Origin of the sequence: Vibrio ruber DSM 16370, from assembly GCF_900163965.1 — a bacterium.
Taxonomy (GTDB): Bacteria; Pseudomonadota; Gammaproteobacteria; order Enterobacterales; family Vibrionaceae; genus Vibrio; species Vibrio ruber.
In genome coordinates, this window is sequence record NZ_FULE01000031.1 from 1 (window position 1) to 342,075 (window position 342,075).

Sequence of the window (342,075 nt, forward strand, 5' to 3'; positions counted from 1 at the left end):
ATGCCAATCGCATTGCCCGGTAGCTAAGTTCGGAATCGATAACCGCTGAAAGCATCTAAGCGGGAAGCGAGCCTTGAGATGAGTTCTCCCTGGCGCTTAAAGCGTCCTGAAGGGTTGTTCGAGACTAGAACGTTGATAGGCAGGGTGTGTAAGCGCTGTGAGGCGTTGAGCTAACCTGTACTAATTGCCCGTGAGACTTAACCATACAACACCGAAGGGGTTTTGTGGCTCAGTTAGAGACTTGATTGTGTAGAGAACAAAAAAACAGCTTTCCGAATTTTAAGAATTTGCTTGGCGACCATAGCGTTTTGGACCCACCTGACTCCATGCCGAACTCAGTCGTGAAACGAAACAGCGCCGATGGTAGTGTGGGGTCTCCCCATGTGAGAGTAGGACATCGCCAGGCTTTAATTTGCAGTTTGTCTACTGAAGCTTGATGCTTTTGATAGCTGCGATGCTCATGTGCGTTTGCACACTGCGCGTCTCGCTTCAAAATCCTCATCGCACAGCGACAAACTTCTAAATAAAGCAGTTTTTGGTAAGACTTTATTTAGAGAGAAATTTAGCTAAAAATAGGATAATTAGATCTGTTTTTAGTCACAATTTGTGGAGAGATGGCTGAGTGGTTGAAAGCACCGGTCTTGAAAACCGGCGTACGTTAATAGCGTACCTAGGGTTCAAATCCCTATCTCTCCGCCACTTTTAAAAAGAGCTGTTGTTATCAACAGCTCTTTTTTTATGTCCAAAAATCACTAATTCATATCGGTTAAACTTACCCACTGATTCAACCCTATTCACATATCCGCTTACTCAAAGTTTTGTGCGGCTATTCATCTTAATAATAAACCGATTATGAGATCGATTTGGCGGTATTATGCTTCACGCTAAGCGTAACAGTGACATTGTGCGACCAATCGAGTATGTTGTTCAGCATATTTTCTTGTCGTACTTAGTTATGTTAAAAAGAATCATCATCAATACTGTTTTATATTCTATTGTTCTCTTTACTGTTGGTTGCTCGTCTGCACCAGACAGTGTGCCATTATCTGATCATGACTATTGTGCTGTACCGCTGAATCGTCCAACTCAAACCTTATCTCAGTTTACTGCACCTTTTGCATCAGAAATGCAGCATAAGACCGGAGTCTATGTTTTGGAACAAGGGACGGAAGCGATGATGTCCCGCGCATGGCTGTCTGAACGTGCGGAAAAATCTATTGATGTACAATATTTTATATTTTCAATCGATAATGTTGGCCTGATTGCTACCGATTATTTGGTGCGTGCTGCTGAGCGCGGTGTCAAAGTTCGAGTGTTGGTTGACGATATTATGCTGGAAGCTCGGGGAGATGAGCTTTTAATGCTGGCTGCCCACAAGAATATCGAGATTAAAATTTATAATCCGAATGCGAATGTCGGCAAGAATATTATCCAAAAGCTTACATCGCTTGTGACTGATTTCCATGGTCTTAATCAGAGAATGCATAACAAGGTATTTCTGGTTGATCAACAAATCGCAATTACCGGTGGACGCAATATTGCCGATGAATATTTTGGGTTTGATCATGACTATAATTTCAGGGACAGAGATGTTTTTCTCGCAGGTAAAGCCGTCCATTCAGTACAGGCATCTTTTGAACAGTATTGGCAAAGTAAGCTCAGTGTTTCCGTCGAAGATCTGATGGGGAGTCAACCATATCCGGAGAACCCAAATTTTTCTCGGTTACATTCTTATGCGTGTAATCCTGAGAATTTCAATCCAGAGATTAGAGAAGAGATCGAAGATGTACCGGAGACCTTTAATCACCTTGCAGATGAAGGTAAATTTTTATTTATCGACCATGTTGAATATATTGCTGACATTCCGGGAAAGAATGATCGCAAGCATTTTCTGGGTGGCGGGAGTATCACCAAAGATAAATTGATTGAACTTGCAGAACAAGCGACAGACAGTATTGTTATCCAGACACCATATTTGATTACAACTAAAAGAGACCGGGCATTTCTACGTCAATTGGTTAATCATGGTGTCAAAATAAAAATACTTACAAACAGTCTGGCATCCAATGATAATTTAGAAGCTTTTAGCGGCTATCAAAGAAATAGAAATGAATTACTCGACACTGGTGTCGAAGTTTACGAATTCAGGCCTGATGCCAGAATTAGGCAGAGGGTGATGTCGGAACATATGTATAAACGATTGCCATCGATACCTATATTTGGCCTGCATGCCAAAACAATGACAATTGATGACAATATTACTGTAATCGGTACTTATAATTTTGATCCCCGTAGTGCAAATCTGAATACGGAGAGCATGACAGTTATTTATTCTCCTGAGATTACACAAGATGTGAAATCTTCAATGTTAAAAGAGATGGATGCTGAGAATGCATGGCAGATTACCAAGGATTTTAATCCCGATGATAAAGTCCGGTTATTTAAACGGATTAGGGTTAAACTACGAAGAGTCGTGCCGAAAAATATACTCTAGTGTTTTGATAATCAACTCATAAGATAAGATTAAGTCCGACTTACTTTATGAAAAATCACCATATTGTATTAGGCCATGAGCAGCTATTCTTATCGGACAAATGCAATAAATTATTAACTCAAGTTCATATTTGTTCTTATTCTGTGAAATTACCTTCATTAAGGCAAAGGTGTTTTTACGGAATAAGAATGAGCTAGGAAAATACAGATTTATTATGAACAGGTTTATTATGAACAATGTCTCGTAAATGTAGCGATGTGAAAATATTGTATAGGTATATTTGTGGATGAAGGACTTCAATATTCATCGATTTTTCCGGTTATGCATATAAGATAATTTGTTCTATTTACGACGCTTTTGATTATTAAACGACGCTCTCTGGTGATTTTCCATTCTATTTATGTGATAACTTAATTAAAGTATGTGACGGACTCATTGGACAACTCCAGTGAATCTTGCAAAAACACGGCCACACACTATTTTAAAACTAGGCATGGTTTACATTGCCAAGACTTGGTGAGAGAGGGGTTGATGAAGATTAGAACAAAGCTGATTGCAACGTTTGTGGTTGCAGTCACTGTGCCCGTTGCTTTTTTAGCGATTTTCTCCATAAGAGAAGTCACTGATGCAGCGATCACACAATTTCAAAAAGCCACGATGAAAGAAATTTTGCAAGTTGATCGTGCGTTTAATATTTTCTTTGATAATGCGAAGAAGAGTATTGATTATCTTGCATCACTCCCCGAAGTTACTGAACATTTATCCGATGCACCAAGTTTTGTTGACCAACAGAAAGTCGATAACTTCAAAGGATGGTCTTCTCTTGAAGGGCAGTCAAAACATCTCTTCGACATTTTTGAACGATTTGGCAAAGCAAAACAAAACCTGGCTTATGTTTATACCGGGCGTGAAACAGGAAGTTATATCGAATGGCCGGGGAGCAACTTTTCTTCTCCTTTCGACCCCCGTGTTCGTCCATGGTATAAGGCGGCAATGGCAGCAAATGGTAAGGCCGTTATGACCCACGCTTATTACTGGAAGGGCGATGATGCGACTTATATCGCGATTGCAAAAGCGGTAAAAGATAAAAACAATAAAGTGCTTGGCGCCGTTAGTTTGGATATCTCCGTGAATGAGCTGACTGATATCGTTAAGAGTATTACTATCGGTGATAATGGCTATATCGTTTTGCTGGAAGACAATGACACGATTTTAGTTGATCCATTTAAACCGGAGAATAGCTTTAAATCTGTGAGCGATATTGATACGCCATTTTTTAAATTGATGAGTGAACACCCTAAAGCGTTGTTTGAGGTGACTCGTGGTGGCACAGACTACCTCGGACAAATAGTTATCTCTAAGTTGGGCTGGCGTTTTGTTGCTCTAGTTCCTAAATCTGAAGTCTATGCCGCTGCAGTGAAACAGACTTATGTGACATTTGCGATTGTGATTCCTTTAGTTATTATTTTCATTTTGATCGCATTTTATGTTTCAAAAGTCATTACCTCACAAATCAACAGTGTGACGCATGTTCTGCGACAAATTTCTCAGGGACACGGTGATTTGACAACGAAGCTTGACGAGACTGCCAAGGATGAAGTCGGAGAATTGTCGCGTGCCTTTAATGGGTTTGTCGATAAGTTGGGGAACCTGATTCGGGAAGTTGTCACCCTCAGTGCTGATCTGAAGAGTATGGCTGCCACGGCGACGGAAAAAGCACATCAATGGCAGGCTGATTCAGGAAATCAGTTAGAGAAAGTTACACTGGTGACAGATGCTATCTCTGAGATGTCGAAGGCGACTGCTGAAATTGCATCCAGCTCCGAGCAGGCCGCGGGGATTGCTGAAAGCAGTTCTGCTGACTGTAAGAATGGCAAATTAGTCGTTGAAAATACCAAAGAGTCGATAGAGACACTTGCCAGTGAAGTCCATACCACGAGCGATATCATCAGCAAACTGAATGATAATTCTCAACAGATTACCACGATTATTACCACGATTCAGGGCATCGCAGAGCAGACGAATTTATTGGCTTTAAACGCTGCCATTGAAGCCGCCAGAGCCGGAGAGCATGGCCGAGGGTTTGCTGTGGTTGCCGATGAAGTTCGTAATCTATCACAGAAAACAACAGCCTCGACGGAAGAAATTCAGCAAATGATTCAAGAGTTGCAGCAAACCACGCAACAAGCCGCAGACGTCATGAAAAATAGTAAGTCGATGACTGATAGTGCCGTAGAGCAAGCCAATACGGCCAGCGAAAGTTTGATTCAGTTAGCCCGTTCAATTGATCAGATCAAAGGTGCTTCAATTCAGATTGCGACCGCAACAGAAGAACAGTCGTGTGTCTGTGAGGATATTACGCAAAATACACAACAGATTAATGCTATCGCAAATCAACTGACAGAAGATGCTCAAGGACAGCTTGATAGTGCAGAAGCATTCCGTAAGGTTTCAGATAAGATGTACGATTTGGTGGGTAAATTTAAAGTATAACCAATGGATTGAAAATCTATCGTTGCCAATGCCTGAGTCGTCATACTCAGGCATTTTTCTATTGGAGCCCCAAGCTATTTTTCCGGCCTAACCACGGGTTCTGAATTAAGTCACAATACTTCTTTTGGCAGTGACAACCTGCCATAAGGCTTTTACCAACGGTTGCTCTAATTGGGACTGACGACAGCAAACCCCTAACTGGAATGGCGGTATCAACTGGCTCTCCGGTAAACGCTGCACTTTTTCTCGGGCTGGACTGTTATTGATAACAACATCGGGCGCAATGCCAATCCCATATCCAAGCGCAACCATACTCACAATGGCTTCGTGGCCGGCACTTTGAGCATAGATATTGGGTTTGATTTCCATTTCCTTAAACCAAGTATTGGCTCTTTCTCTTGCTGTACCTGATTCAGGCACGATAAATGGAATTGTTGACCAGTCAATCGGCTCGGCACGAAGTGCCTGCTCAAAACTGCTGACACCGACAGGTGCAATCACTGACAGCGGTATCTCACTGATCGACTCAAATACAATGCGGTTAGGCAGTTGTTCCGGTAAAGCTGAGATAGCCAGATCGGCTTCGTTGTTCAGAACCTTGTCGATTGCCTGAGCAGGATCACCCGTTAATAGCTTGAATTCAATAAATGGGTGTTGAGAGCGAAAGTCAGCCAGTAGTTCCGGAAGGTGGCTATAGCTGGCCGTTACCGAACAAAACAGGCGAATTTCACCTTTCAGCGTTTGGTTGCTCTCATGCAGCTCCGCCTGAAACTGCTGCCACTCACTGATGATTTTCAAGGCGACCGGCAGGAGACGAAGGCCTGTCGGTGTTACTTCTACCCGACGATTATCGCGGATAAAGAGATATTGCCCGATTTCATCTTCAAACTTTTGAATCTGACGGCTTAATGCTGACGGACTCATGTGCATTGCCGCAGCCGTTTTACTAAAGTTTTTACTGTCACAGAGATGGACAAAAAGTTCTAATATTTTAATATTCATATTGTTGTCTAATATGTTGCATTTTTTGCAATACTTGGTTGTGAATATATCACTTTCGGCAATAGAGTGTCTGATTTAATATGTGGATATTCGGTGTCTGCTACCGACATGATGGATCAATAACGAAGGAGCCCCTACATGGCTAACTATTTCAATACACTGAATTTACGTCAGCAACTGGATCAACTGGGTCGTTGCCGTTTTATGGATCGTGAAGAATTTGCCAATGAAGCAGATTACCTTAAAGGTAAGAAAGTTGTGATCGTTGGCTGTGGTGCTCAAGGTTTAAACCAAGGCCTGAACATGCGTGATTCTGGTCTGGATGTTGCCTATGCATTGCGTCAGGCTGCGATTGATGAGCAGCGTCAGTCCTATAAAAATGCGAAAGATAATGGTTTTGAAGTAGGTAGCTACGAGCAACTGATTCCTCAAGCGGATCTGGTGGTGAATCTGACACCGGATAAACAGCATACCAATGTTGTTGAAACTATTATGCCTCTCATGAAAGAAGGCGCAGCATTAGGCTACTCACACGGCTTTAATATCGTTGAAGAAGGGATGCAAATCCGTAAAGATTTGACGGTTGTCATGGTTGCACCGAAGTGTCCGGGAACTGAAGTTCGTGAAGAGTATAAGCGTGGTTTCGGTGTTCCGACACTGATTGCTGTGCACCCGGAAAACGATCCTAAAGGCGATGGTCTGGAGATCGCGAAAGCATGGGCTGCTGCAACCGGTGGACATCGTGCAGGTTGTCTGGAATCTTCTTTTGTTGCCGAAGTTAAATCAGACTTGATGGGTGAACAAACCATTCTGTGCGGTATGTTGCAAGCTGGCTCTATCGTATGCTACGAGAAAATGGTTGCTGAAGGTATCGATGCCGGTTATGCAGGAAAATTGCTGCAATATGGCTGGGAAACGATTACTGAAGCGCTCAAGTTCGGTGGTATCACACATATGATGGATCGCCTGTCGAACCCTGCGAAAGTTAAAGCATTTGAGTTATCGGAAGATCTGAAAGATTTACTGCGTCCGCTGTATAACAAACACATGGACGATATCATTGCCGGTGAATTTTCTAGTACGATGATGGCTGACTGGGCTAATGATGACGCTAATCTGTTGAACTGGCGTAAAGAAACCGGTGAAACGACATTTGAAAACTACCCTGAATCTGATGTAAAAATCACTGAGCAAGAATATTTTGATCACGGTATCCTGATGATCGCGATGGTTCGTGCCGGAGTTGAACTGGCATTTGAAGCGATGACAGATTCCGGAATCATTGATGAGTCGGCCTATTACGAATCTCTGCATGAGCTACCACTGATTGCCAATACCATCGCTCGTAAGCGCTTGTATGAAATGAACGTTGTTATCTCTGATACGGCAGAATACGGAAACTATCTGTTTGCTAATGTCGCGACACCATTATTACGCGAAAAATTCATGCCTTCAGTGAGCACCGATGTGATTGGTAAAGGTTTAGGTGAAACCTCTAATCATGTTGATAATGCTTATCTGATTGAAGTGAACAGCGTGATTCGCAATCATCCGGTCGAGTACATCGGTGAAGAATTACGTGGCTATATGAAAGATATGAAGCGAATTGCCGTGGGTGGTTAATCGAATTTGTCGTCACCCAAAAGGTGACGACAATGATCGCTGAACTCATGATAAAAAAGGCCTGAATTGTATAATTCAGGCCTTTTGCTTGCTGAATGAGATAATACTGTTACCCGCTATGAACATTCTTCTGCGTGACCAGTTGTTCTCAAGACGCTGTGGTTATTTATCTTGTTGAGACAGTTTATCTTCTAACTCAGTGAGTTTTGCTTCCAGTTGAGTCAACTTCTCACGGGTACGAAGTAATACCTGTGTCTGCACATCAAATTCTTCACGACTGACAACATCCAGCTTATTCAATTGTCCTTGAATGACCTGCCGAACTTTCTGTTCAACATCAGCACCGAGGTCTTTGACCGGTTGAGGCATGGCATCATGAATCTGTTTTGCAACTTGCTCTAGTTTCTTTGGATCAAACATATCGGGTAAAACTCCTCTTCTACTCCCTGTTATTCTATGTAATTCAAGCAGGAAAGTCGTTATGAAAGTAGACAAAAAAGGCCACATCGTGTGGCCTTTTTGCTTATCCGGGTATCAAACACACCTTACGGTATGTCTATCAAGCCGTATGGGTTGGTGCTTCATCTGATGATTGCTTTTCTTCATCGTCTTCCACAAAAACCGGTAGTGGTTTATGTTTTTCTGCCAGATAACTGTAAATGACGGGAAGAACAAACAACGTAAACAGAGTCCCGATTGCAAGACCGGCAACGATAACAATACCGATACTGAACCGCTGTTTGGCACCGGCACCGGTGGCATACATTAACGGAATCAGGCCGGCAATCATCGCGGCGGTTGTCATCAGGATTGGGCGCAAACGAATCTTCGCTGCTTCCATGACGGCTTCAATCCGGTTTTTATTGAATTTCAGTTGTACCTCTTTGGCAACTTCACAAATCAGGATGCCGTGCTTGGTTATCAAACCTATCAGCGTAATCAGCCCAACCTGTGAATAAATGTTGAGTGAGGTAAAACCAAAGAATCCGCCCCATGCCAATGCGACCAGAGCGCCACAGATTGCGAGTGGTACAGACACCATGATGACGATTGGATCTCTGACGGATTCAAACTGAATCGCCAGAACCAAGAAGATAATTGCCAAAGCGAGAGCAAAGGTCGTATAGAGTGCGCTCCCTTCGGTAATAAACTGACGAGATTCACCCATGTAGTCGCGGGTGTAACCGGTCGGCAGGGTTTTATCGACTTCACTGTTCAGCCACTCGAGCGCACTTCCCATGGTGACTCCGGGCGTTGGTACTGCACTGATGGTTGCTGAGTTCAACTGGTTAAAGTGGGGTAATGCCCGAGGTTCTGAAACCACATCAATCTTAATCAGACTACGTAAAGGAATCGCATCGCCATTGGCGGCCAGTACATAGTAATTGTTCATTGACTCAGGGTTTAGTCGGTATTTACGCTCGACTTGCGGAATAACTTCATAGGAACGTCCATAGAGATCAACGCGATTGACATAACCATCAGCCATCATCGTTGCCAGTGTCGTTCCGATATCCTGCATCGTTACCCCATAGGCTCCCGCTTTGTCTTTATCAATACTGATTTTCATGGTTGCTGAATCGAAGTTCAGATCCAGTGTTGAGTAGACAAACAAGGGGCTCTGCTGAACTTTACCTAAGATGTCCGAAGCCAGAGTAAACAGGTTTTCGAAGCTATTTGGTGTTTTCAGCACTAACTGAATCGGCAGACCTGAACCGGCACCCGGCAGTTCTGGCATCTCGAAAGCCGAAACAGACATGCTCGGAACTTCTTTAAGAAGTTCTTGTAGTCGTTTTTGTATTTCAGACTGACTCGCTTCCCGCTGACTCCAAGGTACCATGACCGAGAAACCCAGAGACTGGTTTGATTTCGGCACACCGGTAAACTCCAGATTTAAGTTAACTTCAGGTTGCTTCATCAAAATATCATTGACGTGCTCCATGGTTCTCTGCATGTAGTCAAGGTTAGCGTTTGACTGTCCATTGGCAATAAACATCACCACCCCGTTATCCTCTGAAGGGGCCAGTTCAGTCGGAATAAATTTAAACAGAACCGGGAGGCTGGCAAGGATAATCAAGGCAAAAGCAATCACAACGGGACGGTGCATCATGACCGCCGATAGCATTTTCTCATAGCGGTTAGTCATCCGATCCAATATTGAGTGAACCCGACTTTCAAATCTGTTAGGGGTGCCGTGAGCGATAAGCATCTTTGAACACATCATCGGTGAAAGCGTTAGTGCAATAATCCCTGAAACGATCACCGAACCTGCCAGAGATAATGCAAACTCTTTAAATAGTGAGCCTGTAATCCCTTGTGTCAGTGCGATTGGTGCGTATACCGCTGCCAGAGTCAGAGTCATGGCAATGACCGGTAACGCAATTTCTCTGGTTCCGATAATCGCTGCCCTGAATGGTGTCTCACCCAGCTTGATGTGACGGTCAACGTTTTCAAGAACAACGATCGCATCATCCACAACCAGACCGATTGCGAGCACCATGGCAAGCAGGGTCATTAAGTTCCAGGAAAACCCGAAAGTCTGCATCACCAGAGAAACCCCAATCAGAGACAGTGGTATAGTGATGATCGGAATCACGACAGCGCGGAAAGAACCGAGGAAAAGACTAATCACCACCAATACGATTAGAATGGCTTCTCCGATGGTTTTGATAACCTCGTTGATTGACTCGTTGATTGCTTCTGTTGAGTCGTAGAGCAGCGTCATCTTGATATTGCTTGGCATATTTTTTTCGATGCGCGGCATAATCGCTCTGACATCCCGGGCAATATCGATCGGGTTGGCGCTCGGTGCAGCATTAATTGCGGCAACAATTGCTTCTTTTCCGTTTGCCGTTGCCCGATAGGTATCATGGCTTTTTGCCAGTGAAACTTTGGCGATGTCTCCCAAACGGATAATTTGACCACCATCTGATTTGATGACCAGACGCTCTAACTCCGTGGTTGTGGAAACCTGCGTATCCGCATCCCCATTATAGAGAACCAACTCACCGGTTGACTGCCCCGTCGCTGATTGATAGTTATTGGCACTCAGAACGCTCATCACTTGTGACGCAGACAATTTCAGTGCGGCCATCTTATTCGGGTCTAACCAAATGCGCAGGCCGTATTTGATCCCACCATAGAGATCAACTTTCGAAACGCCACTAACCGAGAATAACTGTGGATTGACCACGCGTTCAAGATAGTCGTTGATTTGGCTGGAATTCAGTTCATCACTGGAGAAGCCAATATAGAGTACCGCCGTTGTCGAACCAGTTGACATCGTGACACTCGGATCTTCTGCTTCTTTTGGCAGTTGTGAGCGTACGGAGTTGGTTTTTGCCAGAATGTCAGCCAATGCCGCATTCGGGTCAGTATTGAGCTTCATTTTAACCGTAATGGTTGACCCGCCCATTGAGGACTCTGAGGTCATGTAGTCGATATTATCGGCCTGAGCAATTGCTTGCTCTAACGGTTGAGTGATAAACCCTTGAATCAGATCCGAACTGGCACCGTAGTAACCAGTCGTTACGGTAATCACGGTGTTCGTCATCTCCGGGTACTGTCTGACTTGCAGTTTGAATACGGCTTGTAAACCAAGCAGAGCAATCAGCAGACTCAGTGATATGGCGAGAACCGGACGCTTGATGAATGTATCAGTAAAACGCATGAAACCTCCGGTTACAGCATGGGAACTTCAGATGATGGTGTCAGTGTATCACTTTCCACCACATGAACTTTGGCCCCGTTACTTAAGCGAACCTGACCGGAAGTGACGATGACATCACCGTCTTTCACACCACTTAAGATATGAGCGACATCTTTTTTACGTTCACCAACTTTAATGACTTTTTGCTTAACACGTTTTTCACCATCTTTATCGGTCACAACGTAAACACTATCACCATAAAGGGTGTAGGCAATCGCCACCTGAGGAATAATGACCTGATCTTTTTGAACCGGTAAGAGAATATTTGCTTTGGCGAACATTCCGCTGCGCAACTTACCATCACTATTCGGGATATTGGCTTCTACCTGAACCAGTCCACTCTGTGCATTAACCGCCGGCTCGATGGCCTTAATCGTCCCCTTGAAGAAGTCATCCGGGTAAGCATCGACCGAGATATCAACCGTTTGACCCACTGAAATTTTAGACAGGTCGGTCTGTGGTATCGTGAAGTGCAGGCGCATCACCGAGGTATCTTCCAGACGGACAATATCGGAGCCGATATTGAGATATTGGCCGACGTAAATATTGCGGATACCCACTGAACCGGAGAAAGGTGCTTTGATTTCACGTCGGGCAATGGTTGCTTTCAAACTTTCGATATCGGCAGAGAGAGAGAAATAAGCGGCTTCGGCTTCATCGAAAGATTCTTGAGACAAAGACCCTTTTGTATAAAGCCCTCGGTAGCGTTCATATTTTGCTTTTGCCGCTGGTAAACGAGCCTGAGCACTTTTTAAGTTCGCTTTTTCAACCGCAGAATCGAGTGTCATCAGCATCTGTCCTTTTTCGACGAAAGCGCCTGACTCGAATGTGATATCTTTAATCACACCACTGGTTTCGCTGGTAAGTGTGACACCTTGTTTCGGCTCGATAAAACCGATCGCTTCAATAACCGGTGTCCAATCTTGTACTTTAATCTGAGAAACTGTAATCGGAAATGAGGGTTCGGGCATGTTAGCAAAATAGTCATTCATCGCTTTTTGCTTGAACAAATTTATTCCGATAACACTACCTAACAGCACAATAACAATCAGCAGCATCGAGAATGTCCATAGTAATGTCCGCTTTTTCATTCGATGTTAAACTCCAAGTTTAATGATGAACTAGCCTCAACGAGTTTGTTTCCCCAGTTTGTGCAACAAGATGCTTCTGATACAACTGAATCACTATCAGAAAATATTGATCTGCTTGATTGCTAACTTTTTGGTATTGAAGCGTGAATTAGGTTGCCATTATAGCTTACAGAGTAGCCATATATGCAACACACTTGTGCAGTAAATTATGTAAAAAATCGCATATTTACACGATTGGTAAATTCATTTACCGGGCATTATCATGAGAGCGTGTGAGTATCTGCATAAACCAGTCATCAAGTTCAGAGTAGATGAGATAACGGATGAAGTTAAATCCAAGACAAGATGAAGCTGTCAAATATATATCAGGTCCGTGTTTGGTGCTTGCCGGAGCCGGATCAGGTAAGACCAGAGTTATTACCAATAAAATTGCCTATTTAGTGCAACAGTGCGGCTATAAAGCACGCAATATTGCTGCGGTAACGTTTACCAATAAAGCAGCCAGAGAAATGAAAGAGCGGGTGGCACAGACATTAGGCAAAAAAGAATCTCGTGGCCTGATGGTTTCGACTTTTCATACGCTTGGCTTAAATATCATTCGCCGTGAATATAAAGCGCTCGGGCTGAAAGCCGGTTTTTCTTTGTTTGATGATCAGGATCAGTTGGCTCTCCTCAAGGCGTTGACGGAAAAACAGATCGATGGAGATAAGGATCTCTTGCGTCAATTGCTCAGCACCATCTCCAATTGGAAAAATGACATGATATCTCCGGCACAGGCTAAGGCGAGTGCCAGAGGTGAACAGGAGCAGCTATTTGCGTTTTGTTATGAGCTGTATCAGAACCAGATGAAAGCCTACAATGCACTGGATTTTGATGACTTGATTCTGATGCCGGTCGGATTACTCAAAAACAATGAGCAAGTCAGGCAGCACTGGCAGTCAAGAATCCGTTATCTGCTGGTGGATGAATATCAGGATACCAATACCAGTCAGTATGAGTTAGTGAAGCTGCTGGTGGGAGAGCGAGGCCGGTTTACGGTCGTAGGGGATGATGACCAATCGATTTATTCATGGCGAGGTGCCAAACCACAAAACCTAGTGTTGCTGGGAGAAGACTATCCGAATTTACGGCTGATTAAGCTGGAGCAGAATTATCGTTCGACCAACCGGATTTTGCATTCGGCCAATATTTTGATTGCCAATAATGCTCACGTATACGACAAGAAACTCTTTTCTGAGCTGCCTGACGGCGAAAAACTGAAAGTCATTATGGCCAATAATGATGAGCATGAAGCAGAACGTGTCACCGGTGAAATTATTGCCCACAAATTTATTAACCATACCGATTATCGCGACTATGCGATTTTGTATCGGGGCAATCATCAATCCCGTTTGATTGAAAAAAGTCTGATGCAGAACCGAATACCCTACAAAATTTCAGGAGGAACGTCGTTCTTTGCCCGGGCTGAAATCAAAGACATCATGGCGTATCTGCGAGTGTTGGTGAACCCAGATGATGACAATGCTTTTTTGCGCATTGTTAATACACCGCGTCGTGAGATCGGCCCGGTGACGTTAGAGAAACTGGGGAGTTATGCCAACATGCGTGGTAAAAGCCTGTTTGAAGCCAGTTTTGAAATTGGATTAGAGCAGCATCTGACCGGTAAAGGGCTGGAAAATTTAAGGCGTTTTACCCAATGGCTGGTGCGCTTATCGGATCAGGCAGAAAGAGGCGATACCGTTGACGTTGCACGCTCACTGGTACGCGATATTCATTATGAAGACTGGCTGTACGAAACCTCATCAAGCCCCAAAGCGGCTGAGATGAGAATGAAGAACGTTTCTGACCTCTATTCATGGATTGTCGCTGATTTAGAGGGTAACAACCCCGATCAGGAAGAAAAATCTCTGAAAGAGGTGGTTCAGCGCCTGACTTTGCGTGACATGATGGAACGCGGCGAAGAAAATGATGACAGTGATGCCGTTCAACTGATGACTTTACACGCATCCAAAGGATTGGAATTTCCGTATGTCTATTTGATCGGGACTGAAGAAGGTATTTTGCCTCATCAAACCAGCATTGATGAAGATAACATCGAAGAAGAGCGGCGCCTGATGTATGTCGGTATTACCCGGGCTCAGAAAGAGATGACCTTTATCGTGTGTAAAGAAAGGCGTCAATATGGGGAGCTCATCCGCCCAACGCACAGTCGTTTTTTGGATGAATTACCTTATGACGATGTGAGTTGGGAGCAGCAGAAAAAAGCGCTTTCACAGCAGGAGCGGATGGAAAAAGGGCAGGCTCATATTGCTAATTTGCGAGCCATGTTTAAAAAGGATTCTTGACGAATCAAGTTGGAAAAGCAACCATGGGACGTGGTATGGGTGATGTTTTTCTGACAACGTTCAACTGTCTGATTCTCGAAGAGATGCCTTTTTCCATGATGACTGACGAAAAAGGCGTCAAACGATAAAAAAAGTTGAAAAAAAGCTAGACGACAAACCATGATATCCGTATCATTCCCCTCCGCCGATAGGGCATGATGCGCCCGTAGCTCAGCTGGATAGAGCGTTGGCCTCCGGAGCCAAAGGTCGAAGGTTCGAATCCTTTCGGGCGCGCCATTTGCGGAGGAATGATCGGTAACAGACGTATGGTGGCTATAGCTCAGTTGGTAGAGCCCCGGATTGTGATTCCGGTTGTCGCGAGTTCGAGTCTCGTTAGCCACCCCATTTTCCTGAGAACACTTTCCCATTCGGACTGTTTTTCAGAAAGACAAACGGACTGTTTGCCTTTGAGCATATATCTTATGCTGTCGGCAGTGATAGAAAATATCAAACAATAAATGTATCGGTGAATAGCGCAGTTTGGTAGCGCATCTGGTTTGGGACCAGAGGGTCGGGGGTTCGAATCCCTCTTCACCGACCACTTTTTCAGTGGTGGCTATAGCTCAGTTGGTAGAGCCCCGGATTGTGATTCCGGTTGTCGCGAGTTCGAGTCTCGTTAGCCACCCCATTTATTCTCGGTGAATAGCGCAGTTTGGTAGCGCATCTGGTTTGGGACCAGAGGGTCGGGGGTTCGAATCCCTCTTCACCGACCACTTTCAGAGCCTCGGCATTGCCGGGGCTTTTTTGTGTCTGCGATATTTCTCGTGTGCCGACGGACTTTTTCTGCATCCTGTTCCTATCTGGTCATCGCGCAGTTTGGTAGCGCATCATTCTTTTAAGCATAAGCGGACCAGAGGATGGTTTTGGGGGTTCGAATCCCTCTTCACCGACCACTTTCAGAGCCTCGGCATTGCCGGGGCTTTTTTGTGTCTGTGATACTTCTCATGTGCCGACGGACTTTTTCTGCATCCTGTTCCTATCTGGTCATCGCGCAGTTTGGTAGCGCATCGATTCTTTTAAGCATAAGCGGACCAGAGGATGGTTTTGGGGTTCGAATCCCTCTTCACCGACCACTTTCAGAGCCTCGGCAGACGCCGGGGCTTTTTTGTGTCTGCGATATTTCTCATGTGCCGACGGACTTTTCCTCTCTCCTATTCCTATTCGGTTATCACCGGAGACCGGTTTTTACAGCATATACATAAAAATAGTGCAATTTTACTGCGTATCGATTTTTTGAATAGATTCTGTTTCATAGCGTTATTGCTACTGCCAATCGATAGTTCAGTATAATTGACTAGCTTGTCAGAGCTGAGAATGTAAATATTTAGTTAATATACTGCTAGTATTAATAACTAACATGAGTGGTTATTTTGGTCTAATATATTGCATGTATATTTATACTGAATACTCTCTGTGTTTATCCGGTATTTTCTCAGCATTTTTTGATGTTGTTTTCTTAAGGTATTGTCGGAAAGCCTTTTAGATACTAATTCTTATTTTTGATTATTAATTGTTATTTTAAACTGATTACGATTACATTCTGATGTGATGTTTCTTGTTGTCTGGTATAAGAAAAATGCACAAAAAAAGCATTTTTATTCGATTTTTATCGTGAGATTCCCCATTACACTGAATTTATATACTATGTTTATTGCTTTTTTTTGAAATTTTTGCACAATGATAGGATTTGTGAGGAATCAGCAGAATATGCTGATATGAAAGGATTCAACTCTTTAGGCTCGGCATTCGTTGCGAGTCAGAGGTCAAATTTGTCATGTCTCTTTTAGAAGTTAAAAATCTTCAAATCGAATATCCGTCACGGCATGGGGTTCATGCCGCAGTGAAATCCCTTTCTTTTCAGATCGAGCGCGGAGAAATCGTCGGTGTGGTTGGTGAATCCGGGGCGGGGAAATCAACAGTCGGTAATGCGGTGATTGATCTACTCAGCCCGCCGGGGGTTATTGCCGGTGGTGATGTTTATTTAAATGGTGAAAAGATTTCAGGCTTGTCACCGGAGCAGATGAGACGTGTGCGGGGATCGAAAATTGGATTTATTTTTCAGGATCCGATGACATCATTGAATCCGCTTTTTACGGTTGAGCAGCAACTGAAAGAAACGATTCATGCCAACATGAAAGTGACGGATGAAGAAGCCTATCAGCGTGCACTTTCACTCATGCAGCAAGTTGGTATCCCCCAACCTGAGAACCGCTTAAAACAATATCCGCATCAGTTTTCCGGTGGGATGCGTCAGCGAGTCGTGATTGCCATCGCGTTAGCCGGTGAACCTGATTTGATTATCGCGGATGAACCGACCACTGCGCTGGATGTTTCGATTCAGGACCAAATCTTGAATTTGATTCGCGAGTTATGTGTTCAGAAGCAAGTGGGTTGTATGCTGGTTACCCATGATATGGGCGTGGTCTCGAATGTGACCGATCAGGTTGCGGTGATGTACCGTGGTGATCTCGTTGAATTCGGGCCGACAGCACAAGTTTTGGGAGCTCCGCAGCATCCTTATACCAAGAGCCTGATTTCGGCAGTCCCCCGTTCGGATGTCAAGCTTGAGCGTTTTCCTTTGGTCAGTTATATCGAAGAGGCCAGCGAGATGAAACCGCTGGATATTAAGAACCACTGGCTCGGACAACGGCAGGATCAGCGTGACTATTCCGGTGCCTTATTACGGGTCGAAAATGTTAACTTGCGTTTTGTGACCAAAGATTCATTTTTTGAAAGTCGGCGTGAGTATGTTCAGGCTTCAAACCATGTGAGTTTTGAGGTGATGGAAGGGGAAACCTTTGGTTTGGTCGGGGAGTCTGGTTCCGGGAAATCCACTATTGCGCGTATTATTGCCGGTTTATATGTCCCGAATTCCGGGAAGATTATGTTTGAGGGAATCGACCTCACTGCACTCACTTCAGAAAAAGCGCGTCGCCCACTGCGTCGTCAGATGCAGATGGTGTTTCAAAACCCTTATACTTCAATGAATCCTCGAATGAAGGTCTTTGATATTATTGCCGAACCGATACGCTTTCACCATTTAACGAAGAACGAATCTGAAACGCGACAGATTGTCTATGATTTGTTGGATCACGTTGGTCTTGGGCGGATGGCCGGGGTGAAGTATCCACATGAGTTCTCCGGTGGACAGCGCCAGCGCATTTCGATCGCGCGTGCTTTGGCAACGCGACCCCGGTTATTGATTTGTGATGAACCGACATCCGCGCTGGATGTTTCAGTTCAGGCACAAATCCTGAATTTGTTGAAAGATTTACAAGCAGAATTGGATTTAACCATGCTCTTTATCAGCCATGATTTACCGGTGATCCGCCAAATGTGTGATCGGGTTGGTGTGATGAAGATGGGCACATTACTCGAAGTTGCACCGACAGAAACGCTGTTTTCTGCACCGCAACATGAATATAGCCGCCAGTTAATCTCTCTGATGCCCGAATTTACAGGGTTGAAAGAAGATGTTGCGGCGATGCGTTGATTTGATTTCAACCCCAAAAGACAAAAGCAAACACACGAAGGGATGAACTTCCCGCATAAGGAGTTATGCAATGAAAATGATAAAAACTAAACTGGCTGTCGCATTGATGGCTGTCGGACTGAGCTTCTCAGCCGCTGCTGCGGATATTACGATTGCTTATGCCGCTGACCCGGTATCAATGGATCCTCAGGAACAGCTGTCTGAAGCAACCCTGCAACTTTCTCATATGGTGTTCGATCCCCTTGTTCGCTATACCCAGTCTAAAGAGTTTGAACCTCGTCTGGCGACAAGTTGGGAACGTATCAATGACACTACGATGCGCTTCCATTTACGCCATGGAGTTAAATTCCACACTGGTAATCCTTTCTCTGCGGATGATGTGGTCTGGACGTTCAATCGTCTGAAATCTTCAGGTGACTACAAAGGGATTTTTGCTTCGATCGATAAAGCGGTCAAAGTCGATGACTATACCATTGATCTGGTGACTACAGGGCCTTATCCGCTCATTCTGCCAAATGCGACTTATATCTTTGCAATGGATAGCAAGTTTTATTCAGGTAAAACTGAAGATGGCAAAGATAAGTCAGAAATCATCAAGCATGGTAATTCTTTTGCATCAACGCATGAATCCGGTACCGGGCCATTTGTTGTCTCCTACCGTGAGCAGGGCGTGAAAGTCGAATTTGAGCGCTTCAAAGACTACTGGGATAAAGATTCAAAAGGTAACGTTGATCACCTCACATGGGTACCGATCAAAGAAGATGCAACACGTGTTGCAGCGCTGCTTTCCGGGGATGTTGACATGATTGCACCGGTTGCCCCGAATGATTTGGAACGGATTGATGAAGCCAAAGGCATTGATTTGGTGACCATTCCCGGCGAACGGATTATCACATTCCAGATGAATGAAAAAAGTCAGCCGGCCTTTAAAGATAAGCGTGTCCGTGAAGCGGTGACTTATGCGGTCAACAACTCCGGGATTGTGAAAAAAATCATGAAAGGTTTTGGGACAACCGCGGCGCAACAGAGCCCAATGGGCTATTTGGGGTATAACCCAGATCTGAAACCACGTTACGACCTGAAAAAAGCCAAAGCACTGATGAAAGAAGCCGGCTATGAAAAAGGCTTTAACATCACGATGATTGCACCGAATAACCGCTACGTGAATGATGCAAAAATTGCTCAGGCCGTGGCTTCAATGCTGTCTAAAATCGGTATCAAAGTCGATCTGAAAACCATGCCAAAAGCACAATACTGGCCTGAGTTTGATAAATGTGCTGCGGATATGCTGATGATCGGCTGGGCCTCAGATACACAAGATTCTGGTAACTTTACCGAATACCTGACCATGACGCGTAACTCAGAAACCGGTAAAGGTCAGTACAACTGCGGTTACTATTCTAACCCAGAAGTGGATCGTTTGGTCGAAGCCTCTAACGTTGAAACCGATTCAGCGAAACGCGCAACCATGCTGAAAGAGGTTGAGGCGAAGCTCTATCAAGATGCTGCTTTTGTACCGCTACACTGGGAAAACCTTGCCTGGGGTGCCAAATCAAATGTGGATATCAAACCGATTGTGAACCCAATGAATTTTCCTTACTTGGGTGATTTAGTCGTCAAAGAGTAACAATCTCTGCTGAGCCAGTGTGCCTGATAACAATGAGGCACACTGGCTTGTATTTATTTCCTGTTATTACGGTGCTTATTTCATTCAGTCGGATAAGCACCTTTTTCAGACTGAACTCTCGTTAAAGTCATTTGGCTTGTAACGAGGTCACAGATAGCCAAGGGGCAAGATATGTTCTCTTTCCTGATCAAACGTCTGATTCAGGCGTTTGTCGTTATGTTTGTCATCAGCTTAGTCGCTTTTGCCATTCAGGATAATTTAGGTGATCCATTGCGTGAGTTGGTGGGTCAGTCCGTGTCAGAGGCACAACGCCAGGAACTTCGTGATGAAATGGGGCTGAATGACCCGTTTATGGTCAAGTATGTCCGGTTTGTCAAAGCTGCATCGCACGGTGATCTCGGGACGTCGTATTTCTTTAAGCGTCCTGCTCTGGATGTCATTCTGGAAAAACTCGTCGCAACATTAGAGCTCGTGTTCGGCGCTGCAGCGATTATTATTTGCTTGTCTATTCCTCTTGGGGTTTATTCAGCGATCCATCCGAAAAGTTTTTTTTCCAAAGTCATTATGGCGGCCAGTAGCATCGGTATATCGATACCGGTCTTTCTGACTGCAATCATGCTGATGTATATTTTCTCGATTGAACTGGGGTGGTTGCCTTCTTACGGTCGGGGTGACACAGCCAATGTATTGGGATGGGAGTCAGGGTTCTTCACACTTGATGGTTTAGCACACCTTGTTTTACCGTGTATCTCGCTGGCATCGATTATGTTACCGCTGTTTATTCGTCTGGTTCGCTCGGAAATGCTGGAAGTTCTGAGTTCAGAGTACATTAAGTTTGCCCAGGCTAAAGGATTGGCATTGCGTAAAATCTACTATCGTCATGCTCTGAAAAACACCATGTTACCGGTATTGACGGTCGGCGGTGTACAGCTCGGCACCATGGTCGCTTATACCATCCTGACCGAGACCGTTTTCCAATGGCCGGGGACCGGTTTCCTGTTTCTCGAAGCGATCAACCGAGTCGATACACCATTGATTACCGCCTATGTTATTTTCGTCGGGCTCATTTTCGTGGTGACCAACACCATTGTTGACCTGCTATATGGATTAATTAACCCAACCGTAAACCTCACCGGAAAAGGAGCGTGATGATGAACCAGACCGTATCCGCCCCATCTATCTGGGAGCGTTTTAAAAAATCAGATTTTCTCTACTATTTCTTAAACGACAAAGTCGCGATGTTCAGCTTTGCTGTTTTTCTCACCTTTGTTGTGGTTTCGTTATTGGCACCGGTGATAGCCCCGACGAATCCTTATGATCTGACTTCACTGGATATTATGGATTCTGAAATTCCGCCGAGCTGGATGCCAGACGGTGATAGCCGCTTCTGGCTGGGAACTGATGATCAGGGGCGGGATATCTTCTCGACGATGTTATATGGTTCGAGACTTTCTTTAACCATCGGTTTTCTGGCTGTCGCACTACAGCTGTTTCTCGGCATTATCATCGGACTTTCATCGGGTTATTTCGGTGGCCGGATTGATAGTTTTCTGATGCGTTTTGCTGATGTGCAGTTGTCTTTTTCAACCATGATGGTGGCAATTATTGTTTCGGCGATTTTTAAGGCAAGTTTTGGCAGTGAGTTCTATAGTGAATATGCGGTTGTGATGCTGGTTGTGATTATCGGTATTGCTGAATGGCCACAATACGCCAGAACAATACGGGCTTCCGTACTTGCCGAGAAAAAGAAAGAGTATGTTGAAGCGGCTCGTGTGATGGGATTCAAATCACCGAGAATCATGTTTCGTCACATCCTGCCGAACTGCTTATCCCCTATTTTGGTGATTTCGACGGTTCAGGTTGCCAATGCCATCATGTCTGAAGCGGCACTTTCTTTCCTCGGTCTTGGATTGCCGGTTGATCAACCGTCGCTCGGCTCGCTGATTAGTATCGGTTTCAACTATATTTTCTCCGGCTCATGGTGGATTACCGCATTCCCCGGGGTTGTCTTAGTGCTGTTGGTATTAGTGATTAACCTGCTTGGTGACTGGCTCAGGGATGTTTTTAATCCTAAACTTTACAAAGGATGATGAAGTCGATTGATTTATCGATGAAAATTCTCCTAAACTGAGCCGTATAATCAATCGATACGGCTCTTTTTTTGCATGTATTCCCTGTATCGTATTGGAGCGGTGTTGTGATCAATTGATTATTCGACAATTTAAAGTGAAAGGATTTTGTTGTGAACGTGATGATAAAAGTCACCAAAAATATCCTAATGAGTTTCGCCTTATTTTCTTGCGTTTTTTGGGCTCATTGGGTGAACGCACAAGAAGAATTTCTTTGTGATGCGACACAGGCATCCACACAGGAGCTTCCCACATTAGACAAAAACTGCCCGATCGGTGAGGGGTTATGGGGGAAAAGCGGGCCGCGAAGCAAGAACTCAATGTTCTGGATTCAGTGTGGTATTTTTAGTCAACCAATGCCTTTAGCGGATGCGAAGATACTGTACCGACAAATTTCTACCGATGTCTGGATGAAGCCGGGTGCCAACCAGTATCGTTGTTTGATCGGTCCGTATAATGATATTCGTAAAGCAAAACAGGAGCTGAAGAAAATTCACCGGCTAAAAGCATATCATGAAGCATTTATCCGGGAGGTTCGTAAAGCACAAGAGGCTGCGGCAGCGAAAACAACACCGCCGCCTAAAGCATCAGTGGCGCAACGTCGAGTGAGTCAACCCCGGTCTACATCGCAGCCACCCGCACCATCCAAGTCATCTCAACCGCCAGCAGCACAGCCATCAAACCGGACAGTCGCGCCCCAGAAAGCTGCTACTCCGACAGCTGCGGCTGAAGGCATAGAAATACGAAAACAAACCGTTATTGCCGGGGTAAAATATGTTATTCCGTTTCTGGGGGTAAAAGCGTCTCAGTTTTACATGGAATACGAAATCCCCTGGAACCGCTTGAGTTATGAGCAGGCCTATGCAACCTGCCAAAAAATTGGCATGAAAATGGCGACCGAGAGTCAGTGGAAACAACTGCTGGCCTCTCAAATCATGAATCGCGAACAGTGGCCTCTTTACCTACCCTATTGGGGGATGGACAAGCGAGGTATGTTTACCAGCGGCAAAGTCAGTCAGTTGAAAGGCTCATCACTGCTGAATGTTGTCTGTGTTCAATAGTCTTCTTATTTCAGCAACCCATCATGACTTTTAAGCAGCAATGATGATAAACATCAAATAAGATGATATTTCCTATCAAATGATAATGAATATTATTTATTTTTTTTACTAATCGGGTAAAATCCAGCTTTTGCTATCCCCGTTTGTAAAGGAATTCACCATGCTTAAAAGGTTCATGACGCTTTTTTTGATTTTATTTGTGCCTCAGATTGTTGCTGCTAAGGTCACGACGGTTACTGATGTATTGGGTCGTCAGGTAACGCTTGATCTACCGGCTAAGCGCGTATTGCTCGGTTTTTATGGCGAAGACTATATGGCCATCGGTACGGAAAAGGCATTTGATCATGTTGTCGGGATGTCAAAGGGAATTTGGGAGCAGTGGCGTCCGGCGAACTGGGCAATGTATGTTGCGCATCGACCATCACTCGAAACTTTGCCTGATGTGGGTAAAGTGGATACTCAGACATTCTCTGTCGAAAAAGTGATTAGTTTGCACCCAGACTTGTTGGTATTGGCTGAATGGCAGTACAAAGGTTTGGGTAGTGATGTGGATCGTATGGAACAGGCCGGTATTCCGGTAATTGTGATTGATTACAACGCTCAGACAGTCAAACGACATGTGCAAAGCACCCTGATTATCGGACAAATTACCGGTCAGGAAGCACGCGCAAAGAAAATTGCGACCGAATACAAAAATATGATTCAGGTGGTGAAAGACCGTCTGGCAAAAGCTAATTTGCCGAAGCCGACGATCTATGCTGAGTTTGGTTTTCCGGGCACAAAAGAATATGGTTACACGTTCGGCAAAAATATGTGGGGTGCGATGGCCGAAGTTGCCGGAGGGGATAACATCTCCAAACCGTTTGTCGAATGGTGGGGACATTTGAATCCTGAACAAGTATTAGCGGCTCAGCCAGATGTTGTCCTGATCACTGGTTATGAGTTTGGCGGTGCGGATGATGCGATGCTGATTGGTCAGAATATTGACCGTGCAACCGCAATTGCTCGCTTAAAAGGTTACAAGCATCGTTTAGGGTGGGAGAGTTTGCCCGCGGTGAAGAATAACCGGATGATTGGTATCTACCACGGTGCTTCGCGCAGCATTATGGATGCACCGATGACCCAGTTTATCGCTAAAGCGCTGTATCCGGATTTGTTTGCAGATTTGGATCCTGAAGCTGAATATCTCAACTTCTACAAAAAATACCTGCCAGTAACCCCGACAGGCACTTTTGCCGTCTCTCTCTAATTGATTGGTAAAGAGATTTCATTGACAAAGCCGCTGTTTTACAGCGGCTTTGTCTTTGATGCAGTACGGAAACCACAACTTGCTAAGTGCCTTCCGCAGTTGCGGCCTTCATGGTGTTCACCACTTTATTCCGTTCTGAAATCACTATCAGCAAGCGCTGCAATCCGATGAAAGCAAACAACAGAATACCGATGATGATTTTGGTCCACCATGAACTGAGTGTGCCGTCAAAGGTAATATAGGTCTGAATCAGCCCTTGAATCAGTACACCAAACAGCGAGCCGAACACTGTTCCGACGCCACCGGACAGTAACGTTCCCCCGATGACGACCGCAGCAATGGCATCCAGCTCAACACCGACCGCGGCCAGCGGATAACCGGCTGAGGTGTAGATCGCGAATACAATTCCGGCTGTCGTTGCCAACAACGTGGAGAGCATGTAAATACCGATGGTCGTCTGTTTTACCGCCACGCCCATTAATCCGGCGGAAACGGTATTTCCTCCAATGGCATAGACATTGTTACCAAAGCGTGTCCGGTGGGCGACCAAGATACCGATAATGACAACGGCCAGCATGATCACGGCCAGCAAGCTCAGGCGCCCGCCACCGGCAATTTTCCACATACTGCGGGAAAGCTCCCTGAAAAACGGGTGAGTAATCGGCAGCGACTGTTCTGAAATCAGAAAGCTGGTTCCCCGTAAGAAAAACATCCCGGCAAGTGTAATAATAAATGGTGGGATTTTTAAGGTGTGTATTAACCATCCCATTCCGGCACCAAATGCCCCGCCCATAATCAGAACTATCACCATGGCCAATTGTGGGGCAACCTGCCAGTCGCCAATCATTTTAGCGAGAAACACTCCGGTAAACGCAATCACGGCACCAACGGATAAATCAATTCCACCGGAAAGGATGACAAAGGTCATACCGACTGCAACGATTCCCAAAAAGGCATTGTCCGTCAGAATATTACAGATCACCCGGGTTGATGCAAAAGCCGGAAACTCAACCAGACAGATCAGGTAGCCAATAATAAATACCAGAATCGTAATCACGAGTGGCAAATTACGCTTTATCATGCTGGCGTCCTCCCTTCAGCAGTTGTACTACAGCCGGAGATTGCATCACCAGAACCAGTAATACCACAATCGCTTTAACGATTTGATTCCATTGAGGTTGATAGCCGGAAAGCAAAATCCCGGTGTTCACACCTTGAATGATCAGCGCGCCTATCAGTGCAATAAAGAGATTAAAACGTCCTCCGGCAAGAGACGTTCCTCCGATGACCACAGCGAGAATCGCATCCATTTCCAGCCATAAGCCGGCATTGTTGGCATCGGCACCGCGGATATCCGCAGCGACAATCATACCGGCGACGGCTGCGGTTATCCCACTAATCACGTAAGTTGAGATCACCACCGTTGGCGCATTGATCCCGGCATTTTTCGCTGCCCGGATATTAATCCCGACGGATTCAATAAACAGACCTAATGCCGTTTTCTGCGTCAGCAGCCAGATCGCGACCGCGACTACAATGGTGATCACTACCGGTGTCGGCAGATAGAGAAAAGAACCACTGCCGATCCAAGCTAACGTTTCATTATTAAAGGTCACGATTTGCCCTTCGGTAATGAGCTGGGCAATCCCTCGTCCGGCAACCATCAGGATGAGCGTGGCAACGATCGGCTGTATTTTGAATACCGCAACCAGAAAACCGTTCCATAAACCGCATAAAGCGCCAGCCATTAATGAGGCCAGAATAATCACCGCTATCGGATAGTCTTGAGTCGCTAAGCTGGCAAATGTAGCACCGCTGATCGCCATGACGGCACCGACGGATAAATCAATCCCCCCGGTGGCAATCACTAATGTCATACCAATGGTTAAGAGTGCTACTGGTGAGCAGCGATTGAGGATATCAATCACACTGCCGAACAGCCGGCCGTCCTGTATGTTGATGGAAAAGAAATTGTCTGCCGCGAAGTTATTGATCAACAGCACACAGATCAGTGCAGCGATTTGCGGCGTGCCTTTGGGTAACTTCTTTTTCCAGTCCGAGCTGAAATGTGCCCGTAAACTTGATGTATCCATAACGCGCCTCACATAGCAATTGCTTGCATGATGTTGGGGACAGACAGATTTTCCGCCGGAATTTCTGCCACCTGTTTGCGATCTCGCAGCACAATCACGCGATCCGCGTAACCGACCAGTTCTTCCAGCTCGGAAGAGATGACCAGTAAGCCCAATCCGTTGGCACACAAGGACTCAATCAGACGAATAATTTCTGCGTGCGCACCGACATCGATCCCCCGGGTGGGCTCATCGAGAATCAGAAACTTCGGCTTGGTTAATAGCCAGCGGGCAAGCAGCACCTTTTGTTGGTTACCGCCGGATAAGAATTCGATCGGTTGTTCCATGCTCGGCGTTTTGATCGACAACTGATTGATAAAACGTTGCGAAGCGGCTTCTTGCTCTGCCCGGGACAGCGGACGAAACCAGCCGCGCTGAGCCTGTAGTGCCAGGATGATATTTTCACGCACGGATGCCGATGCAATAATACCGTCGGTTTTTCGGTCTTCGGGGCAGAAGCCGAGCCCTAAAGATGAAGCTTGTCGGGCCGAACGAATTTTGATTGGCTTGCTTTTGATATAGCTTTCACCGCTATCGTTGGGCTCTATGCCGAAAATGACTTGCGCGGTTTCAGTCCTGCCTGAGCCAAGCAGGCCGGCTAAACCGACAATTTCACCGGGATAGACTTCAAGATCAAACGGCTCAATGGTGCCTTTTTTACCGAACTGAACAAATTTCGCGATAGGGTTATCACTGAGGCGGGTTTTGCCGACTCTTGCCAGTGCGTTGTCTTCGAGCTCGCGGCCGAGCATCATTTTGATTAACTCAATACGCGGTAGTTTGGTCGTTTCTTCGGAACCAACCAATTCTCCATTTCGGAGTATTGTGATGCGATCACTCACCGCGTAGACCTGATCTAAAAAGTGGGTAATAAAGACCAGACTGATCCCTTGGTCGCGCAAATCACGCATGATGCCATACAGCATTTCCACTTCATTACTGTCCAGACTGGCGGTCGGCTCGTCGAGGATCAGAATTTTTGCAGAAAGTGACACCGCTCTCGCGATAGCAATCACCTGCTGAATCGCGACAGAAAAATGATTGAGCGGTTGAGTAACATCGATATTGAGATTGTATTGTCTGACTATTTCTCGCGCTTTGGTCTGCATGGTTTTGCGATCAACGAAACCAAATTTTTTGGGTTCGTGGCCAATAAACAGGTTATCCATAATGGACATATTCGGCAGCAGATTGACCTCTTGATAAACCGTACCGATCCCCAATGCTTGGGCATCAGCGGTACTTTGCGGATTGATGGATTTTCCATCTAAAATAATTTCACCGCCGTCACGCTGATAAACCCCAGTCAGTGATTTAATTAATGTGGACTTTCCTGCACCGTTTTCGCCAAGCAATGCCATGATTTCACCCTTTCTCAGCATAAAATCAACATTATTCAGGGCGCGTACTCCGGGAAAATATTTGCAAATTCCTTTGGCATGTAAAACGATGTCATTATTATTTTCCAATGACATAATCACTCCAATTGTGGCTGACTTTCATCCCGCCTCACCTTGTGGTTTGGCGGGATAATTCAGGCTTAATGACCATCCGGTCTCATTGCCTTCAGGTTAATAACCCATGTCTTTTTTCAGCTCCAGTTGTGCTGGTGCATCGGCAGGTTCAAAGAATTTAGATTCAGTTGTAATATGTTTAGGAGGCATTGTGCCGTCTTTCTTATAGGCGATGAGCGCATCAAATGCAGGGCCAGCCATATTCGGTGTCAGTTCAACAGAGGCATTCGCTTCACCGGCTATCATCGCTTTGAAAATATCAGGTACACCGTCAATCGATACAATCAAGATATCGCTGCCCGGTTTCAGTCCTGCTTCCTTAATCGCTTGAATCGCACCGATTGCCATATCATCGTTATGGGCATAGACCGCACAGATGTTTTTGCCGTTGTCTTCCGCTTTGATAAAACTTTCCATGACTTCTTTGCCTTTACTGCGGGTGAAGTCACCTGATTGTGTCCGGATAATTTTCACGTTAGACACTTTGCCGATCGCGTTCGCGAATCCGGCTTTACGGTCTAAAGCCACACTGGCGCCGACAGTCCCTTGTAATTCGACCACATTACATTTTTTACCGTTGACTTTATCAATCAGCCAGTTACCGGCCACTTCACCTTCATGAACACTGTCGGCAGCGACGGATGTCATATACAAAGAGTCATCATCAACAGTTATGCCCCGGTCTAACAAAAATACCGGGATATCATAGTCACGCGCTTCTTCCAGTACCGGTTCCCAGCCAGTCTGAACGACAGGTGCAATAAAAATTGCATCAACACCTTGCGCAATAAAAGAACGGACGGCTTTGATTTGGTTTTCTTGCTTTTGCTGAGCATCAGAAATCTTAAGGTTAATTCCTCGTTTTTCTGCTTCCGTTTTTGCCACACTGGTCTCGGCTGCACGCCAGCCGGATTCAGAACCAATTTGTGAAAAGCCAACAGTGAGTGTTTTTGCCAATAAACTTCCAGATAGCAAAATGCTACCGATCGCTGTCGCGACTGCTATTTGTTTTAACATAGGATTCCCTTTTTCGTTTCACGTTACTTTTGTTGTTGTAATCAAAATAGTTATGGGACCAGTCAAGGTGCCACAATTATAGTAATGAGCAATAATTGAGCGATGCGAGAGCTTAATCACAAATAGATTTTGGTAGCATAATTGTCCATGTATACAGCATCTAATGGGCTATATTGGACGAATTGGACACGTCAAATGAGGTGTTCACCGACAAATCGAGCGAAATTGTGTATTAGCTTGGTTTTATATTATGTGCACTGTGTCGGGATATAATGACAGTGGATACCAAAGCTGAAGCGGTTGAATTCCGGGCGTGTGAGCGATGTGTAAACCCAATTGTTGTCAGCTTGGCATCGTACGCACAGCATTCCATATATTTTATTCTTCTATCGGGTTTCAACGGTTCAAACTATCTCATATTTATGTGAAGTCATCAGGGGATAAAACAGGACTCAGGCCAATTCAATTGCATATCAGTAGTAAGTAACCTATACGTTATTTATTGGTGGTATAGATACTTGGTTATTTAGATACTTGCGCCCGGTTTAATAGGTAAGGACAGCAGATGCAGACGACAAAACGGTTTGTGACTTGGATAGATAATGTCTCGTTAAAGCGAATCCTACAAATGCTAGCGTTATTCTTCGTGCTGGTGATTACAGGCCTAGTCTCTTATACCGTGATTGCTCTCAAACAACAAAAAAATGACACTTTAGTCATCAATATTGCCGGTCGGGAGCGAATGCTTTCACAAAAAATAACCAAGGAGTTTTTTTTAGCGTTGCAACACGCGACCCTGACCAACAAAAGCCCCGATTTATCCACAATCAATGCAACCCAAAAACTGTTTGAAGTGTCGTTAGAAGCACTGAATAAAGGCGGTCAAACCTACCTGGATTTGACCATGAAACAACCGGTGACACTCCCGCCGGCGTCAGAAAAAATATCTCAGCAACTCAATAAAGTGATGGATCTGTGGCGTGAGCAGCAACAGATGATGCGTAGCATCTCCGATACCAATACTGAACCTGAAATATTGAACAAAATTAATGCGCAGAGTTTAGCCATCCTGAAAAATATGAATGTTGCGGTCTCTCTGTTTGCTGAGGAATCAGAGCAGAAAATCTTTGTCATGGAGCGTAACCAAGTTATTGCTGCAATCGTGGCTATTCTGTTGTCAATCTTCGTGGTTACACTGGTTGCACGGAGTATTCTGAGAACGGTCAATCAAGCGCTGGAAACCACCGGTCGGATATCGTCGGGGAATCTAGTGGGTGATGGTAATCAAGTTTTTGGTAAAAATGAGCTCGGTTTACTGTTGAAGAATATCGAACAGATGAGGGCATCTTTGCATCATGTGATTAATTTGGTGAAACGTAACAGTCGTCAGATGGCTCATTCTGCTCAGCAAGTGGCGGATGTTTCTACGGAGATATCCAGTGGCAGCAAAGCGCAGCGCGAAAACTCATCTGAAGTAAACACAGCAATCAACTCGTTGCTGGAAACCTCTCAGGTTGTCAGTGATACCATTGAGCGCACCTCCCAAATCTCACAAGACACCTTGACGATCGCACAAGAAGGCATTGTTTATGTCAATGAAAGCATTGAGGAATTGAAAAAAGCGGTAGGGTCGGTCAATAACGCATCTGAGCAGATGGAAGCACTGAAAAACTTTACCGCTCAAATTAATGAAATCACAGAATCGATTCATAACATTGCAGAACAAACCAATTTGTTAGCTTTAAATGCGGCCATCGAAGCCGCCCGCGCCGGAGAGCAGGGACGAGGATTTGCCGTTGTTGCCGATGAAGTGAGAAACCTTGCGGGAAGGACATCCAGTTCCAGCAAGGATATTTCAGACTTGATCAGCCAGTTAACTGAAAAAGTTGAAAGCTCAGTGGTTTCTATGCAATCGGTGGTTTCCGCTGTGTACCAATCACAACAAACATCAGAAAAGACGGTAGAGGCATTCACCTCGATGTCTGATGGTATCGGTGATACCACGACAAGTACCGAAACCATCCAGCAGTATAATCAGCAGCAAACCAAAAACTTGAACTATCTGGATGATAAACTCAAAGACCTGTTTGTAGTATTAACGGAAAGCTCAGATAAAGCAGGGACGACCTCGATGGTGGCGGGTGACTTGTACGATATCTCTGAACAGTTAGATCAACAAATCAACGGCTTCAAAACCCATGTCAGTGAAGCTGTCGCTAAAGAACAAGGTGAGCAGCGCAACTCTCCGCGGGCGGGCAATAAACTGCGGGTGAAATTACTACAAAATCAACGGACTATCGAAGGGATTACCAGTGATATCAGTATGGATGGGATTAAGATTCGCACAACATCGGCATTAGATGGCAAAGAGATCGTGACACTTCAGTTCCATTTACCTGAGCAAATAAAACATTCCGGCTCGAACCCACTGATTGTCAAAGCCAACATTGTTCATACCAAGCAGCAACAGGAGAACTATGACTATGGCTTGAAATTCACGGGACTCTCAGAGGCGCAGCACTCGGCGCTCAAATTGATCTTTAAGCACTTCAATGAGTCTTATCGTTATCAGTAAGCGATGATGAATTGCAGGCCTTGCTTAAAAGGATGGCTTAAAAGGATGGTTACACGCGAGAAGATATGAGCCACCGATAAAAACCACTGACGGTTGATGCAGTACGGTCAGTGGTTGATTGTTTTTCAGAGGGGCACCGGATATTGCATGGCGCCCTCTCTTATGGTGACTGCATCAATTACATAGTAACGAACTCTTCCGAGCCGGTCGGGTGAATGGCCACAACTGCATCGAAGTCAGCTTTGGTCGCGCCCATCTTCATCGCCACAGCGAAGCCTTGAATCATTTCATCGACTGTAAAGCCAATCCCGTGCAGGCCGACCACTTTTTCATCCGGACCGACGCAGACCAGTTTCATCCGGCATGGCTGACGGTGTTGGGTGACAGCGGTATACATCGCAGTAAAACTCGATTGATAGACTTTGACGTTGTCTTCGCCAAACTTAGCAATTGCTTCGGGCTCAGTCAGGCCGATGATGCCGATTGGCGGGTGACTGAAGACCACGGTCGGAACCAGATTGTAGTCCATTTTTGCATCGGGCTTGTGGTTGAACAGCCGCTCAGACAATTGACGTCCGGCCTTCACTGCAACAGGCGTGAGCTCGATGCCGCCTGCCATGATATCACCGACACAATAGATACCCTCAACATTGGTTTGCTGGTACTCATCGACTTTGATGTAGCCTTTCTCATCTGTTGCGACGCCGGTGGCCGCCAAATTGATCGCATCGGTTGCCGGGTGACGACCAATCGCCCAGATGACTTGGTCAACATTTTGCTGTTTCCCGTTTTCCAGATGTAGCGTCAGGCTGCCGTCTGCTTCTTTGACAATGGATTGCGGCACGGAGTGCGTATGCAGTGTCGGACCTTCTGCGGCCATCACTTCCATCAGGGTTTCAATCACCATCGGGTCAAAGCTGCGCAGCGGTGATTCCTTACGGCAGAACAGATGAGTCTCTGTGCCTAAGGCATTCAGTACACCGGCAATCTCAACTGCAATGTAACCGGCTCCGATGACGGCCACACGCTTTGGCTGTGCCTGTAAATCAAAAAATCCATCAGAATCGATACCGTATTCTGCTCCCGGAATGGCAGGGATCGACGGACGACCACCGACGGCAATCAGGATATGATCTGCGGTGTAATGCTCACCATTGACTTCGACGGTCTTCGCATCGACAAATTTGGCGAACCCGCGAATGACTTCGACTTTGTTGTTGCCCAGAACACGGTCATAAGACTGGTGGATCCGACCGATATAAGCCTGACGGCTTTCCACCAGTTTTGACCAGTCAAAACCGTTGAGTTGAGCATCGAAACCGTAATCTTTAGCGTACAGATGAATGGCTTCCGCTATCTGAGCGCCATGCCACATGACTTTTTTCGGCACGCAGCCGACGTTGACACAAGTGCCGCCTAAATCTTTGGCTTCAATCAGCGCGACTTTCGCGCCATATCTTGCTGCACGGTTAGCTGATGCGATACCGCCACTGCCGCCGCCGATACAGATATAATCAAAATGTGTTGCCATTACTTTCTCCGTTATTCTAAGTCTGTCTATGTCTGGGGTCGTCACGAACTTATTCAGGGACAACCCACTGGAGTGTTGTGTGTCCGGTTTCCGGTGCGATAACCGATTGCAGATACGGTAAAATCTCTTGCATCTGAGTTTCCAGTGTCCAAGGGGGATTAATCACAATCATGCCGGATGCGGTCATGCCCCTTTCGTTGTTGTCTGGTGCAACCCCCAGCTCGATTTGTAGTATTTTACGAATTCCCAACGATTCTAATCCTGCCAGCATATCATCTATATTGGCTCGGTAAACCACCGGATACCAAATCGCATAGATGCCGGTGGCCCAACGTTTATAGCTCTGGGCAATGGCTTTGACGACATCCTGATATTCGTGCGCCAGTTCGTAGGGCGGATCAATCAGCACCAGTCCGCGACGTTCTTTGGGCGGCAGGCTGGCCTTGAGACAACGGAAACCATCATCTTTATAAATACTGACCTGTGAGTCACGCGCGAACTCTTGTTGGAGCAGCGGATAATCACTGGGATGAAGTTCGGTAAGCACCATGCGATCCTGTGCTCTTAAATGCGCCTTGGCGACCCGGGGTGATCCGGGATAGTAGCGTAGTGTCTCTGACGCGTTGAGCGTTTGAATCGCTGCCAGATAGTTTTCCAGAGCCTGAGGCAGGTGTGACTGCTGCCAGATTCGGCCAATACCTTGTTTGTATTCACCGGTTTTTTCTGACCATTCGTGCGTTAAATCATACCGCCCGGCGCCCGAATGGGTGTCGTGGTAGACGAAAGGTTTCTCTTTCTTTTGCAGCGCAGTCAGAATCAGACTCTGTACCGTATGTTTAAGGACATCGGCATGATTGCCTGCATGAAAACTGTGGCGGTAACTTAACAAAGTGTGCTCCCCGAACCGAATATGGATGAATACAGAATTACCGGGATTATACGTGAAGATAAGATCGTTGTGATGATCTGTTGCTATTGAAAATCGTAGAATCTACCTATATTTACTATTTGTAATGTCTATTGGCTTTCAGATGCCGTTTCAGCGAGAATCATTGGTATATGTATCTGATGCTTTCAAAATAAAAGGAATCGTTTATGTCGAACCCACTGCTCACCTTTACGGACTTGCCGCCGTTTTCTCAGATTCAGCCTGAACATATCAAACCGGCGATCGAACAGGCGATTGCCAACTGTCGGACTAAAATCGAGGCGGTGCTTGAAGGCAATACTCAGCCGAGCTGGGAAAACCTGATTGCCCCGATTGAAGAGGTTGATGATCACTTAAGCCGGATCTGGTCACCGATCAGCCATATGAATTCGGTGGTGAACAGTGAAGCATTGCGGGAAGCGTACGAAAGTTGTCTGCCACTATTGTCTGAATACGGCACATGGGTCGGACAGCATAAGGGGCTGTTTGAGGCGTATCAGAAAATTCGTGCCAGCGAAGCGTATCAGTCTTTATCTCAGGCTCAGCAAAAAACGATTCGTGATGCATTAAGAGATTTTGAACTGTCTGGTATCGGTCTGCCGCTGGCTGAGCAAAAACGCTATGGCGAAATCAGCAAACGGATGTCTGAATTAGGCTCCAAGTTCTCCAACAATGTGCTTGATGCCACTATGGGCTGGACCAAACATATCACCGATGAAAGCGAATTGTCCGGTCTGCCTGAGAGTGCTTTGGCAGCGGCAAAAGCGGCTGCTGAAGAAAAAGGGAAAGACGGATATCTGCTGACGCTGGAAATGCCATCTTACCTGCCGGTGATGACCTATTGTGACAATCAGGCTCTGCGTCAGGAAATGTATGAAGCCTACGTCACCCGCGCCTCGGATCGCGGCCCGAATGCTGGCAAGTGGGATAACAGCGATATCATTGCCGAGCAGCTTAAACTTCGCCATGAAATTGCCAAAATGCTTGGATTTAATTCTTTCAGTGAAAAGTCACTGGCAACCAAAATGGCTGAGTCTCCGGAACAGGTACTAACATTCTTGAATGATTTGGCCAAACGAGCTAAGCCGCAGGGTGAAAAAGAAGTACAGGAACTGCGTGACTTCGCGAAAGAAAACTTCGGTGTCGAGCAACTCGAACTGTGGGATATTGCTTATTTCAGCGAAAAGCAGAAACAGCATTTGTTCCAGATTTCGGATGAAGAGCTGCGCCCTTATTTTCCTGAGTCCAAAGTTGTCAGCGGATTGTTTGAAGTGCTCAACCGCGTGTTTGGTATGACTGTACAGGAGCGTGAAGGGGTCGATACATGGCATGAATCGGTTCGTTTCTTTGACATCTTCGATCAGAATCAGCAGTTGCGCGGCAGTTTCTATCTTGATCTGTATGCCCGTGAACACAAACGGGGTGGCGCATGGATGGATGATTGCCGTGGGCGTCGGGTAACATCATCCGGTGAGTTACAGTCTCCGGTGGCCTACCTGACTTGTAACTTCAACAGGCCGGTCGGTGACAAACCAGCGCTGTTTACCCATGACGAAGTGGTGACGCTGTTCCACGAATTTGGTCACGGTATCCATCATATGCTGACACAGGTTGATGTCGGTGCCGTTTCCGGGATCAACGGTGTGCCATGGGATGCGGTCGAACTGCCGAGCCAGTTTCTGGAAAACTGGTGCTGGGAAGAAGAAGCCCTTGCGTTCATTTCCGGTCATTATCAAACCGGTGAACCACTGCCGAAAGCAATGCTGGAGAAAATGCTGGCAGCGAAGAACTTCCAGTCAGCGATGTTTATCCTGCGTCAGCTTGAGTTCGGGCTGTTTGATTTCACCCTACATACCAACTACGACCCGGAAGTCGGGCCGCGCGTCTTGGAGACGTTAGCTGAAGTGAAAGCCAAAGTCGCGGTGTTGCCAAGCCTGGAGTGGAACCGTTTCTCGCACAGCTTCGGTCATATTTTTGCCGGGGGATACAGCGCCGGTTATTACAGCTATCTCTGGGCGGAATTGCTCTCGTCCGATGCGTTCTCCCGTTTTGAAGAAGAAGGGATTTTCAATCAGGAAACCGGGCAACGCTTCTTGAAGAACATTCTGGAAATGGGCGGTAGTGAAGAGCCGATGGAACTGTTCAAACGCTTCCGCGGCCGTGAACCACAGATTGATGCATTGCTGCGTCATTGTGGGATTGCCGCTTAAATTTTAATGTTTATACCTTGATGTAAAAAAGCCCTGTGATTTTCACAGGGCTTTTATGATCCGCGCTAAACCCATATGGGGGTTTGTCTCAACCAACAAGTGGTGACTCTCTCACTGCTTGTCGCAATTAAGCGCGTGGTGAAACGGTAACTGTTGCACCGGTGCTTGAATAATTAATGCTCACATCATAAGCCTTCCCATTATTATCAGTCGCGGTCACCGTTTCAAAGGTACCTTCCAGATGATTGGATGACAGGATGGTATAGGTTGTGGCTGTTGTGAGTGTCGGAATATCCAAGACCAGCTGGTTCGACGTTCCGGTCAGGTAAATACCATTGGATGCATTCAAGCGCGCGTTATTGTTCAAATTAAGCTCTAGCTTGCCGGTGGTTTGAACGAAGTCAGAGACAGTCAGCACTCCTTGAGTCTGATCTGAAGCCCCCGCTTTGATTGAAACTCCGACGGTACCGCCCTGTTGGTATAAGGTATTCGAACCAAATGCCGTGGCAGATGTACCGACCAGAAAACCAGCATTAACAATGGTGCCGCCGCGATAGGTATTGTTACCTTGCAGATAGAGAGAACCCGTTCCTGATTTAGTCAGCCGGCCTGCACCTGAAATATCGTTCCACCAGTGATCTTCAGCGTTAAATCCGCCTTTTGCCGCATCCATAAAAATGGTCGTATTGACATCGAAAGCGCCATAACCGTCAGCCGCATCAACCAGATTCAGACGTCCCCACCCACGTGATTTATTAATCACCGGATAGTTTGAATCGATTTCAGTGGTTGCCAGCACAGCACGGCGTTGATTGTCATCCAGATAAGGGAAGCGAGTTGCCAGTAATGCTTCTGCACCTTTTGGCACTTCAGGGTCGATTTTCGGCTCGTTGAGAGGGCTGAAACCGTAGGTCATATAAGCTTTGTAGCGCGCTTTCATTGCGGTGTGATCGGCATACCGATCCGTTTTACTACATGGATTTTCTGCGTCAGTTGTACAGTGGGCGTAGTCATAAATATTATCATAACCCGCTGCTGTTGCTTTGGCCGTAAAATAGCTATTGGCCTGATTGTAAGCGTTGCTGGCTACCGTGGCATTATTCGGGTCAGTCAGTGTCGCCGCTGTAATTGCCGTGGCCATAATGCGTCCACCGATCACATCTAACGGGGAATGCATTCCGGCAACAATCCGGTTTTGTCCAAGATCACCGGCACGGGCTACCATTTCAGCAAAACGCTCCGGAATGGCGTAAGCGTAGCCTAAGCCACGGTCAAAGGCTTCAGCCGTATGACCACTCGGGAAAGCCCCGTCTTTTGCCCGGCTGGAAAATGTCTCGCTTGCCAGCGGAGAAGCATTGAAATCATAACCTTCGCTGTAGCCGCCGCCACTTTTGGCACGGTAGGTGGTCCGGGCCGCACAAATCAGGCCGCTCATCGGCGTCACAATTGGATTGGCCGGACGTTCGTAGTATTTATCTGTATCCGTTGTTCCGTCAGGATTGAGGCAGGTAACGCGATCTAATTTAGTTAAATCATTAATTTGACTGTAAATCGATGCAGACGGATCGTTAAATGACGCCACATCATAGTCATCTTTGCTGATGCGCCACGGACGAGGAGAGGCAAAATGATATTTTGGCGCTTGGCTGGATGCTCCGTGGGAAGCGATTGCATTGAGTAAGTCCACCACATTACTGAGTTCTGTCGCATTACCGCCGTCAGTGGTGGTGCCGTATCCGGTTTGTATATGACTGGCAATTTTTTCATTCAGGCTTTTGTTATAAGTGGCTGAAGTCACATCGACAGTGGTCACATTGTTGCTGTTATCGGTGAGGGTTACATCGTTGTTGCTGTCTGTGCCATAAGAGGAGTGAGAATTCGCACCGGAGCGATAATCTTCCGTCAGTGGGCCTAAACCATCGTTGAGGCTGAAACCTTTGTCCCGCTGGTCATCCAGATAGGCGAAGACCATCGCCGCTTTGTTATTGCGGTCAACGTCTGGTTTTGACTGGCCGGGACGCGTCAGAGTGGTGACATAATCAAAGTTTTCTTTCCAGATGTTCATATCGCGGATGACATCATTTGAGAAATTGAATGGAATCGCCAGTGTCGTACTGGTTGAACCCCCTCCCGACACACCACTGTTGCCGTTGACGGCGTTCAGCGTATCAGAACCGTTACTGGCCCAGGTATCATCACCGGCATACCAGATATCATTAAATCCATTCAGGATTTGAATGATCGGGTTTGAATTCGGGTCAAGAGCGACCGTATTTTTTGTGTCGTTGGTGGTGGGGATATCACCATCAACCACCGCAATATTCGTTCCGGTCAATACCGGTTCTTTGATGAGCAGAGTGCCCGGTTTTCCGGTGGGGATGCCCGGATTGGTAAACGCTGTATTATCGTCGTGATTACAGGCGGCTAAAGCCATGGTGATGACGGATAAGGCCAGACATCGGGTATGTACTTTATGACTCGTCATAGGAAGTTTCCTTACTTTCAATTGAACAATTTATTCAGGCAGCACGAACCCCCACAACCGTAAAATATTGTGTCAGCAAAAAGGGGGGCCGCTTTTTCTCCAAATCAATAACACAGTAAATGTTTTCATTTTGGATTCAGCAAATTAGCACCGGTATATGAATCAATTGTGACGGTTATATGATGTATTGATTTAAGTATCAGTAATATGAAAAACCAGCGTGATCGTACAAAGATCACAAAGACAGGCGAGCATTTGATAGCCATTTATGGTTATAATCGTCACCCATGTATAAATAGCCAGTGATGTCACCATGATGGATCCCTCTCTCTTAATCGACGGTTTAAACGATAAACAGCGGGAAGCTGTTGCAGCCCCTTTGCAAAATCTGTTAGTGCTGGCCGGTGCCGGGAGTGGTAAAACCCGGGTCTTGGTCCATCGAATTGCCTGGCTGATGACCGTTGAAGAAGCTTCACCGTTTTCGATTATGTCGGTGACATTTACTAATAAGGCGGCTGCGGAGATGCGTGGCCGGATTGAAGCGCTGATGATGGGCAGTGCTTCGGGGATGTGGAACGGGACTTTCCACGGCATCTGCCACCGTATCTTGCGCGCTCATTACCTTGACGCCAAATTGCCGGAAGATTTTCAGATTATCGATTCTGAAGATCAGCTGCGTTTAATGCGCCGGCTAATCAAAGCGCAGAATCTGGATGAAAAACAGTGGCCGGCTCGTCAGGTTTGCTGGTGGATTAACGGCAAGAAAGATGAGGGGATTCGGCCGCAACATATCGATACCTATCATGATCCGGTGACCACGACGTATCTGCGGTTATATCAGGCCTATCAGGAAGCCTGTGACCGTGCCGGTCTGGTCGACTTTGCCGAAATTCTGCTCAGAACGCAGGAGTTACTGCGAGAGAATCAGTTCATCCGTGAACATTATCAGGCTCGGTTTAAACATATTCTGGTGGATGAGTTTCAGGATACCAACAATATTCAGTACGCCTGGCTACGGCTGATGGCTGGGCCCGATTGTCATGTGATGATTGTCGGTGACGATGATCAGTCTATTTATGGCTGGCGGGGTGCCAAGGTTGAAAATATTGAGAAGTTTGCGCAGGAGTTTCCTGCGGTAAACACGATCCGGCTCGAGCAGAACTACCGTTCCACCCAGACCATTCTGGAAGCGGCGAATACGCTGATCGCCAATAACACCGAACGAATGGGGAAAAACCTGTGGACGGAAGGACAGAAGGGCGAATCCATTTCGGTGTACTCTGCTTATAACGAGCTGGATGAAGCGCGTTTTGTGGTGAATAAAATTAAGATTTGGCAGGACGAAGGCGGTGCATTGCAGGATACGGCTTTGCTCTACCGGAACAATGCTCAGTCACGGGTGCTGGAAGAGGCCTTGATTCAGGCCGGTCTGCCCTATCGAATTTATGGCGGGATGCGATTCTTCGAACGACAAGAAATTAAAGATGCGTTGTGCTATTTACGGCTGATTTCAAACCGCAATGATGACGCTGCATTTGAGCGGGTGGTGAATACTCCGACGCGCGGACTGGGCGATAAAACACTGGAAACAGTGCGTTTCGCTGCCCGTGAACGCGGTTGTACCATGTGGCAGGCATGTGTTCAGCTACTGGAAGAAAAAGTGTTAGTGGGGCGTGCCGGTGGGGCTATGAGCCGCTTTGTCGAACTCATCAATGCGCTGGAAGACGACACATTTGAAATGCCATTGCATCGTCAGACTGACCATGTGATTAAAGCCTCTGGTTTGTATGCAATGTATGAGCAAGAGAAAGGGGAAAAATCAAAAGCCCGCCTGGAAAACTTGGAAGAGTTGGTGACTGCGACGCGTCAGTTTGAAAAGCCGGAAGAAGCCGAAGAAATGACTATGCTGACGGCATTTTTGACCCATGCGGCACTGGAATCCGGAGAAGGTCAGGCTGATGAATTTGATGACGCCGTGCAGTTGATGACGTTGCACAGTGCCAAAGGTCTGGAGTTTCCGCTGGTGTTTATGGTCGGTGTTGAAGAGGGGATGTTCCCGAGTCTGATGTCGGCAGAAGAAGCCGGCAGGCTCGAAGAAGAGCGTCGTCTGTGCTACGTCGGGATGACCCGGGCGATGAAAAAACTCTACATTACCTATGCGGAAATGCGGCGTCTGTACGGGCAGGATAAATATCACAAACCGTCTCGTTTCATTCGCGAGTTGCCGGAAGGATGCCTTGATGAAGTGCGAATGAAAGCGCAAGTCAGCCGTCCGACCAGTACCGGACGGTTCAGCCAGAAAGTGGTCAAAGAAAGCTTCAACGAAACTGGCTTTAGTTTGGGCAGTCGGGTCAAACACCCGAAATTCGGCGAAGGCACCATTATTAATTTTGAAGGTGCGGGGCCGCAGGGGCGTGTTCAGGTGGCGTTTAATGGTGAAGGGATCAAATGGCTGGTGACGGCCTACGCGAAGCTGGAAGCTTTATAGCTTTTTGCATGAGGGATAACAGTGATGCAACGTCTGCGTGATCTGCCAGGTTTAGGGCCTAAATCCGAACAGATGCTAATGGATGCAGGGATTGAATCCGTCGCTCGTTTGCGCGAGTTGGGAGCGGTCATCGCATATATTCACATTCGTCGGCATGGGCAGGTCAAACCAAGTCTTAATCTGCTTTATGCGTTGGTCGGTGCGCTGGAAGGCGAACACTGGCTGACGATTGCGAAACAACAAAAGGCAGATTTGATCATGCAGTTGGAAGGTTTTGACCAGCTGGAAAAATTATTTGCCGCTGAAGGTGAGCCGCTTAATTTATAAGGCGTTATTTATAAGACGTTATTTATAAGACATTGCCTTCTGAAATTTGCATGAGATGACGGCTTAGTATTTTTTAATAATGATTGTATATGAATCCAATTCCAACCCAAATAACGTTTTTTGAGTTTCTGACCCCTTTTGTGGCAGAAGGGCTGAAAACGATCACCATTAGAGATCGAGCCGAAAGTCATTATGTGGTCGGCTCCCAAGTCGAGGTGTTCACTCTGGAGACTCATCAAAAGGTGTGTGATATTGAAATTATTGCTGTTGAGCCGCTTCGGTTTGATGAGATCAACCAATTCCACGCCCGGCAGGAACATCTGCCATTACCGCAACTGAAAACCTTGATTCGAGACGTCTACCCCGAGACAGATGAACTGTTTGTGATTACATTTAAGCGGTTGTAATTTTAGGGAATATTTAATTTTATTCTCGGTATTTGCCGCACAGCGTGCCTAAGTCGATTATTTTTTACCCTTATTCTCTCTTGGAAGTGATTTGTTTTGACCCCATATTTACAAACGGAGGGTGTCGAAGCGGTTTGCCACGCCCGGAGAACCGATACCGGCGCAAAGCAGAAATAAGCTTTGATACCAGAAAATGATTCAGTGCTCTTCGTGAGCTTATTGTTGGTCATCGTGAGGTAAATGCTATGCATCGTTGCTCATCAATCAAGTTTTCAATCGCTGAGTCCGGATATCTACAAGGAATGCACACGACGCATCACTGGCCGGCAGCAATGACTTTCCCTCATTTCCCGGGAGGAAAAGTATTCTCTATTGACAATCAGTTACCCAAGCCACCACCGCGGGTAATATTCACTATCGATCTGTCGCAACTTTTGAGAGAGCGGGTTTTACATTAGCGTGATTAGATTGACTGTCAGAGACGCATAAGAAAAACCCCGGGAGCAATTGCCCACCGGGGTTCTGTTCTTTACTTGCAGCCATCCTGCTACGATCAGTGCTTCCTGCATCTAATCCTTGATCAGTCTGCTGAATCCTTCAGCCGATCCTTCCATCGCCTTCCTAGCGGTGTCCTCGACGTCCTCGTCTGCTAACCATCCTGTTAGCACGGTCATCCTTGAACGGTTCCCACATCATCCTGATGTATCTTACTCTTCCTGAGTGTGTCCATCGTTCCCTGTTCGTGACCATCCTGTCAACGAATCAATTCCTTTCGATGTTCCCTTCGTCAACTCCCTGCTGACAAGTTATATATTACGTTTCTGTCCGTATTCGGCAATCTTATGGGGTCACAGAATTCGAATGAGCAGTTGATTGATAACTGTACATTTTATTATTATTCAATGAATTATAATTGTTTATGTGAAAATGTCGTCAGTCTGAATCTCTATTGGCTCACTCATTTGTAAGAGATCTCTTACAATCGAGCGAGCCAATTAGCTATGCTACTGGTTACATTTTATTCTCCGATCGCGATGCCTTCTCGCCGTGGATCGGCAGCGCCTTCCAGACCGTCTTTCGTGAGGCGAATTGCATGAAGTCCGGAGTTCAGATCGCGAACATTCACATCATAGCCCATCTTTTCCAGTGCTGGTTTGAGTTGTTCTGCTCGGGTGCCCTGTTCAAGATCGACGGGGCCGAAACGATCAACAATATGGGGCATATTTAAAGCTTGCTGGATATCCTGTCCCCAAGTCAGATGTGCGATCAGTGCCTGAGCGACGTAGCCGATAATGCGGCTACCACCGGGAGAACCAATCGCCAGATAAGGCTGACCATCTTTTAGCACAATCGTTGGTGCCATTGATGAACGAGGGCGCTTACCCGGTTCGACGCGGTTCGCGACGGGGGCATCCCCGTCATGGGATTTGAACGAGAAATCGGTGAGCTCATTGTTGAGCAGAAATCCCCGCACCATCAGGCGAGAGCCGAACCCATTTTCAATGGTGGTTGTTATCGATACAACATTCCCTTCCCGGTCAACGATATTGAAATGGCTGGTACAAGGGAGTTCGATGGCCTGATCCGTACCGAGTCGCATGGCGTGTTGCCACGGTGGGCTGCCGGCTGAAACATCATTCAGTGGTTTACCGGGCTGAATGAGTTTTGCTCGCCGGGCAAGATAGTCCTGATCGACTAATCCCTGAGTCGGTATTGGCACAAAGTCTTCATCTGCCATGAACTTTCCTCGATCAGCAAAGGCTAAGCGTGAAGCATCAGCAAGCACCTGCCATGATTTTTCGCTATCGGGGCCCCACTTTTTCAGATCAAAATGTTGCGTCATGGAAAGAATTTGCCCGACAGTTAGAGCCCCTGAACTGGGTGGCCCCATGCCGCAGATATCATACCCCTGATAGTCGGCACAAACGGGTTGGCGCTCTTTAATGGTATAATTATTAAAGTCTGTTTGTGACAAAACGCCGGGATTACCGGGTGCATGGCGAACGGTTTTCACGATATCTGTGGCGATGTCTCCGCGATAGAACGCATCAGCACCGCCGTTGGCGATCAGCGTTAATGTTTGGGCGTATTGCGGATTTTTGAGCAGCGTACCGGCGGGTTTTGGATTGCCTTGAGGGTCAAAAAAGTAATCGCGCGTTCCTGAATACCGGCTCAGACGCTGAGTATCATCGGCAATTTGTTTGGCGAGACGCGGACTAATACGAAACCCCTGTTTCGCCTGTTCAATGGCTGGGGCAAAGAGTTGTTTCCAAGGCAGTTTGCCATATTTCTGATGGGTCTCCCAGAGCAGCTTGACCGTGCCGGGGGTGCCGACAGAACGGCCACCGACAACGGCATCATAAAATTGGAGTGGCTGGCCTTGCTCATCCAGAAAAAGTTCAGGAGTTGCCTGAACGGGGGCAGTTTCTCTGGCATCAAACGTGGTCAGATGCTGCTTTTTCTGATCCCAGTACACCATGAATGCGCCCCCGCCGAGACCTGACGATTGAGGTTCGACTAAACCGAGCATCAGTTGTACCGCGACCATCGCATCAATCGCATTACCGCCCTGACGCAAAATATCTGCACCTGCTTTGGCTGCGAGTGGATTCGCTGCCGTGACCATCCACTGTTTCGCATGGGTCAGTGTCTTGTCATCATGACCCGTGTTGATTTCTGGTGCGACAGAATCAGCAACCTGCGCTGCGTGAATGTTTAGGGTGGTGAACAACCCTGAGAGTATGAGTAATGTTTTTATTTTCACCGGTAAACCTCCATGTTGCATTAACATTTATGCAACACTTAGAATGACATCTCATACCTTATAAATCCAGAAGTTGAATGTGATTTGTATCAGGTGACTCGCTTTTGAATCACCCGACTCAAAATATCATGACAGGGGCGTCAGAGATGAGAGGGCGTGATAGCCGATTATCAGGCCGAGGACGGAGAAAATAACACCGCATAATCCATCAATATAGACAGCGACAGACTGTAATTTATTTTGTAACCGTTGACTGGACAGCAGCCACGCGAGGATCGCGAACCAGAAAAAAGATAGCCCCCACAGGATCATTAGAGCGATTAGCTTTCCTGAAGCGGAAAAACCGGCCGGGATCAGACTCGACATCAGGCTGATAAAAAAGACCAGCGCTTTCGGATTGAGAAGGTTGGTCAGAAAGCCTTTGGAGAAAGCTTGCTTACGATTGGCCAGAAACAAAGATGCGGATGATAGCGTCTGCGGCTGATGACGATGTTTCCAGCGTTGATAGAGACTTTTGAGTGTGGATAAACCCAGCCAAGCCAGATAGCTGCCGCCTGCGACTTGAATGATGGCAAACCACACTGGATGGGTATGGACGATCAGACTGATCCCCGTCAGACTGAGAATCGAATGCGTCAGAATACCGAACGACAGGCCGAGGGCAATATAAATACCGGTTGTTCTGCCATAACGGGTGGCGTTTTGAATCACCAGAGCGAAGTCAGGCCCCGGGCTCATTAAGGCAATCCAGTGAATAGTCGCAAGCGTCAGGAGAATTTGGTATTCATTGATCATGTTGGGTGACGTTCCTCTCTATTGCTGAATAACCGGAATTACTGAATAACAAGATTACAATCAGCTCCGAATCATTATTTTTCTATTACAACCACGGGGCGTTTACGGTGATTACGAATCCCATCATAGCTGAAGAGGATTAAGGCTCCCCAAATGAATAAAAATGTTGTCGCTTTATCGGGACTAAACGGTTCACCATAAAAGACTGTTGCCAGAATAAACATCATGCTTGGGCCGATATACTGAAAGAAACCCAGAGTCGAAAGTTTCATTCGGGTTGCGGCACCGGCAAAACAGAGCAGTGGTAGTGTTGTGACGACGCCTGCCATTGCGAGCAACACATTGAGATAGAGTGAGTTATCAGCCAGATTACTGGTCGCAGAGTCGGCAAAACCAAACAAATATATCAGGGCGACCGGAACTAAAATCAATGTTTCAATGAACAAACCATTTAACGCACTGACCATCACTTTTTTGCGTAGTAGCCCGTAAATGCCGAAGGTACCGGCAAGCGCAATAGCAATGACAGGGATCGAACCGAATAGCATGAGCTGAATCACCACACCAATCGTTGCCAGCGTAACCGCTACCCATTGTAGAGCGCGCAGGCGTTCACTGAGAAACACCATGCCCAAAATCACATTGAGTAATGGATTGATGTAATAGCCGAGACTGGCATCGAGCAGGTGATGATTATTAATCGCCCAGATAAAAATCAGCCAGTTACCGCCAATCAACACGGATGTGGCAATCAGATAATAAATTTTACGCCGGTCTGACAGCAGAGTGCGGATCATTGGCCATTGCTTGCCAACATGCAGTAAAACCGCCAACAGCAAAAAAGACCAGAGGATCCGGTGACAGATAATTTCTACCGGATTGATATTGCCGAGCATTTTGAAATAGACAGGCGCAATGCCCCACATCAGGTAAGCGGCAAGGGCAAAGAACACCCCTTGTCGTGCTTGTTGTTCTTCGTTCATGGCTATTCCGTTGAAACGACATCATGCCTCACAAAGCATGATAAAATGGTGATAGGAAAGTCAGTATACACCAACCGAATGTATATCATGAATTGATTTGTTCCGCTCATTTTCGCGAGAAGGGTCGTATAATTTATGGTTTTATTCCACATCTAACCCCACTACAATAGCCGCTGTGTATGACCATTCATCTCTAACCCCATCATATTGAGTATTTCATGACCGCTGCATTGATTGCCGAACAAGACGACCACGCTTCAACCAGCCCCGAATCGGTGCTGCATACCGTTTTCGGTTACCAGACGTTTCGTGTGGGTCAAAAGGATGTAATTGATGCGGTGCTTGCCGGTCAGGATAGTTTGGTGATTATGCCCACCGGTGGGGGGAAGTCATTGTGTTATCAAATTCCGGCAATTATGCAAGATGGCGTGACGCTGGTGATTTCCCCGTTGATCTCGCTGATGAAGGATCAGGTTGACCAGCTGGTTGCCAACGGGGTCGCTGCGGCTTGTATTAATTCAAGTATGAGTAGAGAGGCGCTGACCGAAACTTATCAGCGGATGAATGCCGGAACTCTGAAATTAGTATATGTCTCACCGGAACGGGTACTGATGGCCGACTTTATTGAGCGGTTGCATCAGATGCAGATTGCGATGATTGCCGTGGATGAAGCGCACTGTATCTCTCAATGGGGGCACGATTTTCGTCCGGAATATGCCGCATTGGGGCAATTGAAACAGGCTTTTGCACATGTGCCGGTTATTGCTTTGACCGCAACTGCGGATGAATCGACGCGGCAGGATATTCAAAACCGCCTGCATTTAAATGAGCCTCATATCTATCTCGGTAGTTTTGACCGGCCGAATATACGCTACGCGCTGCTGGAAAAACATAAGCCGGTCTCTCAGGTCATTCGCTTTTTAGGCACCCAGCAAGGGCAATGCGGTATTATTTATTGTGGCAGCCGGAAAAAGGTTGAAATGCTGACTGAAAAGTTATGCCAGAATCATTTTCGCGCCGCAGGATATCATGCCGGCATGGATGTCGATGAACGAAATTATGTTCAGGAAGCGTTTCAGCGTGATGATGTCCAGATCGTTGTCGCAACGGTGGCGTTCGGTATGGGGATTAATAAATCAAATGTCCGTTTTGTGATGCATTTTGATATCCCGCGCAATATTGAATCCTATTATCAGGAAACGGGGCGAGCAGGTCGGGATGGCTTACCGGCAGAAGCGGTCATGCTCTATGATCCGGCCGATATGGGCTGGTTGCGCCGTATTCTGGATGAAAAAGTCGATGGCCCGCAAAAACAAGTTGAAAGTCATAAACTCAATGCGATGAGTGCGTTTGCTGAAGCGCAAACTTGTCGCCGTCAGGTTTTGCTCAATTATTTTGGTGAATATCGTCAGCAGCCTTGTGGCAACTGTGATATATGTTTGGACCCACCCCAAATGTTCGATGCGACTAAAGAAGCGCAAAAGGCTTTGTCTTGCGTATACCGGGTCAATCAAAACTTCGGGATCGGCTATGTGGTTGAAGTGCTGCGTGGTATGCAGAATATCCGGATTCGTGAAAATGGTCATGATCAGCTCACTACCTACGGTATCGGCCGGGAACACAGTCATGACTATTGGGTCAGTATTTTCCGTCAGTTGATTCATAAGGGGTTGCTACAACAGAATATTACCCGGAATTCGACATTGCAGCTGACTGAAGAGGCGCGGCCATTACTGCGGGGAGAGATCTCGCTGGAATTGGCGGTTCCGCGTTTGGATACCGCCGTAAAAGCATCTAAAGCGGAGAAGCTGACCAGTAAGACCTATGATCGGCAGTTGTTCGCTAAACTGCGCAAACTCAGAAAATCCATCGCTGATGAAGAAGAGATCCCACCTTATGTTGTGTTCAGTGATGCCACATTAATCGATATGGCTGATATTTTGCCAACCTCGTATGGTGAGATGCTGGCGGTCAGTGGGGTCGGACAAAGAAAACTGGAAAAATATGCCGATCCGTTTTTGGATTTGATTCAGGAGCATTTGACCTATCATGGCTGAGTTTTTACTGCGTGAGTATTTGGCGGATTCCGGTGTGATGATACTGGAGACGCAAGATTTTGATTTTGACTCATTTCCGCGTTTAGGTGCGCGGCTGGTTGAATTGCTTCCGGCTGCGGTTATCGAGAAACAGTGCGACGCAGATATTCACACTTGGCTGATTGATTTTGAAGGGACACGACTCTTTCTTAAAGCAGAACACTATGCCAGTGTTTTATGGCTCGAAGCACTGAATCCGGCAGAGGATCGGGAAACCACTGATTTTCTTGCCCGGATACTGACCCAAGGGCTGTGAGCGTTATCAACCCCGCGATCCTCTATCCATTCATATTCGGATTCTGGTTATTTTGATTGAAGCGATTTCATTTCTGTTTCAATCATTCCCTTTATTCACAGCGCCCCATCGGTTTCGTAAATGTTATCCTGAGGATCTTTGGTATCACCGCCAAAAACTTGTTGCAAATGATCGGTGGTCGCCATCCAGCGTCTGACTTGAGCGTTGCTCGCTGAGGCGGAAAGACCTGGTAGATGGTTATCTATCACGATAGGTATCGGATAAATAATCGACCAGAGATACAGCCAGATAGCAGCATTATGCTTTTCAGACTGTTGGGTTTGACTGAAGAACTGAGTCTGCTGTTCGACAAAAGCAACCGCGTTATGTAGCGCGCGATTCTCATCACCGATAAATGGTGTCGATGCTACCACTGAAGTCCGATAGGAGTCGATCGCGATCCCCTTGGATTTCAGACGACTGACCACATCACGAGCCGCTTCACCGACCCAGCGCCCATTCAAATAATCTTTACTGTGATTGGAGTAGAACGCATCCAGCAGTGAGACGCGTTGCGGCACCAGATTGTTGGCGATTTGACCCCGGTCAGCCAGTGTTGCCAGTTGGTCAGCAAGCCGGAGCGCAACCTGATTGCCTAAACTGTGTCCGGCAAGGCGAATATCATTGCCCCGATATCCCTGCATAGCATTAAGATATTGTTGTAGCAATAATTCGGTGACATTCTGTGCCGGGCCCATATGGTAGTCGCCGCGATGATCACGCCAGCGCATTTTTTTCGGTCCGTTCGCTGACCAGATTTTCGCTTCAGCATCTTTTAACTCAGACTCATCCGCAAATTGATCCCAATACAACATGGCGACATTGTAGCCTTCAGCACGCCAGAGGTTGGCAAAATCGATATCAGGCGTCCCCCCACTATTTTCCCAGTAGACAGTCCTGTTTTGTTCGATGGTGTGATTTGATTGCCAACCGTGAATCAGAATCAGGGTCGGTTTTGATGGGTCATAATAGGTGCCGCCATCTTGTGTATTCTGACCGCCTTGGTGATATTGATCGTTGGCGCCAAACCAGTACAACCCATAACTCAGTTGTTCAAAATCCTGTTGCGGAAAAACGCCTGTTTTTGCGATCACATTGAAAGATAGACATACCGTAGCCAAACAGATGAAGTATTTTTTAAGCATAATTTATCCATAGTTTTTAAAAGTAATCGATTTGAGTCGTGCTCAAAATGGATAAAAGCGTTAATTCTGTTTAGATGTCCATACCGATCTGTTCAGTTTATATATCAGCACACAGTTATCATCATTTATATATATATTTATAACGATAGTCGTCCCCGCTTGCCGGCTTGATATAGCTGTTGATCCTCCTGATCCCACGATGTCATTCTTTCCTCATCCGTTTCTCGGCGAAAAAAGTGATATCCATAACAATATTGGAAACCGGTTTCCAATATTTCCCTTGAATCTGAAAAATCGTGCTGAGCACCACAATCTATTGTTGTTTATGGAATTAGACTGGCTTTGAACAATAACTGAGCTCTCGAAAAAATGCTGTGATTCTCTACATAAGGCCGTTGATGATGGTTGTTTCCGGATTTTGAAACGTTGCCGAATTCATTGCCGGTTGTGAGTTCTGAGCGTGATGAACCTTTGGTTTCAAGGGGACGTTATTTTAATTTCGGGAGGATGGTCTGAAACGATAGATAAAATAAAGACGAGAAAACTATGGACAGGAAAAAACAGATGGGACTGAAAATACTCCCAGTGATGCTGGCAGCCTGCTGGTCAGCCAGTTCAGTTGCTGCCGCAGTGGATAAAGCAGCGCTGGACACTCAAATCCAACAACTCGAACAATTGCATCAGCAATATCAGAGTGAGTTAGAAAAGCTGAAACAAGAAAGAATGGATTATGAAGAGTCTGTGGACAGTGATTCAATTGCCTCTCTGAAAGCAATGATGGATCGGGTGCATATTTTCGGTTTCTTCAGAGCCAAATACGATCACGATGATCGTGAACCGATTGGCTCCGGGGCTAATAACAAGCATTTCTATATGGATTTAGAAGGCAAGATGAAAGTCTCGGAAGATTGGAGTGCTAACTTCCAGATCGAAACACGGAAAGGCTATACCGTCACACAATCATGGCGTAACGGGGATAACGGCAGTAGTGACCAGGACGGGACATTGCAGCGGATTTGGGTCGAAGGACGCCCGGGTGGTGTTGGTGTGACATTAGGGACGAAATGGTGGGGCTACGGATTTCAGGCAGTGCCGTTTGGTCATGCGGCCGACGGGGTTCAGCTTGATTATGATGTCTTGCCGGGATGGAATGCTAAAGCATTTTGGCTGAGACCGAGACAGGGTGATTTGGTGACGATGCCGAATAGTTCTGATATTTCGATTGCCGGGGCAAACCTGACGGGGAGCCTGACCGATGATTTGCAGACCAGCCTGACTTTTGCGACCAATGACAACAAAAATGATGCTCAGAAAATGGATCGGATGGGGGCATTTGAACTGCAATACCGCCTGACGGATGACATTCTACTCCGTGGTGCATTTGCCATGACGAATGCTGAACACCATAACACCAGCCAAGAGTATCGGATTGATTATAAAGATACTGACTTAGCGCAAATCGGGTCATACGGGATTTATTTCCGTTATATCGACTTTAGAAGATATGGGGATTACTCCCATGATGATGAATGGGGTTCATTACCCAGCGATGCCAAAGGTGGCATTCTTGGGGTGAAATATGTGTTGTTTAAAAATGTTGTCTGGGAAACATTCTACTCAGTTCAAGAGCGGTTCCGTTCTGGCGGTAGTGATGCCGGTGCCTATCGACACCTGTTCCGGACTCAAATTGATTTCCATTTCTAAGGAGGGCACAAAATCGGTTGTTTTGTTTTTGTTCAATACATAAAGCTGTTGCACCACAACAGCGCCATAAATAGACGTTAATAAGAAAAAAGCATGTCATCAGAAAGCCGGCGGTTCAGGGGGAGAACCGTCGGTCTTTCTTCAGGTCGCTGCCGACGGTTCTCCCAACCCGTGATGATAACAAGTTAGTTACTGGATGAACTAATGCTGTTTGGCTGCCATTTGTTCTTGCTGCGCGAGGATGATTTTTTCGTGGGCACGAAAGAAAGGGAGGTACAGACAATAGGCATTAAAAATTGCGAACAGTACCATTAATACGTTGACGATACTGCCATTGGCAGCCCAAGTGGCGCCGAGTGGGGCGGGTACCGTCCAGGGAAGCATCATCACGATTCGATCCATAACACCGATCGAAGTCAGATACCAAGCGATGGTGGCATTAAAGATCGGCACAAAAATAAAAGGAAGAATAAATACCGGATTCATAATAATCGGAAAGCCGAACAGAATTGGTTCGTTGATATTAAAAATAGCAGGTAGTAAGGCTACTTTTCCGACCGATTTCATATGGTTGGAGCGGCTCTTCAATGCGAGATACACCAGTGGTAGGGTTGAACCGACCCCACCGATCAGGAGAAAAAAATCCCAGAATGACGCGGTATAGATATGTGGCGGGATTTGGGCTCCGGTTTCGATAGCAGCCTGATTGGCGAGTAAATTGGTCATCCAGAAAGGGTTCATAATACTGGTGATAATTATTGAGCCGTGAATGCCGACAAACCATAAAAGCTGACAAACCAGAATTGAAATAATCACCGCAGCCAGACTGTCGGAGGCGAGGATGAGCGGCTTGAACAGTGTTTCAATCAGATGAGGGAAATAAACACCAGCGTAATGTTTCAGAATGATATTAAATAGCGATAACGTCAGAAAGACCACAAAGATCGGGATCAGTAGCTTAAATCCTTGTGCGGTAATCAGCGGGACATCATCAGGCATATGAATATACCAACCTTTCTTAATAAACAGGTTGATAATTTCAACGGCATAGATACCGGCAACGAGTGCGGTAAAAATTCCCCCGCCCCCCAAATAGTAGAGTTCTTGGCTGCTGAGTGTGGAGAACCCTGACAGCATCAGAAAAGAAAGGCACCCCGTTAACCCGGATAAACGTTCCGGCAGACGGTACTGCTTAGCCAGACTGGCGGAAACGCCAAATGAGACGATCAAAGCAACCAGTCCCAGTGTGATTTGGTACATCGGGAGAATAAAAGGTTGTAGGCTGCGACTGAACGATTCCCACCCCTGTGCAAATGATGAGGCCTCACTCATGGATAGGGAGGAAGTGAGCGGAAAGATCAGCGGGACTAAAATGCAGCCGATAAAAACAAAAGGCATTGAGATCTGAAAACCGTCACGTAACGCAATCAGGTGAGGGCTTTGGCTTAACTTCCTTGCGTAGGGCGAAAAATAATGATCGAGTGTATCCGCGAACAGTCGGGTAACGGAGTGATTCATGGCGATCCTTGTCCTTGATGAATGGTTTTGGAAACCGATTATCCAACCTGCTATTTTTCCATAAACTGCTATTGATAAATAAAGATTAGATCACACCTTCATATGGTGATGTTACTTGTTATTTCTTCGGCAAAATGAGTGCCTTTCTCTTCATCAATATTCCTGCGAATCCATTAATTTGTCTGATGGATCATAGAATCATACTTGCCTGTGACCGTTTTAATGATCCGATTCACATTCCCGTGGATTACGTATGGAAACCGGTTTCCAACTGTAATCCGCGGGCGCATACTCTTAATGTCGAAACAGGTAATAGTCAAAACGAATCAAGGTTTAAGCGAAAGCATCGTTTAAACAAATATATTGAAACGAAGTAAGGAGTATCGGTTATGAAGAAAATTATGCTGTGTTGCTCAGCCGGAATGTCAACCTCGTTGCTGGTGAAAAAAATGGAAGCCGCAGCAAAAGAGCGAGGCATTGATGTAGAGATAAAGGCATATGGTACCTCAGAGTTCAGTGATCAGGTTGGTAACTATCAAGTAGTTCTGCTGGGCCCTCAGGTGAAGTACATGCAACAAGATCTACAAAAGAAAGCAGACAAATACGGTATCAGAGTTGAGCCTATCAATATGATGGATTATGGGATGCAAAATGGAGATAAAGTGCTTGATTTTGCAATAGAGCTGATAGGCGAGTGCGTTTGAGAAAAACCAAGAACAGGACATCAAAATGAGTACTCTATACGACCATGTGGTCAATACAATCGAACAAAAACTAACGCCACTAGCAGTCAAAGTTGGTCAACAGAAATATCTCACTTCAATCAGGGATGGTTTTATTGCGGCACTGCCGTTCATGATTGTCGGATCATTTATGCTAGTGTTTATCTTTCCACCTTTCCCCGCGGATACGACATGGGGATTTGCCCGGGCATGGCTGGATTTTTCCACTGAATATCGTGAACAACTCATGCTCCCCTTCAACTTGAGTATGGGGATCATGACCGTGTTTATATCGGTTGGGATTGGTTCGAGTCTGGCCAAGCATCATGAGCTTGATCCAATGACGACCGGCCTGCTGGCACTCATGGCATTTATGCTGGTCGCTGCACCGCTCAAAGATGGCTCAATATCGATGCAGTATCTGTCAGGACAAGGGATCTTCACCGCTATCCTGACCGCGATTTATGCGACCGAAGCTTACGCCTTCCTGAAACGTCACCATGTGACGATTAAACTTCCGCCCGAAGTTCCAACCGGGGTTTCGCGCTCGTTTGAAATCCTCATTCCAGTTTTATTCATTATTTTGACATTGTATCCACTCAATTTATTGATTGAGGCCCAAACCGGGATGATTCTACCGCAAGCGATTATGACATTACTCCAGCCATTAGTGTCTGCTTCTGACTCATTAGCAGCGGTATTGCTTGCGGTGTTTATTTGTCAGCTCCTTTGGTTTGCCGGGATTCATGGGGCGTTAATCGTCACAGGGATCATGAACCCGTTCTGGATGACCAACTTGTCTGAAAACCAGGTAGCGATGGCCGCAGGTGAAGCACTGCCTCATATTTTCCTACAAGGTTTCTGGGATCACTACTTGCTGATCGGTGGCGTTGGATCAACCTTACCGCTGGCATTTTTGCTATTGAGATCAAAAGCCGTTCACCTGAGAACAATCGGGAAAATGGGCATTGTTCCCGGCTTCTTTAATATCAATGAACCGATTCTGTTCGGGGCACCAATCATCATGAATCCGGTATTTTTCCTGCCATTCATCCTGGTTCCGATGATTAATGCTGTGTTGGCGTGGTTTGCTGTTGACTTCGGTCTCGTTGCAAAAGTGGTCTCGCTGACGCCATGGACAACACCGGGCCCTATCGGGGCGTCATGGGCCGCCAACTGGGCAGTTAGTCCGGTGATTCTTTCTCTGTTGTGTATGTGTTCTGCTGCATTGATGTATCTGCCATTCCTGAAAGCTTATGAGAAACAGCTGTTAGACAAAGAAGCGGCAGATGCGAAGCAAAAAGAAGCTGAGCATCCACAAGGTGTCACCGTTTAATACTCAGTGAAATATCAATCAACAAGATTAGAGAGATAAAGCGCGGGCAGGGAGACTGCCCGCTGATGGAGAACGAATATGAAGTATCAATTTCCGCAGCATTTCTATTGGGGAAGTGCCGCCTCAGCAACACAGACTGAAGGGGCAGCCTTTTCTGGCGGAAAAGGGGAGAATATCTGGGATCACTGGTTCAAATCTGAACCGAATCGCTTTCATCAGGGCGTTTCTGCGACAGATGCGTCAACGTTTTATGAGCATTTCCGCTCAGATATTCAATTGATGAAAGATATCAACCATAACAGTTTCCGCACCTCAATTTCATGGGCGCGTCTGATCCCTGATGGGACTGGCGACGTCAATCCTGAAGCGGTTGATTTTTACAATCAAGTGATCGACACACTGATCGAGCAAGGGATCGAGCCGTTTATTTGTCTGTTTCATTTCGATATGCCGATGAAGATGCAGGCTTTGGGGGGCTTTGAGAATCGTTACGTGTTACAGGCATATGCCGATTATGCCGAAACCTGTTTTCGTCTGTTCGGTGATCGGGTCAAGCACTGGTTTACGTTTAATGAGCCGATTGTACCGGTTGAAGGCGGCTACTTGTACGATTTCCATTACCCGAATGTGTTGGATTTTCGTCGTGCAGCGACCGTGGCATACCATACTGTATTGGCTCATGCGATGGCTGTGAGCAAGTATCGTGAACTGAAACTGAACGGGAAGATCGGGATTGTGCTCAATCTGACACCGTCCTATCCGCGTTCACAGCATCAGGCGGATCTGGAAGCATCCAATATTTGTGATTTGATGTTTAACCGGAGCTTCCTCGACCCGGCGATCCGGGGAGAATATCCGCAGCAACTCGTTGCCTTACTCAAACAGTATGGACAATTGCCTGATATCCATGATGGTGATCGGGAACTGATTGCTCAAGGCAAAATCGACTTGTTAGGGATCAATTACTATCAGCCAAGAAGAGTCAAAGCGCGTTTGAGTGCTGTGAACCCTAATGCGCCTTTTGTGCCTGAATGGTTCTTTGAACCTTATGAAATGCCCGGCAGAAAAATGAACCCGCATCGGGGTTGGGAGATTTATGAAAAAGGCATTTATGACATTTTGACAAATCTACGGGAGCACTACGGCAATATTCCTTGCTATATCTCAGAAAACGGCATGGGCGTCGAAGGGGAGGAAAAATTCCTCAAAGATGGACAGATTCAGGACGACTATCGCATTGACTTCATTCGTGAACATTTGAAATGGATACATCGGGCCATCGAAGAAGGCTCAGCATGTTTCGGATATCACCTCTGGACTTTTATTGATAATTGGTCTTGGTGCAACGCTTATAAGAATCGGTATGGCTTCTACCGGCTGGATCTGGCTACTCAGCAACGCAGCCTGAAAAAAAGCGGTGAATGGTTTGCCCAGATTTCGGAAGCAAATGGATTCGATGATTGAAGTGCCGTATGCAGGTGCACGGTAAATAGGAGTTGAAAATGGATCTAGAAGAACAAGTCATGGGCATTATTGTCAATGCCGGACAGTCGCGGAGCCTCTGTTATGAAGCACTGCGTAGTGCAAAAAGCGGAGATTTTGATCAGGCAGATACGCTATTACATCAGGCGAGTGAGTTTGCCAGTCTTGCTCATCGTGTTCAGACGCAATTGATTGAAGCTGATGAAGGTGAAGGGAAAACACCGATGACGCTGATTATGGTTCATGCGCAGGATCATTTGATGACATCGATGCTCGCCAAGGAGCTGGTGGTTGAATTGATCGATGTCTATCGGCGGATTGCACAGTGAATAATGAGTCTTGATTCGGGTCGTCTGTTCAATCCGGTGGTTTTACCACCGGATTGGTGACGTTAATCTTGTGCAGTCCTCTTGTTAAATATGTCTTCAAAGGTAAAATGAAAACAGATGGGAACCGTTTTCCACGTTGTATGTTCCCTTTGATTGACCTTGGTTAAATAGGATTGTCATGGTTACTATCACTGATGTTTCTCGGTTAGCGAATGTCTCAAAAGCGACGGTTTCTCGCGTGATGAGCGGCAGCCGTGGAGTGAAACAGGAAAGCCGGGAAGCCGTACTCAGAGCTGCGGAAGAGCTTAATTATCGTCCCAATATTATGGCGCAGAGTCTGGCGACCCAGAAATCTGACTATATTGGTGTGGTTTTGACCAGCTCGGATACAGGGCAGGTGTCAACATTTCTGCCATTGCTATGCAGTGCCCTCAAGCAAAGAGATAAACGGATGCTGGTCAGTTTTGCTGACACACCAGGGGAATACCAACGAGTGATGGAATCGTGGGGACACGGTCAGTGTGATGCCATTATCACATTCGGTGGCAATATTCCCGCATCTGCACTCGACAAAACGATCGCGGTTGATAGTGATATGCATGACAACTGCCGCTCCATCAGCTACGACTACCGTTTTGCCTGTGAGAGTGCCTGTCGCTATCTTTCCAGTCAAGGGCACGCATCGATCGCGATTTTGCTTGATGGCCAGAATTACGCCTCTCAACAAGTGCTTGAAGGCTACAAAATTGCGATGCAGAACATGTCGATTCCAATCAACCGACAACTGATTGTCAGCGCTGATGAAAGTGCGGAGTTGGCAATGATGAATCTCTTGAACAGCTATTCATCATTTACGTCTCTGATCGTGATGAAAGACAGCCATGCCGCAGTTGCGATGAAACTGCTTCAGGATTTTAATCTGTCTACCCCACAAGATGTATCGATTCTGTCACTGGAAGATTCGTCACTGGCCAAGCAGTTAACCCCAGCGCTGACGTGTATTAGTTATCCGTCTGAGCGATTGGTTGCTGCACTGATGAAAGAACTCGATAACTTTCTTGAGCGCCACCCATCAGAGAATAAATCAAGTATTCAGGGGAATCTGGTTGTGCGAGATTCGGTGGTGAATCGTAATTGATATCCAGTGATGCATAATTTCCCCTGTCGCTGAAGCTGATGACAGGCTGTGGTTCAGGGGGGAAATAACAAAATATCGAAAAAATAAATATTTATATTAAAACAATTCATATTATCAATCACATAATTCCAGCGTTTAATTTTTTAAACGGTAGGTTCTATCTATTACTGTATTTATTGATTTTTGTATTATTAATAATCGTTGTTTTTTTGATTTATATATATAAAGGTAAAGTATCTTATTGACTTTACAAGATAAAGTTAATATCTATAAACATCACTCTTCATCGTGTGATGTCTTTTCACTCTGATTCCCTTTGACATTACTCATGAATTAATCTCATCGCTGGAGTTAGAGTGATGAATCTGATGGGCAGACTGAATATAAAAGCTGATGAATGTAACGTTGATAGAGAGTAGGGTGAAATCTTACCAAGCAGTAACTCCCACAACCGTTCGTATCGAGCTGGAGAGCTCACAGACGGTGATTCTGAGACTGTCAGAATCATGGGTGTTGAATCAAGGCGACTCGGTCGCGATTGCTGGATTTCAGGATCCGAAAAGCAATATGTTGATTGGTTATGGTTATATCAATCTGTCGCAACATGTAAAGTCTATCACCCGCAGTAACGGACTGCCTTTTCTTCTCTTTGGCTCACTATTGAGCGTTATCACCCTAGGTATCATTGCTTTTATATTTTCGGGGAGTGGTGTTATTCCTTTTTATGATCTCCTACTGACTCTTCCTCTCTTGATTGTATTCCTGTTTTCAGGCTTCTTTGTTTGGATTGGCGTCAAAGCCAAGAAAAAAGAGCGGGCTGTGAAAAAAGTGCTGGATCAAGTGAAAATGGACGTTTTGGTCGATGCGGCTACGCTTGGTTAGTATAGAGATTTGAAAACTTTGGAGGATGCACCTTCCCCACTAAATACGTAAACCCAACATAGATAGCCTATTCAGTAGGTGCTACTTTTATGGGTAGGGATGAGTCCAATTAGCCAATTAATCAACAGCCAGATATTGTTATTGTCCCATAAGAAATATCATCAGATAGATGAATAATGTTCAATCCAATTTCTATTTTGAGGTCATATTTTATCTTCATTATGATTCGTATTTTATCCATCACTTTTCCCTCAAAATCAGAACCATTGTCCGTTTTCAGAATTTTAGGCATACCACAGTTTTATCGTCTTAGATAGAAAATGTCCTTGCGAGATTATCAGCAGTTGATAAGATAAGCGACTTATGTATAAGCGTACAGTCTTTTGACTGACCAAACGCGAATGAGTGTAGAAAGTGAATGAGTGTGAATACGAGCAAACGATGAAAAACGCTAAACAACCACGCTGCGTGATAGGTATTAAAGGGCAAACGCCCGATCCCGATTACCCAGTCGATATTTGGTTCGATTCGCTAAAATCAGTCGCCAATGTACTGTCAAAAGAAAACCAGCAGTTGTTAAAAGTGATTGTTGAAAAAGAGCCTCAGTCAGTCACTGAGTTGGCCTCTCTTACAGGGCGAGCGGTCAGTAATGTGTCGAGAACACTGAAAACGTTGGGCAAATACAACTTAGTTGAAATGGAAAAATCACCAAATGGATTAGCGGTAAAGCTGCAATATCAATCCATGTTACTGTTAATTCAGCCATTGGAGTAAAAGGGACAGTATGCAACAAGTTGGAATTTATGAGCAGCTTATAACGCAGCTTATCGAGAGTCGAATTGACCGAGAGCGATTCTATGTCGGCGAGCGTGAGCTCAATAGTAGTGAAGCATCAACGTGGTTATCTCGTTTCCTATCACACATACTTGAATATGCGATTGAGTCTGTCCCCTCAAGTGATGATCGTCTGCAACAGCAAATTGCTTTATCCAATCAATTGTTACTGTGGCTAAAAACACAAATTCAAGATAACGATTTTATCGAAGACAATTTGCTTGCCAGTCAAGGTAAAATTCTGACTGCGCTCTATGAGCTCGAAAATCCTGTCTCTGCCGATTTAAAAAATTATATTAACGACATTTTTCCGTTAACAGGCTTAAGCCAAAGCGAGCTGTTTTGTGGCAGTAATGCGGGATTGTCGCTTGAATCTGAATTGAAGCGAGAGATTCTGTCTGCGGATAAAATTTACTGGTTAGTGTCATTTATTAAGTGGGCAGGGATACGAATTTTTCGCAAAGAGTTAGAAGAGTTTACTGCTAGCGGCCGCGAGCTAAAAATTATTACTACATCATATATGGGGGCGACTGACGCGAAAGCGGTTGAGTATTTGGCGAGTTTACCCAATACCGAAGTGAAGCTGAGTTACAACACTGAGCGGGAACGTTTACATGCAAAGAGCTATCTATTTTTACGCAACACTGGCTATCACACTGGTTATATCGGCTCTTCCAATCTTTCCCATTCAGCGTTAACCAATGGCTTAGAGTGGAATTTAAAAATTACTTCGCAAGAAATCCCACACATTATCAATAAATCATTGAGCACCTTTGAAACCTATTGGGCTTCTAATGATTTTGAACATTTCAATGGTGATGCGAAAAGTAGTGAAAAACTCAAAAAAGCCTTGAGCCAACAGCGCAGAGATTTTGAGGCTAGTCCAACCCATTTTTTTGATATTTCGCCTTTTCCGTACCAAAGTGAAATCTTAGAACAACTTGCCGTTGAGCGAAGTATTCACAAGCGCTATCGTAATTTAGTCGTTGCGGCAACCGGCACCGGAAAAACCTTGATTTCAGCCTTTGATTTTGCGCGCTTTGTTAAAGAGAAACCGCAAGCCAATTTCTTATTTGTAGCTCACCGAGAAGAAATCTTAAAGCAAGCCAGATCTGCGTATCGTGGGGTATTGCGTAATGTTGCTTTTGGTGAACTTTGGGTTGGCGGACATACACCAGATCACTATCGACAATTGTTTGTTTCTATCCAAACCCTGAACAATCAACTGGATCAGCTTAACCTAACCGCTGACTATTATGACTACATTGTGATTGATGAGGTTCATCATATTGCAGCGACTAGTTATCGCGCACTGCTGGAGCACTTTTCCCCAACTATATTACTTGGCCTGACTGCAACACCAGAGCGGCATGATGGTGGTGATATTTTAGCGGATTTTGGTGGTGTGATTGCGGCAGAGATCCGTTTGCCGGAAGCGATTAACCGTCGTCACCTTTGCCCATTTCAGTATTTTGGTATTGATGATGATACCGACCTTCGCAACATTGCATGGAGTCGTGGACGTTACGATATAGCTCAGCTGACCAATCTTTATACCCACAACCAAGTCCGCTTTGACAAGATTTTGCTGAGTATGCAGGAGATCATCACTGATATAGGCAAAATGAAAGCATTGGCCTTTTGTGTGAGCAAAGAACATGCGAGTTACATGACACAGCAACTCTTATTAAAAGGCATTAAAGCGGATGTGTTGACCAGTGATAACAGCCACGAGCGGCAACAAAAGCAGCAAGCAATTCGTTCTGGCAGCATTAACGTGCTTTGTGTGGTCGATATCTTCAACGAAGGTGTCGATATTCCCGAAGTTGATACGTTATTGTTTTTACGGCCGACAGAAAGCTTAACTATTTTCTTGCAACAACTTGGCCGCGGTTTGCGTTTAGCTGACGGTAAGGAGTGCTGTACCGTGTTGGATTTTGTTGGCAACTCACGCCCTGAATATGATTTTGCCAATAAATTTAGAGCCTTAGTGGGTAAAAGTCAGCGAGCGATTAGCGAAGAAATAAAGCAAGGGTTCCCCCACGCGCCACTCGGTTGTCGCATTGAGTTGAGTAAGCGCACGCAAGAAATGGTGCTCAGCAATATTCGTCAAGCCTCATTAACGTTGAAGCGTCTAGTCGCGATGATCCGCCAATATCCTCAGCATTCCACACTGCCGTTAACGTTGTCGAATTTCTTAACCTTAAATTCTCACATCGACTTGAATGAGCTTTATAAGCGAGGGAGTTGGTCGCAGCTAGTTCAGCAAGCTAAAGATGAAATCAACGAAAATTCAGCTGATGAAGCTCTGCTGAAAATGCTTAGAAAGTCCATTCATAACCGAATTTTAACCTGCGATGATCATGCATATTTGAGCTTCTTAAAACAGCTTTGCCAAAATAACTTTATTGTTGAAAATTCTAGTCAACGTCATGCCTTGATGTGTCATTACGATTTCTGGCAAAAAACGGGACCTGAATGTGGATTCGATTCCATTGAGCAGAGCTTAGCAAAACTAAATTCTGGCGAGTTAAAAGCAGAATTATTCGATGTTTTAAACTGGCAACTCGCTCAAACCAAGCATGAACAACCCAAAATGCAGGCTTTGCCTGAGGTTTCACTGAGGCTGCATGCACGTTATGCGCGTGAGCAAATATTGGTGGCATTTGGTGCGACCACGTTTGAGCGCCAACCGCCAGCACGCGAAGGTGTGTTTGTGCTGAAAGATCAAAATATTGAACTGATGTTTGTCACCTTGGACAAAAACGAAAAGCAATTTTCGCCAACCACCATGTATCACGATTACGCGATAAACGAACACCTCTTTCATTGGCAGTCGCAAAATAGTGCACGACCCGACAAGGGGCGTGGTTTGGAATACATCCAGCATCAAAAAATGGGCAAGCGACTGTTTTTATTTGTGCGTGAACAAAGCAAAGATGAATATGGCCGCACTATGAGTTTTGTGAATTATGGTGAAGTTGACTATGTGTCGCATGCAGGGTCACAACCAATGAGCATTACTTGGCAGTTAAAAGAGCCTATGCCCCACTTCATGTGGCAACAAGCCGCGAAGTTGGCAGTGGGTTAACTATCATGATGACTTCAGCATCGACAAGGTTTACCCGCTTTGGCGCTTTAGCTTAGTAGAAAAAACCGAGCAAGATGCTGCGACCAGTCAACAACGTGGTCATTTCCCTCTCATGTGGTTAGCAAATTTTGCCGCATTAAGAAAACGCTTCGAGCAAGGTTTACAAGTCATTTGTGCTGCACCACATAGTCGCTTGCAATCGACAGTTGCCAATATCAAAGCTGCCAAATTAAAAGGTCGATTACCACATAAATTAGCCGAACGGGTCAAACAAGACTTTGCCAACGGTCAATACGATAAACGCTACTCTGTCGAAAAAAAACAACTGAGTGTGGATACACCTGAAAATCGTTTTATAAAAATGGCAGTGAGTAAAATCAAACGGCAATTAGCGGAGTTTGAACAAAAGCTCAAGCAAAATAACCAAGTGCCAGAGAACCAACGGTTATCTGATTCATTTTTAAATGAGCTACATAGCTGGCAACAGCCGCTGCAAGAAGTATTGAACCACAGTATTTTAAAAGACGTTGGGACTCACACGGGTTTAAGCCGCGAATCGTTAGTGCTACAGCAAAAAACCGGCTACAGTGCGGTGTATCGTGTTTGGCAGGAGCTGAAATTTTATTTAGATGTATTTGGCAACCAGTCGAGCATTTCGATGAAGTCAGTAGCCGAAATTTATGAAGTGTGGTGTTTTTTGTGTTTGAAACAGATTTTAGAGCACGATCTCGGCTTTGAGTTGGTGGAAAACGGTGCGACGAAGCTCGCTCAAAATGACTTTTTTGAGTACCAACTAAAAGATGAGTTTGCCGGTGCCTTTCGTTTTAAACGCAGCGATGGTGTGACAGCTAGGCTGGCACACGAGCCGAAATTTACCAGAAAAGGAAAATCAATCCGCTCGTACTTGGTTAGCCAAGTGCCGGATATTGTGTTGGAAGTGACACTGCCTAAAAGCCCAAGTTCAGACTCATCAGAAGATAAGCAATTTATTTGGCTGTTTGATGCCAAGTATCGCATTAAAACTGATAAAAACCGCTTTGATGACAGCAATGAAGATATTGAAAGTACGGATTATGTGCCAGACGATGCCATTAACCAAATGCACCGTTATCGGGATGCTCTCATCCGTTTATCAGAGCCGCGCTTGTCTGAGTCTTCATCCAGTTCAATCGCAGGGCAACCCGCCAAAAAAAGCCGCCCTGTTTTTGGTGCGTTTGCTTTATACCCTGGCTTTTTTGACCAATCCACAAAACCAAATCCCTACGCAACCCCGATAGAGGAAGTGGGGATTGGTGCGTTTGCCCTCTTGCCTAGCCAAAACGAACCCAGTGAAACTGATCCTAGTCAGACTGTGATTGGTTATTCCGGTCACCAGTGGTTGCTAGAGTTCTTGCAAGCCCAAATTGGCACAGCACCGAATACACAAACAGGGCAAAACAATGAAGCTATGTATCCTGTGGCTGGCATGGCGGAGCGGCTCTACGTACAAGAGGCGGCACGTATACCGTATTACGGTATGCGCCAAGTGTTGTATCCTGATTTGACGATGACAGTGGCATTAGGTGGGCAACGTGGCCGTGATAATGGCTACTTTGAAAAATTTGAGCAAGGCACTGCGCAGTGGTATCACCTACCGCAAAGCACGTTTTTGAAGAAATTTAATCAGCATATTGCCGAGGAAATTCGCTATTTAGCGTTGGCGTCTACCTCAGACACTCAAAGTTCAACCAAGCAAATTGACAAACTTTGGCCGGTTAAACGAGTCACAGTGTTACCACGCTACGCTATTACTGAAGAGCAAACGGGTAAGAAATCAGGTTCTGCTGATTTGTATTATTTATTTGAGCTCGGCAAACCACTGTCACTGCAAACGCCAGTGACCAACGTGCCGCATCGCCCAATGAAAAACTCGATGAAACTCACAACCTTAACTCGTCTAGAGAGCGTCACTAAGTTTACCGAGGTTGAAAAAGTGTACGAAGCGGCAATGGTGTGAGCGAGTGTTATTAATTATGCAGAAGGTGAAATGAATGAACAGGGTACTTACCCAGAGTCATTTGTTTTCGTTTGCCATTTCCACTATATCGAAGGGCCCAATAGGGTGCTCCTGAATCTGGAACGACAAAGTAGAGTCCTTTTCCGTCGGACTTTCTAATTGGTTCACCTGATTTTGCAAGTGCGACCACCTGCTTTGCTGTCATAGATGCCACATGACCTCCAAATATTCACCATTTGATGCAAGTATAGCGAGGCATTACTCACCAGTTAACTCACCGCTTGGATGAAACAGATTGAAACGTACAAGAACAGGTTGGAAATAAAAAGCCCTGATAAATCAGGGCTTTGATGAATATTGGAAAGCTTTGGAAAACAAGAGAAAATTATTCAATGTTCTGGATCTGCTCTCTCATCTGTTCAATCAAGACTTTCAGTTCGACGCCGGAGGCGGTGACTTCGGTATTGATAGATTTTGAGGCCAACGTGTTTGATTCACGGTTGAACTCTTGCATCATGAAATCCAGACGCCGGCCACAGGATCCGCCTTTTTTGAGGATGTTTTTGGTCTCTTTGACGTGAGAATCGAGGCGGTCGAGTTCTTCGGCAACATCGGATTTCTGAGCCATGATGACCAGTTCCTGCTCGATGCGGCCGGGGTCGAGTTCGACGTTGGCTTCTTCAAACTTATTCAGCAGGCGCTCGCGTTGCCATTCGATGATTTCAGGCATGTGCGCCCGGACTTTGTTGACTTCTTGGGTGATGGCATCCAGACGCTGCTCGATCAGCGCTTTCATATTTTCACCTTCCCGTCCGCGCGATTCGATGAACTCGGTTAAAGCATCATCAAACTCATCCAGCAAAGATGTGTTGATGGTGTCCATATCGTGTTCAGGTGTCTCCATAACGCCCGGCCACTGCATCACCTGAAATGGATTGATACGGCTGAGTTCTCCGGTCATATGCATCACTTGATTGGCGGCATCGATGACCTGTTTGGCGAGTGTTTCGTTAATAGTCAGTTCACCGGCAGCGGAAGGATTGGCTTCAAAGCGCAGATGGCATTCTACTTTGCCCCGAGCCAGTCGCTTGCGAAAGCGTTCACGCAGAATGGGTTCCAGACTGCGGAATTGCTCAGGAAGCCGGAAATAGGTTTCGAGATAGCGTTGATTGACGGAGCGGATTTCCCATACGGCGGTACCCCAGTCGGCTTTGACCTCTTTGCGTGCGTATGCGGTCATACTATAAATCATCAAATTTTCCTTAAGTCTTGAAGATTTGGACTTGATATTGGTTTTATCTTAACACAATTCTATCGTGTGAGATGTGCGTTGATAGTGAATCCGACGGATTGTTTTATGGTCATTGTAGGTGATGAAGCTTGTGTATTGCGGTGTGGTCTTGATGGTGGTTTGCTGAGGGGATTTCCGCTATAATCTGCGGCCAATTTCATCACTCATCCAAGACAACAACAGGTAGATACCTTATGCGTCCAAACAACCGTGCCGCGGATCAAGTTCGTCCGATTCAAATTACTCGCCATTATACTGCTTATGCCGAAGGCTCGGTGTTGGTTGAGTTCGGCAATACCAAAGTGCTGTGCAATGCCAGTGTGGAAGAGAATGTACCGCGTTGGTTGAAAGGTCAGGGTAAAGGATGGGTGACGGCTGAATACGGCATGTTACCACGTGCAACGCATTCACGGACGCGCCGGGAAGCTGCCAGTGGCAAGCAAGGTGGCCGTACCATGGAAATTCAGCGACTGATTGCCCGTAGTTTGCGTGCTGTGGTTGATCTGGAAGCGATGGGTGAAATCATGATCACCGTTGATTGCGATGTGATTCAGGCGGATGGCGGTACCCGGACGGCGTCGATTACCGGTGCCAGTGTCGCGATGGCGGATGCATTTGAGTCTTTGGTTGCATCGGGCAAACTGAAGAAGAACCCGATGAAAGGCCACGTTGCTGCTGTTTCGGTCGGGATTCTTGGTGATGATGTGTTGTGTGATCTGGAATATGTCGAAGATTCGGCAGCCGACACCGATATGAATGTAGTGATGACTGAAGCCGGTAAAATGATTGAGATTCAGGGGACGGCTGAAGGCGAACCGTTCAGCCATGAACAATTACTGGATCTGCTGGCGGTGGCCAAAAAAGGTATTACAGATATTGTTGCGGTGCAAAAAGCAGCCTTAGCAGATTAATCGCAGAGAATAGCGCCGTGTCGGCGCTATTTTTTTGTGGTCAGTTTTTAGTGGTCGTGGTGGATCGACACACACCGACATTGATAAGAAAAGAGAAATAGAAAGAGAGACAGTCATGAAAGCGTATCAGCGTGAATTTATTGAATTTGCCCTTGAAAAAGAAGTTCTGAAATTTGGTGAGTTTACTTTGAAGTCCGGCCGGAAAAGCCCTTATTTTTTTAATGCCGGTCTGTTTAACACCGGGCGGGATCTGGCGCGTCTGGGGCGTTTTTATGCAGCGGCATTGGTTGATTCAGGCATTGATTACGATGTGTTGTTTGGCCCGGCCTATAAAGGGATCCCGATTGCAACGACAACCGCGGTGGCGTTGGCGGATCATCATGATGTCGATACGCCTTACTGTTTTAACCGTAAAGAAGCCAAAGATCATGGTGAGGGCGGTCATCTGGTCGGCAGTGCGCTGCAAGGGAAAATTATGCTGGTGGATGATGTGATTACCGCGGGCACTGCGATTCGTGAGTCGATGGCAATTATTCAAGCCAACGGTGCTGCACTGGCTGGTGTTTTGGTCGCCATTGATCGTCAGGAAAAAGGTACCGGAGCATTGTCCGCGATTCAGGAAGTGGAAAGAGACTTCGGTTGCGCGGTGATTTCGATTGTCGGCCTGACCGACTTAATTACTTATCTTGAAGAGCAGGGCAATAGTGCTGAACATTTGGCTGCGGTCAAAGCTTACCGTGACCAGTACGGTGTGGTTTAAACCCGCGACTGATTGAGTCAAGTGACTGACAGATGAAAAAAGACTCAGCCATTGGCTGAGTCTTTTTGATTATCCCTAAACAATCACTGTGGGTGATAGTGATTGTTTGTTACTGGTATATTTTTTTACCATCGCGCTGCGTTTGGAGCAGAAATAAGTTCCACATGTATTGTTCCGGATGTGGGGTAACTAAATCTTCAATCGCTTGGTTCATTGCCCGGGCATCTTGCAGTTCATCACCGGTCGGGAAATTATCGATTGCCGGCAAAATGTACACTTCATATTTTGACGTCTTATCGTTATAAGCCGGTAGCACTGGTACGACTTTGGCTTTGGATAAACGGGCCATTTTACCGAAGCCTTTCAGCGTGGCTTTTTCGGTGGCAAAGAAAGGGACAAACACAGAATTCTGAGGGCCGTGATCTTCATCGGGGAGCCAGTAACCGATATAACCATCTTTGATGGAACGGACAAAGGGTTTCACACCGGCATCCCGTGCAAAAATACGGCCGCCATACTGCATACGCTGAACATGCATCAGCCAGTCACCTATCGGATTACGTTGTGGTTTCATGATCGTTGTGACTTTATAACCGCGTGCTGCCAGCATGACCGCAGGATAGTCCACAGCCCATGCATGGGGGGCGAGAATGATGACTTTCTCTCCGGCGTCGAGTAATGGCAGCAGGTTTTCCTCGCCAATCAGTTCTCCGCGTTGTTGATTATGCCGGGTCGAGCGCACTAAAAACTCAGAGTACCCCAGCATGTATTGTGCGGCTTTGACAAATGTCTCGTGCAGTATTTGCTCGCGCTCTGCTTCGCTCTTTTCCGGGAAACAGTAGGCGAGGTTGATGCGGGCTCGGCGAACGACGCGGCCATTTTTACGGACGATTGGTTTGGCGATTTTACGTGCAAGGCCATCCCGCCATTTGGGCGGGATAAAGGCAAATAGCGCGGCAACTAAGATACCCAGCCAAGTTCCCCAGTGGCGAGGATGCAAAAAAGACCACTGAAACGTCGGGTTATAGAGGGAATCGTCAATACTGTTTTGACGCGGGCTATTTTGACGAGAATTGTCTGGCGTTGAACTCATGAACGGATGATCCTGATGTTTATTGATATCGGGTGTGGCTGGTTCCGTCAGGCAGCGACTTGAATCGTTTGTGGAGCCACATCCATTGTGCCGGTGCGCGCATAATCACCATTTCAAGATAGTTATTGAGATAGGCAGCCGCGGCCGTCATATCCTTTTGCGGATATTGTTCTTCAATTGAAATATCAGCCATGATTTCATAGGTTCCCTGAGCGGTTCGGAATCCCGAAACGGGAACAATGGCGCACTTACTTGGGTAGGCTATCAGGCTGGTTCCGGTTGTGGTACACGCCTCATCAACGCCGAAAAAGGGAACAAAGACGGATTTATTATGACCATAGTCCTGATCCGGCAGATAAAACAGCCGTTCGCCTTTGCGTAACACGCGAATCATCTGCTTCAGATCACGCCGGTATACCAGTTTGTTGCCGTTTCGGGTCCGGCCGCGATATTGAATAAATTCATAAGCAGGGTTGCTATGCGGGCGATATACCCCATAGCCGGGTAAACCGAGCACCGCAAAGCCACGGGCACAGATTTCCAGATTCAGGGCATGAACTGCACATAACAACACCCCTTGATTGTTTTCCGCATGTTTGCGCAGCGCGCTGATATCTTTTTCAATCAGAATTCGGCGGAAACGCCAAGTCGGCCAAAACCAGGTGATTCCGGATTCGACTAAAGCTGCACCGGTGTTTTTGAAGTTTTCGACCACCATTGCTTCGACATCATCGGGCGACATATCGGGGAAAGCGAGCCGTAGGTTTGTTCTGGCAATATGCACGCGTTTTTTGCCGAACTTCATACCTATTTTTCCCAGAGAGCGCCCGAGTGAAAGCGATACGGAATAAGGCAATAAATTGACGAGTGCAGCGAGAAGGCCGAATCCAAACCAGACTCCCCAGTATTTGGGGTGTAATAATGCGACGGAAAAGGCAGGTTTGCCGATTTTGTAATCATTCATAAAGTGTTATTTCAATTGTGCGCTGAGCAGTGACCAGTATTGTTCAAAATTTGCTGTTGGCTGATATTTGAAGTCTGAACGGACAAAACGATTCAGACTCCCTTCAACCTGTCCTAACAGTTGAGCCGCCAGAATGTTTTCTCCGACCGGGAATGATTTTCCTTCGCGAAGCTGGCGCTCTCGTAAAATTTGGCGTAAAGAGGTTTCAATGCGTTCAAAAAGCTGGTTAATTCTTTCACGCAGCCGCTCATTTTCAAACATCAGGGCATGGCCGGATAATATCCGAGTCAGGCCGGGGTTGCGTTCAGAAAATGTTAAAATCAGCTGCATCACCATATTGAGACGGTTGAGTGTATCTTTTTCTTCATTAAGGATCATATTGATTCGTGACATCAGTGTTTCTTCGATAAACTCGATCAGCCCTTCAAACATACGGGCTTTACTAGGAAAATGACGATAGAGCGCTGCTTCTGAAACACCGACCTGTTTGGCGAGCTTGGCGGTAGTAATGCGAGAGGCGCCATCATGAGACTCTAACATCTCAGCCAGCGCCTGAAGAATTTCGTCACGACGGTTACTTTTTTTTGTTCCGGTCATTTCCATACCCTTTCCGTTACCACATGCTATCAGTAACCGGGTGAATGAATTCAGTCGGTTACGATTGTTATTTTATCCTATTTTTTCACTGATAAGTGTCATTAGTGCCAGCGCCAGTTGCGATTTAGCTGCTAATGGTAATTTCTGCTCTCCTGTCTGCCAGAACAGATGAAGTGCATTGTGATCGCTATTGAATCCCTGCCCGTTGACGGATACATCGTTGGCGCAAATCATGTCCAGATTCTTACGTACCATCTTTGCACGGGCATACTGTTCAACGTTCTGGGTTTCTGCGGCAAATCCTACCGTAAAGGGACGGTGAGTGGTCATGGCCGCGACAGAGGCGACAATATCCGGATTTTTGACCAGCGTGATGGTCATTGTATCGGCATCATCGGTTTTCTTGATTTTCTGATCGGCAATATCCGCTGGCCGGTAGTCGGCGACCGCAGCACAACTGATAAATACATCATGGTGTGGGGCTTGTTTCATCACTGCGTCATACATATCGGCAGCGCTGCTGACATCGATTCGCTGTACGCCAATCGGTGTCGGTAAATGCGTCGGACCGGCGACCAGTGTGACATCCGCTCCGAGCTGAAGCGCTGCCTTGGCTATCTCAAATCCCATTTTGCCGGAACTGTGATTGGTTATATAACGAACGGGGTCGAGTGACTCTTGGGTTGGCCCGGCAGTAATGAGAACCGTCTTTCCTGCAAGTAACTTTGGTTGGGAATACTGTGGTTGGGAATACTGCGTTTGGAAAAACTGTGCGCACAGCTCAACCAGTTGCATCGGTTCCAGCATTCGTCCCGGTCCGATATCGCCACAAGCTTGTTCACCGGCATCTGGCCCCCAAATCTGCATACCAAACGATGCGAGGGTATCCAGGTTTCTCTGGGTGGCAATATGGCGATACATTTGTTGATTCATGGCCGGCGCAACGGCAACCGATGCCTGCGTTGCTAATATGAGTGTGGAGAGCAAATCGTTCCCCATGCCAGCAGCGAGACGGGCGATCAAGTCTGCACTTGCCGGTGCCAGCAGAACGAGATCGGCCCACTTGGCCAGCTCGATATGACCCATTGAGCGTTCCGCTGCAGGATCCAGTAAGCTGTCTGAGACGGGGTGGCCGGAAACAGCCTGCATGGTGAGCGGTGTAATGAAAGCTTTTGCTGCATCGGTCATGACGACTCTGATTTCTGCGCCGTGATCAATCAGGCGGCGTGTCAGTTCCGCACACTTATATGCGGCGATACCACCACTGATCCCCAGCAGTATTTTCTTTCCTGCCAATGTTTGCATGTTTTGATTCCTTAATCACTCTGCGCGCTATGCTAGCACAACTCCTGAAAAGATGTCAGAACTGTGTCAGAGGAACTCATCCGCTCAGATCACCATATTCACAGACTTGAGTATGACTCACAGATATTTATGCCGATATATGCAATAAGAGGGCTATTGATTAGTTGTCAATTGAGATAAGTAGATAAGGAATTTTATGTTGAGTTCTCTTCGGAGCCGGACCAAGCTCCTTTTTATAACGGTAATTCCTCTGGTGGTCATTACAGCCGTGATTACAATGGTGTATTACTGGAGTGGGATGACTTCGTTACAGCAGGAGTCTGTCCAATACCGACAAGAGTTGGTAACCAGCCATAAAAATAAGCTGAAGTCTTATATAATGATGGGCACGACCGCTATCAAGTCTCTTTATGATAGTGATCAAAATGGTGAAAATCAGGCTCGGGCAAAAGAGATATTAAAAGCCATGCGTTTTGATGATGATGGCTATTTCTTTGCTTATAACTCCCAGGGGGTAAATACACTCCATGCGATTAAGCCGCAACTGGAAGGGAAGAACCTCTATAACCTGAAAGATAATAATGGTGTCCCGGTCATTGCAGGTTTGATTGAGGCGTCAAAATCCGGAGACGGATTCCTCCATTTCTCATGGCATAAGCCCTCTTTAAATGCTCAAGCACCCAAGTTAGGTTATGCCGAATACCTGCCAAAATGGGATTGGGTTTTAGGCACCGGCGTGTACATTGATGATATTGATCGTCAGGTGGCAGCTTTCCAAAATAATCGGGAAAAATTGTTACATCAACAGATGTGGTCCGCAGTCGGATTATCGGTAGCAGGGCTGATATTAACGATTATTATTGTTAGCTGGCTTGTTTCTAAAGGTGTCGAGCCACTCCAGCATATTCTTAAATCGTTGCAGGATGTCGCTGCCGGTGGGGGGGATTTGACGGCGCGTTTGCATGTTGAAAGCCGGGATGAAGTGGGTATGGTGGCTGAAGCATTCAACTCTTTCATGGATAAGTTACACCCGTTGATTTCTGATATTAGCCGCACGGAGCATGATGTAATTTTGGCGGTGAACGATCTGGATCAGCAAACCTCCCATTCTAATCAGAAGATGAATAATCACTGTCAGGAAACGGATAAAGTCGTTGCTGCGGTGACAGAAATGAGTGCGACAGCCCGTGAAGTGGCATTGAACACCAATGCAACCGCGCAGGCGATAGAATCAGCAAATCAGCAGATTATCGAGGCTCAGGGGGAAGTGAATCTCGCGATTGATGGTATCACCAGTTTGGTCAAAGAAGTGAATCTGACTTCTGATGCGATCTCTGAGTTGAGCCAACAAGCCGGAGAGATCACGCTGGTTCTGGATGTGATTGGTGAAATTGCAGAGCAGACTAATTTACTGGCATTGAATGCAGCCATAGAGGCCGCTCGAGCCGGAGAACAAGGTCGGGGTTTTGCTGTGGTGGCTGATGAAGTTCGCTCGCTTGCAAGCCGAACACAAAATAGTACCCAAGAAATTAGCAATATGCTGAATTCGCTGAATCAAGGTGTCAGTAAAGCGGTCAGCCGAATGCGAACCAGTCGTGAACGGGGAGAAAGCACCGAACAAGAATCAGTTCGCATCAGAGAAAGTCTATCCGGTATTTCCCAAGCGATTCGAACCATTCAGGATATGGGGATTCAGACCGCTTCGGCAGCTGAAGAGCAAAGTGTAGTTTCTGAAGAGATTAACCAAAATTTGGTTGCAATTCAGCAAATTGTGAATGAATTGAGCCATAACCTGCAACAATCGGAATCAATCAGTAGCCGTTTAGCACAATCCGGAAAGAAAATGGGAGATTTGGTCGGAAACTTTAAGATTTAGCTAACATAATAATTACAACTGATGTTGATACCTCTCGGATTTCTGATCAACGAAGTTGAATTCGATGCTATCTTCAGTATTTGTATGGCAAACCGAGAGGAGCCATACGATGAGCCTGAAATTCCTTCCTAAAGAGTCAATGCCACGGGAAAAGCTACTTTCCCGTGGTCCCCAAGCCCTGTCTGATGCCGAGTTGTTGGCTATTTTTTTACGTACCGGTGTTGCCGGTATGAATGTCCTCGAGTTGGCTGATTTTCTGTTACAGGAATTTGGTTCTCTCCGCGCGTTATTTTCTGCCCGAAAGGAGGTATTTTGCCGACACAAAGGTTTGGGGGAGGCGAAGTTTGTGCAAATGCAGGCCGTGTTGGAAATGGCACAGCGTTATTTCTCTGAAACGATACAAAGAGGGGATGCACTGACGAACCCGCAATATACCCGTCATTATCTGTCAGGGATATTGCGGGACAGGCGTCGGGAAGCATTCTATGTCCTGTTTTTGGATAATCAGAATCGGGTCATTTGTGGTGAAATTATGTTTGAAGGCACGATTAATGCCGCAAGTGTCTATCCGCGAGAGATTGTGACGCGAGCCCTTCAGTATCATGCTGCATCAGTGATTCTGGCACATAATCATCCATCAGGGGTTGCCGAACCCAGCCAGGCGGATCGACATATTACCCGGCGAATTATTGAGGCCTTGGCGCTGGTGGAGCTTCGGGTACTGGATCACTTTGTTATTGGTGATGGTGAGATCGTATCTTTTGCTGAACGAGGCTGGATTTAGAGTCGATGTATCCCGGATGTGTTGGTGACTATTGGCCTGTTTCCGATGATTTTGCGAGGAAGTGATGGCTTTCGGCTGATTTGAGTGTATTCGCGAAAGTTTTTAGTTGTGAGAACAGGAGATTCTGTTATCATTCGCCCACTAAATTTTCAACCTATTATCAGCTCGGCGATGAAAAAGATCACAGGATCTGCAAAAAAGGATCTGTTCGGGTCTTGAGCAATGCACATCAAGTTAGTATAATGCGCGACCTTTGATAGCCTTGTATGGATTTTCCATAATGGTTTTAAACCTCACCCTTCAACATGGAGAGAGGTTCGGCCACCAAGGTTGATATCGAGCTGAAACGATTTGGAGAAGACATTCATGTCCCGAGTATGCCAAGTAACTGGTAAGCGTCCTGTAACGGGGAACAACCGTTCGCACGCACGTAATGCTACTAAGCGTCGTTTTCTGCCGAACCTACAAACTCATCGTTTCTGGGTAGAGAGCGAAAAACGTTTTGTTAAACTGCGCCTGACTGCGAAAGGCATGCGTATCATTGACAAGAAAGGCATCGATGCTGTTCTTGCTGATATTCGTGCTCGCGGCGAAAACGTTTAAGAGGAATTGAGCAATGGCTAAAGGCATTCGTGAGAAAATCCGTCTGGTATCATCTGCTGGTACTGGTCACTTCTACACTACTGACAAGAACAAGCGCAACATGCCAGGCAAATTTGAGATCAAAAAATTTGATCCAGTAGTTCGCCAGCACGTTGTTTACAAAGAAGCAAAAATCAAGTAATTGAACTGCTTTTTGTAAGTGTTATAAAACCCAGCTTCTGCTGGGTTTTTTATTGCCTGTTATCTACCTTTTTTCAGCGAAAGAGCATAGGATGAACGGATATAATGATGAGCGACAATATCTGTTGAGAGTGACCTGATGAAGGATCGAAAGCGGCGTTGGAATAATTATCTGATTCTGGCGGTGATTTTATTTATTGCCATTCTGAATCTACCATCCATGATTAAAGATTATCTGCTACCTCATGAAACGCAGAGCAATCCATCACTTTTCAATCCCCAACTGACCATAACTGCGATAAATACACAACCTTGGTCGCTGGTACGAGCCTCCAATGGCGACTGGACATCAACGGTGCCGTTTGATATTTCGGCATTAGAATTAGTGCAGCGGTGGCGGAGTCTGGTTGGCACACCGATTGATGATAAAACCTACCACTCATTATCCGGCAAGCTCAATGATCCGGGAACCGTTGAAGTCTGGTATCAAGAACAAGAAGAACCTCAGCGGATTACCTATTATCGTTTTCCGCAATTCTGGTTATTCAAAAACTGGCAGGAACAGTGGGTTGCTATCTCGGTGGAAGCGCATTACCTTTTTCCACCGGTTGTGGCTGAATCATCGAAGAAGGAGAATTGATATGCCGGAGTTACCGGAAGTTGAGGTAAGCCGACTGGGGATTAGCCCTTTTTTGGTGGGTGAACAGGTGAAATCGGTGAGTGTGCGGACACCGAAGCTCCGCTGGGAGATTCCCTTTGAGCTTCAGCAGATTACAGGACAAGTCATTCGGCGGATTCATCGCAGAGCAAAGTATCTTTTACTGGAAACCGATGTCGGAACTGCGATTATTCATTTGGGAATGTCCGGCTCTTTGCGGGTGTTGGATGTAGCGCTTCCGCCCGGTAAACACGATCATGTGGATCTGTTTATGATGAACGGCAAAGTGCTGCGCTATAACGATCCGAGACGGTTTGGTGCGTGGTTATGGGCAGAGAAAGGCAGTATTCATTCGGTGTTCGACAATCTCGGACCGGAACCACTTTCGGATCAACTGACTGCCGAGTATATGGCTGCGAGAGCGAAAGGAAAGCGTGTCACCGTCAAGCAGTTCATTATGGATAATAAAGTGGTGGTTGGTGTCGGGAATATTTATGCCAATGAGTCTTTGTTTACCGCAGGGATCCGACCAACCCGAGAGGCTGGTTCACTAACATTGAGCGAATGGGAGCAACTGGTAACAGAGATTAAATTAGTCTTGGCTCACTCGATTCAACAAGGCGGGACAACCTTGAAAGATTTTGCCCAGACCGATGGTAAACCCGGTTATTTTGCGCAGGAACTACGCGTTTACGGGAAAGAGGGAGAGCCATGCCCTGAATGTGGTGCTGCGGTTTTGGCGCAGAAGATTGGACAACGGAATACCTTCTATTGCCCACTCTGCCAAAAATAGATGTACTGCGGTCAGATATTACGTTTTTTACGCAGGGATTCTGCAACGACTTGTGGCACAAATGTATCGACGTCTCCCCCGTGGATGGCAACTTCCCGGACAATGGTCGATGAGAGAAATGCGAATTCGTCTGCCGGAGTGAGGAATACACTTTCAAGTTCTGGCATGAGTCTGCGGTACATGTTAGTCAAACCAAACTCATACTCGAAATCCATCGTGGTTCGTAGCCCGCGGATCAAAACGTTGGCACTGACTTGTTTGGCAAAATCGACTAATAGCCCGGAAAATCCCTGCACACTGACATTGGTCAGGTGCTGGGTTGCCTGTTCGGCAAAAAAGACTCTTTCCGCCAGCGTAAACATGGTATTTTTACTGGGGCTGGCGGCAACCGCAATAATGACTTCGTCAAACATACCGGCAGCGCGGTTGACAATATCAAGGTGTCCGTTGGTGAGCGGATCGAATGTTCCCGGGTAGATGACGCGCGATAATTTTTGTTTACTCACAGTCCGTTATCTCAACAGTTAAACAGAGTCCTCAGGGATATACCCGCAGAGGTCTCAAGATACAAAGTTCGTCAGAACTATCTGACACTGGCACTATAGTAACAAAAAGACTCAAAATAGCCTATTGATGTCCGTATGATCGATGGGGTGTGACGGAATAAGAGTTGGAAATGAAAAAAATACTTGTCATTCGTAATGATAAAATTGGTGATTTCATGTTGGCATGGCCGAGTTTTGCCATGCTCAAAGCATCAATGCCTGACTGCCACATTACCGCGTTGGTGCCTCGTTACACCATGGCGCTTGCCGAATTATGCCCGTGGATTGATGACGTGCTTGAAGACCCGACTAAAAAGGGGTCAACATCATCTCAACAAGCCCTGATTGAAGAAATCCGCCAGCGTCACTTTGATGCGTCGATTAACCTGTTTTCGACAACTTACAATGCGTTGTTGGTCTGGAAGGCGAAGATTCCGTACCGGATGGCTCCGGCGACGAAACTGGCACAGGTGTTTTACAATCATCGGGTGAAGCAGAAACGCTCTCAGTCAGCAAAACCTGAGTTTGAGTATAACTTGGATTTGATTCGAACCTTTTTGCAGGATCATCAGATACCAGTTGTCGAACCACAGCCGCCATATCTGAATTTTTCGGTCTCAGAACTTGCCAAACAAAAAGACAAACTCGCTGCACAACTGGGTATTTGTTCCGACAAGCCGTGGCTGTTTGTTCATGCAGGCAGTGGCGGTTCAGCCAATAACTTGTCTCTTGAACAGTACAGTCAGTTGATTGACGGGATAAATGGTGATTTTGAGGTGGTACTGACCGCCGGACCGGGAGAAGAAGAAAAAGCTTATCAGCTGCAGTTACGTATCAATCAACAGGGTGAAAAAGCAGTCGTCTATCATAAGAATGACGGTTTGGTGGACTTCGCCCGAACAATTGCCTGTGCGAACCTTTTCATTGCCGGTTCAACAGGCCCCTTGCATATTGCTGCGGCCATTGATGTTCCGACGATTGGTTTCTTCCCGGCTAAACGTTCAGCAACGCCATTACGTTGGTATCCGCTCAATTCTCAAGGGCGCCACTTATCCTTTGCACCGCCTGCCCACGGTGGTAAATCACAACAGGAAGATATGAGTCAAATTCAGGTTGAGTCGCTCTTGAGCCGGATTAATGCTTGGGCGGCACCGTATTTGTTTTTATCCAAAGGTCCGCGTATTTTACAAATGTAGAATGTGCCGAAAGCACGGAAAGCAACAAGCCCTGCTTTCCGTCTAAAAAGCCCGCTTTAATGATATACATTTTCACAAAGCATCCGAGTGCATGAACGATGCCTTGGCCGATACTGCTTTTTTTTCCGCGTTGTTGGCGTTGCTCTGCCCACGCTTTTGCATATCCGGCTGATTTGACTAAATAGTGATGCATATCATCATAGGTGTAGTGAATTGCGTCGCCAGTCAGCGTTTTGACCTGCATGGATGGGGTTACTTCTACTTTTTCATGGACTAAAGCGTCGTTGTATTGGGTCAGTTTGGTCGGATAGAGACGTAAGACTTTATCCGGATACCAGCCACAGTGACGAATAAACCGACCGAAAACCCAGCTTAACCGTGATATTTGATAGATAGTATTGGGTTGGTTTGCTTTGACCGCACCTTGAATGCTTTGACGCAGCTCCGGGGTGACACGTTCGTCAGCATCTAACCATAAGACATAATCGGATTCGACATATGATTGTGCGAGGCGACGTTGCGGACCGAATCCCGGCCAGTCAATATTGGTGAAAAACTTATCGGTAAATTGTCGGGCGACCTGCTCAGTTTCGTCGCTACTGCCTGAATCAAGAATGACGATCTCATCGACCCAACCCTGAACCGTTTTGAGACAGGCTTCGAGATGCTTGGCTTCATTTTTCACAATCAGGGCCACGGCTAAGGTTGGTTGTGTCACGATTATATTTCTCCGCTGAATGACGTTGTGATTCGGTTTTATCGCTGTCTGATGATAACAGGATACAGGTATTTGTCTTTATCTGGTTTGAAAGTCTATCGAGTGGCGTTCTCTCACAGCCCAAAATCCTTCACGGCTTTCTCAAACATGTGAATCACTTGTGGTGCCTGAATCCGGCGCATGGCCGATTTGTCTTTGACACGGGCACGCCAGTTTAATGCTGAGATTGCTTTCCCGGTTTCCGCTTGAATCGCTTCTGCATAGACAGATACAACATAATCCTGATAGCAATAAGGGCCGGTGCGTTGTGGATTATGATGGGCATATAATCCGATCACCGGTGTCCCCATTGCATTGGCCATGTGGGTTGGGCCGGTATCAGGTGCTATCACGAGATCGCTGTGGTCGAGTAAAGCCAGCATCTGTTTCAATGTGCTGGTACCGACGAGGTTTGTCACCGGGAAATCAACTAAACCGAGGATTTGGTCGGCTAAATCAAGCTCAACTTGCGCGGGTGAACCGGCAAGGATGATATGCCAGCCTTGTGCATGAATATGTTGCATCACTTCAGCATACCCTGCTGCCGTCCAGTTTTTATAGGCTTTACTGGCTCCGGGAACAATCACCAGATTCCGCTTATCTTGACAGAGTTGTTGCGTTGCCCATTGCTGATCATGATGAGAGTAAGTAAGTGTCCACTTTGGTGTGATGTCTTTAATCCCAATATATTGTGCAAAGGCAAGTAGGCCATCCAGCACATGTGGTTTATCCGGAGAAGGCACGTGCTGATTGGTAAACCAAGTCTGACAATCCTGACTGCGTGTTGCATCGAAGCCTAACTTATAAGTGGCTTTTATGCCGAGTGTGGCAAGGCTGGCTCTGAATGCATACTGCATATGCAAAAGCGCATCAAACTGCTCTCCTTTCAGCGTGGTCCAGAGCTGTCGATAGGCTTTGAACCCCTGTTTTTTATCAAACACAATGAGGCGGATATTGTCGAGCCCATCCAGTAACTGGGCTTCTAATCGACCGGTAATCCAGGTGATTCGGGTTTCAGGCCATTGACGTTGAATGGCTTGCACCGCAGCAATAGCATTGCAAACATCACCAATCGCAGACAGACGTAGAATACAAATTGATCGCGGAGCGGAATCAAATAACGCCATAATGATCACTATAAAGCAATGAGAGTTGTTCGGAATTATGCAGAGACCGGAAGAAAATGTAAAATGCTGATTGAGTGAAGTTTTAATCATTGGGTAAGCCGTGAAAACGTTCGAAAAAGGTAAGTTACGAGTGTGGTATGACGAGGCGCTGTTATCCGCGTCTCCGGAGCAATGTTTTGATGTCGGGTTCTGGCAGCAGCAGGAGCGGATCGTTGGTCAGGCTTCTGGCCGGGGGACGACATGGTTTATCCAACTTGATAACGTACAGGGAGCATTACGGCATTACCGGCGAGGCGGGTTATTTGGTAAGTTGGTTCGGGACCATTACCTTTTTTGTCAATGGGATAAGACCCGAAGTTATCAAGAGTTCCAGATTCTAAATCATCTGAGACAAGCCGGTGTGAATGTGCCGCGTCCGATTGCCGCCAGAGCGGTAAAAAAGCATGTGTGCTATCTGGCTGATTTAATCACGGAAAAAGTACCGAATGCTCGTGATTTGGTGACCATTCTTCAGGAAAATACACTGCGCGATGAAATGTATGTGAAAATCGGGCGAGAGATTCGTAAAATGCATGATGCCCAAGTCAATCATACAGACTTGAATATTCATAACATCTTGATTGATGAGCGGGAACGGGTTTGGATTATTGATTTTGATAAGTGTTCTATTCAACAAGGGAATGATTGGAAAGAGAAAAACCTTAAGAGATTAAAACGATCTTTTAAAAAAGAAGCTAAATCGAACCAATTGTTTTGGGATATAACTGGATGGGAACATTTAATCAATGAAGCAAAAAATTGGTAAAAGAATACTAATACTAGCAGATAACAGAACTGGTCTAATTACGCCTATTTTAGATCAACTAGAAAAAATGGGGTATGATGTTCAGTATATTGATGCTCAAACATTAGATGAACAAAAAAAATATCCAACATTTTTTCATAAGCTAGTGGCTAAATTATTAAATTTAGGTATTAAAGGTAAAAGACACTGGGGAAGAGAAAACCATATATGTAAAAATTGTAATGGTTTGTATGATCATATAATTGTGCTTATTCCCGCAATGTTAAATAGTTTAATTGGGCAATATCTGAAAGGGTTGACTGATGATTTTATTTGTATCCTTTGGGATTCTCTTGAAAAATCACCGTCTGGTGATGTGTTATTACATATTGCCAACCGTGTTTTTAGTTTTGATAAAAACGACTGTGTAGGAAATATTAGGTACTTGCCTTCTTTCCATTTGGAAGGAAATTCTAATGTCTATCAAGTCAGATATGATATATTTGGCATCTTTTCAATAGATAAAAAAGAGGATGATAGACTAAGTAGGATTAAAAGTTTCATACATTCTAATCCTAGTATGACGGGAACTATTTTTTTAGTCAATGAATCCTTTCATGAGTATAGTGAAAAATTAAATAATATTACTTTATGCTATAAAAATGAAAAAATTATTGGAGATGAATTAGATAAATTAATTGGTAGTGCAAAAGCTATTTTAGATGTTGTTGATTCTAGACAGACTGGCCTATCATTTAGGCTGTCTGACGCATATAAATATAAAAAAATACTCATTACTGATAATTCCGAGGTAAATAATGAATCTTGGTTTGTTGAAAACTCAATAGACATATCAAAATCAAATAGCATTCAACATATTTTAAATACTAAAAAATATAATGATGTCATTTCTCCTAACTCGTTGACAATGTGGCTGAAAAAAGTGTTAGATGATAAGTTGTGAAATTTAAATAATTAATTTAGTGGGGGAGTATGGACTTATTTTTCCACATTCGATTGAGTTAGATAATAAAGATATAAATCGTTCTATATCAATATCAGCTTTCAACGATGGAAATTCTTGGTAGTTATATTCCCACCATTTTAAATTGGTTAATTGTTCTATAATATTTTTATCAAAACGATAGCGAATAACCTTGGCAGGTAACCCTGCTACTATTGCATATGGAGGTACATCTTTTGTAACCAGAGCATTAGATGCGATTACTGCACCATTTCCAATCGTAATTCCTGGCTTTAAAACCACATCACGACCAATCCATACATCGTTACCAATAATTATTGGCTGATTGCTTTCTTTTTCTGTTACTGTAAAAGACGAAGTATTAGGAAGCTTCCATCTGTTTTCGTAAGTTATTACTGATGTCGTAAAACGAGTTAAAGGATGTTGATCTCCCATGGGTCTAACATTTTCAGCAATAGAACAATATCGCCCAATAGTTGTGCCGACAGGAAATGAAGAGTGAGTGTATGAGAATGATCCAATATTAAATAACGTATTATTTTTTTTATGGAATGAAACATATGGCTCAATCAACACTGGTGAATCACTTAAATAAAAACTGTGATTCCATCCTCGTCCAATAAAAATATTCTCTTTTTTTAAACTATAGCGTGTTGAGAATCCTATTTTCATTTTTCTCATGATGACACCTCATGTGAATCTAGTCCAATATCAGCAATATAGTTATTATTTTTCTTTCTTTGCTCCATCAATATTAACATTTCCTGATAATTGGGGATTATTTTAGTTCTCTTCTCATGATATAAATGAAACACATTTGCTATATTTTTTACAGATTTAATTTTGACTCCATAAGCTTTAAAGCGCCACTCTATATCGGTATCATCACCAATAGCCGTTTCACCATATCCTTCATCAAAGCCATTGATAGCTAAAATATCATGTTTGTAACAAGAAAAATTACATCCTAAAATACTAGTGCTTCGTTTAAGTTTTGAAATTATTTTTTTATAAATAAAACCATTTGGATTGAAGTAAAATCCACTTTCGATATGTCCTTCATTTCCGTCAATTAATAACGGGAAAAAGAATAATAGGAAATATTTGGCAATATAATTTGATTTTAGTTTTTTCTGTCGAATAAATTGACTGAATGATGGGCCTAAATTCACTCTTCGCCCAGATAAAAGACATCCCGGTTTCGCGCAGTCAGCATGGGATGATATGAAGTTTGGATAGGGGATACAGTCACCATCAATGAATATAAGATATTCTCCGCTTGAAGCTATGATGGCATTATTTTGTGAGCGCATTTTTTGGATGCCATTATCTTCCTGATTACAGTGGACAATATTAAGGTCACTGTATTTTTTTACTAACAATGGAACCTCTTTGCTTCGAGCATCCTCAGCAATGATTACTTCAAAATTAGAATGATCTTGAAGCATTAATTGTTCTAGAATTAAATCTAATGCTTGGTGATCCTTATATACAGCGATGATAATACTAACTTTCATGAATAATATCTCGACCTTTATTCCATTCAGAAATAGCTAAAGCAAGTGCAAAAATAATTGTATATATGCTATAGTCCTGTAAAAGGCTATAAAAAGGCATTATGCTTATAAGACCAATAGAATACAAGCAAATTGAATCTTTCATATGATTTCTATTTTTAACGCTCCAGCAGGTTTTTAAAATATAAATTATAATAGATATGATGACTATAGAATAGATCGCACCAGACTTGATGAAAATATCTATAAGAGAGTTGTGAAAATCTGTACTGCCATATAAATTCCCGTTCATCAGATATGATTGTTTTACATTTTCAGGTAAACTATTAATGTAATTAATATAATTTTTGCTTGAGCTTAACATTCCCGAGCCAAATAAAAAATCTAACGGTTTGCTATCTGCTGTGTGAATCAAAAACTCAATTCCATTCCGCCAAATAGTTAGCCGAATAGAATTTGATGTTTCATCTATATCACTAATGGAATATATTCTGTCGATAATATAATTAGAAAAAGATAGATTAGCATTGAAACTTATTAATTCTAGTACAACGCTAATTATTAATGCGTGAATAATATACTTCTTATAATGAAATAAGAAAAATATAATACTTGTAGTGAAAAATGCAATCCAGCCCCCTCTTGTTCCTGATATTATAACACTTGCAATGGTAATTAGAGTTACTATAGATGCAGGTATAATATACATCTTATATTTAATGGATGTAATCATTAGACAAAACAGCAAAATAAGTACATTCACATGTCTAGAATATTCAATAAGACCAAGAGCTCTAGCACTTAATGCATAGTCATATACAAAAACAAAATTATAAATACTATATAATGCAGATATTGTAACACCAGAGATAAAAAATATTATAGCATGTTTTCTGATTCTTATATCATGAAATAAAATGGCTAATATTGGTAGTATGAGTAGAAATGCATTTTTTTCCAAGAATCTAAAAAAATCATTGAATGTGTGTAAATAGAGTGATATTGCGGCCTCTGTTATATAGGCTCCATAGCATATATAGATGAGAGTTTTTTCTTTATTACTTATCGATGATAGCGTGCTTACTATTTTTGTTAGGAAAGTTATAAATAATAATACTATGCTAATATTGATTCCGGCTTTCGAGGTTCCTATTGAAAATGAAAATAAGAACAATGAAAACAGCATAATATAGTTATATTTGTTGTCGTCTAAAACTCTCATGATAATATGGACTTCCATTTTTCAATAAATACACTTTCTGAAAAGTATTTATTATAATTTAAATAATGGGGGTTAGAGTTGTCTTTTATTTTATCTGAATCTATAATTGCAAGTTCAATAGCCTTTGCAAGACTATCGATATTTTTGTTTTCAGCAGTATAGAAATAACGGAATTCCAAATTATTAGTGAATTCATTAAAGACAGTATTATTATATGTTATACAAATTAACCCATACTTAAGTGCTTCTAAAATCACATTTCCTAATCCTTCGCCATAACTTGGGAAAAGGAAAAAAATGTGTTTCATATAAAATGGCTTAACATCTTTTACAAAACCTTCAAAAAAAATATCGACAGAATAATTATGACTTAATGTGATTAGTTCTTTTTGTATGCTATCTGTATATGTACCCACGAATGTTATTTTTTTATATTGACGGGGTATGTTTGCTTTCCCTAAGGATTTTACTGCATCAAAAACACCTTTCCCTTCTTCTACTCTACCAACATGTAAAAAAGCCATTTCTTTAGGTGACTTTCTTTCTACATGATCATCCTGAGAAATGTTGTAAATGGTTTTAACTTGATTTTTTGTGCATGGAATGATCTCTAAAACATTTCTATGTAAGTGCTCACTAATAGCAACGTGATACTTGACACATGAATAAAATAATCTATGCAACAAGTCCTTTTTAGGACTAGATTTAGTTGTTCCATGACGGATAATTACATTACAATCTAAATTTCTCACTGAGAAATAAATAGACTTTATTTCAGATGCCCCAAAGAAAATTAATGATGTTACTTGTTCTGATTTCAGAATACTCCGTAATTGGACTATTAACTTTATACTGAGTTTTCTCGAAAAGTCAATAGAATGAAAAGGTATATTCAATTCTATTGCTTTTTTTTCAATAAAAGAATTTTTTTTACATATCAGTATTGAATTAATATTGTTTCGTAAAAAAATCTGAGTATTTCTAATGGAGTCGAGCTCCATTCCCCCTTGATAGTGAGAAAGGCATACAATAGCAACTTTTAAGTTATTTGAAGATATATTGTTCATTTTTAGATCAAGCCTTCTCATTAAGTATATATTCAAGTGTTAGCTCAATAGCACCTGAATGTTTCTTCATAAATTCTTTTGCTTTTTTTCTAGTGCAACTCAATGTTATTGATTGAGATAATAAGTTGATAACTGTATCACTTAGTTGTTGTTCATGAATAACTTTTTGGGCTATGCCTTCTCGAAAAAGTTGTTCATATATTTCGTTAAAATTATAATAGCTAGGGCCTGTTAAGACTGGTAGTCCAAGAGCTGTTGGCTCTAGTGGATTGTGGCCACCTACTTTAGAGCCTATCAGACTTCCTCCCATGAAACAGACATTTGATGCTTGCATCAACATTAGCATTTCACCCATTGTATCAGCAAGATACACCTGTGTACTTTCAGTTATTGGCTGATTGGTTGTTCGACGTTCTGTCTTTAATTCAATATCTTCACACATCTTAGCAACATCATTAAATCGTTCGGGGTGACGAGGTACTAAAATAAGCAAAGCTGAAGGGCACTTTTCTAAAATTTTTTTATGAGCGTTTAAAACGAATTTTTCTTCGCCATCATGAGTACTTGCTGCGATCCAAATAGAACGATGAGTCCCTATTTTTTGATGTAATAGATCACCATTTTTTATATCTGTTCTTGAAACGTGGATATCATACTTTAATGAGCCCGATACAAGAGTTTTGTCTTTATAAACACCTAGCTGTATAAAGCGTTCAGCTTCGAGTTTGGTCTGACATATGATTTTATGAACATTTTTTGATAAATCTCTGAATAAGAAAGATATTTTTTTATATCGTTGGAAGGATTTATCTGAAAGTCTTGCATTGATTATGGTTATCGGAATATTGTTTTTTGATACCTTATTCAGTAAGTTTGGCCAAAGTTCCATTTCCATGATAATCAACTGACATGGATTTATTGAATTAAGAAAATGTTGAATGGTAAATGGTAGGTCAAACGGCATAAAGCGATGTTCTGCTGAACTTAGATGCTTTTCAACCTGTAAGGCACCAGTTGTTGTCGTTGTTGTGATAACGATCGGTGTATCTGGTTTTTCTATTTGTAGTCGTTTAACTAATGGCGTGATACCAATGACTTCACCAACGGAGACTGCATGAATCCATATAGGTTTGACTGGAGATTCTAATTTAGGTGTAATACCAACATACTCTTTCCAACGTTTACCTATATGTGGTTTACCCTGTTTTTTCTTCATTAGTTTAATAAGAAAAAATGGGGTTATTACCATCAAAAGAAAAGTGTAAATTGTTCTTATGATCACAGGGTCTCTCTATTTTTTTAGTAAATCTTCAGGATTTTTGTAGGTCCACTTAGTACGTGGTTTGTCCATATACTGAAAATGCTCATTGGTAAATGCCCCCTGAATACAAACAAACTTTCTTTCTTCAGATATTATTTCTTGATCATCAGTGAGTCCGATAAAGACACCTGGTCCCGTGAGAAAATACACTCCGTGCTCGATTTTTTTCTCTTCAATATTGGACACTATTTTTTTGATTGAGCGTTGGTAAACAATATTATTAGGTTCCGATGCCAGAAAAAAATTTGTGAGTTCATCGTTGTTTTTCTTCAATTTTACATAGAATGAATGATATGTTGGTTTTAAGAGACAATGTAGTGGTTTGACTAAGGTTGCATCAATATCCATATAAAGACCACCAAGTTTGTTTATGACAATCAGTCTCCATAAATCCGCTTGAGCTGCTCCATCATTTAATTGTAAATATGCATTGTAGGTTCTATTATCTGTATTTTCTTTGATAAATTCTTTCCTTGATTCTGTGCTGACATACCTGTAATCATAGTCCAATGACATTAAACGATTGAATAAATAGTTTAAATACATAGGTAAAGTGACTTTATTTGAGTAATTGGTTTGCCATATCGTTCTTGAGATATGCTGGTTATTTTTTCGCTTGATTTTAGCTTTTGAAAACTCAGGAATTGTGAAGCGATATTTAGGAAAAATATAGTGAAATACAAATGAAAGTAATTTGATTAAATTACCAAAGATTCTGATACAGCGATTTGAAACTATAGTAAGTAGTATATTCATACTTTATATGGTCTTTCTAGTCGTTCGTTGTAAATTTTGATATGCACTCATAACCATCTCGGGGGAAAGTTTATGGAGACAGTCCATATGCCCTAATGGACATTCTCTCTTGAAGCAAGGTCTACAGTTAATGTCTGTACTTACAATGGCGATACTACTAGATAGTGGTGGTGTATATTTAGGTGATGTTGATCCATAGATGGCCACTATTTGACTTCCTACTGCTGCAGCGATATGCATTAGACCTGAATCATTACTGACGACAGTATGGCAACAGGCGAGTAAATCGACCACCTCTACCAGTGTCGTTTTCCCAGCCAAATCAAAACAGTGTGACTGGCATTCCAGAGGGAGCAAGTTGCGGATATGTTGGGTGACTTCCTGATCTTTTTGTGATCCAAATAACCAGATCTGTTTCCCTGCTTTTATGAGGGATGATGCCAACTCTGCATAGTAATCAGCAGGCCATCTTTTGGACGGGCCAAACTCTGCGCCGGGGCATAAACCGACGACTTCTCGATCAGAAGTTAACGAAAAACGTTGTCGTAATTGTGCTTGTTGGTTTGAATCAATGTTTAACCTCGGTTTGAGGCTCTTCTCCAGTGACACTTCTTCTAGCATCGTGTCTTTGGGCACAGCTAAGGCAACATAGCGTTCCACCATATATTGAAAGACTTTTCTGTCCGCTCTCAGATCGTTCAACAGGCCATAGCGCATTTCACCTTTCCAACCTGTGCGAACAGGAATGCCGGCGAATAGTGGAATCAAAGCTGATTTGGCAGAATTAGGAAGAATAAAAGCATGTGTATAGCGATGACTGGCCAACTGACGAGCTATTTTCCATCGTTTTACTAAACTGAAATCACCATGACCGATCGGCATTTCAATGGCGTGATCAACTTCTGGCATGCGTTCCAGAATCGGACCGCACCATGCTGGTGCTAATACATCAATTGTTGCGCTTGGGTGACGACTTTTGAGTTCACAATACAGACTCTGTGACATCACCATATCTCCAACCCATGAGGGGCCGATGATCAGGATTTTCATTTGCATGATTTTAGAACGGCTCATCTAAGTTAGAGGGCATAATATCATCAGCATAAGGTGATAGTAAGCTGCTCTCGATTATTCCTGATAATAATGTAGCAGATTTTGAGTATGCGTCTGTATTGAAAACTCTTTACAGGCTCTCATTCTGGCTGAGATTGCGTTATTTTTTGCTGTTTCATAGTGTTCATGGCTGTCCAAAATAGCTTGGGCGATGGATGTATCACTGGTCGGTGTACAATACTGGGCGTAGTTTTCCAGCAATTCCGGAAGCGCGCCTGTATTCGCAGCCACAATGGGACGCTGTGCCGCCATGGTCTCGATTGCAGTTAAACCGAATGCTTCATTGGCATACGGCAGACAAACGATATCCATGATGGATAGCAGTTGTTGAGTATCGCTGTGAAATCCGGTAAAGATAACATGGTCGCTTAAATCTAAAGCCTGAATGCTTTGTCTGACCTGAGCAAGATAAGCTAAATCGCATCCTTGTGAAGCTTCCAACCCGCCAACAATCACTAATTTACTATGAGGAAGACTTTTCTGAACGCGCGCAAAAGCTTTCACCAGTTCAATCTGTCCTTTTCCCGGGCTAATACGGCCAATCGTGCCGATCACAAAATCTTTTTCCGGGAGTGAGAGGGATTGCTTGATAGCTACGATTTCTTCAGGAGGTAATTCTGTTTTGTCAGGAATATCTGTTCCTAACCACAGGCGTGCTATTTTCTCAGGTGCGACGGGAAGCGCATTGAGATTTCTTCGGTATGTTTCATCACTGATAGATAATACCTGATCAACCTGTTGGTAGACCCAACTGTGGAAGATATCTTTTTTACTTCTTGTTACGCCCATATGTTCGGTAAATATGATTTTCACGGGGACAAACTGTTTAATCAGGGCTGCAATCAATAGATCACCGGATTTATGGCAGTGAATAACATTAATCTGATGTTGTTTTACCCATTGAATGAGAGCATATAATTTGACGGTAGTGAGCTGAGATTTACTTCTTGCCGTATACAGAGAGAATTGTGTTTCTTGCATCCCTGATTCTACTTGGGTACCAGTCAGACACAAACCGAATACTTGATAGCCCGCAGAGAGGAATTGTTTGCCCATTCTGATTGGGTACATTTCCAGACCTCCCCATCCTTTTGACAGGCATATATGTAATATTACGGGATGTCTCACTATCCTCTCCTATTGATAAAAGTGATACATACATTCTACAACATTCGGAGAAAACAGGTTAATTGATTGAGAAAAAAAGAGTTCTGAATGTTTTATCAGAACTCTTTTTGTAAGGTTTGATTAGTCGGAACCGAAGAGATCCCGGGTATAAACTTTGTCTGCGACTTCTGATAGCTCATCTGACATACGATTTGAAATAATGATATCAGCTATTTGCTTAAACTCATCCAGATCGCGCATCACTCGGGAGTTAAAAAACTGATCTTCTTTCATCGCGGGTTCATAAATGACGATTTCTAGCCCTTTTGCTTTCAGACGTTTCATTATTCCCTGAACGGATGATGCCCGAAAGTTGTCTGAACCGGACTTCATAATCAGCCGATAGATGCCGATAGTTTGGGGATTCTTCTTCAGAATACTTTCTGCAATGAAATCTTTCCGGGTTCGGTTGGCATCAACAATCGCGGCAATAATATTATTAGGAACCGTGTCGTAGTTTGCCAGAAGCTGTTTGGTATCTTTTGGCAGACAGTAACCACCATAACCGAAAGACGGATTGTTATAGTGATTGCCAATACGGGGATCGAGACAAACCCCTTCAATAATCTGACGAGTGTTCAGACCATGCGCCTCAGCATAAGAGTCCAATTCATTAAAGTAAGCAACCCGCATGGCCAGATAAGTATTGGAGAAGAGCTTGACGGCTTCAGCCTCTGTCGCATTGGTAAAGAGCACTTGAATGTCCTCTTTTTGCGCACCTTCCACAAGCAAGTTCGCGAAAGTCGTTGCTCGATCGCTTTGTTCTCCGACAATGATCCGGGATGGGTATAGGTTATCGTGAAGTGCTTTTCCTTCACGGAGAAATTCGGGGGAAAAAATAATGTTTTGGCAATTGAACATCTGCTTCACCCGTTCGGTGTAACCAACCGGGACGGTAGATTTAATGATCATGGTTGCTTCAGGATTGATTGCAATCACATCCTGAATGACCGCTTCAACGGTCGTGGTATTAAAATAGTTGGTCTGTGGATCGTAATCTGTAGGCGTAGCGATGATGACAAAATTAGCATCACGATAGGCTTCTTCTTTATTCAATGTCGCTTTAAAATTCAATTCCCGTGACGATAAGAATGTTTCGATTTCTTTGTCAATAATGGGTGACTTTCGATCATTGAGAAGCGCGACTTTCTCCTCAATCACATCTAATGCCACAACGGTATGATTCTGGGCAAGTAGGATTGCATTCGACAACCCGACATACCCAGTTCCAGCAACAGCAATTTTCATAACGACTCCCAACCTAACGTATTAAAAATGAGACACTTGATTATCATACAAGTCTCTCTCCGATTGGGAATGGCTAAACGTTACTGATTAATGATATGTAAATATTCTGAGACACCTTCAGCAACGGTTTTGAACACAATGTCACATCCTGCTGCTCTTAGCTTGGTCAGATCGGCTTGCGTAAACTCCTGATAAGCACCTTTCAGATGATCAGGAAACGGAATTGTCTCAACCGAACCACGACCATGATGCTTAATCACGGCTTTTGCCACTTCTTCAAATGACTCGGCTTTTCCTGTTCCACAGTTGAAAATTCCGGAAATGCCCTGTTCCCAGAACCATAAGTTCACCTGACATACATCACCGACATACACAAAATCGCGGATAAAGTGATGGCTCCCCTCAAACAGCTTCGGATTTTCGCCCGCTTTCATTTGATTGTTGAGGTGGAAAGCGACAGATGCCATTGAACCTTTATGATCCTCGCGAGGGCCGTAAACATTGAAGTAGCGAAATCCGGTAATTTGTGACAGCTTTTCACCGTTTGCTTCAGCATCTTGCCAGAGGCGTCGAACGTAGTTATCGAATTGCTGCTTGGAGTAACCATAGACATTCAACGCGCCTTCATATTCAGGTGATTCGATGAACGTCTTTGTTTCTCCATAAGTGGCAGCAGATGAAGCATAGAGAAAGGGGATTTCTCTATCTAAACAGTAATGGAGCAGCTCTTTTGAATACTCATAGTTATTGAGCATCATGTACTTACCATCCCACTCGGTTGTCGCGGAACAAGCGCCTTCGTGGAAGACCGCTTCAATCGGACCGAAATCATCGCCAGCCATGATCTGCGCTAAAAAGTCATCACGATCCATGTAGTCTGCTATGCTCAGGTCAACGAGGTTTTTGAATTTTTTGCCGTTCTCGAGATGGTCAACGACAAGGATATCGTCAAATCCTTTGTCATTCAGGGCTTTTACGATATTGCTGCCAATCATGCCAGCACCGCCGGTTACGATGATCATAGGTTTTCCTGTGAAAATATGTATATGTATAATTGTCACTCATTATAGCGAGTTGACATGCTGATGTAATCACAAAATCAGGGTTAAGCATGGGTTAACCTCGCCTCAAGTTAAAGATTCATGTATCATCTCCCGAGTTTTATTCCTCGGTCGATAAGCATTTGGGAGCTTTACCCAAGGGCGGTAGCGTACCTAAAATACTGTGAAATAAATGCTAATTGTAGAAAGTGAATTAGGAAATTGTTAAATGAAAATTTTGGTCACTGGTGGTGCAGGATTCATTGGCTCCGCGGTTGTTCGTCATATTATTCGAAATACAACAGATGAAGTCGTTAATGTTGATAAATTAACTTATGCAGGAAACTTAGAATCGTTACCTGATGAAGTATCAACTAACTCACGTTACGCATTCGAGCAGGTTGATATTTGTGATCGCTTGGCGCTTGATCGCGTCTTTGATAGCCATCGGCCAGATGCGGTGATGCACTTAGCAGCAGAGAGCCACGTAGATCGTTCAATCGATGGGCCGGCTGCATTCATTGAGACGAATATCGTTGGTACATATACACTGCTTGAAGCTGCCCGTAATTATTGGAATCAGCTTAGCGAAGAAAGAAAAGAGTCATTCCGTTTTCATCATATATCAACGGATGAAGTCTATGGTGATTTAGAAGGAACTGATGATTTATTCACGGAGGCAACCCCTTATGCACCGTCCAGTCCTTATTCAGCATCTAAAGCATCAAGTGATCATTTAGTTCGATCATGGTTGAGAACTTATGGCCTTCCTACCATTGTAACCAACTGCTCTAACAATTATGGTCCTTATCACTTCCCGGAAAAACTTATTCCACTCATGATCTTAAATGCTATGGAAGGCAAATCGCTTCCAGTTTACGGTGATGGTATGCAAATCCGTGACTGGTTGTTTGTAGAAGATCACGCAAGAGCTCTTTATAAAGTTGTGACGGAAGGTACAGTAGGTGAAACCTATAATATTGGCGGACATAATGAAAAAGCCAATATTGAGGTTGTGAAAACAATATGTGGTCTGTTGGAAGAGCTTGTTCCAAATAAGCCTGAAGGTGTCACTAAATACGAAGATTTAATTGCTTACGTAAAAGATCGCCCTGGGCATGATGTTCGATACGCGATTGATGCGGCTAAAATAGAACGTGAATTGGGCTGGAAACCGGAAGAGACATTCGAATCAGGCATCCGCAAAACTGTTGAATGGTATTTATCGAACCAGAAGTGGTGGAATCGGGTGCTTGACGGCTCTTATTCATTGGAACGTTTAGGGACTCAGGGGTAAAAATGAAAGGAATTGTATTAGCTGGTGGTTCAGGTACGCGTCTATATCCTTTGACCCGAGGGATTTCTAAGCAGTTGGTGCCTATTTATGACAAGCCGATGGTGTTCTATCCAATATCAACACTTATGTTGGCAGGAATCCGAGACATCTTGATCATTACAACGCCTGAAGATAATGAAGGCTTTTGTCGTCTCTTAGGTGATGGTTCTGCATTTGGAATTCGCATTGAGTATGCTATTCAGAAAAGTCCAGATGGACTGGCTCAGGCGTTTCTTATTGGGGAAGAATTCATTGGAGATGATTCTGTATGCTTAGTTCTAGGGGATAATATCTTTTATGGCCAGCATTTTACTGGGATGCTAAAACGTGCAGCCGAAAGAAGCTCTGGAGCTACAGTCTTTGGTTATCAGGTTAAAGATCCTGAACGTTTTGGTGTTGTAGAATTTGACCATAATATGAGGGCGTTATCGATTGAAGAGAAACCTCTGCATCCTAAGTCAGATTATGCGGTTACAGGGCTTTATTTTTATGATAATCGCGTCGTAGATTTTGCGAAGCAGGTCGTGCCATCTGAAAGAGGTGAACTAGAAATTACAAGTATTAACCAAATGTATCTTGAGGATGGTTCTCTTAATGTTGAGTTATTAGGGCGAGGATTTGCTTGGTTGGATACTGGTACACATGAAAGCCTCCATGAAGCATCATCTTTTGTCCAAACGATTGAACATGTTCAAGGGTTAAAAGTTGCCTGTTTAGAAGAAATTGCGTGGCGTAGCGGTTGGCTAACCAATGATGAGGTTCTATCTCTTGCCCAGCCCATGTTGAAAAATGAATATGGACGTTATCTGGTTAAATTAATCAATGAATCTAATAAGTAAGTAGGCTCATAAGATGAAAATATTGGTTACTGGTTGTAATGGGCAGGTTGGGCATTGTATCGTTCAGCAGCTATCAGATTCGACAGTTGAATTCTTAGCCGTTGATCGAGATCACCTTGATATTACTGATCAAGGTACTGTTTTCAATATAGTAAGAAAATTTCAACCTCATATCATTATTAATGCAGCTGCTTATACTGCAGTTGACAAAGCAGAAGAAGAAGTCGAGTTATCTTATCGAATTAATCGTGATGGACCGAAATATTTAGCGCAAGCCGCGAATGAGATTGGGGCTGCTATCCTGCATATTTCTACTGACTATGTTTTCTCTGGAGAGTTTGATGGTGAATATAAAGAAACCGATGTCACCTCTCCACAAGGGATTTATGGTGAGAGTAAGTTAGCTGGAGAAATTGCTGTTTCTGAAGCATGTGAACGAAATATTATTTTAAGAACAGCATGGGTCTTTGGTGAGCACGGCAATAATTTTGTGAAGACAATGCTAAGACTGGGAAAAGAAAGAGACAAACTTGGAATTGTTTCCGACCAGTATGGTGGTCCAACATATGCGGGAGATATTGCCGCAGCATTGATAAAAATTGCAGAATCAATTTATGACAGACAATCGATTCAGTATGGTATTTACCATTTCTCTGGTTTACCTCATATAACTTGGTTTGATTTTGCTAAAACAATTTTTGATGTAGCTTTAGATAAGCAACTATTATCGAAAAAGCCTCAGTTAAGTCCCCTTTCTACCGAGCAATATCCGACTCCAGCAAAACGTCCGGCTAACTCAAGATTGTCAACAGAGAAGATTAAACAAGAATTTGGTATTTCTGCTAGTGATTGGCAGAAAGCATTAATTAATTTAGAAAATTACAAGTTGTAAAGAGCGATGAAAGTAATAGAAACTGAAATTCCTGAAGTAAAAATTATTGAGCCCGCAGTTTTTGGTGACGAACGTGGCTTCTTTATGGAAACGTGGCAACAGAAAAAATTTGAAGAGTTAGTGACAGGTAAACCGACAACTTTTGTCCAGGATAACCACTCAAAATCAAAGAAGGGTGTCCTTAGAGGATTGCATTATCAAGCCCATCGTATGCAGGGAAAGCTTGTTCGAGTTATTTCTGGTGCAATGTTAGATGTTGCTGTGGATATTAGACTTGACTCTTTAACTTTCGGGAAATGGGTAGGTGTTGAGTTATCATGTGAAAACAAGAGACAACTATGGATACCAGAAGGTTTTGCTCATGGTTTTTTGACATTAACCGATGATGTCGAATGTTTATATAAAACTACTGATTATTATTTCCCTGAATATGAAAAAACCATTTTATGGAATGATAAAGCATTATCCATAAATTGGGGAATCTCTGATCCAGTTTTATCAGAGAAAGATAGTAAAGGGATATTGTTTAATAAGTTGTTCAGTTTGAGAGAAATAAAATGAAACGAAGCAATAAAGGCTATGAGGTTTTAAATTTTTTGCCAATGGGGGATGATCGGGGGTACCTTATAGCTATTGAAGGAATGAATCATATACCGTTCAATATAGAAAGGGTGTTTTATGTTTATGGTACTATGAGTGATAAATCTCGAGGTTGTCATGCCAATAAGAACACACGATTTGTTCTGGTTTCGATCTCTGGGAGCTGCTCAGTAACTGTTCATAATGGGGCGAGTAGCGAAGATATTATTTTGGATAGTAAGACAAAAGGTTTGTATCTTGATAGAATGATATGGAAGGAAATGCATAGTTTCTCTTCAGACTCTATTCTTATGGTCATGTGTAGTGAAAAATATGATAAGGATGAGTATATTAATAATTTTGATGAATACATGAGGGTGGTTAATAGAGATGATAGATAAGCTTCAATTACTCGATTTTATTTTTGAAGGGAATGCATCACGTCAGGAATTAAAGGAATACAATCCTGTTTTTGTCAAAAAAAATTATAAAGTGTCAGTTTATCGTAATCATTCCTTTGAATTAGTCAGTAATGTTATATCTCCATTTTTAGATTTATCTGAAATAGGAATTACTTTTGAGTATAGTGATTATGATGATTCTCTAACATTTTTCAATCTAGACTTAGAATCAGATCTTATGATTCTATGGTTAGATTTAAGCAGATATACTAATAATGAGTATGAAAGCTTTATAAAAGAGAGACTCGAAGCTCTAAAAAAAATGTATGCAAAGAATATATTATTCGTTAATTTTGGTAGAACAATTAATTTGGATGATAATAGAATTTGTTTATATAATATTGATAGGTGGGAAATTTTTTTAAATAGTTCCTATATAGATGAACGTCTAGAGCGTTTTTCTGGAACAAAAATGAGTATGAAAACTTGTGAATTAGTTGCTCGTGATTTGGGGCTCAACTATATCCCAGCATTACTTCAGCCTAACTTAAAGTGTATTGTAGTCGATCTAGATAATACTCTCTATAATGGTGTTTTAGGTGAGGATGGTATATATGGCATATCTATTAGTGAAAGTCATGTATGCCTACAGAGTAAATTAAAACAATTAGCAAAAGATGGGGTTTTTCTTTGCATCGCATCTAAGAATGATGAGAGAGATGTAATCGAATTATTTGAAAAAAGAAAGGATTTTCCATTGGAAAAATCTGACTTCACATATATTGAGGCCAATTGGAATAGTAAGTCTATTTCGATCAGAAAAATTGAAGAATATCTTAATATAAATTCAAGTAGTTTCTTATTTATAGATGACAATATTGGGGAGCTTTTATCTGTTTTTAATGAACATCCTCAAATTAAATTTATTCATGCAAAGGATGATGCATCAATCACTTTACGTGCTTTAGAAAACTATCCTGGATTGCTAAAACTAAACATAAATAAAGAAGATACTATTCGGAAAGCAGATGTTGAGGCTAACTCAAAAAGACAAGAATTATTGAATACAGTATCAAAGGATGAGTATATAAAAAGTCTAGGGATGGAGTTAGATTATGCAATTGATGATCATGATAGAGTGGATCGTATTTCAGAATTAGCGAATAAAACAAATCAATTTATCTTTTCTTATCAACGATATAGTAAAGCAGAAGTTAATAATTTAATGTCTTCTCATGATTCAACAGTTGTATCGGTATCTCTTAGAGATAAATTATCGGATTCAGGTATTATTGGTGTCATTATTTTAAAATTAATTGATACTGACTCTGCTTTGTTAGAAGAATGCTTTGTAAGCTGTCGTGCTCTTGGACGAGGTATTGATAGAGATATTGTTCTAGGAGCTATTGATAGTGGATTAAAAAAATTAAATGTAGAGAAGTTGAAAGTTCAATATAAAAATGGTGAGCGCAATAGTCCAGCTGTTAAATTTATAAATGATTATTTATATAAACATATAGATATTGAAAATAAATTAGAATTTTCTTTTGATAATGTTTTTTTGAAATTGAATGTAAAATTATAAGGAGAAAATAATGGAAAACAAAATTATAGAAATAATTTCACGTGTGTCCAAGAAAAAATCAGAAGATATTTTAAATAATATGTCAGAGAAAGAACTTTGGGATTCGTTTGCACATTTAGAGCTGATTCTTTCTCTTGAAGAAGAATTTGACCTAATGTTAGATCCTGAAGAAATTGCAGAAATGAGAACGCCATTAAAGGTAATTGAAGTAATTAAAGACAAGATTTAATAATATGAAAAAAAATATTTCAATTGATGGTGTTTCATATAGACTTCGTCCAGTAAGATTAGATGATGCGAACTATATAGTAAAACTACGTTTAGAAGATTTAGAACGTTCTAAATATATTAATCCCATTTCTAATGATATTAAAAAGCAAGAGGAATGGATTTCACAGTATTTGAATAAAGAAGATGATTATTATTTTGTTATTGAAAATATATTTACTAATAAATCAGAGGGTTTAATAAGTATTTATAATATCAATAATGAAAAAGCTGAATGGGGACGATGGGTTATATCAAAATCCTCTATATCAGCTATCGAAAGTGTAGATTTAATTTACCAAGTTGCATTTAACTATCTTGGTTTGAAAAGATTATACTGTCGTACAATTGTTGATAATATTGCTGTTGTCGCTTTTCATGATAATATTCCTCAAAAACGTGGTTCCATTATAGAAAATCATGTATCTATCAATGGTATTCAATATGATGTTATTGAACACTATGTTGATGATGATTATTATCAACATAATCTTAAGTTCCAACTAGAGGAAAAGTGTGACCTTGCCTTAATAAGAAATATGAGGCTCACGTTAGGGAAATTTGATTTTCATCATATTGGTGTCGCAACTAGAAATATTGAACAAGAGTTTGCTACATATAGAATTCTTGGCTACAAAAGAGAGGGGGGAGTATTTCATGATGAAAATCAGGGTGTTAAGGGACAGTTTATTACAGCTAAAAATCAACCAAGGCTAGAATTATTAGAGAATCTAGAAGGAAGTAATACACTGAATAAGTGGTTGGACAATGGTATAAAAAATTATCATTTTGCATATTTAGTTGACAACATTGAATCTGCTATCACAAGCTTGGGATTCAAAAGATTCAGAATTATATCGCCTCTAAAAAAATCCACTTATTTTGGAAAACGAATTTGTTTTTTAGTTATGTCTAATCGATTCATGATTGAGCTTATTGAGAGGTAATATGGATAATGTTAGAAAGGTAGTTATATACTTTCCATGGAAGGAAGTTTCTGGTGGTCCGATCTACCTAGCTAGATTAGCTGATGCATTAGCTATAAATCCTAATTACAAGGTTTATTATGTTGATTATGAAGATGGATTTTCTAGACAACTAATATCTGAGCCTACAGTGGAAAAAATTACTGTTAGTCAAAGTGACTTTTCTATTCCGATTACTGAACCTATAACAGTCATAACCCCAATATATTTTGCCTGTTGGCTACCACCATTACACCCCGAAAGTAAAGTGCTCTTTATAAATTGGCATGTTTGTTGTATTCCAACTTTACAGCATAATTGGAATGCATCAGATTTTATAATAAATAAATTCCTTAAAATGGTTTCTATAACTAATTCTGTATTTTTTTGTGATGAGTCACATAGAATTGGACAAAATACCGAAAATGTTAAATTTGAAAAAAATATTGTTCCTATAACATTACCTGTTATAGAGCGTCAAGGTCAAGTGAATTTAATAAATCAAGATGAAGTAAATGTTGTTATCCTTGGGCGACTATGTAGAGACAAAATATTTGGTGTTATAAATGTTTTAGATAATTTAGATTTAGTTAATGTTGATAAAAAGAAAGTTGTTCATATTGTGGGTAATGGTCCTGATAAAGATTTAATCAATGTGGATAAATATAAAAGCTTAGAGATAAAATTTGTTGGCGAGATAACTCATGCAGAGCTAACTAATTATTTAATATCATACTGTGATTGTTTATTTGCAATGGGAACTTCCGTACTTGAAGGTGCTGCTCTATCTATTCCTTCTGTTATTATTCCTCATAATATGAAACCTATAACATGTGATAAGTATGTATATATTCAGGATACAAAAGGTTTTTGTTTAGGATGGTATGATGATCAATTTGAAGAGCTAGAACTTGAACCTATTAAAATGTCTCAAGTGATACAGAGCATTGTGAAGGGGGATGGGAAAAAGAATATTGGTTCATCTGCATATAATTACTATAGTGACAATCATACAATTAATAAAGTTATTGAGTTATTTGTAAATGCAATAGAGGGGACAAATTTAACATATGAATGCTTAAAAAATATTTTAGGTGAAAGTAATGTGTTGAAATCTTTATCTATAGGTAATGTTAATATATTTACATTAAATAAAAATCTGAATGGTGTTGATGCGAAATTATTAGGTAAATGGAATATTTTTAGTTTGAGAAATAGTTCTAACCCTATATGGAAAATTATTTCCATTAAAAATTTGGATTTTTTTGAAATAAGAAAATGTGAAAAATTTTATAAGTTCAAATTTAGAGGAGTAAGAGATAAAAAAAATAGTTTAAATCCAGAATCTTCTCTCTTCAATATCAATGATAAGTATGAAAGAGAAGATATTATAGAAAATTATCAAAAAAAATTATTTGAAAAACTTGATAGAAATAAATATAAAATAGAAGATATTATAGAAAATCATCAAAAAAAATTATTTGAAAAACTTGATAGAATTGACTATTCCAATGTTATCATGATGGATACTTGTGATAAAATTTTGTCACAAGAATCATTACAATTTTTTTGTGGAGATATAAAAGATAGTTATATTGATCTTATTAAAAATTTGGATGCTCAAAGCATTGATATTGTTACTAGGATTATAAGCCGAATCCAGAAGTATATGTTAGAAAGTACATGTTATTTTTGGATGACGGAGGACGAAGAATCTGAATTTAGAAAAATGATGGACTCACACACATCTAAAATTTGTCAGTTGAGTAATAATTCTTATTCTTACGGAAGTTACATTCTTCCTTGTAATATAATTACATCGACAGTCTTTTATTATAAATGCTTTATGCCGGAATTACTTCACCTAAATAAATATAAGAACAAACATATTATAGATGCTGGAGGAAGTTTTGGTGACTCTGCTTTAATTTTATCAGAATATACTAAAGAGCGAGTTCATGTTTTTGAACCAACGGAATTGATGTTTGAAATGGCGCAAAGAACTATTTCGGATAATGCATTAAAAAATAAGGTTGTTCTAAATAAGTTAGCGTTAGGAGAACAAGAACAAAAGTTAAAGATTAGAGTTCAAGATGATTATTCAACATTATGTTTTAATGATAAATATGAGAGTGGAAATACACTTGAAATGATAGATGTTATAAAGCTAGATGATTATGTTAAAAGCAAAAAATTAAGTGTTGGTGTTATAAAGGTCGATGTTGAGGGCTTTGAAGAAAAGTTATTACAGGGTGCTCTAGAGACAATTAAATCTCAAAAACCGGCTTTACTCTTTAGTATATACCATAACTCTGAGCAGTTTTTTGGTATAAAGCCTTTTATAGAACAATTAAATTTAGGATATAGCTTTAAAATAAGAAAACCGTTAGATAGAAGCGTAATTGTTGATACAATTTTAATCGCTGAAGTATGTTGATATTGATTGGGTAATGTTATGATTAAATTTTTAGATTTGCATAAAATTAATAATTTTTATCGTTCGGAGATAGAAAATCAAATTTTTTCAGTGTTGGATAGTGGTTGGTATATATTAGGCAATAAAAACAAAGAGTTCTGTAAAAATTTTGCTGAATACTGTGGTACAGATTATGCCTTGGGTGTAGCAAATGGTCTTGATGCATTAAATTTAATTATTGCTGGTTATGGTTTTGGGGATGGTGATGAAATTATAGTACCGGCTAATACTTATATCGCTAGTATTCTTGCGGTGTCTCAAAATGGGTGTACTCCTATTCTTGTAGAACCAAATATCGAAACATATAACATTGATGTTGACAAAATAGAAGAAAAGATTACAGATAGAACAAAAGCAATAATGGTTGTACATTTATATGGACAGCCTGTGGAGATGGAAAAAATATGGTTGTTATCTAAAAAATATAATATCAAAATAATTGAAGATTGTGCTCAAGCTCATGGCGCTTCTTATGCTGGAAGTCGAGTTGGTAGTTTAGGTGATGCTGCAGCATTTTCTTTTTATCCCGGAAAAAATTTAGGTGCTTTAGGCGACGGTGGAGCTATCACTACTAATGACGAAGAACTATACAAGAAGATAAAATGTTACGCAAATTATGGTTCAAATATTAAGTATCATAATGAATATAAAGGAGTTAATTCACGCTTAGATGAGATTCATGCAGCGGTTCTAGATGTGAAGTTGAAACACCTTGATAATGATAATAATAAACGTTCAATTATTGCTAATTTCTATATCAATAATATAAAGAATGAAAATATAATTCTTCCCCAAGTGGCTGATAAGTGTGTTTCTGTATGGCATGTTTTTCCTATTCGTGTTCAAAATAGGCAGCGGTTTATTGATTTTCTAAACGATAAAGAAGTAGAAACTTTAATCCATTATCCAATTCCCCCACATAAACAGAAAGCATATAAAGAATGGAATGACATCACACTTCTGGTGACTGAATGTATACATGAGCAGATTGTTTCAATACCTATAAGTCCTGTTATGACACTGGATGAGGCAAGAATAGTTGTGGATGCAATAAATGAATTCTCTTGATGAAATAAATAAAGTATTAGAGCATAATAGAAATTACTTTTTATTCTTAGAGAAGTGTATAGTTAGAACAAGCAGTTTATTCATTAAGTATATTTTAGCTAAGAGAGCAATAAAATTAGCTGTCTGGTCAAGCACTGGACAATATTGTTCTCCAGTTATTGAAAATGTCTATCTAGAGATAGCTAAAAAAATACGTTCTCCAATAGGGGATAAGTTTGAGAAGAATTCAACTCTTCATATAATGACTGAATGTTATGGTGTTGGAGGTCATAGTAAAGTAGTTGAGCGCTGGATATCTTTATGCGAGAATACCGAGAAGCATTCTATAATATTTACTAATCAGAAAGTAAAATCTATTCCTCGAGTTTTTTTAGAGTTAGTCAAACAAAAAAAAGATGGAGAGGTTATTTCTCTTTCAAACTATAATTTTATACTGTCCAAGGCAAAGATTTTAAGGAAGTTGGCTTCTGGCTATGAACGCATTGTTTTACATACCCACATGTATGATGTTGTGCCTTTAGTCGCTTTTGGAACAGAGGATTTTACGAGACCCATCATTTTGTATAATCATGCGGATCATCTTTTTTGGCTAGGGGCTACAATTGCTGATACTGTTGCTGAAACAAGAGAATGGGGGAAACTTTTTTCACAATCTTATAGAAATATAGAATATTCTAGTGTGCTAAGTATTCCACCTGAGAACTTACAGCTAGTAGGTGTGAATAATATATCAGTACCTATTGACGGTATTCGCTCTGATTACTTTACTATTCTTTCTGTTGGTTCTGGGCATAAATTCATCGAATTAAATAATGATAATTATACAAATTATATGAAATGGGTACTGAAAAAATATAGTAATGTTATATTTATACTTGTTGGTCCAATAAAAGGGCTCTTCTCAGAATGGGATAAATTGTCAGAATTATACCCTAATAGAATTCATATCATAGGCCCCAAACCTAATGATGAACTCCATCGATTGATTCGTTCTAGCCATTTAGTTGTTGATTCATTTCCTATGAGTGGAGGAACTGTATTAGGAGATGCAGTATCCTTGGGAGTCCCTGTACTTGCATTGAGAAGTATAACTGGGCATTTGGATTATACATATAAATCTGAAAGTTATTGCAATTCTTTTGAAGAACTTTTATATAAAACGGAGAGATTTTTTTCTGAACCAATTTATAGAACTATTCTTTCTAAAGATATTATCCAATACTTTAATGAATCTGAAAATATTCAAGAATGGAAATTGCGTTTAGATACAATTCAGAAAAATTTACCTCAAAAACATAAGCTGAAAAAAATAGATCAGCCGAAAACTCATGAATTTAGTGATCTGGATAGGTTTATATTAAAAGTTCATGAGTCTAAAAGAACTATATTTAATTTTTTCGGGATTATAAGTATTTCTGTATATAGACGATTTGGTATTTTAAGAATGTCGATTGAGAGAACAAAGTTATAGGTTATAATAATTTATTATGATTAATTTAAATAAAAAAATTCAATACTTTTTTGATTTAGTATTGATTTTAACTAGAAAAGAAATAAAAGTAAGATATAAAAATAGTTTTTTAGGATATCTTTGGTCTCTAGCTAACCCTCTTTGTTTCGCAATGATTTATTATATTGCATTTAAAGTTTTTATGAGAGTTAATATTGAAAACTATACATTATTTCTTATTTGCGGCTTATTTTCATGGCAATGGATGGCTAATTCTATAACCCACAATCTTTTTTCCTATGTAAATAATGCCCAGATAATAAAGAAAATAAATTTTCCTCGTTCAGTTTTGCCACTTAGCTCAATATTAATGGAAGGATTCAATTTTATAATATCCATTCCTGTTATATTATCATTTTTATATTTCTATAATATAGAATTTCATTCTTTTAGTTATATTGTGTGGATTCCTATTTTATCATTAATACAAATATTTATAACCTATGGATTATCTTTGGCATTAGCTACATTGAATCTATTTTTTAGAGATGTAGAAAGATTTGTCCAGCTCGGTCTAATGATGTTATTTTATGCAACCCCAATTTTATATAATGAAGCGATGATTCCTGTTAAATATCAATGGATTATAGATATTAATCCATTAGCAAAAATTGCAGTATCATGGAGGAATTTATTTCTACATGGAACTATTGATTTTAGCTATATAATTTCATCCCTAATAACTGGTTTTGTTTGTATGTGTATTGGCTGTTTAATATTTAATAAATTGAAATATAGATTTGCAGAAGTATTATGACTGATTATGCTATTATTGTTGAAAATGTAACTAAAAAATACCCTTTATATCATCATATTGGATCAGGATTGAAAAATATATTTATAAATCCAAGAGAATTTTTTTCTTTTCTCAAAAGTTCTAATTATACTGCAATAGATGATATTAGCTTTACTGTAAGAAAAGGAGAATCGATAGCTCTGATTGGTAGAAATGGTGCAGGCAAAAGTACAACTTTAGCATTACTGGCTGGTGTATTGAAGCCAAATCAAGGGGTTGTAAAAATCAATGGAAGAGTTGCTTCAATGTTGGAATTAGGTGGTGGATTTCATCCTGATTTAACAGGAAGAGAAAATATTTTACTCAATGCTGTTCTCTTAGGTCTAACACTTAAAGAAGTAAGATCTTCTTTGAATTCAATTATAGAGTTTTCTGAGTTAGGGGAGTTTATTGATCAACCCATCAGGACTTACTCTAGCGGGATGTTGGCTAAGTTAGGTTTCTCTGTTATCACTTCTATTCAACCCGATATTTTATTAATCGATGAAGTACTGGCTGTAGGTGACTTTGCTTTTCAACGTAAATGTCTTGAAGTCATTAATTCTTTTAAAAGTAAAGGAGTGACGATTTTTCTAGTTTCTCATAATATGGATGATGTTAGGAAATTTTGTGATAAAGCGATATGGATAGAAAATCATAAACTCAAGAGTTTTTTACCTGTTAATGAAGTTATAGATGAATATATATCTAGCTATTAATTTATATAATTTTTATGAGAAAATTTATATTTATGAAACTATTTAAAAAATACCATTTGTGACTAAATATTTGTTTTCGAGAAAATGCTCTTATTATTTTTTGAAATTCTTATAGATGAAAATTTATTATTTAGTTAAAGGTTGATATTTGTATATGTATACTTATGATGTTATTGTTTGCTCTCATGAAGGTGTTGATTTTATTGAAGAGCAGTTAAGAAGTATATTATCTCAGACAATTAAACCTCATAAAATCATTGTTTCAGATGATAGTGTCTCACCAGAGACAATTATAAAGGCAAAAGACGTTTTAAATAATGACTTAGATATTGATTACTTAATTATTAAAGGGCCTCAGGAAGGTGTTACTTCTAATTTTTTATCGGCCTTTAAATATAGCTGTAGCGATTTTTTATTTTTTAGTGATCAGGATGACATATGGGAATGTAATAAAGTTGAATTTTTCTTTCAACTTGTCAAGGGCGAACAAATAAATGAGAAATTGTTAATTTTTTCTGATGCTTCTCTTATTGATGAATGTGGAAATAAAATCGCTGGTAGCTTTATTAAAAAACAAGGTTTAAGGGTTGAAATTCTTAGTGATGACTCTATACAGTTAGAAAATTGTATTCAAGGGGCTGCTTGTTGTATTAATAGTCATTTGCGTGAACTGATAAATCAAGCGATTGAGAGCCTTGATTCTCAAACGATTATTATGCATGATTGGTTGATTGCAATGATCGCTCGTTATTCATCTTACATTATATATACGGATGAAAAGCTTTTAAATTATAGAATTCATAGAAATAATCAAATAGGGTATATCGGTATATATAGAAAGATAATAAATTTTATATGTTCCCCCCAGCGATTTTGTTTAAAAATCAATGATTATTTAATTCAGAGAAATGCAATCCTTAATTTTCTTCTTACGAATGAATATATAACTAAAGATACACTCACTAATCCTAATCTTAGCAAATTGCAAAGATATAAAAGAGTAATATTTAGACTACTTATGTATATAAATAAAACCTGATGATTATTGTTGTAAATAAATACACATATTTTTATTTAAAAATTTTATGGTATTTTAACATACTCAACAGATACCATTTGAAATGTTTAGAAAATAATTTTCTATTATCGTGAGCAGCTAAGTGTATAGCTTCTATTTGAGGGAAATATATAATTCTGAATCCCTTATCATTTGCTCTCTTACAGATATCTGCATCTTCAAAATACATAAAATATTCTTCATCAAATCCTTTCAACTCGTAATAGCAATCAAATTTAAATAGTAAAAAAGAGCCTGCTGCCCACTCTATTGGTATCGGTTTTTTGATATGTTTTTTATCATAGAAGTCATTTCTTTTAAATCCTAGCAGTGATTTTAATGTGCTAAATAATGAGTGATAATGTCGTATAGAGTAGTCATATTCCTTTTTAGTTATATCTTTATATAAATTAATAGCTGAAATATCAGCATTAAAATGGTCTGCTAAGATCAATAGTTTACTAATAGCGACCTCATCAATGATAAGATCGGGGTTTAGGACTAAAAAGTAATCATCACTGTTCATTTTTAGTTGGGAGGAGGCATATATAAATATATCGTTATTATTGGTACCAAACCCTTTATATTGATGGTTAGTAATTAAATGTATGTTATTTTCTTGGCAGTGTTTAATTAGTTTTTTACTTGGTATAGTATTTGATTTTAGTATGACATTATATTTTTTGGCTAGGTTTTTTAGTGTACCATGTTCACAAATTAATGTGTCGTGATTATGATTAACTACTGAAATGAATAGAGCCATCAATTGCATCTCTCTTTTGAAAGATAACCAGTAGGCGCATCAAGTAAAATTCTTCTGATACAACCGACATCAAAATTATGGCAGCATACATCGAGTTGAGATAACAGATCTTCCATTTCTGTCCATGAAAGTTTGTCTTCAGACGCGGTCATAATTTTTTGATGACTGGTGCCTTCGACATTTTCCCCAATCAATAGCTCTTCATATAATTTCTCACCGGGACGTAATCCCGTGAAACGGATTTCAATGTCCCCTTCATCTACTTTTCCGTCGTAATATTCTTTCATTCCCATTAAGTGAATCATCCGTTTTGCGAGATCTAATATTTTTACCGGATCTCCCATATCTAATACGAAGACTTGCCCATTATATCCCATGGCACTTGCCTGAATAACCAGTTGTGCAGCTTCAGGAATGAGCATGAAATAGCGAATGATGTCTGGGTGTGTCACCGTCACAGGTCCGCCTTGACGAATTTGTTTTTTAAACAGAGGGACGACAGAGCCTGAAGAGCCCAATACATTACCAAACCGGACCATGGTAAATGTTGTGTCTGTCTCTTTATCGGCAAGTGCTTGTAACACAAGCTCTGCCATCCGTTTACTTGCTCCCATAATATTGGTCGGTCGAACAGCTTTGTCGGTCGATATCAGCGTGAAGTTTTTTGCACCAGCCTCAATTGCTGCATTGGCACAGGATAACGTGCCAAAGACATTGTTACGAATACCCTCGACAATATTATCTTCAACAATAGGAACATGCTTATAAGCTGCTGCATGGTAAACGGTTTCTACATCGTGAGCCTGCATAAGCTTCAGTACACGATTTTCTCTCTGTACTGAACCAAGCGCAGCAATAATCGTCGTCTGTAAGTTCTTTCTTGTTTTGACAGATTGGAGTTCTTGATCGATCTTGTACAGATTGTATTCATTGAGTTCAAATAAGATCAATGTTGTTGGGTTTTGTGACAAAATCTGACGGCATAGTTCAGATCCAATCGAACCCCCTGCACCGGTCACCATTACACTTTTACCTGTGATATTTTTTGACAATAAAGTGGGGTCAGGGTCAACGGGGGCGCGACCAAGCAGATCGAATAGATCCAGATCTCTGACGTCAGTTGCCCTTGCTTTACCGGTTGCAATATCTTCTACGCTGGGGACCGATTGTACTTCTATTGGCCAATGAGAGAGTTTTTCAAGCAACCGCAGTCGCTCTCCTTTGCTGATGTTATTGATAGCAAGTAACAGTTTTACCGGTTGGTAGAGCGATTTCAACCGTTCGAATTCATCACTATGATGGACTCGGATACCAAACATAATTTGTCCGGCTTTGAGCGGGTCATCATCCAGCAAGATAACCGGATGGTATTCATCCCCCTGTATAAGAGCATAAGCTAAATCTCTCCCTGTTGCGCCTGCTCCGTATATAAAGACATTTGGTTTATGCCGTTTATAAGCGTAATAATAGATTGTCCGAATCAGAATCCGTGGGCCTCCCAACGTCAATATGGCCAAACCAGCATAGATAAATGGGACGCTTCTGGGGATAAATGCCTGAAAGAAGAAACCACTGAGTGCCAGCGCCAGAGATGAGAGGAAAACAGCTAAGAATATATGTCCGATCGCCGGGAGCATCATATAACGAAGCACTGCACGATACATGCCAAACCGAACAAACGTCATAAGGGTGACGACAAGGGTTACTAACACACAGAAGCCTTCCCTGACCCCCAAAATGAAGTGAAAACCATCAAGGCGAAGAACCATTGCAAACAATAGTGAAGAGAGGACAGCAAAGATATCATAACAGATGCTAATCAGGCGCTTATTGCGACGTCTGGTTCGGAGAAGTGATTGAATCGGAGTAAACATTGCTTTATGCCCAATTGATCTCACAGAGATATGAAAGGTTGATGTCTTATTTATCGGTTATATATTTTTGTTCTTGAGCACCGACGGCTTAGTTTAAGGCTTACACTTCATCAGGATCAATTGTAAACTTCGGATTATTGAAAGTAATTGATGCTTCGGTTGTTTTTTGAGCATTCGAATTTTGTGGGAAAAGAGTGAAAATTTTAGTTACGGGGAGTTCCGGCTTTGTCGGAGGACGAGTCACACAGATGGCCCGCGATCAAGGTTGGGATGTTTTGACGCATGGCAGAAGTGCAGCAGATCATGCCCGGCAACCATCGATTGTTTGTGCATTAGAACCGGATACCGATTGGACTCCGGTTCTTGATGGTGTTGATTGTGTCGTGCACTGTGCTGCCAGAGTGCATCAAATGAATGAATCTTTGGCTGAAGCGCAACATGCTTATCAAGATGTGAATGTGCTTGGTACGCTAAATTTAGCGCGCCAAGCTGCAAAAGCAGGTGTGAAGCGATTTATTTTTGTCAGTTCAATTAAGGTCAACGGTGAATGGTCAAAAGCAGGGCAACCTTTTTTGCCGGCATTGGATACACAACCAGAAGACCCTTACGGAGTGAGTAAATATCAGGCAGAAGTCGGGCTATGGCAGCTTGCTGGTGAAACCGGACTGGAAGTGGTGGTAATCCGCCCGCCATTGGTTTACGGGCCGGGAGTTAAAGCGAATTTTTTGTCGATGATGAACTGGGTTTATCGGGCTCTCCCGCTACCATTCGGGGCGATTCCGGCAAAAAGAAGTCTGGTTTATCTCGATAATCTGGCTGATCTCATCATCACGTGTTGTACCCATCCGGTTGCATCGGGGAGCACGTTTCTTGTTTCCGATGATCATGATATCTCAATTTCCCAGCTCTTACGCCTTTTAGCGACGGTCATGAATGTACCGTCTCGTCTGATACCAATCCCTCCCCGGCTACTATTATGGGGACTATCATTGCTGGGGAAGCGAGCGGTTGGTCAACGGTTATGTTATCCTCTGCAGCTTGATATTCGTGCAACAAAAGAGAAGTTGGGGTGGACTCCGCCAGTCTCTCTGGAGGCGGGGCTCAGACAAACGGTTCGGGCATATCAACAGCAGAAAGAGCAACAATGATTAGATTACTGGATTTTGTTTTTGCATTACTGGGGCTTATGATTTTGTGGCCGGTGATGTTATGCGTTTGTATTTTGGGATATTTTGATACAAAGAGCCCTATTTTTACCCAGACTCGGGTTGGCCGTTATCAAAAGCCATTTACCTTGATTAAGTTCAGGACGATGCCACCCAATACTCAGTCTGTTGCGACACATCTGGTTGGTGCGACTTCTGTGACAAAATTGGGCGCATTTTTAAGAAAAACCAAAATTGACGAGTTACCGCAACTTATCAATGTACTGAAAGGGGAGATGAGTTTAGTCGGTCCGAGACCGTGTTTGTTTAATCAGACACAGTTGATAGAAGCAAGAGAACAACGCGATGTTTTTAGCGTCCTCCCCGGCATTACCGGATTAGCTCAGGTAAATGAAGTTGACATGTCTACGCCTGAGCTGCTTGCTGAATTGGACCAGAAAATGATTCAGACCATGAATATTCGGAACTATTTCCTATACATCATCCAGACGGCTTTGGGTAAAGGAAGCGGGGATAGGGTCTGAGGATCTATCCGTTGGAGTGGGGGAGCCGCTTCCCGTGATAACACGCTTCAACGACAATGTCCTGCCATTACAATGACTGATAATACTGGGTCAGTACATCGATAAAGTGAGCTTTCTGCTCACAAGGCAGGGCATTGATGCCGGCAGCTGCTTTTCGCCCGCCACCTGTCGAAAATCGACTACACACCTCATCGGCCCCGGTACGATTGTTTAAAGGTGCCCGGACACTGACAGTATAATCCTGCTGATTTTCATTGAGTGTTAACACCGCGTGAGCCTGCCGGGGGGATTGGTTGGCGAGTTCATTACCGAACACGCCACTGATTCGTCTCGCCCAAGCTGTACTGGGGAGTTCAAATATTCGACATGATGGATTTTCAGTCAACGGCTTGATTCGCATTACTTGCGCGTAGTCATTCGCGTAGCCTTGCTGCAAGAGATAATAGGGGGATTCTGAATCTTCCCGCAGCATAAATGGATCGGGATAACGGAGCAGCTGATGAAACAGTTCTGCTGGTGGAATATGAAGATCATCAAGGGTTGCACCATAGCCATTGTAGTTGATCAAGGTGCCGAGTTCACAAAGAAATTCGCTATCTTCCTGCGATAATCCTGCATGGTTTGCGAGCGATTGAGCCCGTTGATGAAGATTGTCGCCAAAAGCCCCTGTAATTGCCCAGTGAATAAATTCGCCTTTGAGTTTTTGATTAATCAGCAGGCTGGTACAAGTTTCTGCATCTAAATTGATTAGCGTTTCCAGATGTTCCGAATTTGGAATCTCTCCGCTCTGGTGATGGTCACAGTAGAAAACAGGAATGCGTTGCGTGAGGAGGCGTTGTAATGGCTCAATGTTTTTCATCATTGAGATATCAAGCACGGTGACCGATGTTGCATCACCCAGTTTGACGACTTGATCCAATAGTTTGATGTCTCTCTTCACCCCAGTGATCAGCCGGTTCGCTTTTGGTGTACTCAGACGCAATTGCAGTAACGCAATAATACCATCAGCATCACCATTGAATACGTCATAGTGCATCCCGTTTTCCCCCTCTGCTACAGTATATTAACTACATGATACTTATCCCGTTTATAACGAGATAAGTATCATAATGCATTGTGTTTATTCTGTAATTGATTTTGTGAACCAAGGTGAGCGAGCATCGGTCATGTTGTAAAGCTCGTACTGCCGATTGAGTTTTTGTCCCCCGTCCCGCATCAGTGGTAACCAAGAAATATTAGCACGATTGATACTTGGCTTAATTGTCATCAGGTCGAGCGGAATCGAAATATAAACGCCTTTGGTAAAGCTCCCTTCTCCATATTCTGACGCTGATAGGTTGGTTTTCGCGGCAAATACGCCAGCAATGACACCACTATCAAACTGTTTTGAGAAATCAACCGTGACCCCTTTATCTTCGGTGAGGTACTGACCCGCGCTGATCTTGAGTAAGGTATTATTGAAGAGCGACCAAAATTTCGGTTGCCAGTAAAGTGTCGCGTGGCCGGTAAACGTCCCCGTTTGAACACGATAGTAACGAGCGGTTTGTGGATCAAAGTGTCTTTCGTCTTTATAAAGACCCAGCACACTATCCGGATCGCGCTGTTTGACATAATTTCCGTCGATACCGAAAGCCCAGTTCTGATTAAGCGGGCGATAGATGATTTCACCACCGGCGCCGGCAAACATCGATTCCAGATAACCGCCATAGGCTTGTCCGTAGATGTTGTCTCCGTAATGATCAAGGTACGTGAGTTGAAGACTGTCCATACGGAAAGTGTGATCATAATATTGGCGTGCCAGCGTTCTGACCCTTTTTAAATCAGTTCCATCAGGCGGTACGGTGTACTTATATTGATCATAGTTATCCGTGATATTGCCGTATAAACTGCTGGAGAGAATGAAATGCTGTCCCATCCGATAGCTACTATTGGCTTTTACCCCAATGGCATAGAGGTAGAAATTCTCAGACCCGCCGAAAGATTGTTGCAAAGACGGGGTAAGACCAAACTGCCAGTTTTTGGTACTTTGTGCCTTCAATTCCCCGGAGATAACAGAGGGTTCACCCGTTGTTTTGGCATCATCAAAATCAGCCCCGGGATAATCATTCTTGGCGACGCGCTCAAATGCATAAGTGTTGATTTGTGTTTCTGTGAGAGGCTGCCCATTCGCCGTCTCAACTATTTTATAGGTATCGGCATCGAGACCAGTGTTGGCGAGCAGTAATGCAGCACGTTCTTCAGCCTCTTTTTTATGGCGATATTTTTGCTGAGTTCCGGTGAGTGTCACGGTCTTGCTCTTTTGATCTTGCCGGAATGATACTTGTTGGTAGCCTGCAATTTTTTGCACATCAGCGACGAGTTGTTGCCATTGTTCTTCTGACAGCGTGCTTTTCTTCGGTTGCGGATGGTAATCCGGACGGGGTTCATCAATCCAGACTGGTCTCAGGGTGGCAAGGTTGGTATTGAGTGAGATACCGGCGGTGAACGTGTTACCCCGTTCATAGCTCAGCCTTAAATGCGCCCAATCCGTGAGTGAATACACCAGACCGACGTTCCACGGTGTCGACACATGCATGGGTTTCTTGCCCTGAGTGACGGGGAAATCACTCTGATAGTCATTCCCGTCATATTCCAGTTTTAAGACCAGTGGTTTGAACGGGGTCTGATACTCGACCCCACCATAGACTGAAGTACATCCGGTAAACATATTTCCAAGAGAAATACTGCCAGTGGAGCCCTGATAGCCGGTGCTTCTGCCGCAGTCGGAAGAGGTCTGGTGATCACCGGAGAGGTTTCCCCGGTTACCGATATAACCCCAACCAATACCAAGGGTAAAATCGAGTGGGCCAAACTGTTTGTTGGCTGCGATAAACTCGCCGTCAAATAGTCCTGTACCGCCAACATCTCGAAATCCAACAGCAATCTGAGGAAGCCAAAAATCTTCCTCGACAAGGCTCAGTTTTACATCGGCTGATTTGTCGGTATATTTTGTATCACCACTAAAGGATGCATCGTTGCTATAAAGCAAATCATGGATCTGGGTGTAGCGGATAGTCGTTTCCAGCCAAGGGAATAACTGTAGAGACAAAGAGTAGTATATATAGTCATCATTGTTGGTGGCATTCAGTTCAAGCGCTCCTTCGGGCATCATTCTGCCACTCGGCATCTGAATTAATCCCACACCGCCGAAATCGGATTGGGAGTGGGTTAGTGATGGTGGGCTAAACTCGTCTGAATAGGCGTTTAGCGAATTCAGGCCAAAGACAATCGTCGCTATCGTCATGGATGCATAGGTTGGCCAGTTTAAAGAACCGGATAAATGTTTCATCATGGCAATCTGTTTCTTAGTAGCTCGACAACAAGGTCGTTAGGATTTTGAAGGCGATCATTTGGATAAATGACAGGGAGTTCTTCTACCGGAAGAGGGACATAAATAATCGCCCCCGGGGAGATTTCTGAAAAAGAGTAGTTCCAGTATCCCGTCTGGTGTTGTTCGACCTTACCATCGGGTTGGATCACCGTGACTTTCGAAATGGTGTTATCAAATAGCCCGGCTGTTTGCGCATAGCTTCCCGCATCCAGACGAGGCTGCCACATTTGTTTTCCCGGTTTTGTAACGCCACCTAAAACCAGCACATCTTTAGGCGTGTATTTTAGCGTCATGAGCCAGTTACCGGTCAGTTTAGGATTCAGTGGCAGACTGAGGCGGGTTGCATCTGGATCAATCGTTTGAAAAATGCGCTTCGCATAGTGTAGTGATTCGAGTGAGTTTCTGAGCTGTGACCAATAGAACCAAGAACCATGATATCGTTTACTGGCAATAGCTTGCTGCTTTGCGATAACGCCGAAGACTTGTTGTTTTAACTTTAATTCGACATTGATATCATATATGCCGGATGTGAACCAGTCGATCTTACGCCAGTCTGCGTCCGTTTTATTCAGCGCCTGTAATACAACCTCATCGAGCCGAGGGCGATGATTGTAGGTGAGATGGCGTTGTGGTGATGATTCAAAATGAATCTCTACATCAGTCGATGATGCAGCAAATGAAACGGATCCCACGCCAGTGCTGATGCATAAGGTTAAATAAACGATGACTTTCCATGACTTCATCCGCGATTGTCTCCCACATAACGCTTGCCGAGAGAAAGGGTTAGTCTTTCTGACCCCGGAAAAATGTACTGCTCACTTGCAATCACTTCACCCGATTGGGGACGGAGCCAATAGTGATTTTGATATTGTTGTTTTATCTGTGGAATCTCGACCTGTTCAATAACATGAAGCAGGGCTTGAGTTCCATTGGGCAAGTGCTTGTTTTCTATCTCTTGTAGCGTAAATGTAGATAGCGCCTGATAACGGGTGTGATATCCAGGAGACCAAGTTATTTTGTATTTCCAAGAATGAGGTGTTGTGTCTTTCTGGAGCCCCAGTACCAGTGGATCAATATTTGCTGACTCAAGGTGAATGAGGTTGCCCTCTTTTAAATTGACGGTTTTAATCACCCGACCTGCTTGTGTCACCAACATTTCTCGGTTCGCTGACAGCCACTTTAAATTGGCCGGATGCTCTGGTGAATTGGTTGGTTCGGCCCATGTGAGTATCATCAGGGCTAATGGGTTTTCTCCCATCCTGACATATAAGCTTGCGTAAGGCAGTTCCTCAACTTTGTCTGGTGAAATGGCATGATTATCCGATCCCCAGAAAGCTGACTGAATCGTCTCAGACAAGTCCCGAGCATTTTGGGAGCATCCGCCAATTAAGATCAATGGTATGAAAAATAAGTAACAGTAATGGGAAAAACGAAAAAATTTTGTCATAGAGGCATAATTAAACGAAATAAACAACAACCGCCCAAGACGGCTGTTGTTTTTATTACATTAACAAACAATCAATAACTACTGTTACTGAGCTGAAGTCACTGTTGTTGTTGTGTCATTAGACGCACTAACCGCAACAGCTGTCGCTGCAACGATCGCTGCAGTTGCTGCTGCAACAGTTGCGCTTATTCCACCAACGGCTGCACCAGTCGCTGCTGCAACACTACCAGCGGCACCTGCACCAGCGCCAGCACCAGCGGCACCTGCGCCTGCAGCACCGGCTCCGCCAGTTCCCCCTGCGCTACCGGAAACAACTCCGGCAGCCGGGCCAGCATATGCAATACCACTGAAAGCAAACATTGCCAGTAAAGTAATTGCAGTTTTTTTCATATTTATCTCCTAGGAAATAACGTTAACATCGATGTTGCTCACAAAATAAACAAGAGCTTATTAAACATAATACATTTTTGAAGGTTATGTAAACATGCTGTGTGAAATTATCGACTTATATGAAGTTGTTATAAAAAATTCATAATTTGTTCTTGAGAGATTTAACAATGCATCTGGTTGTATTATACCGTATTTAAATAAACTTGATTGCAAGTCTCGTTATCCACTTATCTGATTGTTTTATAATATTTTCCAGTAAGTGCATATATTTATGCGCATTGATGGCGTTGGGATTTCAAATTGAATTTTATTTTCGAATCAAAATAAATTCAGGCGAATTTTTAGGTGTTTTTATTTTTTATTTATATTATTGTAATTATAACTACATAAAAAACATACATTTTATGTGGTTTATGTGGTGTGAAAGGAAGGTGGATTTTATATACAAATCGTATCATTCATCATTTGCCAAATTGAACTTTCTCTACTAATACTATGAAATACAGGTAAAAAATATCTGGTCTTTTCCAGATGGTTCATGGTTTTTTATTTATATGATTACCTATTTTTATTGTGCCTAATCGATGGAGATCTCAGATATGTATGGTGGCATATCGAGATTTTTAAACTATTATTTTCCTGAAAATTTTTTAATGTTTATTTCGTTAAAATAAATTACAGAACTAGCGTACAGCATATTTTTACGGACTTGATACAGACAACGTGTTTTGATCACAAGGATGAGCTCTTAGCATGCTTTCTGGGAAGCTGACCCAAGGGCGGTAGCGTGCTTGAATGAACTCTTTTTCTTCTAATTAGCGTCAGTTTATTGTGGTGTGAGTACAATCTTGGCTAATAGTATAATTCTAAGATGCTTTTCATTTTATCTTATTGGTTTTCCGTTGCTTTTTTCTTTGAAAATTGAAGCAGCGCCTTGGTTATCCATGGATGATGCCTATCTTAAATCTGATCTACAGATGCTGGCGGATGCTGGTCTTATTTCTGTACCTATCAATTCCTATCCTATACGTTGGTCTCGCCTTGATACCGATCTGCAACTGATGCAGATGGTTCAACTCCCCCCGTCGCTTGAGCAAGCCTATCAACATCTCAGTTACGCCTTAAGCCAAGATTCTATAGGAAATGGCCACAAGCATGTCTCTTTGGGGTATGCTCACGCACCTCGGGATGACAGGAGTTTTGCTGCACCGCTAACGACACACTGGCAGGTTAAATCGAGTTATGAGCTCGTGGAGAGTAAATATGCTTTTCGTGTCGCGGCTAACTATCAACGTTCACCAGATAAATTCGGTCGAGAAGATACCGACTATGGGTTGGATGATAGTTATATTGCTACTAACTGGGGAAATCTGAGTGCAACTTTTGGCAGCCTGCAACATTGGTGGGGACCCACTTCGATTTACAATCTGGCTTGGGGATATACACGTCGTTCTGTGCCCGGTTTTAATTTCTCTTATGATGCCTATGGCTGGCCGATACTTGGTAGCTGGCATGCTGAAACTTTCTGGGGATTTAATGAAACGCCAAACCGGAATGAGAAACAGTGGTCGAATCGATTTGAATTCAGCCCTTTCAACCGACTAAACATTGGTTTGGTTTATCAGAAGTGGTTTGATAAACCCGACTGGGATGGATATTTGACGGGCTCAGTTCAGCCTCAGGACGGTGAACAGGAGCAATATAGTATCGATATCCGTCTGAGTTTACCTGTCTTGAATGTGGGAACCGTCTTGACTCAGAGTCTTTATGCGCAAGGAGCCAGTTTAGTCAATGACCGCTCACTGGGGTCTCTGATCATTGGCTGGCAAAGCCAGTTTGATCTTGGCGGGCAGTCGCTGCGTTGGGTTGCAGAGGTGAAACAGTTAACCGGTGAGGCAAAGCAACAGTGGCGAAGCATGCTGTCTGATCGTATGACAATGGTTGGGCAACATAACTATCAGTCAATCAATGGTATGGATAGTGGTGAAGCAAAATCATTAAAACTACTTTGGATCACGCCTGATAGCTGGGAATGGACATTGCAAGGGCAGAGTTATCAACGGACTGATGATGAAACCCTGAAAAAATTAACGGCCTATGTACGTCTGCCATTGGCAAATAGCCGTCTGACATTGGGCTCTGATTTCATGCCTGATACAAAAAATAATCAAACCGATAAATGGAATTACTGGGTTAACTGGGATTTTCGTTTTTAATCGATTCACTATCAATTGTTTGGACATTGGATGAACTTGATGAGATATATTCTATTCAGATTAGTCATAGTTTTTTTGGTTTTCTTTAGTAGTTTTTCTTCTTGGTCTGCCAATTTTACCACATCACAACTCGCCCAGTTTAAGCAGTTATCACCAGCGCAACAGCAGGCATTGGCTCGGCAATATGGTGTTGACCTGTCAACTTTAATGAGCTCGGGTAAGGCTGAAGACACATCTCAGCCAGTTCAGACGATCCAGCCGAGAAGTGTTGATAAAAAACAAAAAACAGAGGATGACACTCAAAGAGTTACGACAGAGCGGGGCAATGAATCTGAACAATTAGTTGATTTTGGTTATGATTTATTCTCAGGCCAGCCTTCAAGTTATACCCCTGTTGATGACTTACCTGTCCCGAATAATTATCTGATTGCCGCTGGTGACGAAATTAATGTGCAACTGTTCGGTAGCCAGAATAGTAGTTATAGCCTGAGTGTTTCACGGGATGGTTCTATTCAATTTCCCGAATTGGGACCGATTCATGTGGCTGGTCAGACTTTTAGTGAGTTGAAAGCCAATCTGACTGAACGGATCAAAAAACAAATACTGGGCGTTGATGTTGCTATTTCACTCGGCTCATTACGAACCATGCAAGTTTATGTTTCGGGAGATGTTTATCAGCCTGGCGCCTATAACATTCCGAGTTTGGCGACTGTGACTCAGGCGCTGATTGCTGCGGGAGGATTCAGTAAAAGTGGTTCGTTACGAAATATCACCGTTCGTCGAGAGAATAAAGTAATAGCCCGGTTGGACCTATATAATTTGCTTTTGGAAGGCAATAATCTGAATGATATTCGTCTACAGTCGGGGGATACGGTATTTGTTGCCGCCAAAGGGCCTTCCGTCAGTATTCAGGGAGAAATTCGTCGCCCTGCTGTTTATGAAATTAAATCGGGAACCACGATCGAGCAGCTTGTGAAGCTTGCCGGAGGGAGTAGAGCCAGCGCTTATTTACCCCAAATTCAGGTTAAGCGCTACCAGAATAATGGAATTCATATTCATACACTTGATCTAACTAAAGATAAGTTATTCACCCTGCAAGATGGTGACGATATTACGGTTAATCCAGTTAGTGATGCATTAAAAAATGCAGTGATTGTCAGAGGTGCAGCGATTCGGCAGGGGGCGTATGCCTATTCTCAGGGAATGAGAGTTTCGGATTTATTCTCCTCAGCGGATGATTTGGCACCGAATGCGGATCTTGATTATGCGATCATTGTGCGTGAAACGGGATATAAACATAACATCAAAGTCTTACAATTTAGTTTGAATCATGCCATCAATATTATGAATTCAGCGGATGATCTTGTATTGCAACCTAATGATCAACTATTTGTTTTTGCTAGCGATATTTCCATGAATGAATGGAAGAGGGAGTCCGTACAACGACAGTCGGCAACATCCGGTGATTTATTTACTCATGCTGAAAAACAGGAGACGCTGAAGCACCCTAAAAAGCGGGATGAAGTAACCGGAATTGAGCTGGTTGATAGTGAAAAGCCTAAGTTAGCTATCCAGGATAACGACAAGAGCCAGCAGGAAATGCAACACAGTGATCCTGCGTCGCGTGCGAGATTATTAGAGCCCCTGATTACCCGGCTACAATTACAAGCAGTCAATGGCGAGAGAGCGAAAGTCTATGAAATCAGTGGCGCTGTTCGTTATCCGGGCGTATATCCGTTGGTTCAAGGTGGAAGCCTAAAAGATGCAATTGCTGCAGCTGGTGGACTGCTGGAGTCGGCAGCGAAAGATGAGGCTGAGTTGTCCCGGGTTGTCCCGATGCCCGGCACGATTACGATTCATCACCAGCAGTTTGATTTACTGAAATCGCTGACCAATCCCAATGATAACTTTTTGCTTGAATCAAAAGATAGGATTGTGATTCAACGTAAAACGAACTGGAAGACAAACAATATTGTGGAGATTCAGGGAGAAGTGATGCATCCCGGAAGTTACACGATTAGCCAGGGCGAAACAATTCAAGATTTAGTGAAGCGTGCAGGGGGACTTTCTCAGTTTGCCTATCCACAGGGTGCTGTCTTTAGCCGCGAGGTTCTCCGTTTACAAGAAGAGCAGCGGATGAAAATGGTCACCAATAATCTCCGCCAGGAGATCGCTTCACTGACACTCCGACGTCAAAGTAGTGCTGCAACATATACCTCATCTCCGACAGAAGCGATGAAAGTTGTCGATGATCTGTTAGATATTCCAGCTGTTGGCCGTTTAGTAATTGACTTGCCTAATATTCTTTTAGGTAACGCCCAAGATGATGTCATGCTTGAAGATGGCGACAAGCTTTATATTCCGCCACGAAGAAATACTATTTCGGTTCTTGGTCAGGTACAAATCGCCAGTAATTTCACGTTTAAACCCGGTCTGTCAGTTGAGAAATACATTAACTTAGCCGGTGGGGAGAAAAAACAGGCGGATACCGACCGTGTTTATGTGATTCGGGCTAATGGTGCAGTAATGTTACCGAATCAATCACACTGGTTTGTTCGTTCTGAAAAATCTTTAGAGCCTGGAGATACGATTGTTGTTCCGATTGATACTGATTATCTGGACGGCCTGAGTACGTTTAGCACTGCAACACAAATGATGTATCAGATTGGTGTTGCATGGAATGCCATTAAGTAATTGATTTTTCTGGTAATAAATATGAATTTTGAGTCAAAGGAAAAAGACATTTGATAATCATAAGGGCAATGAAGATTTATGACCGAACATAATAAAAGTCAACAAACTATAGATGTGCCAGAGCAAACTATAGATGTGCCAGAGGAAGTTAGGTCTGCGAGAGCACATTATAAAAAAATAGATGACGAAGAGATCGATTTGAGCGTTTTGTTTGCTGTGTTGTGGCATGCCAAATGGTTCATTATTGCCTGTACCTTATTTTTCGCAATCGTTGGAGGCATTTACGCTTTCCTGAAGCCGGATATTTATCGAGCTGATGTTCTGCTCACGCCAACGACAGCTGATACACAGTCTCAGCTCGAGTCTGTTGCGAGTCGATTGGGAGGTTTGGCATCGCTAGCCGGTATTAATGTTAGTAATGGTTATTCAGGAGTACAAAAAGCGTTGTATGCTATACAGGTGCTTCAATCTCGAAAATTTATCGGAAACTTTATTCTGAAACATGATTTATTAGTTCCTTTAATGGCTGCAGAAGGATGGGATAAAGAAAATGAAGAGCTAATATATAACTCCGATATATACGATGTAGATAGTAGTCAATGGGTGAGTAAAGAAGGAAGACTCATCAAGCCGAAATTACTTGTCGCCATCCATTATTTTAAGCGAGAAATATTACAGATTGATATTGATACTGAGGCGAAAATGATCACAATTAGTGTTGATTTTTATTCTCCGTATATATCTCAGAAGTGGGTAAATTGGTTAGTAGAAGATTTGAATCATGAGATTCGCCTTCAGGATATGACCGATGCTCAGAATAGTATCAATTACTTAAATCAGCAGGTTCTTCAGACAAGTTTGGCTGATACTCGTTCAATGTTATATCAGCTGATTGAGCAACAAACAAAGAAATTAATGTTAACCAAAGTCCACCAAGAATATGTTCTTAAAACTGTAGATCCGGCAGTAGTTGCTACTGGTCCAGTTAAACCAAGACGATTACTAATTATAGCAATTGCATGTGTACTGGGTGGATTTATTGCCGTATTAATTGTTTTCGTTAGACAGTTAATTATTAACAATAAAATAAATGAGAATTCACAGCAGTAATATGGGTTATACCACGGTTAGTTAATATGATTATGTAAGATATTTGTTTTTCAGAATGATATATTATTGGAGTGATTTATGAAGGCTGTGATTTTAGCCGGTGGATTAGGTACTCGGCTAAGTGAAGAAACAGTAATCAAACCGAAACCAATGGTTGAAATTGGTGGTAAACCTATTCTTTGGCATATCATGAAAATATATTCTTTTTATGGTGTAAATGAATTTATTATTTGCTGCGGTTATAAAGGATATGTGATTAAAGAATATTTTGCGAATTACTTTATGCATATGTCGGATATCACATTCGATATGGCAAAAAATCATATGCATGTCCATCATAAACGGGCTGATCCTTGGAAAGTTACATTAGTGGACACCGGTGAGGAGTCGATGACTGGAGGAAGATTAAAACGTGTCCAAGAGTATATTAAGGACGAGTCTGAATTTTTCTTTACCTATGGTGATGGTGTTGCCGATGTCAATATTGCCAAGACATTAGATTTTCATCGTTCTCACGGTAAGCTTGCGACACTGACAGCCACTTATCCTCCTGGTCGTTTTGGTGTTCTCACAATAGAGCAAAATGCAGTACGTTCTTTTCAGGAAAAACCGAAAGGGGACGGGGCCATGATTAATGGCGGTTTTTTTGTCCTCTCCCCTAAAGTCATTGACTTGATTGATGACGATCAGACCACTTGGGAACAAAACCCATTGAATCAGCTGGCTGCGGATGGGGAATTAATGGCCTATCGCCATGACGGTTTCTGGCAACCTATGGATACGCTGCGTGACAAAATGAAACTTGAGGAATTATGGGAGACTCGCCAAGCTCCATGGAAGCTGTGGGAGTAGTGATATGGCAAATCCATTATTCTGGAAAGGAAAGAAAGTATTTATAACGGGTCATACCGGTTTCAAAGGGAGCTGGTTGACATCATGGCTGGCTTTGATGGGAGCGCAAATCAAAGGCTTTTCTCTTGAAGCACCGACGACACCCAGTCTATTCCATGTTGCAAAGCTTGACGCGTTGTGTTCAGAACACCAGATTGGTGATATCCGTAATTACCAGCAACTCTGTCAGGCCATCAAAACCTTTCGTCCTGATATTGTGATTCATATGGCTGCTCAGCCGTTGGTACGATATTCCTATGAAAATCCCATTGAAACATATCAAAGTAATGTGATGGGGACGGTTCATCTACTGGATGCGATTCGACAAATTGATTCTGTCCGTGCGGTTGTATGTGTAACTAGTGATAAATGTTATGAGAACCGTGAATGGGTGTGGGGGTATCGTGAAGTTGACCCCATGGGCGGATATGACCCATATTCTAATAGTAAGGGATGCTCCGAGTTAGTTATCAACGCATACCGTAATTCTTATTTTAATCCTGATAATTATGCCAGACATGGTGTTGCAATTGCCTCAGCCAGAGCTGGTAATGTCATCGGTGGCGGAGACTGGGCATCAGATCGGTTAATCCCTGATGTGTTAAAGGCATTTGAACAACAACAAGAAGTTGAGATTCGTAACCCAAATGCGATCCGGCCTTGGCAGCATGTCCTTGAACCTTTATCCGGATATTTGGTATTAGCGAAAAAATTATATGAGCAAGGAGCTGACTATAGCGGCGGCTGGAATTTTGGCCCTTATAGTGCCGATGTCCGTACCGTTCAATATATTGTTGATAAACTCGCTCAGTTCTGGGGGAATGGCGCATCATGGAGAGTTACAAAAGGCGAGCATCCTCATGAAGCTCATTACTTAAAATTAGATTGTTCTAAAGCAGCTCAACTGCTTGATTGGCATCCCCGTTGGAATTTATCAAAAAGTTTAAAAGGTATTGTGAATTGGCACCATGCATGGCTAGGTGGTGAAAATATGCAAGATTATGGTTTGAATGAAATTAAAAATTATATCGAGAGCAGAGATTAAGCATGACTGAGCAAGAACTACGAACTCAAATCGCAGAATTAGTGAGCCAATATGCTGAACAAAAATATCAACATAAGGCTTTTAATCCGGGTGCAGATGTTATCCCACCTTCTGGTAAAGTTCTTGGTAAAGAAGAGCTTCAATATATGGTTGAAGCATCCTTAGATGGCTGGTTGACAACGGGGCGGTTTAATCGAGCTTTTGAGAAAAAATTAGGCGAATCCTTTGGTGGGGGGCATGTATTGACAACGACGTCAGGCTCTTCTGCGAATTTATTGGCAATGACAGCCCTGACATCACCAAAGCTAAAGGATCGTGCTCTCAAACCAGGGGATGAAGTGATTACTGTGGCTGCAGGATTCCCAACAACTGTAAATCCCATTATTCAGAATGGATTAATTCCTGTCTTTGTTGACGTAGATATACCAACTTATAATGTGGATGCGCGGTTAATTGAAGCTGCTGTGACAGAAAAAACTAAAGCAATTATGATTGCTCACACCTTAGGGAATCCATTTAATCTAGCCGAAATTAAGCAAATTACTGACAAGTATAATTTGTGGCTTGTCGAAGATTGTTGTGATGCATTGGGAACCCTTTATGATGGTAAGCATGTCGGCACTTTTGGTGATATAGCAACGGTCAGTTTTTACCCAGCTCATCATATTACTATGGGAGAAGGTGGAGCAATTTTCACTCAGTCAGGTAAGTTGAGACGAATAATCGAATCATTTAGAGATTGGGGCAGAGATTGTTACTGTGATCCTGGATGCGATAATACATGTGGACAACGCTTTTGCCAGCAATTGGGGGCACTACCCTACGGTTATGATCATAAGTACACATATTCGCACTTAGGTTACAATCTTAAAATTACAGATATGCAAGCTGCTTGTGGATTAGCCCAACTTGATAAACTGCCGGAATTTGTTCGAAAACGAAAAGAAAATTTTATTTATTTAAAGGAAAAATTACAGAGTTGTGCTGATTTTATTGAATTGCCAGAGTCCACCAATAATTCAGAGCCATCTTGGTTTGGATTCCCAATTACATTGAAAGAAAGCTCGAAGGTAAGTCGTGTTGAATTGATCCAATTCTTAGATGAAGCGAAGATTGGTACGCGACTATTATTTGCTGGAAACTTAACTCGGCAGCCTTATTTTTCTAATGTCAAATACCGAGTTGTTGGAGAACTAACCAACACTGACCGAATTATGAATCAAACATTCTGGATTGGTTTGTATCCTGGACTAGATATAATTCATTTTGACTATATTGTGCATAAATTTGAAGAGTTTTTCGGGCTGAGCTATTCATAATCATATGAGAATTATAATCCTAGGGGTAAATGGCTACTTGGGGAGAAATCTATCCAAGTATTTATCACGAAAAAACAATTCTATAGTTGGGTTGGTTAGACATCCGTTTTCTAGTGAATATTGCCAAGTTGTCGATATAAACCATCCTGAGTGGAAACAATCTATTTTAAATTTTAATCCAGAGTTAATTATTAATACAGTGACATGCTATGGAAGAAATGGAGAGTCAATCAATGAAATTTTAGAGGCAAATGTTACGTTCCCTATAAAAATTATTGATAGCATACTTGAAGAAAATAAAAATTTTAGAATTATTAATTGTGGGAGTAGTTTGCCCAAAAATATTAACTTATATTCTCTAACAAAACATCATCTTGACGAAATTTTTATTCATTATTCACACCTGCATAATATTGATTATATTAATCTGAATCTGGAAGGGTTTTATGGGGTTCAGTGTCATAATTCGTTTGTTAATAATATTTTTCAACTCTGTGTTCGTGGTGATGAAATTAAATTAACACCCGGAGAGCAATATAGAGATTACATTCATATAGAAGATGTGTTAACAGCTATTGAAACGGTGATAAAAAACATTTATCCACTTAGTGGGTATAATAAAGTAGATATAGGTACAGGAAGTTCTATACAAATAAAAGAACTAGTAGATAAAATATGTAATTTAACAGGTTATAATAAAAAACCATTATATGGTGTTTTGAAATATAGAGATAACGAGTTAATGAAGAGTTGTGCTGATATTAGTGTATTGTCTAGTCTAGGGTGGAAAGCATCACACAATATAGATAGTGGGTTATCTGATCTATACTTGAATGAGTTTAGTGATTGTTTTGAAGGATAAGATATTTTTATCTATATTTAATTCTGGTTGGCTTATTCTGGATAAAATAATCAGATTAATGATTGGTATTCTTGTTAATATATATTTAGCAAGAACAATGGGTGCTGAATATTATGGTGAAGTTAGCTATGCTATTGCTTTTGTTGCTTTCTTTGATGCAGTCAACCTTCTTGGACTAAATCAAATTGTCGTCAGAGAACTCAGTCAGTCCCAAAACAATAAAAAATTTATATTAGATGTAACAATATCCCTGAGACTCATTTCTGCATTTTTAAGTTTTTTTCTGAGTGTTTTTTTTGCATTTGCTCTTGGAAAAAATCTCTTAGCAATTGTTATAGTATCTTGTGGTTTAATATTTTCATTAGGTAATGTTTGTGATTTATTTTTTCAAAGTGAGATTAAAAGCAAATATACAGTAATTGCTAAAATAATTGCTTATGTTTTTTCTGCTTTTTTCAAGGTTTTTATTATATGGTATGGTGGTTCAGTATCTTTTTACTTAATTGCTGTCCCTCTAGAAATGATGACGATAAGCTTTATTTTAATCTATCTTCTCTATCGTAAATATAAATTAGTATTTACAATAAATTTTCCCAAATTTAAAAATGATAGTTATTATCTAGAAATATTAAGAGAATCTCTTCCTTTAATGATGTCCAATCTTGCTGTTGTAACATTTATGCGTTCAGGGGTCATGGCTGTTGAATATTTTTTGGGTAGTCGAGCTGTTGGATTATACTCTGTAGGTGCCAATCTTGCTGAGATGATATTTTTTGTACCAGGTATTATCGTTACAAGTTTCTCACCTATTTTGGCTAATTTATCTAAGAATAATAAAGAACGGTATTTTTTATTGTATCAACGACTGATGTTTGTTTTCTGGTGGGGGAGTTTTATTAGTATATTATTCTATGGTAGTTTATTGTATTATTTGATTCCTTTTTTATATGGTGCTGATTTTTCTTTAAGTAAGTATATATTTATTGTCCATCTATTATCCTTTTTACCCGTGTGTATGGGATGCTGCCAGACTATTTGGGTTATCAATGAGAAGAAACCTAATATTATATTAATTCAAACTATAGTCGGTGCATTGTTGGCTTTGATTTTAAATATCTACTTTGTTCAATCTATGGGAGTTATAGGAGCTCCGATTGCAATATTAATTGCCCAGATTGTTCAATCCTTTATTGTTAACTATTTTTTCTGTAAAGATTTATTTGTATTTACTTTCCGTTCTCTTCTGTGGAGATGATATGTTAAGCATTTGTATTCCTACTTTGAACAGACCCTATTATTTATTTAAAGCACTTTATTCTATCTATCACCAAGAAAAAAATATAATACCTTTTGAAATATGTATATCTAACAACTCTTCAGATTCTGATTACACCGAAGTAGAACTATATATACAACAAATTAATGAAATACATAAGAATATAAATTACATTAAACAAGAAGAGCGACTATCTTTAGATGAACATATGCACTTTGTACTCAATATGTCAGAAGGGGAGTATGTCTATCTATTAGGCGATGATGATTACTTCAAAAAAAATGCTTTTACTATTTTAGATAAACTTATTCATGATGATATTGATTTGGCAGTTGTTAATGCAAACTGGATTGATGGTGAAGGTAAATTGATTTCACCAGTACATTCAGAACCTGTAAATATTGAAGGGTTATCTAAATACGAAAAATACTTGCATCTTTATAATAAATGCACGTATGGCGCTCTTCTGGTAAAAAGAACATTATTTTCTGATGAAAATTTTAAAGAATTATATAGTACTTCACATGCGTATAGCTGTTTTTGGATTGAGTTGCTGAATAATGACATACCAAGAAAAATTACATGTCAAAGTGGTAATGTCTGCGTTAATTTGAGAGCAGCCGAAAAAAGTTACAATTTAGTAAATGTTATTTTTAATGATGTCAACCTGTTTTTTATTAAATTAATAAATTGTATTCGATCTGAAGAAGGGAAAAATTCTGTATTAGAAGCATATAGAAAGTATAAGAAAAGGAATGCTAGTATCCAATTTTTATGTTGGTTACAAAAAAGTGGTGTAGATATATCACAGATAAAATATATCAATAATAGTGATAACTCACTTGTTTTTAAAATGAAGAAGTTATTTTCTTATGCTATATTTAAATTACTTGTTCTTACTAAAGTTGTTAATATATAAACGATTATGAAAATTGACTTTATTGTTGTTGGTGCTGCTAAGTCCGGAACGACTTCTTTATTTTATTATTTGAACAATCATCCAGATATTTTTATTCCAGATGTAAAAGAGTGCCGTTTTTTTTCTAAGCTAGATAAAAATTTCAAAGGTCTCGGTGCAGAATATTATAGTAATGAAGGTATTACTGATGATAACGACTACAGGAATCTTTTTGCTGGAAATGAGGATAAAGTCTGTGGTGATATCTCAAATGATTACTTATATTACTCTACTCGTAGTATCGAAAATATAAAGAAATATGTGGGGACACAAGTTAAAATAATTATTATTTTAAGAAACCCTGTCGAAAGAGCATTTTCTAGTTATATGCATCACATTCGTGAAGGGTGGGAAACGCTATCTTTTCGTGAGGCTCTTGATCATGAAGAGCAACGTTTGGCTGATAACTGGGGGTGGACGTATCATTTCAAAAGAGCGGGATTATATAGTCAATCTGTAAAAGAGTATATTGATAACTTTGATAATGTGAAAATATACACTTATGAGGATCTTCGTAATTTAGATTGGTTACTGAATGATATCTGTTCATTTTTGAATGTCGATGAAAATGTTATTAATGTCAGTAGTGTGGAGAAGTTTAACGAATCAGGTAGGCCTCGATCTAAGTTTATTCATGATTTTTCAAATGGTAGAGGAATCTTTGCTAATATAATTAAGCCTATTGTTAAATACTTAATACCTAAATCATTGATAAATAAAGCTAAGAGAAAAATAAGTAATGTTAATTTAATTCGAGAGTCTATAAAATCTGAAGATAAAAATTATCTAATTTATTATTATAAGAATGATATTCATAAGCTCGAGACAATCATTAGAAAGGATTTATCTAACTGGTTAGATAAGTGATTTTTAAGGGAATATATGTGTAAATGTCCAATCGATTCCGACAAAATGAGTTTTATTTTCCAAGAGAAAGTTTTGGAGAAGTACGATGTGAATTATTATAAATGTAGTCATTGCGGAATTATAAAAACAGAGACACCTTATTGGCTTGATGAAGCATACAGTGATGCAATTGCTAACTCTGATATCGGTCTGTTAGACAGAAATAATTATAATTCCAAAATGGTTTTGACAATTTTAAGTATTTTGAATCGTGTTCATGATAGAGTCGTTGATAGTGCTGGGGGATATGGTATTTTAACAAGATTGTTGAGAGATCGAGGTATTCATTGTTACTCTTCAGATAAGTATTGTGAAAATCTGTTCTCAAGTGAATTTTGTGGTGATAATGTCAAGAATATAAAAGTATTATTAGCTTTTGAAGTTATGGAACATTTGTCAAACCCCATAGAATTTTTGAGTGAGAATATAGATAAATACAATCCGGATCTGTTGATATTTTCGACTCAGACTTTTATTGATAACCCTCCTTTAAATTGGTGGTATTACTCATTTCATACAGGACAGCATATCACCTTCTATCAACAGAAATCACTTGCTATACTCGCAAATAAATTTAACTTAAAATACTATATGATTAATGATTCTTACCATATCTTTTCTAGAAATAAAATAAATTCAGTGAAACTATTTTTTATGAAAAATAAAATCTCTAGAAAAATTATTCATGTTTTTTGTGAAAGAATATCTAAGTCAAGAAGCCTCTTACAGAGTGATTATAATAAAATAATATCAAAATAGTGGATGCATGATTAGATTTAAAAGGTGTAGTTTAAAAATATATTACTCTTTAGCTTTTTATATATCAAAGCTGTATATTATAATCAGTACTTTTTTTTTAAAAAAGAGCATGCCCAAGGAAAATATCCTGGTTGTTCTTAAGCCGGATGCTATGGGGGATTATGTATTATTAAGGAATTTTTTATATCATCTTGAAAAAAACAATTATAAAATATTTTTAATTGGTAATGATTCCTGGATAGAAATTGTACAATATTGTGATTCTGTTTGTATTGATCAATTTCTTCCATTAAATCGTAAGAAGTTTATAAGAAATTTTTTATATAGAACCAAAATATTATCTCAGTTAGGCATGCTGAATAATGTAGAGATGGTTTTGTACCCTTGCTATAGTAGAGAAGGATATTCCTTTGAAGATATCGTTAAAGCTATTCCAGCTCCCAGTAAGATAGCATGGTTTGGTGATCTCTCAAATCAGAATAAGAAACATCGTGAAAAAACTCAGTCCTTGTATACTGAACTGTATGATGATGATGATGGTGATATTGTTTTTGAATTTGACAGAAACCGTCAGTTTTTTACTCGGTTTTTAGAAAAGGAACTCACTCATGTACGACCTTATTTAGATATTCCAGTTGATTCTTCTTTGACTTTACCTAAACTGTATGCATTTATTTTTGTTGGTGCTAGTGCGATATTTCGTCAATGGTCGGTTGAAAAGTATGCGGAAGTGGCAACATATATTTATCATGAATACGGATTTGAGATTGTTTTGGGGGGAGCTCCTAACGATATTATTTTAGGGAAGCATTTAGAAAAACTATTATATAAAACGTGCCCGTGTATCAACTATGTAGGAAAAACAACGCAGGTGGAATTGATTGAACTCATTGCTCGTTCAACACTGCTTTTATCAAATGAAACGGCCATTCCGCATATTGCTGTATCTTTACAACATCCTAATATTTTCGTCGTTTCCAACGGAAATCATTATGGTCGCTTCACACCATACCCAAATTACTTATGTGATCGATATTTTGCAATTTATCCCCCAGAGCTGGAGGAGATTAGCAATGAAAAGGAGAAGATTGCAAGATTTAGCCGTGGAAGCTCACTTGATATACAAAGAATTACGTCGCAGAGTGTCATTAAGAAAATCTCCGAATATATTAAACTATAAGATATTTTATGATGAAAAAAGCATTAATTACCGGTATTACAGGTCAGGATGGTTCCTATCTTGCAGAATTATTACTGAAAAAAGGATATGAGGTTCATGGTATTAAGAGACGTGCTTCATCATTTAATACCCAACGAATCGATCATTTATATCAGGATCCGCATGATGAGAATCCAAAGTTAAAGCTCCACTATGGTGATTTGACTGATAGCTCGAATTTAACCCGAATTCTTGAGCAGGTTCGTCCGGATGAAGTTTATAATTTAGGGGCTCAGTCTCATGTTGCAGTATCTTTTGAGTCTCCAGAATATACTGCAGATGTTGATGCTATGGGGACGCTACGCTTATTAGAAGCCATTCGCTTTCTTGGGCTGGAAAAAACAACACGTTTCTATCAGGCCTCTACTTCAGAGCTCTATGGATTAGTTCAAGAAATCCCACAACGTGAGAAGACTCCTTTTTATCCTCGTTCTCCCTATGCTGTGGCTAAACTTTATGCTTATTGGATCACCGTCAACTATCGGGAAAGTTACGGCATGTATGCCTGTAATGGCATTTTATTTAATCACGAGTCTCCTCGGCGGGGGGAAACATTTGTGACCCGAAAAATCACTCGAGGACTTGCAAATATTGCACAAGGATTAGAAGCGTGTCTGTATATGGGCAATATGGATGCTTTGCGCGACTGGGGCCATGCAAAAGATTATGTTGAAATGCAATGGTTGATGCTTCAACAAGAGCAGGCAGAAGATTTCGTTATTGCTACAGGCGTTCAATATTCTGTACGCCAGTTTATTTCCTGGAGTGCAGCTGAGCTTGGTATTGAACTTGAATTTCATGGTAATGGCGTGGAAGAAGTTGGAATCATTAAATCAATTCAAGGAGATAAAGCACCATCTGTGAAAATTGGTGATGTTATTGTTCGTGTTGATCCTCGTTACTTCCGTCCGGCAGAGGTTGAAACGTTGCTGGGTGATCCGAGTTATGCAAAACAGAAATTAGGCTGGGAGCCAACAACAACGGTTCAGGAAATGTGCTCAGAGATGGTCGCTGAAGACCTAAAAATAGCTCAGCAACATGCATTTATGAAAGCAAACGGCTTTGATGTCCCTGTTTCTCTGGAGAACTGAAATGACAAACTTAAATGCCCGGATCTTTGTAGCCGGCCATAATGGTATGGTTGGGAGTGCTATTGTTCGCCAATTACAGCGTCGAGGATATCAACACATTGTGACTCGTTCTTCTAAAGAATTGGATCTAAGAAATCAGGCCCAAGTTGCTGCTTTTTTTGCTGAGCAGCAGATCGATGAAGTCTACCTTGCCGCGGCTAAAGTCGGGGGGATACATGCGAATAACACATATCCTGCTGATTTTATTTACGATAATTTGATGATTGAAACGAATGTGATTCATCAGGCGTATACAAATGGGGTCAAGAAGTTGCTGTTTCTTGGCTCATCTTGTATTTATCCTAAATTAGCAGCACAGCCGATGCTGGAGTCGGAGCTTATGAATGGCTATCTTGAACCGACGAATGAACCCTATGCGATTGCTAAAATTACCGGGATCAAGTTGTGTGAGTCATATAATCGTCAATATGGTGTGGATTACCGTAGTGTGATGCCAACTAATCTTTATGGTCCGGGAGATAATTTTCACCCAGAGAACAGTCATGTTGTGCCTGCACTGATGCGTCGTATTCATGAAGCAAAACTATCTGGATTAGAAGAAGTCATGATTTGGGGAACCGGATCGCCGAAGAGAGAGTTTCTGCATGTCGATGATATGGCTGAGGCCTGTGTCTTTGTCATGAATTTGGATGATACTATTTATCAAGAAAACACCCAGCCTATGCTGAGTCATATTAATGTGGGAACCGGGCAAGATTGTACGATTCTGGAACTTGCTCAAACGATTGCAAAAGTCGTTGGGTTTCAGGGCAGAATTACAACTGATCCGATTAAACCGGATGGAACGCCTCGTAAACTTATGAGTGTTGAACGCTTGAAAGCGCTGGGGTGGCAGGCTCAAATCGATCTTGAAAGTGGTTTAAGCAATGCTTATCAATGGTTTGTTGAGCATCAGCAAGAGTTAAGAGGTATCTAGGTGTTACAGACTCGTATTGAAGGTGGGCGGGAGTTGACTGATGGCGTCAAGCAAGGGACTCCTGAGCAACCGCTGATTACCATTATTACCTCGACTTTCAATGCAGCAAAGGACTTGCATTGGACTATCGAATCTATTCGGGCTCAGACCTATCCACATATTCAGTGGATTATTGCCGATGGTGCCTCAACGGATGGGACTGTTGAAATTCTTAAGCAAAATGAAGATATTATTGATTATTGGTTTAGTGAGCCGGATAAAGGTATATATCATGCGTGGAATAAAGCTCTTCCGTACATAAAAGGTGAGTGGGTTCAGTTTCTTGGGGCTGGGGATGAGTTGACAGATAGCTCTGTCTATCAAAATATTTCTGTTGAACTAAGGAACTATATTAATCAATATGATCTTATCTATGGTTCTATTGAGATCATTAGCTATGAAAGTAGGAGACATATCGAAAGGATTGGAGAGTCTTGGAGTTCGTTGAAGTTTCAATGGCAGGGTTTTAGACCTGCACTCCCCGTGCACCCTGAAGTATTTCATAAAGCATCCATCTTTATAAATGGTCATAAATTTGACGAAAAATATAAAATAGCAGCTGACTCAAAGCTATTATTGGAAGTTATTAATAACGATAATATTTTATTTATTGATAGAGATGTTGTTCGAATGCCTTTTGGCGGGGTATCTACAGATATTTCCCATTCTTTATTGGTGAGAAAAGAACTGCTTTCTATCTGTCAAGATTTAAATATTAGTCAGGATAAGTTTTCTTATATATGGTGTTCTATTAAAGAATCATCTAAATATATAATATTCAAGGTGTTAGGACAACGATTTTTTTGTAATGTGATGGATATTGCAAGATTTCTTTGTGGAAGGCGTCGCAAGTGGACAGTAAAATAGATGATAATTAATACATTAAATTCAATATCGATGACTCTTATTTTACAAATTTTTTCTTGTCTCGTTTTGTGCGGTTTTTTTCTTTTTATTGTAAAAAAAAGTGCAGTTAACATATATGATCCATTATTTTATTTTTTCGTTGTTTTTCTGATTCCAGCAATTTTTGGGTTATTTGTTAGTGGTATTTTTGGGGGGACATTTACATACTTTTTAATATGTGCACTTATATTTGTATATGTATTTCTTATTTTATTATTTAGACCAGTGCGGAATATTAACCTAGAAGATAATTTACCAAAAGATTTTCAGTTTATTCTTCTGTTTTTTTTTCTTATGATAACTATTTCTAATTTTTATATTAATGTTTATCTTTCAGGAAATATACCTCTGTTTTCTACACAAGGAGTTGAGAATAGATTTTTAGCTACTCAAAATAGTCGAATGTTGTATTGGATGAATTTAGCTATTAACTCTATCCCACTAGTTTTATTTGCAATTAGCAGTTATCGGAGAGTTCGTCTTTTTGCTTTTTTCTCTTTTATTGTGGCGTTTATTATATCTTTGATGATGGCCTCGAAAGGTGCTATTCTCTCGTTTGTGATTATGGAAATACTGGTTCTTTTTGTAGCTAAAGCTAGAAATGATGTGAAAAGATTTAGATATCATAAGAAAATATTTTATCTGATCATAATTTTAACGATGTTAGTTATTCCTATATATCTTGTTAAAATTGGTGTTGGTCATGGTAGTGATGGGGTAATAAGAACTATTATAGTTAAATTGTTAATAAGATTTTTTTATGCATTTGATCAATTGATACCAGCCTCGCAACTTGATTTATTGAATAATCAATATATGCCTGATTCTCAGATTGGACTGAATTTAATACAATATCAATTCCTGTCTTATTATAAGTCTATTTCTGGTGTGTCAGTCGAATATAATTCTATTGGTGAATTCATTATATATAAATTATATGGACAAACATATTCTAGCCCTCATGCTTATCCAAATTCTAATCTAATCTTAGAATGTCTGCTTACTAGTGGGATTATTCTTGGTAGTATTTTCTTTATTATTGAAGTGTCTACTTTCCTTTTTATGAGAAAGCTTGTTTTGAGTAAAAGTATTAACACATTTTCAATAATATTTGTAGTCGCTATTGTTTTTACTCCATACGGTATTTTCTTGTCTGGATATGAGTGGATAAATAAATTTATATTTTTAACTGTTTATATATTTATCTCATGGGCGATTTATTATCTTCTAGCAAATGTTTCTCAAAAAATAAAATCATGAATATTTATGTTAACAGTCGAGTATTGAGTGGGCCATTTAGTGGTGTGTCACGATATTTGAAAAATATTTTAAGTGAACTAGATGAAAATCATCCATATATAACTTGTGACTCCGATTGTAGAGGAGTTAAAGGCCATTTATGGGAGCAACTACTCCTACCTAAGTCATTAGATACCGGTTCATTATTATGGAGTCCGAGTAATACAGGACCGTTATATATAAAAAGTAGACATGTGGTTACAATACATGATCTTGCTCCATTAGATAATCCTGAATGGACATCATTTAAATTTAGAACTTATTACTTATATTTATTACCCCGATTGTTAAAAAAAGTTAACCATATTATTACCATATCTGAATTTACTAAATCTAGAATTATAGAATATGTGGATATTGATGAAAGTAAAATTAGTGTAATACCTAATGGTGTGGATAAAAATAATCATTTTTCATATGACTCTAATTGTTGTGAAAGTATAAAGTTAAACATGGGGATAAGTGATAAAAGGTATGTGCTGTCCGTTTCATCAATAGAACCAAGAAAAAATATTAAAGGTATTTTACATGCATGGTCAAAAATAGTTGATCTAATTGATGATGATATCTGGCTAGTGCTTGTCGGAAAGACTAATCCCCATATTTTTTCTGATGTCGGCGTAAAGAATATACCTAAAAGAGTCAAGTTTGTTGGTTTCGTAGAAGATCAATGGTTACCTTTCATGTATAAATTTTCCGAAGCTTTTATTTATGTCCCCTTTTATGAAGGTTTTGGCCTGCCTCCTTTAGAAGCTATGTCTCATGGTTCGCCAGTTATAACAAGTAATTGCACGTCATTACCAGAGGTTGTAGGTAACTCAGCACTGTTAGTCAATCCGTATTGTGTTGATGAGATAGCTCAAGGGTTAAAATCTATATTAAGTGATAGCCGTTTAAGAAATGAATATGTTAGAAAAGGATATGAGCAATCTGAGAAATTTTCATGGAAGAGCACAGCAGAAAAAACTTATTCAGTATTAATGAATCACACATGAGGTAGTTTTTGAAAGTAGCAATCATCCACTACTGGTTGGTTAATCTTCGGGGTGGTGAGAAGGTATTGGAAGCTTTGTGCGAATTGTATCCGCAGGCTGATATCTACACTCATATTTATCACGCTGAGGGATTTCAAGACAGTATTATTTCCAGGCATCACGTCTATCAAAGCTTTATCGGTAAATTACCCAGAGCCAGACAGTGGTATCAGAGTTATCTGCCATTCATGCCACTAGCATTGGAGCAATTCGATCTTTCTGGTTATGATTTGATTATCTCTAGCGAGTCTGGACCAGCAAAAGGGATTATACCGGCACCGGGTAAACCGCATATCTGCTATTGTCATTCCCCGATGCGTTATGCTTGGGATATGTACCACGAATATAGAAATCGATGTGGTTGGTTAAAACGACAATTGATGGTGCCATTGCTGCATTATATTCGTCGTTGGGATCAGTTGAGTTCGATGTCGGTCAGTCATTTTGTTGCCAACAGTCATTTTGTTGCCGGGCGCATCCACAGTTTTTATCATCGGCATGCCGATGTGATCCACCCTCCGGTCAGTTTTGATGAATTTTCTCCAACGGGTAATCCTCCGGAAGATTATTATTTAATACTCGGACAACTGGTTCCCTATAAAAAAACTGATTTAGCAGTGAAAGCTTTTAATCAGACTGGCCGAAAATTGAAGATTGTAGGAGAAGGAGAGCAACTTGAGTTGTTGCGCCGGATTGCTCAGCCAAATATTGATATCATGGGGCGTCAGCCGTTTAGTAAAATTAAGACTTTGTTGGCGAATTGCAAGGCATTGATATTTCCCGGCGTTGAAGATTTTGGCATTGTTCCCTTAGAAGCAATGGCTTCGGGACGCCCTGTGATTGCTTATAAAGCTGGCGGAGCGTTGGAGACGGTTCAGGAAAATTTGTCCGGAATGTTTTTTGAACAACAGACGGAGCAATCACTGAATAAGACTTTGGACCGATTTGAAGAAAATCAATCCTCGTTTGATAGTGAGATGATCAGAAATTACTCAGAGCGCTTTAGTAAGGAAAATTTCAAAAAGCAATTTTCTGATTATGTAAATAAAATTATATTATGAATCATTGATTAAGGTTACAAATAGATGATCCTTCCTGTCATTATGTGCGGTGGGTCGGGGAGTAGACTCTGGCCGCTCTCTCGGACGGCTTACCCAAAACAATTCCTGTCACTCGTATCTGAACAGACCATGTTGCAAGATACCGTGCATCGTCTGGATACTCTCGCTAAGCAAGACCCATTATTTATCTGCAATGAAGAGCACCGTTTTATCGTTGCCGAGCAATTGCGCCGTTGTGACATGCCACATAGTGGGATCATATTGGAACCCGTGGGGCGAAACACAGCGCCTGCGATTGCACTTGCTGCACTGAAAGCATTGCAAGATGGCGATGACCCGTTACTTTTGGTTCTTGCTGCGGATCATGTAATTCAGGATGCGCAGCGTTTTGTCGATGCCGTTGAGCTGGCAGTACCGCTGGCAGAACAGGGAAAACTGGTGACTTTCGGTATTGTGCCGACAGAACCTCATACTGGGTATGGTTATATCCTACAAGGGGAACCTTTGCCAAACGCTGGCTTTGAAGTGGCAAAGTTTATCGAAAAACCCGATTTATCAACCGCTGAACACTATCTGCAAGTCGGTGGCTATTTGTGGAACAGTGGTATGTTCTTGTTTCAGTCATCCCGCTACCTTGAAGAATTACGCCGCTTCCGGCCTGATATTTTAACGGCTTGTGAAACGGCTTTAACGCAAAGTCGTCTTGATTTGGATTTCATCAGAGTCGATGCCGGTGCATTTACCCATTGTCCAGAGGAATCGATTGATTACGCGGTGATGGAAAAGACACAAAGTGCCGCCGTGATCCCTATGGATGCCGGTTGGAGTGATGTGGGGAGCTGGTCATCGCTCTGGGAAGTGAATCACAAGGATCAGGATGGCAATGCGTTGCGTGGTGATGTCCTGACTGAACAGACAAGCAATAGCTATATCTACTCTGAAGATCGATTAGTCGCTGCTGTCGGGATAGAAAATGCTGTCATTGTTGAAACGAAAGATGCAGTGCTCGTCGCGAGTAAAGATAAGGTCCAGCAAGTTAAACAGATTGTTGAACAGTTGAAAACAACCAATCGTTGTGAACACTTGCATCATCGTGAAGTGTTTCGTCCATGGGGTTCTCATGATGAAATTGCAGAAGGTGAACGTTATCTGGTCAAAAAAGTGATGGTAAAGCCGGGTCAACGCACAGCAACTCAGATGCATTATCACCGGGCGGAGCATTGGATTGTCGTTTCCGGAACAGCAAAAGTATACAACGGTGATGAAAGCTATCTCGTTAGTGAAAATGAATCGACCTATATTCCGATTGGCGCGCCACATGCGTTTGAAAATCCGGGTAAAGTTCCTTTAGAAATCATCGAGGTTCGCAGTGGTAGTTATTTAGCAGAAGACGATATTATTCGTTTAGATTCACATGGAGTTGGATATTAATGCAGTCACTCACTTGTTTTAAAGCTTATGATATTCGGGGACGGTTAGGGGATGAGCTCAATGAAGAGATTGCTTATCGGATAGGCCGAGCTTATGCCAAACATCTTCGTCCTCAATGTATTGTTGTTGGTGGCGATGTCCGCTTAAGTTCTGAGTCACTGAAGATGGCCTTGGCAAATGGCCTCCAAGATGAAGGTGTGGATGTGATCGATATCGGTATGACCGGAACCGAGGAAATCTACTTCGCGGCTCAGTCACTGCCGGTTGACGGTGGTATTGAAGTGACGGCCAGTCATAATCCGATGGATTACAACGGGATGAAACTTGTTCGTGAAGGTGCCAGACCGATTAGCGGTGATAGCGGATTAAGAGAAATCCAGCAGTTGGCGGAACGAAATGAGTTTTCTCCGGTAGAAAACCGAGGCACTTATCGCAAACAAGATCACTTGTCTGTTTATGTTGATCATCTGATGAGTTATGTCACACCTGAAAACTTTCGGCCGCTCAAGCTGGTCGTCAATTCTGGTAACGGTGCTGCCGGGCATGTGATTGACGAAATTGAGCAGCGATTTCAGGCATTAAATATTCCGGTGACTTTTGTCAAAGTACATCATGAAGCCGATGGTAACTTTCCGAATGGGATCCCGAACCCTCTCTTGCCTGAATGCCGGGAGGATACATCAAGAGCGGTGATTGAGCATCAGGCTGATTTTGGGATTGCATGGGATGGGGATTTTGACCGCTGTTTCCTGTTTGATGAAACGGGGGCATTCATCGAAGGATATTATATTGTCGGTTTGCTGGCTGAAGCATTTTTGCAGAAGCAGCCCGGTAGTAAAATTATTCATGACCCTCGTTTGTCCTGGAACACCATTGATGTCGTGCAGCGTGCTGGGGGAATTCCGGTACTGTCTAAAACTGGTCATGCTTTCATTAAAGAGCGGATGCGGTGTGAAGATGCTATCTATGGCGGGGAAATGAGTGCTCACCATTATTTTAAAACCTTTGCTTATTGTGATAGCGGCATGATTCCTTGGTTACTTGTGGCTGAGTTACTTTGTGTAAAAGGCGTCAGACTTTCTCAAACAGTACGGGAAAGAATTCAGGCTTATCCTTCTTCCGGTGAAATTAATGCCAAGCTGAGTGATCCCGTATTGTCAATAGCCCATGTCAGAGCCGCATTTGAAAACGACGCTCTTTCAATCGATGAGACGGACGGTATTAGTCTGGAGTTCTCTGACTGGCGATTTAATTTGAGATCCTCGAATACGGAGCCTGTGGTTCGGTTGAATGTTGAAGCACGATTGAATTCTGAACTTATGAAAATGAAAACAGAAGAAATATTGATGTTGTTAAATTGTTCATAATACTATTGCTACAGGGTTATACTGGAATTTTTGATTTTATCATTTGGTAAAAGTGAGATTGAATTTTATGGATGAAATGATAAGCAAAAATAGCCTAAATTAGTATTATTTTTACTATATTATAATAAATGTAAATTTATAGATTAGCCTATCTCATAGCTAGATAGGCTTCTTGAACATATATCATAAATCATGAGGTTAACCCTGAGAACTATATGGGGTTTAATTAATCATGGAAGTAATATCAATACATTGGGGATGATTGAAGAATAATCCTATATAAATAAAAAATTAAAAGTAATAAATTATCTAAGCATCATTTTGAAGTCTTTAGTCGATTTACTATTCTTTTGGAGATAATTATTCGAATAAAGACTTGATATCAAGAAATATCTTCATTTGCCAATAGATTTTTATGTATATGAGAAACGCTAGTTAATCTTAGTGATGATTCAATTTTATTGTTGTCCTATCTAACATGTTAGATATGTTAAGGGATAGGATGAACTTATCAGTCTGATGTCGCGTTGTCTCTACTTAGTCAAATCGCAGTTATATTCTAGAGCTTCAAGTATCGTCGATAGAAATTTTGTGGAAAGTAGAGCACCAATAGTCTAGAAATAATATATATTCGTTATGAATAGAGAAACGAGTGGGAGCGTCCTTACTCGTGATTTCAAATAATAAAGGCCATTCTTGGTGGATTCATCTCCTTGATTATATTTGATTGTTATTACATACAAAATGGATGTTTTTGAATAGTCGATAACAAATTGAAAATCAAACAGAATCGGCAATTTTTTATTTTTTGTACATCTCGTTGTGCACACATTTAAAGGTTTACCAAATACAAATTATGGAACAATTCACACTTTCCCATGAAAAACTGTTAGAAATGAGAGCTCACTTCTCGCAGAGAATCAATAAAGTGACTTTAATTTTATTTGACTTTCTTGCCTTTGGGGTTTCTATCTTGCTGACTCATGCCTTTATTTTAGAGGGGAAAAATCTAAATTTGGCATATTCATTACTGAGCTTGCAAGCGATCACATTTTTGTTTTCCGGGGGGATCTCTGTTTTGTGGTTTTGGGGCAATAAACGTCACTATAGCTACCGGAAACCATTTTGGGATGAACTCAGAGATATGCTGTCTACGTTATCGTTCATGGCGTTAGTTTCCATTGCGGTCAATGCAATTTTTAGCCGTGAATATTCCGTGACGATTTGGGGAACGGAATGGGCTTTGGTACTTGTATTTATCCCGTTATTTCGTAACTTTGCTAAGATTCTGCTCAATAAAGTTGATGTGTGGAAAATGCCCTGTGTCATTATCGGTGATGCTGAAAATGCGAAGGATGTGTTTTTAGCTATAGAAAGTGAACCTTCAACTGGGTTTGAAGTTCTCGCTGTTGTTCAGCCATCAGGGGAAGCTCGTGTAGATAAAGTTTTTGGCATTTCTTATATTAGTAAAACAGAATTTCTCCATAATTCGGGGGCATTTCACAAAGTATTTATTGCACTTGAAAAGGATCAAAGCGGACTAAGAGAGATTTGGATCCGTGAGCTCTATAAGCGAGGTATTCGTGATATATCCATTGTGCCAGCCCTGAGAGGAATCCCTCTTTATGGTACTGATATATCTCATTTTTTTAGTCATGAAGTGATGATGTTGCGATTGAAAAATAATCTGCCCCGTAAGTCCTCACGATTTATTAAACGCTTATTCGATATTGTTGGTTCTGCAACATTACTGGTATTACTTGCACCATTTTTCTTATTTATCGCTTGGCGAATCTCGCGTGACGGTGGTTCCGTGACTTATGGGCATGAGCGTATCGGGCTCGACGGTAAAAAATTCAACTGCCTGAAGTTCCGCTCGATGGTGATGAACTCTCAAGAGTTGTTGGATGAGCTTCTGGCAACGGATCCGGAGGCTAAAGCTGAATGGGAGCAATGGTTTAAATTGAAAAACGATCCGCGGATTACTTCGATTGGCCGCTTCTTGCGTGAAACTAGTCTGGATGAATTACCACAGCTGTGGAATGTGCTAAAAGGTGAAATGAGTCTGGTCGGCCCAAGACCGGTTATCGATGAAGAATTGGAACGTTATGGAGATGATGTCGACTATTACTTATGCGCGAAGCCGGGTATTTCAGGGCTTTGGCAAGTCAGCGGCCGTAGCGACATCGATTATAACACCCGCGTTTATCTGGATTGTTGGTATGTTAAAAACTGGTCGCTTTGGAATGATATCGTGATCTTATTTAAAACCGTGAATGTAGTCCTCCGGCGCGATGGTGCCTACTAACGAGACGATACAACCTCTCAGCTAGTCAAATATGGGGGGGGGGCTACAGACCTACCCCGATATTTGATATCCGTTCTTCTCTCAGCTCATCTCTGAGGGATTTTATCAGTTCTATATCCCGCTCTTCGGCTTCTTTCAGTGCTCTGAAAATGGCCCACTGCACATCCCACTCAGTACAAACCGCTTCGTTTTCCTTTTGATTGTCATTCGTGATGACCGAATCTGTTTGCGCTTCTTCGAGTTGCACCACCGTATTGACCGAAATGGTACTGACCTCTTGCTGTGCTTCTGTGAGCTGGTCTTTATCTAACAGGCTATGTAAGAGCGTTGACAGTGCTTCGCAGGCATCGATTGCCGGATAAACGGCATAAACGTCAAATGCTTCCTGAGATGGGATCAGTTCTTCCAGTTTTTCGAGTTGACGCTCGAAGTCTATCTTGGCACTTTTGACTGTGAGCGATTCCCATACTGTATCCAATATCTGACGATACGTCGCATGAGAAGTAAACGCAGTATGCTCGCAGAACATGGCATAGTTAGGATACATGCGTTCACACAGGCAAGCCATAAAGGTAATTTGTTGCCAGGGAATAAGTTTCTGAAGACGTAGCTGAACAGGGTTTTGTAGCATGTTGACCGGGCTCCGAAATAAGACTTCGGCAGTGTACTTGATAATCTATGTTCAAGCTAGCCTGACATCCGGCCACGTTCCTTGCCGATGCCTGTCTCAATGGGGATATCTGCATATTACGACGGTTGTGATACATCTTTTTTGAGAATATTTCTGAGAGTCGGGGCTGGATCAATCATGTATGATGAATCACTCTGAAATCATCACAAGGCAGAGGTGGAGCGTATGACGCATTATCTTTATCTGCTCACCGGGCAGGATGATACATACCGGACTTTGATTGAAAAGCGACAGCTACCTGATTTACGACTAACACAACAGAAACAAGACGCAACCATTGTACTGGCTGCGCCACCGCTGGCCGCCAAAGTGATCAATGACTTTCCCGCGTTGCGCTGGTTACAGTCAACATTCGCAGGTGTTGATGCGCTCGTTCAGTCTGGCGGACGGCAAGACTACCTGCTGACGAATGTAAAGGGGATTTTTGGTCAGGCCATCGCTGAATATGTACTGGGCTATATGATTGCGCATTACCGACATTTTAACTGCTACCGACAGCAGCAACAGCAGCAATCTTGGCAGCCACATCCGTATGAATCGTTGACCGGAAAGACGATGGTGATTCTCGGTACCGGTAATATTGCCTCCTTTCTTGCGCAGGCTGCCCGTCAGATGGGGTTGCGTGTCATCGGGGTCAATCGAACGGGCAAGCAACCAGAACCGAATCTGTTTGATGATGTCTATGCAGTACATGATATTGAAAAAGCATTGACTGTGGCTGATGTCGTGGTCAGCACTTTACCGAATACCCCTGCGACTGAGTCATTGTTGGATCTTAAGCGGCTGAAAAACTGTCATCAGGCATTATTGTTCAATGTCGGGCGTGGTAATACGCTGAAAGAAAATGATTTGATTACCGCAATCGAGGCCGGTGCAATACAACATGCATTTCTGGATGTTTTTGTCACAGAGCCACTTTGCTCCTCCCATCCTTTTTGGTTTCATCCACAGATTACTCTGACACCGCATATTGCGGCAATCAGTTTCCCTGAGCAGATCACCGATATTTTTGTCGAAAATTTGCGGTTATGGGAGCAAGGGAAAGATTTAAATTATCTCATTGATTTTAATAAAGGTTACTGATGAGTGAAGGTGACGGATTAGATATCATATTACAGCAAATCAGGCAGTGTCGGCTTTGTGAACCGGATTTACCGCTGGGAGCCAACCCTGTGATTCGTGCGCATCGGGAGGCGCGAATTCTGATTGTCGGACAAGCACCGGGTATCCGGGTTCATCAAACATCGATCCCGTGGAATGATCCAAGTGGTGATCGGCTCAGAAGCTGGCTGAATATTGATCGGGATACTTTTTATAATGAACGACAAATCGCCATTATGCCGATGGGATTGTGCTATCCGGGAAAAGGGCGTTCCGGTGATTTACCACCACGGAAGGAATGTGCCCCACAGTGGCATCAGCGGGTTTTAGATGAGTTGCCCAATATTGCGCTGACATTATTGATTGGTCAGTACGCTCAGAACTACTATTTGCCGAATAAACCCAAAACGCTGACTGATACGGTTCGCAACTGGTCTCAATGGAGTCCTGATGCGATCCCGTTACCACATCCTTCACCCAGGAACACCTTATGGTTGAAAAAGCACCCGTGGTTTGAAAGTGAGGTGGTTCCTTTTATAAGAAACCGGGTTCATCAATTGTTAGCAATATGAGCAAATTTTACGACTGAAATATGAGAACAAACAGTTGTCAGACCTGATTTTTCGGGCTTGTTTAGCTGATTTCAGCAGGGAAATATCATCACCAAACGCTGAAAATTGTGAGTTGTTGCTCAGTTTATAGCTAAATTTTCATCAAATAAGCAAAAGAACATCGACAAACCTTTGCCAGACGGGGGCTTTATGCTTTAGAGTTGATGAGGTTTGATAACATATTAGAAGGGAAACCGAATGAACAAGACCCAATTAATCGACTTTATTGCAGAAAAAGCAGATCTCTCTAAGGCGCAAGCAAAGTCTGCTCTAGAAGCGACTCTAGGTGCAGTTGAAGAGGCACTCAAATCAGGTGACCAAGTTCAACTAATTGGTTTTGGTACATTTAAAGTCAATCATCGTGCTGCACGCACTGGACGTAATCCAAAAACTGGTGCTGAAATCCAAATCGCTGCAGCTAACGTTCCTGCATTCGTTGCCGGAAAAGCACTGAAAGAATCAGTAAATTAATTTATACTCTACGCCAAGGCAGTTTTGTGTTCTTGGCGTAGTTTTTTTATGAAAAAGTTTTTTATTTCCTGTCTCCTTTCCGGGCTGATGCTCGGCTGTTCCTCTTCCCAACAATCGACGTCTGTCTCGCTAGAAAACTATTCCGGTGGTGAGCGCATGGGAGATGCGACGAGCTTGTACTGGTATACCGAAGAATCTAATCACCCTTATGCTGCCGATGACTACATTCAGTCTCGTCATGATGGTTGGTATCAAACCAGCTACCGTTGGGAAAATAGTGTTTTAAAAGAACTGATTCGTGAAGGTGAACAAATCTCTGGTACCGCAGGGAAACAAGAATTGGTGCCGTTTCGGGTGCATGTCCGTTTTGATAAAAATGGTGACGCGGTTTATCAGCAGTATCGGGTCAATCATAAAGTCTTCCCGTTAACCGCTGAAGCATTGGAGCATTATAAATCTCAAGCTGAGGCGATTGTCGATACGGTCAAAAAACAGGACAAACAAGATCAGACGCTGATTCAGGGCGTTTGGGACGGTGAGACGTTTGAAACCTGTCGTGGACAGGAATATGAGAAAGTCGAGTTTAATAAGACGCTGCCTGGTTTCGTGATTCAGCGGCTTTCCAGTCTGGATAACTATATGGCCTTTCTGGGGAATATCAGAAATGGTCGGGTTTACATTCAAGAGTTACTCATGCTTGCTGATGATGGACATGAGTGTATCACTCGTCCGAACCTGCTTGAAAAATCTTAGATTTTTGCTGATTTCTTGCACATGGTTATGGCACAGGTTAAGGCAAATATCTCCTTTTTTGAGCCCCTCATACACTCAAACAGGCGGATGACTCCGCCTGTTGAAGTTGAGCCCTATCACTTAGTTGAGATTACCACTTAGTTGATATTACCCTGTGGGCCAAAGTTGAAGCTACGAACGGTTGCTGTACTGACTGGTTTTGTTGCCCGGAGACCTGAGCGCCAGCTACCATTCGAGTTAACGGCATTCATGACATTGCCGCTGAGGGCAAAGTTGCGTTGTCCGTTTTCATCGTAGTTTTCAACACAAGCACGACCGAGCACATTGAAGCAGCTTGAATTCGCCTGTCCGAGCGTTGAACTGAGCGGGGCGAAGAGTGTGCCTGATTTGACTGAACTAATCGGAGCAAAATTATTGCCGCGAGTGTAGTAGTTTCCTTCCATCACCATATAGGCATCAACGCCTTGTAGTCCGCCACCATAGTTGCCATCAAAATAATTATTCACCATATGTACAATCCCGCTGTCTATTTTTGGGGCTCTTCCTGATGAATTACGGATGCGGTTGTTTGCCAGAGTAATACTCTGGTTTTCACCGATAAGTAGCATCGTCCAGTAATGTTTGGCATTACAGTAGTGTCCGTAATCGGTTGTACCGTCGAAGTAATTATTTGAAACCGTCATCTGTTTGGCGGTACCCCATCCGGTCACCAACATCTGACGCCCGATACGGGCAATATAGTTATGGTCGATCCAGATACGACTGGCGTTATCGACCGTGATTGCATCACCCCCCCAGACGAGCCCATCATTAATATCCGTGATCGACAGGTTACGGATGATAATGTTCGAGACACCATCCCGGAGATAAAACCCTTTCCCCTTAATCCCGGAGCGGGCACCGATCCCGATAATGGTTTTATTCGATCCGACACGCATGGGTTCTGGCCCTGCGGCATCGTAGGTAATGTTATAGGTCTGGCGACCGTCACAGTAACCTAAACGGTCAAGAATTTTTTCTTGCTTACCGTTATAACGACAGTTGTTATCAGAATAGGTACAGCCGGCTGATGTCGTTCTGTTTCCCCGAAAATCAATGATGCCATTGACTCGGATAATTCTGGGCGTGTTGCCTCGAATCGCGTTTTCAAGCTGGTCTGGTGTCGAGACCGTCACGACCTGACCACCGGCACCGCCCGTTGTACCAGCAGCGAACCCAAACGGCGTATTAGTGGTATTCGTATTGGTGGAACCGGAAGATGATGAAGGGAATGTCCAGCGCTGGTTATCCGCCCCGGTCCACGTGTATTGAACGACTCGTGAGCCATTCTCTTTCCGTGCGCCATAGACGTCGACGGCCAGCCCGCTATATTTCGAAATAATTGCATATTGACCGTTGCCTTGGGCGCTGATATTCCAAGTTTGATTTTCACCGCCACTGCAACCCCACTGTTGCAAGTTAGTTCCGGGCTCGGCTGACTGATTGGTGACATCAATACATTGACCACTGCCCATGTTTTTGATGGTGGCCCAGTTTGAGGCATCAAGGCTGACTTGCCATTTTTGGTAGTCAGATCCGCTACAATTCTGAATCTGTAACTGAGCGCCGGAGCTGCTCGATGAACCTTTAACACCTAAACATAAGCCCGAGTTCACATCAATGATTGGTGAAATGGTGCCGTTCGGGAGCGTTGCTGCGGTTGCTGACGAAGGTAATCCGAGGGGGAATAAGGCCGTAAAAAGCAGCCCTGCAAGGTGAGAACTGATGGTTTTGCTATGTCGCATCATTCTGAAGTCCTTCTCTGTGTTTATATCGGTTAAACCACTCCATCAAACAACATATTGAGATGAATACTTCTGGTTGAGAGCCCGCAGGAGACTCACCATTGGCGCAATGATAAGTGTCTGGGGCATGAATGAATCGTGCCTAAAAAGTAATCGATACGGTGATTAAAAAGTAGCCGAAAATGCAGAGAAATCAGTCGAATGATTCAAGGTGTGAATTAACGTAGGAAATAGCGACTTTATGTTTTATAGAATTATTTTTATAACATGATGTTTTATTTTTTTTAAAACAAATTGAGATGCTGGAGGACAGCCAGATCGATGATCAGTCATCAACTATTGCAACGCTTCACAGCTCTCAAACCTGAAAAGGGAGTGTGCTGGTCGTATATGTATCCATCAAGGCTTTTAACTGGGTTAGCCCCTCGCGAAAACGGGCTTCGGAGTTGATTGACATCAGCGACAGGCGGATATGGTCAGTGGGTTGCCGGACTGCAAAATAGCTGCCGCTACTGACTAAAAGGTGCTGCTTAGCGGCTTCCTGAACAAACCGTTCGGGCTGCCAGTGCTGCGGCAGTTTCAGCCAGATATGGTAGCCATATTGATGGGGGGGGGCTGGGTGGAGGATCTCCTGAACGATCTGTTGTCGCTGCTGTGCGAGACGCTGTTGGCGTTGAGCCAGCTCAAAAGCGGTACCCGATGAGACTAACTCGGCAGCAACTTGATAATTCAATGGTGAAGAAAGCCAAATATTCGCTCGGATATGGGCATTGATTGTATCGACTTGTGCATCCGGTGCTTTGATAAACCCGCACCGCAGTGCAGGACTGATGGCTTTTGATAAACTCGTGACATGAAAACCCTGTTCCGGAAGCCAGTTACAAATGGCTGGAATCGGTTCTGGGTTGAGAAATCCATAAATATCATCTTCAATGAGCCAGACGTTCGAATCGCGAATCAGTTGGGCAATGATTTCTCGCCGCGCCGCAGGCATCGTAACCCCGGTGGGATTCTGGTGTGAGGGCACGACAATTACCACTTTGGGCCTGGCGGTCTGCAGCACCTGTTGCAGACTATCGGGGGTCATACCGTTTTCATCCATTTCGACCCCGATCACTTCACGTCTCATCAGACTGGCGATAGCAAGAATTCCCGGATAAGTCAGTGACTCAACTGCAATAGTATCTCCCGGTTTAGTCAGAGCTTCGAGCAACAGAGCGAGGGCATTCTGGGCACCGTCGGTTAACAGTGTATTCTCGACAGTTCCGCCGGCGAGACCGTAGCGTGCCGCCCATTCGACCCCCACTTGTCGATGCTGCTGGTGGCCTGAATGTTCGGCATAGCCGATTAATTGTGGGGTAATTCGGGGAGCCGTTTTTTGAAAGGCATCTTGCAGTGCAGCAATGTTATGGCTTAAGCAGGGTTGGAGAATCGAAAAATTGAATTCCGTGGCATCATCTTCCGAAGCATGAATGACTTGAGAGAGCTTTGATTCACCGCAGACAAAGGTGCCCCGGCCGACAAAAGATTCGACCCGGTTTTGTTCCGCCAGTCGCTGATAGGCTTTTGCCACGGTCACCGGTGTGGTATTGAGCTCGTCAGCCAAGACCCGGTGAGGGGGGAGTTTCGAATTCGGTGGATAATAACCTGACGTGATGCGGGAGATAATCGTCTCGGCTATCTGTTTAAACTTGGCCTCACTCACAATGTACCTATTTCTTATGCTTGGTTTCTGCCGCTTAGTGTACTGAACTCTGTAAGGGATGGAAATAATCATGAGTGTGGGTTGTGTGGGTTGTGTGGGTTGTGTGGGTTGTGTGGCTTGGTGGGGTGATAAGACATAATCATTAACAATTCTTTTCGCTCTTCGTTAAGAAATGGTGATACATTAAATTCAGAGAATTCGTATCAGATGATTGAGGTGATGCGTGCAGGAAAATGAAAAGATTTTAGTGGTCGATGATGATGCCCGGCTCCGGTCATTGCTGGAACGTTATCTTTCAGATCAGGGTTATCATGTTCGGAGTGTTGCCAATAGTGAGCAAATGAATCGTTTGTTGGCTCGTGAGAATTTTCATCTGATGGTGTTGGATCTGATGCTGCCCGGAGAAGATGGGCTATCCATTTGTCACCGTTTACGTCAGTCGAATAATCAGTTACCGATTCTGATGTTGACAGCTAAAGGCGATGAAGAGGATCGGATTACCGGGCTTGAACAGGGTGCTGACGATTATCTGCCTAAGCCTTTTAATCCTCGGGAATTGCTGGCTCGGATCAAAGCTGTTTTACGTCGTCAGGTGAATGAATTACCCGGTGCACCGAGTGCTGAAGAAACGCTAATTGAATTCGGTGAGTTCCGGCTCAACCTCGGGACTCGGGAGATGTTTCGCGGAGATGAGGTGATGCCACTGACTTCGGGCGAATTTGCGGTTCTGAAAGTTTTGGTATCCAACCCGCGTGAGCCAATGTCACGAGACAAACTGATGAATATGGCAAGAGGACGAGAGTATTCCGCCATGGAACGCTCAATCGATGTGCAAATTTCTCGCTTGCGTCGCATGTTGGAAGTGGATCCGGCCAAACCCCGTTATATTCAGACCGTTTGGGGGTTAGGGTATGTGTTTGTGCCTGATGGTCAACTCAATTAACCCGCCAATCACTATCTTTTACATTGGGTAGTTACTGATACTCGGACTACCCAATGATGCAGGAGTCCCATGATGCGTGCCCGCAGCGCTTTTAGCCAAACCATTTTACTTTTCCTCGTCTTACTGGTTGCCAATCAGCTCTACTCTTATTACGCCGTCTTTCACTATGCGTTGCTGCCGAGCCTGCAACAGTTTAATAAGATTTTAAGTCATGAAATTCATTTGATGCTGGATGACACGATGGATGAGTATCATGACATTCCGTTGAATGCTCTGATGCGTCGGCAAGTACTGGAGAAGCTTGGGGTGACGATTCATCCGTTACAAAGTCAGGCCGGCACCGTTTATCAGCAAGCGACGTCGATTGATCTGATGAGCGAACAGATGAGTAAGGAGCTTGATTCACCGACCGATGTGCGGATGAGTCTCGGGGAAAAGAGTTATGTATTGTGGATGAAAATCGATGCATTACCCGATGTCTTGCTGCGGATTCCGCTATCGGAATTACAGGAAGACGACTTCTTACCACTGTTTTGGAACAGCCTCATGATGGCTTGTCTGATTCTATTTGGTGGCTGGTTATTCATTCGTTGGCAAAACCGCCCCTTGATCACATTGGAAAAAGCAGCGAAAGCCGTCGGGGAAGGCGATATTCCGCCACCGCTTGAAATCAAAGGTTCCTCCGAAATTCGTTCGGTGACACATGCATTTAATCAGATGGCGAAAGGGATTCAGGCGCTGGGGGAAGACCGGGCACTGTTGATGGCCGGGATCAGTCATGATTTACGTACCCCACTGACGCGTATTCGTTTGGCGACAGAGATGATGTCTGCCGAAGATCGCTATCTGGCTGAAGGGATTATCAGTGATACCGAAGAGTGTAACGAAATTATTAGTCAGTTCATGGACTACCTCAAGCCAGTTAATGCCCAGACTTTCCAGCCCGTCAATATTAACGATTTAATTCTGGAAGTTGCCCGCTCCGGAGAGCGAACGGTTGCCGTTGAAACGGAATTAGCCAAGACATTGAAACCCGCATTCGGTCATGCGATTGCGATTAAGCGAGCACTGACTAACTTGATTGTCAACGCCAGCCGATACGGTCATGGCTGGATCAAAGTCAGCTCAGGAATGACGGCAGATAATCGGCTGGTCTGGATCTGTGTTGAAGATAACGGGCCCGGAATCATGAATGAGCAAATGGGAAAAGTTTTTGAACCCTTTACTCGCGGTGATTCAGCCCGGGGGAGTGAAGGCTCCGGACTGGGACTTGCAATCGTGAAACGAATTGTCAGTCAACATCAGGGGTCTGTTTCCATGAATAACCGCTCGGATGGCGGTCTCAAAGTTCAGATCAGCTTCCCGGTGAGCGGGAAGCTGAAGCAGGCCTGATGATTGGGCTACTGAGATGAGCAGTTATGGCGTCTTTACTGCTTTACGGGTCAAGAATATCAGTGGCACTAATACCGCAAACAGAATCGTCAGGATGGAAAAGAGATCGATAGTAGACATCATAAATGACTGAGACGTGATGATACCGTTCCACTGCGCAAGCAAGCTCAACGTATCCCCATGATGCAAAGCCGGTGCAACTTGTGGGTTATAAGGCGAGATTTGTTCGGCTAAGATTGAATGATGCACACCGGCATTTCTCGACCAAATCCAACTGGTGAGCGATGAGGCAAAACTGGCACCAATCGTCCGGATAAATGTGGAGAGTGACGTTGCGTCCGCAATTTCCGGACCATGGAGATCGGAGAGCAAAATCGTGGTCATTGGCATAAAAAACAGTGCAATACCGATGCCCATGAATAGCTGGACCGATGCAATGGTGGCAAAGTCCACATCACTATTAAATCGGGCACGTGCATAGCAACTCAGGCCAATAACGACAAATGATAACGACGCAAGTTTGCGCATATCGAGGTGACTGCCGAAGCGACCTAAAATGGGTGTCATAAAGAGTGGAATAATCCCCATCGGTGCCGCAGCCAGCCCGGCCCAGAGCGCAGTGTAGTCCATTTGACTTTGTAACCATTGCGGCAAGATCAGGTTGATACTGAAAAAGCCGGCGAAGCCCAAGGTCAGGATGATGGTACCGATACAGAAATTGCGATTGGCAAATAGACGCAAGTTAATGATCGGATTTTCATCGGTCAGCTCCCAAATCACCATAAAGCTCAGCATGATGACTGAAAAAATAACCCCGCCGACAATCCAGTTATTGGCAAACCAGTCCAACTCATTCCCTTTATCAAGCACAATTTGTAAGGCACCAACGCCTAAAGCCATGGTGACTAAACCGACGATGTCCAGTTTGGTTTTCATCGGTTGATGAGGGCGGTCTTTCAATTGACTGAGGATGACAATGACCGAGAATATTCCAACGGGAATATTAATGAAGAAAATCCAAGGCCAGCTATAGTCGTAGGTGAGCCAGCCACCAAGAATCGGCCCGACAATCGGACCAACCACAGCAACCATGCCGATGAGTGCCAGAGCCATACTGCGCTTTTCTTTCGGGAACACCGACATCAGTAAGACCTGACTCATCGGAAACAGTGGAGCAGCGGCAAGTCCTTGCAGGGTGCGGAATACAACCAGCTCTCCCATCGTCTGGGAGATACCACAAAGAAATGATGTCGTACTGAAAGCGATGAGAGCACCGACATAAAGATGAACTTCACCGATACGACGGCTCAACCAGGCAGTAATCGGCAAACCGATCGCATTACTGACCGTGAATGATGTGATGACCCAGGTTCCCTGATTGAGACTGACACCCATATTCCCGGCAATCGTCGGCAGTGATACGTTGGCAATCGTGGTATCGAGCACTTGCATGAAGACACCCAGCGCGATTGCGAATACACACAGTGCCATATTGGCGGGCTGAAATTCCTGCGATTGACTCATCTCGTCACCTGCTTACTGATTCGCTGTGTATTGTTTGGTCGCAATATCATTTTCGGTAATGATTTGGTCGATTAGTCGATCGACACCGTCAAGTGCTTGGTTATAGACGTTGGTCTGATAACGTGGTGTTTCAGGCGTATTCTGTGATAGTAACTGCCCACTTGTATCTGAGATATCCACATCAACTTTCATCGATAAACCAATTCTGAGCGGGTGTTTTTGCACATCTTCTTTATCTAACTGGATGCGGACGGGAAGGCGTTGTACGACTTTGATCCAGTTTCCGGTTGCATTCTGAGCCGGCAGAATCGAGAAGGCACTGCCTGTCCCGATCCCCAGACTTTCGACGGTACCGTGAAATACCACATCTTCACCGTACAAATCGGATGTGAGGATAACCGGTTGTCCGATACGCATATCGGTCAACTGAGTTTCTTTGAAATTGGCATCAACCCAGACACTCTTTAAAGGAACGACAGCCATCAGTATGGAGCTTTGATTGATCCGTTGTCCGACCTGTACATTGCGCCGGGCAATATAGCCCGAAACGGGAGCAACCAACTGAGTCCGTTGTTTCTCCAGATAGGTTTGTTTGACTTTCGCAATTGCGGTCTTGACCAAAGGATGTGTCTCTACAGTGGTATTATGAATCATCGCTTGTTGAGATTTGAGTTGTTGCTCTGCGACGGCCAAGGCTTTTTCCGCGGAGTTCATCATATCTTGCGCATGACTGAGTTCTTCCTGAGACAGTCCGCCGGCAGCGACCATATTTTTACGTCGTTCAAAGTCTGTTTTAGCCTTATTCAAGGCGATTTTTCTTTCTTCTACAACAGCGTTAGCTTGTTGGACATTATTGAATAAGCCCCGAACTTTGCGCACGGTCTGAGCGAGATTTGCCGTTGCATTCTCAAATGCTAACTGAGCATCGGCATCATCAAGGCTAACTAAAACCTGCCCCTGTTTGACATAGTCACCATCTTCAGCGGCTATCTGAGTGACTGTACCGCTAATCTCCGGTGTGATTTGTACCAGATTACCTTTCACATAAGCATCTTCGGTTTCCTGATGACCAACCACGTAATGCGTGTAATAAAATCCCGTCCCAACGGCTGCAATCAAAATGATAACCAGCAAAATCGTTAAGCTTTTTTTGCGCTGCCCTTTGCGAGGTGAATCAACCGTTTCATTTGTATGATCTTGCATATTCATAAACCTTCATCATGATTAATTTGCTGTGGTCGTGAGATGATCGCTTGGAGACGTATTGTGAAAGCCGCCTCCCAATGAACGAATTAAGTAAACTTGCTGTTCTTGTTGCTGATTCTTTAGCTGAGTAAATGATGATTCAGCCTGAATCAGTTGTTGCTCCGCCAGAAGCACCTCAAGATGGCTCCCCATGCCTGCTTCATAGCGTTTTTCTGTAATATGGTAGCTTTTGTCAGCCAATCGCATACTTTGCTGAGCATCTTTAAGCTGTAACTCGAGTGATTTGATGATCAGTATGTTATCGCTCACTTCGCCCAGCGCCTTGATCAATGTGTCATTGTATTGGGCGACCGCGCGATCGTAGCCAGCCGTTTTCTCAATCAGATTCGCTTTTAAATCTCTGGTAAATAGGGGCAGGGAAATTGCCGGCCCCACCCGCCATGAACGGCTGACATCCTCAAATACGGCGTCCCCGAGCATGGCTTTGAATCCAGCCCAGAAGCTTAAATTTACATTCGGATAGAAACGTGTTTTGGCCGCATCGATTTCTTTGCTCATCGCTTCAACGCGCCACTTGGCAGCGACAATATCGGGACGATGAGACAGCAGGCTGGCCGGGAGGTTCTGTGGCAGTGATAGTGCAGTTTTCATTTGTATCGAAGGGCGTTGAATCGTTGTCGCCAGATCCGGCCCTTGTCCCACCAATGTTGCCAGTGCATTTTTCAGTTGGCGAATCACCAAAGCCCGTTGCTTCACAATTTGTCTTGCTGCTGCCGCACTGCTTTGAGCGGTGTATAAGCGATCTTCTGAGGTTAAACCATTTTTCAGCAGGCGCTGGGTAATCTCGACAATACGCTGGGTTCGCTCAAGATCTTGTCGCGCTAAATCTTGTAGTGCATAAGCATTGGACAGTTGTATATAGGTTTGGGCAATTGCGCTGGAAAGTGTAATTTTCGCTGCCTGATGATCGATTTCGGCTGCGCGTTGGTTATTGACGGAGGCTTCCCAGATATCACGGTTGCCGCCCCACAAATCGAATGTATAGTTTCCCGTTAGCCCGAGGGTGTACAGTGTGCCGTAACGATTGCCTTGCAGCGTGGAATCTTCAGAACGGGAAAGTCTGGAGCGTGTTGCCCCTGCGGTCGCAGACAAGGTCGGATCAAAATGCGCGTTGGCAGCCATGACCATGGCTGATGCATTGACCAGATTCGCATCTGCTAACTGCATCGTCGGACTGTGATTTAAAGCCGTTTGGATCAGGTGATCCAATTGTGTATCACCCAATCGTTGCCACCATGTTTGAGTCGGCCATTTGGCTGGCGATAGTTGAGGATGATTTAACTGATGACTGTGGGCTAAAACCGCTTGATTTGTAAGATGATTTTTCGGCTGAATGCTATTCGGCGCAGCACAGCCACACAAGCTCAAGGTGATGGCAATAGAAAAGCGCTTCACTAAATGTTTCATTCTGCTCCCTCGATAAACTTATCTTTACAATTGGCTGGTGTATTTGACAGGACAATTTTCTTCAGACAGTGACGCAGTTGGTCGAATTCTGCTTTGTTCAGGGCTTGGGTCAGTTCATCCAGAGAGTTCATGGCTAGTGGTGTGGCACGTTTTACGACTTCAACACCTTTGGGGGTTAAAGCCAGTCGTATTGAACGGCGATCATTGGGATCGGGTAAACGTTGAATGAGTTGTTTTTTCTCCAACCTATCAAGTGTCCGGGTAATCGCACTGTTATCTACATTTAAAGATTTACCGATGAGTGACGGACGGTCACAGTCAAAGTGGTAGATTTTAAACAGCACTTTGCATTGGGTTGAGGTGATGTCTTCGGGCATCAAGTGAGCATCAAGGATACGATCTTTGATTTGCACCGCTTTCGTTAACAGAAAGCCGAGGTTTTCAAAGATATGATCTGGTGTTTTTTCTGTCATGATGCTGATGTCCTCCGTATCCATGTTATGTCTATCAATGTCGCTACTTTGATAGGGTGCAATCATTTCAATGACAGATATTATTTACTTGCCTTATCATTTATTGTCATATCATTAATTGACTATGCAACTATTATTGAATGCGTTTTGAGCGAAGTCAACCGAAAATATAATGGCATTCACTCAATCTTTGACAGCATCAATCACAACAAGAAATAACCGATGAAAATAAAGAGGATGGCACAAATGACTGACTGGTGAGTCGGGGGAGATGTGGTGTTATTTGAGTATTATCGTTAACTGACCGATATCGATATTAAGAGAGTTAGGGGGTGTTGACCTTTTGTGGTTAAATTTTGTTCAATCTGAACGGGTATTGATCGCAGCGCGGGGCATGCCGCTTAGCTATCCTAAGCAAATCCCCTAGGCTTTTACATAAACATCCCGTTCGCCAAGCCAGCGATCAATAATGGCTGTCGCGTTGTCCGGGTAACGTTCATGAATGTGTCGTGCAATGCGTTGTACTTCCGGAATGAGTTGTTGATCCCGCACCAGATCCGCAATCTTAAAGTCAGCCAGTCCGGTCTGTTTGGTGCCGAGTAGTTCACCGGGGCCGCGGATTTCCAGATCTCGCTGAGCGATAATAAAACCATCGTTGCTCTCGCGCATAACGCCCAAGCGTTTCTGTGCGGTTTTCGACAGTGGGGGATGATAAAGCAACACGCAGTGACTTGCGACAGAGCCTCGGCCGACACGCCCTCTCAGCTGGTGGAGCTGAGCCAACCCGAGTCGTTCCGGATTTTCGATGATCATCAGACTTGCGTTGGGGACGTCCACCCCAACTTCAATGACGGTGGTCGCGACAAGCAGATGGATCTGATTCTCTTTAAAATCTTGCATGACTTGTTGTTTTTCTGCCGATTTCATCCGTCCGTGTACCAAACCGATCCGAACGCCGGGTAGCTGTTGCTGAAGCAACTGGCTGACTTCTTCTGCCGCCTGCGCTTCAAGAATTTCAGACTCGTCAATGAGGGTACAAACCCAATAAGCTTGTTTGCCTTCGGTCAGGCAAGCATGACGTACCCGTTCAATGACATCATCTCGCTTGGTATCCGGGATGGCTACCGTTTGAATCGGTGTGCGACCCGGCGGCAGTTCATCAATGATGGATGTTTCCAGATCGGCATAAGCTGTCATTGCCAGTGTGCGTGGAATCGGGGTCGCAGTCATAATCAGCTGGTGAGGGAAACACCCATTTTTTACGCCTTTTTCCCGCAGTTCCAGACGTTGATGAACACCAAAGCGGTGCTGTTCATCAATAATGATCAACGCAAGATGATGAAATGCGACCTGTTCCTGAAACAATGCATGAGTGCCGACGACCATGTGAATCGCACCGGATGCAATGTCAGCCAACGCTTGTTCTTTGGCTTTGCCTTTTAGTTTTCCGGCCAGCCAGCCGACGCGTAATCCCATACTGGCAAACCAGTTGTTGAAGTTGAGTGTATGTTGTTCCGCCAACAGCTCCGTGGGTGCCATCAGGGCAACCTGATAGCCATGCTCAATGGCTCGTAGTGCGGCCATTGCTGCGACCAGCGTTTTCCCTGAGCCGACATCGCCCTGTACTAAACGCATCATCGGATGATGCTTCTCCAAATCGGATTCAATTTCACGAACCACACGTTCTTGTGCTCCCGTCGGCCGGAAAGGAAGTTGAGACAAAAGCTGCTGTTTGTATTGGTCGGCAGGCGGCAGCGCTAATGCCAAGTCTTGTTGACCACGATGCCGGACTGCCAGCATCGATAAGTTTTGTGCGAGCAGCTCTTCTATAATCAGGCGTAGCTGTGCTGGGTGGCGCCCCTGATCAAATAACTCAAGCTCAATATCTGCCGCAGGTCGGTGAATGGTATGCAGTGCTTGTGATAAAGAGATTTGATGATGATACAGCCCTTCGGGTAACAGTTCTTGCACCGCGGCTTTATCAAGGAGCGCCAGCGCCTGCTCGGTTAATTGACGGAGTGTCAGTTGCCTCAGTCCGTCTGTTGTCGGGTAAACCGGAGTCAGGCTGGCTTCTGCATCAACCGGTTGCTGTGGGGTATAAAACTTATATTCCGGGTGAATGATCTCAAGGCCGCTATTGCCACGTTTAATTTCCCCGTATGCATGAACAAATTTCCCCTCGGAGAAATTATTTTTCATTGCTGCTGTGAAATTAAAGAATCGGAGTGTCAGCGAACCGTGTCCGTCGCTAATTTTGACCGTCAGCATTTTTTTGCGTCCGAAAACCGTACTTGTGTGCATGACTTCGCCCTGAGTGGCACACCATAATCCCGGATGGAGTTGAGCAATGGGATAAACACGTGTTCTGTCTTCGTAACGGAGGGGAAGGTGAAACAGCAGATCTTGTACGGAATTCAAACCGATCCGGCTGAGTTTTTCAGCGACTTTGGCTCCGACGCCTGACAGTGATGTTAACGGAATAGCTGAAAGCAATTGCGACATGAGCGGTTGTTTATAATGCATTGAGTTAGCAAATATTCAACCATCGAACTGTTTTTTTGTACAGGTTTTTTATGCTTTTATTTTAAGTTGAGTCGCATTGTGACCGGTTAATCAATCGGATTGATGATTGGTGACCCGGGCAAAAACAACAAAGACCCGATATCGGGTCTTATGCTGAAGAATAGCGTGATATCGCTTAGCTACGTTTGCGCCGGACTTTCAGAGCGTGAGGCATAACACGGATTTTACGCATGATTCCCGCAAGGTGAACCCGATCTTTGGTGGTCAGTAGTACCGTCACGGTATACAGACGTCCGTCTCTTTCTTCGGTTGAGATACCGTGAATATTCGAACCGGTTTGGGAAATCACATTTGTCAGTTCTGCCAGCGCACCCTGATGATTCTGCATATCGATTTTCAGTTCGGTGATAAATTCCTGATCATAGTCATTCGACCATTCGACAGCCATATATCTTTCAGGCTCACGTTGATAACCCCGGACATTGGCACAGGTTTCACGGTGAACGACCAGTCCTCTTCCCGGAGAAATATGCGCCACAATATGGTCATCGGGAATCGGGTGACAGCAGTTGGCAAAGTTCAGCAAAATACCATCAGCCCCCCGGATCGGCAGTTTCCGTTTCGGTCTGTTGCTATCATTAACGGCCATACCATCGGTATTCCCCAGCAGGCGGCGGGCAATCACGATACTCATGAGTTCACCGAGACCAATTGCTGCCAGCATATCGTCCAGTTGTTCCATTTTCAGTTCAGAGAGAACTTTCTGGATACTTTCCGGATCAATACTGGTGATGGTTTGTTCACCCAAAGCGTGATTGAGCAGGCGTCGTCCCAGCGTCACCGACTCTTCTCTGCGCATGGTTTTGAGCACCTGACGAATCTTTGTCCGTGCCCGGGAGGTCACCACATAATTGAGCCATGCCGCATTCGGACGAGCCCCCGGTGCACTGATGATTTCTACGGTTTGTCCGTTCTTTAACGATTTACTCAGCGGATACGGATTCCGGTCTACCCGGGCTCCGACACAGGTATTGCCGACATCGGTGTGCACAGCATAGGCAAAATCGACGGCGGTTGCGTCTGCCGGAAGTTCGACGATTCGCCCTTTCGGGGTAAATACGTAAATCTCATCGGGGAATAAATCAGATTTGACGTTTTCAATGAATTCAAATGAATTACCGGCGCTTTGCTGAAGTTCCAGCAAACTTTGCATCCAGCGTTGCGCTTTGACTTGCGCGGTGGTTCCGGTCCGTTCCCCGTTGCCTTTGTAAGACCAGTGCGCTGCCACACCTTTGTCGGCCATCTGATCCATGTCATCAGTTCGGATCTGAACTTCTACCGGAACACCGTGCGGGCCGACCATTGAAGTATGGATTGACTGATAGCCGTTGGCTTTCGGTACAGCGATATAATCTTTGATACGCCCCGGACGAGGTTTGTACAGGCTATGCACCTGACCAAGAACCCGATAACACGTGTCCGCAGTATCGACGATAATCCGGAAGGCATAGATATCCATAATACTATGGAAGCGCTGCTCTTTCGTTTTCATCTTGTTATAGATAGAAAACAGATTTTTTTCACGCCCCACGACTTTGGCCGTCAGCCCGACTTCTTTCAGTCGGCCTTCAATCTCGGTATGGATACGCTGAATCATCTCTTTACGATTGCCCCGTGCTGATTTGACAACATTTTTCAGCACGCGGAAGCGATTGGGATAAAGGGCTTCAAAGCCAAGCTCTTCCAACTCAACTTTAATATTGTGTATCCCGAGGCGGTGAGCCAGTGGTGCATAGATTTCCAGCGTTTCTCTGGCGATCCGGCGTTTCTTGTCCGGACGAAGTGCACCGAGCGTTCGCATATTATGAGTCCGGTCAGACAGTTTGATCAGAATGACACGGATATCCTGAACCATGGCCAGCACCATTTTGCGGAAGTTTTCCGCTTGTGCTTCTTTGCGATCTCGAAATTTGAGTTTGTCGAGTTTGGAAACACCGTCAACAAGTTCAGCGACAGCGGTACCGAACTGGGTTTCCAATGCTTCTTTGGTGACTTCTGTATCTTCGATGACATCGTGGAGGAGTGCAGCTTGCAACGTTTCCAAATCCAAACGCATTTCTGCCAGAATTCGGGCAACTGCGACCGGATGGATAATATAAGGTTCTCCGCTGGAACGTGTCTGACCCTCGTGAGCATCTCTCGCGACGACATAAGAGTGACGTAGAGCCTCAATTTGAGGCTCTGTCAGATATTCCTGGGCAACGGCTTTGAGGCTATCGAATAGATACAAATTTTAGGCCCGTCTGTTGTGTTACCTGCAAAAATTAACGGTTATGAGCGATACTGCTCACTGCTGCCAGTTCTGCGGCTTCTTGTTCTTGTTGCTCTTGACGCTCACGAGCATCAAGCACGTCTTTTGTAATCAGACCATCTTCAATCTCGCGCAGAGCGATAACGGTCGCTTTATCGTTTTCTTCAGGCACCAATGGATCTTTTCCACCTGTTTGCATTTGACGAGCGCGGCGGGCCGCAATAAGAACCAAATCGAAACGGTTACCAACTTTTTCAACTGCGTCTTGAACAGTTACGCGTGCCATGAGAACTCCAAATTGTTAATAAAAATCTATAAATGACCAGAAATTATACAACCGAACGGAACGAATTGTAAACTTCATGGGGTATCTCGTCGGGGGTTTTTATTGTCCGTTAGACAATAACTCCGACAGCATATTGCTATATTTAGCAGCTTGCTTGTCTTGCTTCAATCTTTCTGCGCGAATGATCGCTTTAAAATCCATCAGTGCAGCATCAAAATCGTCATTGATGATGAGATAGTCATATTCGGCATAGTGAGAGGTTTCTGACTGAGCTTCACTCATTCTTTTCTCAATCACTGCCTGATTATCTTGGCCACGGGCGTTCAGACGCCGTTCTAGTTCTTCCTTTGAGGGGGGAAGAATAAAAATACTGCGGGCTGCCGGCATTTTTTGCCGAATTTGCCGCGCACCCTGCCAGTCTATATCAAGGAAAATATCGATCCCTTTCCCTAATGTCTCTTCGATCCAGACTTGAGAAGTACCGTAATAGTTACCGAAGACTTCGGCATATTCGAGAAATTCACCTTTGGCAATCAGGGCTTCAAAATTGGCTTTATCGACAAAATGATAATGAATGCCATCCTGCTCACCCGGTCTGGGCTGGCGGGTTGTATGTGATATGGAAACTTTCATGGCATAGGTCGGGTTCTTTTCCAATAAGGCCGCGATCAGGCTTGATTTTCCTGCACCACTCGGGGCTGAAACGATGTAAAGCGTACCTTGACCCATCATGTCTATTTCACTCTCACTATCAGTTAACCGATGATCACCAAGCGGGATGCTCAGGATCTTTTGAACCCATGTGACTCATTTTAAACCGATCATGAGGAGAATACCGAGATTTATTTTGAGTAGAAACATGGGTAGAAAAATGGAGGCGAAGGGTATCACAATCCATTCTTATCGCTCAAGTCTGGCTGGTCGCGTTTGGTCGATTATTCTGAGTGCCGTGCCGGAGAGAGGGAGAATAATGTGAAAAACCCCTCTTTTCATCACAGTCTATCGTGGTTCGCTATTGATTAATGTGATAACGTCGCGCGAGTTTGTGTAGCACAAACTATACAATAAACAAGGTCTATCATTTCCATTTGAATAGACATATAAAAGCGCAGGCATAGACGATAACACGGGCGATGTCATCTATATAAAACAATGAGGAACATCATGAAAAAAATGAAGTTGACCACCAAAATCTTCATTGGTCTTGCTGCCGGGGTCGCAGTCGGATTGCTTCTGCAAGGAGCACCGGATATTGCGAATACTTATATAAAACCCATCGGAACATTATTCATCAACTTGATCAAAATGCTAATCGTCCCTTTAGTATTTTCATCGTTAATTGTTGGTGCCGCCAGTATTGGTGATATTAAAACACTCGGAAGAATCGGAGGAAAAACACTTAGTTACTACCTATTAACGACCGCTTTTGCAGTGACAATCGGTTTGTTTTTGGCAACAATCTTTATGCCGGGGGCTGGATTGACCATTCCGGTCAGCGGTACGAGTAAAGCCGTAGCAAGTGTCAGTCTGGTGGATACATTTTTAAATATTATCCCACAGAACCCGTTAAAGGGACTTGTTGAAGGCAATATGCTCCAGATTATTGCTTTTGCTCTATTCCTTGGGATGGGAGCGACCTCTCTTCCAGAAAACAAAGCTCAGCCATTTATTTCATTTTTCGAAAGTGTGGCTGAAATTATGTATAAAATTACCGGCTTTATTATGTCATTAGCACCTTATGGGGTGTTTGGCCTGATTGTCCCTGTTGTTGCCTCAAATGGTGCCGCTGTCCTGATTCCTTTAATTAAGGTCATTGGTGCGGTATATGTGGGCTGTATCATACAGATGGCATTGGTCTATGCAGTCACCGTCAAAGGATTTGCGGGCATTTCGCCATTACGGTTTATGAAAGGTATTTTACCTGCAGCTGCCACGGCATTTAGTACGTCGAGCAGCTCCGGCACTTTGCCTGTCAGTATCCGGACAATTAAGGAAAACTTCGGCGTATCGGACAAAATAGCAAGTTTTGTTCTGCCACTCGGGGCAACTATCAATATGGGCGGCACATCCCTCTATCAAGGGGTTTGCGCACTCTTTATTGCTCAGGTTTATGGCATCGATTTAACCTTCGCACAAATGGGAACCATTATTCTGACGGCAACGTTAGGTGCAATTGGGACGGCCGGTGTTCCCGGTGGTGGCTTAATTATGCTATCCATTGTTTTAACGTCAGTGGGACTGCCGTTAGAAGGTCTAACACTGATTGCGGGAATCGATCGCATATTGGATATGGCAAGAACATCGATTAACGTGATTGGCGATCTGGCTGCATCAATTGTGGTTGGCGCTTCAGAAAAAGAAATTCAGTATCCTCAAGGACAAGAGCAAACATCTGAACAAGGAAGAGAACAAGAACGGGAAGTGGAATCAGCAACTTCACTTTCATAATCATCTTATCTCTGTCCCCTGTATAGACCTACCTGCACAGGGGCTGATTGCTACAGTCAAGACATCGCCCGTCTTTACCTGCTTCTAGCGAAAATATTCCGGTTTGTCCGTCAGGATGAGCCGGAATATCTCTTATCCATATCCTCAATCTCTGACTTTTTTTACGCCATTGAACCCGCTTGCGCTCATCGGTCGTTGCTGTATAATCCGCCCTCTTTTTTGCGCAAGATTGGCTCAAAAGAGTATTGAACCGAGGCAAATTGTCTCAGATGCATAGATTTGGGTTCCCTCACCCCAAACCAAAAGAAAAAGGTACATCATGAGTATTTTTACCATAGCACAGCAACGCAAGGCGCTGAGTTTTCTTGTTTTATTCCACTTACTGATTATTGCTTCCAGTAACTACTTAGTGCAGATCCCCTTTACTGTCATGGGCTATCACACGACTTGGGGAGCATTTACATTCCCGTTCATTTTTCTCGCGACGGATCTGACGGTCAGAATCTTTGGTGCTTCACTGGCCCGGCGAATTATCTTTTTAGTGATGATCCCGGCTTTAGCCGTTTCATATCTTTTATCGGTACTGTTCTTTCAAGGCCATTTTCAGGGCGTTGAACCATTGAGTCAGATCAACTGGTTTGTGGCCCGAATCGCGATTGCCAGTTTTATGGCCTATCTGTTCGGGCAAGTGTTGGATGTTCAAGTCTTTAACCGCTTACGCCAGCTGAAGCAGTGGTGGGTGGCACCAACGTGTTCAACACTGTTTGGTAATGCGCTGGATACTGTGGCCTTTTTTGGGATTGCTTTCTATCAAAGTCCAGACCCGTTTATGGCACAGCATTGGCAGGAAATCGCTATGGTCGATTATGGTTTTAAACTGGTGATTAGTTTAGGGCTGTTTGTGCCAATGTATGGGGTATTACTGAACTATTTGGTGAGCCGTATTACTGCAATCAATCCGAACTTTTCACTGACGAGTGCCAAGGCTTAAAGGTCATTGTGTGCGTTGTATTGAGCGACACTGTTGTTGTGTTCAGGATGGCAAGCTGACAGGGAACTGATGAATCTGTATTGATCCGGTGCCTGATTGAGAGATGTGACCCGCTATGTTTCGGGTCACATCTGGTTTTGATGGTTATTAATGGTTATGCGCTGTACCTGCACCCTTCGGATAGCGAATGGATTCCACCATTTCCTGCACATCATCGGGCACTTCTGCCGTAAATTTATTGACCACAATGGCGACCACAAAATTCAGACACATCCCTAATGTTCCTATTCCTTCCGGACTGATACCGAACCACCAGTTGGCGGGGGTATTGTCTGCCGGATTGATGAACTTAAAGTAGATGATGTATGCCGCAGTGAAAACAATTCCCGAAAGCATACCTGTTATCGCCCCTTCTTTATTCATTTTCTTATAGAAAATCCCCATGATAATGGCCGGGAAGAAGGATGCGGCAGCAAGGCCGAAGGCAAAGGCGACCACCTGCGCCACGAATCCCGGAGGATTGATTCCCAGATAGCCAGCACCGATCACGGCCAGTGCGGCGCCGATTCTCGCTGCAAGTAGTTCTTGCCTGTCGGTCATGTCTGGTTTGAAGCCTTTTTTGAGTAAGTCATGTGAGATTGAGGTGGAGATTACCAGTAGCAGACCCGCTGCGGTTGAGAGTGCAGCAGCAAGACCACCGGCAGCCAGTAAGGCAACGACCCAGTTTGGCAATTTGGCTAACTCCGGAGAAGCCAGTACGATGATATCGCGGTTGATCTGCACTTCATTACGCGAATCGCCTGCATAGAACATGCGGCCATCACCATTTTTATCTTCCCATGACACCAGCCCGGTACTCTCCCAGTTTTTAAACCAACTGGGTGCATCGGCAGACTGAACCCCTTGCATATCGGGACCATTGATCGTATCAATCATATTTACCCGGGCAAATGCCGCAACCGCCGGAGCTGTGGTATAGAGCAAGGCGATAAACACCAACGCCCATCCGGCAGAAATCCGTGCATCAGAGACTTTCGGTACGGTAAAGAAGCGGATAATGACGTGGGGGAGTCCTGCCGTACCAACCATCAAGGCGGCACAGATAAAGAAGACATCGACCATACTTTTTGAACCGTCAGTATAGGCGGTAAAGCCCAATTCCTGAGTTAAGCCATCTAATCGATCCAAGAGATAAGTATCAGTATCGGAGATGGTTGAACCGAATCCCAGTTGTGGAATCGGTGTCCCCGTCATCATCAGTGAGGTGAAAATGGCAGGTACCAGAAACGCGAAAATCAGTACGCAATATTGGGCGACCTGTGTATAAGTAATACCTTTCATCCCACCCATGACCGCATAAAAGAATACGATCGCCATGCCGATAATAATTCCCATGTTGATATCGACTTCGAGAAAGCGGGCGAAAACAACGCCAACGCCGCGCATCTGGCCGGCAACATAGGTGAAAGAGACAAAAATAGCGCAGAATACCGCTACCATTCGTGCTGTTCTGGAATAATAGCGATCACCGATAAAATCGGGAACGGTAAATTTGCCGAATTTTCTGAGGTAAGGGGCGAGGCAAAGTGCAAGTAAGACATAGCCGCCGGTCCAACCCATCAGGTAGACACCACCGTCATAGCCAATAAAAGAGATGATCCCCGCCATAGAAATAAATGATGCCGCAGACATCCAGTCCGCCGCGGTTGCCATCCCGTTTGCCACCGGATGAACGCCACCACCGGCGACATAAAACTCACTGGTTGAAGCGGCTCTTGCCCAGATTGCAATGCCGATGTACAAGGCAAAGGTCACACCCACGAGGATAAATGTCCAAGTTTGAATATCCATACGTCACTCCTTGATTAGTCTTCGTGGACGTTATATTTCTTGTCGAGTGCGTTCATTCGCCAGACATAGATGAAAATAAGGGCAACGAAAACATAGATCGATCCCTGTTGGGAAAACCAAAACCCGAGTTTAAAACCAGCGAATTGAATGGTGTTCAGTGCGTCTACAAATAAAACCCCTGCACCGTAAGAAACCAGAAACCAAATAGCGAGCAGGGTTCCCATGATTCCTAAATTCTCTTTCCAGTAAGCTTGTGCGTGCTCCGATGATTCGAACGCCATAGCCGTCTCCTTCCTGTTATCGGTATTATTGTTAATACAATGTTACGATTATAAAATAGCAGGTCGTTGTGGTTTGATCTTTGCAACTTTAGTCGGGTAGTGATTTTTAATGGTATCAATGGATTGTCTGATTTTTATAGATGAGGGGAATGTGAATAATGTGTTAAATAATATAATTGTTAGCCAAAAGTATATACACCCAGCCTCATCGGAGGAGTACTGAGTATCCCACTTTATGAAATGGTCACATTAAATGGGGCACGGGCACAGCCAGACGGTATCGCGTTGAACGTATTCGGTGTTGATCAGTGAAAGATGAGCGATTCAGTCATTCATTTCATTTAATAGAATAACCGCCTGAGTGCGGTTTTTGACCCCGAGTTTGCGAAAAATAGCTGTCATGTGGGCTTTGATGGTGGCTTCGGAAACGTTCAGTTCATAGGCAATTTGTTTATTGAGTAAGCCATCTGACAACATTCCTAATACTTTGTATTGCTGTGGGGTTAATGCTGCAATTTTTTCAGCCAGATCACTGCCGGGCTGGTTGGTCATCACCAGATCTTCGGGGAAGTATGGGTCACCATTGAGCACTTTATTCAGGGCATCAACGAGGGTACGCATATCGCTGGATTTGGGAATAAAGCCAAAAGCACCATGCTTTTTCACTTGCGCAACAACAGAAGGTTCTTCACTGGCTGATACCACCACAATCGGTAAATCCGGATAGGTGTTTTTGAGGTGAATTAACCCTGAGATCCCATTACTGCCCGGCATTTTCAGGTCGAGTAAAACCAGATCCGGTTCTGGCTCTTTTGCCAGCAGGGTCAGCAGTGCATCCAGCGTGTCTGCTTCCTGTAGATTGGCACCGCTCACCGCCATATGCACCGATTGGAACAGTGCATTACGGAAGAGCGGATGATCATCTGCGATGATAATGGTGTAGGTCGCGTCCATTACAATTCATATTTTTACAAGCTATTAACCAAATTATTGTTCCGTTTATAGTTTTGAACAATGTCGGAGCACGAAAACTCTGAACTCTATCCCCTTTTTTGCAGACATCTGCGTGGCCTGTGTCGCGATTGTATGTTGATACATTAATCGTGTGATCCAGATTGCTTTTATGCCGTAAAAGGAGAACCAAGACTCAACCATTGCAACTTGGGTTGCTTTGAGCATTCTGACCGGACGTTATAAAGCATACTGATGAAGATGTTGCAAGAACTCATCGGCAGACATAAAACCGGTAATCCGGGCTTGCGGGACTCGTTCTCCAGCGCTATTCCAAAAGCTGAGGGTTGGTAATCCAAGTACCCCTAAGTGGTTCAGCAGGGCTTTATTTTGCGCATTATTTGCCGTGACATCGGCCTGAATGAGACGATAATTGGCGAGTTTTTGCTGTACGCCATGATCTGAAAACGTATATTTTTCGAACTCTTTGCAGGCGACGCACCAGTCAGCATAAAAGTCGATCATGACGGGTTGTTGATTCGCTTTGGCTAAAGCAAGCTGTTGTGCCAGTTCATCGATATTCTCAACCTGAACAAAAGACAGCGATTCAGCGTTTGTTGGAGATGTGATGATGCCGGAATACAATGCGACTGGTGTCAGCGAAAATCCGACCCCGACCAGAGAAAAGACAAGCAGCAATGTTTTTCTGAGATGGCTGGTCGCAGAGCGGAGACTGGTCAGTAATATCCAGAGGAAAAGACTCACACCAAGCAGTGCCCATAAGCTGACTGACCATAATTCGGGGATGATTCGCTCCAGAAGGAAAATCGGGGCAGCAAGGAGGATAAAGCCGAACAGCGTTTTCATTTTTTCCATCCACGGACCTGATTTGGGCAGAAAACGCTGACCGAAAACAGCAATGACGATCAATGGTATCCCCATGCCGAGCCCTAACAGATAAAGCGCGATACCACCGAGCATCAAGTCACCCGTCTGTGCCACGTATAGTAAAGCACCAGAGAGTGGGGCGGTGGTACAGGGAGAACAGATCAGCCCGGAAATCGCGCCCATGATAAAGACACCGAACTGACGACCACCGGACTGGCGTTGGCTGAGGTTATTCAGCGCGGTTTGTAAAGCCGCTGGCATTTGAATGGTGTAGAGCCCAAACATGGAGAGTGACAACAGGATGAAAAGCAGGCTGAACGTGATGAGAATTGCCGGGCTTTGTAGCGCTGCCTGAAACTGTAATCCAGCCGAGGCAACGACCAGTCCGAGTAATGTATAGGTGAGAGCCATCCCCTGAACATAAATCACGGCCAGTCCGAAGGCCTGCTTCTTATTGAGGTTATTCTGACCCAGCACGATACTGGTCACAATCGGATACATGGGAAAAACACAAGGTGTGAAGGCTAACCCGATACCGAGAAACAGGAAGAGCACGACCGTCCATAGATCTTCTCCCAGCGCATTGGCCAAGCGATCTTGTTCGGCTTGCGGCAACACTTGTGACGATTGGTCATTGTGTTTTTCTGACCGCTGGCTTGACTGAGATTGAACACCGCTTGATTCTGAATTTGTTGCTGCCGTCGGAATCGGTGCGATCGGCACGGTGCGCACTTCCGGCGGATAACAAAACCCCTGTTCGGCACAGCCTTGATATCCGACCTGAATTTCGGCATTTTCCCCCGCATCGGCCAGTTCCAGCGTAATTTGCAGCGGGGTGTTATAGATATTCACATCCCCGAAAAACTCATCTTGGTGTGATTCACCCTGACGCATATGCGTTGAGAGGATGCGTACTTGTTGTGGGTCGAAATTCAGTTTGTGTTGATACAGATAATAGCCGGGTTTGATATCCCAGCTCAGGGTTAATTGATTTCCTTGTTGATAGGCGAGAAAGGGAAACGCCTGATCGACCGTCACGAATCGCGATTGATTCGGGCTAAAAGCGGAGGACAACGGCGCATCAAATTGCTGAGCATGAAGCGGTAATAAGGCCGATACCAGCAGTGTCCAAATGAGAAAAATAGTCCGCATAATTGTCCGTATTAAAAGGATATGTTTGACTTGAGTTGGCTCATCATAACGCAAGTTTTCCGCGAAATGCGAGAGATAGCAGCCAGTCTTAGGCAGATAGATTCAAGTATTCGACCAAAAGCCAAAAAAAGGCGATGGCTCTCTGACGATATTCTCAGAATAGAAGGAAGAATTTGTGTGATAGGGTGGATATTTGAATTTACAGGAGCTGTGAATTCATACTGCGATATCCGTAGATACCGCAGTATGTGGTACATAAAACGATGCTTATTCGTAGCGTTTCGCTTTATATTGAGGGTGTCTCAGGTTTTCGATAGATAGAATTTCATCCACCTCTGCTTCGGTCAGCAAGCCGCGTTCCAGAACGACTTCGCGGACACTTTTACCTGTCTGAGCACAGATTTTGCCAACAATATCACCTTCATGATGACCGATATATGGGTTCAGATAGGTCACAATGCCGATAGAGTTGAAAACATAGTTCTCACAAACTTCTTTGTTGACGGTAATCCCATCAATACACTTATCGCGCAGATTGATACATGCATTAGACAGAATCGAGATTGACTCAAACATTGCCTGACCGATAACCGGTTCCATCACGTTCAGTTGGAGTTGTCCTCCTTCCGCAGCAAAAGAGATGGTATTGTCGTTACCCAGCACTTTAAAGCACACCTGATTGACGACTTCAGGAACAACTGGATTCACTTTCGCCGGCATAATGGATGAACCGGCTTGAAGTTCTGGCAGGTTCAGTTCATTTAGCCCGGCTCTTGGTCCGGAAGACAGCAGACGTAAGTCATTACAGATTTTAGAAAGCTTCACAGCGAGGCGTTTGAGTGCACCATGTGTCATCACATATGCGCCACAGTCAGAAGTCGCTTCAATCAGGTCTTCTGCCGGAACAACATCCAGTCCGGTAACGGCTGCCAGATGTTTGACTGCCAGCGCCTGATAACCTTCAGCAGCATTGAGACCGGTACCGATAGCGGTTGCGCCCAAGTTGACTTCAAGCAGAAGCTTTGAAGTATATTCCAGCGCACGAATTTCTTCATTTAAGGTCACAGCCCAAGCGTGGAATTCCTGACCAACGGTCATTGGTACCGCGTCCTGAAGCTGAGTTCGACCCATCTTGAGGATATTGCTGAACTCATGGCTCTTAAGTTCAAATGCTTCTTTGAGGTAACTCACTGCACTGACGAGCTTTTGTACGCTGTTAAACACAGCAATACGGAACCCGGTTGGGTAAGCACAGTTGGTTGATTGACTCTTGTTGACATGATCATTGGGATTGATCACATCGTATTGTCCTTTTTCTTTACCCATCAGTTCCAGAGCAAGGTTGGCAATGACTTCGTTGGTGTTCATGTTGACCGAAGTCCCTGCGCCGCCCTGAAATACATCTGACGGGAATTGATCCATACACTTCCCTGTTTCGAGCATTACATCACATGCTTGGATAATGTAAGATGCAATCTCTTTTGGAATCACGCCTAGTTCTTTGTTAGCAAGGGCTGCCGCTTTTTTAGTCATAACCATGCCACGGACAAATTCAGGTACATCTGAAATGGTGACATTGGAGATATTGAAGTTTTCTACAGCACGTAAAGTGTGGATGCCGTAATATGCATCAGCAGGGACATGACGTTCGCCGAGTAAATCTTCTTCCAGACGGGTAGCGGTTTCAGCAACTGCTTCAGAGAGGGTTGTCATAGTATAGGATCCTTAGGTAACTCAACTTCGTAGTTATCAATTTATAGGGATTAATTCTTCAAAGAATCCATTCTGGTAGTGTTAACGTTTGGAAATCCGACCAAAACGCATAGAACATCATACTGAGTCTGCTGGATAAAAAAAGTGACTTGATCACCTTTTTCACTACCGACGATAACTTTATTGTCTTTAGTGGTTTTGCACAACAGTCAATTGTTCGATTCCATGAGCGGAAACACAATTTTTCCCTTTTTTCTTAGAACGATAGAGTGCTTTGTCCGCATTGACGAAGGATTGGTGATGGCTGGATGTGATTTCAGCAATTCCGATGCTGATCGTGGTGTCATATTCTTGCCACGACTCAATGGCAAGGCTGATTCTTTCCATTAATTTTTGTGATGTTTTGACATCGGCATGTTGAATGATGACGGCAAATTCATCGCCACCGATGCGCGAGACAAAATCCGTATCGCGCAGGATCGACAACATTTGATTTGCCAAACGCAGCAGGACCTGATCACCAACGGCGTGGCCGTAGGTATCATTGATCCGTTTGAAATCATCGACATCAATGATGGCCAGACTACTTTGGGGCTGGTTGCTATATCGTTCCTGCAATCTGGAATAATGCAGTAACGTCTGGTTGAATTTTTTCTTATTCCACAGTCCGGTCATTATATCCCGTTCATTCTTCTCTTTGAGCGCTAAAATCGCGTTGTAGTGCTCTGAGATATCACTGAATGAATAAACGTAATGACTGATCTGTCTGATGGAACCTTCCAGAGCCCGCACTTCAACTTTACAGACGTGCGGGGGTTCTTCATTGCCGATCCGCACTTGACCCTGCCATTCTCCACTGGTCTGGAGTTGTTTGAGAATATTTTTGTACCTGGTTTTGGCCGGTTGTAAATCGAGAATATTTTTCCCTTGAATTTCAGATGGTTCAGTATCAAAAAGTTCACAGAAACGTATATTTGCCCGCAGAATGATGTGGTGGGCGTTGGTTAGGGCGACAGCAACACTGTTGTCGAGTACGACCTGATTGAATGTTTGCTCCAGCCGGTTGATTAAATAACTCTCCCATAGCAGTGCAAAAAAGCCGGCAATAATGCCGAAGAAGAGCAGCAGCATGATAACAGTCATCCGAATTTCTTCATCTCTTTGCGTAAAGCCTTGATTGATGAGGTTCTGCGGATACATCGCCAGTAGTGTCATATCATGACTATTACCGAATAGTGATGCCTGAAATGGTTGAAATACATATAAACCGTCGGGGGTTTGAAGGCTACCGGACTGGTAGGGGGCTTGATGAATCGACTCCCAGAGTTTGGGATGTTGATAAGCAAGATTGACATTTTCCCGCTCTTTGAGTAACCGGCCGAAGAGTTTATTCTTATTATTACTGAGAATGTAATAACCACTTTTATCAATAAAATCAACTGAATATCCAAGTTCATTGGATGTGATGTTTTTGATAATGCCGAATACTTCAAGATTAGCGATGAAGTACCCCAAGCGTTGCTGAGCATGATCGATTGGATAGATCATGCGAAATCCCGGTTTGTATGGGGTCACAATTTGGCCGAATTCTCGTTCCAGATCGATTCCGAAATAGCCCTGTTCTCCCGGTGCAAGCCGTTGTGCATAATAAAAATAATCTCGTTTCCCTTTATATTGTAATGCATTGTCCGGGACGATATAGGGGTGACTCATCTGCGGTGTATAATCAACACGAATGATTTCTTGCCCCTGAGAATCGAGATAGCGCAACTGGTAGAAAAATTCCACATTTGCAGCGGTCAGATACCATTGATTTTTAAGATAATTCCGGTAGGTCGGATTGCCTGTTTTGGCAAAGTCGAGGAGCAAAGGAGATTGGCTCAGTTGTGCAAAATTCTGTTGGATGAGTTTAGTCAGTTGAGTTGCTTTGGTTTCGACATGTTCAAGATATTGTCGACTCTGCGTTTCCAGCTGTTGAACAAAAAAGCGATGCGCTTCATTGGTGAGATGGAAATAGTATCCAAACGGGATCACCGAGAGACACAGCCATATAAGCATCATCTTTTTAATGGTTCTTTTTGCTCGTTTCATTATGCAGCTAACTGACTATTTATTTCTTAAAACTTAGATCAGGATCTGTCGGGATACCAGAAAGTACGGCTATTTTTATGGATTTTCTGGCCACTTTGTCTAATTTCAGTGATAAAACAGGGCAATGAAAAACATCATCACAGAGCACATATATACTCTTTTTCTTGATAAGCCTGCTTTGGGGGAAGTTTATGAGGCTGGTAACGCTCAAAATAGTAAGGAAGTGAAACTCAGGGGTCGGCTTTATCGATAGATTTCGTTACACTCAACAGGTTTGCAGACCTATAAAAGGAGGCGCTGTGTTTCCCCTTATTTTATTTTTATTCATTGCAGTACCAATCATTGAAATTGGTTTATTTATTCAGGTCGGCGGATATCTCGGACTGTGGCCGACTATCGGTTTAGTGTTGATCACGGCGTTTGTCGGCGCCTCTCTGGTACGAAGTCAGGGATTACAGACTTTGCTGACCGTGCAACAGCGACTTCAGGCGGGCGAACTACCGGCACAACAAATTCTCGAAGGGGTACTTCTGGCGGTTGCCGGGGTACTGTTATTGACGCCCGGCTTTATGACGGATTTTATGGGGATGTTTGTGTTGCTTCCGGGACCGCGTGCGATGCTGGCTCGTAAGCTGATGGCTAAAGTCGTGATTCAAGGAAATGTTCAACAGCCATTCGGCACCGGTGAGCCTCATGATCGGCAATCCCATCGCGGTAACACTTATGAAGGTGAATATGATCGCAAAGACGATGATGACGATCATGATAAATTGAATTAATGTATCGCGGCATTGAGAATGTATCACTAACAATAAAAATAGGCGTCAATTCCATGTTTCACATTGCATTATATTGTCCGAACATTGCCCAAAATACGGGCAATATTATTCGGTTATCAACCAACAATGGTTGTCATCTTCACCTGATTGAGCCATTAGGTTTTGATCTTGAAGAAAAAAATCTGCGGCGAGCTGCTCTCGATTACAGAGACATGGCGAAGGTGAGTGTCCACCCGAACTACGAAGCATTTTTAGCTGCGATTGGTGATCAACGAATCTTCGCGCTGACGACCAAAGGTTCCAGACCGCATGATGAGCCGGCCTATCAAGCTGGCGATGTATTGCTATTTGGATCTGAAACCGCGGGTTTACCGGATGATATTCGTAATGGTTTCCCTGAAGAGCGCAGAATTCGGATCCCGATGTTGCCCGATGCGCGAAGCATGAACCTCTCCAATTCTGTGGCTGTCGTCAGCTACGAAGCATGGCGTCAACTTGGTTTCCCCGGTGGAAAGTAAGCCATTATCAAACATTTCATCACCATGTAAAAAAACATGTAAAAAGCCAGTCGAGTGACTGGCTTTTGTCTTTTTATCCTTTCGATCACTATGGTGAATGGTGAATGGTGAATGGTGAATGGTGAATGGTGAGTTGCGAGGAGCGGGATTATGAGGCTGGTATATCCAGCGGCAGCATGATGGTAACCCTCAGCCCGCCCATGGCGCTGCGGCTGGCTTGAATTGTGCCACGATGCTGACGGATGGCATTTTCGCTAATCGCTAGCCCCAGTCCTGTGCCACCGCTGTGCCGCTCTCGGGTGGTTGATACGCGATAGAAGGGGCGAAATATATTGGCGAGTTCATTCTCCGGCACGCCTTCACCGTTATCTTCGACACAAAGGGTTAACTGCTGTGATGTATCACTGAAGGTGACCCGGATTTGATCTTTGCCGTAGTAGATCGCGTTACGGACGATATTTTCAACGGCACTCATCAGTTGTTGTGGGTTGCCTGATATCCGGCGCTCCGGAATGGCTGAATAGGTGAGGGTTTTTGCCATCTGTTCAGCTTCGAATACGGCATCGTCAAGCAAAGCTTCCCATAAACTGGACAAGGGTTGTGTTTCTTGTTCGGAGTGGCTGTTGAGCTGCATTCTGGACAGTTCTAACAGCTCGCCAATCATCTGTTCCAAGCGTTGGGCTTCGAGATCAACTCGTTCCAGTTCGGGGCTGCTTCCCTGTTTGCGAGTGGCAAGTGCTGTCGCCATTCTTAAACGGGTGAGGGGGGAGCGAAGCTCATGAGAGATATCGGATAATAGTCGTTGTTGCCCTGAAATCATCTCATTGACGGCTTCGACCATATGGTTGAAGCTCTGTCCTGCCTGACGAAATTCGGTGGTTCCCTGCTCCAGAGTGCGATCAACCTGAAACTCACCCTGAGCAACACGTTGTGATGCCTGAGCCAGTTTTTGAGCGGGTTGACTTAATGCCCATGCCAGCCAGAGCAGCAATGGTGTACTGATCAACATGACGACCAGTAGCAGCGAAACCGGGTGATCCAGCAAACGAATAAACAATGGTGGGAGCTGATTGTCTGGGAAGGCAACGTAGAGTAACAAAGATTGTTGAGCCAGCTGAACCGGCATCGGCCCCGCCATCAGAAAATGGCCGTAGAGGCGCTGCTGCGGTTGATCGACCGATTCAATGCCAGTGATGAAATTTTGGAGAATCCGGCGACTGACCATTTGATTACCGTTGACCAGCAGAATGTTGTTGTCCGTATCGGTCAAAAACAGATGAGGTTTGTCCTGATTTTCCCTGAGCGGGCGATAATGCATATTATGTCGGGGTTGCCGGATGAGCCGGTCGGATAGCGTTCTGAGAATCGTGGTGAGGTCTTGCTCTCCGGCAAATCTGGTTTCAAGGTTTTGTTTGATGGCAGCCAGACGTTGACGTTCCGAATTGGGTAAATCTTTGGCTTTTCTCGGGTCAAGATTCGGCAGTAAAAGCACCACGATTAAAATCAGTAACATCGTGAACCAGAAAATGGCAAAGATTCGGCCGTAGAGACTGTTTAACTTGGGCAGATGCATCAGTCCTCCGCAATCATCAGATAACCGCGCCCGCGCAGTGTTTTGATTCTTTCCCGTCCATCATGGCGGGGTGGGAGTTTTTTTCTCAGGTTGGAGACATGCATATCAATGGCACGGTCAAAGGCCGCCAGCCGCTTGCCGAGCACATCCAGACTCAGGGTTTCTTTCGTGAGCGTTTCTCCCGGCTGCTGAACAAAGTGAGTCAGCAATGCAAACTCTGTGGTCGTTAGATCAAGCAATTGATCGTGGCAGTATGCTTCTTGTTTTTTGGGGTATAGGCGTAAATCATCGCACTCGAGCACCTCACTCGATTTATGCATCGGAGCTGGTTGTGTGCGACGGAGAATCGCGCGGATTCGGGCCAGAAGTTCCCGATCACTGAATGGTTTTGGCAGATAGTCATCAGCACCCAGTTCAAGACCGATGACCCGATCAATTTCTTCACCTTTGGCTGTCAGCATCAGCACCGGTAATTGCGCATATTGAGATGAGGTACGGATTCTTTTCAGCGTTTCCATGCCATTCAGTTTCGGCATCATTACATCCAATAAGACAATGTCTGTCCGTTCATCAAGCATCCCGAGACCGGCTTCACCATCGTGAGCCTCAGTAACACTGAATCCTTCAAGGGTGAGCACTTCTTTGAGCAGTGTCGTTAACTCGGTATCGTCATCAATGATTAGGATATGGGACATCAGTGGTTCTCCGCGCGTCCTGTGAACGTTTTATTTTTGTCAGCCAAGGGCTTCCTAGGGGCTGTTGACCTTTCGTGATGGTTTTTGCAGCAATTTGTCGTGCATTTAGTCAAGGCAGGTCATGTGAAGTGTAGCGATCTACATGAATCATGACCTAACGCTGGATAAATGAGCGACAAATGCTGCCCAGAGGGTTCATCTGAACGTGTCTTGCTCTTTGTTGCGGGTCATTTGCTTAGGATAGCTAAGCGGCATGCCCCGCGCCGCGATCAATACCCGTTCAGATTGAACAAAATTCAACCACGAAAGGTCAACAACCCCTAATAGTTTACCTTTAAAATCCACGGATAAAGATCGTTTGGTGCCTCATTTACACTCTTTTACCGACGCTATACACCAGTTGACCTTAGAGAATGTAAGCTTAATTTACCGACATACGAAAGGCTGATGATAATTCAGTCTGTCCACCAAGCAAGAGGTAACAGAGATGAACACTTTAACAAAAGTAATATTGGCAGCCGCTGTTCTCCCGTTCACGCTCGGCAGTATGAATGTTTTTGCCGGCTATAACCATCATGGCGGTGGTCATTGGGGGAATCAACGTTCCGAATGCCAGGGTTATGATCAGCGTGGGATGTTGCGAGGATTTAACCTTACAGCAGAACAGCAAAATCAACTGACAGCACTCCGACAACAACACCGGGAGCAAAGACAGGCTCAGATGCAAGCTTTTCATCAAGAGATGGTGCCGATTGTTACGGCAAAAAATTTTGATGAGCAAGCCGCTCAGAAACTGGCCGGCAAAATGGAAAATGCACGCGTTGACAGACGGGTAGAGATGATGCGTCAACGGCATGACATGCTCAGTATCTTGACGCCAGAGCAACAACAACAGTGGCAAAAGATGTTTCAGGAAAGAAGACCGTACAACAATATGACCGGCCCCGGTCAAGGTGGTAATGGCCCTAGCTTCATGATGAACCAATGGTAGGATAACATCTGCGATTGTTGAGTTGTGAGAATTGTGAAAACAGCATGTTGTTGGATAGTGCTTTGATGAAACCAATGACGTCAGTGAAGAAAGAGGTGACAAGGATGCGCCTCTTTCTTGTGACTACTACTAATAATTATTATCACTTTCATGTTAAAAATCAGCTAATTATATTATCTGTTGATAAATAAATCGCCTGCAATGAAGCTGATTTCGTTATATAGTTAATCATCATTGATGGCATTCATTCAGAGTTTTTTGATGCACACAAATTATATTCGTTTAGTGAAATCAGCAGCATGGAGTGCGACCGTGGTCGCGATAACGTTACTGCTCATTAAAATGTTTGCCTGGTGGCAGACAGGTTCAGTCAGTTTACTTGCATCGGTGATTGACTCTTTGCTGGATATCGCCGCATCGGTGGTCAATCTTTGGGTGGTTCGTTATGCGCTGCAACCGGCTGATCGGGAACATACGTTTGGCCACGGGAAGGCAGAATCTTTGGCGGCACTGGCACAAGCGATGTTTATTTCGGGTTCTGCCTGCTTTTTGCTGCTCAATGGGGTTGATCGTTTCTTCCGCCCTCAGCCGCTACAAACACCGGAGCTTGGGATTTATGTCAGTGCGCTGGCGATAGTTGTGACATTCTTGTTGGTTAGGTATCAAAAATATGTGGTTCGTAAAACAGGGAGTCAGGCGATTGCTGCCGATTCTTTGCATTATCAGTCTGATTTATGGATGAATATTGCGATTATGATCGCGTTAGCGCTGAGTTGGCAAGGGGTGACCCAAGCCGATGCGATTTTTGCCGTCGGAATCGGCGTTTATATTTTATATAGTGCCTATCAGATTATTCATGAGGCGATTCAGACGTTGTTGGATCGTAAGTTGCCGGATGAGGAAATCAGTCACATTCGTCAGTTGAGTTTATCGGTGGACGGGGTGTTAGGAATTCATGGTTTACGAACGCGAATGTCCGGGCCGGTGCGTTTTATTCAACTGCATCTGGAATTAGATGATCACTTACCGCTGATTCAGGCTCATGAGATTTCTGATCAGGTTGAAGCATTATTACTGGAACAGTTCCCCGGTTCCGATGTTCTGGTTCACCAAGACCCTTATTCTGTGATTCTGCAGTCAGAGTATGAGCAGAAAGTGGCAGAATGGTCGTGAAACAGTGTCGGTGTATATCAGAGATGAAGGGATGTTATTGAATCGACATCGGCAAGATAGCCTGAAACTGTGTTTCAGGCTATCTGTATGACTGACTTATTTAGTACTTCTAGTACTTCGCTTCTAGCGTGACGCCAGCATAGTCAGAATAACCGCGTAGCATGATTGAGTAAGTCCCTGCAGCCGCACGATCAAACGAGCATGACTCGTTATTGCCCACTTTGTAAGGACGACAATCATAAGAACGGGTTCCTGCTTTCGTACCATACTTCACATAAAGATCGGCATCACCTTGGCCGCCCGACATTGAAATCGTAAAAGGACGGGATTCAGGCAGTTCAAACGTATACCAACTTTGACCCGATGCCTGACCACTTAATCCGGTTAGCGGTTTTCCGACCTTCAATACAGGGTTCTGTGGCTCCTCTACCGCTGAATTTGCCATTTCTACGACATAGGCAAGGCCGAGTCGGGCAAATTTTTGCGCGTGTTTTCCTTCGCTGTCAGAATTGGCAAGCGTATCTCGCGGGGTATGAATATGTGGGTTGTATTCAGCAAACTTAGCTTCGAAAGGCATTGATGCAGGGTATCCGGCACCATGCCATGATGCGTGATCCGAGCAACCGTAACCACATCGGTCGAAGCCATATTTCAGATTCGGCAGATATTCATCCAGTAGCGTTGCCAGAAAGGAATTCAGATTGCTATCGGTGTAATCGGTCATGAAGACGATATCTTCAGCCGAGCCGGGATAGTTGGTCATGTCCAGCTGCAGAGCGGAAAGCACGTTTTTGCCGTTATTCTTATACTGGCTGGCGATATCCTGAGAGCCGCGTAGGCCGACTTCTTCCGCTGCATATGCCATGAACGCAACTGTTCGCTTCGGTTTAAAGTTGTTTTCTGCCAGTACCCGGATGATTTCAGTCACACTGGCGATGCCTGATGCGTCGTCATCAGCACCGGGAGCAACACTCTGGGCGTTGGTTCTTGAACCGATGGTTGAATCTAAGTGACCGCCAATGACCACGATTTCATCGGGTTTTTCCGTTCCCCGGATCGTCAGGATCACGGATTTTTGCCGATAACCGGAATGACTAAACTGCTGCACAGAAGCATTGCGCCATGCAGAAGCGAGTCCTCGCCATTCATTTGCAATCCAGTCAGAAGCTTGTGCCCCGGTGTGGGTGGTATAAAAGCGATTGGTAAAGCCCGATAAGCTGGTGATTGTATCGGTAATTTGGTCTGCGCTGACGAGTGGGATCAACGGTTTGACAATATCTTGTTGATGAATACCGACTGCAGCAAATGAACTGCTGGTTAATGGAACCCGGCTTGCTTCAATCGCACTTTGTTTAGAGTCATGGACAATATAACCACCGCAGCGATGATGTTCTTCGTGCATGTTGTGTGATAGCTCAGCAAGATCTTGTTGATCAACTTGTCCAACCCAAACGAGCGGGTTATCAACAACCGACTGAGCCTGAATCGGTTGGGTGACGGATTCCAGCAAGGTGCCTTTTGCATCAGCGCCAATCGATATCCAGACTTTGTTGTCGTCAGTCTGTGAATTTCCTGCCGCAATGAGCGATGTACTGAACAGTGTCAGTATGACGGCCAGACTGGTTTTGGTGTATTTCATTATCCTGATCTCCCTATCGTAGGCGCTTGATCTGAGTGGTAAAAGGCCTTAAAGGCCAGCGTTACTAAACTAACAAAACAGAGCAAGATTAGGGATAATTCAGTGCAAATTAATTCATAATCAGAATGTAAACAACAGTGAGCATAATAATGTTAATAAATATTTATATTGTTTATATTTATGTAAACTTATGTACAAATATGAGGGAAAGATGCTCTGTTGAGAATCCTTGCTGTGGGAACATCACGACGGTTTCTTAGACTATTTTGTATTCAATATTGGCCATTTCTATCGTTTATTCGCATAAGAAAAAAACCATACCCTGATGTGAATCAACAAAGAATAATGACAAAATTGCAATACTCATCCACAATGTGAACACTTAATCTTCAGTGCAAAAAAAGATCGGGTAACTTTGCAAAAAAAGTGACATGATGTACTGAGAAAATCGGTTTGTTTTGACACCAACAACCGAATACAACTATCTATTAGAATGACATTCCCAATATTTTAGAGGGTGAGCATGATTAAAAAGATCGGGATATTAACAAGTGGCGGTGATGCACCAGGGATGAACGCTGCGATTCGTGGCGTTGTACGTACTGCATTAGGCGCTGGTTTGGAAGTCTTCGGCATCTACGATGGCTATCTGGGACTTTATGAAGACCGGATTGTTAAGCTGGAGCGTTCAAGTGTTTCTGACGTGATTAACCGAGGTGGGACATTCCTTGGTTCTGCCCGTTTTCCTGAATTTAAAGAGGTTCACGTTCGCGAAAAAGCGATTGAGAACCTGAAGAAGCATGGTATCGAAGCACTGGTTGTCATCGGTGGTGACGGTTCTTACATGGGCGCGAAGAAGCTGACAGAGATGGGATATCCATGTATCGGTCTGCCGGGCACCATTGATAACGATATTGCCGGTACCGATTATACCATCGGTTATCTGACCGCTTTGAATACCGTCATTGATGCGATTGACCGCCTGCGCGATACATCTTCATCTCACCAACGGATTTCTATTGTTGAAATCATGGGACGTCATTGTGGTGATTTAACACTCATGTCAGCCATCGCCGGCGGATGTGAATATATCATCACCCCGGAGACGGGATTGAATATGGATGAGCTGATTTCCAACCTGAAAGACGGCATTGCCAAAGGTAAGAAACATGCCATTATTGCTTTGACTGAGCTGATGATGGATGCCAACGTTCTGGCGAAGAAAATTGAAGAAGCGACAAAACGCGAGACTCGAGCGACTGTTCTGGGCCACATTCAGCGTGGTGGTCGTCCGACAGCATTTGACCGGGTTTTAGCGTCTCGTATGGGGAACTATGCGGTTCATCTTCTGCTGCAAGGCTATGGTGGCCGTTGTGTCGGCATTCAGAAAGAAGATCTGGTTCACCACGATATCGTTGACGCGATTGAGAATATGAAACGTCCGGTTCGTAAGGATTTGTATAAAGTCGCTGAAGAACTGTTTTAAGTTTTTTCGTCGCACATATTAATAAAGACCGCACTGAGCGGTCTTTTTTTGTATCGGTTATTAAGTCTGTTTGCTTTGGTGCAGCTTTTTGGTACGGGTCACCTTTTTGATACCCCGATTACGGAAAGCTGTCAGACGATCCACATCCGTTCTTCCGGGTCTTTTCTGTTCAGATAATGGGTGGATTGAATCCGACGAATCGTCCGGCACTTGCCGCGGATAAGTAAGGTCTCTGTGACGGCAATATTGCCTTGGCGAGTGACGCCATCCAGTAAGTCACCTTTGGTGATGCCTGTTGCAGAAAAAATTACATTATCACTGCGCACCATATCTTCCATCTTCAGCACTTTTCCGGCTTCAACGCCCATTTTCTGACAGCGCTCGATTTCCTGCTGGCCGATCTGGCGGTTTTCATCGGTATCACCTTTCACTTCGTGGCGCGGCAGAAGACGGCCATGCATATCACCATCCAGAGCACGAATTACGGCTGCGGAGACGACACCTTCAGGGGCACCACCGATACAATACATCACATCAACTTCACTGTCGGGCATACAAGTTAAAATGGAGGCTGCCACATCACCATCGGGCACGGCAAATACGCGGACGCCCCACTGTTGCATCTGGGCAATGGTTTGCTCGTGGCGCGGTTTAGCCAGAGTAATGACGACCAGCCCATCCAGTGATTTACCTAATGCCTGGGCGATATGTTCGAGATTTTGTTTGAGCGGCAAATTGAGATCGATACATCCTTTGGCTCCCGGCCCGACGACCAGTTTTTCCATGTACATATCGGGCGCTTTCAAAAAGCTGCCTTTTTCCGCGGCTGCCAGTACAGAGAGTGCATTCGACTGCCCCATGGCTGTCATTCGGGTTCCTTCGATCGGATCAACGGCGATATCCACTTCATCGCCACCCAAACCGACTTTTTCACCAATATAGAGCATCGGAGCATCATCAATTTCTCCTTCTCCGATGACAATTTCCCCCGTGATCTCGGTCTTATTCAACAGGCTCCGCATGACCTCAACGGCTGCACCATCCGCTGCATTTTTATCACCGCGCCCAAGCCATTTATACCCGGCTAAAGCGGCACCTTCGGTCACCCGGGAAAAGGCCATTGCTAAATCACGTTTCATGTGAACTCCATCTTGACGGAAAACTGAGAAATTTGCGTCGAATTTTAGCATATCCCGACGAAAACGTTTGCTGAAATGCTTGTAGATTATTGCACTTGATCAAAGCTGCTTCAGATCTTCAGCGCTATTTCAGGGCTCAGACGAGGGGAATCCTGCCACGGAGAACAACAAAAGTAAGAATAGTGTCAATTCACGCCGATTTTTTAATCGAATGGTGAAAATATTCAATATAGAGCGTGTTTCTCCAGCGATGGCTGAGTAGAATGAACAGTCAGGTACAATCATTATTGCAAGCGCAGAATCGTAAAGGATATAAGCATGTCTTTTGAAGTGTTAGAGAAATTAGAAGCCAAAATTCAAACTGCCGTTGATACAATCACTCTCCTGCAAATGGAAGTTGAAGAATTAAAAGAAGAAAAGCAGAAATTGATTGAAGAAGCGACCGAGCTGAAAACCAGTCGTGATGAACTGGAACAACGTTTACAGGATATTCAGCAAGAGCAATCAGCATGGCAGGAGCGCATTCGCAACTTGCTTGGAAAAATGGAAGAGATGGAGTAAGGCTCGAAACCTTCTATATCAGCGATCTGGTTCAAGCTTTCTATATCATCAATGCGATAGTAAAAAATGCCGATATTTCTATCGGCATTTTTTCATGGGAGAGTCTGTTATACGATTTATGCTTGTGGCCGGATACCCAGTGTATGACACAGCGCATAGGTCATTTCCGCGCGATTTAGTGTATAGAAATGAAAGTCTTTCACGCCTTCACGACAGAGTATCCGGACCATATCAATGGCCTGACTGGCACCGACAAGCTGACGTGTTACCGGATCATCGTCTAATCCGTCGAATTGCTTATTCATCCATCCCGGGACTTTGACATGGTTTTGCGCGGCAAAACGAGCAGCCTGTTTAAAGTTGGACACCGGCAGAATGCCCGGTACGATTTCAACATCGATACCGGCACTGACACAACGGTCGCGGAACCGCAGGTAACACTCGACATCGAAGAAAAACTGAGTGATGGCACGGTTGGCGCCTGCATCTACTTTACGTTTGAGGTTGAGTAAGTCAGCCTGAGCACTTTTCGCTTCAGGGTGGACTTCAGGAAAAGCTGCGACAGAAATATCAAAGTCATGACGGGATTTAAGTAAAGCCACCAAATCAGAAGCATACATCTCCGGTTTACCACCGCCCGCAGGAATATCACCACGCAGCGCGACAATGTTCTCGATACCGTTGTTCCAGTAATCATCGGCAATCTGGGACAGCTCTTCACGAGTGGCATCAATACAAGTCAGATGAGGGGCTGCGATCAAACCGGTCTGAGACTTGATCTCCTTAATGATGGAATGCGTTCGATCTCGCTCCCCTGAATTTGCGCCGTAGGTGACAGAGACAAACTTGGGTTGTAAGGTTTTTAAGCGATGCACTGAGTTCCAGAGAGTTTCTTCCATTTGCGGTGAACTTGGCGGGAAAAACTCAAAAGACACATTGAGGTCTCCTGATAATTCACTTATGTTTTGATTCAGTGCGTCAATATGTCCAGCATATGAGTAGCCCATCTTCTCTCTCCCGTGGATGATGGTTAATCGGATGTAAATCGACGTTTAGACGTCTATATGTCTAGATATTCTATTGAATTGTTTTTTATGTCAACAATATAAGCATGAATTTTATTCATGCTTATATGAAGGCTTTTCACCTCTGTTGATTGAAATAGATCGATTTATAAATCTTAGTTGAGAAACAAATCAGGAGCCAAATGGCCCCTGATATATTGAATCCGTGAACGAATGGGTTCGTTATAACAAGCTGGAAAGGAGATTAATGTCTGATTGAATGGCACCGGCGGTGACATTCCGCCCGGCGCCGGGGCCGCGAATCACTAACGGATTGTCTTTATACCATTTGCTTTCAATGGCAAAGATATTATCGCACGGTAGCAAGTTGGCTAATGGATGCTCCCGGTGTAAAGCTTCCACACCGACAGAGGCCTTTCCGGATTTTTCCAAACGGGCGACATAACGTAATACTTTATCTTCCCGTTGGGCTTTTGCCAGACGTTCGGCAAGCTGGATATCGAGCAGGGCACTCTGATCAAGAAAATCATCCAGAGAGAGGCATTGCAATTCATCCGGAACCAGTGATTCAACAGTGACCTGATCCGGTTCAAGCTCCAGTCCGGATTCACGCGCCAAAATGACCAATTTTCTCATCACGTCGGAACCATCCAGATCATTTCTCGGATCGGGCTCGGTTAAACCTTGTTGCCAAGCCAGATCAACCAATTCACTGAAAGGGACGGTGCCATCATATTGTTGGAATAACCAGGACAGTGTTCCGGAGAAAATCCCGGAGAGGGCAACAATTTCATCTCCGCTTTCCCGTAGATCCCTCACCGTATGGTTAATCGGCAGACCGGCACCCACCGTCGCATTGTAAAACCAGTGACGACTGATTTTGGCAAAAGAGTCTTTGACCTGATAGTAATATTCACTGCTGGAAGAGCCTGCGACCTTGTTTGCAGAAATCAGGTGCATTCCTTGCTCTGCAATCTGAATATACTGTGAAGCAAGTTCTGCACTGGCTGTGACATCCAGCACTATCACATCATCATAGCCGCGGATCTGCCCCAGTTTGAGTAGCCATTCCTGACCGTCATTGGGACGCGATTCTTCAAGGAAATGGCGTTCAACCTTTGTCGGATCAATCCCTTGTTCATCAAACCAGTAGGTTTGACTATCGATGACTGCAACCAGCTCAAAATTCATGCCCCGGCGTTTCTCCAGCTCTGCTTTCTGTTCCGCAAATAGTTTGAGCCAGCTCGAACCGATATTGCCTTTGCCACAGAGTGCGAGAGCCACGCGTTTTTGTGCCTGAAAAAGTTGGGTATGCAGTTGATTAACAAAACCGTCTACAGATATCTGACGAAGGATTGCAACCAGACTTAATTCTGAGTCAGACTCACAGAGGAACTCAATCGGAGCCTGTTTGAGCTGTTGATAAAAGCCGAAACAGTGGTTGGCATTTTTGGTGACACCAGCACCGACGGCTGCAACGAGCGAGTAACCTTCTTTCAGGCGAATTTCCGCTTCAATTGCGGCATCTTGCAAATAAGATAATGCGCCAGAAGCGATTTCAGCCGTGTAAGCAAGTTGTATACGATACTGGTCATCCTGTTTTTCATACGCAAGCGGTGTGAGCTGGGCTCGCTTGAGCTGTTCGATAACCTGTGTGCACAGCCGCTGAAAATCGTGTCCGCGCGAGAAACTAAGTTCAATCAGTAATACCTCATCCAGAGAGGTAATGATTTTGGCACCTCGTCCTGATGCAAGCACCCGTTCGATATGGGTTGAACCGGCTTCAGGGTCATAGCTACAGCGGAGATGCAGATCAATTGCACTTTGTGCGACGGGCTGTAATGTCCGACTGTGTAATACCGGTGCGGCAAGGCGCGCCAGTTCGTTGGCTTCATCGAGACGGAGTAACGGCAGCAGACAGGCATCCGGAACGACTCTCGGATCGGCACTGTAGACACCAGCAACATCACTCCAGATTGTCACCCGTTCGACTTCTGCCAGCGCACCAATGATCGTGGCTGAATAATCGGAACCATTTCGGCCCAGCAGTACGGTTTCCCCGGCTTCATCCTGAGCGATAAATCCGGTAATCACAATCCGTTGGTGACCGTGCTGTGCCAGAATTTCTTTCAGCAGCGGGTAAGATTGAGCACGGTCGATTTCCGGTTGCGTTTCTCTGTGAGCCCGTAAGAAGGCGCGGGCATCCTGAGCTATCGCCATCAATCCTTGTTGATTGAGTAATGCAGCCATTAAACGGGATGACCAAATCTCACCATGAGCTTGGACGAATGCCTGTTGAGCAACAGTCAGCGGGGCGGTAAGCCCTGCAAGCGCTGTACATTCATCATTAAGTCGGTGAGTCAGTGCCTGCGCAGCTTCCCCTTCAAGTAAGTCTTCAATCAACTGGTGTTGAAAGTGTTGAATCTGACCTAAGATTTCTTGGGCCTGCTGTGGTTCAACCGAGAGATGTTCAATAAAAGCAATCAGTTGGTTGGTTGTTTTGCCTGCGGCAGAGACCACAACCAGATCGTGACTTTGCGAATACTCTTTGAGAATTTGAGCAACGCGGCGATAACATGCCGGATCAGCCAGACTACTTCCTCCGAATTTATGGAGGTGGCGCACGGTGGTCATCAACGATTCTCCTTTACCCAATTCAGGGATTGATCCAGATCGGCAATCAAGTCATCGGCATCTTCCAAGCCGACAGACAGCCGTAATAATTGTAGTGAGATTCCAGCTTTTTCGAGTGCTTCCTCACCCATTGCACGATGGGTCATGGTCGCTGGATGGCAAATTAAACTTTCGACCCCACCCAGAGACTCGGCTAATGAAAACAGTTTGAGCCGGCTGACAAACTGTTGCAGCTCTTCATAGCTGCCGGCAAACTCAAAACTGAGCATTGAACCAAAGCCACTTTGCTGCTTTTTCGCAATTTCATGACCGGGGTGAGTCGGCAGGCTCGGATGATAAATTGCCCCGATCAACTTTTGAGACTGTAGATAAGAGAGAATTTTCAGTGAGCTTTCTTCATGGCTGCGCATTCTCGGTCCCAATGTTCGCAAGCCTCTGAGAGTCATATAGCTATCGAATGGCGTGCCGGAGGCACCGATACAGTTCGCCCACCAAGCAAGCGTCTCAGCATGTTCTTGCGTCTTACTGATGATCACTCCGCCAATCACATCGGAGTGGCCATTGATGTATTTGGTCGTAGAATGGATCACAAAATCAGCACCGAGCGATAAAGGTTGTTGGTAGACCGGCGTCAGGAACGTATTATCAACTGCGACCAGCGCACCGACTTGCTTGGCCTGCTGGCAAACTTTTTCAATATCGACGACCCGAACGAGCGGATTGGATGGGGTTTCCAACAAGATGAGTTTAGGTTTTTGTGCCAAGGCTTCAGTGAGTGCGGCATCATCGCACTGATCAACGAATTGTACCCGAAAGTCACCTTTATTGGCGCGGGTATTGAATAAGCGATACGTGCCACCATAACAATCATTGGGAGCGATAATGAGATCATCGGGGCCGATAAAAGCAGAGACCCATAGATTGAGCGCAGATGTACCGCAGTTGGTAATTACTGCCCCCTGACCACCTTCCAGTTCGTAGAGGGCTTGTTCCAACAGTCCGCGATTCGGATTACCGGAGCGAGTATAATCATATTTAGGGACTTCACCGAATGCCGGAAATCCATAATTCGTTGAGAGATAAATCGGCGGAACGACAGCATGGTACTGCGTGTCTGACTCAATACCCGTTCGAACAGCGATAGTTGCAGGTTTACGAGTGCTCATTATGTGATTCCTTCCTATTGGGTGACAGAATGTCGTTCATGACAGAAAATCTCAATCGACATGGATTGGATATTGTTGTTCACTCTACTGATTTTTCAATAAGACGTCAATACTTCTAGACGTCTATATGTCTTTGCTTATAGCAGTAAATAAAGCTAAAATTAACACCTACTTTTTTGATAATAATGGCAGATTCCGGGCAATGAGGGGAAGCAATGGCTGATTGGAATGGTGAATACATAAGTCCTTATGCTGAGCATGGTAAGAAAAACGAGCAGGTCAAGAAAATTACAGTTTCTATTCCATTGAAAGTTCTCAAAGTATTGACTGATGAGCGGACAAGACGCCAGATCAATAATCTACGTCATGCGACAAATAGTGAACTTTTGTGTGAGGCATTTTTACACGCATATACCGGTCAGCCTTTACCGACGGATGAAGACCTGCGTAAAGATCGTCCGGATGATATTCCAACCGAAGCAAAAGCAATCATGACTGCGATGGGCATTGAATTTGAATCTTATGATGAGTAATCCGACACTGCCCTTTGTCAGACCGATAGACGCATTGTTTTCCGTCATGCTGGTTATTGTGACCGGATTGTTTTAAGCTCAAATCAATATGAAATCAATTTCTTTTATAGCAAGGAGTGCTCGACAGCCGTTGGTGCTTTCTTTGCAGATAAGGAACATCGGATATGATTTACGTTCACTACCTTGAACAGTCCCGGGCATTACGAGTGGTCTGGTTGTTGGAAGCCCTGACACTCGAATATGAAATTATTCATTATGACAGGGATCCTCAGACTTGGGGGGCGCCCGATTCTCTGAAGGCGATCCATCCGTTAGGTAAATCACCGACGATTATTGATGGTGAACACACCATTGCTGAGTCCGGCGCCATTATTGAATATCTGATCGATACCTATGATCATCAACGCCGTTTCCGGCCTGAGTCGGGTCAGGCGTTACTGGATTACCGCTACTGGCTACATGCCGCTGAAGGTTCTTTCATGATGTGGCTGGTGATGCGGCTAATTTTTATCAAGTCGAGAGAAAAACTCCCGTTCTTGCTGCGTCCGCTGATTGGGGCGTTTCTCAGCAAGATGGATCGGATTGTGATTGAACCTCGCGTGTCTACTTTTTTGCGTTATATCGATGATACGCTGGGAAGCCGTACATGGTTTACCGGAGAGCAGCTCAGTGGTGCTGATTTTCAGATGAATTTGGTGTTACAGCTTGCCGATATGCGGGCTGATCTGTCGGGTTATCCAAATATTCAACGATATATGAATCAGGTATCTCAACTCGCGAGCTATCAGCAAGCTTTGCAAAAAATACCGGGCTGAGTGAGTTGGTGTTGGCATAAAGAAGCCCTCTTTATGGCAACCGATTTGCGGACGGAGCACCAGTCATAAAAAAGAGGAGATCAGGTCTCCTCTTTTTTTATCAGCGATACGCTAAAAAATGAGTTGCATGATTAGCTTTGCATATAGCCTTCAGGCATTGCAATTCGGGCAACACCTGAATCTACAGCCGCTTGCGCTACGGCTTTGGCAACCCGGGGCAACAGGCGGGGATCCATCGGCTTTGGAATAATATATTCGGGGCCAAATGAGAGGCTATCGACACTGGCTGCTTTCAGAACTTCTGCCGGGACTTCTTCTTTTGCGAGCTGGCGAATCGCTTCAACGGCTGCAATTTTCATTTCATCATTAATTTCGCTGGCTCGAATATCCAACGCGCCACGGAAGATGAACGGGAAACACAGCACATTGTTGACCTGATTTGGATAGTCAGAACGACCTGTTCCCATGATGAGATCGTTGCGAACCTGATAAGCCAATTCCGGTTTAATTTCCGGATCTGGGTTTGAGCAGGCAAATACGATCGGTTTTTCTGCCATGAGAGCTAATGCTTCCGGCGGCAGGAGGTTAGGACCGGAGACACCAAGGAACAGATCCGCATCTTTTATGACGTCTTCCAGCGTTCTTTTGTCTGTATTATTGGCAAATAACTGTTTGTATTCGTTCAAATCATCGCGACGGGTATGAATCACACCTTTACGGTCAAGCATATAGATTTTTTCACGCATTGCGCCACATTTGATCAGCAGTTCCATACATGCAACGGCTGCTGCGCCGGCACCAAGACAAACGATCGTACACTCTTTCAGGTTCTTTCCCTGTAGCTCAATTGCATTGAGCATCCCTGCTGCAGTGACGATTGCTGTGCCGTGTTGATCGTCATGGAAGACTGGAATATCACAACGCTCGATGAGGCGTCGTTCGATTTCAAAACAATCCGGTGCCTTGATATCTTCCAGATTAATCCCGCCGAAAGTGTCAGCAATATTGGCGACAGTCTCGACAAACTCATCGATCGTCCGGTGTTTGACTTGAATGTCGAATGAGTCCAGACCGGCGAATCGTTTGAAAAGCAATGCTTTTCCTTCCATCACGGGTTTGGATGCCATAGGCCCCAGATTACCTAATCCAAGGATAGCTGTACCGTTAGAGATTACCGCGACGGTGTTTCCTTTGGCGGTATACTTGTAAATATTATCGACGTCCTGGGCAATCTCACGCACCGGTTCTGCCACACCGGGGCTATAGGCTAAAGCCAGATCTGTCGCTGTGTCGGCAGGTTTTGTGAGGGTGACTGCGATTTTTCCGGCAGTCGGGATAGCGTGATAATCCAAAGCTTTCTGGCGAAATGCTTCTTCGGGCATTAAATCTTGGCGGTTGTCTTCAGACATAAGGGTAGCGTCTCGTTGTAATGTTTATAGGGAAAGAAACTGCATTCTAATGGATGTCTGAGTATCTGCCTAGGCAGTGATGGTATTATGTGTTTAAAAATTGCATAAATATGTAGAGGTTGGAGGAGTTTATGCTGGTATATCTGCTTTTATGCAAAGATCAACTTGATATCGTGACGATGACGACAGATTGACAGGCGGCTATAAACAGGGGCGTTAGTATCAGAGATTGGGCAGAAATGTTTTGGCAAATAAAAAGGACACCATTAGGTGTCCTTTTCGAAATTCTCATCGCAGAGAGATTATTTTTTGCCGCTGCTAAGCGCGCCGAAACGCTTGTTAAAGCGATCTACACGACCACCGGTATCAACGATACGTTGCTTACCAGTATAGAATGGGTGACATTTATCACACACATCCAAGTGCAGAGAATCTTTGTTCAGTGTCGTTCTGAATTCGAAAGCGTTACCGCAAGAGCATGTTGCGCTTACAACTTTGTATTCTGGGTGGATACCAGTTTTCATGGGAGAACCTCAAAAATCGGGCCATGTCGCTATCCGGATCGTTGCCGGACACCACATGTCAGTTAATTATATCGTCTTACATCGGTTGTGATACGGGCATCCGTATCATCAAGGCGCGCTATATTAAAGAATCCATGAGCAGGGATCAACTAGTTTTGCTGTTATTTTCACCATTCTCATTGCTGTCTCGAATTTCACGATAGCTTCGATTAGACTGTTGTCCATGATTTTGACATCTGATGTTCAGTGATATGCATCCATCCATTGCCCGAGTGGCATTACCGGTTCCTTTAGATAAACAGTTCGACTATTTGATCCCTGCACATTGTCAGCCTGTTATCGGTGGACGGGTTTCCGTGCCGTTTGGGCGGCAGACATTGATTGGTATTGTGACCGAACTTGGTCATAACTCTGAAATGAGCCCCGATGTGCTGAAACCGATTCGCTCTGTGCTGGATGAGCGGCCTGTCTGGTCGGCTAGTCTGTTTCGGTTATTCACATGGTGCAGCCAATATTATCAGTATCCACTCGGGGATACCTTGTCAAATGCGTTACCCGCAGCCCTGAGAAAAGGTAAAGCAGCTGATTTCGCGACCTTACGGGAGTGGTGTCTGACTTCCGCCGGACGAGATAAGTTGATGCAGGGACTTGGCCGAGCAGTCCAGCAAGCGAAGGTTTTGCGTTTATTGGAAAACGGCACACAAAGTCACCAAACATTGTTAGATGAAGATATCAGTCGTCAGGTTTTGAACACGCTTGAGGAAAAAGGGTGGATTGAAGCGATTGACCGGAAGCCTGACTGCCAGCCGTGGCCTGAATTACTCGAAGATGAGGATGAAAAGCCACAATTGAATATGGAGCAGTCTGTTGCGATTGCGACCATCAACAGCCAGCACGAATTTGGTTGCTACTTATTGGAAGGCGTCACTGGCTCGGGGAAAACGGAAGTCTACTTGAACTTAATTGCACCGATGCTGAAACAGGGGAAACAAGCACTGGTTCTGGTGCCTGAAATCGGTTTGACACCACAAACGATTCAGCGGTTCCGCTCTCGGTTTATGGTGCCGGTTGTGGTGATGCATTCCGGACTCAATGAAACGGAAAGACTCAATGCATGGCTCTCTGCCCGGGATGGTCATGCCGGTGTGATCATTGGTACGCGTTCTGCGTTGTTTACACCTTTTGCCGATCTGGGAATCATTATTGTCGATGAAGAACATGACGCCTCATATAAACAGCAGGATAGTTTGCGTTATCATGCGCGGGATGTGGCGGTCATGCGTGCCAGCTATGAACAGATTCCGATTGTTTTGGGCTCAGCGACACCGGCACTTGAGACCTTACAAAATGCACTCAGTGGTAAATACCATCATTTAACGCTGACACAGCGGGCCGGCGATGCGGTGCCGACCACCAACCGGGTTCTGGATATTAAAGGACTCTATCTTGAAGGCGGGCTGTCAGCCCCGTTGATTGCTGAAATGAGAAAGCATTTGCAGGCTGGCAATCAGGTCTTGTTATTCCTTAACCGACGCGGATACGCACCGGTTCTGATGTGCCATGAGTGCGGCTGGGTTGCCCACTGTCAGCGTTGTGATGCGCGTTACACCTATCATCAGATAACACAGGAACTGCGCTGTCACCACTGTGGCTCTCAGCGCCCGGTATTCCCTCAATGTCATGATTGTGGTTCAACGCAGATGGCGACGGTTGGCGTGGGTACCGAGCAGTTGGAGACACAACTGGCGCAAATTTTTCCTCAATATCGGACGATCCGGATTGACCGCGACAGCACCCGGAAAAAAGGCACGCTCGAGTCTGCCCTCAATGCTGTCCACCGCGGGGAATATCATATTTTAATCGGGACGCAGATGTTGGCAAAAGGCCACCATTTTCCGCGCGTGACATTGGTTGGCTTGCTGGATGTCGACAGTGCTTTGTACAGTCATGACTTCCGGGCGTCGGAACGATTGGCACAGCTGTTTATTCAGGTCGCCGGTCGCGCCGGTCGCGCCAGTCAGCCCGGTGAGGTGGTTCTTCAGACGCATCACCCGGAGCACAGTTTGCTCCAAGCGCTGCTCAAAAAAGATTACCGTCACTTTGCGATGAGCGCGTTACATGAGCGGAAACTGGCATTATTGCCGCCTTTCAGTTATTTGACTTTATTTAAAGCGGAATCAAACCAGGCCGAACTTGGCGAAGATTTTCTCAGGCAAGTGAAGCAGACTCTGGAAATTCATCCGCTGTTTGATCATGCTACCTGCTCTGTCTTAGGCCCATCCCCGGCACCGATGGCGAAACGAGCCGGTAAATATCGTTGGCAGCTATTGATGCAAACCATGAGCCGCCCGATAATGCAAAAATTGCTGATGAGTGCCAAACCTGTCATTCAGCGCTTACCTCTCGCGGGAAAAGTCCGTTGGTCGCTCGATGTTGAACCTCATGATTTGTCATAATTATCTGATTTTTATTCGGTGAATCAGAAGGGCACTGACTTGATTGGTATCTTTGTCACGATATAAAACCTATGTATCGTGATCTGTTTCTCGTTTATGATGTAAGAAGTGTTAAATAGACCGTAACTTTATCCGTAGATATGCTTAAACTATGGAAGCACATATATCAAGCTCTTGATAGATATATCAAAAGTATGTGCAATGAATCTGTTTTATAGCAAATACTATTTTGAAAGAGGGTTTTTATGTATGGCGACAATGAAGGATGTTGCTCAACTAGCGGGAGTGTCAACCGCGACCGTATCTAGGGCATTGATGAATCCCGAAAAAGTGTCGCCGACGACAAGAAAGCGGGTTGAAGATGCAGTGCTTGAAGCCGGATATTCTCCGAATTCACTGGCACGTAATTTAAGACGTAACGAGTCAAAGACGATTGTTGCGATTGTTCCCGATATTTGTGACCCGTATTTTACTGAAATTATTCGGGGCATTGAGGATGCAGCCGTCGAGCATGGTTACTTGGTGCTACTGGGTGACAGCGGACAACAGAAAAAACGCGAAAGCTCCTTTGTCAATCTGGTCTTTACCAAGCAAGCTGACGGAATGCTGCTACTGGGAACCGATTTACCGTTTGATGCCAGTAAGTCTGAACAGAAAAACCTACCACCGATGGTGATGGCCTGTGAGTACGCGCCGGAACTGGAGCTGCCGACAGTCCATATTGATAATCTGACTTCTGCATTTGAAGTTGTGAATTATCTCACTCAGATGGGACACCAAAAAATTGGTGAAATTGCCGGCCCCGATTCAGCAGCGTTGTGTCATTTCCGTCATCAGGGATATATGCAGGCGCTCCGACGTGCCGGAATAACCATGAATCCTGCTTATCATTATAAAGGTGATTTCAGTTTTGAAGCCGGCGTGAAAGCGATTCGGCTCCTTTTGGGGTTGTCTGATCCACCGGGAGCGGTTTTCTGCCACAATGACATGATGGCTATCGGTGCGATTCAAGAAGCAAAGCGTCTGGGCGTCAGAGTCCCTCAGGATCTGTCGGTGGTTGGTTTTGACGATATTAACTTTGCGCAATATTGTGATCCACCGTTAACCACCGTGTCCCAGCCCCGGTATGAAATTGGTCGTCAGGCGATGCTGATGATGTTGGAAGTGCTTCGGGGACACGATGTTCGGGCCGGCTCGCGTTTGCTGGAAACAAAACTGGTGATTCGTGAAAGTGTTGCTGCTCCTCGTGGGTGACATGGCGTAAACCTCAATAATGTTAACGCGTATGGTGCTCAGAGTTGTGCTTCTGAATGGTCTTCTTTAACATACAGTCATTGTTTGTAAGGTAAGCATAATTTAGTGGCTAATAAAGACTATGTGAAACGGGGTAGCGCAGCAAAGAAAACTGCGCGTAAAACACCGAAGAAGCGCCCTTGGCTGAGTGGTATGCTCGCTGTGATTTTGGTCGCTGTGTTTGGTTATGGCTTGTATACACTGAGCATACAGCCATCTCCACCAGAGAATCGTGCACCGGTGACTCAAAAAACCGAGGTCAAGCAGCCAAAGCATGACAATCAAAAGACGCTACCACCACCTCCGACTGAAAAGTGGGACTATGTTGATATCTTGCCTCAGCGTGAGATTGAAGTGACCCCCAAAGCACTGAAAGTATCGGAAATTCCGTACATCATGCAGTGCGGTGCATACAAAACAATGGCTCAGGCGGAAAAACGAAAACTGGACATCGCTTTTCAGGGGATTAAAAGTAAAATCCGTAAGAAAGAAGATAGTAGCTGGTATCGCGTGGTGATCGGTCCTTACAAATTTAAACGCGATGCCGAACGTGATCGACACAAGCTTCAGCGCGCCAAGATTGAACCCTGTGCAATTTGGAAAGAAAGGCAATAGTACCTTTCTCCCCGACCTCCGGAGCTGGTCACAGATTTCCGGAGGAAATAACCACGATATCCCGCCTTTTGACTTGAATTCAGACAACCTTGTCCTTATATAGTTTTCTAACACACTTTATAAAATGAAAGAGGTCCTCTCGTGACTACAATCGTATCCGTCCGTCGTGATAATAAAGTTGTTATTGCCGGAGATGGTCAGGTTTCTCTGGGTAATACCGTGATGAAAGGCAATGCACGCAAGGTGCGCCGCCTGTATAACGATAAGATACTGGCTGGGTTTGCCGGCGGTACCGCTGATGCATTTACACTGTTTGAACGCTTTGAAAGCAAACTGCAAATGCACCAGGGGCATCTGGTGAAGGCTGCTGTTGAACTTGCCAAAGACTGGCGAAGTGATCGGGCATTACGCCGTCTGGAAGCGATTTTAGCCGTTGCTGATGAGACCGCTTCATTAATTATTACCGGTAATGGTGATGTTGTGCAGCCAGAACATGATCTGATCGCAATTGGTTCCGGGGGCAATTACGCGCAGGCTGCTGCAACAGCTTTACTCGAAAATACCGATCTGGACGCGCAGGTCATTGCTGAAAAAGCACTGCAAATTGCAGGTGACATCTGTGTGTTTACTAACCATTTCCAGACTATCGAAGTGCTTGAAATTCCCCAGAGTGAAGCATAAAAACGATTCGGTAGCGTCTGCAATACAGAACAAAGGAAATAAGCATGTCTGAAATGACTCCTCGTGAAATTGTTCATGAACTTAATCGTCATATTATCGGTCAGGACAAAGCGAAAAGAGCGGTCGCGATTGCTCTACGTAACCGCTGGCGTCGCATGCAGTTGGAAGAGAGCCTGCGTGTCGAAGTGACGCCCAAAAATATTTTGATGATTGGCCCAACCGGGGTCGGTAAAACTGAAATCGCTCGTCGTTTGGCAAAGCTGGCGAATGCTCCGTTTATGAAGATCGAAGCGACAAAATTTACGGAAGTCGGCTATGTCGGTAAAGAAGTTGAATCGATTATCCGTGATCTGACCGACGTTGCCGTGAAGATGACCCACCAGCAAGCGATGGAAAAAGTGAAATTCCGTGCAGAAGAGCTTGCTGAAGAACGTATTCTTGATGTATTGCTTCCGCCGGCACGTGATTCTTGGGGTGAGGAAGAGCGAACAGAAGATTTTTCTCATACCAGACAAGTCTTCCGTAAGAAATTGCGTGAAGGTCAGCTCGATGATAAAGAGATTGAAATCGATGTTGCCGCGCCGCAGATGGGCGTTGAAATTATGGCGCCTCCCGGTATGGAAGAAATGACCAATCAGCTGCAGGGGATGTTCCAGAATCTGGCCGGGAACACGCAAAAGAAACGCAAGCTGAAGATTAAAGATGCGTTTAAAGCGTTAACGGAAGAAGAAGCGGCCAAACTGGTCAATCAGGATGAACTGAAAGAACAAGCTATCTTCAATGTTGAAAATCACGGTATCGTATTTGTCGATGAGATCGACAAAATCTGTAAACGGGGTGAAGTGTCCGGGCCGGATGTATCCCGTGAAGGGGTACAGCGCGATCTGTTGCCGCTGATTGAGGGCAGCACCGTATCGACTAAACACGGAATGGTCAGAACTGACCATATACTGTTTATCGCTTCCGGGGCTTTTCAGGTTGCCAAACCATCGGATTTGATTCCTGAATTACAGGGGCGTTTACCGATTCGGGTTGAGTTGGAAGCCTTGAGCAGTGAGGATTTCAAACGTATCCTGACCGAACCGAAAGCATCGCTGACAGAGCAATATCAGGCGTTGATGGCAACAGAAAATGTTGCTATTGAGTTCTCAGAAGATGGCATCGCACAGATTGCGGATGCTGCCTGGCAGGTAAATGAAACGACTGAAAATATCGGGGCTCGCCGCCTGCATACTGTGATGGAACGATTGATGGATGAAATTTCTTTCGATGCGACCGATAAGGCTGGTTCGTCGTTCACCATCGACGCCGCCTATGTCAAAGAGCGCCTCGGTGAATTGATTGGGGATGAAGACCTGAGCCGCTTTATTCTGTAAACGCTCAACATGTCATGCGGGCAATGATAGCCGTGCTTTCTATTGTCCGTTATCTCGATATAAAAGCTCGCATTTTTATGCGGGCTTTTTATTATCAATGAATTCGTCGTATACTAGGGCTCTTGACGTCCACTAGGCTGTAATCATGATGAACTCTATTTCGATTTGGATGGATGCGGCTAGACCGAAAACCTTGCCTTTAGCATTGATTTCGATCCTCACAGGAAGTGCCTTAGCTTTTTCTGAAAAGCATTTTTCGTGGCCAATCGCAATTTTGGCCTTGACCACTGCAATTTTACTGCAAATTCTGTCTAACCTTGCCAATGATTATGGTGATGCGGTGAAAGGCACTGATAATGATGCTCGGTTAGGTCCGATGCGGGCAATTCAGTCAGGTGCGGTGACATTGAAAGATATGAAATCAGCCATGTTGATCAATGTGCTGCTGACGATTGTTTCCGGCATGATGCTGATTCTGTATGCCTTGGACTCACTTGAAAATATTTTAGTTTTTATCGGCCTTGGCGTCATGGCGATGATTGCAGCCGTTGCTTATACCGTTGGCAATAAACCTTATGGTTATGTCGGGCTGGGGGATGTTTCCGTCTTTATTTTCTTTGGCCTGTTGGGCGTCTCCGGCACTTATTTTCTCTATACCGGTCAGTTGAATTCGACGTTACTCCTGCCGTCGATAGCTTGTGGTTTACTGGCTGTCGCAGTATTGAATGTCAATAATATGCGCGATATCGAAAATGATGAAATATGCGGCAAACGGACAATAGCCGTTCGTTTAGGCCCGATACTGGCTAAAAAATATCATTTTATTCTATTAGCCGGCGCCGTCTTCACGTTTAGTTTATATCTGTGGTTACAGACCGATCCGCTTTGGCTGGCACTTCCTTTTCTGCTCAGTCTGGTGGCGGTGGTCAAACATGCGGTTGCTATCTGGGAAGCGGAACAGCCTGTACAGATTGCGCCGATGTTACCGGCCGTCGTCAGATGCTCTGTTGTGACAAATTTACTGTTTGTCGGGATTGTCATTGCTCAAACACTGATCAGTTAATTGCGCTTTGTCATTGCAATGACTTACATAGTCGATATACTCGTTTAAGATACTTTCGCTGTGAGAATGGTTGCCATGGAATACAATACATCTGCACTTTGTGATATTTATTTCGATCAGGTTGATGTTGTAGAACCGATGTTCAGTAATTTTGGCGGGCGAGCCTCTTTTGCCGGTCAGATAACAACGATCAAATGTTTTGAAGATAATGGTTTGATCCGTGAAGTGCTTGAGCAAGACGGCTTGGGACGGGTGCTATTGATTGATGGCGGTGGTTCTTTACGTCGTGCCCTGATTGACGCCGAATTAGCTGCGCTCGCTGAAGAAAATGAGTGGGAAGGGTTGGTTGTCTACGGGTGCGTTCGTGAAGTGGACGAACTGGAAGAGATGAATATTGGTATTCAGGCCATGGCATCAATTCCTGTTGGCGCTGCGGCACAAAGTATAGGGGAAATTGATATCCCCGTTAATTTTGGTGGCGTCACTTTCTTACCGGAAGATTATCTTTATGCTGACAGTACCGGTATCATTCTTTCTCAGGAGCCTTTGAATACTGACCTCGAAGAGGCTGAATTGGATGAGGAAGAACTCGATGACGATGACCTCATCTCTGAAGAAGATGATGAAGTACGGATTTAATCCGGATCTGACCTGATATAAGATAAGAGCCGTTTTGTTTACGGCTCATTAACTTCTTTTTCTTGGTCGTCTTTCTGATTTCCAGTGTTTTTGCTATTACTGAAATACAGCGTTTGTCGTCGTAAAGACAATGCCTGAAAATATCCACATATCCCGCTAAGTATATTGCCGATAGCAATACCCACAAATAATCCATTCACCTGCCAGAGTTGTGAACCGATCCAAGCGGAAGGCAGTATAAAAATAAACAGGCGCATGAAATTCCAACTGAAGGCTTTCAGTGGTTGGTGCAGTGCATTCAGCGCCGAAACGATCATCATCACTATCCCTTGAAATCCATAACTCAATGGTACAATTAACAGGTAATGCCAGAGTATTTCCCGAACCTGTGTTTCCTGTGAGAAGAGAGCAGAAATAGGGATACTTAGCGGAACCATCATCAAAAATATGATGCCCTGGAACACAACAGAAAACCGTATACTTAAGAACAGCCCGGCGAAACCTCGCTGCGGATTATCGGCTCCAAAATTTTGTGCTAGGAAAGGGGTGAGTGTCGAAGTTAATGACATTAGCACCAAAATCAGGAGTGATTCAACGCGTTGCGCAGCACCGTATGCCGCAACCGCGACAGTACCATGCTGGGAGAGCAGTATCATTAGCAATGCACCGGAGAGTGGAGTCATCGCATTCGATAGGGCTGCCGGGGTTCCAATCTGCAAAATCTGTTTCCAGTCTGGCCATAATGCGCGCCAATAAGGTCGTGTAACTAATCGTTCCCGGTAGAATAGGATATAGAATGTTCCGACCAAGACTGTACTCCAGCTAATTGCGCTGGCAATCGCTGCACCCTGAATACCAAGTTTAGGAAAGGGGCCATAACCGAAGATGAGTAACGGATCTAAAATACCGTTGATGGCGCCGGAGATAATCATGAGCAGCGCAGGCGTTCTGGTATCGCCGGTTGCTCGGATGGCACTGTTTCCGGCCATCGGGATGACCAGCAAGGGGACGGCAATATACCAGACGGACATGTATTGCTGTATCAAAGGTAATAAGGTTTGCTGAGCACCGAGTAAGGTAAAAAGCGGAGTGATGGTTAACAAGCCAATGCCTGAAGCGATAGTGACTAAAACCACGGCCAGTAGTAAACCATGAATTGTCAGACGTGCTGCGTTATGCATCGATTTTTGACCGAGCAAATGCCCAATACTGGTCGATAAACCGATGCCGATTCCCATGGTGATGCAGTTGACTGCAAAAGTCACAGGGAATGTATAGCTGACGGCAGCCAGCGCCTGTGTGCCGAGCAGAGAAATAAAGTAGGTATCGATTAAGTTGAACATCAGCACCGATATCATGCCGAAGGTCATCGGGATTGTCATCCGGCGGAGTACGACGGGAATTGGTGCCGAAAGCAGCCCGTGTTTATCATGCATAGCAAAGAAGGATGTCTATCGGGGAAACCGGGATCACAGCATACTCGATTCTGGTCAAAACGGCCAGTTTACTCTCGGGATGATAAAAAGGCCGGCAAAGTGCCGACCTTGAAAATAAGTGCGATATTGGCTCGTTATGCTTTGGCTGCTGCGGCTGCTTTTGCAATCGCTGCAAATCCTTTCGCATCGAGTGCCGCTCCGCCAACGAGGGCGCCATCAATGTCTGGCTGAGCAAAGAGCTCTGCGGCATTCTCTGCTTTTACAGAACCACCGTACTGGATAATGACATTCTTAGCCACTGCTTCACTTTCTTTGGCAATATGAGCACGGATAGAAGCATGAATTGATTGTGCTTGTTCAGCAGTTGCCGCTTTACCCGTACCGATAGCCCAGATTGGTTCGTACGCGATGATTGCATCATTGAGTGCTTCAACACCTTGTGTTTTGATCACTGCATCAAGTTGGCGTGCACAAACGGCAAGAGTCTCACCAGCTTCGTTTTGTGCTTCTGATTCACCGATACATAAGACAGGTGTCAGGCCATTTTCTTTCAGGAACGCAAATTTTTGAGCAACGAACTCATCAGATTCATGATGGTATTCGCGACGCTCAGAGTGACCGATAATAATGTGTGTTGCACCAAAGTCTTTCAGCATTTGAGGAGACACATCACCGGTAAAAGCACCACTGTTGTTTACGTCAGTATTTTGTGCACCCAGAATAATCTTATTTCCGCCTTCTTTGATTAACCGTTCAGCAAGATCAAGGTATAAAGCGGGTGGTGCAACTGCGACGTCAACACCGGCAACGCCTTCGAGTTCAGCATTCAGGCCAGTGAGTAGTTCAGTGACCATCGTTTTACTTCCGTTTAGTTTCCAGTTACCCATAACAACAGGACGACGCATAGGAATATCTCCAAATTCAGTGAGTATAAAAATGTGACTTCGACAGAATATAACAGATAAAACCAAGTAGATCATGATACGAATCATGACTTTCTTGGTTAGAGCATTTGAGATTGCTTCGATTTGGTTCTATTTTACCAGAGCCATTGGCTTCAGGGTGGGAAGGCCTGAAATTCTAGACAGTATGTCATGATAGGGATACATCATATGATCAATCTTCGGATGGAATATTCAGCACCGGTTGATGAACGTGTAAATACTTCCAGATTGCTGGAAGATCTTCACCAAGTGCTACTGCATGATGAAACCATTCTTCAATTGGGTTTATCGGTCAAAAGTAATGCCATCCGGAGCCATCAATGGTTTGTCGGTGAACAGTTGGATACTGCTGATTTTATACAGTTAATTGTCGAAGTGGGTCAGGAATATGTTGCGGATATCCGTCACTCTGTGATCGGAAAACTGACCGAACGCTTTGCGCAGGACGCGGACAAAATTGAAAATCTTTCAGTTTTTCTGAGAGTGATTGAGCAGCATTATATCCGATGTCGCAGTTAATAATGCCCTCAAAAGAGGGCATATCAATACAGGCTGAAAGTTACAAACCACATCACAAACAACGAACCAAATATGTTGATTGACGTAGGCACCTTCGCAAAGCAATCTCTTTTTTCAGAGCAGGCATCATGAGTATGATTGCGCCATCTCTGATTCAAACGTGTGGCCTGTATCGGTGAAACGGAATCACATCAGCAGCAGGGCTTGGAGTATCATCAGCTGAGCTGCTGTTTAACGCATTTTGGAATTTTACCATCTGTGCACTCAACTCTCTCATTAGTTTTACATTGGCATGATCCGCATTTTTGCAAGAGCGCACGACTCTGTCGATGTGGCTTTGCTGAGCCCATAGTCGTTCTTGCATTTTTCGAGACGACGAGAGGATCATCTCTTCACAGATGTCACGTTTGAGCATCGCGAATGCTTCCGGATTGTGTTTAGCCAGTGCTACCAGCTCGTCGAATGGGGGGAGCTCGGTATAAAAACTTGGTGCGGCCATATATCACCTCAGTTTCTTTGTATGCTAGCCTATGACTCAAATTAAACTCATTTAATTAGAATACTACTCAATGATAAACCAAAATTGATCAAATTGTGAATTTAATGTGAGAACTTCTAACAAATGGGTACTAACTGAGTTTCTTAATAATATAACTGCAACGCCGATGTCCGGAGACGATGTGCTCTTGACGTTCGATCGAACACAGTCCTTCAAGCAGAGACTGAAAAATGTGTAGTTCCGATTGGCAAAAGCTTTGGCATCGCGTTGCTGCTTTACAGATCGGACAATGATTCTCAATGAGTCGATAGCCGTCCGGTAAAGTTTCCAGCTTCACCATATAACCTTCTCGCTCGCGCAAGGTCACTAGCATCTCGAGTTTTTCTTCCAATGTGGTACAGGTCTGAATTTCAGCGCGGTATTGTGACAATGTTTGCGCTTCTCGGGTGGCAACGATTTTGGCGATACCTTCTGAGCCGTATACCTGTTCGATTGCATCAATCACCTGAAGCGTTAGTTCACCGTGGCGGTCGGCAAAGTAAGCATGCCCATCTTCTGTGAGTGTCCAGTGACGCGTTGGGCGACCCACCTTGACTTTGACATCATAAAAGTGAACCAACCCATCTTCTTCAAGTGACTGAAGATGTTGGCGGGCTCCCATTGTGGTGATGTCGAAGCGATCAGCAAGTTGTTTCGCAGTGACTGCGCCTTCTCGCTTGAGCGTATGCAATATCTTGTCGGCTGTTTTCATTGGTGTCCTCTTCGCTCCGGCTATTATTCAGACTTCAGTTAATAAAGTAAACAATTGACTATTGGCCGAAGATGAGAAGCTGTCGGAGAGAAAAAGTCGGGAATGATTATTATTTTGTTATGCACATCACATTTTTTTGCCTGTTCACCCTTGGGATATTTACTTTTCTCCCCCACATAGAAAGCACAAGCTGGTAAACAGCGTTTTCATAAACAACACAAATAATTAAATCAGGAGAGACGACCGATGAATATTCGTCCATTACATGACCGAGTTATCGTTGAACGCCAAGAAGTTGAATCCAAGTCTGCTGGTGGGATCGTTTTAACTGGTTCTGCGGCGGAAAAATCAACACGTGGTAAAGTGCTTGCTGTCGGCAACGGCCGAGTGCTTGAAAATGGGACTGTTCAGCCGCTGGATGTCAAAGTTGGTGATACTGTTATTTTTGCTGAAGGTTATGGCACCAAGTCAGAAAAAATCGATGGCAAAGAAGTATTGATCCTTGCTGAAAATGACATTCTGGCGATTGTCGAATAAAAGTAGGCGTTGAGTAATTTTTGCTCTTATTCAAAACAATTGACGAAAACCGAATTAAGAAATAGGGAATAAAAGATGGCTGCTAAAGACGTTAAGTTTGGAAATGATGCACGAGTAAAAATGCTGGAAGGTGTAAACGTTCTGGCTGATGCAGTAAAAGTAACATTGGGCCCGAAAGGCCGTAACGTTGTTCTGGATAAATCATTTGGTGCGCCAACCATTACTAAAGATGGTGTTTCTGTTGCACGTGAGATCGAACTGGAAGATAAATTCCAGAATATGGGCGCACAAATGGTGAAAGAAGTTGCATCTCAAGCGAATGATGCAGCTGGTGACGGAACAACAACTGCAACTGTACTGGCTCAGTCGATCGTCAATGAAGGTCTGAAAGCTGTTGCTGCGGGCATGAACCCGATGGATTTAAAACGTGGTATCGATAAAGCGGTTATTGCCGCTGTAGAAGCGCTGAAAGGGTTATCTGTACCATGTGAAGATAATAAAGCAATCGCACAGGTTGGTACCATCTCTGCGAACTCTGATGCCAGTGTCGGTAATATCATTGCTGAAGCAATGGAAAAAGTTGGTCGCGATGGTGTTATCACCGTTGAAGAAGGTCAGGCACTACAAGACGAACTGGATGTCGTTGAAGGGATGCAGTTTGACCGTGGTTACCTGTCTCCTTACTTTATCAACAATCAGGAATCAGGTTCTGTCGAACTGGAAAATCCGTTTATCCTGTTGGTTGATAAGAAAATCTCAAACATTCGCGAATTACTACCAGTGCTTGAAGCGGTTGCAAAAGCCTCTCGTCCGCTGCTGATTGTGGCAGAAGATGTTGAAGGTGAAGCATTGGCAACACTGGTTGTTAACAACATGCGTGGTATCGTGAAAGTTGCTGCTGTAAAAGCACCTGGTTTCGGTGATCGTCGTAAAGCAATGCTGCAAGATATTGCGATTTTGACTGGCGGTACCGTTATTTCTGAAGAAATTGGTCTGGAGCTGGATAAAACAGCACTCGAAGATCTGGGTCAGGCAAAACGTGTCACGATTACCAAAGAAAATACCACTGTCATCGATGGTGCTGGTGAAGAAGGCGCTATTGAGGGCCGTGTTGTTCAGATTCGTCAACAAATCGAAGAAGCAACGTCTGACTACGACAAAGAGAAACTGCAAGAGCGTGTTGCGAAACTTGCTGGTGGTGTTGCCGTGATTAAAGTTGGTGCAGCAACTGAAGTTGAAATGAAAGAGAAGAAAGACCGTGTCGAAGACGCCCTCCATGCAACGCGTGCCGCTGTTGAAGAAGGTGTGGTTGCCGGCGGTGGTGTTGCCCTGATTCGTGCGGCTTCTCAGCTGACTGACCTGCAAGGTGACAACGAAGAACAGAACGTTGGTATCCGTGTTGCACTACGTGCAATGGAAGCACCAGTTCGTCAAATCGCATCAAATGCGGGTGATGAAGATTCTGTGGTTGCCAATAACATCAAAGCCGGTGAAGGTAACTACGGCTATAACGCTGCAACAGGTGAATACGGTGATATGATTGCAATGGGCATCCTTGATCCAACGAAAGTAACCCGTAGCGCGCTACAGTTCGCGGCATCGATTGCTGGTCTGATGATTACCACTGAAGCGATGGTGACTGAAGTACCGAAGAGCGATGGTTCGTCAATGCCAGATATGGGTGGCATGGGTGGTATGCCAGGCATGATGTAATTGATTCATCACATCTGATGCATGATCTGAAAAGGGTGAGGTTTCCTCACCCTTTTTTCATTTTTACAGTGGCTGGTATAGGATGTTGATCTTCTTTCTGACAATGGTGTGGATATGTTAATTCAAGGATTAAGTTATGCGAATGCGACGGAACAGCTGAATATTTCTCACTGGGCGCTACAGCCCTCACAGCATTGGGGGGTATTTATTGCTCATGCGCAGAGTAGTGAACTTCTAGTACGCCTGTTTTCCGGTACGCTGGCAGAAAGTGAGCAGGCTATCGAGGGCAAACCGCAACGGGTTGGTTTGGTTTCTTTGTCAGAGCAACAGCGGTTACTGGATGATGAAATTGCCAAAGATGAAACCGACTTTCAGGACCATATTGATTATGGCTCTACGGTTGAAGCGCTGTTAAAGGAAGCCGGATGCACCACAGATGAATTAGCCTCTTTGCTTGAACTGACCGATTTGACCTATTTGAAAGCTCGGGGATTTCGTCAGCTATCCACCGGCGAGACCCGGCGTTTAATGCTCGCCCGAGCCTTAGCCGGAAAACCAGAACTCCTGATTTTGCATGAACCTTATTCCGGATTAGATACAGCGCATCGTCATCAGCTAACCGATTGTCTCAATCAACTGGCCAGTGACATGCAATTGATTGTGATTACTTCAAGGGAAGATGAGCTCCCTCAGTGTCTCACCCATATCGCTTTGTTTGATGATAAGCAGTTGACCCAAACCATGACGATTGAACAGTGGCAACAGCATCCGATTTTAGAACAACTCGCAGCACTGACTGAGACGAAACAAGAAGCGTGGCTGGCGTTGAGTCAGCAATATGTCCCAGACACTATGATGCCGAATCCGCGAGTGGTGATGAATCAAGTCAAGGTTGAATATACCGACGCTCTGATTTTTCAGGATCTTTCGTGGCAGATTCAAGCCGGGCAGCATTGGCAGATTCGCGGTCCGAACGGATGTGGTAAAAGTACCTTACTCGGCCTGATTTTGGGCGATCATCCTCAGTGTTACTGTAACGATATTACGGTGTTGGGGATGCGTCGCGGCAGTGGTGAGAGTATCTGGGATATTAAACGCCATATTGGTGTCGTGTCTTCTGCTTTGCATCTGCAATACCGAGTGAACTGTTCTGTTTTGGATGTGTTGCTATCGGGGTTCTTTGACTCAATTGGTCTTTATGAAAAACCCTCGGCTAAGCAAGTGCAGATGGCCCGACATTGGTTAGATGTGCTGGAAATGAGTGATTATGAAAAACATACATTCAGGCAACTGGATTATGGTCAGCAGCGATTACTGTTAATCGTTCGAGCGTTAATCAAACAGCCGGCATTACTGATTCTGGACGAACCCTATCAGGGGTTGGACTACCTAAACCGTCGTTTGGTGATGACCGTGCTTAACCGTCTGGCTGAATTGAATATAACGCAGTTATTATATGTTTCGCATTACGAGGAAGATCGGCTTGCTGCGATCCGTAATTATGTTGATTTTGTCGCAGATCCGGATGGTGGCTACCGAGTCGGTATTTCGGAGGAAGCGTAACTTCCTCCGGATCGTATCTTTCTCTAAGTTTCCGGTTATTCCAGATGTAAATCCAGTGGTGTCTTACTGCTGCGTCCGCCGATTTCCCGGGTCAGTCTGGGGACGAGATAACCGGATACTCGTTCAATCACACCAGCCATAATGGTTTTTGCTGCTTCATCTGAGACAAAGAAGTGTGCTGCCCCCTGAACCTTATCCAGAACATGCAGATAGTAGGGAAGAATGCTCGCCTGAAACAGCGCTTCACTCAGTTTGACCTGAGCGTCTACCGAGTCATTGATTCCCTTGAGTAGTACCGCCTGATTGAGCAAAGTGACTCCCGCCTGACGCAGAGACATCATCGCCTGACGAAGTGATGCATTGATTTCATTGGCATGATTGATATGAGAGACAAAAACGACCTGTAAACGGGTTTGAGCGAGTAAATCCGTGAGTGCCGGGGTGATTCGCTCTGGAATTACGACGGGTAAGCGGGAGTGAAACCGCAGTGTCTGAACATGTGGGATTAAAGCAATCTGCTCGATGAGCCAACGGAGTTCATGATCTTTTGCCATGAGTGGATCGCCACCGGACAGAATCACTTCGTTCAATTCAGGATGTTGTGCGATGTAAGTTAAGTTTTCCTGCCAGATGGCTTTATTGCCCTTATTGTCCTGATAGGGAAAATGGCGGCGAAAACAGTAGCGACAGTTGATGGCACATGCGCCTTTTAAAATCAGCAGTACCCGATTGTGATATTTGTGCAACAGCCCCGGATGTTGATTGTTTTGTTCTGCCAACGGATCAGTTGAAAATCCGGGCAGGACTTCAAACTCCTGACTGAGTGGTAGCACTTGACGTAACAATGGATCAAATGGATTGCCTTTTTCCATACGCTCGACAAAGCTCAGCGGTACCCGTTGTGCGAAAAGTTTTCTGGCTTTAAATCCTTGCAGCCAAGGTGTGGGATCAATTTCCAGATATCTGAGTAGTTGCTCTGGATCTGAGATCGCATTCGCAAGTTGTTTGAGCCAGTTTTGCTCAACAGATTCAATTTTTCGGGTTATTATGTGCGACATTGAATTTAACTCGAAGTATAAGTAAGAGGAAATAATGGCTACTGTTAGCACGAATGAATTTAAAGGCGGTCTGAAGATTATGATCGATAATGAGCCTTGTGTCATTCTCGAAAACGAGTATGTAAAACCAGGCAAAGGTCAGGCATTTAATCGCGTTAAAATCCGTAAATTGCTTTCCGGCAAAGTGTTGGAAAAAACCTTTAAGTCCGGAGACTCCGCAGAAGTCGCAGATGTCATGGATCTCGATCTGGATTATCTTTATTCCGACGGCGAATTCTATCATTTTATGAATAGAGAAACATTCGAACAAGTTGCTGCTGATGCAAAAGCTGTCGGTGACAATGCGAAATGGTTGGTTGAAAATAACGCATGTATGCTGACACTATGGAATGGCAATCCAATCGCTGTCGCGCCACCTAACTTTGTTGAACTGGAAGTGACTGAAACTGATCCGGGTCTGAAAGGTGATACTCAGGGAACCGGCGGCAAACCTGCGACATTATCGACCGGTGCAGTAGTTCGTGTACCGCTGTTTATTCAGATTGGTGAAGTCATCAAAGTTGACACGCGCACTGCTGAATATGTCAGCCGCGTGAAGTAATTCTTCCCTCCCTATCTTTCTTGATATGAGAGCGCCTTCAGCGGAGGCGCTCTTATTTTTACCTTGCCAGATGCCCTTTCTGTTATTCATCTCATTGCTTATTTATATTTGTTATTTCTATCATTAGAGAAATGATATTCATTTATTTTATTATCATTTTTCACTATATTACGTGCTGCTTGAAAATCGGGATTGATAATTTTCAGCGATGGATTCGATGACATCGTCGCAATCTATTTTCATTTTATGGGTTTGATTCAATATTGGATAAGAAAATGCAGTTTGATGCTAACAATAAACGTCAGTTATTACGTAAGGGCTTGAAGGCCGCAGTGTATGGTTTACCTGTTTTGGTTGTGGGATTAACCATTAATAGCGCCTTCTTAATGACGGATGCCGGGTACACCTATGTTCACCAGAATAATATCACGGGTCAGTTAGATGTATTTACTGAGCCGGGCTTTCATTTTCGAATGCCCTTTTTGTCAAAAATAACGCAGTATGATCAGGTGATTACGGTTTCTTTTGGCAATAATACCGGGGAAGATTTCTATCAAAAGCTTGATTCAATTCAAGTGCGATTTGCGGATACTTATATTGGTAAAGTGCCCGTTACATTTCGTTTCAAGCTCAGTTCTGACCCGGAAGCGGTCAAAAAAATGCATCGAGAGTTTCGGAATAATAAAAATGTCATTGATGCACTATTGGTGAAAAATGCGCGAAATGTGACCGTTATTACCGCGACTCAATATACGGGCGAAGAGTTCTTCCAAGGTGGACTCAATCAATTTAAATCAAAGCTTGAAGATCAGTTACGTGAAGGTATTTATTTGACGGAACGAAAACAAGTTGAAGTTGAAGAAATGGATTTAGCGCCGATTGGTATCAATCAATCCAACTCACATAAATTACAGAAAACACAACAACTTGTTTGGAAAACAGTACCCGTGACGGATGACGCTGGTATGCCGGTTCGACAATATAACCCATTACAACAATACGGGATTCAGGTGACGCAGGTGACTATCGGCGACCCATTGCCAGAAAAACAGCTTGATCAACTGTTGGCGGATAAAAAGCGCTTGGTGGCAGATAGAATCCGTGCCATCCAAGAGCAGGAAACTTCAAAAGCACAGGCAGAAACGGAACAATTACGTAAAGAAATTCAACGCACACGTGAAGTTCAGGATGCGCAACGCAGTAAAGAGCTTGCAATCATTGCTCAACAACAAGCGGTGGCTGTGGCCCAGCAAATTGCCGAGCGTGAAATCGTTGAAGTTGAGAAGACCAAACGTTTAGCTGAAGTGGATAAAGAAAAAGAACTTGCGATTGCGCAGGCGAACCTGTCGATTCAAAAAGCCAATGCGTTATCGGCTGAATTTGAAGCAAAAGCGATTATCGCAAAAGGGCAGGCAGAAGCTGAAGTGTTGAAAGCTAAATATGCCGCTTTAGGTGCAAACCGTGAGGTTTATCTGGCTGAATTACATCGAGATGTTGCAAACGTACTTTATAACAATTTGAAAAACTTCAAAGTTCAAATGCCTGAAAACTATATTGGTGGCGGACGAGAGGATGGTTTGAAAACCAATTTAGATGTGTTAACCGCGTTTGGTGCTTTAGGTGTGATGGATCAAGCTAAAAACGCCCAAACGAATAAAAAATAGAATTTTCTGTTCCTCATAGTGCGTTTCTTGAGTAAAGAAACCGTCACTTTACGCAAAACGTAAAAAAGCTGAACCGTACGGTTCAGCTTTTTGTTTTCATCACAAGATAATGTCAGCGATTAAATCATAAAGATAAAAATCACAGACAGCGCCGTAATGATGCTAGCAATGCCATAACAAGCGATTTTGCCCGCGACACCGGTATGGATTTTCAGGTCATGCATCCCGTGGTGAACACGGTGCATGGCGTGCCACATTGGAAGGGCAATCGTGGCAATCACAAACAGTGCGCCAATAATGTTGGTCGCAAAGCCAGCAACACGGTCATAGCTCAGCGCGTCTGCATCAAGCATACCCAGCGGCCCCATAATCCCCAGTACCAAAATGGTGATTGGGGTAATCATGGCAAACCATGTCCCACCGGCACCGAACAGGCCCCACCAGATTGGTTCGTCTGAACGTTTTGGATTTTGATTAATCACGCGTGCCTCCTTAAACGATGATGAGCACAAAAACAGAAATCACGGCAACAGCAACCCATTGGCTCAGCACGATAATTTTCTTATCAATCAGCTTGCCTTTCAGGCGCATGGGTACCACTTGTGGCATCATGCCGAAGAACGTATGGGCATGGAACAGGCTGGCGATGAGCGCTACGATGTTGATCGCAATGACCAACGGATTCGCCATAAAGTTCAGCCAGGATTGCCATGCCTCCGGTCCTTTCACCAGACATCCCAACCCGACGGTGAGGAATAAGGTAAACAGGATTAAAGGAAGCACGGTTGCCTCACGGATCATATAAAAGCGATAGAACGGATGACTTTTCCACCATGTCCGCTTCATTTCTCTTACATAGGGCTTACGATTACTCATCTCTTATGCCTCCTGAGGTTTCAACATCGCAATGACAAAGTCCATCGACGACGCCACTTTTCCTTGGTTGACCGCCGCTGCCGGATCAACACTCTTCGGACAAACCTCAGAGCAGTAGCCGACAAAAGTACAACCCCAGGCACCATTTTCGCCATTGATCAGTTTCATCCGCTCAGCCTGACCATGGTCACGGCTGTCGAGATTATAGCGATGCGCCAGTGTCAGCGCGGCCGGACCAATAAACTCCGGATTCAGACCAAACTGCGGACAGGCGGCATAACACAAACCACAGTTGATACAGCCGGCAAACTGTTTGTACTTTGCCATTTGCTCCGGGGTTTGCAGGTTGGTGCCGTCTTCCGGTTTGCGGTCGTTACCGATGATGTAAGGTTTGATTGCTTCCAGACGCTCAATAAACGGGGTCATATCGACAATCAAATCTTTCTCAATCGGGAAGTTCGCCAGCGGCTCGATTTTGACACCATCCGGGTAGTCGCGCAGGAAGCTTTTACAAGCGAGTTTCGGCACACCGTTGACCATCACGCCACAAGAGCCACAAATCGCCATCCGGCAGGACCAGCGATAGGAGAGATTCTTATCCAGATGATCTTTCACATATGAAATCGTGTCGAGGATCGACATGGTTTCATTGAAAGGGACCTCGAAAGACTGTAAGTAAGGTTCCGCATCTTTTTCCGGGTCATAACGCAGAATATCCACTTTTTGCATACGTTGGGTGACCATGATTAATTCTCCTCTGCGCGCTGTTTGGCTTCTTCTGCAGCGGCTTGCTCAGCAGCGGCACCGTAAAGACGAGCTTTCGGTTGTGACTTGGTGATGGTGACATCACTGTAGTCAATCCGGGGGGCCGCATCTTTTTGATAGAAGGCCAGTGAGTGTTTGAGGAAGTTCACATCGTCACGCTCGGTACAGCCTTCATCAAGACGTTGGTGAGCACCACGGGACTCTTTACGGAGAATCGCTGAGTGAACCATCGCTTCAGCAACTTCCAGACTATGACCGATTTCAATCGCGTACAGCAGGTCGGTATTGAAGACTTTGCCTTTGTCTTTAATGCTGATTTTTTTATAGCGTTCTTTCAGTTCAGCCAGTTTATCAACGGCCTCTTGCATCAGATCTTCCTGACGGTAGATCCCGCAGCCCGCTTCCATCGCATTGCCCATTTCAGTACGGATATCGGCCCAGTTTTCATCGCCTTCTTGATCCATCAGGGATTGAATGTGTTGCTCGACCGCTTTGACCTGCGCTTCAATGGCTTTATCGTTCCAGCCTTTGAATGCTTCAACACGTTTAACCGCATGTTCACCGGCAACTCGACCAAACACAACTAATTCCGCCAGCGAGTTCGAGCCGAGACGGTTGGCACCGTGCAGACCGACCGAAGAGCATTCACCGACCGCGAATAAGCCTTGGATCCGGGTTTCGCACTGACCGTTGGTTTCAATCCCGCCCATGGTGTAGTGCACTGTCGGACGGATTGGGATTGGCTCTTTGACCGGATCGACATTGACGTAAGCTTTGGCCAGCTCACAGATAAATGGCAGACGCTCATGCAGATATTCCGCCCCCAGATGACGCAAGTCTAAATGAACGACATCACCGAGAGGGTGCTTGATGGTATTGCCTTTTTGCTGCTCGTGCCAGAACGCCTGAGACACTTTGTCACGCGGGCCGAGCTCCATATATTTGTTTTTCGGCTGACCGACCGGCGTTTCCGGTCCCATGCCGTAATCTTGCAGATAACGGTAGCCATTTTTATTGACGATAATCCCGCCTTCGCCCCGACACCCTTCGGTCATCAGGATCCCGGTACCGGGCAGACCGGTCGGGTGATATTGGACAAACTCCATATCGCGTAGCGGTACGCCATGACGATAAGCCATTCCCATACCGTCGCCGGTGACAATGCCGCCATTGGTATTACATTGATAAACACGGCCTGCGCCACCGGTTGCCAGAACGACAGATTTTGCTTTAATCGTAACCAGTTCGCCTTCCGCCATATGAATGGCAATCAAACCCTGCACTTGACCGTCATCGACCAACAGGTCAACAACGAAGTATTCGTCAAAGCGTTTGATTTGTGGATACTTCATGGATGTTTGAAACAGGGTATGCAGCATATGAAAACCGGTTTTGTCTGCGGCAAACCAGGTTCTCTCGACTTTCATCCCTCCGAAACGGCGGACATTAACCTCACCATTTTCTTTCCGGCTCCAGGGGCAGCCCCATTGCTCCATCTGGATCATTTCCCGGGTTGAGTTTTCAACGAAATACTCCACGACATCCTGTTCACAAAGCCAGTCCCCACCACCGACAGTGTCGTTGAAATGGTTATCTAAGCTATCCTCATCCTTGATAACTGCTGCGGAGCCTCCTTCTGCGGCAACCGTATGTGAGCGCATAGGATATACTTTTGAAATCAGAGCCACCTGTAAATCAGGATTGGCTTCTGCTGCAGCAATCGCAGTACGAAGACCGGCACCACCAGCGCCGATGACTGCGATATCTGTGGTAAGTGTTTGCACAGTTATCCTCCAGTGAGTAATTTGCGGGAACCCCCGCTTATTATCTAAAAACATAATGCTTTTAGGGTCTTTTTAGTCTAATTGAAGTCATGTGCTGAAAAAATTGATTTCGTTAGGTTTTTAATCGAATATCATGCTTTATTATCGATATAATTATCCCATGTGTGATTGCTTTCACGTTTTACATTTGATGGCATATCTCAATGGGATTTTATGATGTAAGGGACCCACTTTTTATGGCGAATCACCTATCTTGGAAACCTACGATTTCAATGTTTCACCTGCGTGAACGAGCCCGATTTATCAATGCGATCCGCCATTTTTTGACGGAAAGAGGCGTTTTGGAAGTGGAAACCCCGTCGATGAGTCTGGCGACGGTGACGGACGTTCATTTGCAAACCTTTAAAAGTCAGTTCTTCGGACCTGATTTTGCCTCTGGTCGTGATGTTTATCTCATGACTAGCCCTGAGTTTCATATGAAGCGTCTGCTTGCTGCAGGTTCCGGTTCGATTTTCCAGTTGTGTAAAGCATTCAGGAATGAAGAGAGTGGTCGTCATCACAACCCTGAATTTACTTTGTTGGAATGGTATCGGGTCGGGTTCGATCACCACCAGTTGATGGATGAGATGGATGATTTGCTGCAAGGTATCCTGGTGTGTCCGCCCGCCCAACGGATCACTTATCAGCAGGTGTTTGCCGAGCATGTCGGCGTCTGCCCTCTATCCGGTGAGATGGAGGAACTGCGCATGAAGGCACAGCACTTTGGTTTTGCTGACATTGCTGAGCATGAACAGGATCGGGACACGCTACTACAACTCTTGTTTAGTATGGTCGTGGAGCCGGCGATTGGGCAGACGGCGCCGGTATTTGTCTATGATTTTCCCGCCTCTCAGGCGGCTCTTGCCCGTGTGAGTGCTGATGATCTCCGGGTCGCTGAGCGGTTTGAAGTCTATTTTAAAGGGATTGAGCTGGCGAACGGTTTTCATGAACTTGATGATCCGCACGAACAGTTACGCCGTTTTGAAGCCGATAATGAGCAAAGATTACAGATGGGGCTGGCACCACAACCCATTGATTATCATCTGATTCAGGCACTTGAGGCCGGTTTGCCACATTGTGCCGGTGTTGCGCTGGGTGTTGATCGGTTAGTGATGCTGGCACTTCGTCAGTCTCATATACAGGACGTCATTGCGTTTCCTTTTCCGAATGCTTAAGAAGGGCCGAAAGTCTCGAAGGCCGGACAGTGCTTTGATACTGACTCGGCCTTTAAAACAAATCTGCATGAGTGATTCCTGACAGGTAAAGTTTATCGCTCTTGCGGTTTATGATGTGAATCACTCGCGTCTTCGGAATAACATCGTTATACTCCCAATCTGTTTTTGAACTGCAATATAAGAGACAGGACATGCAGGAGTATATTGAGTTTTTCCAGCAGAATATGATTCTTTCGCTGGCTTGGGTAGGTATCTTAGTTGCACTTATCCTGAATATTTTTAAATCATCCACTGCTAAATACCAGACTATCTCGGTGAACGAGTTAACACATCTGATCAATAAAGAAGATGGTATTGTGGTTGATATCCGTTCTAATGAAGAATTCAGACAAGGGCATATCACTGATGCAGTGAATTTGTTACCTTCAGAAATTAAGTCCGGATCTTATGGTTCTCTTGAAAACCGTAAATCCACCCCCATCATTGTCGTATGTAAAACAGGACAAACTGCACAGGAGAGTGCCACGTTGTTGGCCAAAGCTGGTTTTGAAAAGGTGAGCCTATTGAAAAATGGTCTTGTTGCCTGGAATGAAGCCAATCTTCCTCTTGTTCGTGGTAAAAAATAGTACAATCCTCAAGGAATGACATTCTTTGGTGATTTTGAATCAATAAGGAAAATATCATGTCTGAAGCAGCGCAACAGCAAGAACCGCAGCAGAACTTTGCCATCCAGCGCATCTATTTGAAAGATGTCTCTTTTGAAGCACCTAACTCTCCGGTTATATTCCAGAAAGACTGGAATCCGAACGTCAATTTGGATCTTGATACGCAAAACAGAGAACTGGGTGAAGGCATCTATGAAGTCATTTTGCGTCTGACTGTGACCGTGAAGAATGAAGATGACACTGCATTTTTATGTGAAGTTCAGCAAGCCGGAATTTTCTCTGCTGAGCAGATGGAGCCCGGTCAACTGGCGCATTGTTTAGGTGCATTCTGCCCGAATATTCTTTTCCCTTATGCACGTGAAACCATCTCTAGCCTTGTTGTGAAGGGAACATTCCCACAACTGAATCTGGCTCCGGTTAATTTTGATGCACTGTTTATGAACTATTTACAACAGCAAGCATCTCAGGAAGCTCAGCCAGAGAATGCTTCTTAAGCGTGTCATTTGACCGTTAGCGGTATTTTTTGGCAATTATTATTACCAAATAAAAATTACCAAATAAAATGCACACGACATCAGCAAGGTGTTATGTGCATTTTTTGTATATCTTTTGTATAACATAAGCATCGATAGTGCATGTTGAACTGAATGGACAAAATATTGTGACTTCACATACCGATTTGATTACCCGAAACTCAATCGCGATGACGGTCATTGGCGCGGGTTCTTATGGAACATCTCTTGCCATCTCTCTGGCTCGGAATGGCGCGAATATTTTACTTTGGGGACACGACCCGCAGCATATGCAGCAATTAGATGCGGATCGGGAAAACCGGGCTTTTTTACCGGACATCCCTTTTCCTGAAACACTGATTGTGACTTCAGACTTAAAAGCTGCTGTTCAGGCGTCGCGCGATTTGTTGATCGTTGTTCCCAGTCATGTTTTTGGTGAAGTTTTACAACGAATACAGCCATATCTCAGAGCAGATAGCCGTATCTGTTGGGCAACCAAAGGGCTGGAGCCTGAAACCGGCCGTCTGCTACAAGACGTCGCTCATGATATTGTCGGTGAGCAGCACGCTTTGGCTGTGATCTCGGGGCCGACATTTGCTAAAGAGCTGGCGATGGGAATGCCGACGGCGATATCAGTTGCTTCGGCCGACAGTCAGTTTGTCGCTGATTTACAAGATCAGATTCACTGTAGTAAGACGTTCCGGGTGTATGCAAATTCTGATTTTATCGGATTACAGCTCGGTGGGGCGGTGAAAAATGTGATTGCTATTGGTGCCGGTATTTCTGACGGGATGGGATTTGGTGCCAATGCCAGAACCGCATTAATTACCCGGGGGTTGGCCGAAATGAGTCGCTTGGGCGTCACACTGGGAGCTGCACCAGAAACGTTTATGGGCATGGCCGGGTTAGGTGATTTAGTGTTAACCTGTACGGACAATCAGTCGAGAAACAGACGGTTTGGTCTGGCGCTCGGACAGGGCAAGTCGGTGGATACGGCACAACGTGATATTGGGCAGGTCGTCGAAGGTTACCGCAATACGAAAGAAGTCTGGCTGCTGGCTCACCGTATGGGAGTTGAAATGCCGATTGTCGATCAGATTTATCAGGTCCTCTATCAAGGCAAAGATGCCCGCATTGCAGCGAAAGACTTACTCTCAAGAGATAAAAAGGCTGAGCATTAATTAACAGATGGTTGTGACACCTCAATCAATATAGAGAACAGAGAACTCAGATAATGAAGCAATGTGCAAAACATAAGGCTGTGTGGCAAACCATTGTTCAAGAAGCCCGGGAAATGACGGAACAAGAACCGATGCTGGCGAGTTTCTATCATGCGACGATTATTAAACATGAGAGCTTGTCTGCCGCGCTGAGTTATATTCTGGCCAATAAACTGCATACGATTTCGATGCCGGCCATGGCCGTTAGAGAAGTGGTTGAAGAAGCGTTGCAGTCAGATCCGTGTATTGCTGAGTCAGCGGCTTGTGATATTTGTGCAACTGTCACTCGCGATCCGGCGGTGGGGAGATATTCGATCCCGTTATTGTATCTGAAAGGGTTTCATGCACTGCAAGGATACCGGGTGGCTAACTGGCTGTGGAAGCGGGGGAGAACAACGCTTGCCAGCTATTTACAGCATCAAATTTCGGTCGCCTGTCAGGTTGATATTCACCCCGCGGCCCAGATTGGGCGGGCGATCATGCTGGATCATGCGACCGGCATTGTGATTGGTGAAACTGCCGTGATCGAAAATGACGTCTCAATTTTGCAGGATGTCACCCTTGGCGGAACCGGGAAAGAGTGTGGTGACCGACATCCGAAAATTCGTGAAGGGGTGATGATTGGTGCCGGAGCCAAAATCTTAGGAAATATTGAGATTGGTAAAGGGGCCAAGATCGGCTCGGGTTCCGTGGTCTTACAAGCTGTGCCACCGCATACAACTGTTGCGGGTGTGCCTGCGAAAATCGTCGGTCGGCCACAGACAGATATGCCATCACTGGACATGGATCAGCAGTTCAATGGGCATTCGCAAATGTTTGTTGACGGGGACGGTATTTAAAAAGGACATGCTGAAAAATAAAGCTGACGATCTCAGAGCAGAGCTTGCTCATCTGACGTTGTCGGATGCTTATTGAATCAACCCGTTTCTGTCAGCCGTAAATAAAACCAACAAGGGATGCCATCGGCATCCCTTGTCACTACTGCATTAAGCGAGATCGTTTAATGTTTCCAGTGTTTCTTCTGCCCATTCAAGCCATGCCTGACGAGCCAGAAGGTTACGGCGAAGTGTTAATCGCTCCAGCTTTTGCTGTTTATCCAGAGAGGCTGGATTCGCATAGTAAGCGGCTTCAACTTCCTGATAGTGAGCAACAAACTTCTTCGATTCTTCGATCAACTCAATCAGCTGTTCGCGATAGGGTTTCTCGTCTTGTACAGAGCAAGCCATCAGCTTAGCACTGAACTCATCGCGAACCGTCGGATGGGCTGTCGGTTGATCAAACCATTGACTCAGGGCCTGACGTCCGGCATCGGTAATCGAATAAACTTTACGATCCGGTTTCCCTTCCTGAGGTTCCAATACGCAAGTGACAAGTCCCTGCTGACCCATTTTATTTAGTTCGCGATAAACTTGTTGGTGACTTGCTTTCCAAAAGTAACCGATACTCGAAGAAAACTCTTTGGTAATATCGTATCCCGTCGCATCGCGTGTACTTAAAACAGTAAGAATAACGTGTGGTAATGACATGTCTTCAATCCAAATGGTTAATTAACACAATGGGTTTGGATATTGCTGAACTTTCTATGGCTCAATCTTAAACTCATCCAAACAATCACCGGCCTAAAAATTAGTTGCCGGATATGTCACCTTAAAAGCCGTTCATCACCTAATTGTTAGTATAGTAAATTAATATAACTTACTGACTGCAACGCCGTTATTTTATGAGAATGTTGCAGCGGTTGGATAGTATATCTAATAATAAGCAAGGAGTAGAATAAACGTGTGGAAAAATGCAAAAAAACTGATAAAATACTCAATTGATGGTTTTGTTAGCATAAAAGGCCGCACAATTGCGACCTTTTGGTTGTTAAACAGAATAATATCCTGGTGGTTTAGCCGGTGTTACGCATACCTGCTGCAATACCCGCAATTGTAACCATCAATGCTTCTTCAAGTTCTGCCGGTGGTGCATCATATTGGCGCGTTCTGTAGAGCAATTCAGCCTGAAGCATGTTGAGTGGTTCGACATAGATATTTCTCAGGCGGATGGATTCTTGTCCCCACGGATCACTCTGCATCAGGTTCTCATTGTTTTCGACATTCAGTACCGTTTGGATATCTTGCTGGAGTTGTGCCCGCAGCCGTTGCCCCAATTTTCTCAGGTGTTCATCGACAAGGCGTTCGTCGTAATACTGGGCGATTTCCAGATTACATTTCGAATACACCATTTCCAGCATACCTAATCGGGTTGAGAAAAATGGCCATTCACGACACATCTCTTCTAATAGCGCCTGATGTCCTTTATCAATCGAATACTGGATGGCTTCTCCCGCACCGAGCCAAGCCGGTAATACCAAACGATTCTGGCTCCACGAGAAAATCCATGGAATCGCCCGCAGACTTTCAACGCCACCATTAGGGTTACGTTTGGCAGGGCGAGAGCCCAACGGCAGTTTGCCCAATTCCAGCTCTGGTGTTGCTTGGCGGAAATAAGGGACGAAATCAGGTTCACCCCGAACCACCTTCCGGTAAGCTTCACACGAGATCTCAGATAGCACTTCCATCAAATCCCGCCACTCTTGTTTTGGCTCCGGAGGCGGTAATAAGTTGGCTTCCAGAATTGCGCTGGCATAAAGATTGAAGCTGTTGATTGCAACATCCGGCAGGCCTAATTTGAAACGAATCATTTCGCCCTGTTCTGTGACGCGCAAACCACCTTTCAAACTTTTCGGTGGTTGTGACAGGAGTGCCGCATGAGCCGGTGCACCACCGCGTCCCAGCGTACCGCCGCGACCGTGGAACAAGGTCAGTTCGATACCTTCTTCTTCACTGACTTTCACTAAGGATTCCATCGCACTGTATTGTGCCCATCCTGCGGCCATTACACCGGCATCTTTGGCGGAATCTGAATAGCCGATCATCACCATCTGATGGTTCTGAATGAAACCGCGATAGATATCGATCCCCATCAACTGGCGGATGACCGACTCAGAACGATTGAGGTCGTCTAAAGTTTCGAACAGCGGACAAACATCCATACGATAAGGGCAACCGGCTTCCTGCAGCAGCAAGTGAACCGCGAGGACATCAGAGGCGGTTCTCGCCATTGAAATCACGTAAGCACCGAATGCTTCTTTCGGGTTTGCAGCAATGATCCGGCACGTATCGAGCACTTCCTGAACGGGCTCAGACGGTTCCCAGTCACGAGGAATGAGCGGGCGTTTCGAGCTTAGCTCATTGGTAAGGAAAGCTACTTTATCCGATTCGCTCCATTGATCATAATCACCTAAGCCTAAATAGCGAGTCAGTTCAGATAACACATCCGAATGGCGGGTGCTCTCCTGACGAATATCGAGACGGACAAGGTGGACACCAAATGCTTTGATCCGGCGCAGCGTATCTAACAGAGAACCATCGGCGATTGAACCCATGCCACATTCATGCAACGACTGATAACAGGCATACAGCGGTTCCCACAATTGACTGACGTTTTTCAGTGGCGCTTTCACCAACAATTGCTGGCCTTGAATTTTTTCACCGAGGATATCAATTGTTTCGGTCAGCAACTGACGGATATCTTTCAGAATGGCACGGTAAGGTTCGTGCTCTTCTTCTCCGGCGAGACTGCGAACCTGATCGTTACATTTGGTCATCGACAGTTCGCTGATCAATTCATTGACATCCCGCAGATATAAATCCGCTGCTTTCCAGCGGGAAAGGAGCAGCACTTCGCGGGTGATTTTGTGTGTGACGAATGGGTTACCGTCCCGGTCTCCGCCCATCCAGGAAGAGAAGTGGACGGGACGGGCGTCAATCGGTAGCCCTTCTCCGAGATAATCTTCCAGTCGTTCATCCAGTTCACGCAGAAATTCCGGCACGGCTTCCCAGAGCGAATTCTCAACGACCGCAAAGCCCCATTTAGCTTCATCCATCGGGGTCGGACGTTGTTTACGAATCACATCGGAGTGCCAGAATTGAGCGATTAGCTGTTCGAGACGGCGTTCTGCTTTATGACGCTCTTTGGGAGCTAGCTCGCTGAGTTCCAGACTCGACAGACACTGGTTAATTTTGACCAGCTTATTGATCATGGTGCGGCGGGTAATTTCCGTCGGGTGAGCGGTGAGTACCAGCTCGATATTCAAATCGCGAATCGCTTGCGCGGTATCTAGTTTACTGATCTTGTTCTGGGTCAGTTTGTTAAAGAGTTCGTTGATCGCGTCAGGAGTACAAATATGAGCATCGCAGTGGCGAGAGATCGTATGATATTGTTCGGCAATATTCGTTAAGTTCAAAAACTGGTTAAACGCCCGGGCGACCGGTGTAATCTGATCATCGGATAGATTCTTGATCTCTTCGACCAAAGTGTCCCGATCGGCTGGGTTACCGTCTTTGAGTGATTTCGAGAGTTTCCGTATCGTCTCTACCTTTTCTAAAATAACGCTGCCATCGGCATCGAGGATTGTCTTACCGAGCAATCTGCCGAGCATACTTACGTTACTTTTTAGCGCTGTATATTTTTCGTTCATTGTCATCCTGCCTTGAAAAAAAACTACATCCAATGTTCTTGTTTGATCTTGCTATATCATGGATTTTCTCCGGTCAAACTTCATATAGAGTAACAATATTCTGTTTGTTGTCTATATGAATAGATTAAATAATAAATGGATTTTGAGCGTTTTTTGTTGAAAGTTTCTTTCAAAATGACCCGAATGGTTAATCCTGTTTCAGGCCATTTATGTGCTTCAACATACGGCTCATGCTAAACAATGCTGCTGGCACTGTCGTCGCGGCATATGGTGAGCCATCCGCATGACGATTTGTGATCAAAAACAATATTTGTAAATCGATTTGGTCAGGAGATCAATGGTCGGATCGATATACTCAAAAGCAAGGAATTCATCCGGCTGGTGGGCTTGATCGATTGAACCCGGCCCCATGACGAGTGTCGGACAGAGCTGTTGCAGATAAGGCGCTTCAGTGCAGTAGTTGACTGTTTCCGCTTCTCGTCCGCTTAACTGATGAATTTGTTCGACGAACGGATGATCTTTCTGACACTCATACCCGGGAATTGAATCATGCAATGGTTTCATTTCGATACGGCCGGGCCACTTGGCTTCCAGTTCCTGAAGCGACTCTCGTAGCAGATGATCAAGCCCTTCAAGGCTCATTCCCGGCAGCGGTCTGACATCATAGTGTAGTTCACAACAGCCACAAATCCGGTTGGCACTGTCTCCGCCGTGAATATGCCCCAGATTGAGTGTCGGTGTCGGGACTTCAAAGCCCGGATGATGATAGGTTTTAATCAGCCGCTCTCGTACCTGCATCAGGGTAAACAAGATCTCATGCATGATTTCTATCGCATTGACACCCAATGCCGGATTTGATGAATGCCCGGATTTACCGGTAACCCGGATCGCATTGGCAACATGGCCTTTATGCGCATAGACCGGCACAAGGCTGGTTGGTTCACCGATGATGCAGTAGTCCGGCTTAAATGGTGCGCTTTCGGTAAAGTGGCGCGCGCCCATCATCGTCGTCTCTTCATCACAGGTTGCCAGAATATAAAGTGGCTTGGTTTGCTTCTGCCAGTCGATTTTTTGGACGGCTTCTATAATAAAGGCGAAGAAGCCTTTCATGTCAGCAGTGCCCAGACCGTAAAAACGTTGATTCGATTCGGTCAGAGCATGAGGGTTGAAATTCCACTGACCTTCATCAAAAGGAACGGTATCGCTATGGCCGGACAGCAACAATCCTCCTTCACCATCACCTTTTTTCGCGATGAGGTTGTGCTTATGAGGCGCGACAGTGTCGATTTGTACTGAGAAACCTAAAGTGCTCAGCCAGTCTGAAAGTTTTGCAATGACGGCTTCATTGCCTTCATCCCAGCTTGGATCTGTCGAGCTAATGGAAGAGGTTGAAATGAGGTCTTGATAAACCGTCTTGAAATTAGGGAATTGCATAGAATCTTTGCTCCTGCTATTGACAGAGTTAGGCTGAGAAGGTAAAAAGCATATTAAATCATTTTTTTTGAATAAAAAACCATAATTCAACGAAAAACAGCATATGAATAATCATTTTTCGTTTAATGTTTAACCAGATTGTCTGTGTTTGAACTGATGTTCAAGTGCTGAATCAAACACTCAACCGTTTTATTAAAAGATAACGCGTTTCACTCAAAGATACAGTCAAAAAATCGGATGCAGGGATATGTTAAAAACAACCATTATCGGAGCCAGTGGCTACACAGGTGCAGAGCTTGCCCTGATGGTCCATCAACATCCTGAGCTAACGCTATCAGGTTTGTATGTTTCCGCCAACAGTGTGGATGCCGGAAAGCCGATTGCTCAATTGCATGGACAACTGGCCGGACGGATTGATATGCCGGTTCAGGCTTTGGTCGATCCGGAACAAGTTGCTCAGGAATCCGATGTGGTTTTTTTAGCAACCGCCCATGAAGTCAGCCATGAACTCGCTCCTATTTTTCTCGCGCATCAGTGCCAAGTGTTTGACCTGTCGGGTGCGTATCGTGTCAATCATCCCGATTTTTATACTGATTTTTATGGCTTTGAGCATCAGCATCAGACGCATTTGGAGCTGGCTGCTTATGGTCTGGCGGAATGGAATCAAACTGCGATTCAGTCCAGTCAGCTTGTGGCTGTCGCCGGGTGTTATACAACTGCCGCACAACTTGGCATTAAGCCGTTACTGGTCTCTGAACTGATTGATACGCAGCAGTGGCCGGTGATTAATGCGACCAGTGGTGTCTCTGGCGCAGGTCGTAAAGCGACCATGACCAATAGTTTTTGTGAAGTGAGTTTACAGGCCTACGGTGTTTTTACGCATCGTCATCAGCCTGAAATCGTTGCTCATTTAGGATGTGATGTGATTTTTACGCCACATCTGGGTAACTTTAAACGCGGTATTCTGGCAACGATCACCATGAAACTGAAACCGGGTGTCACGGCAGCGGACGTGACCGCAGCCTTCACACAAGCTTATGCGCAAAAGCCAGCTGTACGTTTATGTGGTGAGACCCTGCCCCGGTTACAACATGTCGTGAACACCCCATTCTGCGATATCGGCTGGAAAGTACAGGGGGAGCACGTGATCGTGATTTCGGCCATTGATAACTTGTTGAAAGGTGCTTCGAGTCAGGCAATGCAGTGCCTGAATATTCACTATGGTTACCCTGAACTGACAGCATTAATTTGAGGAACGCATGGAACAATTATCTCATCCGGTGGTAATTAAGCTTGGCGGTGCAGTGCTGGGAAGTAGTGAAACACTGGCGAAGCTTTTTGAGACGGTGGCACAGTACCGGCAGAGTCGTCCGATCGTGATTGTTCATGGCGGGGGATATCTTGTCGATGAACTGATGTCCAAGCTTCAGTTTGCTACGGTTAAAAAGCATGGTCTGCGGGTCACGCCATACGATCAGATTCCGTTTATCACCGGTGCTTTAGCCGGTACAGCCAATAAAATGCTACAAGGCGAGGCGATTAAGAGTGGCCTGAAAGCCGTTGGTTTATGTCTGGGTGATGCCGGTTTGTGTCAGGTTGAAGAGCTCGATCCGGAGTTGGGGGCTGTCGGTCGTCCGTCTGCCGGTGACCCAACCGTTGTCAATGCGATCATGCAAGCAGGCGGCGTGCCGGTTATCAGTTCGATCGGTCTGACTGCCAGCGGGCAAATGATGAACGTGAACGCTGATGATGCAGCGGTTGCGGTTGCCAAAACACTGGATGCTGAACTGGTGCTGCTCTCGGATGTCAGTGGTGTGCTGGATGGGGACAAACAGTTGATTGCCCGACTGGATGCTCGTCAGGCTAATCAACTGATTGCCGAGGGTGTGATCACCGATGGTATGATTGTCAAAGTGAAAGCAGCGCTTGAAGCGGCTGATGATTTAGGCCGCGCGATCACGGTTGCCGGCTGGCGGTCGCCAGAATTGCTGGCCCATGTATTTTCCGGTGATCAGCACAGCGTCGGAACCCGTTTTTATCCCACAACAAAATAGTTTCATTCATTAGACTGTTTTGTTTCAATAGATTTTTACAGAGTAGAGAAACGCTTGGCGCTGACCGCCATGTGCAGAGCCGAGACATTGGAGAAGAGATTATGAGTAAGGTTCAAGTAAACAAAGTTGTTGTTGCATACTCTGGCGGTCTGGACACGTCAGTGATTATTCCGTGGTTAAAAGAGAACTACGGTTGTGAAGTGGTCGCATTTGTTGCCGATGTCGGTCAGGGTGCTGAAGAGTTGGTCGGCATCGAAGAGAAAGCGATTGCTTCCGGTGCATCTGAATGTCATGTGGTTGACCTGAAAGATGAATTTGTTGCCGAATATATCTATCCGAGCCTGAAAACCGGTGCTTACTATGAAGGGAAGTATCTGCTCGGTACCTCAATGGCGCGTCCGGTCATTGCTAAAGCGCAGGTTGAAGTGGCGCGTAAAGTCGGTGCGGATGCTCTGGCTCACGGCTGTACCGGGAAAGGGAATGATCAGGTGCGTTTTGAAGGTGCCTTCTCTGCATTAGCACCGGATCTTCATGTGATTGCGCCGTGGCGTGAGTGGGATTTGGAAAGCCGTGAAGAGTGTCTGGATTATCTGGCTGAACGGAATATTCCTTGTGCTGCGTCACTGACTAAAATCTATTCGCGTGATGCTAATGCATGGCATATCTCGACTGAGGGTGGTGTTCTGGAAAGCACTTGGAATGCACCGAATGATGATTGTTGGGCATGGACCGTTGATCCGAAGAAAGCACCGGATGCGGCGGAAACTGTCACTCTCAAAATTGAAAATGGTGAAGTCGTTGCCGTTGATGGTCAGGCGATGTCACCTTATGAAGTGCTGATTTGTCTGAACGAGAAGGGTGCGAAGCATGGTGTCGGTCGGATCGATATCGTCGAAAACCGTCTGGTCGGGATGAAATCTCGTGGTTGTTATGAAACTCCGGGAGGCACGATTATGATGGAGGCGCTGCGTGCCGTTGAGCAGTTGGTTCTGGATAAAACAGCATTTGAATTCCGTGAAGAGATCGGGATTAAAGCATCTCATCTGATTTATGATGGTCGTTGGTTTACCCCATTACGTGAGTCGGTGTTTGCCGCAGCCGAGTCACTGGCAAAAGATGTCAACGGTGAAGTCGTGATCGAACTGTATAAAGGTCATGCCACTGCGATTCAAAAACGTTCTCCAAATAGCCTTTACTCAGAAGAGTTTGCGACATTTGGTGCCGATGATGTGTATGACCAGAGTCACGCAGGTGGATTTATCCGTCTATACTCTCTTTCAAGTCGTATCCGATCGCTGAATGCAGCAAAACAAAAATAACTAGCAACGTTGGTGTGCAATAAAAAGGCGGATCCGGACTTCGGTCCGGATCCCTTTTCTCTTTAATAAAGATGTAAATGGCAGGAGAGATATAATGGCATTATGGGGTGGTCGGTTTACTCAGGCAGCAGATACAAGATTTAAAGACTTTAATGATTCTCTTCGTTTTGACTACCGTCTGGCTGAGCAGGATATTATCGGCTCAGTGGCTTGGTCGAAAGCATTGCTATCCGTCAATGTGCTGACTCAGGATGAACAGCAGCAGTTAGAAGCAGCGCTCAATGAGTTAAAAGCTTCCGTGGTTGCTGATCCGGAACAAATTCTGCGTTCAGATGCTGAAGATATCCATTCGTGGGTTGAGCAGCAGTTGATTGATCGGGTCGGCGATCTGGGCAAAAAACTCCATACCGGCCGTTCACGTAACGATCAGGTCGCGACCGATTTGAAATTGTGGTGCCGTGCTCAGGGTGAAGTATTGCTGGATGCGTTACAGCGCTTACAAACGAAGATGGTTGAGGTAGCCCAAGCCAATCAAACAACCGTACTCCCGGGATATACCCACTTACAACGTGCTCAGCCCGTCACCTTTGCCCATTGGTGTCTGGCCTATCTGGAAATGTTCGAGCGGGACAGTTCGCGTTTGCAAGACGCGCTGCAACGTCTGAATACTTGTCCGCTGGGCTCCGGTGCTTTAGCGGGGACCGCTTATGCGATTGATCGTGAGCGGTTGGCTCAGTCACTGGATTTTCAACGTGCAACCCGTAATTCTTTAGATGCCGTGTCCGATCGGGATCATGTCATGGAACTGATGTCAGTTGCATCGATTTCGATGTTGCATCTGTCTCGTCTGGCAGAAGATCTGATTTTCTATAACTCGGGTGAAGCCGGATTTATTGAACTTGCTGATACCGTTACCTCTGGCTCTTCGCTGATGCCACAGAAGAAAAATCCGGATGCACTGGAATTGATTCGTGGTAAAACGGGGCGTGTCTATGGGGCATTGGCTGGCATGATGATGACAGTCAAAGCGTTGCCACTGGCGTACAACAAAGACATGCAGGAAGACAAAGAAGGCCTGTTTGATGCCTTGGATACATGGTATGACTGTCTCGAGATGACAGCCCTTTGTTTTGAAGGCATTCAAATCAATGGTGAACGGACGCTGGAAGCTGCCAAACAAGGGTATGCTAATGCAACCGAACTCGCGGATTACCTGGTTGCGAAAGGAATTCCGTTCCGTGAAGCACACCATATTGTCGGTGTTGCTGTAGTGGGGGCGATTGCGAAAGGCTGCGCGCTGGAAGAACTGTCTCTGGATGAACTTCGTGAATTCTCCTCAGTGATTGATGAGGATGTATACGGTACTTTGACAATTGATTCTTGCCTGAAACAGCGCTGTGCTTTGGGTGGCGTATCGCCAGAGCAAGTGGCTTATGCCGTTAAACAGGCACAGCAACGTCTCGATGAGCAAGATTAAAATCGCAGTCTTTGATGGTCAGTCATTGAGGCAGATAGCGGATACGAACAGCTCACCTAGTTAGTTTGATGAGCCTTCACGAATGAATGATCAAAAAAGATCGATTTTTTGGGAACCAATTAAGAAAGGCAGGGTCTACCTTTATACCACTGCTTTTTCTTAGATGAATCTAAGAGGCCCCGAGACTGAATTTGGTCTTGGGGCTTTTTCTTTGCGGCTGATTTTTGCTGCGGTGGCAGTGGCTGATTGAGGCTTGAATATATTTAATGGTGTTTGCTTTTTCGCAATGGCAGGATGATAAATTTCATCCATAAATGCAGACAGAGCAGCAGATGAACGGCAAGCCCGAACCCGATCAGCGCAATCCCTTCGACCGATTTGATATGGTGCTCTCCCCAAAGCAGCCAGCTTCCCCAGAATAAGAGACACAGGACGCTTAACTGATTCATACAGCGCTGACAGCGGCCTATTTTTTTCCAAAACCAGCCTGATTCACAGTTGTTACAAGTCATTCCAAGCGTTTATCGAGCGAATAAAAGGCAAGCGTAGGTGAGGATATGAGGGGAATCAAGCAAAAAAATTACCCCGGCTCTCTCTTGGGGGAAGAAAGAACCGGGGTCGAAATGTATTACAGTCTATTTTTAGTCCGTGATACACCGAAACAGAGCCAATGTTATGGACATTAACACTGACTCAACTCCCGAGATTAAAGCGAATTAATCTAAGTAAAGTGCAGGCAGTTTGAATGCTAAGTCATCAGTAAGTGCCAGAGCTTATTTTTATTGTGACTGGCTTATAAACCTCCGGGTGACCCGGAGGGCGTATCTTTAATTTATGGCTGATTAGTTTGTGGTTGATTCACGGAAGTAAATATCCAGTTCTTCACTACCACCGATATGTTTGCCACCAATATAGACCTGAGGAACGGTTGAGCGCCCGGTAATAGCACGCAGGCTGACGGTTGTTGCGTCTTTGCCCAGAACAACCTCTTCGTATTGCAGACCACGGTCAATTAAGGTCTGTTTTGCTTTCGCACAGAATGGGCAGCCCGGTTTGGTAAAGATCGTGATGGATTCCTGAAGCTGATGTCCCGGAGAAATATAGTTCAGCATGGTATCGGCATCGGAAACTTTGAATGGGTCACCGGGTTCATTGGGTTCAATAAACATCTCTTCAACAATACCGTCTTTGACCAGCATGCTGTAACGCCATGAACGCTGACCAAATCCAAGATCGTGTTTATTGACTAACATGCCCATGCCGGCAGTAAACTCACCATTACCGTCCGGGATGAAAGTAATGTTGTCGGCTTCCTGATCGTTTTTCCATGCGTTCATCACGAATGTATCGTTCACAGAGACACATAAGATTTCATCAACACCATGCTCCTGAAATACAGGGAATAACTCATTGTAGCGTGGCAAGTGACTTGAAGAGCATGTTGGTGTAAATGCACCGGGAAGGCTAAAAACGATGACCGTTTTTCCTTTGAATAATTCATCAGTTGTTACATTGACCCACTGATCCCCCTGACGCGTTGGAAAGGTAACTTGTGGTACGGGTTGGCCTTTTTTAGATGTCAACATATTCGGTGTCCTTTAAAGTTCAAATGTTTTTCGAAGTTATATCAAGTGTCGGGCACTTGTTTTTGTTTTGATGTGTCCATTATTCAAAAAAAACTTTGATAGCTCTAATCGTTTGATGCTATGGTTTTGATAGATGTAATCTATTAGGTAGAGGTATAATGAATATCCGAGATTTTGAATACTTGGTCTCTTTAGCTGAACACCGCCATTTTCGTAAAGCAGCTGAAGCGTGTTTTGTCAGTCAGCCGACTCTCAGTGGTCAGATCCGTAAACTGGAAGATGAACTGGGAACCGTATTGTTAGAGCGGAGTAGTCGCCGGGTACTTTTTACTGATGCGGGCTTACAGTTAGTTGAACAGGCAAAAAGTATCCTCAAAGAGATTAAAACATTCAAAGATATGGCGAGTGGGCAAGGGGATGAGATGAGCGGCCCGATGCATATTGGTTTTATCCCGACGGTTGGCCCTTATTTGTTGCCCCGAATTGTCCCGTCACTGAAAACGCATTTTCCGGATTTAGAGCTATATCTGCATGAAGCTCAGACGAGCCAGTTAGTCCATCAGTTGGAAGATGGAAAACTGGACTGTCTTGTTCTGGCATCGGTTGAAGAAACCAAGCCATTTAAAGAAATTGAGCTCTATAATGAGCCGATGAGTCTTGCTGTGCCTGCCGACCATCCGTGGGCAAAAAGTGAGCAGCTGGATATGTCTAACCTCAAAGGACAAACCGTACTGATGTTAGGTGACGGGCATTGCTTACGTGATCAGGCATTAGGGTTCTGTTTTGCGGCTGGTGCAAAAGATGATGAGCGTTTTAAGGCAACCAGTTTAGAAACATTACGGAACATGGTCGCTGCCGGTGGTGGCATTACATTACTGCCAGAACTCTCTTTACCGGGGTGTCGGGAAAAAGATGGCGTCTGCTATCTGAAAGCTTTCAATCCCATTCCCAGTCGGACACTAGCGCTGGTCTATCGGCCCGGTTCTCCACTCAGACAACGGTTTGAAACATTGGCTGGTGTGATTCGTCAACGGCTCAATGAACTGAGCTGAAGTCGAACAAAGATAAAAAAAGCGGAGTGACCTCCGCTTTTTGTGTTTTTGTTCGCTGCGAGAAACACTTTTTATTCAAAAGCCGTCTCTGTCAGACTAAAACAGTTCTTCACCGTCATTTGGCGAGGTGTACAGACTATTCGTCACTGAATCCTGCACATATTCTTTTGGTTCGGTGCCCTGAATAAAGTACTCGAACATCGCACTGCCATCGGTTTTCGTCGTCAACAACCCGGTATCGCGATCAATTCTGACCTGAACAATATGTTTCGGAATCACCTTTTCGTGCGGCGGCACATCATTGAGTGCATGTGCCATGAAATCGATCCAAGCCGGTTCTGCTGTTTTGGCACCAGATTCCCCGCCGCTAATCGGTACATCGTCGAGGTTCGGATTTTTGGTGGTGCGGCCTAGATCCCGGTTGTGACTGTCAAAGCCGACCCAGGCACTGGCAACGATCCCCGGTGCGAACCCGTTATACCAAGCATCTTTCGAATCGTTGGTTGTCCCGGTTTTACCACCAATATCCCGACGTTTCAGTTTTTGCGCCCGCCATCCGGTGCCGTTCCAGCCTGTTCCTTCTTGCCAGTTTCCGCCACCCCAAATGTTGCTATACATCATTTCCCTGACCAAAAAAGCATTTTGTTCCGAGATGACGCGTGAGGCATATTGGACATCTGCCGAGTGTTCATTAAAGCGAGACGGAGCACTGATCCCTTGAGGAATATCTTCTTGTTGGGCATTCTCTCCTTGATCTTGTGAATCAGCGTCACTGTCCTGATCAGGACATTGATCATGGCAGACAATTTTCGGTGTCGAGCGATAGACCTGTGTACCGAAGGGGTCTTCGATATGATCAATATAATAGGCATCAACACTATAGCCGCCATTGGCAAATACCGAATATCCCTGCACCAGCTTCAACGGGCTCAGGCTTCCCGCTCCCAGTGCGATGGTTTCTGAATGAGGCAGGTTGTCCAGATCGAAGCCAAACCGGGTCAGATAATGTCTGACACGTTCCAGACCCACTTCTCTGAGCACACGGATTGCCATAACGTTTTTCGATTGTGCTAATCCAATCCGTAGCCGTGTCGGCCCTCTGTATGTCGGTGGTGAATTTTTAGGGCGCCATGCTGTTCCCTGACTCTGATCCCATTTATTGATTGGTGCATCATTGACCAGCGTTGCCAGCGTCAAACCATCATCAATGGCGGACGAGTAGATGAACGGCTTAATTCCGGAACCAACCTGACGAATCGATTGTGTCACGCGGTTGAATTTACTGTGGATGAAATTGAAACCGCCGACCAGCGCAAGAACGGCGCCATCTTCAGGATTCATTGCCACAAAAGCTGTGTTGGCATTCGGCACCTGACTGAGATGCCAGATAGGCTGGCTGTCATCTTGTGTATCATCGAGCTTTCTCACCCAGATTTGCTCTCCCGCCGCCAGAATTTCATGGGCATTGGTCGGGGCATCCCCTTGTCGATCATCGGTAATAAATCGGCGGGCCCATTTCATCCCATCCCAGGGAATGGTTTGCGTGCCGTGATTCTTGACCCAGACCGTCGCTGACTGTTGCGCTACATTCGTCACAATCGCCGGATACATATCGTCATAGATCGGCTGCTCTGTCAGAGATTCTTCCATCTGTTCCTGAGTCAATGCAGGCTGACCGTCTTTCCACAATACTTTCTCCGCACCGCGGTAGCCATGGCGTTGATCATAGGCGATCAAATTATTGATCGCTGCTTTATGCGCAGCGTCTTGCAAATCGGATTGGATGGTTGTGGTCACTCTCATCCCTGATGTGTAGGCGTCTTCACCGTAGTGTGCCACCATCCATGCCCGTGCAAGTTCAGCAACATAAGGGGCATTGACCTCAATTTCAGCGACATGATACCGCGCGACCAATGGCTCTGCTTTTGCCGAGTCATACTGCTCCTGCGTAATATAGTGTTCGTCGAGCATACGCATCAGAACCACATTACGGCGATGAGTGGCCCGGCTCAGTGAGTAGATAGGGTTCATGGTTGACGGGGCTTTCGGCAATCCGGCAATCATCGCCATTTCACCCAGTGTGAGGTCGTTGACATTTTTACCGAAATAGACTTGTGCCGCAGCACCAACCCCATAAGAGCGATAACCCAGATAGATTTTATTCAAATACAGTTCAAGAATTTCGTCTTTTGTCAGTAACTGTTCAATGTGAACCGCAATAAAAATCTCTTTTATCTTGCGCATGATTTTCTTCTCATTGGTGAGGAAGAAATTACGGGCAAGTTGCTGAGTAATGGTACTCGCACCTTGAGATGCGCTACCGGATAAGATGACGGCAAATGCCGCACGGGTAATCCCGATCGGGTCAAACCCGTAGTGCTCATAAAAGCGATTATCTTCGGTGGCCAGAAAGGCATGGATCAAATCTGGTGGAATATCACTCAGTTTGAGTGGAATCCGGCGTTTTTCTCCAAATTGGGCAATCAGTTTTCCATCTTTACTGAAAACCTGCATTGGCGTTTGAAGCTGAACATCTTTTAAGGTGGCGACATCGGGTAATTCTGGTTTTACATAGTAGTAAAACCCAAAAATTGTACTCACCCCTAAAACCATGCAAATCAATGAAAATAAAAATAATCGCTTTATGAACTTCACCGGATAATCCCTGTTTGGTCGGATTGAACGCATGTCATCCGATCTAATTTTCGCTATGTTCTCTAAGAAACTGATTGCTTAACGTTTCATTTCAAGATAGACCCATTGAAAAGAGTCTACACGACTAAAAATATCGGTTGTTAAAATATAATGCGGCAAACGTGTCGTTTTAGCTTTTTTTACCATCCGTCATTTTTTGCTGCTGTCTCGAAATGAGCGCTTATTGTACTACCAATCAGCGATTTTAACAGTGCTGAACGACTGGAGTCTGTATGAGAAAACGTATCGTAACGGGAATCGATATCCGCCGTCACCGTATTACTGCCGTTACTTTAAAGCGCCAACATAACACACTGTCATTACTTGGCAGTGAAACGTTGTCTGTTGCTGAGGATATTTTCTCTGACAATGAGGTCATCGATTATCAGAGCATTGTCAATAAATTTGCTGAAATCAGAAATAGATTACCTTTTTTGCAACATCGCGTTGCGATTGCGATGCCTGATCTTGCTGTGATGACCAGAACGCTCCGGCTTTCGACGAGTGAGCACGATAAAACGCTGGAGCCGTGGTTGGTCTCTCAGGCTTTTACTGAAGAAACCGCGTTGTCCGGTGCATCTGTTTATCTGGATTATGTGTCGCTTCAATCAGGTTATCAGGTTTATGCGGCTAAAAAAGAGGTGGTAGAAAGTCGTCTGCAAGCACTTCGTCAGGCAGGGTTAAGACCTGTCCTGATCGATACAGAGAAGCAGGCTTTTCTCCAGTTTCTGCTGGAATCAATGCGGTGTGCTCAGCGTCAGGGATGGTTACTGATTGATATCGGTGAAGATACCATTGCGATGGGATTTATTACTCCTGAACTCAGTTTCTACCGTCAGTTTCCTTTTACTGTTCAGGCATTCGATGCCGCTCTCTCCTTGGTTGTGCAAGAGGTGCAGCGATTTATTTCACTGCATTCTGCCGCTGTGCTGAATGGGATATGGATTCATGCCTCGCCGGATATGTACCCAATGTTATCTCAGCGGTTAAGTCAGTCATTTTACGGACCGATAGAACATCTGATGGTTGCCTCGGTTTTTGACACATCAGCTTCGATATCAGCCCATCTTTGGCCTTTTATCCCTCTGGCAGCCGGTTGTGCATTGCGTGGATTGATGGCGTTGGAGTTCGGTTATGCTGCATGAGCTGAATTTGATGGATTGGCGGCAAAGTCAATCCTATCGGCGTAAGCGGCTTTTATATGGGTTGTGGCTTCTCGGCGGGTGTCTGTGGATTGCGGCACAAGTGATTTTCTTTTGCAGGTGGCATCAACAGCAAACCTTTTGGCAGCAGTCTGAACAGCGGCTTAACGCACAACTGAGCGAACAACAAAAACGCCTGTATGCATGGCAAGCAAGACAGCAACATGCGCAACAGAACCAAAGAAAGCTGGCCGATGCAGAGCAGTGGATTGCACACAGCCAGTTACCACCGAGACTTATGTCGGTACTGGCCTCCGCTATTTCCGGTGGTATTTATCTGGAAGCGATCCATTTGGCGGATCGACAGGCGGTTATACAAGGATTAAGTCGTCATCCGACAGCGATGAGCCGTTTTATTCAGCGGCTCCGGCAAACGCCATCGATTCAACAGTTAGATATTCTGTCAGTAACGGATCAGACGCCTGACTGGGGCAGCGAGTTCAATACGTTTCAACTGCGTCTGGAGATCGCCGCAATTACAGCTACCGATTGGAGCCCTGAAACTATTGAAGCTGATGTCGCGATAGAGTCTGTTGCGACAAAGCCTGTTGCGACAAGAGGCTCTGTTGAGAAGCAGGATAACCATGATGCTCACTGACGCGCTTCGACGCTGGATGTTGAATGCATCGATACGACAATTGGTGGGGGTGATGGTGACACTGGTTGTTGTGAGTGTCGGTATCAGTTATCTGCTTTTCTGGCAAAGTCGCTATGACTCGTTACGGCAGTATCCGACTCATCTGAATGCATTGTCTCAACAGCGGGAGATGAACCGCCAACAACTCGATCACTTTCGCCAGCGGCAAGTCGGTTGGGATGCACAGCAGGACAAACTGGAACAAACCATGGCTCGTCTGACGAAAGTGCGTGATTCTGCTGTGTGGATCAAGCAAATCGATCAGGTGGCTGAGCAACAGCATATTCGTATTCGACACATTGTCTGGCAAAAACCACAGCAATTATATGGTCTTGATGCAGATGTTTTCGAGATTAGGTTGAGCGGTTTGTTTCCGGATATTTTGAGATTCATGCAGGCCATTGGCCAGTCTGCCGAGGTTGTATTTCAACCGATTCACTGGAAGAGAATCTCACCACATCAGCGCCATATTGAAGTTGTTGCAACAGGATTTCTTTATCAACTGAAAATAGAGCGCAACATCAGTCGTCACACAAAAGGACATGATCAATATGAGTCAAAATAACTATCGGAGTGTGCTGTCTGACATCAGGGTGATAGGAGGAATTTTATGGGGCGTGTGGACTCAGGGATTTGCTCAGCCGGCTATTGATCCATTTGATGTGCCGTCAACCGCACAATCCGGTCTTTTCTCCGAAAAGACGTCTGATTCTCCACAACCGGTGTTGGAAACAGCGTTAATCCCGATTCAGTATGCGAAAACGGCGGAATTCATACCGCTTCTGGAAGGGGGAGAACAACCGGGGTTGCTTTCTAAATCTGGATGGGTACGCGTTGAACCACGGACAAACTCGCTGATTATTCACGATACGCCTCAGCATTTGGCAGCGATCCGGAGCATGATTGAAGCGATCGATATTCCGGTGAAACAGGTCAGAATTGAAGCGAGGATTGTGATTGTCAGCGAAGGGGCGCTTGATGAGCTCGGTGTGCGCTGGGGCGCAGGGCTGAAGCAAGGACATTTTGCCGTTGGCGGACATATTGAACAGCTCCATGCGGCAGGTGATGATGCAAAACCATCACAAGTAACCGATTTTATGAATATTAATCTGCCGAGCACATCTGGCAACGCCTCATCGATTGCTTTTCAACTGGCAAAGTTGGGATCCGGTACACTACTGGATTTAGAGTTATCGGCATTACAGAGTGAATCTCGTGCTGAGATTATTTCCAGCCCCAGTCTGTTAACCACAAATCATCAGGCTGCATTTATCGAACAAGGGACTGAAATTCCGTATCAGGAGTCGAGTTCGGATGATGAAACCACCATTGCATTCAAAAAAGCAGTGTTGAGTCTGGAGGTAACCCCGAATATCACAGCGGATCACCATATGTTGCTGGATTTACGCGTAACACAAGATCGTCCCGGAGAGGTGGTTAAAACCGGTTCCGGAGAAGCGGTTGCCATTACCACGCAACGAATTGGTACTCAAGTGCTCGTCAATGACGGAGAAACGGTTGTACTCGGGGGAATTTATCAGAAAACCCAAATGCACCGGGTTGATAAAGTACCGCTATTGGGAGAGTTGCCGCTATTAGGCAAACTGTTTCAGCGTAATTATCAAAAGACAGATAAGAATGAGTTGCTTATTTTTGTCACGCCCCGGGTTGTGATTCAATAAGTTAGTCCCCCTTTTTTCAGATCGCCTAAAAATAAGGTTGCATTCGGGCACTCAGATCTAGATAATTTCGGGTCTTATCACGAAATGTCTGTGAGGAATTGGTGCCACGAAGCTGATTCATCCCTTGCTATACCTTGAATTCACTTGTGGCGATGTCATTGAATTAATGTTGTTAATTACTGCTAAACATGGCTGAAAAACGTAATATTATCCTTGTTGGTCCTATGGGGGCCGGCAAAAGTACTATCGGTAGATATCTGGCACAGCAACTCCATATGGAATTTGTCGATTCTGACTCCGTTATTGAAGAACGGACGGGGGCAGATATTGCCTGGGTATTTGATGTTGAAGGAGAAGACGGTTTCCGGAAACGTGAAGAAACTGTCATCCATGATCTGACTGAACAACAAGGCATCGTTCTGGCAACAGGCGGTGGATCAGTCAAAAGCAAAGAAAATCGTAATCGTCTTTCTGCCCGGGGCGTTGTCGTTTATTTGGAAACGACAATTGAGAAACAGTTAGCTCGTACCAGTCGTGATAAAAAGCGTCCGCTTCTGCAAACGGAACAGCCACGCGAAGTTTTAGAAGCTTTGGCTGAGGAACGCAATCCGCTTTATGAAGAAATTGCGGATATTACTGTGAAAACTGATGATCAAAGTGCAAAAGTGGTAGCCAATCAGATCGTAAAAATGTTAGAAGAACAATAGGTTTTTTTATTTTTGCGGAGTGCAACCATGGCGCAGATTACGGTCAGTCTCGGTGAGCGTAGTTACCCCATTTCAATCGGAGCCGGATTATTTAAAAATCCGGCGCTTCTTTCTTTTCTCCCTTCTCAGCAAAAGGTGGTCATCATTAGCAACGTGACGGTTGCGCCACTTTACGCTGATAAAATCACCCAGTTATTGAATGATGTCGGTTGTCAGACTTATTTGTTGACGCTACCCGATGGTGAGCAGTACAAGACTCTGGATACGTTTGATACAGTCATGACATTTTTGCTTGAGCATAATCTCGGGCGAGATATTGTGATTGTTGCACTCGGCGGTGGTGTGATTGGGGATCTGGTTGGTTTTGCGGCGTCATGCTATCAACGCGGTGTTGATTTTATTCAAATCCCGACAACGTTATTGTCTCAGGTTGATTCTTCGGTGGGCGGGAAAACGGCGGTCAATCACCCGCTGGGTAAGAATATGATCGGCGCATTCTATCAACCGCGTTCGGTGATTATCGATACCGATTGCCTGTCAACGCTGCCTGAACGTGAATTTGCTGCCGGAATGGCGGAAGTCATCAAATACGGCATTATTTATGATGCTGAGTTTTTTGATTGGCTTGAAAGCAACCTTGATGCGCTTTATGCGTTGGATCAATCAGCGCTCACTTATGCCATCGCCCGTTGTTGTGAGATCAAAGCTGAAGTTGTGGCGCAGGACGAAAAAGAAGCCGGGATTCGGGCATTACTGAATTTAGGTCATACGTTTGGTCATGCCATAGAAGCACATTTGGGCTATGGACAATGGCTGCATGGTGAAGCGGTTTCATCCGGAACGGTAATGGCTGCGAAGACTGCACAATTACATGGCTTAATTTCTGAAGCGCAGTTCTCACGAATTGTTGCGCTCCTCAAGTCAGCGAAGCTGCCGGTTCACACGCCGGAAGGGATGTCTTTTACTGATTTTATGACGCATATGATGCGTGATAAAAAAGTTCTGGCTGGTACATTGAGATTGGTTCTCCCAACCAGTATCGGTACTGCACAAGTGTTGAAGGATATTCCAGAATCAACAATTGAGCAGGCGATCAATTTCTGTCGTACAGTATAATTCAACATATTTCATGCTTCTGAGTAGGATGATTTCATGAGTGCAGCACACGGGCGAGTGTTGGAATTACAGTCTCAGGTCGATCTGTTAGAGCGCCTGAGATTGCTGACGCATTTCGGTTCAAATCTGGTAACGGTTTCAGGTGAACCCGGAGCCGGTAAAACTTGGCTCGCACAACGTTATCTGGAAGCATGGGCGGAAGATAAGAATCAGTCGCTGTTGCTGTGTTATCCCAATCAGGATGATCGCCAGCATCGCATGACGATTCTGACGCAGATCGATTCTCACGCACGTTTTAGCCCCGATGATTCTTTAGTCGATAATCTGACCGCTGTGTTTGATGATGAACCCTGCAATATCGTGATTGTGGTCGATAATGCGCAACGTCTATCGGAAAATTTAGTTTCAGAACTATGGATGCTTGTGCTTGAGGCGCAGGATAAGCCGCAATGGTCGATCAATGTGATCCTTTTTGCGCTGCCCCGAGTGCTTGACACTTTGATCACTCGAATCGGGTATGGTCAGGAACATAAACCGGTTGATCTTGAAATTGATCGGCTCTCTCAAGATGACGCTGATCGTCTGTTCGAATATCTGGTGATCCGTTTTATCGACGACAAAATGGAGAAAAGGGTTCGCCATGCGTATAGTAAGGTGAATAAAACACCGGGTGATATCATAGCATTAGGAGAGAAGAAGATGGAAAAGCGGATCGTGATTCGCTCAATAGTCGGGTCTCCGGTCAAGATCGCGGCACTGATACTGTTACTGGCTTTGATTCTCGGTGGTGGTTACTGGTGGATGTTGTCTGAAGAGCGGGCACCTGAGCGTGCGCTGGACGATATGGTTGCCAATGATACCGCGACAAAAGAGCAGACGGTGATTCCAGCCTTAACCGGCAATACAAAAGGGAGTCAAACATCTGATACATCTGATTCGTCCGGAGTGAATGCTACTGAGCCACTCCCCAATGGTGTGACGGATGATTCCAATGCACTTCCTCCGTCGGTGACTTCGGACTCTGATCGGGTTGGTGTCGATGATGATCAGGGACAACAACGGGTTGTGATTTCGTCTGAAGTGGTTGATGCATTGATGGATGGTAAAGCCGAATCGGTAGATACTAAACCGCTTGCTGATGTGGCGCGTCAGGTTGCACCGGCGTCTGACGAGGATGACTCAGCAGCAGCGGATGAGCGTCAACAAACGGCAGCGACTGAGCCGCGTGCCTCTTCGACCACGGCTCAATCCGAATCAAACCGTTCGCAATCCTTGCCCGGTTACTCGTTCTCATATACGACAGCTGAATTAAAGGCCATGTCTGATCGGAGTTACACGTTACAGCTGGCCGCATTTAACTCGCTTCAGGAAGTTGAAGATTTTATTCAACGCCATCGTTTACAGAATCAGGTTTATATCTATCCGACGATTCGGGATCAGGTCAATTGGTATATTGTGACGTATCAAAATTATCCAACTATCCAGATGGCTCGTGATGCTGTTGCGACGCTTCCCCGTCCGATTCAGGTGCTCGGACCATGGGCAAAATCTCTCAGACAGGTTCATCGAGAGATTGAACGGGTGAAATAGTACGGGTTCACTTGGGGATAAAGTGAAAATATGTTAGATTTCGCAGCCTTGTTGATTGTGGTGGATAGATAGAGCAGTAGATGAAGAAGAATCGCGCCTTTCTGAAGTGGGCTGGCGGAAAATATGGATTGGTTGATGATATCCGACGCCATTTACCGGCCGCTCAAACTTTAGTTGAGCCCTTTGTCGGTGCCGGTTCTATTTTTCTCAATACCGATTACGAGCATTATGTTCTGGCGGATATCAATCCGGATCTGATCAATTTATATAATTTGCTGAAAGAACGGCCCGAACACTACATTACCGAAGCCAAGCGCTGGTTTATTGCTGAAAACAACCGCAAAGAAGTCTATTTGTCGGTACGGCAGACATTTAATCAGACCGATGAAGTGATGTATCGCTCGTTGGCATTCTTGTACATGAACCGTTTTGGTTTTAACGGCTTATGCCGTTATAACAAGAAAGGCGGTTTCAATGTTCCTTTTGGTTCTTACAAAAAACCCTACTTTCCTGAAGCCGAACTCGAGTTTTTCGCCGAGAAAGCGCAAAAAGCAACGTTTATCTGTACAAATTATCAAGATAGCTTTCAGCAAGCGGATCATGTCAGTGTAATTTATTGTGATCCGCCTTATGCACCGTTGTCTCATACCGCGAATTTTACCTCTTATTCCGGTGGTGGCTTTTCACTTGATGATCAGGCTGCGCTGGCTGATATTGCCGAGAAAACAGCGAATGATCGGGGCATATCGGTGTTAATCTCAAATCATGATACGATTCTGACCCGGCGGTTGTACCACGGTGCAAAACTTAATGTTGTGAAGGTGAAGCGAACCATCAGCCGTAATGGAGCTGGGCGGAATAAAGTGGATGAATTGCTCGCGTTATTTGAGGGCAATGCGGCATCACGGACAACGCAATAGTCAGCCTTTGGCGCATCGCGGTTGGGCGACCATTCTCGTCATACCGCAAAAATGGTATCAAAGCGCAACACGCGCTAGGATCCGAGCAATGGCTTCTGTAGAATGGTTTATCTTGGCAACTATTCCTAGGGGCTGTTGACCTTTCGTGATGTTTTTTGCAGCAATTTGTCGTGCATTTAGTCAAGGCAGGTCATGTGAAGTGTAGCGATCTACATGAACCATGACCTAACGCTGGATAAATGAGCGACAAATGCTGCCCAGAGGGTTCATCTGAACGAGTCTTGCTCTTTGTTGCGGGTCATTTGCTTAGGATAGCTAAGCGGCATGCCCCGCGCCGCGATCAATACCCGTTCAGATTGAACAAAATTCAACCACGAAAGGTCAACAACCCCTAATCTTCATGCTCACAGAGGCCTGTTTTATGAAAGACTTTTTGATTGCCCCTTCCATCCTTTCTGCTGATTTAGCCCGTTTAGGAGAGGATGTTGTTGATGTCCTGAACGCCGGTGCGGATGTGATTCATTTTGATGTGATGGATAACCATTATGTGCCGAATTTGACTTTTGGTGCACCGGTTTGTAAAGCACTGCGTGATTATGGCGTCACCGCGCCGATTGATGTGCATTTGATGGTGAAACCGGTTGATCGTCTTATTCCGGACTTCGCTCAGGCAGGCGCATCAATGATTACTTTTCATGTCGAAGCATCTGAGCATGTTGATCGTACGTTGCAACTGATTAAAGATCATGGCTGTCAGGCCGGCGTTGTGCTGAATCCTGCGACGCCATTAACTCATCTCGATTATCTGATGGATAAAGTGGATCTAATCCTGCTGATGTCGGTAAACCCCGGCTTTGGTGGTCAGTCTTTCATTCCGCATACCTTGGATAAACTAAGTGCCGTTCGTGAACGCATCAATGCTTCCGGCCGCCAGATCCGTCTGGAAATTGATGGTGGCGTCAAAGTCGATAATATCCGCGAAATTGCCGAAGCCGGTGCCGATATGTTTGTTGCAGGCTCGGCAATTTTTGGTCAGCCTGATTACCAGCAAGTGATTGACGCAATGCGTGCGGAGTTGGCACAGATTAAGCGATAATCTGTCGTTGTGTTGAATCCGCAGGGATCCATTTGGGGGGGGGAGGATGCTGAGCCACCCATATAAAACAAATAGAGAGTAGATGTAATGTCTTTTGAACCGATTCAATTGATCGTATTTGATCTGGATGGCACGTTGTTAGACAGCGTTCCCGATCTCGCTGTTGCTGCGGATCAGACTGTTCGCGCATTGGGTTATCCGGGTGTATCTGAAGCACAGGTTCGTGATTATGTCGGCAATGGCGCTGATGTATTAATTGGTCGTGCTTTGAGTCAAAGCTTAACCGTTGACCCGTCGTTGAATCCCGAGCTGATGCAAGATGCCAGAAAACGTTTTGACGGATATTATGAAGCGACGGGACATCGTCTTAGTCACCTGTATCCGGGGGTTAAAGAGACACTGGAACAATTATACCAGGCAGGGTTTACGCTGGCCATTGCAACCAATAAACCGTCGCGGTTTGTGCCCGATATTCTGCAACAGCATGGTATCTCCCACTATTTTAAAGAAGTGATTGGCGGTGATCGGTTTGAGAGAAAGAAACCCGATCCGATGGCGCTTGAATGGTTGCTGCAAACCTATGACTGCCAGCCGCAACAGATGCTGATGGTCGGCGACTCCAAGAATGATATTTTGGCGGCAAAACGCGCCGGGTGCCGTTCATTCGGGCTGACGTATGGTTACAATCATGGTGAGCCCATTGCCGACTCAGAACCTGATTATGTTGCCGATCAAATTAGTCAATTACTCAATATCGTCCTTGTCTCGGCATGAATGCGATAAATATCTAGAAAAATACTTCTTGATGAGTACACTGGATAGACCGTGTGACTGTTTGCAGAATAACCACACGGTTTTTCTCTAATTTTGATGAAGTCAAAGGAATTTTTTCATGAGCAACTCCCTCGTCTCGGACAAACCGATCGTCTTTAGTGGTGTTCAACCCTCCGGTGAACTCAGCATTGGTAACTACTTGGGTGCGCTTCGTCAATGGCATCAGATGCAAGATGAATACAACTGTCAGTATTGTATTGTGGATCTCCATGCGATCACCGTGCGTCAGGATCCGAAAGCATTACATGAAGCAACATTAGATGCACTGGCGATTTGTCTTGCAGTCGGTATTGATCCGCGCAAGAGCACCTTATTTGTTCAGTCTCATGTCCCTGCTCATGCACAACTCAGTTGGCTTCTCAATTGTTATACCCAGATGGGTGAGTTGAGCCGGATGACCCAGTTCAAGGATAAGTCCGCACGTTATGCGAATGATGTCAATGTCGGACTGTTTGATTACCCGGTCTTGATGGCTGCCGATATTCTTCTGTACGGCACCCATCAGGTACCCGTTGGGAATGACCAGAAGCAGCATCTTGAACTGGCTCGCGATATTGCGATCCGTTTTAATAATATCTACAGCCCTGAGCAACCGATCTTTACTGTGCCTGAGCCGTACATTCCTAAAGTGAATGCCCGGGTGATGAGTCTGCAGGATGCAACCAAGAAGATGTCTAAGTCGGATGATAACCGCAAGAATGTCATCACACTGCTGGAAGATCCCAAATCGATTCTGAAGAAGATTAATAAAGCACAAACGGATACGGAAACACCACCACGGATTCGTCATGATGTTGAAAATAAAGCCGGGATCTCCAACCTGATGGGGCTGTACTCGGCAGCAACCGGGATGAGTTTTGCTGAAATTGAAGCAAAATATGCAGGAGTGGAAATGTACGGTCCGTTCAAGAAAGACGTCGGTGAAGCGATTGTTGCGATGCTGGAGCCGGTGCAGAGTGAATACCACCGGATTCGTGCTGACTTGGATTATCTCAATGAAGTGATGAAATCTGGCGCTGAAGCCGCATCGGCAAAAGCAGCGCCAATCCTGAAAAAAGCATACCAAGCTGTTGGTTTTGTGACGCCATTTTAAGTACCACTAACCAAAGTTATATCAATTCTGAGGCTGCCGGTATGGCAGCCTTATTTTATTGAATCCGCTTGATCCCCGCCGTTTTCATAATGTATTTTTCATAAATTGGTTCACTGGTACCTTTCTTCACTTTATAGAGAAAATATTTCTCGAAAGCGATTTTAGCAATGTGAACCCATTGCCCCATTGAGGTCCAGTTGGTATTCCGCGGCGGGTTTTGTGGCAGGGCAATAAATGCTGCCCCTTTATCCCCCATGTCGGCCAGACAGACTGCATTCATCGACGGCTTGGTTTTCACCGCCTCACCACGTTCAAGACTGAGAATATTTTCTACAATCGCACTGGTCATCGATTCAATCATAAAACCGGTTTTCGGTGCTCCGACAGGAACCGGTGTTTCTTCAAGTGGCGGAATTGCAACGCAAACACCGGCAGCAAATATTTCCGGGTAAGTCGGGCTACGCTGATATTCATCAGTCAGAACAAAGCCTTTGGGGTTGCATAAATCAGGGACATTAGCAACCGCAGGTGACCCTTTAAATGGCGGCAAAAACATCGCCATATTGAACGGTAAGTGATGTTCGAAATCGACTTCACCTTTGCGGTTGAGCTCTTCGATATGAGCCATATTAGGTTCAAAATGAGTGGTGCGCGCATTACAAATCCATTTTATGCCTCGCTCCCGGAACTCGTGCTCCATCAATGCTTTTGAATCCCCGACGCCACCGAGTCCCATGTGGCCGATGTAAGGTTCGCTGGTGACAAACGTCATCGGTACCTGAGCGCGGATTTTCAGTTTACGCAACTGGCTTTCAAGCGACAGGATATATTCATAGGCCGGACCGAAACAACTGGCTCCCTGAAGTGCCCCGACAATCACCGGCCCCGGGTTTTTGATGAGCTGTTGATAGGCCTCGTGAGAATGTTCCGCATGGTCAACCGTACAGACTGACTGGGTATAACCATTCTCCGGCCCGGCTCCGGGGACGGCTTCAAATGCCAGTTTCGGCCCCGTGCAGATGACCAGATAGTCATACTCGTACTCGGCTCCGTCTTCAGTTCGCAGGCTTTTATTTTGAGCGTGGATCTGAGCTACGCCGGAAGTATTGAAGGGAATCCGGAATTTCTTCGTGTAGGGTGTTAAATCCAATACCACCTGATCTCTGGTTCGCTCTCCAAGGGCGACCCAAGGGTTTGAAGGAATAAAATGAAATTCAGCGCCTTCATTGATCAGTAGTATTTCATGATCTTTCGGTAATTTTTGCCTTAACTCATAGGCGACGGAGATGCCACCCAACCCTGCACCAATTACGATCGTTCTTTTCATCTTTACTTTCTCTCTTTTTATATTAGTAATTTCTAAATTAATAATAGCTTATATTCAAGATTGTGCGCCCGATCTGCGTCACAGAAAGAAGAACAGATGAACGGACGTTGATATAGAACGTATTTAACAAACTGGAAACGATCTCGCGTAACGGTAATACGGTGACCTTTAAGGTAATCGGGAAGATGTGATTCATACCTTCAGAGATTAAGAAAGATAAAACTGAGGCAAGAGTTATTAGGGGTTGTTGACCTTTCGTGGTTGAATTTTGTTCAATCTGAACGGGTATTGATCGCGGCGCGGGGCATGCCGCTTAGCTATCCTAAGCAAATGACCCGCAACAAAGAGCAAGACACGTTCAGATGAACCCTCTGGGCAGCATTTGTCGCTCATTTATCCAGCGTTAGGTCATGATTCATGTAGATCGCTACACTTCACATGACCTGCCTTGACTAAATGCACGACAAATTGCTGCAAAAACCATCACGAAAGGTCAACAGCCCCTAGTGATGACGGGTTTGCTGATTTTGTTGGCGGTAAGTTTGTCCGAGACTCGCTACAGCCAGAAGGGCTGAGATATGTATGGTAAGTATCAAACGATAACTCAAGATGATACAGCCGTACAGGATTTGAAAATTGATTTAGAGAAAGACATAGTAAATTGAGTCCTGAGTTGTATTGCCCCACAATCCCTGTAATTCTATCGCTATCTTTCCCCACTGCCGACACTGCACAGACTAATTTCATCAAATGTAATCGGATGATTTAGGAATAGCGGCATTTCGTGTCGTTATATCCCCAATAATTGAACAACAAACGCCAGTCTCAGACTGGCGTTTGTTTTGGACAACGACTAAATGCGCCGGTTATTCTTGATGTTCTGGTAAAGCAACGGCATCAAGTTGGTTGATAGCGTTGAACAGATCGTCTTGGTTTGTTTCTTTTGACTTGAGCACTTGCATACCGGGAGTGACCGGTAATTGTGGGTCAACGAAGTTTTGGTTATCTTCGTCGGTTCTGCTCAAATAGGTCATTGATCCACTGGTGTTGGCTGACTGCTCATTTTCTGGTGCAATACTTTGTCCGCCGACAGCACTGTCAATTATGGTCAGTTTACCCATCGCGACGTTGTTATTTTCATTGGTTTCAGCAACAACATCATTTCTGTCAACGACTAACACCAAGTAATAAGTGCCCGCTGTCAAGCCTGAAGGAATCGGAACAGTGATAGTGTGTCTTGAGCCATATGGCAAGAGAACCGATGTTTCTCCGTAGAAATAGATAAGTTGCTTATTTGCATTGGCCAAATATACTGCGAGCGTTGGTGCTGTACCGCTTTTTTGTGCGCAATTGGCTGATGATACCTCGGCATTAATCACAACCTGACCACCCGCAGTCACTTGGTTCGGAGAAAAACTACCGGAAGAGACCAGCCAGTCCGGTGCGCCTTCTCCTCCGATCTTGACGGTATTGAAACTCAGTGCACTCGAAATACTGTAACTCGCCTTCACCTGAAATTCATAGGGGGTACATGAATTGGCTAATACGGTTTTGTTTTGTGTACTTAACACCATATCCAAATTGACTCGGTATGTTTGTTTTGAGTTACTTGGGACGCAGCGCATTGTACCGCCTAAGCCGCTACTGCCACATGAAATATCAGCAAAATCACGGCCGATATCAATGCCTGTTTTTCCTCCATCCTGTGTCAGTGCAAAATTAACGGTTCTACCAGTATTAAAAATCTCAGACCCAAACATACGGTAATCCACTTCAAGTACTTTTTGATTGGGGTATGGGAGCTCCGTGTTAACGATATCGACGTTGCCCGGATAAATCGAGGCGAGAGCAACTTGACTACAAAGCGCTGTGGTTGTGACTAGGCCAACGACTATTTTTTCTAGTTTCATACTTAGTTCCTATATGTTCATGATTATTCCGTCAGTGAGGTATGACGCGACTCTTGTAAAAAATGAAACAAGGTGCATATTTATTTTTTGCCATTATGAAACTAATTTTTTATGAGTCAATGCCATGTATTCTTTTTTCTCAACACTGTGATCAATGGAAAACAATCACCGAAAGAATCGGTGTGGCGATGTATTTCAGGCGAAGCCTCTTAACCAGAAAAAGAAATCACCAAGCGGAAAATAAGCCACACGATTTCACTGCCAGACACTGAATGGCTGAATGTCCACTCAATGTCACTACTGGTCAACTTGAATTTATATGAAATTACAACCATATTTTTACGGTTTAAATCTACAGTTGGTATCACCATCACGGTGCTTTCATCGTCGGTAAGGATAGGAATATGAAATTGATAAAAATATTGGTCGTCATGTTGAGTTGTATGTACGCTTTATCTGCCCAAGCCGGGTTTTATATCGCCAATGGTGTGCTATATGAAGGCAATGGGCATCCTTTTAAAATGCGCGGCATCAACCATGCCCACACTTGGTATGTTGATCGGCTGAATCATGCTTTAGACGGGATTGCCGCGACGGGGGCAAACACGGTTCGGGTGGTTTTGAGTAATGGTCAACGCTGGAATAAAAATAGTCCTGCCGATGTGGCGAATGTGATTCGGCAAGCCAAAGCAAGACACTTGATCACGGTGCTTGAAGTCCATGATACGACCGGGTTTGGTGAAGAGTGGCAGGCGGCAAGTTTAGATTCAGCTGCGGATTATTGGCTCGAACTCAAAGATCAACTTATTGGGCAGGAGGATTATGTCATCATTAATCTGGGCAACGAGCCGATGGGAAATGGCGTAAATGCCAATGTATGGATCAATGACCATATCCATGCTATTCAGCGCTTAAGAAACGCGGGATTGACTCATACTCTGATGGTTGATGCGCCAAACTGGGGACAAGACTGGCAACAGATTATGCTGAATCGTGCGCAGTCAGTATTTGAGGCTGACCCGCTGCGCAATACCATTTTTAGTGTCCACATGTATCAGGTCTATGGGGACTATCCGGCTGTGAATAATTACATCACTGCATTTCTCAACAAAGGTCTGGCATTGGTTGTCGGTGAGTTCGGTGCGAGTCATCAGGGTGCAGATGTTGCTGAAGATGCGATTATGGAGCGGGCCGAAACGTTGAATATCGGCTATATCGGCTGGTCATGGTCAGGCAATAATCAAGATGTTGCGGATCTGGATATTGTCAATCATTGGGATAACAACTCATATAGTGAATGGGGTAAGATCCTGATTGATGACATCAATGGTATCCGAGCAACCTCGACGCCGGCCACAATATTCACTTGTGGGGTCTCTTGTCAGTAACTTTTTATGCGTGTTTATCCTTTCAATCATCAATCGGACGGAGATAATGTTATCTCTGTCCAGACTTGCACCTGACCAATGTAACTCGTTATTTATCACTTAGATGAAGATAAATTGGAAGTAACCATACAGATTGAGAATAATTACAGGATTCAATATATCCCAGCCCGATTATAAGCAATTTGTTGTACTACTATGCTAATTGTTCCACTTTGTCTCAGCGGTCTGAATTTCTACGCGTGACATGGCAAACCACTGTTTTCATCGTGAAAGAAGAAAACGGTGCGTATGTGTTTTTGCGTCCGCATAACAATTTCCAGACGAGAAGAGAGACAGATTAGGGAGAGTATGAATGTTGGCGGATAAAACTCTTTCGTGATTAATCCTGAATCTTCATCAATGCCATGCCCGAATATGAAGATGTTTGACGAGCTGGTTTGGTACGTTTTTGCCACTGTCGGTATACCTGATGTTTGATGAACTTTTTGTTTGTAGAGCTTTGCTCTGATCGAGTTTTGTTGCGACAGCATCACTTATAGCAAAAGTAGCAAAGGAGAATATCTTGTGATGAATGTATCAAGTCATCGACACGGACTGGCCAGACCTAAAGTTCTATCTGTACTGATTTTTGCCGCATTAGCCAGCAGCGCAGTATCTGCTCAGGTGAGTATTGATTATTCAATTTCACCTGACGAACAAAATCATAAAATCAGTGATTTAATTTATGGGACCAATCATAGAATGAACATGACTGGTCATGAGAATTTTGGTTTCTATCGTCTCGGTGGTAACCGGACAACCGGATATAACTGGGAGAATAACTACTCCAATGCGGGATCAGATTGGCAGCATTCCAGTGATACCTACATGGTACCGGATGGTGTAGATGAAACCATTCCGGGGATTACGCTGACCGATTTTGTTGATAATGATGCGATTCCCGGCGCGAAAACAATGCTGACTGTGCCGTTAGCCGGCTACGTTGCCGCAGATAAAAACGGTACGGTACAGGAAGGGGAAACAGCGCCATCATCTCGTTGGATTCCGGCGATAGCGAAAAAGAATGCACCGTTCTCATTAACTCCTGATCTCACCGATAATGCTGTGTATACCGATGAAATGGTCAACTTTTTAGTTGAGCGCTACGGCAAAGCGGCCGACGGTGGCGTCTTTGCTTACTCATTGGATAATGAGCCCAGCTTGTGGTATCACACTCATTCACGAATCCATCCGGACAAACCGGGCGCTAAAGAGCTGGTGGACCGTTCTATTGAAGCAGCTCAGGCTGTCAAAGGCGTAGACCCGACAGCGGCTATCTTTGGTCCTGCGTTGTATGGTTTTACCGCATTTGTATCATTGACTGATGCCCCGGATTGGTCGAACTATTCAGGTCAGTATCACTGGTTTATTGATTATTATCTGGCACAGATGAAAGCGGCCAGTCAATCATCCGGGATACGATTATTGGATGTACTTGACTTGCACTGGTATTCCGAAGCGAAAGGCGACCAACGTGTTACCGGTGGTAATGCTGATTCCGTGAAAGATAAAAATGCGCGGATGCAGGCTCCCCGGACGTTATGGGATCCTGAATATCAGGAAGACAGCTGGATTGCGCAATGGAATATGGCTGAGCTACCGTTGATTCCGCACATTCAAGATTCAATTGATGCTAATTATCCGGGAACTAAAATTGCTTTCACCGAGTATGGTTACGGCGGTGGCGATGATATTACCGGTGCGATTACTGAGGCTGATGTGCTGGGGATCTTCGGTAAATATGATGTTTATGCCGCAAACAGCTGGATTTTAAATGATGAAGAGAAATATTTAGCCAGTGCCTATCGTCTCTATCGCAACTATGACGGCCAAAATGGAACATTTGGGGATACCAGCGTCACAGCGACGATGAGTGATAAAGAGAACAGCTCTATTTATGCATCGGTTGATTCAGAGACCGGGTTACTCCATGTCATTGTTCTGAATAAGAATATGAATGAGTCAATCAATGGTGTGTTCAATATTGATTCAACCACGATTTATAAGTCAGGCAAGACTTATGTGCTTAATTCTGATTCGGTTGAAATTCAGGATAAAGGAGAGGTTGAGGTCACGAATAACCAGCTCAATTATGATATTCCGGCCTTGTCTGCTTATCATTTTGTCTTTAGTACCTCTGATGCCACTGATCCGACTGACCCAACCGATCCAACTGATCCAACCGACCCGACTGATCCAACCGATCCGACAGACCCTACTGACCCAACGGATCCCGGAACTGGCGGGGTGACGGTGTCCGTCAATATTCCACAGGATGGTAGCCCATCATACTGCTCTGACATTGTGGTCACTAACAATGGTTCTGAAGCAGTTGAATGGCATACGGCTTTTGACGTCGAAGGCAGTGTGTATGCATTATGGAATGCAAACTGGGAACAGGCCGGAAGCAAAGTAACCATTAGTGGTGTTGAATGGAATAAAGTGTTGCAGCCTGGTGCAAGTACCAGCTCGATTGGGTTCTGTGCCAATCGTTAATTGATTGCTTTGAAACGATAGAGTTCGAATTAAAGCTTAAATCCCCTGTGAAATTCATAGGGGATTTTTTATGACTTATAGAAATAGTGATAGTATTATTTATAAATATCTAATTAGCTTGATTTTGAATCAATGCAAAATTAGGGTATGACTCTAAAATAGAGGTTTATTTGTGAATTGGTTAGATGTGGCAGCGCATATCAACCGGTGAGCTGGTTATATCCGAAAAATAATATAAGTATGAATAGGAACAACAATGAAAAAATTGACTTTAAGCAGCATCCTGTTGGGCTCTTTGTTATCTTTTACTGCTTTTGCCGGGACCGGAACAGGAACGATTACCCAAGTGATTGTACACCGGGATAATTCAGGTCATGGTGTGGTTATGTTTACCACACAAGGAAATACAGACAAGGCGCCTTGTAGTACTGTGGCAAATGAGTGGGCCTTTTCTCTGAGTAATGAGCTTGGAAAAGCGATGTATTCCCTAGGGGCTGTTGACCTTTCGTGGTTGAATTTTGTTCAATCTGAACGGGTATTGATCGCGGCGCGGGGCATGCCGCTTAGCTATCCTAAGCAAATGACCCGCAACAAAGAGCAAGACACGTTCAGATGAACCCTCTGGGCAGCATTTGTCGCTCATTTATCCAGCGTTAGGTCATGGTTCATGTAGCTCGCTACACTTCACATGACCTGCCTTGACTAAATGTACGACAAATTGCTGCAAAAACCATCACGAAAGATCAACAGCCCCTAGTGCTTTCAGCACAAGCACAAGCTAAACCAGTAGAAGTGAAAGGAATGCATCAATGCAACGATTGGGGGGACAGAGAAACACCACTTTACGTTGCCGTACATAATTAAACATGGCTGTTATTGAAAAGGGAGAAGCGGTGACTTCTCCCGATGTGTTCATTTTTTCAATGAACAGCGGATATTATTCCCTTGAGGTATGATTACCTTAAGGTAGATCCGTAAATATATGGCTTATTAACTGGGAATTAATATGAGAAAGAAATTATCTGCATTGTTGTTTTTATGTGCTACCAGTGCATTTTCTGTGAATGCAACCGAGACATTAATTACAGGGAAAGTGACAATTGTTGAGGCAACTTACATGCCGGGAAGTGTCACGTTCCAAATGAATGTTGGGACGTCACTCTGCCCAGCAGGAAAATGGCTACAATGGAGTAAAAATGAAGAAAATAATAAAGTGGTTTATTCGACATTGATGACAGCTCTTGTGAGTGGCAAAAAAATAAATTTCTATCTGGTCGATGGTGATAGTGGCTGCCATGGAAAATTTATCCATCTCTTATCCAGCTAGTTCAGTCGTTAAATAAACATGAATTTTTCTCATGCTCAGTTTGAGTAAATCTCTCTTTTCTCATGCGAAGAACCGAGTACGCTATGAATATGATTCAATAGCAACTTGAGAAAATATCATGTCTTTATCTGTCCCCCCATTTCGTGCCGATGTTGTCGGCAGTTACCTTCGACCAAACTATCTTCATGACGCTCGCCGGCAGTTTGCTGCCGGCCAACTGACTCGGCAGCAGCTGACTGATGTTGAAGATCAAGCCATTACTGAACTTGTTGCTCACCAGAAAGCCGCTGGTCTGCAAGTGATCACGGACGGTGAGTTCCGGCGGAGCTGGTGGCATCTTGATTTCATGTGGGGAATCAACGGGGTCGAAAAATCTGAGATTGAGCAAGGGTATCTTTTCGCTCAGGTTGAAACCCGTCCGGAAAGTATCCGTTTGACCGGGAAAATCAGTGGTGAACATCATCCTTTTCTGGCGCATTTTCGTTTTCTGATGCAATTTGCAGAAGAGGGGATTGTGCCGCGTCTGACGATTCCGGCTCCGGCCCAGTTTCTGAAAGAGCTGCAGCGTCCGTGTAACCTGGAACAGACACAAGCCATCTACCCGAATGAAGCTGATTTACTCGATGATATTGTGCAGACTTATCAAACCTTCATTGAAGAATTATATGCATTGGGCTGTCGTAACTTACAGCTCGACGATTGTACGTGGGGGATGTTAACGGATCCTAAAATTGCTGCCAAAGCCTCGACACCGAAGGAAGCCACTTGTGGCTGTGGGGATTCTCATGACTTTGACCATGCTCAAAGTATCGCGTCGCTGACGGAGAAGTTATTGCTGGTGAATAACCGTGCACTGGCTAGTGCGCCAGCCGATCTGATTTTGACAACACATGTCTGTCGCGGCAATTACCGGTCAACTTGGGCGGCATCCGGTGGTTATGCGCCGATTGCGGATGTACTGTTTGCTAAAGAAAATGTTTCCGCATTTTATCTGGAATTTGATACAGACCGCTCCGGTGATTTTTCACCGCTCGCCAAAGTACCGCAAGATAAGCAAGTTGTTCTTGGACTGGTGTCTTCTAAAACGGGTGAATTGGAAAGTAAAGATGAAGTGATTGCTCGTATTCATGAGGCTGCACAATATGTGCCTCTGGAAAATCTTTGTCTGAGCACGCAGTGCGGTTTTGCTTCAACTGAAGAAGGGAATGAACTGACCGATACACAGCAATGGCAGAAAATTGCTTTGGTGAGAGAGGTCGCCGAACAGGTATGGGGATAGCTCAACATGGCATGATATAGTTGCGCTTAAAATAAGTTAAATAAAGAAGTTACCACTCAGTGGTGACTTCTTTATTCATCAGACATTCTTGATTTCTTGCATCTATCCTGCACAATAGCGACCTGATTTCGGCAGTCGTTTGGCGTAGGATCTTCATGTTACTCATCATTGATAATTATGATTCGTTTACTTACAACCTGTATCAGTATTTCTGTGAACTGGGGGCGGAAGTCAACGTTGTCCGTAATGACCAGATTGATATTGCCGGAATTACTTCACTCAAACCTTCCCATCTGGTGATTTCTCCGGGTCCATGTACGCCAAATGAAGCGGGGATCTCTCTCGACGTTGTCAAACATTTCGCCGGTCAGCTTCCTCTGCTCGGGGTTTGTCTCGGTCATCAGGCCATTGCACAGGCTTTTGGAGCAAAGATTGTCCGTGCCAAACAAGTGATGCATGGTAAAGTCTCATCGATTTGTCACACTGGTCAGGGATTATTTCATGGTTTAAATCATCCGTTAACGGTCACTCGTTATCACTCTTTAGTTGTAGAACGACAGAGCCTGCCTGATTGTTTTGAGATCACGGCCTGGACTGAAACGGCCGATGGTGATGTTGATGAGATCATGGGATATCAGCACCGAACTCTGGCCATTGATGCAGTTCAGTTTCATCCGGAATCGATCAAAACCGAGCAAGGACATGCGTTGCTGGCGAATTTCTTACGTCGCTGAGGGCGTATAGCGAGCCATTATTATTGTAACGCTTAAATAAAAAATCATTTTATTTGCATAAATATACATTTAAGATAACTTGTGACAGAATCATCTGACAAGTGTCAGTGTGAATGATATTGTCTAGTAGCAATCGTATTGTCTACTGACATTAAGTGAATCGTATCTTCAACCACCGAAAAACAGTCAAAATGAACCGATCATCTATACTGGTGAGTATTCGGGTGGGTGGTTGAGGTTCACGAGCAAAGAGGGAGTGTGAATGGCTACACAAAATAATGTCGATCGGGCACTGTTTGACGAGGTGATGGTGCCTTGCTACAGCCCGATGGAAGTGATTCCGGTGAAGGGAAAAGGGTCTCGGGTATGGGATCAGGCAGAGAAAGAATACGTTGATTTTGCCGGTGGTATTGCGGTTAGCTGTCTGGGACATTGTCATCCGGCAATGGTAGCGGCATTGACCGATCAAGCGCAGAAGATTTGGCATTTGAGTAATGTCATGACGAATGAGCCGGCACTGCGTTTGGCGAAAAAACTCACGGAGCTGAGTTTTGCTGAGAAAGTTTTTTTCGCCAACTCCGGGGCTGAAGCAAATGAAGCTGCACTGAAATTGGCCCGGCGGTGGGCTGTTGATAATTATGGTCCGGAAAAATCGGAAATTATTGCTTTTCAGCAGGGATTCCATGGGCGGACATTTTTTACCGTGACGGTCGGCGGTCAATCCTCTTACTCTGATGGCTTCGGTCCGAAACCCTCTGATGTCGTTCACCTGCCTTATAATGACTTAGCCGCATTCAAAGCTCAGATTTCCGATCGGACGTGTGCAGTGATGATGGAGCCATTGCAGGGCGAAGGTGGCATTATTAGCCCGACACCGGAATTTATTCAGGCGGTCAGGACGCTGTGTGACGAGCACAATGCATTATTAATTTTTGATGAAGTACAGACGGGGAATGGTCGAACCGGTGATTTTTATGCCTATCAGGGGACAGGCGTTACACCGGACATTCTCAGTACTGCGAAATCGCTGGGGGGCGGGTTCCCGATCGGTGCCATGTTAACCACGACGGCAATCGCCTCTCACTTTAAGGTCGGTGTTCATGGCTCAACGTATGGCGGTAATCCGCTTGCCTGTGCAGTTGCTGAGTCCGTGGTGAATGTCATCTCTCAACCTCAGATACTTGCAGGTGTTAAAGAGAAAGAACAGCTGTTTCGTGATGGGTTAGAACGAATTAATGCCAAATATCCGATATTCAGTGAGATTCGTGGCAAAGGTTTATTGCTCGGCGCGGTGTTGACCGAAGAGTGGCATGGCAGAGCGCGTGATATATTACAGGCCGCCGGTAAAGCTGGCGTGCTTGTTTTGGTTGCCGGGCCGAATGTGGTGCGCTTCACACCGTCACTGGTCATTGAGGACGTCGATATTCAGGAAGGTCTGCTACGACTGGAAAAAGCCATTGCATCATTAACTTAGTTGAAAATTTTAGCTCAGGTTCGCCATGATCCTGAGCTATGCTTATAGTCAGACTGGTTTCATTTCGAACTCAGGGGTTCAGGGAGAGACATCCATGCTTGTGGTTCGTCCCATTGCAATGACTGACTATAATGCGCTCTATCATTGTGCGATAGAATCTGGTTATGGCTTTACATCACTGCCTGTCAATGAGGCGCTGTTATCTCATCGTATTGAACATTCAGAAGCGAGTTTTGCCAAGGCAGATGTTCAGTCACCAACTGATGAGAGTTACCTGATGGTCGGGGTTGATAGCGAAAGCGGCCGGATTGCCGGTACGACTGCAATTGAGGCCTACGTCGGGTGGGATACGCCGTCTTACTCTTATCATATCAGTACCATGCTTCACTCTTCCCGTCGTTTGGGGGTGAACAAAATCGTTAAATTACTGACACTGGGTAATAACTATACCGGGTGTTCAGAGTTATGTACGTTGTTCCTCTTGCCCGAGTTTCGTTCCGGCCTCAACGGACGTCTGATGTCAAAGTGCCGTTTTCTGATGTTGGCGGAACACCGGGAGCGTTTTGCTCAGACCATTATTGCTGAAATGAGGGGGGTCTCAGATGAACAGGGAAACTCTCCGTTCTGGCAGTGGTTGCAGGAACATTTTTTCTCCATCGATTTTTCTCTGGCGGATTATTTGACGGGCTCAGGCCATAAAGGATTTATTGCGGAACTGATGCCCAAATTACCGATTTATATCAATTTGCTCAGTCCTGAAGCCCAAGCTGTGATCGGGAAGGTACATGACAAGACCAAACCTGCTTTAAAATTATTGGAAGAAGAAGGGTTCACCTGTCGTAACTATGTCGATATTTTTGATGCAGGTCCGACGGTTGAATGTGATTTACGCCATATAGAATCGGTCAGGCATTCTGTCTCTGCCACCGTTAAAGTCGCGCAACATCACAGCCAACAAAAAGTCATACTCAGCAATACCTCATTTGAATTTTTCCGGGCGACGGTTGCCGAAGTCGATTTCCGTCCGGAATCTGAGACTGTGATCGTGACGCCTGAAGTGGCTCAGGCTTTGTTGATTCAGTCTGGTGATCGGGTTCGTTTTCTGGTGATTCGTTAATCTCCGAAAGCCGGAAACAGGAATGCGATGACTGCCCAAGATGATTGATAAAGAAGGAGGCGCTATGACGCCGGACTCATTGTTTGCCGCATTATGGCAAGATTATACAACCAGACTCTGTCCATCAGCACATCAGATTCATCAGCTACTACAAGAAGATGAGCCGTTAAGTAATGACCATATTGCGTTGCGGACGTTTAATTTGTCGCCGGTGAACCTTGAAGTGATGGCGAAGCCATTTGTTCGGCTGGGATATGTGTCTAAAGGGCACTATCAGTTTGAACAAAAAAAGTTAGCTGCGCAGCACTTTGAACACCCTGATCCTAAGTTACCCAAAGTCTTTATCAGTGAGTTGGAAGTTGAACGTTGTTCCGGATCTGTGCAAAAGATTGTGAAAAGTTTAGTTTCCCACGTCAAACCTGAAATGGTTGCAGATGCCGATTTTCTTTATGGTGGCCGCTTATGGCCGGTTTCACTCGAGCAGTATTATCTGTTAGCTGAAGAAAGTGAGTATGCCGCCTGGGTCGCTGCTCATGGCTATGGCGCAAACCACTTTACAGTGAGTGTCAACCAGTTGGCCCGATTTAATCAGGTTGCAGAGATCAACGCTTATCTGGACGAACATGGCTTTGTGATCAATTCATCTGGTGGTGAAGTGAAGGGATCACCTGAGTTATTTTTGGAGCAATCATCGACCATGGCTGATCGGGTCGTGGTTGAATTTGATGAAGCAGAGTTGTTGGTACCCGGTGGTTTTTATGAATTTGCCAAACGTTATCCGATGGCCAATGGCAAGTTGTATCCCGGATTTGTCGAAGCTTCTGCGGACAAAATTTTTGAAAGTACCAATGATCAGTAAAATGCCAATGATCAGTGATGTTTCATGCTCAAGCGTAGTCAATAAAAGAGCCATCGCGAAGATGGCTCTTTTGTCGATTCAGGCAGGAAGAAATTATCTTGTACCGTAAACGACGATTGTTTTTCCGTGGGCAGAAATAAGGTTCTGCTCTTCGAGCATTTTCAAAATGCGGCCAACGGTTTCGCGCGAACAGCCGACAATCTGGCCGATCTCCTGACGGGTAATCTTGATTTGCATTCCGTCCGGATGCGTCATTGCATCGGGTTGTTTTGCCAGATTCAACAGCGTCTGTGCAATTCGACCAGTAACATCCAGAAAAGCCAGATCACCGACTTTCTGGCTGGTGACTTGAAGGCGACTTGCCATCTGTCCTGCCAGACGCATCAAAATGTCTGGATTGACCTGAATTAACTGACGGAACTTTTTGAAGGAAATTTCTGCAACTTCGCAGGGAGATTTCGCTCTGACCCAAGCTGTTCGTTCCTGACCTTCTTCGAATAAACCAAGTTCACCGATGAAGTCACCCTGATTGAGGTAAGAAAGGATCATTTCTTTCCCTTCTTCATCCTTGATCAGAACAGCAACAGATCCCTTCACGATGTAATAAAGCGTTTCCGCTTTTTCGCCTGCATGAATCAGCGTACTCTTTGAAGGGTATTTATGTATGTGACAATGTGAAAGAAACCACTCTAATGTTGGATCGGTTTGAGGTTTACCTAGAACCATAATATCTCTCTTCCTCTGCAGGGTAGCTTGCTGCTTTCCATGTTTTCGCGAAGCTTTTGAACTGAACATGTTCAAACTGAACATGTCTCGGAACTAAACACTTAGCATAAAAGCACTTGAGAAAGCCTGCAAGTTGTCTTCTGTTTCGGTATCAAATAGTATCCTTTTTCTTACACAATTTCTTGACTTTAATCGTGTCATGACCGTGATTTTGTACGCAAAAACGTGCGCATGGTCACGGTATCGGAACTAAAAGAGCTCGATTCGTGTCACTGATGGGGGATTAACCAATTTTTCCTGTTTCTATCAACTGCTGAAGAATCGGACGGACAATCAACTCCATGGCAAAACTCATTTTCCCACCGGGGACGACAATGGTGTTATGACATGACATAAACGAGCCGTCAATCATTGCCAATAGGTAAGGGAAATCGACTTTTTTGATACCGAGTAAACGGATGACGACAAAGCTTTCATCCAAACTTGGAATCCCTTTTGCACTCAGTGGATTGGATGTATCTACTGTCGGAACTCGCTGAAAGTTAATATGTGTCCGAGAAAATTGCGGCGTAATGTAATTTAAGTAATCATCCATGGAGCGAACGATCGAATCCATTACGGCTTCTCTGGAATGTCCTCTGTCCCGGGTGTCCCGGACATATTTCTGGATCCACTCCAGATTAACAATCGGCACCATCCCAATAAGAAAATCAACATGCTGGGACACATTGGTTTCACCATCAACGACACCACCGTGGAGCCCTTCATAAAAAAGCACGTTGGTATCATTAGGGAGATCCTGCCACGGCGTGAAGGTTCCCGGCATTTGGTTATAGGGAACCGCTTCATCAAATGTATGCAGATAACGGCGAATTTTCCCTGTGCCGGTACGGCCATATTCCCGGAAAAATTCTTCCAAAGCGGAAAAATCATTCGCTTGTGGGCCAAAATAACTGATATGACGGCCCTGTTCTCTGGCCTTACGGATTTCGACATCCATCTCCGGTCTGGTGAAACGGTGGAAACTGTCCCCTTCAACCCAAGCCGGCTTAATCCGCATCATATTAAACATTTTGCGAAACGCTTCGGAAGTCGTTGTTGTTCCGGCGCCTGAAGAGCCGGTTACTGCGATAATCGGATGTTTTGCTGACATGACATACCTTGTCTTATCATTCCTTGTCGTGCACTCAATCAACCGATTCCCCGGAGAAAACCGAGAAATCGATTTCACTATATCATGGAAATTAGTGCTGTCATCGGACAATTCATGAATTAACGATATCTGTTTTGTTGAATATCTACAGATTCGTGAAGCTCGGAATACACGATAACTGCTTCTCCGGATTGAATCTGTTGTTTGACCTGAGCGACCTTCTCTTCAAGAGAAATTTCATGCTCACCGTAGTCGGTTCCTTCCCGGAAAATAAATTCTCGGATCAGGTTGTCGAGTGTGTCCGGTTCGAGTGTTTGCCAAGGAATAATCATAATGATGACCTTCTATACGATCACTCTGGGATGAATGAATTGCGTGTATATTAGCGGATTTTGCACGATGTTGCTCAATAATCATGATTTGTCACGCAAACATAGAGCATGTTTGAGGTGTGGTTATGGTCATGGTTATGCTTATGGAGACGAGATGAACACTCATCCGCTCGATGAGTGTTCTCAATCGTTGTTGGGTCAGGTTTAATTGTTGTTGGGTGACGAGTTGGGTGACTGTGCCCGATAATAGCGGGGCAGAGCCTCTTCTAGCCAGAAACGTGGTTTGGAGATGGTGCCACTCAAAAAGCCGACATGCCCGCCGTGTTGCAGTAATTGATAATCTATCGTTTTTGGTAATGGCCGGGTCGGAATGACGGCATCGGTCATGAATGGATCGTCTTGTGCGTGTAAAATCAGCGTTGGCAGACGGATTTGCCCGAGTTTAGAGATCGCTGAACAGCGTTGATAGTAGTCCTGTGCGTTGTTAAATCCGTGCAGGGGAGCCGTAATCAGATCATCGAATTGCTGCAATGTTTTCAACTGCCTGATCGAAGGTTGTGAAAGAGGAATCGCTTGTTGCAGCGTTTCGAATTTACGATAGGCATTTTGCTTGAGTGACCGGAGCAGGTAAGCCTGATAGATGCGTGAGAAACCACGATTAATCCGGCCTGAGCTGTCACTTAAGTCAAAAGGCGCAGAGATTATCGTGGCATTATCAACCAGCGGATCGTCAGCAAATTCAACCAAATAATTTGCCAGCATGTTACCGCCAAGCGAGACACCGGTGACCATTTTATAATTTGACGGGAAACGTTGCTGAATGTGCGTCAGAAAATGGCGTGGATCGCTGGTTTCACCAGAATGATAAGCACGCGCCTGCCGGTTTGGCTGACCGTCACATCCACGAAAATGCATCATGACGCTCAGCCAGCCTTGCTGCGCGAAAGCGTGCATCAAACCGTTGGCATAGGGGCTATGAAAGCTTCCCTCAAGACCATGAAAGAGAATAAACAGAGGTTTTGTCTGCACATCGGGTTGATTGGGATCTTCACTCCAGGCCAGACTCAAAACGTCATCATCCGGTGTGGTCAGGGTTTCCCAATGTGGTGAAAATAAAGGATGGCGCCGAGCCCATCTGGGTAACAGTGTCTGAATATGTGGTGCTGCAGCGCCTGACGCAGGCTGAAATGGTAGTAGTGTGGTCTTATTCATGGTTTGTGGGGTATTTCTCACCGCGCTGTTTCCCTTATTTTTTGACTGGTGTGGTTGAAAATGACGCGGGTTTCGCAAAGATCTTGGCAAGATGATCGGCTGTCAGCGCTTTGCAGTAACGCTGGGTCATTAATTGTGAGCCGCTGGGCTGCAACTTGAGCTGATTAATACAATCCACCAAATCGGATTGTTGCTGTTTTTCCAGTTGTAGCTCAAATTGAAGTGATTCACGATAGAGCGTATCCGGCAGATGTGTTTTGAGTTTTCTGCGTAACTCTCGATAGCTATTGAGCAGCCCTTCAGTGGCACTGATACAGGTCATCACACGATGCCAGTCTTGTGGCCCGATGCTGAGCTGCTGTTCATCGAGCCATTTCAAAAGCAAAAGTAAATTGACGTTACCGTGGTAGTTGTTTTGGAGGCTGAGACAGGCTTCTTTGACTTCCCGGACACTGTAATATTGCAAACTAAATTGCCAGAGTCGTTCCAGTGTCAGGGAAATCGGTGTCTGAATCATAAAGTGTTGAACTCCTGTTCCATTTGTTCTAGCTGCTCTTGGTATTCCATCCATTGAGACTCAAGTTCCTCAAGTTCAGATTTACTTTGAGCCTGAAGCGCCAGCACCTGAGTAAGTTTAGCTTTATTCTCTGCATCATACAGGGAAGAATCGCTTAATTGTTGCTCGGTATCGTTGAGGGTTAGCTGTAATTTATCGATCTGCTGCTCTAATTGTGTCAGTTTTTTGCGAATTGGTGCCGTTTGCTGACGGAGTTCTGCTGCTTTACGTTTCTGTTCTTTTTTCGCTGCGGCACTGAATTGACTGTCTTTCGTTGTGGTTTGCTCTTTCTTGTCCTGCTTTTGTTGTTTTTGCTGTTCGGTGAGCCAACGGTAATAATCATTCAGATCGCCATCGAATGTGGCCACTTTGGCGTCGTGAACCAGATAAAAATCATCGGTGGTGGCCCGAAGCAGATAGCGGTCATGGCTGACAATCACCATCGCCCCTTCGTAAGTCTGCAAGGCGAGTGTCAGTGCCTGACGCATATCGAGATCAAGGTGGTTGGTCGGTTCATCCAGTAGCAGTAGGTTCGGTTTTTGCCAGACGATCAATGCCAAGACGAGTCGCGCTTTTTCGCCACCGGAGAAGGGGGCGACCTTTTCCAGAGCTTTATCACCTTGGAAGCCGAAACTACCGAGATAGTCCCGTAATTGTTGTTCGGTATGATGCGGTGCGATTTGCATTAAATGCTGCAAAGGGGTTTCTTCTGGATGAAGCGTTTCCAACTGATGCTGGGCAAAATAACCGATTTTGACGCCTTGGGAATAAGTGAGCTGACCACTTTGCGGTTGTAGATCACCTGAAAGTAATTTGATGAGCGTTGATTTCCCGGCACCATTACGACCCAGCAAACCGATCCGGCTGCCGGGCACCAGATTCAATTTAATCTGGTTGAGAATGGCAACCTGATCGTATCCGGCCGCGACTTCATCCATCATCAGTATCGGATTCGGCAGCGCTGCCGGCTCTCTGAATTCAAAACTAAATGGATTGTCCAATTGCGCGGGCAGCACTTTTTCCATCCGTTCCAGCGCTTTAATCCGACTTTGCGCCTGACGCGCTTTGGAGGCTTTATAACGAAAACGGTCGATATAGCTTTGCATATGAGAAATTTGCTTTTGCTGTTTCTGATACATCGCCTGCTGAAGAACCAGTTTTTCTGCTCTTTGATTTTCGAATGACGAATAATTACCGGTGTACTCGTTGAGTTGTTGATTTTCGATATGAATCACTCTGCCGACAATCGGGTCGAGAAAATCTCGGTCATGAGAAATCAAGATCAGAGTGCCGGGATAACTCTGGAGCCATCGTTCCAGCCACATGACGGCATCCAGATCCAAGTGGTTGGTTGGCTCATCGAGCAGTAATAGGTCAGAACGGCATAGCAGTGCCTGAGCCAGATTCAGACGCATCCGCCAGCCACCTGAAAATTGCGTCAAATGCCATTGCATCTGTTCTTGACTGAACCCGAGACCATCGAGCAATTCAGCCGCCCGGGCCCGGATACTGTAGCCACCGATCGTTTCAATATGACCATGCAGTTCTGCGACCCGTGTTCCTTCTTCACGTTGCTCAGCTTGCTGCAACTGTTTTTCCAGTAAACGATATTCCCGATCACCATCAATGACATATTCAATGGCACTACGCTCGAGCGCCGGTGTCTCTTGCGCGACCCAGGCTAACTCCCACTGGGCTGGCATATTGAATGAACCGGCATCAACGCTGAGTTCATCCTTGAGCAGTGCAAATAGGGTTGACTTACCACAGCCGTTTTTACCGACCAGACCTACTTTGTCTCCCGGATGAATTGTCGCAGATGTTTGTTCTAACAGCGGTTTTCCGCCGCGCAATAACTGAATATCAGAAAAGGTAATCATAAAAACTTATCAGGTTGAAACGAACTGCCCGAAATAGTAGGTGGATTGGTGACAAATGTCGATGATTAGGCGTGTGTGATTGTCAGCGCTTTGGTCAGGGAGCCAACTGATGAGAGAGCCGTGTCTGCATATTTGACATCTGAATTGTCTGTTATTTGAGTTGGTATGGTTCAGCAACGTAAATAATTATTACAGAAATCTGGGGAAGATCCGTACGGAGTGGTTACAATACGTTATGATTCAGGTAAATAGACAGAGGAGTGAAGTTAGTCATGGCAGATACGGTTCCGCTTCCCAAGTGCCCCAAAGTGTTGGTGATCTTTGCTCATCCGGAGCCACAGAGCTCGATTGTGAATCAGATATTGATTAAAGCGATTGAGTCGCTGGAGAATGTCACCATCCATGATCTTTATGCAACCTACCCGGATTTTTTTATTGATGTTGATGCTGAGCAAAGTCTGTTGATGGCACATGATGTGATTGTTTTCCAGCATCCGCTCTATATGTATTCTTGTCCCGCATTGTTAAAAGAATGGTTGGATCGGGTCTTATGCAAAGATTTTGCATTCGGGTCTCAGTGCGCATTGGCCGGTAAAATCTGGCGCAGTGTGATCACCACCGGCGGCAAAAAGACTGCTTTTGGTCATAAGGGATATAACAAGTATCCGTTGGATGAAATTCTACAGCCGTTTGAGTTGGTTGCCTCTCTTTGCCGTATGTCATGGTGTGAGCCATTGATCTTATACTGGTCGCGTAATGTCACTGAAACTGCAAGATACCAACATGCTGATTCTTATCGTCAGTGGCTGAGTGCCCCCGAGATAGTCGGTACTCACAATTCAGAGGAGCAATAAATGGCAGCATTGACGAATGATTTTTTACAAAGTGGTGCTGTATTTCTGACAGCAGCAGCCATCGCTGTGCCGTTAGCCCAGCGTGCGGGCCTCGGGTCGGTATTAGGATATCTGTTGGCCGGGGTTGCAATCGGCCCCTGGGGGCTGGGATTAATCAGCGATGTTGAGGCGATTCTGCATTTTGCAGAGTTCGGTGTGGTTTTATTGCTGTTTGTGATTGGGCTTGAACTGAATCCACGCAAGCTTTGGCAGATGAAATCGCCGATTCTGGGGCTTGGCGGTGCTCAGGTTGTGGTAACCAGTGCCGTATTAGCCAGCCTGATCCATTTTTTTGTCGGTAGCTGGCAGGTCAGTCTGGTGATGGGGATGGGGCTCGCTCTTTCTTCGACAGCAATTGCTTTGCGAGTCATCGAAGAGCAAGAACTGGAGCGCAGTGAAACCGGGCAATCTGGTTTTGCGGTATTGTTATTTCAGGATATTGCCGTGATCCCTATGCTGGCGCTGTTACCGGTATTAGCCGGGAATTCAGCCGGAGAGTGGATTGATGCTCTCTGGATGCTTTGTGGTATTGTCGGATTGCTGGTCGGCGGCCATTTTCTGTTGAGCCCGTTATTTCGCTATATCGTGATGAGTGGCGTCCGGGAGTTATTCACTGTAGCAGCATTACTGTTAGTGATTGGGATTGCGTTACTGATGCAATCTTTAGGTCTTTCAATGGCATTAGGGACTTTTCTTGCCGGTGTGTTATTGGCGGAGAGTGAGTTTCGCCATGAACTGGAAGTCTCTATCGAGCCATTTAAAGGGCTATTACTCGGGCTATTCTTTATTGCGATTGGTATGGCCGTTGACTTAGGACTGCTACTCAAAAGTCCGTTACAGATTCTGGCTGCCGTCACATTACTGGTATTGATTAAAGGCGGGATTCTCTATTTACTGGCGCGACTGTTCGGAACGCGTGCAAAAGCCCGGAGCAGTATGGCGGCCATTTTGAGTCAGGGGGGAGAGTTTGCCTTTGTTATCTTCACCGCTGCGCAGTCTGAGGGGTTACTGCAAGCGGATCAGACGTCCTTTTTACTGGTAGTCGTCAGTTTATCGATGGTGACAACACCACTGTTGCTCAGCATTCAGAAACGTTGGTTTGCCCGGGAGTTTAACTCTGCGGATGACTTAACGGTTGATGTCGAAAATAATGATCCGAGAGTCATTATTGCCGGGTTCGGGCGGTTTGGACAGATAGTGGGACGTTTGCTGTTTGCCAATAAAATCAAAGTGACTATTCTTGAAAGTGATGCGAGTCAAATCAAACTGTTGCGCAAATATGGCTATCAGGTTTTTTACGGTGATGCGACCAACTTGGAATTACTCCGGGCTGCCGGGGCTGAAGATGCTGAAGCAGTTGTGGTATGTACCGATGATCCGGATGAGGTGATGGCAATTGTGACGTTATGTCAGAATCACTTCCCGAAATTGAAAATTTTAGCGCGGGCGCGCAGCCGGGTTGAAGCTTATCAGTTACTCAACCATGGTGTACCGCACTTCTCGCGGGAAACATTTTTGGGCGCGCTGGATCTGGGGCGGCAAACATTGGTTGAATTAGGGATGCATCCCTATCAGGCAAAACGAGCTGAATCACATTTTTGTCGTTTAGATAATGCAATGCTGGAAGAGCTGTTGCCAATGCATAATGAAGGTAAGCAACTGTCGTTGCGTGCCAAAGAGACCCGGCAAGAGTTGGAAGAAATATTTGGGCGCGAGATGGAGAAAGATCATCAAGCTCGTGATTTTTGGGAAAGAGATCAGGATTGATTTGTGCGAATAAAGAAACGTTTTATTGCCGGAGCCAGTTGTCCGCAGTGTCATACTGCCGATGCTCTTCGCTGGTGGGAAGAGAATCATGTTGAGCATGTCGAATGTGTGGAATGTGATTATACAGAACAGCGAACGCCACGTTCTGTTGAACAAACTTCTCATGCAGAAGAAACGATGATTGGCATTTTTAAACCGGACTAATTGAGGTTTACGAGAGACTTCTTCATAATATTGTTCAGTTCTCCAAGGATTTCGAATCACTTGGACAGATGCAACACGGTCACAATAGGTGACAAAATACACTCGATGCCTTGGAGCGTTTATGAAAATTGAAAAGAATGTTGTGGTGAGTTTAGCGTACCAACTCAAACTGGAAGACGGAGTTGTCGCTGATCAGTCAACCGCTGATGCCCCGCTTGATTACTTGCATGGTCACCACAACCTGATTGTCGGCCTAGAGCGTGAACTTGAAGGTAAAGTTGCTGGTGATAAATTTACCGCAACAGTTGCACCTGAAGACGCATACGGCCAATACAATGATGACTTGGTACAGCGTGTTCCGGCTGATGTTTTTCATGGTGTCGATCAACTCGAAGCGGGAATGCGTTTTCTGGCTGAAACGGATCAAGGCCAAATCCCGGTTGAGATTACCGAAGTTGACGGTGATGAAGTCGTGGTTGATGGTAACCACATGCTGGCCGGTCAAACACTGACGTTTGATGTTGAGGTTGTCGCGGTTCGAGCTGCAACAGAAGAAGAGGTTGCTCATGGACATATTCATCAAGGCGGTGGCTGTGGACATGATCACGGTGAAGAAGGGAGCTGTGACGGCAATGGCGGGTGTGGCTGCCATTAATTGTCCTGATTCGTTTCACTGAATCTAGATGGAAACACCTGCCGTTTTGTGCAGGTGTTTTTTTATGGCCTGACGGGGATATATATGAATAAACCTTTTGCGATTGCAATCCATGGCGGCGCTGGCACGATTTTGCATGCCCAAATGACGGATGAAATACAGCGAGCGATAGAACAGGCGTTGGATCAAGCGGTTTCTCAGAGCCATCAGTTACTGGCGCAAGGTGGGAGTGCTGTCGATGCAGTTGTTTGTGCGGTCAGAATTCTTGAAGACTCTCCTCATTTTAATGCCGGGAAAGGTTCTGTTCTGACAGCGAAAGAAATGGTCGAGATGGATGCAGCCGTGATGAGTGGTGAACATCGACAAGTCGGGTCGGTTGCCGGGGTGCGTCATATCAAAAACCCAGTGCAACTGGCTAAAGATGTGATGCAGCAGAGTGAGCATGTCATGTTAATTGGTGAAGGGGCGGAAGAATTTGCTGCAAAGCTTGGTTATGACTATACCGAGCAGGATTACTTTTTTACCGACAGACGTTACGAGCAACTGTTAGCCATGAAAGCAGAAGGGACGACGGCACTTTCGGAGTCTCGCTATCCCGATGATCATAAATTTGGCACTGTCGGTGCCGTTGCATTGGATCAGGATGGCAACCTTGCTGCTGCAACCAGTACCGGTGGCATCACCAATAAACAGTTTGGGCGAGTCGGGGATTCTCCGATTATCGGTGCCGGGACTTATGCAGAAAATCATAATGTTGCGATATCCGCAACCGGTATGGGAGAAGCCTTTATTCGTTGTTGTGTTGCCAGTGATATTGCTGCACGAATGCGTTACTTACGGGAAGATGTACATACAGCTTGCACTGCGGTCATTCAAGGTGAGGTGAAAAACTTGGGCGGAGAAGGTGGCGTGATTGCAATTGACCGGTCTGGCGAGATTCATTTTGGCATGAACTGTGAGGGTATGTATCGGAGTTGTATCGACATTCATGGCAAAAAACAGATCAAAATTTACGCGGATGAGGTGTAAGTCGACATTTTACGCAAACGATTTCTTTTTGATTCTAAAATCGAACAAAAAGCGTTTTTTTATGAATTTTTTATGCTTAAAAAATGACTGCATCATCCCACATTCGGTGGTAGAATCCATTTTTAACCAGCAATCAGATTTGGAAAGATGGGAAATAACGTTGTCGTACTAGGCACCCAATGGGGTGATGAAGGTAAAGGGAAAATTGTTGATCTGCTTACTGAAGATGCAAAATATGTGGTTCGTTATCAAGGCGGTCACAATGCAGGTCATACTCTGGTCATTGACGGTGAAAAAACCGTTCTTCACTTGATTCCATCCGGTATTCTCCGCGAACACGTCAAATGCATTATCGGAAATGGTGTTGTGCTTTCACCGGATGCACTTTTAAAAGAAATGGAAGCGCTTGAAGCTCGAGGCATTCCTGTTCGCCAACGTCTTTCTATCTCTGAAGCTTGTCCGCTCATTTTGCCTTATCATATTGCTCTGGATCAGGCTCGCGAAGCAGCTCGTGGTACGAAAGCCATCGGTACAACCGGTCGGGGAATCGGGCCTGCTTATGAAGACAAAGTCGCACGTCGTGGTCTGCGTGTCGGAGATTTGTTTGATCGTAGCACTTTTGCCGCTAAGTTACAGGAAGTCATGGAATATCATAACTTCCAGCTCGTCAATTTCTATAAAGCAGAACCAGTGAGTTACGATGAAGTTCTCGAACAGGTCATGGGCTATGCTGACGTATTAACGTCAATGGTTATTGATGTGACAGATGAACTGGATGCCGCTCGCAAACGTGGTGACAAAATCATGTTCGAAGGTGCACAGGGAACGTTGTTGGATATCGACCACGGGACTTATCCGTATGTCACTTCATCAAATACGACCGCTGGTGGTGTTGCTGCCGGTTCTGGTTTTGGCCCGCGTCATCTCGGATATATTCTCGGTATTGCCAAAGCCTATTGTACCCGTGTGGGTGCCGGTCCTTTCCCGACTGAGCTGGATGATGAAATTGGTGAGCATTTGGGGACGAAAGGTCAGGAGTTTGGTGCGACAACCGGACGTAAACGTCGCTGTGGCTGGTTTGATGCGGTTGCGATGCGTCGTGCGATTCAAATCAACTCGATTACCGGCTTCTGTATGACCAAGCTAGATGTTTTAGATGGTTTGAAAGAAATCAAAATCTGTACCGGGTATCAAATGAAGGACGGTTCAATCGCAGAAGTGTCACCAATGGCGGCAGATGCTTATGATCACGTCACACCGATTTATGAAACACTGCCGGGTTGGTCTGAAAGTACCTTTGGTGTTAAGAAGCTTGAAGATTTACCTCAGGCGGCATTGAACTACGTTCAGCGCATAGAAGAATTAACAGGCGTTCCTGTTGATATCATTTCAACCGGCCCGGATCGGAATGAAACGATTATTAAAGTTCATCCGTTCAGTGTTGCGTAAGCCTATACGACTTGATTGTCAGAGCCGGTCTTTAATGACCGGCTTTTTGCTTTTTTGGGGATTGTTATGTACAGTTGTGTTGTGCAAAAAATCAACAACAACTTTCTCCTAAAGTCATTTGTTCGTCTGCCGATACGGTATTTAAGCCCTAGCCAAAGTGGGTGATATTGTTAAGCGATCGTTCAAAAAAGAGTATGTATATGAGGCTACTAAGCGTAGCAGCTTCGTTGTTAATGATGATGTTGAGCGTTTCAGTCAATGCCACTGTCGCTGATGTCGGGCCGCCAGTCCAAATTTATTCCGAAGCTGAGTTAATTCAACTGATCGAACAGAATAAGCATCTGGAGCGAGTGAAAGCTGATAAATGTCAGCTCGTTGAAGATATCGTTGCCCGGGCTACGCGGATCAATTTACCATCGTATGAATTCTTGTATGGCGATATGTTGGCATGGGGCGTGTGTGTCGAACAGGACGCTGAACTGGGTTTATATTATATGGAAGCTGCAGCCAGTCAGGGATTGCCGACAGCGCTTGAGCAGCTAGGTCGCTATTACGCTGAAGGTGTGCTGGTTCAGCAAGATCGTGAACGTGCCATTGTGTATCTGAGAGAAGCTTCCGCAATGGGCAATTTGAAAGCCCGCGTGAAACTGGCTGAGTTGTTACTCCGGGATTATGGCAGTCCACTTGATTATGAAGATGCTTATCGATGGCTCTATCATTCTGTCACGGCTGATACACGTATGCACAAACGTATTGCGATGTTGCGTCAGGGGCTTGAACAGCGGATGCCTGAGAATATTATCGCTCGTGCGAAAATGAGAGAAACGCTGTGGTAGCACACGGTATCGTGATGCGTTCGTTTCTGTTACAATTGATTGAAACTTCCTTAGTTTAACCGCCTGATTTTTGAAGAAATCACAACTTCCCGCTAATATATCTTCAATAAGCTACATTCATGCTTTCTGGATCATCATTTAAACATGGTTGATTCAGAAAGTATTTTAAGAGATTACCTTCTTCCTTAGGACGACTTATGTCTGACACTACTCAAAATGATCCGTTTGCTGATCGTGAAGCAAATAACTATGACAATCCGATTCCCAGCCGCGAGTTTATTTTAGAATTTCTGGCTCAGGCGAATGTTCCGATGAATCGCAATGACCTGTTCGAAGTGCTACACCTTTCAGGTGAAGAGCAATACGAAGGATTACGAAGACGTCTGAGAGCCATGGAAAGAGACGGGCAACTGGTCTTCACGCGCCGCCAATGCTATGCACTGCCGGAAAAACTGGAAATGATTAAAGGATATGTCATTGGTCATAAAGATGGATACGGTTGGCTCAGACCTGAGGGAACTCGGGGTAAAGACGAAGATATCGTACTGCCACATCACCAGATGAGAACACTAATTCATGGAGATTATGTTCTGATTCAACCGAATGGCACCGATAAGCGAGGTCGGAAAGAAGGTCGTCTGGTCAGGATTTTAGAGGAAAGAAACAGCCAGATTGTGGGACGGTTTTTCTTTGAGCATGGCTATTCTTATGTCGTCCCCGATGACTCCCGGATTAGTCATGATATTTTGATTCCCAATGAGGCGCGTGCTGGTGCGCGAATGGGAAATGTTGTCGTAATAGAGATTACGGATCGGGGGAGTCGCTCCCGTGGCATGATGGGACAGGTGGTTGAGGTGCTTGGTGAAAATATGGCACCGGGGATGGAGACCCAGATTGCAATTCGGACACATCAGATTCCTCATGAGTGGCCTGAAGCTGTTGAACAACAAGTGAAGTTGTTTAGTGAACAAGTGCCGGAAGAGGCGAAACAGGGGCGCGTCGATCTGAGAGCATTGCCGCTAGTCACCATTGATGGTGAAGATGCCCGAGATTTTGATGATGCCGTTTATTGTGAAGCGAAAAGCGGTGGTGGCTGGCGTCTCTGGGTGGCGATTGCCGATGTGAGTTATTATGTCAGAACCGACTCTGCACTGGATAAAGAAGCGATTAATCGGGGGAACTCCGTTTACTTTCCGTCTCAGGTTGTGCCAATGCTACCCGAGGTGTTATCAAATGGCCTCTGTTCTCTCAACCCCCAAGTTGATCGGCTTTGTATGGTCTGTGAGATGACAATCTCATCGACGGGAAAACTTTCAGGTTATAAGCATTATGAAGCGGTGATGAATTCACACGCGCGGCTGACCTATAACAAAGTGGCCGCAATTTTAGCCGGTGATGAGGAGCTTCGTCAGCGTTATGAACCGTTAGTCCCCCATCTGGAAGAATTATACCGGATGTATCAGGTTCTGAAAGGTGAGAGAGAAAACCGGGGGGCGATTGAATTTGAAACGGTCGAAACGAAGTTTATTTTTAATGCTCAGCGGAAAATTGAACGGATCGAACCATTAGTCCGTAACGATGCACACAAAATCATCGAAGAATGTATGATTTTGGCGAATATCGCTTCTGCGTCGCTGGTTGAAAAAATGAAAGAGCCCGCCCTATACCGTATTCATGAAACCCCGGGAGAAGAACGGTTGATGGGATTCCGGGATTTTCTCGGAGAACTGGGACTAAACCTGACCGGCGGACTGGCACCGACGCCGACCGATTATGCGCACTTGATGAAACAAGTTGCGAACCGGCCTGATCATGAGTTGATCCAGACGATGTTGCTCCGTTCGATGAAGCAAGCGGTATATAATCCCGATAATTGCGGTCACTTTGGGTTAGCCTTAAAGCGTTATGCCCACTTTACCTCCCCGATTCGGCGTTATCCCGATCTCCTGTTACACCGGGCAATCAAGTACCTGATTGCTAAACAGCAGGGGACGAATCAAGATCGTTGGACGCCAACAGGAGGCTATCACTATTCATTCGATGAGATGGACTATTACGGTGAGCAGTGTTCAATGACGGAGCGGCGAGCCGATGATGCAACACGGGATGTTTCCGATTGGCTGAAATGTGAGTACATGCAGGATCATGTCGGTGAAGTGTTAGATGGCGTGATTGCCAATGTCACTGGTTTTGGATTTTTTGTCCGTCTCACCGAACTACATATTGATGGCTTGGTACATATCTCTAGCTTAGCCAATGATTACTATCAGTATGATCCGATGGGACAACGTCTGATTGGTGAAAGCTTCGGTCTGATTTACCGTTTAGGCGATTCGGTTAAAGTGAAAGTTCAGGCTGTTAATCTGGATGAACGTCATATTGACTTTGAATTAGTCGAGACAAGTCGTAAGCTACGCGGTGAAGGGAAGACAGCCAAGAAACGTGAGGCTGAAGCAAAACAAGGGAAGAAAGGAACATCGCGTCGTCGGGGGAAAGCAACACCGGCTATTGAACCGGTGAAAAATCCTCATGATGGGAATGACCAGAATAATAAGACGGCTAAAAAGAAAAGTAAGTCGGAGAAGGTCCGTAAGAAAAAATCGCGTCAGCGTAAAGCGAAATCAGCCAAAACTGATAAATAATAGGTAACAAATGAGTAATGAATTTGTATATGGCATTCATGCGGTGAGTGCTGTGTTAGAGAAAGCCCCGGATCGTCTGATCGAAGTCTTTGTTTTGAAAGATCGACAAGATAAGCGGCTTCTTCCCATGCTAAATGAGTTGCAGCGGCTTGGCATTTCGATCCAGCAGATGAGTCGTCAGGCACTGGATAAAAAATCTCAAGGTGAGAATCATCAAGGGATGATGGCAAGAGTGAAACCGGCCAAAACCTTGAATGAACATGATCTGGATACGCTTTTAAATACGGTGGAACACCCTCTATTCCTGGTGTTGGATGGCGTGACCGATCCACATAATCTTGGGGCGTGTCTTAGAAACGCAGATGCTGCCGGTGTTACAGCCGTGATTGTTCCCAAAGATAAATCTGCGCCACTGAATGCAACTGTGAGTAAAGTTGCCTGTGGTGCTGCTGAAACAGTACCTTTAGTCCGAGTAACCAATCTGGCCAGAACGATGAAGGCTTTACAGGAGCAGGGGATCTGGTTTGTCGGTACGGCTGGTGAGGCGACTCAGGATATCTTCCAGTCCAAACTGACCGGCCCATTGGCAATCGTTATGGGGGCAGAAGGTGATGGAATGCGTCGCCTGACCAGAGAAACCTGTGATGCATTGGTTAAGATACCAATGTCGGGAAGCGTTTCTAGTTTGAATGTCTCTGTCGCAACTGGGATTTGTCTTTTTGAAGCTGTGAGACAACGTTTATCACGTTAAACTTTCCATCGAATGACAAACTGGCTCTGCATGAGATGGCGGAGCCAGAATTTACCTTCTGTTATTATTTCGATTATTTTTCCATCGCACCTTGCATGTGACGGTTCTATCTGTATAATACCCGTCCACTGGTTAAGCCAGTTGTGAACCAATGAGCAGCAAGGAGCTGATATATCTTATTGATTTATCAGGTAATGTATACTTAGCTTATGTTCGCAGTTAATATAAATTAGCTTAAATAAAGTTGATCTAAATTAGCTGACAATGTTCCCAATTGCGGAACTACGGTTTCACATGAATCAATCGACATTCTCTCACATTTAGTGGGCATGAGTGGCGATATTGTTTGTGTAATTTTTTGAATTTGGAGCTCTGTCTCATGCAGAACCAACGTATCCGAATCCGCCTAAAAGCTTTCGATTACAAATTAATCGACGCTTCTACTGCGGAAATCGTTGAAACAGCAAAGCGTACCGGCGCACAGGTTCGTGGTCCTATTCCACTGCCTACTCGTAAAGAGCGTTTCACTGTTCTTATCTCTCCACACGTCAACAAAGATGCTCGTGACCAGTACGAAATTCGTACTCACAAACGTCTAATCGACATCGTTGAGCCAACAGACAAAACTGTTGACGCTCTGATGCGTCTCGATCTAGCTGCTGGCGTTGATGTACAAATCAGCCTAGGTTAAGGGAGATTAGAAGAATGATTGGTCTAGTCGGACGTAAAGTGGGTATGACCCGCGTGTTTACTGAAGAAGGCGTTTCTATCCCAGTTACAGTTGTTGAGGTTGAAGCGAACCGTGTTGCTCAAGTTAAAACACTTGAGTCTGATGGTTACACTGCAATCCAAGTAACTTCTGGTGCGAAAAAAGCCAACCGTGTATCTAAGCCAGAAGCTGGTCACTTCGCGAAAGCGGGTGTTGACGCTGGCCGCGGTCTTTGGGAATTCCGTTTAGAAAACGGAGAAGAGTTTTCAGTCGGTTCTGAATTGACTGTTGAACTTTTCAATGAAGTAAAAAAAGTAGACGTTACTGGTACATCTAAGGGTAAAGGTTTCCAAGGTGCTGTGAAGCGCTGGAACTTCCGCACTCAAGATATGACTCACGGTAACTCATTGTCGCATCGTGCTCCTGGTTCTATCGGTCAATGTCAGACTCCAGGTCGTGTATTCAAGGGCAAGAAAATGGCAGGTCACATGGGTGCTGAGCGTGTAACGACTCAAAACCTAGAGATCGTACGTGTCGACGCTGAGCGCAACCTGCTTCTGATTAAAGGTGCAGTCCCTGGTGCTATCGGTGGTGACGTGATCGTTAAACCAGCTGTTAAAGCATAACGTCTAGGAGTAAGTAATGGAATTGATGGTTAAAGGTGCTGACGCACTAACTGTTTCCGAAACTACTTTCGGACGTGAGTTCAACGAAGCTCTTGTACATCAGGTGGTTGTTGCTTATGCAGCAGGTGCTCGTCAAGGTACTCGTGCTCAAAAAACACGTTCAGAAGTTTCTGGCGGCGGCGCTAAACCATGGCGTCAAAAAGGTACTGGCCGTGCTCGTGCCGGTACAATCCGTAGCCCAATCTGGCGTACAGGTGGTGTTACTTTTGCTGCGAAACCACAAGATCACAGCCAAAAAGTAAACAAGAAAATGTACCGTGGCGCTATGAAGAGCATTCTTTCTGAGCTGGTACGTCAAGAGCGTTTGATCGTTGTTGATGATTTCTCAGTTGAAGCTCCAAAAACTAAAGAACTGGTAGCTAAGCTTAAAGAACTTGAGCTTAACGATGTACTTATCGTTACTGGTGAAGTAGACGAGAATCTGTTCTTAGCTGCTCGTAACCTTTATAAAGTTGACGTACGTGACGCTTCAGGAATTGACCCTGTTAGCTTGATCGCGTTTGACAAGGTTCTTATGACTGCTTCTGCAGTTAAGCAAGTTGAGGAGATGCTGGCATGATTAGCGAAGAGCGTCTACTAAAAGTTCTGCGTGCTCCGCACATCTCTGAAAAAGCAACTATGGTTGCTGAGAAAGCAAACACTGTTGTTTTCAAAGTAGCGAAAGATGCAACAAAAAAAGAGATTAAAGCAGCCGTAGAAAAGCTATTTGAAGTTGAAGTTGAATCTGTAAATACCCTGATTACTAAGGGTAAGACTAAACGTCAAGGTATGCGCCAAGGCCGTCGTAGTGATGTGAAAAAAGCGTATGTAACTTTGAAAGAAGGTCAGGATCTTGACTTCGTTGGCGGCGCGGAATAACAGGAGTAGTTGAAAAATGGCTATTGTTAAATGTAAGCCGACTTCGGCTGGTCGCCGTCACGTCGTTAAAATTGTGAACAATGACCTGCATAAAGGTAAGCCTTATGCGCCGCTTTTAGAAAAAAATTCTAAAAACGGTGGTCGTAACAACAACGGTCGTATCACAGTACGTCACATCGGTGGTGGGCATAAGCAACACTATCGTTTGATCGATTTTAAACGTACTAAAGATGGCATTCCGGCAAAAGTTGAGCGTCTGGAATATGATCCAAACCGTAGTGCAAACATCGCTTTGGTTCTTTATGCAGACGGTGAACGTCGTTACATCATTGCACCGAAAGGTCTGCAAGCTGGTGATGTAATCCAGTCTGGCGTTGACGCACCGATTAAAGCAGGTAATACACTGCCGATGCGCAATATCCCAGTGGGTTCAACAGTTCACTGTGTTGAATTGAAACCTGGCAAAGGTGCACAACTTGCACGTTCTGCTGGTGCTTATGCACAAATCGTTGCTCGTGACGGTGCATACGCAACAATTCGTCTGCGTTCTGGTGAGATGCGTCGAGTTCCTTCTGAAGGTCGTGCAACGATTGGTGAAGTTGGTAACTCTGAGCACATGCTTCGTGAACTTGGTAAAGCAGGTGCTACACGTTGGCGTGGTGTTCGTCCTACTGTTCGCGGTGTTGTGATGAACCCAGTTGACCACCCACACGGTGGTGGTGAAGGTCGCACATCCGGTGGTCGTCACCCTGTATCTCCTTGGGGTATGCCTACTAAGGGCTTCAAAACCCGTAAAAACAAACGCACCGACAAGTACATTGTACGTCGTCGTAATAAGTAATCTATTTAAGAGGATAAGCCATGCCACGTTCTCTCAAGAAAGGTCCATTTATTGACCTACACTTGCTGAAGAAGGTAGAGAAAGCGGTGGAAAGCGGAGACAAAAAGCCTATTAAGACTTGGTCCCGTCGTTCAATGATCATTCCATCAATGATTGGTTTGACCATCGCTGTCCATAATGGTCGTCAGCACGTTCCGGTTTTCGTAACTGATGAAATGATCGGTCACAAACTGGGTGAATTTGCACCAACACGTACTTATCGCGGTCATGCTGCAGATAAGAAAGCGAAGAAGAAGTAAGGAGTAGATGATGGAAGCTGTTGCTAAACATAACTTTGCTCGTATTTCTCCACAGAAAGCTCGCTTAGTTGCAGATTTGATCCGTGGTAAGTCTGTCGATCAGGCTCTAGAAATTCTGACTTTCAGCAACAAAAAAGCTGCTGACTTAGTTAAGAAAGTTCTTGAGTCAGCTATCGCAAACGCGGAGCATAACGAAGGTGCAGATATCGACGATCTAAGCGTCGCAAAAATCTTCGTAGATGAGGGCCCTGTCATGAAGCGTATTATGCCTCGTGCCAAAGGCCGTGCGGACCGTATCTTGAAGCGTTCAAGCCACATTACTGTGGTTGTCGCAGATCGCTAAGAGACTAGGAGAGTAAGCAATGGGTCAGAAAGTACATCCAAATGGTATTCGTCTGGGCATCGTTAAGCCTTGGAATGCTACATGGTTTGCTAACACCAAAGAGTTCGCTGACAACCTAGACGGCGACTTCAAGGTACGTCAATTCCTGACGAAGGAATTGTCAAAAGCGTCTCTATCACGCATTGTTATCGAGCGTCCTGCGAAAAGCATCCGTGTGACAATCCACACGGCTCGCCCAGGTGTCGTTATCGGTAAGAAAGGTGAAGACGTCGAAAAACTACGTGCTGCGGTAGCGAAAATTGCAGGTGTACCAGCGCAAATTAATATCGCTGAAGTACGTAAGCCTGAGCTAGACGGTCAGTTAGTGGCTGATAGCATCGCGTCTCAGCTAGAGCGTCGTGTTATGTTCCGTCGCGCGATGAAGCGTGCAGTACAAAACGCAATGCGTCTAGGTGCTAAGGGTATCAAAGTAGAAGTAAGCGGTCGTTTAGGCGGCGCTGAAATCGCACGTTCTGAATGGTATCGTGAAGGTCGTGTACCTCTACATACTCTTCGTGCAGACATTGAGTACGCAACTTCTTCGGCTCACACTCAGTATGGTGTGATTGGCGTTAAAGTATGGATCTTCAAAGGAGAAATCCTGGGTGGGATGCCAGCTGCAAATGCAAATACCGCTGAGCCTAAAGGTGATAAGCCTAAGAAACAGCGTAAAGGCCGTAAGTAAGGAGTCGACAGATGCTACAACCTAAACGTACAAAGTTCCGTAAGGTTCATACTGGTCGCAACCGTGGTCTAGCTAAAGGTACTGATGTTTCATTCGGTACATTTGGTTTGAAAGCTGTCGGCCGTGGTCGTTTGACTGCTCGTCAGATCGAAGCGGCTCGTCGTGCGATGACACGTCACGTTAAGCGTCAAGGTAAAATCTGGATTCGTGTATTCCCAGACAAACCTATCACAGAAAAACCACTTGAAGTTCGTCAAGGTAAGGGTAAAGGTAACGTTGAGTACTGGGTAGCCCAAATCCAACCTGGTAAGGTTATGTACGAAATGGACGGTGTACCTGAAGAATTGGCACGAGAAGCTTTTGCACTTGCTGCTGCAAAACTTCCGTTCAAGACTACTTTCGTAACTAAGCAGGTGATGTGATGAAAGCACAAGATCTACGCGAAAAAAGCGTTGAAGAGCTGAATGCTGAGCTATTGAATTTGCTACGTGAACAGTTCAACTTGCGTATGCAAGCTGCAACTGGTCAACTACAGCAGACTCATACTCTGAAAGCTGTACGCCGTGATATCGCACGTGTGAAAACTGTTTTGACTGAGAAGGCAGGCGCATAATGAGCGACAAAATTCGTACTCAACTCGGTCGTGTTGTTAGCGACAAGATGGATAAGTCTATCGTTGTTGCTATCGAGCGTTTCGTAAAACATCCAATTTACGGTAAGTTCGTTAAACGCACGACTAAAATTCACGCACATGACGAAAACAACGAGTGTGGCCAAGGCGATACCGTTGAAATTTGTGAGTGTCGTCCATTGTCTAAGACGAAGTCTTGGACTTTGGTGAAAGTGGTAGAAAAAGCAAAAATTTAATTTCTGCTTTTCAATCAAGAAACGGCTCCAATTATTTTTGGAGCCGTTTGTTTTTTGACTACCCAATCTGAAAAAAGGGTGTTACAATTCGCCTCCCTTTTTAAAGGCAGCCCGACCCGAGAGGGTCTAGTTTTAATATTTAGCGGAGCACTAACATGATCCAAATGCAAAGTATGCTGGACGCAGCTGATAACTCAGGCGCTCGCAGCGTAATGTGTATTAAGGTTCTGGGTGGCTCTCACCGTCGTTACGCACATATCGGCGACATCATCAAAGTTACCGTCAAAGAAGCAATTCCACGCGGTAAAGTAAAAAAAGGTGATGTCCTGAAGGCGGTGGTAGTTCGCACCCGTAAAGGCGTACGTCGTCCAGACGGTTCTGTCATTCGCTTCGACCGTAACGCTTGCGTATTGTTAAACAACAATACTGAGCAACCAGTCGGTACACGTATCTTTGGTCCAGTGACTCGTGAGCTTCGTAACGCGAAGTTTATGAAGATTGTTTCACTGGCTCCAGAAGTATTGTAAGGGAGCACAGATATGGCAGCTAAAATCCGTCGTAACGACGAAATCGTTGTTCTTGCCGGTAAAGATAAAGGCAAGAAAGGTAAAGTAACTAAGGTTCTTGGAACTGGTAAAGTTATTGTTGAAGGTATCAACCTTGTGAAAAAACACCAGAAGCCTGTACCGGCTATGGGTGTACAGGGTGGCATCGTTGAACAAGAAGCAGCAATTGATGCTTCTAACGTTGCAATCTTCAATGCAGCTACTGGTAAAGCGGACCGTATCGGTTTCCGTTTTGAAGACGGCAAAAAAGTCCGTTTCTTCAAATCTAACGGTGAAACCATTTCTAACTAATAGACGTAATTTGGAGTTCTACTATGGCGAAACTGCATGATTACTACAAGTCGTCTGTAGTCGCTGAACTGACCAAACAGTTCGGTTACACAAGCGTCATGCAAGTCCCTAGGATTGAGAAAATCACCCTAAACATGGGCGTTGGTGAAGCTATCAACGATAAGAAACTGCTTGAGAATGCAGCAGCTGACATGGCGGCCATTTCTGGTCAAAAGCCATTAGTCACAAAAGCTCGCAAATCTGTTGCAGGTTTCAAAATCCGTGAAGGCTACCCAATTGGTTGTAAAGTAACCTTGCGTGGCGAACGTATGTGGGATTTTTTGGAGCGTTTGATTTCTATCGCTCTACCACGTGTACGTGACTTCCGTGGTGTTAGCGCGAAATCTTTTGATGGTCGCGGTAACTACAGCATGGGCGTTCGCGAGCAAATCATCTTCCCGGAAATCGACTACGATAAAGTCGATCGTGTGCGTGGTCTTGATGTAACAATCACGACTAGTGCGTCCACTGATGAGGAAGGCCGTGCTCTGCTGGCTGCCTTTAACTTCCCATTCCGCAAGTAAGGTGAAGGGTTACTGTTATGGCTAAACAATCAATGAAAGCACGTGAAGTAAAACGTGCAAAGCTTGTCGCACAGTATGCTGAAAAGCGTGCAGCGCTAAAAGCTACCATCAGCGACGTAAACGTATCTGAAGAAGAACGTTGGGATGCTGTTCTGAAACTTCAAACACTTCCTCGTGATTCAAGTGCATCACGTCAGCGTAACCGTTGTAACCAAACTGGTCGTCCACACGGTTACCTACGTAAGTTCGGTTTAAGCCGTATCAAAGTTCGTGAAGCTTGCATGAAAGGCGAGATTCCTGGACTTCGTAAGGCTAGCTGGTAATTGCCACTTAATCATTTGGAGTAAAGTTTATGAGCATGCAAGATCCGATTTCGGATATGCTGACCCGTATTCGTAACGGTCAGGCAGCACACAAAGTTGCTGTAAAAATGCCTTCTTCAAAGCTGAAAGTTGCAATTGCTGCACTTCTAAAAGCTGAAGGTTATATCGAAGATTTCGCCGTTGAAGGCGATGTAAAACCTGAACTGGAAGTTACGCTGAAGTATTTTCAAGCGAAACCAGTTATCGAGCAAATCAAACGTGTTTCACGTCCTGGCTTACGCGTCTATAAAAGAAAAGACGAGTTGCCATCTGTGATGGGCGGTTTGGGTGTTGCTGTCGTATCCACTTCCAAGGGTCTGATGTCAGACCGTGCTGCCCGTAAAGCAGGTCTTGGTGGTGAAATCATTTGCTACGTAGCTTAATTATAGGAGTAGGATATGTCTCGTGTTGCTAAAGCACCTGTCGCTATTCCAGCTGGCGTAGAGGTGAAATTAAACGGCCAAGAGATCACTGTAAAAGGTGCAAAGGGTGAACTGACTAGCGTACTAAATGACGCAGTTGTGATTGCTCAAGAAGAAAATAACCTGACTTTCGGACCTCGTGACGGTGTTGCGAATGCTTGGGCACAGGCAGGTACTGCACGTGCACTAGTGAACAACATGGTTGTCGGTGTGACGGATGGCTTTACGAAGAAGCTTACATTAAAAGGTGTTGGTTACCGTGCCTCAATGAAAGGCAATGCTGTAGCATTGACACTAGGCTTCTCTCACCCTGTTGAACATGAATTACCAACAGGTATTAAAGCGGAATGTCCAAGCCAAACTGAAATTGTCATCACCGGTTGTGATAAACAACTTGTGGGTCAAGTGGCTGCTGATATTCGTGCTTATCGTGAGCCTGAACCATACAAAGGTAAAGGTGTTCGTTACGCAGATGAGAATGTGCGTACTAAAGAAGCTAAGAAGAAGTAAGGTAACACTATGGATAAGAAAGCATCTCGCATCCGTCGTGCCACACGTGCACGTCGTAAGATTGCAGAACTGGGTGCCACTCGCCTAGTTGTACACCGTACTCCTCGTCACGTGTACGCTCAGGTTATCGCATCTAATGGCTCTGAGGTTATCGCTGCAGCTTCTACTGTAGAAAAAGCGATCCGTGAGCAACTGAAATTCACTGGAAACATCGAAGCAGCACAAGCGGTAGGTAAAGCTATTGCTGAACGCGCTCTGGAAAAAGGCGTGTCAGAAGTTGCTTTTGATCGTTCCGGTTTCCAATACCACGGTCGAGTAGCGGCGCTAGCAGAATCTGCTCGTGAAGCTGGTCTGAAATTCTAAGGTAGGGTTGGAAGATGGCTAAAGAATTACAACAAGCGACTGATTTGCAAGAAAAATTAATCGCTGTTAACCGTGTTTCTAAAACGGTTAAAGGTGGTCGAATCATGAGCTTTACTGCACTAACAGTTGTTGGTGACGGTAATGGTCGCGTAGGTTTCGGTTACGGCAAAGCTCGTGAAGTACCTGCTGCGATTCAAAAAGCAATGGAAAAAGCGCGTCGTAACATGATTACAATCGCGTTGAACGAAGGCACCCTTTTCCACCCGGTAAAAGGTCGCCACTCGGGCTCTAAAGTTTACATGCAGCAAGCTGCTGAAGGTACGGGTGTTATCGCCGGTGGTGCGATGCGTGCTGTACTTGAAGTTGCAGGTGTACATAACGTTTTGTCAAAAGCGTATGGCTCAACAAACCCAATCAACATCGTTCGTGCAACGATTGATGCTCTGGGTAGCATGAAGTCACCAGAAATGGTTGCTGCTAAACGTGGTCTAACTGTTGAATCAATTTCGGAGTAAGAACCATGGCAACTATTAAAGTAACTCAAACTAAAAGCTCAATTGGTCGCCTACCTAAGCATAAAGCTACTTTGCGTGGTCTAGGCCTTCGTCGTATCAACCACACTGTTGAACTTGAAGATACACCATGTGTACGTGGTATGATCAATAAAGTTCAATACATGGTTAAAGTTGAGGAGTAATCAGAATGCGTTTGAATACTCTATCTCCGGCTGCGGGTTCTAAGCCTTCTAAGAAGCGTTTAGGTCGCGGTATCGGTTCTGGCCTGGGTAAAACTGGTGGTCGTGGCCACAAAGGTCAAAAATCACGCTCTGGCGGTAAAGTTCGTGCAGGTTTTGAAGGTGGACAAATGCCTTTGAAACAACGCTTGCCAAAATTCGGTTTCACTTCTCGTAAGAGTTTAGTGTCTGCTGAAGTTCGTCTAAGTGAATTAGCGAAAGTAACAAGCGAAGTTGTTGACCTGAACAGCCTGAAAGCAGCAAATGTTGTGACTAAAAACATTGAGAATGTGAAAATCGTTCTTTCTGGTGAGATCAACAAAGCTGTTACAGTGAAGGGTTTACGCGTAACTAAAGGCGCTAAAGCTGCAATCGAAGCTGCAGGCGGAAAAATCGAGGAATAATCTCGAAACGAGGTACAGATGGCTAAGAAACCAGGACAAGATTTTCGTAGTGCTCAGAGCGGCTTAAGTGAATTGAAGTCGCGCTTGTTATTCGTATTAGGTGCGCTTCTCGTATTCCGAGCTGGCTCTTTTGTGCCGATTCCTGGTATTGACGCAGCTGTACTAGCCGATTTGTTCGAACAGCAAAAAGGGACCATCGTAGAAATGTTTAACATGTTCTCCGGTGGTGCTCTTTCGCGTGCATCTATATTAGCACTGGGTATCATGCCGTATATTTCGGCATCGATTGTTGTCCAGCTGCTAACTGTAGTTCATCCCGCGTTAGCTGAACTCAAGAAAGAGGGTGAAGCAGGGCGTCGTAAGATTAGCCAATATACGCGTTACGGCACGCTTGTACTTGCAACATTCCAAGCTCTTGGGATTGCGACAGGACTACCAAACATGGTCTCTAATCTGGTTGTTATCGACCAAACCATGTTTACGTTCATCGCAACAGTGAGTCTAGTAACTGGTACCATGTTCTTAATGTGGTTAGGTGAACAGATTACTGAGCGGGGTATTGGTAATGGGATTTCATTACTGATATTTGCAGGTATTGTTGCTGGTCTGCCAAAGGCAATCGGACAAACGATTGAGCAAGCGCGTCAAGGTGAATTGCATGTGCTTCTTCTCTTGTTGATTGCTGTGATTTCTTTTGCTGTGATTTATTTTGTTGTCTTTATGGAGCGTGGTCAGCGGCGTATCGTCGTTAACTATGCAAAACGCCAGCAAGGCCGCAAAGTTTTCGCAGCACAGAGTACCCATTTGCCATTGAAAATTAATATGGCAGGAGTAATTCCAGCAATCTTTGCATCGAGTATTATTTTGTTCCCCGGAACATTAGCGCAATGGTTTGGTAATAGTGGCGGTGAAGGTTCAGCGTTTAGCTGGCTGACAAAAGTGTCTTTGGCACTGAGCCCTGGTCAACCTTTGTATGTAATACTTTATGCAGTTGCAATTATCTTTTTCTGTTTCTTTTATACTGCGTTGGTATTTAACCCTCGTGAAACAGCAGATAATTTGAAGAAGTCTGGTGCGTTCGTACCCGGTATCCGCCCAGGTGAGCAGACTGCCAGATATATCGATAAAGTAATGACACGTTTAACCTTAGCTGGTGCGTTATACATTACCTTTATCTGTCTGATCCCTCAGTTCATGATGGTCGCTTGGAATGTACGTTTCTATTTTGGCGGCACCTCACTACTGATTGTAGTTGTGGTTATTATGGACTTTATGGCACAGGTACAGACTCATATGATGTCAAGTCAATATGATTCTGTGTTGAAAAAAGCAAATCTGAAAGGCTACGGCCGTTAATTCAGATTTCTCTCACGGAGTTTAGCAATGAAAGTTCGTGCTTCCGTTAAAAAAATCTGTCGTAACTGTAAAGTTATCAAGCGTAACGGTGTCGTTCGCGTGATTTGCAGTGAGCCAAAGCACAAGCAACGCCAAGGCTAATTAGCAGAATTTTTTACTTGAAAAAACAAGGTCGGTCGAGTATATTCCTCGGCCTACCTTTTGCGTGCAAAAGAAGTAGTATCCCGCAACGTATCCTCTACGGGCTTTGTTGCGGATAATTCTTTGATGAAAGTACTAGGAGTGAATAGTGGCCCGTATAGCAGGCATTAACATTCCTGATCAAAAACATGCTGTAATTGCATTAACTGCAATCTACGGTATCGGTAAGACTCGTTCACAAGCTATCTTGGCTGAACTAGGTATTGCTGAAAGTGTTAAGATCAGTGAACTAACTGAAGAGCAGATCGATCAACTGCGTGATGGTGTAGCTAAATACACTGTAGAAGGTGATCTACGTCGTGAAGTATCAATGAACATCAAGCGTCTAATGGACCTTGGTTGTTATCGTGGTCTTCGTCATCGTCGCAGTCTACCTCTACGTGGACAGCGTACTAAAACCAACGCTCGCACCCGTAAGGGTCCGCGTAAGCCGATCAAGAAATAATCGGGAAGGTAGAGTACAATGGCTAAACAACCAACTCGCGCACGTAAACGCGTACGCAAGCAAGTCGCAGATGGCGTGGCGCACATCCATGCATCTTTTAACAACACAATCGTAACCATTACTGATCGTCAAGGTAATGCTCTAGCTTGGGCTACTGCTGGCGGTTCTGGTTTCCGTGGTTCTCGTAAGTCTACTCCGTTCGCTGCACAGGTTGCTGCTGAACGTTGTGCTGAAATGGCTAAAGAATATGGCCTTAAGAATCTGGAAGTTATGGTGAAGGGTCCAGGTCCAGGTCGTGAATCAACGGTTCGCGCACTGAACGCTGCTGGTTTCCGTATCACAAATATTGTTGATGCGACACCAATCCCTCATAACGGTTGTCGTCCACCTAAGAAACGTCGCGTTTAACGTTTCGAGGAAGATTGGAGAAAGATCATGGCAAGATATTTGGGTCCTAAGCTGAAGCTTAGCCGCCGCGAAGGTACCGACTTATTCCTTAAGTCAGGCATTCGTGCGATAGATACCAAGTGTAAAATAGATAACGCACCAGGTGTACACGGCGCTCGTCGCGGTCGTCTATCTGATTATGGCGTTCAGCTTCGTGAGAAGCAAAAAGTTCGTCGTATGTACGGCGTTCTTGAAAAACAATTCCGTAACTACTATAAAGAAGCTGCCCGTCTAAAAGGTAATACAGGTGAAAACCTACTTCAGCTTCTTGAAGGTCGTTTGGATAATGTTGTTTACCGTATGGGCTTTGGAGCAACTCGCTCAGAAGCACGTCAGCTAGTTAGCCATAAAGCTATTCTGGTGAACGGTAAAGTAGTAAACATTCCTTCTTTCAATGTTACGGCAAACGACGTTGTTGCAGTGCGTGAGAAAGCTAAAAAGCAATCTCGTATCACAGCAGCTCTAGAAGTTGCAGAACAACGCGAAAAACCAACTTGGATTGAAGTGGATGGCAGCAAAATGGAAGGTACGTTCAAGCGTTTGCCAGAACGTTCAGATCTATCAGCTGACATCAACGAACAATTGATCGTCGAGCTTTACTCTAAGTAAGGTTTAAATTAAAGAGAGGACACAATGCAGGGTTCTGTAACAGAATTTCTTAAGCCACGTCTTGTTGATATCGAACAAATCAGCACGACACACGCAAAAGTAACTCTTGAGCCGTTAGAGCGTGGTTTCGGCCATACTCTGGGTAATGCACTTCGCCGAATTCTTCTTTCGTCTATGCCAGGTTGCGCAGTGACTGAAGTTGAAATTGAAGGCGTACTACACGAGTACAGCACCAAAGAAGGTGTTCAAGAGGATATCTTAGAGATCCTTCTGAACCTGAAGGGTTTAGCTGTTCGCGTTGCCGAAGGCAAAGATGAAGTGTTCATTACACTAAACAAATCAGGCTCGGGCCCTGTTGTTGCAGGTGACATCACTCATGATGGTGATGTTGAGATCGTAAACCCTGAGCACGTTATTTGTCATCTTACTGATGGCAATGCTGAGGTCGCAATGCGCATCAAGGTTCAACGTGGTCGTGGTTATGTTCCGGCTTCTGCTCGTATCCATACAGATGAAGATGATCGTCCAATTGGTCGCCTACTTGTTGATGCTACTTACAGCCCGGTGGATAAAATCGCCTATACTGTAGAAGCAGCACGTGTAGAACAGCGTACTGATTTAGACAAGCTCGTCATCGATATGGAAACAAATGGCACAATCGAACCTGAGGAAGCTATCCGTCGTGCAGCAACAATCCTTGCTGAACAATTGGATGCATTCGTAGATCTGCGTGATGTACGAGTTCCTGAGGAGAAAGAAGAGAAGCCTGAATTCGATCCGATCCTATTGCGTCCTGTAGACGATCTTGAACTAACAGTTCGCTCTGCTAACTGTTTGAAAGCAGAAGCGATTCACTACATCGGTGATCTAGTACAGCGTACTGAGGTAGAATTACTTAAAACACCTAACCTTGGTAAGAAATCTCTAACAGAGATTAAAGACGTGCTTGCATCACGTGGTCTTTCTCTGGGTATGCGCCTAGAAAACTGGCCACCAGCATCTATCGCTGAAGATTAATCGATACAAGTTAGAAGGATTTGGTCATGCGCCATCGTAAGAGTGGTCGTCAACTCAACCGCAACAGCAGTCATCGCAAAGCGATGTTCAGCAACATGGCTAGCTCTTTGGTACGTCATGAAGTTATCAAGACTACTTTGCCAAAAGCTAAAGAGCTACGTCGCGTAGTTGAGCCTTTGATTACACTAGCTAAGACTGACAGTGTTGCTAATCGTCGTCTGGCATTTGCTCGTACTCGTGATAACGAAGTCGTTGCAAAATTATTTAACGAACTAGGTCCACGTTTCGCTGCTCGTCAAGGTGGCTACACTCGTATTTTGAAGTGTGGTTTCCGTGCAGGTGACAAAGCTCCAATGGCATACATTGAGCTGGTTGATCGCCCAGAAGCTGTTGAAGCTGCTGAGTAATCAGTTCGTCATTTCGAAAAGCCGAGCATATGCTCGGCTTTTTTTATTGTCATTTTTAAGTCACCATTTATATCTTAGGTGATGATAGATAGTTGTTGTTGAGTCATACGATTCTCTTGGCTTATTGCTGCCATAAGTGACTGAGTGAGCCCATTAAGCCTTCACTTGCTCCCTGAGTGTTGAGATATTTTAAGATCAGCGGGACAAACCGTGACACCATATCAGGACTTAGCCCTAATTGTTTGAAAGCACTGACGACCGCATTCATATCATTTATCTCCGATAATCCATTCTTCATACCAGCCTGATTCAGCGTTGAGAGATGTTCCATTCCCGGAATGAGTTGATTCAATTCGTTATTATTCTTGTCAGACAATCGGTTTTGAGCCAATGACAATAAGGCTCCAACCCCACCGGTAGCCTGTTCACCTGAGATTGGGAGCTGCTTGGCTACCTGTGAAATCAGTGGTGAATTGCTTGCTGTGAGTCCCAGTGTTTTACCGATAGTGCTGGTCAGATCTTCCGTTTGATTGCCGAGTTTGAAAAAAGCGTAACTTGGAGATGTCAGTGTGGTACTTAACATCAGTGTCCATATCAGAGTGCGTGTTGTTGTCATGAATGGTTATTCCATCATTGTGAGCTGATGGAGAAAGTTTAGATAAAAAAAGCGGTGCTGAGCACCGCTTGATGTTAATTCTTTGCTAATTTATTGATAGCTGACTGGCTTACAGAATATCGAGTAATTCGACTTCAAATACCAATGCAGCATATGGTGGAATCGCAGCACCTGCACCACGCTCACCATAAGCAAGATCTTGAGGAATATAGAGCTTCCACTTTGAGCCAACAGGCATGATTTGCAGCGCTTCAACCCAACCTTTAATCACGCCCGTTACTGGGAACTCAACTGGCTGACCACGAGTCACTGAGCTATCGAATACTGTACCATCGGTCAGTTGACCATGATAGTGAACACGGACAGTCTTATCAGAAGTCGGCACTTCACCAGTACCTTCGGTCACCACTTCATACTGAAGACCTGATTCTAAAACAGTTACTTCTGGACGGAGTGCGTTATCTTTCAGGAATGCTTCACCATCAGCCGCGGCTGCTTTCGCAGCAGATTCACGTGCTTCCTGAGCTTTTGCATGAACAGCTTGCAGTGCTTGATTGATATCATCGATTTCGATTGCTGGCATGTCACCTGTCAATGCTGTTGCAATACCGGCAGCAATCGCATCAACGCTGAGTCCTTCTAAACCGCTACCAGCAAGTTGTTGGCCCATTTGCAAACCAATACCGTAGCTTGCCTTCTGTTCGTTTGTTTCAAGTTGTACGTCAGACATAACTGTCACTCTTTTGCGTTAAAACGCTAGAGGATAACAGTTATTGATAGATGATGAAATGAAGAACAGGGAGAATATTTCATTGCATAGTTTGATGTGACACGACTCTAATCTTAAATGAAATTTTTTCAGGATTGTGTCAACATTTTAGTTCTAGCGACGATTCCCCTATACTCACTAAGCGCGAGTTTTTATACTAGCCGGAATAAGCATGGGAGATGTGAATTCGTGAATCGCCGACGGGAAAAAAAGGTGCAAGGTGGCTATCTTGCTGTAATTCAGAGCAAATGGTCAGCTATGAATTTTCAGCAGTTATTGCAGCCAATGATCAGTCAATGTCGTAGTCTATGGGGAGAGTTGCCGAAATTACATCAACGTTTATTGATGGTTTTGGTGCCTGTGGTCATGCTTCTTGTTTTGCTCCCTTGGCCGAAAGAAGGGCAAATGGCGTCTGAACAGACCGCTAGCGACGAGACTGTTGGAGAGCAGCGTGTCGCGCTGGCACTGGATCCCGATAGCTTGCAGGAACCCAATGAGCCTGTTACATCCCCGAAAACCGTCAAATCGGCTGTTGAGCCTCGCACAACAGCGTGGGTCAACTATACGATACAAAATGGTGATACGCTTTCTAAGGTGTTCCGTACCAACGATCTCTCTCTGGCTGATCTGAATGCACTGGTTCAGGTCGAGGGCTCAGATAAGCCTCTCAGTAACATCAAACCGGGGCAACTAATCCGTTATAAACTGACGACGAAAGGTGATCTGGACATTTTGCAAGTTGAGCAAAAGGATCAATCAATCATGTTTTTCCGCTTATCCAATGGCGGATTTGGCCGGAGTAAATAACGTCGCCAGAGAATGGCTTGAGCAGCATTACATCGGGGAATAGCAATGAGTGCTATCCTCAGGGTGTCAATCAAGTGAGCACCGTCCGAATGCTTCTTTGATGGGGCATTGATCTAAACTCTCTTCATATCGATATGCGGAATACCATCTTCAAGATAGGGTTCGGACGTCTCAACGAATCCATATTGGTGGTAAAACGTCTTTAAGTGTGTCTGTGCACCAATTTCAATTGGTGTGTCCGGCCACAAATGACAACACTGTTCAATGGCATAACTGAGCAGCTGATGTCCCGCACCTTCTCCCCGGATACATTTGTGGGTCGCTATTCGGCCGATACTACTCCCCGGATAGCTAATACCGGGTGGAATTAACCGGGCACAGGCAATGATGTTTCCATCCTGATATCCGAGTAGGTGGCGGACACCTGACATATGATCTTTATCGTCTAATTCAGGATAGGGGCAAGCCTGTTCAACGACAAAAATGTCAATCCGCAATTTGAGCAATTGATAGAGCTGCACCGTCGTCAGCTCGGAAAAGGGAAGTAAATGCCAAGTTATCATCAAAAAATACCGCTGAGTGAATGAGAGTCATGGTCGACAATCTACTTTTACAGGATGTGATTATCATTAACAAATGTTAACAGCGAGTATCTAAAGCATTGCTCATTAACAATGACCAAAGTTTGAGTTTTCTGACAGCGTGTCCACGCGCTTTTTAATTCGGCTCAGACTGATCGGTGTGATTCCCAGATAAGCGGCAACATGATAGTCAGCCAATCGCTCAAGCAGTTGCGGATAATGCTGGCGGAATAGTTGATAACGCTCCTCCGGGGTATAAAGCAGCATCAATCTCTCTTTATTTTCTTTGTGGATCAGTTTCGTTTCGAGCAATTTTATATAAGCCGGATGTCGCGACGCGTGCCACTGAAACAGCACACTAATCGGCAAACACATTAATTTTACTGGTGAAAGTGTTTCCAGAAGATAAGGTAATGGCTCCCGTTTGATCAGACTTTCAAAACCGATGATCCAGTCAGATTCCCAGTAAAACTCTTTGCTGAACGATTTTCCTTTATCAGTGAGATAACTGGCATGACAGATTCCTTCAAGGATAAAGTAGATGTGTGAGGCAACTTCACCCTGATGAGAAAGAATATGGCGAGTCGGAAGATCAAGTGGGGTGGCAATCGCGAGCAATGCCTCAATGTCTTCATCATGAAAGCCGCTATGCACTAAATAATTCCGGAATGTGTTTTCCATGAATCCCTCAAAAGTAGACAGTACCAGTCGTAACTTCCGCTACGACTGGTACTGTAATCAATTCAGGCTTATTTTTGTAGCTCAATCTCATAGACCGCGAAGCCTGCTTCATCAGTCATCAGTTGTTTCATCGGATAGCGGCCATATTGTTGAATGAATTGGGCGGCTTTTTCTCCCGGCGCTGTTTCAAAACGAATATCGAGTTTTTTTGAAGTCTCAATCGGGGCTAAACGCCAGTTGTTATCCGCTGTGGGATGAATCTCTCCCTGATTTTTACTGACCTGAGCAATGTAATTGGCCAGAATCGTCCGGTTTTCATCGGGGGCGTCAAAAGCCACATGTGAAGCACCGGTTCCGGAGAACTTGTTGCCATACGCGCGATAGTTATTGGTGGCAATAAGAAAGACTTGATTATCCGGGATTGCTTTCCCTTGATAAGATAAACCGACAATACGTCTGCTGTTTGGGTGAACCAATTGGCAGTCACCATCATATCGGGCAGGCTGAGTTACATCGATCTGATACTCAATGCCATCAATCACATCAAAGTTATAGGTTCTGAATCCATCCCAATCGATAAGAGATTGAGGCGTCGTCTGAGTCGGGTCAATACGATTGAATTGCCCGGCCGAGCATTCCAGCCACTCTTTCAGCTCTCGTCCAGTGACTTTGAGCGCCACTAAGGTATTTGGGTAAAGATACAGGTCTGCGGCATTACGGAAAGTCAGTTGTCCTGATTCAACTTCGGTATAGTTTGAGGGATCATTTTTTCGGCCACCGGCTTTAAATGGCGCAGCAGCAGACAGAACTGGCAGGCCACTTAGATCCGGATCGCCCTGAATCATTTTTTCAACGTAGGCTTGCTGAGCCAGATTGACGATCTGAACGGTCGGATCGTCCTGAACGAGTGCCAGATAGCTATACATTTTATCACTGGCACGGCCGATAGGCTGATTGACAAATTGCCGTGTAGCCTGGTGATCGGATTGGACGGCGTGACGAAGTTGTGCATCTGCCGGTACCAAGGCATGATGCGTCATATTGTCATAAATCGGACGCGCTTGTGATTGACTGCCAGTGACCTGCCAGTGATGGTTTTTCTTTTCTATAGTGAGGTCAATAATGCCGACATGGCTTCCCCAGCGTCCGGGCATCACCGCAGCAACACCGTGAATTGTTCCCTTGTGGTTATCGACATCCGGCAGATTATCGAAACCTTTTCCGGGGAATACCGCATGAGCGTGACCAAAAGCAATCGCGTCAATGTCAGGGATTTCTGCAAGGTAGTAAACCGAGTTTTCAGCGCCGACATGATAAGGTGTGGTTGCAATACCCGAATGGGGAATCGCAACGATGATATCAGCGCCTTCCTGTTTCATCTTGGGGATCAGGGCTTTTGCCGTGGCTTTGATATCTTTGGTATAGACGTTACCGGTTAAATTTTTCTTATCCCAGGTCATAATCTGGGGTGGAGCAAAGCCGATATAGCCAACCTTCAATTGCTGCGGTTTTCCGTCGGTATCGGTCAATGTATACGATTTGATGAGATAAGGACGGAAATAATGCTGATCTGTTTTGGCATCAAATATATTGGCGTTGATATAAGGGAAATTCGCATCATTAAGGGTTTCTTTCAGGTATCCAAGCCCATAATTGAACTCATGATTACCAATATTCCCAACCTCGTAGCCGAGAAGATTCATCGCCTTATAAACCGGATGAACTTCTCCGGTCTTGATACCTTTGGCTGCCATATAGTCACCCATCGGACTACCCTGAATCAGATCACCGTTATCAATTAAAAGCGAGTTCGGATTTTCTTCACGGGCAGTCTTGATCAGGCTGGCTGCCCGGATTAAGCCAATCTTTTCTGAAGATTTGTCTTTGTAATAGTCATAGTCCATGATGTTAGCATGGATATCTGTTGTTTCTATGATACGAAGCTGGATAGTTTCTGCATTGACTGAGTTGGAGAGTATTGAGGAAGAAAGTATCAGTAATTCACTAAGTAATGATAGAATGAGAAATCTTCTGGGCTGTTTCATACGCTGCCGGATCCATAAGCGGTAAATGATTTGGCTAATGTAGCAAAGATGAATGAAAGCTATATTTCAATGAGTTAGAAAATGTGACGTACGTCGTTTAATACAGCAATGGGCTTTTTTATTGAAGAAAATGTTTCCTTATCAGATTTTCGAATAAAAAATGAAATTTTAGAATTTCATGTCATATGTAGAGGTCGCCATAATGCACATATTCATTTTAGGTGGGGTGTGTTATGGCAAGGGATCAAGTTGTGACTCGTTTACCCGTTAAACCAGTCCGTCCGTCTGTGAAGGTCGATGCGTCAGAACAAATCAGCTACCACTTTACAACATCCCAGCTACAGGCCGGTGAAGTCGCATTGGTCGGTGCTGGGCCGGGAGACCCGGAATTACTGACTGTCAAAGCGGTTAACTTTCTCCGACAGGCCGATGTCGTTCTATATGACTATCTGGTCTCGGAAGAGATTATGTCACTGATTCCGGACAGTACGATTCTGGTGTGTGTCGGCAAACGAGCCGGACACCATAGTGTGCCGCAAGATAAAACCAACCAGCTTTTGGTCGATTTTGCCAGACAGGGACATCGAGTCGTGCGAATCAAAGGGGGTGACCCGTTTATTTTTGGCCGGGGTGGTGAAGAACTGGAAAGTTTGTTCGATGCTGGGATCCGCTTTCAAGTCGTCCCCGGTATCACCGCAGCTGCCGGTGCGACAGCCTATGCCGGAATTCCCCTGACACACCGGGATTATGCCCAGTCCGCGATTTTTGTTACAGGTCATGTTCGTGCCGAGCAAGATGAAATGGATTGGTCAACACTGGCTCGGGGAAGACAGACGCTCGTGATCTATATGGGCTTGATGAAATCCGGATATATCCGGGAACAGCTAATTCAGCATGGCCGTGACGCGAAGACACCTGTTGCTGTCATTGAACGGGGAACGCAAGCTGCGCAGAAACTGTTTCGTGGCACATTGGACGATTTGCCGCAGTTAGCGGCTCAGGCCGATTCGCCTGCTTTGATTGTGATTGGTGAAGTGGTTTCACTGTCCGAAAAGCTTAATTGGTTCAGCAGTCCTCAGGAAGCAGAACCCGTGCTTTGTATGCATAAATAAAAAGATACGTATCAATTGGTCGAGGTATCCGGTTATCCGGACTAAATCAGGATGACTCACTCATCCATTAAGAAATCGAATTGCATAACACACTCATCTTGTGAGTCAAAAGGAAGCAAGAGATGGATCAACAACGTTTAACTCATTTAAAACAACTGGAAGCTGAAAGTATTCATATCATTCGTGAAGTTGCAGCTGAATTCGGCAACCCGGTGATGATGTATTCCATCGGAAAAGATTCATCGGTGATGCTGCATTTGGCTCGCAAAGCCTTCTATCCGGGCAAAATTCCGTTTCCGTTACTACATGTCGACACCAACTGGAAGTTTCGTGAAATGATCGAGTTTCGCGATAAAACCGCAGAAAAATATGGTTTCGAGTTACTGGTGCATAAAAATCCCGAAGGTCTTGAAATGGGAATCAACCCATTTGTGCACGGCAGTTCCAAACATACCGACATTATGAAAACTCAGAGTCTGAAGCAAGCACTCAACAAATATGGTTTTGATGCTGCATTTGGTGGGGCGCGTCGGGATGAAGAGAAGTCTCGTGCCAAAGAGCGGGTCTATTCGTTTCGGGATAAGAACCATACTTGGGATCCTAAAAACCAGCGCCCGGAAATCTGGCATACCTATAACGGCCAGATTAACAAAGGGGAGAGCATTCGGGTTTTCCCTTTATCCAACTGGACTGAGCTGGACATCTGGCAATACATCTATCTGGAAGGGATTGATATTGTGCCGCTTTACTTCGCTGAGAAGCGGCCTGTCGTCGAACGCGACGGGATGCTAATCATGGTTGACGATGACCGGATGGAAATTTTACCGGGTGAGGTGGTCGAGCAGAAATCGGTTCGGTTCCGGACTCTCGGATGTTATCCGCTGACCGGAGCCATTGAATCGACGGCAAGCACATTGCCGGAAATTATTGAAGAGATGCTGGTGGCAACTTCCAGTGAGCGTCAGGGGCGAGCGATCGATCACGATCAGTCCGGATCCATGGAATTGAAAAAACGTCAGGGTTATTTCTAAGGGGCGAGAGAAAGTTTATGAATAGTGCAGTTCAGGCTCAGCTAGCTGAGTTAGGTATTGAAGGTTACCTGAATCAACATCAACACAAATCGTTACTTAGATTTCTGACATGTGGCTCGGTCGATGACGGTAAGAGTACGTTGATCGGTCGTTTGCTTCACGACTCAAAACAGATCTACGAGGATCAATTGGCTGCCGTTCATTCGGATAGTCAGCGTGTCGGTACAACCGGTGAGCGTCCGGATTTGGCGCTGCTGGTGGATGGACTACAGGCTGAACGCGAACAGGGCATTACAATTGATGTGGCATATCGCTATTTTTCAACGCAGAAGCGTAAATTTATCATCGCAGATACTCCGGGACATGAGCAGTACACACGGAATATGGCAACCGGTGCTTCAACATGTGATTTAGCGATTATTCTGATTGATGCGCGTAAAGGTGTATTGGATCAGACTCGTCGGCACTCTTTCATTTCCAATCTTTTGGGGCTGAGACACTTTGTGGTTGCGGTCAATAAGATGGACTTAGTGGATTATTCTCAGGAACGTTTTGAAGCGATCCGTCAGGAATACCTTGAATTCTCTCGTCATCTACAGGGTGAAACGGATATTCAGATCATCCCGATTTCAGCTTTAGAAGGGGACAATGTTGTTGAGAAAAGTCAGCATATGCATTGGTATCAAGGCCCTTCGCTACTTGACCTGTTGGAAACTGTCGATGTCGATCAGGTGAAAGGAACGGGAGCATTTCGTTTCCCCGTTCAATATGTGAATCGTCCGAATCTCGATTTCCGCGGGTTTGCCGGTACCGTTGCATCAGGCGTTATCCGGCCCGGGGATAAAGTTAAGGTATTACCGTCGGGTAAATCCTCCACGGTTGCCCGGATCGTCACTTTTGATGGTGATTTGGAACAGGCATATACCGGTCAGGCAGTGACACTGACGCTGAATGATGAAATTGATATCAGTCGTGGTGATTTGATTGTTCTGGAAGATGCTCAGCTCGATACGAGCAACCATTTATTGGCGGATGTGGTGTGGATGACTGAGCAACCATTGCAGCCGGGTCGGGATTACGACATTAAAATCGCCGGCCATAAAACGATTGGTCAGGTGAAATCGATTCGTCATCAATATGATATCAATAATCTTTCGACTTATCCGGCCGAATCTCTGCCTCTCAATGGGATTGGTTTATGTGAATGGACTTTCAATCAGGCCATCGCACTCGATAAATATCTCGACTGCGCGGACACCGGTGGATTTATTATTATTGACCGCCTGACCAATGTCACGGTTGGTGCCGGACTGGTTCGTGACAGCCTGCAAACGGTGGCTCAGACACTGGGAAATTTCTCTGAATTTGAGCTGGAACTGAACGCACTGATTCGTAAGCACTTTCCACATTGGGGTGCTCAAGATATCCGTCAATTACTGAAGTAGGCTGCTTGAAAGGGTGATATCACCCTTTCTGAGGGATGAGTGATGTGGGAACAAGGCGTGATAATTGCGATTCTGTGCGGTGTAGTTGCCTGCTTGCTGTTCACGCGGGTTAAACCGAGTTTAATCTTCGCCGGATCTGCATTTATCACCTTTATTGCGGGGATGATTGATGTCAATGATTTAGCCGCAAATTTCACTAACTCATCCCTACTCACGCTGATTTTGTTAATTCTGGCTTCTGCCGGCCTGGAAAAGACGCGGCTCATCAGTTGGATCAGTAGCAATATATCCGAGGGGCGGCTCGGTACGGTGATCGCGAAGCTGGGTTTATCGACAGCTTTTCTCTCTTCGTTCACCAATAATACCGCTGTGGTTGTTTCTCTGATTGGTGCGATTAAGCGCAACCAGCAACACGCTCCGTCAAAGCTGTTAATTCCCCTTTCTTACACAGCTATCTTCGGGGGCACGCTAACCTTGATTGGTACATCAACCAATCTGATCATTAACAGTTTTGTTGAAGATGCCGGCTTGCCAAGTCTTGATTTTTTCGCACCGACGCTGATTGGTTTGGCTGTGCTTTTAGGCGGCGTGCTGGTTCTGATCCCATTAAGTTATCTGCTGCCGAACAATGATGAGTCGGGTTCAGATGAACTGCCTTATTTTCTGGAAGCAATGGTGAGTGATAGCTCGCCGCTGGTCGGGCGTAGCATTGCAGAAAATAATCTGCGTGCTCTGCGCAAACTATTCTTAGCGGAAGTGATTCGTAATGGAGAAAGCGTCCCCTCTGTCGGGCCGGATTTTATCTTACAGGCACAGGATCGGCTGCTATTTTGTGGTGATGTCGAAAGTGTCTCGACACTTCAGGAAATTAAAGGGTTAACCTTGTTTGGGCAGCACCATCTGAACGGACAAAACTTTGTTGAAGTGGTCGTGAGTTCTTCGGCTAGTTTCTGTAATAAGACCCTGAAATCCAGCCATTTTCGTGAACGTTTTGATGCGGTTGTCGTTGCCATTCGCCGCGGGCATGAACGTCTGGAAGGGGGGCTGGGAAATATTACGTTAACGGCCGGTGATACGCTGGTTCTTGTGCCGGGAAAACAGTTCGAAGCTCAGCGTCATGCGCTGGATCGCGAATTTGTCTTCATCAATGACTTAAATTCGAGTGCCCGGTTAGACAGTCATAAATCGAGTCTGGTATTACTCGGTTTCATGGCGGTGATTGGTGCGGCATTGCTACACTTACTGCCGATTATCAAAGGACTGGCGATCTATCTGATTCTGTTGGTTGTCTTTGGTATCGTGCAAATTGGCGAATTACGTCGTCGCTTTCCTGTCGATATTGTTGTGATTGTCGGTTCGGCATTATCGATTGCCCAGTTGATGATCTCATCGGGATTGTCGCAGCGGATGGGTGAATTTTTTATTCACACGATGAACGGCTGGGGTGTGTTTGGCGGCTTGGTTGCCACATATCTGATCACGTTGATTTTGACGGAACTGATCACCAATAACGCAGCCGCCGCGTTAGCATTTCCGCTGGGTTATAGTCTGGCGGTTGGGTATGGCGTGGATCCGATGCCATTTATTATGGCGGTGTTATTTGGTGCCAGTGCAAGCTTTATTTCCCCTTATGGTTATCAGACTAACCTGCTGGTCTATAGTATCGGTAACTACAAAATGAGTGATTATGTCAGAATCGGGATTCCTATCTCTTTGGTCTATTCTTCACTTGTTCTGACCTTAATTCCGGTATTTTTTCCGTTTTAATCCCGATTGTGTTTAAACAATGTATTGATAAATTTACGTATAAAGGAAGAGTGTTATGAGTATCGCGCCAAATGAAAAAGAGGAACATATCGTCTGGCACCAGCACCTGATCGATAAAACATTTCGTGCGACGTTGAAAAAACAGAAACCGGTCGTGCTTTGGTTCACCGGATTATCTGGTGCCGGTAAATCAACCGTCGCCGGTGCACTGGAAAATCGTCTCGCGCAATTGGGTTATCATACTTATCTGCTTGATGGCGATAATGTCCGGCATGGGTTATGCCGTGATCTTGGTTTTTCGGCTCAGGATCGACGGGAAAATATCCGTCGGATCGGTGAACTGGCAAAGTTGATGGCAGATGCCGGACTAATCGTGCTCAGCGCATTTATTTCACCGCATCGTACTGAACGTCAGATGGTACGAGAGTTATTGCCGGAAGGAGAGTTTTTGGAAGTCTTCGTCAATACCTCACTGGAAGTGTGTGAGCAGCGTGATCCGAAAGGTTTGTATAAAAAAGCACGTGCAGGAGAGATTACCAACTTTACCGGTATCGATGCTGAATACGAAATGCCATTACAGCCTGAAATCGACTTACCGGCCGGTGAAAAGGGGATTGATGCATTGGTTGAACAATGTCTGACTGAACTGAATCAACGCGGTATCATCGATACGTCAGCACATTAATCAGTGGTTCTCGGCAGAAATTGAATCAGACGGTATGGTGAATACTGCCGGTTGCATCGGTATGAATCATAAATTTCTGCCCTAACAGCGCTATCATTTGATCATAATATTGTTGGTTGAGCTTATTGCCCAATAGCTTACATAACTCATTACCGGTGGGGCTAAAACGATAATAGAGCAAGTGAATGCCTTTGCTCATCGCCTGAAGAGACAGATTCTTGCCCTGATAATGAAATGGCAGGGCTGATTCTTGTCCGATTTCACCAGAGGCCAGCTCGGTGGCATGTAGTAAACCAAGCTCGATCAATACTAACAAGCTTGAGTAAGGCAGCTGAAAACTCCCCAGACTCAGCGTAATCGTAGTATCACGTTTACCAAAGGTAAAAATCCCATTGTGTGCCCGCATCCCGACGAATAGTTTACGGCTGCTGTCTTGTCCGAAGCTACAAGCGATAGCTGCTGATTTCTGCAAAATCTGAGCTTCTTTTGGCGTCATATCTTTCAGCACCTGCAATGCTTTCATCGAGGTCGAGCCCGGATTGGTCACTTCCCGTTTGAGCACTTGTGCCCACAGGCGCTGCATTGACGAGTTATGAATATCCTGAGCCATATCGAAAAAGCGGTAAAGCCAGTCTTGATCGGGATCGCCTGCAGTCTCATTTTTACAGGACTTATGGGCGAGCCTTATAATGCTCTCCAGATTCTTTTGCCGCTGTTCTCTCCGCTTACGCTCTCGTTGTAAGGCTCTTTCGAGAGGCGGTGTCTCGGTTTTTGTTTCGCTGATCAGCGCATCAAGCCCGTGTTCTTTCGCAATGTTCTGGATTCGATGACCGCTATCTTTAATATAGCGCCCTCTGGAATGGGATTTCGTCGTCTCATCATCCTGATGTTCAATGAGTGTAGGAGTGTGTTGTTCCATGAATAAGTTGATACCGACTGACAATTGAGAGCAATAGTAACAATTTAACGCGGAATGCGAGAGACATCTAGCCGGATTGATCAAATTCCGCTACTCAAAATGATAATATTTTGTTAAAATTGTTACTACTTATAATTTAAACATTGATGATTCCAGTGAAAAAGGCTCTGTCTGTCACCGTAATATTTATTCTTTATTTTGCACTACTCGGCTATCTCTCAAGCTATCTCGTCGTATAACTGTTTTCCTTACTGATCATCGTAAGGTTCAATACGACTTCCTTCAATTTTATATCCGGCATCAGCAACGTCGCTGCTGACAGGCTCTGCTTTTAGTTTGCCTACGACATAAATCACATCCCACAACTCCTGAACAGGTGCGCCTTGAGGGAACTTGACGTAAATAATCTGATTGGGTGGCGGCGGCGGTACATGGATACAAGCCCCGAAATAAGGGACGAGCAGAAATTCAGTAATGGTTTGATCGTCCCCTTCAAGCGGGATGACGAAGCCGGGAATCTTGACGAATTTTCCATCGAGTTCTGGCCTGACTGCACCGATGTGGCTCTGATGAGCGGGTGTGTTACCGTTATGATTGACTGCCGGCATCCCTTGTTGATCGAACTGATGACGTTCTTTCTTGGGGATTAAATCTATCCAATCGAGTGTCTGGGGCTTTTGAGCCCCCCAGACTGAAACTGAGCATAAGGCCATGCACAGAAGCATGACCGATGAAAAACTATTTCTCATTCAATTTCCTATATTCTTATTGTCATACCATCGCTGAGAGATTGTCGGTAGGCGCTCAATGCGGGCACAAACCCAATCAGGATCCCAGCCAGTTGTACGTAACCAAGCAATTGCCATTCATGATAACTCAAACGATCCAGCGTGATCATAATACCGTATTGGGCGTGAATCAGTGGTGCGACAATCGACATTAACCCATACAAACCCGCCACACCGACAAGGATACCGGCAAAGGTTAAGGTACTGGCCTCACTGATTAACAAAGCAAAAACATGTTTGGGTTGTGCGCCCATGGCTCTGAGAATCGCCATTTCACGTCGTCTTTCTTGCAAGCTGGTTAACAGGCTGCTGAGCATCCCCATCAGACCGGCAATTACCACGAAGATCGACACTGCCATCAGTGCTTGCTCTGCAACAGACATCATGCCCCATAATTCTTGCAATGCAACACCCGGAAGAATGGCACTCAGCGGTTCTTTACGATATTCATTGATTTCTCGCTGTAATGCAAATGTTTGAATACGAGATTTCAAGCCCAGATACATGGCTGTAATTTGAGTGGGTTGGAAATGTCGTTTTTCCAGAACGGCTGCATCCGGTGTTTTACCGATGTGCGCTCCGGATTCCCACCCGACGTGAATAGCTTCGATAGCGCCCAGAGAGACATGAACGGTACGATCAACCGGTGTACCTGTTGGTGCCAGGATCCCTGTGACCGTAAAGGGAAGATGGTCGTGACGGCTGAAGCCGACATCACTGATTCCATGCGCAATGATAATTTTACTGCCGATATGATAGCCAAGTTTTTTGGCAACATCAGCACCGATGACGGTATCAAAAAGCCCATGGAACGGCTGACCGGCCTGAAAAGTCAGATGCTGCTTACGTCCGTATTGATAGAATTTAAAATAATCAAGGTTAGTGCCCATCACCCGGAAACCTTTATGAGAGTCGCCCAGTGAAATAGGAATTGCCCACTTTACTGCCCGGTGATGGCTAAATTCCTGAAAACTTTTCCAGTCAATATTATTGGTCGCATTGCCGATGCGGAAAACAGAGTAAAGGAGCAGGTTCACGGAACCGGAGCGGCCACCAACAATCAGATCGGTGCCGGAAATTGTATTGGCAAAGCTACTTTTTGCCTGCGTTCGGATTCGTTCTACACCCATTAACAGAATGACTGAAATTGCCACGGTTAAAATGGTTAACAGTGCCGTTGTTTTGCGGTTGAGAACACTCTTCCATGCCAGATTCATGATGATTTTCATGTTTAGTTTCCTACCCGATTCAGTTGCGGCAGACTGATACTGCGATTAAACATGGACTCCAGTGTGGGGTCATGGCTGACAAAGACCAGTGTTGCATTGACCTGATCGGCCTCCTCCATCAGGAGTTGAATAAATGCGCTACGGTTATCGTAATCCAGAGCTGAAGTCGGTTCGTCAGCAATAATCAGTTGCGGTGAACCAATCAATGCCCGGGCAGCGGCAACTCGTTGTTGTTGGCCGATACTGAGTTCAACTACGGGCTGGTTGAGTAAATGTTCCGGCAGCTGCAACCCGGTCAGCAATTGGCGGGCTTTGTCTTGTAAGGAGCCGGCAATATGGTCACGACGTTGGGCTGAAAAATGGCAGGGCAGCACAACATTATCGATGACCGAGAGATACGGCAGCAGATTAAACTGTTGAAAGATATAGCCAATATGATCGGCTCTGAAGCGATCTCGCTGTCTGGACTGTAAAGCCGATAACTCCTGACCTAAGACAGAAAGTGAACCTGACTGACAAGTATTGATCCCTGTCAGTAGCGCGAGCAGGGTTGATTTTCCGCAGCCACTTGGCCCTTTAATGAATAGATGTTCACCAGCACTGACTGTCAGATGCTCAATATCAATTGTAGGTGGTGCATCCGTAGACCATCGAAATTGCACATTGCGGAGCTCGATGACGTATTCTGATTCAGATGGTTGTGAATCTTTCATTACTCGAAATCCTCTGAGAAGGCAGGACATTCAATGTCCTGCCGATACGTGATGAAGTTGATGCTACAAAGAGACATTTGTCTGGTCTGGATTCAGCTTAATTGCTGTCTGCTGACGATCCGTAAAGACATTGGCATGAATTTCATGAGTCCGTGGGAAATGACTAAACCACTGGGTGGAGAGATGGTCTAATTTTCCGCTATCCCGGCAGGTATATGTATATTGGATTGAGAAGGCAGTATGCGTGCCATGCTCATGCTCATCGCCATCATGATGATGTTCTTCATTATGGTCTGCATCTTCATCGTGGTCATGATGGTGTTCACTTTCATGGGCTGCGTGATCATGGTCATGGTGCTCGTGTTCATCTTCATGTTCATGGTGGTGAGCGGTCTGACGAACATCACTATGCTCAAGTGTACAGCCAGCCTCAGTGTTAATGGTGATGAGGTTATCGGCTTGTTCCAGAAGCGCTGTCGCTTGGTCGAGTGCCTGATGCTCCTGAGCTGTTTGTGGCGGATGCTCAAATCCGACGACATCCATGCCCGGAGAGGTAATTTCAACTAACAATGCATCAGCATCCTGAGCGATGTTCATTTCGACAACTCCGTGAACATGCGCTTCATGCTGACGAAACCCTTCTTCGGCCTGTGCAGATACCGCTGTAATGAGCCCTGCAAGGAGTGCAAGGTTATGTACTTTTAACATGAAAAAAACTCCGTCGTTAAGATAATTTAAATTGAACTCATAATGAAAACCTCGGTTTAGACCCATGTCCGATAGAACTGCGGTGATGATTTTTATGTGTCGGCTGCCATACAATCTGTTGTGAAGGCGTAGCCTGTGTTAAAAATCATAAGCCGCGGGCAAATCGTTACACAGTAAAACCTGCCTGATATATCACAGGGTGAGATGTCCCGAACTGAGATTTACTAAACGACTAGCGGAGGTGAGCGCGCAGAATAAGCCAGAAACGGCAGGCTTATTCTGATAGTTTCAGACGTCGGCTCGCTATATCCGTGAGACGCGATGACTGGCAGCACTGGCACATAAGATTGGATTGCGTGATGAATCCCGGTGAAGAGTTGACAGTCATGGTGCTGATGATGAACGGCCAATGTGTCAGCTTGATGAATAATGTAAGCTGCGCTGAGCCAGAGCACCAAAAAGATGGCAGCAGTCGCAACCATCTTTTGGTAGGGACGAGTCATCGGTAAACGAATCGTTTTACTGGCAGCCAACATCGGACATCCGCAGTGAATGGAAAAGTGTTATAATATAACAATCAACTGTGGGTGCAAGTGTTATTCATCGGATGATCAGTAATCACTTAAAGTGGCATGAAGCAAACGCCGGTTCCCGCGAGTCCGCAATAACCATCCGGATTTTTTGCCAGATATTGCTGGTGGTAACTCTCCGCAAAGTAATAAGGCCCGGCAGACAGGATCTCGGTGGTGATTTGTCCCTTGCCCTCACTATTGAGTGATTTCTGATAGGTTTGTCGGGAATGTTCTGCGATTAAGCGTTGTTTGTCATGATAAACGTAGATCACGGAACGGTACTGCGTACCGAGATCGTTGCCCTGACGCATTCCCTGTGTTGGATCGTGGTTTTCCCAGAAATAACCCAGTAATGTTTCCAACGAGATCTGTTGTGGCTGATAAATGACACGGACGACTTCGGCATGACCGGTTTGGCCGGTACATACTTCTTCATAGGTCGGATTGGGTGTATAGCCGCCAGAGTATCCGACAGATGTAGAAATGACTCCGGGAAGTTGCCAGAACAGTCTTTCCGCACCCCAGAAACAGCCCATCCCAATCAATATTTTTTGTTGACCTTTTTCTGGTTCAGCCGTGAGGCGGGAGTGATTGACAAAATGACTGTCTTCAATTTCAAGTGGTGTAAAACGACCTTTCAGAGCGGTTTCTTCTGTAACCATCTGTTGTTTGTCTGACATGAGTTTACCTTTCTTTCTTCAGGTGAAATATGAATGCTGAACCTTGAGGGCACCGAGAGTATAAATGTAGTGCATTTTGGATAAGGCGCGAACCCGGTTATTGTTTTCCTGCGGTTAAAACGAGCAGAACATGATGATGTTGTACTCAATTGTGTGAAAACTGTTAACCAGCTTCCAAACGATGAGTGATAGGGGCTCGATTTCAGCGGGATGATTCTAGCGGATGTGAGTATGTTTTTGGGTGACAGGTTCCGCATATCTACCGGATCGCAGTCGATAAACGACATGCTCGGAGCACTGAATTGAAACAAATCATGTCTGAAATGACAAGTGGATGAAATAACAACGTGTATGAAACGGCAAAATTTACGCTGAGCATACAGACGAATGACTTATCTACGGTTAAGATATTGTTTTGACGCTTTATCCTGTGACTTGATACAACGGTTGTATGAGACAATATTTTACGCTTTTGGGGTTATTATTTGGGCTATGTTTCTCTGCTGTCTCTGCGGAGCGTCAGATATCCCTTTCTATCGATGGGCTGGACGGTGATTTGTATGACAACGTCGAGGCCTATCTGTCGTCTGTTTCTCCCAAAGATTATTCCCCCAGTCTACGTTTTCAGGCGCGTCTTGAAGACAACATATCACAGGCACTACAGGCGCTTGGCTACTATCACCCGACCATTCGTTTTGCATTCAATCAGGAAGACGCTGAAATCACGGTTCACGTGGATCCCGGGCCGCCGACACGAATTGAGTCTGTCGATATTCAGTTGTTGGGGGATGCCCATCAAGATGAGTATTTTCAGCGCGTTGTGCAAGCAAGCCAGCTGAAAAAGGGGGAGATTCTCAACCACGGTGATTATGAACAACTGAAATCCAAACTACAAAGTCTGGCGCTGGAACGTGGTTATTTTAACACGAAGTTTGCTGAGAATCGTCTGGAAATCTTAAAAGATGACAATTTGGCCCGGGTCGTATTGCATTTTGATAGCGGGCTTCGTTATCGTTTTGGTAAGACGACGATGGTCGGGAGCCAGATTGACCCGGAGCGCGTCGCGTCGTTACAGACCTATCGGCCGGGAGACCCGTATCAGGTATCTAAAGTCGGTGAGTTTAACCAACGTCTCGCGAATACCGACTGGTTTTCTTCAGTTTTGGTCGAACCGGACTTGACTCATCTCGATACACAGCAAAATTTACCGATGAATGTGACCCTGAGCCCGGCCAGTCAAAACCAGATTGAAACGGGAGCCGGTTATTCGACTGACGTCGGGCCGACCGTGTTACTGAAGTGGAATAAGCCCTGGATCAACAATAAAGGGCACAGTTTCAGTAGCAGTTTCTCTTTGTCAAACCCGGAACAGCTCGTCACGACAAGTTATAAAATACCGTTGGAAGATGTGTTGAATCAGTATTACGAATTGCAATACGGTCTGAAACGGGTCGATAAGCTGGATACAAAAAGTATTGAATCTAACCTCTCGGTTGAAAGGCATTGGCGGTTGTCGAATGGGTGGCACCGGACACTGTTCACGCGTTATCTGATTGAGAACTATGAATTGGGAACGCTGGATGACGTCGGGCAGTTTGTTTTGCCGGGGATTACATTTTCCCGAACCCGGGTTCGTGGTAAGCGCTTGCTTACATGGGGCGACAAAGAAACGCTGACATTAGAATACGGCAATGAGCATTTGCACTCAGAAACCGATATTTTGAGAATTCAGGCGGGGACATCGTGGATTCGCACTTATGAGCAACGTCATCGCGGACTATTCCGTCTGGGAGGCGGAGCCAATTTGGTGGATGATTTCAGTCAGGTTTCCCCATCATTGAGATTTTTTGCCGGGGGTGATAACAGTATTCGCGGCTATTCATATGAATCGATCTCACCGCGAGATGCGAAGGGAGCTCTGAGCGGTGCAAAATATCTTGCGACAGCATCACTGGAGTATCAATACAATCTCTATGGTAACTGGTGGGCGGCACTGTTTTATGATTATGGGGATGCGTTCAACTCGACACCGAACTGGAAAAGAGGGACGGGCGTCGGTGTACGATGGGTTTCGCCGATAGGCCCGGTACGTCTTGATTTTGCCTGGGGACTGGATGCAACCCCCGGGGATGAGTTCCATATACACTTCACTCTGGGGCCGGAGTTATGATTCGGTTTGCGTTACGTACCAGCCAATGGCTGATGATTGCAATCGCGTTGCTGCTTGCAGTTCTGATAACGTTGACGGGATTTCTGCTCTATACACCGGCAGGACTGCATTTGGCAGTCTCGGGGGCTGAGCGGTTTGTCCCCGGCTTGCAGATCAGCCGGGCTGAAGGGATTTTAGCCGGGAAACTCGACTTGTATGATGTGGCATACCAAGATGCGCAGACTCAATTGAAGCTGCAACATGTCGGATTGTCGGTTCGCAGTCGTTGTCTGTTTCAACCGGCATTGTGCCTTGATTCCCTGACGGTCAGTCATGTGCAGGTCTCTGTGGCGGCAAGTAACCAATCTTCTGATGCGGATAAAAATACCCCGGCGGCCGAGCCTGTCTTCAGTTTACCGATACCGTTGTCAGTCTCGCATTTTTCACTGGAAGATGTGACGCTGGCCTTACCGCAAACGCAGCTACAGTGGCAAACATTAAGTGGCGGGCTGTCATGGTATCGCAGCCGTCTGACCCTCGATAAAGTAGCACTCAATCAGACTCGTCTTGAGCTCGCCTCGTCACCCGCAACACAGCAGAGTGCTGCGACGTCGTTGGGCAACTTTTCCTATCCTGCGGTGACATTGCCTGAGATATGGATTCCGATCGATATTCGTTTGAATCAGTTACGCTTGACGGATATGCATATTCGCAGTGAAAGCGACCATCAGATTCAAACACTCCAGTTATCCGCGCAGGCATACCGACACCGGATTCACATTGAACATGTCGATGTAACCACACCAGAAATCGCAGCCGATGGTCGTGGAAATATCACGTTATCCGGAGGTTATCCACTGGATATAAACATCAATTCAGTGTTGCACGTACCGGAACTATCAGGGCAACGTGTCACGGCAAAAGCCCATGGTAGTGTGGCAAAGATGCAGCTATCTGCTACGTTGGGTGAACGGGTTCAGGGAAGTATTTCGGCACAACTTGAACCGCTGACTGCCGGTTTTCCTTTTGATATCACTGTGGATAATCTTGCCGGACAGTGGCCTCTTTCCGGTGATGCACAGTATCAGTTGGATCTTGGGCATGTCAGTGTGAAAGGAAAACTCGATCAATATCAGCTTGCCTTACAAGGGTTGGTTCACGGCCAAGAGATACCATCGACTCAGATTGATATTTCCGGTCAGGGAACGCTTACTCAGCTTGACCTGTCAGCATTGCAAATCAAGACGCTCAACGGGGTAATTCGCGGGCAAAGTCAGCTTGCGTGGCAAAAAGGCTTCACGTTCGGTTCACAGTTATCACTTCAGCAGATTGAGCCTCAGGCACAGTGGCCTGAGCTATCCGGAAAATTAGGCGGACAGATCGATCTGAAAGCTGCCGTATCCGGTCAGAAGTGGCAACTTGATGTGACCCGGCTGGAGCTGAACGGGCAGTTCCAGCAATACCCGTTACATGTCTCTGGACCCTTGACTCTTTCCGGTGGGGCGCAAGAGAATCAGCTCCAAGCCATGACCCCGGGGTTAATTCTTTCTCACGGTAAAAATCAGCTGCGGATCAAGGGGCGTTTGGATCAGCACTGGGATATGAACGTGCATCTCTCCGTCCCTGATTTAGCGAAAAGCCTCCCGGGAGGGAAAGGCGATATCCGAGGCGGTATCCGCTTACGAGGCAACTTCAGTCATCCTGAAGCGGAGATAGCACTGACCGGAACGCAGCTTCAGTGGCAAGACCAAATCCAAGCCAATCAGGTTTCTCTGCATGGCAAGATCAGTGATTTGATTCAGGGACGGGGTGATGTTGTACTGAACCTAAAGCAGGGACGTTATCAGCAATATATACTGAACACCGTGATGTTCAGCGGGCGCGGAGATTTATCGCAACATCTGTTCAATCTTGATGCCGATACGTCAGAAGGCCGTGTTCAGCTTCAGGTGTCGGGGTCAACTGATCGGACATTTCGTCGTTGGCAAGGGACGTTGGCGCGTGCCACATTATCAGTGGAAAAACATCAACTGACGCTCCGGTCACCTGTCAGTATCGATTTGCGTCCTCCGACGCGACAATTGAGTGTTCAGGCGCACTGTTGGCAGGATAACTCCGCCTCATTATGTCTCGATCAAGATATTACGATCAGCCCGTCATCCGGACAACTGCATGTGTCCCTCAGTCAGCTTGATCTGGCTCGTCTGGTTTATCTGTTGCCGGAAGAAACCACACTGAAAGGCCGTGTTAATGCTGAAGCTTTTCTGAGCTGGAAGCAGGGCGAAGACCAGCAGCTTCCCCCGAAAGCACACTTAACGGTGCTCGTTGAGCAAGGCCGGTTAAAGCAGCAGATTGCGATGAAATCATTCGTTGTCGCATGGCATAAGATGAAACTTCAAATGGATCTCGAAGACAATCATCTTGCGGCCACTGGCCAGATTGACCTTGCCGACCATGGTGCACTTGATTTAGCGGTGATGATCCCGGATATCAGACAGCAGCAAAAGCAGATGACGGCAAATATCGATATCAATCGGTTGGATCTGAGTCTGATGCAATCTCTCCTGGGCGATTACAGTGAGTTTCATTCTATTGCTGACGGTCATCTGAAAGTTCATGGTGATTTATTACATCCACAGGTCACGGGAGCACTGGCTGTCAGCCAAATCCGATTACAGGGGAAAGTCACACCGGTCGATATTCGTCAGGGGAATATTGATATTCAGTTTAAGGGCTATCAGGCACAGCTTGCGGCATTGGTGCAGACACCGGAAGGAGATTTGCATCTTCAGGGCGATGCTGACTGGACGAGACTGGATGACTGGGCAGTTCATTCCCGGTTGTATGCTAACGGAGTCGATATTGATTTCCCCCCTTATGTGAAGCTCAAGGCTATCCCGGATATGACGCTGACGCTGACCCCGAAAGTCGCGAGAGTTGAAGGCTCGGTTGAGTTGCCGGAAGGGAAGATTACCGTTGATCAACTGCCGGATAGTGCAGTTCAGGTGTCATCGGATCAAGTGATTATTCAAGATGCTCAGCCGATTAAGCAATCACAATCGCTGCCGTTTACTCTGGAAAGTAAAGTGACCGTGAAGATTGGTTCAGGCGTGCGCCTGTCAGCCTTCGGGCTGGATGGTAAGCTGCAAGGTGAACTGACGATTTCACAGCGGGACAACACGCCATTCATGACCGGAGAAGTTAATATTCTGAACGGGACGTATCGTTCGCTGGGGCAAGATTTGGTCATTCAACAAGGAAAAGTCATTTTGAATGGCCCGATCAGTCAACCTTATGTGTCGATTACCGCAATTCGTAATCCTGAGAATATTGCCGATAATGTCACGGCAGGGATCAAAGTGAACGGGCCGGCTGATAATCCGTCCGTGTCGGTTTTTTCCGAGCCGGCCATGGCGCAGGCCAATGCGCTCTCTTACTTAATTCGCGGACAAAATCTCGATGCGGAGTCGAATAATGGCGCATTAACGACGAGCCTGATTGGTTTGAGCCTCGCTCAGAGCGGCAAACTGGTCGGAGAGCTCGGTCAGGTATTCGGAGTGCAGGATCTCCAGTTAGATACCTCTGGTTCGGGAGAACAGTCTCAGGTGACGGTCAGTGGATATATCCTGCCGGGATTGCAAGTGAAATATGGGGTTGGTATTTTTAACTCCGTCGGTGAATTTACGGTGCGTTATCGGCTGATGAGTGATCTGTATATTGAGGCGATCTCCGGGCTGACAAGTACCATGAATGTCTTGTATCAGTTTGAATTTAATTAAGAGCCGCGGGGAGCTGGTCTGGTGCCATCCACCCACATTGATGAAAGATAGCTGGTTTCATGATTTCTACGTGAAGAGCGTCTATTGTTAGAGGTGTCGCGCTGAAATTATGAGGTCTGACTCTGATAAACGTGATGAGAGAATAAACAAGGAGTGTTTATGCAGCAGCAACATTTAGTGTTTGTCTACGGTACGTTACGTCATGGAGAAGTTAATCACTGGCATCTGGGAGACAGCCCGATGCTGGGATATTACGAAACACCACCGGAATTCACCTTATTTGATCTCGGACCTTACCCGGGATTGATTGACGGACATCAGTCAGTCATGGGGGAAATCTATGTCGTTGATGAGCAGATTTTATCCCGCCTCGATGAGCTGGAAGATGTGCCTGTTGAATACCGCAGAGAGCAAATCGAAACACCTTTCGGCATGGCTTGGATCTATTTTTATCAGGATGTATCTAAGCTGACTCAGACGATCGCATCCGGAGACTGGTGTCAGCGGATCTGAGCTTAAAAGGCATTGATCGTGTAACCACCAAATAAAAAAGGAGAGATTAAAATCTCTCCTTTTTTCAGCCAAAAGACCGATTATTTGTTTTGCGCACGCTCATAAGAGGATTGGATCTCTGCGCGAGCGGATGCTGCATCTTCCCAGCCATCAACTTTGACCCATTTTCCTGACTCAAGCTCTTTGTAGCGCTCGAAGAAATGTTTGATTTGTGCTTTCAGCAGCTCAGGCAGATCGTTGACATCCTGAATATGGTCATATTCTTTGGTCAGTTTTGAGTGAGGTACGGCAACAACTTTTGCATCTTCACCTGATTCATCGGTCATTTTCAGCACACCGACAGGGCGGCAGCGAATCACAGCACCGGGAACCAGTGGATAAGGTGTCGGGACCAGTACGTCAACCGGGTCACCATCTAAAGAGAGCGTATTGTTTACATAACCGTAGTTACATGGGTAGAACATTGGCGTAGACATGAAGCGGTCTACAAATACAGCACCAGACTCTTTGTCTACTTCATATTTGATTGGATCAGCATTCGCCGGGATTTCAATGACGACATAGATATCATCAGGCAGAGACTTACCTGCTGGTACGTTATTCAAACTCATGAATGTATTCCTTACTGTTTAGCGGACGTTTTGAAGCGCCTATTATTATTCACTTCATCGTTGAACGCAAAAAGTGTTGATCACTGAACGTGACGGGATAAGAAAAAGCGCCCGGAGGCGCTTTATACAGAGAGGCTTAATTGTCTTTATGGGCTTCCAGAAATTCCTGAAGCTTGGTCACCATGTTTTTTGAACCGACAAAAAATGGCACCCGTTGGTGTAGCTCTTGCGGATCAAGGTCAAGAATCCGGTTTATGCCATCAGTGGCGATACCACCGGCTTGTTCCATCAAAAATGCCATGGGATTACACTCGTAGAGCAGACGGAGTTTACCCTGTGGGTGACTGAGTGTACTTGGGTACAGATAGATCCCGCCTTTAAGCAAGTTACGGTGAAAATCAGCCACCAGTGAGCCGATATAACGTGAGGTATAAGGACGATTATCTTCCGGCACGTTTTCCTGACAGTACTTAATGTATTTTTTCACCCCGGTCGGGAAACGAATGTAGTTGCCTTCGTTAATCGAATAGATTCTGCCGTCTTCTGGGATCATCATATTCTCGTGGGAGAGGCAGAATGTGCCCAACGACGGATCGTAAGTAAAGCCGTTGACGCCATTGCCGGTGGTGTACACCAACATGGTAGAAGAGCCGTAAATCACGTAGCCGGCTGCGACCTGTTTATGACCCGGTTGCAGAAAGTCTTCCGCCGTTGGTGTGGTGCCAATCGGGGAGACGCGATGGTAAATCGAGAAAATCGTTCCGACTGAGACATTCACATCAATATTGGTTGAGCCGTCAAGCGGGTCCATCAACACGACGTACTTGGCATTCTTATTTAATTCTTTATTAAATATGATGGCTTCGTCTTCTTCTTCACTCGCGACACCGCAGACTTGATCCCGGGCTTCAAGTGCAGCTTTAAACTTCTCATTGGCGTAGACGTCGAGTTTTTGCTGATCTTCGCCCTGAATGTTTTCCGTACCGACAGCGCCGGTAATATCTACAAGCCCCGCTTTATTGATTTCACGGTTTACGATTTTTGCTGCCAAACGTATCGAAGCAAGCAGGGAAGAGAGCTCTCCGCTTGCGTGAGGAAAATCGGTTTGTTTTTCAACAATGAATTCTCCTAAGGTTCTCATTTCTGACATGTTATTTCCTTGAAAAGCAATCATGAACATTTACCATTCGTCTGAAAGACAGCAAATTGGCATTATGCAAATGGGCGATGGATGCCCTTTAAATAAGATTCTATGATCCAGATCTTATTTAAGGTAATAAAGTAACTGACTCAGATCTCATTTTTCACACAAGATACCGATAAGCGTGAATCCTGACAGGCTGAGGGTAAAATCTCTGTCGGATTGTCGATTTCAGACTCGCTTTTATGATGTGAATCATGATAATGAAGGTCAGTAAGATGAGCGAAAATCAGAACAGAGGACTGAGAGATTCATGCACATACATATACTCGGAATTTGTGGCACATTTATGGGTGGCGTTGCAACGCTGGCACGCCAGATGGGGCACCGGGTCACCGGCTCCGATGCCAATGTTTATCCACCGATGAGCACATTATTAGAATCTCAAGGCATTGAAATTATAGAAGGTTTTGATGTTGGTCAGCTCAATCCTCGTCCGGATTTAGTTGTTATCGGCAATGCATTAAGCCGGGGAAACCCCTGTGTTGAGTACGTCTTGAATCATCACCTGCCCTATACATCCGGACCGCAGTGGCTGAGTGAGTTTCTGTTACGGGAACGGTGGGTTTTGGCGGTATCCGGCACCCATGGAAAAACTACCACAGCCAGTATGCTGAGCTGGATATTAGAATACTGCGGCTATCAACCCGGTTTTCTGGTCGGCGGTGTACTCGGCAACTTCGGAATTTCCGCCAGATTAGGTGAAAGTGACTTTTTTGTCGTTGAAGCTGATGAATATGACAGTGCTTTTTTCGATAAGCGATCTAAGTTTGTCCACTACCATCCGAACACCCTGATCCTGAACAATCTAGAGTTCGATCATGCCGATATCTTCGACGATCTTGAAGCGATTAAGAAACAATTTCATCATTTGGTCCGGACGGTTCCCGGTATCGGCCGCATTCTGTCACCCCAAGATGATCCTGCTTTAAATGATGTTTTAGAGCGCGGGTGCTGGAGCGAACAAGAGTTTTGCGGTGAAAATGCAAACTGGAATGTAACAAAATTAGAAAAAGATGGATCTTCATTCCAAATTTCATTTAATGGTGAGATGGTTGGTACGGTGTCATGGGATTTGATTGGTGATCATAATGTGCATAACGCCATGATGGCGGTTGCGGCAGCCCGACATGTCGGGGTTGTCCCCAATATGGCCTGTGAAGCGTTGGGCCACTTTATTAATACCAAACGTCGTCTGGAACAGCGTGGTGAAGTGCATGGTGTGACGGTTTATGATGACTTTGCCCATCATCCGACGGCCATTCAACAAACATTGGCCGGGCTGCGTGCGAAAGTGGGCTCGCAACGAATTCTCGCAGTACTGGAACCTCGCTCGGCAACGATGAAAATGGGCGTGCATAAGCAGCTTCTCGCGGATGCTTTAGTGCCGGCCGATATGGTGTTTATTTACCAGCCGCAGGAACTGGAATGGCCTGTTGCTGATGTGATTGCACAGTGTCACCAGCCGGGATATGTGGCCGATGATATTGATGCTTTGGTGCAACAAGTGATTCAGGTTGCGAGCCCCGGGGATTCGATTCTGGTGATGAGCAACGGTGGTTTCGGCGGGATTCATGACAAACTACTGCAACAGTTAGAGAAGGGCTATAATGAGTGATATTCAGCGGGAAAAAGCCATCACATTAGCTTGGACCGGAGCCTCCGGTGCGCCTTACGGATTACGTTTACTTCAGCATTTGCTGGCCGCGGATTATCAGGTGTATCTGTTGATTTCGTCAGCGGCGAGAGTGGTGCTGGCGACCGAGCACGGTTTGAAGCTTTCCGCAGCTCCGGACAAAGCCCATCAGACGCTGGTGGAGCATCTGCAATGCCGGAGTGAACAGTTGGTTGTCTGTGGCAAAGAAGATTGGTTTTCTCCGGTCGCTTCGGGTTCATCTGCACCGAAGCAAATGATCGTTTGCCCATGCTCTGCCGGGAGTGTCGCGTCGATTGCTTACGGCATGTCAGACAATTTGATTGAACGGGCGGCTGATGTGGTGATCAAAGAAAAAGGACAACTGCTGCTGGTGGTACGGGAAACTCCTCTTTCAACCATTCATTTAGAAAATATGCTCAAGCTGTCTCAGGCTGGCGTGACGATTATGCCGGCTGCGCCCGGATTTTATCATCAGCCTGAGTCAATTGATGATTTAGTCGATTTTATGGTGGCGCGGATTCTTGATCATCTGGGAATCGAGCAGACGGTGGTGCCGCGTTGGGGATATCAGCACTGAATCATCGGTAGCACATTGAGTCAATCCACAGTAAAATTGTCCGCACTCATCGGGGAGCTTCGATGACAAACAACCGATTCGGTATGTTGTCATGGTGCTGAGATTGGGCAACAGCCCGGAACCCGCAACGACCTGAACCAGATAATGCTGGCGTAGGAATTGAGTTTGGTCTGCCTTTTTGAGGCCTGCCTCAACCCTGTGCCGCTCGTATCAAGGAGAGCGAGCTGTGACATCGAACTATTCTAAAGCCTCAATTTATGCAGGCATCTTCATCTCAAGTTTGACCGCCGGATTGGTGCAGGCGAAGTCCCCTGAACTGACCGTGTATACTTATGACTCTTTTACCTCAGAATGGGGCCCCGGACCTGCAATTAAGCAAGCATTCGAGGCGCGCTGTCATTGCGAGCTGAATTATGTGGCACTCGATGACGGGGTCTCAATTCTCAACCGACTGCGCCTTGAAGGGAATCATAGTCAGGCGGATATTGTTCTGGGGCTGGATGACAGCCTGATGGCAGAAGCCAAACAGACAGGACTGCTAGCCAAACATCATGTCGATACCACAGCATTAACGCTCCCCAACGGCTGGCATGATGATGTATTTGTGCCTTACGATTATGGCTATTTTGCTTTTGTTTACCGTAAGGATTTACTCCCCAATCCACCACACAGTCTTAAATCACTGGTTGAGCAATCTCCTGATTTGAGAATCATTTATCAGGATCCGCGTACATCGACACCGGGGCAGGGGCTGCTGTTATGGATGAAATCCGTCTACGGTGATCAGGCAGCTCAAGCCTGGCAACAATTGGCGAAGAAAACGGTCACCGTTACCAAAGGTTGGTCGGAAGCCTATTCGATGTTTCTCAAAGGCGAATCGGATATGGTTCTGTCGTACACCACTTCACCGGCCTATCATCAGGTCGCTGAGCAGGATGATCGCTATGCAGCTGCTGAGTTTTCGGAAGGGCATTATATGCAGGTCGAAGTGGCCGCTAAATTGGCGGGGAGTCCACATCAGGCGCTTGCCGATCAATTTATGCAGTTTATGTTGAGCGACGATTTTCAGTCAGTCATTCCGACAACGAACTGGATGTATCCGGTGACCTCGGTTGCGCTGCCGGATGCTTTCCGTCAGCTTGCTATCCCGGAAAAATCATTGATGTTTTCCGCAGCAGAGGTTGCACACAACCGCAAACATTGGATTCGTGAGTGGCAAACTGCACTCACACAGGCTCGGTAGTTGCAGTGGTGAGACTGCAACGGACGCCCCGAATCGGGCTCTGGGTCGCCACGGGCGTGGTGGCCTTTATTCTGAGTGCTTTCGGAGCATTATTGGTTCATGCATCCGGTCTCGAACTGAGCACTGTGCTGAATGAACCTTATTATCTCCATGTCACGCGGTTTAGTTTTTATCAGGCACTGTTATCCACGTTACTGAGTGTGATTCCTGCGATTCCGGTGGCTTTGGCTTTACACCACCGTTCTTTTCCCGGCCGTGATTTGCTGATCAAACTATTTTCGATCACCTTGGTGATACCCGTGTTGGTCGGTGTGTTTGGGTTGCTCGCGATTTATGGGCGCAGCGGTTTTTTAGCCAGTGTACTGCAGGCACTACATTTGGATTTCAGCTTTTCGGTTTATGGCTTGAACGGCATTTTACTGGCGCATGTGTTTTTTAACCTGCCTTATGCCAGTCGGCTGTTTTTACATACACTGGATATGATCCCGAGAGAGCAGAGTTTATTAGCTTGCCATTTGGGGATGACGCCGTGGCAAGTGTTTCGTTACGTCAACTGGCCGCGGATTCGCCAACAGCTTCCCCATGTCGCCGGATTGGTTTTCATGCTGTGTTTTACCAGCTTTGCGACTGTGATGGCTCTGGGTGGCGGGCCGCAGTCTACGACTATCGAACTGGCAATTTATCAGGCGATTAAGTTTGATTTTGATCTGCGCGCCGGTGCGATGTTGGCTCTGTGGCAAATGTTACTGTGTGGGGCGTTGGCTTTTATGCTGCAAAGCATCACCAAAACTATCAACGCGAGTAGTCAGGGAGATTCTCCTCGCCAACCGTTATTTCGTGATAGTCGTTGGGCACGTTACTGGGATTGCGGATGGATTATTGGCTGTGGACTGTTAGTGCTGCCGCCGCTCGTCATGGTGATTATTTCCGGCCTCAATTCACACCTGTGGATAGTGCTGAGTGGTGCCGGTTTTTGGCAGGCATTCGGGAGCTCTTTACGTGTTGCGGTTGTGGCTGGTTCACTCGCTCTGGTTGCCGGGATCGGCGTATTGCTGACGAGCCGGAGTTGGCGACTGAATCATCAACGGCGGCGTGCCGATGGGCTGGAAACGATTGGTATGATGGTTTTGGTCACTCCGGGGTTGGTGATTAGTACCGGACTCTTTCTCCTGTTACGGACGTTTACCAATGCCTTTGATTTTGCCTATTGGGTCGTTGTGGCGGTCAATGCCATGATGGCTTTACCTTATGTGATTAAAACCTTACAGCAACCGCTATGGATGTTGGCGCAGCAGTATCAGTATCTGTGTGCCAGCCTGGGAATGCAGGGGTGGCGTCGTCTCTGGCTGGTGGAGTGGCGTGCTGTGAGAAAGCCGATTATTCACGCTTGGGTGATCAGCTTTTTGGTGGCAATGGGGGATTTAAGTGCCATTGCGTTATTTGGCAGTCAGGATTTCAGAACCTTGCCACTTTATCTTTATCAGTTACTGGGAAGCTATCAGATGGAATCGGCAGCGGTGGTAGCCAGCTGTTTATTGCTGATCAGTCTCGGATGCTTTTTTATTGCCGAGCGGCTGTTTCGGCGTGGGGGATATGTTAATGCTGACGCTTGATCAGGTACGTTATGAATATCAGCAAGAATGGTTTGATTTCTCGCTTTCGGTTTCTCAGGGCAGTATCTGGGCTTTGATGGGGCCAAGTGGTGCCGGAAAATCGACACTATTAAGTCTGGTTGCCGGGTTTATTACCCCAAGAGCCGGTGATATTCGGGTCAATGAGCAATCTATTTTGACCTTACCCCCCTATGAGCGTCCATTCTCAATGTTATTTCAGGAGCATAATCTGTTTTCTCATTTATCGGTACGTGACAACATTGGCTTGGGATTACACCCGGGATTAAAGCTGACGCGTAAAGACTGGGACAAAGTCACAGATGCTGCGCATCAGGTTGGGATTGAGACACTGTTAGAGCGACAACCGGAACAGTTGTCCGGCGGACAAAGGCAGCGGGTTGCCTTGGCACGCTGTTTTGTACAGGAACGTTCACACTGGTTATTGGATGAGCCTTTTTCAGCATTAGACCCGGTTTTACGGGCAGACATGCTGACTTTGGTCAGACGCTTGGCTAATGAGCGCAATATCTCAGTCTTAATGGTTACCCATCATGTCAATGATGCCAAGAATATGGCCAGTCATTTTGCTTATATCGATGACAATCATGTTCAGGTCACAGGGGAAATAGAGACATTAGGGGAATCACACAAGAACGAGTCATTGGCGGCATTTATCCGCGCGGGAAACTAATGCTCGAAGCAGCGCCATGCCTTCATGACGACATGACGGCTGCATCGCACGGATATTACTCTGAGGTTTCTTCCAACGTTTTCAGCAGTTGAAAAATTTCTCTGGCGGCTTTGGATGATTTCCCGCCCTGTTGTTCTTTTTTCGCCTTACGAACCAGATGACGGAGTTGCTGCCGATCCACTTCCGGGTGTTTTTCTATGACGGCATTGATAGCCGAATCCCCTTCCTCAATCAATTGATCCCGCTGTTGTTCCAAACGGTGGAATGCAGCGGTTGCCTGAGCATGTTTGTTACGGTATTTATCCAAGGCTGCCTGAATCGGTTCCACTTCGATATGACGCATCAAACGGCCAATATACTGAAGTTGTCGTCTTCTCGCTTCATTCTTAAAGCGTTGCGCATCATTGATTGCCTCGGCAAGCTCCGGTGGCAACGGGAACTTCTCCAAAGTGGCCGGCTTGAGTTCAACCAGTGCTTCCCCGAGTTGTTGCAGCTCAATCATGTCATTCTTCATTTCGGTTTTACTAACCCAAATGATCTCTTCTTCCTCTTCCCAGGGAGCCTTTTGATTTTTTCGCGCCATAGTCTCTAACTTATCTGCTTATCAATGTCCGTTATTTTAGCAAGAATCGTGGGGAGAACGAGAATTTCTTGTTATGCTATCGAAATAGTTTCAAAAAGAGACATCGGTTATGAATGTAAAACAGCAAGTTGCACAACAGCGAAGTGAGCTTGAAGCTGCGGTCGCGAAAGCTTTAGAGCTTGCATCATCACAAGCAGACGCCGCAGAAGTGGCGATTACCAAGAGTACGGGGCTCAGTGTTTCAACCCGTTTTTGTGAAGTCGAGAATGTCGAATTTAATAGTGACGGTGCCTTGGGGATTACGGTTTACCGGGGGCAACGTAAAGGCAGTGCTTCAACATCGGATTTGAGTGAACAAGCGATTCAACAGACGGTATTGGCTGCATTGGATATTGCTCACTATACCTCGGAAGATCCGTTTGCCGGCCCGGCACCCAAAGAACTGATGGTTAAAGATATCCCGGATTTGGATCTGTTTCACCCTGATGAGCCGAACCCGGATCAGGCTGCCAACATTGCGATTGCCGCAGAAAGAGCTGCGCTCGACTATAGCCCCAAGATCAAACAGAGTGACGGCGCGAGTTATGACAGCCACTACGGAGTGAAAGTTTACGGTAATAGTCATGGCTTGCTCGCCAGTTATGCATCCAGCCGTCATAGTATTAGTTGCTGTGTGATCGGGCAGGGCGAACAGGATCGCATGGAGCGAGATTACAGCTATACCATTGCGCGCCATAAAGATGATTTGTGGACACCACAGCAGGTGGGTCAGCTTGCTGCCGAACGAACTGTGAACCGGTTGGATCCGCAGAAACTGAAAACCGGTCATTATCCGGTGATGTTTGCACCTGAAGTTGCCACCGGTCTGATTGGTCATTTTGTGATGGCGATTTCCGGAGGTAATTTATATCGTAAATCATCATTTCTGTTGGATCATTTGGGCGAGAAAATTTTCCCTGACTGGTTCTCGATTGCTGAGCGACCGCATATTTTGCGCGGTTTAGCTTCCAGCCCGTTTGACAGTGAAGGCCTGGCAACCCGTGATTTAGACATTGTTACCGGTGGGGTGCTGGAGACTTATTTGCTGAGCAGCTATGCCGCAAGAAAGCTGAATATGGCACCGACCGGTCATGCCGGTGGAATTCATAACTGGTTTGTGAAATCTTCCGGTGAGCGGAACTTTGAGCAAATGCTGAAAGATATGGGCTCGGGCTTTTTGGTCACTGAAGTGATGGGGCAGGGCGTCAATATTGTTACCGGTGATTACTCACGCGGTGCGGCCGGTTTCTGGGTTGAAAATGGTGAGATTCAGTATCCGGTCTCCGAAATTACCATCGCTGCGGGTCTGAAAGATATGTTTAGTAATATTGTTGCAGTCGGTAATGATGTTGATGTGCGCTCCCAGATTCAGACCGGTTCTATTTTGATAGAGTCAATGAAGGTCGCCGGGGAATAATTATTTTTCTTCCATTAAATTGATTGAAACGGGCTTGATAGCCCGTTTTTTCTTAATGCGATAATCACCAGTTACAAAACACCTCAGGCGATAAAAATGGTCGCCAGTCCGAGAAAGACAAACAGACCAATCACGTCGGTAACCGTGGTGAGCGCCATACCGCCGGCGAGTGCCGGATCAATTTTCATCTTTTTCAGTATGATCGGAATAGTAACCCCGGCGATACCCGCGACGGTAAGATTGGTTAGCATTGCTGCTGAAATAATGCCACCGAGTAACCAGTTGCCTTTCCACAGCACGACGATACCGCCAATCAGCAAGGCCCACAGACAGCCGTTAAGCAGACCGACAGCCGCTTCTTTCAGTAGCAGCTCCCGTTTGTTACTGTCACCGATGTGTCCCAAAGCCAGACCACGGATCACCAGTGCAATGGTTTGGTTGCCGGCAACACCCCCCATCGAGGGAACAATAGTCATCAGTACTGCGATCGAAGCCATTTGTTCCAGTGTGGTCTCAAACATATTGGAGACCGAAGCTGCGGCCAGTGCAGCAAGTACGTTGGCGCCCAGCCAGATACTCCGTTTCCGGGCCGATTTCATCACCGGTGCAAACGTATCTTCTTCATCATCCATCCCCGCTAAACTCATCATCGAGTGCTCAACATCTTCACGGATGACATCGACAACGTCATCGATGGTGATCCGGCCTAACAGGTGTTGTTCCGCATTGACAACCGGTGCTGAGACCCAGTTCCGCCGTTCAAACAAACTGGCAACGTCTGAATCTTTGGCATCGACCTGAATGGCTTCATCCGCATCTTCCATAATATCGCTGATGCGGACATCCGGTTGGCTGGTTAATAAGCTGGCAAGGGAGAGATGGCCGATGAGTCGGCTCTCTTCGTCAATCACATACAAGGCATCGGTTGCCTGTGGTAGTTCACCCCTCATCCGTAAATAGCGGAGCACGACATCCACATCCACATCACCACGAATCGTGACAAAGTCGGTGTTCATCAGGCCACCGGCCGTATCCTCCGGATATGAGAGTGCCATTTCGACCCGAAGACGGTCGACGTTATCCATCTGGGATAGAATTTCTCGGGAGAGGCCATCAGGCAGGCTTCGCAAGACGTAAGCAAGGTCATCGGTGTCCATGCCTTCAGTCGCTTCTGCCAACCGTTCCGGTGCCATTTTGGACACCAGTGCGTCTTTGACATCTTCACTGAGTTCATCGAGGATTTCGCCGTAGTCTTCCGGATCGGTCAATTGCCAGAGGACATCACGACTTTTACGCGGTGAGGCTTCCAGAAGATGAGCAATATCTTCTGGTTCCATGTCCTGAAGTTGGCGGCGGACATGGACAAAACGACCATTTTCTAAGGCTTCTGTGACTTCCCGGAGGGTAAGGTGAGCCTGATCAAACTCAATATGCTCTGCCATAACTTCCCCCTGTGTCGTATTTATTATGTAAGTGACATAGTAACTTAATTCTATGCCTGATTTAATAAGAAGTTATTGCAGGATGAAATTTATTTTTGCGTGAAAATAGTGGTTAGTCTTCTTCTTCGAATTTATCTTCAATTAAGCAGCAAACCGCGTCTAAGGCTGGCTCTGCTTCACTGCCTTCCGCAGAGATAGTGACATATTGTCCCTGTGCCGATTCAAGCATCAACAGCCCCATGACACCATCGGCTGTGGCTTCTTTTCCTTCCTGACTTCTAATGGTCAGGATAGCATCGAATGATTGGGCTAACTCCACAAGTTTAACGGCCGCTCTGGCATGAAGTCCCAGCTTATTCTCAATTAAAACCGTTTTACTGAGTTGTGGCATCGCATGATCCTCTATTGGCTTATTCCAGCGTTGGTTTCAGGTGTGATGTTTCTCAAGTGAAGTATGGCGAATTTGTACCTGATGACCAAGTTGGGAGAAGTATTCTCCGATTTGTTGGGTCAGATAAACAGACCGATGTTTTCCACCGGTACAGCCAATGGCAATGGTCAGATAGCTGCGATTATTTTTCTCCAGAGAAGGGAGCCAATAATCAATGAATGACTGAATATGCTGGCGCATATCAATCACCTCGGCGTGTTGCTCCAGAAACGATTTTACCGGTGCATCAAGCCCGGTGAATGCACGTAATTCAGGTTGCCAGTGAGGGTTGGGAAGAAAACGAACGTCGAAAACGAAATCAGCGTCGCTGGGTAATCCATATTTAAAACCGAAGGATTCAAAAACGATGATCAGGTGCTTACGCTCTCTTCCCTCGACGCGCATACGAACCGTTTCGCTCAGCTCGTGAATCGATTTATTGGTACTGTCGAGCAGCATGTCTGCTTGTTTTTTCAACGGTGCAAGGATCTGCTTTTCTTGAGCAATGGCTTGTGCCAGCGTTAAATTATTGTTGTGCAGGGAGAGCGGATGAATCCGGCGGGTTTCACTATAGCGTTTGAGCAGCGCGTCTTCGGTCGCATCAAGGAAAAGCACATTCACATCATACGAGACGGTACTTTTCAGTGAGCGGAAGGTTTCGCTGAGTATTGACGGATCATGGGGTAAGTTGCGGATATCAATGCTGACCGCGACATTCTGTTTACTGCCCTGAACCGATTGAAGAAAAGCATCCAATAAATCGATAGGGAGGTTATCAACACAATAGTATCCCAGATCTTCCAGCACCCTTAAGGCGACACTTTTGCCGGCACCGGACTGACCACTAACAACAATTAATCGCATCGTGACATACTCAGAAAATCAAGACTGGTCGATCATGATATCATAAAGTTCTTGATCGTTTTCAGCTTTACGAAGTTGCTTTAACACTTGTTTGTTATTCAGTCGTTCAGCCATTTGGGCGAGGGTTTTCAAATGGATTTGACATTGTTCTTCCGGGACAAACAAGGCAAACAGAATATCGACAGGACGATTATCGATCGCATCAAAATCGATTGGCTCCTCACATTGAATGAGAACAGCAACTGCATTTTCACTGAACGACATTCTTGCATGTGGAATGGCAATGCCGTTACCGATACCGGTACTGCCAACTTTTTCTCGGGAGAGCATATTTTCGAACAGTTCGGTCGCATTCTGGCCCGTGTAATTAGCCGCTATTTCACTGATGATTTCTAATGCTCGTTTTTTGCTCGAACATTGGACTGCACTTTTCGTGCAGTCCAGAGACAGAACTTCATTGAGTTGCATGATTAATGACTACTTAATTTTTCTTTATGCTTATTCAGTTGACGGACTAACTTGTCAACGAGGCTATCGATTGCGGCATACATGTTTTCATCTTCAGCGGTTGCATGAATTTCCCCCTGATTGACATGAAGCGTTGCTTCAGCGACTTGTAGGAGTTTTTTTTCAACCCTTAAAATGACCTGTATGCTATTGATATGGTCAAAAAACCGCTCAAGTTTATCAAATTTTGAGTGAACATAGTCTTGCATTGAATCGGTCAGATCAATGTGGTGGCCATTAATATTGATTTGCATAGACTTTCCTTCTCTGTTGGGCCTTTATAACAGGCGTTTACGCTGACTCGATGGGGATATCCCCAAAGACTCTCGGTACTTTGCAATGGTACGTCTAGCGACCTGAATCCCCTGATCAGCTAGTAGTGTTGCAATTTTACTGTCACTGAGTGGTTTTGCCGGGTTTTCTGCGGCAACCAGTTTTTTGATCAGTGCGCGAATTGCGGTTGATGAACATTCTCCACCATTGTCTGTGCTTACGTGGCTAGAGAAAAAGTACTTCAGCTCGAATATCCCCCGAGGGGTATGCATAAACTTTTGGGTTGTGACCCGCGAGATGGTTGATTCATGCATGTCAACGGCAAGGGCGACATCATTGAGAACCATCGGTTTCATTGCTTCTTCCCCATACTCGAAGAAATCGTGCTGATGTTCAACTATACACTTGGCAACTTTGAGCAACGTCTCGTTTCGACTTTCTAAACTTTTAATTAACCATTTTGCTTCTTGTAAATTCGTTCGGATATAATTACTGTCTGCGCCATTTCCCCGTCCCAGTTCTGCGTATTGCTGGTTGATTTTTAATCTTGGCATACTGTCCGGGTTGATGGCGACGACCCATTTCCCCCGATCTTTGAAGACCGAAACATCCGGAATGACATATTCAGCATGTTCTGCATTAATATCATTCCCGGGGCGGGGGTTGAGTTCTTGAATGAGTTGCAAAGCGGAGCGTAATTCGTCTTCTTTTAGCTTTGCTTCTTTTTGGATCAGTTTGTAATCCCGGTTTCCTAACTGATCGATATGATCTGTCAACAGGCGTCTGGCTTCACTGAGCCACGGAGTGTCACTTGGATATGTTGCCAGTTGTAGTAACAGGCAGTCCTGCAGATTCAGGGATGCGACACCTAAAGGATCAAATTGCTGAATACGCTTTCTGACTGCTTCGATTTCATCCAGCTCGATATCGTCATCTTCTTCACTTTTGACACTTTCCAGAATGTCTTCAAGAGACAGTGTCAGATAACCGTAGTCGTCTATGGCATCAATGATCGCCAGCGCAATGGCTCGATCCGTATCACTGAAAGGGGTTAAATCTAATTGCCACAGCAGGTAATCCTGTAGTGTTTGCGTGGTTTCACCCTGATAAACAGGTGTATCTTCATCGAGTGAAATACCGGTACTACCTGTATTGGCACTGTAGACATCATCCCAAGTCGTATCGATTTCAAGTTCATTGCTGATTTCTGATTTTTCAATCATTTCTGAGCTATCTTGTGGCTCCGGCTCGCTATCAGCGACATCAGCAGTGGCTTCTTTTAACGTTTCTGTTTTTTCTTCTTGGGAATTGACTTCATCATGTGCATCTTCAACATCAAGTAGTGGGTTGGAATCGAGTGCTTCCTGAATCTCTTGCTGGAGATCTAACGTCGAAAGTTGCAGCAATCGAATCGCTTGCTGCAACTGAGGTGTCATGGCTAACTGTTGACCTAACTTGAGTTGTAGTGACGGTTTCATTCAGTTTCGATTGCCTTATTCTGTGTTGCCGTATTCTGATGTATGTCTGGCTCAAATCCCGTTCTTACTTTAATCATAGACGGAATTGTTCACCGAGATAAACCTGTTTGACCTGCTCGTTATCGAGAACTTCTTGCGGAGTCCCTTCTGCGATTAGGTTGCCTTGGCTTACGATATAGGCTTTTTCACAAACATCCAAGGTTTCCCTGACATTATGATCAGTAATCAAAACACCAAGCCCCCGATCCCGGAGGTGTTCAATTATTTTCTTGATATCAATGACCGAAATCGGGTCAACCCCGGCAAACGGTTCATCCAACAAAATGAACTGTGGGTTGGCAGCCAACGCCCGGGCAATTTCTACGCGGCGTCTCTCACCACCGGAGAGTGCCATCCCGGCGCTGTAGCGAATGTGCCCGATATGGAACTCTTCCAGCAAGTCTTCAAGTTTATCCTGACGTTCTTCCCGCGAAAGATTCTCCCGGGTTTGTAATACCGCCATGATGTTGTCTTCAACGGAGAGTTTACGGAAAATGGAGGCTTCTTGTGGTAAATAGCCGATGCCCATCCGAGAGCGCTGGTGCATGGGCAGAACACTGATGTCTTTGTCATCAATTTGGATCGAGCCTTCATCCCGGGCGACCAGACCGACAATCATATAAAATGAGGTTGTCTTGCCCGCACCATTCGGCCCCAGCAGGCCGACAATTTGTCCGGACTCTACCTGTAGGCTGACATCAGAGACGACTTTTCTCTTTTTATAGCTTTTGGCTAAATGCTCTGCTTTTAGTATGGCCATGGTTTATTCTTTATTCGTTGCCTGTGGTTGCAGCACGGTTGAAACACGCTCGTTTGAATTTCCGTCTGCAATGAGTTTTTGTGCAGAAATTTTGTAACGGATTTTGGTACTACGGATCACGCTATCATCTTGCGATAGCATTGCTTTTTCGGTCATGGTTAATTGATCCGCAGCCATTTGATAGTTGAGTTTCTTGGCTTCGCCATAGAGGGTTTTCCCTTCATCGGTTAACTGAGAAAACGTGGCCAGATCACCGAAACCCTGAATTTCCTCGATCTGTCCGTTTTGAGGATTCCGGGTCACGATTAATTTGTCGGCATGGATATTAATACTGCCTTGTTTGAGGGTTACGTTGCCCACAAAAGTAACCTGATTACTTTTTAAATCAAGTTGCTGGCTATCCGAATCGATATAAACCGGTTGTTCGGTATCTGTTGCTAATGCCAAAGCGCCGCTTGAGATAAACAGGCAAGCGAGCAAACTAAGGTGCGAGATTTTCATATCTACCCTGTACATGGTTATAAAGTAAGGCGCTATGATCAGCAAAATTTCCTTTCATCGCCTGACCTTGTGTTTCAAATTGTGGACCTTTCAGCAAGACGGGTGTGTCTGTCCAAAAATCACGGTTGTCCAATTGCATACTGAGTTTTGCTGTTTCGAGTGACTCGAAACTGGAATCCTCAAGTAAGTTTTTACCAATCACGTTGTCGTAAAGCGTTAATATTTTATTCTTGGTCAGAATTCCCCGTTGAGCCGTCACTTTCCATTCCATGACTCGCCCATCACGGTAAACCTGTAAAATCGGATGTTCAAATACTGTGTTGCCACTTTTAGCATAATAATCAAGATGCGTTGATGTGATGATATAGCTTCTCACCCCATCTGCACCATACGAAATATTTGACAGATGCTCACCGCTAAACATGGGTAGCTCTGTGTTCGGAGCGACTTGTACATTCGCTTTTCTTTCATTATCGAGCAGGTAATAAATGGACCAGCAGATAATGAAAAATAAGAGTATATAGATTGTACGAGCCAGACTCATATACTCAAACCTTTGTGCATTTCCAGCTCACCCCGAGACTGTAAGATTAAATCACAGACCTCCCGTACGGCACCATGTCCGCCCGCTATGGTCGTGACGTAGTTTGCTCTCTTGAGCAGTAATGGATGACCATCGGCGACACAAACTTTTAACGCAACTTGTGCCATCACCGGCCAATCAATCAAATCATCACCGATATAGGCCGTATGTTCCGGTAAGATCTGGGTTTTTTGGCAAATATCAGCATAGGCACTCACTTTATCATCCTGTCCCTGATAAATCAGTGAAATCCCCAGCGCTTTCATACGGTTTTCGACTATCTTTGAGTGTCTGCCGGTGACGACCGCAACCTCAATACCTGCATTCATCAGCGATTTTATGCCATATCCGTCCCGGGTATGGAAGGTTTTCAACTCTTCACCCTGATTACCTAAGTAAATTCGGCCATCGGAGAACACGCCATCAACATCACAGATGAGTAATTTGATCTGACTGGCGACTTCCCAAATCGATGACGTTATCGGGCCATAAAGTGTTTCAACCATATTTGTCACTACATCACTCCTGCTTTCAGAAGGTCGTGCATATTGAGAGCGCCGACCAGCAGGCCGTTATCAACCAACATCAAACCGTTGATTCGTTTTTCCTGCATTAAATTGAGCCCTTCCACTGCAAGAATGTGAGGTGATGCAATGGTTGGGTTTTGGGTCATCACATCACTAATCTTGGCGCTGTGAATATCGACACGCTTGTCCAGAATTCGTCTGAGATCACCATCGGTAAAAATACCGAGTAGCTTGTGCTGTTGATCGACTACAGCCGTCATACCTAACCCTTTTTGACTGATTTCCATTAAGGCATCGCGGATTAAGGCATCAGGGCTGACGATGGGAAGTTGATCTCCGGAATGCATAATATCACCCAGTTTGAGCAACAGCTTACGACCCAATGCGCCGCCCGGATGAGAGAGCGCAAAATCTTCCTGAGTGAATCCGCGAGCCTGTAACAGCGTAATTGCAAGAGCATCACCCATTACAAGTGTTGCCGTGGCGCTGGATGTCGGTGCCAGACCTAACGGGCACGCTTCTTCCGGGACAGAAACCTGTAAATGGAGATCTGCAAGCTTGGCCATATTGGATTGTGGATTGCCGGTCATGCTGATAATACGGATCGAGCGACGTTTCAATACCGGATAAAGCGGGAGTATCTCTGACGATTCACCTGAATAAGAGATCGCAATCACGATGTCTCCTTCTGAGATCATACCGAGATCCCCGTGTGCAGCCTCACCCGGATGAACAAAGAAAGACGGTGTTCCGGTGCTGGCGAAGGTTGCCGCCATTTTTTTACCGATATGACCAGACTTACCCATACCCATGACGATAACTTTACCCACCGTATTACTCAGAATCATGTCGCAGGCTTGACAGAAATGCTCATCAAAATATTGTTCTATTTGTTGCAAGCATTTAATTTCTATATCTAAAACCTGTTTTGCTGACTGAGTGTAGTTTAGTTGTGGCATCCTCAACTCCGTTCTCTCTTGCTAAGCGCCCATATTCATGAATAAATAAGTCTGATAGACAATAAATATAACGAACAGGATAAACCCTTCGATTCTGTTAATGCTTCGGGATTTTCCTAACGCCATGACGACTAAGAGCAGAGAAAGCCCCAACATGACCCAAAAGTCTCGTCCCATGGCATGTTCGCTGATGACTGACGGGTTCAGAATTCCGGGGAGCCCCATCACCGCCAAAATGTTGAACACATTCGAGCCGATAATATTCCCCACGGCCATATCATCTTCACCTTTCAGTACTCCTGCGAGCGAGGCCGCAAGTTCTGGCAGGCTGGTTCCAATTGCAATAATGGTCAGACCGATGACGAGATCACTCATGCCAAAGTATTTTGCTATGATAACGGCATTACTCACAAGAATGTCAGCAGATAGTGGCAGCAGAATCAGACCCACGATGACCCAGAAAATCGCTATTTTACTATTCACGCCCTCTGGCACTTCTGACTCTTGCTCTGCCAGAAGCCGATCCTTTTGATTGTTTTCACCACGGCTGATTTTAAGCATTGCCAGAATAAATATGGCAAACACAACAAAGAGTAAGACGCCTTCATAGAAGCCAAGGTGTCCATCCCAAAGAATCACACCGGCTAATAATGTGACTCCAATCATGAACGGAAGTTCTCTGCGGAGCAGTTCCGAGTTAATCGATAGTGGTTTAATGAGCGCTGTAATGCCCAGAATTAATGCGATATTGGCAATATTCGAGCCCAGAATGTTACCGACGGCGGTATCGGTTTTATTGGCGAGGGCTGCTGTTGCAGAGACCATCATCTCTGGTGCTGATGAGCCCATTGCAATGATAGTCATACCAATCACCAACGGTGAAATCCCAACATTGCGTGCCAGCGCTGCAGAACCAAAAACCAACCGATCTGCACTCCATACCAGTAAGATGAGTCCGACAATTAATAAAGCAACAGCTGTAAGCATGTGTATTCCTAGTGGATAAAGATAAAAATATTTAACCGTCGATTTTGACGTTTTGGTTTGCAAAAGGAAAGTGAAACCGCTTCATTTATTCATCAAAAGGTTGCAGATTTAGATATATTTCTCTTTCTGAGTGAATTCAAACTGTTGCTCAGCAAACCATATCAGTGACCGGATAGCATTATCCATCGATATTTTTCGGGTTTCTGTAAGGGCGCTGACAAAGGAGGTGCATCTTACCATCAAAATCAGAAATAGGGATGCTAAACTGGTTCGGACAGTTCATTTTTTCGACACAATGAATGTGTCGGGATTTGACGAAGTAAAGTAAGTCAATGATTCTTGCATTAGTAATGGTATGATAGAGCCCGTCCGGTGTGATGTTCAGTGTTGATGGTTTTAGAAGCCTGATAAGGTTAGCATCATTACGATACCGTGCTTTTAATTTGTGAAATGATACTTATGATTGTGTTTTTTTGTCCATGATGTATATGGCGTTATGAACAATTGAACCTAAGAAAGGAACGATAGGCTGTGTATGTCCGAGTCTGATCTGGTAACGATTAACAATCTGACGTTTTCTCGTGGCGACAGAAAGATTTTTGATGATGTGTCACTCCATGTCCCAAAGGGAAAGGTCACTGCGATTATGGGGCCTTCCGGTATCGGGAAAACGACTTTGCTCCGTTTGATTGGCGGGCAGTTGCTGCCAGAATCCGGAGAAATCTGGTTTGATGGCGTGAATATTCCTACTTTGGGACGAAACAAGCTTTATCAGGCCCGTAAGAAAATGAGTATGTTGTTTCAGTCCGGGGCGTTATTTACCGATCTGAATGTGTTCGATAATGTGGCATTCCCGCTGCGGGAGCATACAGCTTTGAGTGAAACATTTATTCGGACACTGGTATTGCTTAAACTCGAAGCGGTCGGTTTGCGGGGAGCTGCTCATCTGATGCCGAGTGAGTTATCCGGTGGGATGGCACGTCGTGCGGCACTTGCCCGGGCAATTGCGCTGGACCCTGAATTGATTATGTTTGACGAGCCATTTGTCGGGCAGGACCCGATGACGATGGGCGTTTTGGTTGAATTGATTCGCCACCTCAATCAGGCTTTGGGAATCACGTCTATTGTTGTTTCTCATGATGTTCCGGAAGTGATGAGTATTGCCGATTGGGTGTATATTCTGGCCGACGGAAAAGTTATTGCGAAAGGCACGACAGAGTCATTACTCCAGAACGAGGATCCGCGAGTCAGACAGTTTTTACAGGGTGAAGCTGACGGGCCGGTGCCTTTCCGCTATCCTGCGCCATCTCTTGAGAAGGATCTATTTCATGTTGGCTAGTTTTATTCAGTTTGCCGTTCATACTGGCCGGAGAACATTTGATATTTGTGAAGCGTTTGGCCGTGCGACGTTTATGTTGCTTGGTGCTTTACTGAGCCGGCCCCATCCTGTGAAACATTTTCCGCTGTTGGTCAAGCAAATCTATAGTGTCGGTGTGTTATCCATGGCCATTATTATTGTGTCTGGCTTGTTCATCGGTATGGTTGTGAGTTTGCAAGGCTATGTCATTCTGGTTGATTATGGTGCAGAAGGCAGTTTGGGCACATTGGTTTCGCTGTCATTATTGCGCGAATTAGGGCCGGTTGTGACCGCATTATTATTTGCTGGCCGGGCGGGCTCAGCCTTAACGGCTGAAATTGGTTTGATGAAAGCCACCGAGCAGCTGTCGAGTCTTGAAATGATGGCTATTGACCCATTGAAGCGTGTTATCGCGCCCCGGTTTTGGGCCGGGGTGATTTCGATGCCGGTATTGGCAATGATCTTTATGGCTGTCGGTATATGGGGCGGACAATTGGTTGGCGTGGACTGGAAAGGAATTGACGATGGTAGTTTCTGGTCAACCATTCAGGCAACCGTCGAGTTAGGTCATGATATCGGGAACAGCATGGTGAAGTGCTTTGCATTTGCATTTACCGTTGTCTGGATTGCGCTGTTTAACGGCTATGATGCAATACCAACCTCTGAAGGGATCAGTCGAGCGACAACGAAAACTGTCGTTTATTCGTCTCTCGCTGTTTTAGGTCTTGATTTTGTTTTAACTGCACTGATGTTTGGGAACTAAACATGCAACAAACACGATTAATAGAATTTTGGGTGGGCACTTTCGTTATTGCCGGAATTTGCGCAATTCTGGTGATGATTTTTCAAGTTGCTGATGTAAAAGGTCTGGGAGCGGATGATACTTATCAACTGACCGCGGAGTTTGACAATATTGGTAGTCTGAAAGTCCGCTCTCCCGTCAAAGTTGGCGGTGTGGTTATCGGTCGGGTTTCAGAGATCAGTCTGGATCCGGAATCATTGAAGCCGATGGTGAAATTATCAATCAGCAGCCAATATAAAGAGTTCCCCGCGACGTCCAGTCTGCAGATTTTGACATCCGGATTAATTGGTGAGCAGTATATTAGTCTGGTGCCCGGATTTGTCTGGGGAGATGAAACCGAGTTGTTGGGGAATGGCGACAAGGTTGAAGATACGAAGTCTGCACTCGTGCTCGAAAACTTGATCGGGCAGTTCCTCTATCGGAGTGGCAATTCCGGTGATGATAAGAAAAATCAGGCAGACGCGAAGGAGTAAGGAATGTTAATGCGTTATATGATGTTAGTGATGGTTTTGCTCTGTTCAATGACCAGTCAGGCGAAAACCGTTGATATGCATAATCCTTATCAGATGATGAAGCAGGTGTCGGAACAGACATTTCAACGTTTAAAATCCGAGCAGAATAAAATTCATCAAGATCCGAATTATCTGAAAGAGATCGTCAAAGATGAGTTGATGCCGTATGTCAATTACCAGTATGCAGCTCTCAAGCTGTTAGGACCTTATCTGAAAGGTGCTAAGAAGGATGATGTACTGGCATTTATCGATGCATTTCAAGGCTATCTGATTAGCAGCTACGCGCAGGTTTTAACCCAGTACAGTGATCAGGAAGTTCAATTCGGACCAGAGCCGAAAATTGATGCAACCGATCGGATTGCTACTGTAATGGTCAATATTATCGATACACCGAACCCTGATATTAAACTTGAGTTTCAACTAAGAAAGTCAAAATCCGGTGAATGGCAAGCTTTCGATATGATTGCTGAAGGGATTAGTATGCTATCCAGTAAACGCTCTGAATGGAGTGGTAAAATTAATAGTGATGGTATCTTAGCCGTGGCAAATGAGTTGAAAGCGCTCTCTCAGCAACCGATAACAACAATTGAGAAAAAGTCATGACACATCCTCAGTGGCATCCGCTTGAACAGGGGACGATTGAGTTAAGTGGGGCGCTGGATCGAGAAACTGTTCCGAAACTGTGGCAGTTTCTACAAAACTGGCAGCCGACTCATGAGCAAATCATGCTTTCACTTGAAAATGTGGCGCGGGTCGATTCCGCAGGCATGGTATTGCTGCTTCATTTAATAGAACATGCAAAAAAACGAAACTGTCATATAATGCTCAGTTTCGTGCCAGAGCAACTTCATATGTTATTCCAGTTAAGTAACGTTGATTCGCTCGTAACAAACCATATTTCAGAATAAGTAATTAGGGGTAGATAGTGGATAGTGCACAAGTACAAGAGATTTTAGATGAGGCACTTCATCTTCACGAAATCCATGTTAAAGGGGAAGGCAGCCATTTTGAAGTGATCGCAGTTGATGAGTGCTTCGATGGAATGAGCCGAGTGAAGAAACAACAATTCATCTATGCCCCTTTAATGGCATATATTCAGCGTAATGAAATTCATGCCGTTTCCATCAAAGCCTACACCCCGGCAGAATGGGAACGTGATAAAAAACTGATGTCTTTGTAAGGTTGATTCATGGAAAAATTTCGAGTAACCGGGTCAAATCAACCTTTACAGGGAGAAGTGGTGATTTCCGGGGCTAAAAATGCAGCGCTTCCGATTCTGTTTGCATCCATTCTTGCTCAGGAACCGGTTGAAGTTGCCAATATTCCCCATCTACGTGACATTGATACGACCATGGCTTTATTGCAGCGATTGGGTGCAAAAGTGGAAAGAAATGGTTCCGTTCACGTGGATCCGAGCAGTATCAATCAATATTGTGCACCTTATGACTTGGTCAAAACGATGCGTGCCTCCATCTGGGCGTTGGGCCCACTGGTTGCCCGTTTTGGTCAGGGACAAGTCTCACTGCCGGGTGGTTGTGCGATTGGTGCGCGTCCTGTGGATTTACATATTCAGGGGCTGGAGCAACTGGGTGCAAAAATCGTACTGGAAGACGGTTATGTAAAAGCGACTGTGGATGGTCGTTTGCAAGGCGCGCATATTGTCATGGATAAAGTGAGTGTCGGTGCGACGATCACCGTGATGTGCGCAGCAACGCTGGCCGAAGGGGTGACCGTTTTAGACAATGCCGCACGTGAGCCGGAAATTGTTGATACGGCGATGTTTTTGAATACTCTGGGGGCTAAAATTTCCGGAGCAGGCACAGATACGATCACGATCGAAGGCGTTGAACGGTTAGGTGGCGGGCAACATACTGTTGTGGCTGACCGGATTGAAACCGGTACATTTCTGGTCGCGGCGGCTGTCTCTGGCGGCAAGGTCGTTTGCCGCAATACCCATGCGCACCTGCTTGAGTCCGTGTTAGCGAAGCTGGAAGAGGCCGGGGCATTGATTGAAATCGGTGATGACTGGATTTCTCTGGATATGACCGGAAGAACCCTGAAAGCCGTTTCGATCCGTACCGCACCTCACCCGGGCTTTCCGACTGATATGCAAGCTCAGTTTACACTGCTCAATATCATGGCTAAAGGCAGCGGTGTGATTACGGAGACGATTTTTGAAAATCGTTTCATGCATGTACCTGAGTTAATGCGGATGGGGGCGAAAGCCGAGATCGAAGGCAATACCGTTATTTGTGGTGATATTGACGGATTGAGTGGTGCTCAGGTGATGGCGACAGACTTACGTGCTTCGGCCAGTCTGGTCATTGCCGGATGTATTGCCAAAGGTGAAACCATCGTTGATCGGATTTATCACATTGATCGCGGCTATGAACGGATTGAAGATAAATTGTCGGCACTGGGCGCAACGATTGAAAGGTTCAGTGACGCCGGTTAATTGATTGTCGAATTGAGTCGAAACTGAAGAAGGGTTTCGGCTTTTTTATTGTGGGGCTGGTGTTGATGGCAGCCCTGATTTAGGAGAACAGAATGATTGCACTATTACGTGTGTTTGTTGTCGTGATATTTGCGCTATTCATGTTTATCTTCGGGTGTGGCTACTGTTTATTGAGCCCTCGCAATCCGAAGCATGTTTATACATTTGGTCGATTGTTTGCTCGTATGTCCCGCCTGTTCGGGATCAAACTTGAGCTGCGCCTGCCGGAGAATGCACTTCAGCAGACACAAAGTATTTATATTGCTAATCACCAGAGTAACTGGGATATGTTTACCGTTTCTGCGGCTGTCACACCGAGAGTGGTCACAGTCGGTAAGAAAAGTCTGGTATGGCTGCCTCTGTTCGGGCAGCTCTATTGGCTGACGGGCAATATCCTGATTGATCGCGCCAATAAAGCCAAAGCAAAAGGCACCATTGATCAAGTGGTCGATAGTGTCAAAAACAGCAAAGTCTCGGTGTGGATGTTTCCGGAAGGAACACGCTCTCGTGGGCGGGGATTATTACCTTTTAAGGTCGGAGCGTTTCATGCTGCGATTGCCGCTGGTGTACCCGTTGTGCCGATCGTATGTAGCTCGACCAGTCATCTGAAATTAAACCGCTGGAATAATGGTCATGTCATCGTTGAGATGATGGCACCGATTCCGACGGAAGGCTTGAAAAAAGAAGACGTTCGTCATTTGGCGAAAGAGTGTCATAAAGTGATGAAAGAGAAGCTTGCATCGTTGGATCAAGAGGTTTCTGTTTTAAATCAGGGGCGAGGATCGTGATTAACTGATCCGAGCTGGTTTACCGCGCTTATGAAAAAGGTTGATAGCAATATCAACCTTTTTTCTTTTTAGCAGCCTGCGCATCAGTCATCAGTGTAAGCCAAACCAAATACACTGCAAATCAGGCTTAACGGACTGCAATGGCTTCAATTTCAATGCCAACATCTTTTGGCAATCGTGCGACTTCAACGCAAGAGCGAGCCGGGTAGTTTGCGACGTTATGTTCATCGAAAAACTGGCCATACACTTCATTGACGGTTGCAAAGTCACCCAAGTCTTTGACAAAAACTGTCATCTTCACGATATTAGCGACCGTTAAACCGGCAGACTCAATGATCGCTTTAACGTTTTCCAGAGACTGACGGGCTTGCGCTGCAATCTCAACCGGTACTTCGCCTGTGACCGGGTTAACCGGAATTTGTCCGGATGTCATGATGAGATTACCCAAATCAACACCTTGAACGTATGGCCCGATAGCTGCTGGCGCTGATTCTGTATGAATTACCTTTGTCATTGTTTTCTATCCATTTCATGTTGCTTCAGAAAGGCCAGTTTGCCTTGATTCAGAGCGGAGGTAAAGCCTCAATCACCGGGGGGATTTTAAGCCCGCTCAGTAACGATATCTCTGGAGAAAACCTTTTCGCAATACTTACATTTCAACCGAATATCCTGTTTCTTTTCTACAATGCTAAAACTACTTTCCACGGGTTCATCATGGGAGATGCAGTTGGTATTCGGGCAGGCAAAGACATTATTCACGCGTTGTGGCAGTTTCAGCGCGAGTTTTTTCACTACCTTGTAGTTTTCAATTTGGTTGACTGTTGCATGTGGTGCATACAACGCCAGTTTGTTGGCTTGGGATTCGTTGATGAAGACATTTTCGATCTTCAGTAAGTCTTTAATCCCCAATGCCGATGAAGGCAGGTTCAGTCCGATAGTTACTTTCTGCGATGAGTGATGCATATCGAAAAGTTTTAATACCTTAATGCCGATTTGTGCCGGGATATGGTCGATAACAGTACCGTTTTTAATGGCTTCTACCTGTAATTGTGAATCTTTTGGCATGATCATTTACTCCCTTTACAGTGTTTCATTCAGCACAAGTGCAAGTAGTGCTTCGCGTGCGTAGACGCCATTTTCTGCCTGTTGGAAGAAATAAGCGTGTGGTGTTTGATCGACATCCGTGGTGATTTCATCGACGCGCGGCAGAGGGTGAAGCACTTTCATATTCTCTTTAGCGTCCTGAAGCTGGGCGGCTGAAAGAATATAAGCCGAGCGAATATGCGCATATTCTGATTCATCAAAGCGCTCCTTCTGTACTCGGGTCATATAGAGAATATCCACTTGAGGAATCACACTTTCAATATCAGTATGCAGGCTATACTCATGACCCGCTTCTTCCAGTTCTTCTAAGATGTAATCGGGCATTGCCAGTGCATCCGGCGCAATAAAGAAAAAGCGATTGTTGTTAAATTTCGCCAGCGCCTGAGTCAGAGAATGGACAGTGCGACCATATTTCAGATCACCGACGAACGCGATGTTGATCCCATCGAGACGTCCTTGTGTTTCTGTGATGGTAAACAGATCGAGTAAGGTTTGGGTCGGATGTTGATTGGCACCGTCACCGGCGTTGATGACGGGTACACCGTTGGAGAATTCCGAAGCCAGACGCGCGGCACCTTCTTGTGGGTGGCGCATGACAAAGGCATCGACATAAGAAGAGATGATCTGCACGGAATCCGCCAGTGTTTCGCCTTTCTTCGCCAGTGATGTATTGCCACCATTATCAAATCCAATCACGTTGCCACCAATCCGTTGAATTGCGGTTTCAAAAGAGAGTCGCGTCCGTGTTGAGGGTTCAAAGAAGCAACTGGCAATGACCTTATTGCGGATCAATTCCGGCTGAGGTGTTGCTTTCAGCTGACCTGCTGTATTGACAATCAACTCTAACTCATTACGCGTGAGTTCAGAGATTGAGATGATGTGCTTTCTGTATAGCGAATTCGTCATGATCATCTTCCCTAAATAACTGTTCCTAAATGTAGATCACCGGAGAATAAAAAAGAAAGGAACTCGGTAGCGTTTGTGCGATCTGATTAGTCGCCAAACCCACAAATCAACAACCACTACCGAGAGCCATGATTCTAACATTACCTGACCGTGCAGAGCGACGCCGAATTATCAAAAAAATGCACAAGACAAAGGATAAAGACCATTATCGCCGTTTGAATGCCATATTACTTTTGGCTAGCGGA

At 44.8% G+C, this 342,075-nt stretch carries 314 protein-coding genes, 6 tRNA genes, 2 rRNA genes, 3 pseudogenes and 1 riboswitch; of the genes and pseudogenes, 204 read left to right on the forward strand and 121 right to left on the reverse strand.

Annotated features, from left to right (window positions below):
- From VR7878_RS10850 to VR7878_RS10870, 5 genes are all read left to right on the forward strand, one after another.
- Positions 1–205, forward strand: a 23S ribosomal RNA gene (locus VR7878_RS10850); the annotation flags it as partial.
- Between the two features lie 85 nt (positions 206–290).
- Positions 291–406: ribosomal RNA gene (rrf, locus tag VR7878_RS10855) — 5S ribosomal RNA — on the forward strand.
- A gap of 202 nt (positions 407–608) precedes the next feature.
- A tRNA-Ser gene (locus tag VR7878_RS10860) sits at positions 609–699 on the forward strand.
- Positions 700–874: 175 nt separating this feature from the next.
- The gene (locus VR7878_RS10865; protein ID WP_235862869.1) at positions 875–2,494 is read left to right on the forward strand and encodes a phospholipase D-like domain-containing protein; all 1,620 of its coding nucleotides are present in this window, start codon (positions 875–877) and stop codon (positions 2,492–2,494) included.
- Positions 2,495–3,025: 531 nt separating this feature from the next.
- Positions 3,026–4,987 carry a methyl-accepting chemotaxis protein gene (locus tag VR7878_RS10870; RefSeq protein ID WP_077336099.1) on the forward strand — a complete coding sequence of 654 codons (1,962 nt, stop codon included), beginning with the start codon at positions 3,026–3,028 and terminating at the stop codon, positions 4,985–4,987.
- A gap of 105 nt (positions 4,988–5,092) precedes the next feature.
- Here the strand turns inward: VR7878_RS10870 and ilvY are convergent, their stop codons facing one another.
- Complete coding sequence (gene ilvY / locus VR7878_RS10875; RefSeq protein WP_077336101.1) at positions 5,093–5,989, reverse strand: HTH-type transcriptional activator IlvY; 897 nt, start codon at positions 5,987–5,989, stop codon at positions 5,093–5,095.
- Positions 5,990–6,127: 138 nt separating this feature from the next.
- Between ilvY and ilvC the strand changes: the two genes are divergently transcribed.
- Positions 6,128–7,612 carry a ketol-acid reductoisomerase gene (ilvC, locus tag VR7878_RS10880; protein ID WP_077336103.1) on the forward strand — a complete coding sequence of 495 codons (1,485 nt, stop codon included), beginning with the start codon at positions 6,128–6,130 and terminating at the stop codon, positions 7,610–7,612.
- 162 nt (positions 7,613–7,774) lie between these two features.
- On the opposite strand, the gene ubiK is transcribed toward ilvC, so the two are convergent.
- The 3 genes from ubiK to VR7878_RS10895 all read right to left on the reverse strand — a co-directional run bounded on the left by ubiK (position 7,775) and on the right by VR7878_RS10895 (position 12,412).
- Positions 7,775–8,032, reverse strand: a complete 258-nt coding sequence (ubiK, locus tag VR7878_RS10885; RefSeq protein WP_077336105.1) for a ubiquinone biosynthesis accessory factor UbiK — start codon at positions 8,030–8,032, stop codon at positions 7,775–7,777.
- Between the two features lie 139 nt (positions 8,033–8,171).
- Positions 8,172–11,282 (reverse strand): multidrug efflux RND transporter permease subunit, encoded by a 3,111-nt coding sequence (locus VR7878_RS10890; protein WP_077336107.1) that lies wholly within the window; start codon positions 11,280–11,282, stop codon positions 8,172–8,174.
- An 11-nt stretch (positions 11,283–11,293) separates the two neighbouring features.
- Positions 11,294–12,412, reverse strand: coding sequence for an efflux RND transporter periplasmic adaptor subunit (locus VR7878_RS10895; protein WP_077336109.1), 1,119 nt, complete (start codon positions 12,410–12,412; stop codon positions 11,294–11,296).
- A gap of 323 nt (positions 12,413–12,735) precedes the next feature.
- Here VR7878_RS10895 and rep point away from each other — a divergent pair, with 323 nt between their 5' ends.
- The 13 genes from rep to VR7878_RS10955 all read left to right on the forward strand — a co-directional run bounded on the left by rep (position 12,736) and on the right by VR7878_RS10955 (position 24,355).
- Positions 12,736–14,757 carry a DNA helicase Rep gene (gene rep, locus VR7878_RS10900; protein ID WP_077336111.1) on the forward strand — a complete coding sequence of 674 codons (2,022 nt, stop codon included), beginning with the start codon at positions 12,736–12,738 and terminating at the stop codon, positions 14,755–14,757.
- Positions 14,754–14,885 carry a hypothetical protein gene (locus tag VR7878_RS21490; RefSeq protein WP_261855950.1) on the forward strand — a complete coding sequence of 44 codons (132 nt, stop codon included), beginning with the start codon at positions 14,754–14,756 and terminating at the stop codon, positions 14,883–14,885. Before rep ends, VR7878_RS21490 begins: the two co-directional genes overlap by 4 nt.
- Positions 14,886–14,956: 71 nt before the next feature.
- Positions 14,957–15,033, forward strand: a tRNA-Arg gene (locus VR7878_RS10905).
- 32 nt (positions 15,034–15,065) lie between these two features.
- Positions 15,066–15,141, forward strand: a tRNA-His gene (locus VR7878_RS10910).
- Between the two features lie 119 nt (positions 15,142–15,260).
- Positions 15,261–15,337, forward strand: a tRNA-Pro gene (locus VR7878_RS10915).
- 11 nt (positions 15,338–15,348) lie between these two features.
- Positions 15,349–15,424 (forward strand) — tRNA-His (locus VR7878_RS10920).
- An 8-nt stretch (positions 15,425–15,432) separates the two neighbouring features.
- Positions 15,433–15,509 (forward strand) — tRNA-Pro (locus VR7878_RS10925).
- A gap of 1,061 nt (positions 15,510–16,570) precedes the next feature.
- The gene (locus VR7878_RS10930; RefSeq protein WP_077336113.1) at positions 16,571–18,289 is read left to right on the forward strand and encodes a dipeptide ABC transporter ATP-binding protein; all 1,719 of its coding nucleotides are present in this window, start codon (positions 16,571–16,573) and stop codon (positions 18,287–18,289) included.
- 70 nt (positions 18,290–18,359) lie between these two features.
- Positions 18,360–19,916: an ABC transporter substrate-binding protein gene (locus VR7878_RS10935; RefSeq protein ID WP_077336115.1), complete on the forward strand. Its 1,557-nt coding sequence runs from the start codon at positions 18,360–18,362 to the stop codon at positions 19,914–19,916.
- A gap of 171 nt (positions 19,917–20,087) precedes the next feature.
- Complete coding sequence (locus VR7878_RS10940; RefSeq protein WP_077336117.1) at positions 20,088–21,065, forward strand: ABC transporter permease; 978 nt, start codon at positions 20,088–20,090, stop codon at positions 21,063–21,065.
- Positions 21,066–21,067: 2 nt separating this feature from the next.
- Positions 21,068–22,006, forward strand: a complete 939-nt coding sequence (locus tag VR7878_RS10945) for an ABC transporter permease (protein ID WP_139344079.1) — start codon at positions 21,068–21,070, stop codon at positions 22,004–22,006.
- Between the two features lie 161 nt (positions 22,007–22,167).
- Positions 22,168–23,106, forward strand: a complete 939-nt coding sequence (locus VR7878_RS10950) for an SPOR domain-containing protein (RefSeq protein ID WP_077336121.1) — start codon at positions 22,168–22,170, stop codon at positions 23,104–23,106.
- Between the two features lie 160 nt (positions 23,107–23,266).
- Complete coding sequence (locus VR7878_RS10955) at positions 23,267–24,355, forward strand: ABC transporter substrate-binding protein (RefSeq protein ID WP_077336123.1); 1,089 nt, start codon at positions 23,267–23,269, stop codon at positions 24,353–24,355.
- A gap of 82 nt (positions 24,356–24,437) precedes the next feature.
- Here the strand turns inward: VR7878_RS10955 and yjfF are convergent, their stop codons facing one another.
- The 4 genes from yjfF to ytfQ form a co-directional block, all read right to left on the reverse strand.
- Positions 24,438–25,436 (reverse strand): galactofuranose ABC transporter, permease protein YjfF, encoded by a 999-nt coding sequence (yjfF, locus tag VR7878_RS10960; protein ID WP_077336125.1) that lies wholly within the window; start codon positions 25,434–25,436, stop codon positions 24,438–24,440.
- Positions 25,423–26,448: a galactofuranose ABC transporter, ATP-binding protein YtfT gene (ytfT, locus tag VR7878_RS10965; protein WP_077336127.1), complete on the reverse strand. Its 1,026-nt coding sequence runs from the start codon at positions 26,446–26,448 to the stop codon at positions 25,423–25,425. Before ytfT ends, yjfF begins: the two co-directional genes overlap by 14 nt.
- A gap of 8 nt (positions 26,449–26,456) precedes the next feature.
- Positions 26,457–27,962: a galactofuranose ABC transporter, ATP-binding protein YtfR gene (ytfR, locus tag VR7878_RS10970; protein WP_077336129.1), complete on the reverse strand. Its 1,506-nt coding sequence runs from the start codon at positions 27,960–27,962 to the stop codon at positions 26,457–26,459.
- A 96-nt stretch (positions 27,963–28,058) separates the two neighbouring features.
- Complete coding sequence (gene ytfQ / locus VR7878_RS10975) at positions 28,059–29,018, reverse strand: galactofuranose ABC transporter, galactofuranose-binding protein YtfQ (RefSeq protein ID WP_077336131.1); 960 nt, start codon at positions 29,016–29,018, stop codon at positions 28,059–28,061.
- Between the two features lie 565 nt (positions 29,019–29,583).
- Between ytfQ and VR7878_RS10980 the strand changes: the two genes are divergently transcribed.
- A complete protein-coding gene (locus VR7878_RS10980; protein ID WP_077336133.1) occupies positions 29,584–31,593 on the forward strand; it encodes a methyl-accepting chemotaxis protein in 2,010 nt (669 codons plus the stop codon).
- Between the two features lie 178 nt (positions 31,594–31,771).
- On the opposite strand, the gene gorA is transcribed toward VR7878_RS10980, so the two are convergent.
- Positions 31,772–33,124 carry a glutathione-disulfide reductase gene (gene gorA, locus VR7878_RS10985; protein ID WP_077336135.1) on the reverse strand — a complete coding sequence of 451 codons (1,353 nt, stop codon included), beginning with the start codon at positions 33,122–33,124 and terminating at the stop codon, positions 31,772–31,774.
- A gap of 49 nt (positions 33,125–33,173) precedes the next feature.
- Positions 33,174–34,013 (reverse strand): 23S rRNA (adenine(2030)-N(6))-methyltransferase RlmJ, encoded by an 840-nt coding sequence (locus VR7878_RS10990; RefSeq protein ID WP_077336137.1) that lies wholly within the window; start codon positions 34,011–34,013, stop codon positions 33,174–33,176.
- 206 nt (positions 34,014–34,219) lie between these two features.
- Between VR7878_RS10990 and prlC the strand changes: the two genes are divergently transcribed.
- On the forward strand, positions 34,220–36,262 hold the full coding sequence (gene prlC, locus VR7878_RS10995; protein ID WP_077336139.1) for an oligopeptidase A: 2,043 nt from the start codon (positions 34,220–34,222) through the stop codon (positions 36,260–36,262).
- Between the two features lie 127 nt (positions 36,263–36,389).
- Here the strand turns inward: prlC and VR7878_RS21085 are convergent, their stop codons facing one another.
- The gene (locus tag VR7878_RS21085) at positions 36,390–38,747 is read right to left on the reverse strand and encodes a phosphatase PAP2 family protein (RefSeq protein WP_077336141.1); all 2,358 of its coding nucleotides are present in this window, start codon (positions 38,745–38,747) and stop codon (positions 36,390–36,392) included.
- 313 nt (positions 38,748–39,060) lie between these two features.
- Here VR7878_RS21085 and uvrD point away from each other — a divergent pair, with 313 nt between their 5' ends.
- From uvrD to yqfB, 3 genes are all read left to right on the forward strand, one after another.
- The gene (gene uvrD / locus VR7878_RS11005; protein WP_077336143.1) at positions 39,061–41,235 is read left to right on the forward strand and encodes a DNA helicase II; all 2,175 of its coding nucleotides are present in this window, start codon (positions 39,061–39,063) and stop codon (positions 41,233–41,235) included.
- Positions 41,236–41,259: 24 nt separating this feature from the next.
- The gene (locus tag VR7878_RS11010; RefSeq protein WP_077336145.1) at positions 41,260–41,562 is read left to right on the forward strand and encodes a TfoX/Sxy family protein; all 303 of its coding nucleotides are present in this window, start codon (positions 41,260–41,262) and stop codon (positions 41,560–41,562) included.
- An 89-nt stretch (positions 41,563–41,651) separates the two neighbouring features.
- The gene (gene yqfB / locus VR7878_RS11015; protein ID WP_077336147.1) at positions 41,652–41,969 is read left to right on the forward strand and encodes a N(4)-acetylcytidine aminohydrolase; all 318 of its coding nucleotides are present in this window, start codon (positions 41,652–41,654) and stop codon (positions 41,967–41,969) included.
- A gap of 1,018 nt (positions 41,970–42,987) precedes the next feature.
- On the opposite strand, the gene ggt is transcribed toward yqfB, so the two are convergent.
- From ggt to rarD, 3 genes are all read right to left on the reverse strand, one after another.
- Positions 42,988–44,754, reverse strand: a complete 1,767-nt coding sequence (ggt, locus tag VR7878_RS11030) for a gamma-glutamyltransferase (RefSeq protein ID WP_077336409.1) — start codon at positions 44,752–44,754, stop codon at positions 42,988–42,990.
- A 105-nt stretch (positions 44,755–44,859) separates the two neighbouring features.
- On the reverse strand, positions 44,860–45,525 hold the full coding sequence (locus tag VR7878_RS11035; protein ID WP_077336410.1) for a LysE family translocator: 666 nt from the start codon (positions 45,523–45,525) through the stop codon (positions 44,860–44,862).
- A gap of 77 nt (positions 45,526–45,602) precedes the next feature.
- Positions 45,603–46,511, reverse strand: coding sequence for an EamA family transporter RarD (rarD, locus tag VR7878_RS11040; RefSeq protein ID WP_077336153.1), 909 nt, complete (start codon positions 46,509–46,511; stop codon positions 45,603–45,605).
- A 218-nt stretch (positions 46,512–46,729) separates the two neighbouring features.
- On the opposite strand from rarD, the gene recQ reads away from it, so the two are divergent.
- Both recQ and VR7878_RS11050 read left to right on the forward strand, forming a co-directional pair.
- A complete protein-coding gene (recQ, locus tag VR7878_RS11045) occupies positions 46,730–48,568 on the forward strand; it encodes an ATP-dependent DNA helicase RecQ (RefSeq protein ID WP_077336155.1) in 1,839 nt (612 codons plus the stop codon).
- The gene (locus VR7878_RS11050) at positions 48,558–48,863 is read left to right on the forward strand and encodes a DUF3630 family protein (protein ID WP_162494644.1); all 306 of its coding nucleotides are present in this window, start codon (positions 48,558–48,560) and stop codon (positions 48,861–48,863) included. The genes recQ and VR7878_RS11050 overlap by 11 nt, the downstream gene beginning before the upstream one ends.
- Before the next feature lie 95 nt (positions 48,864–48,958).
- Here VR7878_RS11050 and VR7878_RS11055 read toward each other — a convergent pair whose 3' ends face one another.
- Positions 48,959–50,047 (reverse strand): alpha/beta hydrolase family protein, encoded by a 1,089-nt coding sequence (locus tag VR7878_RS11055; RefSeq protein WP_077336157.1) that lies wholly within the window; start codon positions 50,045–50,047, stop codon positions 48,959–48,961.
- A 564-nt stretch (positions 50,048–50,611) separates the two neighbouring features.
- On the opposite strand from VR7878_RS11055, the gene VR7878_RS11060 reads away from it, so the two are divergent.
- Entirely contained in the window at positions 50,612–51,751 is a 1,140-nt protein-coding gene (locus VR7878_RS11060) for a PspA/IM30 family protein (protein ID WP_077336158.1), read from the forward strand.
- A gap of 201 nt (positions 51,752–51,952) precedes the next feature.
- Here VR7878_RS11060 and VR7878_RS11065 read toward each other — a convergent pair whose 3' ends face one another.
- Positions 51,953–53,269 (reverse strand): PTS sugar transporter subunit IIC, encoded by a 1,317-nt coding sequence (locus VR7878_RS11065; RefSeq protein ID WP_077336159.1) that lies wholly within the window; start codon positions 53,267–53,269, stop codon positions 51,953–51,955.
- A gap of 389 nt (positions 53,270–53,658) precedes the next feature.
- Here VR7878_RS11065 and VR7878_RS11070 point away from each other — a divergent pair, with 389 nt between their 5' ends.
- From VR7878_RS11070 to VR7878_RS11110, 9 genes are all read left to right on the forward strand, one after another.
- Positions 53,659–53,973 carry a PTS sugar transporter subunit IIB gene (locus tag VR7878_RS11070; RefSeq protein ID WP_077336160.1) on the forward strand — a complete coding sequence of 105 codons (315 nt, stop codon included), beginning with the start codon at positions 53,659–53,661 and terminating at the stop codon, positions 53,971–53,973.
- A gap of 25 nt (positions 53,974–53,998) precedes the next feature.
- The gene (locus tag VR7878_RS11075) at positions 53,999–55,327 is read left to right on the forward strand and encodes a PTS sugar transporter subunit IIC (RefSeq protein ID WP_077336161.1); all 1,329 of its coding nucleotides are present in this window, start codon (positions 53,999–54,001) and stop codon (positions 55,325–55,327) included.
- A 78-nt stretch (positions 55,328–55,405) separates the two neighbouring features.
- Positions 55,406–56,791, forward strand: a complete 1,386-nt coding sequence (gmuD, locus tag VR7878_RS11080) for a 6-phospho-beta-glucosidase GmuD (protein ID WP_077336162.1) — start codon at positions 55,406–55,408, stop codon at positions 56,789–56,791.
- Positions 56,792–56,829: 38 nt separating this feature from the next.
- Positions 56,830–57,138, forward strand: a complete 309-nt coding sequence (locus VR7878_RS11085; RefSeq protein ID WP_077336163.1) for a PTS lactose/cellobiose transporter subunit IIA — start codon at positions 56,830–56,832, stop codon at positions 57,136–57,138.
- Positions 57,139–57,316: 178 nt separating this feature from the next.
- Positions 57,317–58,276, forward strand: coding sequence for a LacI family DNA-binding transcriptional regulator (locus VR7878_RS11090; RefSeq protein ID WP_077336164.1), 960 nt, complete (start codon positions 57,317–57,319; stop codon positions 58,274–58,276).
- A gap of 420 nt (positions 58,277–58,696) precedes the next feature.
- A complete protein-coding gene (locus VR7878_RS11095) occupies positions 58,697–59,158 on the forward strand; it encodes a hypothetical protein (RefSeq protein ID WP_077336165.1) in 462 nt (153 codons plus the stop codon).
- A 441-nt stretch (positions 59,159–59,599) separates the two neighbouring features.
- Positions 59,600–59,932 carry an HVO_A0114 family putative DNA-binding protein gene (locus VR7878_RS11100; protein ID WP_077336411.1) on the forward strand — a complete coding sequence of 111 codons (333 nt, stop codon included), beginning with the start codon at positions 59,600–59,602 and terminating at the stop codon, positions 59,930–59,932.
- Between the two features lie 10 nt (positions 59,933–59,942).
- Positions 59,943–63,083: a DEAD/DEAH box helicase gene (locus tag VR7878_RS11105; protein ID WP_077336166.1), complete on the forward strand. Its 3,141-nt coding sequence runs from the start codon at positions 59,943–59,945 to the stop codon at positions 63,081–63,083.
- A 19-nt stretch (positions 63,084–63,102) separates the two neighbouring features.
- Positions 63,103–65,079, forward strand: a complete 1,977-nt coding sequence (locus VR7878_RS11110) for a DUF2357 domain-containing protein (RefSeq protein WP_235862874.1) — start codon at positions 63,103–63,105, stop codon at positions 65,077–65,079.
- Positions 65,080–65,089: 10 nt separating this feature from the next.
- On the opposite strand, the gene VR7878_RS21610 is transcribed toward VR7878_RS11110, so the two are convergent.
- Together VR7878_RS21610 and VR7878_RS11120 are read right to left on the reverse strand one after the other, a co-directional pair.
- Positions 65,090–65,284, reverse strand: a complete 195-nt coding sequence (locus VR7878_RS21610) for an Arm DNA-binding domain-containing protein (RefSeq protein ID WP_369075450.1) — start codon at positions 65,282–65,284, stop codon at positions 65,090–65,092.
- A 180-nt stretch (positions 65,285–65,464) separates the two neighbouring features.
- Complete coding sequence (locus VR7878_RS11120; protein WP_077336168.1) at positions 65,465–66,331, reverse strand: YicC/YloC family endoribonuclease; 867 nt, start codon at positions 66,329–66,331, stop codon at positions 65,465–65,467.
- Between the two features lie 233 nt (positions 66,332–66,564).
- Here VR7878_RS11120 and rph point away from each other — a divergent pair, with 233 nt between their 5' ends.
- Positions 66,565–67,281, forward strand: coding sequence for a ribonuclease PH (gene rph, locus VR7878_RS11125; RefSeq protein WP_077336169.1), 717 nt, complete (start codon positions 66,565–66,567; stop codon positions 67,279–67,281).
- Positions 67,282–67,396: 115 nt separating this feature from the next.
- Complete coding sequence (gene pyrE / locus VR7878_RS11130) at positions 67,397–68,041, forward strand: orotate phosphoribosyltransferase (protein ID WP_077336170.1); 645 nt, start codon at positions 67,397–67,399, stop codon at positions 68,039–68,041.
- A 109-nt stretch (positions 68,042–68,150) separates the two neighbouring features.
- Here the strand turns inward: pyrE and lpxM are convergent, their stop codons facing one another.
- The 4 genes from lpxM to coaBC form a co-directional block, all read right to left on the reverse strand.
- Positions 68,151–69,134 carry a lauroyl-Kdo(2)-lipid IV(A) myristoyltransferase gene (lpxM, locus tag VR7878_RS11135; protein WP_077336171.1) on the reverse strand — a complete coding sequence of 328 codons (984 nt, stop codon included), beginning with the start codon at positions 69,132–69,134 and terminating at the stop codon, positions 68,151–68,153.
- 19 nt (positions 69,135–69,153) lie between these two features.
- A complete protein-coding gene (gene lpxL, locus VR7878_RS11140; RefSeq protein WP_077336172.1) occupies positions 69,154–70,098 on the reverse strand; it encodes an LpxL/LpxP family Kdo(2)-lipid IV(A) lauroyl/palmitoleoyl acyltransferase in 945 nt (314 codons plus the stop codon).
- Between the two features lie 6 nt (positions 70,099–70,104).
- Positions 70,105–70,695 (reverse strand): nucleoid occlusion factor SlmA, encoded by a 591-nt coding sequence (gene slmA, locus VR7878_RS11145; protein ID WP_072960582.1) that lies wholly within the window; start codon positions 70,693–70,695, stop codon positions 70,105–70,107.
- Positions 70,696–70,767: 72 nt separating this feature from the next.
- Positions 70,768–72,000 (reverse strand): bifunctional phosphopantothenoylcysteine decarboxylase/phosphopantothenate--cysteine ligase CoaBC, encoded by a 1,233-nt coding sequence (coaBC, locus tag VR7878_RS11150; RefSeq protein WP_077336173.1) that lies wholly within the window; start codon positions 71,998–72,000, stop codon positions 70,768–70,770.
- Positions 72,001–72,196: 196 nt separating this feature from the next.
- Here coaBC and VR7878_RS11155 point away from each other — a divergent pair, with 196 nt between their 5' ends.
- The 6 genes from VR7878_RS11155 (at position 72,197) to mutM (ending at position 76,894) form a co-directional block, all read left to right on the forward strand.
- Positions 72,197–73,876, forward strand: coding sequence for a methyl-accepting chemotaxis protein (locus VR7878_RS11155; protein ID WP_077336174.1), 1,680 nt, complete (start codon positions 72,197–72,199; stop codon positions 73,874–73,876).
- A gap of 109 nt (positions 73,877–73,985) precedes the next feature.
- Positions 73,986–74,660 carry a RadC family protein gene (radC, locus tag VR7878_RS11160; protein ID WP_077336175.1) on the forward strand — a complete coding sequence of 225 codons (675 nt, stop codon included), beginning with the start codon at positions 73,986–73,988 and terminating at the stop codon, positions 74,658–74,660.
- A gap of 366 nt (positions 74,661–75,026) precedes the next feature.
- Positions 75,027–75,263, forward strand: a complete 237-nt coding sequence (gene rpmB / locus VR7878_RS11165) for a 50S ribosomal protein L28 (RefSeq protein ID WP_021704597.1) — start codon at positions 75,027–75,029, stop codon at positions 75,261–75,263.
- Positions 75,264–75,276: 13 nt separating this feature from the next.
- On the forward strand, positions 75,277–75,444 hold the full coding sequence (gene rpmG / locus VR7878_RS11170; RefSeq protein WP_004728408.1) for a 50S ribosomal protein L33: 168 nt from the start codon (positions 75,277–75,279) through the stop codon (positions 75,442–75,444).
- Between the two features lie 138 nt (positions 75,445–75,582).
- Positions 75,583–76,083, forward strand: a complete 501-nt coding sequence (locus tag VR7878_RS11175) for a hypothetical protein (RefSeq protein ID WP_077336176.1) — start codon at positions 75,583–75,585, stop codon at positions 76,081–76,083.
- Between the two features lies 1 nt (position 76,084).
- Positions 76,085–76,894, forward strand: a complete 810-nt coding sequence (mutM, locus tag VR7878_RS11180) for a bifunctional DNA-formamidopyrimidine glycosylase/DNA-(apurinic or apyrimidinic site) lyase (RefSeq protein ID WP_077336177.1) — start codon at positions 76,085–76,087, stop codon at positions 76,892–76,894.
- Positions 76,895–76,905: 11 nt separating this feature from the next.
- Here mutM and coaD read toward each other — a convergent pair whose 3' ends face one another.
- Positions 76,906–77,400, reverse strand: a complete 495-nt coding sequence (gene coaD / locus VR7878_RS11185) for a pantetheine-phosphate adenylyltransferase (RefSeq protein WP_077336178.1) — start codon at positions 77,398–77,400, stop codon at positions 76,906–76,908.
- Between the two features lie 170 nt (positions 77,401–77,570).
- On the opposite strand from coaD, the gene VR7878_RS11190 reads away from it, so the two are divergent.
- Positions 77,571–78,635 (forward strand): glycosyltransferase family 9 protein, encoded by a 1,065-nt coding sequence (locus VR7878_RS11190; protein WP_077336179.1) that lies wholly within the window; start codon positions 77,571–77,573, stop codon positions 78,633–78,635.
- Here VR7878_RS11190 and VR7878_RS11195 read toward each other — a convergent pair.
- Positions 78,574–79,353, reverse strand: coding sequence for a glycosyltransferase family 2 protein (locus tag VR7878_RS11195; RefSeq protein ID WP_077336180.1), 780 nt, complete (start codon positions 79,351–79,353; stop codon positions 78,574–78,576). The two genes, VR7878_RS11190 and VR7878_RS11195, sit on opposite strands and share 62 nt — an antisense overlap.
- Positions 79,354–79,466: 113 nt before the next feature.
- The gene (locus VR7878_RS11200; RefSeq protein WP_077336181.1) at positions 79,467–80,519 is read right to left on the reverse strand and encodes a glycosyltransferase family 9 protein; all 1,053 of its coding nucleotides are present in this window, start codon (positions 80,517–80,519) and stop codon (positions 79,467–79,469) included.
- A 100-nt stretch (positions 80,520–80,619) separates the two neighbouring features.
- Here VR7878_RS11200 and VR7878_RS11205 point away from each other — a divergent pair, with 100 nt between their 5' ends.
- Together VR7878_RS11205 and VR7878_RS11210 are read left to right on the forward strand one after the other, a co-directional pair.
- On the forward strand, positions 80,620–81,324 hold the full coding sequence (locus VR7878_RS11205) for a 3-deoxy-D-manno-octulosonic acid kinase (RefSeq protein ID WP_077336182.1): 705 nt from the start codon (positions 80,620–80,622) through the stop codon (positions 81,322–81,324).
- Positions 81,305–82,267: a WaaS/CpsH family glycosyltransferase gene (locus VR7878_RS11210; protein ID WP_077336183.1), complete on the forward strand. Its 963-nt coding sequence runs from the start codon at positions 81,305–81,307 to the stop codon at positions 82,265–82,267. Before VR7878_RS11205 ends, VR7878_RS11210 begins: the two co-directional genes overlap by 20 nt.
- 132 nt (positions 82,268–82,399) lie before the next feature.
- Here the strand turns inward: VR7878_RS11210 and VR7878_RS21615 are convergent.
- The 10 genes and pseudogenes from VR7878_RS21615 to rfaD form a co-directional block, all read right to left on the reverse strand.
- Positions 82,400–82,603 (reverse strand): annotated as a pseudogene (locus VR7878_RS21615) (CatB-related O-acetyltransferase); the annotation flags it as partial.
- A gap of 362 nt (positions 82,604–82,965) precedes the next feature.
- Positions 82,966–83,805: a glycosyltransferase gene (locus VR7878_RS11220; RefSeq protein WP_077336185.1), complete on the reverse strand. Its 840-nt coding sequence runs from the start codon at positions 83,803–83,805 to the stop codon at positions 82,966–82,968.
- Complete coding sequence (locus tag VR7878_RS11225) at positions 83,795–85,027, reverse strand: O-antigen ligase family protein (protein WP_159440453.1); 1,233 nt, start codon at positions 85,025–85,027, stop codon at positions 83,795–83,797. The genes VR7878_RS11220 and VR7878_RS11225 overlap by 11 nt, the downstream gene beginning before the upstream one ends.
- On the reverse strand, positions 85,024–86,094 hold the full coding sequence (locus VR7878_RS11230) for a glycosyltransferase family 4 protein (RefSeq protein WP_159440454.1): 1,071 nt from the start codon (positions 86,092–86,094) through the stop codon (positions 85,024–85,026). The genes VR7878_RS11225 and VR7878_RS11230 overlap by 4 nt, the downstream gene beginning before the upstream one ends.
- 7 nt (positions 86,095–86,101) lie before the next feature.
- Positions 86,102–87,376 carry a lipid IV(A) 3-deoxy-D-manno-octulosonic acid transferase gene (gene waaA, locus VR7878_RS11235; protein WP_077336188.1) on the reverse strand — a complete coding sequence of 425 codons (1,275 nt, stop codon included), beginning with the start codon at positions 87,374–87,376 and terminating at the stop codon, positions 86,102–86,104.
- Positions 87,377–87,385: 9 nt separating this feature from the next.
- Positions 87,386–88,171: a glycosyltransferase family 32 protein gene (locus VR7878_RS11240; RefSeq protein ID WP_077336189.1), complete on the reverse strand. Its 786-nt coding sequence runs from the start codon at positions 88,169–88,171 to the stop codon at positions 87,386–87,388.
- A gap of 3 nt (positions 88,172–88,174) precedes the next feature.
- The gene (gene waaF / locus VR7878_RS11245; protein WP_077336412.1) at positions 88,175–89,221 is read right to left on the reverse strand and encodes a lipopolysaccharide heptosyltransferase II; all 1,047 of its coding nucleotides are present in this window, start codon (positions 89,219–89,221) and stop codon (positions 88,175–88,177) included.
- Positions 89,222–89,299: 78 nt separating this feature from the next.
- Positions 89,300–90,412 carry a glycosyltransferase gene (locus VR7878_RS11250; protein ID WP_261855951.1) on the reverse strand — a complete coding sequence of 371 codons (1,113 nt, stop codon included), beginning with the start codon at positions 90,410–90,412 and terminating at the stop codon, positions 89,300–89,302.
- 120 nt (positions 90,413–90,532) lie between these two features.
- Positions 90,533–91,699: a nucleotide sugar dehydrogenase gene (locus VR7878_RS11255; RefSeq protein WP_077336191.1), complete on the reverse strand. Its 1,167-nt coding sequence runs from the start codon at positions 91,697–91,699 to the stop codon at positions 90,533–90,535.
- Positions 91,700–91,779: 80 nt separating this feature from the next.
- Positions 91,780–92,721, reverse strand: a complete 942-nt coding sequence (rfaD, locus tag VR7878_RS11260; protein ID WP_077336192.1) for an ADP-glyceromanno-heptose 6-epimerase — start codon at positions 92,719–92,721, stop codon at positions 91,780–91,782.
- A 247-nt stretch (positions 92,722–92,968) separates the two neighbouring features.
- On the opposite strand from rfaD, the gene rfbB reads away from it, so the two are divergent.
- The 14 genes from rfbB (at position 92,969) to VR7878_RS11330 (ending at position 107,190) form a co-directional block, all read left to right on the forward strand.
- Positions 92,969–94,036: a dTDP-glucose 4,6-dehydratase gene (gene rfbB / locus VR7878_RS11265; protein WP_077336193.1), complete on the forward strand. Its 1,068-nt coding sequence runs from the start codon at positions 92,969–92,971 to the stop codon at positions 94,034–94,036.
- Positions 94,037–94,038: 2 nt separating this feature from the next.
- The gene (gene rfbA, locus VR7878_RS11270; protein WP_077336194.1) at positions 94,039–94,914 is read left to right on the forward strand and encodes a glucose-1-phosphate thymidylyltransferase RfbA; all 876 of its coding nucleotides are present in this window, start codon (positions 94,039–94,041) and stop codon (positions 94,912–94,914) included.
- A gap of 13 nt (positions 94,915–94,927) precedes the next feature.
- Positions 94,928–95,806: a dTDP-4-dehydrorhamnose reductase gene (gene rfbD / locus VR7878_RS11275; protein ID WP_077336195.1), complete on the forward strand. Its 879-nt coding sequence runs from the start codon at positions 94,928–94,930 to the stop codon at positions 95,804–95,806.
- A 6-nt stretch (positions 95,807–95,812) separates the two neighbouring features.
- Positions 95,813–96,367, forward strand: coding sequence for a dTDP-4-dehydrorhamnose 3,5-epimerase (gene rfbC, locus VR7878_RS11280; RefSeq protein WP_077336196.1), 555 nt, complete (start codon positions 95,813–95,815; stop codon positions 96,365–96,367).
- Positions 96,364–96,786: a sugar 3,4-ketoisomerase gene (locus VR7878_RS11285; protein WP_077336197.1), complete on the forward strand. Its 423-nt coding sequence runs from the start codon at positions 96,364–96,366 to the stop codon at positions 96,784–96,786. The genes rfbC and VR7878_RS11285 overlap by 4 nt, the downstream gene beginning before the upstream one ends.
- Positions 96,776–98,371, forward strand: a complete 1,596-nt coding sequence (locus VR7878_RS11290) for an HAD-IIIC family phosphatase (protein WP_077336198.1) — start codon at positions 96,776–96,778, stop codon at positions 98,369–98,371. Before VR7878_RS11285 ends, VR7878_RS11290 begins: the two co-directional genes overlap by 11 nt.
- Positions 98,372–98,381: 10 nt before the next feature.
- Positions 98,382–98,600, forward strand: a complete 219-nt coding sequence (locus VR7878_RS11295; protein ID WP_077336199.1) for a hypothetical protein — start codon at positions 98,382–98,384, stop codon at positions 98,598–98,600.
- A gap of 4 nt (positions 98,601–98,604) precedes the next feature.
- Positions 98,605–99,585 carry a GNAT family N-acetyltransferase gene (locus VR7878_RS11300; protein ID WP_077336200.1) on the forward strand — a complete coding sequence of 327 codons (981 nt, stop codon included), beginning with the start codon at positions 98,605–98,607 and terminating at the stop codon, positions 99,583–99,585.
- Position 99,586: 1 nt separating this feature from the next.
- Positions 99,587–102,040: an FkbM family methyltransferase gene (locus VR7878_RS11305; protein WP_077336201.1), complete on the forward strand. Its 2,454-nt coding sequence runs from the start codon at positions 99,587–99,589 to the stop codon at positions 102,038–102,040.
- Between the two features lie 18 nt (positions 102,041–102,058).
- Positions 102,059–103,147, forward strand: coding sequence for a DegT/DnrJ/EryC1/StrS family aminotransferase (locus VR7878_RS11310; RefSeq protein WP_077336202.1), 1,089 nt, complete (start codon positions 102,059–102,061; stop codon positions 103,145–103,147).
- The gene (locus VR7878_RS11315) at positions 103,134–104,618 is read left to right on the forward strand and encodes a glycosyltransferase family protein (RefSeq protein ID WP_077336203.1); all 1,485 of its coding nucleotides are present in this window, start codon (positions 103,134–103,136) and stop codon (positions 104,616–104,618) included. Before VR7878_RS11310 ends, VR7878_RS11315 begins: the two co-directional genes overlap by 14 nt.
- Before the next feature lie 16 nt (positions 104,619–104,634).
- Positions 104,635–105,414, forward strand: a complete 780-nt coding sequence (locus VR7878_RS11320; protein ID WP_077336204.1) for an ABC transporter permease — start codon at positions 104,635–104,637, stop codon at positions 105,412–105,414.
- A complete protein-coding gene (locus tag VR7878_RS11325) occupies positions 105,411–106,151 on the forward strand; it encodes an ABC transporter ATP-binding protein (protein WP_077336205.1) in 741 nt (246 codons plus the stop codon). Before VR7878_RS11320 ends, VR7878_RS11325 begins: the two co-directional genes overlap by 4 nt.
- A 154-nt stretch (positions 106,152–106,305) precedes the next feature.
- Positions 106,306–107,190 (forward strand): glycosyltransferase, encoded by an 885-nt coding sequence (locus VR7878_RS11330; protein ID WP_077336206.1) that lies wholly within the window; start codon positions 106,306–106,308, stop codon positions 107,188–107,190.
- Positions 107,191–107,221: 31 nt separating this feature from the next.
- Here the strand turns inward: VR7878_RS11330 and VR7878_RS11335 are convergent, their stop codons facing one another.
- Positions 107,222–107,971, reverse strand: coding sequence for a glycosyltransferase (locus tag VR7878_RS11335; protein WP_077336207.1), 750 nt, complete (start codon positions 107,969–107,971; stop codon positions 107,222–107,224).
- Positions 107,971–109,845, reverse strand: a complete 1,875-nt coding sequence (locus VR7878_RS11340) for a polysaccharide biosynthesis protein (protein WP_077336208.1) — start codon at positions 109,843–109,845, stop codon at positions 107,971–107,973. The genes VR7878_RS11335 and VR7878_RS11340 overlap by 1 nt, the downstream gene beginning before the upstream one ends.
- A gap of 194 nt (positions 109,846–110,039) precedes the next feature.
- Here VR7878_RS11340 and VR7878_RS11345 point away from each other — a divergent pair, with 194 nt between their 5' ends.
- A complete protein-coding gene (locus VR7878_RS11345; protein ID WP_077336209.1) occupies positions 110,040–110,993 on the forward strand; it encodes a UDP-glucose 4-epimerase family protein in 954 nt (317 codons plus the stop codon).
- Entirely contained in the window at positions 110,990–111,535 is a 546-nt protein-coding gene (locus tag VR7878_RS11350) for a sugar transferase (protein ID WP_077336210.1), read from the forward strand. Before VR7878_RS11345 ends, VR7878_RS11350 begins: the two co-directional genes overlap by 4 nt.
- Positions 111,536–111,602: 67 nt before the next feature.
- Here VR7878_RS11350 and VR7878_RS11355 read toward each other — a convergent pair whose 3' ends face one another.
- From VR7878_RS11355 to VR7878_RS21090, 5 genes are all read right to left on the reverse strand, one after another.
- A complete protein-coding gene (locus VR7878_RS11355) occupies positions 111,603–112,571 on the reverse strand; it encodes an acetyltransferase (RefSeq protein ID WP_077336211.1) in 969 nt (322 codons plus the stop codon).
- A gap of 84 nt (positions 112,572–112,655) precedes the next feature.
- The gene (locus VR7878_RS11360) at positions 112,656–114,818 is read right to left on the reverse strand and encodes a YjbH domain-containing protein (RefSeq protein ID WP_235862876.1); all 2,163 of its coding nucleotides are present in this window, start codon (positions 114,816–114,818) and stop codon (positions 112,656–112,658) included.
- A 44-nt stretch (positions 114,819–114,862) separates the two neighbouring features.
- Complete coding sequence (locus VR7878_RS11365; protein WP_077336213.1) at positions 114,863–115,648, reverse strand: capsule biosynthesis GfcC family protein; 786 nt, start codon at positions 115,646–115,648, stop codon at positions 114,863–114,865.
- A complete protein-coding gene (locus VR7878_RS11370; RefSeq protein ID WP_235862871.1) occupies positions 115,645–116,262 on the reverse strand; it encodes a YjbF family lipoprotein in 618 nt (205 codons plus the stop codon). Before VR7878_RS11370 ends, VR7878_RS11365 begins: the two co-directional genes overlap by 4 nt.
- A gap of 174 nt (positions 116,263–116,436) precedes the next feature.
- Entirely contained in the window at positions 116,437–116,742 is a 306-nt protein-coding gene (locus tag VR7878_RS21090) for a hypothetical protein (RefSeq protein WP_159440455.1), read from the reverse strand.
- Positions 116,743–117,656: 914 nt separating this feature from the next.
- On the opposite strand from VR7878_RS21090, the gene VR7878_RS11380 reads away from it, so the two are divergent.
- The 21 genes from VR7878_RS11380 to wbaP all read left to right on the forward strand — a co-directional run bounded on the left by VR7878_RS11380 (position 117,657) and on the right by wbaP (position 143,509).
- Entirely contained in the window at positions 117,657–118,958 is a 1,302-nt protein-coding gene (locus VR7878_RS11380; protein ID WP_139344080.1) for a capsule assembly Wzi family protein, read from the forward strand.
- Positions 118,959–118,997: 39 nt separating this feature from the next.
- On the forward strand, positions 118,998–121,652 hold the full coding sequence (locus VR7878_RS11385; RefSeq protein WP_159440456.1) for an SLBB domain-containing protein: 2,655 nt from the start codon (positions 118,998–119,000) through the stop codon (positions 121,650–121,652).
- Between the two features lie 78 nt (positions 121,653–121,730).
- Complete coding sequence (locus tag VR7878_RS11390) at positions 121,731–122,762, forward strand: Wzz/FepE/Etk N-terminal domain-containing protein (protein WP_077336218.1); 1,032 nt, start codon at positions 121,731–121,733, stop codon at positions 122,760–122,762.
- Between the two features lie 78 nt (positions 122,763–122,840).
- Positions 122,841–123,614 carry a glucose-1-phosphate cytidylyltransferase gene (rfbF, locus tag VR7878_RS11395; protein WP_077336219.1) on the forward strand — a complete coding sequence of 258 codons (774 nt, stop codon included), beginning with the start codon at positions 122,841–122,843 and terminating at the stop codon, positions 123,612–123,614.
- A gap of 4 nt (positions 123,615–123,618) precedes the next feature.
- Complete coding sequence (gene rfbG, locus VR7878_RS11400; protein ID WP_077336220.1) at positions 123,619–124,698, forward strand: CDP-glucose 4,6-dehydratase; 1,080 nt, start codon at positions 123,619–123,621, stop codon at positions 124,696–124,698.
- A gap of 2 nt (positions 124,699–124,700) precedes the next feature.
- Positions 124,701–126,017: a lipopolysaccharide biosynthesis protein RfbH gene (rfbH, locus tag VR7878_RS11405; protein WP_077336221.1), complete on the forward strand. Its 1,317-nt coding sequence runs from the start codon at positions 124,701–124,703 to the stop codon at positions 126,015–126,017.
- A 4-nt stretch (positions 126,018–126,021) separates the two neighbouring features.
- Entirely contained in the window at positions 126,022–126,879 is an 858-nt protein-coding gene (locus VR7878_RS11410; RefSeq protein WP_077336222.1) for an NAD-dependent epimerase/dehydratase family protein, read from the forward strand.
- On the forward strand, positions 126,851–128,134 hold the full coding sequence (locus VR7878_RS11415) for a flippase (RefSeq protein ID WP_077336223.1): 1,284 nt from the start codon (positions 126,851–126,853) through the stop codon (positions 128,132–128,134). Before VR7878_RS11410 ends, VR7878_RS11415 begins: the two co-directional genes overlap by 29 nt.
- A gap of 1 nt (position 128,135) precedes the next feature.
- Entirely contained in the window at positions 128,136–129,074 is a 939-nt protein-coding gene (locus tag VR7878_RS11420) for a glycosyltransferase family 2 protein (RefSeq protein ID WP_077336224.1), read from the forward strand.
- Positions 129,075–129,080: 6 nt separating this feature from the next.
- Entirely contained in the window at positions 129,081–129,980 is a 900-nt protein-coding gene (locus VR7878_RS11425; RefSeq protein WP_077336225.1) for a sulfotransferase, read from the forward strand.
- A gap of 87 nt (positions 129,981–130,067) precedes the next feature.
- On the forward strand, positions 130,068–130,778 hold the full coding sequence (locus tag VR7878_RS11430; RefSeq protein ID WP_159440457.1) for a class I SAM-dependent methyltransferase: 711 nt from the start codon (positions 130,068–130,070) through the stop codon (positions 130,776–130,778).
- Positions 130,779–130,785: 7 nt separating this feature from the next.
- Positions 130,786–131,958, forward strand: coding sequence for a glycosyltransferase family 9 protein (locus VR7878_RS11435; protein WP_077336227.1), 1,173 nt, complete (start codon positions 130,786–130,788; stop codon positions 131,956–131,958).
- An 11-nt stretch (positions 131,959–131,969) separates the two neighbouring features.
- Entirely contained in the window at positions 131,970–133,088 is a 1,119-nt protein-coding gene (gene gmd, locus VR7878_RS11440; protein WP_370737084.1) for a GDP-mannose 4,6-dehydratase, read from the forward strand.
- A gap of 1 nt (position 133,089) precedes the next feature.
- Positions 133,090–134,064, forward strand: coding sequence for a GDP-L-fucose synthase (gene fcl, locus VR7878_RS11445; RefSeq protein WP_077336229.1), 975 nt, complete (start codon positions 133,090–133,092; stop codon positions 134,062–134,064).
- Positions 134,065–134,970: a glycosyltransferase family 2 protein gene (locus VR7878_RS11450; protein WP_077336230.1), complete on the forward strand. Its 906-nt coding sequence runs from the start codon at positions 134,065–134,067 to the stop codon at positions 134,968–134,970.
- On the forward strand, positions 134,971–136,269 hold the full coding sequence (locus tag VR7878_RS11455) for a hypothetical protein (protein WP_077336231.1): 1,299 nt from the start codon (positions 134,971–134,973) through the stop codon (positions 136,267–136,269). It abuts the gene before it with no gap.
- Positions 136,266–137,303 carry a glycosyltransferase family 4 protein gene (locus VR7878_RS11460; protein WP_159440458.1) on the forward strand — a complete coding sequence of 346 codons (1,038 nt, stop codon included), beginning with the start codon at positions 136,266–136,268 and terminating at the stop codon, positions 137,301–137,303. Before VR7878_RS11455 ends, VR7878_RS11460 begins: the two co-directional genes overlap by 4 nt.
- Positions 137,304–137,311: 8 nt before the next feature.
- Positions 137,312–138,403, forward strand: a complete 1,092-nt coding sequence (locus VR7878_RS11465) for a glycosyltransferase (RefSeq protein WP_077336233.1) — start codon at positions 137,312–137,314, stop codon at positions 138,401–138,403.
- 24 nt (positions 138,404–138,427) lie between these two features.
- Positions 138,428–139,834 carry a mannose-1-phosphate guanylyltransferase/mannose-6-phosphate isomerase gene (locus VR7878_RS11470; protein ID WP_077336234.1) on the forward strand — a complete coding sequence of 469 codons (1,407 nt, stop codon included), beginning with the start codon at positions 138,428–138,430 and terminating at the stop codon, positions 139,832–139,834.
- Complete coding sequence (cpsG, locus tag VR7878_RS11475) at positions 139,834–141,201, forward strand: phosphomannomutase CpsG (protein ID WP_077336235.1); 1,368 nt, start codon at positions 139,834–139,836, stop codon at positions 141,199–141,201. The genes VR7878_RS11470 and cpsG overlap by 1 nt, the downstream gene beginning before the upstream one ends.
- Before the next feature lie 928 nt (positions 141,202–142,129).
- On the forward strand, positions 142,130–143,509 hold the full coding sequence (wbaP, locus tag VR7878_RS11480) for an undecaprenyl-phosphate galactose phosphotransferase WbaP (RefSeq protein ID WP_235862872.1): 1,380 nt from the start codon (positions 142,130–142,132) through the stop codon (positions 143,507–143,509).
- Between the two features lie 43 nt (positions 143,510–143,552).
- On the opposite strand, the gene VR7878_RS11485 is transcribed toward wbaP, so the two are convergent.
- Positions 143,553–144,140, reverse strand: a complete 588-nt coding sequence (locus VR7878_RS11485) for a YjaG family protein (RefSeq protein WP_077336236.1) — start codon at positions 144,138–144,140, stop codon at positions 143,553–143,555.
- Positions 144,141–144,365: 225 nt separating this feature from the next.
- Here VR7878_RS11485 and VR7878_RS11490 point away from each other — a divergent pair, with 225 nt between their 5' ends.
- The 4 genes from VR7878_RS11490 (at position 144,366) to VR7878_RS11505 (ending at position 147,136) form a co-directional block, all read left to right on the forward strand.
- Positions 144,366–145,283 carry a D-2-hydroxyacid dehydrogenase gene (locus tag VR7878_RS11490; protein ID WP_077336237.1) on the forward strand — a complete coding sequence of 306 codons (918 nt, stop codon included), beginning with the start codon at positions 144,366–144,368 and terminating at the stop codon, positions 145,281–145,283.
- A complete protein-coding gene (locus VR7878_RS11495; RefSeq protein WP_077336238.1) occupies positions 145,283–145,873 on the forward strand; it encodes a uracil-DNA glycosylase family protein in 591 nt (196 codons plus the stop codon). Before VR7878_RS11490 ends, VR7878_RS11495 begins: the two co-directional genes overlap by 1 nt.
- Before the next feature lie 237 nt (positions 145,874–146,110).
- Complete coding sequence (hupA, locus tag VR7878_RS11500; protein WP_038178786.1) at positions 146,111–146,383, forward strand: nucleoid-associated protein HU-alpha; 273 nt, start codon at positions 146,111–146,113, stop codon at positions 146,381–146,383.
- Between the two features lie 48 nt (positions 146,384–146,431).
- A complete protein-coding gene (locus VR7878_RS11505) occupies positions 146,432–147,136 on the forward strand; it encodes a DUF1481 domain-containing protein (RefSeq protein WP_077336239.1) in 705 nt (234 codons plus the stop codon).
- A 137-nt stretch (positions 147,137–147,273) separates the two neighbouring features.
- On the opposite strand, the gene VR7878_RS11510 is transcribed toward VR7878_RS11505, so the two are convergent.
- Positions 147,274–148,923, reverse strand: coding sequence for an RICIN domain-containing protein (locus tag VR7878_RS11510; RefSeq protein ID WP_077336240.1), 1,650 nt, complete (start codon positions 148,921–148,923; stop codon positions 147,274–147,276).
- A 355-nt stretch (positions 148,924–149,278) separates the two neighbouring features.
- Positions 149,279–150,625 carry an aminotransferase-like domain-containing protein gene (locus VR7878_RS11515; protein ID WP_077336241.1) on the reverse strand — a complete coding sequence of 449 codons (1,347 nt, stop codon included), beginning with the start codon at positions 150,623–150,625 and terminating at the stop codon, positions 149,279–149,281.
- A gap of 223 nt (positions 150,626–150,848) precedes the next feature.
- On the opposite strand from VR7878_RS11515, the gene ompR reads away from it, so the two are divergent.
- Together ompR and envZ are read left to right on the forward strand one after the other, a co-directional pair.
- Entirely contained in the window at positions 150,849–151,568 is a 720-nt protein-coding gene (ompR, locus tag VR7878_RS11520) for an osmolarity response regulator transcription factor OmpR (RefSeq protein ID WP_077336242.1), read from the forward strand.
- Positions 151,569–151,640: 72 nt separating this feature from the next.
- The gene (gene envZ, locus VR7878_RS11525; protein WP_077336243.1) at positions 151,641–152,960 is read left to right on the forward strand and encodes a two-component system sensor histidine kinase EnvZ; all 1,320 of its coding nucleotides are present in this window, start codon (positions 151,641–151,643) and stop codon (positions 152,958–152,960) included.
- A gap of 24 nt (positions 152,961–152,984) precedes the next feature.
- On the opposite strand, the gene VR7878_RS11530 is transcribed toward envZ, so the two are convergent.
- The 8 genes from VR7878_RS11530 to gmk form a co-directional block, all read right to left on the reverse strand.
- Positions 152,985–154,484 carry a DHA2 family efflux MFS transporter permease subunit gene (locus VR7878_RS11530; protein WP_077336244.1) on the reverse strand — a complete coding sequence of 500 codons (1,500 nt, stop codon included), beginning with the start codon at positions 154,482–154,484 and terminating at the stop codon, positions 152,985–152,987.
- Between the two features lie 12 nt (positions 154,485–154,496).
- The gene (locus VR7878_RS11535; RefSeq protein WP_077336414.1) at positions 154,497–155,687 is read right to left on the reverse strand and encodes an HlyD family secretion protein; all 1,191 of its coding nucleotides are present in this window, start codon (positions 155,685–155,687) and stop codon (positions 154,497–154,499) included.
- A 21-nt stretch (positions 155,688–155,708) separates the two neighbouring features.
- Positions 155,709–157,157: an efflux transporter outer membrane subunit gene (locus tag VR7878_RS11540; protein ID WP_077336245.1), complete on the reverse strand. Its 1,449-nt coding sequence runs from the start codon at positions 157,155–157,157 to the stop codon at positions 155,709–155,711.
- Complete coding sequence (locus VR7878_RS11545) at positions 157,154–157,630, reverse strand: MarR family winged helix-turn-helix transcriptional regulator (RefSeq protein WP_159440459.1); 477 nt, start codon at positions 157,628–157,630, stop codon at positions 157,154–157,156. Before VR7878_RS11545 ends, VR7878_RS11540 begins: the two co-directional genes overlap by 4 nt.
- A gap of 423 nt (positions 157,631–158,053) precedes the next feature.
- Positions 158,054–160,132, reverse strand: a complete 2,079-nt coding sequence (recG, locus tag VR7878_RS11550; RefSeq protein ID WP_077336415.1) for an ATP-dependent DNA helicase RecG — start codon at positions 160,130–160,132, stop codon at positions 158,054–158,056.
- Between the two features lie 196 nt (positions 160,133–160,328).
- On the reverse strand, positions 160,329–162,443 hold the full coding sequence (gene spoT / locus VR7878_RS11555) for a bifunctional GTP diphosphokinase/guanosine-3',5'-bis pyrophosphate 3'-pyrophosphohydrolase (protein ID WP_077336247.1): 2,115 nt from the start codon (positions 162,441–162,443) through the stop codon (positions 160,329–160,331).
- Positions 162,444–162,477: 34 nt separating this feature from the next.
- Positions 162,478–162,750, reverse strand: a complete 273-nt coding sequence (gene rpoZ, locus VR7878_RS11560) for a DNA-directed RNA polymerase subunit omega (RefSeq protein WP_038178773.1) — start codon at positions 162,748–162,750, stop codon at positions 162,478–162,480.
- A gap of 99 nt (positions 162,751–162,849) precedes the next feature.
- Positions 162,850–163,479, reverse strand: coding sequence for a guanylate kinase (gmk, locus tag VR7878_RS11565; protein WP_077336416.1), 630 nt, complete (start codon positions 163,477–163,479; stop codon positions 162,850–162,852).
- 435 nt (positions 163,480–163,914) lie between these two features.
- On the opposite strand from gmk, the gene VR7878_RS11570 reads away from it, so the two are divergent.
- Together VR7878_RS11570 and VR7878_RS11575 are read left to right on the forward strand one after the other, a co-directional pair.
- A complete protein-coding gene (locus tag VR7878_RS11570; protein WP_162841941.1) occupies positions 163,915–165,198 on the forward strand; it encodes a dicarboxylate/amino acid:cation symporter in 1,284 nt (427 codons plus the stop codon).
- 319 nt (positions 165,199–165,517) lie between these two features.
- Positions 165,518–166,189, forward strand: coding sequence for a 7-cyano-7-deazaguanine/7-aminomethyl-7-deazaguanine transporter (locus VR7878_RS11575; protein WP_077336248.1), 672 nt, complete (start codon positions 165,518–165,520; stop codon positions 166,187–166,189).
- 147 nt (positions 166,190–166,336) lie between these two features.
- Here VR7878_RS11575 and VR7878_RS11580 read toward each other — a convergent pair whose 3' ends face one another.
- The 6 genes from VR7878_RS11580 to VR7878_RS11605 all read right to left on the reverse strand — a co-directional run bounded on the left by VR7878_RS11580 (position 166,337) and on the right by VR7878_RS11605 (position 175,086).
- Positions 166,337–168,040: a sodium:solute symporter family protein gene (locus tag VR7878_RS11580; RefSeq protein WP_077336249.1), complete on the reverse strand. Its 1,704-nt coding sequence runs from the start codon at positions 168,038–168,040 to the stop codon at positions 166,337–166,339.
- A gap of 14 nt (positions 168,041–168,054) precedes the next feature.
- Positions 168,055–168,321 carry a DUF4212 domain-containing protein gene (locus VR7878_RS11585; RefSeq protein ID WP_077336250.1) on the reverse strand — a complete coding sequence of 89 codons (267 nt, stop codon included), beginning with the start codon at positions 168,319–168,321 and terminating at the stop codon, positions 168,055–168,057.
- Positions 168,322–168,645: 324 nt separating this feature from the next.
- Positions 168,646–169,275, reverse strand: a complete 630-nt coding sequence (locus tag VR7878_RS11590) for a response regulator transcription factor (RefSeq protein ID WP_077336251.1) — start codon at positions 169,273–169,275, stop codon at positions 168,646–168,648.
- A gap of 237 nt (positions 169,276–169,512) precedes the next feature.
- Positions 169,513–171,312, reverse strand: a complete 1,800-nt coding sequence (locus VR7878_RS11595; RefSeq protein WP_077336252.1) for a protein-disulfide reductase DsbD — start codon at positions 171,310–171,312, stop codon at positions 169,513–169,515.
- A 267-nt stretch (positions 171,313–171,579) separates the two neighbouring features.
- Positions 171,580–173,025, reverse strand: coding sequence for an aspartate ammonia-lyase (gene aspA / locus VR7878_RS11600; protein ID WP_077336253.1), 1,446 nt, complete (start codon positions 173,023–173,025; stop codon positions 171,580–171,582).
- A gap of 189 nt (positions 173,026–173,214) precedes the next feature.
- The gene (locus tag VR7878_RS11605; RefSeq protein ID WP_235862873.1) at positions 173,215–175,086 is read right to left on the reverse strand and encodes a sensor domain-containing diguanylate cyclase; all 1,872 of its coding nucleotides are present in this window, start codon (positions 175,084–175,086) and stop codon (positions 173,215–173,217) included.
- Positions 175,087–175,415: 329 nt separating this feature from the next.
- Here VR7878_RS11605 and VR7878_RS11610 point away from each other — a divergent pair, with 329 nt between their 5' ends.
- Both VR7878_RS11610 and VR7878_RS11615 read left to right on the forward strand, forming a co-directional pair.
- Positions 175,416–175,895: an FxsA family protein gene (locus tag VR7878_RS11610; protein ID WP_077336255.1), complete on the forward strand. Its 480-nt coding sequence runs from the start codon at positions 175,416–175,418 to the stop codon at positions 175,893–175,895.
- A 53-nt stretch (positions 175,896–175,948) separates the two neighbouring features.
- On the forward strand, positions 175,949–176,413 hold the full coding sequence (locus VR7878_RS11615) for a tRNA (cytidine(34)-2'-O)-methyltransferase (protein ID WP_077336418.1): 465 nt from the start codon (positions 175,949–175,951) through the stop codon (positions 176,411–176,413).
- A gap of 148 nt (positions 176,414–176,561) precedes the next feature.
- On the opposite strand, the gene cpxA is transcribed toward VR7878_RS11615, so the two are convergent.
- Together cpxA and VR7878_RS11625 are read right to left on the reverse strand one after the other, a co-directional pair.
- Entirely contained in the window at positions 176,562–177,986 is a 1,425-nt protein-coding gene (cpxA, locus tag VR7878_RS11620; RefSeq protein WP_077336256.1) for an envelope stress sensor histidine kinase CpxA, read from the reverse strand.
- Positions 177,986–178,681, reverse strand: a complete 696-nt coding sequence (locus VR7878_RS11625; RefSeq protein WP_077336257.1) for a response regulator — start codon at positions 178,679–178,681, stop codon at positions 177,986–177,988. Before VR7878_RS11625 ends, cpxA begins: the two co-directional genes overlap by 1 nt.
- A gap of 487 nt (positions 178,682–179,168) precedes the next feature.
- On the opposite strand from VR7878_RS11625, the gene VR7878_RS11630 reads away from it, so the two are divergent.
- Together VR7878_RS11630 and fieF are read left to right on the forward strand one after the other, a co-directional pair.
- Positions 179,169–179,672, forward strand: a complete 504-nt coding sequence (locus VR7878_RS11630) for a Spy/CpxP family protein refolding chaperone (RefSeq protein ID WP_077336258.1) — start codon at positions 179,169–179,171, stop codon at positions 179,670–179,672.
- Between the two features lie 261 nt (positions 179,673–179,933).
- A complete protein-coding gene (fieF, locus tag VR7878_RS11635) occupies positions 179,934–180,845 on the forward strand; it encodes a CDF family cation-efflux transporter FieF (protein WP_077336419.1) in 912 nt (303 codons plus the stop codon).
- 109 nt (positions 180,846–180,954) lie between these two features.
- Here fieF and VR7878_RS11640 read toward each other — a convergent pair whose 3' ends face one another.
- Entirely contained in the window at positions 180,955–182,484 is a 1,530-nt protein-coding gene (locus VR7878_RS11640; RefSeq protein ID WP_077336259.1) for a M28 family metallopeptidase, read from the reverse strand.
- A gap of 523 nt (positions 182,485–183,007) precedes the next feature.
- On the opposite strand from VR7878_RS11640, the gene pfkA reads away from it, so the two are divergent.
- Complete coding sequence (pfkA, locus tag VR7878_RS11645; protein ID WP_077336260.1) at positions 183,008–183,970, forward strand: 6-phosphofructokinase; 963 nt, start codon at positions 183,008–183,010, stop codon at positions 183,968–183,970.
- 131 nt (positions 183,971–184,101) lie between these two features.
- Here the strand turns inward: pfkA and glpX are convergent, their stop codons facing one another.
- Positions 184,102–185,109 (reverse strand): class II fructose-bisphosphatase, encoded by a 1,008-nt coding sequence (gene glpX / locus VR7878_RS11650; protein WP_077336261.1) that lies wholly within the window; start codon positions 185,107–185,109, stop codon positions 184,102–184,104.
- 318 nt (positions 185,110–185,427) lie between these two features.
- Between glpX and zapB the strand changes: the two genes are divergently transcribed.
- The gene (gene zapB / locus VR7878_RS11655) at positions 185,428–185,670 is read left to right on the forward strand and encodes a cell division protein ZapB (protein WP_077336262.1); all 243 of its coding nucleotides are present in this window, start codon (positions 185,428–185,430) and stop codon (positions 185,668–185,670) included.
- Positions 185,671–185,786: 116 nt separating this feature from the next.
- Here zapB and metF read toward each other — a convergent pair whose 3' ends face one another.
- The 3 genes from metF to VR7878_RS11670 form a co-directional block, all read right to left on the reverse strand.
- Complete coding sequence (gene metF / locus VR7878_RS11660; RefSeq protein ID WP_077336263.1) at positions 185,787–186,677, reverse strand: methylenetetrahydrofolate reductase; 891 nt, start codon at positions 186,675–186,677, stop codon at positions 185,787–185,789.
- Between the two features lie 240 nt (positions 186,678–186,917).
- A complete protein-coding gene (locus tag VR7878_RS11665) occupies positions 186,918–189,329 on the reverse strand; it encodes a bifunctional aspartate kinase/homoserine dehydrogenase II (protein ID WP_077336264.1) in 2,412 nt (803 codons plus the stop codon).
- The gene (locus VR7878_RS11670; RefSeq protein WP_077336265.1) at positions 189,329–190,495 is read right to left on the reverse strand and encodes an O-succinylhomoserine (thiol)-lyase; all 1,167 of its coding nucleotides are present in this window, start codon (positions 190,493–190,495) and stop codon (positions 189,329–189,331) included. Before VR7878_RS11670 ends, VR7878_RS11665 begins: the two co-directional genes overlap by 1 nt.
- Positions 190,496–190,710: 215 nt before the next feature.
- On the opposite strand from VR7878_RS11670, the gene metJ reads away from it, so the two are divergent.
- A complete protein-coding gene (gene metJ / locus VR7878_RS11675; RefSeq protein WP_077336266.1) occupies positions 190,711–191,028 on the forward strand; it encodes a met regulon transcriptional regulator MetJ in 318 nt (105 codons plus the stop codon).
- 164 nt (positions 191,029–191,192) lie between these two features.
- Positions 191,193–191,843 carry a glutathione S-transferase family protein gene (locus VR7878_RS11680; RefSeq protein ID WP_077336267.1) on the forward strand — a complete coding sequence of 217 codons (651 nt, stop codon included), beginning with the start codon at positions 191,193–191,195 and terminating at the stop codon, positions 191,841–191,843.
- 131 nt (positions 191,844–191,974) lie between these two features.
- Here VR7878_RS11680 and VR7878_RS11685 read toward each other — a convergent pair whose 3' ends face one another.
- Positions 191,975–193,252: a malic enzyme-like NAD(P)-binding protein gene (locus VR7878_RS11685; RefSeq protein WP_077336268.1), complete on the reverse strand. Its 1,278-nt coding sequence runs from the start codon at positions 193,250–193,252 to the stop codon at positions 191,975–191,977.
- Between the two features lie 302 nt (positions 193,253–193,554).
- Positions 193,555–193,776, reverse strand: coding sequence for a 50S ribosomal protein L31 (gene rpmE, locus VR7878_RS11690; RefSeq protein ID WP_077336269.1), 222 nt, complete (start codon positions 193,774–193,776; stop codon positions 193,555–193,557).
- A gap of 251 nt (positions 193,777–194,027) precedes the next feature.
- Here rpmE and priA point away from each other — a divergent pair, with 251 nt between their 5' ends.
- The 7 genes from priA (at position 194,028) to rraA (ending at position 201,899) form a co-directional block, all read left to right on the forward strand.
- Complete coding sequence (priA, locus tag VR7878_RS11695; RefSeq protein WP_077336420.1) at positions 194,028–196,232, forward strand: primosomal protein N'; 2,205 nt, start codon at positions 194,028–194,030, stop codon at positions 196,230–196,232.
- A 249-nt stretch (positions 196,233–196,481) separates the two neighbouring features.
- A complete protein-coding gene (gene cytR, locus VR7878_RS11700) occupies positions 196,482–197,486 on the forward strand; it encodes a DNA-binding transcriptional regulator CytR (RefSeq protein ID WP_077336270.1) in 1,005 nt (334 codons plus the stop codon).
- Positions 197,487–197,591: 105 nt separating this feature from the next.
- A complete protein-coding gene (gene ftsN, locus VR7878_RS11705; protein ID WP_077336271.1) occupies positions 197,592–198,140 on the forward strand; it encodes a cell division protein FtsN in 549 nt (182 codons plus the stop codon).
- Between the two features lie 141 nt (positions 198,141–198,281).
- A complete protein-coding gene (hslV, locus tag VR7878_RS11710) occupies positions 198,282–198,821 on the forward strand; it encodes an ATP-dependent protease subunit HslV (RefSeq protein WP_077336272.1) in 540 nt (179 codons plus the stop codon).
- Between the two features lie 44 nt (positions 198,822–198,865).
- Positions 198,866–200,197, forward strand: coding sequence for an ATP-dependent protease ATPase subunit HslU (hslU, locus tag VR7878_RS11715; RefSeq protein WP_077336273.1), 1,332 nt, complete (start codon positions 198,866–198,868; stop codon positions 200,195–200,197).
- 145 nt (positions 200,198–200,342) lie between these two features.
- Positions 200,343–201,260 carry a 1,4-dihydroxy-2-naphthoate polyprenyltransferase gene (locus VR7878_RS11720; protein WP_077336274.1) on the forward strand — a complete coding sequence of 306 codons (918 nt, stop codon included), beginning with the start codon at positions 200,343–200,345 and terminating at the stop codon, positions 201,258–201,260.
- A 75-nt stretch (positions 201,261–201,335) separates the two neighbouring features.
- Positions 201,336–201,899, forward strand: a complete 564-nt coding sequence (rraA, locus tag VR7878_RS11725; RefSeq protein ID WP_077336421.1) for a ribonuclease E activity regulator RraA — start codon at positions 201,336–201,338, stop codon at positions 201,897–201,899.
- Between the two features lie 38 nt (positions 201,900–201,937).
- Here the strand turns inward: rraA and VR7878_RS11730 are convergent, their stop codons facing one another.
- Entirely contained in the window at positions 201,938–203,335 is a 1,398-nt protein-coding gene (locus tag VR7878_RS11730) for an MATE family efflux transporter (RefSeq protein ID WP_077336275.1), read from the reverse strand.
- A 134-nt stretch (positions 203,336–203,469) separates the two neighbouring features.
- Positions 203,470–204,240 carry a triose-phosphate isomerase gene (tpiA, locus tag VR7878_RS11735; protein ID WP_077336276.1) on the reverse strand — a complete coding sequence of 257 codons (771 nt, stop codon included), beginning with the start codon at positions 204,238–204,240 and terminating at the stop codon, positions 203,470–203,472.
- 207 nt (positions 204,241–204,447) lie between these two features.
- Between tpiA and VR7878_RS11740 the strand changes: the two genes are divergently transcribed.
- Complete coding sequence (locus VR7878_RS11740; RefSeq protein WP_077336277.1) at positions 204,448–204,798, forward strand: tautomerase family protein; 351 nt, start codon at positions 204,448–204,450, stop codon at positions 204,796–204,798.
- 154 nt (positions 204,799–204,952) lie between these two features.
- On the opposite strand, the gene VR7878_RS11745 is transcribed toward VR7878_RS11740, so the two are convergent.
- Positions 204,953–205,297: a DUF3135 domain-containing protein gene (locus VR7878_RS11745; protein ID WP_077336278.1), complete on the reverse strand. Its 345-nt coding sequence runs from the start codon at positions 205,295–205,297 to the stop codon at positions 204,953–204,955.
- 130 nt (positions 205,298–205,427) lie between these two features.
- The gene (locus tag VR7878_RS11750) at positions 205,428–206,048 is read right to left on the reverse strand and encodes a helix-turn-helix transcriptional regulator (RefSeq protein ID WP_077336279.1); all 621 of its coding nucleotides are present in this window, start codon (positions 206,046–206,048) and stop codon (positions 205,428–205,430) included.
- A gap of 246 nt (positions 206,049–206,294) precedes the next feature.
- On the opposite strand from VR7878_RS11750, the gene VR7878_RS11755 reads away from it, so the two are divergent.
- The 3 genes from VR7878_RS11755 (at position 206,295) to VR7878_RS11765 (ending at position 209,861) form a co-directional block, all read left to right on the forward strand.
- The gene (locus tag VR7878_RS11755; protein WP_059119701.1) at positions 206,295–206,585 is read left to right on the forward strand and encodes a co-chaperone GroES; all 291 of its coding nucleotides are present in this window, start codon (positions 206,295–206,297) and stop codon (positions 206,583–206,585) included.
- Positions 206,586–206,660: 75 nt separating this feature from the next.
- Complete coding sequence (gene groL, locus VR7878_RS11760; RefSeq protein ID WP_077336280.1) at positions 206,661–208,298, forward strand: chaperonin GroEL; 1,638 nt, start codon at positions 206,661–206,663, stop codon at positions 208,296–208,298.
- A gap of 114 nt (positions 208,299–208,412) precedes the next feature.
- Positions 208,413–209,861: an ATP-binding cassette domain-containing protein gene (locus tag VR7878_RS11765; protein WP_077336281.1), complete on the forward strand. Its 1,449-nt coding sequence runs from the start codon at positions 208,413–208,415 to the stop codon at positions 209,859–209,861.
- Between the two features lie 35 nt (positions 209,862–209,896).
- On the opposite strand, the gene epmB is transcribed toward VR7878_RS11765, so the two are convergent.
- Entirely contained in the window at positions 209,897–210,919 is a 1,023-nt protein-coding gene (gene epmB / locus VR7878_RS11770; protein ID WP_077336282.1) for an EF-P beta-lysylation protein EpmB, read from the reverse strand.
- Between the two features lie 34 nt (positions 210,920–210,953).
- Between epmB and efp the strand changes: the two genes are divergently transcribed.
- Entirely contained in the window at positions 210,954–211,520 is a 567-nt protein-coding gene (gene efp / locus VR7878_RS11775; RefSeq protein ID WP_077336283.1) for an elongation factor P, read from the forward strand.
- A gap of 275 nt (positions 211,521–211,795) precedes the next feature.
- The gene (locus VR7878_RS11780) at positions 211,796–213,184 is read left to right on the forward strand and encodes an SPFH domain-containing protein (protein ID WP_077336284.1); all 1,389 of its coding nucleotides are present in this window, start codon (positions 211,796–211,798) and stop codon (positions 213,182–213,184) included.
- Between the two features lie 119 nt (positions 213,185–213,303).
- Here the strand turns inward: VR7878_RS11780 and frdD are convergent, their stop codons facing one another.
- Genes frdD through frdA form a run of 4 tightly spaced genes read right to left on the reverse strand, consistent with a single transcriptional unit; the run spans position 213,304 to position 216,609 of the window.
- The gene (frdD, locus tag VR7878_RS11785) at positions 213,304–213,666 is read right to left on the reverse strand and encodes a fumarate reductase subunit FrdD (RefSeq protein ID WP_077336285.1); all 363 of its coding nucleotides are present in this window, start codon (positions 213,664–213,666) and stop codon (positions 213,304–213,306) included.
- A gap of 10 nt (positions 213,667–213,676) precedes the next feature.
- Positions 213,677–214,060, reverse strand: coding sequence for a fumarate reductase subunit FrdC (gene frdC, locus VR7878_RS11790; RefSeq protein WP_077334508.1), 384 nt, complete (start codon positions 214,058–214,060; stop codon positions 213,677–213,679).
- 3 nt (positions 214,061–214,063) lie between these two features.
- Positions 214,064–214,804: a succinate dehydrogenase/fumarate reductase iron-sulfur subunit gene (locus VR7878_RS11795; RefSeq protein WP_077336286.1), complete on the reverse strand. Its 741-nt coding sequence runs from the start codon at positions 214,802–214,804 to the stop codon at positions 214,064–214,066.
- A gap of 2 nt (positions 214,805–214,806) precedes the next feature.
- The gene (gene frdA, locus VR7878_RS11800) at positions 214,807–216,609 is read right to left on the reverse strand and encodes a fumarate reductase (quinol) flavoprotein subunit (protein WP_077336287.1); all 1,803 of its coding nucleotides are present in this window, start codon (positions 216,607–216,609) and stop codon (positions 214,807–214,809) included.
- Between the two features lie 236 nt (positions 216,610–216,845).
- On the opposite strand from frdA, the gene epmA reads away from it, so the two are divergent.
- The 5 genes from epmA (at position 216,846) to cysE (ending at position 221,059) form a co-directional block, all read left to right on the forward strand.
- Positions 216,846–217,823, forward strand: coding sequence for an elongation factor P--(R)-beta-lysine ligase (gene epmA / locus VR7878_RS11805; RefSeq protein WP_077336288.1), 978 nt, complete (start codon positions 216,846–216,848; stop codon positions 217,821–217,823).
- A gap of 191 nt (positions 217,824–218,014) precedes the next feature.
- Positions 218,015–218,449, forward strand: coding sequence for a rhodanese-like domain-containing protein (locus tag VR7878_RS11810; protein WP_038179204.1), 435 nt, complete (start codon positions 218,015–218,017; stop codon positions 218,447–218,449).
- Between the two features lie 56 nt (positions 218,450–218,505).
- Positions 218,506–218,982 (forward strand): protein-export chaperone SecB, encoded by a 477-nt coding sequence (gene secB, locus VR7878_RS11815; RefSeq protein ID WP_077336289.1) that lies wholly within the window; start codon positions 218,506–218,508, stop codon positions 218,980–218,982.
- Between the two features lie 164 nt (positions 218,983–219,146).
- Complete coding sequence (gpsA, locus tag VR7878_RS11820; protein ID WP_370737086.1) at positions 219,147–220,181, forward strand: NAD(P)H-dependent glycerol-3-phosphate dehydrogenase; 1,035 nt, start codon at positions 219,147–219,149, stop codon at positions 220,179–220,181.
- A 53-nt stretch (positions 220,182–220,234) separates the two neighbouring features.
- Positions 220,235–221,059, forward strand: coding sequence for a serine O-acetyltransferase (gene cysE / locus VR7878_RS11825; protein WP_077336290.1), 825 nt, complete (start codon positions 220,235–220,237; stop codon positions 221,057–221,059).
- Positions 221,060–221,206: 147 nt separating this feature from the next.
- On the opposite strand, the gene VR7878_RS11830 is transcribed toward cysE, so the two are convergent.
- The 3 genes from VR7878_RS11830 to argE all read right to left on the reverse strand — a co-directional run bounded on the left by VR7878_RS11830 (position 221,207) and on the right by argE (position 226,179).
- Positions 221,207–221,746, reverse strand: a complete 540-nt coding sequence (locus VR7878_RS11830; RefSeq protein ID WP_077336291.1) for a PadR family transcriptional regulator — start codon at positions 221,744–221,746, stop codon at positions 221,207–221,209.
- Positions 221,747–222,111: 365 nt separating this feature from the next.
- Positions 222,112–224,745: a phosphoenolpyruvate carboxylase gene (ppc, locus tag VR7878_RS11835; protein WP_077336292.1), complete on the reverse strand. Its 2,634-nt coding sequence runs from the start codon at positions 224,743–224,745 to the stop codon at positions 222,112–222,114.
- 297 nt (positions 224,746–225,042) lie between these two features.
- Complete coding sequence (gene argE / locus VR7878_RS11840) at positions 225,043–226,179, reverse strand: acetylornithine deacetylase (protein ID WP_077336293.1); 1,137 nt, start codon at positions 226,177–226,179, stop codon at positions 225,043–225,045.
- Positions 226,180–226,426: 247 nt separating this feature from the next.
- Between argE and argC the strand changes: the two genes are divergently transcribed.
- The 4 genes and pseudogenes from argC to argH form a co-directional block, all read left to right on the forward strand.
- The gene (gene argC, locus VR7878_RS11845; RefSeq protein WP_077336294.1) at positions 226,427–227,431 is read left to right on the forward strand and encodes an N-acetyl-gamma-glutamyl-phosphate reductase; all 1,005 of its coding nucleotides are present in this window, start codon (positions 226,427–226,429) and stop codon (positions 227,429–227,431) included.
- 7 nt (positions 227,432–227,438) lie between these two features.
- The gene (argB, locus tag VR7878_RS11850) at positions 227,439–228,233 is read left to right on the forward strand and encodes an acetylglutamate kinase (RefSeq protein ID WP_077336295.1); all 795 of its coding nucleotides are present in this window, start codon (positions 227,439–227,441) and stop codon (positions 228,231–228,233) included.
- Between the two features lie 101 nt (positions 228,234–228,334).
- On the forward strand, positions 228,335–229,552 hold the full coding sequence (locus VR7878_RS11855) for an argininosuccinate synthase (RefSeq protein ID WP_077336296.1): 1,218 nt from the start codon (positions 228,335–228,337) through the stop codon (positions 229,550–229,552).
- 94 nt (positions 229,553–229,646) lie between these two features.
- A pseudogene (argH, locus tag VR7878_RS11860) lies at positions 229,647–231,026 on the forward strand (argininosuccinate lyase); the annotation flags it as partial.
- A 266-nt stretch (positions 231,027–231,292) separates the two neighbouring features.
- Here the strand turns inward: argH and VR7878_RS11865 are convergent.
- The gene (locus tag VR7878_RS11865) at positions 231,293–231,541 is read right to left on the reverse strand and encodes a DUF3624 domain-containing protein (protein ID WP_077336297.1); all 249 of its coding nucleotides are present in this window, start codon (positions 231,539–231,541) and stop codon (positions 231,293–231,295) included.
- 330 nt (positions 231,542–231,871) lie between these two features.
- Positions 231,872–232,615: a glutathione peroxidase gene (locus VR7878_RS11870; protein WP_077336299.1), complete on the reverse strand. Its 744-nt coding sequence runs from the start codon at positions 232,613–232,615 to the stop codon at positions 231,872–231,874.
- A gap of 158 nt (positions 232,616–232,773) precedes the next feature.
- Here VR7878_RS11870 and oxyR point away from each other — a divergent pair, with 158 nt between their 5' ends.
- Entirely contained in the window at positions 232,774–233,667 is an 894-nt protein-coding gene (oxyR, locus tag VR7878_RS11875) for a DNA-binding transcriptional regulator OxyR (RefSeq protein ID WP_077336300.1), read from the forward strand.
- Between the two features lie 96 nt (positions 233,668–233,763).
- Here oxyR and VR7878_RS11880 read toward each other — a convergent pair whose 3' ends face one another.
- Positions 233,764–236,322, reverse strand: coding sequence for a penicillin-binding protein 1A (locus VR7878_RS11880; protein ID WP_077336302.1), 2,559 nt, complete (start codon positions 236,320–236,322; stop codon positions 233,764–233,766).
- Between the two features lie 272 nt (positions 236,323–236,594).
- Here VR7878_RS11880 and pilM point away from each other — a divergent pair, with 272 nt between their 5' ends.
- The 11 genes from pilM (at position 236,595) to trpS (ending at position 247,238) form a co-directional block, all read left to right on the forward strand.
- Positions 236,595–237,506: a pilus assembly protein PilM gene (gene pilM, locus VR7878_RS11885; RefSeq protein WP_077336304.1), complete on the forward strand. Its 912-nt coding sequence runs from the start codon at positions 236,595–236,597 to the stop codon at positions 237,504–237,506.
- A complete protein-coding gene (locus VR7878_RS11890) occupies positions 237,496–238,161 on the forward strand; it encodes a PilN domain-containing protein (RefSeq protein WP_077336306.1) in 666 nt (221 codons plus the stop codon). The genes pilM and VR7878_RS11890 overlap by 11 nt, the downstream gene beginning before the upstream one ends.
- The gene (locus tag VR7878_RS11895; RefSeq protein ID WP_077336307.1) at positions 238,148–238,765 is read left to right on the forward strand and encodes a type 4a pilus biogenesis protein PilO; all 618 of its coding nucleotides are present in this window, start codon (positions 238,148–238,150) and stop codon (positions 238,763–238,765) included. The genes VR7878_RS11890 and VR7878_RS11895 overlap by 14 nt, the downstream gene beginning before the upstream one ends.
- The gene (gene pilQ / locus VR7878_RS11900; protein ID WP_261855953.1) at positions 238,752–239,882 is read left to right on the forward strand and encodes a type IV pilus secretin PilQ; all 1,131 of its coding nucleotides are present in this window, start codon (positions 238,752–238,754) and stop codon (positions 239,880–239,882) included. The genes VR7878_RS11895 and pilQ overlap by 14 nt, the downstream gene beginning before the upstream one ends.
- A 188-nt stretch (positions 239,883–240,070) precedes the next feature.
- Entirely contained in the window at positions 240,071–240,589 is a 519-nt protein-coding gene (aroK, locus tag VR7878_RS11905; protein WP_021019597.1) for a shikimate kinase AroK, read from the forward strand.
- Positions 240,590–240,616: 27 nt separating this feature from the next.
- Positions 240,617–241,705, forward strand: a complete 1,089-nt coding sequence (gene aroB, locus VR7878_RS11910) for a 3-dehydroquinate synthase (protein WP_077336310.1) — start codon at positions 240,617–240,619, stop codon at positions 241,703–241,705.
- Between the two features lie 36 nt (positions 241,706–241,741).
- Entirely contained in the window at positions 241,742–243,295 is a 1,554-nt protein-coding gene (locus VR7878_RS11915) for an AAA family ATPase (protein ID WP_077336312.1), read from the forward strand.
- 80 nt (positions 243,296–243,375) lie between these two features.
- Positions 243,376–244,215 (forward strand): Dam family site-specific DNA-(adenine-N6)-methyltransferase, encoded by an 840-nt coding sequence (locus tag VR7878_RS11920; RefSeq protein ID WP_077336313.1) that lies wholly within the window; start codon positions 243,376–243,378, stop codon positions 244,213–244,215.
- Positions 244,216–244,636: 421 nt separating this feature from the next.
- Positions 244,637–245,311 carry a ribulose-phosphate 3-epimerase gene (gene rpe, locus VR7878_RS11925; protein ID WP_077336315.1) on the forward strand — a complete coding sequence of 225 codons (675 nt, stop codon included), beginning with the start codon at positions 244,637–244,639 and terminating at the stop codon, positions 245,309–245,311.
- Between the two features lie 87 nt (positions 245,312–245,398).
- Positions 245,399–246,085, forward strand: a complete 687-nt coding sequence (locus VR7878_RS11930) for a phosphoglycolate phosphatase (protein ID WP_077336316.1) — start codon at positions 245,399–245,401, stop codon at positions 246,083–246,085.
- Positions 246,086–246,203: 118 nt separating this feature from the next.
- Positions 246,204–247,238 (forward strand): tryptophan--tRNA ligase, encoded by a 1,035-nt coding sequence (gene trpS, locus VR7878_RS11935; RefSeq protein WP_077336317.1) that lies wholly within the window; start codon positions 246,204–246,206, stop codon positions 247,236–247,238.
- Between the two features lie 55 nt (positions 247,239–247,293).
- Here trpS and VR7878_RS11940 read toward each other — a convergent pair whose 3' ends face one another.
- Positions 247,294–248,565 carry an NAD(P)/FAD-dependent oxidoreductase gene (locus VR7878_RS11940; RefSeq protein WP_077336318.1) on the reverse strand — a complete coding sequence of 424 codons (1,272 nt, stop codon included), beginning with the start codon at positions 248,563–248,565 and terminating at the stop codon, positions 247,294–247,296.
- An 866-nt stretch (positions 248,566–249,431) separates the two neighbouring features.
- Positions 249,432–250,475, reverse strand: coding sequence for a CARDB domain-containing protein (locus VR7878_RS11945; RefSeq protein WP_077336319.1), 1,044 nt, complete (start codon positions 250,473–250,475; stop codon positions 249,432–249,434).
- 404 nt (positions 250,476–250,879) lie between these two features.
- Here VR7878_RS11945 and VR7878_RS11955 point away from each other — a divergent pair, with 404 nt between their 5' ends.
- From VR7878_RS11955 to VR7878_RS11995, 9 genes are all read left to right on the forward strand, one after another.
- On the forward strand, positions 250,880–251,863 hold the full coding sequence (locus VR7878_RS11955; RefSeq protein WP_077336321.1) for a glycoside hydrolase family 5 protein: 984 nt from the start codon (positions 250,880–250,882) through the stop codon (positions 251,861–251,863).
- 567 nt (positions 251,864–252,430) lie between these two features.
- The gene (locus VR7878_RS11960) at positions 252,431–254,398 is read left to right on the forward strand and encodes a glycoside hydrolase family 44 protein (RefSeq protein WP_077336322.1); all 1,968 of its coding nucleotides are present in this window, start codon (positions 252,431–252,433) and stop codon (positions 254,396–254,398) included.
- Positions 254,399–254,654: 256 nt separating this feature from the next.
- Entirely contained in the window at positions 254,655–255,014 is a 360-nt protein-coding gene (locus VR7878_RS11965; RefSeq protein ID WP_077336323.1) for a hypothetical protein, read from the forward strand.
- Positions 255,015–255,404: 390 nt separating this feature from the next.
- Complete coding sequence (locus VR7878_RS11970; RefSeq protein WP_077336324.1) at positions 255,405–255,725, forward strand: DUF5992 family protein; 321 nt, start codon at positions 255,405–255,407, stop codon at positions 255,723–255,725.
- 118 nt (positions 255,726–255,843) lie between these two features.
- Positions 255,844–257,004: a 5-methyltetrahydropteroyltriglutamate--homocysteine S-methyltransferase gene (locus tag VR7878_RS11975; protein ID WP_077336325.1), complete on the forward strand. Its 1,161-nt coding sequence runs from the start codon at positions 255,844–255,846 to the stop codon at positions 257,002–257,004.
- Positions 257,005–257,159: 155 nt separating this feature from the next.
- A complete protein-coding gene (locus VR7878_RS11980; RefSeq protein WP_077336327.1) occupies positions 257,160–257,738 on the forward strand; it encodes an aminodeoxychorismate/anthranilate synthase component II in 579 nt (192 codons plus the stop codon).
- Positions 257,739–258,000: 262 nt separating this feature from the next.
- Positions 258,001–259,212, forward strand: coding sequence for an aspartate aminotransferase family protein (locus VR7878_RS11985; protein WP_077336328.1), 1,212 nt, complete (start codon positions 258,001–258,003; stop codon positions 259,210–259,212).
- 94 nt (positions 259,213–259,306) lie between these two features.
- Positions 259,307–260,329 (forward strand): arginine N-succinyltransferase, encoded by a 1,023-nt coding sequence (gene astA / locus VR7878_RS11990; protein ID WP_077336329.1) that lies wholly within the window; start codon positions 259,307–259,309, stop codon positions 260,327–260,329.
- 64 nt (positions 260,330–260,393) lie between these two features.
- Positions 260,394–261,188 carry a DUF1338 domain-containing protein gene (locus VR7878_RS11995; protein WP_077336423.1) on the forward strand — a complete coding sequence of 265 codons (795 nt, stop codon included), beginning with the start codon at positions 260,394–260,396 and terminating at the stop codon, positions 261,186–261,188.
- 93 nt (positions 261,189–261,281) lie between these two features.
- Here VR7878_RS11995 and crp read toward each other — a convergent pair whose 3' ends face one another.
- From crp to VR7878_RS12025, 6 genes are all read right to left on the reverse strand, one after another.
- Positions 261,282–261,914 carry a cAMP-activated global transcriptional regulator CRP gene (crp, locus tag VR7878_RS12000; protein WP_038179153.1) on the reverse strand — a complete coding sequence of 211 codons (633 nt, stop codon included), beginning with the start codon at positions 261,912–261,914 and terminating at the stop codon, positions 261,282–261,284.
- Between the two features lie 283 nt (positions 261,915–262,197).
- A complete protein-coding gene (locus VR7878_RS12005; protein WP_059119750.1) occupies positions 262,198–263,067 on the reverse strand; it encodes a phosphoribulokinase in 870 nt (289 codons plus the stop codon).
- A gap of 119 nt (positions 263,068–263,186) precedes the next feature.
- Positions 263,187–263,399, reverse strand: a complete 213-nt coding sequence (locus VR7878_RS12010) for a YheU family protein (RefSeq protein WP_077336331.1) — start codon at positions 263,397–263,399, stop codon at positions 263,187–263,189.
- 204 nt (positions 263,400–263,603) lie between these two features.
- Positions 263,604–264,611 (reverse strand): hydrolase, encoded by a 1,008-nt coding sequence (locus VR7878_RS12015; protein WP_077336333.1) that lies wholly within the window; start codon positions 264,609–264,611, stop codon positions 263,604–263,606.
- 34 nt (positions 264,612–264,645) lie between these two features.
- Complete coding sequence (locus VR7878_RS12020; RefSeq protein WP_077336334.1) at positions 264,646–265,128, reverse strand: TIGR02444 family protein; 483 nt, start codon at positions 265,126–265,128, stop codon at positions 264,646–264,648.
- Positions 265,125–267,047 (reverse strand): ABC transporter ATP-binding protein, encoded by a 1,923-nt coding sequence (locus tag VR7878_RS12025; protein ID WP_077336335.1) that lies wholly within the window; start codon positions 267,045–267,047, stop codon positions 265,125–265,127. Before VR7878_RS12025 ends, VR7878_RS12020 begins: the two co-directional genes overlap by 4 nt.
- A 272-nt stretch (positions 267,048–267,319) precedes the next feature.
- Between VR7878_RS12025 and kefG the strand changes: the two genes are divergently transcribed.
- From kefG to rplQ, 37 genes are all read left to right on the forward strand, one after another.
- On the forward strand, positions 267,320–267,901 hold the full coding sequence (gene kefG / locus VR7878_RS12030) for a glutathione-regulated potassium-efflux system ancillary protein KefG (protein WP_077336336.1): 582 nt from the start codon (positions 267,320–267,322) through the stop codon (positions 267,899–267,901).
- Positions 267,902–269,707 (forward strand): glutathione-regulated potassium-efflux system protein KefB, encoded by a 1,806-nt coding sequence (gene kefB, locus VR7878_RS12035; protein ID WP_077336337.1) that lies wholly within the window; start codon positions 267,902–267,904, stop codon positions 269,705–269,707.
- Between the two features lie 3 nt (positions 269,708–269,710).
- Positions 269,711–269,911, forward strand: coding sequence for a YheV family putative zinc ribbon protein (locus VR7878_RS12040; RefSeq protein ID WP_077336338.1), 201 nt, complete (start codon positions 269,711–269,713; stop codon positions 269,909–269,911).
- A 121-nt stretch (positions 269,912–270,032) separates the two neighbouring features.
- The gene (slyD, locus tag VR7878_RS12045; RefSeq protein WP_077336339.1) at positions 270,033–270,566 is read left to right on the forward strand and encodes a peptidylprolyl isomerase; all 534 of its coding nucleotides are present in this window, start codon (positions 270,033–270,035) and stop codon (positions 270,564–270,566) included.
- Positions 270,567–270,650: 84 nt separating this feature from the next.
- Positions 270,651–271,595, forward strand: coding sequence for an isoaspartyl peptidase/L-asparaginase family protein (locus VR7878_RS12050; RefSeq protein WP_077336424.1), 945 nt, complete (start codon positions 270,651–270,653; stop codon positions 271,593–271,595).
- 147 nt (positions 271,596–271,742) lie between these two features.
- Entirely contained in the window at positions 271,743–273,044 is a 1,302-nt protein-coding gene (locus VR7878_RS12055; RefSeq protein ID WP_077336340.1) for an adenylosuccinate synthase, read from the forward strand.
- A 200-nt stretch (positions 273,045–273,244) separates the two neighbouring features.
- Positions 273,245–273,880: a flagellar protein MotX gene (motX, locus tag VR7878_RS12060; protein WP_077336346.1), complete on the forward strand. Its 636-nt coding sequence runs from the start codon at positions 273,245–273,247 to the stop codon at positions 273,878–273,880.
- Positions 273,881–274,077: 197 nt separating this feature from the next.
- Positions 274,078–276,522, forward strand: coding sequence for a ribonuclease R (gene rnr, locus VR7878_RS12065; RefSeq protein ID WP_077336348.1), 2,445 nt, complete (start codon positions 274,078–274,080; stop codon positions 276,520–276,522).
- A 10-nt stretch (positions 276,523–276,532) separates the two neighbouring features.
- Positions 276,533–277,273, forward strand: a complete 741-nt coding sequence (gene rlmB, locus VR7878_RS12070) for a 23S rRNA (guanosine(2251)-2'-O)-methyltransferase RlmB (protein ID WP_077336350.1) — start codon at positions 276,533–276,535, stop codon at positions 277,271–277,273.
- Between the two features lie 379 nt (positions 277,274–277,652).
- Positions 277,653–277,964: a 30S ribosomal protein S10 gene (rpsJ, locus tag VR7878_RS12075; RefSeq protein WP_001181007.1), complete on the forward strand. Its 312-nt coding sequence runs from the start codon at positions 277,653–277,655 to the stop codon at positions 277,962–277,964.
- Positions 277,965–277,978: 14 nt separating this feature from the next.
- Positions 277,979–278,608, forward strand: a complete 630-nt coding sequence (rplC, locus tag VR7878_RS12080; protein ID WP_038179124.1) for a 50S ribosomal protein L3 — start codon at positions 277,979–277,981, stop codon at positions 278,606–278,608.
- Positions 278,609–278,624: 16 nt separating this feature from the next.
- Entirely contained in the window at positions 278,625–279,227 is a 603-nt protein-coding gene (gene rplD, locus VR7878_RS12085; RefSeq protein WP_077336351.1) for a 50S ribosomal protein L4, read from the forward strand.
- Positions 279,224–279,526, forward strand: a complete 303-nt coding sequence (rplW, locus tag VR7878_RS12090) for a 50S ribosomal protein L23 (protein WP_021019645.1) — start codon at positions 279,224–279,226, stop codon at positions 279,524–279,526. Before rplD ends, rplW begins: the two co-directional genes overlap by 4 nt.
- 16 nt (positions 279,527–279,542) lie before the next feature.
- Positions 279,543–280,367, forward strand: a complete 825-nt coding sequence (gene rplB / locus VR7878_RS12095; RefSeq protein ID WP_077336352.1) for a 50S ribosomal protein L2 — start codon at positions 279,543–279,545, stop codon at positions 280,365–280,367.
- Between the two features lie 20 nt (positions 280,368–280,387).
- Positions 280,388–280,666 carry a 30S ribosomal protein S19 gene (gene rpsS / locus VR7878_RS12100; protein ID WP_004398469.1) on the forward strand — a complete coding sequence of 93 codons (279 nt, stop codon included), beginning with the start codon at positions 280,388–280,390 and terminating at the stop codon, positions 280,664–280,666.
- Positions 280,667–280,676: 10 nt separating this feature from the next.
- Complete coding sequence (rplV, locus tag VR7878_RS12105; protein ID WP_038179118.1) at positions 280,677–281,009, forward strand: 50S ribosomal protein L22; 333 nt, start codon at positions 280,677–280,679, stop codon at positions 281,007–281,009.
- A 19-nt stretch (positions 281,010–281,028) separates the two neighbouring features.
- Positions 281,029–281,733 carry a 30S ribosomal protein S3 gene (gene rpsC / locus VR7878_RS12110; RefSeq protein WP_021019648.1) on the forward strand — a complete coding sequence of 235 codons (705 nt, stop codon included), beginning with the start codon at positions 281,029–281,031 and terminating at the stop codon, positions 281,731–281,733.
- An 11-nt stretch (positions 281,734–281,744) separates the two neighbouring features.
- A complete protein-coding gene (rplP, locus tag VR7878_RS12115; protein WP_021019649.1) occupies positions 281,745–282,155 on the forward strand; it encodes a 50S ribosomal protein L16 in 411 nt (136 codons plus the stop codon).
- On the forward strand, positions 282,155–282,346 hold the full coding sequence (gene rpmC, locus VR7878_RS12120) for a 50S ribosomal protein L29 (RefSeq protein WP_004410456.1): 192 nt from the start codon (positions 282,155–282,157) through the stop codon (positions 282,344–282,346). The genes rplP and rpmC overlap by 1 nt, the downstream gene beginning before the upstream one ends.
- Positions 282,346–282,600: a 30S ribosomal protein S17 gene (rpsQ, locus tag VR7878_RS12125; protein WP_059119769.1), complete on the forward strand. Its 255-nt coding sequence runs from the start codon at positions 282,346–282,348 to the stop codon at positions 282,598–282,600. The genes rpmC and rpsQ overlap by 1 nt, the downstream gene beginning before the upstream one ends.
- Before the next feature lie 155 nt (positions 282,601–282,755).
- Positions 282,756–283,127 carry a 50S ribosomal protein L14 gene (rplN, locus tag VR7878_RS12130; protein ID WP_021019652.1) on the forward strand — a complete coding sequence of 124 codons (372 nt, stop codon included), beginning with the start codon at positions 282,756–282,758 and terminating at the stop codon, positions 283,125–283,127.
- 12 nt (positions 283,128–283,139) lie between these two features.
- Positions 283,140–283,457, forward strand: a complete 318-nt coding sequence (gene rplX, locus VR7878_RS12135; protein WP_077336353.1) for a 50S ribosomal protein L24 — start codon at positions 283,140–283,142, stop codon at positions 283,455–283,457.
- Between the two features lie 23 nt (positions 283,458–283,480).
- Complete coding sequence (gene rplE, locus VR7878_RS12140) at positions 283,481–284,020, forward strand: 50S ribosomal protein L5 (RefSeq protein WP_038179114.1); 540 nt, start codon at positions 283,481–283,483, stop codon at positions 284,018–284,020.
- 17 nt (positions 284,021–284,037) lie between these two features.
- Positions 284,038–284,343: a 30S ribosomal protein S14 gene (rpsN, locus tag VR7878_RS12145; protein ID WP_038179113.1), complete on the forward strand. Its 306-nt coding sequence runs from the start codon at positions 284,038–284,040 to the stop codon at positions 284,341–284,343.
- Between the two features lie 29 nt (positions 284,344–284,372).
- Entirely contained in the window at positions 284,373–284,765 is a 393-nt protein-coding gene (gene rpsH, locus VR7878_RS12150) for a 30S ribosomal protein S8 (protein WP_077336354.1), read from the forward strand.
- A 15-nt stretch (positions 284,766–284,780) separates the two neighbouring features.
- Complete coding sequence (gene rplF, locus VR7878_RS12155; protein WP_077336355.1) at positions 284,781–285,314, forward strand: 50S ribosomal protein L6; 534 nt, start codon at positions 284,781–284,783, stop codon at positions 285,312–285,314.
- 9 nt (positions 285,315–285,323) lie between these two features.
- Positions 285,324–285,677 (forward strand): 50S ribosomal protein L18, encoded by a 354-nt coding sequence (rplR, locus tag VR7878_RS12160; RefSeq protein WP_021019658.1) that lies wholly within the window; start codon positions 285,324–285,326, stop codon positions 285,675–285,677.
- A gap of 14 nt (positions 285,678–285,691) precedes the next feature.
- Positions 285,692–286,192, forward strand: a complete 501-nt coding sequence (rpsE, locus tag VR7878_RS12165) for a 30S ribosomal protein S5 (protein WP_077336356.1) — start codon at positions 285,692–285,694, stop codon at positions 286,190–286,192.
- A gap of 5 nt (positions 286,193–286,197) precedes the next feature.
- A complete protein-coding gene (rpmD, locus tag VR7878_RS12170; protein WP_021019660.1) occupies positions 286,198–286,374 on the forward strand; it encodes a 50S ribosomal protein L30 in 177 nt (58 codons plus the stop codon).
- Between the two features lie 5 nt (positions 286,375–286,379).
- The gene (gene rplO / locus VR7878_RS12175) at positions 286,380–286,814 is read left to right on the forward strand and encodes a 50S ribosomal protein L15 (RefSeq protein WP_021019661.1); all 435 of its coding nucleotides are present in this window, start codon (positions 286,380–286,382) and stop codon (positions 286,812–286,814) included.
- 18 nt (positions 286,815–286,832) lie between these two features.
- The gene (gene secY / locus VR7878_RS12180) at positions 286,833–288,170 is read left to right on the forward strand and encodes a preprotein translocase subunit SecY (protein ID WP_021019662.1); all 1,338 of its coding nucleotides are present in this window, start codon (positions 286,833–286,835) and stop codon (positions 288,168–288,170) included.
- 27 nt (positions 288,171–288,197) lie between these two features.
- Entirely contained in the window at positions 288,198–288,311 is a 114-nt protein-coding gene (gene rpmJ / locus VR7878_RS12185) for a 50S ribosomal protein L36 (RefSeq protein ID WP_000868186.1), read from the forward strand.
- A 148-nt stretch (positions 288,312–288,459) separates the two neighbouring features.
- Positions 288,460–288,816, forward strand: coding sequence for a 30S ribosomal protein S13 (gene rpsM / locus VR7878_RS12190; protein ID WP_077336357.1), 357 nt, complete (start codon positions 288,460–288,462; stop codon positions 288,814–288,816).
- 18 nt (positions 288,817–288,834) lie between these two features.
- Entirely contained in the window at positions 288,835–289,224 is a 390-nt protein-coding gene (rpsK, locus tag VR7878_RS12195; protein ID WP_001118870.1) for a 30S ribosomal protein S11, read from the forward strand.
- Positions 289,225–289,251: 27 nt separating this feature from the next.
- A complete protein-coding gene (rpsD, locus tag VR7878_RS12200) occupies positions 289,252–289,872 on the forward strand; it encodes a 30S ribosomal protein S4 (protein WP_021019664.1) in 621 nt (206 codons plus the stop codon).
- A 24-nt stretch (positions 289,873–289,896) separates the two neighbouring features.
- Positions 289,897–290,889: a DNA-directed RNA polymerase subunit alpha gene (locus tag VR7878_RS12205; RefSeq protein WP_077336358.1), complete on the forward strand. Its 993-nt coding sequence runs from the start codon at positions 289,897–289,899 to the stop codon at positions 290,887–290,889.
- A gap of 26 nt (positions 290,890–290,915) precedes the next feature.
- Positions 290,916–291,296 carry a 50S ribosomal protein L17 gene (gene rplQ, locus VR7878_RS12210; protein ID WP_059119775.1) on the forward strand — a complete coding sequence of 127 codons (381 nt, stop codon included), beginning with the start codon at positions 290,916–290,918 and terminating at the stop codon, positions 291,294–291,296.
- A gap of 121 nt (positions 291,297–291,417) precedes the next feature.
- On the opposite strand, the gene VR7878_RS12215 is transcribed toward rplQ, so the two are convergent.
- Together VR7878_RS12215 and bamJ are read right to left on the reverse strand one after the other, a co-directional pair.
- Complete coding sequence (locus VR7878_RS12215) at positions 291,418–291,912, reverse strand: DUF2780 domain-containing protein (protein WP_077336359.1); 495 nt, start codon at positions 291,910–291,912, stop codon at positions 291,418–291,420.
- 109 nt (positions 291,913–292,021) lie between these two features.
- Positions 292,022–292,642: a BamJ family beta-barrel-assembly machinery protein gene (gene bamJ / locus VR7878_RS12220; RefSeq protein WP_077336360.1), complete on the reverse strand. Its 621-nt coding sequence runs from the start codon at positions 292,640–292,642 to the stop codon at positions 292,022–292,024.
- 228 nt (positions 292,643–292,870) lie between these two features.
- Here bamJ and VR7878_RS12225 point away from each other — a divergent pair, with 228 nt between their 5' ends.
- Positions 292,871–293,488: a LysM-like peptidoglycan-binding domain-containing protein gene (locus tag VR7878_RS12225; RefSeq protein WP_077336361.1), complete on the forward strand. Its 618-nt coding sequence runs from the start codon at positions 292,871–292,873 to the stop codon at positions 293,486–293,488.
- A gap of 113 nt (positions 293,489–293,601) precedes the next feature.
- On the opposite strand, the gene VR7878_RS12230 is transcribed toward VR7878_RS12225, so the two are convergent.
- The 3 genes from VR7878_RS12230 to VR7878_RS12240 all read right to left on the reverse strand — a co-directional run bounded on the left by VR7878_RS12230 (position 293,602) and on the right by VR7878_RS12240 (position 296,795).
- The gene (locus VR7878_RS12230; protein ID WP_077336362.1) at positions 293,602–294,051 is read right to left on the reverse strand and encodes a GNAT family N-acetyltransferase; all 450 of its coding nucleotides are present in this window, start codon (positions 294,049–294,051) and stop codon (positions 293,602–293,604) included.
- Positions 294,052–294,156: 105 nt separating this feature from the next.
- Positions 294,157–294,750 carry a Crp/Fnr family transcriptional regulator gene (locus VR7878_RS12235; protein WP_077336363.1) on the reverse strand — a complete coding sequence of 198 codons (594 nt, stop codon included), beginning with the start codon at positions 294,748–294,750 and terminating at the stop codon, positions 294,157–294,159.
- Positions 294,751–294,818: 68 nt separating this feature from the next.
- Complete coding sequence (locus tag VR7878_RS12240; RefSeq protein ID WP_077336364.1) at positions 294,819–296,795, reverse strand: bifunctional 2',3'-cyclic-nucleotide 2'-phosphodiesterase/3'-nucleotidase; 1,977 nt, start codon at positions 296,793–296,795, stop codon at positions 294,819–294,821.
- 233 nt (positions 296,796–297,028) lie between these two features.
- On the opposite strand from VR7878_RS12240, the gene cobA reads away from it, so the two are divergent.
- From cobA to cysC, 5 genes are all read left to right on the forward strand, one after another.
- Positions 297,029–297,907: a uroporphyrinogen-III C-methyltransferase gene (cobA, locus tag VR7878_RS12245; protein WP_077336365.1), complete on the forward strand. Its 879-nt coding sequence runs from the start codon at positions 297,029–297,031 to the stop codon at positions 297,905–297,907.
- A gap of 122 nt (positions 297,908–298,029) precedes the next feature.
- Positions 298,030–298,938 (forward strand): sulfate adenylyltransferase subunit CysD, encoded by a 909-nt coding sequence (gene cysD, locus VR7878_RS12250; RefSeq protein WP_077336366.1) that lies wholly within the window; start codon positions 298,030–298,032, stop codon positions 298,936–298,938.
- 17 nt (positions 298,939–298,955) lie between these two features.
- On the forward strand, positions 298,956–300,383 hold the full coding sequence (gene cysN, locus VR7878_RS12255; protein WP_077336367.1) for a sulfate adenylyltransferase subunit CysN: 1,428 nt from the start codon (positions 298,956–298,958) through the stop codon (positions 300,381–300,383).
- 42 nt (positions 300,384–300,425) lie between these two features.
- On the forward strand, positions 300,426–302,150 hold the full coding sequence (locus VR7878_RS12260) for an SLC13 family permease (protein ID WP_077336368.1): 1,725 nt from the start codon (positions 300,426–300,428) through the stop codon (positions 302,148–302,150).
- A gap of 55 nt (positions 302,151–302,205) precedes the next feature.
- Positions 302,206–302,835, forward strand: coding sequence for an adenylyl-sulfate kinase (cysC, locus tag VR7878_RS12265; RefSeq protein WP_077336369.1), 630 nt, complete (start codon positions 302,206–302,208; stop codon positions 302,833–302,835).
- A 25-nt stretch (positions 302,836–302,860) separates the two neighbouring features.
- On the opposite strand, the gene VR7878_RS12270 is transcribed toward cysC, so the two are convergent.
- The 7 genes from VR7878_RS12270 to msrA form a co-directional block, all read right to left on the reverse strand.
- A complete protein-coding gene (locus VR7878_RS12270; protein ID WP_077336370.1) occupies positions 302,861–303,754 on the reverse strand; it encodes a TIGR03899 family protein in 894 nt (297 codons plus the stop codon).
- Between the two features lie 248 nt (positions 303,755–304,002).
- The gene (locus tag VR7878_RS12275) at positions 304,003–304,479 is read right to left on the reverse strand and encodes a DUF3299 domain-containing protein (protein WP_235862877.1); all 477 of its coding nucleotides are present in this window, start codon (positions 304,477–304,479) and stop codon (positions 304,003–304,005) included.
- Between the two features lie 32 nt (positions 304,480–304,511).
- Positions 304,512–305,771 (reverse strand): ABC transporter permease, encoded by a 1,260-nt coding sequence (locus VR7878_RS12280; RefSeq protein ID WP_077336372.1) that lies wholly within the window; start codon positions 305,769–305,771, stop codon positions 304,512–304,514.
- A 2-nt stretch (positions 305,772–305,773) separates the two neighbouring features.
- The gene (locus VR7878_RS12285) at positions 305,774–306,484 is read right to left on the reverse strand and encodes an ABC transporter ATP-binding protein (protein WP_077336373.1); all 711 of its coding nucleotides are present in this window, start codon (positions 306,482–306,484) and stop codon (positions 305,774–305,776) included.
- Positions 306,485–306,547: 63 nt separating this feature from the next.
- The gene (gene zrgA, locus VR7878_RS12290; RefSeq protein WP_077336374.1) at positions 306,548–307,192 is read right to left on the reverse strand and encodes a zinc uptake protein ZrgA; all 645 of its coding nucleotides are present in this window, start codon (positions 307,190–307,192) and stop codon (positions 306,548–306,550) included.
- Between the two features lie 224 nt (positions 307,193–307,416).
- Positions 307,417–307,728 (reverse strand): DUF2607 family protein, encoded by a 312-nt coding sequence (locus VR7878_RS12295; RefSeq protein WP_077336375.1) that lies wholly within the window; start codon positions 307,726–307,728, stop codon positions 307,417–307,419.
- 86 nt (positions 307,729–307,814) lie between these two features.
- Positions 307,815–308,444, reverse strand: a complete 630-nt coding sequence (gene msrA / locus VR7878_RS12300; protein WP_077336376.1) for a peptide-methionine (S)-S-oxide reductase MsrA — start codon at positions 308,442–308,444, stop codon at positions 307,815–307,817.
- A 451-nt stretch (positions 308,445–308,895) separates the two neighbouring features.
- Between msrA and tamA the strand changes: the two genes are divergently transcribed.
- The 3 genes from tamA to VR7878_RS12315 all read left to right on the forward strand — a co-directional run bounded on the left by tamA (position 308,896) and on the right by VR7878_RS12315 (position 314,885).
- Positions 308,896–310,614, forward strand: a complete 1,719-nt coding sequence (gene tamA, locus VR7878_RS12305; protein WP_077336377.1) for an autotransporter assembly complex protein TamA — start codon at positions 308,896–308,898, stop codon at positions 310,612–310,614.
- Positions 310,611–314,372 (forward strand): autotransporter assembly complex protein TamB, encoded by a 3,762-nt coding sequence (gene tamB / locus VR7878_RS12310; protein WP_077336378.1) that lies wholly within the window; start codon positions 310,611–310,613, stop codon positions 314,370–314,372. Before tamA ends, tamB begins: the two co-directional genes overlap by 4 nt.
- A gap of 159 nt (positions 314,373–314,531) precedes the next feature.
- Complete coding sequence (locus VR7878_RS12315) at positions 314,532–314,885, forward strand: gamma-glutamylcyclotransferase family protein (protein ID WP_077336379.1); 354 nt, start codon at positions 314,532–314,534, stop codon at positions 314,883–314,885.
- Between the two features lie 80 nt (positions 314,886–314,965).
- Here VR7878_RS12315 and ppa read toward each other — a convergent pair whose 3' ends face one another.
- Positions 314,966–315,496: an inorganic diphosphatase gene (gene ppa / locus VR7878_RS12320; protein ID WP_038179066.1), complete on the reverse strand. Its 531-nt coding sequence runs from the start codon at positions 315,494–315,496 to the stop codon at positions 314,966–314,968.
- Positions 315,497–315,632: 136 nt separating this feature from the next.
- Entirely contained in the window at positions 315,633–316,646 is a 1,014-nt protein-coding gene (gene fbp, locus VR7878_RS12325; protein ID WP_077336380.1) for a class 1 fructose-bisphosphatase, read from the reverse strand.
- A gap of 304 nt (positions 316,647–316,950) precedes the next feature.
- Between fbp and mpl the strand changes: the two genes are divergently transcribed.
- The 5 genes from mpl (at position 316,951) to thiQ (ending at position 322,478) form a co-directional block, all read left to right on the forward strand.
- Positions 316,951–318,315: a UDP-N-acetylmuramate:L-alanyl-gamma-D-glutamyl-meso-diaminopimelate ligase gene (mpl, locus tag VR7878_RS12330; protein ID WP_077336381.1), complete on the forward strand. Its 1,365-nt coding sequence runs from the start codon at positions 316,951–316,953 to the stop codon at positions 318,313–318,315.
- Positions 318,308–318,931, forward strand: coding sequence for a flavin prenyltransferase UbiX (locus VR7878_RS12335; protein ID WP_077336382.1), 624 nt, complete (start codon positions 318,308–318,310; stop codon positions 318,929–318,931). Before mpl ends, VR7878_RS12335 begins: the two co-directional genes overlap by 8 nt.
- A gap of 40 nt (positions 318,932–318,971) precedes the next feature.
- A riboswitch (TPP riboswitch) is annotated at positions 318,972–319,107 on the forward strand.
- An 89-nt stretch (positions 319,108–319,196) separates the two neighbouring features.
- Positions 319,197–320,174, forward strand: a complete 978-nt coding sequence (gene thiB / locus VR7878_RS12340) for a thiamine ABC transporter substrate binding subunit (protein WP_235862878.1) — start codon at positions 319,197–319,199, stop codon at positions 320,172–320,174.
- Between the two features lie 14 nt (positions 320,175–320,188).
- A complete protein-coding gene (gene thiP / locus VR7878_RS12345; protein ID WP_077336425.1) occupies positions 320,189–321,787 on the forward strand; it encodes a thiamine/thiamine pyrophosphate ABC transporter permease ThiP in 1,599 nt (532 codons plus the stop codon).
- Positions 321,774–322,478 carry a thiamine ABC transporter ATP-binding protein gene (gene thiQ / locus VR7878_RS12350; RefSeq protein ID WP_077336384.1) on the forward strand — a complete coding sequence of 235 codons (705 nt, stop codon included), beginning with the start codon at positions 321,774–321,776 and terminating at the stop codon, positions 322,476–322,478. Before thiP ends, thiQ begins: the two co-directional genes overlap by 14 nt.
- 55 nt (positions 322,479–322,533) lie before the next feature.
- Here thiQ and yjgA read toward each other — a convergent pair whose 3' ends face one another.
- Entirely contained in the window at positions 322,534–323,061 is a 528-nt protein-coding gene (yjgA, locus tag VR7878_RS12355) for a ribosome biogenesis factor YjgA (protein WP_077336385.1), read from the reverse strand.
- Between the two features lie 109 nt (positions 323,062–323,170).
- Between yjgA and pmbA the strand changes: the two genes are divergently transcribed.
- A complete protein-coding gene (gene pmbA / locus VR7878_RS12360; RefSeq protein WP_077336386.1) occupies positions 323,171–324,517 on the forward strand; it encodes a metalloprotease PmbA in 1,347 nt (448 codons plus the stop codon).
- 83 nt (positions 324,518–324,600) lie between these two features.
- On the opposite strand, the gene mgtE is transcribed toward pmbA, so the two are convergent.
- From mgtE to VR7878_RS12420, 12 genes are all read right to left on the reverse strand, one after another.
- On the reverse strand, positions 324,601–325,959 hold the full coding sequence (gene mgtE, locus VR7878_RS12365; protein ID WP_077336387.1) for a magnesium transporter: 1,359 nt from the start codon (positions 325,957–325,959) through the stop codon (positions 324,601–324,603).
- Positions 325,960–326,071: 112 nt separating this feature from the next.
- The gene (locus tag VR7878_RS12370; RefSeq protein WP_021019048.1) at positions 326,072–326,350 is read right to left on the reverse strand and encodes an HPr family phosphocarrier protein; all 279 of its coding nucleotides are present in this window, start codon (positions 326,348–326,350) and stop codon (positions 326,072–326,074) included.
- A gap of 36 nt (positions 326,351–326,386) precedes the next feature.
- On the reverse strand, positions 326,387–327,253 hold the full coding sequence (gene rapZ / locus VR7878_RS12375; protein ID WP_077336388.1) for an RNase adapter RapZ: 867 nt from the start codon (positions 327,251–327,253) through the stop codon (positions 326,387–326,389).
- An 18-nt stretch (positions 327,254–327,271) separates the two neighbouring features.
- The gene (gene ptsN, locus VR7878_RS12380; protein ID WP_077336389.1) at positions 327,272–327,721 is read right to left on the reverse strand and encodes a PTS IIA-like nitrogen regulatory protein PtsN; all 450 of its coding nucleotides are present in this window, start codon (positions 327,719–327,721) and stop codon (positions 327,272–327,274) included.
- Between the two features lie 2 nt (positions 327,722–327,723).
- A complete protein-coding gene (gene hpf, locus VR7878_RS12385) occupies positions 327,724–328,014 on the reverse strand; it encodes a ribosome hibernation promoting factor (RefSeq protein WP_077336390.1) in 291 nt (96 codons plus the stop codon).
- 24 nt (positions 328,015–328,038) lie between these two features.
- Positions 328,039–329,511, reverse strand: coding sequence for an RNA polymerase factor sigma-54 (locus VR7878_RS12390; protein WP_077336391.1), 1,473 nt, complete (start codon positions 329,509–329,511; stop codon positions 328,039–328,041).
- 73 nt (positions 329,512–329,584) lie between these two features.
- Positions 329,585–330,310: an LPS export ABC transporter ATP-binding protein gene (lptB, locus tag VR7878_RS12395; protein ID WP_077336392.1), complete on the reverse strand. Its 726-nt coding sequence runs from the start codon at positions 330,308–330,310 to the stop codon at positions 329,585–329,587.
- A gap of 3 nt (positions 330,311–330,313) precedes the next feature.
- Entirely contained in the window at positions 330,314–330,811 is a 498-nt protein-coding gene (gene lptA / locus VR7878_RS12400; protein WP_077336393.1) for a lipopolysaccharide transport periplasmic protein LptA, read from the reverse strand.
- The gene (gene lptC / locus VR7878_RS12405; protein WP_077336394.1) at positions 330,792–331,355 is read right to left on the reverse strand and encodes an LPS export ABC transporter periplasmic protein LptC; all 564 of its coding nucleotides are present in this window, start codon (positions 331,353–331,355) and stop codon (positions 330,792–330,794) included. Before lptC ends, lptA begins: the two co-directional genes overlap by 20 nt.
- Positions 331,352–331,909: a 3-deoxy-manno-octulosonate-8-phosphatase KdsC gene (gene kdsC, locus VR7878_RS12410; protein ID WP_077336395.1), complete on the reverse strand. Its 558-nt coding sequence runs from the start codon at positions 331,907–331,909 to the stop codon at positions 331,352–331,354. The genes lptC and kdsC overlap by 4 nt, the downstream gene beginning before the upstream one ends.
- Positions 331,909–332,880, reverse strand: a complete 972-nt coding sequence (gene kdsD, locus VR7878_RS12415) for an arabinose-5-phosphate isomerase KdsD (RefSeq protein ID WP_077336396.1) — start codon at positions 332,878–332,880, stop codon at positions 331,909–331,911. The genes kdsC and kdsD overlap by 1 nt, the downstream gene beginning before the upstream one ends.
- A gap of 21 nt (positions 332,881–332,901) precedes the next feature.
- Positions 332,902–333,867 carry a calcium/sodium antiporter gene (locus VR7878_RS12420; protein WP_077336397.1) on the reverse strand — a complete coding sequence of 322 codons (966 nt, stop codon included), beginning with the start codon at positions 333,865–333,867 and terminating at the stop codon, positions 332,902–332,904.
- Between the two features lie 535 nt (positions 333,868–334,402).
- Here VR7878_RS12420 and mlaF point away from each other — a divergent pair.
- The 8 genes from mlaF to VR7878_RS12460 all read left to right on the forward strand — a co-directional run bounded on the left by mlaF (position 334,403) and on the right by VR7878_RS12460 (position 339,820).
- Positions 334,403–335,206 (forward strand): phospholipid ABC transporter ATP-binding protein MlaF, encoded by an 804-nt coding sequence (mlaF, locus tag VR7878_RS12425; RefSeq protein WP_077336398.1) that lies wholly within the window; start codon positions 334,403–334,405, stop codon positions 335,204–335,206.
- Entirely contained in the window at positions 335,196–335,987 is a 792-nt protein-coding gene (mlaE, locus tag VR7878_RS12430) for a lipid asymmetry maintenance ABC transporter permease subunit MlaE (protein WP_077336399.1), read from the forward strand. The genes mlaF and mlaE overlap by 11 nt, the downstream gene beginning before the upstream one ends.
- Before the next feature lie 2 nt (positions 335,988–335,989).
- Positions 335,990–336,499: an outer membrane lipid asymmetry maintenance protein MlaD gene (gene mlaD / locus VR7878_RS12435; protein WP_077336400.1), complete on the forward strand. Its 510-nt coding sequence runs from the start codon at positions 335,990–335,992 to the stop codon at positions 336,497–336,499.
- A gap of 3 nt (positions 336,500–336,502) precedes the next feature.
- Positions 336,503–337,141 (forward strand): phospholipid-binding protein MlaC, encoded by a 639-nt coding sequence (mlaC, locus tag VR7878_RS12440; protein ID WP_077336401.1) that lies wholly within the window; start codon positions 336,503–336,505, stop codon positions 337,139–337,141.
- Entirely contained in the window at positions 337,138–337,446 is a 309-nt protein-coding gene (locus VR7878_RS12445; RefSeq protein WP_077336402.1) for an STAS domain-containing protein, read from the forward strand. The genes mlaC and VR7878_RS12445 overlap by 4 nt, the downstream gene beginning before the upstream one ends.
- Before the next feature lie 17 nt (positions 337,447–337,463).
- A complete protein-coding gene (ibaG, locus tag VR7878_RS12450; RefSeq protein ID WP_077336403.1) occupies positions 337,464–337,718 on the forward strand; it encodes a BolA family iron metabolism protein IbaG in 255 nt (84 codons plus the stop codon).
- A gap of 9 nt (positions 337,719–337,727) precedes the next feature.
- Positions 337,728–338,993: a UDP-N-acetylglucosamine 1-carboxyvinyltransferase gene (gene murA / locus VR7878_RS12455; RefSeq protein WP_077336404.1), complete on the forward strand. Its 1,266-nt coding sequence runs from the start codon at positions 337,728–337,730 to the stop codon at positions 338,991–338,993.
- Between the two features lie 92 nt (positions 338,994–339,085).
- Complete coding sequence (locus tag VR7878_RS12460; RefSeq protein WP_077336405.1) at positions 339,086–339,820, forward strand: 1-acylglycerol-3-phosphate O-acyltransferase; 735 nt, start codon at positions 339,086–339,088, stop codon at positions 339,818–339,820.
- A gap of 127 nt (positions 339,821–339,947) precedes the next feature.
- Here the strand turns inward: VR7878_RS12460 and VR7878_RS12465 are convergent, their stop codons facing one another.
- The 3 genes from VR7878_RS12465 to pyrB all read right to left on the reverse strand — a co-directional run bounded on the left by VR7878_RS12465 (position 339,948) and on the right by pyrB (position 341,830).
- Positions 339,948–340,334 (reverse strand): RidA family protein, encoded by a 387-nt coding sequence (locus VR7878_RS12465; protein ID WP_077336406.1) that lies wholly within the window; start codon positions 340,332–340,334, stop codon positions 339,948–339,950.
- Positions 340,335–340,420: 86 nt separating this feature from the next.
- Positions 340,421–340,885: an aspartate carbamoyltransferase regulatory subunit gene (pyrI, locus tag VR7878_RS12470; RefSeq protein ID WP_077336407.1), complete on the reverse strand. Its 465-nt coding sequence runs from the start codon at positions 340,883–340,885 to the stop codon at positions 340,421–340,423.
- 15 nt (positions 340,886–340,900) lie between these two features.
- On the reverse strand, positions 340,901–341,830 hold the full coding sequence (gene pyrB, locus VR7878_RS12475; RefSeq protein ID WP_077336426.1) for an aspartate carbamoyltransferase: 930 nt from the start codon (positions 341,828–341,830) through the stop codon (positions 340,901–340,903).
- Positions 341,831–341,958: 128 nt separating this feature from the next.
- Here pyrB and VR7878_RS20870 point away from each other — a divergent pair.
- Positions 341,959–342,075 (forward strand): annotated as a pseudogene (locus VR7878_RS20870) (IS630 family transposase); the annotation flags it as partial.

What these genes read in the sequence shown, in the direction of transcription:
- rpoZ (WP_038178773.1), bottom strand. Translation starts at nt 162,750, where the DNA reads ATGGCACGCGTAACTGTTCAAGACGCAGTTGAAAAAGTTGGTAACCGT.
- VR7878_RS10955 (WP_077336123.1), top strand. Translation starts at nt 23,267, where the DNA reads ATGCTTAAAAGGTTCATGACGCTTTTTTTGATTTTATTTGTGCCTCAG.
- VR7878_RS12420 (WP_077336397.1), bottom strand. Translation starts at nt 333,867, where the DNA reads ATGCTTACAGCTGTTGCTTTATTAATTGTCGGACTCATCTTACTGGTA.
- VR7878_RS12465 (WP_077336406.1), bottom strand. Translation starts at nt 340,334, where the DNA reads ATGACAAAGGTAATTCATACAGAATCAGCGCCAGCAGCTATCGGGCCA.
- VR7878_RS11495 (WP_077336238.1), top strand. Translation starts at nt 145,283, where the DNA reads ATGAGTGAAGGTGACGGATTAGATATCATATTACAGCAAATCAGGCAG.
- zapB (WP_077336262.1), top strand. Translation starts at nt 185,428, where the DNA reads ATGTCTTTTGAAGTGTTAGAGAAATTAGAAGCCAAAATTCAAACTGCC.
- VR7878_RS11285 (WP_077336197.1), top strand. Translation starts at nt 96,364, where the DNA reads ATGAAACGAAGCAATAAAGGCTATGAGGTTTTAAATTTTTTGCCAATG.
- VR7878_RS12390 (WP_077336391.1), bottom strand. Translation starts at nt 329,511, where the DNA reads ATGAAACCGTCACTACAACTCAAGTTAGGTCAACAGTTAGCCATGACA.
- VR7878_RS12270 (WP_077336370.1), bottom strand. Translation starts at nt 303,754, where the DNA reads ATGGAACAACACACTCCTACACTCATTGAACATCAGGATGATGAGACG.
- VR7878_RS11410 (WP_077336222.1), top strand. Translation starts at nt 126,022, where the DNA reads ATGAGAATTATAATCCTAGGGGTAAATGGCTACTTGGGGAGAAATCTA.
- ilvC (WP_077336103.1), top strand. Translation starts at nt 6,128, where the DNA reads ATGGCTAACTATTTCAATACACTGAATTTACGTCAGCAACTGGATCAA.
- VR7878_RS11545 (WP_159440459.1), bottom strand. Translation starts at nt 157,630, where the DNA reads ATGACAGAAAAAACACCAGATCATATCTTTGAAAACCTCGGCTTTCTG.
- rpmG (WP_004728408.1), top strand. Translation starts at nt 75,277, where the DNA reads ATGGCTAAAGGCATTCGTGAGAAAATCCGTCTGGTATCATCTGCTGGT.
- ytfQ (WP_077336131.1), bottom strand. Translation starts at nt 29,018, where the DNA reads ATGTTAAAACAAATAGCAGTCGCGACAGCGATCGGTAGCATTTTGCTA.
- VR7878_RS11530 (WP_077336244.1), bottom strand. Translation starts at nt 154,484, where the DNA reads ATGAGTCAATCGCAGGAATTTCAGCCCGCCAATATGGCACTGTGTGTA.
- cysE (WP_077336290.1), top strand. Translation starts at nt 220,235, where the DNA reads ATGAAGCAATGTGCAAAACATAAGGCTGTGTGGCAAACCATTGTTCAA.
- tamB (WP_077336378.1), top strand. Translation starts at nt 310,611, where the DNA reads ATGATTCGGTTTGCGTTACGTACCAGCCAATGGCTGATGATTGCAATC.
- lpxL (WP_077336172.1), bottom strand. Translation starts at nt 70,098, where the DNA reads ATGAATGATTACAAAATCGGCAAACCTGCCTTTTCCGTCGCATTATTA.
- rfaD (WP_077336192.1), bottom strand. Translation starts at nt 92,721, where the DNA reads ATGATCATCGTAACCGGCGGTGCTGGCATGATTGGCAGCAATATCGTA.
- rplR (WP_021019658.1), top strand. Translation starts at nt 285,324, where the DNA reads ATGGATAAGAAAGCATCTCGCATCCGTCGTGCCACACGTGCACGTCGT.
- VR7878_RS11940 (WP_077336318.1), bottom strand. Translation starts at nt 248,565, where the DNA reads ATGAAAAGAACGATCGTAATTGGTGCAGGGTTGGGTGGCATCTCCGTC.
- VR7878_RS12025 (WP_077336335.1), bottom strand. Translation starts at nt 267,047, where the DNA reads ATGATTACCTTTTCTGATATTCAGTTATTGCGCGGCGGAAAACCGCTG.
- VR7878_RS11570 (WP_162841941.1), top strand. Translation starts at nt 163,915, where the DNA reads ATGAAAAAAATGAAGTTGACCACCAAAATCTTCATTGGTCTTGCTGCC.
- hpf (WP_077336390.1), bottom strand. Translation starts at nt 328,014, where the DNA reads ATGCAAATCAATATTAATGGCCACCACATTGATCTGACCGATTCAATG.
- rpsQ (WP_059119769.1), top strand. Translation starts at nt 282,346, where the DNA reads ATGAGCGACAAAATTCGTACTCAACTCGGTCGTGTTGTTAGCGACAAG.
- VR7878_RS11830 (WP_077336291.1), bottom strand. Translation starts at nt 221,746, where the DNA reads ATGTCATTACCACACGTTATTCTTACTGTTTTAAGTACACGCGATGCG.
- cpsG (WP_077336235.1), top strand. Translation starts at nt 139,834, where the DNA reads ATGCAGTCACTCACTTGTTTTAAAGCTTATGATATTCGGGGACGGTTA.
- VR7878_RS11230 (WP_159440454.1), bottom strand. Translation starts at nt 86,094, where the DNA reads ATGAACAATATATCTTCAAATAACTTAAAAGTTGCTATTGTATGCCTT.
- rpmJ (WP_000868186.1), top strand. Translation starts at nt 288,198, where the DNA reads ATGAAAGTTCGTGCTTCCGTTAAAAAAATCTGTCGTAACTGTAAAGTT.
- lpxM (WP_077336171.1), bottom strand. Translation starts at nt 69,134, where the DNA reads ATGAGTTCAACGCCAGACAATTCTCGTCAAAATAGCCCGCGTCAAAAC.
- VR7878_RS11995 (WP_077336423.1), top strand. Translation starts at nt 260,394, where the DNA reads ATGACGCCGGACTCATTGTTTGCCGCATTATGGCAAGATTATACAACC.
- bamJ (WP_077336360.1), bottom strand. Translation starts at nt 292,642, where the DNA reads ATGTCTGACGTACAACTTGAAACAAACGAACAGAAGGCAAGCTACGGT.
- ggt (WP_077336409.1), bottom strand. Translation starts at nt 44,754, where the DNA reads ATGCAACATGGAGGTTTACCGGTGAAAATAAAAACATTACTCATACTC.
- yqfB (WP_077336147.1), top strand. Translation starts at nt 41,652, where the DNA reads ATGAATCCAATTCCAACCCAAATAACGTTTTTTGAGTTTCTGACCCCT.
- VR7878_RS11420 (WP_077336224.1), top strand. Translation starts at nt 128,136, where the DNA reads ATGTTAAGCATTTGTATTCCTACTTTGAACAGACCCTATTATTTATTT.
- VR7878_RS11355 (WP_077336211.1), bottom strand. Translation starts at nt 112,571, where the DNA reads ATGCACTATGACGTATTCAATGGTGATGCTGATGGTATTATTGCGTTA.
- VR7878_RS21090 (WP_159440455.1), bottom strand. Translation starts at nt 116,742, where the DNA reads ATGAAAAAAACTGCAATTACTTTACTGGCAATGTTTGCTTTCAGTGGT.
- rnr (WP_077336348.1), top strand. Translation starts at nt 274,078, where the DNA reads ATGTCTGACACTACTCAAAATGATCCGTTTGCTGATCGTGAAGCAAAT.
- rfbF (WP_077336219.1), top strand. Translation starts at nt 122,841, where the DNA reads ATGAAGGCTGTGATTTTAGCCGGTGGATTAGGTACTCGGCTAAGTGAA.
- rapZ (WP_077336388.1), bottom strand. Translation starts at nt 327,253, where the DNA reads ATGCGATTAATTGTTGTTAGTGGTCAGTCCGGTGCCGGCAAAAGTGTC.
- uvrD (WP_077336143.1), top strand. Translation starts at nt 39,061, where the DNA reads ATGATGGATCCCTCTCTCTTAATCGACGGTTTAAACGATAAACAGCGG.
- VR7878_RS10945 (WP_139344079.1), top strand. Translation starts at nt 21,068, where the DNA reads ATGAACCAGACCGTATCCGCCCCATCTATCTGGGAGCGTTTTAAAAAA.
- VR7878_RS12005 (WP_059119750.1), bottom strand. Translation starts at nt 263,067, where the DNA reads ATGTCAGCAAAACATCCGATTATCGCAGTAACCGGCTCTTCAGGCGCC.
- VR7878_RS11305 (WP_077336201.1), top strand. Translation starts at nt 99,587, where the DNA reads ATGGATAATGTTAGAAAGGTAGTTATATACTTTCCATGGAAGGAAGTT.
- VR7878_RS12235 (WP_077336363.1), bottom strand. Translation starts at nt 294,750, where the DNA reads ATGGAAAACACATTCCGGAATTATTTAGTGCATAGCGGCTTTCATGAT.
- mlaD (WP_077336400.1), top strand. Translation starts at nt 335,990, where the DNA reads ATGCAACAAACACGATTAATAGAATTTTGGGTGGGCACTTTCGTTATT.
- VR7878_RS12295 (WP_077336375.1), bottom strand. Translation starts at nt 307,728, where the DNA reads ATGTTGGCTGCCAGTAAAACGATTCGTTTACCGATGACTCGTCCCTAC.
- rplQ (WP_059119775.1), top strand. Translation starts at nt 290,916, where the DNA reads ATGCGCCATCGTAAGAGTGGTCGTCAACTCAACCGCAACAGCAGTCAT.
- VR7878_RS11580 (WP_077336249.1), bottom strand. Translation starts at nt 168,040, where the DNA reads ATGGATATTCAAACTTGGACATTTATCCTCGTGGGTGTGACCTTTGCC.
- rplE (WP_038179114.1), top strand. Translation starts at nt 283,481, where the DNA reads ATGGCGAAACTGCATGATTACTACAAGTCGTCTGTAGTCGCTGAACTG.
- rplO (WP_021019661.1), top strand. Translation starts at nt 286,380, where the DNA reads ATGCGTTTGAATACTCTATCTCCGGCTGCGGGTTCTAAGCCTTCTAAG.
- frdC (WP_077334508.1), bottom strand. Translation starts at nt 214,060, where the DNA reads ATGAGTAATCGTAAGCCCTATGTAAGAGAAATGAAGCGGACATGGTGG.
- aroB (WP_077336310.1), top strand. Translation starts at nt 240,617, where the DNA reads ATGGCGCAGATTACGGTCAGTCTCGGTGAGCGTAGTTACCCCATTTCA.
- VR7878_RS11415 (WP_077336223.1), top strand. Translation starts at nt 126,851, where the DNA reads ATGAGTTTAGTGATTGTTTTGAAGGATAAGATATTTTTATCTATATTT.
- rfbC (WP_077336196.1), top strand. Translation starts at nt 95,813, where the DNA reads ATGAAAGTAATAGAAACTGAAATTCCTGAAGTAAAAATTATTGAGCCC.
- rpmB (WP_021704597.1), top strand. Translation starts at nt 75,027, where the DNA reads ATGTCCCGAGTATGCCAAGTAACTGGTAAGCGTCCTGTAACGGGGAAC.
- VR7878_RS11360 (WP_235862876.1), bottom strand. Translation starts at nt 114,818, where the DNA reads ATGACGATAGCGACGATTGTCTTTGGCCTGAATTCGCTAAACGCCTAT.
- motX (WP_077336346.1), top strand. Translation starts at nt 273,245, where the DNA reads ATGAGGCTACTAAGCGTAGCAGCTTCGTTGTTAATGATGATGTTGAGC.
- VR7878_RS11340 (WP_077336208.1), bottom strand. Translation starts at nt 109,845, where the DNA reads ATGTTTACTCCGATTCAATCACTTCTCCGAACCAGACGTCGCAATAAG.
- yjfF (WP_077336125.1), bottom strand. Translation starts at nt 25,436, where the DNA reads ATGATAAAGCGTAATTTGCCACTCGTGATTACGATTCTGGTATTTATT.
- priA (WP_077336420.1), top strand. Translation starts at nt 194,028, where the DNA reads ATGCATCCATCCATTGCCCGAGTGGCATTACCGGTTCCTTTAGATAAA.
- prlC (WP_077336139.1), top strand. Translation starts at nt 34,220, where the DNA reads ATGTCGAACCCACTGCTCACCTTTACGGACTTGCCGCCGTTTTCTCAG.
- VR7878_RS11745 (WP_077336278.1), bottom strand. Translation starts at nt 205,297, where the DNA reads ATGGCCGCACCAAGTTTTTATACCGAGCTCCCCCCATTCGACGAGCTG.
- VR7878_RS21610 (WP_369075450.1), bottom strand. Translation starts at nt 65,284, where the DNA reads ATGACAGCAAAGCAGGTGGTCGCACTTGCAAAATCAGGTGAACCAATT.
- rpsE (WP_077336356.1), top strand. Translation starts at nt 285,692, where the DNA reads ATGGCTAAAGAATTACAACAAGCGACTGATTTGCAAGAAAAATTAATC.
- pilM (WP_077336304.1), top strand. Translation starts at nt 236,595, where the DNA reads ATGAGAAAACGTATCGTAACGGGAATCGATATCCGCCGTCACCGTATT.
- rpsH (WP_077336354.1), top strand. Translation starts at nt 284,373, where the DNA reads ATGAGCATGCAAGATCCGATTTCGGATATGCTGACCCGTATTCGTAAC.
- VR7878_RS11960 (WP_077336322.1), top strand. Translation starts at nt 252,431, where the DNA reads ATGAATGTATCAAGTCATCGACACGGACTGGCCAGACCTAAAGTTCTA.
- VR7878_RS11630 (WP_077336258.1), top strand. Translation starts at nt 179,169, where the DNA reads ATGAACACTTTAACAAAAGTAATATTGGCAGCCGCTGTTCTCCCGTTC.
- VR7878_RS11890 (WP_077336306.1), top strand. Translation starts at nt 237,496, where the DNA reads ATGCTGCATGAGCTGAATTTGATGGATTGGCGGCAAAGTCAATCCTAT.
- VR7878_RS12275 (WP_235862877.1), bottom strand. Translation starts at nt 304,479, where the DNA reads ATGCTTCTGTGCATGGCCTTATGCTCAGTTTCAGTCTGGGGGGCTCAA.
- VR7878_RS12050 (WP_077336424.1), top strand. Translation starts at nt 270,651, where the DNA reads ATGAATAAACCTTTTGCGATTGCAATCCATGGCGGCGCTGGCACGATT.
- rpe (WP_077336315.1), top strand. Translation starts at nt 244,637, where the DNA reads ATGAAAGACTTTTTGATTGCCCCTTCCATCCTTTCTGCTGATTTAGCC.
- VR7878_RS11970 (WP_077336324.1), top strand. Translation starts at nt 255,405, where the DNA reads ATGAGAAAGAAATTATCTGCATTGTTGTTTTTATGTGCTACCAGTGCA.
- VR7878_RS11320 (WP_077336204.1), top strand. Translation starts at nt 104,635, where the DNA reads ATGATTAATTTAAATAAAAAAATTCAATACTTTTTTGATTTAGTATTG.
- VR7878_RS11575 (WP_077336248.1), top strand. Translation starts at nt 165,518, where the DNA reads ATGAGTATTTTTACCATAGCACAGCAACGCAAGGCGCTGAGTTTTCTT.
- cysD (WP_077336366.1), top strand. Translation starts at nt 298,030, where the DNA reads ATGGATCAACAACGTTTAACTCATTTAAAACAACTGGAAGCTGAAAGT.
- VR7878_RS11065 (WP_077336159.1), bottom strand. Translation starts at nt 53,269, where the DNA reads ATGAATCACTCCGTTACCCGACTGTTCGCGGATACACTCGATCATTAT.
- VR7878_RS11685 (WP_077336268.1), bottom strand. Translation starts at nt 193,252, where the DNA reads ATGTCTGAAGACAACCGCCAAGATTTAATGCCCGAAGAAGCATTTCGC.
- tpiA (WP_077336276.1), bottom strand. Translation starts at nt 204,240, where the DNA reads ATGCGTCGTCCTGTTGTTATGGGTAACTGGAAACTAAACGGAAGTAAA.
- hslU (WP_077336273.1), top strand. Translation starts at nt 198,866, where the DNA reads ATGTCTGAAATGACTCCTCGTGAAATTGTTCATGAACTTAATCGTCAT.
- efp (WP_077336283.1), top strand. Translation starts at nt 210,954, where the DNA reads ATGGCTACTGTTAGCACGAATGAATTTAAAGGCGGTCTGAAGATTATG.
- zrgA (WP_077336374.1), bottom strand. Translation starts at nt 307,192, where the DNA reads ATGTTAAAAGTACATAACCTTGCACTCCTTGCAGGGCTCATTACAGCG.
- VR7878_RS11315 (WP_077336203.1), top strand. Translation starts at nt 103,134, where the DNA reads ATGAATTCTCTTGATGAAATAAATAAAGTATTAGAGCATAATAGAAAT.
- rpsK (WP_001118870.1), top strand. Translation starts at nt 288,835, where the DNA reads ATGGCTAAACAACCAACTCGCGCACGTAAACGCGTACGCAAGCAAGTC.
- VR7878_RS11810 (WP_038179204.1), top strand. Translation starts at nt 218,015, where the DNA reads ATGCAGGAGTATATTGAGTTTTTCCAGCAGAATATGATTCTTTCGCTG.
- VR7878_RS11505 (WP_077336239.1), top strand. Translation starts at nt 146,432, where the DNA reads ATGAAAAAGTTTTTTATTTCCTGTCTCCTTTCCGGGCTGATGCTCGGC.
- VR7878_RS11985 (WP_077336328.1), top strand. Translation starts at nt 258,001, where the DNA reads ATGGCTACACAAAATAATGTCGATCGGGCACTGTTTGACGAGGTGATG.
- VR7878_RS10865 (WP_235862869.1), top strand. Translation starts at nt 875, where the DNA reads ATGCTTCACGCTAAGCGTAACAGTGACATTGTGCGACCAATCGAGTAT.
- VR7878_RS12370 (WP_021019048.1), bottom strand. Translation starts at nt 326,350, where the DNA reads ATGCCACAACTCAGTAAAACGGTTTTAATTGAGAATAAGCTGGGACTT.
- mlaC (WP_077336401.1), top strand. Translation starts at nt 336,503, where the DNA reads ATGTTAATGCGTTATATGATGTTAGTGATGGTTTTGCTCTGTTCAATG.
- VR7878_RS11485 (WP_077336236.1), bottom strand. Translation starts at nt 144,140, where the DNA reads ATGCTACAAAACCCTGTTCAGCTACGTCTTCAGAAACTTATTCCCTGG.
- VR7878_RS11295 (WP_077336199.1), top strand. Translation starts at nt 98,382, where the DNA reads ATGGAAAACAAAATTATAGAAATAATTTCACGTGTGTCCAAGAAAAAA.
- VR7878_RS11090 (WP_077336164.1), top strand. Translation starts at nt 57,317, where the DNA reads ATGGTTACTATCACTGATGTTTCTCGGTTAGCGAATGTCTCAAAAGCG.
- VR7878_RS12260 (WP_077336368.1), top strand. Translation starts at nt 300,426, where the DNA reads ATGTGGGAACAAGGCGTGATAATTGCGATTCTGTGCGGTGTAGTTGCC.
- hupA (WP_038178786.1), top strand. Translation starts at nt 146,111, where the DNA reads ATGAACAAGACCCAATTAATCGACTTTATTGCAGAAAAAGCAGATCTC.
- VR7878_RS11290 (WP_077336198.1), top strand. Translation starts at nt 96,776, where the DNA reads ATGATAGATAAGCTTCAATTACTCGATTTTATTTTTGAAGGGAATGCA.
- VR7878_RS11955 (WP_077336321.1), top strand. Translation starts at nt 250,880, where the DNA reads ATGAAATTGATAAAAATATTGGTCGTCATGTTGAGTTGTATGTACGCT.
- VR7878_RS11055 (WP_077336157.1), bottom strand. Translation starts at nt 50,047, where the DNA reads ATGCTTAAAAAATACTTCATCTGTTTGGCTACGGTATGTCTATCTTTC.
- rplB (WP_077336352.1), top strand. Translation starts at nt 279,543, where the DNA reads ATGGCTATTGTTAAATGTAAGCCGACTTCGGCTGGTCGCCGTCACGTC.
- VR7878_RS10980 (WP_077336133.1), top strand. Translation starts at nt 29,584, where the DNA reads ATGCAGACGACAAAACGGTTTGTGACTTGGATAGATAATGTCTCGTTA.
- VR7878_RS12230 (WP_077336362.1), bottom strand. Translation starts at nt 294,051, where the DNA reads ATGATAACTTGGCATTTACTTCCCTTTTCCGAGCTGACGACGGTGCAG.
- VR7878_RS11425 (WP_077336225.1), top strand. Translation starts at nt 129,081, where the DNA reads ATGAAAATTGACTTTATTGTTGTTGGTGCTGCTAAGTCCGGAACGACT.
- ppa (WP_038179066.1), bottom strand. Translation starts at nt 315,496, where the DNA reads ATGAGTTTGAATAACGTACCAGCAGGTAAGTCTCTGCCTGATGATATC.
- mlaF (WP_077336398.1), top strand. Translation starts at nt 334,403, where the DNA reads ATGTCCGAGTCTGATCTGGTAACGATTAACAATCTGACGTTTTCTCGT.
- mutM (WP_077336177.1), top strand. Translation starts at nt 76,085, where the DNA reads ATGCCGGAGTTACCGGAAGTTGAGGTAAGCCGACTGGGGATTAGCCCT.
- VR7878_RS11855 (WP_077336296.1), top strand. Translation starts at nt 228,335, where the DNA reads ATGAGTAAGGTTCAAGTAAACAAAGTTGTTGTTGCATACTCTGGCGGT.
- ytfR (WP_077336129.1), bottom strand. Translation starts at nt 27,962, where the DNA reads ATGTCATTGGAAAATAATAATGACATCGTTTTACATGCCAAAGGAATT.
- rpsN (WP_038179113.1), top strand. Translation starts at nt 284,038, where the DNA reads ATGGCTAAACAATCAATGAAAGCACGTGAAGTAAAACGTGCAAAGCTT.
- rplV (WP_038179118.1), top strand. Translation starts at nt 280,677, where the DNA reads ATGGAAGCTGTTGCTAAACATAACTTTGCTCGTATTTCTCCACAGAAA.
- groL (WP_077336280.1), top strand. Translation starts at nt 206,661, where the DNA reads ATGGCTGCTAAAGACGTTAAGTTTGGAAATGATGCACGAGTAAAAATG.
- VR7878_RS12205 (WP_077336358.1), top strand. Translation starts at nt 289,897, where the DNA reads ATGCAGGGTTCTGTAACAGAATTTCTTAAGCCACGTCTTGTTGATATC.
- rplP (WP_021019649.1), top strand. Translation starts at nt 281,745, where the DNA reads ATGCTACAACCTAAACGTACAAAGTTCCGTAAGGTTCATACTGGTCGC.
- ytfT (WP_077336127.1), bottom strand. Translation starts at nt 26,448, where the DNA reads ATGGATACATCAAGTTTACGGGCACATTTCAGCTCGGACTGGAAAAAG.
- argE (WP_077336293.1), bottom strand. Translation starts at nt 226,179, where the DNA reads ATGCAATTCCCTAATTTCAAGACGGTTTATCAAGACCTCATTTCAACC.
- VR7878_RS12280 (WP_077336372.1), bottom strand. Translation starts at nt 305,771, where the DNA reads ATGAAAATCATCATGAATCTGGCATGGAAGAGTGTTCTCAACCGCAAA.
- tamA (WP_077336377.1), top strand. Translation starts at nt 308,896, where the DNA reads ATGAGACAATATTTTACGCTTTTGGGGTTATTATTTGGGCTATGTTTC.
- rplW (WP_021019645.1), top strand. Translation starts at nt 279,224, where the DNA reads ATGATTAGCGAAGAGCGTCTACTAAAAGTTCTGCGTGCTCCGCACATC.
- recQ (WP_077336155.1), top strand. Translation starts at nt 46,730, where the DNA reads ATGACCGCTGCATTGATTGCCGAACAAGACGACCACGCTTCAACCAGC.
- VR7878_RS11980 (WP_077336327.1), top strand. Translation starts at nt 257,160, where the DNA reads ATGTTACTCATCATTGATAATTATGATTCGTTTACTTACAACCTGTAT.
- VR7878_RS11385 (WP_159440456.1), top strand. Translation starts at nt 118,998, where the DNA reads ATGAGATATATTCTATTCAGATTAGTCATAGTTTTTTTGGTTTTCTTT.
- trpS (WP_077336317.1), top strand. Translation starts at nt 246,204, where the DNA reads ATGAGCAACTCCCTCGTCTCGGACAAACCGATCGTCTTTAGTGGTGTT.
- gorA (WP_077336135.1), bottom strand. Translation starts at nt 33,124, where the DNA reads ATGGCAACACATTTTGATTATATCTGTATCGGCGGCGGCAGTGGCGGT.
- envZ (WP_077336243.1), top strand. Translation starts at nt 151,641, where the DNA reads ATGCGTGCCCGCAGCGCTTTTAGCCAAACCATTTTACTTTTCCTCGTC.
- epmB (WP_077336282.1), bottom strand. Translation starts at nt 210,919, where the DNA reads ATGTCGCACATAATAACCCGAAAAATTGAATCTGTTGAGCAAAACTGG.
- slyD (WP_077336339.1), top strand. Translation starts at nt 270,033, where the DNA reads ATGAAAATTGAAAAGAATGTTGTGGTGAGTTTAGCGTACCAACTCAAA.
- rpsS (WP_004398469.1), top strand. Translation starts at nt 280,388, where the DNA reads ATGCCACGTTCTCTCAAGAAAGGTCCATTTATTGACCTACACTTGCTG.
- rfbA (WP_077336194.1), top strand. Translation starts at nt 94,039, where the DNA reads ATGAAAGGAATTGTATTAGCTGGTGGTTCAGGTACGCGTCTATATCCT.
- VR7878_RS11585 (WP_077336250.1), bottom strand. Translation starts at nt 168,321, where the DNA reads ATGGCGTTCGAATCATCGGAGCACGCACAAGCTTACTGGAAAGAGAAT.
- rph (WP_077336169.1), top strand. Translation starts at nt 66,565, where the DNA reads ATGCGTCCAAACAACCGTGCCGCGGATCAAGTTCGTCCGATTCAAATT.
- VR7878_RS10890 (WP_077336107.1), bottom strand. Translation starts at nt 11,282, where the DNA reads ATGCGTTTTACTGATACATTCATCAAGCGTCCGGTTCTCGCCATATCA.
- VR7878_RS11100 (WP_077336411.1), top strand. Translation starts at nt 59,600, where the DNA reads ATGAAAAACGCTAAACAACCACGCTGCGTGATAGGTATTAAAGGGCAA.
- ilvY (WP_077336101.1), bottom strand. Translation starts at nt 5,989, where the DNA reads ATGAATATTAAAATATTAGAACTTTTTGTCCATCTCTGTGACAGTAAA.
- rfbB (WP_077336193.1), top strand. Translation starts at nt 92,969, where the DNA reads ATGAAAATTTTGGTCACTGGTGGTGCAGGATTCATTGGCTCCGCGGTT.
- fbp (WP_077336380.1), bottom strand. Translation starts at nt 316,646, where the DNA reads ATGTCAGAAATGAGAACCTTAGGAGAATTCATTGTTGAAAAACAAACC.
- VR7878_RS11390 (WP_077336218.1), top strand. Translation starts at nt 121,731, where the DNA reads ATGACCGAACATAATAAAAGTCAACAAACTATAGATGTGCCAGAGCAA.
- VR7878_RS11070 (WP_077336160.1), top strand. Translation starts at nt 53,659, where the DNA reads ATGAAGAAAATTATGCTGTGTTGCTCAGCCGGAATGTCAACCTCGTTG.
- VR7878_RS11595 (WP_077336252.1), bottom strand. Translation starts at nt 171,312, where the DNA reads ATGCGGACTATTTTTCTCATTTGGACACTGCTGGTATCGGCCTTATTA.
- VR7878_RS11350 (WP_077336210.1), top strand. Translation starts at nt 110,990, where the DNA reads ATGATTAGATTACTGGATTTTGTTTTTGCATTACTGGGGCTTATGATT.
- rplF (WP_077336355.1), top strand. Translation starts at nt 284,781, where the DNA reads ATGTCTCGTGTTGCTAAAGCACCTGTCGCTATTCCAGCTGGCGTAGAG.
- VR7878_RS12285 (WP_077336373.1), bottom strand. Translation starts at nt 306,484, where the DNA reads ATGAAAGATTCACAACCATCTGAATCAGAATACGTCATCGAGCTCCGC.
- slmA (WP_072960582.1), bottom strand. Translation starts at nt 70,695, where the DNA reads ATGACCGGAACAAAAAAAAGTAACCGTCGTGACGAAATTCTTCAGGCG.
- epmA (WP_077336288.1), top strand. Translation starts at nt 216,846, where the DNA reads ATGGCGAATCACCTATCTTGGAAACCTACGATTTCAATGTTTCACCTG.
- msrA (WP_077336376.1), bottom strand. Translation starts at nt 308,444, where the DNA reads ATGTCAGACAAACAACAGATGGTTACAGAAGAAACCGCTCTGAAAGGT.
- secB (WP_077336289.1), top strand. Translation starts at nt 218,506, where the DNA reads ATGTCTGAAGCAGCGCAACAGCAAGAACCGCAGCAGAACTTTGCCATC.
- VR7878_RS11975 (WP_077336325.1), top strand. Translation starts at nt 255,844, where the DNA reads ATGTCTTTATCTGTCCCCCCATTTCGTGCCGATGTTGTCGGCAGTTAC.
- VR7878_RS11590 (WP_077336251.1), bottom strand. Translation starts at nt 169,275, where the DNA reads ATGGACGCGACCTACACCATTATCATCGCAGATGATCATCCGCTCTTC.
- rpsJ (WP_001181007.1), top strand. Translation starts at nt 277,653, where the DNA reads ATGCAGAACCAACGTATCCGAATCCGCCTAAAAGCTTTCGATTACAAA.
- VR7878_RS11240 (WP_077336189.1), bottom strand. Translation starts at nt 88,171, where the DNA reads ATGAATATACTACTTACTATAGTTTCAAATCGCTGTATCAGAATCTTT.
- VR7878_RS11740 (WP_077336277.1), top strand. Translation starts at nt 204,448, where the DNA reads ATGATCAATCTTCGGATGGAATATTCAGCACCGGTTGATGAACGTGTA.
- kdsD (WP_077336396.1), bottom strand. Translation starts at nt 332,880, where the DNA reads ATGCCACAACTAAACTACACTCAGTCAGCAAAACAGGTTTTAGATATA.
- VR7878_RS12315 (WP_077336379.1), top strand. Translation starts at nt 314,532, where the DNA reads ATGCAGCAGCAACATTTAGTGTTTGTCTACGGTACGTTACGTCATGGA.
- coaBC (WP_077336173.1), bottom strand. Translation starts at nt 72,000, where the DNA reads ATGCAAACATTGGCAGGAAAGAAAATACTGCTGGGGATCAGTGGTGGT.
- pmbA (WP_077336386.1), top strand. Translation starts at nt 323,171, where the DNA reads ATGAATGTAAAACAGCAAGTTGCACAACAGCGAAGTGAGCTTGAAGCT.
- VR7878_RS11310 (WP_077336202.1), top strand. Translation starts at nt 102,059, where the DNA reads ATGATTAAATTTTTAGATTTGCATAAAATTAATAATTTTTATCGTTCG.
- VR7878_RS11920 (WP_077336313.1), top strand. Translation starts at nt 243,376, where the DNA reads ATGAAGAAGAATCGCGCCTTTCTGAAGTGGGCTGGCGGAAAATATGGA.
- VR7878_RS11965 (WP_077336323.1), top strand. Translation starts at nt 254,655, where the DNA reads ATGAAAAAATTGACTTTAAGCAGCATCCTGTTGGGCTCTTTGTTATCT.
- VR7878_RS12240 (WP_077336364.1), bottom strand. Translation starts at nt 296,795, where the DNA reads ATGAAACAGCCCAGAAGATTTCTCATTCTATCATTACTTAGTGAATTA.
- radC (WP_077336175.1), top strand. Translation starts at nt 73,986, where the DNA reads ATGAGCCTGAAATTCCTTCCTAAAGAGTCAATGCCACGGGAAAAGCTA.
- cysN (WP_077336367.1), top strand. Translation starts at nt 298,956, where the DNA reads ATGAATAGTGCAGTTCAGGCTCAGCTAGCTGAGTTAGGTATTGAAGGT.
- yjgA (WP_077336385.1), bottom strand. Translation starts at nt 323,061, where the DNA reads ATGGCGCGAAAAAATCAAAAGGCTCCCTGGGAAGAGGAAGAAGAGATC.
- VR7878_RS11780 (WP_077336284.1), top strand. Translation starts at nt 211,796, where the DNA reads ATGCAGTTTGATGCTAACAATAAACGTCAGTTATTACGTAAGGGCTTG.
- VR7878_RS11755 (WP_059119701.1), top strand. Translation starts at nt 206,295, where the DNA reads ATGAATATTCGTCCATTACATGACCGAGTTATCGTTGAACGCCAAGAA.
- VR7878_RS11540 (WP_077336245.1), bottom strand. Translation starts at nt 157,157, where the DNA reads ATGAAACATTTAGTGAAGCGCTTTTCTATTGCCATCACCTTGAGCTTG.
- VR7878_RS11750 (WP_077336279.1), bottom strand. Translation starts at nt 206,048, where the DNA reads ATGAAAACAGCCGACAAGATATTGCATACGCTCAAGCGAGAAGGCGCA.
- VR7878_RS11335 (WP_077336207.1), bottom strand. Translation starts at nt 107,971, where the DNA reads ATGGCTCTATTCATTTCAGTAGTTAATCATAATCACGACACATTAATT.
- VR7878_RS11175 (WP_077336176.1), top strand. Translation starts at nt 75,583, where the DNA reads ATGAAGGATCGAAAGCGGCGTTGGAATAATTATCTGATTCTGGCGGTG.
- cytR (WP_077336270.1), top strand. Translation starts at nt 196,482, where the DNA reads ATGGCGACAATGAAGGATGTTGCTCAACTAGCGGGAGTGTCAACCGCG.
- recG (WP_077336415.1), bottom strand. Translation starts at nt 160,132, where the DNA reads ATGTCGCAATTGCTTTCAGCTATTCCGTTAACATCACTGTCAGGCGTC.
- VR7878_RS11365 (WP_077336213.1), bottom strand. Translation starts at nt 115,648, where the DNA reads ATGAAGTCATGGAAAGTCATCGTTTATTTAACCTTATGCATCAGCACT.
- VR7878_RS10870 (WP_077336099.1), top strand. Translation starts at nt 3,026, where the DNA reads ATGAAGATTAGAACAAAGCTGATTGCAACGTTTGTGGTTGCAGTCACT.
- VR7878_RS12445 (WP_077336402.1), top strand. Translation starts at nt 337,138, where the DNA reads ATGACACATCCTCAGTGGCATCCGCTTGAACAGGGGACGATTGAGTTA.
- VR7878_RS11915 (WP_077336312.1), top strand. Translation starts at nt 241,742, where the DNA reads ATGAGTGCAGCACACGGGCGAGTGTTGGAATTACAGTCTCAGGTCGAT.
- VR7878_RS11470 (WP_077336234.1), top strand. Translation starts at nt 138,428, where the DNA reads ATGATCCTTCCTGTCATTATGTGCGGTGGGTCGGGGAGTAGACTCTGG.
- VR7878_RS11870 (WP_077336299.1), bottom strand. Translation starts at nt 232,615, where the DNA reads ATGTTGACATCTAAAAAAGGCCAACCCGTACCACAAGTTACCTTTCCA.
- VR7878_RS10895 (WP_077336109.1), bottom strand. Translation starts at nt 12,412, where the DNA reads ATGAAAAAGCGGACATTACTATGGACATTCTCGATGCTGCTGATTGTT.
- VR7878_RS11865 (WP_077336297.1), bottom strand. Translation starts at nt 231,541, where the DNA reads ATGACTTGTAACAACTGTGAATCAGGCTGGTTTTGGAAAAAAATAGGC.
- gmk (WP_077336416.1), bottom strand. Translation starts at nt 163,479, where the DNA reads ATGGGTCAAGGTACGCTTTACATCGTTTCAGCCCCGAGTGGTGCAGGA.
- VR7878_RS11605 (WP_235862873.1), bottom strand. Translation starts at nt 175,086, where the DNA reads ATGATGCTTATATGGCTGTGTCTCTCGGTGATCCCGTTTGGATACTAT.
- cobA (WP_077336365.1), top strand. Translation starts at nt 297,029, where the DNA reads ATGGCAAGGGATCAAGTTGTGACTCGTTTACCCGTTAAACCAGTCCGT.
- ppc (WP_077336292.1), bottom strand. Translation starts at nt 224,745, where the DNA reads ATGAACGAAAAATATACAGCGCTAAAAAGTAACGTAAGTATGCTCGGC.
- rpmD (WP_021019660.1), top strand. Translation starts at nt 286,198, where the DNA reads ATGGCAACTATTAAAGTAACTCAAACTAAAAGCTCAATTGGTCGCCTA.
- lptB (WP_077336392.1), bottom strand. Translation starts at nt 330,310, where the DNA reads ATGGCCATACTAAAAGCAGAGCATTTAGCCAAAAGCTATAAAAAGAGA.
- mlaE (WP_077336399.1), top strand. Translation starts at nt 335,196, where the DNA reads ATGTTGGCTAGTTTTATTCAGTTTGCCGTTCATACTGGCCGGAGAACA.
- VR7878_RS10935 (WP_077336115.1), top strand. Translation starts at nt 18,360, where the DNA reads ATGAAAATGATAAAAACTAAACTGGCTGTCGCATTGATGGCTGTCGGA.
- VR7878_RS11680 (WP_077336267.1), top strand. Translation starts at nt 191,193, where the DNA reads ATGATTTACGTTCACTACCTTGAACAGTCCCGGGCATTACGAGTGGTC.
- rplC (WP_038179124.1), top strand. Translation starts at nt 277,979, where the DNA reads ATGATTGGTCTAGTCGGACGTAAAGTGGGTATGACCCGCGTGTTTACT.
- VR7878_RS12215 (WP_077336359.1), bottom strand. Translation starts at nt 291,912, where the DNA reads ATGACAACAACACGCACTCTGATATGGACACTGATGTTAAGTACCACA.
- secY (WP_021019662.1), top strand. Translation starts at nt 286,833, where the DNA reads ATGGCTAAGAAACCAGGACAAGATTTTCGTAGTGCTCAGAGCGGCTTA.
- aspA (WP_077336253.1), bottom strand. Translation starts at nt 173,025, where the DNA reads ATGACAACCCTCTCTGAAGCAGTTGCTGAAACCGCTACCCGTCTGGAA.
- rfbD (WP_077336195.1), top strand. Translation starts at nt 94,928, where the DNA reads ATGAAAATATTGGTTACTGGTTGTAATGGGCAGGTTGGGCATTGTATC.
- gmd (WP_370737084.1), top strand. Translation starts at nt 131,970, where the DNA reads ATGAAAAAAGCATTAATTACCGGTATTACAGGTCAGGATGGTTCCTAT.
- VR7878_RS11720 (WP_077336274.1), top strand. Translation starts at nt 200,343, where the DNA reads ATGATGAACTCTATTTCGATTTGGATGGATGCGGCTAGACCGAAAACC.
- metF (WP_077336263.1), bottom strand. Translation starts at nt 186,677, where the DNA reads ATGGGCTACTCATATGCTGGACATATTGACGCACTGAATCAAAACATA.
- VR7878_RS11945 (WP_077336319.1), bottom strand. Translation starts at nt 250,475, where the DNA reads ATGAAACTAGAAAAAATAGTCGTTGGCCTAGTCACAACCACAGCGCTT.
- VR7878_RS11670 (WP_077336265.1), bottom strand. Translation starts at nt 190,495, where the DNA reads ATGAGCACTCGTAAACCTGCAACTATCGCTGTTCGAACGGGTATTGAG.
- VR7878_RS11300 (WP_077336200.1), top strand. Translation starts at nt 98,605, where the DNA reads ATGAAAAAAAATATTTCAATTGATGGTGTTTCATATAGACTTCGTCCA.
- rpmE (WP_077336269.1), bottom strand. Translation starts at nt 193,776, where the DNA reads ATGAAAACTGGTATCCACCCAGAATACAAAGTTGTAAGCGCAACATGC.
- aroK (WP_021019597.1), top strand. Translation starts at nt 240,071, where the DNA reads ATGGCTGAAAAACGTAATATTATCCTTGTTGGTCCTATGGGGGCCGGC.
- VR7878_RS11435 (WP_077336227.1), top strand. Translation starts at nt 130,786, where the DNA reads ATGATTAGATTTAAAAGGTGTAGTTTAAAAATATATTACTCTTTAGCT.
- mpl (WP_077336381.1), top strand. Translation starts at nt 316,951, where the DNA reads ATGCACATACATATACTCGGAATTTGTGGCACATTTATGGGTGGCGTT.
- VR7878_RS11490 (WP_077336237.1), top strand. Translation starts at nt 144,366, where the DNA reads ATGACGCATTATCTTTATCTGCTCACCGGGCAGGATGATACATACCGG.
- metJ (WP_077336266.1), top strand. Translation starts at nt 190,711, where the DNA reads ATGGCTGATTGGAATGGTGAATACATAAGTCCTTATGCTGAGCATGGT.
- VR7878_RS11460 (WP_159440458.1), top strand. Translation starts at nt 136,266, where the DNA reads ATGAATATTTATGTTAACAGTCGAGTATTGAGTGGGCCATTTAGTGGT.
- VR7878_RS21085 (WP_077336141.1), bottom strand. Translation starts at nt 38,747, where the DNA reads ATGACGAGTCATAAAGTACATACCCGATGTCTGGCCTTATCCGTCATC.
- VR7878_RS11625 (WP_077336257.1), bottom strand. Translation starts at nt 178,681, where the DNA reads ATGTCCCATATCCTAATCATTGATGACGATACCGAGTTAACGACACTG.
- ubiK (WP_077336105.1), bottom strand. Translation starts at nt 8,032, where the DNA reads ATGTTTGATCCAAAGAAACTAGAGCAAGTTGCAAAACAGATTCATGAT.
- pyrB (WP_077336426.1), bottom strand. Translation starts at nt 341,830, where the DNA reads ATGACGAATTCGCTATACAGAAAGCACATCATCTCAATCTCTGAACTC.
- VR7878_RS12335 (WP_077336382.1), top strand. Translation starts at nt 318,308, where the DNA reads ATGAGTGATATTCAGCGGGAAAAAGCCATCACATTAGCTTGGACCGGA.
- waaF (WP_077336412.1), bottom strand. Translation starts at nt 89,221, where the DNA reads ATGAAAATCCTGATCATCGGCCCCTCATGGGTTGGAGATATGGTGATG.
- VR7878_RS11330 (WP_077336206.1), top strand. Translation starts at nt 106,306, where the DNA reads ATGTATACTTATGATGTTATTGTTTGCTCTCATGAAGGTGTTGATTTT.
- VR7878_RS11010 (WP_077336145.1), top strand. Translation starts at nt 41,260, where the DNA reads ATGCAACGTCTGCGTGATCTGCCAGGTTTAGGGCCTAAATCCGAACAG.
- rraA (WP_077336421.1), top strand. Translation starts at nt 201,336, where the DNA reads ATGGAATACAATACATCTGCACTTTGTGATATTTATTTCGATCAGGTT.
- VR7878_RS11210 (WP_077336183.1), top strand. Translation starts at nt 81,305, where the DNA reads ATGAAGCAAAAAATTGGTAAAAGAATACTAATACTAGCAGATAACAGA.
- rfbH (WP_077336221.1), top strand. Translation starts at nt 124,701, where the DNA reads ATGACTGAGCAAGAACTACGAACTCAAATCGCAGAATTAGTGAGCCAA.
- argB (WP_077336295.1), top strand. Translation starts at nt 227,439, where the DNA reads ATGGAACAATTATCTCATCCGGTGGTAATTAAGCTTGGCGGTGCAGTG.
- VR7878_RS11895 (WP_077336307.1), top strand. Translation starts at nt 238,148, where the DNA reads ATGATGCTCACTGACGCGCTTCGACGCTGGATGTTGAATGCATCGATA.
- VR7878_RS11120 (WP_077336168.1), bottom strand. Translation starts at nt 66,331, where the DNA reads ATGATTTATAGTATGACCGCATACGCACGCAAAGAGGTCAAAGCCGAC.
- kefB (WP_077336337.1), top strand. Translation starts at nt 267,902, where the DNA reads ATGGCAGCATTGACGAATGATTTTTTACAAAGTGGTGCTGTATTTCTG.
- VR7878_RS11220 (WP_077336185.1), bottom strand. Translation starts at nt 83,805, where the DNA reads ATGAAAGTTAGTATTATCATCGCTGTATATAAGGATCACCAAGCATTA.
- pilQ (WP_261855953.1), top strand. Translation starts at nt 238,752, where the DNA reads ATGAGTCAAAATAACTATCGGAGTGTGCTGTCTGACATCAGGGTGATA.
- fcl (WP_077336229.1), top strand. Translation starts at nt 133,090, where the DNA reads ATGACAAACTTAAATGCCCGGATCTTTGTAGCCGGCCATAATGGTATG.
- rfbG (WP_077336220.1), top strand. Translation starts at nt 123,619, where the DNA reads ATGGCAAATCCATTATTCTGGAAAGGAAAGAAAGTATTTATAACGGGT.
- VR7878_RS11085 (WP_077336163.1), top strand. Translation starts at nt 56,830, where the DNA reads ATGGATCTAGAAGAACAAGTCATGGGCATTATTGTCAATGCCGGACAG.
- VR7878_RS12015 (WP_077336333.1), bottom strand. Translation starts at nt 264,611, where the DNA reads ATGAATAAGACCACACTACTACCATTTCAGCCTGCGTCAGGCGCTGCA.
- cysC (WP_077336369.1), top strand. Translation starts at nt 302,206, where the DNA reads ATGAGTATCGCGCCAAATGAAAAAGAGGAACATATCGTCTGGCACCAG.
- thiQ (WP_077336384.1), top strand. Translation starts at nt 321,774, where the DNA reads ATGCTGACGCTTGATCAGGTACGTTATGAATATCAGCAAGAATGGTTT.
- pyrI (WP_077336407.1), bottom strand. Translation starts at nt 340,885, where the DNA reads ATGCCAAAAGATTCACAATTACAGGTAGAAGCCATTAAAAACGGTACT.
- VR7878_RS10950 (WP_077336121.1), top strand. Translation starts at nt 22,168, where the DNA reads ATGATAAAAGTCACCAAAAATATCCTAATGAGTTTCGCCTTATTTTCT.
- rarD (WP_077336153.1), bottom strand. Translation starts at nt 46,511, where the DNA reads ATGAACGAAGAACAACAAGCACGACAAGGGGTGTTCTTTGCCCTTGCC.
- VR7878_RS11930 (WP_077336316.1), top strand. Translation starts at nt 245,399, where the DNA reads ATGTCTTTTGAACCGATTCAATTGATCGTATTTGATCTGGATGGCACG.
- pfkA (WP_077336260.1), top strand. Translation starts at nt 183,008, where the DNA reads ATGATTAAAAAGATCGGGATATTAACAAGTGGCGGTGATGCACCAGGG.
- VR7878_RS11765 (WP_077336281.1), top strand. Translation starts at nt 208,413, where the DNA reads ATGTTAATTCAAGGATTAAGTTATGCGAATGCGACGGAACAGCTGAAT.
- rplD (WP_077336351.1), top strand. Translation starts at nt 278,625, where the DNA reads ATGGAATTGATGGTTAAAGGTGCTGACGCACTAACTGTTTCCGAAACT.
- VR7878_RS11325 (WP_077336205.1), top strand. Translation starts at nt 105,411, where the DNA reads ATGACTGATTATGCTATTATTGTTGAAAATGTAACTAAAAAATACCCT.
- VR7878_RS11155 (WP_077336174.1), top strand. Translation starts at nt 72,197, where the DNA reads ATGTTGAGTTCTCTTCGGAGCCGGACCAAGCTCCTTTTTATAACGGTA.
- rpmC (WP_004410456.1), top strand. Translation starts at nt 282,155, where the DNA reads ATGAAAGCACAAGATCTACGCGAAAAAAGCGTTGAAGAGCTGAATGCT.
- mgtE (WP_077336387.1), bottom strand. Translation starts at nt 325,959, where the DNA reads ATGGCAGAGCATATTGAGTTTGATCAGGCTCACCTTACCCTCCGGGAA.
- VR7878_RS11075 (WP_077336161.1), top strand. Translation starts at nt 53,999, where the DNA reads ATGAGTACTCTATACGACCATGTGGTCAATACAATCGAACAAAAACTA.
- VR7878_RS11665 (WP_077336264.1), bottom strand. Translation starts at nt 189,329, where the DNA reads ATGACCACCGTGCGCCACCTCCATAAATTCGGAGGAAGTAGTCTGGCT.
- VR7878_RS11200 (WP_077336181.1), bottom strand. Translation starts at nt 80,519, where the DNA reads ATGGCGTTATTTGATTCCGCTCCGCGATCAATTTGTATTCTACGTCTG.
- oxyR (WP_077336300.1), top strand. Translation starts at nt 232,774, where the DNA reads ATGAATATCCGAGATTTTGAATACTTGGTCTCTTTAGCTGAACACCGC.
- gmuD (WP_077336162.1), top strand. Translation starts at nt 55,406, where the DNA reads ATGAAGTATCAATTTCCGCAGCATTTCTATTGGGGAAGTGCCGCCTCA.
- rep (WP_077336111.1), top strand. Translation starts at nt 12,736, where the DNA reads ATGAAGTTAAATCCAAGACAAGATGAAGCTGTCAAATATATATCAGGT.
- fieF (WP_077336419.1), top strand. Translation starts at nt 179,934, where the DNA reads ATGCACACAAATTATATTCGTTTAGTGAAATCAGCAGCATGGAGTGCG.
- rlmB (WP_077336350.1), top strand. Translation starts at nt 276,533, where the DNA reads ATGAGTAATGAATTTGTATATGGCATTCATGCGGTGAGTGCTGTGTTA.
- argC (WP_077336294.1), top strand. Translation starts at nt 226,427, where the DNA reads ATGTTAAAAACAACCATTATCGGAGCCAGTGGCTACACAGGTGCAGAG.
- astA (WP_077336329.1), top strand. Translation starts at nt 259,307, where the DNA reads ATGCTTGTGGTTCGTCCCATTGCAATGACTGACTATAATGCGCTCTAT.
- VR7878_RS11640 (WP_077336259.1), bottom strand. Translation starts at nt 182,484, where the DNA reads ATGAAATACACCAAAACCAGTCTGGCCGTCATACTGACACTGTTCAGT.
- VR7878_RS11510 (WP_077336240.1), bottom strand. Translation starts at nt 148,923, where the DNA reads ATGATGCGACATAGCAAAACCATCAGTTCTCACCTTGCAGGGCTGCTT.
- VR7878_RS11795 (WP_077336286.1), bottom strand. Translation starts at nt 214,804, where the DNA reads ATGGTCACCCAACGTATGCAAAAAGTGGATATTCTGCGTTATGACCCG.
- rplX (WP_077336353.1), top strand. Translation starts at nt 283,140, where the DNA reads ATGGCAGCTAAAATCCGTCGTAACGACGAAATCGTTGTTCTTGCCGGT.
- VR7878_RS12010 (WP_077336331.1), bottom strand. Translation starts at nt 263,399, where the DNA reads ATGATTATTCCTTGGCAAACACTCGAACCGGACACACTCGACAACCTG.
- VR7878_RS11615 (WP_077336418.1), top strand. Translation starts at nt 175,949, where the DNA reads ATGTTTCACATTGCATTATATTGTCCGAACATTGCCCAAAATACGGGC.
- VR7878_RS12055 (WP_077336340.1), top strand. Translation starts at nt 271,743, where the DNA reads ATGGGAAATAACGTTGTCGTACTAGGCACCCAATGGGGTGATGAAGGT.
- crp (WP_038179153.1), bottom strand. Translation starts at nt 261,914, where the DNA reads ATGGTTCTAGGTAAACCTCAAACCGATCCAACATTAGAGTGGTTTCTT.
- rpsC (WP_021019648.1), top strand. Translation starts at nt 281,029, where the DNA reads ATGGGTCAGAAAGTACATCCAAATGGTATTCGTCTGGGCATCGTTAAG.
- VR7878_RS11190 (WP_077336179.1), top strand. Translation starts at nt 77,571, where the DNA reads ATGAAAAAAATACTTGTCATTCGTAATGATAAAATTGGTGATTTCATG.
- VR7878_RS11730 (WP_077336275.1), bottom strand. Translation starts at nt 203,335, where the DNA reads ATGCATGATAAACACGGGCTGCTTTCGGCACCAATTCCCGTCGTACTC.
- murA (WP_077336404.1), top strand. Translation starts at nt 337,728, where the DNA reads ATGGAAAAATTTCGAGTAACCGGGTCAAATCAACCTTTACAGGGAGAA.
- VR7878_RS11060 (WP_077336158.1), top strand. Translation starts at nt 50,612, where the DNA reads ATGGGACTGAAAATACTCCCAGTGATGCTGGCAGCCTGCTGGTCAGCC.
- lptA (WP_077336393.1), bottom strand. Translation starts at nt 330,811, where the DNA reads ATGAAAATCTCGCACCTTAGTTTGCTCGCTTGCCTGTTTATCTCAAGC.
- kefG (WP_077336336.1), top strand. Translation starts at nt 267,320, where the DNA reads ATGGCAGATACGGTTCCGCTTCCCAAGTGCCCCAAAGTGTTGGTGATC.
- VR7878_RS11225 (WP_159440453.1), bottom strand. Translation starts at nt 85,027, where the DNA reads ATGAGAGTTTTAGACGACAACAAATATAACTATATTATGCTGTTTTCA.
- VR7878_RS12020 (WP_077336334.1), bottom strand. Translation starts at nt 265,128, where the DNA reads ATGATTCAGACACCGATTTCCCTGACACTGGAACGACTCTGGCAATTT.
- VR7878_RS12460 (WP_077336405.1), top strand. Translation starts at nt 339,086, where the DNA reads ATGATTGCACTATTACGTGTGTTTGTTGTCGTGATATTTGCGCTATTC.
- VR7878_RS11105 (WP_077336166.1), top strand. Translation starts at nt 59,943, where the DNA reads ATGCAACAAGTTGGAATTTATGAGCAGCTTATAACGCAGCTTATCGAG.
- lptC (WP_077336394.1), bottom strand. Translation starts at nt 331,355, where the DNA reads ATGAGTCTGGCTCGTACAATCTATATACTCTTATTTTTCATTATCTGC.
- VR7878_RS10930 (WP_077336113.1), top strand. Translation starts at nt 16,571, where the DNA reads ATGTCTCTTTTAGAAGTTAAAAATCTTCAAATCGAATATCCGTCACGG.
- pyrE (WP_077336170.1), top strand. Translation starts at nt 67,397, where the DNA reads ATGAAAGCGTATCAGCGTGAATTTATTGAATTTGCCCTTGAAAAAGAA.
- ptsN (WP_077336389.1), bottom strand. Translation starts at nt 327,721, where the DNA reads ATGCAACTCAATGAAGTTCTGTCTCTGGACTGCACGAAAAGTGCAGTC.
- cpxA (WP_077336256.1), bottom strand. Translation starts at nt 177,986, where the DNA reads ATGCATCTGCCCAAGTTAAACAGTCTCTACGGCCGAATCTTTGCCATT.
- VR7878_RS11535 (WP_077336414.1), bottom strand. Translation starts at nt 155,687, where the DNA reads ATGCAAGATCATACAAATGAAACGGTTGATTCACCTCGCAAAGGGCAG.
- glpX (WP_077336261.1), bottom strand. Translation starts at nt 185,109, where the DNA reads ATGAAACGTGATTTAGCAATGGCCTTTTCCCGGGTGACCGAAGGTGCC.
- VR7878_RS10940 (WP_077336117.1), top strand. Translation starts at nt 20,088, where the DNA reads ATGTTCTCTTTCCTGATCAAACGTCTGATTCAGGCGTTTGTCGTTATG.
- VR7878_RS11455 (WP_077336231.1), top strand. Translation starts at nt 134,971, where the DNA reads ATGATAATTAATACATTAAATTCAATATCGATGACTCTTATTTTACAA.
- VR7878_RS11255 (WP_077336191.1), bottom strand. Translation starts at nt 91,699, where the DNA reads ATGAAAATTGCTGTTGCTGGAACTGGGTATGTCGGGTTGTCGAATGCA.
- rpsD (WP_021019664.1), top strand. Translation starts at nt 289,252, where the DNA reads ATGGCAAGATATTTGGGTCCTAAGCTGAAGCTTAGCCGCCGCGAAGGT.
- rplN (WP_021019652.1), top strand. Translation starts at nt 282,756, where the DNA reads ATGATCCAAATGCAAAGTATGCTGGACGCAGCTGATAACTCAGGCGCT.